This is a genomic window from Bacillus inaquosorum, assembly GCF_023238325.1.
Classification (GTDB): Bacteria; Bacillota; Bacilli; order Bacillales; family Bacillaceae; genus Bacillus; species Bacillus inaquosorum.
Genome location: NZ_CP096592.1, coordinates 696,543 through 1,157,915 on the forward strand (window position 1 = coordinate 696,543; position 461,373 = coordinate 1,157,915).

Annotated in this window: 340 protein-coding genes, 17 tRNA genes, 3 rRNA genes, 26 pseudogenes and 1 riboswitch (2 of these 387 running past the window's edge); of the genes and pseudogenes, 288 read left to right on the top strand and 98 right to left on the bottom strand. The window is 45.5% G+C overall.

The window, feature by feature from the left end; translation table 11 throughout:
- The 6 genes from purL to purD form a co-directional block, all read left to right on the top strand.
- Positions 1 to 639, top strand: partial view of a phosphoribosylformylglycinamidine synthase subunit PurL gene (purL, locus tag M1M80_RS03595; RefSeq protein WP_060398067.1) — the 3' portion only. The gene continues 1,590 nt to the left of window position 1, outside the view; only the last 639 of its 2,229 coding nucleotides appear in the window; the start codon falls outside the window, past its left edge; its stop codon occupies positions 637 to 639.
- On the top strand, positions 615 to 2,045 hold the full coding sequence (purF, locus tag M1M80_RS03600) for an amidophosphoribosyltransferase (protein ID WP_060398068.1): 1,431 nt from the start codon (positions 615 to 617) through the stop codon (positions 2,043 to 2,045). Before purL ends, purF begins: the two co-directional genes overlap by 25 nt.
- A gap of 100 nt (positions 2,046 to 2,145) precedes the next feature.
- Positions 2,146 to 3,186 (top strand): phosphoribosylformylglycinamidine cyclo-ligase, encoded by a 1,041-nt coding sequence (purM, locus tag M1M80_RS03605; RefSeq protein ID WP_060398069.1) that lies wholly within the window; start codon positions 2,146 to 2,148, stop codon positions 3,184 to 3,186.
- Positions 3,183 to 3,770 carry a phosphoribosylglycinamide formyltransferase gene (gene purN, locus M1M80_RS03610; RefSeq protein ID WP_019257668.1) on the top strand — a complete coding sequence of 196 codons (588 nt, stop codon included), beginning with the start codon at positions 3,183 to 3,185 and terminating at the stop codon, positions 3,768 to 3,770. The genes purM and purN overlap by 4 nt, the downstream gene beginning before the upstream one ends.
- Positions 3,767 to 5,305 carry a bifunctional phosphoribosylaminoimidazolecarboxamide formyltransferase/IMP cyclohydrolase gene (gene purH / locus M1M80_RS03615; RefSeq protein WP_004397693.1) on the top strand — a complete coding sequence of 513 codons (1,539 nt, stop codon included), beginning with the start codon at positions 3,767 to 3,769 and terminating at the stop codon, positions 5,303 to 5,305. Before purN ends, purH begins: the two co-directional genes overlap by 4 nt.
- Before the next feature lie 15 nt (positions 5,306 to 5,320).
- On the top strand, positions 5,321 to 6,589 hold the full coding sequence (gene purD / locus M1M80_RS03620; protein WP_004397691.1) for a phosphoribosylamine--glycine ligase: 1,269 nt from the start codon (positions 5,321 to 5,323) through the stop codon (positions 6,587 to 6,589).
- Between the two features lie 36 nt (positions 6,590 to 6,625).
- Here purD and M1M80_RS03625 read toward each other — a convergent pair whose 3' ends face one another.
- Positions 6,626 to 7,048, bottom strand: coding sequence for an Lrp/AsnC family transcriptional regulator (locus tag M1M80_RS03625; protein ID WP_004397689.1), 423 nt, complete (start codon positions 7,046 to 7,048; stop codon positions 6,626 to 6,628).
- 143 nt (positions 7,049 to 7,191) lie between these two features.
- On the opposite strand from M1M80_RS03625, the gene M1M80_RS03630 reads away from it, so the two are divergent.
- Complete coding sequence (locus M1M80_RS03630) at positions 7,192 to 8,466, top strand: APC family permease (protein WP_060399995.1); 1,275 nt, start codon at positions 7,192 to 7,194, stop codon at positions 8,464 to 8,466.
- 14 nt (positions 8,467 to 8,480) lie between these two features.
- Here M1M80_RS03630 and M1M80_RS03635 read toward each other — a convergent pair whose 3' ends face one another.
- Positions 8,481 to 8,714: a YgaP family membrane protein gene (locus tag M1M80_RS03635; RefSeq protein WP_019257673.1), complete on the bottom strand. Its 234-nt coding sequence runs from the start codon at positions 8,712 to 8,714 to the stop codon at positions 8,481 to 8,483.
- A gap of 130 nt (positions 8,715 to 8,844) precedes the next feature.
- On the opposite strand from M1M80_RS03635, the gene M1M80_RS03640 reads away from it, so the two are divergent.
- The 3 genes from M1M80_RS03640 to M1M80_RS03650 are packed head-to-tail and all read left to right on the top strand — an operon-like array spanning position 8,845 to position 11,926.
- Entirely contained in the window at positions 8,845 to 10,587 is a 1,743-nt protein-coding gene (locus tag M1M80_RS03640) for an adenine deaminase (RefSeq protein WP_060398070.1), read from the top strand.
- 26 nt (positions 10,588 to 10,613) lie between these two features.
- The gene (locus tag M1M80_RS03645) at positions 10,614 to 11,609 is read left to right on the top strand and encodes a DUF3048 domain-containing protein (RefSeq protein ID WP_060398071.1); all 996 of its coding nucleotides are present in this window, start codon (positions 10,614 to 10,616) and stop codon (positions 11,607 to 11,609) included.
- 2 nt (positions 11,610 to 11,611) lie between these two features.
- Positions 11,612 to 11,926 (top strand): YerC/YecD family TrpR-related protein, encoded by a 315-nt coding sequence (locus M1M80_RS03650; RefSeq protein ID WP_003219429.1) that lies wholly within the window; start codon positions 11,612 to 11,614, stop codon positions 11,924 to 11,926.
- 37 nt (positions 11,927 to 11,963) lie between these two features.
- On the opposite strand, the gene M1M80_RS03655 is transcribed toward M1M80_RS03650, so the two are convergent.
- On the bottom strand, positions 11,964 to 13,541 hold the full coding sequence (locus tag M1M80_RS03655; protein WP_060398072.1) for an FMN-binding glutamate synthase family protein: 1,578 nt from the start codon (positions 13,539 to 13,541) through the stop codon (positions 11,964 to 11,966).
- 282 nt (positions 13,542 to 13,823) lie between these two features.
- Here M1M80_RS03655 and pcrB point away from each other — a divergent pair, with 282 nt between their 5' ends.
- The 19 genes from pcrB to M1M80_RS03750 all read left to right on the top strand — a co-directional run bounded on the left by pcrB (position 13,824) and on the right by M1M80_RS03750 (position 63,764).
- The gene (gene pcrB / locus M1M80_RS03660; RefSeq protein WP_003240137.1) at positions 13,824 to 14,510 is read left to right on the top strand and encodes a heptaprenylglyceryl phosphate synthase; all 687 of its coding nucleotides are present in this window, start codon (positions 13,824 to 13,826) and stop codon (positions 14,508 to 14,510) included.
- Between the two features lie 61 nt (positions 14,511 to 14,571).
- Positions 14,572 to 16,791: a DNA helicase PcrA gene (gene pcrA / locus M1M80_RS03665; RefSeq protein ID WP_060398073.1), complete on the top strand. Its 2,220-nt coding sequence runs from the start codon at positions 14,572 to 14,574 to the stop codon at positions 16,789 to 16,791.
- A gap of 23 nt (positions 16,792 to 16,814) precedes the next feature.
- A complete protein-coding gene (gene ligA, locus M1M80_RS03670) occupies positions 16,815 to 18,821 on the top strand; it encodes an NAD-dependent DNA ligase LigA (protein WP_060398074.1) in 2,007 nt (668 codons plus the stop codon).
- A gap of 15 nt (positions 18,822 to 18,836) precedes the next feature.
- Positions 18,837 to 20,027: a CamS family sex pheromone protein gene (locus tag M1M80_RS03675; protein WP_003240132.1), complete on the top strand. Its 1,191-nt coding sequence runs from the start codon at positions 18,837 to 18,839 to the stop codon at positions 20,025 to 20,027.
- 124 nt (positions 20,028 to 20,151) lie between these two features.
- On the top strand, positions 20,152 to 21,345 hold the full coding sequence (locus tag M1M80_RS03680; protein ID WP_060398075.1) for an MFS transporter: 1,194 nt from the start codon (positions 20,152 to 20,154) through the stop codon (positions 21,343 to 21,345).
- Between the two features lie 81 nt (positions 21,346 to 21,426).
- Complete coding sequence (locus tag M1M80_RS03685; protein WP_060398076.1) at positions 21,427 to 25,923, top strand: non-ribosomal peptide synthetase; 4,497 nt, start codon at positions 21,427 to 21,429, stop codon at positions 25,921 to 25,923.
- The gene (locus M1M80_RS03690) at positions 25,920 to 27,425 is read left to right on the top strand and encodes a serine hydrolase domain-containing protein (protein WP_060398077.1); all 1,506 of its coding nucleotides are present in this window, start codon (positions 25,920 to 25,922) and stop codon (positions 27,423 to 27,425) included. Before M1M80_RS03685 ends, M1M80_RS03690 begins: the two co-directional genes overlap by 4 nt.
- Positions 27,415 to 28,398 (top strand): cysteine peptidase family C39 domain-containing protein, encoded by a 984-nt coding sequence (locus tag M1M80_RS03695; protein WP_060398078.1) that lies wholly within the window; start codon positions 27,415 to 27,417, stop codon positions 28,396 to 28,398. Before M1M80_RS03690 ends, M1M80_RS03695 begins: the two co-directional genes overlap by 11 nt.
- Entirely contained in the window at positions 28,395 to 29,096 is a 702-nt protein-coding gene (locus tag M1M80_RS03700; protein WP_060398079.1) for a thioesterase II family protein, read from the top strand. The genes M1M80_RS03695 and M1M80_RS03700 overlap by 4 nt, the downstream gene beginning before the upstream one ends.
- A gap of 1 nt (position 29,097) precedes the next feature.
- Entirely contained in the window at positions 29,098 to 29,952 is an 855-nt protein-coding gene (locus tag M1M80_RS03705) for a 3-hydroxyacyl-CoA dehydrogenase family protein (protein ID WP_060398080.1), read from the top strand.
- A gap of 15 nt (positions 29,953 to 29,967) precedes the next feature.
- Positions 29,968 to 31,029 carry an HAD-IIIC family phosphatase gene (locus tag M1M80_RS03710; RefSeq protein ID WP_003240119.1) on the top strand — a complete coding sequence of 354 codons (1,062 nt, stop codon included), beginning with the start codon at positions 29,968 to 29,970 and terminating at the stop codon, positions 31,027 to 31,029.
- A 25-nt stretch (positions 31,030 to 31,054) separates the two neighbouring features.
- On the top strand, positions 31,055 to 31,324 hold the full coding sequence (locus tag M1M80_RS03715) for an acyl carrier protein (protein ID WP_003240117.1): 270 nt from the start codon (positions 31,055 to 31,057) through the stop codon (positions 31,322 to 31,324).
- Positions 31,311 to 32,453, top strand: a complete 1,143-nt coding sequence (locus M1M80_RS03720; RefSeq protein ID WP_060398081.1) for an acyl-CoA dehydrogenase family protein — start codon at positions 31,311 to 31,313, stop codon at positions 32,451 to 32,453. The genes M1M80_RS03715 and M1M80_RS03720 overlap by 14 nt, the downstream gene beginning before the upstream one ends.
- A 21-nt stretch (positions 32,454 to 32,474) precedes the next feature.
- Positions 32,475 to 41,570: a hybrid non-ribosomal peptide synthetase/type I polyketide synthase gene (locus M1M80_RS03725; protein ID WP_060398082.1), complete on the top strand. Its 9,096-nt coding sequence runs from the start codon at positions 32,475 to 32,477 to the stop codon at positions 41,568 to 41,570.
- 19 nt (positions 41,571 to 41,589) lie between these two features.
- Positions 41,590 to 44,259 (top strand): non-ribosomal peptide synthetase, encoded by a 2,670-nt coding sequence (locus tag M1M80_RS03730; RefSeq protein ID WP_060398083.1) that lies wholly within the window; start codon positions 41,590 to 41,592, stop codon positions 44,257 to 44,259.
- The gene (locus M1M80_RS03735) at positions 44,252 to 48,778 is read left to right on the top strand and encodes a type I polyketide synthase (protein ID WP_060398084.1); all 4,527 of its coding nucleotides are present in this window, start codon (positions 44,252 to 44,254) and stop codon (positions 48,776 to 48,778) included. Before M1M80_RS03730 ends, M1M80_RS03735 begins: the two co-directional genes overlap by 8 nt.
- A gap of 17 nt (positions 48,779 to 48,795) precedes the next feature.
- Positions 48,796 to 56,340, top strand: a complete 7,545-nt coding sequence (locus M1M80_RS03740) for a type I polyketide synthase (RefSeq protein ID WP_060398085.1) — start codon at positions 48,796 to 48,798, stop codon at positions 56,338 to 56,340.
- A gap of 1 nt (position 56,341) precedes the next feature.
- Positions 56,342 to 62,770, top strand: coding sequence for a type I polyketide synthase (locus M1M80_RS03745; RefSeq protein WP_060398086.1), 6,429 nt, complete (start codon positions 56,342 to 56,344; stop codon positions 62,768 to 62,770).
- Positions 62,763 to 63,764: a phosphotransferase enzyme family protein gene (locus M1M80_RS03750; protein ID WP_060398087.1), complete on the top strand. Its 1,002-nt coding sequence runs from the start codon at positions 62,763 to 62,765 to the stop codon at positions 63,762 to 63,764. Before M1M80_RS03745 ends, M1M80_RS03750 begins: the two co-directional genes overlap by 8 nt.
- A gap of 70 nt (positions 63,765 to 63,834) precedes the next feature.
- Here M1M80_RS03750 and M1M80_RS03755 read toward each other — a convergent pair whose 3' ends face one another.
- From M1M80_RS03755 to opuE, 3 genes are all read right to left on the bottom strand, one after another.
- Positions 63,835 to 65,214, bottom strand: coding sequence for an alkaline phosphatase (locus M1M80_RS03755; protein WP_080428966.1), 1,380 nt, complete (start codon positions 65,212 to 65,214; stop codon positions 63,835 to 63,837).
- A gap of 112 nt (positions 65,215 to 65,326) precedes the next feature.
- Complete coding sequence (locus tag M1M80_RS03760) at positions 65,327 to 66,025, bottom strand: MgtC/SapB family protein (RefSeq protein WP_072181537.1); 699 nt, start codon at positions 66,023 to 66,025, stop codon at positions 65,327 to 65,329.
- A 105-nt stretch (positions 66,026 to 66,130) separates the two neighbouring features.
- Entirely contained in the window at positions 66,131 to 67,609 is a 1,479-nt protein-coding gene (gene opuE, locus M1M80_RS03765; protein WP_060398089.1) for a proline transporter OpuE, read from the bottom strand.
- 413 nt (positions 67,610 to 68,022) lie between these two features.
- Here opuE and gatC point away from each other — a divergent pair, with 413 nt between their 5' ends.
- Genes gatC through gatB form a run of 3 tightly spaced genes read left to right on the top strand, consistent with a single transcriptional unit; the run spans position 68,023 to position 71,230 of the window.
- Positions 68,023 to 68,313 (top strand): Asp-tRNA(Asn)/Glu-tRNA(Gln) amidotransferase subunit GatC, encoded by a 291-nt coding sequence (gene gatC, locus M1M80_RS03770; RefSeq protein ID WP_003219442.1) that lies wholly within the window; start codon positions 68,023 to 68,025, stop codon positions 68,311 to 68,313.
- Between the two features lie 15 nt (positions 68,314 to 68,328).
- Positions 68,329 to 69,786: an Asp-tRNA(Asn)/Glu-tRNA(Gln) amidotransferase subunit GatA gene (gatA, locus tag M1M80_RS03775; protein WP_003240095.1), complete on the top strand. Its 1,458-nt coding sequence runs from the start codon at positions 68,329 to 68,331 to the stop codon at positions 69,784 to 69,786.
- Between the two features lie 13 nt (positions 69,787 to 69,799).
- Positions 69,800 to 71,230, top strand: a complete 1,431-nt coding sequence (gene gatB / locus M1M80_RS03780; RefSeq protein ID WP_003240092.1) for an Asp-tRNA(Asn)/Glu-tRNA(Gln) amidotransferase subunit GatB — start codon at positions 69,800 to 69,802, stop codon at positions 71,228 to 71,230.
- Here gatB and M1M80_RS03785 read toward each other — a convergent pair.
- A pseudogene (locus M1M80_RS03785) lies at positions 71,227 to 72,115 on the bottom strand (TetR/AcrR family transcriptional regulator). The gene gatB and the pseudogene M1M80_RS03785 sit on opposite strands and share 4 nt — an antisense overlap.
- A gap of 131 nt (positions 72,116 to 72,246) precedes the next feature.
- On the opposite strand from M1M80_RS03785, the gene srfP reads away from it, so the two are divergent.
- From srfP to M1M80_RS03810, 5 genes are all read left to right on the top strand, one after another.
- Positions 72,247 to 75,405 (top strand): surfactin resistance protein SrfP, encoded by a 3,159-nt coding sequence (gene srfP, locus M1M80_RS03790; protein ID WP_060398091.1) that lies wholly within the window; start codon positions 72,247 to 72,249, stop codon positions 75,403 to 75,405.
- A 151-nt stretch (positions 75,406 to 75,556) separates the two neighbouring features.
- Positions 75,557 to 76,468: a diacylglycerol kinase gene (locus M1M80_RS03795; protein ID WP_003219448.1), complete on the top strand. Its 912-nt coding sequence runs from the start codon at positions 75,557 to 75,559 to the stop codon at positions 76,466 to 76,468.
- 56 nt (positions 76,469 to 76,524) lie between these two features.
- A complete protein-coding gene (gene rlmD, locus M1M80_RS03800; protein WP_060398092.1) occupies positions 76,525 to 77,907 on the top strand; it encodes a 23S rRNA (uracil(1939)-C(5))-methyltransferase RlmD in 1,383 nt (460 codons plus the stop codon).
- Between the two features lie 602 nt (positions 77,908 to 78,509).
- Positions 78,510 to 79,943 carry a hypothetical protein gene (locus M1M80_RS03805; RefSeq protein ID WP_060398093.1) on the top strand — a complete coding sequence of 478 codons (1,434 nt, stop codon included), beginning with the start codon at positions 78,510 to 78,512 and terminating at the stop codon, positions 79,941 to 79,943.
- A gap of 163 nt (positions 79,944 to 80,106) precedes the next feature.
- Complete coding sequence (locus M1M80_RS03810) at positions 80,107 to 80,826, top strand: hypothetical protein (RefSeq protein WP_060398094.1); 720 nt, start codon at positions 80,107 to 80,109, stop codon at positions 80,824 to 80,826.
- Positions 80,827 to 81,149: 323 nt separating this feature from the next.
- On the opposite strand, the gene M1M80_RS03815 is transcribed toward M1M80_RS03810, so the two are convergent.
- The 7 genes and pseudogenes from M1M80_RS03815 to M1M80_RS21525 all read right to left on the bottom strand — a co-directional run bounded on the left by M1M80_RS03815 (position 81,150) and on the right by M1M80_RS21525 (position 85,928).
- Entirely contained in the window at positions 81,150 to 81,578 is a 429-nt protein-coding gene (locus tag M1M80_RS03815; RefSeq protein WP_060398095.1) for an antitoxin YezG family protein, read from the bottom strand.
- Positions 81,579 to 81,600: 22 nt separating this feature from the next.
- Positions 81,601 to 82,080, bottom strand: a pseudogene (locus M1M80_RS03820) (TIGR01741 family protein); the annotation flags it as partial.
- Between the two features lie 74 nt (positions 82,081 to 82,154).
- On the bottom strand, positions 82,155 to 82,625 hold the full coding sequence (locus tag M1M80_RS03825; protein ID WP_060398097.1) for an immunity protein YezG family protein: 471 nt from the start codon (positions 82,623 to 82,625) through the stop codon (positions 82,155 to 82,157).
- 34 nt (positions 82,626 to 82,659) lie between these two features.
- Positions 82,660 to 83,114: pseudogene (locus M1M80_RS03830) on the bottom strand (immunity protein YezG family protein).
- Between the two features lie 16 nt (positions 83,115 to 83,130).
- A pseudogene (locus tag M1M80_RS03835) lies at positions 83,131 to 83,638 on the bottom strand (immunity protein YezG family protein).
- Between the two features lie 2 nt (positions 83,639 to 83,640).
- Complete coding sequence (locus M1M80_RS03840) at positions 83,641 to 84,186, bottom strand: hypothetical protein (protein ID WP_248596960.1); 546 nt, start codon at positions 84,184 to 84,186, stop codon at positions 83,641 to 83,643.
- A 20-nt stretch (positions 84,187 to 84,206) separates the two neighbouring features.
- Entirely contained in the window at positions 84,207 to 85,928 is a 1,722-nt protein-coding gene (locus M1M80_RS21525; RefSeq protein ID WP_134980962.1) for a T7SS effector LXG polymorphic toxin, read from the bottom strand.
- Between the two features lie 213 nt (positions 85,929 to 86,141).
- Between M1M80_RS21525 and M1M80_RS03855 the strand changes: the two genes are divergently transcribed.
- The 35 genes and pseudogenes from M1M80_RS03855 (at position 86,142) to M1M80_RS04025 (ending at position 122,419) form a co-directional block, all read left to right on the top strand.
- Complete coding sequence (locus M1M80_RS03855) at positions 86,142 to 87,158, top strand: hypothetical protein (RefSeq protein WP_060398099.1); 1,017 nt, start codon at positions 86,142 to 86,144, stop codon at positions 87,156 to 87,158.
- A gap of 147 nt (positions 87,159 to 87,305) precedes the next feature.
- The gene (locus tag M1M80_RS03860) at positions 87,306 to 88,160 is read left to right on the top strand and encodes a hypothetical protein (protein WP_060398100.1); all 855 of its coding nucleotides are present in this window, start codon (positions 87,306 to 87,308) and stop codon (positions 88,158 to 88,160) included.
- 164 nt (positions 88,161 to 88,324) lie between these two features.
- Positions 88,325 to 89,467, top strand: a complete 1,143-nt coding sequence (gene rapH / locus M1M80_RS03865; protein WP_060398101.1) for a response regulator aspartate phosphatase RapH — start codon at positions 88,325 to 88,327, stop codon at positions 89,465 to 89,467.
- Entirely contained in the window at positions 89,457 to 89,633 is a 177-nt protein-coding gene (phrH, locus tag M1M80_RS03870; RefSeq protein ID WP_060398102.1) for a phosphatase RapH inhibitor PhrH, read from the top strand. Before rapH ends, phrH begins: the two co-directional genes overlap by 11 nt.
- A 160-nt stretch (positions 89,634 to 89,793) precedes the next feature.
- Positions 89,794 to 90,513 carry a YebC/PmpR family DNA-binding transcriptional regulator gene (locus M1M80_RS03875; protein WP_060398103.1) on the top strand — a complete coding sequence of 240 codons (720 nt, stop codon included), beginning with the start codon at positions 89,794 to 89,796 and terminating at the stop codon, positions 90,511 to 90,513.
- A gap of 124 nt (positions 90,514 to 90,637) precedes the next feature.
- Positions 90,638 to 91,006 carry a hypothetical protein gene (locus M1M80_RS03880; protein ID WP_060399998.1) on the top strand — a complete coding sequence of 123 codons (369 nt, stop codon included), beginning with the start codon at positions 90,638 to 90,640 and terminating at the stop codon, positions 91,004 to 91,006.
- A gap of 107 nt (positions 91,007 to 91,113) precedes the next feature.
- On the top strand, positions 91,114 to 91,698 hold the full coding sequence (locus M1M80_RS03885; RefSeq protein WP_060399999.1) for a TetR/AcrR family transcriptional regulator: 585 nt from the start codon (positions 91,114 to 91,116) through the stop codon (positions 91,696 to 91,698).
- A gap of 77 nt (positions 91,699 to 91,775) precedes the next feature.
- A complete protein-coding gene (locus M1M80_RS03890; protein ID WP_003240050.1) occupies positions 91,776 to 92,219 on the top strand; it encodes a nuclear transport factor 2 family protein in 444 nt (147 codons plus the stop codon).
- A pseudogene (locus M1M80_RS03895) lies at positions 92,216 to 93,084 on the top strand (NmrA family NAD(P)-binding protein). The gene M1M80_RS03890 and the pseudogene M1M80_RS03895 overlap by 4 nt, the downstream one beginning before the upstream one ends.
- Positions 93,085 to 93,210: 126 nt before the next feature.
- Positions 93,211 to 93,459, top strand: a complete 249-nt coding sequence (cotJA, locus tag M1M80_RS03900) for a spore coat-associated protein CotJA (protein WP_003240042.1) — start codon at positions 93,211 to 93,213, stop codon at positions 93,457 to 93,459.
- On the top strand, positions 93,443 to 93,706 hold the full coding sequence (gene cotJB / locus M1M80_RS03905; protein WP_003240040.1) for a spore coat protein CotJB: 264 nt from the start codon (positions 93,443 to 93,445) through the stop codon (positions 93,704 to 93,706). The genes cotJA and cotJB overlap by 17 nt, the downstream gene beginning before the upstream one ends.
- A gap of 14 nt (positions 93,707 to 93,720) precedes the next feature.
- Positions 93,721 to 94,290, top strand: a complete 570-nt coding sequence (cotJC, locus tag M1M80_RS03910; RefSeq protein ID WP_003240039.1) for a spore coat protein CotJC — start codon at positions 93,721 to 93,723, stop codon at positions 94,288 to 94,290.
- A 122-nt stretch (positions 94,291 to 94,412) separates the two neighbouring features.
- A complete protein-coding gene (locus tag M1M80_RS03915; protein ID WP_019257713.1) occupies positions 94,413 to 94,955 on the top strand; it encodes a GNAT family N-acetyltransferase in 543 nt (180 codons plus the stop codon).
- A 22-nt stretch (positions 94,956 to 94,977) separates the two neighbouring features.
- Positions 94,978 to 95,278, top strand: a pseudogene (locus M1M80_RS03920) (YesK-like family protein).
- 113 nt (positions 95,279 to 95,391) lie between these two features.
- Entirely contained in the window at positions 95,392 to 96,021 is a 630-nt protein-coding gene (locus M1M80_RS03925) for a YesL family protein (RefSeq protein ID WP_080428968.1), read from the top strand.
- The gene (gene yesM / locus M1M80_RS03930) at positions 96,018 to 97,751 is read left to right on the top strand and encodes a two-component system sensor histidine kinase YesM (protein ID WP_060398107.1); all 1,734 of its coding nucleotides are present in this window, start codon (positions 96,018 to 96,020) and stop codon (positions 97,749 to 97,751) included. Before M1M80_RS03925 ends, yesM begins: the two co-directional genes overlap by 4 nt.
- Entirely contained in the window at positions 97,751 to 98,857 is a 1,107-nt protein-coding gene (locus tag M1M80_RS03935) for a response regulator transcription factor (protein ID WP_060398108.1), read from the top strand. The genes yesM and M1M80_RS03935 overlap by 1 nt, the downstream gene beginning before the upstream one ends.
- A gap of 103 nt (positions 98,858 to 98,960) precedes the next feature.
- Complete coding sequence (locus M1M80_RS03940) at positions 98,961 to 100,244, top strand: ABC transporter substrate-binding protein (protein WP_060398109.1); 1,284 nt, start codon at positions 98,961 to 98,963, stop codon at positions 100,242 to 100,244.
- Positions 100,241 to 101,170: a carbohydrate ABC transporter permease gene (locus M1M80_RS03945; protein ID WP_080428969.1), complete on the top strand. Its 930-nt coding sequence runs from the start codon at positions 100,241 to 100,243 to the stop codon at positions 101,168 to 101,170. Before M1M80_RS03940 ends, M1M80_RS03945 begins: the two co-directional genes overlap by 4 nt.
- Before the next feature lie 3 nt (positions 101,171 to 101,173).
- Entirely contained in the window at positions 101,174 to 102,064 is an 891-nt protein-coding gene (locus M1M80_RS03950; protein WP_060398110.1) for a carbohydrate ABC transporter permease, read from the top strand.
- Between the two features lie 15 nt (positions 102,065 to 102,079).
- On the top strand, positions 102,080 to 103,114 hold the full coding sequence (yesR, locus tag M1M80_RS03955; protein WP_060398111.1) for a rhamnogalacturonyl hydrolase YesR: 1,035 nt from the start codon (positions 102,080 to 102,082) through the stop codon (positions 103,112 to 103,114).
- A 22-nt stretch (positions 103,115 to 103,136) separates the two neighbouring features.
- Positions 103,137 to 105,422, top strand: a complete 2,286-nt coding sequence (gene yesS / locus M1M80_RS03960; RefSeq protein WP_060398112.1) for a transcriptional regulator YesS — start codon at positions 103,137 to 103,139, stop codon at positions 105,420 to 105,422.
- A gap of 13 nt (positions 105,423 to 105,435) precedes the next feature.
- Entirely contained in the window at positions 105,436 to 106,134 is a 699-nt protein-coding gene (rhgT, locus tag M1M80_RS03965; RefSeq protein WP_080428970.1) for a rhamnogalacturonan acetylesterase, read from the top strand.
- Positions 106,127 to 106,789 (top strand): YesU family protein, encoded by a 663-nt coding sequence (locus tag M1M80_RS03970; protein ID WP_060398114.1) that lies wholly within the window; start codon positions 106,127 to 106,129, stop codon positions 106,787 to 106,789. Before rhgT ends, M1M80_RS03970 begins: the two co-directional genes overlap by 8 nt.
- A complete protein-coding gene (locus M1M80_RS03975; RefSeq protein WP_060398115.1) occupies positions 106,786 to 107,412 on the top strand; it encodes a YesL family protein in 627 nt (208 codons plus the stop codon). Before M1M80_RS03970 ends, M1M80_RS03975 begins: the two co-directional genes overlap by 4 nt.
- Positions 107,413 to 107,550: 138 nt before the next feature.
- Positions 107,551 to 109,395 carry a rhamnogalacturonan lyase gene (gene rhgW / locus M1M80_RS03980; RefSeq protein WP_060398116.1) on the top strand — a complete coding sequence of 615 codons (1,845 nt, stop codon included), beginning with the start codon at positions 107,551 to 107,553 and terminating at the stop codon, positions 109,393 to 109,395.
- A 47-nt stretch (positions 109,396 to 109,442) separates the two neighbouring features.
- Positions 109,443 to 111,281: a rhamnogalacturonan exolyase gene (rhgX, locus tag M1M80_RS03985; protein ID WP_060398117.1), complete on the top strand. Its 1,839-nt coding sequence runs from the start codon at positions 109,443 to 109,445 to the stop codon at positions 111,279 to 111,281.
- A 166-nt stretch (positions 111,282 to 111,447) separates the two neighbouring features.
- Positions 111,448 to 112,101, top strand: a complete 654-nt coding sequence (locus tag M1M80_RS03990; RefSeq protein ID WP_060398118.1) for a rhamnogalacturonan acetylesterase — start codon at positions 111,448 to 111,450, stop codon at positions 112,099 to 112,101.
- A 5-nt stretch (positions 112,102 to 112,106) separates the two neighbouring features.
- Entirely contained in the window at positions 112,107 to 114,098 is a 1,992-nt protein-coding gene (locus M1M80_RS03995; RefSeq protein WP_060398119.1) for a beta-galactosidase, read from the top strand.
- A gap of 48 nt (positions 114,099 to 114,146) precedes the next feature.
- Positions 114,147 to 116,720, top strand: coding sequence for an exo-rhamnogalacturonan lyase family protein (locus M1M80_RS04000; RefSeq protein ID WP_060398120.1), 2,574 nt, complete (start codon positions 114,147 to 114,149; stop codon positions 116,718 to 116,720).
- A 122-nt stretch (positions 116,721 to 116,842) separates the two neighbouring features.
- A complete protein-coding gene (locus M1M80_RS04005) occupies positions 116,843 to 118,351 on the top strand; it encodes an extracellular solute-binding protein (RefSeq protein WP_060400001.1) in 1,509 nt (502 codons plus the stop codon).
- A 54-nt stretch (positions 118,352 to 118,405) separates the two neighbouring features.
- On the top strand, positions 118,406 to 119,362 hold the full coding sequence (locus M1M80_RS04010; RefSeq protein ID WP_003239999.1) for an ABC transporter permease: 957 nt from the start codon (positions 118,406 to 118,408) through the stop codon (positions 119,360 to 119,362).
- A gap of 13 nt (positions 119,363 to 119,375) precedes the next feature.
- Positions 119,376 to 120,263 (top strand): carbohydrate ABC transporter permease, encoded by an 888-nt coding sequence (locus M1M80_RS04015; protein ID WP_060398121.1) that lies wholly within the window; start codon positions 119,376 to 119,378, stop codon positions 120,261 to 120,263.
- Between the two features lie 8 nt (positions 120,264 to 120,271).
- On the top strand, positions 120,272 to 121,612 hold the full coding sequence (gene lplD / locus M1M80_RS04020; protein WP_060398122.1) for an alpha-galacturonidase LplD: 1,341 nt from the start codon (positions 120,272 to 120,274) through the stop codon (positions 121,610 to 121,612).
- 111 nt (positions 121,613 to 121,723) lie between these two features.
- Complete coding sequence (locus tag M1M80_RS04025; protein ID WP_003239992.1) at positions 121,724 to 122,419, top strand: DUF421 domain-containing protein; 696 nt, start codon at positions 121,724 to 121,726, stop codon at positions 122,417 to 122,419.
- Positions 122,420 to 122,458: 39 nt separating this feature from the next.
- Here M1M80_RS04025 and hmoA read toward each other — a convergent pair whose 3' ends face one another.
- The 3 genes from hmoA to M1M80_RS04040 form a co-directional block, all read right to left on the bottom strand.
- Positions 122,459 to 122,782, bottom strand: a complete 324-nt coding sequence (gene hmoA, locus M1M80_RS04030; RefSeq protein WP_060398123.1) for a heme-degrading oxygenase HmoA — start codon at positions 122,780 to 122,782, stop codon at positions 122,459 to 122,461.
- A gap of 99 nt (positions 122,783 to 122,881) precedes the next feature.
- Positions 122,882 to 123,244, bottom strand: coding sequence for a VOC family protein (locus M1M80_RS04035; protein ID WP_003239988.1), 363 nt, complete (start codon positions 123,242 to 123,244; stop codon positions 122,882 to 122,884).
- A 93-nt stretch (positions 123,245 to 123,337) separates the two neighbouring features.
- Positions 123,338 to 123,868 carry a hypothetical protein gene (locus M1M80_RS04040; protein ID WP_060398124.1) on the bottom strand — a complete coding sequence of 177 codons (531 nt, stop codon included), beginning with the start codon at positions 123,866 to 123,868 and terminating at the stop codon, positions 123,338 to 123,340.
- A 196-nt stretch (positions 123,869 to 124,064) separates the two neighbouring features.
- On the opposite strand from M1M80_RS04040, the gene M1M80_RS04045 reads away from it, so the two are divergent.
- From M1M80_RS04045 to M1M80_RS04060, 4 genes and pseudogenes are all read left to right on the top strand, one after another.
- Positions 124,065 to 124,937, top strand: coding sequence for an STAS domain-containing protein (locus M1M80_RS04045; RefSeq protein ID WP_060398125.1), 873 nt, complete (start codon positions 124,065 to 124,067; stop codon positions 124,935 to 124,937).
- A 156-nt stretch (positions 124,938 to 125,093) separates the two neighbouring features.
- A complete protein-coding gene (locus tag M1M80_RS04050) occupies positions 125,094 to 125,261 on the top strand; it encodes a YezD family protein (protein WP_014476089.1) in 168 nt (55 codons plus the stop codon).
- A 108-nt stretch (positions 125,262 to 125,369) separates the two neighbouring features.
- Positions 125,370 to 126,014 carry a Bax inhibitor-1/YccA family protein gene (locus M1M80_RS04055; protein WP_019257729.1) on the top strand — a complete coding sequence of 215 codons (645 nt, stop codon included), beginning with the start codon at positions 125,370 to 125,372 and terminating at the stop codon, positions 126,012 to 126,014.
- A gap of 63 nt (positions 126,015 to 126,077) precedes the next feature.
- Positions 126,078 to 126,221 (top strand): annotated as a pseudogene (locus M1M80_RS04060) (DMT family transporter); the annotation flags it as partial.
- Between the two features lie 23 nt (positions 126,222 to 126,244).
- Here the strand turns inward: M1M80_RS04060 and yetL are convergent.
- Positions 126,245 to 126,748, bottom strand: a complete 504-nt coding sequence (gene yetL, locus M1M80_RS04065) for a transcriptional regulator YetL (protein WP_019257731.1) — start codon at positions 126,746 to 126,748, stop codon at positions 126,245 to 126,247.
- 149 nt (positions 126,749 to 126,897) lie between these two features.
- On the opposite strand from yetL, the gene M1M80_RS04070 reads away from it, so the two are divergent.
- Positions 126,898 to 128,007, top strand: a complete 1,110-nt coding sequence (locus tag M1M80_RS04070) for an FAD-dependent oxidoreductase (RefSeq protein ID WP_060398126.1) — start codon at positions 126,898 to 126,900, stop codon at positions 128,005 to 128,007.
- Positions 128,008 to 128,055: 48 nt separating this feature from the next.
- Here M1M80_RS04070 and M1M80_RS04075 read toward each other — a convergent pair whose 3' ends face one another.
- A complete protein-coding gene (locus M1M80_RS04075; protein ID WP_060398127.1) occupies positions 128,056 to 130,554 on the bottom strand; it encodes a TIR domain-containing protein in 2,499 nt (832 codons plus the stop codon).
- A gap of 271 nt (positions 130,555 to 130,825) precedes the next feature.
- Positions 130,826 to 131,893 (bottom strand): DUF3900 domain-containing protein, encoded by a 1,068-nt coding sequence (locus M1M80_RS04080; RefSeq protein ID WP_060398128.1) that lies wholly within the window; start codon positions 131,891 to 131,893, stop codon positions 130,826 to 130,828.
- A gap of 149 nt (positions 131,894 to 132,042) precedes the next feature.
- On the opposite strand from M1M80_RS04080, the gene cypD reads away from it, so the two are divergent.
- The 7 genes from cypD to M1M80_RS04115 all read left to right on the top strand — a co-directional run bounded on the left by cypD (position 132,043) and on the right by M1M80_RS04115 (position 142,639).
- A complete protein-coding gene (gene cypD / locus M1M80_RS04085) occupies positions 132,043 to 135,228 on the top strand; it encodes a bifunctional P-450/NADPH--P450 reductase (RefSeq protein ID WP_060398129.1) in 3,186 nt (1,061 codons plus the stop codon).
- Positions 135,229 to 135,665: 437 nt separating this feature from the next.
- On the top strand, positions 135,666 to 137,585 hold the full coding sequence (gene ltaS1, locus M1M80_RS04090) for a lipoteichoic acid synthase LtaS1 (protein ID WP_060400003.1): 1,920 nt from the start codon (positions 135,666 to 135,668) through the stop codon (positions 137,583 to 137,585).
- Positions 137,586 to 137,822: 237 nt separating this feature from the next.
- Entirely contained in the window at positions 137,823 to 138,587 is a 765-nt protein-coding gene (locus tag M1M80_RS04095) for a glucose-1-phosphate cytidylyltransferase (protein ID WP_003239970.1), read from the top strand.
- 6 nt (positions 138,588 to 138,593) lie between these two features.
- Complete coding sequence (locus M1M80_RS04100) at positions 138,594 to 139,562, top strand: GDP-mannose 4,6-dehydratase (RefSeq protein ID WP_060398130.1); 969 nt, start codon at positions 138,594 to 138,596, stop codon at positions 139,560 to 139,562.
- A 23-nt stretch (positions 139,563 to 139,585) separates the two neighbouring features.
- Positions 139,586 to 140,497, top strand: a complete 912-nt coding sequence (locus M1M80_RS04105) for a putative nucleotide-diphospho-sugar transferase (protein ID WP_060398131.1) — start codon at positions 139,586 to 139,588, stop codon at positions 140,495 to 140,497.
- Between the two features lie 28 nt (positions 140,498 to 140,525).
- Complete coding sequence (locus M1M80_RS04110) at positions 140,526 to 141,689, top strand: glycosyltransferase family 2 protein (protein ID WP_060398132.1); 1,164 nt, start codon at positions 140,526 to 140,528, stop codon at positions 141,687 to 141,689.
- Between the two features lie 14 nt (positions 141,690 to 141,703).
- Positions 141,704 to 142,639 carry a putative nucleotide-diphospho-sugar transferase gene (locus M1M80_RS04115; protein ID WP_032732199.1) on the top strand — a complete coding sequence of 312 codons (936 nt, stop codon included), beginning with the start codon at positions 141,704 to 141,706 and terminating at the stop codon, positions 142,637 to 142,639.
- 28 nt (positions 142,640 to 142,667) lie between these two features.
- Here the strand turns inward: M1M80_RS04115 and M1M80_RS04120 are convergent, their stop codons facing one another.
- The 3 genes from M1M80_RS04120 to bcaP (M1M80_RS04130) form a co-directional block, all read right to left on the bottom strand.
- Positions 142,668 to 143,897 carry an MFS transporter gene (locus M1M80_RS04120; protein WP_060398133.1) on the bottom strand — a complete coding sequence of 410 codons (1,230 nt, stop codon included), beginning with the start codon at positions 143,895 to 143,897 and terminating at the stop codon, positions 142,668 to 142,670.
- A 111-nt stretch (positions 143,898 to 144,008) separates the two neighbouring features.
- The gene (locus M1M80_RS04125) at positions 144,009 to 144,716 is read right to left on the bottom strand and encodes a YjjG family noncanonical pyrimidine nucleotidase (protein WP_060398134.1); all 708 of its coding nucleotides are present in this window, start codon (positions 144,714 to 144,716) and stop codon (positions 144,009 to 144,011) included.
- A 91-nt stretch (positions 144,717 to 144,807) separates the two neighbouring features.
- On the bottom strand, positions 144,808 to 146,193 hold the full coding sequence (bcaP, locus tag M1M80_RS04130) for a branched-chain amino acid transporter BcaP (protein WP_060398135.1): 1,386 nt from the start codon (positions 146,191 to 146,193) through the stop codon (positions 144,808 to 144,810).
- Positions 146,194 to 146,440: 247 nt separating this feature from the next.
- Here bcaP (M1M80_RS04130) and yfmT point away from each other — a divergent pair, with 247 nt between their 5' ends.
- The 6 genes from yfmT to M1M80_RS04160 all read left to right on the top strand — a co-directional run bounded on the left by yfmT (position 146,441) and on the right by M1M80_RS04160 (position 153,166).
- The gene (yfmT, locus tag M1M80_RS04135) at positions 146,441 to 147,898 is read left to right on the top strand and encodes a benzaldehyde dehydrogenase (RefSeq protein ID WP_060398136.1); all 1,458 of its coding nucleotides are present in this window, start codon (positions 146,441 to 146,443) and stop codon (positions 147,896 to 147,898) included.
- 469 nt (positions 147,899 to 148,367) lie between these two features.
- Positions 148,368 to 148,772, top strand: a complete 405-nt coding sequence (locus tag M1M80_RS21645) for a methyl-accepting chemotaxis protein (protein WP_410549081.1) — start codon at positions 148,368 to 148,370, stop codon at positions 148,770 to 148,772.
- 134 nt (positions 148,773 to 148,906) lie between these two features.
- The gene (locus tag M1M80_RS04145; protein ID WP_060398138.1) at positions 148,907 to 150,796 is read left to right on the top strand and encodes an ABC-F family ATP-binding cassette domain-containing protein; all 1,890 of its coding nucleotides are present in this window, start codon (positions 148,907 to 148,909) and stop codon (positions 150,794 to 150,796) included.
- A gap of 123 nt (positions 150,797 to 150,919) precedes the next feature.
- Positions 150,920 to 151,366: a YfmQ family protein gene (locus M1M80_RS04150; protein WP_003239949.1), complete on the top strand. Its 447-nt coding sequence runs from the start codon at positions 150,920 to 150,922 to the stop codon at positions 151,364 to 151,366.
- A 121-nt stretch (positions 151,367 to 151,487) separates the two neighbouring features.
- A complete protein-coding gene (locus M1M80_RS04155; RefSeq protein ID WP_003239946.1) occupies positions 151,488 to 151,910 on the top strand; it encodes a MerR family transcriptional regulator in 423 nt (140 codons plus the stop codon).
- A gap of 65 nt (positions 151,911 to 151,975) precedes the next feature.
- Positions 151,976 to 153,166 (top strand): MFS transporter, encoded by a 1,191-nt coding sequence (locus M1M80_RS04160; protein WP_060398139.1) that lies wholly within the window; start codon positions 151,976 to 151,978, stop codon positions 153,164 to 153,166.
- Between the two features lie 164 nt (positions 153,167 to 153,330).
- Here the strand turns inward: M1M80_RS04160 and M1M80_RS04165 are convergent, their stop codons facing one another.
- Entirely contained in the window at positions 153,331 to 154,887 is a 1,557-nt protein-coding gene (locus M1M80_RS04165; protein ID WP_019257748.1) for an ABC-F family ATP-binding cassette domain-containing protein, read from the bottom strand.
- 174 nt (positions 154,888 to 155,061) lie between these two features.
- Here M1M80_RS04165 and M1M80_RS04170 point away from each other — a divergent pair, with 174 nt between their 5' ends.
- Entirely contained in the window at positions 155,062 to 156,192 is a 1,131-nt protein-coding gene (locus tag M1M80_RS04170) for a DEAD/DEAH box helicase (RefSeq protein ID WP_060398140.1), read from the top strand.
- A 68-nt stretch (positions 156,193 to 156,260) separates the two neighbouring features.
- Positions 156,261 to 156,707, top strand: coding sequence for a GNAT family N-acetyltransferase (locus M1M80_RS04175; RefSeq protein WP_060398141.1), 447 nt, complete (start codon positions 156,261 to 156,263; stop codon positions 156,705 to 156,707).
- Positions 156,708 to 156,761: 54 nt separating this feature from the next.
- Here the strand turns inward: M1M80_RS04175 and M1M80_RS04180 are convergent, their stop codons facing one another.
- The 6 genes from M1M80_RS04180 to M1M80_RS04205 form a co-directional block, all read right to left on the bottom strand.
- Positions 156,762 to 157,781 carry an NADP-dependent oxidoreductase gene (locus tag M1M80_RS04180; RefSeq protein WP_060398142.1) on the bottom strand — a complete coding sequence of 340 codons (1,020 nt, stop codon included), beginning with the start codon at positions 157,779 to 157,781 and terminating at the stop codon, positions 156,762 to 156,764.
- 107 nt (positions 157,782 to 157,888) lie between these two features.
- A complete protein-coding gene (gene yfmF / locus M1M80_RS04185) occupies positions 157,889 to 158,686 on the bottom strand; it encodes a Fe(3+)-citrate ABC transporter ATP-binding protein YfmF (RefSeq protein WP_019257752.1) in 798 nt (265 codons plus the stop codon).
- Positions 158,687 to 158,698: 12 nt separating this feature from the next.
- Entirely contained in the window at positions 158,699 to 159,700 is a 1,002-nt protein-coding gene (yfmE, locus tag M1M80_RS04190; protein WP_060398143.1) for a Fe(3+)-citrate ABC transporter permease YfmE, read from the bottom strand.
- Complete coding sequence (gene fecD / locus M1M80_RS04195; RefSeq protein ID WP_060398144.1) at positions 159,697 to 160,698, bottom strand: Fe(3+) dicitrate ABC transporter permease FecD; 1,002 nt, start codon at positions 160,696 to 160,698, stop codon at positions 159,697 to 159,699. The genes yfmE and fecD overlap by 4 nt, the downstream gene beginning before the upstream one ends.
- Positions 160,699 to 160,769: 71 nt before the next feature.
- The gene (gene yfmC, locus M1M80_RS04200) at positions 160,770 to 161,717 is read right to left on the bottom strand and encodes a Fe(3+)-citrate ABC transporter substrate-binding protein YfmC (protein WP_060398145.1); all 948 of its coding nucleotides are present in this window, start codon (positions 161,715 to 161,717) and stop codon (positions 160,770 to 160,772) included.
- 109 nt (positions 161,718 to 161,826) lie between these two features.
- Positions 161,827 to 162,195 carry a YfmB family protein gene (locus M1M80_RS04205; protein ID WP_060398146.1) on the bottom strand — a complete coding sequence of 123 codons (369 nt, stop codon included), beginning with the start codon at positions 162,193 to 162,195 and terminating at the stop codon, positions 161,827 to 161,829.
- Between the two features lie 243 nt (positions 162,196 to 162,438).
- On the opposite strand from M1M80_RS04205, the gene M1M80_RS04210 reads away from it, so the two are divergent.
- The 9 genes from M1M80_RS04210 to nosA all read left to right on the top strand — a co-directional run bounded on the left by M1M80_RS04210 (position 162,439) and on the right by nosA (position 172,763).
- Entirely contained in the window at positions 162,439 to 162,786 is a 348-nt protein-coding gene (locus tag M1M80_RS04210; protein ID WP_003239911.1) for a YflT domain-containing protein, read from the top strand.
- Positions 162,787 to 162,978: 192 nt separating this feature from the next.
- A complete protein-coding gene (locus M1M80_RS04215) occupies positions 162,979 to 164,241 on the top strand; it encodes a pectate lyase (protein WP_060398147.1) in 1,263 nt (420 codons plus the stop codon).
- A 127-nt stretch (positions 164,242 to 164,368) separates the two neighbouring features.
- Complete coding sequence (locus M1M80_RS04220) at positions 164,369 to 165,805, top strand: anion permease (protein ID WP_060398148.1); 1,437 nt, start codon at positions 164,369 to 164,371, stop codon at positions 165,803 to 165,805.
- A 155-nt stretch (positions 165,806 to 165,960) separates the two neighbouring features.
- Complete coding sequence (yflR, locus tag M1M80_RS04225; protein ID WP_060398149.1) at positions 165,961 to 167,589, top strand: two-component sensor histidine kinase CitS; 1,629 nt, start codon at positions 165,961 to 165,963, stop codon at positions 167,587 to 167,589.
- Positions 167,561 to 168,241: a two-component response regulator CitT gene (gene citT, locus M1M80_RS04230; protein ID WP_060398150.1), complete on the top strand. Its 681-nt coding sequence runs from the start codon at positions 167,561 to 167,563 to the stop codon at positions 168,239 to 168,241. The genes yflR and citT overlap by 29 nt, the downstream gene beginning before the upstream one ends.
- 2 nt (positions 168,242 to 168,243) lie before the next feature.
- On the top strand, positions 168,244 to 169,203 hold the full coding sequence (locus tag M1M80_RS04235) for a tripartite tricarboxylate transporter substrate binding protein (RefSeq protein WP_060398151.1): 960 nt from the start codon (positions 168,244 to 168,246) through the stop codon (positions 169,201 to 169,203).
- A gap of 197 nt (positions 169,204 to 169,400) precedes the next feature.
- Complete coding sequence (citM, locus tag M1M80_RS04240) at positions 169,401 to 170,702, top strand: Mg(2+)/citrate complex secondary transporter CitM (RefSeq protein ID WP_060398152.1); 1,302 nt, start codon at positions 169,401 to 169,403, stop codon at positions 170,700 to 170,702.
- Positions 170,703 to 170,757: 55 nt separating this feature from the next.
- Positions 170,758 to 171,552, top strand: a complete 795-nt coding sequence (locus M1M80_RS04245) for an MBL fold metallo-hydrolase (protein ID WP_060398153.1) — start codon at positions 170,758 to 170,760, stop codon at positions 171,550 to 171,552.
- 119 nt (positions 171,553 to 171,671) lie between these two features.
- Positions 171,672 to 172,763 carry a nitric oxide synthase gene (gene nosA, locus M1M80_RS04250; RefSeq protein WP_060398154.1) on the top strand — a complete coding sequence of 364 codons (1,092 nt, stop codon included), beginning with the start codon at positions 171,672 to 171,674 and terminating at the stop codon, positions 172,761 to 172,763.
- Here the strand turns inward: nosA and M1M80_RS04255 are convergent.
- Positions 172,754 to 173,029, bottom strand: coding sequence for an acylphosphatase (locus M1M80_RS04255; RefSeq protein WP_060398155.1), 276 nt, complete (start codon positions 173,027 to 173,029; stop codon positions 172,754 to 172,756). The genes nosA and M1M80_RS04255 overlap by 10 nt on opposite strands.
- Before the next feature lie 66 nt (positions 173,030 to 173,095).
- Here M1M80_RS04255 and M1M80_RS04260 point away from each other — a divergent pair, with 66 nt between their 5' ends.
- On the top strand, positions 173,096 to 173,761 hold the full coding sequence (locus tag M1M80_RS04260) for an MOSC domain-containing protein (protein ID WP_060398156.1): 666 nt from the start codon (positions 173,096 to 173,098) through the stop codon (positions 173,759 to 173,761).
- A gap of 40 nt (positions 173,762 to 173,801) precedes the next feature.
- Here the strand turns inward: M1M80_RS04260 and M1M80_RS04265 are convergent, their stop codons facing one another.
- The 4 genes from M1M80_RS04265 to map all read right to left on the bottom strand — a co-directional run bounded on the left by M1M80_RS04265 (position 173,802) and on the right by map (position 175,506).
- Positions 173,802 to 173,939, bottom strand: a complete 138-nt coding sequence (locus M1M80_RS04265) for a YflJ family protein (protein ID WP_003239885.1) — start codon at positions 173,937 to 173,939, stop codon at positions 173,802 to 173,804.
- Between the two features lie 156 nt (positions 173,940 to 174,095).
- Positions 174,096 to 174,251 carry a hypothetical protein gene (locus tag M1M80_RS04270; protein WP_003244572.1) on the bottom strand — a complete coding sequence of 52 codons (156 nt, stop codon included), beginning with the start codon at positions 174,249 to 174,251 and terminating at the stop codon, positions 174,096 to 174,098.
- Positions 174,252 to 174,360: 109 nt separating this feature from the next.
- The gene (locus M1M80_RS04275; RefSeq protein ID WP_060398157.1) at positions 174,361 to 174,675 is read right to left on the bottom strand and encodes a DUF3243 domain-containing protein; all 315 of its coding nucleotides are present in this window, start codon (positions 174,673 to 174,675) and stop codon (positions 174,361 to 174,363) included.
- A gap of 81 nt (positions 174,676 to 174,756) precedes the next feature.
- Positions 174,757 to 175,506: a type I methionyl aminopeptidase gene (gene map / locus M1M80_RS04280; RefSeq protein WP_060398158.1), complete on the bottom strand. Its 750-nt coding sequence runs from the start codon at positions 175,504 to 175,506 to the stop codon at positions 174,757 to 174,759.
- Between the two features lie 170 nt (positions 175,507 to 175,676).
- Here map and nagE point away from each other — a divergent pair, with 170 nt between their 5' ends.
- Positions 175,677 to 177,035, top strand: a complete 1,359-nt coding sequence (gene nagE, locus M1M80_RS04285; RefSeq protein WP_003239878.1) for an N-acetylglucosamine-specific PTS transporter subunit IIBC — start codon at positions 175,677 to 175,679, stop codon at positions 177,033 to 177,035.
- Between the two features lie 33 nt (positions 177,036 to 177,068).
- Here nagE and ltaS read toward each other — a convergent pair whose 3' ends face one another.
- Positions 177,069 to 179,018, bottom strand: coding sequence for a lipoteichoic acid synthase (gene ltaS, locus M1M80_RS04290; protein ID WP_019257772.1), 1,950 nt, complete (start codon positions 179,016 to 179,018; stop codon positions 177,069 to 177,071).
- A 257-nt stretch (positions 179,019 to 179,275) separates the two neighbouring features.
- On the opposite strand from ltaS, the gene M1M80_RS04295 reads away from it, so the two are divergent.
- A complete protein-coding gene (locus M1M80_RS04295; protein ID WP_003239874.1) occupies positions 179,276 to 179,668 on the top strand; it encodes a DnaJ family domain-containing protein in 393 nt (130 codons plus the stop codon).
- 129 nt (positions 179,669 to 179,797) lie between these two features.
- On the top strand, positions 179,798 to 181,213 hold the full coding sequence (locus M1M80_RS04300; protein WP_060398159.1) for an alanine/glycine:cation symporter family protein: 1,416 nt from the start codon (positions 179,798 to 179,800) through the stop codon (positions 181,211 to 181,213).
- Here M1M80_RS04300 and M1M80_RS04305 read toward each other — a convergent pair.
- Positions 181,210 to 181,435 (bottom strand): annotated as a pseudogene (locus M1M80_RS04305) (endospore germination permease); the annotation flags it as partial. The gene M1M80_RS04300 and the pseudogene M1M80_RS04305 overlap by 4 nt on opposite strands.
- A 16-nt stretch (positions 181,436 to 181,451) precedes the next feature.
- A pseudogene (locus M1M80_RS04310) lies at positions 181,452 to 181,808 on the bottom strand (spore germination protein); the annotation flags it as partial.
- Between the two features lie 222 nt (positions 181,809 to 182,030).
- On the opposite strand from M1M80_RS04310, the gene treP reads away from it, so the two are divergent.
- From treP to M1M80_RS04330, 4 genes are all read left to right on the top strand, one after another.
- Positions 182,031 to 183,443: a PTS system trehalose-specific EIIBC component gene (gene treP, locus M1M80_RS04315; protein WP_060398161.1), complete on the top strand. Its 1,413-nt coding sequence runs from the start codon at positions 182,031 to 182,033 to the stop codon at positions 183,441 to 183,443.
- A gap of 70 nt (positions 183,444 to 183,513) precedes the next feature.
- Positions 183,514 to 185,202 carry an alpha,alpha-phosphotrehalase gene (gene treC / locus M1M80_RS04320; RefSeq protein ID WP_060398162.1) on the top strand — a complete coding sequence of 563 codons (1,689 nt, stop codon included), beginning with the start codon at positions 183,514 to 183,516 and terminating at the stop codon, positions 185,200 to 185,202.
- Between the two features lie 20 nt (positions 185,203 to 185,222).
- Positions 185,223 to 185,939 (top strand): trehalose operon repressor, encoded by a 717-nt coding sequence (gene treR / locus M1M80_RS04325; protein WP_060398163.1) that lies wholly within the window; start codon positions 185,223 to 185,225, stop codon positions 185,937 to 185,939.
- 140 nt (positions 185,940 to 186,079) lie between these two features.
- Positions 186,080 to 186,745 carry an NAD(P)H-dependent oxidoreductase gene (locus M1M80_RS04330; protein WP_019257780.1) on the top strand — a complete coding sequence of 222 codons (666 nt, stop codon included), beginning with the start codon at positions 186,080 to 186,082 and terminating at the stop codon, positions 186,743 to 186,745.
- Positions 186,746 to 186,780: 35 nt separating this feature from the next.
- Here M1M80_RS04330 and M1M80_RS04335 read toward each other — a convergent pair.
- Positions 186,781 to 191,195: pseudogene (locus tag M1M80_RS04335) on the bottom strand (multifunctional 2',3'-cyclic-nucleotide 2'-phosphodiesterase/3'-nucleotidase/5'-nucleotidase).
- A 242-nt stretch (positions 191,196 to 191,437) separates the two neighbouring features.
- Between M1M80_RS04335 and yfkM the strand changes: the two are divergent.
- The gene (gene yfkM, locus M1M80_RS04340) at positions 191,438 to 191,956 is read left to right on the top strand and encodes a general stress protein 18 (protein ID WP_019257782.1); all 519 of its coding nucleotides are present in this window, start codon (positions 191,438 to 191,440) and stop codon (positions 191,954 to 191,956) included.
- Between the two features lie 34 nt (positions 191,957 to 191,990).
- Here yfkM and M1M80_RS04345 read toward each other — a convergent pair whose 3' ends face one another.
- Together M1M80_RS04345 and M1M80_RS04350 are read right to left on the bottom strand one after the other, a co-directional pair.
- Complete coding sequence (locus M1M80_RS04345; protein ID WP_060398165.1) at positions 191,991 to 193,187, bottom strand: MFS transporter; 1,197 nt, start codon at positions 193,185 to 193,187, stop codon at positions 191,991 to 191,993.
- 210 nt (positions 193,188 to 193,397) lie between these two features.
- Complete coding sequence (locus tag M1M80_RS04350; protein WP_003223104.1) at positions 193,398 to 193,613, bottom strand: DUF1128 domain-containing protein; 216 nt, start codon at positions 193,611 to 193,613, stop codon at positions 193,398 to 193,400.
- A gap of 203 nt (positions 193,614 to 193,816) precedes the next feature.
- Between M1M80_RS04350 and yfkJ the strand changes: the two genes are divergently transcribed.
- From yfkJ to M1M80_RS04365, 3 genes are read left to right on the top strand one after another with little or no spacing between them, the layout of a single operon-like run.
- On the top strand, positions 193,817 to 194,287 hold the full coding sequence (yfkJ, locus tag M1M80_RS04355) for a protein-tyrosine-phosphatase (protein WP_003239845.1): 471 nt from the start codon (positions 193,817 to 193,819) through the stop codon (positions 194,285 to 194,287).
- A 17-nt stretch (positions 194,288 to 194,304) separates the two neighbouring features.
- A complete protein-coding gene (locus M1M80_RS04360; protein ID WP_060398166.1) occupies positions 194,305 to 194,625 on the top strand; it encodes a hypothetical protein in 321 nt (106 codons plus the stop codon).
- 23 nt (positions 194,626 to 194,648) lie between these two features.
- On the top strand, positions 194,649 to 195,476 hold the full coding sequence (locus M1M80_RS04365; protein ID WP_019257785.1) for a YihY family inner membrane protein: 828 nt from the start codon (positions 194,649 to 194,651) through the stop codon (positions 195,474 to 195,476).
- A 198-nt stretch (positions 195,477 to 195,674) separates the two neighbouring features.
- Here the strand turns inward: M1M80_RS04365 and M1M80_RS04370 are convergent, their stop codons facing one another.
- Positions 195,675 to 196,850, bottom strand: coding sequence for an MFS transporter (locus tag M1M80_RS04370; protein ID WP_060398167.1), 1,176 nt, complete (start codon positions 196,848 to 196,850; stop codon positions 195,675 to 195,677).
- 168 nt (positions 196,851 to 197,018) lie between these two features.
- Between M1M80_RS04370 and cax the strand changes: the two genes are divergently transcribed.
- Together cax and M1M80_RS04380 are read left to right on the top strand one after the other, a co-directional pair.
- The gene (cax, locus tag M1M80_RS04375; protein WP_060398168.1) at positions 197,019 to 198,074 is read left to right on the top strand and encodes a calcium/proton exchanger; all 1,056 of its coding nucleotides are present in this window, start codon (positions 197,019 to 197,021) and stop codon (positions 198,072 to 198,074) included.
- 70 nt (positions 198,075 to 198,144) lie between these two features.
- Positions 198,145 to 198,939 (top strand): YfkD famly protein, encoded by a 795-nt coding sequence (locus M1M80_RS04380; protein WP_080428973.1) that lies wholly within the window; start codon positions 198,145 to 198,147, stop codon positions 198,937 to 198,939.
- A gap of 38 nt (positions 198,940 to 198,977) precedes the next feature.
- Here M1M80_RS04380 and mscC read toward each other — a convergent pair whose 3' ends face one another.
- Both mscC and yfkAB read right to left on the bottom strand, forming a co-directional pair.
- Positions 198,978 to 199,820 (bottom strand): mechanosensitive ion channel protein MscC, encoded by an 843-nt coding sequence (gene mscC, locus M1M80_RS04385; RefSeq protein ID WP_080010752.1) that lies wholly within the window; start codon positions 199,818 to 199,820, stop codon positions 198,978 to 198,980.
- Positions 199,821 to 200,942: a radical SAM/CxCxxxxC motif protein YfkAB gene (gene yfkAB / locus M1M80_RS04390; RefSeq protein WP_060398170.1), complete on the bottom strand. Its 1,122-nt coding sequence runs from the start codon at positions 200,940 to 200,942 to the stop codon at positions 199,821 to 199,823. It abuts the gene before it with no gap.
- A gap of 145 nt (positions 200,943 to 201,087) precedes the next feature.
- Between yfkAB and M1M80_RS04395 the strand changes: the two genes are divergently transcribed.
- Together M1M80_RS04395 and pdaA are read left to right on the top strand one after the other, a co-directional pair.
- Entirely contained in the window at positions 201,088 to 201,273 is a 186-nt protein-coding gene (locus M1M80_RS04395; RefSeq protein ID WP_003239829.1) for an SE1561 family protein, read from the top strand.
- A 99-nt stretch (positions 201,274 to 201,372) separates the two neighbouring features.
- Positions 201,373 to 202,164, top strand: coding sequence for a delta-lactam-biosynthetic de-N-acetylase (pdaA, locus tag M1M80_RS04400; protein ID WP_060398171.1), 792 nt, complete (start codon positions 201,373 to 201,375; stop codon positions 202,162 to 202,164).
- A 37-nt stretch (positions 202,165 to 202,201) separates the two neighbouring features.
- Here pdaA and M1M80_RS04405 read toward each other — a convergent pair whose 3' ends face one another.
- Positions 202,202 to 203,062, bottom strand: a complete 861-nt coding sequence (locus M1M80_RS04405; RefSeq protein WP_060398172.1) for an NAD(P)-dependent oxidoreductase — start codon at positions 203,060 to 203,062, stop codon at positions 202,202 to 202,204.
- An 83-nt stretch (positions 203,063 to 203,145) separates the two neighbouring features.
- On the bottom strand, positions 203,146 to 204,105 hold the full coding sequence (gene corA / locus M1M80_RS04410) for a magnesium/cobalt transporter CorA (protein WP_060398173.1): 960 nt from the start codon (positions 204,103 to 204,105) through the stop codon (positions 203,146 to 203,148).
- Positions 204,106 to 204,223: 118 nt separating this feature from the next.
- Here corA and M1M80_RS04415 point away from each other — a divergent pair, with 118 nt between their 5' ends.
- From M1M80_RS04415 to M1M80_RS04480, 14 genes and pseudogenes are all read left to right on the top strand, one after another.
- A complete protein-coding gene (locus tag M1M80_RS04415) occupies positions 204,224 to 205,087 on the top strand; it encodes a DNA-3-methyladenine glycosylase family protein (protein WP_060398174.1) in 864 nt (287 codons plus the stop codon).
- Positions 205,088 to 205,201: 114 nt separating this feature from the next.
- Positions 205,202 to 206,602, top strand: a complete 1,401-nt coding sequence (rlmD, locus tag M1M80_RS04420) for a 23S rRNA (uracil(1939)-C(5))-methyltransferase RlmD (protein ID WP_060398175.1) — start codon at positions 205,202 to 205,204, stop codon at positions 206,600 to 206,602.
- 452 nt (positions 206,603 to 207,054) lie between these two features.
- Positions 207,055 to 208,038 (top strand): tRNA dihydrouridine synthase, encoded by a 984-nt coding sequence (locus M1M80_RS04425; protein ID WP_060400005.1) that lies wholly within the window; start codon positions 207,055 to 207,057, stop codon positions 208,036 to 208,038.
- A 149-nt stretch (positions 208,039 to 208,187) separates the two neighbouring features.
- A pseudogene (locus tag M1M80_RS04430) lies at positions 208,188 to 209,344 on the top strand (M20 metallopeptidase family protein).
- Positions 209,345 to 209,365: 21 nt separating this feature from the next.
- A complete protein-coding gene (locus M1M80_RS04435; RefSeq protein WP_080428974.1) occupies positions 209,366 to 210,898 on the top strand; it encodes an AbgT family transporter in 1,533 nt (510 codons plus the stop codon).
- A gap of 21 nt (positions 210,899 to 210,919) precedes the next feature.
- The gene (locus tag M1M80_RS04440) at positions 210,920 to 212,176 is read left to right on the top strand and encodes an amidohydrolase (RefSeq protein ID WP_060398176.1); all 1,257 of its coding nucleotides are present in this window, start codon (positions 210,920 to 210,922) and stop codon (positions 212,174 to 212,176) included.
- A 93-nt stretch (positions 212,177 to 212,269) separates the two neighbouring features.
- On the top strand, positions 212,270 to 212,722 hold the full coding sequence (locus tag M1M80_RS04445; protein ID WP_060398177.1) for a DUF6884 domain-containing protein: 453 nt from the start codon (positions 212,270 to 212,272) through the stop codon (positions 212,720 to 212,722).
- A gap of 29 nt (positions 212,723 to 212,751) precedes the next feature.
- A pseudogene (locus tag M1M80_RS04450) lies at positions 212,752 to 212,859 on the top strand (hypothetical protein); the annotation flags it as partial.
- Between the two features lie 260 nt (positions 212,860 to 213,119).
- On the top strand, positions 213,120 to 214,121 hold the full coding sequence (gene acoA, locus M1M80_RS04455) for an acetoin:2,6-dichlorophenolindophenol oxidoreductase subunit alpha (protein ID WP_060398178.1): 1,002 nt from the start codon (positions 213,120 to 213,122) through the stop codon (positions 214,119 to 214,121).
- Position 214,122: 1 nt separating this feature from the next.
- The gene (acoB, locus tag M1M80_RS04460; protein ID WP_060398179.1) at positions 214,123 to 215,151 is read left to right on the top strand and encodes an acetoin:2,6-dichlorophenolindophenol oxidoreductase subunit beta; all 1,029 of its coding nucleotides are present in this window, start codon (positions 214,123 to 214,125) and stop codon (positions 215,149 to 215,151) included.
- A 13-nt stretch (positions 215,152 to 215,164) separates the two neighbouring features.
- Positions 215,165 to 216,361, top strand: coding sequence for an acetoin dehydrogenase complex dihydrolipoyllysine-residue acetyltransferase (gene acoC / locus M1M80_RS04465; RefSeq protein WP_060398180.1), 1,197 nt, complete (start codon positions 215,165 to 215,167; stop codon positions 216,359 to 216,361).
- A 20-nt stretch (positions 216,362 to 216,381) separates the two neighbouring features.
- Positions 216,382 to 217,758: an acetoin dehydrogenase complex dihydrolipoyl dehydrogenase gene (gene acoL / locus M1M80_RS04470; RefSeq protein WP_060398181.1), complete on the top strand. Its 1,377-nt coding sequence runs from the start codon at positions 216,382 to 216,384 to the stop codon at positions 217,756 to 217,758.
- A 115-nt stretch (positions 217,759 to 217,873) separates the two neighbouring features.
- Positions 217,874 to 219,691, top strand: coding sequence for an acetoin dehydrogenase operon transcriptional activator AcoR (gene acoR / locus M1M80_RS04475; protein WP_060398182.1), 1,818 nt, complete (start codon positions 217,874 to 217,876; stop codon positions 219,689 to 219,691).
- A 52-nt stretch (positions 219,692 to 219,743) separates the two neighbouring features.
- Positions 219,744 to 219,923, top strand: a complete 180-nt coding sequence (locus tag M1M80_RS04480) for a small acid-soluble spore protein H (protein WP_003239795.1) — start codon at positions 219,744 to 219,746, stop codon at positions 219,921 to 219,923.
- Between the two features lie 35 nt (positions 219,924 to 219,958).
- Here the strand turns inward: M1M80_RS04480 and M1M80_RS04485 are convergent, their stop codons facing one another.
- From M1M80_RS04485 to M1M80_RS04505, 5 genes are read right to left on the bottom strand one after another with little or no spacing between them, the layout of a single operon-like run.
- Complete coding sequence (locus M1M80_RS04485; protein ID WP_080428975.1) at positions 219,959 to 220,288, bottom strand: YnfA family protein; 330 nt, start codon at positions 220,286 to 220,288, stop codon at positions 219,959 to 219,961.
- Between the two features lie 49 nt (positions 220,289 to 220,337).
- Positions 220,338 to 220,895, bottom strand: a complete 558-nt coding sequence (locus M1M80_RS04490; protein WP_060398184.1) for a YfjD family protein — start codon at positions 220,893 to 220,895, stop codon at positions 220,338 to 220,340.
- Positions 220,896 to 220,918: 23 nt separating this feature from the next.
- A complete protein-coding gene (locus tag M1M80_RS04495; protein ID WP_060398185.1) occupies positions 220,919 to 221,686 on the bottom strand; it encodes a hypothetical protein in 768 nt (255 codons plus the stop codon).
- Positions 221,687 to 221,697: 11 nt separating this feature from the next.
- The gene (locus M1M80_RS04500; RefSeq protein ID WP_060398186.1) at positions 221,698 to 222,921 is read right to left on the bottom strand and encodes a hypothetical protein; all 1,224 of its coding nucleotides are present in this window, start codon (positions 222,919 to 222,921) and stop codon (positions 221,698 to 221,700) included.
- A 5-nt stretch (positions 222,922 to 222,926) separates the two neighbouring features.
- Positions 222,927 to 223,241, bottom strand: coding sequence for a WXG100 family type VII secretion target (locus M1M80_RS04505; RefSeq protein ID WP_003239785.1), 315 nt, complete (start codon positions 223,239 to 223,241; stop codon positions 222,927 to 222,929).
- A gap of 334 nt (positions 223,242 to 223,575) precedes the next feature.
- Between M1M80_RS04505 and glvA the strand changes: the two genes are divergently transcribed.
- The 16 genes from glvA to lnrN all read left to right on the top strand — a co-directional run bounded on the left by glvA (position 223,576) and on the right by lnrN (position 242,678).
- Complete coding sequence (gene glvA / locus M1M80_RS04510; protein ID WP_060398187.1) at positions 223,576 to 224,925, top strand: maltose-6'-phosphate glucosidase; 1,350 nt, start codon at positions 223,576 to 223,578, stop codon at positions 224,923 to 224,925.
- Positions 224,926 to 224,990: 65 nt separating this feature from the next.
- Positions 224,991 to 225,755 carry a MurR/RpiR family transcriptional regulator GlvR gene (gene glvR / locus M1M80_RS04515; protein WP_003239782.1) on the top strand — a complete coding sequence of 255 codons (765 nt, stop codon included), beginning with the start codon at positions 224,991 to 224,993 and terminating at the stop codon, positions 225,753 to 225,755.
- 14 nt (positions 225,756 to 225,769) lie between these two features.
- A complete protein-coding gene (gene malP / locus M1M80_RS04520; protein ID WP_060398188.1) occupies positions 225,770 to 227,353 on the top strand; it encodes a PTS maltose transporter subunit IIBC in 1,584 nt (527 codons plus the stop codon).
- Between the two features lie 105 nt (positions 227,354 to 227,458).
- On the top strand, positions 227,459 to 229,180 hold the full coding sequence (locus M1M80_RS04525; RefSeq protein ID WP_104010214.1) for an ABC transporter ATP-binding protein: 1,722 nt from the start codon (positions 227,459 to 227,461) through the stop codon (positions 229,178 to 229,180).
- The gene (locus M1M80_RS04530; protein WP_060398190.1) at positions 229,174 to 230,988 is read left to right on the top strand and encodes an ABC transporter ATP-binding protein; all 1,815 of its coding nucleotides are present in this window, start codon (positions 229,174 to 229,176) and stop codon (positions 230,986 to 230,988) included. Before M1M80_RS04525 ends, M1M80_RS04530 begins: the two co-directional genes overlap by 7 nt.
- A 153-nt stretch (positions 230,989 to 231,141) precedes the next feature.
- Positions 231,142 to 231,546 (top strand): DoxX family oxidoreductase CatD, encoded by a 405-nt coding sequence (gene catD / locus M1M80_RS04535; RefSeq protein ID WP_003239773.1) that lies wholly within the window; start codon positions 231,142 to 231,144, stop codon positions 231,544 to 231,546.
- A gap of 17 nt (positions 231,547 to 231,563) precedes the next feature.
- Positions 231,564 to 232,421, top strand: coding sequence for a catechol 2,3-dioxygenase (gene catE, locus M1M80_RS04540; protein WP_060398191.1), 858 nt, complete (start codon positions 231,564 to 231,566; stop codon positions 232,419 to 232,421).
- A gap of 93 nt (positions 232,422 to 232,514) precedes the next feature.
- Complete coding sequence (locus M1M80_RS04545) at positions 232,515 to 233,459, top strand: AraC family transcriptional regulator (protein ID WP_060398192.1); 945 nt, start codon at positions 232,515 to 232,517, stop codon at positions 233,457 to 233,459.
- Between the two features lie 174 nt (positions 233,460 to 233,633).
- Positions 233,634 to 235,082 carry a sugar porter family MFS transporter gene (locus M1M80_RS04550; protein ID WP_060398193.1) on the top strand — a complete coding sequence of 483 codons (1,449 nt, stop codon included), beginning with the start codon at positions 233,634 to 233,636 and terminating at the stop codon, positions 235,080 to 235,082.
- Positions 235,083 to 235,109: 27 nt separating this feature from the next.
- On the top strand, positions 235,110 to 236,051 hold the full coding sequence (locus tag M1M80_RS04555; protein WP_060398194.1) for a sugar phosphate isomerase/epimerase family protein: 942 nt from the start codon (positions 235,110 to 235,112) through the stop codon (positions 236,049 to 236,051).
- Between the two features lie 9 nt (positions 236,052 to 236,060).
- Complete coding sequence (locus M1M80_RS04560; protein WP_080428976.1) at positions 236,061 to 237,242, top strand: Gfo/Idh/MocA family protein; 1,182 nt, start codon at positions 236,061 to 236,063, stop codon at positions 237,240 to 237,242.
- Positions 237,243 to 237,365: 123 nt separating this feature from the next.
- The gene (locus tag M1M80_RS04565; protein ID WP_080428977.1) at positions 237,366 to 238,568 is read left to right on the top strand and encodes a sensor histidine kinase; all 1,203 of its coding nucleotides are present in this window, start codon (positions 237,366 to 237,368) and stop codon (positions 238,566 to 238,568) included.
- On the top strand, positions 238,565 to 239,227 hold the full coding sequence (gene lnrK / locus M1M80_RS04570) for a two-component system response regulator LnrK (protein WP_003239759.1): 663 nt from the start codon (positions 238,565 to 238,567) through the stop codon (positions 239,225 to 239,227). Before M1M80_RS04565 ends, lnrK begins: the two co-directional genes overlap by 4 nt.
- 143 nt (positions 239,228 to 239,370) lie before the next feature.
- Positions 239,371 to 240,306, top strand: coding sequence for a linearmycin resistance ATP-binding protein LnrL (gene lnrL, locus M1M80_RS04575; protein WP_060398197.1), 936 nt, complete (start codon positions 239,371 to 239,373; stop codon positions 240,304 to 240,306).
- 12 nt (positions 240,307 to 240,318) lie between these two features.
- The gene (lnrM, locus tag M1M80_RS04580; RefSeq protein WP_060398198.1) at positions 240,319 to 241,509 is read left to right on the top strand and encodes a linearmycin resistance permease LnrM; all 1,191 of its coding nucleotides are present in this window, start codon (positions 240,319 to 240,321) and stop codon (positions 241,507 to 241,509) included.
- 14 nt (positions 241,510 to 241,523) lie between these two features.
- Complete coding sequence (gene lnrN / locus M1M80_RS04585; protein WP_060398199.1) at positions 241,524 to 242,678, top strand: linearmycin resistance permease LnrN; 1,155 nt, start codon at positions 241,524 to 241,526, stop codon at positions 242,676 to 242,678.
- Positions 242,679 to 242,714: 36 nt separating this feature from the next.
- Here lnrN and M1M80_RS04590 read toward each other — a convergent pair whose 3' ends face one another.
- Together M1M80_RS04590 and padR are read right to left on the bottom strand one after the other, a co-directional pair.
- The gene (locus M1M80_RS04590; protein ID WP_003239751.1) at positions 242,715 to 243,314 is read right to left on the bottom strand and encodes a GNAT family N-acetyltransferase; all 600 of its coding nucleotides are present in this window, start codon (positions 243,312 to 243,314) and stop codon (positions 242,715 to 242,717) included.
- Between the two features lie 51 nt (positions 243,315 to 243,365).
- Positions 243,366 to 243,914, bottom strand: a complete 549-nt coding sequence (gene padR / locus M1M80_RS04595; protein ID WP_060398201.1) for a transcriptional regulator PadR — start codon at positions 243,912 to 243,914, stop codon at positions 243,366 to 243,368.
- A 284-nt stretch (positions 243,915 to 244,198) separates the two neighbouring features.
- On the opposite strand from padR, the gene estB reads away from it, so the two are divergent.
- Positions 244,199 to 244,831: an esterase EstB gene (estB, locus tag M1M80_RS04600; protein WP_080428978.1), complete on the top strand. Its 633-nt coding sequence runs from the start codon at positions 244,199 to 244,201 to the stop codon at positions 244,829 to 244,831.
- Positions 244,832 to 245,028: 197 nt separating this feature from the next.
- On the opposite strand, the gene M1M80_RS04605 is transcribed toward estB, so the two are convergent.
- The 4 genes from M1M80_RS04605 to M1M80_RS04620 form a co-directional block, all read right to left on the bottom strand.
- Positions 245,029 to 245,682 (bottom strand): TetR/AcrR family transcriptional regulator, encoded by a 654-nt coding sequence (locus tag M1M80_RS04605; protein WP_060398203.1) that lies wholly within the window; start codon positions 245,680 to 245,682, stop codon positions 245,029 to 245,031.
- Positions 245,683 to 245,756: 74 nt separating this feature from the next.
- Positions 245,757 to 246,395 (bottom strand): NAD(P)H-binding protein, encoded by a 639-nt coding sequence (locus M1M80_RS04610; RefSeq protein ID WP_060398204.1) that lies wholly within the window; start codon positions 246,393 to 246,395, stop codon positions 245,757 to 245,759.
- A 16-nt stretch (positions 246,396 to 246,411) separates the two neighbouring features.
- Positions 246,412 to 247,419, bottom strand: a complete 1,008-nt coding sequence (locus M1M80_RS04615) for an ABC transporter permease (RefSeq protein WP_015383135.1) — start codon at positions 247,417 to 247,419, stop codon at positions 246,412 to 246,414.
- Complete coding sequence (locus tag M1M80_RS04620) at positions 247,416 to 248,135, bottom strand: ABC transporter ATP-binding protein (protein ID WP_060398205.1); 720 nt, start codon at positions 248,133 to 248,135, stop codon at positions 247,416 to 247,418. Before M1M80_RS04620 ends, M1M80_RS04615 begins: the two co-directional genes overlap by 4 nt.
- A gap of 597 nt (positions 248,136 to 248,732) precedes the next feature.
- On the opposite strand from M1M80_RS04620, the gene M1M80_RS04625 reads away from it, so the two are divergent.
- The gene (locus M1M80_RS04625) at positions 248,733 to 249,821 is read left to right on the top strand and encodes an acyltransferase family protein (RefSeq protein WP_060398206.1); all 1,089 of its coding nucleotides are present in this window, start codon (positions 248,733 to 248,735) and stop codon (positions 249,819 to 249,821) included.
- A 133-nt stretch (positions 249,822 to 249,954) separates the two neighbouring features.
- A complete protein-coding gene (gene bstA, locus M1M80_RS04630) occupies positions 249,955 to 250,491 on the top strand; it encodes a bacillithiol transferase BstA (RefSeq protein ID WP_060398207.1) in 537 nt (178 codons plus the stop codon).
- On the opposite strand, the gene M1M80_RS04635 is transcribed toward bstA, so the two are convergent.
- Together M1M80_RS04635 and M1M80_RS04640 are read right to left on the bottom strand one after the other, a co-directional pair.
- Positions 250,488 to 252,044 carry an MFS transporter gene (locus tag M1M80_RS04635; RefSeq protein ID WP_060398208.1) on the bottom strand — a complete coding sequence of 519 codons (1,557 nt, stop codon included), beginning with the start codon at positions 252,042 to 252,044 and terminating at the stop codon, positions 250,488 to 250,490. The two genes, bstA and M1M80_RS04635, sit on opposite strands and share 4 nt — an antisense overlap.
- Positions 252,045 to 252,155: 111 nt before the next feature.
- Positions 252,156 to 252,638 carry a MarR family transcriptional regulator gene (locus tag M1M80_RS04640; RefSeq protein WP_003239733.1) on the bottom strand — a complete coding sequence of 161 codons (483 nt, stop codon included), beginning with the start codon at positions 252,636 to 252,638 and terminating at the stop codon, positions 252,156 to 252,158.
- A gap of 172 nt (positions 252,639 to 252,810) precedes the next feature.
- Here M1M80_RS04640 and mprF point away from each other — a divergent pair, with 172 nt between their 5' ends.
- Complete coding sequence (mprF, locus tag M1M80_RS04645) at positions 252,811 to 255,381, top strand: bifunctional lysylphosphatidylglycerol flippase/synthetase MprF (protein WP_060398209.1); 2,571 nt, start codon at positions 252,811 to 252,813, stop codon at positions 255,379 to 255,381.
- Between the two features lie 17 nt (positions 255,382 to 255,398).
- On the opposite strand, the gene M1M80_RS04650 is transcribed toward mprF, so the two are convergent.
- Entirely contained in the window at positions 255,399 to 256,376 is a 978-nt protein-coding gene (locus M1M80_RS04650) for an ABC transporter substrate-binding protein (RefSeq protein WP_060398210.1), read from the bottom strand.
- A gap of 130 nt (positions 256,377 to 256,506) precedes the next feature.
- Between M1M80_RS04650 and M1M80_RS04655 the strand changes: the two genes are divergently transcribed.
- The 4 genes from M1M80_RS04655 (at position 256,507) to M1M80_RS04670 (ending at position 260,203) form a co-directional block, all read left to right on the top strand.
- Positions 256,507 to 257,508, top strand: a complete 1,002-nt coding sequence (locus M1M80_RS04655; RefSeq protein ID WP_060398211.1) for a FecCD family ABC transporter permease — start codon at positions 256,507 to 256,509, stop codon at positions 257,506 to 257,508.
- The gene (locus tag M1M80_RS04660) at positions 257,505 to 258,536 is read left to right on the top strand and encodes a FecCD family ABC transporter permease (RefSeq protein WP_060398212.1); all 1,032 of its coding nucleotides are present in this window, start codon (positions 257,505 to 257,507) and stop codon (positions 258,534 to 258,536) included. Before M1M80_RS04655 ends, M1M80_RS04660 begins: the two co-directional genes overlap by 4 nt.
- 114 nt (positions 258,537 to 258,650) lie before the next feature.
- Positions 258,651 to 259,532, top strand: a complete 882-nt coding sequence (locus M1M80_RS04665; protein WP_060398213.1) for a PhzF family phenazine biosynthesis isomerase — start codon at positions 258,651 to 258,653, stop codon at positions 259,530 to 259,532.
- Between the two features lie 86 nt (positions 259,533 to 259,618).
- Positions 259,619 to 260,203: a nitroreductase family protein gene (locus M1M80_RS04670; protein WP_060398214.1), complete on the top strand. Its 585-nt coding sequence runs from the start codon at positions 259,619 to 259,621 to the stop codon at positions 260,201 to 260,203.
- 38 nt (positions 260,204 to 260,241) lie between these two features.
- Here M1M80_RS04670 and M1M80_RS04675 read toward each other — a convergent pair whose 3' ends face one another.
- The 3 genes from M1M80_RS04675 to M1M80_RS04685 form a co-directional block, all read right to left on the bottom strand.
- Positions 260,242 to 260,433 (bottom strand): YfhD family protein, encoded by a 192-nt coding sequence (locus M1M80_RS04675; RefSeq protein ID WP_019257831.1) that lies wholly within the window; start codon positions 260,431 to 260,433, stop codon positions 260,242 to 260,244.
- Positions 260,434 to 260,499: 66 nt separating this feature from the next.
- Entirely contained in the window at positions 260,500 to 260,610 is a 111-nt protein-coding gene (locus tag M1M80_RS04680) for a YfhE family protein (RefSeq protein WP_003223230.1), read from the bottom strand.
- Between the two features lie 54 nt (positions 260,611 to 260,664).
- Positions 260,665 to 261,576: a TIGR01777 family oxidoreductase gene (locus M1M80_RS04685; protein ID WP_060398215.1), complete on the bottom strand. Its 912-nt coding sequence runs from the start codon at positions 261,574 to 261,576 to the stop codon at positions 260,665 to 260,667.
- Between the two features lie 88 nt (positions 261,577 to 261,664).
- Here M1M80_RS04685 and recX point away from each other — a divergent pair, with 88 nt between their 5' ends.
- From recX to M1M80_RS04700, 3 genes are all read left to right on the top strand, one after another.
- Positions 261,665 to 262,456, top strand: coding sequence for a recombination regulator RecX (gene recX, locus M1M80_RS04690; protein ID WP_060398216.1), 792 nt, complete (start codon positions 261,665 to 261,667; stop codon positions 262,454 to 262,456).
- Positions 262,457 to 262,464: 8 nt separating this feature from the next.
- Entirely contained in the window at positions 262,465 to 262,785 is a 321-nt protein-coding gene (locus M1M80_RS04695; protein ID WP_019257834.1) for a YfhH family protein, read from the top strand.
- Positions 262,786 to 262,922: 137 nt separating this feature from the next.
- A complete protein-coding gene (locus tag M1M80_RS04700; RefSeq protein WP_003239711.1) occupies positions 262,923 to 264,116 on the top strand; it encodes an MFS transporter in 1,194 nt (397 codons plus the stop codon).
- Positions 264,117 to 264,269: 153 nt separating this feature from the next.
- Here M1M80_RS04700 and M1M80_RS04705 read toward each other — a convergent pair whose 3' ends face one another.
- A complete protein-coding gene (locus M1M80_RS04705) occupies positions 264,270 to 264,422 on the bottom strand; it encodes a small, acid-soluble spore protein K (RefSeq protein WP_003223241.1) in 153 nt (50 codons plus the stop codon).
- 124 nt (positions 264,423 to 264,546) lie between these two features.
- On the opposite strand from M1M80_RS04705, the gene M1M80_RS04710 reads away from it, so the two are divergent.
- The 6 genes from M1M80_RS04710 (at position 264,547) to M1M80_RS04735 (ending at position 270,622) form a co-directional block, all read left to right on the top strand.
- Positions 264,547 to 264,816, top strand: coding sequence for a YfhJ family protein (locus M1M80_RS04710; protein WP_003239709.1), 270 nt, complete (start codon positions 264,547 to 264,549; stop codon positions 264,814 to 264,816).
- A gap of 144 nt (positions 264,817 to 264,960) precedes the next feature.
- Positions 264,961 to 265,476, top strand: coding sequence for an SH3 domain-containing protein (locus M1M80_RS04715; RefSeq protein WP_060398217.1), 516 nt, complete (start codon positions 264,961 to 264,963; stop codon positions 265,474 to 265,476).
- 87 nt (positions 265,477 to 265,563) lie between these two features.
- Entirely contained in the window at positions 265,564 to 265,896 is a 333-nt protein-coding gene (locus M1M80_RS04720) for an SdpI family protein (protein ID WP_060398218.1), read from the top strand.
- Positions 265,883 to 266,743, top strand: a complete 861-nt coding sequence (locus tag M1M80_RS04725; protein WP_060398219.1) for an alpha/beta fold hydrolase — start codon at positions 265,883 to 265,885, stop codon at positions 266,741 to 266,743. The genes M1M80_RS04720 and M1M80_RS04725 overlap by 14 nt, the downstream gene beginning before the upstream one ends.
- Positions 266,744 to 266,975: 232 nt before the next feature.
- A complete protein-coding gene (locus tag M1M80_RS04730; protein ID WP_003239699.1) occupies positions 266,976 to 267,965 on the top strand; it encodes a glycosyltransferase family 2 protein in 990 nt (329 codons plus the stop codon).
- Between the two features lie 71 nt (positions 267,966 to 268,036).
- A complete protein-coding gene (locus tag M1M80_RS04735; RefSeq protein ID WP_060398220.1) occupies positions 268,037 to 270,622 on the top strand; it encodes a YfhO family protein in 2,586 nt (861 codons plus the stop codon).
- Here M1M80_RS04735 and M1M80_RS04740 read toward each other — a convergent pair.
- A complete protein-coding gene (locus M1M80_RS04740) occupies positions 270,615 to 271,598 on the bottom strand; it encodes a metal-dependent hydrolase (RefSeq protein WP_003239695.1) in 984 nt (327 codons plus the stop codon). The genes M1M80_RS04735 and M1M80_RS04740 overlap by 8 nt on opposite strands.
- 216 nt (positions 271,599 to 271,814) lie before the next feature.
- Between M1M80_RS04740 and mutY the strand changes: the two genes are divergently transcribed.
- Positions 271,815 to 272,924, top strand: a complete 1,110-nt coding sequence (gene mutY / locus M1M80_RS04745) for an A/G-specific adenine glycosylase (RefSeq protein ID WP_060398221.1) — start codon at positions 271,815 to 271,817, stop codon at positions 272,922 to 272,924.
- A 6-nt stretch (positions 272,925 to 272,930) separates the two neighbouring features.
- Here the strand turns inward: mutY and M1M80_RS04750 are convergent, their stop codons facing one another.
- The gene (locus M1M80_RS04750) at positions 272,931 to 273,155 is read right to left on the bottom strand and encodes a hypothetical protein (protein ID WP_003223257.1); all 225 of its coding nucleotides are present in this window, start codon (positions 273,153 to 273,155) and stop codon (positions 272,931 to 272,933) included.
- An 82-nt stretch (positions 273,156 to 273,237) separates the two neighbouring features.
- Between M1M80_RS04750 and fabL the strand changes: the two genes are divergently transcribed.
- The 5 genes from fabL to M1M80_RS04775 all read left to right on the top strand — a co-directional run bounded on the left by fabL (position 273,238) and on the right by M1M80_RS04775 (position 277,251).
- Positions 273,238 to 273,990: an enoyl-[acyl-carrier-protein] reductase FabL gene (gene fabL / locus M1M80_RS04755; RefSeq protein WP_003239690.1), complete on the top strand. Its 753-nt coding sequence runs from the start codon at positions 273,238 to 273,240 to the stop codon at positions 273,988 to 273,990.
- A 67-nt stretch (positions 273,991 to 274,057) separates the two neighbouring features.
- The gene (gene sspE / locus M1M80_RS04760; RefSeq protein WP_003239689.1) at positions 274,058 to 274,315 is read left to right on the top strand and encodes a gamma type acid-soluble spore protein SspE; all 258 of its coding nucleotides are present in this window, start codon (positions 274,058 to 274,060) and stop codon (positions 274,313 to 274,315) included.
- A 172-nt stretch (positions 274,316 to 274,487) separates the two neighbouring features.
- Positions 274,488 to 274,748, top strand: a complete 261-nt coding sequence (locus M1M80_RS04765) for a YgaB family protein (RefSeq protein WP_003239687.1) — start codon at positions 274,488 to 274,490, stop codon at positions 274,746 to 274,748.
- A 143-nt stretch (positions 274,749 to 274,891) separates the two neighbouring features.
- Positions 274,892 to 275,422, top strand: a complete 531-nt coding sequence (gene ntdP / locus M1M80_RS04770; RefSeq protein ID WP_003239685.1) for a nucleoside tri-diphosphate phosphatase — start codon at positions 274,892 to 274,894, stop codon at positions 275,420 to 275,422.
- An 86-nt stretch (positions 275,423 to 275,508) separates the two neighbouring features.
- Entirely contained in the window at positions 275,509 to 277,251 is a 1,743-nt protein-coding gene (locus tag M1M80_RS04775; protein WP_060398222.1) for an ABC transporter ATP-binding protein, read from the top strand.
- A 75-nt stretch (positions 277,252 to 277,326) separates the two neighbouring features.
- Here M1M80_RS04775 and M1M80_RS04780 read toward each other — a convergent pair whose 3' ends face one another.
- A complete protein-coding gene (locus M1M80_RS04780) occupies positions 277,327 to 278,388 on the bottom strand; it encodes an aromatic acid exporter family protein (RefSeq protein WP_019257844.1) in 1,062 nt (353 codons plus the stop codon).
- 218 nt (positions 278,389 to 278,606) lie between these two features.
- On the bottom strand, positions 278,607 to 279,896 hold the full coding sequence (locus M1M80_RS04785; RefSeq protein WP_003239678.1) for a glutamate-1-semialdehyde 2,1-aminomutase: 1,290 nt from the start codon (positions 279,894 to 279,896) through the stop codon (positions 278,607 to 278,609).
- 152 nt (positions 279,897 to 280,048) lie between these two features.
- Between M1M80_RS04785 and bcp the strand changes: the two genes are divergently transcribed.
- Both bcp and perR read left to right on the top strand, forming a co-directional pair.
- On the top strand, positions 280,049 to 280,522 hold the full coding sequence (bcp, locus tag M1M80_RS04790) for a thioredoxin-dependent thiol peroxidase (protein ID WP_003239676.1): 474 nt from the start codon (positions 280,049 to 280,051) through the stop codon (positions 280,520 to 280,522).
- Between the two features lie 132 nt (positions 280,523 to 280,654).
- The gene (gene perR, locus M1M80_RS04795) at positions 280,655 to 281,092 is read left to right on the top strand and encodes a peroxide-responsive transcriptional repressor PerR (protein WP_003223285.1); all 438 of its coding nucleotides are present in this window, start codon (positions 280,655 to 280,657) and stop codon (positions 281,090 to 281,092) included.
- A 34-nt stretch (positions 281,093 to 281,126) separates the two neighbouring features.
- Here perR and M1M80_RS04800 read toward each other — a convergent pair whose 3' ends face one another.
- Complete coding sequence (locus M1M80_RS04800; RefSeq protein ID WP_014113119.1) at positions 281,127 to 281,480, bottom strand: YgzB family protein; 354 nt, start codon at positions 281,478 to 281,480, stop codon at positions 281,127 to 281,129.
- A 207-nt stretch (positions 281,481 to 281,687) separates the two neighbouring features.
- Here M1M80_RS04800 and M1M80_RS04805 point away from each other — a divergent pair, with 207 nt between their 5' ends.
- From M1M80_RS04805 to M1M80_RS05025, 48 genes and pseudogenes are all read left to right on the top strand, one after another.
- A complete protein-coding gene (locus tag M1M80_RS04805) occupies positions 281,688 to 282,572 on the top strand; it encodes a nucleotidyltransferase-like protein (RefSeq protein WP_060398223.1) in 885 nt (294 codons plus the stop codon).
- A gap of 228 nt (positions 282,573 to 282,800) precedes the next feature.
- Positions 282,801 to 284,350, top strand: a 16S ribosomal RNA gene (locus tag M1M80_RS04810).
- A gap of 169 nt (positions 284,351 to 284,519) precedes the next feature.
- Positions 284,520 to 287,447 (top strand): 23S ribosomal RNA (locus M1M80_RS04815).
- 113 nt (positions 287,448 to 287,560) lie between these two features.
- Positions 287,561 to 287,676 (top strand): 5S ribosomal RNA (rrf, locus tag M1M80_RS04820).
- Together the 16S, 23S and 5S rRNA genes with 16 tRNA genes alongside form the textbook arrangement of a ribosomal RNA operon.
- 9 nt (positions 287,677 to 287,685) lie before the next feature.
- Positions 287,686 to 287,760, top strand: a tRNA-Asn gene (locus M1M80_RS04825).
- 5 nt (positions 287,761 to 287,765) lie between these two features.
- A tRNA-Ser gene (locus M1M80_RS04830) sits at positions 287,766 to 287,857 on the top strand.
- Between the two features lie 34 nt (positions 287,858 to 287,891).
- Positions 287,892 to 287,963, top strand: a tRNA-Glu gene (locus M1M80_RS04835).
- Positions 287,964 to 287,972: 9 nt separating this feature from the next.
- Positions 287,973 to 288,048, top strand: a tRNA-Val gene (locus M1M80_RS04840).
- Positions 288,049 to 288,055: 7 nt separating this feature from the next.
- Positions 288,056 to 288,132, top strand: a tRNA-Met gene (locus M1M80_RS04845).
- Between the two features lie 14 nt (positions 288,133 to 288,146).
- Positions 288,147 to 288,223: transfer RNA gene (locus M1M80_RS04850), tRNA-Asp, on the top strand.
- Between the two features lie 12 nt (positions 288,224 to 288,235).
- Positions 288,236 to 288,311, top strand: a tRNA-Phe gene (locus M1M80_RS04855).
- 5 nt (positions 288,312 to 288,316) lie between these two features.
- Positions 288,317 to 288,389 (top strand) — tRNA-Thr (locus M1M80_RS04860).
- 21 nt (positions 288,390 to 288,410) lie between these two features.
- A tRNA-Tyr gene (locus M1M80_RS04865) sits at positions 288,411 to 288,495 on the top strand.
- Between the two features lie 5 nt (positions 288,496 to 288,500).
- Positions 288,501 to 288,574 (top strand) — tRNA-Trp (locus M1M80_RS04870).
- A 24-nt stretch (positions 288,575 to 288,598) separates the two neighbouring features.
- Positions 288,599 to 288,674, top strand: a tRNA-His gene (locus M1M80_RS04875).
- A gap of 9 nt (positions 288,675 to 288,683) precedes the next feature.
- A tRNA-Gln gene (locus M1M80_RS04880) sits at positions 288,684 to 288,755 on the top strand.
- A 47-nt stretch (positions 288,756 to 288,802) separates the two neighbouring features.
- Positions 288,803 to 288,877: transfer RNA gene (locus tag M1M80_RS04885), tRNA-Gly, on the top strand.
- Between the two features lie 5 nt (positions 288,878 to 288,882).
- A tRNA-Cys gene (locus M1M80_RS04890) sits at positions 288,883 to 288,953 on the top strand.
- A 7-nt stretch (positions 288,954 to 288,960) separates the two neighbouring features.
- A tRNA-Leu gene (locus M1M80_RS04895) sits at positions 288,961 to 289,049 on the top strand.
- Positions 289,050 to 289,330: 281 nt separating this feature from the next.
- A tRNA-Leu gene (locus M1M80_RS04900) sits at positions 289,331 to 289,412 on the top strand.
- Positions 289,413 to 290,485: 1,073 nt separating this feature from the next.
- The gene (loaP, locus tag M1M80_RS04905; RefSeq protein ID WP_060398930.1) at positions 290,486 to 291,043 is read left to right on the top strand and encodes an antiterminator LoaP; all 558 of its coding nucleotides are present in this window, start codon (positions 290,486 to 290,488) and stop codon (positions 291,041 to 291,043) included.
- A gap of 152 nt (positions 291,044 to 291,195) precedes the next feature.
- The gene (locus tag M1M80_RS04910) at positions 291,196 to 292,152 is read left to right on the top strand and encodes an acyltransferase domain-containing protein (RefSeq protein ID WP_060398931.1); all 957 of its coding nucleotides are present in this window, start codon (positions 291,196 to 291,198) and stop codon (positions 292,150 to 292,152) included.
- 42 nt (positions 292,153 to 292,194) lie between these two features.
- Entirely contained in the window at positions 292,195 to 293,553 is a 1,359-nt protein-coding gene (locus M1M80_RS04915) for an MATE family efflux transporter (RefSeq protein ID WP_060398932.1), read from the top strand.
- An 84-nt stretch (positions 293,554 to 293,637) separates the two neighbouring features.
- Positions 293,638 to 294,306 carry a class I SAM-dependent methyltransferase gene (locus tag M1M80_RS04920; RefSeq protein ID WP_060398933.1) on the top strand — a complete coding sequence of 223 codons (669 nt, stop codon included), beginning with the start codon at positions 293,638 to 293,640 and terminating at the stop codon, positions 294,304 to 294,306.
- 178 nt (positions 294,307 to 294,484) lie between these two features.
- Complete coding sequence (locus tag M1M80_RS04925; RefSeq protein ID WP_060398934.1) at positions 294,485 to 295,264, top strand: 4'-phosphopantetheinyl transferase superfamily protein; 780 nt, start codon at positions 294,485 to 294,487, stop codon at positions 295,262 to 295,264.
- A gap of 66 nt (positions 295,265 to 295,330) precedes the next feature.
- Complete coding sequence (gene fabD / locus M1M80_RS04930) at positions 295,331 to 297,643, top strand: ACP S-malonyltransferase (protein WP_060398935.1); 2,313 nt, start codon at positions 295,331 to 295,333, stop codon at positions 297,641 to 297,643.
- 16 nt (positions 297,644 to 297,659) lie between these two features.
- Complete coding sequence (locus tag M1M80_RS04935) at positions 297,660 to 297,908, top strand: acyl carrier protein (RefSeq protein WP_060398936.1); 249 nt, start codon at positions 297,660 to 297,662, stop codon at positions 297,906 to 297,908.
- On the top strand, positions 297,905 to 298,573 hold the full coding sequence (locus M1M80_RS04940) for an MBL fold metallo-hydrolase (protein WP_060398937.1): 669 nt from the start codon (positions 297,905 to 297,907) through the stop codon (positions 298,571 to 298,573). Before M1M80_RS04935 ends, M1M80_RS04940 begins: the two co-directional genes overlap by 4 nt.
- A 15-nt stretch (positions 298,574 to 298,588) precedes the next feature.
- Positions 298,589 to 299,392, top strand: coding sequence for an alpha/beta hydrolase (locus M1M80_RS04945; protein WP_019713708.1), 804 nt, complete (start codon positions 298,589 to 298,591; stop codon positions 299,390 to 299,392).
- Positions 299,382 to 313,196 (top strand): PfaD family polyunsaturated fatty acid/polyketide biosynthesis protein, encoded by a 13,815-nt coding sequence (locus M1M80_RS04950; RefSeq protein ID WP_248596962.1) that lies wholly within the window; start codon positions 299,382 to 299,384, stop codon positions 313,194 to 313,196. The genes M1M80_RS04945 and M1M80_RS04950 overlap by 11 nt, the downstream gene beginning before the upstream one ends.
- 115 nt (positions 313,197 to 313,311) lie before the next feature.
- Positions 313,312 to 315,390 (top strand): annotated as a pseudogene (locus M1M80_RS04955) (type I polyketide synthase); the annotation flags it as partial.
- 108 nt (positions 315,391 to 315,498) lie between these two features.
- Positions 315,499 to 316,029 (top strand): annotated as a pseudogene (locus M1M80_RS21775) (polyketide synthase dehydratase domain-containing protein); the annotation flags it as partial.
- Between the two features lie 157 nt (positions 316,030 to 316,186).
- Positions 316,187 to 330,508, top strand: a pseudogene (locus M1M80_RS04965) (SDR family NAD(P)-dependent oxidoreductase); the annotation flags it as partial.
- Between the two features lie 335 nt (positions 330,509 to 330,843).
- The gene (locus M1M80_RS04980) at positions 330,844 to 346,026 is read left to right on the top strand and encodes an SDR family NAD(P)-dependent oxidoreductase (RefSeq protein ID WP_104010184.1); all 15,183 of its coding nucleotides are present in this window, start codon (positions 330,844 to 330,846) and stop codon (positions 346,024 to 346,026) included.
- Positions 346,023 to 346,808, top strand: a pseudogene (locus M1M80_RS21780) (polyketide synthase dehydratase domain-containing protein); the annotation flags it as partial. The gene M1M80_RS04980 and the pseudogene M1M80_RS21780, both read left to right, overlap by 4 nt.
- Before the next feature lie 132 nt (positions 346,809 to 346,940).
- Positions 346,941 to 349,424, top strand: a pseudogene (locus M1M80_RS04985) (beta-ketoacyl synthase N-terminal-like domain-containing protein); the annotation flags it as partial.
- Positions 349,425 to 349,571: 147 nt separating this feature from the next.
- A pseudogene (locus M1M80_RS21785) lies at positions 349,572 to 350,126 on the top strand (polyketide synthase dehydratase domain-containing protein); the annotation flags it as partial.
- Positions 350,127 to 350,720: 594 nt separating this feature from the next.
- A pseudogene (locus tag M1M80_RS21790) lies at positions 350,721 to 353,399 on the top strand (beta-ketoacyl synthase N-terminal-like domain-containing protein); the annotation flags it as partial.
- A 984-nt stretch (positions 353,400 to 354,383) separates the two neighbouring features.
- Positions 354,384 to 357,203: pseudogene (locus tag M1M80_RS21795) on the top strand (type I polyketide synthase); the annotation flags it as partial.
- A 480-nt stretch (positions 357,204 to 357,683) separates the two neighbouring features.
- Positions 357,684 to 358,328: pseudogene (locus M1M80_RS21800) on the top strand (acyl carrier protein); the annotation flags it as partial.
- The gene (locus tag M1M80_RS04995; RefSeq protein ID WP_060398939.1) at positions 358,325 to 359,542 is read left to right on the top strand and encodes a beta-ketoacyl synthase N-terminal-like domain-containing protein; all 1,218 of its coding nucleotides are present in this window, start codon (positions 358,325 to 358,327) and stop codon (positions 359,540 to 359,542) included. The pseudogene M1M80_RS21800 and the gene M1M80_RS04995, both read left to right, overlap by 4 nt.
- A gap of 18 nt (positions 359,543 to 359,560) precedes the next feature.
- Positions 359,561 to 360,820, top strand: coding sequence for a hydroxymethylglutaryl-CoA synthase family protein (locus M1M80_RS05000; protein WP_060398940.1), 1,260 nt, complete (start codon positions 359,561 to 359,563; stop codon positions 360,818 to 360,820).
- Positions 360,820 to 361,581 (top strand): enoyl-CoA hydratase/isomerase, encoded by a 762-nt coding sequence (locus tag M1M80_RS05005; RefSeq protein WP_060398941.1) that lies wholly within the window; start codon positions 360,820 to 360,822, stop codon positions 361,579 to 361,581. The genes M1M80_RS05000 and M1M80_RS05005 overlap by 1 nt, the downstream gene beginning before the upstream one ends.
- Positions 361,582 to 361,604: 23 nt before the next feature.
- Complete coding sequence (locus M1M80_RS05010) at positions 361,605 to 362,354, top strand: polyketide synthase (protein WP_080429108.1); 750 nt, start codon at positions 361,605 to 361,607, stop codon at positions 362,352 to 362,354.
- A gap of 168 nt (positions 362,355 to 362,522) precedes the next feature.
- Positions 362,523 to 363,221 (top strand): annotated as a pseudogene (locus tag M1M80_RS21605) (polyketide synthase); the annotation flags it as partial.
- Between the two features lie 123 nt (positions 363,222 to 363,344).
- Positions 363,345 to 364,184: pseudogene (locus M1M80_RS21610) on the top strand (thioesterase domain-containing protein); the annotation flags it as partial.
- 28 nt (positions 364,185 to 364,212) lie between these two features.
- Complete coding sequence (locus tag M1M80_RS05020) at positions 364,213 to 365,052, top strand: sugar phosphate isomerase/epimerase family protein (RefSeq protein ID WP_060398943.1); 840 nt, start codon at positions 364,213 to 364,215, stop codon at positions 365,050 to 365,052.
- Positions 365,053 to 365,109: 57 nt separating this feature from the next.
- On the top strand, positions 365,110 to 366,312 hold the full coding sequence (locus tag M1M80_RS05025; RefSeq protein ID WP_060398944.1) for a macrolide family glycosyltransferase: 1,203 nt from the start codon (positions 365,110 to 365,112) through the stop codon (positions 366,310 to 366,312).
- Between the two features lie 73 nt (positions 366,313 to 366,385).
- On the opposite strand, the gene M1M80_RS05030 is transcribed toward M1M80_RS05025, so the two are convergent.
- A protein-coding gene (locus M1M80_RS05030) for an IS3 family transposase (RefSeq protein ID WP_134981034.1) occupies positions 366,386 to 367,536 on the bottom strand; the annotation gives its coding sequence in 2 pieces (ribosomal slippage) (positions 366,386 to 367,263 and positions 367,263 to 367,536; 1,152 coding nt in all).
- A 275-nt stretch (positions 367,537 to 367,811) separates the two neighbouring features.
- Between M1M80_RS05030 and M1M80_RS05035 the strand changes: the two genes are divergently transcribed.
- The 4 genes from M1M80_RS05035 (at position 367,812) to M1M80_RS05050 (ending at position 372,088) form a co-directional block, all read left to right on the top strand.
- Positions 367,812 to 368,279: a DUF6323 family protein gene (locus M1M80_RS05035; RefSeq protein ID WP_019713722.1), complete on the top strand. Its 468-nt coding sequence runs from the start codon at positions 367,812 to 367,814 to the stop codon at positions 368,277 to 368,279.
- Positions 368,280 to 368,281: 2 nt separating this feature from the next.
- Entirely contained in the window at positions 368,282 to 369,718 is a 1,437-nt protein-coding gene (locus tag M1M80_RS05040) for a DUF6179 domain-containing protein (protein ID WP_060398224.1), read from the top strand.
- A gap of 25 nt (positions 369,719 to 369,743) precedes the next feature.
- Positions 369,744 to 371,144: an MATE family efflux transporter gene (locus M1M80_RS05045; RefSeq protein ID WP_060398225.1), complete on the top strand. Its 1,401-nt coding sequence runs from the start codon at positions 369,744 to 369,746 to the stop codon at positions 371,142 to 371,144.
- Between the two features lie 122 nt (positions 371,145 to 371,266).
- Entirely contained in the window at positions 371,267 to 372,088 is an 822-nt protein-coding gene (locus M1M80_RS05050) for a class I SAM-dependent methyltransferase (RefSeq protein ID WP_019713725.1), read from the top strand.
- A gap of 895 nt (positions 372,089 to 372,983) precedes the next feature.
- Here the strand turns inward: M1M80_RS05050 and spo0M are convergent.
- A complete protein-coding gene (spo0M, locus tag M1M80_RS05055; protein ID WP_060398226.1) occupies positions 372,984 to 373,760 on the bottom strand; it encodes a sporulation control protein Spo0M in 777 nt (258 codons plus the stop codon).
- A gap of 139 nt (positions 373,761 to 373,899) precedes the next feature.
- Here spo0M and M1M80_RS05060 point away from each other — a divergent pair, with 139 nt between their 5' ends.
- Positions 373,900 to 374,103 (top strand): hypothetical protein, encoded by a 204-nt coding sequence (locus tag M1M80_RS05060; protein ID WP_080030861.1) that lies wholly within the window; start codon positions 373,900 to 373,902, stop codon positions 374,101 to 374,103.
- A gap of 53 nt (positions 374,104 to 374,156) precedes the next feature.
- Here M1M80_RS05060 and M1M80_RS05065 read toward each other — a convergent pair whose 3' ends face one another.
- Positions 374,157 to 374,420 (bottom strand): spore coat protein, encoded by a 264-nt coding sequence (locus M1M80_RS05065; protein ID WP_060398227.1) that lies wholly within the window; start codon positions 374,418 to 374,420, stop codon positions 374,157 to 374,159.
- Positions 374,421 to 374,534: 114 nt separating this feature from the next.
- Between M1M80_RS05065 and M1M80_RS05070 the strand changes: the two genes are divergently transcribed.
- The 3 genes and pseudogenes from M1M80_RS05070 to M1M80_RS05080 all read left to right on the top strand — a co-directional run.
- Positions 374,535 to 375,227: a Type 1 glutamine amidotransferase-like domain-containing protein gene (locus tag M1M80_RS05070; RefSeq protein WP_060398228.1), complete on the top strand. Its 693-nt coding sequence runs from the start codon at positions 374,535 to 374,537 to the stop codon at positions 375,225 to 375,227.
- A 68-nt stretch (positions 375,228 to 375,295) separates the two neighbouring features.
- A riboswitch (TPP riboswitch) is annotated at positions 375,296 to 375,403 on the top strand.
- Between the two features lie 132 nt (positions 375,404 to 375,535).
- A complete protein-coding gene (thiC, locus tag M1M80_RS05075; protein WP_003239647.1) occupies positions 375,536 to 377,308 on the top strand; it encodes a phosphomethylpyrimidine synthase ThiC in 1,773 nt (590 codons plus the stop codon).
- A gap of 132 nt (positions 377,309 to 377,440) precedes the next feature.
- Positions 377,441 to 377,636: pseudogene (locus M1M80_RS05080) on the top strand (FbpB family small basic protein); the annotation flags it as partial.
- Positions 377,637 to 377,663: 27 nt separating this feature from the next.
- Here M1M80_RS05080 and katA read toward each other — a convergent pair.
- Positions 377,664 to 379,115 carry a catalase KatA gene (gene katA / locus M1M80_RS05085; protein ID WP_060398229.1) on the bottom strand — a complete coding sequence of 484 codons (1,452 nt, stop codon included), beginning with the start codon at positions 379,113 to 379,115 and terminating at the stop codon, positions 377,664 to 377,666.
- A gap of 410 nt (positions 379,116 to 379,525) precedes the next feature.
- On the opposite strand from katA, the gene M1M80_RS05090 reads away from it, so the two are divergent.
- The 6 genes and pseudogenes from M1M80_RS05090 (at position 379,526) to rpsN (ending at position 384,055) form a co-directional block, all read left to right on the top strand.
- On the top strand, positions 379,526 to 380,293 hold the full coding sequence (locus M1M80_RS05090) for an ABC transporter ATP-binding protein (RefSeq protein ID WP_003239643.1): 768 nt from the start codon (positions 379,526 to 379,528) through the stop codon (positions 380,291 to 380,293).
- Between the two features lie 17 nt (positions 380,294 to 380,310).
- Complete coding sequence (locus M1M80_RS05095; protein WP_060398230.1) at positions 380,311 to 381,309, top strand: aliphatic sulfonate ABC transporter substrate-binding protein; 999 nt, start codon at positions 380,311 to 380,313, stop codon at positions 381,307 to 381,309.
- Positions 381,306 to 382,136 (top strand): ABC transporter permease, encoded by an 831-nt coding sequence (locus tag M1M80_RS05100; RefSeq protein WP_080428979.1) that lies wholly within the window; start codon positions 381,306 to 381,308, stop codon positions 382,134 to 382,136. Before M1M80_RS05095 ends, M1M80_RS05100 begins: the two co-directional genes overlap by 4 nt.
- Before the next feature lie 22 nt (positions 382,137 to 382,158).
- Positions 382,159 to 383,295, top strand: a complete 1,137-nt coding sequence (gene ssuD, locus M1M80_RS05105) for an FMNH2-dependent alkanesulfonate monooxygenase (protein WP_060398231.1) — start codon at positions 382,159 to 382,161, stop codon at positions 383,293 to 383,295.
- Positions 383,296 to 383,415: 120 nt separating this feature from the next.
- Positions 383,416 to 383,630, top strand: a pseudogene (locus M1M80_RS05110) (hypothetical protein); the annotation flags it as partial.
- A gap of 155 nt (positions 383,631 to 383,785) precedes the next feature.
- Positions 383,786 to 384,055 carry a 30S ribosomal protein S14 gene (gene rpsN / locus M1M80_RS05115; protein WP_003239638.1) on the top strand — a complete coding sequence of 90 codons (270 nt, stop codon included), beginning with the start codon at positions 383,786 to 383,788 and terminating at the stop codon, positions 384,053 to 384,055.
- A 17-nt stretch (positions 384,056 to 384,072) separates the two neighbouring features.
- On the opposite strand, the gene M1M80_RS05120 is transcribed toward rpsN, so the two are convergent.
- Both M1M80_RS05120 and M1M80_RS05125 read right to left on the bottom strand, forming a co-directional pair.
- The gene (locus tag M1M80_RS05120; protein ID WP_060398232.1) at positions 384,073 to 384,546 is read right to left on the bottom strand and encodes a hypothetical protein; all 474 of its coding nucleotides are present in this window, start codon (positions 384,544 to 384,546) and stop codon (positions 384,073 to 384,075) included.
- Between the two features lies 1 nt (position 384,547).
- Positions 384,548 to 384,748: a helix-turn-helix transcriptional regulator gene (locus M1M80_RS05125; protein WP_060400008.1), complete on the bottom strand. Its 201-nt coding sequence runs from the start codon at positions 384,746 to 384,748 to the stop codon at positions 384,548 to 384,550.
- 193 nt (positions 384,749 to 384,941) lie between these two features.
- Between M1M80_RS05125 and M1M80_RS05130 the strand changes: the two genes are divergently transcribed.
- Positions 384,942 to 385,015, top strand: a tRNA-Gly gene (locus M1M80_RS05130).
- Between the two features lie 90 nt (positions 385,016 to 385,105).
- Here M1M80_RS05130 and M1M80_RS05135 read toward each other — a convergent pair.
- Positions 385,106 to 385,729 (bottom strand): B3/B4 domain-containing protein, encoded by a 624-nt coding sequence (locus M1M80_RS05135; RefSeq protein ID WP_060398233.1) that lies wholly within the window; start codon positions 385,727 to 385,729, stop codon positions 385,106 to 385,108.
- A gap of 82 nt (positions 385,730 to 385,811) precedes the next feature.
- Between M1M80_RS05135 and queG the strand changes: the two genes are divergently transcribed.
- The 18 genes from queG to M1M80_RS05225 all read left to right on the top strand — a co-directional run bounded on the left by queG (position 385,812) and on the right by M1M80_RS05225 (position 402,058).
- Positions 385,812 to 386,972 (top strand): tRNA epoxyqueuosine(34) reductase QueG, encoded by a 1,161-nt coding sequence (queG, locus tag M1M80_RS05140; RefSeq protein WP_003239634.1) that lies wholly within the window; start codon positions 385,812 to 385,814, stop codon positions 386,970 to 386,972.
- Between the two features lie 67 nt (positions 386,973 to 387,039).
- Complete coding sequence (locus tag M1M80_RS05145; protein WP_080428980.1) at positions 387,040 to 387,969, top strand: amidase domain-containing protein; 930 nt, start codon at positions 387,040 to 387,042, stop codon at positions 387,967 to 387,969.
- Between the two features lie 37 nt (positions 387,970 to 388,006).
- Complete coding sequence (gene trmL, locus M1M80_RS05150) at positions 388,007 to 388,489, top strand: tRNA (uridine(34)/cytosine(34)/5-carboxymethylaminomethyluridine(34)-2'-O)-methyltransferase TrmL (RefSeq protein ID WP_072183318.1); 483 nt, start codon at positions 388,007 to 388,009, stop codon at positions 388,487 to 388,489.
- 126 nt (positions 388,490 to 388,615) lie between these two features.
- Positions 388,616 to 389,257, top strand: a complete 642-nt coding sequence (locus tag M1M80_RS05155) for a YhbD family protein (protein ID WP_060400009.1) — start codon at positions 388,616 to 388,618, stop codon at positions 389,255 to 389,257.
- Positions 389,248 to 389,961, top strand: a complete 714-nt coding sequence (locus tag M1M80_RS05160) for a bactofilin family protein (RefSeq protein WP_003239629.1) — start codon at positions 389,248 to 389,250, stop codon at positions 389,959 to 389,961. Before M1M80_RS05155 ends, M1M80_RS05160 begins: the two co-directional genes overlap by 10 nt.
- 11 nt (positions 389,962 to 389,972) lie before the next feature.
- Entirely contained in the window at positions 389,973 to 390,680 is a 708-nt protein-coding gene (locus M1M80_RS05165) for a hypothetical protein (protein WP_060398235.1), read from the top strand.
- 350 nt (positions 390,681 to 391,030) lie between these two features.
- Positions 391,031 to 392,926: a serine/threonine protein kinase PrkA gene (prkA, locus tag M1M80_RS05170; protein ID WP_003239626.1), complete on the top strand. Its 1,896-nt coding sequence runs from the start codon at positions 391,031 to 391,033 to the stop codon at positions 392,924 to 392,926.
- Between the two features lie 178 nt (positions 392,927 to 393,104).
- Positions 393,105 to 394,283: a sporulation protein YhbH gene (gene yhbH / locus M1M80_RS05175; protein WP_003239625.1), complete on the top strand. Its 1,179-nt coding sequence runs from the start codon at positions 393,105 to 393,107 to the stop codon at positions 394,281 to 394,283.
- Between the two features lie 158 nt (positions 394,284 to 394,441).
- Positions 394,442 to 394,906 (top strand): MarR family transcriptional regulator, encoded by a 465-nt coding sequence (locus tag M1M80_RS05180; protein ID WP_003239623.1) that lies wholly within the window; start codon positions 394,442 to 394,444, stop codon positions 394,904 to 394,906.
- Positions 394,907 to 394,941: 35 nt separating this feature from the next.
- Positions 394,942 to 395,607: a biotin/lipoyl-containing protein gene (locus tag M1M80_RS05185; protein ID WP_003239622.1), complete on the top strand. Its 666-nt coding sequence runs from the start codon at positions 394,942 to 394,944 to the stop codon at positions 395,605 to 395,607.
- Between the two features lie 40 nt (positions 395,608 to 395,647).
- The gene (locus M1M80_RS05190; protein WP_104010209.1) at positions 395,648 to 397,252 is read left to right on the top strand and encodes an MFS transporter; all 1,605 of its coding nucleotides are present in this window, start codon (positions 395,648 to 395,650) and stop codon (positions 397,250 to 397,252) included.
- 22 nt (positions 397,253 to 397,274) lie between these two features.
- Positions 397,275 to 397,805, top strand: a complete 531-nt coding sequence (locus M1M80_RS05195; RefSeq protein ID WP_003239619.1) for an NAD(P)H-dependent oxidoreductase — start codon at positions 397,275 to 397,277, stop codon at positions 397,803 to 397,805.
- A 12-nt stretch (positions 397,806 to 397,817) separates the two neighbouring features.
- Positions 397,818 to 398,192: a hypothetical protein gene (locus M1M80_RS05200; RefSeq protein WP_060398237.1), complete on the top strand. Its 375-nt coding sequence runs from the start codon at positions 397,818 to 397,820 to the stop codon at positions 398,190 to 398,192.
- A gap of 168 nt (positions 398,193 to 398,360) precedes the next feature.
- Positions 398,361 to 399,122, top strand: a complete 762-nt coding sequence (locus tag M1M80_RS05205; protein WP_060400010.1) for a hypothetical protein — start codon at positions 398,361 to 398,363, stop codon at positions 399,120 to 399,122.
- Between the two features lie 2 nt (positions 399,123 to 399,124).
- Complete coding sequence (locus M1M80_RS05210) at positions 399,125 to 399,490, top strand: GntR family transcriptional regulator (protein WP_060398238.1); 366 nt, start codon at positions 399,125 to 399,127, stop codon at positions 399,488 to 399,490.
- Between the two features lies 1 nt (position 399,491).
- Positions 399,492 to 400,190, top strand: a complete 699-nt coding sequence (locus M1M80_RS05215; protein WP_060398239.1) for an ABC transporter ATP-binding protein — start codon at positions 399,492 to 399,494, stop codon at positions 400,188 to 400,190.
- 16 nt (positions 400,191 to 400,206) lie between these two features.
- Positions 400,207 to 401,124, top strand: a complete 918-nt coding sequence (locus tag M1M80_RS05220; RefSeq protein ID WP_060398240.1) for an ABC transporter ATP-binding protein — start codon at positions 400,207 to 400,209, stop codon at positions 401,122 to 401,124.
- Positions 401,117 to 402,058, top strand: a complete 942-nt coding sequence (locus tag M1M80_RS05225) for an ABC transporter permease (protein ID WP_060398241.1) — start codon at positions 401,117 to 401,119, stop codon at positions 402,056 to 402,058. Before M1M80_RS05220 ends, M1M80_RS05225 begins: the two co-directional genes overlap by 8 nt.
- Before the next feature lie 91 nt (positions 402,059 to 402,149).
- Here the strand turns inward: M1M80_RS05225 and cspB are convergent, their stop codons facing one another.
- Positions 402,150 to 402,353, bottom strand: coding sequence for a cold shock-like protein CspB (gene cspB, locus M1M80_RS05230; RefSeq protein ID WP_003224086.1), 204 nt, complete (start codon positions 402,351 to 402,353; stop codon positions 402,150 to 402,152).
- Positions 402,354 to 402,790: 437 nt separating this feature from the next.
- Between cspB and M1M80_RS05235 the strand changes: the two genes are divergently transcribed.
- Positions 402,791 to 403,621, top strand: a complete 831-nt coding sequence (locus M1M80_RS05235) for a MetQ/NlpA family ABC transporter substrate-binding protein (RefSeq protein WP_060398242.1) — start codon at positions 402,791 to 402,793, stop codon at positions 403,619 to 403,621.
- A 2-nt stretch (positions 403,622 to 403,623) separates the two neighbouring features.
- On the opposite strand, the gene M1M80_RS05240 is transcribed toward M1M80_RS05235, so the two are convergent.
- The gene (locus M1M80_RS05240; RefSeq protein ID WP_060398243.1) at positions 403,624 to 404,703 is read right to left on the bottom strand and encodes a GGDEF domain-containing protein; all 1,080 of its coding nucleotides are present in this window, start codon (positions 404,701 to 404,703) and stop codon (positions 403,624 to 403,626) included.
- Positions 404,704 to 404,874: 171 nt separating this feature from the next.
- Here M1M80_RS05240 and tcyP point away from each other — a divergent pair, with 171 nt between their 5' ends.
- A complete protein-coding gene (gene tcyP, locus M1M80_RS05245) occupies positions 404,875 to 406,266 on the top strand; it encodes an L-cystine transporter TcyP (protein ID WP_003239606.1) in 1,392 nt (463 codons plus the stop codon).
- Positions 406,267 to 406,533: 267 nt separating this feature from the next.
- A complete protein-coding gene (satA, locus tag M1M80_RS05250; protein WP_060398244.1) occupies positions 406,534 to 407,055 on the top strand; it encodes a streptothricin N-acetyltransferase SatA in 522 nt (173 codons plus the stop codon).
- 186 nt (positions 407,056 to 407,241) lie between these two features.
- Here the strand turns inward: satA and M1M80_RS05255 are convergent.
- A pseudogene (locus M1M80_RS05255) lies at positions 407,242 to 407,375 on the bottom strand (endopeptidase); the annotation flags it as partial.
- A 250-nt stretch (positions 407,376 to 407,625) separates the two neighbouring features.
- Here M1M80_RS05255 and M1M80_RS05260 point away from each other — a divergent pair.
- Positions 407,626 to 408,414: a helix-turn-helix domain-containing protein gene (locus tag M1M80_RS05260; protein WP_060398245.1), complete on the top strand. Its 789-nt coding sequence runs from the start codon at positions 407,626 to 407,628 to the stop codon at positions 408,412 to 408,414.
- 502 nt (positions 408,415 to 408,916) lie between these two features.
- Here M1M80_RS05260 and M1M80_RS05265 read toward each other — a convergent pair.
- Positions 408,917 to 409,357 (bottom strand): hypothetical protein, encoded by a 441-nt coding sequence (locus tag M1M80_RS05265; protein WP_003239600.1) that lies wholly within the window; start codon positions 409,355 to 409,357, stop codon positions 408,917 to 408,919.
- Between the two features lie 149 nt (positions 409,358 to 409,506).
- Here M1M80_RS05265 and M1M80_RS05270 point away from each other — a divergent pair, with 149 nt between their 5' ends.
- Positions 409,507 to 410,091, top strand: a complete 585-nt coding sequence (locus M1M80_RS05270) for a YhcN/YlaJ family sporulation lipoprotein (protein WP_060398246.1) — start codon at positions 409,507 to 409,509, stop codon at positions 410,089 to 410,091.
- A 119-nt stretch (positions 410,092 to 410,210) separates the two neighbouring features.
- Positions 410,211 to 411,179: a gluzincin family metallopeptidase gene (locus tag M1M80_RS05275; RefSeq protein ID WP_003239598.1), complete on the top strand. Its 969-nt coding sequence runs from the start codon at positions 410,211 to 410,213 to the stop codon at positions 411,177 to 411,179.
- Here the strand turns inward: M1M80_RS05275 and M1M80_RS05280 are convergent.
- Positions 411,111 to 411,761: a spore coat protein gene (locus tag M1M80_RS05280; RefSeq protein WP_019257883.1), complete on the bottom strand. Its 651-nt coding sequence runs from the start codon at positions 411,759 to 411,761 to the stop codon at positions 411,111 to 411,113. The genes M1M80_RS05275 and M1M80_RS05280 overlap by 69 nt on opposite strands.
- Positions 411,762 to 411,911: 150 nt before the next feature.
- Here M1M80_RS05280 and yhcR point away from each other — a divergent pair, with 150 nt between their 5' ends.
- Positions 411,912 to 415,493, top strand: coding sequence for a sortase-dependent nonspecific endonuclease YhcR (gene yhcR, locus M1M80_RS05285; protein WP_060398247.1), 3,582 nt, complete (start codon positions 411,912 to 411,914; stop codon positions 415,491 to 415,493).
- Positions 415,490 to 416,086, top strand: a complete 597-nt coding sequence (gene srtA, locus M1M80_RS05290) for a sortase SrtA (protein WP_060398248.1) — start codon at positions 415,490 to 415,492, stop codon at positions 416,084 to 416,086. Before yhcR ends, srtA begins: the two co-directional genes overlap by 4 nt.
- 30 nt (positions 416,087 to 416,116) lie before the next feature.
- Here the strand turns inward: srtA and M1M80_RS05295 are convergent, their stop codons facing one another.
- A complete protein-coding gene (locus M1M80_RS05295; protein ID WP_060398249.1) occupies positions 416,117 to 417,025 on the bottom strand; it encodes an RluA family pseudouridine synthase in 909 nt (302 codons plus the stop codon).
- Positions 417,026 to 417,135: 110 nt separating this feature from the next.
- Here M1M80_RS05295 and M1M80_RS05300 point away from each other — a divergent pair, with 110 nt between their 5' ends.
- From M1M80_RS05300 to M1M80_RS05365, 14 genes are all read left to right on the top strand, one after another.
- Positions 417,136 to 417,531, top strand: coding sequence for a YhcU family protein (locus tag M1M80_RS05300; RefSeq protein WP_060398250.1), 396 nt, complete (start codon positions 417,136 to 417,138; stop codon positions 417,529 to 417,531).
- A 137-nt stretch (positions 417,532 to 417,668) separates the two neighbouring features.
- The gene (locus M1M80_RS05305) at positions 417,669 to 418,091 is read left to right on the top strand and encodes a CBS domain-containing protein (protein ID WP_019257888.1); all 423 of its coding nucleotides are present in this window, start codon (positions 417,669 to 417,671) and stop codon (positions 418,089 to 418,091) included.
- A 125-nt stretch (positions 418,092 to 418,216) separates the two neighbouring features.
- Positions 418,217 to 418,879 (top strand): HAD family hydrolase, encoded by a 663-nt coding sequence (locus M1M80_RS05310; RefSeq protein WP_060398251.1) that lies wholly within the window; start codon positions 418,217 to 418,219, stop codon positions 418,877 to 418,879.
- 15 nt (positions 418,880 to 418,894) lie between these two features.
- Entirely contained in the window at positions 418,895 to 420,436 is a 1,542-nt protein-coding gene (locus M1M80_RS05315) for a bifunctional GNAT family N-acetyltransferase/carbon-nitrogen hydrolase family protein (protein WP_003239590.1), read from the top strand.
- Between the two features lie 107 nt (positions 420,437 to 420,543).
- The gene (locus tag M1M80_RS05320) at positions 420,544 to 421,458 is read left to right on the top strand and encodes an AEC family transporter (protein WP_003239589.1); all 915 of its coding nucleotides are present in this window, start codon (positions 420,544 to 420,546) and stop codon (positions 421,456 to 421,458) included.
- Positions 421,459 to 421,602: 144 nt separating this feature from the next.
- The gene (locus M1M80_RS05325; RefSeq protein ID WP_080429088.1) at positions 421,603 to 422,955 is read left to right on the top strand and encodes an aspartate aminotransferase family protein; all 1,353 of its coding nucleotides are present in this window, start codon (positions 421,603 to 421,605) and stop codon (positions 422,953 to 422,955) included.
- A gap of 30 nt (positions 422,956 to 422,985) precedes the next feature.
- Positions 422,986 to 423,561 (top strand): glycerol uptake operon antiterminator GlpP, encoded by a 576-nt coding sequence (gene glpP / locus M1M80_RS05330; protein WP_003239587.1) that lies wholly within the window; start codon positions 422,986 to 422,988, stop codon positions 423,559 to 423,561.
- 178 nt (positions 423,562 to 423,739) lie between these two features.
- Positions 423,740 to 424,564, top strand: a complete 825-nt coding sequence (glpF, locus tag M1M80_RS05335) for a glycerol uptake facilitator protein GlpF (RefSeq protein ID WP_060398253.1) — start codon at positions 423,740 to 423,742, stop codon at positions 424,562 to 424,564.
- A gap of 18 nt (positions 424,565 to 424,582) precedes the next feature.
- Positions 424,583 to 426,073 (top strand): glycerol kinase GlpK, encoded by a 1,491-nt coding sequence (glpK, locus tag M1M80_RS05340; protein WP_003239584.1) that lies wholly within the window; start codon positions 424,583 to 424,585, stop codon positions 426,071 to 426,073.
- A gap of 141 nt (positions 426,074 to 426,214) precedes the next feature.
- A complete protein-coding gene (gene glpD, locus M1M80_RS05345; protein WP_104010208.1) occupies positions 426,215 to 427,882 on the top strand; it encodes a glycerol-3-phosphate dehydrogenase in 1,668 nt (555 codons plus the stop codon).
- 131 nt (positions 427,883 to 428,013) lie between these two features.
- Positions 428,014 to 429,759 carry a phospho-sugar mutase gene (locus M1M80_RS05350; RefSeq protein ID WP_003239582.1) on the top strand — a complete coding sequence of 582 codons (1,746 nt, stop codon included), beginning with the start codon at positions 428,014 to 428,016 and terminating at the stop codon, positions 429,757 to 429,759.
- A 149-nt stretch (positions 429,760 to 429,908) separates the two neighbouring features.
- Positions 429,909 to 431,051, top strand: a complete 1,143-nt coding sequence (locus M1M80_RS05355) for a GAF domain-containing sensor histidine kinase (RefSeq protein ID WP_060398255.1) — start codon at positions 429,909 to 429,911, stop codon at positions 431,049 to 431,051.
- Positions 431,048 to 431,695, top strand: coding sequence for a response regulator (locus tag M1M80_RS05360; protein WP_060398256.1), 648 nt, complete (start codon positions 431,048 to 431,050; stop codon positions 431,693 to 431,695). Before M1M80_RS05355 ends, M1M80_RS05360 begins: the two co-directional genes overlap by 4 nt.
- Positions 431,692 to 432,216: an NADPH-dependent FMN reductase gene (locus M1M80_RS05365; RefSeq protein ID WP_060398257.1), complete on the top strand. Its 525-nt coding sequence runs from the start codon at positions 431,692 to 431,694 to the stop codon at positions 432,214 to 432,216. Before M1M80_RS05360 ends, M1M80_RS05365 begins: the two co-directional genes overlap by 4 nt.
- Before the next feature lie 14 nt (positions 432,217 to 432,230).
- Here the strand turns inward: M1M80_RS05365 and M1M80_RS05370 are convergent, their stop codons facing one another.
- On the bottom strand, positions 432,231 to 432,473 hold the full coding sequence (locus M1M80_RS05370; RefSeq protein WP_003224139.1) for a YhdB family protein: 243 nt from the start codon (positions 432,471 to 432,473) through the stop codon (positions 432,231 to 432,233).
- 200 nt (positions 432,474 to 432,673) lie between these two features.
- Between M1M80_RS05370 and M1M80_RS05375 the strand changes: the two genes are divergently transcribed.
- Positions 432,674 to 432,997 carry a YqzG/YhdC family protein gene (locus tag M1M80_RS05375; RefSeq protein ID WP_003239578.1) on the top strand — a complete coding sequence of 108 codons (324 nt, stop codon included), beginning with the start codon at positions 432,674 to 432,676 and terminating at the stop codon, positions 432,995 to 432,997.
- A 41-nt stretch (positions 432,998 to 433,038) separates the two neighbouring features.
- Here the strand turns inward: M1M80_RS05375 and lytF are convergent, their stop codons facing one another.
- From lytF to M1M80_RS05390, 3 genes are all read right to left on the bottom strand, one after another.
- Positions 433,039 to 434,481 (bottom strand): peptidoglycan endopeptidase LytF, encoded by a 1,443-nt coding sequence (gene lytF / locus M1M80_RS05380; protein WP_060398258.1) that lies wholly within the window; start codon positions 434,479 to 434,481, stop codon positions 433,039 to 433,041.
- 152 nt (positions 434,482 to 434,633) lie between these two features.
- Positions 434,634 to 435,074: a nitric oxide-sensing transcriptional repressor NsrR gene (gene nsrR, locus M1M80_RS05385; RefSeq protein ID WP_060398259.1), complete on the bottom strand. Its 441-nt coding sequence runs from the start codon at positions 435,072 to 435,074 to the stop codon at positions 434,634 to 434,636.
- A gap of 115 nt (positions 435,075 to 435,189) precedes the next feature.
- A complete protein-coding gene (locus M1M80_RS05390) occupies positions 435,190 to 436,716 on the bottom strand; it encodes a mechanosensitive ion channel (protein ID WP_060398260.1) in 1,527 nt (508 codons plus the stop codon).
- 165 nt (positions 436,717 to 436,881) lie between these two features.
- Here M1M80_RS05390 and spoVR point away from each other — a divergent pair, with 165 nt between their 5' ends.
- Positions 436,882 to 438,288 carry a stage V sporulation protein SpoVR gene (gene spoVR / locus M1M80_RS05395; RefSeq protein ID WP_019257901.1) on the top strand — a complete coding sequence of 469 codons (1,407 nt, stop codon included), beginning with the start codon at positions 436,882 to 436,884 and terminating at the stop codon, positions 438,286 to 438,288.
- A 34-nt stretch (positions 438,289 to 438,322) separates the two neighbouring features.
- Here spoVR and phoA read toward each other — a convergent pair whose 3' ends face one another.
- A complete protein-coding gene (phoA, locus tag M1M80_RS05400; protein WP_003239571.1) occupies positions 438,323 to 439,699 on the bottom strand; it encodes an alkaline phosphatase PhoA in 1,377 nt (458 codons plus the stop codon).
- A 541-nt stretch (positions 439,700 to 440,240) separates the two neighbouring features.
- On the opposite strand from phoA, the gene lytE reads away from it, so the two are divergent.
- Positions 440,241 to 441,251 carry a peptidoglycan endopeptidase LytE gene (lytE, locus tag M1M80_RS05405; protein ID WP_003239569.1) on the top strand — a complete coding sequence of 337 codons (1,011 nt, stop codon included), beginning with the start codon at positions 440,241 to 440,243 and terminating at the stop codon, positions 441,249 to 441,251.
- Positions 441,252 to 441,321: 70 nt separating this feature from the next.
- Here lytE and citR read toward each other — a convergent pair whose 3' ends face one another.
- On the bottom strand, positions 441,322 to 442,197 hold the full coding sequence (citR, locus tag M1M80_RS05410; RefSeq protein ID WP_019257903.1) for a transcriptional regulator CitR: 876 nt from the start codon (positions 442,195 to 442,197) through the stop codon (positions 441,322 to 441,324).
- A 108-nt stretch (positions 442,198 to 442,305) separates the two neighbouring features.
- On the opposite strand from citR, the gene citA reads away from it, so the two are divergent.
- The 4 genes from citA (at position 442,306) to M1M80_RS05430 (ending at position 447,478) form a co-directional block, all read left to right on the top strand.
- The gene (gene citA, locus M1M80_RS05415; protein ID WP_003239567.1) at positions 442,306 to 443,406 is read left to right on the top strand and encodes a citrate synthase CitA; all 1,101 of its coding nucleotides are present in this window, start codon (positions 442,306 to 442,308) and stop codon (positions 443,404 to 443,406) included.
- A gap of 73 nt (positions 443,407 to 443,479) precedes the next feature.
- Positions 443,480 to 444,349, top strand: a complete 870-nt coding sequence (locus M1M80_RS05420) for an SDR family oxidoreductase (RefSeq protein ID WP_060398261.1) — start codon at positions 443,480 to 443,482, stop codon at positions 444,347 to 444,349.
- 255 nt (positions 444,350 to 444,604) lie between these two features.
- Positions 444,605 to 446,002 (top strand): branched-chain amino acid transporter BcaP, encoded by a 1,398-nt coding sequence (gene bcaP / locus M1M80_RS05425; RefSeq protein WP_003239563.1) that lies wholly within the window; start codon positions 444,605 to 444,607, stop codon positions 446,000 to 446,002.
- A 120-nt stretch (positions 446,003 to 446,122) separates the two neighbouring features.
- Positions 446,123 to 447,478 (top strand): sodium-dependent transporter, encoded by a 1,356-nt coding sequence (locus tag M1M80_RS05430; protein WP_060398262.1) that lies wholly within the window; start codon positions 446,123 to 446,125, stop codon positions 447,476 to 447,478.
- Between the two features lie 32 nt (positions 447,479 to 447,510).
- Here M1M80_RS05430 and pdxR read toward each other — a convergent pair whose 3' ends face one another.
- A complete protein-coding gene (gene pdxR, locus M1M80_RS05435) occupies positions 447,511 to 448,920 on the bottom strand; it encodes a MocR-like pyridoxine biosynthesis transcription factor PdxR (RefSeq protein WP_060398263.1) in 1,410 nt (469 codons plus the stop codon).
- Positions 448,921 to 449,029: 109 nt separating this feature from the next.
- Between pdxR and M1M80_RS05440 the strand changes: the two genes are divergently transcribed.
- Positions 449,030 to 449,458 carry a GNAT family N-acetyltransferase gene (locus M1M80_RS05440; RefSeq protein WP_019257909.1) on the top strand — a complete coding sequence of 143 codons (429 nt, stop codon included), beginning with the start codon at positions 449,030 to 449,032 and terminating at the stop codon, positions 449,456 to 449,458.
- 32 nt (positions 449,459 to 449,490) lie between these two features.
- Here the strand turns inward: M1M80_RS05440 and M1M80_RS05445 are convergent, their stop codons facing one another.
- Genes M1M80_RS05445 through sigM form a run of 3 tightly spaced genes read right to left on the bottom strand, consistent with a single transcriptional unit; the run spans position 449,491 to position 451,326 of the window.
- The gene (locus M1M80_RS05445) at positions 449,491 to 449,781 is read right to left on the bottom strand and encodes a hypothetical protein (protein ID WP_003239559.1); all 291 of its coding nucleotides are present in this window, start codon (positions 449,779 to 449,781) and stop codon (positions 449,491 to 449,493) included.
- Positions 449,769 to 450,845 carry an anti-sigma factor gene (locus M1M80_RS05450; protein ID WP_080428982.1) on the bottom strand — a complete coding sequence of 359 codons (1,077 nt, stop codon included), beginning with the start codon at positions 450,843 to 450,845 and terminating at the stop codon, positions 449,769 to 449,771. The genes M1M80_RS05445 and M1M80_RS05450 overlap by 13 nt, the downstream gene beginning before the upstream one ends.
- Positions 450,835 to 451,326: an RNA polymerase sigma factor SigM gene (gene sigM / locus M1M80_RS05455; protein ID WP_003224177.1), complete on the bottom strand. Its 492-nt coding sequence runs from the start codon at positions 451,324 to 451,326 to the stop codon at positions 450,835 to 450,837. Before sigM ends, M1M80_RS05450 begins: the two co-directional genes overlap by 11 nt.
- Before the next feature lie 196 nt (positions 451,327 to 451,522).
- Between sigM and akrN the strand changes: the two genes are divergently transcribed.
- From akrN to M1M80_RS05470, 3 genes are all read left to right on the top strand, one after another.
- Entirely contained in the window at positions 451,523 to 452,518 is a 996-nt protein-coding gene (akrN, locus tag M1M80_RS05460) for an aldo/keto reductase AkrN (RefSeq protein WP_060398265.1), read from the top strand.
- A 134-nt stretch (positions 452,519 to 452,652) separates the two neighbouring features.
- Entirely contained in the window at positions 452,653 to 453,252 is a 600-nt protein-coding gene (locus tag M1M80_RS05465; RefSeq protein ID WP_019257912.1) for a 1-acylglycerol-3-phosphate O-acyltransferase, read from the top strand.
- 101 nt (positions 453,253 to 453,353) lie between these two features.
- The gene (locus M1M80_RS05470; RefSeq protein ID WP_060398266.1) at positions 453,354 to 454,481 is read left to right on the top strand and encodes an NAD(P)/FAD-dependent oxidoreductase; all 1,128 of its coding nucleotides are present in this window, start codon (positions 453,354 to 453,356) and stop codon (positions 454,479 to 454,481) included.
- A gap of 21 nt (positions 454,482 to 454,502) precedes the next feature.
- On the opposite strand, the gene M1M80_RS05475 is transcribed toward M1M80_RS05470, so the two are convergent.
- The 3 genes from M1M80_RS05475 to cueR all read right to left on the bottom strand — a co-directional run bounded on the left by M1M80_RS05475 (position 454,503) and on the right by cueR (position 457,389).
- Positions 454,503 to 455,402, bottom strand: a complete 900-nt coding sequence (locus M1M80_RS05475) for an NAD-dependent epimerase/dehydratase family protein (protein ID WP_003239553.1) — start codon at positions 455,400 to 455,402, stop codon at positions 454,503 to 454,505.
- Positions 455,403 to 455,562: 160 nt separating this feature from the next.
- On the bottom strand, positions 455,563 to 456,897 hold the full coding sequence (locus M1M80_RS05480) for a hemolysin family protein (protein WP_003239552.1): 1,335 nt from the start codon (positions 456,895 to 456,897) through the stop codon (positions 455,563 to 455,565).
- Between the two features lie 60 nt (positions 456,898 to 456,957).
- Positions 456,958 to 457,389 carry a Cu(I)-responsive transcriptional regulator gene (gene cueR, locus M1M80_RS05485; protein ID WP_003239551.1) on the bottom strand — a complete coding sequence of 144 codons (432 nt, stop codon included), beginning with the start codon at positions 457,387 to 457,389 and terminating at the stop codon, positions 456,958 to 456,960.
- Between the two features lie 154 nt (positions 457,390 to 457,543).
- Between cueR and M1M80_RS05490 the strand changes: the two genes are divergently transcribed.
- Together M1M80_RS05490 and M1M80_RS05495 are read left to right on the top strand one after the other, a co-directional pair.
- Complete coding sequence (locus M1M80_RS05490; protein ID WP_060398267.1) at positions 457,544 to 458,725, top strand: pyridoxal phosphate-dependent aminotransferase; 1,182 nt, start codon at positions 457,544 to 457,546, stop codon at positions 458,723 to 458,725.
- 294 nt (positions 458,726 to 459,019) lie between these two features.
- Entirely contained in the window at positions 459,020 to 460,405 is a 1,386-nt protein-coding gene (locus tag M1M80_RS05495; protein ID WP_060398268.1) for a hemolysin family protein, read from the top strand.
- A 14-nt stretch (positions 460,406 to 460,419) separates the two neighbouring features.
- Here the strand turns inward: M1M80_RS05495 and crcB are convergent, their stop codons facing one another.
- The 3 genes in view from crcB to M1M80_RS05510 are tightly spaced (each overlapping or abutting the next) and all read right to left on the bottom strand, a layout consistent with a single transcriptional unit that may run on beyond the window.
- Positions 460,420 to 460,776, bottom strand: a complete 357-nt coding sequence (crcB, locus tag M1M80_RS05500; protein WP_060398269.1) for a fluoride efflux transporter CrcB — start codon at positions 460,774 to 460,776, stop codon at positions 460,420 to 460,422.
- Positions 460,773 to 461,168: a fluoride efflux transporter FluC gene (locus tag M1M80_RS05505; RefSeq protein ID WP_003239540.1), complete on the bottom strand. Its 396-nt coding sequence runs from the start codon at positions 461,166 to 461,168 to the stop codon at positions 460,773 to 460,775. The genes crcB and M1M80_RS05505 overlap by 4 nt, the downstream gene beginning before the upstream one ends.
- Positions 461,155 to 461,373, bottom strand: the end of a protein-coding gene (locus M1M80_RS05510) for a glycerophosphodiester phosphodiesterase (protein ID WP_060398270.1). The gene runs 513 nt beyond the window's last position; 219 of the gene's 732 nt are visible here — the last part of the coding sequence; the start codon falls outside the window, past its right edge — the gene reads right to left on this strand; its stop codon occupies positions 461,155 to 461,157. The genes M1M80_RS05505 and M1M80_RS05510 overlap by 14 nt, the downstream gene beginning before the upstream one ends.

Sequence of the window (461,373 nt, forward strand, 5' to 3'; positions counted from 1 at the left end):
AGCACACCGGTTATCGGCGGAAACGTATCGCTTTATAACGAATCAAATGGCACAGCGATTTACCCGACACCTGTTATCGGCATGGTCGGCTTAATTGAAGATACAGCACACATTACAACACAGCATTTCAAACAAGCGGGAGATCTCGTTTACGTGATCGGTGAAACAAAACCTGAGTTTGCTGGTAGTGAGCTGCAAAAAATGACAGAAGGCAGCATTTACGGCAAAGCGCCGCAAATCGATCTTGATGTAGAGCTGTCACGCCAAAGAGCGCTGCTTGACGCGATTAAAAAAGGCTTCGTTCAATCTGCGCATGATGTGTCTGAAGGCGGCTTAGGCGTAGCGATTGCAGAAAGTGTCATGACGACGGAAAACCTTGGCGCAAACGTGACTGTTGAAGGAGAGGCAGCGTTATTATTCTCTGAATCTCAATCCCGCTTTGTTGTTTCTGTGAAAAAAGAACATCAAGCAGCGTTTGAAGCAGCGGTAAAAGATGCGGTTCATATCGGTGAGGTAACAGCTGACGGACTTCTGGCGATTCAAAACCAAGACGGACAACAATTGATTCATGCGCAAACGAAAGAGCTTGAGCGCGCATGGAAAGGAGCTATCCCATGCTTGCTGAAATCAAAGGCTTAAATGAAGAATGCGGCGTTTTTGGGATTTGGGGACATGAAGAAGCCCCGCAAATCACATATTACGGCCTCCACAGCCTCCAGCACAGAGGACAGGAGGGCGCGGGAATTGTAGCAACTGACGGTGAAAAACTGACGGCGCACAAAGGCCAAGGCCTGATCACTGAAGTGTTTCAAAATGGCGAGCTCAGCAAAGTAAAGGGGAAAGGCGCAATCGGGCACGTTCGGTACGCGACGGCTGGAGGCGGCGGATATGAAAATGTTCAGCCGCTCCTCTTCCGGTCCCAAAACAACGGCAGCCTGGCGCTTGCCCATAACGGAAATCTCGTCAATGCCACTCAGCTGAAGCAGCAGCTTGAAAATCAAGGGAGCATTTTTCAAACCTCTTCGGACACAGAGGTTTTGGCTCACCTGATCAAAAGAAGCGGCCACTTCACGCTGAAGGATCAAATTAAAAACTCGCTTTCCATGCTGAAAGGCGCTTACGCGTTCTTGATCATGACCGAAACAGAAATGATTGTCGCGCTTGACCCGAACGGGCTTAGACCGCTGTCAATCGGAATGATGGGTGATGCTTATGTTGTCGCATCAGAAACATGCGCATTTGATGTGGTCGGCGCAACGTATCTTCGTGAGGTAGAACCGGGCGAAATGCTGATCATCAATGATGAAGGCATGAAATCAGAGCGTTTTTCCATGAATATCAACCGTTCCATTTGCAGCATGGAGTACATTTATTTCTCAAGGCCTGACAGCAACATTGACGGCATTAACGTGCACAGTGCGCGTAAAAACCTCGGGAAAATGCTGGCTCAGGAATCCGCAGTTGAAGCTGACGTCGTAACAGGGGTTCCGGATTCCAGTATTTCTGCGGCAATCGGCTATGCAGAAGCAACAGGCATCCCGTACGAGCTTGGCTTAATCAAAAACCGCTATGTCGGGAGAACGTTTATTCAGCCGTCTCAGGCTCTGCGCGAGCAAGGCGTCAGAATGAAGCTGTCTGCGGTGCGCGGGGTTGTGGAAGGCAAACGCGTCGTCATGGTAGATGACTCTATCGTGCGCGGAACAACAAGCCGCCGGATTGTCACGATGCTCAGAGAAGCGGGTGCGACAGAGGTGCATGTCAAAATCAGTTCACCGCCGATCGCTCATCCTTGCTTTTACGGCATTGATACGTCCACACATGAAGAACTGATCGCATCTTCCCATTCTGTTGAAGAAATCCGTCAGGAAATAGGGGCTGACACCCTCTCATTTTTGAGTGTGGAAGGGCTGCTGAAAGGCATTGGCAGAACATACGATGACTCTAATTGCGGACAGTGTCTCGCTTGCTTTACAGGAAAATATCCGACTGAAATTTACCAGGATACAGTGCTTCCACATGTAAAAGAAGCGGTATTAACCAAATAAAACTTGAAAATGACATAAAGGCAGCGCAGTTCGGCTGCCTTTCTCATTCTGCCCTCGTTCGGGGAGATATTTTGAAAAGCGCCTTAAAGGAGTGAATAGGATGTCTGAAGCATATAAAAACGCAGGAGTTGACATCGAAGCCGGATATGAAGCTGTAAAACGAATGAAAAAACATGTGGAGCGCACAAAACGGCTTGGCGTAATGGGCAGCCTTGGCGGTTTTGGCGGCATGTTTGACCTGTCTGAGCTTTCTTATCAAAAACCTGTTTTAATTTCGGGAACGGACGGTGTCGGCACAAAATTAAAGCTAGCTTTTTCCATGGATAAGCATGACACGATTGGCGTGGACGCTGTTGCAATGTGTGTCAATGATGTGCTGGCACAAGGTGCAGAACCGCTGTTTTTCCTCGATTATTTAGCGGTCGGCAAAGCGGACCCTGTGAAAATTGAGCAGATCGTACAAGGTGTGGCAGACGGCTGTGAGCAGTCAGGTTCAGCCTTAGTTGGCGGCGAGACGGCTGAAATGCCGGGACTATATACAGCTGATGAATACGATATTGCCGGTTTCTCAGTCGGAGTGGCGGAAAAGGACGAAATCGTGACTGGAGAAAACATCAAAGAAGGTCATCTTTTGATCGGCCTGAGCTCCAGCGGCCTTCACAGCAACGGATTTTCCCTTGTCAGAAAAGTGCTTTTGGATGATGCGGAGCTGGATCTTGATAAAACATACGAACCGTTTGACCGCCCACTTGGCGAGGAGTTGCTTGAACCGACAAGAATTTACGTGAAGCCTGTGCTTGCGGCGGTGAAAAGCGGAAAAGTCGACGGCATGGCGCACGTGACAGGCGGAGGATTCATCGAAAATATCCCGCGCATGCTTCCAGAAGGCTTAAGTGCGGAAATCGATAACGGCTCATGGCCGATCCCGCCAATTTTCTCTTTCCTGCAAGAGTATGGCAAGCTGAAGGAAGAAGACATGTTCAACGTCTTTAATATGGGAATCGGCTTTGTTTTGGCAGTCAAAGAAGAGCATCTGACAGATGTGATCGGAACGCTTGAAAGCCACGGCGAAAAAGCCTATTTGATCGGGCGTGTGAAACAAGGAGAAGGCGTCACATTCGGCGGTGCGGCACTTTCATGAAAAAGTTTGCGGTATTTGCATCCGGAAACGGTTCAAACTTCGAAGCCATCGTCACGCGTTTGAAAGAGGAGAACTGGGATGCGTCCGTATCGCTCCTCGTTTGCGACAAACCGCAGGCGAAAGTCATCGAACGGGCGGAAACGTTCCATATTCCATCCTTTGCATTTGAGCCGAAGTCTTATGAAAACAAGGCAGCATTTGAACGGGCCATTATTGAACAGCTTCGCCTTCATGACGTTGAATTGATTGTTCTTGCCGGATATATGAGGCTGATCGGTGACACGCTGCTTCAGGCATACGGAGGAAAAATTATCAACATTCACCCGTCGCTTCTTCCCGCGTTTCCTGGGATTGATGCAGTCGGGCAGGCGTACCGCGCGGGTGTGAAGGTTGCCGGAATCACCGTGCATTATGTCGATGAAGGAATGGATACAGGCCCGATCATCGCTCAAAAGGCAATCGAAATTGACGAACACGATACATTGGAAACAATCGAACAGCGGATTCACAAGCTTGAGCATAAATGGTATCCGAGTGTGATTAAACAGCTATTAGGATTAAATAACAGAGGTGAAAAGGCATGACCATTAAACGTGCATTAATCAGTGTTTCAGATAAAACAAATCTCGTTCCTTTTGTAAAAGAACTGACAGAGCTTGGCGTTGAAGTCATTTCAACAGGCGGAACGAAAAAGCTTCTTCAAGAAAACGGTGTGAATGTCATCGGAATTTCTGAAGTGACAGGCTTTCCTGAAATTATGGACGGACGGCTAAAAACACTTCATCCGAATATTCACGGCGGTCTTCTGGCAGTTCGCGGCAATGAAGAGCATATGGCGCAGATCAATGAACACGGGATTCAGCCGATTGACCTCGTTGTCGTCAACCTTTATCCATTTAAAGAAACGATTTCTAAAGAAGATGTCACATATGAAGATGCGATTGAAAATATCGACATCGGCGGCCCGGGCATGCTGCGTGCGGCATCAAAAAACCATCAGGATGTGACGGTTATCGTTGATCCGGCGGATTACAGCCCAGTGCTGAATCAAATCAAAGAAGAAGGCGGCGTATCACTCCAGAAAAAACGCGAGCTGGCGGCAAAAGTATTCCGTCATACTGCGGCATATGATGCACTGATCGCTGATTATCTGACAGATGTTGTCGGTGAAAAAGAACCGGAACAATTCACTGTAACATTTGAGAAAAAACAATCGCTTCGCTACGGAGAGAACCCGCATCAGGAAGCAACATTCTACCAAAGCGCGCTTCCTGTTAAAGGATCTATTGCGCAAGCAGAACAGCTCCACGGAAAAGAGCTTTCTTACAACAACATTAAAGACGCGGATGCAGCAGTTCAAATCGTTCGTGAATTCACTGAGCCGGCTGCGGTTGCCGTAAAGCATATGAATCCTTGCGGCGTAGGAACAGGAAAAACGATCGCAGAAGCGTTTGACAGAGCATTTGAAGCGGATAAAACATCTATCTTCGGCGGCATTATCGCGCTGAACCGTGAAGTGGACAAAGCAACTGCAGAGGCGCTTCACAACATTTTCTTAGAAATCATCATTGCGCCTTCATTCAGCCAAGAAGCGCTTGACATCCTGACTGCGAAGAAAAATCTTCGTCTGCTGACGCTTGATGTGACAGCTGCCGTTCAAAAAGAAAAACAGCTGACATCCGTTCAAGGCGGGCTGCTGATTCAAGATTTAGATATGCACGGCTTTGATGATGCTGAGATCAGCATTCCGACAAAAAGAGAGCCGAACGAGCAAGAGTGGGAAGACTTGAAGCTTGCTTGGAAAGTCGTAAAGCATGTGAAATCAAATGCGATCGTTCTCACAAAGGACAACATGACAGTCGGCGTTGGAGCAGGCCAAATGAACCGCGTCGGATCAGCGAAAATTGCCATTGAGCAAGCAGGAGAAAAAGCGAAAGGCAGCGCACTTGGATCTGATGCATTTTTCCCAATGCCGGATACTGTTGAAGAAGCGGCAAAAGCGGGCGTTACGGCTATCATTCAGCCGGGGGGATCTGTACGTGATGAGGATTCCATCAAAAAAGCGGATGAGTACGGCATTGCCATGGTATTCACCGGCATTAGACACTTCAAACATTAAGGGGATGAAAACGACGTGAATGTATTCATTATCGGTAAAGGCGGAAGAGAGCATACGCTGGCATGGAAGGTGGCGCAAAGCAGCCTCGTTGATACGGTATTTGCCGCTCCGGGAAATGACGGCATGGCAGCTTCCGCACAGCTTGTAAACATTGAGGAAAGCGACCACGCCGGGCTTGTCTCATTTGCAAAAGAAAATCAGGTCGGCCTGACCATTGTCGGCCCTGAGGTTCCTTTAATTGAAGGTCTGATTGATGAATTCGAAAAAGCCGGTTTGCGTGTATTCGGCCCGTCAAAAGCCGCTGCGATCATCGAAGGAAGCAAACAGTTCGCTAAGGATTTAATGAAGAAATATGATATTCCGACCGCAGAATACGACACGTTTACATCCTTTGAAGAGGCAAAGGCATATGTGCAGGAAAAAGGCGCTCCGATTGTCATAAAAGCGGATGGACTTGCGGCTGGAAAAGGCGTAACCGTTGCAATGACAGAGGAAGAAGCGATTGCATGTCTGCATGATTTTCTTGAGGATGAAAAGTTCGGTGATGCGAGCGCGTCTGTTGTCATTGAAGAATTTCTTTCCGGCGAAGAGTTTTCTCTTATGGCATTCGTCAAAGGAGAAAAGGTGTATCCAATGGTGATTGCCCAGGATCACAAGCGAGCGTTTGACGGAGACAAAGGCCCGAATACGGGCGGAATGGGCGCTTACTCTCCAGTTCCGCAAATTTCGGAAGAAACCGTCCGCCATGCCGTAGAAACAATCGTCAAGCCCGCTGCAAAAGCAATGGTACAAGAAGGCCGTTCCTTCACTGGCGTTTTGTACGCGGGATTGATGCTCACCGAAACCGGCTCGAAGGTCATCGAATTTAATGCCCGCTTTGGCGATCCTGAAACACAGGTCGTACTTCCGCGCATGGAATCTGATCTGGTACAAGTGCTTCTTGATCTTTTAGAAGATAAGGAAGTTGACTTGAAATGGAAGGATACTGCGGCAGTAAGTGTTGTGCTTGCTTCAGAAGGGTACCCGGAAAGCTACGCAAAAGGCACGCCGATCGGCAGCCTTGCAGCGGAAACTGAGCAGGTTGTGGTCTTCCATGCCGGAACGAAAGCAGAAGGTGGAGAGTTCGTCACAAACGGCGGCCGCGTCGCCAATGTGACTGCTTTTGATGAAACGTTTGAAGCGGCGAGAGACCGAGTGTACAAAGCCGTTGATGAGATCATCAAGCCGGGACTCTTTTTCAGAAAAGACATTGGGGCACGCGCTTTAAAAGCTGCCCAAAAATAAAATGTAGAAAACCCGCAGATTAAGCTGCGGGTTTTTTTATACAAAAGCGGGGTGGTGAGCGGAAGAAGAAAGCACAACCAGCGTAGTCGGTTTTCCGTGGGCCATCGAAGCGTCAATAAAATCTTCAAGCGTATGTACTGATTCTGTCACCACTTTTGTCACATAGCTGTACATCCCTGTAATGCGGTGGTTTTCTGCCACATCCGGGTGCGCTGCAGCAAAGGCGGCATAGTGTTTACAGCTTTTCGGCTCCATCAGAATAAAAGCCGTTACGTGCTTGTTTAGTTTTTCGTAACAGATATTCGCGCTGTAGCCGGTAATCACTCCTCTGTCTTCCAGCTTCCTGACACGTTCCGCCGCGCTTGGCGAGCTGAGTCCGACAAGCTTTCCCAGCTCAACCATCGTTAATCTGCCATTTCGCTGCAAATGCGAGAGAATTTGAAGGTCTGTATCGTCCATTTGTCTGGCTCCTTTACATGTTTAAGCAAATTCGTGAAAATTCCTTTTATCATAAGGTGATGCTGTTGATTTAACTTAATTGTAGCATATGGATGCCGTCTTATTTTTCCTATAATAAAGCCATCAACGGAAGAGGAGGCATCATGTTGCCAGAATTGCAGCGTTCTATCACTTGGATTCAAGGGACGGCATTAACGATTGGGGCCGTTTTAGGCTGCGGGATATTAATCCTGCCGTCTGTCACTGCTGACGCAGCCGGTCCCGCTTCTTTATTTGTTTGGGTGTTCATGTCTTTCTTATCTTTTCTTCTCGTCGGCACGCTGGCCCGGCTTGTGAAAATAGCGCCCAGCGCGGGAGGAATCACGGCTTATGTGCAGCTGGCTTTTCAGAAAAAAGCCGGAGCGATTTTGGGCTGGATCATGTTAGGGTCCGTTCCGATCGGCGTTCCTGTCATCGCTTTGACTGGCGCGCATTACGTCAGTTACGTTACAGAGGCTTCGGATTGGCAGATTACTTTAATTGCAGGTTGCATGCTGGCTGTCTCCATTTTGCTTCATATGAGAGGCATTCAACTATCTGCAAACATCAGTACACTCGTCATTTGTGTCATCGTATTTCTGCTTGTCGCTTCTATTGCCGTGTCATTGCCTCATGTCAGGATAGCAGAATTTAAGCCGTTACTTCCGCATGGCTGGTCTGCCGCAGGGTCTGTTTCTGTTATGATTTTTTTCTCTTTTGTAGGCTGGGAAATGATTACCCCATTGGCTGAGGAATTTCATCGCCCTGAGAAAGATGTCCCGCTCAGCTTGTTCTTGGCAGCGGCGTGTGTGGCAGGGCTGTATATCATGCTGTCTTTTGTGACGATAGGGACTCATTCCTATGGAGAGAATGGAGAAATCGCATCGCTTGCGATGCTTATCTCAAAAGGGGCCGGGGAAAGCGGAGTATATGTAACGGTATGTTTAGCACTGTTTATTACATTCGCCACCATTCACGCCAATATTGCGGGTTTTTCCCGAATGGTATACGCATTAGCGAGAGAGGGGCACATCCCCTTATATTTCGGGAAACTCAGTGAGACAAAACATACGCCTATCCGTGTATTGATAGTGCTGGCCGCAGTGTTTGGCTTAGTGCTTGCGGCGCATGGTTTGTTTCAAATCGATTTGACGGCTCTGTTAAAAGGGCCGAGTGCGGCATTCATTGCCTCTTACATATGTACAATGGCAGCAGCACTGAAACTGCTGAAATGGAGAGATTCAGGCTGGTGGATGGCGCTCGGGGCGTTTGTGGCGTGCGCAGTGATTTACACGTTCAGCGGCTGGGCAATCCTTTATCCGGCAGCGCTGGCAGCCGCAGGGTATCTCTATATGAAGACAACGGGATGTCATGAGAAAAAGCTTGATCATGTTTTGTGATCAAGCTTTTCCGTTTATCTGTCTTGATGCTCTTGTTCGTTATTTCCGAAAGCGCCGTTTTGAAACATGTAGGTCACAGGGCAGAAGCGCAAGATTCCCGAACCTGCTTTCAAGGCCCCCATAAAGATGTAAAAGAGGTGCATTCTGCACCAAGGCTTTTTCGTAAACTTTGCGCTGGCGGCTGACATAATCGTCAGTCCGCAGGCGATTCTGAAGACGGCATTGATGAGACTGATGTTTGGCTTCATGGAAATCCGCTCCTTTTTACTTGAAAAAGTTTTTTAAATTGAACCTTCAAAAATTTGTAACGTTTTTATCGTGCGTGATGAGTAAGGATGTGATAACATGAGTCTAATACATGTAAAGGAGAGTATGTGAATGTCCGAACGCACCTTTAACTGGAAAAACAAAGACATCAGGGCACAGGTTGATGTTGTAGACTCAAAGCTGCTTCCAACGCTCCTTTTACGGAATGCTCTCGTCTTAAATCCATATGTAAAACAATGGCTGAAAAAAAACATTTGGATTTATCAGGACCGTATTGTTTATGTAGGTCATGAACTTCCGAATAGAGCCGAAGAAATTCATACGATTGATTGTGAAGGAAAATACATTGTGCCAGGGTATATCGAACCGCACGCACATCCTTTTCAAATATATAATCCCCAAACGCTGGCGGAATATGTGTCTCAATACGGAACAACGACATTTGTGAATGATAACTTATTTTTGCTTTTACAAAGCGGAAAAAAGAAAGCGCTTACGATTTTAAATGAACTCAAAAAGCAGCCGGTCCAGTATTTTTGGTGGTCACGCTATGACCTCCAGACCGAGGTTCTGAACGAGGATCACGTTCTTCCGTTTGACGTCAGAAAGCAGTGGATTGAACACCCGGATGTCATTCAAGGCGGAGAAATGACCGGATGGCCTCGTTTGGTAGATGGTGATGATTTAATGCTTCACTGCATGCAAGCTACAAAGAAACAGCGGAAACGCATTGAAGGGCATTTTCCCGGCGCTTCAGATAAAACGCTTACAAAAATGAAGCTGTTCGGAGCGGATTGTGATCATGAAGCGATGACAGGTAATGAAGTGATGAGAAGGCTGGAACTGGGCTACTATGTTTCCCTTCGGAACTCTTCCATTCGCCCTGATGTAAGAAACATATTGCAGGAGCTGCATGAGAAGGGCTTCCGCTATTATGACCACTTCTTTTATACGACAGACGGCGCGACGCCGAATTTCTATAAAGGCGGCATGACAAACGAGCTGATCCGCATCGCGTTAGAAGAAGGAGTTCCGGCAATCGATGCCTACAATATGGCATCATTTAATATCGCGAAGTATTACCAAATGGATGACTATTTAGGAGTTGTCGGACCGGGAAGACTGGCATCGCTGAACATACTTGAAGATCCGTTAAATCCGAATCCTGTGACCGTTCTGTCAAAAGGGATTATCCTTCGTGAAGACGGTAGTAATATGAAGGCGTTTACAAAGACGGACTGGAACAAAGGCGGTCTTGTCCCGCTTGAGCTTTCATATGATATGACGATGGATGATTTGCAGTTTTCGATGCCGATGGGCGTGAAAATGCGGAATGCGGTCATTATGGAGCCGTATATGATTGAGATCGACAATTCGATGGAACAGCTCTCGTTTGACCATGATGAAAGTTATTTGACGATGCTTGACAAACATGGGAAATGGCGCGTCAATACGATGATAAAAGGGTTTGCCTCAAGCGTGCAGGGATTTGTGAGCTCCTTTACGACGACGGGGGATATTGTCGCGATTGGAAAAAATAAAGCGGATATGCTGCTCGCTTTCGCTCGCATGAAAGAAATCGGAGGAGGAATTGTTCTTGCGGAAAACGGGAACATTCTGCATGAAATTCCGCTTGCGCTGTGCGGATGCGCCTCTTCGGAAACGTATGAAGATGTACTTGAGAAGGAACAAAAGCTGAGAGATCTTTTGACTGAAAGAGGTTACGAGTTTTGTGATCCCGTCTATACGCTGCTCTTTTTGCAAAGTACGCACCTTCCGTATATACGCATTACGCCGAGAGGAATCTTCGACGTCATGAAAAAAACTGTACTCTTTCCATCGATAATGCGTTAAAATATAAAAGAGCGGGGAGCCGACATATGAAAAAATGGATGACAGTTTGCGTGCTGTGTTTCGTGTTTTTTCTGCTTGTATCCTGTCAGCAGAAGGATGCTGTCCCTGATTCTGCAAAGAAGCCGAAAGCTCCTTTGACGGGACTGGCGACTGAACAGAAGGTGACTGAACGCCGGCCTGTTGCTGTTGTGGTGAACAATCACCCGAAGGCGAGGCCGCAGTCAGGACTGTCTAAAGCCGACATTGTCATAGAAGCGCTTGCCGAAGGGCAAATTACAAGATTTCTGGCCATTTTTCAAAGCCAGATGCCTGAAACTGTCGGCCCTGTGCGGAGCGCGCGGGAATATTTCGTCACTCTCAGCAATGGCTTTGACAGCATATTTGTCCATCACGGCTGGAGTCCCGGCGCCAAAGAGCAGCTGGAATCCGGAGCTGCCGATTATATTAACGGATTGGATTTTGACGGAAGCTTATTTTGGAGAGCCGATTTCAGCAAACCGCCCCACAATTCCTACACGTCTTATGATTACATAAAAAAGGCGGCGGAACAAAAGGGATATGAGCTGAAGCGGAAAACAGATCCGCTGCTGTTTCAAACATCAGAAGCAAAACCTGTAAATGAATCTTACAATGTTCGGGTAGATTATGGAACAAAGAACGTTACAAATCTTGTCGAATACAACTATGATAAAAAAGCTGAAGCTTATAAAAGAAGCTCTGATGGTGTCATAACGACAGACCGGGAAACCGGAAAGCCGGTTGCAATGCAAAATATTTTCATTGTTGAAGCCAGCCATCATACTATTGATCAAGATGGAAGGCGGGACATCGATCTGGAATCAGGAGGGAAAGGTCTGTTGTTTCAGCACGGAAACGTCATTGAAACAGACTGGAAACAAGTAAACGGAAGAATTGTGCCGGTGAAAGACGGCAAATGGCTGCCGTTTGTGCCAGGAAAGACTTGGATTAATATCGTGCCTGATCTCGATGCAGCTTCCATTAGTAAAGGAGAAGGTGTGTAACGATGCAAATCGATAAATTACGCGGCAAAGAGCTGGACCAGTTATTCAACTCGATCTTATCGCTGAAAGACCTGGAGGAATGTTACCGGTTCTTCGATGATCTTTGCACAATTAACGAAATTCAATCGCTGGCTCAGCGCCTTGAAGTGGCGCGCATGCTTCGCGAAGGAAACACGTACCATAAGATTGAAACAGAAACAGGCGCTTCCACGGCTACGATTTCCCGTGTGAAACGCTGCTTAAATTACGGTAATGACGCTTATGAAATGGCGCTTGACCGTGTGAAGGAGACGGAAACAGAGTCTTCTTCGAAATAACAAAGAACCGCCCTGCCGTTCGGCAAGGGCGGTTTCTTTATGAAACAAGTTGGTGAATGAGTTTGTCGATGTCGACGATGCTGCCATCCTCTTTTCGATAGACAACATGCTCCTTGGAAAAGTGGATCGGCGAATTAATGCCGGCTGCGGCAGCGAGGTTAAACAGCCCCTCGCGCAGCGAAATGACGTAGTTGCAGACACGGTGCTGCTTTTCCTCGACGCTTAGTGCTTTTTGCAGTTTGGGATCTGTTGTCGCCACACCTGCCGGACAAGTGTTGGTGTGGCATACGAGAGCGCGGATGCAGCCGACCGAAAACATCATGCCGCGTGCAATGTTAACAAAGTCAGCGCCGAGGGCTAAGGCAACCGCGATTTTGTCAGGAGTCAGGAGCTTCCCGGAAGCAAAGATCTTCAGCTGGCCGCGCAAGCCGTATTGTTTAAGCAGCGTATCAACAAGAGGCAGTGCTGTCATAATCGGAAGGCCGACTGTGTCAGCGAGCTCATAAAAGGAAGCGCCGGTACCGCCTTCACTCCCGTCGATCGTGATAAAATCTGGATGCTTTCCGCTTTTCTTCATATAAGAAAAAAGCTCGTGTAATTCGTCAGGATGGCCTGCGACAAGTTTGATCCCGACTGGCTTTTGTCCGACATCTCTAAGTTTCTCAATAAAGTCGAGCATGTCAGGAACGCTTGAAAATTCATGAAAGCGGTTCGGACTGTCAATCGACTTCCCGGGTTCAACATTCCGTATGTCTGCCACTTCCTCTGATACCTTGGCGCCATCCACATGGCCGCCGCGGGTTTTGGCTCCTTGCGCCAGCTTTAGCTCAAACGCTTTAATTTGGTCAAGCCTGCTTTTTCTTTTAAACTCCTCCCATGAAAATTCCCCATTTCTTTTGCGTACGCCAAAAAGCCCCGGCCCGATTTGGCAAATGATATCGGCTCCGCCCTTTAAGTGATACTCAGACAATCCCCCTTCACCGGTATTCATCCAAGTGCCGCCTGCCTGATGAAGCCCTTTTGAGAGAGCCGTAATCGCCCGTTCTCCAAGGGAACCGTAGCTCATGGCAGACTGGCCGACTAATCCCTTTACATAAAAAGGCTGCTCGCATGTATGCTCGCCGATCACCTGTACATCATCAGGGTGGAGAAAATACGGATCGGCCTTGATGTGCTCGGCGTGTTCCTTGCGTTTGAACAGATTGTCAGCATCGAGTTGATAGATTTGAGTTTCAATTTTAGGCGTTTGGTTTACACGCATTTCTTCTTTTTGTTTCGGAAACAGAGCGTTACGGATATAATAGCCCGGTTTATCAAAATCTCTTACAGATCCAAAGCCCATCATTCTGCTTTTGTATTTGCCCGAGATGACGGTTTGCTCATATTCCTTTCGTGAAAAAGGCTGCTCCTCGTTGTCATTGCTGTATAAATACTGCCTGAGCTCCGGCCCGATTTTTTCAAGGATATATCGAAACCTTCCGATCACAGGATAGTTGCGAAGGATCGAATGCTCCTGCTGTTTTTCATCCTTTATGTAGATCCAGACAAACAAAATGATGGGGATGGCAATGATCCCGATGATAAATGCGATGAGTGCAATGATGATGGTTTCCATCTGTCAGCCTCCCTTTTTTATGTAATCATTTCCACAGTTGAACGCTTTCCAAACAATAACAGTTTGGACGGAAGAAATTACAGAAACTCTTTTGGGGGACTTACAGCGCAGGTGCTTCCGCATGTCATACGAATGCTCATGAGCGCTCTCTTTTTTTATGAAAAAAGAATCAAAACACCTTTTTCAGTGAATAACGAGATTAACGGCTTTTTCCGTTTTTCCGCGCTATGTGAATTTGTTATAATGTTTAAATGGTAACAAACGAATGGAGGAACGTATGACGTGTACGATGTAACGGAGTGGAAGCATGTCTTTAAACTCGATCCAAATAAAGATTTGCCTGATGAACAGCTGGAGATTCTTTGTGAATCAGGAACGGATGCGGTCATAATCGGAGGAAGCGATGGTGTGACAGAGGACAATGTTCTGCGGATGATGTCTAAGGTGAGACGGTTTTTAGTGCCGTGTGTCCTTGAGGTGTCAGCGATTGAAGCGATCGTTCCCGGCTTTGACTTATATTTTATTCCGAGTGTATTAAATAGTAAAAATGCGGACTGGATTGTCGGAATGCACCAGAGAGCCATGAAGGAATTCGGAGAACTGATGTCTATGGAAGAAATCGTGGCGGAAGGCTACTGCATTGCAAATCCGGATTGCAAAGCCGCGGCATTGACTGAAGCGCAAGCCGATCTGAGTATTGACGATATTGTCGCCTATGCGCGTGTGTCTGAGCTGCTGCATCTTCCGATTTTTTATTTAGAATACAGCGGCGTGCTTGGAGACATAGAAGCCGTAAAGAAAACGAAGGCTGTATTGGAAACGTCCACCTTGTTTTACGGCGGCGGCATCAAGGATGCGGAAACGGCAAAGCAATATGCAGAGCATGCCGACGTGATCGTTGTAGGCAATGCGGTGTATGAGGATTTTGACCGGGCTTTGAAAACAGTAGCGGCTGTGAAAGGCGAGTAGTAAATTGAACGGATTTGGTTTATGATAGAACATATGTTTTGTATAGGCGGGTGAACAAATTTTGAATTACATTAGCAATCAATTATTAAGCGGACTAAACCCTGTTCAGCAGGAAGCTGTCAAAACAACGGACGGGCCTCTCTTGCTGATGGCGGGAGCGGGAAGCGGAAAGACGCGTGTCCTGACACACAGAATCGCTTATTTAATGGCGGAAAAGCATGTGGCGCCGTGGAATATTCTGGCGATCACATTTACAAATAAAGCGGCACGCGAAATGAAAGAACGTGTGGAAAGCATTCTTGGACCGGGTGCGGACGATATCTGGATTTCCACATTCCACAGCATGTGCGTGCGGATCTTGCGCAGAGATATCGACCGGATTGGGATCAACCGCAATTTCTCCATCCTTGATACGGCTGACCAGCTTTCAGTGATCAAGGGAATTTTGAAGGAGCGCAATCTTGATCCAAAGAAGTTTGACCCAAGAAGCATCCTCGGCACGATCAGCAGTGCCAAAAACGAATTGACCGAACCGGAGGAATTCTCTAAAGTTGCCGGCGGCTACTACGATCAGGTGGTCAGCGATGTGTATGTTGATTATCAGAAGAAGCTTTTAAAAAACCAGTCGCTCGATTTCGACGATTTAATTATGACAACGATTAAACTGTTTGACCGTGTGCCGGAAGTGCTTGAATTTTATCAGCGCAAATTCCAGTATATCCACGTCGATGAGTATCAGGATACGAACAGAGCCCAATACATGCTCGTGAAGCAGCTTGCGGAGCGCTTCCAGAACCTTTGCGTTGTCGGGGACTCTGACCAGTCGATCTACAGATGGCGCGGCGCGGACATCGCCAACATTCTTTCCTTTGAAAAAGATTATCCGAACGCAAGCGTGATTTTGCTCGAACAGAACTACCGTTCAACAAAACGGATTTTACGCGCGGCTAACGAGGTCATCAAAAACAACTCAAACCGCAAACCGAAAAATTTGTGGACGGAAAACGATGAAGGCATCAAAATCTCCTATTACCGAGGAGATAATGAGTTCGGCGAAGGACAGTTTGTGGCCGGTAAAATTCATCAGCTTCACAGCTCAGGCAAGCGGAAGCTGTCGGATATCGCCATTTTGTACCGGACAAATGCGCAGTCGCGTGTGATTGAGGAAACGCTTCTCAAAGCAGGCTTGAACTATAACATTGTCGGCGGCACAAAGTTCTATGACAGAAAAGAAATTAAAGACATTCTCGCGTACCTGCGCCTCGTATCCAATCCGGATGACGATATCAGTTTCACGCGCATTGTCAATGTGCCGAAGCGCGGAGTCGGCGCGACATCACTTGAAAAGATCGCTTCGTATGCGGGGATGAACGGCTTGTCCTTTTTCCAAGCGATTCAGCAGGTCGATTTTATCGGCGTCAGCGCCAAGGCGGCCAACGCGCTCGACAGTTTCAGGCAGATGATTGAGAACCTGACCAATATGCAGGATTATTTATCAATTACAGAGCTGACAGAAGAAATTCTTGATAAGACGGAATACAGAGAAATGCTGAAGGCCGAGAAATCAATCGAAGCCCAAAGCCGTTTAGAAAACATCGACGAGTTCCTGTCCGTAACGAAAAACTTTGAACAGAAAAGCGAAGACAAAACACTCGTTGCGTTTTTGACAGACTTGGCGCTGATCGCAGACATCGATCAGCTTGATCAGAAAGAAGAGGAGTCCGGCGGCAAGGATGCAATTACCCTGATGACACTGCACGCCGCAAAAGGACTGGAGTTCCCGGTTGTTTTCTTGATGGGGCTTGAAGAAGGCGTCTTCCCGCACAGCCGTTCTCTCATGGAGGAAGCGGAAATGGAAGAAGAACGCCGTCTTGCTTACGTTGGGATTACAAGGGCGGAGCAGGAGCTTTATCTGACCAACGCTAAAATGCGCACCTTGTTTGGCCGAACAAATATGAACCCGGAATCTCGCTTTATTGCTGAAATACCGGATGATTTATTGGAAAACCTAAATGAGAAAAAAGAAACGAGAGCGCCGTCTGCGAGAAAAATGCAGCCGAGACGCGGCCCTGTTTCACGTCCGGTATCCTACGCCAGCAAAACAGGCGGCGACACCTTAAACTGGGCAGTCGGAGATAAGGCGGGCCATAAAAAATGGGGAACAGGAACTGTCGTCAGTGTGAAAGGCGAAGGAGAAGGAACGGAGCTCGATATTGCCTTCCCGAGCCCTGTCGGCGTGAAACGCCTGTTAGCAGCATTCGCTCCCATTGAAAAGCAGTAATTGAAGAGGAAAGGAAGAAGCAGATGGACAAAGAAACAGCGAAGCAGCGGGCAGACGAACTGCGCCGCACCATCAACAAGTATAGCCATGAATATTACACCTTAGATGAACCGAGCGTCCCTGATGCCGAATACGACAGATTGATGCAGGAGCTGATTGCGATCGAGGAGGAGCATCCAGACCTCAGAACGCCTGACTCTCCTACGCAGCGTGTCGGCGGAGCCGTGCTTGAAGCGTTTCAGAAAGTCACCCACGGCACGCCGATGCTCAGTTTGGGCAACGCCTTTAACGCAGATGATCTCCGTGATTTCGACCGCCGGGTGCGCCAGGCCGTCGGTGACGATGTGGCGTATAATGTGGAGCTGAAAATAGACGGTCTTGCTGTTTCTCTCCGTTATGAAGACGGCTATTTTGTCAGAGGGGCCACAAGGGGTGACGGAACGACGGGAGAGGATATTACGGAGAATCTGAAGACGATCCGCAATATTCCGCTCAAAATGAAACGTGATCTGTCAATCGAAGTGCGCGGCGAGGCGTATATGCCAAAGCGTTCGTTTGAAACGCTCAATGAGGAACGGATCAAAAACGAAGAAGAACCGTTCGCCAATCCGCGAAATGCCGCCGCGGGATCACTCAGACAGCTCGATCCGAAAATTGCAGCGAAACGAAATCTTGATATCTTCGTCTACAGTATAGCGGAGCTTGATGAGATGGGTGTGGAGACGCAAAGCCAGGGGCTTGATTTTCTCGACGAAATCGGATTTAAAACGAACCAGGAACGAAAAAAATGCGGCAGCATAGAAGAAGTCATTGCGCTGATCGATGAGTTTCAGGCTAAGCGCGCTGACCTTCCGTATGAAATTGACGGCATCGTGATTAAGGTAGATTCCCTTGATCAGCAGGAAGAGCTTGGTTTTACGGCGAAAAGCCCGCGCTGGGCCATCGCGTATAAATTTCCTGCTGAAGAGGTCGTGACAAAGCTTCTCGATATCGAATTAAATGTCGGCAGAACGGGTGTGATTACGCCGACTGCGATTCTTGAGCCGGTAAAAGTTGCCGGCACAACGGTCTCAAGAGCATCCCTTCATAACGAAGATTTAATTAAAGAGAAGGACATTCGGATATTGGATAAGGTCGTCGTCAAAAAAGCGGGCGATATCATTCCGGAAGTCGTGAACGTCCTCGTTGAACAGCGCACAGGAGAAGAAAAGGAATTCAGCATGCCGACGGAATGTCCTGAATGCGGAAGCGAACTCGTCCGTATCGAAGGAGAAGTGGCACTTCGCTGCATTAACCCTGAATGTCCGGCGCAAATCCGAGAAGGGCTGATCCATTTCGTTTCCCGCAATGCCATGAACATTGACGGGCTTGGCGAACGAGTGATCACACAGCTGTTTGGGGAGAACCTCGTCCGCAATGTCGCGGATTTGTATAAGCTGACGAAGGAACAGGTCATTCAGCTCGAACGCATGGGCGAAAAGTCCACAGAAAACCTGATCAGCTCCATCCAAAAATCAAAAGAAAATTCGTTAGAGCGCTTGCTATTCGGACTCGGCATCCGCTTTATCGGTTCAAAGGCTGCAAAGACGCTCGCCATGCATTTTGAAAGCCTGGAGAACCTGAAAAAAGCCTCTAAAGAGGAACTTCTCGCGGTAGATGAGATCGGTGAAAAAATGGCTGACGCGGTCATCACCTATTTTCATAAAGAAGAAATGCTTGAACTCTTGAATGAACTTCAGGAGCTGGGCGTAAACACACTCTACAAAGGCCCGAAAAAAGTAAAAGCAGAGGACAGCGATTCTTACTTTGCCGGTAAAACAATTGTTCTGACAGGAAAGCTGGAACAACTGTCAAGAAACGATGCCAAAGCGCAAATCGAAGCGCTCGGCGGCAAGCTGACTGGCAGCGTCAGCAAAAACACAGACTTGGTCATCGCCGGAGAAGCGGCGGGAAGCAAGCTGACAAAAGCGCAAGAGCTGAACATTGAAGTATGGAATGAAGAACAGTTAATGGGAGAGCTAAAGAAATAAGAGGAGTGTTTTCTATTGAAAAAGACGTTGGTAATGGCGGCAACGGCGGCAGTATTAATGCTGTCTGCCTGCTCGTCAGGTTTTGGGGGGGAGAAGGAGGAAGAGATCACGCAAAAGACGGCGAAATCGTCAGAAAAAGCGATTGTCCCGAAATATAATATCTCTGACTCCTATTACAAAATGGTGCTGCCGTTTAAGGCGGGAAAAGCGCGCGGCTTGACGACGGAACAGTTGAATACAAGACTGGACATTGATGAGTTTGAAACAGGGCTGATGCGTCTTGCCCAAGATTCTTTCTCTACTGACGATTATCTGTTCCAAGAAGGGCAATATTTAGATGAAGATACAGTATTAAGCTGGCTGGCACGGAAAAAAACAGGCTCTGATCTGAAAAAAGCCCAAAAAGAAGATAAAAACTTCAAAAATGAAGGCTTGAACCCAGCGCTTCCGAGCTCCGGTTCAACAGAAGAAAAGAACGAAAGCAGCCCGGTTTATTTAGCGTCCATGCTGGAGCACGATTATTTAGTCAGAAAAGACAAGAATTCCATCCAGCTTGGGGGCGTGATGATCGGACTGGCGTTAAACTCCGTGTATTACTATCGTGAAAAAACAGGCGACCCTCAAAAAGAAGTGGAGATTAAAGAAAGCACGCTTCGCGAGCAGGGTGAAAAAATCGCACAAGAGGTCATTAACCGCCTCCGTAAAAAAGATAACCTGAAGAATGTGCCGATTACCGTCGCGCTCTACAAGCAGGCGTCAAAAACATCGATTGTGCCGGGGAACTTCATCGCCAAAACAGAAGTCAAAGCAGGCTCCACGGATATCTCAAACTGGGATGACATAAACGAAAAATACGTATTCTATCCGGCGGATACAACCACAGCAGAAAAATACCCGGATGATACCGAGGTCTTTAAGCGGTTCAAAAACTCAATTGAAGAATATTTCCCGAACTACACTGGTGTTGTAGGGACTGCCCTGTATGAAAAAGATGAAATGACGAAAATGAAGATTGATATTCCAATGCAATTCTACGGAAAAAGTGAAGTTGTCGCGTTTACCCAGTTCTTAACGGGTGAAGTGATGGATTACTACTCCAAGAGCTCAGTTGATGTCGAAGTCAATATCACATCCTCAGACGGACAGGAAGCGGTCATTATCCGCAATGCGGGAGATAAAGAGCCGACTGTTCACATTTATGACTAATATTGGATGACCCCTTGTGCCGCTGCGGCGCAGGGGTTTTTTGCGTTTTTTTGAAGGTTAAGTAGCATTGGAGAGGGTATTTATTTATGTTATGATGTTCTAAAAATAGAAAAGGGTTGAAATTATGAAAAATAAATCCTTTTATTTCATATGGGCGGGCCAGTCAATTGCCAATTTAGGAGATTCTTTATACGTGCTGGTACTGACCCTGTTTACGTATCAAGTCACAGACTCGGCCTTTTTGGCTTCGCTGGTAGCCATGATGCAGTTCGTGGGTCAGTCATTAAGCGCAGTATTTATACCGGTTTTTATTCATAAATATAGATTAAAGCACATTTTGATTTTTTTACAGTTAACGCAAACCATTCTGTTATCTTTGTTGCTTCTCATATTTATGATAGATTTTAAATCTATTTTTATTTTTTTCTTTATTGTATTTTTAATGTCGCTGTTAGATGGAGGAACTATTCCGGTCAGAAATTCAATGATTCCCCGTTTTGTTCCAAAATCCATGTTGTTGAAAGCAAACAGCCTGGTGCTGACCTCTGATCAAATCGTGCTCCTGCTCGGATGGCTGCTCGGCGGTATTTTGATCAAATGGCTCGGGCCGCAATTGCTTCTATTGTTGACTTTTGCGCTTTATGGCACCTCTACAGTATCTTTATTTTTTGTCAAGGATGCGGGAAAAGGAGATGCCGAAAAGGAAGAAAACGAGTCCTTTATGGATAAAATTTCTTCCGGGTGGAAAGCAATTTATCAAATGCCCGTTATCAGAATGCTGACTGTTCTTGAGCTTTTATCCATGTTCGGCAGAAGTATTTGGACAGGAGCCATTATCCTTGTTTATGTCGATGAAGTGCTGCATCAAAACGAAACATGGTGGGGGTTTATTAACGCAAGCTATTTCGCCGGCACCATTACAGGCGGTTTAATCGTTTGGAAACTTTCAAAAATAATGAATGGAAAACTGTTCTCGATGATTTTATGGACATCACTTGCCATCGGGGCTTGCACACTATGCCTTGCGCTTAACAAGTATGCGTTGGCATCGCTGCTTTTTGTCTTTATTTTAGGACCTTCATTTCAGCTCCGGGGAATTGCGATCAGAACTTATGTGCAGGAAAACATAAACGAAACTTTGCTTCCGAAAATACTGTCGGCTCAGCATACAATAAGTACATTTGTATACGGAGCATCGATCTTAATTATGAGCAGCCTTACTGATTGGCTGGGTGTTCAATATGTATTTTTCTTGAATTTTATCATTTTTACCGTTTCAGCGCTTTTATCTTTAAAACTAAAAAATGAACAAATATAGACAATGTTTTATAAATATTTACAAATTATTTGTTGTGTGTTTAAATTGGTGATGTAAAATACTACTTGTAAAGAGGTGGATATGTTGAATGGTAACTTGAATTTATTTCCTCTTTCTCATCATCAAAAAAGGATATTAAATATCGAAAATTTATACCCAGAAACAGCTATTAATCATATTGGCGGCCTCATCCAAATCAATGGAAAACTTCATCTTGAGACGTTAAAAAAAGCCATTCAGCATTGTATCAGACAGACAGAGTCCCTCAGAATACGCCTCATGAAGCAGGAAGGATCAGTTCTTCAATACATAGACGAAAAAGCGCAGGCCCGTGTGCCATCAGTCGATTTTACTTCAGCAGACCATCCATATGAAAGAATGCTAGATTGGGCCGAACAGGAATTTAAAATACCTTTCTCTTTATATGATGGCGCGCTTGTTCAATTTTATGTTTTCCAAACAGATGAAGCAACCTGCGGGTATTTAATCAAATGCCATCATATTGTTGCTGACGGCTGGTCTATGAAAATCATCATTGATAAGATTAAGGATCTGTACATGCTTCTGGCAAATGGAGAACTGCCTGAAGAAGCCGCTGACGACTATTCGATTCTTATAGAAAAAGAGAAAAAATACCTTTCTTCGCCACGATATCGAAAAGATGCCGTATTTTGGAAAGAGGAATTTTCTCATTTGCCGGACAGCTTCTTGTCAAAAAGTTCAGCGAACATTGCTGGAAAACGCAAACGATTTAAACTTGACCAAGAACATTCTGCTGCCGTTTATGAATTTATTCAAAAGCAAGGCTCTTCGTTAAACGCATTGTTTACCGCATCGCTGTTTTGGTATTTAAGCAAAGCAACGGGAGAGAATGATTTCATTATCGGCACGCCGGTACTAAACAGGTCTGGAAAGAAGGAAAAAAGCACGGCGGGGATGACTGTCAGTACGATGCCGTTCAGAAAGAAAACAGACCTGAACCAGCGTTTCTCAGACTTTTTACAAGAAGTCAATTCAGACTACCTGAAATACTTTCTCCACCAACGGTACCCCTACGACGAACTGATAAAGGAATTACAGCTGGCAAAACAGGGATACGACCAGCTCTTCCAAATGTATATCAATTCATACAACACCGATCTTGCTTCTGATATAGATGGATGCCATGTCGAATATGATGAATTATATAACGGATCACAGCCTTATTCCCTTCAAATTGCAGTTAAAGAATGGGACGAAGGCGGAGCAATCGAATTGCAGTTCGACTACAAGGTTGCGGATTACAGCGAAGCGGAAATTCAGCAATTGAAAGACCGTTTACTCCGCCTGATTTTATTGCTTATTGAGGATCCAGACATTCAATTCAGACATTTGTCTATATTAACTGAACAAGAAAAAAGGGACGAGATATTTAAGTGGAATCAGACGCAGACCGAGTATCCGAAAGAGCAGACAATCAATCAATTAATTCAAGCAACAGCCTTGCAGCATCCGTTTCGCACAGCGATAGAGGATGGGGGCAGACATGTTTCTTATCAAGAACTGGATGAACGCTCCAACCAAATTGCTCGCTGCCTTATACATAAAGGAATAAGCCGCGGTGATTTTGTTGCCGTGAGCATGAAACACTCACCGGAGTTGATTGCTGTTTTACTGGGCATTTTAAAAGCAGGCGGTGCTTATGTGCCGATCGACCCCGAGTATCCCGCGGAACGAATCAAGTATATTTTAGAAAATAGTGAAGCGGCGTTTTTTATTACAGACCCTCTTTTTAAAATAGACTGCCGTTTGCCAAGGCACGTAAAACAAATCAGTATTGACTGCACCATGTTTAATGATTTAGATACGGGACAGTTAGACATCAGGAACGATCCTTCCGACATCGCATATATGATTTACACTTCTGGATCAACAGGGCAGCCGAAAGGCGTGATGATCGAACATCAAAGCCTTGTGAACTACATTACATCAGCCTCTCAGAATTATACTTCTTCCCAAGAGGACAGCTTTGCGCTGTACTCATCCATAGCTTTTGATTTAACCGTTACATCCATTTACACCCCATTAGTGACAGGAAATAAGATTATCATTTACAGACAAGAAGATATCCCGGAATTTATACTTCATCAAATCGTAAAAGAAATGAAAACAGCTGTCATCAAGCTGACACCAGCACATTTAGCGTTGCTGAAAGATGCAAACTTAAAAGATTCCTCTATAAAAAGAATGATCGTTGGCGGAGAGCAGCTGTCTGTTTCTTTAGCACGCCAAATAACAGAAGCATCAGATCACCGCATCGAGATCTTTAATGAATACGGGCCGACAGAAGCGACCGTTGGGTGTATGATCCACAAATATGACCGAGAACAGGATCAGCAAGCTTCGGTTCCAATTGGGGTTCCGCTGCAGAATACAGAAATTTATTTATTAGATGAACAGCTGCAGCCTGTATTGCCGGGAACTCAAGGTGAAATGTATATTTCAGGCGATAATGTTGCCAGAGGATATTGGCAGCGTCCGGAATTGCAAACCGAGCGTTTTCTGGATAACCCTTTCATGAAGGGCAGAAAAATGTATAAGACAGGCGATCTGGCGAAAAGAACGAATAATGGATTGCTTGAATATGCAGGGCGTAAAGACCATCAAATCAAATTGAAAGGCTACCGTATAGAACTGGGAGAAATTGAATTAGCCCTGCTTTCTCTCGAGGAAATAGAAGAAGCGGTTGTCATTGATTTTGATGATTCACAGGGCAGAAAGCAATTGGCGGCATATGTAGTGAGCTCTGCACCTACGCCAGTGCTGGAGCTTAGGAAAAAGCTTTCTGGCAAACTGCCCGTTTTTATGGTTCCGGCCTACTTTATCAAGATGGACCAAATTCCGCTTACGCAAAATGGAAAAACAGACAAGGAAGCGCTTCCTGATCCCTTACTGTATCAAGAACAGACAGATTACGGATTGTTAAATGAAGAGCAGAAGGAAGCAGAGGCGGTTCTTTTGGAAACCGCGAAGGAGATACTCGGCCAGACTGATATTTGCCCAGAGGATCATTTTTATCAGCTTGGCGGAGATTCTATCAAAGCCATTCAATTCGTTTCGAAAATGAAAGAAAAAGGTCTTTTTATCAAGACTCAGGATATTATGACTTATCCCGTATTTAGAGAACTTGTCAGTGTTGTGACTAGCAAACAATCGCCTGCAATTTCTCAACAACAAGCAGAAGGCAGAGTGATGGGCACGCCGATTACCCAATGGTTCTGGTCTTTGGATTTAAAGTGTGCTCATTTCTGGCATCAATCGGTTATGCTAACTGCTGAAAAAGAGGTTCACCTTGAAGATGTAAAGGCGGTTCTGTCTCTTTTAATCAATCATCACGATAGCTTGCGAATGAATGTAGAAAAAGAAACGAATACCTTGGTCTATCACAATACAAATATCGAACCTTATATCGAATACCATGATCTGTCTAATGTTTCCGAGGAAGAGCAAACCAAACAAATAGCGGTGATCGGGCAGGAAATGAGAGAAAGCACGGACTTATACAATGGAGTGCTTTTTAAAACCGGTGTGATCAAGGCAAACGAAAAAACGCATTTGTTATTTACAGCCCATCACCTGATCGCGGACGGTGTATCATGGCAAATCCTGATTGATGATTTTCTTGCTCTTTTACATTCAATAGATAAGAAGGAAGAGAAGAGACTGCCTTTAAAGACACATTCTTATCAGGAATTTTCAAATTCGATCCATGAATACGCTTATTCGCGTGAGGCGGAAGAAGAATGCAGCTATTGGAATAAAAAAGTGAAAAAGATTGAGCCGCTCTATGGGATTTGTCCGGAAAATTCCAAAGTTGAAAATAGCATAAAACTGAAACGGTCTTTGAGCAGCCAGATGACTCAAAAACTGCTCAGTGAAGCAAATGAGGCGTATCAAACCCAAACAAATGATTTACTTATCACTGCGTTAATCCGGGCTTGCCATCATTGCACAGGCAAAGAGGTTATTTCTTTGGAATTGGAAGGTCACGGAAGAGAGCCATTAAAGGAAGACTTAGATTTTTCAAGGACGTTCGGGTGGTTTACAGCGATGTATCCCGCCGTGTTTCAGGCAGAGGCTGATCTGCCGGCGCAAATCCGTTCAGTAAAAGAAAACCTGCGGAATATCCCCAATAAGGGTATTGGCTACGGCGCTCTCACCTATTTGATTAAACGAATGCCGGAGCACAGGAAGCCTGAGCTGCGCTTTAATTATCTGGGAGAAGTTGACCGTTTTTTAGCAGACAAATCAGAATACCGCATGACTTATTTAAATTCAGGCGCCGAGTCATCACCTGAAAATAGTCTGACAGTCAGTCTTGATTTGACTGCGGGAATCTATGACGGACAGCTAACGTTGGATTTAATTTGCAGCGATCTTTATCAGACAGAGGATATGGAACAGCTTTTAGATGAATTTTTTGTACAGCTGAAGGAGCTGACTGAACATTGCTGTAAACAAGAGTCTGTCGAATATACGCCATCAGATTTTGAAACCGCCTCATTATCTATTGAAGAATTGGATTCCTTGTTCAAATGATGAGAAACGTATGGCTGATTTTATGCCTTTGTATCCTGTCAATTCAAATCTGGGGTGGCGGACAGGCAAGCGCTCAGACGCCAGTTGATAAGCGCATTGACGCTCTGATCGAAAAGCAGATGAAGGAAAGCGGAATACCGGGGATCTCAGTGACAGTGGTAAAAGGAAATGATGTGGTATACGAAAAGGGGTTTGGTTATGCCGGTGAAAGACATAGCCGCCCTGTAACCGCCTCGACATTGTTTGAGATGGGCTCAACCTCTAAAGCGTTTACTGCACTGGGTGTGCTTAAGCTTGTACGTTCGGGGGCAATCAATCTAAATGACCCTGTCAGCCGGTATATCAGCGGATTTTATGCAGTTTACAACGGAAAGAAAACAGATATCACCATTCAACAGCTGCTGCATCATACAAGCGGAATTCCTTTTTTATCGATAGCGGATATCAAAGTTGATTCAAAGGAAGATGCTTTGGAGAAAACGGCGAAGGGATTAAAGGGAGTTGAACTTAGTCATAAGCCGGGAAGCACATTTGAATATGCCACAATCAATTATGATGTGCTGGGATATATCATTGAACAGGCATCAGGCCGGCCGTACGAGCAATATATGGCTGAGCACGTTTTTAAGCAGTTAGATATGTCAAACACGTATGCTGGGCGGCACGCTGGTCATGCCGGCGATGTATCATCAGGTTTTAAAATCGGATTTTTAAAAGCCAGAGCCTATAAAGCGCCTGAGTATAGGGGGAACACGCCTGCCGGATATATTATCACGAACGCAGAGGATGTATCCAAATGGCTTCGATTTCAGCTGAATCAAAGTGACGGTGATATAAGCCGCTTGATTGAGCAGAGCCACCTGCCTGATAAAAGCGTAAAAACCGACGAGCCGGGCGTGTATTATGGTGCGGGATGGTCAATTTTTGAAAAAAAGGGCAGAGTCAAAGAAGTGTTCCATGCCGGCTCTAACCCCAACTTTTCTTCGTTTATTATCGTCAGCCCTGACGATAATGCGGCTGTAGGGGTTTTGGCCAATATGAACAGCGCGTATCCTGAGAAAATCGCTCGTTCTGTTTTACAAGTGATTGCCGATCCAAATCAAAAACAGGACGGTTCTGTCACTGATCCGTTCCAGGTCATTGATAAAGCTGCGGCTGCCATGCTGGTTTTATTCAGTTTATTGCTTATTGTTCTGCTGTGGAGAATTTTTATTTTTCTAAAAAGCGTAAAATCGAAAAATGCTCCCGTTCAGCAGCGAACAAGAATAAAGGCGCTGCTTTGGGGGATTTTGCTCGCAGCTGGAATAGTGGCGCCTAAGCTCATTTCAGTCTTCGCCTTTAATGGCTTGCCTTGGAGCATGATATTTATTTGGGGGCCCGGTTCTCTTCTTTATTTGGCGGCGGTTTATTATATGCTGCTCCTTGCCTCCTGTATATTCGGTTTAACCGCTTATTTTTTCAATCACCGTGCCGCAAGAAGGAGTGAGACGCATGAAATGTGAAACATCCATCCCTGGTATTCAGCCGTTTAACGACCTATTTTATCGCAGCTGTTTTTTTAACTGTTATTTTTCAGTGGTTCGCTCGTTTCAGCAAGAAATCTATCCTTATCTTTTAAATGACATATATTCGTATCAATTGGATGAAGACGGTTATCCAATGATTGATCGGACTGAAGTTTATGATCCTGAGTATGTCATGAATCAGCAGGGAATAAGCGCGGATAAGCAATCGGTGAGCAGCAGTCTCATAGATGATGTGAAACGGGATGTTCTTGAAAATAAACCCGTCATCATTTGGTTGGATACATATGCACAGCCTTATAGACAGGAATATATGTCTAAGCATAACCGGAACAGCATACTGATTTATGGCTTTCATGACGTAGATCAGACTGTTCTTGCTATTGAAAACCGTTATCCCGATAACTTGTCATATGAAGCCAGACATATTTCATATCAGCATTTGGCCAAAGCCTATCTAGGCTTTCACAGTTATTTTCAGCCTCCTGCCGCTTTTCATTCTTATGCCTCCTTTTCTTATGATCCGGGCAGGGATCGCTCAGGGCAAAGCATTTTCAAGGATGCGGCTGCCTTCTTTGTTCATAACATCACCGAGCATGTAGATCGGATGTTATCCGGTTTGGCGTCCTTCAGCCGGTTTACTGAGCAATTTCACAGCATAAGAGACAGCGAAAAGCTCCTTCATTCATTTAATGGAATTTTAAATGTGAAAAAAACAGAGCAATACCGCCTCGCATTTCTTCCGGCGTTTGAACAGCTTGCCGCTGTGACGTCTGACATTATTGATAAGTGGGAAGCAGCGCGGCATCTTGCGGCTAAGCTTTATTTTTCGGGAGGATCTTCTTCTGGTTATAAAGACCGGATCAAAGATTCACTGAAAAAAGTGCTGGAACTTGAAGCAGCCCATATTGAATGCCTGAAGGATATTGGTAAAGAGGAGAGGGTCAAATGATCAAATTATTCTGTCTGCCGTATGCCGGGGGTTCGAGCACCATCTTCAGCGGGTGGAAAAGATTTCTTGATGCATCAGTTGAACTGGTGGCCTTAGAGCTTCCGGGACATGGAACGAGAATGTCTGAGCCATTGCTGAATCATGCAGGATCCGTGACGGAAGATCTTTTTGAGCAAGCAAAATCCCATTTGGATGATTCGGATTATGCCATTTTTGGACACAGCATGGGATCGCTGCTTGCATACGAATTGCAAAAGAAATTAACCATGGAAAATAAACAGCCGATCCATATGTTTTTTTCCGGGCGTTTCCCGCCTCATATCCCGGAAAAGAAAGTGCTTCATCAGCTTTCAAATTCCGCTTTAAAACAAGCGATTATTGAGATGGGGGGTGTACCCGAAGAATTCAGCAAAAATGAGCAGGTGCTTGACTTTTTCCTTCCTATTTTAAGAGCTGACTTTGAGTTGCTGGAAACATACAGGAATACAGCTGTTGCTCCTTTATCGTGCGATATTTCGGTTTTTTACGGAAAACGTGATCTGCCGTCAGTGCTGTTTGATTTATCTGATTGGAATCAGTACACCGATCAGACATGCAGATTTTACGAATTTGAAGGAGATCATTTTTTCATTAATCAGAAGATAAAAGAAGTGACAGCTAAAATCAATCATATTTTGAATCAGACAGGAGTGGTATGAAATGGATTTCAGAACTGCCGGTGTTATCGGAGGAGGCGTCATGGGGGCCGATATGGCTCTTGATTTATCTGCGAATGGGTATCAAGTGATTTTGCTGGATATCAGTGATGAAAAACTGAAAGCCGCAGAGGAAAATATTAAAAAGACATTCAGGCTTGTTCAACTGATGAGGAAAGAAAAATTCAGCATGTCACTTGAAGATGTGCTTGATAACATTCAATTCACGACTGAGCCGCACAATGTGAAGCCGGCTGATATCATCATTGAAAACGTAACAGAAGATTGGGAGATAAAAAGGCAAGTGTATTTACAATTAAAGGATATCTGCCGAGAGGATACCATCTACCTTGTAAATACAAGCTGTATCTCAATTACGAAGGTCGGTTCACTGATGCATCGTCCTGAAAAGGTAATTGGAGCACATTTCATGAATCCTGTTCCTCTGAAAGAACTTGTAGAGGTGATTCGGGGCGATGCCACCACTGATGAGACTGTCAATGCAACCGTCGAGTTTTTGAAATCTTTCGACAAAAACCCTGTCGTTGTTCATGATTTGCCTGGCTTTGTGTCAAATCGTGTGTTAATGCTGACCATTAATGAAAGCATTTGGACGGTTCAAGATCAAGTGGCGACACCAGCCAATGTGGATAAAATCTTCCGCGGCGGGTTTGGGCATAAAATGGGTCCGCTCGCGACTGCGGATTTAATTGGTCTTGATACGATCCTTAACTCCTTGCTGGTTCTATATGAAAGCTACAAAGATTCAAAATTCAGGCCATGTCCGCTGCTCGTGAAAATGGTAGACGCAGGAAAGCTAGGGAGAAAGTCAGGACAAGGATTCTTTCAATATAGTTAAAGGAGGAGCAGACCATTGAAAAAGGGAGTTAAGTGTGTTGTCTGGGATTTAGATCATACGCTATGGGATGGTATTCTGCTTGAATCTGATGATGTAAAGCTGAAGGACAATATCAAAGAAATTTTGACTGAGCTTGATGAACGCGGCATATTGCTGTCTGTCGCAAGCAGAAATGACGAAGCTGCTGTTATGGAAAAATTAAAGGAATTTGGAATTGACCATTTCTTTTTATATCCGGAAATCAGCTGGAATGCCAAATCAGTTTCTTTGGAAAAAATCAGCAAAAACCTCAATATCCATAAGGATACGCTTCTCTTTATTGACGACCAAGCATTTGAAAGGGAAGAAGTGCAAAATGCCCATCCGGAGATTTCGTGCTGGGATGCCGTTCGGTATAAGGATCTAATCGTCGATCCTTTGCTGAAGCCTGCATTCGTAACGGAGGATGCCAAAAGACGCCGGCAGATGTATCTGGAGGATGATCGCAGAAAAGAGGACGAAGAGCAGTTTGAAGGACCGTCCGAACAATTTCTTGCCACTCTGAATATGAAGTTTACGATCAGCCATGCGCAAGAAAGCGACTTGCAGCGGGCAGAAGAGCTTACGGTGCGTACAAACCAGCTGAATGCAAGCGGAAAAACATACGATTATCAGGAATTAAATTATTTCCGAAAGTCAGATTCTCATATGCTGCTAGTCTGCGAGCTTGAGGACAAGTACGGCTCTTATGGAAAGATCGGACTCTCTTTAATAGAAGAAAAGGGAGATGAATGGCATATTAATCTTCTTTTAATGTCATGCCGGGTTATGTCCCGCGGTGTCGGTACGATTTTACTGACAGCTATTTTAAATGAAGCGAAACAAAAAGGGAAAAAACTGTTTGCTGATTTTAAACAAACAGATCGGAACAGAGTCATGTATATCACATATAAATTTGCCAATTTCAAAGAACATACGAAGGGCCCGGACGGCTTCATTTTATTTGAAAATGACCTGAGCCGGATTCAGCCGTATCCTGCGTATGTCGAGGTCAAAACGGAATTCAGCCAATCACCTGTTGCGGGAAGCAGCAATTAATCTAAATAGCGGGGAGAGCAAATAGATGAATCTTCATGAACAAATTAGAGAATATATTGAACAAAATTTGGTGGTCTTTGACGATGAAATCGAATTAACCAATGATGATCACATTTTTGAAATGGGATTTGTGAATTCTTTATTTGCGATGAAGCTTGTAACATTTCTTGAGCAAAACTTTGGGTTTCAGCTTGATAACGAAGATTTAGATATTGCTAACTTCAGCACAGTAAACCGAATCGTCAGCCTAATTGAAAAGAAACAGAACGGAGCGCTTGCTAATGAAAACAGCTGAGATGAAAGCCGACATCATTCAAGATTTCCGGGGTTACTGTGACGAAAAAATCAGACCTTTTGCAGGCGAGTTTGATGAGAAGGAATGCATCCCGGCAGAATTAATAAAAGAGTTAGGGAGCAAATCTTATTTTGCTGCGGGTATTCCGGAGGTCTATCACGGATTGGGATTGAACCCTGTCGAGTACGGTTTGTTTACTGAACAAGCAGGTAAAGCGTGCTGTAATATTCGAACCCTTTTGACTGTGAATTCGTTAGTCGGTGAATCTCTGCTGCGGTACGGTACTGAGCGCCAAAAAGAAGAATGGCTTGTCCCCATCGGAAAAGGAGAGAAAATCGGAGCGTTTGCATTGTCTGAACCAAACATTGGTTCAGACGCAAACCACATTGAAACATCGTATACAAAAAACGGAAACTGCTATGTCATCAACGGCAGAAAAAAATGGATTTCCTTTGGGGCCATTGCTGACTTTTTTCTGGTTATAGCCCGTGATGGAGAAGTGGTTACAGCCTTTATTGTAGACAGCCGCCAGAGCGGCGTAACGGTAAAAAAAATGGAAGGCATGATGGCCAATAGAGCTTCTTATCTTGCGGAAATAGAGTTTGACAGCGTCGAGGTTTCTGATGACCAGATATTAGGGCCAATCGGGGGCGGTTTTAATTACATCGTTAACTTGGCTTTGGATCATGGCAGATACAGTGTAGCATGGGCCGGATTGGCGATTGCACAGGAAGCCGTCGATTCTTTAGTAACATACTCACGGAAGAGAAGCCAATTTGGAGAGAAACTCTACAAACATCAAATGATTAAAGGAATGATCGGTGATGCCGTAACACAGCTGCATGCAGCCCGCGCCTTATGTATGAAAGCCGGCGAAATGCGGATGAAACAAGATCCAGAGGCCGTGACGGAAACGTCTATCGCGAAATATTTCACTTCAAAGGTTGCTGTTGAAATTACCAATTCAAATGTGCAGATCCATGGAGGAAGCGGCTTCAGCAGAGATCATTCAGCTGCCCGCCTGTACAGAGAAGCCAAAGTATTGGAGATCATTGAAGGAACATCTCAAATTCAGCAGCAAGTTATAGCGAATTATGGATTGAGACGATATTTTGTCAAACATATATAGGCAGAGGATGGAGAGGATTCTGTGAGTGAGCAAATGAATAAAATAGATAAAAATAACATAGCCAACATTCTCGGACTGACAACCATTCAGGAAGGTCTGCTTTTTCATCATTTAATGGAGCCGGAAGGTAATGCTTATTTTGAACAAATGCTGATAAAACTGGAGAGCGAACCAGCCCGCGATCTTTTTGAAAAAGCATGGCAGCAAACGGTTCGGCAAAATGAAATGCTGCGGACGGTGTTTAGGTGGAAGGAAACAGCTAAGCCCATTCAAGTTATATTAAAGCATCATAAAATAGATATCCGTTATCAGAGCATCTCGTTCGAGAAAGGCATTTCCCAGGAAAAGCTGAAGGAGGAGCTTGCGGCGCGTGATCGGAAAGAGCCGTTTCAGCTTCAAGAAGTACCTTTTCGTGTCACGCTTTATCAAATAGAAGAAAACGGGATCTGGATGATGATCAGCTTTCATCATATCCTGATGGACGGCTGGAGCATGGGGATTGTCCTCAAAGAGTGGATGGAGTCATATCAAGCGTTATCCATGGGTCAAACACCTGTTATTTCTCAAAAACCGTCATATCAAGCATTTGTGAAATGGAAGCAGGAACAGCAGCGTAAAACAAAAGACAGCCAGGCGTCATTTTGGAAAGGGTTATTGAAAGACTGGGAGCCTGTACAATTGCTGCCGAATACAGAAAGACCAGGGAAGCGAAATGCTATTTTTTCTAAACATGAAATACAGCTTCCGGTTTCAGCAGGGAAAGCTCTGCGCTCACTCGCTGCTGAACGGCAAGTTACGCTTGCTTCAATTCTATATAGTGTCTGGGGTCTGCTGCTAAAGAAATATTCTGATCAAGAAGAAGTGGTGTTCGGGACAACCGTGTCAGGAAGAAGCGCCGATGTACCGGGAATAGAACAAATGACGGGGCTGTTTATTAATACCATTCCGCTTCGTCTTCGCTTTGCGCCTCAATCCACGCCTTTAGATGTGATTCAGCTTGCACATGAGCAGATTGCCAAAAGAAGTGAATATGAACATACACCGCTGTCTGATTTAAAAACATATGCGGGGCTGACGGCTGAGCAGTCATTATTTGACACGATTGTCGTGATTGAAAATTATCCGCTTGATCAGATGCTTAAGTCAAACAGTCTTCCTCTTTCAATCGAACAATATGACATGTTTGAGCAAACTGAGTTTGATTTGACATTGAGTGTACAAGCTTTTGATGAACATATCCATTTTTCATTTATATACAATCCTGGTGTCATGTCTGCTCTTCAAGTGAAGCAGCTGGGGGATCATTTTCTCAACCTGTTATCGGAAGTGATTGAGTATCCGGCAGACAGATCTGTGCATCGCTTGAATATGCTTTCACAAGATGAAGTGCATTATCAACTTGAAGAGTTTTGCAATTATAAAGGTCTGACCGGCAACAAACATCAAACTGTTATTGATTTGTTTGAACGGCAGACAGAAAAGACGCCGGACGCTCTTGCTGTGGAATTTCGCTCGGAATCCCTGACCTATGATCAATTAAATAAAAAAGTGAATCAGCTTGCCCGCTTTTTAGAAAGTCAGGGAGTCAAACCCGCACAAAGAGTCGGTATTTTAACAGAACATTCAATTGAAATGGTGATCGCGTGTCTCGCTGTATTAAAAGCGGGCGGCGCTTATGTTCCGGTTGATCCCGATTATCCTCCGGAAAGAATTGAATATCTTCTTCAGGACAGCGGGGTAAACCTGCTGCTGACAGAGGATATTGAGGGGCTGGTTTACTCGTACGATGGTGTGAAAATAGATATTACCGATCAGAGCCTTTATCAAGGAAACGACAGCAATCTGGTGAAACATTACGGTCCGCAGGATATTGCGTATTGCATATATACCTCTGGAACAACAGGCAGGCCAAAAGGGGTGCTTGTTAAGCATCTTGGTCTTGAAAATTATATTTCCTGGGCCGCCGAGCAATATGTAAGAGGTGATAATAGAGATTTTGCCCTTTATACGTCTTTATCTTTTGATTTAACAGTAACTTCTATCTTTACCCCGCTTATAACCGGAAACGCAATTATTGTGTATCGGGATACAAACAAGCAGCTTCTTGTGGAACAAATTCTGAAAGATAATCGAGCCCACGTTATGAAGTTAACGCCGTCCCATCTGCATTTCATTTCCGGGATGCCGTTTCAGGACAGTGTGATGAAGTGCCTGATACTGGGGGGAGAGCAATTAGAAACCTCCTTGGCGGCGAAAATTGAAGAGAACTTCGATGGGAAAATTGAAATTTTTAATGAATATGGCCCGACGGAAACGGTAGTCGGCTGCATGATTCACCGCTACTCATCTGAAAGGGATAAAGATCTGTATGTGCCGATCGGCCGGCCTGCAGCACATACTGATATATACATTCTTGATTCACATATGAACCTGCTGCCCCAGGGAGCAGCGGGAGAACTATATATTGCCGGAAAAGGAGTGGCAGAAGGCTACTTAGGCCGGAAGGAACTGACGGCAGAGCGCTTTGTGGCTCATCCTTTTAAACCCGGAGAAAAAATGTATAAAACAGGAGACGCAGCCCGCTTTTTACCGGATGGAACCATTCAGTTTTTAGGCAGAAACGATGACCAAATCAAACTTAGGGGCTATCGGATTGAGAGCGGGGAGATTGAACACTGGCTCTGCCGGTACGGACGTATAAAAGGGGCGGCGGCTGTCGTGAAGAAGGACGCGTCCCAGACACCGTGCCTGGCTGCTTATCTTTTCACTGATGAGACGATTGATGAAAAGCAGCTGCGTGAATACTTGCGCCGTCATTTGCCGGAATATATGATTCCATCCCGATTTATTGTGATGGATGAGATGCCGCTGACGGCCAATGGAAAACTGGATAAAAAAGCACTGCCGGAGCTTGCTGCAGAGACAAAACGAAAGGCACTTGCGGCAGCACCAGCTTCTGAAACAGAAAAGATGGTGCTGGAGATTTGGAAACGTGTACTTGGTCAAGACAGCATCGATGTTCAGGATAAATTTTTTGAAATCGGCGGCACTTCCCTGCATTTGATCCAAGTCAATCAGCAGCTTTCTAAGGAAACGGGAAAAAGTATTCCGATGGTTGAGATGTTCCGCCGTCCAACAGTTCAGATGCTTGCTGAATTCTTATCAGGTCATGATGAAGAGCAATCAAAAAAGAAAACACCATTCATATCAAAGCGGAAGGATCCTTCAGATGACAGCATCGCCATCATCGGGATGGCCGGGCGTTTCCCCGGAGCTAAAAACATAGATGAATTTTGGCATAACCTGCAAAATGGCAAGGAATCCATCTCTTTTTTCACTGATGAAGAGCTGTTTGCGGAAGGCATTGATGAACAAACATTTACGAGAACTGATTATGTAAGGGCGAAAGGAATCATCGACGGCCCCGATTTATTTGACGCCTCCTTCTTCGGCTATTCACCGGGACAGGCAGAGGTCATGGATCCGCAAATCCGTCTTCTTCATGAGTATGTATGGAAAACGCTGGAGGATGCAGGGTGTGTTTCAGCTGATTATGAAGGAAAAATCGGTTTGTTTACAGGAACAACCTCAAATTTTCAATGGCTCCAGCATTTCGCTGACTCATTAGACGGCAGGATGTCAGAGCTGTTTGAAATCGGCTCTTTAAATGATACCTATACGATCAGCACGCGGGTTGCTCATAAACTTAATTTAAAAGGTCCAGCCATTACCCTGCAGACAGCTTGTTCAACCTCCTTGGTCGCGCTGCATTTGGCTTGCAAATCAGTGCTGAATGGAGAATCTGATATGGCTCTCGCAGGCGGCGTGTCCATTCTCCATCCGGTTAAGTCAGGCTACATCTATCAAGAGAATATGGTGAAATCGCCAGACGGCCATTGCAGAGCCTTTGATAAAGACGCGAAAGGCACTGTAGGAGGCGATGGTGTCGGATTTGTCGCAGTGAAATCGTTGAGCCGCGCTTTGGCTGACGGCGATAGGATCTATGCGGTTGTAAAAGGATCTGCGGTCAACAATGATGGTGACCAAAAGGTAGGCTTCAATGCGCCGAGTGTGGAAGGCCAGACAGAGGTTATAAGAGATGCGATTGCCGACGCGGGGATTGAACCGGAAACCATCAGCTATGTGGAAACCCACGGGACAGGCACAGCTCTCGGAGATCCAATTGAAATTGAAGCCTTAACTAAAGCGTTTCAAACAAATAAGACCGCGTTTTGCCGGATTGGTTCCGTAAAAACGAATATCGGACACCTTGATGCTGCTGCCGGAGCGGCGGGTCTCATTAAAACAGTTCTCTCTCTGCAGCATCAACAACTTGTGCCTAGTCTTCATTTTAAAGAAGCGAATCCGAATATTGATTTTCAAAACAGTCCTTTCCTAGTGAATGACAAGCTCCGAATGTGGAAGAAAACAAATACCCCAAGACGAGCAGGCGTGAGCTCGTTCGGTATGGGCGGCACCAATGCCCATGTGATTCTGGAGGAAGCGCCTGTCAGTGAACGTGAAAAACATTCGCGTTCGTATCAGCTGTTTCCTCTTTCAGCAAAAACGATGAATGCTTTAGAAAAAACGAAAGACCTTTTGCTCGAACACATGGAAAGGAACTCTGAGCTTAATGCAGCAGACGCCGCTTATACGCTGCAGGCCGGAAGACAGCACTTTGATTATAGGCAAATGTTTGTGGCAAAGGACAGACAGGATGTCATCCGCCTGCTTTCCGAGAAGAAGGACAGAGGACTCAGCCGAATGTCGCGGATTCAGGAAAAAAAGGAGAAAAAATTGATCTTCATGTTCTCGGGCCAAGGCAGTCAATATGTGAACATGGGCAGAGATTTGTACACGGAGGAGCCGTTTTTCAAAGAGACGATGGATCACTGTTTTCAAGAATTCTATGAAGCGACCGGTGAGAGGCTTGAGGATATTCTATACCCTGACCAGCAGGATGAAGACGCTGCCGCGATAAAGATTCAAGAGACGAAATATGCCCAGCCGGCTATTTTTATGCTGGAATATGCGCTGTCACTTTTGCTGATGAAGTGGGGGCTGCGGCCATGGACTATGATCGGCTACAGCTTCGGTGAATTAACGGCTGCCGCGGTATCGGGAGTGTTTACGCTAAGCGATGCCATCAAGCTAATCAGCTTGCGTGGACAAGCGATGCACGAAGCGCCGTCAGGCATCATGCTAAGCGTGCCAATGCCAGAGGAAGAACTGAAAGCGATTCTCCCTGATTGCATTTCATTGGCTGTTGTTAATGACGCTTCTTGCATTGTGTCGGGGCTTGAGTCTGACATTTCCGCATTTGAAGAACAGTTAAAAGCCAAAAAAGTGCTTTGTATGAGAGTAAAAGGTTCAATTGCTGCTCACTCACACGTCATGGCTTCCGCCGCTGAACGATTTGGAAATACGGCTAAGCGCATTTCTTATCAAAAACCGGATGTTCCTTTCTTTTCGAATTTAACGGGAGACTGGATAGCGGATGAAGAAGCTGCGGACTATGACTATTGGAAACGGCACATGACTGAGACTGTTCGCTTTGCCGAGGGTATTGGCGTGTTAACGAAACAGGAAGATGCTATTTTTATCGAAATCGGCCCGGGACAAGATTTAAGTGTGCTGGTGAAGAGATCGATTAACGATGAGCTGCGCCAGCATGCTTGCAATGTGCTGAAACACAGCAGACAGAGTATGTCAGATGTCCAATTTTTACTCAGCAGAATTGGCACGCTGTGGATGTATGGCGCGGACATTGATTGGCGCGGGCTGCACGAGGGCAGACATCCTGAAAAAATTACTATGCCTCAATATCCTTTTGAAAAGGAATCCTTCTGGCACAAACGGAAACATACTGCCAGCGGAAAAGGCAAAAAACATTCAGGAGGAAAGCTCCTGCTTCAGGAGTGGTTTTATCTGCCGCAATGGGAAAAAGAAATCCTGCCGATTTCCCGCGAGATTGAAGCGACGGAACAACGTTTGCTTGTCTTCATGGAGGATGGAGATTTTTCCTATAAGCTTATTCAGGGGCTGCAATCCACCTGTGCTTCTTGTGTCATCGTTAAAAAAGGGCATAACTTTCAGCAGGTTGAAAAAGGAGTGTACACACTCCGCCCAGACTCTGCGGAAGATTACTGCCGTCTTTTTGAAGTGTTGGAGAAGGAAAAGATTCAGTACAGCCGGATTTTGCACCTCTGGGGGCTGGCAGAGAAGAATGAAACCGCTGATGCCGAGTGGATTGAGCAGATGCAAAACGAATCCTATTACTCTTTGCTTTACTTAGGCCAAGCTTTGAAAAAGAAAGGAACAAATCAGGACATTTCGATCTTTGTGTTATCGACCCTTACGTATCAGCTTGGCGGAGAAGACACGTTGTATCCAGAGAAAGCCGTACATCTGGGGCCGAGTATGGTCATATCTCAGGAAACACCGTTCCTTCGCTATCGAGTGATTGATATAGACAGACAGAAAGAAGATTCCTGGAAAGAAGACAAGCTGCTGGGACTCATCAGATCAGAGCTGATGACCGAATCAGGCAATCTCTTAACGGTTTACAGAAATAATAAAAGGTACACCAGGAATTTTATTCACAAAGCCGTGCCTGCAGAATCATCGCAGGGGCACCTTCGTCCCGGAGGCGTATATATTCTGATTGGCGGGCTGGGCTTCATCGGTTTACATGCTGCAAAAACCATTGCTGAGAAAACAAAAGGAAAACTGATTCTGACAAGCCGTTCCGGCCTACCGCCGCGGAGTGAATGGGAGTCCTTAATCAGCACGCATGCTGAGGATGATCCAACCGTTAAAAAAATAAAATCAATATATGAGATAGAAAAAACAGGCGCAGAAGTCACTGCTGTTGCTGCGGATGCAAGCTGTGAAGCGGATATGTCTGAACTGGTTCATCTGGCTGAATGTAAGTACGGCTCCATTCATGGTGTAATTTATGCAGCTGGAATAACAGGCGAACAATCATTCAGGATGATGGAACAAACGGATAGAAGTTTTTCGAATACTCACTTTCAAGCAAAAATGACGGGCGTTGCGGTATTAGAAAAAGTGTTGGCCGATCGACCGCTTGATTTCTGCTTTTTGATTTCGTCCTTGTCTCCGATATTGGGAGGACTTGGATTTACCGCCTATACTGCGGTTAACCAGTTTGTTGATGCCTTTGTATATAAACATAATGCGCAGCATCCTGTTCAGTGGACAGCCCTAAATTTAGACGGCTGGGAATTTGAAGACGGCAAAAAACCGGATATTCCAGTCGGAGGGGATTTAGAAAATACCCTGATTCGTGCGCATGAGGGCAGAGAGGTTTTCGAGAAAATTTTCACATTTGATCTTATGGATCAGATTGTAGTGTCTGCCACGGATCTGCAGGAGAGGATACAAAAATATGTGAATCGTCTGCAGCAGCCTAACGGTGAAGAGCAAGAGGACGTTTCGCTGTACGGGCGGCCAGAACTTACTGCTGAATATGTTGAACCAGTAACTGATATGGAGAAAGAACTCCTTGTTCATTGGCAGTCATTTTTCAAGATTGATCAAATCGGCATAGACGATGATTTCTTTGAGATGGGCGGGGATTCGTTAAAGGCGATTACTTTCATTTCCATTATTCATCAAGCATTCAATGTGGAAATTGCGCTGCCGGATTTCTTTAACATTCCGACGATCAGGCAGATGGCCGAATTTATCAGCCAAGCCGACAAGAAGATGTACAGAAAGATAGAAAAAGCTGAAAAACGGGATTATTATCCGTTGTCCTCAGCGCAAAAACGGCTTTATCTTGTTCAGCAGTTAGATCAAACAAGCACTGGCTACAATGAGTTCACTGCCGGCCGGATTGCAGGAAAGCTTGATATGCAAAGGCTTGAGAATGTGTTCCGGCAATTGATTAATCGTCATGAGAGTTTAAGAACATCCTTTAAAGCAATAGATGGTGTTCCTATGCAGTGCATAGCTGAGCATGCGGAATTTCATGCAGACTTTTTTGACCTATCAAATGTGGCAGGACAGGAAGGGCAAAACCAAAAAGAACAAGAAGTCATCAGCAGCTTTTTAAAGCCGTTCCAGCTTGATCAGGCTCCCCTGATGAGAGCTGGTGTTATTAAGAACTCTGAAAACGAGTATATTCTGATGCTCGATATGCACCATATTATTTCTGACGGTTTATCTCAGGATATCTTGGTCAGCGAGTTTATGGATCTGTATGACGGCAAGGAGCTTGCACCACTAGAGCTGCAATATAAAGATTTCTCAGAATGGCAGAATCAGATGCTTCAGTCTGAAGATCTGAATGAGGTGAAAACATATTGGCTGAAACGGCTTGACGGCTTCCGGGAGCTTCAGCTGCCGGCTGATTACCAGAGACCTGATGTCAAAAGCTTTGCCGGCGCCCATTATCGTTTTTATATAAGCAAAAAAGAGCTTGAGGCGTTTAAATCCATTATGGCCGATGAAGATGCCACGCTGTTTATGGGACTTTTATCAATCTATCAAATCCTGCTGCACAAGCTCACTGGACAGTCCGACATTGTAGTCGGCGTTCCGGTCGCAGGGAGAAGGCAGGAGGAACTGCAGCGGATCATCGGTATATTCGTTAATATGCTTCCGCTTCGGTTTTATCCGAAAAAAGAGATGACGTTCACTCAATTTCTGCACCATGTCAAGCAGCTGGTGATTGATGACTTTGATTATCAAGATTATCAGTATGAACATATGGTTCAAGATTTGAAGTTAGATAGGACGTTAAATAGGAACCATATTTTTGATACCGTTTTTGCTCTGCAGAATCTAAGCCAGCCTGCTTTAGAGGTAGACGGGATCACACTAACCGACTATGAATATGAAACAGCGGTTTCCCGGTTTGATTTGCTTTGGATCGCTTCAGAAGACGAAAACGGTTTATCTTCTGTCATTGAATACAGCACTGAGCTGTTTACAAGAGAAACCATTGAAAGCGTTGCGAAAGGGATTAAAAAGGTGCTGTCAGCCGTGATTGATTGTAAGCAAACCGCTCTCAAGGATATTGACCTGACTTCAGGCATCAATGATTTAGAAAAGGTATCGTTGCTGGAACTAGACGATCTGAAAATCTAGCAGAAATAGGTGAATAACAATGAACCAAACCGATGTCTTTCAATTGAAAACCGCAGCTCTTGAAAAAGTGAAGGAGCGGCAATATTGGACTTCTCTATTATCTCAAATCCCGTCGGACTGCCGTTTTCCTTATGATTCACAGCTTCTTGATCAAAACGATGAAGAAGCTTCATTCACTTTTTCATTCCCGGCTCAGCTGGAAAAGGCCATCTTAAAGGCATCCGGAGCTTCAGATTTGCGTATGTTTATCATTTTTATGACTGCGGCAGTCACATTGCTGCACAGGTACAGCGGAAGAACGGATATCATGGCGTCGGCCCCTGTGTTGAGACAGCGGGAAACACAGCCGGTGATCAATGATCTTCTTCCGCTGCTGGTGAAAATCAATCCTTCTATGAGTTTCAGAGACTGTCTAGAGCATGTGAAACAAGCTTTTCAAGAAGTGTATGCCCATCAAAATTATCCTGTGAAAATACTATTGGACGAGCTTCATCCTTTGCATAAAAAAGAGGAGCCCCGCTTCGGCGTTTCCCTTGCTATGAATGGTCTTCAGCAGCCGTCCTCTTTGAAAGCGCTGGACACGAATATACTTATTTCCATTCAGCGTGATGAAGGGACATTGACTGGAAAGTTGAGCTGGAATTTGAAGCATTACACATTTGATACTGCTGAACGGATAGCGGGCCATTTTTGCATGCTGGCGGACCGGGCTTTGTCGGCGCCTGAGACTCTGGTCTCTGAGCTGCAGTTACTTTCTCATGAGGAGAGAGAGAGAATCATCACGACATTTAATCACACAAATCAGCCCTATCCGAAAGAAAAATCGATTGTCGATCTCTTCAAAGAACAGGCAGCTCTCAAACCTAATCAGCCTGCAATTGTGTATGAAGATGTCAGCTTCACATACGGTGAGGCTGATGAATTGTCAGACCGGGTTGCTGCTTTTTTGATAAAAGAAGGTGTTCGTCATGAGGAGCCTGTGGGGCTGATGGTTCATCGCTCAGCAGAAATGGTTATTGGCATATTAGGCATATTGAAAGCAGGATGTCCTTATTTGCCGATAGATGTAAATATGCCGTCCGAACGGATGGATTATATGCTGAAAAACAGCGGTTCGCGGTTTGTGATCACGAATGAGGATTATGACATTTCTGCTGAGAATCAAAAAAGCTTATTTATAGAGGAAATGATGAAATTTGAAGGGGCGGCGGAGCATGGGCGTCTGCCGTCTCCTGAAAATCTCGCTTATGTGCTGTATACATCAGGGACAACAGGAAAACCGAAAGGAGTGATGGTGGAGCATCGTCAAGTCATCAATTTAGTATATGGCATTGACAGCCTTCATTTTGAGCCGTTTTCACAAGAGCATCTCCGCATCGGCATGCTTGCTTCACATATTTTTGACGCATCCGTGCAAACGATATTTCCGGCAGTGCTTCTTGGACACACCTTATATATTGCACCGGATCATGCAAGGATGGATGGAAAGCAGCTGTGGTCTTTTTATGAGGAGAACCGCATTCATATTTCAGATGCGACACCTTCTCATTTGCGCCTAATGCTCAAAGCCGCTGAGAAAGAGCCGCATCACGTTGACGAATTGAAGTTAATAATGGCTGGCGGCGAAATATTGCCGCCCCAATTGGTTCAGCAATATTTACAAACGTTTCGTGCTGATAAGCCGGTGATGACAAATAATTACGGTCCGACGGAATGTACTGTACAGTCAGCGGCTTTTACCATACCTGAGCATTGGAATGAAGCTGTCGTACCGATCGGCAGGCCGATGCCGAATGAACAGATTTATATTTTGGATCATTGCGGACAGCCTGTGCCCATTGGCGTATACGGAGAACTGTGCATTGCCGGAGACGGGGTGGCAAGAGGATATATCTGTCAGCCAGAGCTGACGGTAGAAAAATTTACAGAACCGCAGCATATTCCTGCCGGCAAGCTTTATCATACCGGCGACTTGGCGAGATGGCGTTCTGACGGCTTAATCGAATTTTTTGGCAGGTATGATGATCAAGTGAAAATAAGAGGATTCAGAGTAGAGCTTGATGAGATTAGAAAAGCCTTGCTTGATTACCGGGAGTCGGGACAAATCATTCATGACGCGGTGATTATTCCAGTTCAAAAGGAATCAGATGATCAGTTTCTTGTGGCGTATCTCATTTCCGATCAAAAACTGAAAACTCGAAAAATGAGAGGGTTTTTAGGAGAAAAGCTGCCGGGTTATATGATTCCGAGACGATTCATCCGCGTGGACTCATTTCCAATGAACCTGTCAGGGAAGCTTGATCTCAAGGAGCTCCCAGATCCTATGGAAGAGCCTGAATCTGACGAGCAGGTCATAAAGCCGCACAATGAAACTGAGAAAAAGCTGGTTTCCATTTTTGCTGGCATTTTGAATATACCTGAATCTGATATCAGCATGGAAGATAACTTTTTTGATATCGGCGGAAACTCATTTCACATCGTAGAATTATCGAACAAATTGAAAGAGCAGTTTGGACAAGAGCTGTCTGTTGTTCAGCTGTTTCAATATACCTCCGTATCGGCAATAGCTGCCCAGCTCAGCCGGCAAACGGAGTCTGAGGGTTCTCAGGCAAATGCTGAGAGTGGGGAAGAGGCAGCGGAGGATTTAGAAAATGTCGCACAACTGTTAGGCGGGATTTCTGATGAGTAAAACAACAGGCTTAGAAATAGCGGTTATCGGAATGGCTTGCCGTTTCCCCGGTGCCAAAAATATTGAAGAGTTTTGGGAGAATATCAAAACGGGCACGGAATCCATTACATTTTTCTCAAAAGAAGAGCTTATGGAAGCCGGTGTGCCTAAAGAACAGCTCGATCATAAGAATTATGTCAGGGCCAAAGGAAAAGTAGACCGGCATGACCACTTTGACGCAGCGTTTTTCGGCTACTCACAGCGCGAAGCTGAGGTAATGGATCCGCAAGTGCGGATGTTTCATGAAGTCGCGTGGGAATCCCTTGAAAACGCCGGCTATAATCCCGAAACCTATTCACAGCCTATCGGCTTATTCGGCGCTGCGTCTGCGAATTTGTACTGGCAGGCAAGTTCAATGCTGCTGAGAAGCAGCAGTTCTTCTGAGCAGTTTGCTGCTGTTCAGTTGACGGACAAGGATTTTATGAATACACAAATTTCATACAAATTGAATTTGAAAGGGCCGAGTATTGCAGTGGATACAGCCTGTTCATCTTCTTTGACCGCTGTGCATCTCGCATCCAGAGCTTTGCTTACCGGCGACTGCAAAATGGCGCTGGCCGGAGGAGTAACGGTGACTTGTCCCCATAAAAAGGGCTATATGTATCAAGAAGGGATGATTATGTCGCCGGACGGCCGCTGCCGCGCATTTGACGCGGAAGCAAAAGGGACAGTCGGGGGTGAAGGCTGCGGTGTTGTAGTGCTGAAAACTTTAAAGCAGGCGCTGAAGGATCAAGATCATATTTACGCTGTCATTAAAGGATCAGCATATAACAATGACGGCAGCCGTAAAGTCGGTTACACCGCGCCAAGTATCGAAGGGCAGGCAGATGTCATTAGAAAAGCACTGAACATCAGCCGTGTAGAGTCCGAAAGTATTTCTTATGTCGAAGCGCATGGCACGGGTACCTCGTTAGGAGATCCAGTTGAAATAGAGGCGCTTAAACAAGCGTTTCAAACAGAAAAGAAGCAATTCTGCGCGATCGGCTCTGTTAAAACAAATATCGGTCATTTGGATTCCGCCGCGGGAATTGCGGGGTTTATTAAAACGGCGCTGAGTCTCAAAGCGAGAACCCTGCCGCCAAGCCTTCATTACAAAAAGCCCAATCCTAAAATTGATTTTGAAAACAGTCCTTTTTATGTCAGCACATCAGCAAAACAATGGACAGCATCTGACCGGGTGTTTCGAGCGGGCGTCAGTTCCTTTGGGATCGGCGGCACGAATGTTCATGTTGTCATGGAGGAGCCTCCGATGAAGGAAAGACGTCATCAAGAGGATCATGAAGACTGCCTTATGCTTATTTCTGCCCGATCTGAAAAAGCTGCAATGAAGGCCGCGGATCAGGTCAAGCAATTTATAAAAGAGAATGAAGAGGTACCGCTCCAAGACGTTTCATATACACTGCAAGAGGGCCGCAGGCATTTTCAGTATCGTCAGGCATTTACGGCTGGTCCTTTAGGGATAACAAGCGATATGGCAAATTCTTCAATGGCGCTGGAGAAGCCGGCAGTTGTCTTTATGTTTTCCGGGCAAGGCTCTCAATACGTCAATATGGGGAAACAACTGTATGAAATGGAGCCCGTATTCCAGGAGGAGCTGGAGCGCTGTTTTACCATTCTGCAAGCTGAGGAAGGACTCAATATTAGAAGCATCATGTTTCCGGCTAATGAAGCAGAAAGCAAAGAAGCCGAACAGCTTATCCATGAAACCTCATATACGCAGCCTATTTTATTTTCTTTTGAATATGCGCTGGCGTCCTTCTTGATCAAAAAAGGTTTAAAACCGCAATACATGATTGGCCACAGCATAGGGGAATTAACGGCAGCCTGTCTGTCAGGCATTTGTTCATTGGAAGACGCGCTTCATATGGTTGCGATGAGAGGCCGATTGATGCAGGAAATGCCGGAGGGAGAAATGTTGAGCGTCAGACTGTCTGGCAGAGAGACAGAAATGGAATTGACAGAGGGGGTTGAGCTGTCGGCTTCAAACAGCTCTGATTTATCGGTTGTATCAGGTCTTATGGAGCCAATCAATGCTTTTGCCGCGCGCCTTCAGGCGAAAGGAGTGGCAATTCAGCACTTAAAAACGTCCCATGCGTTTCATTCAAGCATGATGAAGCCGGCAGCATCTCGTTTTGCTGATATTCTGCAAGATATGGAATTCAAAGCACCAGGCCTTCCGTTTATTTCAAATGTGACAGGCGATTGGATACAAGCAGAGCAGGCCGCAGATCCGAAATACTGGGCTTCGCAAATCATGGAAAAGGTTGATTTTCATTCAGGGCTGAACACACTTTTACAAATGGGCAATGTTGTATTTGTTGAGATCGGGCCAGGAAACACATTGACGCAGTTTGTGAGAAAACATGAGGGTTTTATGACGGAGCAACATGCTGCGGTAAACATGATCAGGCATCCAAAGGAAGTATCATCTGATCGTGTCTATCTGTTAAACCGCATCGGCAGGCTTTGGACGCATGGTGTAAACATGAACTGGGAGCACTTTCGCCAAGGGGGCTCATACGAAAGGGTCCCGCTTCCGACTTATCCTTTTGAGCATCAAGTATTTCCTGATCCGCAAACATCTCAGGGCGGCATGGAAGAAAAGATCAAAAACGAATTGAAATTAAACGTTGCTTCAAGTGAAAAACAGCTTCCTTTTGATAAGTGGTTTTCCGTACCGTTCTGGGAACGAATGGAACCAGTCAATGAGACATTCACTCATCAAGGAAAGAGGATACTTGTCTTTGAAGAAAACAGTAATGTCAGCCAATATCTCCTAAAACAGCAAGCGGAAGCCGTGTCTGTCCAGCCGGGTGATTACTTTGCGGAAACAGACAGAAACACGTTTACGGTAAATCATCGTGATACGGCCCACTTTCGGAAGCTGCTGGATGAACTGAATGCAAGAGGGTTTATCCCTGATGAAATCATCTGGATGTGGCTGCAAGACTGTGATTGTCGTGATGGAGATATTGCAGAGCACACAATAGCCGGTTATCTTCCTCTCCTTGATCTTGTCCGTTTACTTGGAACAGAGAGCAACAAAAGGTTAAACATGACCGTAGTGACCAATCAAGCTCACGATGTGACGGGAATGGAGGATCTTCAGCCTCATCAGGCTGCGCTGACCGGAGTCTGTTTGACCATTCCGCAAGAGTATAAGCAGATCAGCTGTAAAGCTGTTGATCTTTGTCCGGACCCGCGACTCGGTCAATCAAGCTGGCCTGAAATGATTTCTTATGAACTTAAAAAAGAGGATGATCAGCCTATTGTGGCTTATCGCGGAAACAGCAGATGGATTCGGCAGGCGAAGCAGCCGGGCAAGCAAGATGAGATTGATATGGCCGGCAATCTCAGGCATAAAGGAGTTTATATCATTACAGGCGGCCTTGGGGGGATTGGATTATCTCTTGCATCTCATTTAGCTGAAACAGTTCAAGCAAAGCTTGTGCTGCTAAGCCGGACAGGACTGCCCGATAAACTAAGAGCAAATGGCGATACAGCCAAAAAACTCAAGGCTGTGGAAGAGCTCGAGAAGGCTGGAGCTGAGGTGCTGGTATTGCAGGCGGATATTTCAGACGAGGCAGAGCTTCAAAAAGCCTTGCAAACGGCAGAATCTCGTTTCGGACAAGCCATTCATGGCGTTATTCATGCAGCAGGCATTCCTGATGGCAAAGTAATTCACGCAAGGACACCAGACGATGAGAGGCATATGGCGAAAGCCAAAATAACAGGAACCGCTCTGTTAAGAAAAGCGCTTAGAAACAAACAGCCGGACTTCTTCTTCATTTGTTCCTCTCTTGTTTCATTTTTAGGAGCGGGGGGCCAAGTCGGCTACGCTGCATCAAACGCATTCTTGGACAGTTATGCTCACGCATGCCGAAAAGAAGGTGAAAACATGGTGACGGTTAACTGGGACCGTTGGGAACAAGTAGGGATGGCATATGAATCAGAAACGGCAGCCATTCTTTCGAAGATAGCGGACAAAGAGGAGCAACACCAAGGAATCCTGCCGGCTCAAGGAGCGAAAGCGTTTATGAGAGCTTTGCAGCTGCGCTACCCGCAAGTCCTGATTTCGCTGCAGGATGTAAACAAACGAATGAAAGACAGCTATGTGAAAGAGGACAGACAAACCGCAGCGCATGTGCTGACAAAAGACCGCTTGGACACACTTGAAGAAAGGTTAATGAATATTTTTAAAGATTATTTTCATTCTGAGACAGATGTAAATATGAATTTCTTTGAATTAGGAGCCTCTTCACTTGATCTGCTTCAGGTGAGCGGGAGAATCAAAAACGAGCTTGGCGTGGATATCCCGGTTGTGATGATGTATGCCCACCCGACGGTTGCATCATTAACCCAAGCCGTCAAAGCACAGCAAAGCGGTGATGACTTACACATAAAAGGAATAGAGCCAGATCGCCAAAAAGCCATAAATGAAGGGAAAAATCGGCGAAAACAGCGAATGAGACGAAAATAGATGGGAGGCTGATTTCCATGGCTGACGAGAAACAATGGACAGAAACAGGACTGGAAATAGCGGTAGTCGGTATGGCGGGCAAGTTTCCAGGCGCGGCAAATATTGATGAGTATTGGAGCAACATTTCAAAAGGAATAGAATCGGTCACTCAATTTACCGATGAAGAACTAAAAGAAGCCGGGGTAGATGAGACGCTGCTTCGTCAAGAGGCATATGTAAAAGCAAAACCGATCATTGATGAGGTTTCTGAATTTGATGCGGAGTTTTTCGGCTATTCACCGAGAGAAGCTGCCTTGATGGATCCGCAAATCAGACTCATGCATGAATGTACCTGGGAGGCGCTGGAGCATGCGGGCTGTGACGCTGAACGGTTTAACGGGCTGATCGGGCTGTATGCTGGTGCTTCCAGCAATTTGTCCTGGATGGGCCGTCATATGTCTTCTCTTCATAAGAATGAAGACGCTTTTCAAATCATGCATTTAAATGATTCGTCGTTTGCGTCACGGATCGCTTATAAACTTAATTTGAAAGGGCCGAGTGTATCAGTTCAAACCGCTTGCTCGACTTCTCTTGTCGCGATACATATGGCGTGCCAGGGTTTGATTGGAGGAGAATGTGACCTTGCATTAGCCGGAGGTGTTACCCTGAGCCTGCCGCATATATCTGGGTACCTTTATCAGGAAGGAATGATCTATTCAGCAGATGGTCATTGCCGTCCGTTTGACGAAAAGGCGAACGGAACCATTTTTGGTGAAGGAGCCGGAGTGGTGGCGTTAAAGCGATTGAAAGACGCACAAGCTGACGGTGATGTGATTTATGCGGTCATCAAGGGCTCTGCAATTAATAATGATGGAAACAATAAGGCTGGGTATACGGCTCCAAGTGCTGAAGGCCAGGCGAATGTCATTGCCACAGCTATGGAGATGGCGGAAACGGAACCGGAAAGCATTGGTTATGTTGAGGCCCACGGGACAGGAACGCCTGTCGGAGATCCGATTGAAATTGAGGCGCTGACCCGTGCTTTCAATACAGATAAAAAAGCATATTGCCGAATTGGTTCTGTCAAAGCGAATATCGGGCATCTGGACGCCGCCTCCGGGGTAGCGGGATTTATAAAAACCGTTATGATGCTCCATCATAAAATGCTGCCGCCCGCTTTTCACTATCAAAAATCGAACCCGCGCATCAAGTTTGAGAACACGCCGTTTTTTGTCAATACAGAGCTGACTGAATGGGAATCTCTGCAAGGGCCGAGAAGAGCCGGCGTGAGCGCCTTTGGAATCGGCGGCGCTAATGCTCACGTTGTCCTTGAAGAGCCCCCATCTTATACTGATGAAATGCCAGCCGGCGGTCCTGAGCTCGTTGTTCTTTCTGGGAGAACAAGGCAGGAGCTTACCCGTTCAATGGATCAATTGGCTGATTTTCTTCGCCGGAACCCGGAAGCGCCGCTGCCAGCCATAGCCCGTACGTTACAGCTTGGCAGAAAGCAATTCCAGTACAGAATCTCCTTTGTTGCTTCACATCAAAAGGATCTTCTTGATCAGCTTTCTGAACATCGGCATAAAAAACAAATCACCGAATCGGCGGTTGTTCCAAGCAGCACCATGTTTGTATTTGCGGGAGACGTTCAAGAGGGCTTTGGCCGATATGCGCAGCTGTACCGCACGGAAAACCTGTTCAAAAAAGAAGTCGATGCTTGCCTTGAAAAGGTGCAAAATGCTTTTCAGCAGGATGTACTCAGCTTCTTTAAAGCATGTATTTCTGCTCCAGAAACGTACCGGGAAGAGGGAAATCTGGGATTGGTCCATGCGGTGTCGTTCATCATGGAATACGCCGCAGTCCGTTTCTTACAGCACATCGGCATAACACCAGACCGCTTTATCGGACGGGGATTCGGGGAGTTTACGGCGGCCTGCGCGGCAGGGATGTTTTCCTTTGAAGAAGGGGCCGCAGCCGCATATAAACGCGGAGAGTTAATCAGTATGTCGCCGGCAGGAAAAATGCTCGGTGTCAGCCTGTCAGAACCGGATATCGTTCAATACTTAGAAAAATCATTATCCCTTGCGCTGATTGATGAGCGGTATTGTGCCGTCTCCGGTTTGCCAGAGGATGTGTATCAGCTGAAGGCGCGGCTTGAACAAAAAGGGATAGCTGCTGAGTTATTTGATGGGGATATCGCGTATCAATCGGATCTGCTGGTCGACGCTGCGGAAGAATTCATGCACTTCCTTGGCACGCTGGACAGGAAGTCACCAGACATTCCAGTCGTTTCATCTGTCACTGGAAAAGTGATAACAGATGACGAAGCAGCGGATGCCAGTTATTGGGCCGGCCAAATCTGCAAGCCGATACGGTTTTTTGAACACATCTCGTCTTGTTTGCGGGAGGAACCTGCTATTTGCATAGACCTGCGTTTGACTCAGGGGGCATCAGTGTTTACAGAGCGCCAATCAATTGGCATGACAGGTGATCTCGGCACACAAGGACACACAGACGTTTTAAAGTTACATATATACGGAGCGTTGTGGAGTCTCGGGTCTGAGGTTGATTTCAGCGTCCTGCATGAACCTCAGCATAATAAAAGGTTAGCTCTGCCGACTTACCCTTTTACAAAGCAGCATTTCCCGTTGCCTGACGGCTTAGCACTGGCTGAACTTGAAGAAGATGAGCCTCGCCAGCCGGCAGAACCGTTTCGTGCAATGCCGTTATCTGCTATTGAAAAGACAATCAGAGAAATTGTCATAAAGCATTTTGGATTCAATGAGCTTGACGATGATGCGCCGTTTTTTGAGCTGGGGGCTACGTCGCTTGATATCTCTCAATTAGCGGCAAAATTAACAGATCATTTGAATTGGAAGGTGGAACCAGTTCTGCTTTATCAATTTGCCGCAGTTCGCAGCCTGGCGAAGCATCTTCATCAACAGGTTCAAACGAAGGCCGGGCAGCCAGAAATGACGCAGCATCAAAAGGTGTCGCAAAGCCGTCAGGGATCTGATATCGCGATTATCGGTATGGCAGGGCGTTTTCCGGGAGCCGGCAATTTGGATGAGTTTTGGAATAATCTCGTAAACGGCAAAGAAACTATCAGCTTCTTTACGGATGAAGAATTAAAAGCGTCAGGCATTGATGACCAGCTCTTGCAGCACCCCGATTATGTAAAAGCGAAGGGGATCATCGAGGACTCTGATATGTTTGATGCGGATTTTTTCCAATATTCCTCAAGAGAAGCAGAATTGATGGATCCGCAATTCAGGCTTTTACATGAATGTGCTTGGGAGGCCTTAGAAGATGCGGGCTGCGACCCTGAACGGACAACAGGGAAAATCGGCGTCTACACTGGGACAAGTCCGAACCTCGAATGGATTACCCGTTTCGCAGGGAAACTGGATGGGACTGAACAGTTTAGCTCCATGCTGTTAAATGACAGAGAATTTTTCAGTACCCAGCTTGCTTATAAATTAAACCTGCATGGGCCGAGCATCACAATGCAAACAGCCTGCTCCACTTCTTTAGTCAATATTGGAGCGGCATGTCAAGCGCTGCAAAACGGAGCATGTGACGCGGCGCTTGCGGGAGGCGTAACTGTCAGCACCCCTTTGCGGTCAGGCTATGTTTATCAGGATGGCATGATTCAATCACCTGATGGGCATTGCCGTCCTTTTGATGAGGATGCAGGCGGAACAGTTTTTGGCGATGGCGCGGGGATTGTCGTTTTAAAAAGATATGAGGACGCCGTTAAAGAAGGGCATACCATTTATGCGGTCATAAAAGGGGTCGGAATGAATAATGACGGAAGCCGAAAAGTCGGTTTTACCGCCCCGAGCGTAGAAGGCCAGGCCGAAGTGTTAAAGAATGCATACGAGAATGCAGGGATTGATCCGAACACAGTAGGGTATATCGAAGCTCACGGAACCGGTACAAAAATGGGTGATCCAATCGAAATGGAAGCGCTGAGCCAGGTTTTTAAAAGTGGCAGGCCAATGTCAATTCCAATCGGGTCAGTGAAAAGCAATGTCGGACATTTAAACAGCGCCGCCGGGATTGCCGGGCTCTTTAAGGCCGTTTTATCGCTAAAACATAAAACAATTTTGCCAAGCTTGAACTACACGACACCTAATCCGCATATTCATTTTGACCGGACGCCATTTTATGTCAATACCGAGGCGACATACTGGAAGGAATCCGCTGATCCAAGGCGTGCGGGTGTCAGCTCCTTCGGAATTGGCGGCACAAATGCGCACATTGTACTGGAAGAAGAGCCGGAGTCAGGCAGAGAAGCTTCCGAGAGCCAGCGGCATTTGCTAGTTCTGTCAGCAAAAACAGACACAGCCTTAGAGCGGATGACAAATCGATTGAAGGAATTTCTTCGAACGCATCCAAACGTTCCGTTAGAGGATGTGGCATACACCTTGCAAGTTGGCAGAAAACAATTTTCATACCGAAAAGCGGTCGTGCTCTCAAAATCAACGGAATGGGAAAGCGGTGCAGAGCTCACAGCCTATCAAAGACACAGCGGGCGCCCGACTGCCTTTATGTTCTCCGGGCAAGGCTCTCAGTATATTGATATGATGAAAGATTTATATGAAGCTGAACCTGTATTTCAGAAAGAAGCGGACCGCTGTTTTGCCTTCGCACAGAAGTCACATCAAATTGATTTGAAGGCGATCGTCTTCCCAGATTCAAATGATGGGGCGAAGCTGACGGAGACCGCTGTTGTGCAGCCGCTGCTGTTCATCTTTGAATACGCGCTCGCAAAGCTGCTGCAAAGTGCAGGCATCTCACCGGATTATATGATTGGACACAGCATTGGTGAATACACTGCTGCATGCCTGTCAGGCGTGTTTTCATTAGACACGGCTTTAACGCTCGTAATGGAGCGGGGAAGGCTGATGCAGCAGCTGGAATCTGGAGCAATGATGAGTGTTCAGCTATCAGAGGAAGAGCTGCAGCCGCTGCTTACGAACAGTCTGTCACTTGCGGCTGTCAATGCTCGTGATTTATGCGTAGTATCCGGAAAAAGCGAAGACATTGAGACGTTTGCGGTTCTCCTTGAAGAAAAGGGCATTGCCGGCCGCCAGCTGCATACTTCTCACGCTTTTCATTCTTATATGATGGAACCCATTCTTGAGGAATTTGCCGCGATTGTAAAGCAACAGGATATGAACACCCCTCGGATTCCATTTGTTTCGAATGTAACGGGAACTTGGATAACGCCGGAACAAGCAGCAGACCCGGCTTATTGGACTCAGCACTTAAGAGGCACAGTCCGCTTCCATGAAGGATTAGAACAGATTTTGAGTGATGATAACGTTCTGTTAATAGAAGTCGGACCGGGCAGCACATTAAGCACGTTTGCCAGAAGGCACAAGAAGAGATCCAGCCAGCATGACATCGTCAATCTCGTCAGACATGTTCAAGAACCAGCGCATGATCATTCCTATTTCTTGAAGAAATTAGGTCAGCTTTGGGTCTGCGGATGTGAAATTGACTGGAGGCAGTATGGCGGTGATAAGCCTAAGCGTCTGATATCGCTTCCGCCTTATCCTTTTGAGAAAAAACGCTATTGGATAGAAGCGGCTGACAATGCGGCTGCTTTCACCGCAGTTGATGAATGGAATAAAAAGAAACCGATGGATCAATGGTTCTATCTGCCGTCATGGGAAAGAAAGATTAAGTCCGCTGACAGCCGAAAGAAAGAGCAGCCAGCTGAAAGCGGAAAAACCCTGGTTTTCCATGAAGGAACAGCCTTTGGAGATCGGCTGGTGCAAGCGATACGCCGCCAAGGACATGAGACCGTAATTGTCACGAGAGACCGGCAATTCAAAAAAATAAACAGCGGATTGTATGTCATCAATCCAGCTGATGGGACACATTATGAGCGTTTATTTTCTTCACTTGCTTCAGACGGGCTTCTTCCAAACTGTATGATGCATCTGTGGAGCGTTTCGGAGCAAGGGGAATCCTTCAAAACTTTCAGCACGTACAGTGAAAACGGCTATTATAGTTTGATTTTTACTGCACAGGCGGCATCTAATCGAAAACAAATGAACGAATGTAATATGTTTGTGCTGACAAGCGGGATTCATGAGGTGACTGGAGAAGAACAAATCAATGCTGAAAAATCGACGATTTTGGGGCCGTTGAAAGTCATCCCGCAGGAATATAACCATTTGAAGTGCTGGAACATCGACATTCCTCCTTTACCGGATACATTGACATGGAAAGAAGAGGAGTTGATTGACCAAATCCTGACGGAAACTGATGCAGCGGGCGAGGATCAAATTATCGCATACCGAAACCGCCGCCGATGGGTGCAGATGTATCAGCCTGTTCAGTTAAATAAAGCGTCCGGCTTGCCGAATATGATCCGCCCGAAAGGTGTTTATCTTATTACGGGAGGGCTTGGCGGAATCGGATTTGTGTTATCAAAGCTGCTTGCACAAGAAGGAAACGTCCGTCTGATTCTGACAGGAAGAAGTGAACTTCCGCAGCGCAGCCAGTGGGAAAGCTGGTGCGAGAAACATGAGGAAGATGATCCGATTACCGTGAAAATCATGAAAATAAAAGAATTGGAACGGTTAGGCGCAAAGGTGACAGCTCTTCAGGCAGATGCGGGAAGCCTGTCGGATATGCAGGCTGTTATGAGAAAGGTTCATACTGAGTTTGGACAGCTGAACGGCGTCTTTCACGCTGCGGGGCTTCCGGGAAGTTCGTCTTTCAGGGCGATTACAGATATACCTGCAACGATTGAAGGCGGAGAAGACCAGTTCCAGTCTAAAGTCAGAGGATTGAAAGTGCTTGAATCTCTATTAGAAAACGAAAATATAGATTTTTGTTTCTTATTTTCATCGATTAGTGCTTTGCTTGGAGGTCTCGGTTTCTCAGCTTACTCTGCAGCGAATATTTATATGGATGCTTTTGCGGCGAGGGTGAATCAGCGCAGCAAGACTCCTTGGGTTTGCGTGAACTGGGATGCATGGAACTTCTGGGGCCAGCTTGAATCTACTATCGGAGAATCTATTGCTGAACTTGCCATTTTGCCTGAAGAAGGAGCAGCTCTTTTTCAATATGTGCTGTCAGATATCAACAATCGCCATTTATTAGTTTCAACAGGTGATTTGGGACACAGAATGAAGCAATGGATATCCATGAATGCCGATAGCATAGCGAAAGAGGAGAAGAAGACGGGCGCCTTACACACCCGACCTGAATTGAATAATCCGTATGTCGCTCCCCGCAACAAAACAGAACAGGTCATATGCGGCATTTGGCAAGATTTCATGGGTCTGGAGCAAGTCGGCATACATGATAACTTTTTTGATTTGGGAGCCAGCTCTTTAGACATTGTACAAGTGACAAACCGTTTAAATAAAGAATTGGGAACCAACGAGGCTGTGGTGACTTTATTCACATACCCGTCTGTAGCTGCTTTAGCGCAATTTATCAGTCCTGATCAAGAGGAAAGTGAAGAGGATAAAGAAGAAATGGCAGCTGTATCCAAGGGACGGAGAAAAACGCGGATACGCAATCAGCGAGATAAAAGATTGAGAGGCGGCGAATAGAATGAGTAATTCTCATTATGCGAATCATGGAGCTGAAATTGCGGTAATCGGTATGGCAGGCCGATTTCCGGGAGCAAAAAACGTGCAGGAGTTTTGGAGCAATTTAAAAAATGCGAAAGAGACGATTTCTTTTTTCACTGATGAGGAGCTGAGAGAAGAGGGAGTTAATGAAGAGCTGCTGAATGATCCGCGATTTGTCAAAGCAAAAGGAATTGTGGAGGATGTAGATCTGTTTGATGCCGGCTTCTTTGATTATACGCCGAAGGAAGCTGCCATGATGGATCCGCAGTTCCGTATCTTTCATGAATGCGTGTGGACGGCCTTGGAAGACGCCGGCTACGATCCTTTCACTTATAAAGGGCAGATCGGCCTTTATACCGGAGCGGGCCTCAATGCAGAATGGGTGCTAAGGGCTCTTCAGGGGGCAAAGTCTGGAGAAGACTCAAAGACGCTGGAAACAGCCGTTTTGAATATGAGAGATTACATGGCAACACTTATTTCTTATAAGCTTAACCTGAAAGGGCCGAGCATGATGGTGCAGACTGCTTGCTCAACCTCGATGGTCTCTATTCACCTTGCTGCTCAGGCTTTGTTAAATGGGGACTGCCATATGGCGGTTGCAGGCGGAGTCTCTATCCGCCTCCCACAAAAATCCGGGTATCTCTACCAAGAAGGTATGATCCATTCTCCAGACGGGCATTGCCGCGTCTTTGATGATGAGGCGGCAGGCACAGTATTTGGAGACGGGGCAGGAGCGGTCATTTTAAAAACGCTTGAAGATGCTGAAGCAGACGGAGATCATATTTATGCTGTAATAAAAGGTACTGCGATCAATAATGACGGCAGCAGAAAGGTTGGATATACAGCGCCGAGCACCAAAGGCCAGGTAACAGCGATTAAAACAGCCCTGCACATGGCCGAGGTGGAGCCTGAAACCATTACCTATGTCGAGGCTCACGGCACAGGGACGACACTCGGTGATCCGATAGAAATTGAAGCATTAAAACAAGCTTACCAAACGGACCGTCGCGGCTACTGCAGAATTGGTTCTGTCAAATCCAACATCGGTCATTTAAATGATGCATCTGGTGTAGCTGGATTTATGAAAGCAGTTCTAAGCTTAAAGCATAAAGTGATTCCGCCGACTCTGAATTTCGAAAAGCCAAACGCCAAAATTGATTTTGAGCAATCACCATTTGTCGTCAATACGAAACTCACCCCTTGGGAAGAAAATGAGTTCCCGCGCAGAGCGGGCGTTAGCTCATTTGGCATTGGGGGAACAAATGCCCATGTCATTTTAGAGGAAGCGCCGGCACAGCAAAAGGCAGCGGAAAGACATGACGCTGAACTCTTATTGCTGTCAGCCAAAACACCTGCCGCTTTAAACAACATGACAGACCGGCTGTCAAACTATTTCGTGAAAAATCCGCAGGCCAATTTGGCAGCCGCGGCATATACCCTCAAAGTAGGGCGTCATTCGTTTCCTTATAAAAAAGCGATTGTGGCAGCGGATGTGCCTGAGCTTCTTCAGGCTATTCATGAAAATGACTATGAGTCTGTTAAAACCGGCAGCTCTCAATCTGCAAGCCGGCCCGTTGTCTTTCTTTTTCCGGGACAGGGGGCGCAGTATGTTGATATGGCTAAAGGGCTTTACGATACTGTACCGATTTTTAAGGAAGAGCTCGATGCCTGTTTTGACATATTAAAAAATCATATGGACACAGATCCGCGCACGGTGCTTTTCTCTGACAATAATCAGCATGATGCAAAACTGATTAACCAAACTGAATATACGCAGCCTCTTCTGTTCTGTATCGAATATGCACTTGCAAAAATGCTGATCCACTGGGGAATTAAGCCGAAAGCAATGGCGGGACACAGCATCGGTGAGTATACGGCTGCAGCCATTTCCGGTGTGCTCTCATTGGAAGATGCTCTTGACATCGTCAGCTATCGAGGGGCAGCACTCCAAAATCTGCCGTCCGGTTCTATGCTTAGCGTTTCCTTAAGCGAAGCAGACATCAAACCGTATACAGACGGAACCATTTCAATCGCTGCTGTGAATGCATCGGATTCATGTGTTGTATCAGGAGAATCAAGTGCGATTGATGCATTGGAAAGGAAGCTGAACGCGGAAGGACACGGCTGCAGAAAGCTTCATACATCACATGCCTTCCATTCGTATATGATGGAACCGGTTTTAGAAAGCATGAAACAAAAGCTCTCAGCCTATCAATTTAAAAAACAAAAGATCCCGTTTGTCTCAAATGTAACAGGAGACTGGATCACTGATGAGGAAGCTGGAGATCCGTCATATTGGGCTGATCACTTGCGGGGAACCGTCAGATTTATGAACTGCGCAAAACGCTTAAAAGAAGAGCTGGATCCAATTTTTATAGAGGTCGGCCCTGGAAATGCGCTGCGTTCGTTTGTCAGCAAATTGTATCAGGCAGAGGACGAGCAGCACATTGCAATCCAGCTGATGAGGCATCCAAAGGAGGCAGCTTCTGATTACCGTTACTTGCTGAGCAGACTGGGTGAGATATGGCTGCACGGGGTGCCGGTCGATTGGACAGCTTTTTATGATCAGGAGCAATGCCAGCTTATTCCGCTTCCAACGTATCCTTTCGAAAGAGAAAGATATTGGATTGGCCGGACAAATGAACAGTCGGGAACACTGGTGGCAGAAAATTTTCAGCTTTTGGTGCCTGAGCAAGCAAATGACGGGCAGACAGCGGATACAAAATCAGATGTTCAATTTAATGAGACAGAGGCAGTCTTGGCTGCTATGTGGAAGGACATTCTCGGAGTCAAACGTGTCACATTAGATACCCATTTCTTTGAAACAGGCGGGCATTCATTGAACGCCACTGGTCTGATTTCCCGCATTCACAAGGAATTTGGAGCGGAGCTTACGTTAAGCGATGTGTTCCAGCACCCGACAATCCGTGCGCTTGCCGCACTTATTGAGCGCTCTGACAGAAATCAATATACATCCATTCAGCCTTCAGAGAAAAAAGACGTATACAGGCTGTCAGCGGCACAGCGGAGAACGTATTTGATTCATCAGAGAATCGGGCAAGTCACCACATATAACATGCCGATGGCTCTTTTGTGCTTCGGAAAAATTGATGCCGCCCGCTTTGAGGACACATTCAAAAAGCTGATCGAAAGGCATGAAACACTGCGTACAACGTTTGAAATTAAGGATGGAGAACCTGTGCAGAGAATCCATCAGAACTTTGATTTTTCGATTGAACAAACCGAAGCGAAAATGGATGAGCTTGATGACGAAATCAGTTCATTTATACGGCCATTTGATCTTAAGGTCTCTCCATTAATTCGGGTGAAATTCGTCAAAATTGAGGAAGAAAAACATGCGTTGCTTGTTGATATGCATAATATTGTGGCGGACGGCGCCTCGATGAATATTTTTATAAAAGAATTTACCCAATTATATAGAGGGGAACAGCTCCCGGAAAAAATCATTCAGTATAAAGATTATGCGGAGTGGCAGCAGACATTTTTTAATAGTGACATGTTTAAACGCCAAAAAGAGTATTGGCTGAAGCAGCTTGAGGGCGAAGTGCCTGTGCTGAATATGCCTCTTGATTATGAACGAAAGGAACAAAGCTTTTTAGGCAGGGCAATTAAGTTTACAATCCTGCCTCGCGTTTTAGAAAAGCTTGAGAAAATCGGAGAGGCGCAGCAGCTGACCAACAATGTCATCCTGTTTCAGCTCTATGCCATGCTTTTGTCCAGCTATACAAAACAGCAGGAGCTGATGATTGGGTCATTGGTGGCAGGCCGGCGTCATGCGGATATTGAGAATACGATCGGCATGTTTACAAACTTTTTGCCGATCAAAATTCATTTGAATCCTGAAGAGTCGTTTGCCGGCAACCTTCAACACACAAAACAAACTCTGCTTGAAGCTTATGACCATCAGGATTATCCATACGATCAAATGGCAGAAGCGCTGCAGCCGGTGATCAAGCCGAACCGCAACCCTTTCTTTGATACCATGCTGATCTATCATAATGAGTATGACCCGAATATAAAAATAGAGGCTGGCGGATTAACATTTGAAACATACGAATTCGCAAAGGGCATTTCAAAGCTTGATATGAAAATGGACGTCGTGAAGGAAGTGACGGGAGAGCTTAAATGTGTGCTTCAATACAACCGGTCCCTTTTCACTCATGAATCCATGCAGGCATTTGTTTCTCATTTTATCTCTCTTGCTGAAAAAGCTGCAGAAGAGCCTGAAAAACGCATAAAGGACATTCCGGTGCTGAGCCAAAAAGAGCAGGAAGAGGCCGAGCGGAAAAGGGAGAGAGAGTCAAACCGAGTCATCTCGTGCCCATTAACCATCTGTTCCAATTTTACAGCTGATCCGATTGTGCCTTACCTAAAATGGTGGGGCGAACAGTTTGATATCAATCTAGATATAAAGCTGTCTCCTTACGGTCAGGTGTTTCAAGAATTGCTTAATGAAGAAAGCTTGCTGTCACGGCAAAAAAATGGTGCCAATCTGCTGTTGATTCGCCTTGAGGATATGGCAGGGGATTCAGGTCTTTCTTTGGAAGAAAGAATGGCTCACGTTCAATATAATTCAGATGAACTGCTCGCCATCATGAAACAAAAGAAAAAGGAAGTGCCTTATTTCATTGGATTGCTTCCGCTGGAAAATGTGAAAGAGCAGGAGCTCCGGGACATCCTTGTGCAATCCCAGCAGAATTGGATCGCGCAGCTTGCTGGAGAAACGGATGTACATTTGATTGATCTCCGCCAGCTGCATCAAACATACCAGCTTGATGCCATATTTGACCCGCAAAGTGAAAGAGCGGCAAGAATACCGTTTACTAAAGAATTTTATGCGGCGATGGGAACACGGGTGGCACGTGAGTTTGCGGCATGGCTCAAACCGCCATTTAAAGCGGCCGCCATCGATTGTGACGGCACTTTGTGGAGCGGTACCGTGTCTGAAGCTGGTGCGGAAGGGGTCATGATTACTCCTGCCCACCGAGCGCTGCAGCAATTTTTAAAGAGAAAACAAGAAGAGGGTCTGCTCCTTGTGCTTTCAAGCAGAAATAATGAAGAAGACGTCTGGAATGTGTTTGAACGTCATCCAGATATGATTTTGAAGAAAGAGGACTTTGTCCTGTCCCGCATTAATTGGAATGAGAAAGCCAGAAACATGAAAGAAATGGCCGATGAGCTGAACATTTCAGTGGATCGGTTCATATTCTTAGATGATGATCCGGCTCAATGCCTGGAAATGAACGAACGCCTGCCAGAGGTTCTGACCTTGCTTCTGCCGTCTGATACAGATTCTATTCCGATGTTCTTAGACCATGTCTGGGCATTTGACAGGTTCAGAGTGACAGAAGCTGATCAAAAGCGCACGGAACGATATTTGGCAGCGCAAGAAAGAAAAATAGATTTGAATACGTCCCGTTCGCTTGAAGAATTTCTTTCCGGCTTACACTTGCGTATCGCCTTGACTGAGATGACAGAAGAGCATTTGCCGCGAGTTGCTCAGATGAGTGCGAGAATTAATCAGTTCAATATGAATCCGTCAGTCTATCGTGAAGAGCAGCTTGCCCAGCGGCTCAATACGGACGGCCATATCGGCTGGATCGTTGAAGCAGCGGACAGATTCAGTGATGAAGGCATCGTCGGTGCAATCATGGGAATCCGAACAGAAGATTCATTAAAGCTAGATACTTTTCTGCTTAGCTGCCGCGCACTAGGCAAAGGAATTGAACATAAAGTGCTGTCAGGCCTTGCTTCATATGCACGGGATAAACAGCTTGCGACGTTGTCCTTGGAGTATAAGAAATCAGAAAAGAACCGGGCTTTTTCTGAGTTTTTGGCTGAGCATCGCTTTAAGGAAGAGGCTGGCCCCTTAAAAACGGTTTATCACATAACCGTCGATGAGGTAGAGGATCAAAGCGGACATATCGAATGGGCATCCTCTTTACAGCCCGCGCCTCGCAAAAAGGAGAAAGTGATTGCTGATGGTGTATTGCAATCCGCTTTAATGGAAAACACAAACGCTCATTGGGAAGTGCTGCATGCTGAAAAATCCTTGCATTCTCCATATTTAATGGCCTTAGATACCAATCAGCCAGAGCATTTGCGGGCTCTGTTAGTGAAGGAACATTTAGGGGCTGAAACAGAAGATAGCGGGCCGGAGACAGAACAGCAAAAAATTCTCTTAGATATTTGGAAGGAAATTCTTTACCTGGATTATGTAGGAATTGACAACGATTTCTTTGATTTAGGAGGAAATTCGCTGCTCGCTGTCAAAATGGAAGTAGAGATGGAAAAGAAAGGCTGGTATGTTGATGATTTGAATCTTGCGAAAAAACACACGATAAGAGAATTATCTAAATATATGAAGAGGGAGAATCAGCATGCATAAAGATATTAAAGCAATATTTGATGAAGAAAAGGTTTTGGCAGAAGCTGCCGTTATATATGGATTTACTAGAGATCAAGTGCAGTTTTTAGCGGATGCGGAAAACTATGTGTATGAGTTTGCCAAAGACAATGAATCTTATATTTTAAAGATTACACACACCATTCGCCGGTCGCCGGATTACATTATGGGAGAAATGGAATGGCTCCATCATCTTGCTGAAGGCGGGCTTTCAGTCGCCAAACCAATCCCGTCGTTAAACGGTAAGGATGTTGAGGAAGTGCCGGACGGAAACGGCGGAGCATTTTTATTGAGAGTGTATGAAAAGGCGCCGGGTCATAAAGTAGACGAATCTGAGTGGAACGAAACCCTATTTTTCGAGCTTGGCAGATATACAGGGAAGATGCACAGCCTGACAAAAAGCTATAAACTGAGCAATCCAAGATTTAAAAGACAAGAGTGGGATGAAGAAGAGCAGTTGAAGCTCAGAAAATATGTCCCTGAAGATCAGACAAAGGTTTTTCAGCAGGCAGACGATTTAATGAATGAGTTGCGGCAACTGCCAAAAAAACGTGACAGCTACGGCCTTGTTCACGCAGATCTTCACCATGGTAATTTTAACTGGGATCATGGGAAGATCACTACATTTGATTTTGATGATATCGGGTACAACTGGTTTGTGAATGATATCAGCATTCTCCTCTACAATGTACTATGGTATCCGGTTGTCCCATATGAAAATAAAGCAGCCTTTACAGAAGAATTTATGACGCATTTTATGAAAGGGTACAGGGAGGAAAATGAAATTGCCGCCGAATGGCTCAAGAAAATCCCGGATTTCCTCCGCCTGCGCCATATGCTGATTTATGGATTGCTCCACCAAATGTTTGACCTTGATTCAATAGGAGAAGAAGAAAAAGAAATGCTGAAGGGATTCAGAAACGATATCGAAAATCAAACGCCGATAACCGAATTTGACTTTTCGAAGTTAGCTTAAGAAATTTGCGCCGATCCTTTCTGGGGCGGCGCTCCTTAATAAAAAAACTCCGGCAGTGAGCCGGAGTTTTTTATTTTTGTTCTAAAATGGCAAAAATGTTTTTTGCCTGCTGCGTATTGTCGATAAGCCCCTTCCATTTTTCTTTTCCCGGACCGTAAGCATAAACCGGTACGTCTTCCCCGGTGTGGGCTAACGTCGTCCAGCCTGAAAAAGACCGTTTATCAAAAATCAATTGAATGCTTTTTTGGACAGCAGCTGTATTCGATTGTGAGGCTGCGTTTTTAACCTGATTGATCTCATTTTCCGTCAGCTTTATATCAATATAAGTGCTGAGCACTTTTTCGGCATCTTGGCCTTCAGCGATCTTCTCTGCCATATAGCCCGGCGTTTTTTTAGCGGCGATGATTGGGGAAGGATCCCATTTATAGCCGGTCTCGCGCGTCATTCCCTCTGCGCCGTAAGAGAACCCGCCTGTAGAGTGGTCAGCTGTAATAATAACCAGCGTTTCTTTATCTTTTTTCGCAAAATCCAGAGCAGCTTGAACACCTTTCTCGAAATCTTCCATTTCGCTCAAAGCGCCCACCACGTCATTTTCATGGGCTGCATTGTCAATATTGCTTCCTTCCAGAAGCATAAAAAAACCGTTTTCGTTCTTCTGTAACTGAGTGAGTGCCGCTTCTGTCATGTCTTTTAGAGAAGGTGTACTGTTCTCTCTGTCAATCGCTTTATCTAATTCTACTTCTCCAAACAGTCCGAGCAGCTTATCGTACTGATTTTTTTTCAGGTCTTGCTTTGTGGTCACATAATGATAGCCGTCTTTTTGGAATTCTTCAGCAAGATTTCGGTCATTGCGAATGAAATACTTCGCTCCGCCTCCCAGTAAAACATCAACCTTATGAGATCCATTAATCCGTTCATCATAGTATTGGTCAGCAATTTCAGTGTAGTTTTTCCGTGAGACGTTATGTACGCCGAAAGCAGCGGGAGTGGCGTCGGTTAAGTCCGAAGTCACGACGAAGCCGACGGACTTCTTATTCTCCTTGGCAGCTTCTGTTACGCTTTTGAGCTGCTGATGATTGTTGTCTACAGCAATGGCATCGTTATATGTTTTCGTTCCGGTTGCCATGGCGGTTGCAGCAGCCGAAGAGTCAGTAATATTGTCTCTGGGATCGTTAGGATGTGTCATCTGCATGCCTGTTAAATAAGAGTCCCATGCTGTTTGGACGGGGGTGTTCAGCTTTTCGCTTTTTAATGTCCTATAGCTGTTAATCATTGGCATACCCATTCCGTCTCCGATAATTAAGATAATATTTTTAGGATTCTTGCTGCTGCTCTTGGATGATTGAGATTGAGGAGGGGACATGAATTCTATTATGGCAAAAATACTTAAGAAAGCAGTCAAAATGAGGGCGACAGTTACTGTAAACCGGGCTTTGGTAATGAGGAACATCTCCTTTTATTATATTTATTTACTAATATGTATTTTATTTGAAAGTAATAGAGACTTCAATGTTTTTTTCGATGACAGCGAAAAGCCAATGGGATTCATGTCCCATTGGCTTTTATAATGTATCACACTTTACGCCGACTACGCCTTCAATGTCTTTAATGTCATAGTAGACATCGGTCGTGTATCTGTTTTTATGGACGCGGACCTTTACTTCCATGATCGGAAATTCCTTTTCGCCCAGGTCGTCGATCCGGACGGAGTGTGTTTTGATATCTCTTCTTTTCATTTCTTTTAAAATCTCTGTCATTTTGTCCTTATCAGAAAGCGACATTCTGATGCGGATGTCTTTTTCCTGCAGGCGGTCGGGACCGATTTTTCTAACCACCCATGGCAGAAATTCTACGCTGATCAGGATGAACAGAAGACTGGCAAACGCTTCTTTATAAAATCCGGCTCCCGTTGCCAGCCCGAGCCCCGCAGCCCCCCAGATCATAGCCGATGTCGTTAGGCCGGAAATGACATCGTTGCTTTTCCGCAAGATGACACCGGCTCCGATAAACCCGACGCCGGAGATGATTTGTGCCGGCAGACGCAGCGGGTCCATCATGATGCGGTAGTATTTAGGGAAATGATATGCCGCATTAATACTGACGATCGTCAGCATGCATGAGCTGACGGCGATAACGATACAGGTTTTTAATCCGAGCGGCTTATTTTTTAATTCGCGCTCAAGCCCGATGACCATGCCAATCAACGTGGCAATGCCCAATTTTAATAAAATATCAGGATCAATGTACCAGCTCAACAGCAACTTCCCCCTTATCTAAGGTGTTTTTAAATAAATATGATTTTCTCACAGTATTTATAGCAAAACAAGGGCACAAAAGCCACCAAGCTGCGCTTGATGGCTTTTTGATTACTTTTTGCGTTTTAACAGCTTTTCCATAACACCAAATAATCGGTAAGAGGCTTTTGCAGGACGCTTTGTAATCATGCTGACTATGATGCCGGCAATCATACTGAGGATGAACCCAGGGATGATTTCGTACACGCCGGTTGATTTTGCCAGGCCGGTTGTAATCCAGATCAACACGGTCACAGCCCCGACAATCATCGCAGCAAGCGCGCCCCATTCGTTCATCCGCTTCCAATACAGGCTGAGCAGAATCGCAGGCCCGAAAGCTGAACCGAAGCCGGCCCAAGCATATCCGACTAAATCAAGAATGGTGCTGCTCGGATTCAATGATAAGAGAACCGCTATAACAGCAATCACTAATACGGACAGACGCCCGATCATGACCAATTCTTTATCGGAAGCCTTTCGTCTGAAATACGTCCGGTATAAATCCTCTGTCACAGCACTTGCTGTTACCAAGAGCTGTGAGGAGATGGAACTCATGATCGCAGCTAAAATAGCTGACAATAGGAATCCTGTAATTAAAGGGTGAAACAAGATTTTAGAGAAGATTATGAATATCATCTCCGGATCTTTTACAGCAACTCCGAATTTATGGGCATAAGCAACACCGATCAAACCTGTCAGCACGGAACCGAGAACTGAAATGATCATCCAGCTCATTCCGATTCTGCGCGCAGGCTTTAAATCTTTAATGTTTTTAATGGCCATAAATCGGACGATAATATGAGGCTGACCGTAGTAGCCCAAGCCCCAGGCTAAATAGGAAATAATGCTAATGACGCTCGCGCCTTTAAAGATATCCAATAAGTGTGGGTTAACAGCGCTGATTTCATGGAAAGTCGGAGTAACGCCGCCCACATGGGTAAAAGCAACGATCGGCACAAGCACTAGTGCTGCAAACATGATCGCACCCTGCACGAAGTCAGTCAGACTGACAGCAAGGAAACCGCCAAACAGTGTATATAACACGACTACTGCGGTAGTCAGAAACAAGCCTAATTTGTAATCCGCGCCAAAAGCAGATTCAAACAGCCGTCCGCCAGATACCATACCCGAAGAGGTATATAATGTGAAAAAGATCATGATAACCAAAGCAGATACGATTTTCAGCAGTGATGAAGAATGCTGGAATCGTTTATCAAAGAAATCAGGAATCGTAATGGCGTCATCTGCCGCTTCCGTATAAGCTCGCAGTCTTGGAGCCAGCAGCAAGTAGTTTGAGTACGCCCCGATTGTAAGCCCTAAAGCAAGCCATAAGGTTGACAGCCCTGTCGCAAACATCGCGCCGGGAACACCCATCAGCATCCATCCGCTCATATCCGCCGCGCCGGCAGACAAAGCAGTGACAAACGGTCCGAGACCTCTTCCTCCAAGCATGTAATCGTTGATGTCAGTGGTTTTCTTAAATGCATACCAGCCGATTAACAGCATGGCAATAAAGTAAATTCCTAACGATATAATAATTTCAATACTCACGTTTTACCCTCTCTTCATTTCTAATAATGTTGCATCACCTCTCAAATTGATGGTGCCAGTTAAGCAGCCTGGCGCAAGTGCAAACCGAAAGCAATTCTTTTGCGGGTGCACTTGGTAACTTAACCTAACAAAGTATTCCCGGCCATTCAAGCGATGAAACATGGATCATCAGTGGGAAATACCGCTGCTAACCTAGAAGGGAATAAAGATTAAAACGCTTTCAAAAAATAATTAAAGTAAAAATTTTCAGAAAAATATTTCGTTTCTCCTTCGCCTCTTTTTAGTATAAAATATATAGGGTATTGTCTCGAAAACACAGGCCTGTCCTAAGGCGTTTTGTTGCTTTAAAGGGCTTGTTTTTGATATGATCAGTATTATATGACTTAACGGAGAAATATGTGGAGGTGGATCATATGTCACGAATTTCAATAGAAGAAGTAAAGCACGTTGCGCACCTTGCAAGACTTGCGATTACTGAAGAAGAAGCAAAAATGTTCACTGAACAGCTCGACAGCATCATTTCATTTGCCGAGGAGCTTAATGAGGTCAACACAGACAATGTGGAACCTACAACTCACGTGCTGAAAATGAAAAATGTCATGAGAGAAGATGAAGCGGGTAAAGGTCTTCCGGTTGAGGACGTCATGAAAAATGCGCCTGACCATAAAGACGGCTATATTCGTGTGCCATCAATTCTGGACTAAAGGAGGGACACAAGAATGTCATTATTTGATCATAAAATCACAGAATTAAAACAGCTCATACATAAAAAAGAGATTAAGATTTCTGATCTGGTTGACGAATCTTATAAACGCATTCAAGCGGTTGATGATAAGGTACAAGCCTTTTTGGCATTAGATGAAGAAAGAGCGCGCGCGTACGCGAAGGAGCTTGATGAGGCGGTTGACGGCCGTTCTGAGCATGGTCTTCTCTTCGGTATGCCGATCGGCGTAAAAGATAATATCGTAACAAAAGGGCTGCGCACAACATGTTCCAGCAAAATTCTCGAAAACTTCGATCCGATTTACGATGCTACTGTCGTTCAGCGCCTTCAAGACGCTGAAGCGGTTACAATCGGAAAATTGAACATGGACGAATTTGCCATGGGATCATCTACCGAAAACTCAGCTTACAAGCTGACGAAAAACCCTTGGAATCTGGATACAGTTCCCGGCGGTTCAAGCGGCGGATCAGCGGCTGCGGTTGCTGCGGGAGAAGTTCCGTTTTCTCTTGGATCTGACACAGGCGGTTCCATCCGTCAGCCTGCATCCTTCTGCGGCGTTGTCGGATTGAAGCCTACATACGGACGTGTATCCCGTTACGGGCTGGTCGCATTTGCGTCTTCATTAGACCAAATCGGGCCGATTACCCGTACAGTTGAGGACAACGCATTCTTGCTACAAGCGATTTCCGGTGTAGACAAAATGGACGCTACAAGCGCAAATGTGGACGTGCCTGATTTTCTTTCTTCATTAACTGGCGACATCAAAGGACTGAAAATCGCAGTTCCGAAAGAATACCTTGGTGAAGGTGTCGGCAAAGAAGCGAGAGAATCTGTTCTTGCCGCGCTGAAAGTGCTTGAAGGCCTCGGCGCTACATGGGAAGAAGTGTCTCTTCCGCACAGCAAATATGCGCTGGCGACATATTACCTGCTGTCATCTTCTGAAGCGTCAGCCAACCTTGCACGCTTTGACGGCATCCGCTACGGTTACCGCACAGATAACGCTGAAAACCTGATCGACCTTTACAAGCAAACGCGCGCCGAAGGTTTCGGAAATGAAGTCAAACGCCGCATCATGCTCGGAACGTTCGCTTTAAGCTCAGGCTACTACGATGCGTACTACAAAAAAGCGCAAAAAGTGCGTACTTTGATTAAGAAAGACTTCGAAGACGTATTTGAGAAATATGACGTCATTGTCGGTCCGACTACACCGACACCTGCATTTAAAATCGGTGAGAACACGAAAGATCCGCTCACAATGTACGCAAACGATATCTTAACGATTCCGGTCAATCTTGCCGGCGTACCGGGAATCAGCGTGCCATGCGGATTAGCAGACGGACTTCCGCTCGGCCTGCAAATCATCGGAAAACACTTTGACGAAAGCACTGTATACCGCGTTGCTCATGCATTTGAACAAGCGACAGACCATCATAAAGCAAAACCTGAACTGTAAGGGGTGAAAAGAATTGAACTTTGAAACGGTAATCGGACTTGAAGTCCACGTTGAGTTAAAAACAAAATCAAAAATTTTCTCAAGCTCTCCAACGCCATTCGGCGCGGAGGCGAATACGCAGACAAGCGTTATTGACCTCGGATATCCGGGCGTCCTGCCTGTTCTGAACAAAGAAGCCGTTGAATTCGCAATGAAAGCCGCTATGGCGCTCAACTGTGAGATCGCAACAGATACGAAGTTTGACCGCAAAAACTATTTCTATCCGGACAACCCGAAAGCGTATCAGATATCTCAATTTGATAAGCCAATCGGAGAAAACGGCTGGATCGAAATTGAAGTCGGCGGAAAAACAAAACGCATCGGCATCACACGCCTTCACCTAGAAGAAGATGCCGGAAAACTGACGCATACAGGCGATGGCTATTCTCTTGTTGACTTCAACCGCCAAGGAACGCCGCTTGTTGAGATCGTGTCAGAGCCGGATATCCGCACGCCGGAAGAAGCGTACGCGTATCTGGAAAAGCTGAAGTCCATCATCCAATATACAGGCGTTTCTGACTGTAAAATGGAAGAAGGCTCACTTCGCTGTGACGCCAATATCTCTCTTCGCCCGATCGGCCAAGAGGAATTCGGCACAAAAACAGAATTGAAAAACTTGAACTCCTTTGCGTTTGTTCAAAAAGGCCTTGAGCATGAAGAAAAACGCCAGGAGCAGGTTCTTCTCTCCGGCGGCGTTATCCAGCAGGAAACTCGCCGTTATGATGAAGCAACGAAGAAAACCATTCTCATGCGTGTCAAAGAGGGATCTGACGACTACCGTTACTTCCCGGAGCCAGACCTTGTCGAGCTTTACATTGACGATGAATGGAAGGAGCGCGTAAAAGCAAGCATTCCTGAGCTTCCAGATGAGCGCCGCAAGCGTTATATCGATGAGCTTGGCTTGCCTGCATATGACGCGATGGTTCTGACGCTGACAAAAGAAATGGCTGATTTCTTTGAAGAAACCGTTCAAAAAGGCGCTGAAGCCAAACAAGCATCTAACTGGCTAATGGGTGAAGTGTCAGCTTATCTGAACGCCGAGCAAAAAGAGCTTGCTGACGTTGCGCTGACACCTGAAGGCCTTGCCGGCATGATCAAATTGATTGAAAAAGGAACCATTTCTTCTAAGATCGCGAAGAAAGTGTTTAAGGAATTGATTGAAAAAGGCGGCGACGCTGAGAAGATTGTGAAAGAAAAAGGCCTCGTGCAGATTTCTGACGAAGGCGTGCTTCTGAAGCTTGTCACAGAGGCGCTTGACAACAATCCTCAATCAATCGAAGACTTTAAAAACGGGAAAGACCGTGCGATCGGCTTCCTTGTCGGACAGATCATGAAAGCGTCCAAAGGACAAGCCAACCCGCCGATGGTCAACAAAATCCTGCTTGAAGAAATTAAAAAACGCTAATAAAAAAGCAGCCCGCAGGGGCTGCTTTTTTGATGGTCAAAGCGAGATGAAGACAGAGATCAGAGCCCGAAGCTTTTCAACTTCTTTGTCATTGGTCCCGGTCAAATTGGACAGCATGCCTTTAATAATCGGCTTGCGCGGTTTATCCTGAGACAGTTCTTCCTCGATGACATCCAGCGACACGACGATATCCTCAGGCAGCGTGCTGTTTTCTTTCGCTTTCTGAATGTCCTCAAGCAGCTGATCTTTCCCCACAGGCATCGGGCTGAAAATGTCTTTTGGCACAATGGGATTGAGGGCTGAACGGCTCAGCCCCTGTACGAGGTCATCCAATCTCTCGATGATAAAAGCTGAGATTTCTTCTGCATCGATGTTGAGCTCTCCGTTAAAAACCATCACATTCATATAGGAATGCACAATGCCTCTTGCCATGATGGAGAGGTCTGCGACGTACCGCTCGATTCCTTCGCCATAAGACGCCAGCAAGGCGTTCCGGTACAGTTTATCCGTCTCCATGGTTACTTTGTAAAAGTATTGCTTGATTTCTTGATTCTCCGGAATGATATTTTCGGTAAGCAAAAGAACGATAAAATCTTTATGATCGCGGAAATCTTCAAATTGAGCGCCAATTTGCTTTTTCAGCACTTCCTTAGGCGGTTCTCCGGCGAGATCTTCTTCTATATTCTTCATTTTTTTCATAGACATGCCAATGTAATATTCACAGGCAGATAACAGCAGCGCTTCTTTTGATTTGAAGTGCAAATAAAAAGCGCCCTTCGAGATACCGCATTCACTGGCGATTTCCTGAATCGTCGTAGCTGCGAATCCTTTTTTCGCAAATAAATGAATGCTGGTTTTTATGATTCTCTCTTTTTTTTCATTCATGACGTGCTTCCCCTTAATCCTTGAAAAATTTAGTAAAATTTTCTGGTATATGAGTTGACGTTGTTGCATTATAACGTTTAGTATTATATAGAATGACCAGTCAGTCAATAAAAAATGTAATGGAGGATATGATGAATCACGTTATTAATTTCGTTCTGAAAAACAAATTCGCCGTATGGCTGATGACGATTATTGTAACAGCAGCCGGCTTGTATGCGGGTATGAATATGAAGCAAGAATCCATTCCTGACGTGAACATGCCTTACCTGACGATCAGCACGACATATCCGGGTGCGACCCCAAGCCAAGTGGCTGATGAGGTGACCAAACCGGTTGAACAAGCGGTGCAGAATTTGGACGGAGTCAGCGTTGTGACGTCAACGTCCTACGAAAACGCATCGTCGGTCATGATTGAATATGACTATGAGAAAGATATGGACAAAGCGAAAACAGAAGCGGCTGAAGCCTTAGAAAACGTCAGCCTGCCTGATGACGCGAAGGATCCGGAAATTTCACGCTACAGCTTGAACTCTTTCCCGATTCTGACGCTGAGCGTGTCCAGTGATAAAGACAACCTGCAAGAACTGACAAAACAAGTGGAAGACAGCCTCGTTTCTAAGCTTGAAGGCATAGAAGGCGTTGCTTCAGTCCAAGTATCAGGCCAGCAGGTGGAAGAGGTTGAATTCTCTTTCAAAGAAGACAAACTGAAAGAATACGGCCTAGATGAAGATACAGTCAAACAAGTAATTCAAGGTTCAGATGTGACAACTCCGCTTGGATTGTACACATTCGGAAATGAAGAAAAATCTGTCGTCGTCAGCGGCGATATCGAAACAATTAAAGATTTAAAGAATATGAGAATCCCGACGGCATCAGCTTCAAGTGCAGGCAGCAGCGCAGCATCACAAGCGGCGGCGCAGAGTGCACAAGCAGCTCAAAGTGCGCAAGCGGCAGCACAGTCGCAGCAAAGCGCAAGCACAGATGTGCCGACGGTTAAGCTTTCTGACATTGCCACAATGAAAGATGTGAAAAAAGCTGAGTCTGTTTCACGTACAAATGGCAAAGACAGCATCGGCATCAACATCGTCAAAGCAAACGATGCGAATACTGTAGAGGTTGCTGACGATGTCAAAGATGAGCTGAAGCAGTTCAAAGAAGACCATAAAGGCTTCGACTATAGTGCAACACTCGACATGGCAGAGCCGATCACACAGTCAGTTGAAACGATGTTAAGCAAAGCCATTTTCGGTGCTATTTTTGCGATTGTGATTATTCTCTTATTCTTAAGAGATATCAAATCAACATTAATTTCGGTTGTTTCTATTCCATTATCACTGCTCATCGCACTTCTTGTGCTGCAACAGCTTGATATCACATTGAATATCATGACGCTCGGCGCAATGACTGTTGCGATTGGACGGGTTGTCGATGACTCTATCGTTGTTATCGAAAACATTTACCGCCGCATGAGACTTAAAGATGAGCCGCTCCGCGGAAAAGCCTTGGTTCGTGAAGCGACGAAGGAAATGTTTAAACCGATCATGTCATCAACGATTGTGACAATAGCGGTATTCCTGCCGCTCGCACTTGTAGGCGGACAAATCGGTGAGTTGTTTATTCCGTTTGCCTTAACGATTGTTTTTGCGCTTGCCGCATCCCTGGTGATTTCGATCACGCTTGTGCCGATGCTGGCGCACAGCCTGTTCAAAAAATCATTAACGGGCGCGCCAATCAAAGCAAAAGAACACAAACCTGGCAGACTTGCAAACATCTATAAAAAAGTATTGAACTGGGCGCTGAGCCACAAATGGATCACGTCTATCGTCGCCATTCTGATGCTGCTTGGAAGCTTGTTCCTCGTACCGTTAATCGGTGCCAGCTACCTGCCGTCCGAGGAAGAAAAAACGATGCAGCTCACATACAGCCCAGAACCGGGTGAAACGAAAAAAGAAGCCGAAGATGAAGCTGAAAAAGCGGAAAAAATCCTGCTTGACCGCAAACATGTCGATACGGTTCAGTATTCATTAGGCTCTGGCAGCCCGCTTGCCGGAGGAGATTCCAACGGCGCGTTATTCTATATCAAATATGAAAGCGACACGCCTGACTTTGATAAAGAAAAAGACAACGTGTTGAAGGAAATTCAAAAGCAATCTGACCGCGGAGAATGGAAGTCACAGGACTTCAGCTCTTCAGGCAATAACAATGAATTAACATACTATGTGTATGGTGATTCTGAAAACGACATTAAAGACACGGTCAAAGACATTGAAAAAATCATGAAAGATGAAAAGGATCTGAAAAACGTAAACTCAGGCCTTTCCAGCAAATACGATGAGTACACATTTGTCGCTGACCAAGAAAAATTAAGCAAACTCGGTTTAACTGCGTCTCAAATTTCTCAGGCCTTAATGACACAAACATCACAAGAACCGCTCACAACCGTGAAAAAAGACGGCAAAGAGCTTGATGTGAACATTAAGACGGAAAAAGACGAGTATAAGAGTGTGAAAGATTTAGAGAATAAAAAGATCACTTCTGCGACTGGCCAGGAAGTCAAAATCGGCGATGTCGCAAAAGTGAAAGAAGGATCAACATCTGATACCGTGTCAAAACGTGACGGCAAAGTCTATGCAGATGTCACGGGTGAGGTTACATCTGACAACGTCACAGCCGTATCAGCTGATGTCCAGAAGAAAATTGATAAGCTTGACATGCCTGATAACGTAACGATTGATACAGGCGGGGTATCAGCAGATATCGCCGATTCCTTTACGAAGCTTGGTTTAGCGATGCTGGCAGCAATAGCGATCGTTTACCTCGTGCTTGTGATTACATTTGGCGGAGCACTAGCGCCATTTGCGATTCTGTTCTCATTGCCGTTCACAGTCATCGGTGCCCTGGTCGGACTTTATGTATCAGGTGAAACGATCAGTCTGAACGCAATGATCGGTATGCTCATGCTGATCGGTATCGTTGTCACGAATGCCATTGTCTTAATTGACCGCGTCATCCATAAGGAAGCGGAAGGACTGTCTACGAGAGAAGCGCTCTTAGAAGCCGGCTCTACACGACTCCGTCCGATCCTGATGACAGCCATCGCGACAATCGGCGCCTTGATTCCGTTAGCGCTCGGCTTCGAAGGCGGAAGCCAGGTCATTTCAAAAGGACTCGGCGTAACGGTTATCGGCGGGTTGATCAGTTCAACGCTTCTGACGCTCTTGATCGTGCCAATCGTATATGAAGTATTGGCGAAGTTCCGCAAGAAAAAACCGGGAACGGAAGAAGAGTAAAAAAACAAAAAGCCTCAGCTCTGCTGAGGCTTTTGTGCGTTTTCACCTGTAAGATTATGTACATTTTGTTGCGATTTTTTTAACTCATAGTATAATTAAAGGTTGTTAGTGTAAAAATGGATCGGATACTCTTAAGTAGGATGATGAGATAATGAAACGTGCACGCATAATATACAATCCGACTTCAGGACGGGAGATCTTTAAAAAGCATCTTGCCCAGGTCCTGCAAAAGTTTGAACAAGCCGGCTATGAAACCTCCACCCATGCCACGACATGCGCAGGAGACGCAACGCACGCCGCCAAGGAAGCGGCATTGCGTGAGTTTGACTTAATCGTTGCAGCGGGCGGAGACGGAACGATCAACGAGGTCGTCAACGGGCTTGCGCCTTTAGACAACCGTCCGACACTCGGTGTGATTCCTGTCGGCACAACGAATGATTTTGCGAGAGCGCTCAATATTCCGCGTGAGGATATTTTAAAAGCGGCAGATACGGTCATTAACGGCGTTGCCCGCCCGATTGATATCGGACAGGTGAACGGCCAGTATTTTATCAATATCGCCGGTGGAGGCCGTCTGACGGAGCTGACGTACGACGTGCCAAGCAAACTCAAAACGATGCTCGGCCAGCTTGCCTATTATTTAAAGGGAATGGAAATGCTGCCTTCACTTCGTCCGACAGAAGTCGAGATTGAATATGACGGCAAGCTGTTTCAAGGCGAAATCATGCTGTTTTTGGTCACGCTGACAAATTCCGTCGGTGGGTTCGAAAAACTCGCGCCGGATTCCAGCCTGAATGACGGCATGTTTGATTTGATGATACTCAAGAAAGCAAACCTTGCTGAATTTATCAGAGTCGCCACAATGGCGCTCCGCGGCGAACACATCAACGACCAGCACATTATTTATACAAAAGCGAACCGCGTGAAAGTCAATGTATCAGAAAAGATGCAGCTGAACCTGGACGGCGAGTACGGCGGCATGCTGCCGGGCGAATTCGTGAATCTGTATCGACACATTCACGTCGTCATGCCGAAGGAGAAAGCGGAACAGCTGGATGACTAAAAACTTGGCTTTTTAAGCCAAGTTTTTCTTTCGCTTAAAACAAGAGGTGAACATAGATGAAAATGAAACCCCCAGTAGAAAAAAACGAATACTACGATGTGACATTTGAGGATTTGACTCACGAAGGAGCGGGCGTCGCAAAGGTGCAGGGATTCCCGATCTTCGTGCCGAACGCCCTTCCGGAAGAAAAAGCCCAAATCAAAGTCACCCGCGTCAAAAAAGGTTTCGCCTTCGGCCGCCTGATCGAGCTGAAGGAAGAAAGCCCGCACAGAACAGATGCCCCTTGCCCGATTTACAAACAATGCGGCGGCTGCCAGCTTCAGCACATGACCTACGAAGGTCAGCTCTTGTTTAAACAGAAACAAGTCAAAGACGTGTTAGAACGGATCGGCAAGCTGGACCTGTCCAACGTCACCGTGCACCCGACACTCGGTATGGAAGACCCGTGGAACTACAGAAACAAAGCGCAGGTGCCGGTGGGAGAACGGGAAGGCGGACTCGTCGCCGGATTTTATCAGCAAAGAAGCCATGACATTATCGACATGAGCGCCTGCCTGATCCAGCAATCCAAAAACGACGAAGCCGTTCAAGCCGTCAAAGACATTTGCGCCAAATACGGTGTCAAAGCGTACAACGAAGAACGCCACAAAGGCTGGCTCCGCCACATCATGGTAAGATACGGTGTCGTTACAGGTGAGATGATGATCGTCTTCATCACAAGAACAAACGATTTCCCGCACAAAGCGAAGATCATCGAAGACATCACAGCGCAATTCCCGCACGTCAAATCCATCGTGCAAAACATCAACCCAAACAAAACAAACGTCATCTTCGGCAACGAAACAAACGTTATCTGGGGCGAAGAATACATCTACGACCTCATCGGAGACGTAAAATTCGCCATCTCCGCCAGATCGTTCTATCAGGTTAACCCGGAGCAAACAAAAGTGCTCTACGACAAAGCGCTGGAGTACGCGAAGCTTCAAGGGGAAGAAACCGTCATCGACGCCTACTGCGGCATCGGAACGATTTCTCTCTTCCTGGCTAAGCAGGCGAAAAAAGTGTACGGTGTAGAAATTGTGCCAGAAGCGATTGAGGATGCGAAACGAAACGCTGAATTAAACGGCATCACAAACGCTGAGTTCGCGGTTGGGGAAGCGGAAACCGTGATTCCAAAGTGGTATGAAGAGGGTATCACTGCTGATACGTTAGTCGTCGACCCGCCAAGAAAAGGCTGCGACGAAGCTCTCCTGCGGACGATTATAGAGATGAAGCCGAAGCGGGTGGTGTATGTGTCGTGTAACCCTGGCACGCTTGCGAGAGACTTGCGGGTCCTTGAGGATGGCGGGTATGCGACGCGCGAAGTGCAGCCTGTGGATATGTTTCCGCATACGAATCATGTGGAGTGTGTATCACAGTTAGTTTTAAAAAATGATTGAGGGAATTATAACCCCTCAACCTGTACAATTTATAGTAGATATTAACATCTTTGTTCGATATTACCGATTTTATCAATAAAACATAAGTAATATTCGGATGCTAACTTATTGAACTATAAAAACTTTTAAGCTGTTCTATTATGACAGAAATTTACATGTTTGTAACTTTCTGTCATCACCTTTTTTATCTCTACTTTATAATCAGGTTTAGATACCTCCTCGTTAATGAACTTTTTACTGCGTCCTCCTTAAATTAAATTTGTTCCTGAACCAGCTTTTCAGTGAACTTAAACTTTCTTGAATAACCCCTGATGAGCCACCGATTTTTAACAGCTCCCCGATCTTAGCAAGTACATAGCCTATCCTTTCAAAGTTATGTTCATTAACAATAGATGTAAAAGTTAAGTTTAAAAAATGAGGTGCAGAGAGAACAAGGGTTGCGGTTATTGATTAGAACATAATACTATTTTATCCATAGAACAAACAATAGGAACTAATGGTTAATTCGTTCTGCAAAACTATAACTATTTATGTCAGATTATACAGATTTTTGTGGTATGATGAATTTAGGAAGTATATTACTTTTGTAAGGGAGTTAACAAATGCTTTTTTCTGAACTGTATAGTGTAATAAAGAGTCAAGATGAAATATGGTTTGATCCTATTTTAGATGTGGACACTAAATTATTTATTGATCCTTTTCTGCTATTTAGTTCTTCAGAAGAACACTTTAAAAATGCACATTCTAAAGTAATTCAGTTTTTTAATGAGGCATTTATATTGGCGGCAAAGAGTAGTGGAGTGCCTTCAAGCTTATATTACAAAAAATTAATATCAATGCTTACTTTTCCAGAGGTTGAGGAAATTTGTCTAGGTTATACCAATAAAAGTACTGGGGGTTCAGGTGGTGGTGAGGGTTTTTCTCACTCTATAGCTGCAGCACTAATAAAATCTATTAGAGTTGGAATTAAAGAGATTAATCATTTTGAAGAAATTGGGATACTCGAGAAAGGTATTGGACGTGATAGAATAAGCGATATTTGTGCAAATATTATTAAAGAAGAATTGATTGCGTTTACTCAAGATATTTGCGCTAAACATGAAATACCACTTAAGCAATTTAAGGTTAAAAATTCAAGATTTAATTTTGAATTTAAGAGATGGGAACATAATATTGTTTCTCTTCCTTTAAATCCAACTAATAACAAACCCATTCTATTAGTACCTGAAAGTATTTTAAGAGAGCTTCCTAGTATTAACGCAGATGGGTTCCTTGATTGGGCTTGGTCGAATGAAAATGAAACCTTGAGAACTGATTTTAATTTTGAAATCAAAAGTAAAATAAATAAAGAAGACATTATTAAGGTTGCTTCAAATAGGGTTGACTTTTTGGAAAGGTATGTGAATTATGTAGAAAGTAAAGTTTCATTACCCTACGATATAGATAAGGATCCAAGTGGAATTTATAAATGGTATGAACAATCTCAAAAAATTCAACAAATGAAACCTATAGAACTGCCAATTCCTAACGATCATGTTGAATTAGCTGCCTTAGTTAAATTACTTATCGAAAGCTTCAATTCGTTTATAATTAACAATTCAGGTTATAAACTATTGTGGAATGAAACACCTCTAACACCAAAAAGAGAAGAAGCTTCTCAATTATTATTCTTTGGATTAGTTAAGGAACACTGTAAGGCGAATAATATTGATTTTTCTAGGGAAGTCAATCAAGGAAGAGGCCCTGTAGACTTCAAATTTTCAAATGGACACCAAGATAGAGTATTAATTGAGGTAAAAAGGGCAAGTAGTTCTAAATTAAAACAAGGTTTGCTAAATCAATTACCCCAGTATCTAGATAGTGAAGATATTCAAATTGGCTACTATGTTGTAATTGTACAAAAAGAAGAAGAGTACAAAAAAATTAGTGGTCTTAAAGGAGAAGCAAAGAAATTAAGTGAAGAGTTAGGTAAATTTATAGATGTTTTTGTTATTGACGCAATTTATGATAAGCCCTCAGCTTCTAACATTAAATAAATACAACTACATTTTGACATATAACTTATATAAAGAAGTCTTAAAAGCATTTAAGACTTCTTTATATGTATTGAAAAGCTAATTCATTAGCTATACTGTTCAATTAGACTTTAATATAGAAGAAAAAATGGTAAGATATTATCGGCAGTAAGGGTGTGTTAATATGTGGGAAAATCCATGGTTTGTTGGTATTGGAGGTGGAATAATAAGTGGTTTATTTGTATTTTTTATGACTAATTTTATTTTTAATAAAATAAGTAAAAAAGACTACTTTAAAAAAGTACATCAAAGTAATAAGGAAATGATAAGCTTATTAATACTCTCCATTTCAGAAGGAGAGCTTCCCTCCTTAAAGATACTCAATTCATTATTATCGTCATTATCTAGAAAATATAATGTTAAACTACAAGATATGAATAGTATAAAGGAAAATCTTGAGGATCTTATAAGAGAAGTTTTTGATACTAACTTTATAGCTATTGATAAAAAAATTAGCATATCAGAGAGTCTAGAGAAGATGATAATACAAATTGAAAGAGAAGATTTTAAAAAGAAAGAAGAAAAGAAAGTGGGACGAAATACATACATAAATACTAATAAATTATCTTTATTTGTACCAACATCAGTTATGGCAATGACAGTAACTATTGGTTTAAGTTTCGCTCTAATTTACACAAAGGATAATCAAGTTAATTTATTATTTGATAACGATATTTCCTTTATCACGTTGTTATTGGGAGTTACATTAACAATTGTAGTTACACTCATGTCATTTATATCAACTAAAATAAGCAAAGAAAAACAATTAAAATTAAATGAAATGTATAAAAAAACTCTATTATTAAAAAAAAGACCAGGTATAACCGATAAAGAAGATTGTTGAGAATAGAAGAATAATTCTCTGTTTATAGGGGCTTATAATAGTAATTTATAAGATTTTAAAAAGTAGAGAACGATCCCTATAAAAAAGGAACTATATTAATTTCAATTATTCAACACTGGGTAGGGGAGAATGTTAGTAGTATGGAAGGAAATATTTTAAGAGAAGTATTATTTACAGCTTTTCGTTTTCAGTAGTTTAAGTCTTATTAGAATAACTAAATTGGTTATTATGTTATTCTCTTTGCTTTAGGAATGGGATCGGTGTATTTAAATCAATTTTAAGACTGTAGTTACTTACTGTTCTAAAAAAGTTTTTGCAGACTCTCACTTAGAATAGATCCCTAAGTGTTCATAAACCCAAATTTGTTTCCGTTGAGAGATTGTGTATTGAGAATGTAAAACATCCTCGTAATCGTATTCTATTGATAACTTTCCGTTTATCTCTAGCTGAAGTGTCAAGTTCGTCCAGACATCTTGGTTATTTTCTTTGAACTCATCTCGTAATTCCTCAAATGAGTCATGTGATTGTAATAATAATTCATCATAAACGTCCTCACTAACATGAAAATGTTCAGGGATATTATGAGAATAGATATAATCCTCACTTTGCGGAGGATTGAAATAAAAGAAAACTTCAGAAGAATCGTCGAGTACTTCTGCATAAAGAGTGACTTTATTCCATTCAGAAGGTATGATTTCGTTAATGCCTTCTGCTATCTGTTGATATAATTCACCCATTTTTTCTGTTTCCATACTAACCTCCAGTTTTCAAGAACTATATCAAATTTAGATTCAGGTAGCTAATTAAAAATTCTTTATCATCCTCGTCTTCAGGCAAAATACCAAGAGTGTTGTACTCCCATAATGCAATTCTTTGATACCCATCTAACTCAGATGCCAAAATATCGTCATCATTATAATCAAGTTGGAATTGACCATTGCTCTCCAATGTCAATGTAAGGTTAGTCCAAATCTGATCAATATTCTTTTTATGCTCAACTCTTAATTCCTCAAAAATTTCACGGATTTCCCTTAATAAAGTTTTGAAGATATCTTTACTTACGTTGTATTGGGCAGGTATATCTTGTGAATAAATAAGTTGATGTTTTTCTGATGTCTTGAAGTAAAAGAGAACCATGGTAGAGTCATTTAATACTTCTGCATAAAGATAAATTTTTGTCCATTCACAAGGTATGATGTCATTTAATTTCTGACTAATAAGCTGGTACAAATCTTGCGTTTTTTTAGTTTCTAATCTTTCACCTCCAGCCGTCGAGAAATCCTAGTTATCAAAAATAGCTCAGCAGTGAAGGCTGAGCTATTTTTGATTTATAGACCGAAGTAGTTTATTACAAATTTTTTGTCGTCCTCATCTTTAGGCAATATCCCTAAATTTTGATATTTCCAAACATCTCGTCTTTGAAGGTCATCAAGTTCAGACGATAAAACATCATCATAATTATAATCAATTGAAAACTTTCCGGTGTTTTCTAATTTTAAAGTGAGATTTGTCCAAATATCTTGATTGCCTTGCTTAAATTCTTCTTTTAGTTCTTCAAATAGCTCTTGAAGTTCAATTAGCAGTTGATCGTAAATCTCTTCCCTTACATTAAATTGTTCAGGTATATAATGAGAATATAAATAATCACTATTATTTGGTGTTGTAAAATAAAAGTATATATCCGCTGAGTCATCAAGTATTTCAGCATATAAAACGATCTTTTCCCATTGAGATGGGATCATTTCATTTAGATATTCAGCAATCTTTTGATATAGTTCACCTATTTTTACAGTTTCCATTAAATTAACCTTTAACTTTGAATTGTTGATGGCATTATTTAATATTTAAATAATCCTTAACAAATTCTTTATCCTCTTCGTCTTCAGGGAAAATACCCAATTGTACTCCCAAATCATTTGTCTTTGGTATTCGTCCAAAGTAGATTCAATAACATCTTCATAATCATAATCAATTGAGAACGTTCCATTGCTTTTAAGATTCAGTGTCAAATTTGTCCATGCTTCAGGATTATTTTCTTTAAACTCATTGTGTAACTGTTTAAATAACTCTTGAAGATCTATTAATAGTTCGGTATAAATCTTTTTACTGACTTGAAATTGTTCTGGAATGTCGTGAGAGTATATATATTCATCGTTTTCTGGTGTTTGAAAGAAAAAATACACTTCTCTGGAGCCGTCTAGTATTTCGGCATAAAGAACAATTTTACTCCAATTAGCAGGAATTATTTTTCCTATGACATCAGTTATTTGTAGAGTGCTTTCTAACATCATTATTCCAACTTTATTAAATTGGATTTTCAGGATATTCTTCTAAATATTTTTTTATTAATTTTTGTAATGATGGATCCTTAGGTTCTTCCCCTAAATATTTAAATTTCCAGATGATAAGCTGATCACTGAAACTATAATCTGTCCTAAACCAATCTGTATAATCAAAGTTGACAGTTAATTTCCCTGATCTCTCTAGGCTAAGAGTGAAGGAATAAAATAATTCTTGATCATGATCTTTGAAAACATCTCTCATTTTTTCGCTTAGTTTAAATAATTCCATCTCATACTGATCGAATTCATTTTCGTCAATATCAAATTGAAACGGAATTTCAAGACTGTACTTAAAATGCTTAGGTTCATTTTGAGAATTATAAAAAAAGTAAGTGCCTCCGCCTGTCTCTGAAACCTGAGCATAGAACAAAAATTTCTCCCATGGTTCTGGTATCATTGTTAACGGTTTCAGCTATGCTTCTATATAATGCATTTAATTCATTTCCCAAAAAAGGCTCATCCACCAGCATTGCTACTCTGGACAAAGCTCTAGCAAATCATGAAATAATGCCAGTTCTACCGTAATTTGGGGACCGAATAAAGGCTCTGTTTTTATATCAAGATCACAAATGATTTCGTTCATTTCTTGATAATCAAGAGCGTTGTATCCCATTTGTTTTAGAGTTTGGTTCACTTTTGCATCGAATTCCTGTTGAGGCATAGAATATGTTTGTGTACTAAAACCATCTAGGATTGGAGTTGTTCTCTTTGGATCAATGTTTTCTAACTCAAATTCATGTTGTATGTAAAAGATAGGGGCCAACTTAGAAATCATTAGTTTGCTGCTATAGCTTATATTAAAATCATTTTTTACAAATGGTTCAAATTCAAATCTAAATGTAGCAGAAGGCCAAATTTCATCCTCATTTGTATTTTCATAACTTATTTTTTCTGTTTTTAAATAAGACTTTAATGAGTCAGAGAGGATAATTTCTTGTTTACATAAAGATAGATACTCTTCTTGTGTAGACTCTTTATTGTAGAATTTATTAATAGCATCAGCAATCAATTTATCCATAAGGGTACCTCCCAAAATATCTATTTTATTCTTAAATCATGTCCGCCTGATTTGTCCGCTTCTTTAGTAGGATTAAGGTTAAAATCGACTTCCCCTTGATGTTTCCCTCTTTTATTTAGGACTTCAAAGCGTCCATGTTGTGTATCTAAAGCATAATATGTTTTACTTTTTGAATCGTAGTATACATCTCGTTTATTAATTGTGGATAGTTTAGAATCTTTTTTCCAGCCATTCTGTTTAGCAATCGGGGCGGCGGTTTCTCTTATAAAAGCAATTTTTTCATTGATGTTCATGCTATACATTTTCTTTTCAAAAGATGTAACATCAAAAGTACTACTGTTCGAAGGTGATTTCCCACTATTTGATTGAAATAATACACTTTCTTTTTTTGATACATCTCTAAGAAGTTCAGTATTTAGAACGTTATGAACATCTTGTATTTTTTGTAAGTCACCCGCAAAAGCAAATTGATTTGTTCTATTAGAAAGCATGTTACTGAACATTTCTGAGGTAGTAACAAGTGCTTTACTGCCTTTTGTAATAGTTTTTTGAGCTGTGAGTGTTCCTAGCTTTCCAACTTTATCTATACCTTTAGTTCCAATAAGTGCTGTTACAACAGTGGCCAGGGAATAGGTGATCCAACGTGATCTTGACTCTGCGTCTCCGTTTACCATATCACGCTTCCATGAATCGGATAACGCTGCCCATATATTAACTCCCGTAAACGTAACTGTTGCGAGTTGCTGGGTGGGAGAGGAGTTTAAAAATTTGTATACACTGTTAATTGTCTCTGGTGCATGTAAAATCATATCCTTCACACCAAGAGCAGTGTCTTTTCCAAAGTTGTATAATCCCTCACCAATTCCTTTTAAAATTTTAGCTTCCTGCTTAGCCGTTTCTAATTGTATCACATACTGTTGTTGATAAGGCTCAAGGTTCTCATACCCAATCTTCTTCGCAATTTCTAAGTACTCATCCGGGTCAGACACACCATCCGCAAGCTTTTTCTTCAAATCTTTGATCTCGCGTTCCTTCGCTTCCTCTTTCTTAATCTTCAAGTAAGCATCCGTCCGCTTCTCGATGTCGCCTTTTTTCTTATGTATGTCGCTCTCACGGTACGCCTTGGCGTTGTAGTGGATGGGTGTGGCGTTTTTTCCTTTGCCCGTTGCTTCTTGGAGCTTTTGGAAGTCGGACTTGATGAATTGTTCGTTTGGTTCTGACAGGGCGTATTCTGTCTTCAGGTCTTCGTCCAAGGCGTCCAATTTTTCCAGTGTTTTTTTGCGTTTGTCGTTGGCATCGGCCAGCTCGTCTTTGAAGGTTTCTGTTGAAAAAAGGTCGAGCGGGAGGATGTTGTCGATATCGTTCAAGATGTCTTTCATCGCTTTTTTCTGTTCGGACATGATGGATTTCGATTTTTTATGGGCATTTGCCAGTTCGTGCTCCAGGAAGGATTCTTCGATGTATGCGTCTGAGAGGTCTTTGTCTTCGGCGGCTCCGGCGATGCTGTTAAAAAATGCGATTTTCATGTCGATGTAGTCGATCCATTGGTCGGTGACGCCAACGTGGTCGTGGTAGAAGGCCTTGATGTTGCTGGCGCCTTTTCCAGAGAATTCGCTGTCGTCAAGATCGGCGACGCTTTTTAAAGCTTTTCTCAAGTTGACCATTTGCGTTCTTAGTTCTTTGTACTCTTTTGCACGGTCTGTCGCTTCCGAAAGCAGTGTATTCGCTTCAAATACTTTCATGACCATTTCCCTTCTTTTGTTCGCTCAATATCAAAATTTTACCACGGTGCGGGATAAGGGTGGGGGTGATAACGTGTTTTGGTGGAAAAATGAGTCATTTGGCATGTGTCTTTATTCGTGAAGGGATTGATGGAAACATGGTCGAAATGATATTGATCACTAAACATTTTTTGGAAGTTAGGATTCTATATTGTATTTTTAAGGAGCATGTTGATGAAGAAAAAACGGATTACATTTGGTTTATTAGGGTTAATGGTATGCGTCATACTGTTTGCTCTGTATGGTCAGTTACACAATAAAGACAATATTCCTGTCAAAGCTTCCGCCATCCACCCCGAAGAAGACCGCATCTTTTTTATCTACTCCAATCCTTTCATAAAAGAAAGCACGCTTCTTTCGACCTCAACAGGCGAAAGGTTTAATAGGCGCACGTTCAAGGTGGCGGATGTGCCTTATATTCAAACGAAATCTGTCGCATCAACAGACATTGTATTATTAGCGGAGCACGAGCCTTTTTACTATACGCTGGAGAAGGATGTGATCAAAGAGCATCTGCTGTCAGATCCATTTGCGTTTTGGTATGAGGGGGAGGATGTATCTGTTAAGGCCTATAACGTTGATACGGCGGGGAATGAGATACACATAAACGACAGAAAAACGAAAAAGGAATATCAGCTCACCTTGCCTTCGCTTGTCACGATGGGGGCCAGTGATGAGAACTATATTTATATCATTCAAGGCATGTCTATTTATGTGATCGATAGAAAAACAGAGGAAATCATTGAAACCCTAGGTTTAGCCTCATACGCAGATAAATTCGCAGACTCGGAGGAATTTATTGTCGCGAGCTCGCAGCATGAACTGACTGTGATTGAAAAAGGAACATGGAAGACGAAATATATTTCGTATCCTGATGAGCTTGAATACGCTGATACCGTGTACTATGACAAAGAAAGCGGCACCTTTTACGTGACGTATGAAGACAAAGAGGGTGAAGCGAACTTGCTGGAATATGGGAAGGATTTTTCTTTTCACACATACGGCTTGAGATTCCCTTATATGGATGCAAAGTTTAAGGGGAATCAACTGTATATTGTTGCCCAGGAAGAGCATAAAAAGGGCATTGGCGGGTACGTGGGTGTGTTTGATATTCAATCTAAGAAGAAGCTTTATCAGTTTGATTTGCCTGAGGAACAGGTGAAGGTACAGGATTTTGTTGTGGTTGATTAAAGCTATAGATTCTGAAAGCTCATCATTGCTCTTAGCGTCTTTTTCTTTTTTGTTCAAGAGTTGATCTTTGCTGATAACGGTGTCGAAATTCTGTGAAACTTTCATTCAAAGTACTCGTATATGAAACAAAAGGAGGACGATGAAGCGATGGGTGGTTCATATTTGAGTGATTTGTGTTCAATGTATCAAAAAGATAAGTTCTTTACCGGGTTTGTTCCTGAGGAGCTTTTGACATATGCGTGTGAGCTATTCCCGTTATCGGAGAAAGAAACGGTGACGGCCTTACTGAATTGTTCCATGGGAAATAAAGCGAAAAGCTTTGTTATGTTTACGAGTAAGGGATTGTACTGGAAGAGATTTGGAGAACAAGAGGGATGTGTGACCTGGGGAGCATTCACTGATATCCAATCGATTAAATCGACGGATGATTATGAGATTTGGTTTGATGAAGTAGAGGTTTTTGATGTCGGCTTCAGTTCATATCCTGCGGATCTGTTGGCAGAGCTGTTGAGGGTAATTCAGCAATTTCTTAGTGAAAATGGCTTGGATTTGCTTACGGAACCCCGGATAGATCATGTATCTGTTTCTGCCAGTGAATTGAGGGAAATCAGTATTTTGTTTCAGAACAGCCATGACAAGATGTTCGGTTTGACCAATGGGCTACTGGTCGGTAACGAGATTTCTGAAAAGAGAGAGGTACGATTGAGAAAACGGCTGCACATTCCTAAGGATCAGGAGATGATCTCCTTCTGGAGTACTTTTCCCGTGAAGCAAACAGATGGCATCACATTAACAGACAAAGGGATTTATTTTTCAGATCCTTTTCTCAGGTTATTTTATCCTTGGCATGTGTTTAAGGAAACGCCTGTGATGTTAAGAGATCAGGAGTTAATTGTGGGGAAAGAGAATGTCATTCAATTGCTGGAAAACCTGATGCCTGCTGAAGACGTGTTTGCTTTTATAGAACAAGTAAAACGAAGAATCAGCGCTGTTACGAGCTAGTGAATGCGTATGTGAAATAAGCATGGACCCTTGCGCAAAGGGTCTTTTTTTTTGCGGGGAAAAACAAATTGACAGGATGAAAAAACAATTTCTTCCTTCTGTGTTGTTTTCAAAATATGGGATTGATAGAATATGACATATCTCACAGAGAAGGAGGGAAGCCGTTGAGTCAAGCCATACCGTCTTCGCGTGTCGGTGTTAAGATAAATGAATGGTACAAGATGATTCGCCAGTTCAGTGTTCCGGATGCTGAGGTTCTGAAAGCGGAGGTGGAGCAGGACATTCAGCAGATGGAAGAGGATCAGGATTTGCTGATCTATTATTCTCTGATGTGTTTTCGGCACCAGCTGATGCTGGATTATTTGGAGCCGGGACAAACATACGGGAATCGCCCTACAGTGACAGAGCTTCTGGAAACGATTGAGACCCCTCAGAAAAAACTCACAGGCCTATTGAAATACTACTCTTTGTTTTTCCGCGGCATGTATGAATTTGACCAAAAAGAATATGTTGAAGCGATCGGGTTTTATCGCGAGGCGGAGAAAGAACTGCCGTTTGTGTCAGATGAAATCGAGAAAGCGGAATTCCATTTTAAAGTGGCAGAAGCGTATTACCATATGAAGCAAACCCATGTGTCGATGCATCATATTCTTCAAGCCTTAGACATTTATCAAAACCATCCCCTATACAGCATTAGAACCATACAAAGCTTGTTTGTGATCGCCGGCAACTATGATGATTTCAAACAATATGGTAGAGCGCTGCCGCATTTAGAAGCGGCGCTGGAATTGGCCATGGACATTCAAAACGACCGGTTTATCGCCATTTCTTTGTTGAACATCGCGAACAGTTATGACAGATCAGGAGACGATCAGATGGCTATAGAACACTTCCAAAAAGCAGCGAAGGTAAGCAGAGAAAAGGTCCCTGATTTGCTTCCGAACGTCTTGTTTGGATTAAGCTGGACATTATGTAAAGCAGGTCAAACACAGAACGCGTTTCAGTTCATAGAGGAAGGATTAGGCCATATGAGAACATATCCAAATGCGGGTTCTCACAAATTTTATAAAGAATTGTATATGTTCTTGCAGGCCGTCTACAAAGAGAGTGTTGATGAGACCAGAATCCTTGAGATGTTAGACTATTTCGAAAAAAAGAACCTGCACGCTTACATTGAAGCATGTGCCCGCAGCGCTGCCGCTGTTTTTGAAAGCCGCTGTCATTTTGAGCACGCTGCTGCGTTTTATCGGAAAGTGCTGAAAGCGCAAGAAGATATTCAAAAAGGAGAGTGTTTATATGCTTATTAAGAAAAAAGTGTTGATGTGCCTTGGTGTTACCCTTATTTTCGGAAGCATTTCGTTTCCTTTCTTGGCAAACTCCGGCGGCTTTAAGGAATCAACGGATCGAAACACGACGTATATCGATCATTCCCCTTACAAGCTCATGGATCAGAAGAAGAAAGCCCTTAGCTAGGGCTTTTTTCTTGCTTTACGGAAGACGTTCGATTCTCCACACCGCGGCATTCCTTCTATTTCTAACGCAAGACACTCGAAACAACCAAACCATTTGAGGTATAATGGATAAAGTGAATAACAATATACAGATTGATATATATGAAAGAGAGTGGAGCATCATGGGCCGTAAGTGGAACAATATTAAAGAGAAGAAGGCGTCTAAGGACGCGAATACGAGTCGGATTTATGCGAAGTTTGGCCGTGAGATTTATGTGGCGGCGAAACAGGGCGAGCCTGATCCGGAATCCAACCAGGCGCTGAAGGTTGTGCTTGAGCGCGCGAAGACTTACAGCGTGCCGAAAAATATCATTGAACGTGCGATCGAGAAGGCGAAGGGCGGAGCGGAAGAGAATTTCGATGAGCTTCGTTATGAGGGCTTCGGGCCGAACGGATCAATGATTATCGTTGATGCGCTGACGAATAATGTAAATCGTACGGCGCCGGAAGTGCGTGCGGCGTTCGGGAAAAACGGCGGAAACATGGGTGTGAGCGGATCTGTTGCTTACATGTTTGATGCGACGGCTGTTATCGGTGTGGATGGCAAAACAGCTGACGAAGCGCTTGAAATCCTGATGGAAGCGGATGTCGATGTCCGTGACATTTTAGAAGAGGATGACGGCGTGATCGTATATGCTGAGCCGGATCAATTCCATGCGGTGCAGGAGGCGTTTAAAAACGCGGGCGTTGAGGAATTTACAGTAGCGGAGCTGACCATGCTTGCGCAAAGTGAAGTGACGCTTCCGGATGATGCGAAGGAACAGTTTGAAAAGTTGATTGATGCATTAGAGGATTTGGAAGATGTTCAGCAGGTGTATCATAACGTTGATTTAGGTGAATAAGAAGTGAGCAGACTGTCATGGTCTGCTTTTTTCTTTTTAGCTGGTTTAGGCGGCCGCCCATACGATCTATAAGATCTTCTCATACTCTGGACTGTAACCTATGCGAAGGAGAGAGTGGATGAATATGACTGATATTAGACATATGTATGGAGGACCCGGTTTTGGTTACCCTGGCTGTGGTATTGGCCATCAGGGATACAATATGCAAGATGCAGGCTACCCAGGATACGGCATGTATGGAGGGGCCAGCGGATATCCGGGCCATGGCGCACACAGGGGCTACGGCGGTTATCCAAGCGGCGGCTATGCTGGCTATCCGGGAACTGTAAGTGATCCGAGCTACGGCATGCACCATGAGAACGATGGGCATCACCACTATTATCACCAGCATCATGATGGAAAAGATAATCATCACCACCATCATCATGATGGTAATTACGGCCACCATCACCACCACCATATGGGCAACTGGGGACAAGACGGCTATAAATAAAGATGATGGAAAAAGAGGCACTCTTGCAGTTCAAGAGTGTTTTTTATCTTTTTCTTGACTGTTCAGTCTGGAAACTGGTAACATTTGTTTCAGGAGGTGATAGCCTTTTGGGGAGGAATAAAGAATTTGATACGGCGCTTGTTCTTCACAGGGCGATAGAGGTTTTCGGAGAGTACGGCTACGAAGGCACGTCTCTTCAGGAACTGCTCTCTCATTTAGGCATTGCGCGCCAAAGTTTGTATGATACGTATGGCACAAAGCGTGATTTGTTTCTGTCAGCTGTGAAAACGTATCTTGAGGGGAAAAATGCTGCCGTTATGGAAAGGCTTGAGGCGCCTGGATCTGTAAAGGAAGCCATTCGTGAAATTTTTCATGAAGGCGTCAATGTCCTTAAAGATCCGGAACGGGCGAAGGCGTGTTTCATCATTAACAGTGCGATTGAACAGATCCCGCATGATCCTGAGCTTGCCCGGTATTTTGAGGGACAGTCGAAGCAGCTTGAGGACGCTTTTTATCAGGCGCTTTTAAGAGCGAAGGATCAAGGAGAATTGACTGGCGAAGACAATGATATATCGGCGCTTGCCCGGTATTTGAATCAGAGCAGGCTGTCTCTGACGTTTGTCGCCAAAGTGACGGCTGATATGGGCCGGCTTCAGGACCATGTTGACGTAAGTTTATCGGTGCTTGATTAACATGTGGTAAAGGATTCTTTGCCCATGTATGCACTTTTTGGACTGAATGGTCTAAAATAAAAATGAGGTGATGATGAATGTTAATGAATGAATTTGAAAAGGCATGTGACACATTGAGAAAGTTTATGGCCTATATGCTTGAGAAGGACATGAAGAGCTGGACGGAGCTTTGGGATGAGAATGCCATATTTGAGTTTCCTTATGCGCCAGAGGGGTCACCAAAAAGAATAGAAGGAAAGGCGGCCATTTACGATTATATTAAAGATTATCCTGATCAGATTCATCTTTCTTCGTTTACGGCTCCGACAGTGTACCGCTCAGCAGATACGAATACGATCATCGCGGAGTTTCAATGTGACGGCCATGTGATTGAGACTGGGCTGCCTTATCGCCAAAGCTATATCAGTGTCATCGAAACGAGGGACGGCCGCATTGTGCGCTATAAGGATTATTGGAATCCGCTCGTCGTAAAAGAGGCGTTTGGAGGATCATTTTTGCAAACAGAGGAGAGTGGAAAATGATGAAACAGCAGCCGATTTTAATCACGGGCGGGACCGGCACAACCGGGAGCCGAATCGCCAGCCGTTTAATAGAGCTCGGGTACAGAGTGCGTATTGCAAGCCGGAAAAAGGGCACGCTTTCTGATGCTGAGTATGTGTATTTTGATTGGAAGGACGCCTCCAGTTTTACACCTGCTTTGGAACAGGTGAAACAGATCTATCTTGTTGCCCCGGTCGGTGTATTTGACCCGGCTCCTTATGTGCTCCCGTTTCTAAAGGAGGCAAAGCGGCTCGGTGCGGAGCGAGTGGTAATGCTCAGTGCGTCGGTTGTCCCTGAGGATGGCCCTGTGTTTGGTGCGCTTCATCGGGCGGTACGTGATTTCCCTGAATGGACGGTGCTCCGGCCTTCTTACTTTATGCAAAACTTCATCAATGTCCAGCATGGCATGTCTATTCAAACGGATGGGCGCATCATCACGGCTTCTGGTGAGGGAAAGCTAGGGTTCATCGACGCTGATGACATCGCAGAAACGGCCGTGCGTGCTTTGATAGATGATGTTCCTCATCAAACACATCATATTCTGACAGGACCCGAGGCGCTGAGCTATGCCGAAGCGGCAGAGATCATCGGAGCTGCGGCGGGACGCCGGGTGGAGCACGTCAGCATTTCTCGTTCCGAGCTGCAGAATAGGATGGAGGCAGCAGGTTTGCCGGCGGACTATGCCCGTTTTATGGCGGGGCTGGATGAAGCGATTCGCCATGGTGCGGAACATCGGGTAACGGATACAGTGAAGTGTGTGACGGGAAAAGAACCCCGTTCGCTGACTGAGTTTGCGGCTGCTCATGCTGCATACTGGAAACGCTGACCTCATTTTGGACTGATTGATCTAGAAAGACCTTCGGCGATGCCGAAGGTCTTCTTTTTGAAAAAGCTAAGTCGTGTTTCAGTCATAATGATGCCTCCTGCCTCATACCTATTAAGGTCATTGTTTTTGAGAAAGGAGGAGCCGGAATGAAGGATATGCAGCCGTTTACGCCTATCAAAACATACACGCCCTTTCACAGCCGTTTTGATCCCTGTCCGCCCATAGGGAAGAAATATTACAGAACGCCGCCTAATCTTTATATGACCTTTCAGCCTGAGCATATGGAGCAGTTCTCGCCAATGGAGGCTTTAAGGAAAGGCACCCTTTGGAAGGATCTCTATGATTTTTATGAAAACCCTTATCGAGGGGGAGACGTACATGGCAAAAAAGATTGATGCCGAATATTACCGTCAGCTTGAGCAAATCCAGGCCGCTGATTTTGTGCTCGTTGAGCTGAGCCTTTATTTAAATACACATCCTCATGATGAAGACGCGCTGAAGCAATTCAATCAATACTCCGGTTATTCAAGGCACTTAAAAAGACAGTTCGAATCCTCTTACGGACCGCTTCTGCAGTTCGGAAACAGCCCCGCGGGCGAGGATTGGGATTGGGGAAAAGGGCCTTGGCCGTGGCAAGTATAAGGAGGAATGCCTGAATGTGGGTGTATGAAAAGAAGCTGCAATACCCTGTCAAGGTCAGTACGTGCAATCCGACGCTGGCGAAATATTTGATTGAGCAGTATGGCGGAGCGGACGGCGAACTGGCCGCAGCTCTCCGGTATTTGAACCAGCGGTATACGATTCCTGATAAGGTCATCGGCCTTTTAACGGATATCGGCACGGAGGAATTTGCCCATTTGGAAATGATTGCGACCATGGTCTATAAGCTGACGAAAGATGCCACGCCGGAGCAGCTGCGTGAAGCCGGGCTCGGAGATCACTACGCCAATCATGATGGTGCGCTTTTTTACCACAATGCGGCGGGCGTGCCGTTTACAGCGAGCTATATCCAGGCGAAGGGCGACCCGATTGCCGATTTATACGAAGACATTGCGGCAGAAGAAAAGGCGCGGGCGACGTATCAATGGCTGATCGATATATCGGATGATCCTGATTTGAACGATTCCCTGCGTTTTTTGCGTGAACGTGAAATCGTGCATTCTATGCGCTTCAGAGAAGCGGTTGAGATTTTAAAAGAAGAACGGGATAAAAAGAAGTTTTTCTAATGGGCAGATGGGCCTCTCTTTCATGCACCCCTTTTACATACAGAGAAAATGTCTGTTTTTGCTGTTAGGTCTGCATTATAATCAAGGTGTGTGCAAGCTTACTTTTTGATTGGGAGGCCTTTATGTCATCTTTTAAGATTAAGAGTAAAACGATTGCAGATGGATTTTACGCGTGTCCGGCCGTGTATGAGGATGCGGAATCGATTACTGGATTGCTCGTTCGAACTGCTGAATGGCTTCGGGATCGGGGCTCTAACCAATGGAGCGGACTGCTGGAAGGGCAAGATACACATGATATCACGGGTTCAATTGAAAATGGACATGTGTTTGTGTTTAAAAAAGACGAAGAGCTTGCGGCTGTTGTGATGCTGCTGCCGGAACCGAGCGAGTGGGACAGGACGCTTTGGGGAGATGATGGGCACGAGGAGTCCATTTATTTGCACCGCCTGGCCGTCAGCCGCCGGTTTGCAGGACAGGGGCTTGGCGCGCGTGTTCTTCATTGGGCAGAGACGGGTGTTGACTATCCGGGAAAAACACGGATCCGGCTTGACTGTGTTGCTGATAACGACGCCTTGCACTCCTTTTATCGGCGTATGGGATATGAATTTATGGGTGCTGATCCATCCGGGTATCATTTATTTGAGAAAGAGATTTCGGCAGAATAAGCGTCCTTTGCAGGAGGCTTTTTTGTCTTTTTCTAAAAGGGAGGGCAGGCGATGTGGCCAATTTTTTTGTGATAGGGATCGTGACGGCTTGTCTGTTCGCTAGCGTCTCGTTTTTTGTACGGATGAAGCTTCCTGACAGAAGGTTGCCGGAATGGATGTTGGCCGGGCTGGTTGTCCTCGGCGTGTTTGCGATTTGGTACAGCCTCGTTTTTGTACGCGGCTGGGAGGGGGCAGTGCTCGGAATGCTTGGATTCAATGTCATTTGCGGATCCATTGCCGGATATTTGATCGGAAAAGTCATCCGGCGATACAGGAAAAAATAAGAGCGGCGGCTGCTCTCATGATGTCGAATTTTTCACAGGCGGCAGGAATTTTCTTTCGGAAGGAGAAATACATATTACTTTAAATTGAAAGCGTTTTCTATAGCGGGAAGGTGATGTTGATGCTACACAGTGTGACGAATGGGCTGAATCGTTTTTGTACGTGGGTGATGAGATTAGCCTATTTGAATGTGCTTTGGATTTTGTTTTCCCTTGCAGGTCTGGTTGTATTTGGGCTGATGCCCGCTACTGCAGCGATGTTTTCAGTGGCGAGAGAATGGGCGAAGGGGAACACGGATGCCCCGGTCTTTTCAGTCTTTTTTCGGGCGTTTAAAAAGGAGTGGCGGGCAGCGCAAATCCTCGGGCTTATTGTTGTGACAGCCGGCCTGTTTCTGTTTGCGGATATGCGGATTGCGGCTCAAATGAATCAGCCTGTGCTTGTCAATGTGTTCTTGAGCATCAGCCTGATTTTCGCATTTGTTGTGCTGTATGTGTTCCCGGTGTTTTCTCATTTTGATGTGAAAATCAGAGAGGTGCTGAGCATCAGCTTTTTGATTGCCTTCAGCCGTCCGGCGGTGACGCTCATGATGGCAGCGGGCGCTGTCGGTGTGTTGTTTCTCGTGCTGTTTCATGTCACATTTTTGCTGTTTTTCAGCGGGAGTTTACTTAGCCTGATTATAACGAAGCTATCTTTTAAAGCGTTTCGGTCAATGGATCAGCGGCAGGAGAAAGAAAAGGCGGCATGAAAAAAAGAGTTGCTGGCTGGTACAGGCGGATGAAGATTAAGGATAAGCTGTTTGTGTTCCTTTCACTGATTATGGCCGTGTCCTTTCTGTTTGTATACAGCGGGGTGCAATACGCCTTTCATGTGTATGATGAGCAGATTTACCGCAAATCCTCGGAGGTGCTGCGGATGTCTTCTGAAAGAATCGAAGACGAGCTGAAGAAGATAGAGGATGTGTCATATGAAATTATTACGGACGAACAGATTCAGCGCATCCTGAGCATGCAAAATCGTGATGATACGTACGATCAGTATCAAATGAAGCAGGAGCTGTGGGATCAGATGGCAGAATATGCCAGTGATGAAAAGTACATCGATTCCATTCATTTGATCGATGCCCGCGGCTCAGAGTATTCAGCCGGAAGCAGTTCTTCAGATCTTTTGGAGCAGCAGCAGGAAGAGGTGTTTAAACGAGCCAAAGCGAAAAATGGCAGAAATCTTTGGATGACGCTCGGCGGTTCAGATCCTGTCCTGATTTCAGCGCGGCAAATCAGATCTTATCACCAGCTGAGTTTGAATGGCTTGGGTATGGTGCTGATCCAAGTCAATGTGAAACAGATGATTCGTGATTTGCCGAAGGATTGGGGCGATTCGGTCGGAGACATGATGATCGCCGACCAAAGCGGGAATTTGGTGTATTCGGCACATGGTTCGGTGCTTGCGCCTGAGGCGGCAAAAGAGACGCTAAAGCACCCCGGTTATGACTTGATAAAAAAGAATGGCAAACGTTATTTTATTTCTTTTCTTCAATCATCCTATCAAAATTGGAGCTACTATAATGTCATCCCCTTTGATCAGATGTTCGCAAAAATTTCCTTTATGAAAACGGTGATCGGCACGTGTTTTCTTCTGTTTTTCTGTGTGGTTTTGCTTTTCGGACGGAAAATCGCCAACAGCATTACGGAGCCTATCGAGCAGCTTGTGTCCGCGATGAAATCGGTGCAGCACGGCGGTCTTGAAGCGGGTGTATCTCTATCTCTGCCAGAACATACACAGGATGAGGCCGGCATGCTGAACCGCCATTTTACGGTCATGATGAAACGGATTAATGAACTTATGGAAGAAAATGTGGAGAAGCAGCTTATCATTAAAGAAACCGAATTGAAAGCACTGCAAGCCCAGATTAACCCCCATTTTTTATATAACACGCTCGAGTCCATCAATTGGCTGGCAAAGGCGAATCAGCAAAAGCAAATCTCAAAAATGGTGGAATCGCTCGGTTTTCTTCTGCGTAACAGCATACATATGGAGAAAGATACAGTGACCATTCAGGAGGAGGCGGACATCGTTCTTCACTATATGACCATTCAGCGGTTTCGATTTGAAGAGCGCCTGAACTTCACTTTGGATATCGACGAAGAAGTGAAGCATTGCCTCATTCCAAAACTGACGCTCCAGCCGCTGGCGGAAAATGCGATACAATACGCGCTTGAGCCCTTCACAAGGCCGTGCGCCATCCGCCTTCAGGCAAAAAAGACGAAGAATTGTGTCTGTATTACGGTCGAAGATAACGGCCCCGGCATGGATGAGCGGATCCTCGAAACATCGGGCGGAAGAGGAATCGGACTCTGGAATATCCGTGAACGGATCCGGCTGACATTCGGAGAGCCGTACGGATTGCACATTCAAAGTGAGCAAGGAAAGGGAACGAGGATTGTGATCACAATACCGTGCCGAAATGAGGTGGCGTGATGTATAAGATATTGCTAGCTGATGATGAGAGGATTATTCTTGACGGAATGGCAGGAATCATTGAGTGGGAGGCGCTTGGTGCTTCATTGATCGGCAAAGCGCAGAACGGGATTGAAGCGTATGACAAGATCTTACATAAGCAGCCGCATATCGTCATTACAGATATCAAAATGCCCGGCATGGACGGGCTTGAGCTGATCAAAAAGGTGTCAGCCGTGAGTCCGTCGGTTCAATTTATCGTCCTGTCCGGGTTTGGAGAGTTTGAGTACGCGAAGGAAGCCATGAAATACGGGGTCAAGCATTATTTGCTGAAGCCCTGCAATGAACAGCAAATTATCAGCTCGTTGGAGGAAATCATTGCTGAGCTGAAGCAGCATGAGGTGCGGAAAAAGAAAACCGCCCATCTGAAACATGAGCTCGATCATATCCGTTCCTTTGCTGCCGATCAATACTTGGAGGGTTTGATCGCCGGCGTAGCCCAGCTGTCTCCGCCGCCTTCACTTGCCGAAAAAAAGGTCCGCCTCCTGATTTTAAAAGAGGAACAATCTGTTGATGCCGCGGCCAGAGAGGCATTCGGTCCGGCGCTGACAGCGGTTTGCAGCAGCGGAGAGTGGACCGTGCTCGCCGTAGAGGAGAACGCCGCTGACAAGGCGGCGGACGTTTTCGCGAACCGCCAGATGGCCATCAGTCAGGCGGGAGAACTTCGGAACGCGGGGCAGCTGTTTCGTGACACAGCCGAAGCGTCTGGTGACCTGCACGGGAGCGCAGTGATATCGAAAATGATCAGGCTTGTTGCCGACGAGCTCGGAAATCCGAATCTCTCCTTGAAGTGGGCGGCGAAGGATATGCTGTTTATGAATCCTGATTATCTCGGGAAATTATTTAAGCAGGAAACAGGCGAGAAATTTTCCCAATACGTTACGCGAGTGCGTCTTGAGCATGCGATGAAGCAGATGAAATTAAGGCGGGACGTGAGTGTTTCAGAGATCGCGGAAGAAATCGGGTTTGGCGATAATCCAAAGTATTTCAGTCTCGTCTTTAAAAAATATACAGGTCTGACACCGTCAGAATTCAGAAGAAAACAGGGAGGCGCTTCCGCAGGATAGCCATCTCTGTTTTTTTTACTTTCGTCACTGTTTTTTGAGTGTTTCGCCCCATATGAACGCTTTAAAATAAAATGTAAGCACTTACATTAAAGGGGGGATTGGTTTGAAGAAGATTTGTTACGTGCTGTTATCGCTTGTCTGCGTCTTTATTTTCAGCGGATGTTCTGCGGGGGAAGAGGCATCGGGGAAAAAAGAAGACATTACGCTCAGAATCGCATGGTGGGGCGGGCAGCCAAGGCATGATTATACAACGAAGGTGATTGAACTATATGAGAAAAAGAATCCGCACGTCCATATTGATGCGGAATTTGCGAACTGGGATGACTACTGGAAAAAGCTTGCGCCGATGTCTGCCGCCGGCCAGCTTCCCGATGTCATTCAAATGGATACCGCCTATTTGGCACAATACGGCAAGAAAAACCAGCTGGAAGATTTAACGCCGTATACAAAGGATGGAACGATTGATGTCAGTTCAATCGAGGAGAATATGCTGTCGGGCGGAAAAATTGACAATAAGCTCTATGGATTTACGCTAGGCGTCAACGTGCTGTCTGTAATTGCGAATGATGATTTGCTGAAGAAAGCCGGTGTGTCCATCAATCAGGAAAACTGGAAGTGGGAGGATTACGAGAAGCTGGCGTATGATCTTCAGGAAAAAGCCGGCGTCTACGGCTCTAACGGAATGCATCCGCCTGATATTTTCTTCCCTTATTATTTGCGCACGAAGGGTGAGCGTTTTTATAAAGAAGACGGCACAGGCCTCGCGTATCAGGATGATCAGCTGTTCGTCGATTATTTTGAACGGCAGCTGAGGCTGGTGAAAGCAAAAACATCCCCAACACCTGATGAAAGCGCACAGATTAAAGGGATGGAGGACGACTTTATCGTCAAAGGCAAATCAGCGATTACGTGGAACTACTCCAATCAATATTTGGGATTTGCCCGGCTGACAGACTCGCCGCTGTCTCTTTATCTGCCGCCGGAGCAAATGAAGGAAAAGGCGCTGACGCTGAAGCCGAGTATGCTGTTTTCGATTCCGAAAAGCTCTGAGCATAAAAAAGAGGCCGCAAAGTTTATCGACTTCTTCGTCAACAATGAAGAAGCAAATATGCTGATCAAAGGCGAGCGGGGTGTACCGGTATCCGACAAGGTAGCGGATGCGATTAAACCGAAGCTGAATGAGAAAGAAGCCAACATCGTGGAATATGTAGAAACAGCATCAAAAAACATCAGTAAAGCCGATCCGCCGGAGCCTGTGGGAAGCGCGGAGGTCATCAAGCTGCTGAAGGATACGTCTGATCAGATTCTGTATCAGAAGATATCGCCGGAAAAAGCCGCCAAAACGTTCCGGAAGCAGGCCAATGAGATATTAGAGAGAAATAATTGACGGGAAATGGGGCTGAAGCAATGAAAAAAAGCCGGAGCATGAGAAAAGACAATCTGGCGGGATATGCTTTTATTTCTCCGTTCATTATCGGGTTCCTTTGTTTTACGGTGATTCCGATGGGGGCGTCCCTGTTTCTGTCCTTCACAAGCTATGACTTGTTTACGGCGCCGAAGTGGATCGGGCTCGACAACTACAAGGAAATGTTTACGGGTGACGAAAAGTATTGGCAGTCGCTGAAGGTGACGTTTACGTATGTGCTTGCCGGGGTTCCGCTCCGCCTCGGCTTCGCGCTTTTTATCGCTGTCATTTTAAACAATGCATCAAAAGGAACGGCCATGTACAGAACGCTTTTTTATCTGCCTTCCATCATCGGCGGGAGCGTGGCCGTGGCGATTATGTGGCGCAATATTTTTGGCAATGACGGGGTCATCAATGCACTGCTGTTTTTCGTCGGGATTGATCAAAAAATTCTTTGGTATCAGGACCCGACAAGTGCGCTGTGGACATTGATTCTGCTGTCTGTCTGGCAGTTCGGGTCATCAATGCTGATTTTTCTGGCCGGGCTGAAAAACATTCCGTCTTCGTATTTGGAAGCGGCCAGCGTGGACGGGGCAAATCGGGTGCAGCGTTTCTTTAAGATCACGCTTCCGATTCTTACGCCGATTATTTTCTTCAATCTGGTAATGCAGACGATTTCTGCTTTTATGACGTTTACACCTGCCTATATCATCTCAAAGGGCGAGGGCGGGCCGCTTGACGGGACGCTTTTATATTCGCTCTATTTGTTCCAGCGGGCGTTTAACTATTTTCAAATGGGCTACGCATCGGCGATGGCGTGGGTCATGCTTCTCATTGTCGGGCTGATTACGCTGATTTTGTTTAAAACATCGTCATATTGGGTTCATTACGAGTCAAAGGAGGAATGATGGATGGAGCCGGTCAACCAGCCTGTCAGAGAAGCCCCGGTTTTTGAGAGAAAAAAAGCCGGGCGCGTCAGGCCCAAACGCATACTGTTCCATGTTTTTACCGCATCGCTGGCGGTGTTATTGCTGTACCCGGTCATTTGGCTGTTTGTCAGCTCGTTTAAGGAAAGCGCCAGTATTTTTACAACCTCTCATTCTCTCATTCCCGATCCTTTTATACTCAGTAACTATGCTGAAGGATGGAAGGGGATTGCGGGGCAGCCGTTTCTGACCTTTATTAAAAACTCGGCGATCATTGTCGGGGTGTCAACAATCGGTGCCGTCCTGTCATCTGCTGTCATTGCGTATGGATTTGCCCGTATTCCGTTCAAGGGAAAAAAATTTTGGTTCGCCTGCATGATGGGGACGTTAATGCTGCCGCATGAAGTGCTGATGATTCCGCAGTATATTTTGTTTGCGAAATTAGACTGGCTGAATTCTTTTAAACCGATTGTTGTTCCGCAATTTTTCGGGCATGCGTTTTTTATCTTTCTGATGATCCAGTTTATCCGGACGATTCCCGAGGAGCTGGATGAAGCCGCGCGAATCGACGGCTGCGGGCGCTTTGCCTGCTTTTGGCGGATCATTCTGCCGCTGATTGCCCCGGCGCTTGCCACGTCAGCGATTTTCTCCTTCTATTGGAAGTGGGAGGAGCTGATTCAGCCGCTCTTGTATTTGAATAAGCCGGAGCTTTATCCTGTTTCACTTGCGCTGAAGCTTTTCCTCGATACGGAATCGGCTTCGAACTGGGGCGCGATGTTTGCCATGTCGGCCGTCTCGTTATTGCCTGTGATTCTCGTATTCTTTTTGTTTCAGAAATATATCGTTCAGGGCATCAGTACGACCGGATTAAAATAAAAAGGAGTGTTGCAGATGGCACAGCTTATCTTTGATGAAGAAAAGGTGACGTCCGTCATTGACCGGATCGTGAAACGGACATTTCAGATGGATTTTGCGTGGGATTGGCCGGGCGGCGTCGCGTTTTACGGCGTGGCGGAGGCCTATGAAGCGACGGAAAACGAGGAATATATCAATCTGTTAAAAACGTGGGTGGATGAACAGCTGGAGGATGGGCTGCCGCCGCTTTCGATCAACGGGGTTTCCATCGGGCATACGCTTTTGTTCCTCCACAAGGTGACGGGTGATCACGTGTATTTGGAAACGGCCGGCGAGATGGCGGAATATGTGCTGCATAAGGCGCCGCGCTTCGGTGAGGGCATCCTTCAGCATACGGTGAATTCGGCAGAATACGTGTTTCCTGAGCAGGCATGGGCGGATACGCTGATGATGGCGGGACTGTTTATGCTGAGAATCGGGCGGGTGATGGAGCGCGAGGATTATTTTGAAGACGGTCTGCGCCAGTTTCACGGACATGAAGACGTGCTTCAAGACCCTGTCACGAATTTGTACTACCACGCCTGGGACAACAAAGCGCAAAATCATCTTTCAGGGATTTATTGGGGCAGGGCGAATGGCTGGGCAGCACTCACGATGGCGAAGGCGCTCCCGCTCATTGAGGTGACGCATCCCTCCTTTATGATCATCGACGGATCGCTCAGAGACCAGCTGAGCGCACTTGTCCGGCTTCAGGATGAATCAGGGTTGTGGCATACCATTTTGGATGATCCGGATTCGTATCTCGAGGTGTCGGCATCGGCGGGCATTGCCTCCGCTCTGCTGTCGAGCGGAAAGCTCTATACAAAATACGTGCAGAAATCGCTTTCCGCCATTTTGGATGCGGTGGAAGAGGACGGCCGGGTCAGCAAGGTATCGGCCGGAACAGCCGTCATGAAAAATGCCGAAGGATACAAACAGGTGCCTTACAAACGAATACAAGGATGGGGACAGGGACTTGCGCTGACTTTTCTTGCTGATGTATTGAGAACGAAAAAACGCGTGTATCAGTAAAGACGGCGGCGGGGGGAAAGGGATGAAAAAACAGCCTCAACAGAAGGAACGGGTTTCACGCTGGAAGGGAACGTATTTCAAAAGAAACTTTGTCTTCATTTTGCTGATTGCCTGTATTCCCGGATTGCTGACTGGCGGCGCTATCTACTTTCTTTCGATCGACAAGGTAGAGAAAGAGCTGCAGAAATCGCATGAAACACAGGTGGCGCGTGAAGTCAGCCGGATGGATGAGAAGCTTGGAGTGCTCGAGCTGACTCTCACCCAGATGGCATACGATTCTTCGCTGATGAACGGATTGGCCGAGAGGGATTTGGAGAAAGACTTTACGTTCTCCTATCAATTAACGAAAAAGCTGTTTCTTTTACGGGACCAGCAGCCGCTGATTGAGCAGGCTTCCATCTTTCTGAACAGCCCTCGGCCTCTTGTGATGAGCCCCGAATACAGCGCTTTGACAGAACAGGAGGCACTTCGCAAGTATCGCCCGCTGCTTGCCTCAGACAACAGTATTTATTGGAACCGGTCGGGAAATCAGGCGATGCTGATCCAGCTCATTCCGGGCGCGGCGGAGAAACCGTTCGGCGCGATCATGCTGGCGGTTGATCCGAAAGAAATGGAGTCGATCCTGCAAAGCTTGTCCCCTTATCCTGATGGCAGTGCGCTGCTTCTGGATCAAAATCGGAAGGTTCTATTTCATGAGGGAGAAAAAGATTTTCAAAAGACTTTAATTGAAGAGGTACAAAAACAGCCGGACGAGAAAGGCCATTTTCAGATGGAATGGGACGGCACGGTGTATTCCGTCTCCTTTGGGGATATGAACCGAATGCATCAGAAGTGGACCTTTGTGTCAGCGGCGCCTCTTTCAGCCATTACAGCGCCGATGGTGTTTTTATCAAAAGTGATCATCGTGATGCTTGTCATTTGCATTATCTTAGCGGTGTGCATGACGTGGTATGCATCAAAAAAAATCTATCGTCCCATTCAGCAGTTGCTTGGCTTGTTTACCAGCGGAGAGAAGAAAATATGGGAGGCGTCCGGGCAGGATGAATTCAAGTGGATTGAAAAGAGGTGGCATGATCTATCCCTTGAAAGCCGGAAGCTTCAAGAGCAGCTCCTGCGGCAGACACCCCACATGAAAAAGAGTTTTTTGCAGCACCTCTTGCAGGGCGATTTTTACTATGACAACGAGGAAAGCCTCAGATCGCGGATGGAGGAGGCAGGATGGAGCATCGGAGAAAACGTGTTTCATGTGCTTGATCTTCAGGTGACAGGCCTCCGCTGTGAAAAAAGCATCTTCCGTGAAAAGGATGAACAGCTCGCTGTATTTACACTGACCAATCTGGCCGAGGAGCTTGCGGCAAAACGCTGTTTTCATCCCTCCATACTTGATATCGGCCGGCTTTCCGTCACCGTGCTTGTGATGAAAACAAACAGCTCTGATCTGAAGGAGTATGTAACGGAGCTGGCATGCCAATTTGGTGATGTCACCGGATTAAGCCTGACCGGAACGATGAGCAGGAAGGCGGAGCGTGTCACAGAGATCCCTGCTTTATTTCAAGATGTGAAAAGCGGCAAATCCCGCAGGCAGTTTGCCAACCGGCATCAGGTGATTGATTTGCAGGCAGACTTTCCTCAGGATGAGCAATCTGCCCCTTATTATCCTTTTGAACTGGAAAAACAAATTGTTCAGGCTATCCGGCTGGAAAGAAAACAGGAGGCCGAGGAACTGATTCGTGTATGCATGGAGGAACTGGCGGAAAAGGCGGCTATAGACAGGCATGTGCACTCCGCCCTGATTCAGCTGTTTTCCCGTATTCAGGAGGATATTTTGCATTCCGGGCTCAATCCGAGTGAACTGCTTCAGCATCGGGATCTGCTTCTTGACATTTCAGAACTGCGCGAACCCGGTGAAGCGGCGGCCTGGCTGATGGATGCTGTCGTAACGCCTTATCTTTCCAAGCTTGAGGGCAGAAAAAACAGACAGCAAAAGCAGCTGGCGGAACGTGTCATAGCCATGATTCACGAACAGTATATGGCGGATATTTCACTGGAAAGCTGTGCCGATGCGCTCGGCATGAATTCATATACGTTAAGCAAGGCATTTAAGCAAGTAACTGGCATTAATTTTATTGATTATGTAACCCAAATCAGAATCGAAAAGGCGAAAGAACTGCTGGTGAATACAAATAAAAAAATTCATGATGTGTCAGAAGCAGTCGGCTACCGTCACAATTACTTCAATCGGATTTTTAAAAAACAGGTCGGCATGCCGCCGGGTGTCTTCAGGCAAATGTATCAGGAAACGCCTTGAAAGGAGAGAACATGTGATGGAGAAACCGATTCAAGTGTTTTTAGCGGGGGATTCCACCGTGAGTGACTGCCCGCCTCATGAAGCGCCGATGGCGGGGTGGGGGCAGGTATTCGGGCAATTGTTTTCTGAAGATGTGAAGGTGCACAATCACGCCAAAGGAGGAGCGAGCACCAATTCTTTTGTGGAGGAAGGAAGGCTTCAGGAGATTGCCGAGCGCATCACGCAAGGCGATTATTTGTTTATTCAATTCGGCCACAATGACCAGAAACCGCGCGGGACGAAGCCGTACTCCACGTTTCAGCAATTTCTCACCCTGTTTGCAGATACGGCACGCGAAAAGGGAGCGCATCCTGTGTTTATCACATCAGTGCAGCGCCGACGCTTCGATGAAAACGGGCGGATTGAGCATACGCTCGGCGAGTACCCTGATGCGATGAAAGCACTGGCGAAGGAGCTTGATGTGCCCGTGATTGATCTGCTGGCAAAAACAAAGGAGCTCTATGAAGCATACGGACCGGAGGAGTCGAAGCGATTGTTCGTTTGGTTTCAGCCGAATGAACATCCGAATTATCCGGACGGCATTGAGGACAATACGCATTTTTCGGAAGAAGGGACAATGGAGGTTGCGAAGCTTGTGGCAGAAGGCATTGAAGAGCTCGGCCTTCCGCTGAAGGACCACCTTGTGAGCCGGGAGGGAAAAGAATATGTATAAGGAAGGCGCGTGCCTGTACCGCAATCCGCTCCGGTCAGTAAGCGATGTGAAGGACTGGCGGATGGAGGGAGGCGGACAGATCTCATTTGACGATCACCGCTTGCACCTGTCGCATGTTCAAGACGAAGCACATTTTGTCTTTTGGTGCCCCGAAACCTTTCCAGACGGCGTCATTGTGACGTGGGACTTCTCTCCGATTGAGCAGCCGGGACTGTGTATGCTGTTTTTTTCCGCTGCGGGGATTGGAGGCGAGGATTTGTTTGATCCGAGTCTCAAGAAAAGAACGGGAAAATACCCCGAATATCATTCGGGGGACATCAACGCGCTCCATCTGTCGTATTTCCGCAGAAAATACGCGGAGGAAAGAGCATTCCGCACTTGTAATTTAAGAAAAAGCCGCGGTTTCCACCTCGCCGCGATGGGAGCCGATCCGCTGCCTTCTCCAGACGACGCTGATTCTCCGTATCATATGAAGCTCATCAAAGACAAAGGTTATGTGCACTTTTCAATCAATGATCTGCCCATTCTTGAGTGGATGGACGACGGCAGTACGTATGGGCCTGTGTTAACGAAAGGGAAAATCGGATTCCGGCAGATGGCGCCCATGAAAGCGGCTTATCAAGATTTTGCTGTGCATCAAGCGGTGAGAAGATGAAGACGACGGTAACGGATGCGCTCTATGCGGGCTGCGAAGCGGTGGTGAAAATTGCGTGGCTCAACGGGCTGTGGCTGTTGTTTACGCTTTTGGGCGGCGTTCTTTTCGGCTGGGCGCCGAGCACAGCCGCGATGTGTGCCGTCATTCGGAAATGGCTGATGGGGCAGAAGGATGTCCCGGTGTTTCCGTTATTCCTCGCTACCTACAAAAAAGAGTTTCTCAAGGTCAATGCGATCGGATTGGCGTTTGTTGCTCTTTTGCTCATATTGTCCGCGAATTATCATTATTTTTCAGCCAGTACGGATTGGCTGTCCTTTACCGTGACGAGCTGCACGCTGCTTGCGGGTCTTTTGTATATCGTCGCATTGATGTATGTGTTTCCCCTTTATGTGCACTACCAGCTCCCGCTTCGCAAATATATTCCTCAAGCGCTGCTGTTTGGCGCCATGCGGCCGCTGACGACCGGCTGTATGCTGATCGGGTGCGGATTTGTCCTTTATTTGCTGTATACGCTCCCAGGCCTGATTCCATTTTACGGCCCATGTTTATTTGGGCTTGTGTCGATGTTTTTTGCTTTCAGAGGGTTTCAAAAGACAGAGGCCCAGCACCGCCAAGCCGGGTAACAAAAAAATGACAATCGCGCAAAAAAGTACAGTGTCTGAAAAAGGCAGATGCAAAAAAGTGAAATTGAAGACAGCTCCCGCAGCGCATAAAATCCAATTTAAGTAAGCGCTTACAGATAAATGAGAAGGAGCTGTCTGATGATTACACGAAGGAAACGCATATGTACCGCTGTTACGTTGCTGGTCTTGTTGGTGATGGGAGCCTCTGTATGTCCTGTGAAAGCTGAAGGGGCAGCGCGGCAGATGGAAGCGCTGAACCGGGGGCTTGTGGCGGTCAAGACGGACGGCGGCATTTTTGTCAGCTGGCGGTTTCTTGGCACTGAAAACGCATCGGTTTCGTTCAATGTGTACAGAGACGGGCAAAAGCTGAATGCTGCGCCTGTCAAAACCACGAACTATGTGGATAAAAACGGATCGGCGGGCTCTGCGTATACGGTTCGGGCTATCGTAAACGGAACCGAACAGGCGGCTTCTGAAAAAGCCTCCGTATGGGCGCAGCCGTATCATTCTGTCCGGCTGGATAAACCGGCTGGCGGCACGACGCCAAAGGGTGAAGCTTACACCTACAGCGCCAATGACGCAAGTGTTGGCGATGTGGATGGAGACGGGCAATACGAGCTGATCCTGAAATGGGACCCGTCTAATTCAAAGGACAATTCACAGGATGGCTATACGGGTGACGTGCTGATTGACGCGTATAAACTGGACGGAACGAAATTATGGCGGATCAATCTCGGCAAAAACATCAGAGCGGGAGCGCACTACACCCAGTTTATGGTGTATGACCTTGATGGTGACGGAAAAGCGGAAGTGGCGATGAAAACGGCAGACGGGACAAAAGACGGCACGGGCAAAGTGATTGGAAATGCCAATGCTGATTACAGAAATGAACAGGGGCGTGTGCTTTCAGGCCCTGAATATCTCACTGTGTTTCAAGGTGCAACCGGGAAAGAGCTTGTCACCGCAAACTTTGAACCGGCGCGCGGCAATGTGTCGGATTGGGGAGACAGCTACGGCAACCGTGTTGATCGTTTTCTCGCCGGCATTGCCTACCTCGACGGACAGCGGCCGAGCTTGATCATGACTAGAGGGTATTATGCCAAAACCATGCTTGTCGCCTATAACTTCAGAGACGGAAAGCTGTCAAAGCTTTGGACGCTTGATTCTTCGAAGTCGGGAAATGAAGCGTTTGCCGGACAGGGGAATCACAACCTGAGCATCGCGGATGTTGACGGAGACGGTAAAGATGAGATCATTTTTGGCTCAATGGCTGTTGATCATGATGGCAAAGGCATGTACTCGACTGGCTTAGGCCACGGGGATGCCCTCCATACCGGGGATCTTGATCCGAGCCGGCCTGGTCTTGAGGTGTTTCAGGTGCATGAGGACAAAAACGCAAAATACGGCTTATCCTTCCGTGATGCGGCAACCGGAAAAATCCTTTGGGGCGTTTATGCCGGCAAGGATGTAGGCCGGGGGATGGCTGCTGATATTGACCCGCGTTACCCGGGACAGGAAGTATGGGCAAACGGTTCTCTTTACTCAGCGAAAGGAGTCAAAATCGGAAGCAGCGTTCCATCCTCGACCAACTTCGGCATCTGGTGGGACGGCGACTTGCTGCGGGAACAGCTGGACAGCAACCGAATCGATAAGTGGGATTATCAAAACGGCGTATCGAAAAATGTGCTGACTGCGTCAGGCGCGGCCGCCAACAACGGCACAAAAGCAACACCGGCACTTCAGGCTGATCTGCTCGGTGACTGGCGTGAGGAAGTTGTGTGGCGAACGGAGGACAGCAGTGCGCTCCGCATTTACACCACGACCATTCCGACTGAGCACAGGCTGTACACGCTGATGCACGATCCTGTGTACCGGCTTGGCATCGCCTGGCAAAATGTCGCGTATAATCAGCCGCCGCACACAAGCTTCTTTTTAGGGGACGGCATGGCGGAACAGCCAAAACCGAATATGTATACGCCTTAACAGAAAGGGGGGGGAGGAACGGGCTGTGCGCAGCCCGTTCCCATCAAATGAAACCAAAAAAGAGGCAGATGGAATACTTGACCAGAGGCTTAATTGCGGTCAAGACAGAGCAGGGTGTGTTTGTCAGCTGGCGTTTTCTCGGAACGGATCATGAGACGACGGCTTTTCACCTTTATCGGGACGGAAAGCGGATCACCCGCGAGCCGATCGCGGACAGCACCAATTTTCTTGATCAAAACGGGACGGCGGACTCTGTTTATCAGGTGGCGGCCGTCAATAAAGGACGGGAAGAAAAACTTTCCAAAGAAGCTCCCGTCTGGCGGGAAAATGTCCTAGAGGTTCCGCTTAACAAACCGGAAGGCGGTGTGACACCGGATGGAAAGCCGTACACCTACAGCGCCAATGATGCCAGTGTCGGGGATGTGGACGGGGATGGAGAATATGAAATCATCCTGAAGTGGGACCCGTCCAATTCCAAAGACAACGCCCATGACGGATATACCGGGGAGGTTCTCATAGATGCCTATAAACTGGACGGCACCTTTTTGTGGCGCATTAACCTCGGCAGAAACATCAGAGCGGGCGCGCATTATACCCAGTTTATGGTTTATGACCTGGACGGTGACGGAAAAGCAGAAATCGCCATGAAAACAGCCGACGGCACAACAGACGGGAAAGGACACATCATCGGCGATGAGCATGCCGATTTTAGAAATGAACAGGGCAGAATCCTGTCCGGTCCGGAATATTTGACGGTGTTTAAAGGAGAAACCGGTGAAGCGCTCACGACCGTGGAATATGAACCGCCCCGCGGCAAGCTGGAGGACTGGGGAGACCGCTACGGAAACCGCATGGACCGTTTTCTCGCCGGAATCGCTTATTTGGATGGGGAACGGCCGAGCCTCGTGATGGCGCGCGGCTACTATACGAGAGCGGTGCTCGTGGCATACGATTTCAGAAACGGGAGGCTTAAAAAGCGCTGGCTATTTGATTCCAATCAGCCGGGTAATGAAGCGTACGCAGGGCAGGGCAACCACAGCTTGAGCGTGGCGGATGTTGACGGCGACGGGAAGGATGAAATCATTTACGGCGCCATGGCGGTCGATCATGACGGTACCGGCCTGTACACAACGGGACTCGGGCACGGAGATGCGATGCATGTAGGGGATCTGGATCCGTCCCGAAAAGGGCTTGAAGTGTTTCAGGTGCATGAGGATGCCACAAAGCCGTACGGACTGTCACTGCGAGATGCCGGAACCGGCGAGATATTATGGGGCGTCCATGCCGGGACAGATGTCGGCAGAGGCATGGCGGCTCATATCGATCCAAACTACAAAGGGTCGCTTGTCTGGGGAATTGATCCGCCGGGCAATGACGGAATGTCATACGGCCTTTTTACGAGCAAAGGAGAAAAAATCAGCGACAAAGCGCCTGCCTCAGCCAATTTCGCCATCTGGTGGGACGGCGACTTGGTCAGGGAGCTGCTCGATCATGACTGGGACGGAACAATCGGCAGGCCAAAGATTGAAAAGTGGGATGCCGAAAATCGCTGTCTAAAGACGATTTTTCAGCCGGACGGCGTGCTGTCCAACAACGGCACGAAAGGAAACCCTGTTCTTCAGGCCAATCTGTTCGGAGACTGGCGGGAAGAAGTGATATGGAGAACGGAAGACAGCAGCGCGCTTCGCATCTATACAACGACACATCTCACCCGCCACCGCTTTTACACGCTGATGCACGACCCGGTTTACAGGCTTGGCATCGCCTGGCAGAACACCGCTTACAACCAGCCGCCGCACACAGGTTTTTATCTCGGAACGGGAATGAAAAAACCGCCGAAGCCCGCCCTGTACATAGCGGGCAGCAAGGCGGAGGCGCCGCTATAGGGGGAACGTATGGTGGTATACAAAGCAAAAGCTGACTGCTTTGAAAGGATGGCTTATCAAAGGGCAGGACGAACAATGTTCAGGCGTTGCACTCACCGGTTTTTCAAGGGAAGAGCTGTCCATGATCGAAGCCATATGAAATGAAAAAAACGAGGGGGAATGAGTAATGGCAAATAACATTTATCTTGCCGGAGATTCGACTGTTCAAACGTATGGAGACAGCACAAATCAAGGGGGCTGGGGACAGTTTCTCGGCTCACATCTGCCGGAGTATATTCAAGTGATTAACAGGGCGATCGGGGGAAGAAGCTCGAAAACATTTGTGGAAGAGGGCAGGCTTCAGGCGATTCTTGATGTGATCGAGCCGGATGACTGGCTGTTTGTGCAGATGGGTCATAATGACGCGTCGAAAAATAAGCCGGAGCGCTACACCGAGCCTTATACCACCTATAAACAATATTTAAAGCAGTATATCGCAGGTGCGCGAGAAAAAGGCGCCCATCCGCTTCTCATTACCCCCGTAGCCCGCTTTCATTATGAAAACGGCGTGTTTTTGAACGACTTTCCTGATTATTGCATTGCCATGAAGCAAACGGCTGATGAGGAGAATGTCCAGCTCATTGATCTGATGGAGAAAAGCCTCGCTTTCTTTACCGAAAAGGGAGAGGGAAAAGTGTATACCTATTTTATGGTTTCAGAAGGTATTAACGATTACACGCACTTTACAAAAAAGGGCGCAAATGAAATGGCGAAACTTGTGGCAAAAGGCATAAAGGAGCTCGGCCTGCCATTGACAGAATCGATCATCAAAGAAGGGTGAAAAATGTGAGGGGAAAACTATATCACGGCGCTTGCTATTATCCGGAATTATGGGATGAAGAGACGATTCAGCAGGACATTGACATGATGCGTGAAGCTGGCATTAATGTTGTGCGGATCGGCGAATTTGCCTGGTCCGTCATGGAGCCGGAGGAAGGAAAAATTGACGTCGGTTTTTTCAAAGAGATTATCACCCGGCTGTATAATAACGGCATCGAAACGATCATGTGCACGCCGACGCCAACACCGCCGATTTGGCTGTCGCACGGCAGTCCGGAGCGCATGCATGTAAACGAAAAAAGAGAGGTCATGGGGCATGGATCCCGTCAGCATGCTTGTACGAACAATCCGTATTTCCGAAAAAAAGCCGCCATCATCACCACAAGCATCGCCAAGGAGCTTGGCCAGCTCCCGGGACTGATCGGCTGGCAGCTCGACAATGAGTTTAAATGTCATGTTGCTGAATGCATGTGTGAGACGTGCTTGCGCCTATGGCATGACTGGCTCAAAAATCGCTACGGCGTGATTGAGCGGTTAAACGAAGCATGGGGAACCGATGTGTGGAGCGAAACCTACCAGACATTTGAGCAGGTGCCGCAGCCGGGGCCAGCTCCGTTTCTGCATCACGCCTCACTAAGCACAATGTATCAGCTGTTTTCGATGGAGATGATCGCTTTATTTGCCGATGAACAGGCCAAAATCATCCGCTGTTATTCGGATGCGCCGATCACGCATAACGGCTCTGTTATGTTCAGTGTGGACAATGAGCGGATGTTTCGGAATCTCGATTTTGCCTCCTATGATACGTACGCTTCTCAGGAAAACGCCTCTGCCTTCTTATTGAACTGTGATTTATGGAGAAATTTGAAACAAGGTCGCCCGTTTTGGATATTGGAAACGAGTCCGTCATATGCTGCCTCGCTCGAAAGCTCCGCTTTCCCGCACGCCGACGGGTATTTGCAGGCTGAAGCCGTATCCTCCTACGCCTTAGGAAGCGAGGGCTTTTGCTATTGGCTGTGGCGCCAGCAGCGTTCAGGCAGTGAGATTTCACACGGTTCTGTTCTGAGTGCCTGGGGCGAGCCCACCGTCGGCTACCGAAATGTGCTGGCGGTCGAGCGGGCAAGAAAGGAAATCGAACCGGTCATTCTATTGACTGAACCCGTTCAAGCCGAGGCGGCGATGACTTACTCCGACAGAGCAAAAGCATTTATCAAAACTGAACCTCACCGGGGACTCCAGCACCGTTCGCTAGTGACGCACTTTTATGAACGCATTCTTAACACGGGGATTCACCGTGACCTCATTCCGGAAGGCGTTCCGCTGGACGGCTACCGCTTGCTGTTTACGCCATTTGTGCCGTATCTGTCTGCTGAATTTATCAACAAAGCTTCGGCATTCGCTGAAGCGGGCGGCATCTGGATCGCCGGGCCGCTGACTGGAGGGCGCACAAGCGAACATACCATTCATACCGATGGCGGACTTGGAGAACTTGAGAAAACAGTCGGTATCAAAACGCTGTTTACCTTTCCAATGAACGAGGACATGAATACAGGAAAAGCATTTGGCATCACGGCGCCGCTCGGGCTGTGGAGCGCGGTATTTGATACAAAGAACGGAAACACCCTCGGCACGGTTGAATCAGGACCGGGAGCAGGCCATGCTTTTCTGATAGAACAGAAGCACGGCAAAGGGAAAATCGTCATGCTCGGCTCGCTTCCATCCGGGAAAGAAGGAGATGCGATGCTGGAAGCGCTCGTCAGGCATTACGCGGCTGAAGCAGCCATTTCTGTCCGGTCGGATGTTACACCCGGCACGATCGTTGCCCCGCGCAAAGGCGATAACGGCCTTGTGTGGATCATCATCAATATGGATGGAAAAGGCGGAAGCGTGACACTGCCGGAAGCGGGAATGGATCTGTTGACAAACCGTTCGGCGAAAGCGGGAAGGCTGGCGGTTGGACCGCATGAATACCGTGTGATTCAGTTTGACAAATCGTAGCTGATTCTTTGCATCGAATCAGCTTTTTTCTATGGAGGGAGAGGACCGATGAAAAAGATCAAATGGTTATCAGAACAGCCAAAGGTGACAAGCGGTGTAACGTGGGGCGTGCCATGGAAAAAAGGAGAATTGAAAAAAGGAGATCGACTGGCGCTTGTAAATGAAAATGCGGTAAGCCGATATGTGCAAAGCGAACCGTCGGCCTATTGGCCGGACGGGAGCATCAAGTGGACGAAGCACGCGGCGGTGTTCAGCGGACAGGCAAACCAAAGCTTTACAGTGCAAAAAGGAGAAGCCCCGCAGCCAACCGAATCGCTCAGCATCAATGAGTCAGAGCATCACATCCAAGTCGATACAGGAATGCTCATCTGTACCATCCATAAAACAGGCTCCGACTTCATTCAATCATTGCAGACTAACGGAAAGCCGATCGCCGCAGGCGGGAGGCTCGTTGCCTTAAGAGAAACGAGAAAAGAGACGGCGGCGGAAACGGCTCTTTTTCATGAAACGTCTGTCAGTCTCATCAAACGTGCGGCGATTGAGAAGAGCGGTCCTATCAAAGCGTTGGTCAAGATAGAGGGCGTGCATATTCTCCAAAAAACAAATGAGGAGAGGCTGCCGTTTGTCATCCGATTGACGTTTTATGCCGGACTGTCTGAAATCGGCATCGTACACACGCAGCTGATTGACAGGAATGGGAAACAAGATTTCATTAAGGGGCTCGGCATAGTGTTTGACCTTTTTCTGGAAGGGGAGCCGTACAACCGACATTTCCGTTTTGCGGGAGACAAAGGGATGTACAAAGAACCCGCCCAGCTATTTGGCACACGTAAATTCAGTGAACGGTATCCGCTTTATCAAAAACAAATCAATGGCGAAATACTGTCTCCAAGTGAAGAGCACAAGGAATGGTTTGCGCACGGCACACAGAATGTGATTTGGAACGATGTCAAGCTTGTTCAGGATTCCAGCGATCATTACAGCCTGTCAAAACGGACCGGAAAAGATTATGCGTGGGTCGGCATGCTGCATGGCAGCCGGGCGAAGGGGCTCTGTTATGCGGGCGGCGAAAATGGCGGCATAGCACTCGGTCTGCGGTATTTTTTTGAGAAATATCCGTCAGCGCTGGAAATTACAGGTCTTGCTGGCAGCCATCCCAAAATGACTGTCTGGCTTTGGCCCCCGGATGGAGAGACAATGGATTTGCGGCATTATACAGGAAACACCTATGTGATCAGCGCGTATGAGGGCTTTGATGAAATGCGCTCTGACCCGACCGGTATTGCCAATACAAATGAAATCAGCCTGTCGTGCTTTTCTCGCACACCGTCTGACGATGTCCTCAATACGCTCGCTGACAAATGGCAGGCGCCTCCGCTGCTTGTATGCGAGCCAGACGTCTATTACGAATCAAAGGCGCTGGGGGTTTGGAGTGTCATTGACACATCCCATCCGCTTAAAAAAGAGCTGGAAGAACAGCTTGACGCCGCCTTTCTATTTTATAAAAAGGAAGTAGAGCAGCGCAGATGGTACGGGTTTTGGCATTATGGCGACGTCATGCATACGTATGACCCGATCCGGCATATGTGGCGGTATGATCTCGGCGGGTACGCATGGCAAAATAATGAGCTCGTTCCGACCTTATGGCTGTGGCAGGCGTTTTTCCGCTCTGGCAGAGAGGATATCTTCCGTATGGCAGAAGCCATGACCCGCCACACGAGCGAAACGGACAGCTTTCATCTCGGGGAATACGCAGGGCTTGGCTCACGGCATAATGTTGTGCACTGGGGATGCGGCTGCAAGGAAGCAAGGATCAGCATGGCTGGGCTTTATAAATTTTATTATTATCTGACGGGAGATGAGCGGACGGGAGATCTTTTGACAGAAGTGAAGGACGCCGATTACGCCCTCGTCAAAACCGATCCGATGCGTGCTTTTTACGAAAAAGGCAAGCACCCGACCCACGCGAGAACAGGACCGGACTGGGCGGCGTTTTGCTCGAACTGGCTGACTGAATGGGAGCGTACCGGAAATCCAGATTATCTCAAGAAAATCCAAACGGGCATCAGCTGCCTGAAGCGGCTGCCGCTCCGCTTATTATCCGGCCCGACATTTGAATATGATCCGGCGACCTCGATGCTTCATCACATGGGAGACGGCATAGCGGGCGGATATCATATGATCATTGCCTTCGGCGCGCCGCAAGTGTGGATGGAGCTGGCTGAGCTTCTTCATGACCGGGAATGGGAGGAAATGCTGAGTGAATTCGGCGAATTTTACACACTCAGTGATGAAGAAAAACGGAAAAAAAGCGGAGGCTCGCTTCATGACAGGCATTTTCACTGGCCGATGTTTGCCGCTGCCATGACTGCCTACGCCGCAAGAAACAAACAAGATCCTCATCTCGCCGCCAAAGCGTGGAATCTTTTGCTCGATGATAAGCTGAGCCATACGCCGCTTCCGATCAAACCGGAGAGCATCGAGACATGGACGGAGCTGGAGGAGCTCCCGTGGGTGACAACGAACACTGTCTCTCAATGGTGTTTAAACGTCATTGCGGCGCTGGAATTGATAGGAGATTCCCTTCCGGCAAAAAAAGAAACGTCTGGCAAAAAAGGATAACAGCAGGAATTTCATAGGAGAAATGGTGCAAAAAATGAAGATTGCAAGAATTTATGTAAGCGCTTTATATTGGGAGGGGCAAAGGGGAAATGCAAAATGAAAAAAAGGGGGACTTACGCATCATGAAAAATAGAATGCGAAAAAAATGGCTGGCCTTGCCGCTCGCTGCCATGATGATCGCCGGATGCAGCAATTCGGAAACATCCAGTTCAGCAGGCGGTTCGAAAGACACGATCAAAATTATGGCGCCGCTCTTATCGCCGGAAAGCCCGAGTGAAAAGAGCCCTTCATTAAAAGCGCTCGAAAAATACACAGGCAAAGATATTAAGGTCACATGGGTGCCTGATTCATCCTACAACGACAAATTCAACATCGTCATGGCTTCCGGAGAGATGCCTCATGCCATTGTGATTAAAGATAAATCAGCGGGCTTTATCAAGTCCGTCAAAGCGGGGGCATTTTGGGAGCTGTCTCCTTATTTAAAAGACTACAAGAATATAAGCCAGGCAGATGAAAAGATTTTGAAGAACAGCTCGGTGAACGGCGAGGTGTACGGAATCTACAGAACGAGGGACCTGATCAGAGCGTGTATGATCATCAGAACCGACTGGCTTAAAAACGTCGGTCTGGATATGCCGGAAACGCTTGATGATTTCTATGAAGTGCTGAAAGCCTTTAAGGAAAGAGATCCTGACGGAAACGGCAAGGATGATACGTACGGCATGGTCGTTCCGAAATGGATGGGGCTCGGCAACGGAAGCCCGTGGGATGTTCTGCAAATCTGGTTCGGCGCTCCGAACCGCTACGGCGTTGAAAACGGAAAGCTGATTCCTGATTTTACAACGAAGGAATACATGGAGGCGCTCACGTTTTTTAAAAAGCTTTATGATGAAGGCTTAATCAATAAGGACTTTGCGGTCATGGATTCAGCGAAGTGGAACGATCCGGTTGTGAAAGGAAAAGCGGGTGTCATCGTTGATACAGGCTCCAGAGCGTCGCAAATTCAAAGTGCCATGGAAGAAGCGGATGAGTCGAACAAGGATGTCATTGATATCGTCGGCACAGTAGAAGGACCAAAAGGCAAGCGCACCTTTCCGACATCAGGATATTCAGGCATGATTGCGATACCAAAATCAAGCGTGAAAACGGAAAAAGAGCTGAAAGAGGTGCTGTCCTTCCTCGATAAGATGAATGATAAGGAAGCGCAGATTCTCACGAACAACGGCGTGGAGGGCCGCAATTACGAGCTCAAGGACGGCGTATTCACCTCACTTGAAAAAAACAACAAATCACTCCTCTATGAGCATGAAGGCTTGGCGCAGTTCAGCATGTCGATTCCGAAAAGCGAGTATTACATCGAAGACCAGAAAACAAAGCTCTTCCAGCATCGCAAGGACATCATAACCGAAGGAGAAAAAATAGCCGTCTTTAACCCGGCTGAGTCGCTTGTATCTGATGTGTATACCCAAAAAGGAGCCCAGCTTGACAACATCATTCTCGACGCGAGAACACAATTTATCATTGGAGAAATTGATGAAAAAGGATTCGAGGATGCGGTGGAGCTTTGGAAAAACAGCGGCGGCAATGAACTGATGAAGGACTTGAACAAATTGTATCAATCATCAAAATAAACCGATGCGCCTGCCGTTCGGCGGGCGCCCCGGTATCACGAAAGGAGAACAGATATGGAAACAGTGCCGAAGAAGGGTAATGCACCTGTTCTCACTGCCGGAAAAGGCATCAGCTGGATGGCTGCACTCAAACGGGACAAATGGCTTTATCTACTTCTTATTCCCGGTCTGCTTTATTTTTTGATATTCAAATACTTGCCGATGTGGGGCGTGCTGATTGCATTTAAGGATTATTCTCCATATCTCGGCTTCTGGAAAAGCGAATGGGTCGGCTTTGATTATTTCAAAGACTTTTTTATGAATCCGGATTTTTTTCGGCTGCTGCGCAACACGCTCATGCTGGCGAGCCTGGATCTTTTGTTTGCCTTTCCTGCACCGCTCATTTTGGCCTTGCTTTTGAATGAGCTGAGAAAGGCCGTGTATAAAAGATGCATCCAAACCTTTATTTACGTGCCCCATTTTGTTTCATGGACAATTGTGGTCAGCATCACCTTTGTTTTCTTTACTGTGGATACCGGTGTGATCAACAAAATGGTCATGAGCCTGACAGGTGAGCAGATTTCCTTCTTATCAGACGCGGACTGGTTCCGGCCGATGATCGTGATGCAAAGCATCTGGAAGGAGACAGGCTGGGGAACGATTTTATTTTTGGCCGCGCTGGCGACGGTTGATCAGGAGCAGTATGAAGCCGCCATTATGGACGGAGCGGGCCGGTTCAGAAGAATGTGGCATATTACGCTGCCGGCAATCAGAAGCACCATTATCGTTTTGTTGATTTTAAGAATCGGCAGCTTTTTGAATCTCGGCTTTGAACAGGTGTATTTGATGACGAACTCGCTCAACCGCAGTGTGGCCGACATTTTTGACACGTACGTGTACATGATGGGGATTACCCAAGGTGCGTACAGCTACAGTACGGCGGTCGGTTTGTTTAAATCGGTTGTCGGGATTATCTTGATTTTCGGCGCCAATTACATTGCGAAAAAGTTTGATCAGGAAGGATTGTTTTAGAGGAGGGAGAGGTATGGCTGAAGTTCACACGATGCACAACACAAAAGCCGGACGGGTGTTTGACATCTGCAACATTCTGTTTCTCGGCGGTGTCGGCGCGATTACCATTTTGCCGTTTTTGTATATTATCGCGGGTTCCTTTGCGACAGAAGCGGAGCTCGCCCAGCGCAGCTTCTTTATTTTCCCGAAAACCTTTACACTCGATGCTTACAAGTATGTGTTTTCGACACCGACGTTCATCCGAAGCATGGGCGTATCCATCTTCATCACCGTGGTCGGGACGGCTGTGCAGCTGTTTTTCACCTTCACGATGGCGTATCCGCTGGCGAAGCGGCATGTGAAGGGGCGGAATCTGCTGTTGAACCTGGTGATTTTCTCCATGCTGTTTTCCGGCGGCATGATTCCGACGTACCTTGTCGTGAAATCACTTGGCCTATTGGATACGTATTGGGCATTGATTCTGCCGATGGCGATCAATCCGTTCAATCTTATTATTATCAAAAACTTCTTTCAGCAGCTGCCGCGTGAGCTGGAGGAATCGGCAAAAATTGACGGCTGTTCCGAAATTGGCGTTTTCTGGCGAATCGCCCTGCCGCTGTCAAAGCCGGTTATTGCGACTTTTGCGCTGTTTTATGCGGTCGGGATTTGGAATGATTTCTTCCACGCCCTCTTATATATCAATGACAGTGCAAAATGGCCGCTGCAAATGGTGCTTCGCCAAGTCACAATCTTATCGGATTTAACGGCGACCAATGGCGATACGATGCAAAATACCGTTCCGCCTGAGCAGGGGATTAAACTCGCCGTCATTGTGATTGCGACGCTTCCGATTTTGGCGGTCTATCCCTTCTTACAAAAACACTTTGCGAAAGGAATGCTGATCGGTTCGGTGAAAGGCTGAGAAAGGGAGTGTTTCATATCAGTACGTTAAATCAGATTAAAATCGCCTATATCGGCGGGGGATCTCAAGGCTGGGCCAGAAGCCTGATGAGTGATCTGTCGATTGATGAACGGATGTCAGGCACGGTGGCGCTCTATGATCTTGATTTTGAAGCGGCTCAAAAAAATGAAGTGATCGGCAATTACAGCGGAGACGGCAGATGGAGGTATGAAGCAGTTTCTACTTTGAAAAGGGCGTTATCAGGCGCGGATATCGTCATTATTTCTATTTTGCCGGGTTCACTGGATGACATGGAAATCGATGTCCACTTGCCTGAGCGCTGCGGTATTTATCAATCTGTGGGTGATACTGTCGGGCCGGGCGGGATCATCAGAGGTTTAAGAGCGGCCCCGATGTTTGCGGAAATTGCCCGGGCAATAAGAGACTACGCACCGGAATCATGGGTCATTAATTATACAAATCCGATGTCTGTCTGTACAAGAGTGCTGCATAAAGTCTTTCCCGGCATCAAAGCCATTGGCTGCTGCCACGAGGTATTCGGCACGCAAAAGCTGCTGGCGGAAATGGTCACGGAAAGGCTCGGAGTAGAGGTGCTGCTGCGCGAAGATATCCGCGTCAATGTACTCGGCATTAACCATTTCACATGGATCACGGAAGCCTCTTACCGCCATATTGACCTGCTGCCTATATTCCATGAATTCAGCGCGCATTATGGAGAATCAGGGTATGAGCTGCAGGGGGAAAGCTGGAGGGATAGCGTCTTTCGTTCGGCACACCGTGTCGCGTTTGATTTATTTGAAACGTATGGCGCCATCCCCGCTGCAGGTGACAGGCACCTGGCAGAATTTCTTCACGGTCCTTACCTCAAACAGCCTGAGGCTTGGAAATTTCATCTCACATCTGTATCATTCAGAAAACAAGACAGAGATGAGAAACGAAAAGAAACAGAACGATTGATCGTACAAAAACGGGGCGCTGCCGGGAAAGCCTCGGGAGAAGAAGGCGTGAACATCATAGCGGCTCTTCTCGGATTGGGTGAATTCGTCACGAATGTAAATGTGCCGAATCAAGGCCAAGTTTCGAATCTTCCTTTACAAGCGATTGTCGAAACGAATGCATTGATTACCCGCAACAGCGTCCATCCGATTTTCTCTGGAGCGCTGCCGAAAGGTGTAGAAATGCTGGCGGCTAGGCACGTATCCAATCAGGAGGCAGTGGCGGAAGCCGGTTTAACAAAGGATCGCGCTCTCGCATTTCAGGCGTTTCTCAATGATCCGCTTGTCACAATTGACCGCAGTGATGCAGAGCGGCTTTTTCATGACATGCTGGCAATGCACCAAATGATGTGAAAACGGCAGCCGGCGACGGGCTGCTTTTTTTATCGAAATGTGCAGTTCCGGTTTAGAAATAGTGCAGTTGACCATAATGGTAGTAGCTTTTAAGAAGTAGGTGCTATCAACGTGGGAGATTATCTAAATGTAGCAATAGAATTAGTTTGCGGTCTCGGTATTTTATTTGTCATTTTGAAGTTTCTTGGGAAAACCCAATTCTCTCAACTTACTCCGTTTGACTTTATTTCTGCTTTAATTTTAGGGGAACTGGTTGGAAATGCCGTCTATGATCATGAAATCAAGATTAAAGAAATTATTTTTGCTTCGCTTCTATGGGGCTTGCTTATCTTTTTAATTGAATTGATTACACAAAAGCTAAAAGGATCCAGAAAGTTTCTGGAGGGCGAACCAAATATTGTGATCCATAAAGGAAAGCTGAAATACAAGATGCTGAAGGAAAACAAGCTCGATATTAATCAGCTGCAAAGCCTCCTGAGACAAAAAGGCTGCTTTTCGATTCAGGAAGTGGAATATGCGATTTTGGAAACAAACGGGATGATCAGTGTGCTCCCGAAAGCCGATTTTGATAAACCGACCAGAAAAGATATGAACCTTCCGCCTAAGGATGTGTCTTTGCCGGCTACATTAATACTGGATGGGGAGATTGTGTTTGACAACCTGACGGAAGCAGGCGTGGATGAACAATGGCTGAAACAATCGCTGCAAAAGCATGGAGTTGAAAGGGTTGAGGACGTCTTATATGCGGAGTGGCACGCCAACCAGCCTCTTTATCTCATCACATACGAAGAAAGCAGTTCATCATGACCGCAAAAAAGAGCTTGCAGCTGGTGCAAGCTCTTTTTGTTATTCGTGAGTCCCTTGTTTAACAGCTCTTACATGATACATGCTCACTTCAGTGCTGATCAGATAGTCAGGCTTTGGTTTGCCCTTGTTCGCTTTATGGCCGGCGATATGCGCATCGCTTTTTTCCCATTGCTTCCAGTGATCCTCAGATTCCCAGCGAATCATGACAATAACTTCCTCATCACCGCGGCGGACGTTTTTCTCAAGCACTGTCACATCAATTAAACCTTCTTGTTTTTCAATGATTCCTTCAGCGCTGAAACGTTCTATGACTTTATCTGCATGGCCTTCTTTTACCGTCATTTTTCTCAATTGAACAAACATCGTCTCTCTCCAATCATTCTCATATATGAATGATTGTAAATGAAATTCATTCTCAATGTCAAAGGGAGAGCACGGCGGAATAGAACCGCCGCCGCATCGTTATTCTTTCAATAAAAACACATTGCCGTCTTCGTCCTTAAATTGAACGAAGGTGCCCCACTCCATTTGATTGGGCTCACCGAGAAATTCTACACCGTTTGTTTTCATTTTCTCGTATGTATCAAAGATGTCTTCACATTCAAACACGATAGAAGCCTTCATTTGTTCAGAGCCTTTCATCATAGCTTTCGGGTAAATGACTAAACGAGTCTGGGCTCCTTTTGGCGAAACCTCCAGCCAGCTTGCCTCGGGCCCCATCGGGTGGTCCGCCGCAATATCAAAGCCAACCTTCTCCGCCCAAAATTGCTTCGCTTTCTGCTGGTCTTCAACATATACAGCAACAGTGCCAATTTGTTTGATCATAGGGAAACCTCCAATTTGAAAGATAGTAATACTATAACCTGTTTATGGCCGAAGTAACATAAAAAAATCAGCCGGAAAACGGCTGATTTTCAATTAATACGAGCAGCTCACAACATCTATCAAATTAGTGTCTAAGGCGAAATAAACCCAGCGTCGCCGTGAAGGATCCCAATAAAAGCCGCCGACGGATCTTCTGCCAAGAATGATCGGGAAGAACCAAAATGAGCGGCCATTGGTTAACCAAACATAGGTAAACCGGAAGAGGCAAGGCCGAATGGTGATGGGTTCAACTAAAAAAACAGCTCCTTGAGTACCCTGCGGCTTTTGCGGCTTCGCTGGTATTTGGGAAGGCGGGGGGCCCTGTGGCGCACCGCCGAAACCAGGTACAGCCCCGCCGCCGAAGCCAGGTACAGCCCCACCGCCAATACCAGGGCCAGAACCGCCGCCGAAGCCAGGTACAGCCCCACCGCCAATACCAGAGCCGGAACCGCCGCCGAAGCCAGGCAAAGCCCCGCCGCCGATGCCCGACCATGGGTAACCATTTGGATAACGGTATTCATATTCAAAAGCAGGCCAAGGATCATAAAAATGCCCGGCAAACATATAAGGATCAACATAATACATGTGATAACGTCCTTTCTCATTGTAAACTGTACATTTGCAGTCTATGCATGCGGACGTTTATTGGTGCATTCGCCTATGGATGAAATTGGAATGTGTTCGGGATGCAGAATCATTTCATTTTTCCCTAGTCCCATTCACAATTCCGATTTATCATTTTATAATGAAAGAGCTTCTATTATGAAAAAGGAGACAGACCGTGAATATCGATCAATTATTATATCAATATATCATAGACCACACTGCGGATATTACTGACAAATGGTTCAGTTTGCGATGTCAGCTGAAAGGCGAGCTATATTCCGCCGACCATTTAAGTGAAGAAATGAAAAAGCTCTTAACCGAGCAGCATACGTTTACCAATATAACAATCGCAAGCGCATTTCTGGAGGATCAAACCGAGTTCCAAGAAAATATGACTAAATGGGCGCAAACCGTCGCGAAAAACAGGGTAGAGCAAGATGTTCAGGTGCATGAGGTCGTAGAAGCCATATCAAACTCAAGAATCTCATTCTGGGATGCTGTCGTTGCGTTTATAAAAGAGAATCAGGATATCGTCACAAATGAGGATGCCGACCGGTGGAACCGCATTGTGAATCAGTCGTTCGATAAGCTGATTATTGAATTTTCCGAGCAGTACCAAAAATTTATGCTGATGAGGCTCACGTCTCAGCAGGAACTGATTTCTGAGCTGGGCTGCCCGGTCATTTCCATTGCGGATGGAATCGGGATATTGCCGCTAATCGGCTCCATAGATACGAAACGGGCACAGGTCATTTTAGAAACAGTGCCTGTCCGCTGTATCGAGAGAAAAATTACAAGCCTTGTCGTTGATCTTTCGGGTGTTCCGATTGTGGATACCATGGTGGCGCAGCAACTGTACAACCTGTCAAAAACGCTTGTCTTATTAGGCGTTAAAGCTGTATTTTCAGGGATTCGCCCGGATGTGGCCCAGACATCGATTCAATTGGGGCTAGATTTCAGTGAATATGAAACATACGGCACGCTGAAGCAGGCATTAGAAAATATGGGCGTCCGCTGTATTGTTGAGGAATTGGAAGAAAACAGATAGGAAGTCTGATTAGGCATATGATTGTCCGCCATCGGGTGATCATGTGCCTTTTTGATTTGAACAGAAAACACCATTGATTTATCAAAAAAAACATAATATTATAATTCTTATAAGAATACTGTGAATTAAAATAAATTCAACAGGGGGGAAGGTCCTTTGGTTTCAAAATCAACCATTGATCCGGAAGTGATTGAAAAAATAATCAGCTCGCTGGAAACGCTCGACTTCGGCACCGTTCAGATTACGGTTCATGATTCTCAGGTTACCCAAATTGAGAAAATAGAAAAGCACCGTTTTTCGCTGAAAAGGAAAGAATCAAAGTGATCGCATAAGGGCGTTTGTTTTCATTAAATTCTCCTTAAAACATATACATATTTCATCCAATTTTTATATAATAGACCTTTAAGATCATTTTTTAGGAGGATTTTTGACATGCAAGCTACGGTTCACGAGAGTAAGCAATCGATCATGCAGCGCATCTTGACAGTCTTTGTTTTCACGCTGCTGATCGCGACTGTCGGTCTTTTTATCGGCCAATTTGTTCCTATCGCTTTGATGCTCCCGCTTTCTATTCTTGAAGTGGGGATGATTATTCTGGCCTTCTGGATGCGCAGAAGAAAAGCGGTCGGATATGCGTTTGTATATACATTCGCGTTTGTTTCAGGCATTACCTTATTTCCGATCGTCAGCCACTACGCTTCCATCGCCGGCGCCTATGTCGTGCTTGAAGCCTTTGGCTCTACATTTGTTATTTTTGCTGTTCTGGGCACAATCGGCGCAAAAATGAAGAAGGATTTATCCTTCCTGTGGTCATTTCTGCTGGTAGCGGTGCTCGCACTGGCAGTGGTTGGCATTTTCAATATTTTCAGTCCGTTAAACTCAGCGGCGATGATGGCGTATTCCGTGATCGGAACCATCGTCTTTTCCCTTTACATTTTGTATGATTTGAACCAAATCAAACACCGCCATATTACGGAAGACTTAATTCCCGTTATGGCATTATCGCTGTACCTTGACTTTATCAACTTGTTCATCAACCTGCTTCGCTTCTTTGGCATTTTGAGCAGTGATGATTAATGAAAAAGCGCCTGTCATTGGATAGGCGCTTTTCGTCATACATAAAAAGGCATGCGGAGTTGTTCGGCTGTCATTTTGTCAGGTGTGGAGCCGTTTGAGCTTGTGCATTTGATCGGCATTGCATGTGTCATCAGCGGTATATTTGTTACGGTCATAAAGAAAAAACAGCCGGATATGTATCCGGCTGCAGAAGAAAAGACGCTGTAGCCTGTCCTGGTCGGACGGGTTTTTTAGTCTTTAAACACGCTTAGTTTTTCAAAAAGATCACCAAGCATCTTCACGAACATGTCTTTTTCCTCATCGCTGTAGTTTTCCATCACCGCGGAGATTTTGCTGAAATGGCCGGGCAGAAATTGCTCCAGCCGTTCTTTGCCTTCCTTTGTCAGTTCAATGCTGATTTTTCGTTTATCCTCTGTGTGATGTCTGCGGCTGACAAACCCGTCCCTTGCCAGCCCGTCCAGCAGGCCTGTAATCGTTGCTTTCGTGACGTTGGATTGCTTGGCAAGCTCGGTCGGACTTAACGTGTGGTCCTTGGCATCAAAGAGCAGCATCAGGATTTTGAATTTTCCCTCTGACAGCCCGCGGCCTGCGAAATAATGCTCCATCACATGATTCATTTTTTTTGAGATATCAAAAAGAGATAAAAACAATTCAAGAGAGCCGGCGTCAATATTAGCATACGTCTCGGCGTGCTCTGTTATATGCTTATATTTCGGTAAATGTTTTAATTCCATCGCAATAAGCTCCTGTACATTAGTAGTGACACGATTATAAAGGAGCGAAAATCGTAACGCAACCTGGATTGACAGCTTTTTACTCAACATAGTAAGGTAATATGGTTAGGCACCTAACTAAATACAAAGCTGAAAAGGTGGTATTACATATGAAACATATTTTGATAGCAGGAGGCGGAATCGGCGGCTTGTCAGCGGCCATATCCCTCAGTAAAGCAGGGTTTTCCGTCACTTTGTGTGAAGCGGCTACAGAAAACCGCAAAACGGGTGCGGGGATTCTCCAGCCGCAAAACGCACTGGCGGTCTTGAAAGAATTGGGCATATTCGATGAGTGCTGTAAGCATGGCTTTCAAACACAATGGTTTAAAACGTTTGATGCACAGGGGGATTTGCTGTTTCAAGTCAGTGAATCCTTTTTAGACGATACACTTCCGGGACGAAATAATATTCTGCGAAAGACGCTAAATGACATTCTCATGAAGCATGCCGAGGCGGCGGGTGTACATATCAAGTGGGGGAAAAAAGTTGTTACCTATGAAGAAACGGCTGAATCGGTTACTGCCGTATGTGAAGACGGAGAGAAGATGCAGGCTGACATTCTGGCAGGCTTTGACGGCATCCATTCCGCTGTTCGCGATAAGATGCTGCAAAAGGAAACAGAAAAAGAGCACCTCGGCATGGGGGCATGGCGCTTTTATATCGAACTTCCTGATTTTACATTTGAGGACGCGACATTGATGTATAGAAGCGGAGACACACAAATTGGCGTCGTGCCATTGGCGGAACACGCCGGCTATGTCTTCGTTCTCCAGCCTTGCACGAGCGATTACTGGGATAAAGAAGATACCCGGTTTGATAGAGTAAAAGAGATTCTTTCCAGCTTTCCGGGGCTGGATTTTGTCACAAAGCATATGTCAAAAGAGCATCCTGTCATGTTTAACAAACTGGAACAGGTCGCAGTGCAGGAGCCATGGTACAAAGGCAGCGTCGTCATCGGAGGAGACGCCGCCCATGCCGGAGCGCCGACCTTGGCACAAGGAGCGGCAATGGCCATTGAGGATGCCATCGTCCTCGCCGAAGAACTCAAAAACCACGACGACATCGAAACCGCATTTCATGCGTATTACGAAAGAAGAGCCCCAAGAGCGCTCAAAGTCCAGAACCTATCCTCAGAAATCGTCCGCCGCGGCCTAAAAGGAGAGCCGGGAGCGGAAGAGCTGATTGGGGAGTGCCATGCGGTGTTGAGGGAAGGGTATTAAATAGGAAAAGTCCAGAAAGTGATTTCTGGACTTTTCAAAGTGAGGAAACTAATAAGAATATTGTTGCGCATATCTTTCAATTTTTGTTTTTATCTTTGACAACACATTCTCTGGATATTTGATGCTATTAACTAATCTAAGTGCTTCAGTTAAATTCCCCTTTTTAGCAAGTAGTATTGCCTTATTCTTTAAAAGATTTTTGTAAAACCTACTTCCTTTACCTATCTCTCCCTCTAAAATTTCAATAACATTCTCCATGTCTTGGATTCTGTTGAAACGTTCACAAATTGAAAATTTAGTGAAAAGAGGATAAATATCATCATTAAATTTTTCAATGGCTTGATTTATTAATTGGATGGCATAATCTTCTTCATTTTCAACAAAGGCTTGATATTCAGCATTCAATCTATAAGACATGCTTTTACCAATTTCCGATTCGTTTTTTTCGAGATTTGTTAGTAATTCTTGTAAAATTTGCTTTTTTTCAATATCATTTAATAAAAGGTTTTCATTGTTATTATTGTTAGATAGACAAGTGAAATATCCATGAATATGATAAGGATTATTCTTATTTTGTTCATAATTCTCTTTGGCGAGATTATAGGCTTTTTGATATTCTTCAATATTATTGTATGCGACAACAAGTTCTCTTTTTGCTCTTGCAAAATTAGGTCTTTCTTCTAAAGCTTTGTTAAGCCTTTCAATAGCTTTTATATCATTTCCTGTTAATCGATAGTAGAAACCTAAAAGGAAATTGTGATCGGCACCATTTATTTGTTGAACTTCCTCAAGAAATCGTGGATTCTTGAGGCGTGCTAAGGAAGAGCATAGGTAATATTGAATTTCGTGTTTTATGTTGATATCCATGTAATTTCTGTTTCTAAGTACTTTATCAGCTAAATTTACAACATCACTATCTCGCTTACCTTTATCATAAAGCTCCTTCATGGTCTTTAGGTAATGAGATGGTACGATAAACTTTTCATTGATACTGTTCCCAGACAATAAAGCTTGTTTCATAGAAAAGAAAAAATCTGAAGCATCTTTATCTTCCTGTTGATAAGTCATCAGAAATTGTTTTAAATGAGAATCCAGTTTTTTCTGAAATATCCTTGGTATCTGTAACCGTTGTCTAATAATATGATTCCTTATTGCATCATTTACTCTAACGTATTCAGAATTTGCACCAATGTTCTCACAAATAGCTTTTGCTATAAATTCTTCTAACAATTTTTTATAAAACTTATTTTCTTCTACTACTTCAAAAATCATATCATAACTAATAAAGTCAAACGTTGACAATAAATATAAAAACTCACGCGTTTCTTGATTACTATATTGTTCTAAAATAGATGTTACTTTGTCATCATTGTAGTCTACTATTAAATCTGAATTATTTTTAACATTTGTAATCCCTCTATCCTTAATTAATGATACAGTATAAAATACGTGTTCCGGAAATCCATTAAGTAGTCCTACGAAAAAGTCTAAATCACTTCTCCCAAGATTCAACCCTTCAATTGTTGAATAACGCTTTAGTAATCCTCCACGTTCTTTTATGTCAAGCTCGGGAATATCTAAGGCGAAGAAAAGGTCATTATGTAGTAATTTGGTCCTGTTTATTCTGAATGAAGAAGCAACACATATTGTAATTTGGTTAGTTGTTTGGAGTTTAAGGACTATTTCATTAAACCAATTGCTTATTTCTCTTTGTGGACTTACAATTCCTCCATCATCTACAATCATTAATATCTCTTTTGAAATTTGTAGATCTTTCAATAAATCTACTGCAAGATCAACTTTAGTATTAATATCTTTAAACATTAAATTTCCTAGGTCTTTTGAGTTTGAGAATCCTAAATCATAAAGTTTAATTATAAAATCTTCTAAACTCTCATGAGAATCAAGTGTTATTGATGGCAGAGAATAACTTTCATCCACTATTGTAGCTTTTATAAGACTGTGTTTTATTAAACTTCTCCTCCCAATGTTTTGCAAACCAGATGCAATAACGCATATTGGAGATTGCTTTTCAAAAGAGTCGAGCCTTTCTTCAAACTGAGCGATTAATTCATTTCTTCCTACGAATAATTTTTCTTTCTCTTTATTTCGGGGATTATCCATCCAACTTATTTCCCGCAGTCTTTGTAAAATTCTTCTAGTGGCTACAGTTGGTCTATTAACTGGTTTAAGATTATATTCTTTCCTTAGCCAACTAGGTATTCTGCTATCTAAATGAGTAATCCTATGATCAATAATTATTGGATAGATTCTTTTTAATTTGCCCGATTGGTACAAATCAAAGGCAGAATCTAACTCTTTTTTTACCCATTCAGACTCCAAGGAACTATTTGAAAGGAAAATTACAAATAAATCAGATTTATCTAATCCTTTCTCGATTTCTTCCAAATTACCCATACCTTCTTCAAATGTAAGATTATCATAAACTATTCTTTGTATACCTAATTCTTTTTTTAATTGTTCTACAACAATTTCAATATAGCTCTTTTTGTCGGCGCTACTATGAGACAAAAATACTCTTTTCATGTGCATTCCTCCAAGATATGATTCTCTATAGTATAACATTTATTTAACATGAATTGCCAAAAATCAAAAAAATCCAACTAGCTTTTTTCATGTGTTCCCGTTGCTTCATATGTACTTAGAGGAAGAACTTAAGATCCAATTGTATTAGCCTTTATGTAAATAAATAATCCTATTTAAGGAAATAGGATTATCGCAAAATGTTTTGCCAAACAACTTGTATCGTAATTATTATCTAGTAAGCTTTGGTCACTTATTAATGTTAATTGGATATTTAGTTAAAACCTTTGTTATTAATTTTCTCTATTACCTCTACTAAATCATCAGGCTTATAAAACTCCACCGGCGAACTGCCCTTCTCAAACGAAATTGTCTCGGCTTCAATCAGCGCGACATAGCGCCCGTTTACTTTTGCGAGATGAATTGAATCGCCAAAATCCGCGAGCAATCCCTTAATCTCTGTTTCTCCGACTTTCATTTTCAGTTGGGCCTCTGGCGTGTGCTCGATGATTTGGGCGGTGGCTTCGATGACTTGATGGGTGTCGAGGCGCTCTTGGATTTCCCGTTTTTCGCTTGCTTCCCATATTTCGATGTCGTGCTCGAACTGCTTGAGCTCTTCGCTGTTGTCTTCAAATGTCTCGTAGACGTGCTCCTGCACCATGTTCATGACCTGGTTTTTCATGATTTCCGGCATCGATTCTCCGTACTCGACGAATTTCAGAAAGTCCTCAAAATAGCGGGCGTGCGAGGCCTGGTGGATTTTCAGCTCGCCTTCCTCGACCATCCCTTCCTCCGGCATGAACGGGTATTGGATGCTTTTCATGTTTTTTGTCGTAATCGCCATTTCGACTTTTTTAATAAGAGAAGACGCGTCTGAAATGCGGGCGACCTTTGGCTCGAAATCACATTTCATAATGAAGACAAATGACTCGTCGAAGTATTTTCTCGGCACGGCCGAAGCGACGAGGAACACACCGCCGCGAACTGCACTCGTGTCGAGGTACGTGCGGACGAACTGCTCGCTCAGCTCGTTAAAGTCCTCTTTTGTTTCCGCCAGGCGCGCACGGTTAAACATGTTGTAGTTCGGGTTGGAATCGAGCTCGTGGCCGGGCTCGACGATAAAATGGCCGATTTTCGTCGGCACCTGCTCGGACTGCGGATGGCGGTCTGCTTTCCGTTTGACGATTTTTTTCAGCTCCCCGTCGAGAAAGTCCTTCAGCTCGCTTTCTTCAAATTCACCCGTATCAAGGGTCTGGAAGTGCTTGAACTGCTTGTTTGCCTGCTCGTCCTTGCCTTCCACCTGTATGACATAAAAGGATAAAAATCGAATTTCAAAATCCATATATGAACTCACCTTATTCGCGTATTGTACAGCTTCTCAAGTATAGAAAAAACGATGTTCGTACGTCAATCAGAGGAACGGAATAATCCAGACCATGAAAGGGAAATGTAGTCAGATAGAAGGCATTTCATACGGAAAGGAATGGTTCGATGAAGGAAACAAGCCCGATTCCTCAGCCAAAGACGTTTGGGCCGCTCGGCAACCTGCCTTTAATTGATAAAGACAGACCGACATTGTCGCTGATTAAATTGGCGGAAGAGCAGGGCCCGATTTTTCAAATTCATACACCTGCGGGCACGACGATTGTGGTGTCCGGCCATGAATTGGTGAAAGAGGTTTGTGATGAAGAGCGGTTCGATAAAAGCATTGAAGGCGCCTTGGAGAAGGTTCGCGCGTTTTCCGGTGACGGATTATTTACAAGCTGGACGCATGAGCCTAACTGGAGAAAAGCGCACAATATTCTGATGCCGACGTTCAGCCAGCGGGCCATGAAGGACTACCATGAGAAAATGGTCGATATCGCCGTTCAGCTCATTCAAAAATGGGCCAGGCTCAACCCGAATGAAGCAGTCGATGTCCCAGGGGATATGACTCGGCTGACGCTCGACACAATTGGGCTGTGCGGGTTTAACTATCGCTTTAACAGCTACTACAGAGAAACACCCCACCCGTTTATCAGCAGCATGGTGCGGGCGCTTGATGAAGCGATGCACCAGATGCAGCGGCTTGATTTTCAAGATAAGCTTATGGTCAGAACAAAACGGCAATTTCATCATGATATTCAAACGATGTTTTCGTTAGTCGACAGCATTATTGCGGAGCGGAGATCGAATGGAGACCAGGATGAAAAAGATTTGCTTGCCCGCATGCTGAATGTGGAAGATCCGGAAACAGGTGAAAAGCTTGACGATGAAAATATCCGTTTTCAAATCATTACGTTTTTGATTGCCGGGCATGAAACAACGAGCGGCCTGCTTTCCTTTGCGATCTACTATTTATTGAAGCATCCTGACAAACTGAAAAAGGCGTATGAAGAGGTTGACCGGGTGCTGACGGATGCAGCGCCGACCTATAAACAAGTGCTAGAGCTGACATACATACGGATGATTTTAAATGAATCCTTGCGCTTATGGCCAACAGCTCCAGCTTTCAGCCTTTATCCAAAGGAAGACACAGTCATTGGCGGAAAATACCCGATTACAACGAAAGACAGAATTTCTGTGCTGATTCCGCAGCTTCATCGTGATCGAGACGCTTGGGGAGAGGACGCTGAAGAATTCCGTCCGGAACGGTTCGAACATCAGGACCAAGTGCCTCATCATGCGTACAAACCGTTCGGAAATGGACAGCGGGCCTGTATCGGCATGCAGTTTGCCCTTCATGAAGCGACACTTGTGCTGGGCATGGTTTTAAAATATTTCACGTTAATTGATCATGAGAATTATGAGCTTGATATTAAACAAACTTTAACACTCAAGCCTGGCGATTTTCGCATCAGGGTTCAAACCAGGAATCAGGAAGCCATTCATGCGGACGTCCCGGCAGCTGAAAAAGCGGCGCCTGATGAGCAAAAAGAGAAAACAGAAACAAAGGGTGCATCGGTCATCGGTCTTAACAACCGCCCGCTTCTCGTGCTGTATGGATCTGATACAGGCACTGCAGAAGGCGTCGCCCGGGAGCTTGCGGATACTGCCAGTCTTCACGGCGTAAGGACCGAGGTGGCACCTCTGAACGACCAGATTGGCAAGCTGCCGCAGGAGGGGGCTGTTGTCATTGTGACCTCTTCTTATAACGGAAAGCCGCCAAGCAATGCGGGGCAGTTTGTTCAGTGGCTTCAAGAAATCAAACCGGGTGAGCTTGAGGGCGTCCATTATGCGGTATTTGGCTGTGGCGACCACAACTGGGCGAGCACGTATCAATACGTGCCGAGATTCATTGATGAGCAGCTTGCGGAGAAAGGCGCGACTCGGTTTTCTCCGCGCGGAGAGGGTGATGTAAGCGGTGATTTTGAAGGGCAGCTTGACGAGTGGAAAAAAAGCATGTGGTCCGACGCCATCAAAGCATTCGGACTAGAGCTTAATGAAAACGCCGATAAGGAACGAAGCACGCTGAGCCTTCAGTTTGTCAGAGGGCTGGGCGAGTCCCCGCTGGCCCGATCGTACGAGGCAGCTCATGCATCCATTGCTGAAAATCGTGAACTCCAGTCCGCAAACAGCGACCGCAGCACCCGCCATATCGAAATCGCACTGCCGCCGGATGTTGAATATCGAGAGGGCGACCACCTTGGCGTCTTGCCGAGGAACAGCCAAACCAATGTCAGCCGGATTCTTCACCGCTTCGGTCTGAAGGGAACCGACCAGGTGACATTGTCGGCAAGCGGACGCAGTGCGGGGCATTTGCCTTTGGGCCGGCCTGTCAGTCTGCAAGATCTTCTCAGCTACAGCGTCGAGGTGCAGGAAGCGGCTACAAGGGCGCAAATAAGGGAGCTGGCGGCATTCACAGTCTGCCCGCCACATAAACGCGAATTAGAAGATCTAACGGCAGAGGGTGTCTACCAGGAACAAATATTGAAAAAACGGATTTCTATGCTGGATCTGCTTGAAAAATATGAAGCGTGTGACATGCCATTTGAACGATTTTTAGAGCTTTTACGGCCGTTAAAACCGAGATATTATTCGATTTCAAGCTCTCCAAGGGTGAATCCGGAGCAAGCATCGATCACAGTTGGTGTCGTGCGCGGCCCTGCTTGGAGCGGACGTGGCGAATACAGAGGAGTGGCTTCAAATTACCTGGCTGAACGCAAGGCGGGGGATGATGTCGTGATGTTTGTCCGTACACCGGAATCCCGGTTTCAGCTTCCGGAAGACCCTGAGACCCCTATCATTATGGTCGGGCCGGGTACAGGAGTAGCGCCATTCCGCGGTTTTCTCCAAGCTCGCGCAGCTTTAAAGCGGGAGGGAAAAACGCTCGGTGAAGCCCATCTCTATTTCGGATGCAGGAACGATCGGGATTTTATTTACCGTGAAGAGCTTGAGCAGTTTGAAAAAGACGGAATCGTCACTGTCCACACAGCCTTTTCCCGAAAAGAAGGCATGCCGAAAACGTATGTCCAGCATCTCATGTCTGACCATGCAGAAACATTAATTTCGATTCTCGATCGCGGAGGCAGGCTCTATGTATGCGGTGATGGCAGCAAAATGGCCCCAGATGTGGAGGCAGCGCTGCAAAAAGCATATCAGTCTGTTCATGGCACCAGCGAACAAGAAGCACAAAACTGGCTGAAACATCTGCAGGATACCGGTATATATGCAAAAGATGTTTGGTCGGGGCTGTAAAGACTGGAGACATCCAGTCTTTTTTGGCCTTTCAAAAAAATGTGATGGAGCTGAACGTTAGTGCATACAATAGCCACAGTCCGCCTGAAGGGCGGGCTGTCTGCAAAACCTATTTTTCGTTTTTGCTAGTTTATGTTATTCTTATACTCGGTATCTATTTCTTTTTTCCGCGGCACACATGACAAAAGAAATCCTTTTTTTATTTTGCGAGAAAAAATGTGAAACGAAACGAAGGCTTCTTTCGTCCAGTGTTTGGTTTGAAATAGGTGTAATAAAACTGGTATGGTGCAAAGCGTAAATATTCCGGGGAATACCGCGGTGTATTTATTGTTGTGTGATGCCTTGATTTTGTTTGGAAAGAAGGAATTGGAAGACAGGATAAAGAGCAGGTAAATATGAATGAAGAACTTAAAGTGTTTAAGAAAGTAGAGGTTGCCATGAAGAAACTTTTTTCTTACAAACTTAGCTTTTTTGTGCTGGCTGTTATACTGTTTTGGGCAAAAACGTATTTATCCTACAAGACTGAATTTAATCTTGGGGTAAAAGGCACAACCCAGGAGATCCTCCTGGTATTTAACCCGTTCTCAAGCGCCGTCTTCTTTTTAGGACTGGCTTTGCTGGCGAAAGGGCGAAAATCAGCGATTATCATGCTGATTATCGATTTTGTGATGACATTTGTGTTATATGCAAATATTCTATTCTATCGTTTCTTTGACGATTTCTTGACGTTCCCGAACATTAAACAGTCCGGCAACGTCGGAAACATGGGAGACGGGATTTTCAGCATCATGGCCGGCCATGATATTTTCTATTTCTTAGATATCATTATTTTGATTGCGGTATTGATCTGGAGACCTGAATTAAAAGAATACAAAATGAAAAAACGTTTTGCGTCTTTGGTGATCCTTTCCGGGGTCGCACTGTTTTTCATCAACCTGCACTATGCGGAAAAAGACCGTCCGCAGCTGCTGACAAGAACGTTTGACCGCAATTATATCGTGAAATATTTAGGTCTTTACAATTACACCATTTATGACGGTGTTCAGACGGCTCAAACGGAAACGCAAAGAGCCTACGCGAGCAGCGATGATTTAACAAGCGTCGAGAATTACACGACGTCTCATTATGCGAAACCGAATGCCGAGTACTTCGGCTCTGCCAAAGGCAAAAATATCATTAAGATTCACCTCGAAAGCTTCCAGTCATTCCTGATTGATTACAAGCTGAATGGTGAAGAGGTGACGCCGTTCTTAAATAAACTTGCACACGGCGGGGAAGATGTGACGTATTTTGATAACTTCTTCCATCAGACAGGCCAGGGAAAAACATCTGATGCCGAGCTGACAATGGATAACTCCATCTTCGGCCTTCCTGAAGGTTCCGCGTTTGTGACGAAAGGCGAAAACACATATCAGTCGCTTCCTGCGATTTTAGACCAGAAGGGAGGCTACACAAGCGCCGTCCTGCATGGTGACTACAAGTCGTTCTGGAACCGTGACCAGATTTACAAACATATCGGATATGACAAATTCTTCGACGCAAGCACGTATGATATGTCAGATGAGAACGTTATTAATATGGGACTCAAGGATAAGCCGTTCTTTACAGAGTCGATTCCAAAACTTGAATCTCTTAAACAGCCGTTTTACGCGCATTTGATTACTTTGACAAACCATTATCCATTTAACCTGGATGAAGAAGATGCGTCCATTAAAAAAGCGACAACCGGTGATAAAACAGTTGATAATTACTTCCAGACAGCCCGTTACCTTGACGAGGCGCTTGAGCAATTCTTCAAGGAGCTGAAGGAAGCCGGTCTGTATGACGACTCAGTCATCGTGATTTACGGTGACCATAACGGTATTTCTGAAAATCATAACCGTGCGATGAAAGAAATTCTTGGAAAAGAGATCACAGATTATCAAAACGCACAGAACCAGCGCGTGCCGCTGATGATCCGCGTTCCTGGCAAAAAAGGCGGAGTGAACCATACGTATGGCGGCGAAATTGACGTCATGCCGACACTTCTGCACTTACAAGGAATTGATTCTCAGAAATACATCAACTTCGGTACGGATTTATTCTCTAAAGACCACGACGATACAGTGGCGTTCAGAAACGGAGACTTCGTGACGCCGAAGTACACATCTGTCGATAATGTCATTTACGATACGAAGACTGGTGAAAAACTGAAAGCGAATGAAGAAACGAAGAATCTGAAAACAAGAGTGAACCAGCAGCTGAGTCTGTCAGACAGTGTCCTGTACAAAGACTTGCTGAGATTCCACAAACTCAGCGATTTCACAGCCGTTGATCCGTCTGATTATCATTACGGCAAGGAAAAAGAAATCAAATAAGACGAGAAAGAGCCTTGAGCGGGCACATTGCCTTCGCTCAAGGCTCTTTTTTTTGGTTACATAACCAACTTGAAAAAATAGATTCCATTTGGTCACCAAGGCCGCCTTTCTCTCATATCATTACAGTAGATTTTGAAACCGGTATTGAAGTCGGACAAATTATCGGGGAAACGCCTTGATAGATTGTAAAGATGTACCAGGTTTCGAACTCAATATTCATAGAGATGAGGGGTAGAGATGAAAGCGGTCATTCTCTGCGGCGGAAAAGGAACGAGAATGAGTGAAGTCACGCATGACATTCCTAAACCGCTCGCCATGATAGGCGGCAAACCGATTCTATGGCATATTATGAAAATCTATCAGTACTACGGAGTAAACGAGTTTATTCTGCTTTTGGGCTATAAAGGAGAAAAAATCAAAGAATACTTTCTCGACTATGAATGGAAGCACAACAGCCTGACACTCGACAGCTCTACAGGAGAGGTGCAGATGCTGGGGCAGCCTGAAACGTGGAAAATTACGTTTTTGGAAACAGGGGAAGACACGCTGACAGCCGGAAGAATCTTGCAGGCAAAAGACTATATCGGCGATGAAACGTTTCTGCTCACCTATGGGGACGGGCTGGCCAATATCAATCTTTTCCATCTCATCAGCTATCATCAGACAAAGGGTGCTGCTGCGACTGTCACCGGCATTGACAAAGTCTCGCAGTTCGGCACCTTGACGGTCGAGGAAGGCATGGCGAAAACATTTTCTGAGAAGACATCGAGTGACGGAATCATTAACGGCGGATTCTTCGTTCTCAGTCCCAAGGTTTTCGATTATTTGCCGAAGGACGGGAATATGATGTTCGAAGATGAACCGCTGAAGAACCTTGCCAAAGACGGAGAGCTTGCCGTGTACCGCCATTACGGATTTTGGACGGCCATCGATACGTATAAAAATCTCTTAGAAGTCAACAAAATGTGGGATCAAGGACAACAAGTATGGAAGGTATGGTGAACTGATTTGAGTTTCTGGAAAAATAAAAACGTATTTGTCACGGGGTCTACAGGTCTTTTAGGAAGCTACTTGGTGAAAGAGCTGATCGAACAGGGTGCAAACGTTACGGGGCTTGTCAGAGATCATGTGCCTCAATCCAACCTATATCAGGGAGAACATATCAAGAAAATGAACATCGTACGGGGATCTCTTGAAGACTTGCCTGTGATAGAACGCGCGCTTGGCGAATATGAAATTGACACAGTTTTTCACCTTGCTGCACAAGCGATTGTCGGCGTGGCAAACCGCAACCCGATTTCTACCTTTGAAGCGAATATCCTTGGCACATGGAATATTCTCGAAGCCTGCCGGAAGCATCCGTTAATTAAGCGGGTGATTGTTGCTTCAAGTGATAAAGCTTACGGCGATCAAGAAAACCTTCCGTACGATGAGAATATGCCGCTGCAAGGCAAGCATCCGTACGACGTCTCAAAAAGCTGCGCAGATCTGATCAGCCACACGTATTTTCACACGTACGGGCTTCCAGTCTGCATCACGCGCTGCGGGAACCTGTACGGCGGCGGGGATTTGAACTTCAACCGCATTATTCCGCAGACGATTCAGCTTGTTCTGAACGGGGAAGCGCCGGAAATCCGCAGCGACGGCACGTTTGTCCGCGACTACTTCTATATTGAAGATGCCGTTCAGGCTTATTTGCTTCTGGCAGAAAAAATGGAAGAAAACAATCTTGCTGGAGAGGCCTTTAACTTCAGCAATGAAATCCAGCTGACTGTACTTGAACTGGTAGAGAAAATATTGAAGAAAATGAACAGCAGCCTGAAGCCGAAGGTGCTCAATCAGGGGAGCAATGAAATCAAACATCAATATTTATCCGCGGAAAAAGCGAGAAAGCTGCTGAATTGGTCACCGGCCTACACCATTGATGAAGGACTTGAAAAAACGATTGAGTGGTATACGGAATTCTTCAAAAAGTAATGTGAAACGAGGTGAACATGACTGTGACCAGCGCGTATTGCACCGTTTTATCAAAAGGGAGATTATATCAGGCAGTCGCCTTATTTAAGTCGTTAGAGCAAGTGGATCAAGACAGTCCCATTTTTATACTGTGCATGGATGAAGATACACACCGCGTCTTACAGAAGCTGAAGATGAAGCAGCTGAACCTTGTGCCGGTGGACGCGCTTGAAAATGAAACGCTTCTGAAGCTCAAGGAAACGAGAGATCAAAGCGAGTACTGCTGGACGATGAAGCCGATCTTTCTGCAAGCTGTGCTGAACAGCAACCCCGAGCTGGAGCGTGTGACGTATATTGACGGGGATTTATTTTTCTACGCCGATCCGTCGCCGATTTTTGAAAACCAGCCGGACTGCTCGGTGCTCCTTTCACGGGGTGATATCGTAATCCCTTCCTTTGAGAGAGAGCAGATTGACATGCTGCAGCGTCTTTTAGGCAGATATAACTCCGGCTTTATCAGCTTCAAGCATGATGATGCCGGCACGGATTGCTTGGAGTGGTGGAAGGAACGCTGTCTTGAGGAATGCAAAAATGCCCCGGGTGAAGGGAAATTCGGTGATCAGGGCTATTTGGATTATATGTCTGAGCTGTTTCCGAATGTATGTGACATTACGACACCCGGTGTGAACATCGGCCACTGGAACTACGGGCAGCATACGTTTTCCTGGGAGGATGGCCGGATCGTGCTGGAGGATGGCAGCCCGCTGATTTTTTACCATTTCAGCGGATACCGAATCGTCAGCATCAATGAAATCAAACAGATTCATGAAACAACCCGCACAGACCTGCCGTTTGTGCATGAGCTGTATCAAGAGACACTGCCGCATATCATTCAGCACATTAAAACGTTAGACCCCGAATTTAACGGTTTTGCTTCAAAAGATGATAACAAATAAATGATTAAATACAGGAAGTGAAAATGAAGTGAAAGCAAGCGTTATTATTCCTGCATATAATTCAAAGGAGCGTCTCTATAACAGCCTTCTGTCATTAAACCAGCAGGAGTGCGATGAAGAATTTGAAGTCATTGTAGCGGACAATGGCTCTGAGGACGGGACGCTCTCGATGCTCGAGTCGTTTCAAGCGGATTTTCCGCTGATCTTTACACGGATTAAAGAAAACAGGGGCATTGCGTACGGCCGAAATCAGGCGCTTCGCAATGCCAGAGGAGATATCCTGATTTTCCATGACAGCGATATGCTTGCGGCAAAGGATCTTGTGGCAAAGCATATCAAAGCCCATGAGAACGAAGAGAATCTCGTCGTGTGCGGTTTGTTTTGGAAACGGATCTACAGTTTTTATTATGAACGCTTTGAAGATGAACATAAGGAACAGCTCGCAAAGATCGTAGACGAAATGCCGAAGAAAGACAAACAAAAGCTGCTGAATGAAGCGGACATCAAAAACGGAAGCTTCCTGGACAAAAGTTTTGACCTTGATACCGACTTTATTGACGTGCTCAAGAAGATTTTAGATGAGTACGGCGATGACCTGAAAGGCTATCATATGCCATGGCGCTTTTTTATCACGAATAATTCCTCTGTTAGACGCAAGCATGTGGTTGACCTCGGCTTATTTGATGAAGGCATTGTGCGGTACGGGTTTGAGGATTACGACCTCGGGATCAGGCTTCATCAGGCCGGACTGACCTTCAGGCTGCATCGCGATATTGTCAGTGTTCATCAGGAGCACCCGAGCAATTGTAAGTCTGTAGACGATATTCGGGCAAACATTGCCTATATGTGCGATAAATACAATAACATCCGCTCCTTAGACGTTCATCTCGCTTTTAACGGGCCGTTTCCTCCTGACATGACGAACGGCATCATGACTGATATTCATAAGCTGTTGGAATCTCAGAAATACGACATGCTGCTGAATCTGTTTCTTGAGCTGCTCCATGTTGTCAAAGAGCGCAACATTGACCCGGATTGGCAAAAGAAAGCGCCAAGGGTGACGGCGAAAAACTTTGATTTACAAACTGTCCGCAAGCTTCTGCCAAAAGCGAAGAAAAAGCTTGGCGTGAACGATTTTGCCAATGCGTTGTATGCGCTTGTCAACGATTTGCTGCACGTGGATCTTAGATAATTGGATGTGGTATGATGAGTACTTTTCATTTTTCAACGATAGTGTCAAGGACGCATATCTTTAAGCTCATGCCCATGATTCATTCTCTCCATGAGCATTGCGATGATTTTCATTTGTATGTGCTGTGTGTCGATCAGAAAGCGTATGAATTGCTTCAGCACGTGCCATGGGAGCATGTGACCTTTGTGCAGCTGCATGAAATGGAAGACCCGGAGCTGCTGAAAGCGAAAAGCAATCGAACGTTTCATGAATATTGCTGGACATTGAAGCCCGCCTTTTTATTCCATGTCATGAGCAAGTGGGATGATGCTGAATACTTTGCCCATATGGATACCGATCTGTTCTTCTTTTCTGATCCATCACGTATTTTTGCGGAAAACCCAACGGCTTCTCTGTATTTGACCGATCACCGCAACTCGCCGCGGTTCATGTCCTACTATGAACGGACCGGCCGCTATAACACAGGTTTTGTCGGTGCCGGGAATACGAAGGAAGCATATGAAGCGGTGTGGCAGTGGAGACAGGACTGCATTGAATTTTGTACGGTAGAAATGAATACGGAACGAAAGACGTACGGTGATCAACGGTATGTGGAGAAGTGGCCGGCGCAGTACAAGGGTGTGCATGTTGTCAAATCAATCGGAGCCAATACAGCGCTTTGGAATATCGAAAACTATAAGGTCGGGCAAAAGGATGGCCGCGTGTATATAGATGAAACGCCGCTGATTTTCTATCATTTCTCCGGGTTTACACTGGTGACAGAAAATGAGTTCAATCTTTGCTGGTATTATCGGATTGAAGACGAAGCGGCCATTGAAATGATTTATATGCCGTATGTGTTAAACCTGAAAAGATGGATTGACGAAATACAGTCGGCGTTCCCGGACTTTGCGGACGGCTTTATCCCGAAGCACGCAGTGCCTGATACTCATTTTATACAGCTGGATTAAAAAAACCCTGCCGCATGGCAGGGGTTTTTCAGCTATGCCACTCTCTCAGCTTCTGATCGCTCGGCAATAAGAAGGCTAGGATGCCGAGGACAGGGAGAAAGGCAATGGCGATCATTGTCGGGGTCAATCCCGCGGCGTCAATCAGAGCGCCCAGCGCCACAGCGCCGATCGCGCCCATTCCGAAGGCAAGCCCGACGGTCAAACCGGACATTGTGCCGATTTTTCCAGGAACAAGCTCCTGTGCGTAGACAACCGTTACGGAAAAGCTCGACATCAGAACCAAGCCGATCAATGCGAGCACACCATAGGCGAGCACCGGTCCGGAAAATGGAAGCACAATCGCCAGCGGCGCCGAGCAGAGCAGCGAACCGAGAATCACGAAGCGTTTTCCGAAACGGTCTGCAAGCGGGCCGCCAAGAAACGTGCCGACAGCGCCGAACAGCAAAAAGACAAAAATATAGCTCTGTGCCTGCTGAATGCTTACGTGATATGTATCCATCGCGTAAAACGTGTAAAAGTTGCCGATTGCACTCGTATACCAAGAACGTGCAAAAATGAGAAATATAATAATGATAAGAGCAGATACAACAGACTTGGTGATAGCCGTGTTTTCAGCCGTTTTCTTTTGTTTGCCGGACTTCTGGGCAAGACTTCCGAGACGTGCAGCGTACCATTTCGCAATATACAGCAGAAACATAACAGCGAGCGCGGCGACAAGCGTGAACCAAACAGCGCCGAATTGCCCGAGCGGCACAAGGATCAGCGCGGTGATCAGAGGCGCCATCGCCTGGCCTGAGTTTCCGCCCACCTGATAGATCGACTGGGCGAGCCCGCGTTTTGTGCCGGCTGCCATATACGCCACACGGGAGCCTTCCGGATGGAAAATGGCCGAGCCTAATCCGATGAAAAACACACAGCATAAAATCGTTACAAATGATGGGGCAAATGCAAGGCCTAAAATGCCGAGCATGCTGGCGGTCAGACCGATTGGCAGCGCGTAGGGCCGCGGCCGTTTATCGGTATACCAGCCGACGACAGGCTGCATGACGGATGATACCATGTTTAATGTGAAAGCGATGATGCCGAGCTGTGTAAATGTCAAGCTCATGGAGCGTTCCAAAATAGGGAACATGGCCGGAATCACGGCTTGCAGCGAATCGTTGAGCATGTGGCAGATTCCGATGATAATCAAAATCGGATACACCGTGGTGCCGGGTTTTTGAACTGTTTTTTCTTTTAGCGGGGCGGCAATAGCCAAATGAGTCTCCTCCTTACATATATAGCCAAAGCATATCACCATATTATTCATAAGGTGAAGAATTTATCAAGAGGAAAATAGACTCTTCTAAAAGAAACGCCGTCAGCATGATTAGCAGCTGACGGTATTTTCGATATTCAAAATATGATACAGCTCTTCAAGCTTACGAATTTCATAAGTTGGCATGATTTCTGACTCATTCGGCTTCATGTCAGGGTTCATCCAGCAATTATCAAGCCCGGCGAGCTGTCCGCCTTTGATATCAGCAGTCAGGGAATCGCCGATGATTAATGCGTGCTCTGCTGAAAATTGGGGAATCCGTTCAAACACGTAATCGAAATATTCCTTCATTGGCTTTTGGTAGCCTGTGTCTTCGGAAACGAAAATATCCTTGAAGAACGGAAATAATCCTGAATCACGGAGACGCTTGTATTGTGTCTTAGACACACCGTTTGTCACGATATACAAATCAAACTGATGCTGCAGATTTGAGATAAGATCAAAAGCGCCGTCAATAAGCTGATGCCCTTCTTCAAGAAAGCTGCGGTATTTTTGCTCAAGCAAGGCGCCGTCCGCCTCATAACCGTATTCCTTGAACAAAGCGGAAAAACGGGTGTTCACGACTTCATCCCGTGTAATTTTTCCTTCTTCAAAGGCTCTCCAGAGACCTTGATTGATTGTTTTATACTGCGTCTTCATTTCATCTGTTAAAGGAATGTTCTGATCTTCAAACAGCAAACGCAGCGCTAATGCTTCTGCCGCTTTAAAATCAAGGATGGTATCATCTACATCAAATAATAAAGTGCGGTATTGTTTCATCGATTTGTCTCCCTTTCTCATATGTACTGAAAGTATAGCACATAAAAAAAGGAAAAAGCCGGCGGGTGAGGCACCGCCGGCTGAAAAGAAATTATTTGTTTAATAAGCTGTGTTTTCTTGAATACAGGAAATAAACCAGTGTTCCGACTGCGATCCAGATCACAAATGAAAGCCATGTGACGCCGGGAAGGCTGTACATGAACCAAAGGCAGATGCCTGCGCTGATAATCGGCACAACCGGAACGAACGGCACTCTGAAGGACGCTTTGATTTCCGGATGTTTCTTTCTTAACACAATGATAGCAATTGAAATGACCGTAAACGCGGCCAGCGTTCCCATGTTCACCAGATGGGCCAGCGTTCCGAGGTTAATAAACCCGGCGATCCCCGCTGCAACGATACCTGTCAGCCATGTGTTGCGGAACGGGGTTTTAAATGACGGATGAACCTTTGCGAACAATCCAGGCAGAAGGCCGTCTCTGCTCATGGCAAATGTCAAACGGACCTGAGCGTACAGCAAAGCGAGCATAACCGTCGTAATCCCGATAATGGCACCGACAGAAATAATTCCGGCAACAGCGTCCTGGCCGACGAATTTAAGCGCAAAGGACACCGGATCCCCGACATTCAATTTCGTATAAGGCATCATGCCTGTCAGCACTAGCGATACCGTGATGTATAGAACCGTACAGACGGCAAGCGCTGAAATAATGCCGACGGGCATGTTTTTTTGCGGATTTTTCACTTCCTCTGAAGCGTTAGAAACCGCGTCAAACCCGAGATACGCGAAGAATACAGTTGCCGCGCTGACAATGACGCCTTTCATCCCGAATGGCATAAAAGGAGACCAATTATCCGGTTTGACATAACCGATGCCGACAATGATGAACAATAAAATGATCCCGATTTTCATCAGTACGATGACGTTGTTAAAGCGTGTGCTTTCCTTGACGCCTCTGCTGACAATCGCAGTGATGAGGAGAATGATCACTGCAGCCGGAAGATTGAACACGGCGCCCGGCGTGCTTCCCGGCGCTCCTGTCAGTGCGGCCGGAATATGAAGGTTGAAGCCGGCAAGCAGTGATTGAAAGTATGAAGACCAGCCGGTGGCAACCGCCGACAGCGCAATGACATATTCAAGCATGAGGTCCCATCCGATCAAAAAGGCAAGCAGCTCTCCGAGTGTCACGTAGGAGTATGAGTACACGCTTCCCGAAATCGGAATCGAAGACGAAAACTCAGCATAGCAGAAGGCAGCGAGCGCACAGGCGAGCCCCGCTAAAATAAACGATATGATAAGGGCGGGACCTGCACCGGTCGCTGCCACTGTTCCTGTAATGACAAAAATCCCTGTACCGATGACACAACCGATACCAAGCAAGGTTAAATCAAATGCGCTTAACGTACGGGCAAGGCTTTTTGACTTGCTCTGCGCACTCAATGTTTCAAGCGGTTTTTTTCTAAATAATGAACTCATCAAAAGTTCCTCCTGGAAGATTCAAAATATTCTAATCATTATATACAGTTCTTGTTGTATTATATTGTCGAAATTTGGCGCAGTCAATAAAATATTTTTCCACTTTAAACGATAGAAGCGAAACAGCGTTGTCGTATTATAGGATAGTAATTTTTACTAATAACATATTCAATTTTATGCAGGGTGAACCGATAGAAAAAATAGATTCGCCCAATTTTGACTTGCGGTTAAAAAGGAGATGCTGACCATGTTTCAATATGAAGAGTTGAATAAACAGTTTATCGGCGGGAAATGGCAGGAGGGCAGCAGCCCGAATGTATTGGAAAACAAAAATCCTTATACTCAAAAAACATTTACAACCTTCCAAAAAGCGACTGCTGATGATGTAGATGAAGCGTATCGAGCAGCGGCGCTGGCAAAGAAAAAATGGGATGCGGTCAATCCGTTCGAGAAAAGAAATATCTTAGAAAAAGCTGTCACGTATATTGAAGAGAACGAAGAAGCCATCATTTATTTGATTATGGAAGAGCTTGGCGGAACAAGGCTCAAAGCGGCCTTTGAAATCGGGCTTGTTAAAAACATCATGAAAGAAGCGGCGACGTTCCCTGTCCGCATGGAAGGAAAAATTCTTCCGTCAACAATAGACGGCAAGGAAAACAGATTATATCGCGTGCCGGCAGGCGTTGTCGGTGTCATCAGTCCATTTAATTTTCCATTCTTTTTATCTATGAAATCAGTGGCGCCCGCGCTTGGAGCCGGCAATGGCGTCGTGTTAAAGCCGCATGAGGAAACACCGATTTGCGGCGGTACGCTGATTGCGAAAATTTTTGAGAACGCGGGAATTCCAGAGGGGCTGCTGAATGTTGTTGTTACAGACATTGCAGAGATCGGAGACAGCTTTGTCGAACACCCGGTGCCGCGGATCATCTCATTTACAGGTTCTACGAAAGTCGGCAGCTACATCGGCCAGCTTGCGATGAAGCATTTTAAAAAGCCGCTTCTTGAACTCGGCGGAAACAGCGCCTTTATCGTGCTTGAAGATGCGGATATCGAATATGCGGTTAATGCGGCAGTGTTCAGCCGATTTACACACCAAGGACAGATTTGTATGTCAGCCAACCGCGTACTTGTTCACTCATCAATTTATGATAAGTTCCTTGAACTGTATCAGGCAAAAGTGGAATCGCTGAAAGTCGGTGACCCGATGGACCCTGATACGATTATCGGGCCTCTAATCAACAGCAGACAGACTGACGGGCTGATGAGATCTGTTGAGAAAGCAATTGAAGAAGGCGCTGTTCCAGTGAAGCTTGGCGGATTTAACGGAACGATCGTGGAACCGACGATCTTAAAAGACGTGAAACCGTTCATGAGCATTGCCAAGGAAGAGCTGTTCGGACCTGTCGTATCCTTTATGAAATTTGATTCAGAAGACGAAGCGGTCGATATCGCAAACGAAACCCCGTTTGGCTTGAGCGGTGCCGTACATACGTCAAACCTTGAGCGCGGCGTGGCTTTTGCGAAACGCATTGAAACAGGCATGATTCACGTCAATGACACGACAATCAACGATGAACCGAATGTGGCCTTCGGCGGTGAAAAACAATCCGGTCTCGGCCGTTTGAACGGCGAGTGGAGCCTTGAAGAATTTACGACACTGAAATGGATTTCGGTCCAGCACGAAAAACGCAGCTTCCCTTATTAATGAATAGGAGTGAATGGAATTGAGCATAAGAACGGAAAAAGAAACCGCAGACCTTCTGGACGCGTTTGTCAAAGTAGCCCCTTATTTAAACAGCCTGGTTCAGGATGATATTACAATCGGCATTTACGATACGGAAAAACTGCTTGTGAATATACCTGCCAAAACCTTTTCTCTCAACGTAAAAGCCGGCGATCCGCTGCAGGAAGGGGATATTATTACAGACGCCATCCGCACCAATCAGAAGAAGACGAGCATGGTTCCGAAAGAATTGTTCGGCTTCCCATTGATTGCACGCGCCATCCCGCTCCACGACGAGAATGGAAGAGTGATAGGGGGCGTCGGCCTCGGAACGAGCCTTGAGGAGTCGTCTAAGCTTCATGATGTGGCGGAAAGCTTATCGGCTGTTGTTGAACAAACGGCAGCAGCCATTTCCGATATTTCTGAATCAATCAACGGGTTTTCATCTCAAATGACGGGCATTTCCTCTCAGGCGAAAAAGGTAAGCGAAAGCGCCGGTGAAATCGCCGATATTTCAGTAACCGTGAAAGGCATCTCTGACCAAAGCAACCTGCTCGGCCTGAACGCCGCGATCGAAGCGGCGAGAGCAGGGGAGTCTGGAAAAGGCTTCTCTGTCGTTGCAGATGAGATCAGAAAGCTAGCAACGCATTCGAAAGAAAATGTCGGCCAGATTGACCAGATCACGAAAAAAATCCACAGCCTGCTGAAAGGGCTGGAGGAATCAATCGAGTCGATTAATCAGCATACAGACGAACAAGCCGCTGCCGTTGAACAAATTTCCGCCACGATGCAGGAGATTTCAGGAAGCGCACAGCATCTCGCAAAAATGGCAGAAAAAGCGCTTGAGGAAGAATAAAAGACCAGGGACGAACGTCCCCGGTCTTTTTTCTATCCTGTATTTCCATGAACTTTGTCTGACGTTTTACTAGTTTTATTCCAACGGCTGATTTAAAATGTACACATGAACTTACGTGAGGATTGATAGGAACCATGAGCATACTAAAAGCGGAAAATCTATATAAAACATACGGAGATAAAACATTATTTGATCACATCTCCTTTCATATTGAAGAGAATGAAAGAATCGGATTAATCGGGCCGAACGGAACAGGAAAATCAACGCTGCTGAAAGTGATTGCCGGCTTGGAATCTATCGAAGAGGGAGACATCACGAAATCAGGCAGCGTGCACGTTGAATTTCTTCATCAAGACCCGGAGCTGCCTGCGGGGCAAACTGTGCTGGAGCATATCTATTCCGGTGAATCGGCTGTGATGAAAACCTTGCGTGAATATGAAAAAGCGCTGAATGAACTGGGGGAAGATCCCGAAAATGAACAGCGCCAGAAGCACCTGCTGGCTGCGCAGGCGAAAATGGATGCGAACAACGCGTGGGATGCGAACACCTTGGCAAAAACCGTATTGTCTAAGCTGGGCGTCAACGACGTAACAAAGCCAGTAAACGAGCTCTCAGGCGGTCAGAAAAAACGGGTGGCCATTGCCAAAAACTTAATTCAGCCCGCTGATCTGCTGATTTTAGACGAGCCGACGAACCATTTGGATAATGAAACGATTGAGTGGCTTGAAGGATATTTAAGCCAATATCCCGGCGCCGTCATGCTGGTGACGCACGACAGGTATTTCTTAAATCGTGTCACGAACCGCATTTATGAGCTCGAACGAGGCAGCCTCTACACGTACAAAGGCAACTATGAAGTGTTTTTAGAAAAACGCGCGGAACGGGAAGCGCAGGCTGAGCAAAAGGAAACGAAGCGGCAAAACCTGCTGCGCCGCGAACTGGCTTGGCTTAGACGGGGAGCGAAAGCGCGCTCCACAAAACAAAAGGCGAGAATTGACCGAGTGGAGGCGCTTAAGGAGCAGAAAGGCCCTCAGTCATCTGGCTCACTCGACTTTGCGATTGGCTCCCACCGTCTTGGCAAACAGGTCATTGAAGCGGAGAACGTGATGATCGCTTATGACGGCCGCATACTTGTCGACCGCTTTAATGAGCTGGTCATACCGGGTGAACGGATTGGGATCATCGGGCCAAATGGCATCGGAAAAACAACGCTGTTAAATGCCCTTGCCGGCCGTCATACTCCAGATGGCGGCCATATTGCGATCGGCCAGACCGTCAGAATCGGCTACTATACCCAGGATCATAGTGAAATGAATGGCGAGTTAAAGGTCATTGAATATATAAAAGAAACGGCGGAGGTCGTAAAAACAGCGGATGGCGATATCATTACAGCTGAACAAATGCTGGAGCGTTTCCTCTTCCCGCGTTCGATGCAGCAGACGTATATCCGCAAGCTGTCCGGAGGAGAAAAACGCCGTTTATACTTGCTTCAGGTTCTCATGCAGGAGCCGAATGTCCTGTTTCTCGATGAGCCGACGAACGATTTGGATACCGAAACATTAAGCGTCCTGGAGGATTATCTCGACCAGTTCCCTGGCGTCGTCATCACCGTATCCCATGACCGCTACTTCCTTGACCGTGTCGTCGACCGTTTGATTGTGTTTGAAGGAAATGGCGTCATTTCCCGCTTCCAAGGCTCCTACAGTGATTACATGGAGGAATCAAAAGCGAAAAAAACAGCTGAAAAACCGGCTGCTGAAGCAAAACAGCCCGAAGCTGAGCCGAAGAAAAAACGGAAAAAGCTTTCCTACAAAGATCAGCTTGAATGGGACGGCATCGAAGATAAAATTGCCCAGCTGGAAGAAAAGCATGAGCAGCTTGAAGCTGACATCGCCGCAGCAGGCAGCGATTTCGGAAAAATCCAAGAGCTGATGGCCGAACAGGCGAAAACGGCGGAAGAGCTTGAGGCGGCTATGGACCGTTGGACAGAATTGTCCCTCATGATAGAAGAATTTGAAAGCTAAAAAAGTGCGGCCCGCAGCAGGCCGCGCTTTTTTCACATAATGTACAAAAACGAAACACCCTGCTTATGATAGGATGAAATTGTGTGTCAGCGGCACATGGAAAACTAATGGAGATGATGAAGTATGACATTGACTATCGTGATGTTAATCCTCATGAGTCTGGTGAAAATCGTATTAACCTGTCTTCCAACAGGCGTCATGGAATGGCTGCTCAGCAAATTTGAGGTGCACGCCAAGCTGAGTGACGAAAATGCCGTTCTCTCTCTAGCTGGAAAACGTCTTGAGGGGGAAGAGAAGCAGAAAGTGATTGACCAATTTAACGAAGCTGTCTTCCTGGAGAAGTATTATATTTACCCAGGTGACGAAGAGCGTTATTTATATCCGGAAAACGGCGGTACGCCGCTGGTGATAGATACGAAAAAAGGCAAAAATGATGTGAAGCTGTTTGTGTACCGCTACGACGACCATATTGACGTCGTGAAGCAGTACAAGAAGAAAGTGATTGCGTATCAATTGCTTTCTGAAAGCCTTCAAAAGCAGTCTCTGTCAGTGACAGGAAGTTTGGCTTAAACAGGACAGTGAAAGACGGGTGCTTTATGCACTCGTTTTTTTATTGATTTTCAAACTTTACGTTTACGTTAAGGTTCAAAAGGTGTATAATGGGAACAGAAACGGCGAAGGGGGATTTACCTTGGAATGGATGAAGATTGATCAAGTAGCCAAAAGAAGCGGGCTGACAAAGCGGACCATCCGGTTTTATGAAGAAATCGGTTTGATTCCGGCGCCGAAACGGACAGACGGCGGCGTAAGGCTTTATTCAGAGGATGATATGGAGGAGCTTGAGAAAGTCATCAGCACAAAAGAAGTGCTCGGTTTTTCCCTTCAGGAACTTCAGCATTTCATGGAAACCAGCCGCCAGCTAGAGTTAAACAAAGAGGGGTATTTGTTGTCACTGGATCCTAAGGAACGGAAAGAAAAACTGGAGGAAATTCAGGAAACACTGAATCACCAGCTGGATTTGATTGATGAGAAAATCCGCACATTCGAAAGCTTTAAAGAACGCCTGCAAGGCATGAAAGATAAAGCGGAACGTGCTATTCAATCAATCGAATGAAAAGTTTGCCAAACGCTATTTTTGTAGCGTTTCTTTTAATGGGATAAAGATGGAGGTCAGGTCAAATGGATAAGACAAAACAAGTGAATCAGAAAACGGGCTTGCTCAGTCAGCCGAAAGCGGTATGGGCTGTCGCGTTTGCCTGTGTGATTTCCTTTATGGGAATCGGGCTGGTCGATCCAATTCTTCCGGCAATTGCCGCACAATTACATGCTTCACCTAGTGAAGTATCACTCTTGTTTACAAGTTATTTGCTTGTAACCGGATTTATGATGTTTTTCTCAGGCGCCATTTCCAGCCGTATCGGCGCGAAATGGACGTTAATTCTCGGACTTATTTTTATTATTGTGTTTGCGGGGCTTGGCGGCAGTTCAAGCTCAATTGCTCAGCTAGTCGGCTACCGCGGCGGCTGGGGATTAGGTAATGCTTTGTTTATTTCAACAGCGCTTGCGGTCATCGTCGGCGTGTCTGTCGGGGGCAGCGCCCAAGCGATTATTTTGTATGAGGCGGCGCTCGGTCTCGGGATTTCCGTCGGGCCGCTTGCAGGCGGTGAGCTTGGAAGCATTTCATGGCGCGCACCGTTTTTTGGGGTATCTGTCCTAATGTTTATTGCGTTAATCGCGATTTCTTTCATGCTGCCGAAATTGCCGAAACCGGCAAAACGCGTCGGTGTGTTTGATGCCATGAAGGCGCTCAAATATAAAGGTCTGCTGACGATGGCGGTATCTGCGTTCTTATACAACTTTGGATTTTTTATTTTGCTTGCTTATTCTCCGTTCGTACTGGATTTAGATGAACACGGTCTCGGATATGTCTTCTTTGGCTGGGGCCTTCTGCTGGCTGTTACGTCAGTCTTTACTGCGCCGCTCGTGCACAAAGCGCTGGGCACAGTGCGTTCCTTGGTTGTTCTCTTTATCGCCTTTGCAGTCATTCTCATGATCATGGGGATCTGGACAGACCATCAGACATTGATTATTACATGTATCGTTGTCGCTGGTGCTGTCCTCGGTATGGTGAATACGATCATGACAACCGCTGTGATGGGTTCTGCGCCGGTTGAACGTTCAATCGCGTCTTCAGCCTACAGCTCAGTCCGCTTCATCGGCGGCGCGCTCGCTCCGTGGATTGCGGGAATGCTGTCAGAGCACTTCACAGCAAGCACACCGTATACAGTAGGCGGGATCGTCGTTTTTGTCGGCATGCTTGTCCTTCTCATGGGACGTAAACATCTTGCCGGAATTAAGGCGGGACATTAATAACGAAAGACACTGCGCAGATGCAGTGTCTTTTTTATCATGCAACCTTCTCATTACTACCATATCCATTGCAGCTCATTTTAAAAGACAGAGAGCTGTTGAGAATCGTTCAGAAAAAATGGCAGTAAAAAAACCCGCCCTTCAGCAGGCGGGTTTTCTTCGGTTTAAAGCACTTTCGTCGTCCATGACTCGCAGTTCCATGTTTCTGTCGCGATATCCATATAAAAGTCGGGCTCGTGGGAAATAAGCAGAATGGAACCTTTGTATTCTTTGAGTGCGCGCTTAAGCTCTTCCTTCGCATCGACATCCAAGTGATTTGTCGGCTCATCGAGCACCAGCAGGTTTGTTTCCGAATTGATCAGCTTGCACAATCTGACTTTCGCTTTTTCGCCCCCGCTTAATACGGAGACGCGGCTTTCGATATGCTTTGTCGTCAGTCCGCATTTCGCCAGAGCGGCCCGGATTTCATACTGCGTATACGAAGGGAATTCGCTCCATACCTCTTCGATGCACGTATTGTTGTTTGTTTCCTTGACCTCTTGCTCAAAATAGCCGGTAAAGAGATGCTCGCCGCGTTCAACCGAGCCTTCAAGCGGCTGGATTTCGCCAAGCAGGCTTTTCAGCAATGTCGTTTTTCCTATCCCGTTCGCGCCGTAAAGGGCGATTTTTTGGCCGCGCTCCATGCGGAGGTTCAGCGGACGTGACAGCGGGGAATCGTAACCGATCACCAGATCCTTCGTTTCAAAAATCAGCTTGCCTGACGTTCTCGCCGGCTTGAAGTGGAATTCCGGCTTTGGCTTTTCTGCCGCGAGCTCAATCATATCCATCTTATCGAGTTTCTTTTGGCGGGACATCGCCATGTTTCTCGTGCTGACGCGGGCTTTGTTGCGGGCAACGAAATCCTTCAGCTCAGCGACTTCCTGCTGCTGCTTTTTATACGCTGCTTCAAGCTGCTGTTTCTTCACCTCGTAGACTTCCATAAACTGATGATAGTCGCCGACATAGCGTGTCAGCTCTTGATTTTCAACGTGATAAATCAGGTTGATGACGCTGTTTAAGAACGGAATATCATGGGAAATCAAGATGAACGCGTTCTCGTATTCCTGCAGATAACGTTTCAGCCATTCGATATGCTGTTCATCAAGATAGTTGGTCGGCTCATCGAGAAGAAGAATTTCCGGCTTTTCAAGAAGCAGCTTGGCGAGAAGAACCTTTGTGCGCTGTCCGCCGCTCAAATCAGTGACATCACGCTCTAATCCGATATCGCTCAAGCCGAGGCCGCGGGCAATTTCTTCCACTTTGGAATCAATGATATAAAAATCATTGTTCGTCAGCGCGTCTTGAATCACACCGACTTCTTCAAGCAGCTTTTCGAGCTCGTCGGGATCAGCTTCGCCCATTTTGTTGTAAATCTCGTTCATTTCTTCTTCCATCGCAAATAAATAATGGAATGCGTCTTTCAGGACGTCACGGATGGATTTTCCTTTTTCCAGCACGGTATGCTGATCCAGGTAGCCGACACGGACATTTTTTGACCATTCGACTTTTCCCTCATCAGGTTCAAGCTTTCCGGTAATAATATTCATGAAGGTTGATTTTCCTTCACCGTTTGCGCCGATCAGCCCGACGTGCTCGCCTTTTAACAGGCGGAAGGAGACGTTATTAAAAATGGCCCGGTCACCGAAGCCGTGGCTTAAATCCTTTACAGATAAAATACTCATATTTACACCTCTATCGTTTATCAAACACGCACAATCGGCGTGTATTATTCACCCTTTTGATTATAAAGGAGGAATCGGAATGTTGAAAGGTATAGGAAAGAAAAAGAAAAATTGCGTTCCGGGCGAGGTTTTGAGATACTATGGAGTAGATTTCAGGAATTGAGGAGAACAAAAATGACGCAAACTTGGCCATTTTTACATAATGCACAATCATTTATACAAGAGAATTGGAATGCTTCCGGCTTTCAAAAGCCAACCCCTGTTCAGGAGCAGGCAGCACAGCTGATCATGGATGGAAAGGATGTCATCGCGGAATCGCCGACAGGCACAGGCAAGACGCTTGCGTATGCGCTGCCGGTCTTGGAGCGAATTAAGCCAGATCAGAAGCATCCGCAGGCGGTGATTTTGGCGCCTTCGCGTGAGCTGGTGATGCAGATTTTTCAGGTGATTCAGGATTGGAAAGCGGGCTCAGAGCTGCGCGCGGCTTCCTTAATCGGCGGGGCGAATGTGAAGAAGCAGGTTGAAAAGCTGAAAAAACATCCGCATATCATTGTCGGCACGCCGGGCAGGGTATTTGAGCTGATTAAAGCGAAGAAACTCAAAATGCATGAAGTGAAAACGATCGTGCTTGATGAAACGGATCAGCTTGTCCTGCCGGAGCATCGCGAAACGATGAAGCAAATCATTAAAACGACATTAAGAGACCGCCAGCTTCTATGTTTTTCTGCCACCCTCAAAAAGGAAACAGAGGACGTGCTCCGCGAATTGGCGCATGAGCCTGAGGTGTTGAAGGTGCAGCGAAGCAAGGCGGAAGCGGGGAAAGTAAAGCATCAATATCTGATTTGCGACCAGCGCGATAAAGTGAAGCTGCTGCAAAAGCTGTCAAGACTCCAAGGCATGCAGGCGCTCGTATTTGTGAGAGACATCGGCAACCTGAGTGTGTACGCGGAAAAATTGGCGTATCACCATGTCGATCTCGGTGTTCTGCACAGTGAAGCGAAAAAAATGGAGCGGGCGAAAATCATTGCCGCATTTGAAGACGGAGAATTCCCGCTCTTATTGGCGACTGACATTGCTGCACGCGGTTTGGATATCGAAAACCTGCCGTACGTGATTCATGCCGATATTCCTGACGAAGACGGCTATGTACACAGATCAGGCCGAACAGGCCGAGCCGGAAAAGAAGGCAACGTGCTGAGCCTCGTTACGAAATTGGAAGAATCAAAGCTGAAAAAAATGGCGAAGAAGCTTGGCGTAGAGCTGAGTGAAGCTGTTTATACAGGCGGAAAATTGAAGACGAAATAAAAAGGAGGGCGGTATGCCCTTCTTTTTTGTTGTAAAATAATAGAAAAGGGATCGCGCGGGGTGGGAAGATGGTTTCAATAGACAGATTTCAAGTGATGAAGGAGCCGGAGCTGAAAATCCTTAAACACTGGTTTGAAGATGAGGATACAAGGCGGAGAATGGATGGGATGCTGCCATTAGATGTGTGGTATGCACGAGTGAATAAAGATGAAGACGATACTGTCATGATGGCTTATGACGGGCAGCTTCCGGCAGGGATGGTCGTTATGGAGTTCGGGGAGAAGCGGGCGTATATTGGATTGATCGTAAATCCTTTGTACCGGCTTCAAGGGTACGGAAAACAGATATTGCAAAAACTGCTGAGTGACCCTGGTTTTAATGGTGTGCGGGAATGGGCTGCATGCATTGAAGAAGACAATCGAATCAGTTTGGCTTGCTTTCAAGCAGCCGGATTTACTTTGGAAGACACTGAACCTGATGAAGATGGCTTGCTCACTTTAATTCTTCGCACCTGACCTCAAACAAACACAAAAGGAGGGCAAAAAGCCCTCCTTGTTTTCATTATCATGTCAGCTCGGATCACTGACTTTGATCAGCTGTTTTCCTTTATTTTCGCCTTTAAATAAACCGAGAAACGCGTCAGGAATGTTTTCGAAGCCTTCTGTGATGGTTTCCTCGTAATGGAGCTTTCCATCCTTTAGCCATTCGGCCAGCTGTTTTGCCCCCTCAGAAAAGCGATCGGAGTAGTCGCCTACGATAAACCCTTGCATCAGCGACTTGGTTTTGATCAGCTTCGATTGGACGCGGGGCCCCATATCATCTTCTTCGCTTTCAGCGTTATAGGAAGAAATGGCGCCGCACACCGGAATGCGGGCAAATTCATTGAGCAGGTTCATGACCGCATCTGAGATCGGCCCGCCGACATTGTCAAAATACACATCGACACCATCAGGACAAGCGTCTTCTAGCGCTTTTTGGATATCTTCTGCTGTTTTGTAATTGATGGCTTCATCAAACTGCAGCTCCTGTTTTAAATACGCGATTTTCTCATCAGAGCCCGCGATGCCGACGACTCGCGCGCCTTTGATTTTGGCAATCTGCCCGACCGCTGAACCGACGGCTCCCGCTGCTCCGGAGACTACCACGGTTTCGCCTTCTTTCGGGCGCCCGATGTCCAGCAGTCCGAAATATGCCGTCAAGCCGGTCATTCCCAAAATGCCGAGATAGGCCGAAGCGGGAGCGAGGCTTGTATCAATTTTTCGCAAGGCAGACTCGCTGACAGCGGAAAATTCCTGCCAGCTGAGGTTTCCGATGACGATATCGCCTTTTTTCAGATGATCGCCGTCTGATACGACTTCAGCGATGACCCCGCCAGAGAGCGCTTCATTCAAGGCGAACGGCTCAACATATGACTTCGTATCCTGCATACGGCCGCGCATATAAGGGTCAACTGATACATAAAGCGTTTTGACAAGCACTTCCCCTTGCTTCGGCTCGGGGACCGGAATGGTTTCAAAGCGAAAATCTTCATGAACGGGAACACCTTGCGGGCGTCTTGCTAATTGAATTTGCTGCTGAGATGCTGTCATTTTCATCCTCCTATCACTTGATTGACACCACTGTAACATGGAGAGGAGGAGAAATACAAAAGGTAAGCCGGCATACAAAAAAGGAGAGGGGGTTCCTCTCCTTTTTATCACGCCCGTAATTTCGGACACAGTCCCGTCGGCAGGCACATTGGCTTCTGGTCGATCGGGCTTCTCATGATGCAGCATTCCAGGCCGAAGACTTCACGGAAAAATGGCTGGGTAAATACATCTTCCGGTGTTCCGGCATTGTATATTTTTCCGTCCAGCACACTGATCAGATAGTCAGCATATTGAGCGGCCTGGTTTAAATCATGGAGCACCATCACAACGGTGCGGCCATGATCACGGTTCAGCTTTTTCAGCAGCTCAAGCACTTCAATCTGGTGTGAAATGTCTAAATACGTGGTCGGTTCATCAAGCAAAAGCAAATCAGTTCCTTGAGCAAGCGCCATGGAAATCCATGCTCTTTGTCTTTGGCCGCCTGAGAGAGCATCCAGTGTCCGTTCCTTCAGTTCTATCATTCCCGTTGCTTCCAGCGCCCACTCTACCATATCGTGATCCTCTTGGGTATGCTTGGATAACAGTTTTTTATGAGGATGTCTGCCGAAATAGCACAATTCCTCTACCGTCAATCCTTCAGGCGCCTGAGGAGATTGAGGAAGAATGGCCAGTTTTTTTGCGACTTCTTTTGACGGCTGGCGGTGGATATCTTTTCCTTCTAATAGTACCGTACCGCTTTTTGGCGCCATCAGCCTGGCGAGTGATTTGAGGATTGTTGATTTCCCGCAGCCATTGGCACCGATGAGTGCAGTGATTTTTCCCTCTTCTATCTTTAAATCGACTCCGTCAATAATCACTGTGCTGTCATATGAAAGAGTGAGCTGGTCTGCAGCCAGTTTTCCCATGATATCCTCTCCCTACTGTTTCCTCGCTTCGAATTTCAATAAATATAAGAAATAAGGCGCGCCGATCACGGCTGTCAATATTCCGGCCGGTATTTCAACCGGAGGCATGATGCCGCGCCCTAACGTATCTGCAATTAATAATATAATAGCACCAATCAATGCCGATGCAGGCAGTAAATATTTAGCTTTTTCTCCGGTAAGCCGTCTGGCGATATGCGGAGCAAGCAAGCCGATAAAACCGATTGAGCCGACGACGGCTACACAGCTTCCCGCCAGCGCAACCGCGGTGAAAATCAGGATGAATCTCAGCCGGTTTGCGTTTTCGCCGAGACCCTGCGCAAGCTCATCGCCGAGTGACATAAGATCCAGCTTCGGTATGAGAATGCAGACGATCGGCAAAAGAATCAAAAGCCATGGCGCAAGCAGCTTGACTTCTTCCCAGTTTCTTCCCCAGAGGCTGCCTGTCAGCCAAATGAGTGCAGCATTCACGTCGCCCGGAAACTTCACCATCATATATTGCATCCCGGCGTGGCAGACCGCGCCTAAGGCGATGCCTGATAGAGCCAATGAAGAGGGCTGAATGCTTTTTTTGCGGGCTATCATTAATAATAGTACAGCAATAATGGCGGCTCCGGCAAATGCAGAGAACGGAAGCACGTACACTGGCGATTTAGGTAAAATCAGAATCACAGCCATGGCCGCAAGTCCGGACCCTTTTGAAATGCCGACAACGTCCGGGGAAGCGAGCGGATTGCGGATGACACCCTGCAAAATCGCACCGGCCGCGGCAAGCCCGGCACCGGCCAAAATCGCTAGTATAATCCGGGGAAGGCGGTATTGCTGGATGATGAATTCAAAGGAATGATCCAGTCCCAGCAAATTTGTCACCACCGCATCCGGTGAAATGTATAATGCACCGAAGCCGATGCTGATGACGGACAGAACGATCAGAAGCACGGCCAATATGAGTATCGCCAGCAAGGGGCGTTTTTGTTTTCTGGTTGTTTTCTTCATTTCAGATTTCGCCCTTTCCTTGCCAAATATAAGAAAAACGGTGTTCCGATAATCGCGGTGACAATGCCGACCGGTGATTCATAAGGAAACGCAATCCATCTGGCCAGAACATCTGCGTACACAAGCAAAATGGCACCGAACAGCGCTGAAAACGGAAGCACATATTGATAATGTTCTCCGATCAGCTTGCGGACAATATGCGGAATGAGCAGTCCGACAAAGCCGATCGGCCCGGCGACGGCTACGGAAGCGCCGGAAAGAATTAAAATGATAAAGCTGATCAGAATCCGGATGCCGTTCATGTTTTGCCCAAGCCCTTTTGCTGTCTCGTCCCCAAGACCGAGAACAGAAACAGAACCGGAAAACACGAGGGCAAGCCCGATGCCGATGACAGAAAACGGAGCGATGGTCATGACGTCCTGCCAATTGCTTCCGTCAATCGCGCCTGTCATCCAGTACAGAACATCTTCTCCCGACTCATTTAAAATAATGACGGCCTGTGTCATGGAGGAGAGGAACAAATGCACCGCCATTCCCGACAGCGCCAGCTTGACTGGTGTCATTCCGCCGGATGAGGCAATCATATACACAATCGCGCCGCCTGCTGCCGCACCCGCAAAAGCGAATACAACGGAAGAATAGGTCGATGCCGGCAGAATGACGAGAGAAGCAACGACAAAAAGCGATGCGCCCGCATTCACACCGAAAATTTGAGGTGAAGCCAGAGGGTTTCTAGTCATGGCCTGCATCAGCGCCCCTGCTACGGCAAGGCTGGCACCGACGAAAACGCCGATTAATGTGCGGGGAAGGCGAAGAGTAGAGATGATGAGCTGTTCCTTTGAACCGTCCCATACAAAAAGATATTTCAATGAATCTATGATGCCGATGTCTGAGGCTCCTACTGATAGATTCAGCCCAAGCCCGAATATAAAAATGATCAGTGCGATGATAAATATCATCAGTCTCGATGATAAGCGCCGTTTGGCTGAATGATACAACAGTCTCACTTCCTTACTGCGTCTGATTGCAAAAACGAAGAAGCAAGGATTTCCCCTCGCTTCTCATAGTCTTACTTATTATACACTTTTTTGAGGACGTCTTTGGCGCTTGTTTCACTAGACTTGATCCCTCTGAATCTTGTCCAAGTGTCACGGTCTGCATCATAGACTTGTCCGTTTTTCACCGCTTTGAGATTTTTCCAGAGCGGGTTCGTTTTCCACTCGTCTACAATTGTCTTGCCTTCGTTGGCTGAGATGAACAAAATATCTGGATCGATTTTGCTCAATTGCTCAAGGCTGACCTCTTGATAGGCTTCATTTGATTTCACTGCGTGCGTAAAGCCGAGCATTTTAAAGATTTCTCCGTCATAAGATGAGGACGTATGAAGCTGGAATGAATCTGCTCTAGCAACCCCAAGAACGATGTTGCGGTTTTCATTTTTCGGAAGCTCCGCTTTTAGATCGTTGATGACTTTGTTGTGCTCTGCAAGCTTTTCTTTTCCTTCATCTTCTTTATTTAACGCTTTAGCAATGGTTGTAAAGCTGTCGATCGTTTCGTCATATGTCGCTTCCCGGCTTTTTAATTCAATCGTCGGGGCGATTTGTTTCAGCTGTTTATAAATGTTTTTATGGCGTTCAGCATCAGCGATGATGATATCAGGCTTTAAGGAACTGATGACCTCTAGATTCGGTTCGCTGCGTGTGCCTACCGATGTATAATCAATTGAGCTGCCGACAAGCTTTTTAATCATATCTTTTTTGTTGTCATCGGCGATGCCCACCGGCGTAATGCCGAGGTTGTAGACAGCATCCAAGAATGAAAGTTCAAGGACAACCACCCGCTTAGGTGTGCCGCTTACTGGCGTTTTTCCTTCTTCGTGCTGGATCACTCTTGAATCCTTAGACTTGCTTTCGCTGCTTCCGCTGTTATTCTGGCTTGATGAACAGCCGGATACAATGAAGCAGGCGATTAATAGAACACTCATGATGGCAATCAACTTGTTAGAATAGGTGCGCATGTCATTCTTCCTTTTTTTAGATTTAGTAATGAGAATCATTATCACATGTAAACACTATAATAGCATGGCTCATCATGTCAATATTTTTTTAGTAAAGAAAGCGTCGGTTTTACTGCTTTCTCATGAAAGCATCATCAGACACAAATAAATGGTATACAGCATCGCCGTGTCTCCGAGACAAAAACGCTTGGGCATTAGCTTTAGAGTTTTTAAGCATATCAGCATTAACATAAGGAAGGAGAGCGCTGAGATAACCGGACAATTTCTTTTCTATTTCTTCTGCGAGCGCGAATTCAATGTCGCCGATATTCATGATAATCGAGAAGACAAAGTCGATATCGATATGAAAATGTTCCTCAGCAAAGACCGCAAGCTCGTGAATTCCGGGTGAACAGCCGGCGCGCTGATGGAAAATCTGTTTGACTAAATCACTCACAACCCATGCATTGTATTGCTGTTCTGGTGAAAAGTATTGCATTAGACATACCTCCTGCTCGTACGGATAAAGACAGCAATTCATGATCGTTTGCTCCGTGCAGCGGTTTCTCTTTGATTTTGATTTTTCTGAAAATATTCCCCGTTCCTATCACTTTACCATGGGCGGAAAATAAATGGCTACTACCATTCTTCCTGTTTTTCGCTTCAATGTTCTGGGATCTGTTTCATCTATATGCGACCGGGTATGAAAGAAATATAGTAATCATGAAGGAGGAATGTCGGAATGAAACCAGTTGTAAAAGAGTATACAAACGACGAACAGCTCATGAAGGATGTAGAAGAATTACAGCAAATGGGTGTTGCGAAAGAGGATGTATACGTCTTAGCTCACGACGATGACAGAACGGAACGGCTGGCAGACAACACGAACGCCAACACGATCGGAGCCAAAGAAACGGGTTTTAAGAATGCGGTAGGAAACGTGTTTAATAAAAAAGGAGACGAGCTCCGCAATAAAATTCATGAAATCGGCTTTTCTGAAGATGAAGCCGCTCAATTCGAAAAACGTTTGGATGAAGGGAAAGTGCTTCTCTTTGTAACAGACAATGAAAAAGTGAAATCCTGGGCTTAATGCAGGGATAGAACCCAAAAGGCAAACTTCGGCCTTTTGGGTTTTTTGCGGTTTTTGCGGTGCATGTTTTGCAGAATGCCGCAATTAGATAGCGGAAGATTTTCGGTTCTGGATGTCCCTCAATTTGCTATTATATTTTTGTGATAAATTGGAATAAAATCTCACAAAATAGAAAATGGGGGTTCATAGTGGATGAAAAAAGTGATGTTAGCTACGGCTCTATTCTTAGGGTTGACTCCAGCTGGCGCAAACGCGGCTGATTTGGGCCATCAGACATTAGGGTCAAATGATGGCTGGGGCGCGTACTCGACGGGCACGACAGGCGGATCAAAAGCATCGTCCTCGAACGTGTATACCGTCAGCAACAGAAACCAGCTTGTCTCAGCATTAGGCAAGGATACCAACACAACGCCAAAAATCATTTATATCAAGGGAACAATTGACATGAATGTGGATGACAATTTGAAGCCGCTTGGTTTAAATGACTATAAAGATCCAGAGTACGATTTGAACAAATATTTGAAAGCCTATGATCCAAGCACATGGGGCAAAAAAGAGCCTTCCGGAACACAAGAAGAAGCCAGAGCACGCTCTCAGAAAAACCAAAAAGCACGGGTCATGCTGGATATTCCTGCAAACACGACAATCGTCGGTTCAGGGACAAATGCCAAAATTGTGGGCGGAAACTTCCAAATCAAGAGTGATAACGTCATTATCCGCAATCTCGAATTCCAGGATGCCTATGATTATTTTCCGCAATGGGATCCAACTGACGGAAGCTCAGGAAACTGGAACTCTCAATACGACAACATCACGATAAACGGCGGCACGCATGTATGGATTGACCATTGTACATTTAATGACGGCTCACGTCCGGACAGCACATCGCCAAAGTATTTCGGCAGAGAATATCAGCACCATGACGGACAAACTGATGCTTCTAACGGTGCTAACTATATCACGATGTCTTACAACTATTATCACGATCATGATAAAAGCTCCATTTTCGGATCAAGCGACAGCAAAACATCTGATGATGGCAAATTGAAAATTACGCTTCACCATAACCACTACAAAAATATCGTCCAGCGCGCACCGAGAGTCCGCTTTGGACAAGTGCACGTATACAACAACTATTATGAAGGCAGCACAAGCTCCTCAGGTTATGCCTTCAGCTATGCGTGGGGAATCGGAAAGTCATCTAAAATTTATGCTCAAAACAATGTTATTGACGTACCTGGACTGTCAGCTCCTAAAACGATCAGCGTATTCAGCGGGGGAACAGCTTTATATGACTCAGGCACCTTGCTGAATGGCACGCAAATCAGCGCATCGGCTGCAAACGGATTGAGCTCTTCTGTCGGCTGGACACCGTCTCTGCACGGCACAATCGATGCTTCAGCGAATGTGAAATCGAATGTTATATCTCAAGCGGGTGCGGGTAAACTAAATTAAGAAATGAAAAAACACAAAGGGCTGCTCACCTTTGTGTTTTTTAATTAATTAAATTGTTTATTAACTTAGTTAAGGAGTAGAATGGGAAAGGGGATCGGAAAACAAGTATATAGGAGGAGACCTATTTATGGCTTCAGAAAAAGACGCAGGAAAACAGTCAGCAGTAAAGCTTGTTCCATTGCTTATTACTGTCGCTGTGGGACTAATCATCTGGTTTATTCCCGCTCCGTCCGGACTTGAACCTAAAGCTTGGCATTTGTTTGCGATCTTTGTCGCGACAATTATCGGCTTTATCTCCAAGCCCTTGCCAATGGGTGCAATTGCAATTTTTGCATTGGCGGTTACTGCACTAACTGGAACACTATCAATTGAGGATACACTAAGCGGATTCGGGAATAAGACCATTTGGCTTATCGTGATCGCATTCTTTATTTCCCGGGGATTTATCAAAACCGGGCTCGGTGCGAGAATTTCGTATGTATTCGTTCAGAAATTCGGGAAAAAAACCCTTGGACTTTCTTATTCACTGCTGTTCAGTGATTTAATACTTTCACCTGCTATTCCAAGTAATACGGCGCGTGCAGGAGGCATTATATTTCCTATTATCAGATCATTATCCGAAACATTCGGATCAAGCCCGGCAAATGGAACAGAGCGAAAAATCGGCGCATTCTTATTGAAAACCGGTTTTCAGGGGAATCTGATCACATCTGCTATGTTCTTAACGGCGATGGCGGCAAACCCGCTGATTGCCAAGCTGGCCCATGATGTCGCAGGGGTGGACTTAACATGGACAAGCTGGGCAATTGCCGCGATTGTACCGGGACTTGTAAGCTTAATCATCACACCGCTTGTAATTTACAAGCTGTATCCGCCGGAAATCAAAGAAACACCGGATGCGGCGAAAATCGCAACAGAAAAACTGAAAGAAATGGGACCATTCAAAAAATCAGAGCTTTCCATGGTTATTGTCTTTCTTTTGGTGCTTGTGCTTTGGATTTTTGGCGGCAGCTTCAACATCGACGCAACCACAACCGCATTGATCGGTTTGGCCGTTCTATTATTATCACAGGTTCTGACTTGGGATGATATCAAGAAAGAACAGGGCGCTTGGGATACGCTCACTTGGTTTGCGGCGCTTGTCATGCTGGCCAACTTCCTGAATGAGTTAGGCATGGTGTCTTGGTTCAGCAATGCCATGAAATCATCCGTATCAGGGTTCTCTTGGATTGTGGCATTCATCATTTTAATTGTTGTGTATTATTACTCTCACTATTTCTTTGCAAGTGCGACAGCCCACATCAGTGCGATGTATTCAGCATTTTTGGCTGTGGTCGTTGCAGCGGGCGCACCGCCGCTTTTAGCAGCGCTGAGCCTCGCATTCATCAGCAACCTGTTCGGGTCAACGACTCACTACGGTTCTGGAGCGGCTCCAGTCTTCTTCGGAGCAGGCTACATTCCGCAAGGTAAATGGTGGTCCATCGGATTTATCCTGTCGATTGTTCATATTATCGTATGGCTTGGGATCGGCGGATTATGGTGGAAAGTACTAGGTATATGGTAGAAAGAAAAAGGCAGACTTCGTCTGCCTTTTTTATTTTCTCTTCATTTAACTATCTGCAAAAAATATTTTGCCCTTCACAAGAGAATGGATTTTGAAAAATAAGAAAATTCCCTATAAAAAATGATATGATCTAGGTAGAAAGGACGGCTGGTGCTGTGGTGAAAAAGCGGTTCCATTTTTCCCTGCAAACAAAAATAATGGGGCTGATTGCGGCTCTGCTGGTTTTTGTCATTGGTGTGCTGACCGTTACGTTAGCCGTTCAGCATACACAGGAAGAACGGAGACAGGCTGAGCAGCTTGCGGTTCAGACGGCGAGAACCATTTCCTATATGCCGCCGGCTAAAGAGCTCATTGAGAGAAAAGGCGGGCATGCGGCTGAGACGCAAGAGGTCATTGAACAAATGAAAGAACAGACTGGCGCGTATGCCATTTATGTATTGGACGAAAAAGGAGACATTCGGAGCGCCTCGGAAAAAAGCGGTCAAAAGAAGCTGGAGCGCAGCAGAGAAATTTTGTTTGGCGGCTCGCATGTTTCTGAAACAAAAGCAGATGGACGAAGAGTCATCAGAGGGAGCGCGCCGATCATTAAAGAGCAGAAGGGATACAGCCAAGTAATCGGCAGCGTGTCTGTTGATTTTCTGCAAACGGAGACGGAGCAAGGCATCAAAAAGCATCTGAGAAACTTGAGTGTGATCGCTGTGCTTGTGCTGCTGCTCGGATTTGCCGGTGCCGCCGCGCTGGCAAAAAGCATCAGAAGGGATACGCTTGGCCTTGAGCCGCATGAGATCGCGGCTCTTTATCGGGAAAGGAATGCAATGCTTTTTGCGATTAGAGAAGGAATCATTGCCACCAATCGTGAAGGCGTCGTCACCATGATGAACGTGTCGGCGGCCGAGATGCTGAAGCTTCCCGAGCCTGTGATCCATCTTCCTATTGAGGACGTCATGCCTGGAGCCGGGCTGAAGTCTGTGCTTGAACAAGGAGACATGCTGCCGAACCAGGAGGTAAGTGTCAATGATCAAGTTTTTATTATCAATACGAAAGTGATGACTCAAGGCGAGCAGGCGTATGGGATTGTCGTCAGCTTCCGGGAGAAAACAGAGCTGAAAAAGCTGATCGACACACTGACAGAGGTTCGCAAATATTCAGAGGATCTCAGGGCGCAGACCCATGAATTCTCAAATAAGCTGTACGCGATCTTAGGGCTGCTTGAGCTCGGTGAGTATGATGAAGCCATTGAGCTGATTAAAGAAGAATACGCGATACAAAATGAACAGCATGATATTTTATTCCAAAACATCCATTCGCAGCAGGTGCAGGCGATTTTGCTGGGAAAAATAAGCAAGGCATCGGAAAAAAAGGTCAAGCTGTCTATTGATGAGAACAGCTCGCTCGCGCCTCTTCCTGCACATATCGGCTTGTCCCATCTCATTACGATTATTGGCAACTTAATTGATAACGCTTTCGAAGCGGTAGCAGAGCAAAGCGTGAAGGAGGTTTTGTTTTTCATCACGGATATGGGCCATGATATTGTCATCGAAGTATCAGACACAGGGCCCGGTGTACCGCCCGATAAGATGGAAGCTGTATTTCAAAGAGGCTATTCTTCAAAGGGGATGAAGAGAGGCTACGGTCTGGCTAATGTCAAAGACTCAGTGCATGAACTGGGCGGCTGGATCGAACTGGCGAACCAAAAAAGTGGCGGTGCGGTATTCACTGTATTTATACCGAAGGAGAAACAAAGGGGGAATCCATTTGATTCACATCGCGATTGCGGAGGATGATTTTCGGGTTGCGCAAATCCATGAGAGATTGATTGAACAGCTTGATGGATTCAAGATTATCGGAAAAGCGGCCAATGCCAAAGAGACAATGGCGCTTTTGGAGGAACAAAAGGCTGATTTGCTTCTGCTCGATATTTATATGCCGGACGAGCTTGGGACCACATTGATTCCTGAGATACGAAGCCGATTTCCTGAAGTGGACATTATGATCATCACAGCGGCAACAGAAACGCGTCATTTACAGGAAGCGCTCAGGGCAGGGATTGCCCACTATTTGATCAAACCCGTAACGGCTGACAAGTTCAGACAAGTGCTGCTTCAGTATAAAGAAAAAAGGAAGCTGCTTTTGTCTCAGCCGGAGGTCAGCCAATCCATGATCGATCATATTTTCGGGAACGGTGTGAAGACATCTTTGCCGGCAGAGAATTTGCCGACAGGCATTAATTCGATTACACTGCGAAAAATTAAGGAAGCGCTTCGAACTGCATCAGAAGGATTGACAGCGGAAGAGCTTGGGGAAAAAATGGGAGCGTCACGAACGACTGCCCGCCGCTATGCCGAGTACCTTGTGGCAAAGGAAGAAGCAAGAGCCGAGCTTGAATACGGGATTATCGGCAGGCCGGAGAGAAAATATTATTTGGCGGCGGACTAAATATGAAAAAATGTATGATTCTATTGATTGCTCTATTGATCTTTATGCAGGGGGACATCAGGCAGGCGGCTGCGCCGCGCCTGCCACACGGGCCGATTGAAATTGTCGTCCCCGCTGAGCCTTCTGGCGGCTGGGATGTCACAGCGCAGGCGATCCAATCTGTTCTGAGGCAGAAGCAGATCGTGAAGGGTGAGGTTCATGTTGTCTATAAACCCGGCGGCGGGGGAGAGAAAGGCTGGAAATATGTCAATGAAAGCAGTAAACAGACCATCAGCATGACGTCCAGTTTAATCCTGAGCAATGATCTTCTCGGGCAAAGTAAATTAAAAACGGACGATTTTACTCCGCTCGCCATTCTCTCCAAGGAATGGCAGACTGTTGCATTGCCAAAAAGATCAGCGTTAACAAACGGCAAGGATTTGCTGAAGGAGATTAAGATGCATCCCGGCAAGGTGAAAATCGGCTTTGCGCCGGGGCTTGGCAATGATGATCAGCTTTCGTTCGTCAGAGCGGCAGATATGTACGGCATTGACCCTTTTGACATTCAATTTTTACAGTATGACAGCAGTGAGCAGCTCATTCAGGCGCTGTTCAGACATGAGATAGAAGCGGCTTCAATGACACTTTCTGAAGCGAAACCATATGAGCGGCACGGCGATATCACTTTAGCTGCTGTAACGTCTGATAAAAGGCTTCCCGGTTTTCCTGATGTTCCGACGTGGAAGGAGCAGGGGATCCCGTTTGTGTTTTCTCATTGGAGAGGGGTTTTGGGCCCGAAAAACATGTCGGAGGAAGAGATTTCTTACTGGGATCAAGCGCTAAAGAAGGTCACCTCCTCGCCTGAGTGGAAGCGGAAAATAAACGAACAGGATTGGGAAAGCTTTTATTTGAACAGCAGGGAAACGAAACGGTTTCTTGACCAGCAATCTGTTTTTTATCAAAGCATTATGACAGGACATTAAGATCCCGGCATTCCGGGATCTTTTTGATATACCCAGAAATGAACAAAAAGAACAAAACGGTTTTAAAAAATTAAAAATACAAAAAAACCAAATTATTTACTTGCGAATGTTTTTCCCATACGATGGCAAAAAGGCAAGACAAAAAGGGGAGTAAGGGAGAAAAAAATGTAAGCGGATTCATTTAAGGGGGAATGGGTGTGTTAGCAATCTTAGGCTTTCTCATGATGCTCGTGTTTATGGCATTGATCATGACAAAACGGCTTTCTGTACTGACAGCGTTAGTTTTGACGCCGATTGTGTTTGCGCTGATCGCCGGATTTGGATTTACTGAAGTCGGGGACATGATGATTTCGGGGATTCAGCAGGTAGCGCCGACTGCGGTCATGATTATGTTTGCGATCTTATATTTTGGGATTATGATTGATACAGGGCTGTTTGATCCGATGGTTGGCAAAATCTTAAGCATGGTCAAAGGCGACCCGTTAAAGATTGTTGTCGGGACAGCGGTTCTTACGATGCTCGTCGCCTTGGACGGAGATGGCTCGACCACGTATATGATTACGACAAGCGCAATGCTTCCGCTCTATCTGCTGCTTGGCATCCGGCCGATTATCCTGGCGGGAATCGCGGGAGTCGGCATGGGGATCATGAACACAATTCCGTGGGGTGGCGCGACGCCGCGGGCGGCGAGCGCGCTGGGGGTTGATCCGGCTGAACTTACAGGGCCGATGATTCCTGTCATCGCAAGCGGGATGCTTTGTATGGTTGCAGTTGCGTATGTGCTTGGAAAAGCGGAACGAAAGCGCCTTGGGGTGATTGAACTGAAACAGCCGGCCAATGCCAATGAACCGGCGGCTGCGGTTGAAGATGAGTGGAAGCGACCGAAGCTGTGGTGGTTCAATTTATTGTTAACGCTTTCTTTGATAGGATGTTTAGTATCGGGTAAAGTCAGTTTAACCGTACTGTTTGTCATTGCGTTCTGTATTGCACTGATTGTGAATTATCCAAACCTTGAGCATCAGAGACAACGCATCTCGGCGCATTCCAGCAACGTGCTGGCTATTGGCTCAATGATTTTTGCGGCAGGGGTTTTTACGGGGATTTTGACAGGCACCAAAATGGTTGATGAAATGGCGATTTCGCTCGTGTCTATGATTCCTGAACAAATGGGCGGATTGATTCCGGCGATTGTGGCCTTAACCAGCGGCATTTTCACATTCCTGATGCCGAATGACGCATATTTCTACGGGGTGCTGCCGATTTTATCAGAAACGGCTGTCGCATATGGTGTGGATAAAGTGGAAATTGCCAGAGCCTCTATCATCGGCCAGCCGATTCATATGCTGAGCCCGCTTGTGCCGTCTACTCATTTGCTTGTCGGACTTGTCGGGGTTTCTATTGACGACCATCAAAAATTCGCATTGAAATGGGCGGTTCTCGCAGTGATCGTCATGACGGCTATCGCTCTATTTATTGGTGCAATCTCTATTTCCATATGATAATTCAAGCGTAATGACACACACTAACGGCATACAACATACCGGAGGTGTCATCATGAGTGATCCTTATATGCCGCTGACTTCGGTCAGAAGCGGAACGGGGTTCGAAGCGGCAAAAGGGGTGCACGGCTTGACCGTGCAAATTGCGAATGTCTACTTTATTCAGCTGCCTTCTGAGCCTCGCTCATTTGTTTTAATTGATGCGGGCATGCCTCAATCAGCCGACATGATTGTAAGTGAAGCCAAACAAAGATTCGGCGGTGATTTTCAGCTGAAGGCGATTATCCTCACACACGGGCACTTTGATCATATCGGGGCAATCGAAGGGATCCTTGAGCATTGGGATGTTCCTGTGTATGTCCATTCTCGGGAAATGCCTTATGTAACAGGTAAAGAGGATTATCCTCCGGCTCGTCCTGACAGCAAGAGCGGGTTGGTTGCCAAGCTGTCGCCACTGTTTCCGCGGCACTCCATCGATATTTCCTCACATGTGCAGACACTGCCGGAAGACGGCTCTGTACCGTTTCTTGACGAGTGGATGTGGATTGCGACTCCGGGACACACGCCGGGCCATATTTCGTTATTCCGCGAGGACGGACGCGTGCTTGTAGCAGGCGATGCTGTCATTACAGTAGAACAGGAGAAAATAGCAGACGTCCTGATTCAGAAACAGGAGCTTCATGGGCCGCCGGCTTATTTCACGCCTGACACAGAGACGGCTGCCGAATCCATTCAGAAGCTTGCCGGCCTTGAACCGGAAGCACTGCTGACCGGGCATGGCATACCGATGACCGGCAAAAACTTTCGCAGTGACTTAATTGAATTGGCAAATCGTTTAGCGTCTCTTTAACACCCGCACACGCGGGTGTTTTTTTATTATATTCCAAGAAGATACAGAAAAATCATTTGTCTTCCGGCTTAAAAACGATACAATGAAAAGCATGAATGCGATTTGAAGGGGAGAGTTTGTTGGAAGAAAAAGAAATACTTTGGAACGAAGCGAAAGCGTTTATTGCCGCATGCTATCAGGAATTGGGAAAGGAAGAGGAAGTGAAAGACCGTCTCGATAGCATTAAAAGTGAAATTGATCGGACCGGAAGCTATGTACATACGAAGGAAGAGCTTGCGCACGGGGCGAAAATGGCTTGGAGAAACAGCAACCGCTGCATCGGCAGATTGTTCTGGAATTCGCTGAATGTCATCGACAGACGTGACGTCCGGACGAAGGAAGAAGTGCGTGACGCCCTCTTGCATCATATTGAAACCGCCACCAATAACGGGAAAATCAGGCCGACCATTACGATTTTCCCTCCGGAAGAGAAGGGTGAAAAGCAAGTCGAGATCTGGAATCATCAGCTGATCCGGTACGCTGGATATGAATCAGACGGAGAAAGAATCGGCGACCCGGCTTCCCGTTCCCTGACCGCAGCCTGCGAAGAGCTCGGCTGGCGCGGAGAGCGAACGGATTTTGACCTGCTGCCGCTCATTTTTCGCATGAAAGGCGACGAACAGCCGGTCTGGTATGACCTGCCGCGTTCACTTGTGATCGAGGTTCCAATCACACATCCGGACATCGAAGCGTTTTCTGATCTGGAGCTGAAATGGTACGGAGTGCCGATTATTTCTGATATGAAGCTTGAGGTCGGGGGCATTCATTATAATGCCGCACCGTTTAACGGCTGGTATATGGGCACGGAGATCGGAGCGAGAAATCTGGCAGATGAAAAGCGATACGACAAGCTCAAAAAAGTGGCGTCCGTTATCGGCATTTCTACTGATTACAATACGGATTTATGGAAGGATCAAGCACTTGTTGAATTGAATAAAGCTGTGCTGCACTCGTATAAAAAGCAGGGTGTCAGCATCGTTGACCATCATACGGCTGCAAGCCAGTTTAAACGGTTTGAAGAACAGGAAGAAGAAGCGGGCAGAAAGCTGACGGGGGACTGGACGTGGCTGATTCCGCCGATTTCACCCGCTGCCACTCATATCTTCCACCGTTCCTATGACAACACAATCGTTAAGCCAAACTACTTTTATCAGGATAAGCCTTACGAGTAAACAACGGAAAAACGGTGATGGCCTTCAAGGCTGCGGGATTCAGTGACAGAGACGTCGGTAACATTTGAGAAAGGGCTGCCTTTCTTTACAGCCTCAAGAAACGACTGTAAGGCGTTTTCCGGACCCTCTGCCAAAATCTCGACACGCCCGTCATCACGGTTTTTGACCCAGCCGGCCAGTTTTCGCTTATCAGCTTCCATTTGAACAAAATAGCGAAAGCCCACACCTTGAACCCGGCCGTTTACAACGATTCGGTATTGAAGCATGTAAAAACCACCTTTTCTTTTTATGATAATCAATCATTTTACAACCTGTAAAGGGGATGTGTTTGTATGAAACCAGAGTGCTATTCAGTTCTTTCTCTTAATCTGGGAAAACCGCAGACGCTTGAATATGACGGAAAGAAAATCGAAACCGGCATCATGAAGCGGCCGGCTGAATCAGACGTCATGCTGTATCGGGAGAATTTTGAAGGAGACGGACAGGCGGACCTCGTCAACCACGGCGGACCTGATAAGGCTGTCTGTGTCTACCCGGCGGAGCATTATCCGTTTTGGGAAGAGTTCCTCTCAAGACCGCTATCAAATGCCGCATTTGGAGAAAATTTGACGGTCGCGGGCCTGACTGAGGAGAATGTTTGCATCGGGGATGTGTTCAGGCTTGATGAAGCTGTTGTTCAGGTCAGCCAGCCGCGCCAGCCGTGTGTAAAGCTGGCGAAAAAGTTTGGTGTAAAAGAAATGGTGCTGAAGGTCCAGCAAACCGGCTATACAGGGTTTTATTTTCGCGTGCTGGAGGAGGGCAGGGTGTCTCCCGGCGCGAACCTTGAATTGCTGTCCAGAGGAGAGAAGGGCATCTCCGTCCAGTTCGCCAACCGCATCAACTACCATGATGCAAAAAATCTCACCGCCATTGAACTGATTTTAAGTGAGGCTGCACTATCGGAAAGCTGGAGAGCGTCCTTTATGAAAAAAAAGGACAGGCTGCTGCCGGTTGAATAGAAAAAAGCCGCGCATATCAACGTGCGCGGCTTTGCCATATTTAAGATTGTTTTTTCTTTGTTTCAAGCAGGTTGGCAAGAAAATAGGTTTTATAGCTTTGAAGCTTTCTTCCCTCATGGTGCGTGATCCCCTGCTTTTTTAGTTCTGCCACATACCAGCCTTTACTGCCGTAATGCATGTCAGAAAACTCCTTTCCCTATCTGATTTCGAAACGATTGGCATTGTAACATCTATAAAAAGATGCTGAAAAGAGATGCGGGGAAAACTGAGCCTTTCGCACTAGATGTACGAATGTTCTTCTGTATGTATATGCGGAGCAAAAGCCGAATATGATTTAATGGCCGGTTAGTTTGATCATGACAACGCCAAATGTCATAATGGCGAAAACAATGCCGATATATGTGAGCATCCCGTTTTTTTTCTTAACGCCGTAAACGGTCATAATGATGCCTTCAATGAAAAAAATGATGCCGAAAATAATAAACCACATGCAGATAAAGGCTCCTTTCACAGACATAATAGTAGTGTAGCATATCTGGAAGAGCCGGGCTGTGACAATATCAAGAAAGCCGGGCAGCATATGTGCCCGGCTCGTGTTTTTATTGTTTATCAACCAATTTGACCAGCAGCTGTGCCAAATGTTGTTTTTCATCTTCGTCCGCAACGCTCCAAAGCTCTTGCAGCAGCATTTCTTCACTGTTTTGCGGCTCTTCATGCTTCTTGAGGTAGTCTCCCAGGATCGCGGCGCTTTTCACAAGCTTGCTGTCATCCAATCCCAGCTTTCTGCCTCGGTTAACTTGTTTTTTCAGGTAGTCTTTAAATTCCTCGAAGTCTTTTAAAATTTCTTCTTTTGTTGTGCCATGCATTGCATTCATTTCGTTTTCAATTTGGATTTTTTCTTGATCTCTGTTCATTGCAATACCTCCTCCTGCAGAATAGTGATGTTTTACCTGCAATTGGCGGAGGTTAAACCATCCGGTAGCCCGGAATGTGTTTTACAATTTTGTCAGGATAATCGGTTCATCTTTTGTGATGACGATGGTGTGTTCAACTTGGGCAACCATGCTTTTATCCGGTGTCTTGAACGTCCAGCCGTCTCCAGCCTCAACAATCGTTTCCGCTTTCGTTGAAATAAAAGGTTCAAGCGCGATGACTGTGCCGTTTTTGAAAAGCGCGTTATCAAACGGATCATAATAGTTCATGATGTGGTTCGGCGCTTCATGCAGGCTTCTGCCGATTCCGTGGCCGGTCAGGGTTTTGATGACGGTAAAGCCTTGAGAGCGTGCTTCATGATAAACGGCTCTTCCGATTTGGTTTTGGCGCTTGCCTGCTTTTGCCTGCTGCAGCCCTTTTTGAAAAGCGTCTTCTGCGCATTGACAAAGCTTATGAAGGCGTTCTTCTCCTTCACCGAGCACAAATGAGATGCCTGTGTCGGCATAGAAGCCGCCAAATTCAGCAGAGATGTCAATGTTCACAAGATCTCCCGCTTTTAAAATTTTCGAGGTGCTTGGTATGCCGTGAGCCACTTCATCATTTACACTGATGCATGTCACGCCCGGAAAGTCGTATTCCTTCTCAGGAGCTGAAACGGCGCCGTGCTCATCAAGCACCGCTTTTCCGATAAGGTCAAGGTCTTTTGTGCTCATTCCGGGCTCTGCTTTCCGTTTCATTTCTTCACGCGCCAGCGCGACGATTCTTCCGATTTTTTTCAGGCCTTCTAATTCTTGATCGTTTGTTACAATCATCTGTCATTCCCGCTTTCTTTTTAAATAATCTAGATTAAGCTTACCACAACTGTCTTAAAAATAGGAAACACACGGACCTGGGAAAAAAGAAATACTCCGGGAAAATTGGTATAGATCACTAGATATCTTATATGGTATATTTGAAAAAAAAGGGTATGAGGGGGATGGGTATGCTTTCATTTTTACAAAAACTCGGGAAGTCATTTATGCTCCCGATTGCGGTTCTGCCTGCAGTTGGAATAATCCTTGCGCTTGGCAGAGAGGATGTATTTAATATCCCGTTTATCTATCAAGCGGGGACGGCGGTTTTTGATCATCTGCCGCTTATTTTCGCGATCGGGATTGCCATCGGCATTTCAAAGGACAGCAATGGGGCCGCGGGTTTATCAGGGGCGATATCGTATCTGATGCTTGACGCGGCGACAAAGACAATTGATAAAACAAACAACATGGCGGTATTTGGGGGAATCATTGCTGGTTTAATAGCCGGTTACACCTATAACCGCTTCAAGGATACAAAGCTGCCTGAATATCTTGGATTCTTCAGCGGCAGACGGCTTGTGCCGATTGTAACAGCCATTATTACGATTATTTTAGCCGGCATATTCGGAGTTGTCTGGCCGCCGATTCAATCGGGCATTAATGCGTTTGGAGAATGGATGCTGGGGCTCGGCGGCATCGGGGCTGGCATATTCGGCCTGTTCAACAGGCTGTTAATTCCGCTTGGCCTTCACCACGTGCTGAACAATATTTTCTGGTTCCAATTCGGAGAATATAACGGAGTGACAGGTGATCTGGCGCGCTTTTTCGCGAAAGATCCGACAGCGGGCACATATATGACCGGCTTCTTCCCAATCATGATGTTCGGTCTTCCGGCGGCATGTCTCGCTATGGTTGTAACTGCAAAGCCGTCAAAACGGAAAGCGACGGCGGGAATGATGATCGGGTTTGCCTTGACTGCGTTTATTACAGGGATTACGGAGCCGATTGAGTTTGCATTTATGTTTTTATCTCCGCTTTTATACGCTGTTCACGCGGTCTTAACCGGGCTGTCTTTATTTATCGTCAACTGGCTCGGCATCCGCACAGGTTTCTCTTTCTCAGCCGGAGCCATCGATTATGTGCTCAGCTACGGAATCGCAGAAAAACCGCTGCTTCTGCTTCTGGTAGGTATATGCTATGCGGCAATATACTTTATCGTGTTTTATGTACTGATTAAGGCATTGAATTTAAAAACGCCGGGACGGGAAGATGATGACATTGATGAAGTGCTGGATGAAAATACAGTTCAGGATGTCAATGAAAACATCATGCTGAAAGGGCTCGGCGGAAAAGAAAACCTTCAAACCATTGATCATTGCGCCACAAGACTGCGGCTGACTGTGAAGGATACCGCTTTAGTGAATGAAGCGCTGTTAAAGAAAGCAGGCGCAAAAGGGGTCGTCAAATCAGGCGGGCAATCGGTTCAAGTGATCATTGGCCCAAATGTGGAATTTGCGGCGGAGGAATTAAGAGCTGCGGTGAAATAAAAAAAGCAGAGAGGCTAGCCTCTCTGCTTTTTCTTATTTATCTTCGTCATCAGTTGACGTTTCGGAAGAATCTTCGCCATGTTTTGTGTAATCATAATCGGAAGGATTCACCTTCGTAAAGCCTTTCGGCTCGTAGAAACGCAGCAGGTCTCCGTTTATGATTTTATCGGACATTTCAAGTTCCTTCTTGACGAGTGAGTCTTCTGACTTGTCGACTTCAGATTCATCAAGCTCTTTTCCGGTTTTCGTATCGTAATACTTGCCGGATACTTTCGTGTACTTCGGTGAAATAAAGTCTCCGTTACGGAACGGAATCACTTCACGGTGTTCTTTAGATAAAATATCAGAACCGGACATCAGATAGTCTTTCGTATCCACTCCGAGCAAATGCAGAATGGTCGGAGCCACATCGACGTCTCCGGCATATTTATGAACTTTCTCACCTTTCACGCCGGCAGCGTGGATAAAGAGCGGCACCCGTTGAAGCTGGGCGTTGTCATAATCGGTAATTTCATCTTTGCCAAGGACTTTGGCCATCGCTTTATTGTGGTTTTCAGAGATGCCATAGTGGTCTCCGTACATCACGATAATCGATTTATCATATAACCCGTCTTTTTTCAGGTCATTGAAAAATTGTTCAATGGACTGATCAAGGTAATTGGCTGACTGGAAGTAGTTGTTGACGACAGAGTCACCAAAGTCTCCAGCCGGGAAGTCTGTATCCCCCTCATCCATTCCGAATGGGAAGTGGTTAGACAGGGTAATGAACTTCGTATAGAACGGCTGCGGCAGGCTTTCTAACAGCGGCATTGATTCTTTGAAGAACGGTTTGTCTTTCATGCCGTAGTTTTTCGTGTTTTCTTCGTTCATGTCATAGTAGGCAGAATCGAAGAACTTATCGATGCCTTCCGCTTTGTACATTTCGTTTCGGTTCCAGAACGTCTGCGTGTTTCCGTGGAACGTAGCAGATGTGTAATCCTTAGACTTCAGAATTGCCGGAACGGATTGAAGCGTGTTTTGCGCTTTGTTTACGAAAACTGAACCTTGAGCCAGCGGGTACAGAGAGTTTTCCATCATAAATTCCGCATCAGATGTTTTACCTTGTCCCGTTTGGTGGAAAAAGTTATCAAAGTAAAACGTTTCGTTGTCATGTGCCAATTTATTTAAGAACGGTGTGACTTCTTTGCCGTTAATTTTATAGTCAATGATAAATGACTGCAGAGATTCAAGAGAAACATAAATAACGTTTTTTCCTTCCGCTTTGCCGAAATATACGTTATTCGGCACGTCGTAATTGGCTTTCATGTAGTTTTCAACTTCCGTCACGTCGCTTGAATCGGCAAGCGCGCGCTGGCTGTTGGATTTGATATTCTGCACAGCGTCATAAATCGTAAAATTGTACGTTCCCAAGTATTTCACAAGATAGTTTCGGTCGAATGATCTTGTCAGCAATTCAGGACGGTCTGATTCCGCAACTGCCAGGTTGATTAGGAAAACCAGAATTGAAGACGCAAGAACGATTCGGAACGATTTTTTGCTCGACGTTTCGGCAGGCTTGTTCACTTTAATCGCCAAGATGATCAGAATGATCGTATCGATAAAGTAAAAGGCGTCAGTCGGTCTCATCAGCGAAAATGCGCTGTCGCCGAGTTGGCCGCCGTTTGTTTTAGCCTGCATAATGACCGGAATTGTAATAAAATCATTGAAAAATCTGTAGTACACAATGTTTGCGTACAGTAAAAAAGACATTAAAAAATGAATCACTATAATGGCTGTCTGCTGTAATTTTTTCTTGAACAAAAGTCCAAAGCCAAGAAAGAACAAGCTTGAGCTGAGAGGATTCACAAAAAGCAATATTTTTTGTATCGTGTTGTCTATTCCTAAGTTGAAGTTAAGGACATAACCGACATACGTTTTGATCCATAATAGGACGACCGCGATTAAGAAGAAGGCCAGTCCTCTTTCTTTAATAAATGTTTTCATTGTTACACTCCTTTTTTCCGATCACAGTTCGAGCGAAACGATAGAAAAAACGAACGTATCAAATATAACACGAATCGGCGGATTAGAAAAGTGAAAATCGTACGATGGTAAAAGTGGCGAAAAACGCCGTCGAATCAACGTTTTTTTGACATATTGCCAAATGTAAAAAGAGGTTTCTTTTTAGAAAATAAGGAATAAAATGGTATTGTGACGGTTGTATGATAAAATATAAGCTATAAATGAAAAGAGGTGGAAGGATGGATTTTTCTCATATTGTGTCTGAAGATAAAATTAAGCGCGCCATCAAAGACGGAGAATTTGAAAACCTCCCGGGAATGGGAAAGCCGCTGCCAAAAGATGACGCGGCACACTTGCCCGAATCGCTCCGCATGAGCTACCGTATGTTAAAAAATGCGGGAATGGCAGAGGACGAGGGTGCGCTCAAAAAAGAGCTTATGACCATCGACCATTTAATCGCAAAGTGCTATGACGACAAAGAACGCGAGCAATTAATGAGAAAAAAAACAGAAAAGCAGATGATGCTTGATAAGCTTGTCGACAAAAAAGGCATGTTTTCAAAGCCAGCGTCCGCTTTTTATAAGAATAAAGTATATGACCGGCTTGGACGAAACAGACCTTCTTCCAGCTGATTTTTCCTGTCTGAAGGATGGCGATTGATAACAGCCATCCTCTTTATGTTCCAGCAGTTCTCAGTCTTATAGGTTTATGTTTTTCCATCTGCGGGGAAATGAACTCATAAACGAAAAAAGGGTGATGGGATGGAACGACTATTGGAATGGATAGAGAGAATATCTGATTGGCTGTGGGGGCCGCCGCTAATCATCTTGCTGACGGGGACGGGATTGTACTTCACCATTTTGCTGAAATGTTTTCAATTTCGCTATCCGTTATATATTTTGAAGCAGACGATCGGCAGCGTAGGAAAAAAGCCGAAGGGAGAGGGCACAGTCACACCGCTTCAGGCATTGACGTCAGCCCTTAGCTCAACAATCGGTGCGGCGAACATTGTCGGTGTGCCTGCTGCTATTATGTTTGGCGGTCCCGGAGCGGTTTTTTGGATGTGGCTTATTGCCTTATTTGCGATGGCGATTAAGTTTTCTGAAAGTGTGCTTGCTGTTCATTACAGAGAAAAAAACGAGCAGGGGGAATTTGTCGGGGGACCGATGTATTACATAACAAAAGGGCTGCGCATGAAATGGCTCGGCGTATTTTTCTCTGTTGCGCTGATCGTGGAGCTGGTCCCGAGCATCATGGTTCAGGGGAATTCGGTTTCAGTCTCACTTGCCGAAACGTTTTCTTTCAATAAAATATACGCGGGAATCGGCATTGCATTTTTGATCGGGTTAGTGGTGATAGGAGGGGTCAAGCGGATCGGAAAAGTAACAGAGTTTATCGTGCCTCTTATGGCAGGGGCATACGCGGGAGCCGGTCTTCTGATTGTTCTCATGAATTTTTCATCAGTGCCGGCATTTTTCTCTCTCATCTTTTCGAATGCGTTTACCTCTTCTTCAGCAGTTGGAGGATTTGCAGGTGCTGCACTGGCTGAAACCGTTCGCTGGGGATTCGCCCGCGGGCTGTATTCTAATGAAGCAGGAATGGGAACAGCCCCGATTGCACATGCGGCGGCTATGACTGATCACCCTGTGAGGCAAGGGTTCTGGTCTGTGATCGGCATTGTCATTGACACCTTGATCATCTGCACCACCACGGCTTTTGTCGTCCTTGCATCCGGAGTCTGGACAGGGAAGAATGCCTCAAATGACCCGGCGGCACTGACGACGGCTGCATTTCAGCACTATTTCGGTTCTGGAGGAGGGTACTTCGTCTCGATTTCCCTCGTTTTCTTTGTTGTCTCGACCATTATGGTTGTCATTTTTTACGGCGTTAAGCAAGCTGAATTTCTGTTCGGGCGGCTGGCAGGACATGTGATCAAATTCGTTTATTTAGCGGCTATTATCATAGGTGCTGCTGGCGGAGCAAAAGCCATCTGGGGCTTTCTGGATCTAGCATTGGCTTTTATTCTCGTTCCGAATGTGATTGCACTGTTGTTATTGAGCAGAAAGGTAAAAGCGTTATATACCGAATTTTTTACATCTGAACAGTATTATCTGAAAGATAGAGGAAAAACAAAACAGAACTCTGTTTATCAGACAAAAGAGGCCAAAAATTCTTAGTGTTTTGCTTTGGCGGCGAACATCGCTTTGCTTTTGATGATCAAAAAGATGAATAAAAGCAGCAAAAAGGAAATCAATACATTGATGATCGGCTTGATTCTGTTAAAGTCGATCAGCTGCTTTGTATTTAGAAAGAACCAAAAGCTGGATACGACGAAAACATGCCGGTTGGTGTTACATGGCTTTCAGGTCGACTTTTGAATGTAATAAGGAAAGTCCGTATCTTCAAGATCAATCATTTTGAATGCCCTCCGGCAAATAAAACCGCGTTTCCCTCAATGATGGATGCAGCCCCTTTGCTTAAAATCGTTTCTGCCGCAACGCTTGAAATCGATAGTGTATTTTGCAGCGCTTCTTTATGTTCATCTATCTGATCCCCATCAAATCCCTCAAGCAAGGTCGGAGGGCGTGAGCCTGTATATGTTCAGATTTTACAATTCCTTCGATATAAACAATAAATCCGCACAGCACGTTTCCAAAGTTAAATTGTCTAAATACGATGTCTGAGCAGCCTTCTGTTAATAAAGTCAGATTATCGAAGTTCTCCTTCAAATTGGGAGAGAGCGGTCTGTCCTGATTTCTTAAGCTCTTTGATGAGCTGAAGCGCTTTTTCTCGCGTTTATCCATGGCTCACCCTGCTTTTTCAATGTCTTATTCAATAAGTGCTTGTGACTTTTTAGGGGAACTTTGTTGTTTTAGATATTCCTGGCCTAGGATGAAAGCGCTATAAAAAGTTGTTGACGACATGTATATACAGGAATACAATATAATCATAAGTTGTATATACAAGTTATAAAACGAATACGGAGGGGTTGGCATGGGGGAACTGAACAAATCGGCACGGCAGATTGTCGAAGCAGTCGGCGGTGTTGAAAATATTGCAGCGGCAACTCATTGTGTGACACGTTTGCGTTTTGCATTAATAGATGAGAGCAAGGTTGACCAAGAGGAACTTGATCAAATTGACGTTGTGAAGGGGTCGTTTTCGACAAACGGGCAGTTTCAGGTCGTAATCGGCCAGGGAACGGTCAACAAAGTATATGCTGAACTGGTCAAGGAAACGGGGATTGGCGAGTCAACAAAGGATGAAGTGAAGAAGGCTTCCGAAAAAAATATGAATCCTTTGCAACGTGCTGTAAAAACGCTTGCAGATATTTTTATTCCGATATTGCCTGCGATTGTCACGGCAGGTCTCTTGATGGGGATCAATAACATTTTAACGGCGCAAGGCATTTTCTTCAGCACAAAGTCGATTGTGCAGGTCTATCCGCAGTGGGCGGATCTCGCTAATATGATTAACCTGATTGCGGGCACGGCCTTTACGTTTCTGCCGGCGTTAATCGGCTGGTCTGCGGTCAAACGGTTCGGCGGCAATCCGTTGCTTGGCATTGTGCTCGGCGTGATGCTCGTGCATCCTGATTTGCTGAACGCGTGGGGCTATGGAGCCGCGGAACAAAGCGGAAAGATCCCGGTATGGAATTTGTTTGGACTTGAAGTGCAGAAAGTCGGCTATCAGGGACAGGTGCTCCCGATTTTGCTGGCTTCCTATATGCTGGCGAAGATAGAGGTGTTCTTAACAAAACGCACACCTGAAGGCATACAGCTGCTCGTTGTCGCGCCGATTACGCTTCTCGTAACAGGATTTGCCTCTTTTATCATAATCGGCCCGGTTACATTTGCGATCGGAAACGTGCTGACTTCAGGGCTTATCTCGGTGTTTGGCTCTTTTGCCGCACTGGGCGGTTTGTTATATGGCGGTTTCTACTCGGCGCTCGTGATTACCGGCATGCATCACACGTTTCTTGCAGTCGACCTGCAGCTCATCGGCTCAAAGCTCGGCGGCACTTTTTTATGGCCGATGCTGGCGCTTTCTAATATCGCACAAGGTTCGTCTGCGCTGGCTATGATGTTTATCGTGAAGGATGAGAAACAAAAAGGCCTTTCCCTCACTTCAGGGATTTCAGCTTATCTCGGCATTACAGAGCCTGCCATCTTCGGGGTGAATCTTCGATACAGATTCCCGTTTATTATTGCGATGATCAGCTCAGGGCTGGCCGGAATGTATATTTCTTCCCAAGGTGTGCTGGCAAGCTCCGTCGGTGTCGGCGGCGTGCCGGGGATTTTCTCAATCATGAGCCAGTACTGGGGCGCGTTTGCAATCGGGATGGCCATTGTATTGATCGTGCCGTTTGCCGGAACATACGCGTATGCGAGATTCAAACATAGATAACCAATGGGGAGCGGGACGTGTTGAACGTTCCCTTTTCCCGTTTTTAATTTAAATATGGTGGTGGAGACAGATGAAAACAGAACAAACGCCATGGTGGAAAAAAGCCGTGGTCTATCAAATTTATCCGAAAAGCTTTAACGATACGACGGGAAACGGTGTCGGCGATCTGAACGGCATTATTGAAAAGCTTGATTACTTAAAAACACTTCAGGTGGATGTGCTTTGGCTGACGCCGATTTATGACTCTCCGCAGCATGATAATGGGTATGATATTCGTGATTATTACTTGATTTATCCTGAATACGGGACGATGGAGGATTTTGAGCGCCTGCTGTCTGAGGCGCATAAAAGAGGCTTGAAAGTCGTCATGGATCTTGTCGTCAATCATACGTCAACAGAGCACAAATGGTTTCAAGAGGCGGTCTCGTCAAAAGACAGCCCGTACCGTGATTTTTATATATGGAAAAACCCGCAGGAAAACGGTTCTGCTCCAACGAACTGGGAATCGAAATTCGGCGGCTCGGCATGGGAGCTTGACGAAGCGTCGGGCCAATACTATTTACATTTGTTTGATGTGACGCAGGCTGATTTGAATTGGGAAAATGAAGAGGTCAGAAAGCATGTCTATGACATGATGCATTTTTGGTTTGAAAAGGGAATAGACGGCTTCAGGCTTGATGTCATTAACTTGATTTCTAAAGATCAGCGCTTTCCGAATGCGGAAGACGGAGGCGATGGCCGTTCCTTTTACACTGACGGGCCGCGGGTGCACGAATATCTGCATGAAATGAACGAAAAGGTGTTTTCGCTTTATGACAGTATGACGGTCGGTGAGATGTCTTCGACGTCTGTGGACCATTGCATCCGGTATACGAATCCTGCCAATAAAGAACTTGATATGACGTTCAGCTTCCATCATCTCAAGGTTGACTATCCAAATGGTGAGAAATGGGCTTTGGCGCCGTTTGACTTTTTGAAGCTGAAGGAGATCTTATCCGAGTGGCAGACGGGGATGCACGCTGGAGGAGGATGGAACGCTCTGTTCTGGTGCAATCACGATCAGCCGCGCGTCGTATCGAGATATGGAGATGACGGCGCGTACAGGGTGAAATCGGCGAAAATGCTCGCTACCGCCATTCATATGATGCAGGGCACGCCTTATATTTATCAGGGTGAGGAGCTGGGAATGACGAATCCGAAGTTTTCGGACATCAGCTCCTATCGGGATGTCGAATCGCTGAACATGTATCACGCCTTTAAGGAAAAAGGAATGGCTGATCAAGAGATCACAGCGATTTTACAGGCGAAATCCCGCGACAATTCCAGAACGCCTGTCCAATGGGATGATACGCCGAATGGCGGTTTTACAAAGGGCACGCCATGGATACCGGTCGCCGGCAACTATCGGGAAATCAATGCCGAAGCGGCGCTGAAGGACCGGAACTCGGTGTTTTACCATTATCAAAAGCTGATTCAGATTCGCAAAACATATGACATTGTGACAGAGGGAACATATGAGTTAATCGCAAAGGACGACCCGAACATTTTTGCGTATCTCAGACACGGCAGCAATGAAAAGCTGCTCGTCATCAATAATTTTTACGGGACAGAGGCAGCCTTTACACTGCCGGACTCTTTAGCGCCTGACGAGTGGAAGGCAGAGGTGCTGTTGACGAACGATGAGGTGAGGGAAGAACTGCAGAACATGACGCTCCGTCCGTATGAGTCCATTGTTTATCGTTTAACGAAACCGTGTTAAACTAAGCTGGGTGGTCCATAATGAAGGTGAACAAATTCATCGCAATCTATAAAGACATTGCACAGCAAATTGAAGGCGGCCGGTGGAAAGCGGAAGAGATTCTTCCGTCTGAACATGAGTTGACCGCACAGTATGATACATCAAGAGAAACGGTCCGAAAGGCGCTTCACATGCTTGCGCAAAACGGCTATATCCAGAAAATCAGAGGGAAGGGCTCCGTCGTCCTCAACCGTGAAAAAATGCAGTTTCCCGTTTCAGGCCTTGTCAGCTTCAAGGAGCTCGCGCAAACGCTTGGCAAAGAAACGAAAACAACTGTACACAAATTCGGACTGGAGCCCCCGTCAGAGCTGATCCAAAAACAGCTCCGGGCCCAGCCGGATGACGACATTTGGGAAGTCATCAGGTCTAGAAAGATTGACGGGGAACATGTGATTTTGGACAAGGATTACTTTTTCAGAAAGCATGTGCCTCACCTAACGAAAGAAATCTGTGAAAACTCCATATATGAATATATAGAAGGAGAGCTCGGTCTTTCAATCAGCTATGCCCAAAAAGAAATTGTAGCCGAGCCGTGTACGAATGAGGACAGGGAGCTGCTCGATTTACGCGGCTATGACCATATGGTCGTGGTGAGAAACTATGTCTTTTTGGAGGATACGAGTCTGTTTCAATATACGGAAAGCAGACACCGTCTCGACAAATTCCGGTTTGTTGATTTTGCGCGGCGGGGAAAATGAGAAAGGCGCCTGCCTGTGGCAGTGCGCTTTTTTTATTTGGTATCAAAATTGATACTATCCAACAAAAATGTGCGTACTTTTACTTTTTATCATAATGGCTACAATAGAGATGAGAGTAACCAAAAGGAGAGGTGTTTAACATGGCAGATCTAAAGAAACAAATTCTCGATGCATACAATTTCAGACATGCAACAAAGGAATTTGACCCAAATAAAAAAGTATCAGACAGCGATTTTGAATTTATTTTAGAAACGGGAAGACTGTCTCCGAGCTCCCTCGGCCTTGAGCCTTGGAAATTTGTTGTCGTCCAAAATCCGGAATTTCGCGAGAAGCTTCGCGAATATACATGGGGCGCGCAAAAGCAGCTTCCGACCGCAAGCCACTTCGTCCTGATTCTTGCGCGTACAGCGAAGGATATCAAATATGATGCGGACTACATCAAACGTCATTTAAAAGAAGTAAAACAAATGCCTCAGGACGTGTATGAAGGCTATCTCAGCAAAACAGAAGAGTTCCAAAAAAACGATTTGCACTTGCTTGAAAGTGACAGAACATTGTTTGACTGGGCATCAAAACAAACCTATATTGCGCTTGGCAACATGATGACTGCCGCTGCGCAAATCGGCGTTGATTCTTGCCCTATCGAAGGATTCCAGTATGATCACATTCACCGCATTCTTGAAGAAGAAGGCCTTCTGGAAAACGGAAGCTTCGACATTTCTGTGATGGTGGCATTCGGCTACCGTGTACGAGACCCTCGTCCGAAAACAAGATCTGCTGTTGAAGATGTTGTGAAGTGGGTCTAAATAAAGAAAGCTGCTCGATAATGAGCAGCTCTTTTTTATGCCTGATTCGCTCTATTCTGTTTTCTCCTCTGATGCAAGTACATTGCCGTTCCGAGCGCGCTGATCAGAAATCCGGCCAAGAGAATCGAGTACATGGATGTGGCTGTATCCGGAAGCAAGCCGCCAGCCGGGCCGTCCGTACCTGATCCACCCGATCCGTTTCCACCAGAGCTGTTTGTCGGGTCTGTGCCAGGAGGTGTATCATTTCCTCCATTCCCGTCAGTCGGCTGTTTTCCGCCTGGTTTATCAGAGCCTCCGCCATTGCTGCCGTCATCACCGCCTGTCGGCTGATCGGACGGAAATTCGGGCGGTTTGTTATTCTCACCGGAATTTAAGATCGTGTATTCGCTGAAGTGGTTTGTGTACCCTGTTATAATATCATCGTCGACTGATCCGTTTTCTGTCTTTGTAAAAGTTTTCTTTTTACGATCAACATGGTAAATGGCAGGGTTATGGGCTTCTTCAATATCAAACATGCGAAGCGATAGCTGAACGGGTTCTTTAAATGATTTCACTTCTTTTCCTTTTTGCTTCACTGTAAAGTCATATACGTCTCCGATGGACACGTCCAATTCACCGGTAGATTTGATTCCAATTGCAGTGTCCGCGGTTTTAAGGTTCGCCATTGGCATCTTCATGCTGTACCAGTAGTTGAACACCGTCAATGAAGGATCTGACTCTCTTTCTTTCAAAAGCTTGACCTGATCTTTTTTCACTTTAAGATTGATAGGCTTCTCTTGAGATCCTTCATGTGTTCCATAATAGACAAAGGGCGTGTTGGCATTTTTCGCATAAATCGCAAATTTGTCTTCATCGAGTGTCCAGCTGCCGTCCTTCTGCTTTGTCGGCAGGAATACTTCTTTGATGCGTCCTTCGATTTTAGGAGAGACCTTGTTTCCTAGTTTTTTCAGCTGTTCAGTGAAAATCTCATAATCCACGTAGCCAAGGTCTTCACCATGGGATGCCTCTGTGAAGACAGAGTATCCGTCTCCTCCGGCGCCGACAAAATTATTCGTTGCCACGCGGTAGGTATCATCCGTATTCAGATCAACTTTGTCTCCGTTAGGCGATTCGAATTTCACGTCTAAAACACGGTGTCCAGGTTCGTTGTTTAATGTAAAGGTATATTCGATTCCGGCCACCTGAGGGAAGGCGCCGCCTCCGTTTTCCACATTGCTTAAGCCTTGTTCAAGGGCTTCTTTGATTTGTTTTCCGGTCAAATCGGCCACGTAAAGCGTGTTGCCGAACGGCATCACGTTCAGCACCTCGCCGAGTGTGATGTCGCCTTTGTCAATGCCGGCTCTGATGCCGCCGCCATTTGTTATCGCTATTCTGGCGCCGGCTGCTTCTTTCGCTTTTGCCAGCATGCCGTCCGCGATGAAGTTTCCGAGGTTGGTTTCCTTCGTGCGCACATGCTCACGCTGGCCGTCAAGCGCGACATCCGTGTAGCCGACTTTTTCATTTTTCACGTCCTCTAATTCACTTTTGAACTGATCGAGCTCTTTTTTGGCTTCTGCGTTTTCTTCTGTATGTTCATCAATCGGCAGTACGCTCAGATTTGATTTGTCTGTTTGCACCACGCCGTTCTCATCAAACGCAACATCAACACGCCCCAAGTATTGGCCGTATTCTTTGGCCTGCGCCACGATCGTCGGCTCTTCGTTGTTCACGACTTCCATTTTGTCAACGAGGGTGTGGGTGTGTCCGCCGATGATCAAGTCAATGCCTTTTACTTTTTTGGCTAGCTCAAGATCACGGTTATGCCCGATATGGGTTAAAGCGATAATTTTGTTTACTTTTTCTTCTTCCTTAATCGTTTTGACAGTGTTTTGCGCTGTTTCAAACGCATCATGAAATACGATGCTTTTGCCCGGGCTTGATGTGGTGGCTGTATCTTCCGTTGTCAGTCCGAATACAGCGACTTTCTCACCATCAACATCTAACAGAATGTAAGGGTGGATGCCAGGCTCTTTCTTTTCACCTGCCGTAAAGGTTTGCGGCTTTTTGACATATGATGTCAGCTTAGGCTCATTTGATACATCTACGTTTGCGCTGACGACCGGAAATTCAGGTGCTTCAAAGTGATAGCGGTTTGCCGGATCGACGGTTGTGCTGTTTCCGCTTAGAAAATCAGAAAGCACTGTCGGACCTTTATCAAATTCATGGTTTCCGAAAGTCATGGCGTCATAGCCCATCATGTTCATGAATTTCAAATCGGCTAAACCGTTCCATTTTGTGAAATACAGGTCGCCCGAAAACACATCCCCCGCATCAAGGAGAATGTTGTGATCTGTTTCGTTTCGTACTTCGTTGATTTTCGTCATTCGTCTCGCTGCGTCATCGAGGTGGGCGTGCGTATCATTCGTGTGCATCACAGTCAGATCCCACAGTCCGTCTTTAGGAGGCTCAGGATTTGAATCATCATCGAATTGCAGCTTGTACACACCGTAGCCATCATTGGCAGACTCGCCTACATATGCAACATCATCTGCTTTATCGGCAAATGGCTTGGCCAAAAGCGAGGATTCGAACGTCAAATTCGTTCCGGAAACAGGTGCGATTGACCAGTTGTTGTCCGCTTTTGGATTGACCAGTTGTTGTCCGCTTTTGGATTGACTGTTTTTTGTTCAATAATGTAATCCATCAGCACCTGTCTGTTTTCAACCGCGGAGCCGTGGACAATCTTATCGCTCGTCAGGTGAGGAAAACCGCCGCCTCCGGATGCGCGATAATTATTTGTGACGACGAGAAATTCTTGGCTTGGGCTGATCGGCTTACCTTCATAGGAAAGGTTGATAATCCGTGATGAATCCGCATTGACCACTTTTCCGTTCTCATTGTATTTAGCCGGTTTTGTAACATCGACCTGATATGTGACGCCGTCAATCACGTCAAAATTGTAGGAGCGGAAATTCTCATTCAGCAAGGCTTGATCGCCGCCTTTTGACGGATCAATGTGATTGAATTGGCCTGCTGACATCTCCAGCCAGTCCTTGACCTCGCTTCCTGTCAGCTTGACGATCTGAACGGTATTATCGTAAAGATACAAGTCACCGACATTTTTAATGGCAAGATCTCCGGCCGGAATGTTCGTATAGTAATTGGCCCCGTTTCTGCCGCCTGCTTTAAACGGCGCTCCAGCGGATAAAATCGGCATGTCCTTGTACTCGGTATCCTTCATTTCTTTTTCGGCGTACCATTTTTGCGCATCGGTCACAACCTGAATGGAAGGGTCATCCTTGACCTGTGCAAAGAAGCTGTTAATATCTGCTTCTGTTTTGCCGACTGGTTTTCTGACATATTCCAGTGTGTTTTGGTGTGTTTGCTGAATGGTGTTTGTGACCGTTTCATTTCGGGATGTGACGGTGCCGGCAATTGATTCAATACTGCCTTTGGAATCTGCCACCTTCCATGAGCCGTCCGTTTTTTCGAGTTTGAGGTCAATCACGCCTAAGTATTTGCCCCAGCTGCTTGGCATGACGACAGGAATGCCGTTAATCGTTCCTTTTTCAACATCGAATTGGGCAGCACCCGCATACTCGGCGGAAGGGAAGAGTCCGTGCTGATGGCCCGAGATGATCGCGTCAATGCCTTTCGTTTTGGTGGCAAGATCAAACACGGCGTTTTCCGCGCCAGACGATTGCGCCTGCTTTTCAATGCCGGTGTGGGCGAGGGCAATAATGACATCTGCGCCTTCCGCCTTCATTTTCGGGATCGTTTCATTGGCGGATTCTACGATATCCTGCACCTGCACCTGACCCTCGAGATTCTTTTTGTCCCATGTCATAATTTGCGGCGGGACAAAGCCTATGTAGCCAACCTTCACTTTCTGCTCATTGCCGTTTTCGTCGGTGACGGTTTTTTCTTTAATGACATACGGCGTATAGCGGTTTTCACCGCTTGTTGTTTTGACGTTGGCATTTACAATCGGAAAATCGGCTCCTTTGATCGTGCCGTCCAGAAAGTCGAGCCCGTAGTTGAATTCATGATTGCCCAGTGTGCCGGCGTCGTATTTCAGCGCATTCATGACGCTGATAATCGGGTGGGTTTTCGCACCGGAAATAATGTCGTCTTTTTCATATTTCACCGCGTATTCGCCCAGCGGATTCCCTTGAATCAAGTCGCCGTTATCGACGAGAAGGGTGTTTGGGTTTTGCTGGCGGTGCTTTTGGATCAGCTGTGCCGTTCTTGCCAGGCCAAAATCCGTCGTTTCTTTGTCGCTGTAGTAATCGTAATCCATCATGTTGGCATGAATATCAGTCGTGGCCAAAATACTCAGATGTACCTGAGGGGCCGCGCTTTCTTCTGCATGAATGGGTGGTGTTGGGAGGATTAGGCTAAGTATCATAATTGGGGGCAAAAGAATACGGAGAATGTTACCGACGTGTGTTCGTCTTTTCTGTATTCTCACCAGTTCTCCACCTTTCAACGAAATTTGTGTTACAGCTCCTATTGTAAGAATATTTTGTAACTATTTGTAGGTGTTTCTTTATGATTATTGTAAAAGGGAGAAAAATGAGTATTATGTAACGGCATCAAACGACAGCTGCTGGGTATTTATGCTTAGCGCTTGTCAGATCTGCGGAATGTTTATTTTAGTGTGGCTGGGGTAGAGTGTTTTATGTAGTCATATTAAGCGGGAGGTTATGAATGATGGGGAAAAACATTGCAGTTGTTTTGACAGATTATTTTGAGGACAGCGAGTACACGGAACCTGCGAAAGCCTTTAAAGAAGCGGGACATGAACTGACTGTTATCGAAAATGAAAAAGGAAAAACAGTAAAAGGCAAGCAGGGGAACGCGGAAGTGACGGTTGACGCGTCCATTGATGACGTAAACCCTTCAGACTTTGATGCGCTTTTGATTCCCGGAGGATTTTCACCAGACCAGCTTCGAGCTGATGACCGTTTCGTCCAGTTTACAAAAGCGTTTATGACTGACAAAAAACCAGTATTCGCCATTTGCCACGGCCCGCAGCTCTTAATCAACGCGAAAGCGCTCGATGGCCGAAAAGCAACAGGCTATACGTCCATTCGTGTTGACATGGAAAACGCGGGTGCCGACGTTGTGGACCAGGAAGTGGTCGTTTGCCAACATCAATTGGTCACAAGCCGCACACCGGATGATATTCCGGCATTTAACCGCGAATCTCTCGCATTGCTTGAGAAATAAGAAAAACGGACGCTCCCGGGCGTCCGTTTTTTATTTAATTACGGCTTGGAGCAGCCGTCAGTTTTTTGTATCTATAATACAAGAAGGCGGCTGCAGCTGTTCCGATGACTGCTATGCCGAAGTCAAACATAAAGATATGGGCGATGCCTCCCGCTTTTGCGATAAGCCCGGTGGCAATCGGCAGCAGAATTGACGCGATGCTTGAAGCGGTCGCTACAATTCCGGTAACGGTTCCTTTTCGCTTCCAGAAAAGCTCTGTCATTAATGTAATGGTAATTTGAAACACACCCGCGGTTGAAAACCCTAAGAAAAAGGCGGTGATGTCCAGCACAATTGGCACATGAACCGTCAGCATGACTGCAAGCGTACATAAAGTAATAACAGGATATAAGAGCGTAATCATGACTGGCTTTACCCATCTGTTCAGCAAAACGGCTAATAATAAAACGGATGTCAGAGATCCTATACTGTAATAGCTCAGCAATTGCACGGATGCTGATTCAGCTAAACCGGCAGCCTTTTGCGCGTAGCTCGGGAGCCAGATTTGAGAAACGGTAAATAAAGCCGTTGATGTAAAACCGATAATGATCAGTGCGGTGCCTTCTTTCTGAAAAACGGGTTCAGACAAGAAAGCGGGAGATTCCTGTTGGCCGCTGCTAGTTGGCATCTTCTGTCTCTTAGGAAACGAAAGCGTTGATAAATAAACGATATTCAGCGCATAGACTGCTGCCGGGAGATAAAAAGCAAATCCGTAAAACAGGCTGTGGTCTGATAAAAATGTGATCAAAAGCGGCAAAAGTGCTGCCCCGACAGACATAAAGGCTTTGACCAAGACATTCGCCGAGCCGGAAGCTGCCGGGAAGAGCTCGGTTAATGCCGGATAGGTTCCGGCGTCCATCGCTGAATTAGCGACTCCGGCTAATAAGGCGAACACAAACGCCAATTCATAGCTCGGTGATAAAGGAATACCGACTAAAAAGACGGCCATAATTCCTGCAGAAGCGACAACAAGCGGCTTTCTTCCGATTTTATCTGATAAAACGCCGGAAATGCCGTATGTCAGCAGCTTGCCGAATCCAATAGCGGCAATCACATAACTGATGCCGGTCGGGTCTGTATTCCACTGTTTCGTTAAAGAGGACATATTGGATGCGAGAATGATATTGACCATTCCGAGAAAGAAGTAGTTGATATACATTCCGGATGCTGTTTTGATAGATGTCGTTTTCATGCTTGTACTCCTTCAAATCTTTTTCGAACATTTGCTGTATGATGTTATAAACAGGCATGTCTTGGCCCGTCCGATATTGGAAAGCGTGGGCGCCCTGCCGCAGTATCATGTTTGGCAGTCTGGATTTCTTAATTCATGACGCCTGTCTTAAGGAAAATTGGTTTTGGGGCAATGATAAAAAAGACTCGCCGAGTTTTCGGCCAGTCTCCATTATTTACGAAGTGAGGCTAGCTCTTGAGCAATCGCCTGCATCTCACTTGGGCTGAATGATTGTTTTTTCATCACCATGCTGTGAAGGTACGTGAGGTCTTCGATCTTTTCATCACTGAAATCCTCCGCTTTAATCACGCCGACGTTCAGCATGTTCAGTTTTTGGGAAATCTCTTCAATCATTTGAGTTAACGTTTCTGTATTTGGGCTGGACAAATGGTTCCATCCTTTCTTTGCGCGATATTGGGTATGTTTTATTCTAACAGAATTCGCTCAGAAAAAAACCCTATTCTAAGAGCTGGCTGTTGATTTCAAAAAAGTGGAGACATCAGTTGAAAAGGAAATGAACATCCTACTAAGATATTGATGAAGGTTTCTTTTTAGAGAAATATGGGCAAAGAATAGGGAGGTTGCGCAACATGATAAGCGTGTTATTTGTTTGTTTAGGAAACATTTGCCGGTCTCCGATGGCGGAAGCGATTTTTCGGGACTTGGCAGCCAAAAAAGGATTAGAGGGGAAAATCAAGACGGATTCAGCCGGTATCGGCGGCTGGCACATCGGCAATCCGCCGCATGAAGGAACGCAGGAGATATTGCAGAGAGAAGGAATCAGCTTTGAGGGCATGCTGGCGCGTCAAGTCAGCGAACAGGATCTGGCCGATTTTGATTACATCATTGCGATGGACGCAGAAAATATCGGGAGCCTCAGAAGCATGGCGGGTTTTAAGAACACCTCGCATATCAAAAGGCTCTTGGACTATGTTGAAGATTCAGACCTTGCCGACGTACCCGATCCTTACTACACAGGGAACTTTGAAGAGGTCTGCCAACTAATCAAATCGGGCTGTGAGCATCTGCTTGCATCCATTCAAAAAGAAAAACAATTGTGAGTGAAAGGAGAATTTGCATGAACAACGAACGTTTAATGCTGAAAGGTATATTTCTCGGAGCTGCGGCAGGCGCGGCGTTATCGCTGCTCCATAAGCCGACAAGACAGGCATGCGGCATGAGATGGCTGACATGCAAGCATAAACTTTCACTGTACAAAAGCAATCCGGAACTGTTGAAAAACACCGTCATCACAAAAGTGGATGAGGCTAAGAAGCTGGCCCAAACGCTGTCAAAGGAAGTCGACTTTGTGAATAAGCAGGTGAAAGAACTGAAGAAAACAACGCCGCAAGTGATGGAGCTCGTACAGCAAACGAAAGAGCATTTTACAAAAAAATAATCAAACATGCGAGGTGAGGCGACATGAATTTTTTAAAAGAGCTTTTCAGCAGATATACCCTTCATGAAGGGCAAAGCAAATCAGCGGAGCTGGCGTATTTTTTTCTATTGTCGTTGTTTCCGTTTTTGATTTTTATGCTGACGCTCACCGCGTATCTTCCGCTTTCTACCGATGATGTTCTGGGAGTTGTCGAACAATATGCTCCCGCCAGTGCGATGTCCCTCGTTGAATCCATTACCCATCAAACCTTAAATAATCGAAATGGCGGTTTGCTGTCATTCGGGATTATCGCGGCTTTATGGTCTGCGTCTAATGGAATGAACGCCATCGTCCGCTCGTTAAATCATGCGTATGATGTGGAGGAAAACCGCTCTTTTATCATTGTTCGTCTAACCTCAATTTTTCTGACAATCGCCATGGTATTTACCATTTTAGTGGCTTTGCTTCTGCCGGTATTTGGCCGGCAGATCGGGATGCTTGCTTCAGACTTTGTCGGTGCGTCGGATCTGTTTTTATCCGTTTGGGAGGCGGTTCGCTGGGGTGTCAGCCCGCTTGTGCTGCTGATCGTTTTTTCCGCCCTGTATGTCATCGCGCCGAACAAAAAGCTGTCCCTCCGCTTTGTCATGCCCGGTGCGGTGTTTGCGACCATCGGCTGGATCGTTGTCAGCACCCTGTTTTCATTTTACGTCAGTACGTTTGCAAATTATAGCGCCACATATGGAAGCATCGGGGGAATCATCGTCCTGATGATTTGGTTTTACTTGAGCGGCATTTTAATTATCCTGGGGGGAGAAATCAACGCTCTTTTACATAAACGTAAAAAGCTTCCTGATGAAAATCCCTATTATTAGTGCACCCTATAAACGAACTTCGGTTCAAAAAGATGTCGGGGGGCTATCGTGATGACCAAACATACGAAAAAAGGCGGAAGCCACAATAAACAAAATTCGAAAAGCAAATCGAGCAATAAAACAAGCGGAAGCGCCAACGGACAAAACGGCTATCATTAGCATAAAAGCCTCCTGACGTCATGTCAGGAGGCTTTTTGATTAGGAAGATGAAGAATAAGTCTCAGCCGGTGACCAGCTTTTGGGTTTGCCCAGGACAAGGGCCAGCCATACAGCGCTAAGCGTAAGGGTAATGAAATAAAACAAGTTTGCGCTTTCAAATGTCTGCATATACCAGCCGCCGGCAATCGGGCCAAGGATGCTGCCGAGACTGAATGTAATGCCGCAAAGCAGGTTCCCCGCCGGCAGCAGGTGGGGAGGAAGAAGATCTGTCATATAACTGATGCCAAGTGTAAAGGTTGATCCGACTGCCATTCCTGCTATAAAAAAGGAGCAGCCGATCACGAAAGGCAAAGGGAATACGCCGGCGATGAAAAAGCAGAGCGCCCCTGTCAGTAAAATGACAAGCAGCACATTCCGCCGCCCGTATTTATCGCTGAGGATGCCGAGCGGAAACTGAAAAATAATGCTTCCAATCGCAAAAGCGGGAAGGATCAGTGCCACTGCATCTACTGATATTCCCAGCCGGAGCGCGTACACAGGAAAGCTTCCGTTTAGGGCCGTCTCCAAAAAGCCGTAGCCGAATGTAGGCATAAAGGCAACCCATCCAAACAGCATGGCTTGATAAAACCGCCTGAAACTATTGTCTGATTTGGTTTCGTAAGGACTGGTTTCCGGGTATGCATTTTGTAGAAAGAAAACAAAAAGCCACGCAAACAGACTGAAGCAGCCGGACACGATAAAAGGCAGCGCCGGGCTCAGCTTGACAAGCGGAACCATGAAAGGGCCCGCGGCAAAGCCAAGACCGAAGGAAAGCCCGTAAATCGACAGGTTTCTTCCGCGATTTTGTTTCGATGACATGGAGGTCACCCATGTTTGCGTAGAAAAGTGAAGCATGTGGTCGCCGATTCCGATAAACAGGCGAAGCAGGAACCAGATCCAAACCGACTGAAGCCAAATAAATCCGAACAAGCTTACAATCACAATGCTTCCGCCAATGACGATCAGCGGCTTGAATCCGAGCTTTCTGAGCGGCGCCTCCATAAACGGCGAAGCCAAAAGCACACCGATGTACAGTCCGGTCGCGTGCAGGCCGTTGATGGCGGCCGATTCCCCATTTGTTTCAAAGATGATCGAGATGACAGGCAGCAGCATGCCTTGTGAAAACCCGGAAATGGAAACGAGCAAAACAAGAATAAAGAAATGAAATCGTGACATCGCGTTTGTTCTCCTTATGTGGAATCTATGTTGATCGTACAATGATTTCCAAAAGCAGGCAACCTGAAAAAAGCCTATATCACAGGTAAACATTTGACCTCGTGTAATCATGATGATTTTTGTGAAGAATAAAAATAAAACAAGTCATATAAAAGGAGCCAACTCACCATGAATCGTATCTTTTTTATTTTAGTAGCTGCGGGGATTCCGCTTTCTGTGATCGGCAGTTTCATGCATTGGCCTTCTGCCATTCTCTTTGCAGTGTATTGCATAACGATTATCGCACTTGCAAGCTATATGGGGAGGGCGACGGAAGCGCTGTCCATCATCGCAGGCCCGCGAATCGGCGGTCTTTTAAACGCCACCTTCGGGAATGCGGTTGAGCTGATTATTTCCCTTTTTGCATTAAAGGAAGGCCTGACCGGAATCGTGCTTGCCTCTTTAACCGGTTCAGTGCTGGGGAACCTGCTGCTGGTAGCGGGCCTATCGTTTTTTGTCGGCGGTTTAAAATATAAGCGGCAGGAATTTAATATCCATGATGCGCGCCATAATTCCGGTCTTTTGATTTTTGCCATCATTGTCGCTTTCGTAATTCCTGAGGTATTCTCCGTTGGTATGGGCGACGTGAGCAAGCTCAATTTAAGCATCGGCATCAGCATCATTTTGATTCTGTTGTATGTGGCGGCTCTATACTTTAAGCTCGTCACGCACCGCGGTGTTTATCAGCCGAATCATGCTGCCCAGCATGTGGAAGAGGAGGAGCCGGAATGGTCAGGGAAGGTTGCCACGATTGTTTTGTTTGCCGCAACGATTGCTGTGGCATACATATCCGAAAACCTGGTGCACACATTCCACGCGGTGGCTGAGCAGTTCGGCTGGAGTGAGCTGTTTATCGGGGTCATTATTGTTGCGATTGTCGGTAATGCCGCGGAGCACGCGTCAGCCATCATCATGGCCTATAAAAATAAAATGGACATTGCGGTTGAAATCGCAGTCGGTTCCACGCTGCAAATTGCTATGTTTGTCGCACCGGTTCTCGTCATCTGTTCCATCTTTTTCCCGGTAAGCATGCCGCTTGTGTTTACACTGCCGGAGCTCGTGGCGATGGTATCATCGGTTCTCTTGATGATCGCCATTTCGAATGACGGTGATTCCAACTGGTTTGAAGGGGCGACACTGCTTGCCGCATATATCATTATGGCGATCGGCTTTTTCCTTCTTTAACCTAAAAAAATGATGGATAACAATAAAGCGGGATGAAAAGACTAAGGGAAAATGCCATAGAAAGAGTGATATGATGAAAAAGCTATTTCATTCCACACTTATTGTGTTGTTATTCTTTGGTTTTTTCGGCGTTCAGCCCATCCACGCGAAAAAGCAGTTTAAGGTTCCTAATTCTGTCGCAAGCATTTCAAAGGAAAATACGTATCCAAATGCTTCACAGGATCAGCCGATGCTTCAGCCGAGCAAGCTGGCAAAGGAACTGCTCGATCATTCTGAGGTGAAGATTGAAAATCCGCACCTCATCAAAATGCTGAATGAATCCAACATATCCGGCACACCGCTTGCGGTTGGCTACCGGGCAACAATATTTCTCGGGAAATGGGCGCTCGGCTATGAATCAAATGAAACAGTTGCGAACTGGGAATATAAAAAAATCAACACAAACCGTGCAGATAACCGCGGCGGGAAAGAAACGGCTGAAATGCATTATGCCCAAGAACAGCAATACAAAGTAAAGGGCGGCCTGACAGCTAAGGTTCCAAATGCGGAAGATGTCAAAAGCATGATGATGCTGAAAGCGATGAAAAAAACGAACCTTCCGCTTGCATTTGATACAGTCGTCGGAGCGGGTACAAAGCGGGATCAGATTTATAAAGTCGCTCCTAAAAAACTCGGTTATTTAAATGCATATGCACCGGCTGTGAATGAAAAAGGAAAAGTGACTTACGGAGAAGTGTACTTAGTGCTGAAAGGGAATAAACGAAAACTTGTCGTAAAAAATGTCACGTCACAGGGTATCGGCGCCTGGATTCCGGTTCAAGACCACGTCACGTTTGGCTTTCAGCTTTCCTCACAGCCAAGATAAACAAAAAACTGATTCCAACTCGGAATCAGTTTTTTTATTTATTGCGTTCTCTCGATTCTGACCGCTTCCTCAAGCATTTGCACATTGTTTTGGTACAGCTGGCGAACGAGTACCCGTCTTACTGCAAGGCTGGCACTGAAATAATCATCATCTTTCACCATGCCTTTTACCGTAAATTCGACGCCGCGATTGATTTTATTCAATGCGGTGATTCCGTGGATTTGAAACGGTTCTGTCGGATTGCCGAATTCATCCCGCTTCAATGAATCCCGAAGCTCTTCATTCAGCATGTCACATGCCTCTTCCAATACGCTGTACACGCGGTCCGGATCTTCTTTAAAGCTGATGAGAAAGGATTCGGTAATCCGCATAAAATCGATATTATAGTTCTCTATCTGTCTGACCTCACCGTTGCTGATGGTGAGAAGCTTCCCGCTCCATTCCCGGATTTGCAGAGAGCGAAGGCCGATTTCTTCCACTGTCCCGTTAAACAAATTGTTGACGGTGACATAATCGCCTTTGTGCAGCTGGCGTTCATAAATTAAGAACACACCCGCCAGCACATCCTTAATCAGCGATTGGGCGCCAAAACCGATCACGATACCGGCTACACCAGCCCCGGCTAATATTTTGCCGAAATCATGCACAAATAAAGAAATAACGTAAAAGATAAAACCAATCGTCGCCGTATACTGGGTGACAGAACGGACAAGGCTTTCAATTGTTTTTTCTTTTCTTTCTTCAATAAAGTCCGTCCGTTTAAAAAATAGCTGCACCAATCGGTTGATGATAAAGACACCGATCCAAAGGATAACGGCAACGAGGAGAATATCGACGATTTTATTCTGAAAAATCTCCGTAAGTGTTTCTTCCATCCGCATCTAACTCCTGGCTTGACGTTTTGTGAAATCTGTATTCTGATAATAACTGTTTTTGACGAGAACATTCGGCCCGAGGCATCGGACATTCGGGCAGTGGCAATTCAGTTCTTTCGCAAGCTTGGTCCCTCTCCATTTTTCATAGGCGGAAGGGAGGCTGTCCGTCTGAATATTGCCAAGCGGCGGTGTATCGCCGAAATCGGTCACGATAATGTTTCCGTCGAAAATGTTCACATTCAGGCGGGAACGGCCGTCAGGGTCATTTCTCACCGTGACGTTTTTCGCCGCGCGAAGCCGGCGAAGCAGCTTTTGATCCTCTTCGTCTGAACTGCAGGCATAAAACGGAAGTGTCCCGAACAGCATCCACGTATTTTCATCACGAATATCCAGCAAGCGGTGAATGGCCTGTCTCATCTCTTTCAGGCTGAGAGATTCAAGAGCGCTTGCGAAATCGCTCGGATACATCGGATGGACTTCGTGACGCTGACATTTCATATCTTCTGTGATTTGGCGGTGAATATGCTCAATATGAGGAAGTGTGCGTTTATTAAGCATTGTTTCCGCAGATACCATCACCCCGGCTTCCACAAGCGTGCGGCTGTTTTCGATCATTTTTTCAAAATAACGCGCGCGCTGTTCGAAGGTGGGTTTTCTGTCCATCATGGCAAAGCCGATTTCAGCAAAATCCTCAACTGTACCCCAGTTATGAGAAATATGAAGCACATCAAGATACGGAATAATCCATTCGTATCGTTCAATATCAAGGGTCAGGTTGGAATTGATCTGCGTCCTCACACCCCGCTCATGGGCGTATTTCAATAATGGAACGACATATTCCTTTACTGATTTTAACGAAAGCATCGGCTCTCCGCCTGTAATACTGATGGATCGCAGGCGCGGGATTTCCTCCAGCCGTTTTAACAGAAGATCTATTGGCAGAGCATTCGGGTCTTTAGGCTGCAAGGTATAGCCTACAGCGCAATGCTCGCATCTCATATTGCACAGTGTCGTCGTTGTGAATTCAACGTTTGTCAGCTGCATTTCGCCATACTGCTCAACATCCATATAGGCTTCCCAAGGGTCAAACTCGGGTGTAATCGGACGCAGCTTCGTGTTTTGTGTCATGACTATCTAACTCCTTTATAAATGGGGCATACTAACGCTGCCAACAGTTAATTTTAGACCTGAATTGACAAGTTCGCAAGTAGCGGAGCGATTGAAAAACGGCAAAAAATGAGCTACCATAATAAAAAATGAATGGAGGAACAGAATGGGGAACGCAGTAAACAATAAGGACCAGCAGCTAGATTATTTGAAGAACAGACTTGATATGTTTATGAACGTCATCGATTCATTAGACCCTGAAGCAACCGACGTTGAAGATATAGACAGGCTTATCAGCATGCTTGATGACCTGGAAGCCAAATACGAACGCTTTAAAAAAGATTGGGAATAAAACCGCGCATGCCGCGGTTTTTTATATTGGCATAAAGCGTCAGTATAAAACGAAGGACCTTTCTGTAAAATAAGAAAAAATGCAGAAGGAGCGCTGGCCATGAAGTGGATGTGTTCAATATGCTGCGCCGCCGTCTTGCTTGCCGGGGGCGCAGCACAGGCGGAAGCGGTGCCGAATGAGCCGATTAACTGGGGCTTTAAACGAAGTGTCAATCATCAGCCGCCTGATGCCGGGAAGCAGCTGAACAGTTTAATTGAAAAATATGACGCGTTTTATTTAGGCAATACAAAGGAAAAAACGATTTACTTAACGTTTGATAACGGCTATGAAAATGGCTATACGCCAAAAGTGCTTGATGTCTTAAAAAAACATCGCGTAACAGGAACATTTTTTGTTACAGGGCATTTCGTAAAGGATCAGCCTGAGCTGATCAAACGAATGTCAGATGAAGGCCATATTATCGGCAACCATTCCTTTCACCATCCGGATTTGACGAAAAAAACAGCTGACCAGATTCAAGACGAACTTGATTCCGTCAACGAAGAGGTCTATAAAATTACGGGAAAGCAGGACAACCTGTATCTGCGCCCGCCCCGCGGCGTGTTCAGTGAGTATGTGCTGAAAGAAACGAAACGCTTAGGCTATCAAACCGTTTTCTGGTCGGTCGCTTTTGTTGATTGGAAAATCAACAACCAAAAAGGGAAGAAATATGCCTACGATCATATGATCAAGCAGGCGCATCCAGGAGCCATTTACCTGCTTCACACCGTATCGAGGGACAATGCCGAAGCTCTGGATGATGCGATCACAGATCTGAAAAAACAAGGCTATACATTTAAAAGTATTGATGATTTGATGTTTGAGAAAGAGATGAAGCTGCCGTCTTTGTAACAAGAAAGCCCCTCCTTAAACGGAGAGGCTTTTCTCATTACTTTATACATTTAATCAGTGCAGCCCAATCCAGATCTCCGAAGCCTTTTTCAATCCCGCTTTCAAAATGGCTCTTGGCCAGCTCGGCAAGAGGGAGGTTTGCAGAGACTCGTTCTGCGGCGGCGAGTGCCAGATTGGTATCCTTGAGACCTAAGGTCATTTTGAAACTGGCCGGCTCAAATTTCTGCTCGGCCATGATGGTTCCGTAATTTTGATAGACAGGAGAGCCAAAGAGCGCGCTGGTGATTTCTAAAAATTGTTTTTGTTCTAAGCCGTACTTTTCCATCAGTAAGAATGATTCAGATAATGCCTCAAGCATAGACACGAGCAAGAAATTGATGCTGATTTTGGCTGCATTTGCAGTCTTGCTTTCATCGCCGACGTCAAATACCTGCTGACTCAGGCTGTCAAGCAGAGGCTTGGCTGTTTGCTTTGCTTCCGCTGGTCCGGCTGTTATGATGCGGAGCGCGGCTTTGGCGGCGGCATCCGGTCTGCCAAGTACAGGAGCGGCGAGAAAGGATTGTCCTTTCTCTGCATGAGCCGCTGCGAGCTTTTCTGAGAACTCAACACTGATCGTGCTCATCGAGATGTGAATGCCGTTCTCTGCTAATCCTTCAATCAATCCGTCTTCTCCAAATGTCACGGCGCTGACAGAATCGTCATCTGAAAGCATCGTTATGACAATATCAGCGGACTCTGCCGCCTGTCGCGGCGTGTCAGCTGCCTGTGCGCCTTCTGATGCAAGTTCTTCCGTCTTTTGTTTCGTTCGATTATAAACAGTCAATTTGTAGCCTGCTTGAAGCACATTTCTGGCAATGGGCTGTCCCATATTGCCGAGTCCGATGACAGCGATTTTCAATCTGATCACTCCCTGAATATTTTTTCCATTATAAACAAAAGAACATGATCTGCCAACATAAAAAGAACAGCTTCACGCTGTCCTCATTTAAATATATTGAACCATCCTTTATGTACAAACCATATCAGCATCCCGATCACAAGCGCGGCCATAAGGCCGAGCACGGCAAAATATCCGTATTTCCAATGCAGCTCCGGCATGTTGTCGAAGTTCATGCCGTATACCCCGGCGATAAAGGTAAGCGGAATAAAAATGGTTGACACGATCGTCAGTGTCATCATAATCGCGTTCATCCGGTTTGAATTCAGTGTCACGTAGCTGTCGCGCAAGTCGGACGTCATGTCACGGTTGGATTCCACAATCTCAGACAATTTTAACAAATGATCGTATATGTCACTGAAGTAGGCTTTCGTTTCCCGCTGCTCTTTCACATGGTCTAGGCTTAAAATCCGATAGAGCAAATCACGCATTGGAATAATTGTCCGTCTCAAGTGCAAAAGGTCTGTCCTGAGATCAAACACCTCATTCATCAGTGTTCCGTACGTTTTGTGGGGCCGGCTTTCTTCAATTTCGTTTAGCCGGTCTTCAATTTTGTACACGAGAGGAAAATACTCATCAACAAGCTGATCCATGATCATATAAGAAATGTGCCCAGGCCCTTTTTTAAATATGTCGGGTGAAGCATACAATCGCTCCCGGACTTTGGCGATACCGGGTGTTTCGTGTAAATGAAAGGTGACGACAAATCTTTCGCCTTGAAAAATATCGACTTCTTCCATCTCAAGCGTTTCGTGGTTCAGCGCATGAATCACGTAAAAGCGATAGCCGTCATAATGGTCAAGCTTCGGCCGTTGCATATGCTGGAAGCAATCCTCTATGGCAAGCGGATGAAAATGAAAAAAATCTCTCAATAACGCCGTTTCCGTATCCTCCGGGCCGTAAAAATCAACCCAGTACCATGCAATATCAGGCTGTTCCACACGTTCGATTGGTATATTTTTCAGCAGCTGATGCTCTGTTGTAATTGCGGTAATGTTGATCATAAACAACCCTCCACCTGCCATTATATCATGCGGCCTTTATGAGAAAAGTATACGGTGTTCTCTGCCTATTTCCAGCGGCGTGTTATACTGAACAAAAAACGGAAAAAGGGTGGATTGCATGTGGAAGGAAAACGTATCTGTCACGCCTCCGTACCATTTTGACCGGGTGTTGGACAGACTGTCTTTAGATCCCCTCAATGCGGTAGATAAAGAAGCGCGGGAAATCCGTGTGCCGATCAGAAACCAGGCGGGGGATGTGTGTATTGTGAAGGTACAGGCGTTAGGCCATGCGGCCGAGCCTGATTTTCTCGTCAGCGGGGAAACGGATCAGGATGAGATGATGAAGGAAATCAAGCGGATTTTTCAATGGGAACATGATTTGCAGCACGTTCTCGATCATTTTTCGAAAACGAGTCTGTCCGCCATTTTTGAAGAGCATGCAGGCACGCCGCTTGTACTGGACTACAGCGTGTACAACTGCATCATGAAATGCATCATCCACCAGCAGCTCAATCTTTCCTTCGCTTACACGCTAACAGAACGGTTTGTCCATGCGTTTGGCGAGCAGAAGGACGGCGTGTGGTGCTACCCAAAGCCGGAAACGATTGCGGAACTCGATTATCAGGATCTTCGCGATCTGCAATTCAGCATGAGAAAAGCGGAATACGCCATTGATACATCAAGGATGATCGCAGAAGGCACACTCGACTTGTCAGAGCTTCCGAATATGACGGATGAAGACATTATGAAGAAACTGATCAAAATCAGAGGCATCGGCCCGTGGACCGTGCAAAACGTTCTCATGTTCGGCCTTGGACGCCCTAATTTATTCCCGCTTGCCGATATCGGTCTCCAGAATGCGATCAAACGCCATTTTCAGCTGGACGATAAGCCGGCAAAGGATATCATGCTGGCGATGAGCAAGGAGTGGGAGCCTTACTTAAGCTATGCATCTCTGTATTTGTGGAGGAGTATCGAATAATTCGTCTGACAATGAAGGAAATCCTGCAAACGTGTTATACTAGAAAGATGTGAAAAAAACATTTCACTTTCTGCCATCTGCAGAAAGCTTCATTATAGAAACGGAGAGAACAACGTGAACCAACAAAAGAAACAGGCGCCCGTCGAACTGAAAGTCGGACAAACCTTTCCGCTGACGATTAAGCGTCTCGGCATTAACGGTGAAGGTGTCGGCTACTTTAAGAAAAAAGTCGTCTTTGTGCCCGGCGCGCTTCCTGGTGAAGAGGTTGTCGTGCAGGCCACAAAGGTTCAGCCGAAGTTTTCGGAGGGGCGCATTAAGAAGATCCGCAAATCGTCGGAGCACCGCGTGGCACCGCCTTGTCCTGTATATGAACAGTGCGGCGGCTGTCAGCTTCAGCACCTTGCATACAGCCAGCAGCTTCGGGAAAAACGAGACATCGTCATTCAGTCGCTTGAGCGCCATACGAAGTTTAAAATAGAGAACATGGAAATCAAAGAAACGATCGGCATGGACAACCCGTGGAATTACCGCAACAAAAGCCAATTCCAAATCGGGCGCTCGCAAAGCGGCAGCATCATCGCCGGCTTATACGGCCTTGATTCTCATGATATTGTGCCGATTAAAGACTGCGTCGTCCAGCATCCGGCAACAAATAAAACAACAGGAATCGTCCGCCGCATTTTAGAGGAATTCAATGTGTCTGTTTATAATGAACGGAAGCGAAAAGGCGACGTTCGCACCATTGTGACGCGAGTCGGCTTTGAAACAGGCGAAGTGCAGGTCGTGCTTGTGACAGCAAAAGAAACGCTTCCGCACAAGGAAGAAATCGTCAAAGCGATCCAAAAGCGCCTGCCAGAGGTCAAATCCATTATCCAAAATGTAAACGGAGCGAAAACCTCTGTGATTTTCGGTGAGAAAACAAAACCGCTCGCCGGAAAAACAGTGATCCAAGAGGTGCTTGGCGACGTATCATTTGAACTGAGCGCCCGCGCTTTTTTCCAGCTCAACCCGGAGCAAACCGTCAAGCTGTATGACGAAGTGAAAAAAGCGGCGCAGCTGACCGGAAAAGAAAAAGTCGTTGACGCGTATTGCGGCGTCGGCACCATCGGAATGTGGGTGGCGGACGGAGCGAAGGAAGTCCGCGGCATGGACGTCATAAAGGAATCAATTGATGATGCCAAGAAAAACGCCAAAAAACACGGCATGACAAATGCCACCTACGTAACAGGAACAGCTGAGCATTGGCTCCCGAAATGGACGAAAGAAGGCTTCCGTCCGGACGTCGTCATCGTCGACCCGCCAAGAACCGGCTGTGACAGCACGTTCCTGGACACGATCAAAAAAGTCAAACCGAAACGCTTTGTTTACGTTTCCTGCAATCCATCCACGCTTGCGAAGGACTTGCAGGCACTGTCAAAGGATTATCGCGTGGAATATATTCAGCCTGTGGATATGTTTCCGCAGACGGCTCATGTGGAAGCTGTGGCGAAGCTTGTATTGAAATCGTCTAACTAAAATAAACAATTCCTAATCAGACTTGGATTCCGGTAAAATAAACAATTTCGGTTTCCGGGTCTTTTTCGTGCGCCGCCCTTGTCCAGTCTGTAATTTCTCGGTTTTTTTCAATAAGAATCCCGGGATTTTTAAGATCCAAACCAATTCAATATCTTAGCGATACTTTCTTTCACAAATTTGGGTAGGGGCGCAGAAACAAGTATGTGATACTCGTCCATCTAAAAAATACTCAGGAGTATACTGTATAAATCTCGATAATATACCTAGCCTATGATCTAAACTGCCTTTTCTCACCGGTTTCTTTACACTTGGTAAAGATTTAAATGTTCAAAATTTACTATAGTTTGATAAGAAGTGCTGAAGCATGCTATAAGTGTAAAAGAAGCATGATCAGCTTTTTAATTTGGGATAAAGATTTGGCCGTCTCCATAATGAAAGGATTTGAATTTGTTATGATAGATAATTTCTGGCGTGAACTACCACGACCATTTTTTGTACTGGCACCAATGGAAGATGTGACGGATGTTGTTTTCCGCCATGTAGTGAGTGAAGCTGGCAGACCGGATGTGTTTTTTACAGAGTTTACAAACTCGGAGAGCTATTGTCACCCGGATGGGAAGGATAGTGTGCGTGGCCGTTTGACTTTCACAGAGGATGAACAGCCAATGGTGGCTCATATATGGGGGGATAAGCCTGAAAACTTTCGCCAAATGAGTATTGGAATGGCGGAATTAGGGTTTAAGGGTCTGGATATCAATATGGGTTGCCCTGTGCCTAATGTGGCAGGGAATGGAAAGGGAAGCGGCCTTATTTGTCGTCCAGAGGTTGCAGCAGAATTAATACAAGCAGCAAAAGCAGGGGGATTGCCAGTAAGCGTGAAAACAAGGCTTGGTTACACGGATATAGATGAATGGCGCGATTGGCTGACACATGTATTGAAGCAGGATATTGCTAATCTTTCCATTCATCTGCGTACAAGAGCTGAAATGAGTAAAGTGGATGCGCATTGGGAACTCATCCCGGAGATTAAGAAACTTCGTGACGAGGTGGCGCCAGATACACTTTTGACGATCAATGGTGATATTCCTGACCGCCAAACTGGTTTGAAGCTCGCTGAACAATATGGTGTTGATGGGATTATGATCGGACGCGGTATTTTTACAAATCCGTTTGCCTTTGAAAAGGAGTCGAAAGAACATAGCAGTAAGGAATTGCTTGATCTCTTAAGGCTGCATCTGGATCTCCATGATGAATATTCTAAAACAGAAGCTCGTGCGTACAAACCTCTTCCTCGCTTTTTCAAGATATATCTCCGTGGATTCCGCGGGGCAAGTGAATTAAGAAATCAATGCATGAACACAAAGTCAACAGATGAAGTGCGTGCATTGCTCGATGACTTTGAGAGAAAGTATCTTGATGGGGTGGAAGAGCAGTAGAAGAGGAAATCTGTCAGATTTCCTCTTCTTTTTTTGATCCATGTCACCTTTAATAAGTCAGATTGTCTGACATTCCGATTGAACCAGCGCCATATAATCAATAAAGTAAATGCAAGAGTTTCTAAAAACGATTGGGGGCTGGAAGCATGATGGATGAATATGCCGCTACGTACAAGAATGTGATTGGATGGAGGAGACATCTCCATCAATACCCAGAGCTGTCCTTTCAAGAAGAAAAAACAGCTCAATTTGTATATGATACGCTTTCTTCTTTTGGCAACCTTGACATCAGCCGTCCGACAAGGACAAGCGTGGTCGCTCGGCTGATCGGTTCCCGGACCGGTAAACGCATTGGGCTGCGTGCTGATATGGACGCCCTGCCGATTCAGGAGGAGCATGAGAACGATTTTTCTTCCCTGCATTCGGGTGTGATGCATGCCTGCGGCCATGATGGGCATACCGCTATGCTGCTTGGGGCGGCTGAGATATTATCTCAGAGAAAGGACGAAATCAGAGGAGAAGTCTATTTCATTTTTCAGCATGCTGAGGAGGTTCATCCCGGCGGAGCGCAGGAAATGGTGCAGGCCGGTGTTACCGATCATCTTGATATGTGCTTAGCCATCCATCTGTTTTCTGCCATGCCATTAGGAAAAATCGGTCTGGCATCAGGTGCTGTCACTGCGAATTCTGACCGCTTTGATATCACGATTCAAGGAAAAGGCGGACACGCCTCCCAGCCCGAACAGTGCGTCGATCCGCTCGTGATCGCCTCTCAGCCTCGAGACATACAGATCCAGCTGAAAGGCTGGTGCTCTCCGTCACGATGTGCAGCGCAGGCTCAGCCTTCAATGTCATCCCAGATACCGTAACGCTGGGCGGGACATTGCGAACGTTTAAGGAAGAAATCCGGGAACAGGCGAAACTGCGGATGGAGCAGATCATAAAAGGTGTAACCGAAGCCCACGGCGCCTCATATGAATTTGATTTTCGCCATGGATACAAATCTGTTGTAAACGATCGGGATATCACCGAGCTTGTGAAACAAGCAGCAGTAAGTCTTTGGGGAGAGGGACAGGTATTTCCGTTAGAACCGATGATGGGCGGTGAGGATTTCTCCGCATTTTCTGAACGAGTGCCGAGCTGTTACATCGCTTTGAGAGCGGGAGGCGAGGAGATGATCTATCCTCATCACCATCCTAAATTCACATTTGACGAAAACGCATTACCAGCAGGCGTTAAATTATTTGTAAATTCAGTCTTTTTTATTCTCAATTCCCATCATACGTTTTCTGTAAAGGCATACTAAAACCGATTATAGGAGGGCGCTATGGCTAAACATCTGCCGGAAATGACTGCTGATTCTTTACAAAAGATTGAGCATAAAGGAATATTAAAGTGGATCGAAAAGGCTGGAAACAAGCTGCCTGATCCTTTTATGCTGTTTATCTACTTATCTATGATCGTCATCGCCATGTCTGTTTTGCTGGCTGGAAACGCAGTAACACATCCGGCGGACGGCAAAGCAATAGCAGTCAAAAGTTTGCTTAGCACCGAGGGCATTCACTGGATGTTGACGGAAGCGGTAAACAACTTTGTTCAATTTCCGCCGCTCGGCCTTGTGCTTACGATGGTGCTCGGCATCGGGCTGGCGGAACGGGTCGGTTTAATTGAAGCTGTGTTGCAGAAGATGATGGCCCACATTCCGAAAGCGATCATCAGCTACTCCGTTGTATTTGTCGGGATTTTAGGGAATCTGGCTTCCGATGCGGCATGGGTGATTATACCGCCGGTAGGCGCGCTGATTTTCATGGCAGCCGGCCGTCATCCGCTCGCCGGATTTGCGGCCGCTTCAGCAGGGGTAGGATCAGGTTTTACGGCCAACCTGATGATTGCCGGGACAGATGCGCTGCTTTCCGGCATCACCACAAAGGTCGCCCAAACGATCGACAAAAATGCTCACGTGTCCGCTGTTGATAACTGGTTTTTCATGTCCGCTTCCGTATTTGTTTTAGCCTTTATCGGAGCATGGGTGACAGACAAAATCGTTGAACCCCGGCTTGGCAGTTACCGCGGCGAATATCAGCCGGAAATGGCGGCTTTAACGAAAAAAGAGATCAAAGCGCTGAAGGGGGCAGGGGCTGCGGCTCTCTTATACGCGGGCATCATTGCGATATTAGTCGTACCGGAGGGAGCGCTCCTGCGAGATCCTGAAAACGGCTCAATTCTTTCCTCACCTTTTCTGAAAGGCATTATCCCAATCATTTTACTATTTTTTATTACCGTATCGGTTGTCTACGGCATCATGGCCGGACGCATTAAGGATCAGGCAGATGTTCCGAAGCTGATGGGTGATTCCGTTAAAGGCATGTCAGGTTTTATTGTGCTCGTATTTGTCATTTCTCAGTTTATCGCCTTTTTTACATGGAGCAATATGGGGATTTTTATGGCTGTAAAAGGCGCAGACTTTTTGGAATCTATTCATCTAACGGGATTCCCTGTATTAATCGGATTTTCGTTGCTGACGTGTGTCGTCAGTCTGTTTATTACGAGCGGTTCCGCGTTATGGGCGCTGCTGGCACCCGTGTTTATCCCGATGCTGATGCTGCTGGATTTCCATCCCGCTTTTATTCAAATCGCCTATCGGATAGCGGACTCCGCCACCAACACTATCACGCCGATGAATCCTTATTTGCCGATGCTGCTGGCGTACTATAAGCGCTACAAAACAGATGCGGGGTTTGGAACCGTGATTTCAACAATGATTCCGTATACGGTTCTGTTCTTCTTGGCGTGGCTGCTCATGATGTTTATTTGGTACGTATTTGGCTGGCCAATCGGGCCGGGGGTCTATGCAAAGTAAAAACAACAAAGGGTGGGAGATATGGATATTATTCAAGTGAGACGAGATTTTCACCGGCATCCAGAAGTGGGCTTCACGGAATTTCGTACAGCCGGAAAGGTTGTGGAAACCCTGCTGGCCCTTGGATACGACGTGACATATGGAAAGGATGCAATTGATGGCGATGCCCGCAGAGGCGTCCCTTCTGAAAAAGACCTGCAGCGGGCTTTTGAACGTGCAATAGAAAATGGAGCGGATCCCGATATCATTGCGCCAATGGAAGGCGGATACACCGCAGTCATCGGCACGCTGGAGGGAAATGCACCGGGACCGGTCGTCGCGCTTCGCTTTGATATGGATGCACTGCCGATTACAGAAAGCGCAGAGGCGGACCATGTCCCGTTCGCCAAGGGCTTCCGGTCTGAATTTGAAGGAAATATGCACGCCTGTGCCCATGATGGCCACACCGCCATTGGGTTAGGTGTGGCAAAAGTTATGGCACACGGAAACTTTGCGGGCACCTTAAAGCTGATCTTCCAGCCCGCCGAAGAGGGCGTCCGCGGAGCGTACGCCGTCACCGAGAAAGGCATGCTGGATGATGTCGACTATCTTCTCTGCCACCATCTTGGCACCAATGTGCCGCTGGGAGAAATATACGGCGGAGCGCAAGGATTTCTGGCCACGACAAAAATGGCAGTCCATTTCCGCGGCGTCTCCTCTCATGCCGGCGCGGCGCCTGAGCTTGGCAAGAATGCATTGCTAGGCGCGGCAACAGCGCTTTTAAACATTCACGCCATTCCGCGTTTCAGCTCAGGAGATACGCGCATTAATGTCGGTGTGCTTGAAGGCGGAACAGCGGCAAATATCATCCCGCAGCACGCCAAAATGATCATTGAAACGCGGTCTGATTCAGAAGAGGTCAATTGTGATCTGGAGGAACGCGTACGAAAGATCATTGCCCACAGTGCAGCCATGCATGAACTTGAATATGACATCGACATCATCGGCGGAGCCATTCCGATCAAATGTGACGAGGAAATGGTCAAAACTGTGCTTGAAGCGGCTGCAGAGGTTGACGGTTTTTCTTCTCTCAAAGGCATTCAAACAGGATCAAGAGGGAGCGAAGACGCAAGCTACATGATCAAAAGGGTTCAAGAGCGGGGAGGAAAAGGAACGTATATGATCATCGGCACCGACATCGCCGCCCCGCATCATCATGAAAAGTTCGATATCCAGGAAGACATTCTGCCGCGAGGTGTCCAGCTGCTGGAGCGGGCTGCAATGAAGCTGTTGAAGTAGAGGGGGAACCCCCTCTATTTTTATTGTATGACATGCAGGAATAAGAAAATAATGGTACATTGATATGAGATACATGATAAAGGGGAGAGAAAAATGAAACGACTATGCATCATCCCCTGCGGCAAGAAAAAAATATGGGACATCCATCCAGATACAGGGCCGGTAAGGGCGGAAGACGCTTATCTCAGCCCGTTTCATCAGGCGTGCGAGCGATATGCGAAAACATTTATCGATGAATGGGTGATTTTGTCTGCGAAGCACGGATTCCTTCGCCCAGATGATATCGTTCCCGAAAATTACGATGTGGCTTTTGGAACCGGTCACCCGGAGATCATGACAGCAGAGGAGCTCCGCCGCCAATTTTGCGAAAAAGGCTTTTCCGACATCGAAGAGCTTGTCATGCTTGGCGGCAAAAAATATCGAAGCGTCCTAAACGCCGTCATCGGCGGGCATCAGCACATCAGCTGGCCTCTGTCATCATACAAAGGCATTGGCTACATGCTTCAAGCGCTGAACCGGGCGGTTGAAGACAAGCATGAACTGTAGCACGTACATACCAAGAAAAGAATGTGAACATGAAAAAACTTGTATTTGGCTTGCTTGTTATTGCGGTATTCGGATGCGGGCTATATATCTATCATGGGTGTTTCGGTGATCCATTTACGAAAAATGCCGCTATTCAGCCAAACGATGCGGAGGAATTAGGAAGTTAAAAAGATTTCCGAGGAAATAAATACGTCGATCATTGTCAAAAGACCGGGTGATGCCCGGTCTTTTTTGCATGCCATAAAACGAGACAAATGGATCAAATCGAGACAAAATGAGACACCTGTCTCGAACTGTCTCCAGTGTAAAAACGGAAAGACTGATTTTACGGGCCCCAAAGGCTGGCACACTTCTTGCATTTAAAAACGTGAACCCTAAATAGAAGGAGGCACACAAAATGGAATTGTTAAAACGAGAAGGCTTGTCATTAACTGAGGAGAAAGCGCTGTGGATGTACCAAAAGATGCTGGAAATCAGGGGCTTTGAAGACAAAGTGCATGAACTGTTCGCACAGGGAGTGCTTCCCGGATTCGTCCATTTGTATGCCGGTGAGGAAGCGGTGGCTGTAGGGGTGTGCGCTCATTTACATGATGGCGACAGCATTACAAGCACGCACAGGGGGCATGGCCATTGTATCGCCAAAGGCTGTGATCTGGACGGCATGATGGCGGAAATTTTCGGGAAAGCGACCGGATTGTGTAAAGGCAAGGGTGGTTCTATGCACATTGCCGATCTCGATAAAGGTATGTTAGGGGCAAATGGAATCGTCGGGGGCGGATTTACGCTCGCATGCGGATCAGCGCTCACCGCTAAATATAAACAGACTAAGAATGTAAGCGTTTGCTTTTTTGGAGACGGAGCAAATAACCAAGGCACTTTCCACGAAGGGCTGAACTTAGCGGCAGTATGGAACCTTCCTGTCGTATTTGTTGCTGAAAACAACGGCTATGGCGAAGCCACCCCATTTGAGTACGCGTCGGCCTGTAATTCAATCGCCGACCGGGCGGCTGCCTATAACATGCCGGGGGTCACAGTTGACGGAAAAGATATTTTAGCAGTTTACCAGGCAGCCGAGGAAGCGATAGAACGAGCAAGAAACGGCGGGGGCCCGTCTTTGATTGAATGTATGACTTATCGAAACTACGGCCATTTCGAAGGGGATGCCCAAACCTATAAAACGAAGGATGAAAGAGCTGAGCACCTTGAAGAAAAGGATGCTATTCAAGGCTTTAAAAACTACCTGTTAAAAGAAACAGATGCAAATAAACTGTCAGACATTGAACAGCGTGTCAGCAAATCGATTGAAAAAGCCGTCTCGTTCAGCGAAGACAGTCCGTATCCGAAAGAGTCAGAGCTGCTGACAGATGTCTACGTGTCATATGAAAAAGGGGGAATGTGAGATGGCGAGAGTCATAAGCATGTCAGACGCGATCAATGAAGCGATGAAGCTTGCGATGAGAAGAGACGAAAATGTGCTTTTGATCGGTGAAGATGTCGCCGGGGGAGCGGCGGTTGATCATTTGCAGGATGATGAAGCATGGGGCGGCGTATTAGGGGTCACAAAGGGGCTTGTACAGGAATTCGGCCGCACAAGAGTGCTGGACACACCGATTTCTGAGGCGGGCTATATGGGGGCGGCTATGGCTGCGGCATCAACCGGGCTGAGGCCGATTGCGGAGCTGATGTTTAATGATTTTATCGGCACGTGCTTTGACCAGGTGATCAACCAAGGGGCGAAATTCCGCTATATGTTCGGCGGAAAAGCGCAAGTGCCGATTACCGTCCGCACCACCTACGGAGCAGGATTCCGGGCCGCTGCCCAGCATTCACAGGCGCTGTATGGCCTTTTCACCAGCATCCCGGGATTGAAGACGGTCGTTCCGTCCAATCCATATGACGCCAAAGGCCTGCTGCTTGCAGCAATAGAAGACAATGACCCGGTGTTCTTTTTTGAAGACAAAACGTCCTACAACATGAAGGGCGAGGTGCCGGAAGATTATTATACAATCCCGCTCGGAAAGGCGGACATCAAACGCGAAGGCGGCGATATTACGCTATTTGCAGTCGGCAAGCAGGTTAATACCGCGCTTGAAGCGGCGGCGAAGCTTTCAGAAAAAGGCATCGAAGCCGAGGTGCTTGATCCCCGCAGTCTGTCTCCTTTGGATGAGGAAGCGATTTTCACATCGTTGGAAAAAACAAACCGGCTGATCATCATTGATGAAGCCAATCCGCGATGCAGCATTGCCACGGATATAGCTGCGATTGTTGCCGACAAGGGCTTCGATTTGCTTGATGCGCCGATTAAACGGATTACAGCGCCGCATACACCAGTGCCGTTTTCGCCAGTGCTTGAAGATCGATATTTGCCGACACCAGATCAAATTGTCAGCGTCATGCTTGAATTGCTTGGCGAGCCGGCAATGAATTAAAGGGGGGACACAAATGGCGGTAAAAGTAGTGATGCCAAAATTGGGAATGGCCATGAAACAAGGGGAAGTATCGATATGGAATAAAAAAGTAGGTGACCCGGTTGAAAAGGGAGAAAGCATTGCCAGCATTCAATCGGAGAAAATTGAAATGGAAATCGAGGCGCCTGAAAAAGGAACGCTGATCGATATCAAAGTGAAAGAGGGAGAAGAGGTTCCGCCCGGCACAGCGATCTGCTACATCGGGGACGCCAATGAATCGGTGCAGGAAGAGGCGAAAGAGCCTGCTTCGGAAGATAGCGCGCCGCTAGCCGTCCAGCCCGTCAAACAGGAAAACAAACCCGCAGCCGCCAAAAAAGAACGAATCAAGATATCTCCAGTCGCCAGAAAAATAGCGGAAAAAGCGGGATTAGACCTGAAACAGCTGAAAGGCACTGGACCAGGCGGGCGAATCGTGAAGGACGACGTGACAAAGGCGCTTGCTGAACAGAAAAAAGATCAGGCTGAGCCGGTTTCTGAGCAGAAAGCGCAGGAAACCCCAGTGACAGGCATGAGAAAAGTCATCGCGGCCCGAATGCAGGAAAGCCTGGCAAACAGCGCGCAGCTGACGATTACGATGAAGGCTGATATCACCAAGCTGACAGCCCTTCAAAAACAGCTTTCGCCAACTGCGGAAGAACGGTACGGCACAAAGCTGACGATGACTCATTTTGTCTCTAGAGCCGCCGTTCTCGCCCTGCAAGCTCATCCTGTGCTGAACAGCTTTTATAAAAATGAACGCATCATCACACATCCTCATGTGCACCTCGGAATGGCTGTGGCCTTGGAAAATGGATTAGTTGTGCCTGTGATTCGCCATGCTGAAAAGCAGTCGCTGATCGAACTGGCTCAATCCATCTCAGAACATGCCAAAAAAGCACGCGAGGGACGGGCGGGAAGCGAAGAACTGCAAGGCTCAACCTTCTCCATTACAAATCTTGGCGCTTTTGGAGTCGAGCATTTCACGCCGATATTAAATCCGCCGGAAACAGGGATTCTCGGCATCGGAGCAAGCTATGACACGCCGGTGTATCAAGGGGAGGAGATTGTCAGAAGCACGATCCTGCCGCTCAGCCTGACATTTGATCACAGAGCATGTGACGGCGCCCCTGCCGCTGCATTTCTGAAGGCGATTAAAACATATTTAGAAGAACCGGCAGCATTAATTTTATAGGAAAAGCAGGTGAAAACGACATGACACTAGCCATTATCGGCGGCGGACCTGCAGGCTATGCGGCAGCGGTCTCCGCGGCACAGCAGGGCAGAAACGTGCTGCTGATTGACAAAGGCCCGCTTGGGGGAACCTGCCTGAATGAAGGCTGCATCCCGACGAAGTCTTTGTTAGAAAGCGCAAACGTTCTTGATAAAATCAAACATGCCACCAGCTTTGGAATTGAACTTCCGGCAGGTGCGATATCGGTCGATTGGAGTAAAATGCAAAACCGAAAACAACAGGTTGTCAGACAGCTTGTCCAGGGCGTTCAATTCTTAATGAAGAAAAATCAAATACAGGTTGTGAAGGGGACGGCCTCCTTTCTTTCAGACAGAAAGCTCTTGATCGAAGGAGAGAACGGAAAAGAAATCAGAGAAGCAGATCAAGTATTGATTGCTTCCGGATCAGAGCCGATCGAGCTGCCATTCGCCCCGTTTGACGGCAAATGGATCATCGACAGCAAGGACGCCCTATCCCTTTCTGAGATTCCATCTTCGCTTGTCATTATCGGCGGCGGTGTCATCGGGTGTGAGTATGCCGGGCTGTTTGCCAGATTGGGATCGAAGGTGACCATCATTGAAACAGCCGGCCAGCTGATCCCGGCTGAAGATGAAGAGATTGCCCGTCTCTTTCAGGAGAAGCTCGAGGAAGACGGTGTTGAAGTGCATACTTCATCCAGGTTAGAGCGGGTGGATCAAACGGCCAAAACAGCAATATGGAAAAGCGGGCAGCGGGAGTTTAAAACGAAGGCTGATTATGTACTGGTGGCGATCGGCAGAAAACCCCGTCTTGACGGATTGCAGCTGGAGCAGATCGGAGTTGATTTTTCTCCAAAAGGCATTTCGGTAAACGGGCACATGCAGTCTAACATACCTCATATTTATGCGTGCGGAGACGCAATCGGAGGCATTCAGCTGGCGCATGCAGCTTTCCACGAGGGCATCATCGCTGCTTCTCATGCTTCCGGAAGGGATGTCAAAATCAATGAGAAACATGTGCCCCGCTGCATCTATACATCACCGGAAATCGCGTGCATCGGGATGACAGAACAACAAGCAAGAAGCGTATACGGGGATGTGAAGATTGGCGAATTTCCTTTTTCCGCAAACGGCAAGGCGCTCATTAAACAGCAAGCGGAAGGAAAGGTCAAAATCGTGGCAGAACCGGAATTCGGCGAAATCGTCGGTGTCTCAATGATTGGTCCTGATGTGACCGAACTCATCGGCCAGGCGGCTGCGATCATGAATGGTGAGATGACCGCTGATATGGCGGAGCATTTTATCGCCGCCCACCCGACACTGTCGGAAACATTGCACGAGGCGCTGTTAAGCACGATTGGGCTTGCAGTGCATGCGTAACACGGGAAAAAGCAGGCGCAGGGATACAAGGTGCCTGCTTTTTTATTGTTGAAAGCGCTTTATTTTTCCCCTACAATAGATGAAAACGGCGTGTAAGGGAGGAGCGATCAAGGAAATGAATTCGATCCCAAACGATTTGCAAACCTGGAAACGTTTTGTGAAAGACGGTGTGCTTGACGAAGCCCGATTAAGAAAACGGATCGCCGAGTCATGGCATCGCTGCAAAAAAGCTGAGGTCAATCCTTATTTAGAAAAAGGCCCGAAGGTTTTACAGCAAACCGAGCTGGATCAGCAGTCAAAAAAGCATTCATTCTTCCTGACGACCGCACAGCCTTACCTCGAAAAACTGCTGCCTGCCATAAAAGAAATGGAAATGATGGCGCTGTTAATTGATTCAGACGGCGTTGTTCTGGCATTGGACGGCCATCCCCGCGCGCTTTATGAAGCCAAACGCATCAACTTTGTTGAAGGCGCATGCTGGACGGAAACGGCTGTCGGAACAAATGCGATTGGCACGGCGCTTCACATTAGTGAGCCGGTTGCGATACAAGGATCCGAACATTACTCTATCGCTTCCCATCAGTGGAACTGTTCAGCCGCTCCGATTCACCATGAGGATGGCAGTCTTGCGGGTGTGATTGACATATCGTGTCCGGCGGCAGGCGCGCATCCTCATATGCTCGGTATTGCTACGGCGATTGCCTATGCCGCGGAACGGGAACTGGCAGCTAAAAGCCGTGAGAAAGAGCTGGAGCTGATCAGCCGTTTTGCTGATAGAGCTGCATCCCGTGTGCCGATGGTGCTCTGCAATGCCAAACAGCATATCATCAGCGCGAGTGAAGCGATTCGAACCTCAATGCCGGATTGGCAGGGCCGGCATCTGTATGAATTGAAGGAACGGGGCTTTTCAATCGAAAAAGCCGTTACCATGGGGGATGGCGGCACTTGTTTTTATCTCGCGGAACAAAAGAAAAAGACGGCGTTTCGATTCAATGGAGTCATCGGGCAAAGTGACCGATCTCAAGCTATGCTGAAGAGCCTTGAACGAGCGGCAGCGGCGGATGCAACGGTCTGTCTGTCGGGCGAAACTGGTACGGGGAAGGAAGTCGCGGCCCGCGCACTTCATGAGAACAGCGAGCGGCGGCACGGCCCGTTTGTTGCTGTCAATTGCGGAGCGATCCCGTCTGATTTGATTGAAAGCGAGCTGTTCGGCTATGCGGAGGGCGCTTTTACGGGAGCGAAACGAAACGGCTACAAAGGCGCCTTTCAAAAGGCGAATCAAGGCACCTTATTTTTAGATGAGATCGGAGAAATTTCCCACCCGATGCAGGTTGCGCTTTTACGGGTGCTTCAGGAACGCAAGATTACGCCGGTCGGCGGAACGAAAGAAATTCCGGTTGATATCAGAGTCATTGCCGCCACACATTGTGATTTGCGCGAGCTTGCCGAAAGAGGGAAAATCAGGGAGGACTTGTTTTACCGTCTTCATGTCTATCCGATTGAGCTGCCTCCTTTACGCGAACGCCCCGAAGATATTCCGGATCTTTTCCAGTACTACAAACAGAAGAATCATTGGCCTGGCGAACTTCCCCCTGCTTTTTTGGATATGCTGAAGCAATGGAGGTGGCCGGGGAATATTCGCGAGCTGTTTAATGTGTTTGAACGTCTTTCCATCAGATTTCCGGACGGCCGGCTGAAGGATGAGCCGCTCACCGCTTTACTGGAAGCTGCAGGACTGCCGATCATCCCGGCGGAAAAAAAGCCGGCTGCTGCCGGCGCGCTGACCCTTCGTGAGCAAATCCAAAAAGATATCATCATCAAAGCGCTTGAATCCGCAAAAGGAAACATCTCTCAAGCCGCCAAAATCAGCGGGATACCCCGGAGCACTTTCTACAAACGGCTGAAAAAATTCAACTTGTCCGCTGAATCATAAAGCATACTTCTTTCAAGAAATGGAAACGTTATGTATGAAGGAGGGTGTTAGAATGAATAGTCAAAGGGCGAAAGAAATTGTAGAATCTCCCGACATGAAGAAAGTAACATATAACGGCGTTCCTATTTACATTCAGCACGTGAATGAAGAAAACGGAACAGCGAGAATCTATCCGCTGGACGAACCTGAGCAGGAGCATGAAGTACAGCTGACCAACTTAAAAGAGGATTAAACAAAAATGGCCCGCTTCATAAGCGGGCCATTTTGTTATGCGCGCGGAGCAAATAAAATCACACAGACGCCGATAAGACAAATGAATGCACCGATCCAGTCATACAGATCAGGTGTTTTCCGGTCGACAAGCCATCCCCATAGAACCGCAAGCACGATGAATACCCCGCCATAAGCGGCGTATACACGGCCGAAGGAAGGGAAGGACTGAAACGTCGGAAGAATGCCGTAGACAATCAGGATCAGCGCTCCGGCGATGCCATAGCCGACTGGCTTTGCCTCTCTCAGCCACAGCCAAACCAAATACCCGCCGCCAATTTCGGCAAGCCCCGCCGCGAGAAATAAAAGAATGGTAATCAGCATCACGCGCACTCCTCAACTTGCTTTTCTCTTTCATTATAAAGGAGGAGTGCTGTTAAAGCTTTGGATGATTCTCCATCTCCTTCAAATACGCGTTTCGCTGAACCTCCGTAAACTGGCCAATCCAATTGCTTTTCGCCTCTTCATTCAGATGGGGAAGGATATAGCGTTCAACCGCTTCGAAAAACGGAGGATACGCGATCATGTTCCAGGTAGGGATGCGAACGACTTTGCCGTCTGTTTTCTCGATGGTAATATCCTCAAAAAAGATTCCTTTCAAACTGTAATGATGCCGTCCCATATAAATCCGTTTTACCTCAGAAAACAGCACGCTGCGCTTTCTCGAGAAGATCTCGCCATCAGGCCCAGTCTTTACGCTGAAAATGACATTTCCCCGGCTTGTGAACGCCGGAAAAGCCATAAAAAATGTGATTAATCCATAAACTATCGCTATTAATCCTCCGCCCAAATAAAGCAGGGCATACTTAGATTCAAATGTGAGAGCTTCAAACACCAGCCACACTCCTGCAATAAAAGCGCCCCCTGTGGCGAGGAACAGCCAGATTCTAAAAAACATTCTACTCTTGACCTTAATTACTTCATTGTTTTTCAATTGCTATTCTCCTTTATCGCTCTTTAGCAAAAAAGTATTCCTTTTACCACATCTTTATTTGCTGGTACGATAGAAAATTCATTTTGAGTGATACCTGTTACCAGCCAAGTATGACGGCTGCCAGGCAAGACGAAAGCCATGTCAGCCACTTCCGGAGAGTTGTCTTTGTCATAAACAAGGCGCATCAGCGTATCCATTTTCCCTTTTCGTGAAGCCAGATCATTTACGAATCGGGTAATATCCTCTTGATGTTCATACTTAACGAGAAACTCTTTCAGATATGTGGGAGTGTCAGAAGCACCTTCCAGAAGCAATTCAAATTCAGTTGATGTCAGAGTAATAATTGATTCTTTGTTATCCTCAGCATCTATTATATTTAAAAACTCGGATGTTTTAGAAAGTAATCCGTCACTTGAATCCATTTTTTTGATGCTATGCACCTGTTCATCAAACAGCAGTTCATGAGAGTAAGTGCCGAACTTAGAAACGTGGCAGGACACATTCTGTTCTTTGCCTTGTTCATCAAATTTGGACAGTTTCACTGTATAATCCGCGTCGTTTAATACATGGATAAACGGGCAGTACTCGTCCTTTAATCGGTATTGATGATTACGGTATTCCGCCGCATCTTTGGCCAAAAGCGAGCGGCATGCCGCTTCGAACAAAGCACCGAGCTGTTCATCTTCTATTTCCGGAAAATAGGCCTGCTTCAAGGCCATTCCCTGTTCAAAAAACCCTTCGCTGTAAAAACAAAATAAGAGTTCTTCTATGCTGATCGTAAACTGCTTCATTGTTTATTCTCCTATCCAAATGAAAGTTTCCCTTTGAGGAAATGGGTTGCGCCGTGTATAAGCGAGTCTGCTGTTTTCTTTGCTTTTTCCATTCCTTTTTTCGCGCTGTCTATCCCTTTATGTATCGTTTTATTCGCCGCATCTATGCCGTCATTCACTGATTTGACGACTTTGCCGGCTGATTCCAGCCCTTTCTTGGCTGTATCGACGACAGCGTGAATCGGTTCTTTCAGCTTTATCGCCGCTTTTTCAGCAAAGCCTGATGTGAATTTTGCGATTTTTTCCCCAACAAAACCTCCTACGGCTGATCCGATTGTGCCTCCGACTACTGTACCAACAGGGCCTAACACACTTCCAAGGGCACCGCCGACGACAGCGCCTGCCGTAGCTCCTCCTGCGATGAAAATAGTGTTATTCACAGCATTCCCGACGGCCTTGGCGTTTTCACGCTTGAGAACTTCGGGTTTGTCTTGGTATTTCGCGTAATTTTCAGCAATTTTCAAGCCCGCTCCGAACGTTTCGGTCGCACCGGTGATCAGTGTGGCGGTAATGGCATTTCCTTTTGCGAATTTCAAGCCCGTTTTTCCGACATCCTTCAAAGTTGAGCGTACGCCGGCTTCATTAAGAAATCCTCTTGTGTAGCTTCTGACGCTGTTTGAAAAATCGACCGTATCCTGAGGGAAGTACTTTGTAAACTTTTTATGTACCAAATCTGAAAATGGCCGGTTTGTCTTTTTAAACAAATATTTAGGATTCATAAGCACTCTAGCCGCTTTTTGATAACGTGAGCTGTCAACGGCTCTGGAAATATCCAATAGAAGTTTTGAGTGCCGGGCGGTATGCAAACCGCTTGGCTGTTTCACAAATTTCGTAAGCCCTAATCCGTAGTATTTTCCTTGTGTCAGCATAAGGGCGGTTAAGCTTGTCATCGTTCCGTATTTGTCGTAAGCATTATAGAGCTTTCGCAGAATATCATCTTGTTCAACAAATTTATCGCCCGTTTTTCTGATAAAAATCTCATTGTCACTCAGCTTGGTGACGAGCGCTTTTCCTGAGCTCCACGCATCGCCGACTCCGGAAAAACAGCTGCTGTAGCGGGGATCGCATTGTAAAATCATCTGCCCCAGCTCCACATGCAGGTCCTTATATTTGCTTTCCATATCGGTTAATTCAGTGACTACATCATTTGCCAGCTGTTCGAGTTTATCCGGATCAACTGCAATGTTTCCTGACACACCATTCACCCCCTGAGTTTATGTCTTTCCTCTCTTGCTTTACGTTCCAGTTCTTCCATTCTGGCAATTTCAGCTTTTCGTTCTTCTATTTTGACGGCGGCTGCCTTTAGCTCCTGGCTTGTTTCAAGCAGCTCCTGTTCGAATTGATCGTAGGCGGCTTTCGTTTCCTCGAAATCCTGGTCGAACGAATCTCTTGCTTTTCCCTGCCAAGCATCCCCTAATGCAGATAACCGGGATTCAAGCAGCATTTTGGAGCTTCTGACCTCTTCTGCGGCCGCACTGTACTTGTTTGCCAGCTCAATGACTTTATATGAGTCCAACTTTTGTCCCCTGCCTTTTCTAAATTCACGCACAAATGGATGTTTTATATAAATGATTATAAATAATTCGGCATGTATCCGAATCGTACAAAAGAACCTTTTCATAAGAAATGGAAGGGCGTATATTCACTTAAATTTCACAGTAGGTGAGACTTTAAGATTACAAAAAAGGTAAAAAAATCAAATCTCCCAGACGTAAGGTAAATGAGAAATTTCCCGCTTTGTGGGAAAAAACACTAAAATTGATCAAATGATCTAAGTGCGCCAAACGTGTTACGGGACGGGCCTTCACATGGTATAAATGAAATGTAAACGTTATCAAGGAGGTCGTCATATGAAGAAAAAATCATTCTCAATCGTAATAGCGGGCGGAGGGAGCACTTTCACTCCAGGGATCGTACTGATGCTCTTGGACCATTTGGAGGAGTTTCCGATCAGAAAGCTGAAGCTGTATGATAATGATAAGGAGAGACAGGATCGCATAGCAGGCGCCTGTGACGTTTTTATCAGAGAAAAAGCGCCGGAAATTGAATTTACAGCGACGACTGACCCGGAAGAAGCTTTTACAGATGTCGACTTTGTCATGGCGCACATCAGGGTAGGGAAATACGCGATGCGTGCGCTGGATGAGCAAATTCCGCTGAAGTACGGAGTTGTCGGCCAGGAGACATGCGGGCCGGGCGGCATCGCATACGGCATGCGTTCGATCGGCGGCGTGCTTGAAATATTAGATTACATGGAAACATATTCGCCTGATGCGTGGATGCTCAATTACTCCAACCCGGCGGCAATTGTAGCCGAAGCAACAAGACGCCTCAGACCGAATTCGAAAATTCTGAACATCTGTGATATGCCGGTTGGAATCGAAGACCGGATGGCGCAAATTCTCGGCCTGTCCTCAAGAAAAGAAATGAAGGTCCGCTATTACGGATTAAATCATTTCGGCTGGTGGACATCGATTCAGGATCAAGAGGGCAATGATTTAATGCCGAAGCTGAAGGAGCATGTATCTCAATACGGGTACATTCCGAAGACGGAGGCTGAAGCTGTCGAGGCGAGCTGGAATGACACGTTCGCAAAAGCGCGTGACGTACAGGCCGCAGATCCTGACACACTGCCGAATACGTATTTGCAATATTACTTGTTCCCGGATGATATGGTGAAAAAATCAAATCCGAATCATACGCGGGCAAACGAAGTGATGGAAGGGCGCGAAGCCTTTATTTTCAGCCAATGTGACATGATCACACGCGAGCAGTCCTCGGAAAACAGCGAAATCAAAATCGATGATCACGCATCATATATTGTTGATCTAGCCCGGGCGATTGCCTACAACACAGGTGAAAGAATGCTCTTGATCGTTGAAAATAACGGAGCGATTGCGAACTTTGACCCGACTGCGATGGTCGAGGTGCCGTGTATTGTCGGCTCAAATGGGCCTGAACCGATCACCGTCGGCACCATTCCGCAATTCCAAAAAGGGCTGATGGAGCAGCAGGTATCCGTTGAGAAACTGACTGTTGAAGCGTGGGCGGAGAAATCGTTCCAAAAGCTGTGGCAGGCGCTGATCCTGTCAAAAACTGTGCCAAACGCACGTGTGGCAAGGCTGATTCTCGAGGATTTAATTGAGGCCAACAAAGACTTCTGGCCTGAGCTTGATCAAAGCCCAACCCGCATTTCATAACTGAAATACCCCCCGTTTTCGAATCTGTTATTGTATATAATAGAAAGAAAATGGGGGGATCTGATATGAAGCTAGACGAACTGATTAATCAGCACTACGGCAAATTAAATGACAACGATTTTCATATTTTAAAATATATATTGAATCACAAGCACACGTGCTACACCCTTGGAATCGATGCGTTGGCCAAAGCTTGCAGCGTATCGCGTTCCTCGATTTTGCGGCTTGCCCAAAAGCTCGGTTTCAGCGGCTACAGTGAATTTCGCGTTTTTTTAAAGTGGGAAGATCAGCCGGAAGAAGGCGAGAGTATGAGTTTTCAAAAGCTGCTTGATGATATTGAATCAAATCTGAAGTTCTTAAGGACAAAGGACATGACAGATATGTGCCAGCTGATTGATGAAGCCGACCGCATTTTCGTGTACGGATCAGGAAATGCGCAAAAGATATGCGCCCGTGATCTGCAAAGAATGTTTATTCCGCGCCATCGGTATCTCATTTTGATTGAAGACAGAAATGAATTTAATCTGATGCGCGATGATTTTAAAGTAAACGATCTGTTTATCATCATTTCTCTTTCCGGAGAAACACCGGAGCTGATTCCTCAGGCAAGAATGCTTTCTGCAAAGGGTATTCCCTTTATTTCCATTACGAATTTAAAAAACAATGTCCTCGCCCAGCTGACTCCGCATAATCTTTATGCGACAAGCAAACCTGTGACATTAAGCGATAAAACGGAAATTGTCGCTTTTGCACCGTTCTTTCTCGTTGGCGAAGCATTGTTCCGCGCATATGTTGATTACAAAGAGGCAGAAAAAAATGACATTGAGTAGCAGGGGGTTCTGGTATGATGCAAAAAATCCAGCGCTTTGGAAGCGCGATGTTTGTACCTGTTCTATTATTCGCGTTCGCTGGCATTATCGTCGGTGTCAGTACGCTTTTTAAAAATAAAACCATCATGGGCCCGCTTGCCGATCCTGATGGGTTTTGGTATCAGTGCTGGTATATCATTGAGCAGGGCGGCTGGACAGTATTTAATCAAATGCCGCTCTTATTCGCCATCGGCATCCCGGTTGCTTTGGCGAAGAAAGCTCAGGCGCGCGCTTGTTTGGAAGCGCTTACGGTTTACTTGACGTTCAATTACTTTGTCAGCTCGATCTTGACGGTATGGGGAGGGGCATTTGGCGTCGACATGAACCAAGAGGTCGGCGGAACGAGCGGGTTAACGATGATCGCAGGCATCAAAACGCTCGATACCAACATTATCGGAGCCATCTTTATTTCTTCGATTGTCGTCTTTTTGCATAATCGTTATTTTGATAAAAAACTGCCCGATTTTCTCGGCATCTTTCAAGGCTCAACGTATATCGTGATGATTTCCTTCTTCATTATGATCCCGATCGCCTTGGCCGTGTCTTATATTTGGCCGATGGTTCAGGCGGGAATCGGATCGCTTCAAAGCTTCCTGGTTGCTTCCGGTGCGGTGGGCGTTTGGATTTACACGTTTTTGGAACGGATTTTGATTCCGACCGGCCTTCATCACTTTATTTACACGCCGTTTATTTACGGGCCTGCTGTAGCGGAAGGCGGGATCGTCACGTATTGGGCACAGCATCTCGGCGAATATTCGCAAAGCGCAAAACCGCTGAAGGAGCTCTTCCCGCAAGGCGGATTCGCGCTCCACGGCAACTCGAAAATCTTCGGCATTCCGGGCATCGCCCTGGCGTTTTATGTCACAGCCAAAAAGGAAAAGAAAAAACTTGTCGCAGGGCTGCTGATTCCTGTCACGCTGACGGCGATTGTCGCCGGTATTACAGAGCCGATTGAGTTCACTTTCTTATTCATTTCTCCTTTCTTATTTGCGGTTCACGCCGTACTGGCTGCAACGATGTCGACAGCCATGTATATGGCCGGTGTCGTCGGAAACATGGGTGGCGGGCTGATCGAAGCGGTGACCTTGAACTGGATTCCGCTCTTTGGCAGCCACGGTATGACGTATGTGTATCAAATTTTGATCGGGCTTTCTTTTACAGCTATTTATTTTTTCGTCTTCCGATTTTTAATTCTCAAATTCAATATCGCCACACCGGGACGGGAAAAGGATGATCAGCAGGAAACAAAGCTGTATTCGAAAAAGGAATACAGAGAAAGAAAAAACAAGGATGAAACGGCCTCCGCTGTTGAAGCGGCAGATGACACCGCTTTTCTGTATATTGAAGCGCTGGGCGGAAAAGACAACATCACTGAAGTGACAAACTGCGCCACCCGCCTCAGAGTCAGCGTCAAGGATGAAACAAAGGTTGAGCCCGACAGCGCGTTCCGAGCGCTTGGCTCACACGGCGTCGTCAGAAACGGGAAGGCGTTTCAGGTGATTATCGGATTGAGCGTTCCGCAGATGCGGGAGCGTGTGGAAAAAATATTGAATCAATAATGCCAGCCCTCCTTTTCGGGAGGGTTTTCGTTTGCCGTCAAAAAGACCGTCATAGTAAAGTAAAGAAAGAGACAATCGAGTAAAAAGGGGTTTGGAGGCTTTTACATGCAAAAGGCTTTATCGTTTTTAAAACCATACTCACTGCTGGTGGGAATTGCGCTGATTCTCATGTTGACGGAGCTTGCGGTTGAACTGATGCAGCCTTTACTGATCGCAAAAATCATCGACGATGGGATTTTAAAGCAAGATCTCCGGCATGTGTGGACATGGGGCGCGGTCATGATCGGACTGACCGTGTTATCATTTGCAGCGGGAATGCTGAATTCCTTTTATGCGGCCCATGTCAGCCAAAGCTTTTCCTACGATACGAGAAAAGGGCTTTTTCAAAAAATCCAGTCCTTCTCCTATTCTACTTTTGGACAGTTCTCGTCCTCTTCTTATATCACAAGGCTGACAAACGATGTCACACAGGTTCAAAACATGATTTTTATGAGTTTGCGGTTTATGCTGCGGGCTCCGTTAATGATTGTAGGCGGTATTGTGCTGTCACTCACCGTTAACGTGAAGCTCGGCTTTTTTCTGCTTGTGACCATTCCGATCCTGATCTTGTTTTTGCTATGGGTATTAAAGAAAGGCGGGACGCTGTTCCGTTCAGTGCAGAAACGGCTGGAGCAGGTGAATACCGTCATGCAGGAAAACTTAACAGCGATTAAGCTGATCAAAGCGCTGCTTCGCGGCAGCCACGAGGTCAAAAGATTTATCAAAGCCAACACGAGGCTGATGGAAAAAACAGTTTCAGCCTTTCAGCTTGTGGAATTCACGATGCCTGTGCTGATGCTGCTGATGAACCTCTGCATCCTTTTGATTTTGTGGGCAGGTGCACACAGTATCACGAACGGAAGCACTCAAGTCGGTGATGTTGTCGCGATTATTAACTACGCAACACGAATTACGGGCGCGCTTTCGATGTTTCCGTTTTTGATTATGATTTTCACCCGGGCGAAGGCTTCAGGGGATAGAATCGGCGAGGTGCTTGAAACGGAAGGCGATGAGCGGGAAGAAGGCATCATACCAGGTCGTTTGTCAGGACGGATTGAGTTTCAGCATGTATCCTTCCGTTATCCTGAAATGGACAGAGAAGCGCTGCGGAATGTCTCATTTTCCGCAAAGCCGAGGGAAACGATCGCGATTCTCGGTGCGACGGGATCGGGCAAGTCCACGCTCTTTCAGCTCATTCCGCGGCTTTATCGGCCGGATTCAGGCAGCATCTACATAGATGAAAAGCCAATTCACGATTTTCCGGCAGAGGGGCTTCGCAAGCAAATTGGATATGTACCGCAGGAAGTGCTTCTGTTTTCCGGCACAATCAAGGAAAATATCGCTTGGGGCAAAGAAAATGCTTCACTTGATGAAATAATGGAAGCGGCCAAACATGCGCAAATTCATGAAACGATTATGAAGCTCCCGAATGGGTATGACACTGTTTTGGGACAAAGAGGCGTCAACCTGTCCGGCGGCCAGAAGCAGCGGATTTCCATTGCGCGGGCGCTGATCCGAAAGCCGGCCATCCTTCTTTTAGATGACAGCACAAGCGCGCTAGACCTGCAGACGGAGGCGAAGCTGCTTGAGGCAATCAGCGCATATGAGTGCACAACCTTGATCATTACGCAAAAAATGACCACGGCGATGAGAGCTGATAAGATTTTGCTGCTTGAGGATGGCGAACTGATTGAAAAAGGCACGCACAGTGAGCTGCTTTCTGAATCTCAGTTATACAAACGCATTTACGAGTCGCAATTCGGAAGGGAGGGGAGCGAGTCATGCTAAAAGACATCCGCAAGCCTTTCCAATATCCCAAACTGCCAATCGACAAAAAAGAAGGTGCAAAAAAGCGGGCGAAAGCAAAGGATACAAAAGGCACACTGAGACGAATCTGGTCTTACTTGGCTGAACGGAAAGGACTGCTTATCCTTGTCATGCTGATGGTTGTCATCAGCGCGATATTCGGGCTCCTCGGCCCCTTTGTGATCGGAAAGGCCATCGACCATTTCATCGTCGGGCGAACGGTAAGCGGACTGATTCCCGTTTTGCTTCTTCTGCTCGTCATTTACATTATTCAGTCACTGTCACTCTGGTTTCAAAACTATTGGATGATTACGATTTCGCAAGGCACTGTTTTCAGAATGAGAAGCGAGTTGTTCACCCATCTGCATGAGCTGCCGATTCCGTTTTTTGATAAACAGCGGCACGGTGAGCTGATGAGCCGGGTGACAAATGACATCGAAAATGTCAGCTCTACTTTAAACACGTCGGTCATTCAAATTCTGTCAAGCGTCATCACCTTTGTCGGAACGGTTGCAGTGATGCTGTACATGAGCCCGCTCCTTACAGTGATTACCCTGACCATCATTCCGGTGATGGCAGTAAGCCTGAAATGGATCACCAACCGGACGGGAAAGCTGTTTAAAGAACAGCAGAAAAACCTTGGTGAGCTGAATGGATATATTGAGGAATCTGTTTCCGGCGCAAAGGTCATCAAAGCCTATTCGCGTGAGAAGCAGATCACTGCCGAATTTCTCAAAAAAAACGCTGCGCTCAAGACCTCGGGCTTCTGGGCACAGACGATTTCCGGGTTTATCCCGAAAGTCATGAACTCTTTGAATAACTTAAGCTTTACAATGATTGCCGCAATCGGCGGTTTGTTCGCGCTGAAAGGCTGGATCTCGATCGGCTCCATCGTCGTCTTTGCGGAGTATTCAAGGCAATTCACACGCCCTTTAAACGATCTGGCCAATCAGTTTAATACGATGCTGTCCGCCATTGCCGGCGCTGAACGGGTGTTTGACGTGCTTGATGAAAAAGAAGAACGCGAGGATGAAAAGAACGCCGTGCATCAGCCGATCCAAACAGGCAGTATTGAATTCCGGGATGTGTCCTTCGGTTACGATGAAGGGCAGCAGACACTGAAGAATTTACAGTTTACAGTGCCTGCTGGACAGTCCATCGCGTTTGTCGGACCGACGGGAGCGGGGAAAACAACTGTCACCAACCTGCTCGCCCGTTTTTACGAGCCTGATGAGGGAAGGATTTTAATCGACGGTACAGATATTAAAACCCTCACTAGAGCAAGCCTGCGGAAAAACATGGGGTTTGTCCTGCAGGATTCGTTTTTGTTTCAAGGAACGATCAGAGAAAATATTCGCTACGGCAGGCTCGATGCATCTGATCAGGAAGTCGAAGCCGCGGCAAAAACAGCGAACGCCCACAGCTTTATTGAAAGGCTGCCAAAAGGGTATGACACAGTGCTCACGCAAAACGGATCGGGCATCAGCCAAGGACAGAAACAATTGATTTCCATAGCGCGTGCGGTGCTTGCCGATCCGGTTCTTCTCATCTTGGATGAAGCGACAAGCAACATTGATACCGTAACAGAAGTCAACATTCAAGAAGCGCTCACCCGTTTAATGGAGGGAAGAACAAGCGTCATCATCGCCCACAGGCTGAACACCATTCAAAGAGCGGACCAGATTGTGGTGCTAAAAGATGGCGAAATGATTGAAAAAGGCAGCCATGAAGAACTGATCCTGCAAAAAGGATTTTACAGTGACTTATATAAAAGCCAATTTGAGAAATAGACCTTTGTCCCGCACAAAGGTCTTTTTTGTTACAGTTTTATAGTACTTTTATTTCATTTTCGTAAAATGTAACAAAATTACTTGACGTAAACAAGTTATGTATATATACTAGCTTACATTAAGTAAGTGATAACATTTATCAAGGAGGATAAAATGAATAAATCATTTGAAATTGGCACATTACTTTTAAGAGTTATTACAGGTATTATCTTTTTTGTTCACGGTTTATCTAAGTTTCAGGGAATGGAAGGAACCATCCAATTTTTCGGCAGCATAGGCCTTCCAAGCTTTATGGCGTATGTCATTGCAGCGATTGAACTCGTTGGCGGAGTGCTTGTCTTCTTCGGATTGGCTACACGCATTGTCGGTGTTCTGTTTGCCCTCACGCTGATCGGAGCCATCATTACAGTCAAGCTGAAAGCGCCATTCATGGGCAATGCAGAATTTGATTACCTTCTGCTTTTGACATCAATCCACCTGGCTCTTTCCGGAAGCCGTTTCCTTGCGCTAGACCCACTTGTGTTTAAAGCAAAAAAGAGCGAAAACGTATCAGCATAAGAAAAGAGGCATACAGCATGACCAGCATTCATGAGGATACAAACATTGGCTATGTCAAACTCACAATCCGCAGTCTGGAGCGCTCCCTTCAGTTCTACTGTAACGTCATCGGCTTTCAAGTCTTAAAAAAGACGGATCGCCAAGCCGAACTATCGGCTGACGGAAAACGCGTCCTGCTTGTTCTCGAAGAAAATCAGAGCGCCGTCGTCTTGCCTGAACGGTCTGTGACGGGCCTCTATCACTTTGCAATTCTTCTTCCAAACAGGAAGGAACTTGGTATCGCGCTCGCCCGCCTGATTGAACACGGCATTGCCATCGGACATGGGGATCATGCTGTCAGTGAAGCACTCTACCTGTCTGATCCTGATGGAAACGGAATTGAAATGTACGCTGACCGCCCCCGCAGCACGTGGCAGCGTGATCGTGAAGGAAACTACGTCATGACGACAACCGCTGTTGACATTGAGGGTCTTCTTGAAGTGGCCGGAGATGAGCGGAAAGCAACGCTTCCGAACGATACAATTATCGGACACATTCATCTGCATGTCAGTGATTTGAACGAAGCAAAAGCGTTCTATACGGATGTGCTGGGCTTTGACATTGTCGGAAACTATGCGGGCATGTCCGCTCTCTTCGTTTCAGCCGGAGGCTACCATCATCATATCGGCTTAAACATTTGGGCAGGAAGAAACGCGCCGCCTAAACCGACAAATGCCAGCGGACTAGACTATTACACGGTTGTCCTGCCTCATCAAGAGGAACTGGATCGAGTGGCAGACCGAGTCAAACGTGCCGGATATTCGATCGAAGAAACGGTAAACAGCTTCCGGGTGAAAGATCCTGTTTCCGGCGCCCATATTAGATTTGTGATTTGACTGTAATCCCTTTGCCGAAAAAACGGCAGGGGGATTTTTTATTTTTGTCCGCCTTGTTATGATGGGAGAACCAACTTGTTAGGAGGCGTTTACATGGAACTCAATCACCTTGTGACGGGCAAAATAGCATTAAATCAATATGTGCATCGCTTAGAGCAAAAGGATGTTTCATTTTACGTCCACTATTGGGGAGCGATGACGAACCACTATAACACACTGCTTCATAAGCATTCCTTTTATGAAGTTTGTTACGTCGTAAGAGGTGAAGGATATTACCTTGAAGGCGATCGTACATATCCGCTTCGTGAACAGACGATTTTTTTGTCAAAGCCGGAGCATTTGCACCAAATCAAAAGTGAAACAGGGCTGTTCCTTTTTTACGTCGCTTTCGAGCTGAGCGAGGATCAGTCAAGCGCCGAATGGATCAAAGTGATGGAAGAAGTGAAACAAAGCCCCTTTATCACAATGCAATTGAAAGATGGCGAACCGCCGGGCCTGCTTTGGAAAACGTTAATGCTGCAAGCAGCGCAGCCTGTCAATGCTTTTGACAAAGAGATCCTATCTCATTTGTCGCATGCATTGATCCTGTCATTAATCCAAACCTTTCTCCCGTCCGCCCATCGCCCGAAACAAAAGCAGCCCATTCACACATCTTCTGCTTTGCTGACAGAGGTGAAACTGCACATAAAAGACAATCTGTCACAGCCGTTAAAGCTGACGGATGTCGCCAGCCACTTTCATATCTCAGGGAGGCACTTATCACGTTTATTTGCAGCAGAACTGGGCTTCAGCTACTCAGAATTTGTCCAAAATGAAAAAATAAACAAAGCTGCCGAGCTGCTGAAATCAACGAATTTGTCGATTAAAGAAATAGCGGAAGAAATCGGTTTCTCAGTACATTATTTCACTCGCGTCTTTTCCGCCAAAATCGGCAGCTCACCAGGGCTTTTCCGCTCCCTTTATAAAGACTCAAAAATGACCGCATTTCAAATCAATAAACCTTTTCAAAAAATCGAACAGGCCAAGCCGCACGAATAAGATGTCCTGAAATGACAAAACAATGTCTTCATATGATAAAGACGCGAGAAATCTCGTTGTCTTATAATCTTTTTAGAAAGCGGTTACAAAAATGTGTGTTGCTGAAGGAGGGATACATTGGCTTATGCTTGGTGTCGGGTGCTCTGCCATTCTTGAAAGAAGGGGAAGAAAGCCGTGAGTACAAAAAAGAAAGAGGCTGTAAAAGAAAAAGAAAGCTTAGCTCATAAAGGGCTTTTACGAACGATTACATTGGTATCTACATTCGGCGGCCTGTTGTTCGGTTATGATACGGGTGTCATTAATGGGGCACTTCCTTTTATGGCAACTGCAGGTCAACTCAATCTTACACCTGTTACAGAAGGACTGGTTGCGAGTTCCCTGCTTCTCGGGGCAGCCTTCGGGGCGATGTTTGGAGGACGTCTGTCCGATCGGCACGGCCGCCGAAAAACGATCCTTTATTTAGCCTTACTCTTCATCGCAGCCACACTTGGCTGTACCTTTTCACCAAACGCGTCCGTGATGATTGCCTTTCGTTTTCTGCTCGGACTGGCGGTTGGCTGCGCTTCTGTAACGGTTCCAACCTTTTTAGCGGAAATTTCGCCGGCAGAACGCAGGGGACGAATCGTGACACAAAATGAACTGATGATCGTAATTGGCCAGCTGCTGGCATACACCTTTAACGCCATTATCGGCAGCACAATGGGGGAGAGCGCAAATGTATGGAGGTATATGCTGGTCATCGCGACACTTCCGGCTGTTGTGTTATGGTTCGGAATGCTCATCGTGCCTGAAAGCCCGCGTTGGCTGGCGGCTAAAGGCAGAATGGGTGACGCCCTGCGGGTGCTTCGGCAAATCCGTGAAGACAGCCGGGCACAGCAGGAAATAAAAGAAATCAAACATGCGATTGAGGGCACAGCAAAAAAGGCCGGCTTTCATGATTTTCAAGAGCCGTGGATCAGGCGCATTCTATTCATTGGGATCGGAATCGCCATCGTACAGCAAATTACCGGTGTCAATTCGATCATGTACTATGGGACAGAAATTCTGAGAGAAGCCGGTTTTCAAACAGAAGCTGCATTAATCGGCAATATTGCAAACGGTGTTATTTCAGTTATAGCGGTCATTTTTGGGATATGGCTTCTCGGCAAAGTCCGCCGCCGGCCCATGCTGATCATCGGACAGATTGGCACGATGACAGCCCTTCTGCTGATCGGGATTTTATCTATTGTCCTTGAAGGAACACCCGCCCTGCCGTATGTTGTGCTGAGTTTGACCGTTTTGTTTCTTGCGTTTCAGCAGGCTGCCATTTCTACGGTGACGTGGCTGATGCTCTCGGAAATCTTTCCTATGCATGTGCGGGGGCTTGGCATGGGGATCAGCACCTTCTGCTTGTGGACAGCTAACTTTCTCATTGGATTCACCTTTCCCATTTTGCTCAATCATATTGGGATGTCGGCGACATTTTTTATCTTTGTCGCTATGAATATCCTAGCGATTCTATTTGTGAAAAAATATGTGCCTGAGACAAAAGGGCGGTCACTTGAACAGCTTGAGCATTCCTTTCGCCAGTATGGCCGCCGCGCTGATCAGGAAATCCAAAATCAAACAACTCACTTATCGTAATCTGCAGATACCAGGAGGAATCTATCAATGAAACTATCTTATGTAACAGACAGCTTAGGACATTTGCCTTTTGAAGAAATGCTCGATTTTGCCGCGGAGCTTGGCATTGATACGCTTGAAATGACAACCGGAGGCTGGTCGCCTGCGCCTCACTTGAATCTTGATGAACTGCTGCAAAGCAGCCACAAAAGAGAAGAGTTTTCAGCAGCGCTGGAAAAGCGGAATATGACACTTTGCGCTTTAAACTGCTCGGGGAATCCTTTGGATCCAGGCGAACTGGGCAAATTGCACAGAGAAGTAACGGCCAAAACGATGGAGTTAGCTGGATTATTAGGCGTCAAAAAAGTGATCATGATGAGCGGCCTGCCAGCCGGCGGCCCGGACGACAAAGTGCCGAACTGGATCACATACACAGTGAGCTGGCCTCCCGTTTTAAAAGATATCCTCAACTATCAATGGGAAGATGTTGCGATTCCTTATTGGAAGGAGCTTGTCCAAAAAGCGGAAGCCTGCGGTGTTGAAAAAATCGCGCTTGAAAATTTCAGCTCTCAATTAGTCTATAATCCTGAGACTCTCTTTCGGCTCAGAAATGCAGTCGGCCCGATGGTCGGTTTGAATCTTGACCCGAGCCATTTATTATGGATGGGCGCAGACCCGATCATCGCGGCAAGGGAGCTCGGAGAAGCCATTCACCATGTTCACGGAAAAGATGTCAGAATTGAAAGACATTTAGCTGCAGTTAACGGGCTGTTAGAAACAAAAGAAGTGACAGATCCTGCAAACCGGGCATGGAATTATGTAGCTGTCGGCTGCGGACAGGATTTACAGTGGTGGAAGGAATTTTTTTCAGTCGTAAAAATGATGGGGTATGACGGTGAGGTTTCCTTAGAAATGGAGGACTTAACGATGTCACCGGAAGCGGGCATCCGCACATCGATAGAAGCTTTAAAACAAACCATCAGCCAATAGGAGGTTTTTCTGATGCTAAATGGAGAAAGAATCATTTCAAAACCGCTGCGCTGGGCAATGGTAGGCGGCGGGCGGCTCAGCCAGGTTGGATATAAACATCGTATTGGAGCGCTGAGAGACAATACTGCCTTTCAATTAATCGCAGGCGCCTTTGATATCGATGCCGAAAGAGGAAAAGACTTTGGGGTGAACCTCGGAGTGGATGCGGAACGCTGTTATCCTGACTATCAAACAATGTTTGCGGAGGAAGCGAAAAAAGAGGATGGCATAGAGGTTGTATCGATTGCCACGCCGAACGGCACTCATTATGAGATCTGTAAGGCGGCGCTTGAAGCAGATCTGCATGTCATTTGTGAAAAACCGCTGTTCTTCACTTCAGAAGAGGGCTATGAAATCAAAGCGCTCGCAGAGAAAAAAGGGAAAATTGTCGGCGTGACATACGGTTTTTCCGGCAATCAAATGCTCCTTCAAATGCGTGCGATGATTGAGCAAGGCAAGATCGGCGATATTCGTGTGGTTGACTTGCAGTACACACACGGTTTTTGTGCAGCAGATGAGGGCGAAAACATAAGCGCTGCACAGAAATGGCGTGTCGACCCTGCGATCGCCGGGCCAAGCTTTGTGCTGGGCGATTTATCTACCCACACGTATTATATGTCGCAGCTCATTATGCCGCAGATGAAAATCAAAGAGCTGCTGTGTGACCGCCAGAGCTTCGTCGGCAGCCGAGCGCCGCTGGAGGACAACGCACATGTGCTCATGCATTATGAAAACGGAGCGGTCGGAACGATGTGGACATCATCAATCAATGCCGGATGTATGGATGGCCATAGAATCCGGATTGTCGGCTCAAAAGCAAGCATCGAATGGTGGGACAGCAAGCCAAACGAACTGACGTATGAAGTGCAGGGAGAGCCGATTCAGACACTCGTTCGCGGCATGCCGTATTTAGACGGTGCGTGCAGTGCTGATGAACGTCTGGGCGCCTTACACAGCGAAGGGCTGTCAGACGCGTGGGCCAATATTTATCTTAAGTTTGCCGTTGCGATTGATGCGAAAAACCGCGAAGATCAAGAAACCTTGAACAACTTGGTGTATCCTGACATTGATGCAGGAATCGAGGGCATCCGCTGGATTGAGAATTGCGTGCGTTCAGCAGACCAAGGATCAGTATGGGTTGAATTCAAATAAATAAACGAAAGCGCCGCTTATGACATTAAGTTCATATGCGGTTTTTATTTTCCAGAAACTCCTGTCAAAAATGACCTGAGGCAGGTATGATAAGAAAGGAATTGGGTAACGGGAGTGATGAGCGTGAAGGCTCTTATATTTACTAGGATTTTCACCTTAATGGTAAGTTGTTCGGTTTACTTTTTTCTTGTAAAAGATGACCGCTGGTTTGAGTATTTGTTCATCGCTGGCGGTGCGGGTGTGTTCTTAGCAAATCATCTCTTATTAAGAGTAGAGAAGTATGCCGTTATTTTTTGTCTGATTGATATTGCAGTAGGCTTTTCATTCGGTTTCATATTTCCGGGTACAGGTTTATATATCACATTGCTCAGCCCGGTTGCTGTTACCTTTTTTTTGAAAGGGTTTGACCGGAAAACAGTATGGTCTGTCCTTTGTTTTTGTTTTATCATGTGGCTGATTGTGCTCATTCGTACATATCGTATGTTCGGCGATGAATATGTGATGGATCATTGTATCAGCATGACATTCGTTGTCTTTTGCGGAGTTGTCGGTAAATTAATCCGCAAGCTGTTGGATACACAGGAAACGGCAAAACAGCAGTTTCAGGAACTGACGGAGTCACACTTGGCGCTGTCTGCTGCGCACCAGGAGCTGCATTTATATGCGAAGCAGGTTGAAGAGCTGACTGCCATTCATGAGCGGAACAGAATGGCAAGGGACATCCATGATACAGTCGGGCACAAAATGACGGCGCTCCTCGTACAGCTGCAGCTTTTGCGTGAATGGCAAAAAAGAGACAGCCAAAAAGCGGAGGAGACGGTCGGGGTATGTGAAACGCTTGCCCGCGAAGCGCTTGATGATGTCCGCTTATCAGTGCGCACCCTGCAAACGGAAAACGATCCTTCATTAATCGAAACGCTGAAACAGCTGACAGAAGACTTTTACAAAAATGCGGGAATCACAACCGATTTTGCGGTCAGCGGTGATCCGGCGGTGATCCCGCTGTCTCTTCATCCGACTCTGGTCAGAACGGTGCAGGAAGCACTGACCAATGCCAAACGGCACGGCGGTGCCACGGCCTGTTCGATCCAGCTTGCCTGCGCACCGGACAGCATCAGCCTTGTCATTAAGGATGACGGAAAAGGAAATCCCGACGCGGCACTCGGCTTTGGTCTCTTGAACATGAAAAAACGGGCAGCGGAGCATGGCGGAATGATCCGCTTTGAGAGCGAACGGGATCAAGGATTTACTGTGATCGCCAAATTTTCACTGGCTAATAAAAAATGGAGCTTCGGGCCCGCGCAGCAAAAGGAGAGTTTATCATGATTAAGATCATCATTACCGACGATCAGGATATCGTCAGAGAAGGGCTGGCATCGCTGCTTCAGCTCAGAGAAGAGCTTGATGTGATCGCAACAGCGCGAAACGGGCAGGAAGCCTTCGAAAAGGCGAAAGAACTTGAGCCGGATATTGTGTTAATGGACATCCGAATGCCGGTCTCCAACGGAGTTGAAGGGACAAAATTGATTACAAGCTCGCTGCCCGGCGTAAAGGTTTTGATGCTGACGACCTTCAAGGATTCAGAGCTGATTGCTGAAGCGCTTGAAGAAGGAGCGAGCGGGTACCTGCTGAAGGACATGTCGGCAGATACGATTGTAAAAGCGGTGATGACTGTTCAATCTGGGGGTATGGTGCTTCCTCCGGAACTGACAGCCCAAATGCTGAATGAATGGAAGCGTGAAAGACAGCTGAAAGGAATAAACGAGAAAGAAAAACCTAAGGAGCTGCACGACCTGACCGATCGTGAAATGGAAGTTCTCGCTGAGCTGGGGTACGGGCTGAATAACAAAGAAATTGCCGAGAAGCTGTACATTACAGAAGGCACAGTGAAAAATCACGTTTCGAACATTATCAGCAAGCTGTCTGTCAGAGACAGAACCCAAGCCGCCATCTATTCAGTCAGATATGGTGTATCTGTCTTTTGACATATGACGTTCAGCATATACATTTCTCTGAAAAGGCCTTTTACAGGCCTTTTTTTCATGCCTTATGTTCTATCCGGCGCTACATGCCGCACGCCCTTCTTTTTTCTACAATGGCAATGGGATTAAAAAAGGAGTGAAACGACGTGCTGCAAGCAGAAAACATCAAAAAGGCCTATGGGAAAAAAACAATCGTGAAAGGCATTTCTTTTTCCCTCCAAAAGGGGGAGTCGTTCGGGCTGCTCGGGCCAAACGGTGCGGGGAAGTCCACAACCATCTCGATGATTTCCGGCCTCGTGCCGCATGACAGCGGGAACATCACAGTGGGCGGCTATGTCATCGGAAAAGAAACAGCTAAAGCGAAACAAAAAATCGGTGTTGTCCCGCAGGAAATTGCTTTATATCCTACGCTGACGGCCCATGAAAATCTTATGTTTTGGGGGAAAATGTACGGACTTACGCACGGAGAGGCCAAAAAAAGATCGGCAGAGGTCCTTGAATATGTCTGCCTGACTGAGCGGGCCAAAGATAAAATTGAAACATTCTCAGGCGGAATGAAACGGAGAATCAACATTGGTGCCGCCTTAATGCACAAGCCTGAGCTGCTGATCATGGATGAACCGACTGTCGGAATCGACCCTCAATCGAGAAATCATATTTTAGAAACGGTGAAACAGCTCAATGAAACGGGCATGACGGTGATCTACACGAGTCATTACATGGAAGAGGTTGAGTATTTATGCGACCGGATCGGCATTATTGATCAGGGAGAAATGATTGCGATCGGCACAAAAACCGATTTGTGCAGCCGCCTTGGAGGCGATACCATCATTCAGCTCACGGTTAGCGGGATCGACGAAGCGTTTCTATTTGCGATCCGTTCTCTGGCTCATGTCAATGATGTAACAGTACATGAGTCAGAGCTCAAAATTGAAATTGCTGCGGCTCATCATGAGAAAGTCGTCACAAGTCTGCTTGCGGAAGCAACCGCCCATCATATAAACCTGCTGTCTCTTCAGGTGCAGGAACCGAATCTGGAGCGCCTGTTTCTGAATCTGACCGGCCGCACTTTGCGGGATTAAGGAGGGACGGCTATGAAAAAAAGCATATGGATCGCATGGAAAGATGTCAAAATCAGAATCACGGACAGAAAAGGGTTTATAATGCTTATCTTAATGCCGCTGATCCTGACCTGTATTTTAGGGGCGGCGCTCGGATCGGTTGTTGACGGAGGCAGCCAGATTGACGACATCAAAGTCGGCTATGTCCAATCAGGCCAGTCAGATGCAGCGAACATGTTCAAAACAGATGTGCTCAAAAAAATGAAGTCGATAAAGGTCACACAAGCCAGCAGTGAAGAAGAGATGAAGAAACTGCTTGATGAAAAGAAAATCGATGTCGGTATCGTTATCCCGAGTCATTGGGAAGCCGGCAAAACGTCAGCTTTTGTCTATGCTGACCCTGATCAAACATTAAAAAGTTCCATCATCGAAACAGCCGCCGGCTCTTTTATAGAGCAATATAAAGCGGTTCGGGAAGCCGCGTCAGCCTCAATGGACTACGTCAGCAAAACGGCAGCTGTAAAGCAAGGAAAACTTGATCCTTCACAGATTGCAGAAAAGCTGGTAAAGACGCTTGAAAAAGAAACGGGTGACAAACTGACTATTGCGGAAAAATCAGTCGGCAGCAAGGCCGTTACGAGTTTTCAATACTATTCGGCGGCAATGCTTTGCATGTTTATGCTGTTTCATATGACAGTCGGGGCGAAATCATTCTTACAGGAAAAGGATACGGAGACGCTTGCCAGAATGCTGATGACGCCTGTGCAAAAATACGCCATTCTCTTCGGAAAATGGCTTGGAACCTATCTGTTTGCCATCATACAATTTTTTATTTTTCTGATCGTCACGATCAATGTATTCGGTGTAGACTGGGGCGATAATCTGCTGTTTGTGAGTGTGCTCGGGCTTTCATACGCTGCAGCTGTATCCGGCATTTCCATGCTGCTTGCGTCGTGCATCAGCGATATGAAATCGGCCGATGCGATAGGCGGCTTCGGCATTCAATTGCTTGCGGTTCTCGGCGGGTCCATGCTGCCGCTGTACCAATTTCCTGACTTCTTGCAGTCTGTATCCAAAGCGGTACCGAATCGATGGGCGCTTGACGGCTTTCTTTCTTTAATGGAAGGGGGAGGCTGGGCTGACCTTCAAAAGCCTGTGCTTCTTTTTGCGGCGATCGGCCTTTGTTCGCTCGTGCTTGGTATCAGACGGCTTCATACAAGATAAGGAGGTACACCAAGGTGAAAAAAATCATAGCCATTTGCGGCATTGAGCTTTCTCTCATTTTCAAGAAACGGCAGAACTATTTGATGATGTTTGCTGCCCCGCTTTTGCTGACCTTTGTATTTGGGGGGATGCTCGGCAGCAATGACGACAAGCTGCGGCTTGCGATCGTTGATCAGGACGACACGATTCTCTCGCAGCATTACATTCGGCAGCTGAAGTCACACGATGATATGTATACATTCGAAAACATGTCTGAAAGCAAAGCGTCAGAAAAGCTGAAACAAAAGAAAATTGCCGGGATCATTATCTTATCCCGCTCATTTCAGGCACAGCTGGAAAAAGGAAAACATCCTGAGCTGATCTTCCGCCACGGCCCGGAGCTGTCGGAAGCGCCGATGGTCAAACAGTACGCGGAAAGCACATTGGCAAAGCTCAATATTCAAGTTGCCGCGGCGAAAACGGCAGCTCAGGCAGCGGGAGAGAACTGGAAGGCGGCTTATAAAACGGTTATCGCCAAAGATCACGAAGATGCAGCGCCAGCCGTAAAACGAAAGACACTCAGCAATCAAAAAGAGGGTGCAGACGCAAGTGACATAGCTTCCAGAGCAGCAGGCTTTTCCATCCTGTTTGTCATGCTGACCATGATGGGGGCGGCGGGAACCATTCTTGAAGCAAGAAAAAACGGCGTCTGGTCCAGGTTGCTTACAGATGTCAGCCGAGCGGAAATCGGTGCTGGGTATGTGCTGTCCTTCTTTGTCATAGGCTGGATTCAATTTGGCATCTTGCTTCTCGCATCCCATTGGCTGTTTGGCATCAACTGGGGGAATCCGGCTGCGGTTATTGTGTTAGTGTCGCTTTTTCTGCTGACAGTTGTCGGCATCGGATTGGTGATTGCGGCCAATGTCAGAACGCCGGAACAGCAGCTTGCGTACGGCAACTTATTCGTCATCGCAACATGTATGGTAAGCGGAATGTATTGGCCGATAGACATTGAACCGACATTTATGCAATCTATCGCTGAATTTCTTCCGCAAAAGTGGGCGATGAGCGGCTTGACTGAGATTATCGCTAACGGTGCGCACGTCACAGATATTTTCGGGATCTGCGGTATCTTGCTTGCTTTTGCAGCAATTACCTTCATAGTGGGGCTGAAAGCGCTCCGCGCCTAAAAAAACATCTGCCCCCGGGGCAGATGTTTTTCGCAATCATTTTGTTTTTTCTGTAAGCTGCAGTCTCTGTTCCAAATGCTGTTTCACGGACGGCCACTCACTGTCGATGATGCTGTAAAATACCGAGTTGCGGAATGTTCCGTCTTTTCTGATCATTTGGTTTCGCAATATGCCTTCTTTAACTGCTCCCAGCCGTTCAATGGCCTTTTGCGATCTGATATTCCGCTCATCTGTTTTGAACTGCACCCGAATCGTGTTCAGCTGTTCAAAGCAATATTGTAACAGCAAATATTTGCATTCAGTGTTGACCGAGGTGCCCCACACTGAAGGGTGAAACCACGTCCAGCCGATCTCAAGGCTTCTTGCAGCAGATGACATATACAGAAATCGTGTCGTGCCGACGATTTTGCCAGTCTCGCGTTGAATAATCACGAATGGACATTCTGCACCCGAATCTTTCGCTTGCAGCGCTTCCTCAACAAAAGCCTCCATATCATGCAGCGTTCTGATGGTTTTCGGTAAATGCGCCCAGATGTTTTCATCATTTGCAGCTTCATATAAACCTTGAATATGGCTTTTATCCATCGGCACCACTCGGATCAGTTCCCCTGTTAATTCACGCAATGTCACCTTCAATTGTCCGTCCCCCCGCATTAAGTATCGGAGCAGCCAGAAGGCCGCTCCCGGTCAATTCTTATCTATCATGGCCAAAATTGACTCCAGCCAAGAAACATAATTTTTCTCCCGCTCCAGCGCTTTCGTCAGCACGAGATAGTGGCCGAAGTCCGGTGAAGAAAACGACATCGGCTCTGCTGAAGCCATAAGCTTTTCATAGCTTCCCTGCAGATCAGACAGCTTGGCCTTGCGTTTCAGCAGCTGGTCTGTGAACAAGTCGGAAGCCTCCTGCCGTGATAGACAAGAAATGAAATAAGCCTTCAGCATAAATTCATCCTTCACCGTCTCTGGTATCGGCTGGTGGCGGATCAGCCAGTCGTGCAGCTCCTGCTTTCCGCTGTCTGTCAGGGTGTACATTTTTTTCTCCAGCTTTGTGCCTTGAATTGTTGTCCGGAACGTGATAAATCCTTCATCTGTCAGCTTTTTGAGCTCAGGATAAATCTGACTGTGCTTGGCGCTCCAAAATTGGCCAAGCTCCTCTTTAAAATAACTCGTAATATCATATCCGCTCAATTCGCCTTTTCGCAAAAGCCCTAATATGGCGTATTTTAATACTCTCATGCTATCCTCCGTGTCTATGGCTGTTTCGCACAAAAGATGAGCAAGTGCTCATCTGTGATCCTAACTGCCTATTCCCCTTATTATAGAAAAGGGAGGAAGGGAACACAACCCGGTCTACTCGTGAAATGAAGATATAAGGTATGTAATGATTTGAGAAGATATCGGATTCATTTCTATCGATCATAAAAAATGATATATGTAATTTTCTGAAAAAATATTAACTATATTGATGTTTTATGTATAATAGGAAATTGGTGGTATAAATATTTTAAGGGGGAATGAATGTGAAAAAAGTATTGATTACATTCGCTATCTGTTTATCGCTGATTCTATCTGTTCTAGCCGCTCCGCCGTCAAGCGCAAAAGCTGAATCAGTACATAATCCTGTTGTTCTTGTTCATGGAATAAGTGGTGCCTCATACAACTTTTTCGCTATTAAAAACTACTTAATTTCTCAAGGCTGGCAAAGCAACAAACTGTATGCAATTGATTTTTATGATAAAACAGGGAACAATCTAAATAACGGCCCGCAGCTCGCTTCATATGTTGACCGCGTTTTAAAAGAAACGGGAGCCAAAAAAGTAGATATTGTGGCTCATAGTATGGGAGGCGCCAACACGCTGTATTATATTAAATATTTAGGCGGGGGCAATAAGATTCAAAATGTCGTAACGCTTGGAGGGGCTAATGGTTTAGTTTCGTCAACAGCACTGCCGGGCACAGATCCAAATCAGAAAATCCTCTATACATCTATCTACAGTCTAAATGATGAAATAGTGGTCAACAGTCTTTCCAGACTGCAAGGAGCAAGAAATATTCAGCTTTATGGCATCGGCCATATTGGCTTGCTTTCTAATAGCCAAGTTAACGGCTATATCAAAGAAGGATTGAATGGCGGGGGACTAAATACAAACTAATGCTTGAAAATCTACGGGTGATTTGAAACCTGCTGTTAGTTAATACAGCAGGTTTTTTTGTTTTCTGATCGATTGAAATGAGGAGGAAGATAGAACGAAAACTGAGTTGATTTTTTGCAGGCTATTATATGAGGTAAATACCTTCTAATACTATCCTAATTGTATATCGCAATTCTCAAAAAAAGATGAGCCAGTGCTCATCTTTTTTGTGTGACCCCGTACAAAATAAATTGAATCGTCCGCTCTTTTTCAAGCTCTTCATCCATTTCCTCTCCCATCAGCAAAAACCGGGTAATGATAAGTCCGATGATAGAAGAGATCGTCGTGCGGATGATGGTATCCGCCGGAAGGTCCCGCAGTTCGCCGGTGCTTTGGAAATGCTCGATAATGTGCTTGAACTTATCGTACACATGTTCATTGAAGACCTGCTTGTACACATTTCTGAATTCTTCCTGGTAGAAGGCTTCCTGAATAAAGATCTTCAAAACGGGGAAGTGCTTTTTAACAAATTCAAAGCGGTTGTTCAGCATTTCCCGAATGAAGACCTCATATGACGGATAATCCTGCTCAAACACTTCTTTGCTGAAATTTTTGGCGAAAGCAGGGGCAACAACCTTTGTCACCGTTGGTATCACAATTGACAGCAGCAAATCCTTTTTCGTCTTATAATGCCTAAAAATCGTCCCTTCAGCAACGCCGGCTTTTTTGGCTATTTCGCTTGTGGATGTCGAGGCAAATCCTTTTTCAGCAAACATTTCAATAGCCGCACTCAGAATGTGCCGCTGTTTTTCGCTCATTTTTATTTGTTCGCCTTCTATATGCAATAATTCTTCAAGAGATTTCGCATCCATTGTTCGTACTCCTTCTGAAAGCCTGTTCCCTTTATTATAGAAAAGGCGGACAGGGAACACAACCAATCCCGCTGTTAATTTGAGATAAAGGGTGTTTTTTGTGAAAAGGAATGACCCTCAATCTGCTGAACTAAAAATGCTGCAATATCTAAATTGGTGATTCTCATTCCCGGCGAATTGAAGAAATCAACTTTTACAGCGCCCTGAGTCTGAGCATCTGTTACAAAAGGAAGTCGGACAAGCGTCCAATCCAATCCGCTGCGTGATAATATATGAAGCTCTTTCTTTTTATCGGCAATCATTTGCGGATAGAGGAGGCGAAAGAGAAGCGCGCCTATTCTATAAACCAATGATTTTCGGTCACCTTCAATATCTAACGAAGCGCCAGTCACTCCGATATATCTGTCTATGTTGCATTCTTTCATGACAGTAACGATGAGTTCTGTCACTGTACTGTATAACGGGACGGCTCTTTCAGGCTGTCCGAACGTATTGACGACGGCGCTGCATCCTTCCAGCAGCGTGCGGATGCTTTGCGGGTGCTGGGCATCTCCGCGAATGACATCAATTCTCTCGTCAATGTGAGGGGGCCGCTCCGGCTGCCTGACGAGCATACGGACTTGATAGCCTTTTGCAAGAGCCTGGCTGGCTATAAAACGGCCTGCTTTACCCGTCCCTCCGATAATGGCGATTTTTTTACTATGATTTGTCAATCATAAAACACCTCTTTTACAGTCTTCGATATTTTTTCAGAATGAGAATGTTTAAGAATGCGAATAAAATGGTGAAGCCCGCCAAGATAAGAAGATCATTTGCGATCTCTGACATGCCTTGGCCTTTCATCATAATCAGCTTCAAGGCGTCTGCTCCGTAGTACAGAGGCATGATCTGCTGCAGTGACTGAAGCCAGCCGGCCAGACTATCCATCGGAAAAAGACCTGAGAAAAACACCTGCGGCACAATGACGAGCGGGACAAATTGAATCAGCTGAAGCTCGTTATTGGCAAACGCTGATAAAAATGTGCCAAGCGTTAAAGCCGTCAAAGAAAGCATTACCGTTACGATTAACACAAGCCAGAACGATCCGCCCTGATACAATCCAAGAATTTGAACAGCATACCAAGTGATCAACACAGATTGGAGGGTTGTAAACAAGCCAAAGCCTAATCCGTATCCGGCGACAATTTCCCAGCGGCGCAGAGGTGTTGAGAGGATCCGGTCAAGCGTGCCGTTCGTCCGTTCTCTTAAAAAAGAAATCCCTGCGATTAAAAAAACAAAGAAGAAAATAAATAAGCCGATTAGTGTCGGACCGGTATAATCAAACGTGCTCAAATCCTCTTTGCCGTAGGCATAAGAGACCTCTGCTGGCTGTTTTTGCTGACTGCCTCCAGTTGTAATGATCTGAAGCAATTGTTTGTTCTTAGACTGGCTGCCATCAAGTGTCACTTTCATATGCTGATTTGTGAATGAAATAAATGCGTCTAGCTGTTCATCATCTATATGCTGTTTTGCATGGGTATTCGAAAATTCTGTCACCTTGATATCTTTTTTCTCCAGTTGCTGCGTCATTTCGTCCGGCAGATGATACCCTCCGACATGAAATGAGTCCTCCTTATGATCAAGGATGAGGTGAACCAAAGTCAAGACCAAAAGCGGAGCCAGCAGCATCAAAAGCAGCGTTCGTTTATCCCGGTAAAATTGCAGAATGATTTTTACGGCAAGTACAGTCACTCTCATGTTGCACTCCCTCCAGAAAGAAGAAAGACATCTTCAATAGATGCTGCTTTGTATTTATTCATCAGTTCTTTAGGCGAACCGCTGTCAATCATTCGGCCATCCCTGATCAGTCCAAGGCGGTCGCATTTTTCAGCCTCATCCATAACATGTGTCGTCACAAGAATGGCGGCTCCGTTTTCTTTCAGACGGCCGAGTTCACCCCAGATCGACCGGCGCAAAACGGGATCAATTCCGACAGTGGGCTCATCAAGAGCAAAAACGTCCGGCTCGTGAACGAGTGTTATCGCAAGGGACAGCCTTCTTTTCATCCCTCCGGAAAAAGCACTTACTTTCTTCTCGGCATGTTCAGTCAAGTCAACCAAGTGAAGAACTTGATCCATCCGTTCACGCTTTCGTTTTCCTTTCATTCCAAACAGCCCGGAAAAAAATGAAAGATTTTCCTTTGCGGTCAAGTCTTCATAAAGCGCGTCAGACTGGCCCATATAACCGATCCGATGAAACATGTTCAAATTTGGCATCGGTGTTCCGCACACAGCAACTGTGCCGGTGGATGGCTTCAGCATCCCGATCATCATTTTAATCAGCGTTGTTTTTCCTGATCCGGAGGGGCCCAGCAATCCAAAGATTTCTCCCTGATTCACAGTAAAGGTAAACGGCTCTAAAACAGTTTTGCTGCTGAATCGTTTGCTGACATCTCGCATTTCTATTACGTCCATATTGATCTGCCTCCTTATTTATTAAAGTGAGTAATCACTCATTAATAAATTACCACGAACAGGGAAGGTTGTAAAGTGAGTAATCACTCACATCAAAATGAAGAATATCGTATTTGAAAAAGCTTAAAAGGGGTGAAGTTCACCAAATTTCGAAAGCCAGTCAGTTATATACACTGGTGGACTCTGAGGTATGGCGGTGAGATCAGGAGGTCTGATATGAAACATGAACGAGAAACCGAGGGCTGCTTCCTAAAGGGTTATAAAAAGCAAAATCGGCTCACGTGTTTTATACGGCTGATGCGCCCGCCTGGTACATGAAACGTGATGCTGATTGGATTATGATCAAGAAAGGCATTTTGCAATTTTTGCGGGATCAAACATGTGAATAGGACTTTGTTTTCACGTGTTAAACATCGCACCCTGAATGTTCGGGACAAATGGCTGGAGAATGTCTATTAAAAAAATCATGGATATGAATGGCTGCTAGTCTTTCATGCATAGAGAAAGATAAGACATCAGTCTCTTTTTTAAAATGAATCGTGTGTGTTAAGGTACAACCATCGATTTCTAAAAATTTGAAATAAAAGGAGCGCAGTTATGCAAATTAAAGAAATTTTTATGATCCGCTGCATTTCGTGCTTAAGTGTCGTCTTGCTCCATATCATTTCAATGGTCCTGATGCTTCAGGCAGAAGCTCTCGCAGATATTTCTCACACCGTAGATTCTTTCCGCACACTCCTGATGTTCAGCACGCCTGCCTTCATTTTTATCTCTGAATTTTTGCTGGCCCGTTCTTATCCTGACGGGGTGCCGGACGGTTTTTTAAAGAAGCGGGGAAAAGTGATTTTCGTTCCTTTTTTATTTATCGCGGCCATCGATGCACTGCTGATGACCAGTGCGATGGGGGGAGAGATCACCTTTCTCGCGATCGTGCAAAAGTATTTGGCGAACGTATTGTTAGGAAACTTTATCGGATACTTTATTCTCGTCATCTTTCAATTTTACATTCTGCATATGATGTTTCATGAGTATTTGAAAAAAGCATCGCCGAAATGGGTGCTGTCCATCTCATTTGTGGTGACAGCCGCCTATTTAAGCTATTTTTCAGCAGTCAGCCCGGCTCCCGCTTCAGAAGAGGGCGGTGGGTTTCCGTTCTTCTGGGTTCCGTTCGCAGGCTGGCTTTTCTACTTTTGTCTTGCCTACTATTGCGGAAAGGAGTATAAACGCTTTTTAGCCTTGCTGAACCAATACCGCATAGTGATATACGGCGCCGCGCTAGCTTCTGCTGCGCTGGTTGTCACTGTTTCTTATGTCGGTGAAATCGGCATGATCAGCTCGAAACGGCCTGATATCATGCTGTATTCGACAAGCATGATTTTCCTGTGCTTTCACTTGTTTTCTAAAATGAAGCATGTGCCGAAAATCATTATGTTTATCAGCAACTATTCCTTTTCGATTTATCTGCTTCATGCTTATTTTATGATCATAGGCTACGTTTTGCTTTTAAATATGCCTGGGATTCCCGCCGTACCGGCTGTTCTCCTGTTGTTTGCCGTGTGCACAGCCGGCCCGATTCTGACCTCATGGGCACTGAATAAATTCAAATACGGTTATTTATTTGTGGGGAAGATCTATCAGCCAAAACAGAAGAAAGCCACATTAGAAGTGCGTGATCACGCAGGGTGAAAACAAGCGGCAGGAGAGAGGTTCCTGCAGCTTGTTGTATGTTTTTTACTGTAGAACTGTTTTAAATCATACAGCATGCACAATCTTTTTCTTGTAAAATAAAGGAGAAGATTGAACAGAAGGGAGAACATACATGACAACAGCCAATCTAAGCTATCCAATAGGAGAATACCAGCCGAGGGAATCGGTATCGAAGGAGCAAAAAGATGAATGGATTCAAGCGCTTGAAAAAGTGCCGGTCAAACTGAAGAAAGCCGTTGAAGGCATGACGGAAAGCCAGCTTGACACACCGTACCGAGACGGGGGATGGACCGTTCGGCAAGTTATTCATCATCTGGCTGACAGTCATATGAACAGCTATATTCGGTTTAAATTGAGCTTGACGGAAGAGACACCGGCCATCCGTCCATATGATGAAAAAGCGTGGTCGGAGCTAAAGGACTCGAAAACAGCAGATCCAAGCGGTTCACTCGCACTTTTGCAGGAGCTTCACGGGAGATGGACGGCTCTTCTCCGCACCCTGACGGATCAGCAATTTCAGCGCGGCTTTTACCATCCCGATACAAAGGAGATCATGACCCTAGAAAACGCGCTCGGGCTGTATGTCTGGCACTCACATCATCATATCGTTCATATTACGGAGCTTTCCAAACGGATGGGGTGGTCTTAACGCTTTTGCCGGCGGAAAGCCGGAATACTGATAGGAGCAATCACCAGCAGTGAAATCACAGCAGCGGCGGCATATAAATGATCATAGCCGCTGGCGACACTCGCATGAATGGCGTCGCTTATCGCGGTTTTGACTTCAGGCACGGGAATCCGTTCGATTTGTTCTTGTAAAGAAGAAACATCAGAACTGTCGATCTCCGGAATCATCTGCATCGCCGTTCCTGAATGTCCGCTGTCCGATAAGCGGCTGCTGATTTCATCACCTATTTGGTCAAACCCGGCTGTGATAAAACCTGCATAAAGAGTAGGCGCCAATGTCAGTCCGATTTGCCTTACCAATGAAAGCGTGCCGAGCGCCGTGCCCTTATTCGTTTTAGCCGCCTCTGATACAAGGACGTTCAGCGGAGCGCCTAACAGGAAGCCAAAACCGATGCCAGCGACTACACTAGCGATTACAAACTCCCATTTTTCCGTCACCCAGAGCGGAAATAAAGCAAATCCCGCACATGAAATGATTCCCGAAAGAATAACGGTTTTCACCGGCCCTTTTTTGTCGGTGAGCGCTCCGCCAAGCCAAGCGCCGATTCCGGAAGCTAACGCAAGCGGTGTCATCCAATAGCCTGCTTTTGCAGCAGGAACGCCCAAATACTGCTCAACATATGACGGGATAAAAATGACCGCCGCCAAGAGTCCGCCGGATAATAAACCGATGATAAGCGTGCGCTGAAACATGTGGTTTCTCAGCAGAGAATACGCCAAAATCGGATCGCCCCCGCGCATTTCAACCCTCTTTTCAAACGAGATAAGCGCTGTAAGACAGAGAATGCCAAAAACAATACATCCATACACTTCTGGATCTCCCAAGCTGTTTAAAAGATTTGCCCCGTCAAGATTCGTCATGCCGTACATCACAGCTAAAATCGACAGGGACAGAAGGAAGATTCCAACCATATCGAGGCGTTTAGCCTCAGGCGCTTTTGTTTCCGCAATAAAACATGCACCGAAAACAACTAATAGCACTGCAATCGGCAAATTAATCAAAAACAGCCAATGCCAAGACCCGGTCCAATCAAGCAGAAAGCTTCCAATATTCGGCCCGAGCACAGCAGCCATCCCGTTCATCGCGCCAAGCAGCCCAAGCGCCTTCCCCTGCTTTTCCTTTGGAAGGGTAGCGAGAATGTGCGAGCTGCCGATAATGAAAATCCCGCCGCCCCCAAGCGCCTGAATCAGCCGAGAGATCAGAAAGAGCGGGAAGCTTTGGCTCAAAGCAACAAGCAAAGAACCAAGTCCGAACAGGCAAACCTCAATGAGAAAGAGTTTCTTTCTGCCATAGCGGTCTGAAAGCTTTCCGACGATCGGCACACTGACGCTAAGACCGAGTGTATAGAGGGTAATGCCCCATGATCCCCAGGAAGGAGAAACGGCGAACGACTCGTTTATCGTTGTTAAAGCAGCCGAAATAATTCCGTTATCCAGCGCAGCCATAAACACACCAATCGTAAACAGGCTGATCGCCCACTTTTGGCTTTTCTGCTCTGTCAATGCTTCAGACATATTCATCAACCCCTTTTTAATTCACTTCGAATATATTATTCATTTTAAGTGAACTAAATGTCAAATAAAAAAAGCCTGCTTCCGCAGTTTGCGGATGACAGACTTAAAGACTTATTCTTTTTTTGCATTCTCCAATGCTTTGGAAAGGATAGAAAGCCCTTCGGAAACCGCCTGCTTTTCTTCAGGAGACAGCAGCTCCAATGAACGCTTTAATTTCAGATGGCCCTTTTCATATAGACCCCGAAAAATATTTTTTGCATTCTCCGTCAACTGAACAACCACTGAACGGCGGTCCTCTTCAGAATGTGATCGTTTGACAAACCCTGATTTCTCTAGACGGTCAAGCAGCCCTGTTGTATTGGACAGGGAAGCCCCCATTTTTTCAGCAATGTCGCTGACCTTCAGTGTTCCATGGTTGTTTAATAGCATCATCACTTTCATTTGCGGCATGCTCATATCAAGCTTCATCCACTCGGACACATCACCGAGACCGGCTGAGGTTAAGACTTTCATATAGAGCACCCATATTTCCCGTTCCTCAGATGAAAGAATGTTTTCGTTTAACACCGTTGTATCATGTAAATTATATTCCATTTCATCACTTCCTCATCATTCGCTCCTCTTACCATATTACTCGATTTTCACTGCTGAAAGAAAGTGAGCAGAAACTGCATCAGGGACTTTGTCCGAAAAATAGAGGTAGTGTATAATGAGTTGGAGATTATTGGGGGAAGAAGATCGAACTAGAATATGATTGGAGAGACCATTGCTGATTAAAAAGAATGCTTTATCAATTTTAAAAATTGTTTTTCCTATTGCTGTTTTACTATTTGTTATTTATCAATCGAAAAAAGAACTGACAAATCTGTCATTCAAACGCACGCTCATGGTCATCAATGGGCTGGAACGAACGGACTTATTCATCCTTGTATTGATAGGCCTGCTGGCTGTTGCTGCCATGTCGCTGTATGATTACGTCCTGAAATACTCACTGCGTCTATCGATCACAAACGGAAAGGTATTCAGGGTTTCCTGGATCGCCAATTCATTCAATAACGTACTCGGATTCGGCGGTTTAGCCGGAGTCGGGTTAAGAATGATGTTTTATAAAGAGCATACGAAAGACCATAAGGCGCTAGTAAAAGGAATCGCCTGGCTTACATCATCTATGCTGCTCGGATTATCTGTTTTCAGCATTTTCGTCGCCGCACGAGTGCTGCCAGTGGATGAAGTGCTTCATGAAAAGCCTTGGCTGTGGGCAGTCGTTATCGGTTTCGCACTGATTTTGCCGCTATCCTTGGCGGTGTCTAAAATCAAAGGCCGCAAAGGCGGAGCCGAAGAGAATGCGGAACAAGTGAAAAATCCGATTTTCGCTTATATTGGCGCTTCCGTTGCCGAATGGGTTATGGCTGGAATCGTCATCTATTTGTCTTTGTTCGCTATGGGCATTCATGCTGATATCAGGTATGTGTTCGGGGTATTCGTCATTGCGGCGATCGGAGGGATGATCAGTCTCGTGCCGGGCGGCTTTGGCTCGTTTGACCTTTTGTTTTTGCTCGGGATGGAGCAGCTTGGCTATCATCAGGAGGCCATTGTTACATCTATTGTTTTGTACAGGATCGTCTATTCATTTATCCCATTCGGCCTGGGACTGTTCTTTGCTGCCGGCGACCTGACTGAAAATACAATGAAACGGCTCGAAACGAACCCGCGCATCGCACCGGCAATTGAGACGACAAACGTTCTGCTTGTTGTCCAGCGGGCGATATTAGTGAGAATTTTACAAGGCTCACTTTCCCTTATTATATTCGTTGCAGGTTTGATTGTCCTGGCTTCAGTATCCTTGCCGATTGACAGGCTTACCGTCATTCCGCACATTCCGCGCCCGGCCCTTTTGCTGTTCAACGGCCTGTCCTTAAGCTCAGCGCTCATTCTGCTGATTTTGCCGATCGAGCTTTATAAACGGACAAAACGCTCGTATACAATGGCGATTACAGCGCTTGTCGGCGGCTTTGTGTTCAGCTTCTTAAAAGGACTCAACATCAGTGCGATATTCGTACTGCCGATGATTATTGTATTGCTTGTGCTTTTGAAAAAACAATTTGTCCGAGAACAGGCATCCTATACGCTTGGACAAATGATTTTCGCTGCAGCGCTTTTCACTGTGGCGCTCTTTAACTACAACATCATCGCAGGTTTCATTTGGGACCGGATGAAGAAGGTGCTGCGCCACGAATATTTCGTCCACAGCGATTCTCATATCACGCATGCGACGATCATGGCAATTATCATTGTGCCGCTGTTCTTCTTCATATTTACAATGGTGTATCATAAGAAGACAAAACACATCGGGGAAAAAGCTGATCCCGAACGCCTTGCTTCGTTTTTAAATGAAAACGGAGGCAACGCGCTGAGCCATCTCGGCTATCTTGGAGATAAGCGGTTTTATTTTTCAAGTGACGGGAATGCATTGCTGATGTTTGGAAAAATCGCCAGAAGGCTGGTCGTACTCGGCGATCCGTCAGGACAAAGAGAATCGTTCCCGCTCGTGCTGGAAGAATTTCTGAACGAAGCACACCAGAAGGGGTTCAGTGTTTTGTTCTATCAAATTGAACGAGAGGACATGGCGCTGTATCACGATTTTGGCTATAACTTCTTTAAGCTGGGCGAGGAAGCCTATGTGGACTTAAACACATTTACCCTCACAGGGAAGAAAAAAGCCGGCCTTCGGGCAATCAATAACCGGTTTGAGCGGGAGGAATATACCTTCCATGTGGATCATCCCCCATTTTCTGATGCGTTCTTGGAGGAACTGAAACAAATTTCAGATGAATGGCTCGGCTCAAAAAAGGAAAAGGGATTCTCGCTCGGATTTTTTGATCCTTCCTATTTACAGAAAGCGCCGATCGCCTACATGGAAAATGCAGAAGGGGAGATCGTTGCATTCGCAAATGTCATGCCGATGTATCAGGAAGGAGAGATATCAGTTGATCTGATGCGCTACCGCGATGACGCCCCGAACGGCATTATGGATGCATTGTTCATCCGAATGTTTTTATGGGCGAAGGAGGAAGGCTGCACGTCGTTTAACATGGGAATGGCGCCCTTGGCCAATGTCGGCACCGCCTTTACATCCTTCTGGTCAGAAAGATTTGCCGCTATCATTTTTAATAATGTCAGATACATGTACAGCTTCAGCGGCCTCAGGGCCTTTAAAGAAAAATACAAACCGGAGTGGCGCGGCAAATACTTGGCGTACCGGAAAAACAGATCTCTTTCTGTCACCATGTTCCTCGTCACGCGGCTGATCGGAAAAAGCAAAAAAGACTCCGTCTAACCAGACGGAGTCTTTTTTTATTTCGCCTTTAAGAAATAGGTTTCAATATCATCAAGTAGGTAGTTTGCGGCTTTAATTCCGCCTGCGGTTGTCCACACGACGTCATCGACTTCATGGGCGTTACCTGACTTCACGGCCTTCAGGTTTTTCCATAGTGAACTGCTTGTCCACTGATTGGCCCATTTTTCATTTTCTTTTGCATTATCGGCTTTATAAGTGAAATAAAACAGCACATCAGCATCCATATCAGGAATGGATTCTTTACTGTCTGTTGAGAATGTAAATTGGTCCTTTTGTTTCTTAAACAGCTCCACTTGTTTTTCAGGGCGTTTGAAGCCAAGCTGGTCTAAAATAATCCCAGGGAATGAATCGGTATAATAGATTCTTGACTCGCCGGATAAAAAGCGTACGACAGAAACGGTTTTGTTTGTCTGGTCGCCAAGCTTGTCTTTCAAATCAGAAACGCGTTTATCAAAATCGGCAATCACTTCCTTGCCTTTGTCCGCCTTATTCACCGCGTTGGCGTATAGAGTCAGGTTATCCTTCCAGTTCCCAGCCAAAGATTCAGCGAAAACTGTCGGCGCAATCGCATTTAACTGATCATAAATTTTTTCCTGGCGCACTTTGTTTCCAATAATCAAATCAGGCTTTAATTCTGCGATGGCTTCCACATTCGGTTCCGTTTCAAGACCGACGTTTTTAACACCTTTCATGTCATCTTTCAGATAGTCATACCACGGGTCGCCCTTCCATGACTTTACGGCTCCGACCGGCTTAATGCCAAGCGCTAAGAGCGCCTCTGTTCCTTCATTAGTTAAAACAACAATCCGTTTTGGATTGGCGGGAATGTTGTCTGATGTCCCCATTGCATGTTTGACCGTTCTTGTTTTGCTGCTTGACCCCTCGCTGTTACTTGAACTTTCTGAACTATTACAGGCAGAAAGTACCATAACGGCCATTAAAAATACGAATAGCATGCTGATATGCTTTTTCATCTTTTTCCTCCCAATATTGAAATTCATTATCATTTAGATCATAATAAGCAGTGTTAAGAGTGTCAATCCCTAATTGAGGATTATTCTCAAAAACAAACATTACATAGTAAATAACTAGGAGAATTAGATCATGATCTGCAAAAAGGCATCTTCAAAATGGATTGTGTTAGTATGTCTGATTTTCATTTTACTGGCGGCTGTCTGCGCAAGCGTCGTTTACGGCTATACAGGTACGTCATGGAGACAGGTCTATCAGGCGTTTACTTCCTTCAACGGAACAAATGAGCATGTCATCATCAAAGATGTCAGGCTTCCGCGCGCTTTGGTTGCGACAGTCGTCGGCGCCTCGCTTGCAGCCGCGGGCGCTCTCATGCAGGCGCTCACAAAAAATCCGCTTGCGTCACCGGGGATTTTCGGAATTAACGCCGGTGCAGGTTTTTTTATTGTTGCCGGATCGTTTTTTCTGCATATACAGTCACCTCAGGCGCTAGTATGGAGCTCGTTTCTTGGGGCAACATTTACCGCTGCGATCGTCTATGCTGCAGGATCGCTTGGAAGAGAAGGGCTGACGCCAATCAAACTGACGCTGGCGGGTGCTGCCATGGCGGCCATGTTTTCTTCTCTGACACAAGGCTTGCTTTCTGTCAATGAACTCGAGCTTGCTCAGGTGCTATTTTGGCTGACCGGCTCTGTGCAGGGCAGGAGTCTGGATCTGCTGATCACGATGCTCCCGTATGCAGCTGCAGCGCTTGTGATCTGCTTTTTTCTTGGCCAAAAAATTAATCTCCTCGTCATGGGAGAAGATGTGGCAAAAGGACTCGGCCAAAAAACGGGCCTGCTGAAATTTGTGATGGCGCTTTGTGTTGTCTTGCTCGCCGGATCTGCTGTCGCCATTGCCGGGCCGATTTCATTTATCGGCATCATTATTCCGCATTTCGCCCGATTTATCGTCGGCAATGATTATCGCTGGGTTCTGCCGTTTTCCGCTGTTTTGGGTGCGATTTTACTCGTTGCCGCGGATATCGGGGCGCGATATATCATTATGCCTCAGGAAGTTCCTGTCGGAGTCATGACAGCCATCATCGGTATGCCTGTGTTTGTCTACATCGCAAGAAGGGGGGCAAAACTATGAAACTTCGTTTTGGCGTAACCGCGGCTGAAAAGAAAGCATGGATCGTCTTTTTGGTTTTACTGGGATTAACAGCAGCAGTACTGATCATTAGCGCTGGTCTCGGACAAAGGTTTATTCCTCCCTGGGATGTAGCAAAAACATTTTTTGGTGCAGGTTCCAAGCTGGATGAGCTGATGATCATGTCGTTCCGCATGCCAAGAATTTTGACCGCTTTATGCGCCGGCGTCTGCCTGGCAGCGGCAGGCGCAATATTGCAGGGGCTCGTCAGAAACCCTCTCGCATCACCGGATATTATCGGAATAACGGGAGGAGCGGCGGTAGCTGTCGTGCTTTTAATGATGTTCTTCTCAGACCGCAGCAGTTCACTTACGATCAGTCTGTCATGGCTTCCGGCTGCTGCATTTATCGGGGCCTCAGCTGTTGGACTCATCGTCTATTTACTGGCATACAAAAATGGTGCCTCCACATTTCGGCTGGTGCTTATCGGAATCGGATTTTCAATGTCGGCGCAGGCGATGACTACCCTGCTGATGATCAAAGGCCCGATTTATCGAGCGTCACAAGCCAATGTGTATATCACAGGGTCTGTTTATGGGTCAAACTGGCAGCATGTGAAAATAGCTGTTATCTTATCTGTCATTCTCTTATTTATTTGTTTTATCGCGCTAAAAAATATGAATATACAGGTGCTGGGCGAAGATATTGCGGCGGGTGCGGGAAGCGCCGTGCAGCGAAATCGTTTTTTCTTACTTCTTTTGAGTACGGCTCTTACGGGCTGTGCGGTTTCGGTTGCCGGCACAATCGGTTTTGTCGGACTGATGGCGCCCCACATTGCAAGGCGGCTCGTCGGCTCATCTTATGGCGCGCTGCTCCCGGCGTCGGCACTCATCGGAGCTTTGCTCGTCTTAACAGCTGACATCGTCGGCAGAACCTTATTTGCTCCGGTGGAAGTGCCAGCCGGCGTCTTTACAGCAGCTATCGGCGCCCCTTATTTTATTTATTTGCTCTATAAAACGAGAAACTCTTAATCTTTACTCCCATTTTCTCAAAAAAGAAAATGGGTTTTTTTGATAATGACTGAAAATTCACAATCATTTTTGCTATACTGACAGAGACATTGATAAAGAAAGGGCGGCAGACAAGTGAAAGAAGCAGAGGTATTAAAATATGAAGCATTTACAAGCAGTCCCGGCAAAGGAAACCCCGCGGGAGTCGTATTGCAGGGCGACGATTACACTGAAGAAGAGATGCAGATCATAGCTGAGCGCGCCGGATATTCAGAAACCTCATTTATCCGGAAAAGCGAGTCGGCTGATCTTGAACTCCGTTACTTTACCCCCGGACACGAAATGAATTTGTGCGGTCATGCAACAGTTGCTTCTCTTTACGCATTATGTGAAAAAGGAATGCTGGAGAGCGGTAAAACGTACAGCATCCAAACGAAAGCAGGTATCCTGCCTGTGAAAATTTCTGAAAAAGGCGGCCGCATACATATTACGCTTGAACAGGCTTCTCCGCAATTCAAACCATTTACAGGCGATCGGGAAAAACTTGCAGGCGCATTGGGAATCACCGAAGAAGACTTTCATGAAGACCTTCCGATTGTTTTTGGCAGCACTGGCATATGGACAGCCATCGTTCCGCTTAGATCATTAGAGGCCTCCAAAAAAATGGTGCCCGATAACAAACAGTTTCCCGACGTGTTAGTCGATCTGCCAAAGGCTTCAGTTCACCCGTTTACCTTTGAAACCGTTCATCCCGGCAGCGACCTGCACGGACGCCACTTTTCATCCCCGTATTCGGGAACGATAGAAGACCCTGTGACCGGCACAGCATCCGGTGTGATGGGGGCTTATATGAAACAGTACGGCAATGCCGAGCAGCGTGAATTTATCATTGAACAAGGGCAGGAAATCGGGAAAGACGGAAAAGTGGAAATCGAAATGAATGAAGACGGCGGCCATGTAAAAGTGAATATGACAGGAACTGCCGTGTACTCAGAAACCCGTATCCTTAAAATCTAATACGGATGATGGTTTACAAAAAGATGCACTTTCCGTTATTATTATGAATGATAATCATTTTCAATTGCTTAGGAAGGTGAGACGGTATGCCTCAATCCGAACAGATAGATCAACATTCAGCACTGCGGGACATTATACGCAGCAGAAGATCGATTCGAAAATTTAAACAAGAGCCAGTGCCTTCAGCAGTCATTCTTGACATGCTTGAAACAGCAAAATATGCGCCAAATCACAGAGTGACAGAGCCATGGAGATTTATTTACGTTTCCAGTGAAACAGGAAAAGCAAACCTGATCAACACATTTGCGGCGTTCTCTAAGAAATCCAAGCCGGATCTGACAGAGGAAAAGCTTCAAAATTTCAAAAACACACTCGGACGCGTCCCGGGATTTCTGCTCGTCGTGTTTCAAGAAGATGAAAACGAAAGAGCGCGAGACGATGATTTTGCGGCAACCAGCTCATTGATCCAAAATCTTCAGCTTCTTGCCTGGGAAAAAGGAATCGGCATGGTTTGGAAAAGCGGAAAAATCCTTTACGACAAAGAAGTGCATCAGGCCTTTGGTTTACAGGATAATGAACGATTAGCCGCCATCATACAAACGGGCTATCCTGACGAAGCGCCGGAAGTAAAAGAACGCACGCCGATTCGTGAACGTTTCACCGACATGTAAAAAAACCCCTGTCTCAAACGGAGACAAGGGGTTTTTCATTAACGTTTTTTCTTTTTCGCTCTGTTGTCGGCTGCTTTCGCACGCTCTTGCGCTTCGCGGTCATCCGCGTCAGCAAGCTCGCTTGAATATTCTTCGTAAACGCCGTCTGTTTCCCTTTTTAATGCATCGGGAACTTGAGGAAGTTTTTGTTTGTTTTTATCACGGTTTTTGTGGATATGATTTCTGCCCATATCAAATTCCCCCTAAAAAGTGATATCAAACAAACATAGTATCTGGCTTTAAGGGGCTATGTATTCCTACTTCCGCTTAGCAGCTTTTTCCGCTTTTTTAAATTCGCCTGAATAAAGCACTTCCTGCATTTTCTTCAGGTTGGCTCCTTGCTGATGCTTCTCCCTCTTCTTTTCCATAAAAAGGACCTCCTTCAACCATGTTATTCTTAAGGTTGACGCTTCCTTCCGTTTTTATACAGCCTTTCGGTCCGTTATCAGCTGTGAGAGTGCGAATTCAAGATCCGAATATGTAAAACGAAATCCAGAGGTCATCGCTTTTTTAGGCAGAGCGCGCTGCCCTTTCACAATCAGAAGACTCATTTCACCCAATGCTTTTGATAAAAAGAATTCCGGAACAGGGAGCCAGTGCGGACGATGCTTCACCCTTGCAATCGTTTTTCCGAATTGCTCCATTTCCACAGGATTAGGCGCGGTGACATTCATTGGACCTGAGATGCCGGCGTTTTCCATCGCATAACAGATCAACTGGGCTGCGTCCTCGACATGAATCCATGACAGCCACTGTCTGCCTGTTCCGATCGTGCCGCCGGCCAGAAGCTTATAGGGAAGAACCATAAGCGGAAGAGCGCCTTTTTCTCCAAGCATTACGCCAAATCTCGCATAAACCGTCCGGATGCCCATCGCCTCAATTTTCTGTCCTTCCTTTTCCCACATATGTGCAGTATGGCTGAGAAAATCCTCATCTGACGTCGCGGAATCCTCTGTAAAGGTTTTTTCAAGACTTGTGCCGTAAATGCCCACCGCACTGGCCTGGATCAGCGCTTTCGGTTTTTCCTTCTGTTTTTGAATAAGCCGCTGCACTTCACGCGTCGCATTGATACGGCTGGAGAGAATTTGCTGCTTCGTTTTTTCTGTCCAGCGGCCAAAAATCGATTTTCCCGCAAGATTTACCCAGACATCTATATGAGGAAGTTCCTGCTCAGGCGCGGCTCCTTCTGTCAGCCATTGGACATATGTGATATTTTTTTGTTCAGTTTCCCTTGCGTTTCTTGATAAAATATAAACATGGTGTCCCTGGCGGGTAAGAATGCCTGTCAGATGCTGGCCGAGAAAACCGGTTCCGCCCGTCATTGCGATATTCATGATTATCTCTCCTCATCGTTCTAATAAATATACTTTACCTCATTTTAATGAAAGAAAACGCGTTTCAGGCCTGAGAAGGGAGATTAAGATGCCATTTATTACAAAAATATCAACGCAAAAAAAGAATACGGAACGGTTCAATATTTTTCTGGATGAAAAATACGCCTTCAGCGTGGACGCGGACGTGCTCGTGAAATTTGAGCTTAAAAAGGGAAAAGAGCTTGATGACCTTGACATCATTGAGATTCAATACGGCGATGAAGTGAAGAAAGGCTTCAACCGTGCGCTTGAATTTTTATCCTACCGAATGAGGTCAACGAAAGAGGTTGAGGACCACTTAAAGAAAAAAGAAACCTCGGCGCCCGTCATTGCGGAAGTCATCCATAAGCTCAACGACTATAAGTACTTAAATGATCAGGAATTTGCCGCAGCCTATGTCAGCACCCACAAAAAAACGAATGGAAAAGGCCCTGACGTTTTGTTCAGAGAGCTTAGAGCGAAGGGGATCGACGACGATACAATTAAGGAGGCGCTAAGTTCCTTTTCCTTTGAGGATCAGACCAGAGAAGCGGTCAAGCATGTTGAAAAGCTTCTCAAAAAAGATAAAAAACTTTCGACAAAAGAACTCAAACAGCGCGCCCAGATGCAGCTTCAGCGCAAGGGTTTCTCATTTGATGTCATCAGCGCTGCGCTGGAGCAGATTGAATATGAAAATGATGAAGACACAGAGAAAGAAGCGCTGCGCCTTCATGCGGAAAAAGCGTTTAGAAAATACCGTTATGACGGCTCATATGAAAGCGCCATGAAGGTCAAACAATTTTTATTCCGTAAAGGATTCTCACTCGATTTAATCGAGCAATTTCTGCAGGAAGAGGAGTAGCTGAAAAAATGGAGAAACGATACAGTCAAATGACACCGCACGAACTCAATACCGAAATTGCATCACTTTCTGAAAAAGCAAGAAAAGCCGAACAGCATGGAATCATAAACGAACTGGCAGTGCTCGAACGGAAAATTACGATGGCAAAAGCATATTTGCTGAACCCGGAAGCTTTCTCACCGGGAGAAACGTATCGTGTGGAAGACTCTGAAGACGAGTTTACCATCAGCTATTTAAATGGCGTTTTCGCTTGGGGGTACAGAACCTCGTCACCTCATCAAGAGGAAGCGCTGCCAATATCAGTATTGCAAGAAAAGAAACAAGCGTAACAGGGAGGCTGAATATCAGCCTCTTTTTTATATGCAGCACATTTACACGAAATCTTAAAGAAAAAATCATTGAATTCACTCCAAAAATCTTTTAAGATGAAACTCGTTGTTTTTTAAAATCAAAGGAGGCGATGACGTTGAGTATCAAAAACCCCTCTGTAAAATTCATTATATTTGTTCTTATGATTTGTACATTTTCAATCGGATACACAGAATACGCGGTGATGGGTATTTTGACGTCGATTGCCAATGACTTTCATATACAGGTTTCATCTGCAGGGCTTCTTGTCACGGCCTATGCGGCAAGCGTCTGTTTGACTGGCCCGATCGTCACCATCATTTCCGTCAAGCTTCCGAGAAAGCCTGTGCTGCTTGGATTGATGGCGGTTTTTATCCTTTCCAACCTGATGAGCGCGCTGGCGCCGAATTTTGCGGTATTGGCCGTCTCAAGAATCTTATCTGCGTCCATTCACGGCGCTTTCTTCGCGATTGCCATGGTATTCGCGAGTGAAATGGTTCCGCCGGAAAAGCGTGCCGCAGCTGCTGCATCAATGAACGGCGGGCTGACAGTGGCTCTGATGCTTGGTGTTCCATTCGGCTCTTATCTAGGAGATGTCCTGAATTGGAGAGCGGTATTTTCTATCATTACCGCACTTGGTGTCATCGGATTCTTAGGCCTCATGGCTGCCGTGCCGAACAGAAAACCAAAAGTGATCCCAATGCTTATGAATGAGTGGGGAGTATTTAAACACAAACAAGTGCTGTATTCCTTCGCGATTACGATTTTAGGCTATTCCGGCGTCTTTATCGCCTACACCTTTATCGAACCGATTTTGAGACATTCAGCGGGATTCAGCACGGTCGGCATTACAGGCGCTCTCTTTGCGTATGGCTTGGGAGGCGTTGCAGGGAATTTCTTTGCGGGAAAAGTGCCGCTTCCTTTGCTGACTCGGACGATGATCGGCGTGATGATCGGTTTGATCGGTGTTCTGGCCGTATTTCCTTACATCGCCATTTACCCGGCCGCAGCTATTGTTGCAACGTTCTTATTCGGAGCATGCGCATTCGGCACGCCGCCTCTGCTGCAAACGAAGGTTATTTCCTCATCTGAGAGCGGCACAACCATTGCCGCGGCTGTCAGTGTGTCAGCGTTTAACCTTGCTAATGCGCTAGGTGCGTGGATCGGCGGAATGATTTTAAGCGGAACAGGTTCTTATTCCTGGCTGTTTGCAGGCGGAGCGCTTATGACCGCATGCGGACTCGTGCTTTCTACCTTCGCACATGTATCAGAAAAGAAGAGCATCTATGAGTATCAAGTTAATAAAGGGTAAAAAACAGCTGCAGCGTATGCAGCTGTTCAAATTGTCGACAAAACCCTAAAGCGGTTCTCGCTTTAGGGTTTTGTCATCTTTTCAGCGTGATTGAAAACCCTTGAAGTCTAGGAAGGCCGAGCATCGGAGCACAGCGCATGCAGCTGTTCTTCTTTACCGTTTGCCGGAGGCTCTCATTCTTTCTTGAGGATGCTGATTGATTGATCCGTCAGCACGCTTTGAAGCATAGTCGTCCTTTGCTCTCGGTTCACCCTGAAATTTGTTTTCGTTTTCGTAAGGAAATCCTTTTTCTTTATTTCGGACCATGTCATTTCCCCCTAGGTTCGAGATCAAAAAGTTGCGTCTTTCCAGATGAAGACGTAAGGTTAGTATATGGAGAACAGCACGTTTTAAAGCGTCATTTTTTTCCTGAAGAAAGGAGACTGCACACATGAATACGTACATTGAGAAACTGACAAATCTGCTTCTGGAAAAGAACGATATGATCAGCTATATACAGGCAAAAACATGGGTGGAATTGCTATGGAGCGATTTCGAAGCAACCTATGCAAAAGCGGGACATGCCTATCAGGGTGAAAAGATGACCGAAAAAATCGTCACACAATGGATCGAAAACTATGGCGGTCAGCTCCACCTTTTCCAAAGCTCCCGTGACGACGTAAATGATTACTTAAACCAAAGCAGAGGCCTTTTGCATTAAAAAACCTGCCGTTATCATCCGGCAGGTTTTTTCATTTCCTTAAAATTACCTTAACAGGCAGAAAAAATAAACAAAACGTGTTTCAACCATTGGTCAATCAGGGAATACCACTTATATCTTGTCAAATGCGAGGAGGAGCTTTATATGAAAAAGAAACAAGTATTGCTCGCTTTAACAACTGCCGCAGGACTGGGTTTGACAGCAACTTATTCTGCCCCCGCAGCAAAAGCTGCGCCCCTTCACAACATATCTGTCAGCATGCCATCATCCGATTCTTACATCATAAAAGCAGGAAAACTGAATGTCCGGACTGAGCCAAATCATAAAGGTGACATTCTCGGCACTATATCATCAGAACAAAAAGTCACAGTCAATGGATTCGCAAATGCCGATTGGGCTCAAATACAATTCAAAGGAAAAAAAGCATATATTTCAACACACTTCTTAATGAAAACCGCAAGCCAAGCGAAAACAGCGAAACAGACAGCCTTCTATGCACCGACACCCGAAAACGGAAAAGCCAAACAGCTCTCTTCCGGAACAGAGGTGACAATACTCGGGTGGGGGTTCAGTGAAAACGGCGGATTTGACTTTACCTGGGCATTCGTTGATTACGGCGGAGTCAAAGGCTATATTCACACAAAGGACTTACAATTATGATAAAAAGGCAGGCCGAGGCTTGTCTTTTTGCCTGGATATGAAACATTTCTTCTTTCTGCACGTAACAATGAGAAAGGGGATGATGATATGGCTGGTTTAATCAGCGGAGGGCTCATGGTCATTGCGGGTATACTGATCAAACTGTTTCCTCCCAAATCCATCAACAGTGTGTACGGATACAGAACGAGACGCTCAATGTCAGATCAAAGATTATGGAATGAAGCGAACCGTTACAGTGCATCATTGATGATCATGTCGGGCTTGGTGATTGCGGCGTTGGGCTTTCTGCTGAGATCAAACTTGATCATTCTTCAGCTGATCCTGCTGCTTGCCGCCTGTGTCATCACGTTTATGCTAACGGAGAAAAGGCTGAAAAACATGACGCACAGTCAAGGGGGAGATATGAGTGGACGGAGTTAATTGCCAGTTTGTCAAAACAAACGGAATCACGCTCCACGTTGCAGCCGCAGGGCCGGAGGACGGCCCGTTAATTGTCCTGCTCCACGGATTTCCTGAGTTTTGGTTCGGCTGGAAAAATCAAATTAAACCGCTCGCCGATGCGGGGTATCGTGTCATTGCTCCTGATCAGCGAGGCTACAATCTCAGTGATAAACCGGACGGTATTGATGCCTATCGGATTGATACATTAAGAGATGATATCATCGGGCTTATTACGCAATTCACAGATGAAAAAGCAATGGTCATCGGGCATGACTGGGGAGGAGCTGTCGCATGGCATTTGGCATCCACACGCCGGGAATATCTTGAAAAGCTGATTGCCATCAACATTCCGCACCCGCACATCATGAAAACCGTAACGCCGGTTTATCCGCCGCAATGGCTGAAAAGCTCGTATATCGCATTTTTCCAGCTTCCCGACATACCGGAGGCATCACTAAAGGAAAATGATTATGAAACATTAGACAAAGCGATTGGATTATCAACCCGTCCTGAGCTTTTTTCGTCTGAGGATGTCAGCAGGTACAAAGAAGCGTGGAAACAGCCGGGCGCCCTGACAGCTATGCTGAACTGGTACAGAGCCCTCAGAAAAGGAAGCCTTTCAGAGAAAACCACTTGCGAAACAGTACCCTACCGGATGATCTGGGGAATGGAGGACCGCTTTTTAAGCAAAAAGCTTGCGAAAGAAACGGAAAGGCATTGCCCGAATGGACATCTCATTTTTGTTGATGAAGCTTCCCATTGGATTAACCACGAAAAACCTGCCATCGTCAATCAGCTTATTTTGGAATATCTTAAAAAACAATAAGTCAGATTTTCTCTCCATTCGTCTGTCATAATGGCAGACTTTTTCTGTGCGTTTTTTTTCATACTCTGTTTTAAACATGACAAAATAACATTAAAAATCATGAATGTCACCATAAAAATGTAACAAAAAACAGGTTTAAACGACTTTAAAAAAAGGAATAGCCTTACTGAAGATTTGTGTGAAACTCCCCTAAGGCAATACTTAAAAAGAATAATAAAAAGAAGGTGCCTTAATGAAGCAAGGATTAATCTCGATTATTATCCCGTCTTACAATGAAGGATATAATGTCAAACTCATTCATGAATCTTTGAAAAAGGAATTCAAGAGCATTCATTATGATTATGAAATTTTCTTCATAAACGACGGAAGTGTTGATGACACGCTTCAGCAGATCAAAGACTTGGCAGCCGTATGCAGCCGGGTAAAATACATTTCTTTTTCTCGAAACTTCGGAAAAGAAGCCGCGATTCTGGCGGGCTTTGAGCATGTTCAAGGCGAGGCGGTCATTGTAATGGACGCCGATCTGCAGCATCCGACCTATTTGCTGAAGGATTTTATCAAAGGCTATGAAGAAGGCTATGATCAAGTCATTGCCCAAAGGAACAGAAAAGGGGACAGCCCTGTCCGCTCACTCTTGTCATCTCTGTATTACAAGTTCATCAATAAAGCGGTGGAGGTTGATTTGCGTGATGGTGTCGGAGACTTTCGGCTGTTAAGCCGCCAAGCCGTGAACGCCCTTTTGAAGCTGAGCGAAGGCAATCGCTTCTCAAAAGGTCTGTTTTGCTGGATTGGCTTCGATCAGAAAATTGTGTTTTATGAAAATGTCGAACGAAAAAACGGCACATCCAAATGGTCATTCAGCAGTTTGTTTAACTACGGAATGGACGGTGTCGTTTCATTTAATCATAAGCCGCTGAGAATATGCTTTTATACCGGCATTTTCATTTTGCTGCTTTCCATCATTTATATCATTGCCACATTCGTTAAAATTCTGACTAACGGCATTTCTGTGCCCGGATATTTCACTATCATCTCAGCAGTGTTATTTCTCGGCGGAGTGCAGCTGTTAAGCCTCGGAATTATAGGCGAATATATCGGCCGAATCTATTATGAAACAAAAAAACGCCCGCATTATTTGATTAAAGAAGCGAATATCCCGAACAAAGACCTGCCTGAAACGAACGAATTGAAAAGCGTGCGGCGTCTGACAAAAATGCACTGAAATCACCAAGCGCCATTGGCAGTGCTTTTTTTGCGTGTCTACCATTTCAAAAGCAAGACTGGAGAAATTATATGAAAAGAAAATATGTCATGATCTATGCGGCCAGTCTGCTGGCATCCGTTCTGGCACATGCTTTTTTTGTGAAAGAATGGACGGACGGCAGATATATGACAGGTCCGGGAGACGGGCTTGCGCAAATGATCGTATTTAAAAAATTACTATTTGAACAATATACCCACGGGAATTTTTTCTACAATTATTCATTCGGACTCGGCGGCGGCACATTCAGTCAGCTTGGCTATTATTTTTCTGTTTCCTTTCTTTTTCTTGCGGTATCCGCCGCCGTCTGGCTTCTTCAAGCCGTTCAGCTGATTGGAGAAGCGAATACGCTTTTTTGGGCGGAGTCAGCTGTTTTTATCAGTATTTTCAAACTGAGCGTGATCATCTTTACGGCCGCTTCTGTTTTTCACTATATTCTCAAACATAGAGCGGCGTCGTTCACGGGGGCTGTTTTATACGGTGTCTCGATCATTTATTTCCGCCACGAAGCGTATTGGGAATTTTTCACCGATACAATGATTTGGCTTCCGCTGCTTGTGCTCGGAGCAGAAAAAATCATTAGAGAGCGGCGTCCGGCATGGTTTATCATTGCGTGCTCGCTCACATTAATCAACAATTTTTACTTTGCATACATAAACCTCATATTCATCGGAATCTACGTGCTGTTCAGATGGCTGATAAGGCTGGACGAGCACGAAGAGAAAAGATGGATTCAATGCAGAATGTTTTTGGTTTCAGGGATCATTTCTTTCGGCATCAGTGCGGCGGCGTTTGTGCCGGTAGTATACGGTTTTTTAAACAACCTGCGCCCTCCGTACAGCCAGAAAATAGAGTGGCTCAATTTCGACGATAATATCTTATTTTCGAGTCGGATCATTATTTTGCCGGCAGCCTTTCTGCTGTTTTTGTTTATTGTTTCTTTTTACAAAAACCGCGTGTTTCGACTCTTTGCCGGATTGAGCCTGCTGTTTATTCTTCTTCATTTCAGTCCGTATGCGGCAAGCGTATTTAACGGCTTTTCCGCCCCTCAAAACCGATTTGAATATGTTCTGGCCTTTACGATTGCGGGAGCAGCTGCGGCGGGCCTGTCACAGCTGTCTGAACTGAAACGGAAAGAACTGCTCCCGGCTGCCGCGGTTGTCCTTCTTCTTTACTTGTATCATATCCAAAGGTATGAACTGGATATATGGAAGCCTGCGAATGAAAGCATTCTATTGCTTTTATTCCTGACAATCGCTGCCTTGTTTGCAGCAGCTTTTACGAAAAAACGGGCAACGGTGGCTGTGCACGGTGTGATCATTCTATCTTCGCTGCTTGTCGCCAACACCTATCAAAAATACACACTCTCAGAAGGCGGCGGCCTGGACAGTGTGACAAAAGCATATCTCACGGGTGAGGAATACAAAGGGCAAGAATCATCTGAGATCATCAGACGTTTACAGAAGGAAGACGATGATCCGCTTATGAGAATCGACTGGATGAACGGGGTCCGCAATAATACGCCAATTATTTATGGGTTTAATGGCTTCAGCGCCTATTCCAGCATTTTAAACAAACATCTGCTGACCTTCTATTGGAATGACTTGAGCATCGATATGGGAAGGGAAAGCGTCAGCCGTTATGCGTCATTGGGAGACAGGGCGAATTTGTACAGTCTGCTTTACGGCAAATATTATATGACGGAAAAAACAAACGAAGCCAATGTCCCGTACGGCTTCAAAAAGCATTTGGAATCGGAGCATTATGTCGTTTATGAAAATCAATACATGCTTCCTTTCATCAAAACAGCCGATGCCATATACAGCGAAAGTGAGCTGGACAAATTGCCTGCTCTTGCGAAAGAACAGGCAATGCTGAAAGGAATTGTAGTAGCGGATCCATCGGAGAAAACGGAGCAGGCACCAAAACTGGCCAATCTGATTCCCAAGTCTGACATCTCCGCAAAACATGCCCAGTATCAAAACGGACTGCTTACTGTAACTGGAGAAAACGGAGGAGAACTGATCATCACTCCGAAAGAGGCTTCATCCGCACCGGGAGACTACTATGTCAGCTTTTATTTGAAAAGCAAAGCAAAAGACAAAGGATTTACGTTAAAGGTAAATGATTATGCCACAACGAGGAAATCGAACCAATCGATTTATAAAACCGGAGTAAATGATATAACGACCAGAGTGCCTAAATCAGGCCATATCTCAATCAAACTTCCGAAAGGAACGTATGAGCTGAGAAACATAGCGCTCTATGAAGAAAATTACCAAACGCTGAAAAGCGCAGCGCTGCAAAATAAAACAGACAAAGCAGACAATCTGAAATGGGATAAAAATAAGCTGACGTTCGCATATCGTCTTCCAAAAAATCAGTACATCATGCTTCCGATCCCCTATGAAAAAGGCTGGGAGCTGAAGATCAACGGGAAACCACAGACGATTGAAAAAGCGGATTATGCTTTCATAGGCTTTAGGGCGCAAAAGGGAGACAATCACATTGAACTGGCCTACTATCCGCCATACTTCAAAATATCGGCGCTCATATCTCTCGTCAGTCTGCTGCTTGCTGTCTTATATATAAGACGAAAAAAGCCCGGCTCTAAATAGAGCCGAGCTTTAATTTTTTCTGAAGCTTTTCTTCGCTGAATATCCATCCCGTATAGGATGAGCGAATCGTGAGATCATGGCCGATATGAACGATGGCCACAAACGGATAATGGCCTTTGCTCCGATAACGCAGGTCAATAAATCTCACCTCATAATGGTCTTTAAACGTATCCACTTCCCACCGGTAAACCGGAGAAAATGAAAGAAACGCTGCGATGTTATCATCCTGCTTTGCCGCTTGCATCACTTCGGTTTCAGGAACTGGCACCCGATTAAACGTATCAAGAATCACTACATGCCCTTCCATGCTTCTTCCTACATAGAAAGCATGGGCTGTCGTCACGGCGATCCGCCATTGCCTGAATTTCATCGTCGGTGAAATAATAATGCTTTCGATCTCATCATGAATCATCTCATGAAGCTTTCGTTTGATTCTCAGCTGCATGATCAGGCGCACCATATAATAGCCAGCCAATATGATATACAAGCTGAGAAACGTGATGCCGGGACTGCCGCCCGCGTACCAAATCGCGATAGCCGCCAGATGGCTGATAAAAATAAACGGATCAAACGTATTAATCAGCCCGAGAGCAACCCATTTTTTCGAAAACGGACGTATCGCTTGTGTTCCGTACGCGTTGAAAATATCAACAAAGACATGCAGAACGACTGCCAGCAGCGTCCACAGCCACAGGTGCAGAAAATCGGCCTGAGGATAAAATAAATACAGAATCGCCGGAATGATGACAGACCAAAACAAAACGGCGGGAATTGAATGGGTAAATCCTCTGTGATTTCTTATATAAACAGCATTATTTTTAAGCTTTAACACAGTATCAATATCCGGAGCCTGAGAGCCCGCAAGCGTTGCGATCATAACAGCGTGAGCCATTGCCGGATCTGCTCCGACAACAGGGTCAAGCGTCGCAATACCGCCTAGTGCGATGCCCATCACGACATGTGTGCCCGTATCCATAGGTGACCTCCTTGCAGAATTGTCCTGCACATTCACTTTTGTAAGATATTCCCCATTTTCATATACCCGATTTTTAAACCGATTCAATCTTTCTCATATGTTTCCGCTTTTTCTTTACTTCTATTTAATGTAACATATTATCGTACTGTGCCCTTAGTGTACAACAAAAAACAGTCTAAAGAAAAGCGGGGCGCGAAAGACTGGGGAGAAACACATATGAACGTACTTGAAGACAAATTAAAACAAAAAGACATACAGCAATTTCGCGATGATTTAATCTCATGGTTCGAACGAGAGCAGCGCATTCTGCCGTGGAGAGAGGACCAAGATCCATATAAAGTGTGGGTATCTGAAGTGATGCTGCAGCAAACGAGAGTAGAGACAGTGATTCCTTACTTTCTGCGGTTTGTGGAACAATTCCCGACAGTAGAAGCGCTCGCTGATGCTGATGAAGAAAAAGTGCTGAAAGCATGGGAAGGGCTCGGCTATTATTCGCGAGTCAGAAACCTGCAAAGCGCGGTAAAAGAAGTGAAACAGGAATACGGAGGCATTATTCCTCCAGACGAGAAAGAATTTGGCGGCTTAAAAGGTGTCGGCCCTTATACAAAGGGAGCGGTGCTCAGCATCGCCTACAATAAACCCATTCCCGCGGTTGACGGAAATGTGATGCGTGTCATGTCGAGAATTCTTTCCATTTGGGATGATATTGCCAAACCAAAAACAAGAACGATCTTTGAAGATGCAGTCCGTGCATTTATTTCAAAAGAAAAACCATCTGAATTCAATCAAGGCCTGATGGAACTTGGAGCCTTGATCTGTACGCCGAAATCGCCTTCATGCCTGCTATGCCCGGTTCAGCAGCATTGCTCAGCATTTGAAGAGGGCACTGAACGGGAGCTTCCGGTAAAAAGCAAAAAGAAAAAGCCCGGGATCAAAACAATGGCCGCGATCGTACTGACTGATGAAGACGGACAAGTGTATATACACAAACGGCCGTCAAAAGGTTTGCTCGCCAACCTATGGGAATTCCCTAATCTTGAAACACAAAAAGGGATTAAAACCGAGCGTGAACAGCTTACTGCATTTTTAGAAAACGAATGCGGGATACAAGCTGATATCAGTGATCTGCAAGGTGTAGTCGAGCACGTTTTCACCCACCTGGTATGGAATATTTCTGTGTTTTTCGGTAAAGTAAAACAAGTGTCGGATACCTCAGAGCTGAAAAAAGTAACGAAAGAAGAGCTCGAACAATTTGCGTTCCCGGTGTCACATCAAAAAATCTGGAAGATGGCAGTGGAAGCAGCCGTATACTCGGCCGCTCCGTAAACATTCTTAATCGTAGGAGACGCGCGTGCCGTGGCTGTAGTCTGCTTCATTGCGCTTCATTCCGCCGCGCGCTTCAATTTCTTGCGTTAATTCCCGGTATTTTGATTGGCCTTCTTCGTTCAAATAAGGCATAATTTGCTGAAAGGCATGATGAAAATAGGCGAGTTCACTGTTTTTCCAATCTTCTTTGGAAACCATGTTTAATTCGCTCATATCACGTCCGACATACATAACAGAAGACCCCCTTTTAAGTTCTTGCCATTATTGTTTGTGGAAATAAAAGAACTATACGCTACAAGGAGATGAGGAAAAAATGGAACAAAATAAATGCGCACTCGTAACAGGAAGCAGCCGCGGTGTCGGAAAAGCGGCAGCGCTTAGACTTGCTGAGAATGGCTATAACATCGTTATTAACTATGCACGCAGCAAAAAAGCCGCTTTGGAAACAGCGGAAGAAATCGAAAAGCTTGGCGTCAAAGTGCTTGTCGTTAAAGCAAACGTAGGACAGCCTGCAAAAATCAAAGAAATGTTTCAGCAAATTGAAGAAACGTTCGGCAGACTTGATGTTTTTGTCAATAATGCCGCTTCAGGCGTTCTGAGACCTGTCATGGAATTAGAAGAAACACACTGGGACTGGACGATGAACATTAATGCGAAAGCATTGCTTTTCTGCGCTCAGGAAGCTGCCAAGCTAATGGAAAAGAACGGAGGCGGGCATATCGTCAGCATCAGTTCATTAGGTTCTATCCGCTACCTTGAAAACTACACGACAGTTGGCGTATCAAAAGCCGCATTAGAAGCTTTAACCCGTTATCTTGCGGTTGAGCTCTCACCAAAACAAATTATCGTCAATGCCGTTTCAGGCGGAGCGATTGACACTGATGCGCTCAAACACTTCCCGAACAGAGAGGATCTGCTTGAGGATGCGCGTCAAAACACGCCGGCGGGACGCATGGTCGAAATTAAAGACATGGTTGATACTGTTGAATTTCTAGTGTCTTCCAAGGCTGACATGATCCGCGGACAGACAATTATCGTTGACGGCGGACGCTCACTGCTCGTTTAAAAATTTTAAAAAAGAGGAATAGCCATACGATCACCTGCACATTCTAATGACCGTGGAGGTGATAACAATGGCTAACTCAAATAATTCAAGCAAAACTAACGCTCAACAAGTTAGAAAACAAAACCAACAATCAGCTGCTGGTCAAGGTCAATTTGGCACTGAATTTGCTAGCGAAACAAACGCTCAGCAAGTCAAAAAACAAAACCAGCAATCAGCTGCTGGCCAACAAGGTCAATTCGGCACTGAATTCGCTAGTGAAACTGACGCACAGCAGGTAAGACAGCAAAACCAATCTGCTGAGCAAAACAAACAACAAAACAGCTAATCACTGAAACAGAAAAAAGCACTTCATCTTCGGGTGGAAGTGCTTTTTTCTGTTTGAAAAACGACAAAACTTGTGAAAGGTCTACAGAATGAGTCAAAGGGTTTGCTTTATTGAGATCGAAATGATTAAAGGAGGAAACGTTTATACTTTCACCAGGCTGAAGGAGGAACCGATGACGGAATTTGAAAAGCTGGTAAGTGAACAGATGAAAACGATGGACAAGCTTCTCGATCTCCAATCAGAGCTCGACCGCTGCAAACAAATTGAAGCAGAACTCCGGCATTTGGAAAGGGATGCAAGGCTGCTCGGAATTCAGAATGAAATTGCGGTAAAACGGAAACATCTTGCCGATATACAGGATATGTTTCAAAAGCAGACAGAGCAGGTGATTCGTTCTTATCGCAGCTCAGAAAAGCCGTCTTCCTTTGTGTAGAGCAGGAATGTGCCATTCCCCGGCCGGAATGGCTCTTTTATTTTCATTTTTCAATTTGTAACGTTATAATAGGTAAAAGACGTTGTCGGTAAGCAAATTTGGACATACTAACTGTAGGGCTTTATAGAAAGTAGGGGAGAAATATGGGCTATCCCAAGGAAGGAGAAACCATTCAAATTCACAGCTATAAGCACAACGGGCTGATTCATAGAATTTGGAATGAGACAACAATCTTAAAAAGTACAGAAATGTGTGTCATCGGAGCCAATGACCGGACGATGGTAACCGAATCAGACGGCCGGACATGGATAACCAGAGAGCCCGCAATCTGTTATTTTCACGCAAGACAATGGTTTAATGTCATCGGGATGCTGAGGGAAGACGGGGTTCATTACTATTGCAACATCAGTTCACCGTTTGCCTATGATGGCGAAGCAATTAAATATATTGATTATGACTTAGATGTTAAGGTTTTTCCTGACATGACCTACAATATTCTCGATGAAGACGAATATGATGATCATCGGAAATCCATGAATTATCCAAAAGAAATCGACAGTATTTTAAGAGACTACTTAAACACGCTGCTCCATTGGATTCACCAGCGGCAGGGACCGTTTGCGCCCGAGTTTGTCGATATGTGGTATGAACGGTATTTGCGCTATACAAAATAATCGTTACGTAAAAACCTGTTGCGGGGTACAACAGGTTTTTCACATGGGCTCACACACATCATGATAAAGAGAGAGGGGGAATCAACGTGGGGGTTATGAAACGCTACATGCAATTCGTCAAACCTTATAAGAAGCAAATTTTCGTCACAGTATTAATTGGGATCGTAAAATTCTCCATTCCGCTTGCTCTCCCATTGCTTCTGAAGTACGTAGTAGACGACATTATTCAAGGAGGCGGCACGGCCAATGACAAAACAACGTCATTGTTCACCATTATGGCGATCATGTTCGCCTTATTTTTAATTTTGCGCCCGCCTGTAGAATATTATCGGCAATATTTTGCCCAGTGGACAGCCAGCAAGGTGCTCTATGATATAAGAGCTAAGCTGTTTGACCATATACAGAAGCTGAGCCTTCGTTTTTATGCGAATACGAGAACAGGGGAAGTCATTTCCCGAGTGATCAATGATGTGGAACAAACAAAGGATTTTGTTATCACAGGTCTAATGAATATATGGCTCGATATGCTGACGATTTTGATTGTGATTTCTATCATGCTGACACTTGACATTAAATTAACACTGATCTCTATCGTTTTATTTCCATTATACGGCATATCAGTGAAGTATTTTTACGGCCGTTTAAGAAGGCTGACAAGGGAGCGCTCGCAGGCGCTCGCTCAAGTGCAGGGGCATTTGCACGAGCGCATTCAAGGCATGCCGGTTATCAGAAGCTTTGCGATAGAAGATCATGAACAGGCTAATTTTAATGAGAAAAACAGCCATTTCTTAGATAAAGCCATCCGTCACACGAATTGGAATGCCAAAACCTTTGCGGTCGTCAATACCATTACAGATTTGGCGCCGCTCATCGTGATTGCGTGCGCCGGCTATTTTGTCATTAATGGACCGCTGACAGTCGGAACAATGGTCGCGTTTGTCGGATATATTGATAGAATGTACAACCCTGTTAGAAGGCTGATTAATTCGTCTACAACATTGACACAGTCAATCGCATCAATGGACAGGGTGTTTGAATTTATTGACGAGCCATATGAACTCACTGACAAACCAAATGCCATTAAGGCCGATCAGATACGCGGAGAAGTGGAATTTCAAAACGTTTCGTTTCAATATGAGAAGGAAAAAGAAAACATTCTCCATGATGTCTCTTTAAAAGTAAATAAAGGAGAAACTGTAGCTCTCGTCGGCATGAGTGGAGGAGGCAAATCAACACTCGTCAGCCTGATCCCGAGATTTTATGATGTGACAACCGGCAGATTGCTGATTGACGGGACAGATATTCGCGATTATGAAGCGAGAAGCCTTCGCAACCAGGTTGGCATGGTGCTTCAGGATACCTTTTTATTCAGTGAAACGATTCGGGAAAATATCGCAATCGGCAAACCTGATGCCACGCTTGAAGAGATTATCGAAGCCGCCAAAGCTGCCAATGCCCATGAATTTATTATGGGTTTTCCTGAAGGGTATGAGACCCGGGTGGGAGAAAGAGGCGTTAAGCTGTCAGGTGGACAAAAGCAGCGAATCTCAATCGCGCGGGTATTTCTGAAAAATCCGCCGCTCCTCATTTTAGATGAAGCGACATCAGCTCTTGATTTGGAAAGTGAGCATTACATTCAAGAAGCGATGGACAAACTGGCGAAGGACAGAACAACTTTTGTTGTCGCCCACCGCTTATCGACCATCACACATGCGGATAAGATTGTTGTCATGGAAAACGGCACAATCATTGAAGTCGGAACCCATGATGAACTCATGGACTATGACAGTCAGTACAAGCACTTATTTACCATTCAAAACTTGAGCTGAACATCAATCTTATATCCTTTTAACGAAGGATATAAGATTTTTTTGTATATAAAAAAACCCGGCTGTTCAACCGGGTTACTCTTCTGTTTCTATTTCGCAGTCTTTCGGATGATACGTTTGAAAACTTGTGATGAGCGTTTCTAAATGTTCAAGCTGCTCGCGATATTCTACGGCACTTGCCATAATATTGAGCATGTTGTAATCAATAAGCTCATCATCCGTGTTTTGCTGATTTTTCAAAAATGACTTTGTTAAAAGCTGCTTATATCGAATGCCTTCTTCATCCGCGTCATCATGCGGCTTGATTTTGCCGACAAACCTCATCAAAATCAGTTCATGCCAGTAAAGCAGGTAATCAAGCTCTTCAGTCAGTGTTTCCTGAAACTCTTCCGGCATATGATAGATGTCGTTTTCCAAACGATGCAGCTTCTTCAATGTATCAAGCGCCCGATTTGCAGTGATAATGGCCTGTCTGAACAAGACAAGCTTTCTTGATTTTACATAGGTCGTTTTCTTAAAGTAGCTTCTTTCTTCTTTATATAGAAGATATGTCTGATCAAGCTTGATCATTTTTTCTTTCAGTTTTTCAATATCCTCTTTCAAAATCGAATGCTCTGTTGACTGCCGCATGGACAGCCTGATCCACTTCATAATTTCTTCTGTGTTTTCGACCGTATTATGAATCAGCTTTGTTTCATACTTAGGAGGCAAAAATACAAGGTTAACGATAAAGGAAGAAAGCACCCCTAAGATGACTGTGCTTGTTCTGACCAGGGCGAACATTAAAAAGTCGTCACCGGCAGATTCTAATATCGCAATAACTGTTACAAGAGCAATCGAAATTGTATGTTCAATTTTAAGTTTCAGCATGATTGTAATGACAATAACTGCTGTCAACCCGATCATGATCGGGCTGGGTCCGAAAATAAGGCCGAACACTGTGGCAATCACAGCTCCGATAATATTTGCCTGAACCTGATCAATAATAATGAGAAAAGAGCGGTAAATCGACGGCTGGATCGCAAATATCGCTGCAATTCCAGCAAAAATCGGCGCGGGAAGCCCGATCCACGAAGCCAAATAAAGGGCGAGTGTAATCGCAATCCCGGTTTTGAAAATGCGGGCACCAAGTTTCATTGGTTTGTGCGTGCATTCCTTTCTATAGTAAATTGTGTGACATAGCAAATGGCTAATCCTTAAAATTCCCGGTTAGTTTATTTGCTAAACAATTAAGTAATATACAGGGATCGATACAAATATTCAAGCTATTTTTCAAGAAAAAGACCAAAATCTTACACGCTGTTTAAATGAATAAAAAAACAGGAGCATAAAGCTCCTGTTCAGGGTGTCTGATTCTAGTTTTTAAGGTGTTTAAAAGCATCCTCGACCGCCACAAGCGTGTCTTTAATATCCTGCTCTGTGTGTGCTGTTGTAATAAACCAGGCTTCATATTTAGAAGGTGCTAAATTAATTCCGCGTTCCAGCATCAGCTTGAAAAACTTAGCGAATGTTTCTCCGTCACTGCGTTCAGCCTGCTCGTAATTTTCGACTTTCTCATCAGAGAAATAAACTGTGAGTGCGCCTTTTAACCGGTTGACGGTAATCGTGATGCCGTGTGTTTCTGCGTGCTGTAAAATGCCTTCCTCCAGCATAGCGCCAAGATGATCAAGCTTTTCATACACGCCTTCCTCTTTGAGCACTTCCAGACAAGCGATGCCTGATAGGATGGAAGCGGGATTCCCGGCCATTGTTCCAGCTTGGTAAGCCGGTCCAAGCGGAGCTACCTGCTCCATGATTTCTTTTTTACCGCCATAGGCGCCGATCGGAAGTCCGCCGCCGATAATTTTTCCGAGAGCTGTTAAATCAGGTTTAACCTGTAAGAGATCCTGTGCGCCGCCATACATAAAGCGGAAAGCTGTAATGACTTCATCGTAAATAACGAGAGCACCCGCATCGTGTGTCAATTCATTTACTTTTTCTAAGAAGCCCTCTTTCGGCTCAACAATTCCGAAGTTGCCGACAATCGGTTCAACGAGAACCGCCGCGATCTCACTGCCCCATTTATCAAGGGCCGCTTTATAGCTTTCGATATCATTAAATGGAACTGTGATCACTTCGTTTGCAATGCTTTTTGGTACACCAGCTGAATCTGGTGTGCCGAGAGTAGACGGGCCAGAGCCGGCGGCGACAAGCACAAGATCTGAATGTCCGTGATAACAGCCTGCGAATTTAATGATTTTTGTCCGGCCTGTATATGCGCGAGCCACTCGGATGGTCGTCATAACAGCTTCTGTTCCCGAATTAACGAATCTTACTTTGTCCATAGCAGGAATGGCTTCTTTGAGCATCTTTGCAAATGTAACCTCATGTTTCGTCGGTGTTCCATACAATACACCGTTCTCTGCTGCTTTTTTAATCGCTTCTGTAATATGCGGGTGGGCATGTCCGGTAATGATCGGACCATACGCCGCTAAATAATCGATGTATTTGTTGCCGTCCACATCCCAAAAATAAGCGCCGTTTGCTTTTTCCATTGCGACGGGAGAACCGCCGCCGACCGCTTTATATGATCTAGACGGGCTGTTTACACCGCCGACAATGTGCTCTAATGCCTCATTGTGAAGTTCAATTGATTTTGTATGCAAGAATAAAAACCTCCTATATCTCCATGCGTCCTTTCTATTGTAGCATGCTTCCAAACAAGAACAATGGATTCAGGCTCAAGTTGCAGGGACGATAGTTGTAATCTGGACAAGAATTGGATACGCTTAATAAAAAAACACTCGGAGGTAACGTAATGACGATAGAAATCGGACAAAAAGCGCCTGATCTTGAGTTAAAAGGCGATCATGGGGAAACAGTAACATTATCGGATTATAAAGGAAAGTATATCGTGCTTTACTTTTATCCAAAAGACATGACACCGGGATGCACAACTGAGGCATGCGATTTTCGGGACAGCCACGAAAGCTTCGCTGAACTGGATGCCGTTATTATCGGCGTCAGCCCGGACAGCCAGGAAAAGCACGGAAAATTTAAAGAGAAGCATAACCTTCCTTTTCTGCTTCTTGTTGATGACGAACACAAACTGGCGGAAGCGTTTGACGTATGGAAGCTAAAGAAGAACTTCGGAAAAGAATATATGGGAATTGAGCGCTCTACTTTTCTGATTGACAAAGAAGGCCGGCTCGTTAAAGAATGGAGAAAGGTAAGAGTGAAAGACCATGTAGCCGAAGCGCTTCAAACCCTCAAAGATATGTCGGAAAAGTAAATTCGTCTCTCAGCCTCAAATGATATGCTTACTTTTGCCCTAATATCAATTGACAAATTATCGTAAAAAGAGTTACACTAATTATAAACATTACAATGTAAGAATTTTTTTTAGAAGAGAGGTGCATGACGGATGGCTGCACATGAACTAAAAGAAGCCTTAGAAACGTTGAAGGAAACCGGAGTTCGCATTACTCCTCAACGTCATGCGATTCTGGAATATCTCGTTAACTCTATGGCTCATCCAACAGCGGACGATATATATAAAGCTCTGGAAGGGAAATTTCCTAACATGAGCGTAGCGACGGTATATAACAATTTGCGTGTGTTCCGGGAATCCGGTTTGGTGAAGGAGCTCACATACGGCGATGCTTCAAGCAGATTCGACTTTGTCACATCCGATCACTATCACGCGATTTGTGAAAACTGCGGTAAAATTGTGGACTTCCACTACCCGGGCCTTGACGAAGTGGAGCAGCTGGCTGCCCATGTCACGGGTTTTAAAGTAAGCCACCATCGTTTAGAAATTTACGGCGTCTGCCAAGAGTGTTCGAAAAAAGAGAACCATTAAAAATAAGCTGACCGCACGAAACGGTCAGCTTATTTTATTTGGACATTTTCTTTTTATTATAAGACTCATCAAATTCTTTTCCTTCTAATCCCTTATCTAAAGTTAGCGGCTCTCTGCAATGCATGCACATATCTACTCTTCCTAAAACCTTTGTCTCTTTTTCACAGCCCGGACATATAACGCGAACCGCTTTGGTCGAAAGCATTCCGATCCAAAAGTAAACAACCGTACTGAGACCGATGGATAAAAGCCCAAGTATCATAAACAAACTAGAAAGCAAAACTGACTCTTTGAAAAAGATCCCGATGTACATAATGATAAACCCAACGAAAACCAAACTTAACGCAAATGTTCTGATTTTATTAATTTTGCTGGAGTATTTCGCCATGTCCATCCCCCTCTGATTTAACTATAGCACAAACCCAATGGGATTTTCTTCATGTTTTCGGTTGAACTGGAATTTACATATGGAGACTTACAGTGAAATTGTTTATAATAGTTCAATGTGTTTAGAAAAAAGGAATTTCGTTTTAACCATAGAATTGAATCAAATAGAGAATAAAAAAATTTGAACAATTGCATTGGAGGAATAGTGATGGATAATCTTCTCCGTCCAATTTACCAAGAAAGAGCAAGTCATCCCAATACATTGGCTGTCATTATGATTGAGAGAAGAAACAAAACATCTTCCTTAACAGATAACTTTGATGCTGCTCTGCTGGTAATTGTAAAGGAGGCTGACGAGCCTGTTTTTATAAAGCATTATGAATTTGATCAAAAAACAGCTTCTTTGCATGTGGTAACAGATTCTCAGATTCAAGAATGGATTTTGCTCGGGACAAATAGAAGAATCATAGATTGGATTGTAAATGGCAGAGTCATGTTTGACCGTAATGAATACATTGCCGAGCTGATTGACAGGCTGAGTACATTTCCGTTTGCCGAACGCAAACTGAAGATCGGACTCGAATACGGCAAATTAATCAGAAGATATGTTGAAGGAAAAGCTTTTTTTGAAGCGAATCAATTTTTAGATGCCTACAACGCGGTTGTTCATGCGTTGCATCATTTAGCGCGTATTGAAGTAATCGATAGGGGATTTCACCCGGAAACAACGGTATGGAGCCAAGTGCGCCAGATGGAGCCCCAAGTGTACAAATTATATTCCGAGCTGATTGAAAGTCACGAGAGCTTGGAAAAAAGACTCGAATTATTATTCTTAGCAAATGATTTTCTCATCCATTCCAAAGCTGAGATCGGTTCAGCACATCTTTTCGAAGTAATGAAAGGAAAAGACATTTGGCAATTTGGTGAGCTTCTTCAGCATCCTGACTTAAAGCACTATACCCAAGACCTTGGCGTTATGCTTGATTACCTGACGGAAAAGGGACTTATCAACGTTTGCCAGATAGAAACGAAAGGACAGGCTGTCTATCACCGAGGATATTTTTTTAAAAAAGATGTTGACTCTGATTCTTGACCATGTTATATTATTAAACGTCGCTGATGCGCTTCTGAAAAAACAAGCTCACAGCGGCGGAGAAATAAATTAAAAAACATTTGACAAAAGAAAGTCGAAATGTTATATTAATAAAGTCGCTTCAACAAGAAGTGAAAATGATCTTTGAAAACTAAACAAGACAAAACGTACCTGTTAATTCATTTTTAAATAAATCGCACAGCGATGTGCGTAGTCAGTCAAACTACTTTATCGGAGAGTTTGATCCTGGCTCAGGACGAACGCTGGCGGCGTGCCTAATACATGCAAGTCGAGCGGACAGATGGGAGCTTGCTCCCTGATGTTAGCGGCGGACGGGTGAGTAACACGTGGGTAACCTGCCTGTAAGACTGGGATAACTCCGGGAAACCGGGGCTAATACCGGATGCTTGTTTGAACCGCATGGTTCAAACATAAAAGGTGGCTTCGGCTACCACTTACAGATGGACCCGCGGCGCATTAGCTAGTTGGTGAGGTAACGGCTCACCAAGGCAACGATGCGTAGCCGACCTGAGAGGGTGATCGGCCACACTGGGACTGAGACACGGCCCAGACTCCTACGGGAGGCAGCAGTAGGGAATCTTCCGCAATGGACGAAAGTCTGACGGAGCAACGCCGCGTGAGTGATGAAGGTTTTCGGATCGTAAAGCTCTGTTGTTAGGGAAGAACAAGTACCGTTCGAATAGGGCGGTACCTTGACGGTACCTAACCAGAAAGCCACGGCTAACTACGTGCCAGCAGCCGCGGTAATACGTAGGTGGCAAGCGTTGTCCGGAATTATTGGGCGTAAAGGGCTCGCAGGCGGTTTCTTAAGTCTGATGTGAAAGCCCCCGGCTCAACCGGGGAGGGTCATTGGAAACTGGGGAACTTGAGTGCAGAAGAGGAGAGTGGAATTCCACGTGTAGCGGTGAAATGCGTAGAGATGTGGAGGAACACCAGTGGCGAAGGCGACTCTCTGGTCTGTAACTGACGCTGAGGAGCGAAAGCGTGGGGAGCGAACAGGATTAGATACCCTGGTAGTCCACGCCGTAAACGATGAGTGCTAAGTGTTAGGGGGTTTCCGCCCCTTAGTGCTGCAGCTAACGCATTAAGCACTCCGCCTGGGGAGTACGGTCGCAAGACTGAAACTCAAAGGAATTGACGGGGGCCCGCACAAGCGGTGGAGCATGTGGTTTAATTCGAAGCAACGCGAAGAACCTTACCAGGTCTTGACATCCTCTGACAATCCTAGAGATAGGACGTCCCCTTCGGGGGCAGAGTGACAGGTGGTGCATGGTTGTCGTCAGCTCGTGTCGTGAGATGTTGGGTTAAGTCCCGCAACGAGCGCAACCCTTGATCTTAGTTGCCAGCATTCAGTTGGGCACTCTAAGGTGACTGCCGGTGACAAACCGGAGGAAGGTGGGGATGACGTCAAATCATCATGCCCCTTATGACCTGGGCTACACACGTGCTACAATGGACAGAACAAAGGGCAGCGAAACCGCGAGGTTAAGCCAATCCCACAAATCTGTTCTCAGTTCGGATCGCAGTCTGCAACTCGACTGCGTGAAGCTGGAATCGCTAGTAATCGCGGATCAGCATGCCGCGGTGAATACGTTCCCGGGCCTTGTACACACCGCCCGTCACACCACGAGAGTTTGTAACACCCGAAGTCGGTGAGGTAACCTTTTAGGAGCCAGCCGCCGAAGGTGGGACAGATGATTGGGGTGAAGTCGTAACAAGGTAGCCGTATCGGAAGGTGCGGCTGGATCACCTCCTTTCTAAGGATATTTACGGAATATAAGACCTTGGGTCTTATAAACAGAACGTTCCCTGTCTTGTTTAGTTTTGAAGGATCATTCCTTCGAAACGTGTTCTTTGAAAACTAGATAACAGTAGACATCACATTCAATTAGTAAGACAAGATATCACATAGTGATTCTTTTTAACGGTTAAGTTAGAAAGGGCGCACGGTGGATGCCTTGGCACTAGGAGCCGATGAAGGACGGGACGAACACCGATATGCTTCGGGGAGCTGTAAGCAAGCTTTGATCCGGAGATTTCCGAATGGGGAAACCCACCACTCGTAATGGAGTGGTATCCATATCTGAATTCATAGGATATGAGAAGGCAGACCCGGGGAACTGAAACATCTAAGTACCCGGAGGAAGAGAAAGCAAATGCGATTCCCTGAGTAGCGGCGAGCGAAACGGGATTAGCCCAAACCAAGAGGCTTGCCTCTTGGGGTTGTAGGACACTCTGTACGGAGTTACAAAAGAACGAGGTAGATGAAGAGGTCTGGAAAGGCCCGCCATAGGAGGTAACAGCCCTGTAGTCAAAACTTCGTTCTCTCCTGAGTGGATCCTGAGTACGGCGGAACACGTGAAATTCCGTCGGAATCCGGGAGGACCATCTCCCAAGGCTAAATACTCCCTAGTGACCGATAGTGAACCAGTACCGTGAGGGAAAGGTGAAAAGCACCCCGGAAGGGGAGTGAAAGAGATCCTGAAACCGTGTGCCTACAAGTAGTCAGAGCCCGTTAACGGGTGATGGCGTGCCTTTTGTAGAATGAACCGGCGAGTTACGATCCCGTGCAAGGTTAAGCAGAAGATGCGGAGCCGCAGCGAAAGCGAGTCTGAATAGGGCGCATGAGTACGTGGTCGTAGACCCGAAACCAGGTGATCTACCCATGTCCAGGGTGAAGTTCAGGTAACACTGAATGGAGGCCCGAACCCACGCACGTTGAAAAGTGCGGGGATGAGGTGTGGGTAGGGGTGAAATGCCAATCGAACCTGGAGATAGCTGGTTCTCTCCGAAATAGCTTTAGGGCTAGCCTCAAGGTAAGAGTCTTGGAGGTAGAGCACTGATTGGACTAGGGGCCCCTACCGGGTTACCGAATTCAGTCAAACTCCGAATGCCAATGACTTATCCTTGGGAGTCAGACTGCGAGTGATAAGATCCGTAGTCGAAAGGGAAACAGCCCAGACCGCCAGCTAAGGTCCCAAAGTATACGTTAAGTGGAAAAGGATGTGGAGTTGCTTAGACAACCAGGATGTTGGCTTAGAAGCAGCCACCATTTAAAGAGTGCGTAATAGCTCACTGGTCGAGTGACTCTGCGCCGAAAATGTACCGGGGCTAAACGTATCACCGAAGCTGCGGACTGTTCTTCGAACAGTGGTAGGAGAGCGTTCTAAGGGCTGTGAAGCCAGACCGGAAGGACTGGTGGAGCGCTTAGAAGTGAGAATGCCGGTATGAGTAGCGAAAGAGGGGTGAGAATCCCCTCCACCGAATGCCTAAGGTTTCCTGAGGAAGGCTCGTCCGCTCAGGGTTAGTCGGGACCTAAGCCGAGGCCGAAAGGCGTAGGCGATGGACAACAGGTTGATATTCCTGTACCACCTCCTCACCATTTGAGCAATGGGGGGACGCAGGAGGATAGGGTAAGCGCGGTATTGGATATCCGCGTCCAAGCAGTTAGGCTGGGAAATAGGCAAATCCGTTTCCCATAAGGCTGAGCTGTGATGGCGAGCGAAATATAGTAGCGAAGTTCCTGATTCCACACTGCCAAGAAAAGCCTCTAGCGAGGTGAGAGGTGCCCGTACCGCAAACCGACACAGGTAGGCGAGGAGAGAATCCTAAGGTGATCGAGAGAACTCTCGTTAAGGAACTCGGCAAAATGACCCCGTAACTTCGGGAGAAGGGGTGCTCTGTTAGGGTGCAAGCCCGAGAGAGCCGCAGTGAATAGGCCCAGGCGACTGTTTAGCAAAAACACAGGTCTCTGCGAAGCCGTAAGGCGAAGTATAGGGGCTGACGCCTGCCCGGTGCTGGAAGGTTAAGAGGAGCGCTTAGCGTAAGCGAAGGTGCGAATTGAAGCCCCAGTAAACGGCGGCCGTAACTATAACGGTCCTAAGGTAGCGAAATTCCTTGTCGGGTAAGTTCCGACCCGCACGAAAGGCGCAACGATCTGGGCACTGTCTCAACGAGAGACTCGGTGAAATTATAGTACCTGTGAAGATGCAGGTTACCCGCGACAGGACGGAAAGACCCCGTGGAGCTTTACTGCAGCCTGATATTGAATGTTGGTACAGCTTGTACAGGATAGGTAGGAGCCTTGGAAACCGGAGCGCCAGCTTCGGTGGAGGCATCGGTGGGATACTACCCTGGCTGTATTGACCTTCTAACCCGCCGCCCTTATCGGGCGGGGAGACAGTGTCAGGTGGGCAGTTTGACTGGGGCGGTCGCCTCCTAAAAGGTAACGGAGGCGCCCAAAGGTTCCCTCAGAATGGTTGGAAATCATTCGCAGAGTGTAAAGGCACAAGGGAGCTTGACTGCGAGACCTACAAGTCGAGCAGGGACGAAAGTCGGGCTTAGTGATCCGGTGGTTCCGCATGGAAGGGCCATCGCTCAACGGATAAAAGCTACCCCGGGGATAACAGGCTTATCTCCCCCAAGAGTCCACATCGACGGGGAGGTTTGGCACCTCGATGTCGGCTCATCGCATCCTGGGGCTGTAGTCGGTCCCAAGGGTTGGGCTGTTCGCCCATTAAAGCGGTACGCGAGCTGGGTTCAGAACGTCGTGAGACAGTTCGGTCCCTATCCGTCGCGGGCGCAGGAAATTTGAGAGGAGCTGTCCTTAGTACGAGAGGACCGGGATGGACGCACCGCTGGTGTACCAGTTGTTCTGCCAAGGGCATCGCTGGGTAGCTATGTGCGGACGGGATAAGTGCTGAAAGCATCTAAGCATGAAGCCCCCCTCAAGATGAGATTTCCCATTCCGCAAGGAAGTAAGATCCCTGAAAGATGATCAGGTTGATAGGTCTGAGGTGGAAGTGTGGCGACACATGGAGCTGACAGATACTAATCGATCGAGGACTTAACCACATTTCTAATCATGATGTCACATCTGTTATCTAGTTTTGAGAGAATAAGTTTTTACAAAAAACACTTGATTTTCTCAAGAATACATAGTATAATGTTAAATGTCACTGAAATTGTCTGGTGATGATGGCGAAGAGGTCACACCCGTTCCCATACCGAACACGGAAGTTAAGCTCTTCAGCGCCGATGGTAGTCGGGGGTTTCCCCCTGTGAGAGTAGGACATCGCCAGGCAGACTTCATTCCGCAGTAGCTCAGTGGTAGAGCTATCGGCTGTTAACCGATCGGTCGTAGGTTCGAATCCTACCTGCGGAGCCATTATTGGAGAGCTGTCCGAGTGGTCGAAGGAGCACGATTGGAAATCGTGTAGGCGGTCAACTCCGTCTCAAGGGTTCGAATCCCTTGCTCTCCGCCACTGATACTTATACATAATCACAATTGAAAGTCTGGGCCCGTTGGTCAAGCGGTTAAGACACCGCCCTTTCACGGCGGTAACACGGGTTCGAATCCCGTACGGGTCATTATATGATGGAGGATTAGCTCAGCTGGGAGAGCATCTGCCTTACAAGCAGAGGGTCGGCGGTTCGAGCCCGTCATCCTCCACCATTATCATCGCGGGGTGGAGCAGTTCGGTAGCTCGTCGGGCTCATAACCCGAAGGTCGCAGGTTCAAATCCTGCCCCCGCAACCAAAATAATTCAATACGGTCCGGTAGTTCAGTTGGTTAGAATGCCTGCCTGTCACGCAGGAGGTCGCGGGTTCGAGTCCCGTCCGGACCGCCATTTAAATAATAAGGCTCGGTAGCTCAGTTGGTAGAGCAACGGACTGAAAATCCGTGTGTCGGCGGTTCGATTCCGTCCCGAGCCACCACCTATGCCGGTGTAGCTCAATTGGTAGAGCAACTGACTTGTAATCAGTAGGTTGGGGGTTCAAGTCCTCTTGCCGGCACTGTTTTTCAAAACTTAATGTGGAGGGGTAGCGAAGTGGCTAAACGCGGCGGACTGTAAATCCGCTCCCTCAGGGTTCGGCAGTTCGAATCTGCCCCCCTCCACCATTTATAGGGGCATAGTTTAACGGTAGAACAGAGGTCTCCAAAACCTCCGGTGTGGGTTCGATTCCTACTGCCCCTGCCAAATTTATGACATCTTGAGATTATGGCGGTTGTGGCGAAGTGGTTAACGCACCAGATTGTGGCTCTGGCACTCGTGGGTTCGATTCCCATCAATCGCCCCATATTATCATTGGGCTATAGCCAAGCGGTAAGGCAACGGACTTTGACTCCGTCATGCGTTGGTTCGAATCCAGCTAGCCCAGTCTCACTTTTATATCAACTGCATATGATGTATTAAGTTCCTTAAGATGCGGAAGTAGTTCAGTGGTAGAACACCACCTTGCCAAGGTGGGGGTCGCGGGTTCGAATCCCGTCTTCCGCTCCAATTACGGCGGCATAGCCAAGTGGTAAGGCAGAGGTCTGCAAAACCTTTATCCCCGGTTCGAATCCGGGTGTCGCCTTTCTTTTGCCGGGGTGGTGGAATTGGCAGACACACAGGACTTAAAATCCTGCGGTAGGTGACTACCGTGCCGGTTCAAGTCCGGCCCTCGGCACCAATTTTACTTACTTGGTAAGTTGAATTGGTGTTTACGTGTTTAAACTATAACTAATCATATTAATGATCTACTCAAGTAGATCATTTTTTTATTGCTTTGATTTATCATAAGCAGCTAAGTTCCGATACATGATCATAAAGCTGCTTGAGCCATTATGTTTAGCTAAGTCTCTTAACACTTTTTTATTATTATATTTCCAAAAAAACTTTTTTGAAATACGTTGACACTTTAAAAGATCCATGATATATTTATATTCGTCGGTTAGATACGACGAAAAACTTGCCGGTGTGGCGGAATTGGCAGACGCGCACGACTCAAAATCGTGTTCCTTCTGGAGTGTCGGTTCGACCCCGACCACCGGTATATACTTGGTATTAACAAGATATATCAGTTTATTATTATGGAATGAAGATAGGTAATTACCTATCTTTTTTTGTTTGCACATAATAATATTAGTAAGGTCGGTGTTACTGTGGCCCACTTACAAAAGCTTCCTTTGTATTGTTATTTTGCAGATTTTCAGTTGCATATCGACTGACTTGTTAGGACGTAGATATCTGGCTACGTTGCCTGTGCCTGTTTCTTACTTGGAAAGGTGAAAAGAGGTACCGCCTGTTCAGTCTCCAAAAAACATGAAACAAACTCTTCCACATATCAAAGCAAATAAAAGTAATATTACCAATTAAAGAAACCTAGGCTTCAACCTTGTATCCTGATATTATGCCCTCTATGTATAGATAATGTAAAGCCACTTATCAGAAGTGACTGTTACTCCATACTTAGAGGCTTTTTTTGAAAAGGATAAATTTTTTAAAAAAACTAAGATTATTGGTCTTCATACATGTTTATGTAAAAGAAACAAAAGGTATAAGCAGGTAACCTTTTAATTTAGCAACCCAATTCTACTGTTTACTTGAAATAGATAAGGCTATCGCAAGAAGCATTCTTTATAACATATAATTACTTAATCTTGTGCGCTTCTCTACATGAAACTTTATACCAGATTTATTTTTAGCATTACTAACAATTTTGTCTTTTACCGTGCATAGTATTATAATTCCTATGTTGTCACAAAGTATCCGTATTTATGAATTTTTCGATATTTCATATTTACATTTAGAAGAATTATTAGTAAACTTTAACTGTAAATGGAATTACAAATAGGATAGAACAAATGTTGTATTACTCATTAAAAGTTTACTTTAAGCTAACTAAATATTTTTGTATACGCTGTGTAATACTTCAACTGTTTTTTCTTTTCCGGGGACCTATACTTGTTCTATTTCACATAAAAAGAACCACAGAAAGTTAATCGTTGTTTCGGCACGTTAATGGACTAAGGGGATAATAGAGAGTGTTAGCGTAGTGCTGGTTACTCCTGGACGATAGGGCGAAGCTATGCCTTTATTCAAATGTTGAAAGGGATGGGTATTTGAATGTCTTGGTATGTCCTTTATGTCGAAACAGGTCAAGAAGAAATTGTGAAATGTTTGATCAAAAAGTATTTTGCTGAATTAATAATTGAGGTAATTGTTCCGAAAAGAAAGATACGAGAAAAGCGACAAGGTAAACTATATGAGGCAAGTAGACTTTTATTCCCAGGGTATGTATTTCTTAATACGTATATGAATATAGACATATACTATGGACTCAAAAAAATACCAAGATGTTTCCGTCTTCTTAATTCATATAAATATAAAACTGATTATCTGGTAGACGATGTGAGTCATAATATAACTAGTGTCTTTTGCACGATTGAAGAAAAAGAGATCGCGCCAATTCTTCAGTTATTGCAACAAAATGAAACAATTGGTTTTTCGCAAATTTATAAAGAAAATTCAGAAATAACTGTCATTTCTGGTCCTTTAAAGGGTCTTGAAGGAATTATAAAAAAAATCGATAAGCGTAAAAACAGAGCCAAAATTGAGTTGAATTTTATGGGAGTAATAAAATTGGTTGATGTGGGAGTTGAAGTGTTAACCAGAGACAGCTAAATAAAGTCTTAATATTTAAAAATTTAAACTTGTAAATTAGCCCCCTTTCCAAGGGAAAATTCATATTTCTCTTGGAAAGGGGACTTTTTGTATGTCAGACTTTAGCTAATTTTATCAGGGGAGTGGTGTCTATTGTTAGGTGTGATGAGGTTATGAAGGAAAAAATCATTTTTATGTTTTCGGGACAAGGCACTCAATACTTTAAAATGGGAAGGGAGTTGTATGAACATGAATCGATTTTCAGTAAAAACATGGGTCAGCTGGATGCGGTATTTCAAAAAGCCACTGGAAAATCGATAATTAATTATATCTACAATGAACATCGTTTAAAAAGCGATATTTTTAGTGACTTGTTCTATACGCACCCTGCAATTTTTATAACAGAAGTTGCTTTGGCTCGTTTGCTGGTTTCAAAAGGGATACGTCCTCATGCGGTAATAGGGTCTAGTATGGGTGAATATGCTGCTGCTGTAGTGGCTGATGTTTTCCATCCAGAAGAGGTTCTAAATATTTTGATAGATCAAGTTCAGCTATTGAATAAGTTCAGTTCACCGGGAGGAATGATGGCGATCCTAGATACACATAAAATTTATGATGAGGTTCCAATTCTTCATCATCATGCCAATCTCGCTGCAATTAACAATGAATCCCATTTTGTAATAAGTGCTAATCAGGAAGGAATAAATACGGTGGAGCGATATCTTCGCTTAAAAGAAATTACTTATCATAAGCTACCTGTAACAATTCCATTCCATTCTGAGCATATTGAATTGGCGAGCGAAGCAGTTCAAGAGAGTTTGTCTCAAATATCATTTAAATCACCGTGTCTTCCGTTTTATTCCTCTGTGACTGGGAAAAAACTAGAACATTTGACTGCTGAGTATTTTTGGAATGTGCTAAAAAAGCCAATCCATTTTATTAGAGCTTTAACAGAAGCGGTGGATCATGGAGGGACAATTTTGATAGATTTAGGGCCTTCAGGCACATTAGCCAACCTAGCCAAAGCTCATTTTAGGAATCGTACAGATATATCTATTTTTAGTATTCTTTCACCATATACTGATAACGTCAGGGCATTAGAAAGTGTGTATACCAAGAGTGTCCAATAATGTGAAAATGAATCAAAAAAGACTAAGGAGGAAGATAATAGAGTGAATAAAAGAATTATTCAGTTGGCCTTTCCAATTTTTATTGAAAGTGCTCTGGTTATGGTTGATGGTCTTATTCATATAATTTGGGTTGGGCAATTAGTTGGCGGTAAGGCAGTAGCTGCGGTAGGTGCTTGCTTTCCTATCATTTTGGCAATGTCAGCAATCGCTAACGGAGCGGCAAAATTAACTTCAACACCCATGTTACAGCGTTTTCTTTCTAAGAAAAATCGAGATGATGTGGTGCAAAAACAAATTAATGTCTCATGGTCTTTTGCCATCTTTATAGTACTGCTTGTGTCAGTGGGAATTTATCTTGGTGCTCAATGGATTCTAAAAATGCTGGGAACACCTGAGGGTATTATTGAACTGGCAATAGGATATCTTCAAATTATGGCCATTGGTTTCACTATTATGTATTTCTCATTTTTAATTACATCCCTGCTGAGGGATGTTGGGTATACGTTTGCACGGATGCTTTTTATTGTGATTGCCACAGCTGGAAATTTAGTGCTGGTCCCCATGTGGATTATAGGGATCGGTCCCTTTCCTAAGTTAGGATTATATGGGGCAGTATTTGCTTCTTTTATTGTTTCGATTATTGCTATCATCGTTTCTGTGGGCTATCTCTTACGACATTATAAAGGCTTACTCATTAAACCGACAAAATTAAGATGGGATCGCGACATCCTAGTTCCATTATTACCGATAAGCATCCCTGTTTTTATACAACAGTTTCTATTGGCTTTGGGGTACACATGCATTATTATTTTTGTCAATCCTTTTGGGATTGATGCGACAGCGGCATTCTATATCATTAGCCGAATTGATTCCCTTGTGGCACTACCGGCAATTGCGGTTATGATTGCTATGACGATCCTAACAAAACAATTGGTGCAGGGGGAGAAACTGGAGAGAATCAAGAGTCTTTTTCATTGGGGGCTACTCATTAATTTTCCATTTACATTTTTAATAGCATTGTCCTGTTTTCTCTTCCCTGAATGGATTATAAGGATCTTTATAACTACCCCATCTATTGTCACGATTGGTGCGGATTATTTGAAAATCATCTGCTTTGGCTATCTCCTTTTTACACTTTTATATGCTTGTAATGGCATCATTAACGGGGCTGGAAAAGGAGGGGTCACCTTAGTTTTTTCCTTAGCTTCCCTCCTTGTAATCAGGGTGCCTGCTGCAGCGATACTTACACAAGCGGGCTTTAAAGTAACGGGCGTATGGTTCGCAGTTCTAACTAGCTTTATCGCGTTGGCAATATGCAGTTGGTTATATTATCTATCTGGTTTATGGAAGAAAAAATTGGATGTTAAAGAAATGAAAACACAGGGAGTTATGCCATCTTAAATGAGTTAGACCGCTGAGCGGCTAACTTTTGAAGCTCAGGTCACAGGAGAAGGGAAAATATTATCTTTGAAGGAGTGATGAGATATGTCTGAAAATCCAACCAAGAGTTACAAGGGACCGGGTATGAACGGTGTTATTGGTACTTGGTATGCGAAGAACACACAGAAAAAAATCGAAAAATATACACGGGATGCGAAAAAGGTTTTAAAGGCCTTATCTGATGGGGATTCTGTGCTGGAGCTAGCTCCTGGTCCTGGCTATTTATCGATTGAACTGGCTAAGTTAGGGAATTTTCAGATTTCCGGGGTGGATATTAGCGATAAGTTTGTACACATGGCACAGAACAATGCCGGCAAAGCAGGGGTGGACGTTGATTTTCGTCATGGTGATGCGGCACAGATCCCGTTTGATGATGAATCCTTTAATTTGGTCGTTTGCCGGGCGGCTTTTAAGAATTTTGCTCAACCGGTCATAGCACTAAATGAGATGAAAAGAGTATTAAAACCGGGAGGTAAGGCAGTTATCATCGATTTTAAAGGGGATGTGCCCAAAGCAGATATCAATAAATTTGTAACGGATGATATGGGATTCAAAGGACTGAATGCCATGATTATTAAGTGGATGTTTCGAAATGTAGTGATTAAGCAAGCCTATACGAAAGAGAAGTTTATGGCATTCGTCAAAGAGAGTAACTTTGAGACATGTGACTTAAAAGAAGGTCTCATTGGAATAGAGGCATGGTTAGAGAGATAGTTGACAGCGTTTGTAAATGAAAATAGATATTGATATTTTGATGGAGTCAAAGGAACTTATTCTTCGAGACTCTCTTTTTTATTTCAAAATCGGGGTTTTGATTATCATGCATTGAAATGATTTTGATAGCTATAAGTTTAGATAAAGCATATTTCACTGGTGAGAAAGGATGAATAGGATGCACAATGAAAACTTGCCGATGCTGTGGACAACCCGCCTGGCTTTTAAAAGGGAGGAAGAACAGGACTTTCCATCGACTTGTTGCCTATGCTATTCAGACTCATTTCACGATTATCTACAAACAAAATCATTTCTTCATCCAAAGGAAAGGGTCTATTTTAGCCAATTGCAGTTTAATAGGAGAATAAAAAGCTACCTGGCGGGCAGATATGCAGGAAAAAATGCTGTATCACTGCTAAGTGGGGAAGAGAAATTAAGTGCAATTGCAATTGAACCGGGGATTTTCCATCAACCGGTTGTTCACTTTCCAGGCAGGTCAGCAATTCAAGTCACCATCTCTCATTGTGATGATTTAGGCATGGCACTCGCATATCCGGATACCTGCCCACTAGGTGTTGATATTGAGCGGCTTCAAGCGGATAAACAAGCGGTATTGGCTGGTCAGATGACGGCTGAAGAGCATGGTTTGATACAATCACTGCCTTTTTCTTCAGTTCATTCGCTCACCCTTTTCTGGACAGTCAAAGAAAGCTTGTCTAAAGTGTTGAAAACGGGGTTTACATCCCCGATTGACATCTTTGCCATTCGTACAGTGGAGGTAGCCCATCCTGTGGTAACAAGCTACTTTGAAAACTTTCCACAGTATTGTGCCACCTCGTTTTTTTTTACATCTTATATTTGTTCCATTACCCATCCAAAAGGAGTTGATTGGCCAAAAGACTCTATTTACCGCTTATTATCTCAGGTAACGCCAGTATTGGAGAGGATAAATACATAGATTGATGGTATGCCAATAACCCGATGTTATATGATTTTGAAAACTAAAAAAGAAGGGGATAAGATAATGACCGTTTATGTTTTTCCAGGACAAGGGTCTCAGAAAAAGGGAATGGGCGAGGGATTATTTACAGAATTCCCTCATTTAACTAAGCAGGCCGATGATATACTGGGGTATTCCATTCAGACATTATGTTTGGAAAACCCAGAGGAGAGTCTAGGGAAAACCCAATATACGCAGCCTGCATTGTTTGTCGTTAATGCATTTCACTATTTAAAAAGGATAAAGGAAGCGAATGAAAAGCCGGATTATTTGGCAGGACACAGTCTGGGAGAGTATAATGCTCTTTTTGCCGCAGGGGTATTTGATTTTGAAACAGGTCTTAAGTTGGTTAAAAAAAGAGGCGAGTTGATGAGTCAATGCTATGGCGGCGGGATGGCGGCAGTTGTTGGCTTGAATGAACAGCAGATTGCCGAAGTTTTGGCCTTAAACGGGTTGGCTCAACTGGATATTGCCAACTACAACTCACCGACACAAATGGTTTTATCCGGTTCACAAGAAGATATTACGCGAGCAAAGGGGATCTTTGAGCAGACACCAAATGTCCAGTTGTTTGTCCCGCTAAACACAAGTGGTGCTTTTCATTCTCGTTATATGCAAAAAGTTAAATCGGAATTTTCTGACTACTTGGATGAATTTTCTTTCTTTGCCCCAGCCATTCCTATCATATCTAATGTTGAGGCAAGACCGTATGGGGAAAATATTAAGGATAATCTCATTGCACAAATTGATCATCCTGTGAAATGGACGGAAAGTATCCGATATTTAATGGGCAAAGGGGAAACGGACTATCTAGAACTTGGGCCGGGTCATGTCTTAACCAATTTAGTTAACCAAATTAAAAGGAAAGCAAGTCCTTTGATCGTAGAGGACAAGCCAACACTAGTTATAGAAGAGATTGAAAAGACGGCTGAAAAAGCGCCGTCGCCTGATATACCCTCCCGCTTAACAGCTTCTTCCCTGGGGAGTGACAGTTTTAAGAAGGATTATAACCTCAAATATGCGTACTTAACTGGCGGGATGTATCGGGGCATTTCCTCAACTAGTTTAGTAGTGCGTGTCGGCAAAGAGGGTATGATGGGTTTTTTTGGAAGTGGCGGGTTGAAACTAACGGAAATAGAACAGGCTATTGTCACGATTCAAAAGGAGTTATATCAGGGGGAACCCTATGGTTTTAATCTAGTTCACCAGTTTAATCATCCGCAAAGGGAAGAAGAAATCGTTAATCTATTTTTAAAAAATGGCGTGAATGTCATTGAGGCCTCCGCTTTTCTAGGTATGACGCCTGCCTTAATCATCTATCGGGCGAAAGGCTTAAAGCCCTCTGCTGATGGCTCAATTGGATGCCACAATCGCATCATTGCCAAAATCTCCCGGCCGGAAGTCGCTGAGGCTTTCTTAAGCCCTGCCCCTGAACGCCTGCTGAATAAGCTGGAAATGGAAGGGGGAATCACTTCCCAGGAAGCGAAATGGCTTCGGCAGGTTCCCATGGCAGATGACATTACTGTAGAAGCTGATTCAGGCGGACATACAGACAGTGGCGTTTCCTATGCGTTGTTGCCGACCATTATTCGGTTACGGGATCGTCTTGTAGAAAAATACGCCTATAAAAAAGAGATTCGTATCGGTGCGGCAGGTGGCATTGGTACCCCTGAGGCTGCTGCTGCGGCTTTTACCCTTGGAGCAGCATATATACTCACAGGTTCTGTTAATCAATGTACCGTGGAAGCGAACACCAGCGATGCTGTAAAAGATTTGTTGCAACAAATGAATGTACAGGATACTGATTATGCGCCGGCTGGGGATCTGTTTGAACTTGGCTCCAAAATTCAAGTGTTGAAAAAAGGAGTGTTCTTCCCTGCCCGTGCCAATAAACTTTGGGAATTATACCGCCACTATGAATCTTGGGAAGCGATTGATGAAAAAACGCGGCACCATATCGAAGAATTATATTTTAAATGCCCTTATGAAGAGGTATATGCAAAAGTAAAACTTCACTACTCGCCGGAAGAATTACAGAAGATCGAAAACAACCCAAAACATAAAATGGCGGCGATCTTTAAATGGTACTTCCACTATAGTAATCAACTGGCTCTAAGTGGTAATCCGGAATTCAAAGTAGATTATCAAATTCATTGCGGACCCGCCTTAGGTTCCTTTAACGAGTGGGTCAAAGGGACGGAGTTAGAAAACTGGCGGAACCGTCACGCGGATCACATCGGAAAATATTTAATGGATGAAACGGCACAGCTATTGACTGAACGTTTTCAGCAGCTTCTGCCTGTAAAAGAATCCCTAGCATATCAAACTATTACATGATAAGGAGAAAAAATAAATGAAAAAAGAAGACATCTTTTCTATATTAGTAAAGCATACACGTGAGATTGTACCGGAACTTGAACAACATCACTTTCAATGGGATGACCGATTGGCGGATTTAGGTGCCAATTCCGTAGATCGTGCCGAGATTATTATGGAGACATTAGAAGCTCTTTCCTTGCAAATTCCTAGAATTGAATTGTCGGAAGCCCGGAACCTCGGGGGTTTGGCGGAAATCCTTTATGAAAAAATGCAGCATGCATGATTTATAATCTATATTCCCTAAAAATGAGCTATCACTTTTTTATCAACTATACCTATCTGATTGTGGAGCCAAACACCAGAAATGCTATTGTAGTTGATCCAGCATGGGAATTAGATAGAATCACCCAGCAACTTGAAAAAAAACATGCTAATCTCCGAGCTATTCTTTTGACTCATTCTCATTATGATCATGTCAATCTGGTACCAGCACTAAGCGATCTTATGCAACCGGATGTATTTTTGTCCCAAAAGGAAATTGATGCATCAGGTTTTCGATGTAAACGATTGAATGCTATCAATGATAATGACCGTCTTTTATTGGGAGAATTGCCGTTTCATTGCTTGCTGACCCCTGGTCATACTATGGGTAGCATGTGTTTCCAACTGGATAAAAGCCTTTTTACAGGTGATACCCTGTTTACAGAAGGATGCGGTGTCTGTCCCAGGCCTGGCGGTTCTCCAGAAGCGATGTATCTTAGCATACAACGAATAAAAGCGGAAATAGAAGATGATGTCCGTATCTTTCCGGGGCACTCGTTTGGTATGTCACCGGGAAAGACGATGGGGCATCTCCGTAAGAATAACATTTATCTTCAACTAAACCGCGAACATTTTATTAAATTTCGCATGCGAAAAAATCAACGTGGCATCTTTGATTTTCAATAGAAAGGAAGGGGCAATATGGGAGAACTTGAAGTCATACATGCAAACCCCACTGGGATGCCTAAAACACCACCACTTCTCTTTGTTCATGGGGCAAATCATGCGGCCTGGTGCTGGAAGGAAAATTTCCTTCCTTTTTTTCAATCTCATGGTTTCCAGTCCTATGCCCTAAGCTTTCGTGGGCACGGCCATAGTGAGGGGCGTGGAAATCTACATACCTTTACGATGGAAGACTACGTAGAAGATGTGTACAACGTGCTAGAAACCCTAGAGCAAAAACCCATTATTATTGGTCATTCCATGGGAGGAGCAGTTGTTCAAAAAGTGATGCATCAGCATCCGGACAGGATTGAGGCAGCTGTACTTATTGCTTCAATCCCACCTGGGGGAATGTTTAAGGATTTTTTTCGGCTACTGTTGATGCATCCTAAGAAATTTCGCCAACTCTCTTTATATAATCAGGGAAAAACCACTGTCTTCCCAGTGGATTTATTTTTGTCTGGCGAGACACCAGAAGAACTGCAGGCTTCTTTAGTCGGGAAGCTGCAACCAGAATCAACAAAAGCTAGCCGTGATTGCCTAAAACGCGTGGTCCCCAAAAATACAGTAGCCCAGGTTCCTCTTTTGGTATTGGGCACTGATGGGGATACCATGATCTCAAAAAAAACTACGCAGTCCATTGGGCGTTTTTATCAAACAGAGCCGGTTATTTTTCCGAAAATGTGCCATGATATGATGCTGGACCCCGATTGGCGGAAGGTGGCTGAACAGATCCTTGCTTTTTCACTTAGAGAGGAGGAGCGAATGGTAGATGAAGCATGATCGAAGGGTACAAAACCCGGTTAAAGAGAAATTAGTTGAAGAGTTTATTCAGGTGGTTGGTGAGCAGGATCAGCCCATTGATCTCAATAAAAGCTTTCTGGAACTGGGTATGAATTCCATAAAAGCAGTTGACTTTGTTGAAGCTGTTAATAACAGTCTGGGATTAGAGTTGGGTGTTGAAGTAATCTTTGATTTTCGTGGCATTCCCGAATTGGCTGAACATATAGCGGAACTATACTCGGCAGAGGAAGAAAAAAACCCTTCTCCTGAGTCTGCTTTAAACAGCGATTCATCTATGGATATTGCGATTATTGGAATATCAGGGAAGTTTGCTGACTCAGAAAATATTGAAGATCTGTGGTCTCATCTCAAAGCGGGGGAATGTTGCATTAAAGAAGTTCGACGCAGGGGGTGGGATGAAAAGACGTACTATACACCAGAGGCAGTCCAGAAAAATCGGTCAGTCAGTAAATGGGGCGGCATGTTGTCGCATATTGATCAATTTGATGCCGGCTTTTTTGATATTTCTTCAGAGGAAGCAGAAAGGATGGACCCGCAACAACGCCTCTGTTTAGAGGAATCCTATAAAGCCTTTGAGGATGCCGATTACCCTGCTGAAAAATTGGCGGGGAAAAAGGTGGGCGTGTTTATAGGTGGACGCACATCCGACTATCGGAAGAGATTATGGAACAAAATGGATACCTTTACCTTTTGGGGCAATGAAATGTCCATGCTGGCATCACGGATTTCTTACTTTTTTAATTTCAAAGGTCCTAGCCTGACAGTTGATACTGCTTGTTCATCCTCCTTGGTTGCCATTCATTTGGCTTGTGACAGTATCCGCAAGGGTGAGTCGGAAATGGCTCTAGCTGGTGGGGTTTTTATTGCAAGCACGCCTGAATTTTTTATGATGTCTTCCCAGGCTGGTTTATTATCGCCAGATGGTCAATGCAAAGCTTTTGATCCCCAGGCTAATGGCATGGTTTTAGGTGAAGGCGTGGGGGTGGCCGTTTTAAAAAGGCTTGATGACGCGGTACGGGACCAGGACCATATCTATGGGGTTATTAAAGGATCTGTTATTAACCAAGCTGGCAGAACGAATGGTATGACAGCACCAAGTGTCACTTCTCAAAAAGAATTAATCCAAGAAGTGTACACCAAATCACAGATTAATCCCGAAACCATAGGCTATATAGAGGCTCATGGTACAGGTACCATGCTTGGTGATTTAATGGAACTAAAGGCCTTGTCAGTAGCATTTAAAGAAATTACAGATAAAACTGAATTTTGTGTTATTGGTTCCCATAAGCCCAACATTGGACATGCCACGCTGGCAGCTGGAATGGCCGGTTTATTTAAGATTCTAATGGCGATGAAAGATCAAGTGTTACCGCCACACCGTCCAACTGGACAGGGTCAAGACCATTTTTTAAATAACAGTCCTTTTGTATTTAATACCAAGTTGCGTCAGTGGAAATCACATCCTGATATGCCATTAAGGGCTGGTTTAAATGCGCTAGGCTCCAATGGGACGAATGCCCATATCATTATTGAGGAATGGGGAGAACAATCAGTACAATCTATATCTCCAATTCAAAAGCCCTATTATTTATTTTTGTTTTCTGCTAAAAACATAGAAGCCTTACATCAAAAGCTAATCGATCTAGCTGATTGGCTAGAGCACGATGGAGAGCAGTACTCCGCAGAAGAAGTGGCGTATACCTTATCGGCGGCACGTAGTCACTTTGATGTTCGTTATGCCTTCATTGCCAGTGGCTTGACGGATCTAAGGCATCACCTGCGTAAAGTGATACAAGAGGGATTCGAGCTAGGAGGATTGTGGCACCAGCGGGCCTCCACTTTTCAACCGGCTTCCGAAAAGCTGAATAACGGGCAACAGTTGATTCATACTTTATCGAATGGTACGGTTTTGCATCGGGATACATATCAGGAATATGTAGCAAAACTATCCGATCTGTATATACAGGGTTATGACCTGGATTGGACCGGTCTATATCATAAAAATAGGAAGGTGCCTCTCCCATCATATCCTTTTTGCAAAACAAGTTATTGGACAACAGAGCAGGAGGATACCGTTGTACAAGAACCTGCTGTTTTCTCATCATATGGTCTGCAAATGCGTGATATGGAGGAACTGCTTGCTAAGTTACTGTTAAAGCAATTGCAGTCTCTGGGTATTTTAGCTGACCAGCGGATGACATTGGCGGATATGCAAAAGAAACTGGGGATGTCTTATATCTATCGTAAATGGTTGGCACGCAGTCTTCAGTTTTTAGTTGATAAGCAATGGGTGGTTTGTGATGAAACCGATCAATATAGCTTGAATCCTTCTATTGAGAAAGAGCAAGATGCATGGGAAGTCTGGGAACGACAAAAACAATATTGGTTGGCAACTCCTGATGCCAAGACGCAGACGATTTTGGTAGAACATACCCTTCGTTCTTTGCCGCGGATATTGACTGGTGAGGTACTGGCAACGGATATTATATTCCCCAATTCTTCGATGGAACTGGTGGAAGGAATCTATCAAAATAATGCAGTTGCTGATTATTTTAATAATCTTCTTGCCCAGAAAGTGATTGATTACATTCAAGAACGCTTACGTCAAAACCCAGATGCACGTATACGTATCATTGAAATAGGTGCAGGCACAGGGGGAACCAGTGTCCGTGTATTGGATCATCTAAAACCCTATCTCGGCCATCTAGAAGACTATTGCTATACCGACATCTCAAAAGCCTTTCTGGTCTATGCAGAAAAAAGGTTTAAAGCAGACTATCCCTTTGTCTCCTATAGGGTTTATAATGCTGAGGCTGAAGCCGCGGAACAAGGCATCTCAACCGATACGTATGATATTGCCATTGCGACCAATGTGCTTCATGCCACAAAAAATATTATGCAAACATTGCGTCGGGTTAAAGCAGTGTTAAAGGCAGATGGTTTGCTGATTTTAAATGAGATTAGTGATAATTCCCTATTCCTTCACCTTACGTTCGGCCTTTTGGAAGGTTGGTGGTTATTCCAAGATGATACACTGCGTCTACCCGGCGGCCCAGCTGTATCTGCGGAGGGATGGAGACGGGTATTGGAGCAGGAAGGTTTTAAACAGGTTCGTTTTCCTGCAGTAGAGGATCATGCAAAGGGTCAGCAGATTATTATGGCTTTAAGTAATGGACACGTGCGCCAAGAGGCGGCACAAAAACAGGTTTTTATTCAACAAAGGGAACAAAAACAACCCGCTGTCACCACAAAGAATCATCACATAGCGGCAGCCTTGAAAAACTGGATGGCCGAACACATATCTCACGCTTTATCGACCGAAGCTCAAGCAATTGATTTTCGGGCTGCCTTTCGCGATTACGGCGTTGATTCCATAAGTGGCAACAATTTGGTGCAGGTGATTAATCAGACCTTTTTCCTTGATTTAGGAACTACCATTCTCTTTGACTATAGCTCTATTGATCAACTAACAAATTTTCTTTTGACCCATTACAATGATGCTATTGCCACTTTTTTTGGGAAGGAGAAACCACCTGCGGAAGAAACCACTGTTGGTCATTTGGAAGAGCGCAAAGAAGAATCGAGTACCCATGAGATGAAACAGGTGTCAAAAGGCAGACAGAAAGGACCCATTGCTATTGTAGGTATCAGCGGCAAGTTTGCCAATTCTGAAAATGTGCATGCATTATGGGAGCATCTGTCCAAAGGAACCAATTTGATTGATCACACATCTCGCTGGCGACGGCCAGGTGATAAAGATGAAACAGTGAAAAATTGGGAGACAGGCAGTTTTATTGAGGATATTGATCAGTTTGACCCTTTCTTCTTTAATATTTCAGGGGTAGAAGCAAGTTATATGGACCCTCAGCAACGCCTCTTTTTAATGGCATCCTGGCAAGCCTTAGAGGATGCTGGTTATGCTGGAAAAAGCATTGAAGGTCGGTTGTGTGGCGTTTATGCAGGATGCAACAGTGGTGATTATCATCACCTTATGAATGATTATCCTTCTCGTGAGGTGCCCCAAGCTTTTTGGGGGAATTTAGGTTCTGTCATTCCTGCTCGGATTGCCTATTATCTCAATCTACAGGGCCCGGCCATTGCCGTAGATACCGCCTGTTCCAGTTCACTGGTGGCTATGCATTTGGCTTGTCAGGGTTTATGGACGGGCGAAATAGAGATGGCATTAGCTGGCGGTGTATCCATACAATGCACACCGGAGTTATATCAAGCAGAGCATCAGGCGGGGATGTTATCTCCAACGGGGCAATGCTACACCTTTGATGATCGGGCCAACGGATTTATTCCAGGTGAAGGGGTTGGTGTAGTCGTACTTAAACGGCTAGAAGACGCCCTTGCTGATGGTGACCACATTTATGGAGTGGTTCGGGGTTCCGGTATAAACCAAGATGGTACTACCAATGGAATTACAGCGCCCAGCCTTCGTTCCCAGGTGCGGTTAGAACGGGCTGTCTATGACCAATTTGGTATCAATCCGGAAGAGATTCAGATGATAGAAGCGCATGGCACGGGAACGAAATTGGGAGACCCAATTGAATATCAGGCACTGACACAGGCATTTCAACATTACACAGATGAGAAGTCATATTGCGCTATAGGCTCGATTAAAACCAATATTGGTCATGCGCAAATGGCCGCTGGAATTGCTGGTGTGATTAAGATTCTGTTGGCATTAAAACACCGTAAAATCCCTCCTTCGCTGCACTTTGAACAGGGGAATAGCAATATTCAATTTAAGGATAGTCCCTTTTTTGTGAATACCGAGCTAAAAGAGTGGGAGGTCAAACCGGGTGCTAAACGCTGTGCCGCTGTTAGTTCTTTTGGTGTGAGCGGCACCAATGCGCATATGGTGATTGAAGAGGCACCCGAGGTGATTCGCAAGCACCCGGTTCAGCCTGGCTATTTATTGGTCTTGTCTGCCCGCTCTGAGGAGGCTTTGCAAAAACAAGCCCAACAACTGATTAATTATAGTAACGAAAATCAGGAGGATGTAGGGGATATATGCTATACCTTATTGGTGGGCCGACAGCATTTTAAACACCGTTTATCCTGTGTAGTACGTGATCAGCATGATATGGTTGCGCAATTAGAGCAATGGCTTGAGAATAAAGCGGTTTCCTCTGTATTTACTCATGTTGTACATGAGAGAGAACATAGAGAACAGCCGGCTTTAAAAAAGTTTGGCAATCATTGCATCCGCCAGAGCGATGTTAACAAGGAAGAGTATATGGACAACCTTTCAACGGTTGCAGATTTGTTTGTTCAAGGGTATGAACTCGATTATCCGGCCCTGTTTGCGAACGGACAATATAGCCGGGTGCCGCTGCCCACCTATCCTTTTGCCCTGGAGCGCTATTGGGTACCGCAACCAGATGAGGCTCGTGAGATGGAGGCTACACCTAAAGCCGCCCCTACGCAGCCTCAAGCTGTCGAAGAGATGGCGGCCTCCACTGAGGAAAGCCAGTTGATGACGTTCGCTGAGAGCTGGCAGCGACAAGACTTGACCGATGAGCGGATGCCCCTGCCTGCGGTATGGGTCTGTTTTCTATCCAATCCCACGCACCAACAGGCGTTGCGCACCGTCCTTCAAACCCGCTATCCGGGGACGGAGGTCATTTTTGTTGCGCAGGGTACGGCGGAGCGCCGGGAAAGCCCGCATCACTACCAGTTGATCCGAGAGGATGGCGTGGCCTATCGGCAAACCCTCCAACGCATAGCGGCTGACTGGGGTCCGGGTTTTGCCCTGCTCTATCTGTGGCCTTTGGAGGATCCGGCTGTCATTAGCGATTATATGCCCCTTTTCCATCTATTCCAGGCTGTGCGGGAAGCGAAACCAGCGCGTTTCCTCTGGGCGGGTGAATGGACTACTCCGCTTGAACGCAGTTATCTGGAATCCTGGATTGGCTGGGAGCGGTCCCTGGGGCTGATACTACCCCAGATGGGGGTGGCCGGGGTGTTACAGAAAGCAGCACCAGAAATGGATATGGCCAAGTGGCTCAATAGGCTAGCTGATGAGCTGGCAAGCCCGGCTATAGAGAGTGTGCTCTATGAGGGAGAGCAGCGGCATGTATGCCGGATGGAGCCGACGGATACCACCGAAGGTGAAGGGCGAGGGCTGATCAAAGAAGGGGGGACCTATCTCATCACCGGCGGTGGTGGGGGATTGGGCCGCCGGTTGGCCGCCAATCTCACCCGCTCGCGATCCGTCAATCTGGTGTTAACGGGACGGTCGCCTTTATCCGCTGCCTTAGCGGCTGAAATCAAACAGTGGGAAGGAACGGGCAGCCACGTGATCTATTGCCAGGCGGATGTCTGTGATCGAGCGGCTATGGCGGATGTGCAACAGAAGGCAAAGACACGCTTTGGCGGAATCGATGGCGTTATCCATGCCGCGGGACTGGCAAGTAAAGAACCATTCTTTGCCAAGTCCGCTGCCGATTTTGCGTGCGTGTTAGCCCCTAAGGTACAAGGGGCGCAGGTGCTGGATGAAGTTTTAGCCCCGGAATCCCTTGACTTTGTCTGTTACTTTTCCTCCTCATCGGCCATTCTTGGGGATATGGGAGCGGGAGACTATGCGATGGCCAACCGCTTCCTCATGGCCTATGCCTATCAACGGCAAACGGTCTATCCCGGTAAGACCCTGGTGATTCAATGGCCGCTATGGAAAGAAGGCGGGATGGGATTAGGAGACGATGAACAGACGCATATGTATCTCGCTTCAAGCGGTCAACAGGCCTTAGAAACGGAAGAAGGCCTGGCACTCTTTGAACGCTTGCTGGGCCAGGCGTCCACCCAACATTTGGTGCTGAAAGGTCAACCGGATCGGGTGCACCGCTTTTTAGGACTGGGCCAGACGGCCGCAGGTGAGTCATCACCAGAGCGGCTGGTTGCCCGGAATTTGCCGGCAGGTCAAGGCCGGCGTGAGGAAATGAAAGGGTTAAGTGTGCGGCAATGTGTGGAGTGGGACCTAAAGGAAATCGCATCGAGCCTCTTGCAGATCCCGCGGAATCAATTGCATCTGGAGAGTAATCTGGCGGACTTTGGCTTTGATTCGATTACACTGGCGACCTTTGCCGAGCGGCTGACGGCCCATTATCAGGTGGAGATCACCCCGGCTCTATTTTTTGGCTACCCTACCTTAGGTAAGCTGGCTGACTATTATCAGACGGAGCATGCGGAGGCAATGGCCGCCTTTTATCGGGAAGGAACGACGATGGAGAAGCCATCATCGCCGATGTCGGCCGATAGGCAGCGAGAGCAGAAGGCTAAGCCACAGCCAGCAATGCCAGAAAAGCGAACAGAGCAACCACCCCAACCGAAGCCTCAGGTGCCGGAGGCACAGCAGGAACTAGAACCGATTGCGGTGATTGGGATGAGCGGCCGTTTTCCAGGGGCACGCACGATCGATCAAATGTGGGAGCATCTGGTCAAAGGAGAAGAACAGGTACAACCAGCAGCCCGTTGGGCAGAAGAGGGGGAACAGTGGCGCTTTGGTGTAGTGCCGGGAGCGAGTGAATTTGATCCCGCATTTTTTGAGATTTCCCCGCGGGAAGCCCAGAGCATGGACCCACGTCAGCGGCTGTTGCTTCAGGAAGCTTGGAGAGCCTTAGAGGATGCGGGTTACGGGGCAAAGCAGATCAAACGCCACCGGATTGGCATGTTTGTTGGTGTGGAAAACGGGGATTACCAGTATCTCAGTGGCTTTCAGGGCCCCATTACCGCCAACCATGATGCCATTTTGGCTGCACGGCTTTCTTATGTGCTGAATCTCAATGGTCCCAATATGGCGATCAATACCGCCTGCTCCTCCGGCTTGGTCGGGTTGCACCAGGCTTGCCAAAGCCTGCGTATGGGGGATTGTGATACGGCCATAGCCGCTGGGGTGAATCTGATCCTGATGCCGCAGACACTGGAAGCGATCGACCAGGCGGGAATGTTATCCCCAGATGGGCGGTGTTATGCCTTTGATGAGCGCGCCAATGGCATGGTGCCAGGGGAAGCGGTGGCGGTGGTGGTGCTGAAACGCCTCTCCCAAGCCGAGGCGGACAAAGATCCCATCTATGCGGTGATTCGCGGCAGCGGCATCAACCATGATGGCAAAACCAACGGCATTACAGCCCCTAATGGGGTGGTACAAGCCCAGCTTTACCGTTCGGTCTATGATCAGTATGGAATTCACCCCGAATCCCTGTCCTATGTTGTTACCCATGGGACGGGCACACGGCTGGGTGATCCGGTGGAAATCAATGGCCTGCGGGATGCCTTTAGAAGCTATACAGACAAAGAAGGTTTTTGTGCGATTACCTCCACAAAAACCAACTTTGGGCATACCTTTGCCGCTTCAGGCCTGGTCAGTCTCATCAGTATGGTGCAGGCCATGCGCCATGAGACCATCCCGGCCAGCTTGCATTGTGAACAGGAAAATCGGTATATCCAATGGAAAAACAGCCCGTTTTATGTAAATAAGACGAATCGGGAATGGAAAGACAGCGCGGGCACCCCCCGCCGGGGGGCGGTAAGCGCCTTTGGCATGAGTGGAACCAATGTACATCTGGTGGTAGAAAGCTATCCTAAAGAGGTTCAGGCAACGAAAAAATCGTCGCTTCCTTATTACCTGCTGGCCCTGTCGGCGAAGACCGAAGAGGCCTTAACAGAAAAACGAACAGACCTGATCGCCTTTTTGGAAAGCCCAGAGGGTCAGGAAGCAGACCTCTCACAAATTAGTTATACCCTTTTGCAGGGTCGCCAGCATTTTCGTCATCGATATGTAGTGGTGGTCAAAGACCAGACGGAAGCTTTATACCTGCTGAAACAGTTTAAAGGCGGGGAGCACTTGCCAAATAGCTATAGCGGTGAGGTATCAGAAGGATTTATGAGTCAAAAGGTCATGGAGTTGTTTGGAAGTGACCTCATTCAGCAGAGCCATAATGCGGCAACATCAGAGCAATATCAGGAAATTTTGCAAGGTCTGTCTAACCTTTACTGCCAAGGCTACGATTTACCTTGGAAACAAATGTGGAAGGAAGAGCCTGAACGGGTTCATTTGCCCACTTATCCGTTTGCGAGGAATTCCTATTGGGCACCCAAAGCGTCAGAACCGGAACAGACACCTGTAGTCGATTCTTCACAGCCTGAAATTGCAACCGCATTATCTGTTGTCGCAAATGATAAAACCATAAGTATCCCCGCTTCATCTCCTGTTGAGATGGTGTTGCCAGATTCTAAACAAGATAGCATAGAAGAGGAGTCTTACGAGGAGCAGGGATTGGAAGAATTGCAGGAAGAATTGGCGGACAGTTTAGCAGAAGCTTTATATATTGAACGTGAGATGATTCTGTCAGGTAAAAAATTTATTGAATTGGGCCTAGATTCTATCGTTGGAGTTGAGTGGATTAAGACCTTAAATAAAACCTATGGAATAGCCATTAAAGCCACCAAGGTGTATGATTATCCGACACTACTTGACTTTACACAATATGTTGCGAGTGAGTTGGGCCGTTTAAAAAAACGACCAAATAAACAGAAACCTTTGTCAGCTGAAGGAAAAGGGGATACGAAAGAGACTTTAAAGGCACCGATTATGAAAATAGATGCGTCTCCCACTTCCATTCATGGGAATAAGAACCCTGCATTGCTTAATCAGAAGCCGGCAAGTCCAGGAGTAAAGAAGAATGTGATCCGTCCGGAAAGCCTGGGAGACAAATTGTTTCAAACCCGCTACCGTTGTAAATGGAACTATATGGCGGGTTCAATGGCTCAAGGGGTCGCTTCAGAAGCATTGGTGATCGCCATGGCAGAAGCTAACTTGCTTAGCTTTTTTGGCAGCGCCGGCTTGGATGGAGACAGGTTGGCGTCACATATCCAACATATTCAATCTGTTGTAGGACCCAATAAGCCTTATGGCATGTGCCTAATCGCCAATGTGAATAACCTGGAAGAAGAGTGGGAGCAAGCCCAGATATTTATAACCCATGGCGTTCCCTTTATTGAAGCATCTGCCTTTTCAAGCATAACGGCACCATTGGTTTATTGCCGTGTCAAAGGGATTAAAAAGCAGAAGGATGGCATCCTCTATTTTCCAAGAAGAATCATAGGAAAATGCTCTCGTTTGGAGATAGCCAAACAATTTATGGCGCCTCCGCCAGAGGATTTAGTGGATCAACTGTTGGAAGAAGGCTTGATCACAGCAGAAGAGGCGGTATTATCCCGATCTATTCCAATGGTTGATGATATTGTTTTAGAGGCGGACTCAGGCGGTCATACCGATCGAGGCGTGCTGTCTGCTCTTGTCCCTTCTGTGCTAGCCCTGCGAAAGGATATACAGCAAACCTACTCATATCCGGAACCCATCCTTGTAGGATGCGGTGGAGGGATTGGTACTCCAGAGGCGGTGGCATCAGCCTTTATGATGGGAGCTGACTTTGTTTTGACTGGCTCCATTAACCAGTGTACGGTTGAAAGTGGCGCACACGATGTAATAAAAGAGTTGCTTAGCACCATTTCCATTCATGATACGGCTGTGACAGTTGCAGGTGATATGTTTGAGATTGGTGCGAAAGCCCAAGTGGTCCGTAAACATACCCAGTTTTATAACCGGGCTAATAGGCTGTATGAGCTGTTTATGCAGTATAATGCCATCGAAGAAATACCACAAGAGATTAAACAGGAAATTGAAATCAATTATTTTAAGCGCACCTTCGCCGAAGTCTGGGATTTAGTTTGCGAATACAAGAAAAAGAAAAACCCTCAGCAATTAACAGAAGCGAGTGTCAATCCTCGCTTTAAGATGGCGCTTATTTTTAAATGGTATTTCGCCTATTGTAACCGGGCCACACTTAACGGCGATTTAACTGAAAAAGATAACTTTCAAATATTTTGTGGTCCCGCCTTAGGGGCGTTTAATCAATGGGTAAAGGGCACGCCATACGAAGACTGGAAAAAGCGTCATGTGGTAGATGTCGCCGTCTTGCTGATGGAGCAGGCTTGCGAACACCTGCAAACCCGATATAGCCCTCGAGCTGTTGCTGTCGAGACACCGTCAATCCAGCAACGAGCTATTGAGGATCCGCGTCTTAAAGAGACGGATATTGCGATTGTGGGTATATCTGGGCAGTTTCCTAAAGCTGATAATATCAACGCATTTTGGGAAAATATTATCAGTGGGAAAGATTGTATTTCAGAGATTCCACCTTCCCGATGGCCAATGGCACACTACTACGATACCGATCCAGAAGTTCCGGGGAAGAGTACTAGCAAATGGATGGGAGTTTTAGAGGATGTGGACAAATTTGATCCGAATTTCTTTAATATCCCACCAGTGGACGCCATCGCAATGGATCCACAGCAAAGGATGTTTCTCGAGAATTGCTGGAGTTGTATAGAGGATGCAGGCATTCGGCCATCTGACCTTTCAGGAAGCCAATGTGGTGTATTTGTTGGATGTGCAACCAGTGATTATGGGCAATTATTTAATGAACAAAACTTAAATTCCCGTATGCTCATGGGCAACACGACATCTATTCTGGCAGCCCGAATTTCTTATCTGCTCAATTTATCTGGCCCATCCTTGGCGATTGAAACTGCATGTTCATCTTCATTGGTAGCGGTTGCAGAGGCTTGTAACAGCCTCGTATTGGGCAATAGTGATTTGGCCCTTGCAGGAGGGGTTTGTATGATGGCAGGTCCGTCTCTCCATATAATGACCAGTAAGGCGGGGATGCTGTCCCAACAGGGGCGTTGCCGGACATTTGATCAACAAGCGGATGGATTTGTTCCTGGCGAAGGAGTGGGTGTGGTCCTATTAAAACGTCTTAGCGATGCTATTCGAGATAAGGATACGATCTATGGTGTCATAAAGGGTTGGGGTGTCAATCAGGATGGAAAAACCAACGGTATAACGGCACCTAATGGGAAAGCACAAACAGATCTGGAAAAATCCGTTTATGAAAAATTTGGAATCGATCCAGCTGATATATCACTGGTTGAGGCCCATGGAACGGGAACCAAATTGGGTGATCCCATTGAAGTGGAAGCACTGACAGAAGCCTTCCAATCTTTTACTACTGAAAAACAGTATTGCGCACTGGGCTCTGTTAAAAGTAATATCGGGCATTTGCTGACAGCAGCAGGGATTGCGGGATTGATTAAAGTGCTTTTGGCTATTAAACACCGGACTCTGCCACCAACGATCCACTATGATCAGTTAAATGAGCACATAGACCTTGCAGATAGTCCCTTTTTTATCAGCAAAAACAAAGAGCCTTGGACAACGCGTCAGGGAAAGCCACGCAGTGCCGCCGTCAGTTCCTTTGGCTTCAGTGGAACCAATGCTCATATGGTGGTGGAAGAGTATTTACCACTGGAAGAATCGGATACTGCCATCAATTATCATGTGGATCAACCAGTATTAATGGTGCTTTCAGCCAAAAACGACAAACAACTGAAACACTATGCCGATCGGATGATCCATTTTATCCAAAAGAATCCCGCCATCGACCTGCAACAGATGGCCTATACCTTGCAGGTTGGACGGGAGCCGATGGAGTGCCGGATGGCGTTCTTGGTTCATTCATCGGAAGAGCTGCTGCAAACCTTTAGAATGTATCGCTTAGGTCAACAACCGTCCAACCTGGTGACAGGCACCTTAACCAGGGAAAACAAGAAGCCAGACAAGCGTCTTAACAAGACTTTTGAAGAAGGACAATGGCACGAGGCAGCCCTTTGGTGGATACAAGGCGGCGAGGTTGACTGGAAACTGTTGTATGGAGACCATCTGCCACACCGTATTAATTTGCCTACGTATCCCTTTGAACGTAAAAGTTTTTGGCCGAAAAAAGACGATAAGACATTGATTGAAAACGTTAAAGTTAGTCCATCGCAGATGCCAGAGCCGGTGGCCAGTCTACCATCTAAAACTAAACAGACAGTTAGCTTGCAAGAGGTTGAACAACAGACGTTAAAGCCGGATCAGATTCAATTAAGAGCATTGAAGAACATGCCGGATTGGCCGGATCACCATCAAGAGCAAGTATTATCACCAGTCACTTTATACAAGATTGACCAGCCTATTGATTACCATCAGGTGTCTCATTATGCGGAAGAAGATGAGGCAGCACTTCAAGACATGTTGATCGATAGTCTGGTTCAGACCTTATTTATTGAAGGGGAAACGGTGGATTTGGATCAAAACTTTTATGATATAGGCTTAGACTCTATATTGGGCGTGGAATGGATGCGTCTTATTAATAAGACGCAGGGGCTATCACTGGAGGCTACCACACTGTACGATTATCCGACCATTCGTGAATTGGCACGGTATATCCTATCTATGCAGGGGGTGGATGCACAGCCACAAGCGAACTCCTATTTAACAACAGAACAAGCGGATGCAGATGACACGGCTTTGATAGTCGAGTTGTCGAAAAGTCTGGCTGAAATTATGTTCCTTGATCCCAGTCGGATTGATGAAGATGTCCATTTTTCAGACTTGGGTCTAGACTCTATTTTAGGTGTGGAATGGATTCGGGTGTTAAATAAACGCTATCGAACCACAATCGAGGCAACGAACTTATATGACTATCCGACCTTACGCGAGTTTGCCGCTTGGATGCAAAAAGATCAAGTCAAACAGAGTATTCCATCCACTGTGGAAGAGGAACCGGCGCTATCCCCGCCCACATTGGAAGAGATTTTGCAAAAAGTAGAGCAGGGCGCATTGGAAGTAACGGAGGCGCATGTCCTGTTACAAAAATACAATCTGGTTTAAGGGGGGAAGGGAAATGGTAAATTCACAAGCCATCTTACGAGCCCTGCAAGCGGGAAAGATATCATCTGAAGAGGCAAAAAGCCAATTGACGAATCCTAAGTCTGGCGAACACCGGGAGGCCATTGCCATCATTGGGATGTCAGGGAGATATCCAGAAGCGGACAATCTCGATGCCTATTGGTCAAATCTTAAAGCAGGCCGCGATTCTATCAGGGAAATACCGCCTTCCCGTTGGGATGTTGCTTCATTCTATCAACCGTTTCCCAGTGATGAAGGGAAAATATACAGTAAGTGGCTAGGTTTGATGGATGATGTGGCCTGCTTTGATCCCCTGTTTTTCAATATTGCGCCTTCAGAGGCAGAAACCATGGATCCGCAACAACGACTCTTTCTTCAGGAAGGTTATCAGGCTTTTGCAGATGCCGGCTATACGCCAGAGGCATTGAATGGTCAGAATTGCGGAGTTTATCTTGGCATCATGGCGAATGAATATTATCGGATGTTGTGTGAACAACAATATGGCTTAACTGATATGACTGGCAATTATGCTTCTATTGCATCGGCGCGTATTGCCTACTTTCTTAATCTAAAAGGTCCGGCGCTTTCTATTGATACTGCATGTTCGTCCTCTTTGGTAGCGATCAACCTTGCGTGTGAAGCGTTACTTAACCGGAAAATTGATATGGCTCTTGCGGGAGGGGTAACGTTGTACCTCACCCCCAAGCCATATATTGAAATGTGCGCGGCACACATGCTTTCACCAGAGGGGCGATGCAAGGCTTTTGATAAATCCAGTGATGGCATGGTTCCCGGTGAAGGCGTTGGTGCTGTCGTGTTAAAGCGTCTCCAGGATGCTGAGGCTGATAATGACTTAATTTATGGCGTGATTATTGGATTTGGTATTAATCAAGATGGAAAAACGAATGGTCTAACTGCTCCTAGTGTGAAAAGCCAGATAGCCTTGGAGCGAAGTATCTACCAAAACTATAACATTGATCCTTCAAGCATTAGCTATGCAGAAATGCATGGCACGGGTACCCAATTAGGTGATCCTATTGAACTTAAAGCATTATCAACTGCATTTCAAGAAAAAACCGATAAAAAGCAGTTTTGCGCCATTGGTTCCGTCAAATCCAATATCGGTCACACATCAGCCGCCGCTGGTGTAGCCAGCGTTCATAAAGTGTTGTTAAGTATGCAGCATCAGCAGTTGGTGCCCACTCTTCACTTTAAAGAGCCAAATGAATACTTTGATTTTAAAAACTCCCCTTTTTATGTCAATACACAGACTCGTCCTTGGGATGCAAATTCACCAAGACGAGCTTGTGTCAGTTCATTTGGTTTTAGCGGCACCAATGCTCATTTGGTTATAGAAGCCTACGAAACAAAGAAAAAAAGAGTGCGGATGCCAGTAACAGATGCCAGCCGGCCGGCTTTATTTGTTTTATCTGCTAAAACGGAGAAACAACTTAAAGTATATGCGGGCATAATGAAAGAATGGATTGAATCACAAGTGGATGTGAATCTCAAAGATATGACCTACACATTACAGACGAGTCGGGAGGCCATGGATTACCGCATGGCCTTTTGGATGGATAGCAAATTTGCAGCCATCGATATGTTGACGGCTTATCTGAATGATGAACAACCGGATGGGTTACACATCAGCCATGTAAAAAAGCGGAAGGGTCAGAGAAATACATCTCTACATACTGATCCTGAAACACTTTTCTCACAGTGGCTGGCCGGTGAATGGGTAGATTGGCAGGTTTTTTATAAGGATGACGAGCCACGACATATCCGTCTGCCGGGCTATCCTTTTGCCAAGGAACATTATTGGCTTCCTAAGCAGGACACAACATCCTCAAGTAACAGTACCTTGCACCCTTTAGTTCATCTCAATACATCTGATCTGTCGACTCAGCGGTTTACGACCATCCTGACAGGAAAGGAAGCCTATTTAACTGATCACCAGGTGAAGGAGAGAAGGGTGTTACCTGGATCAGCCTATCTGGAAATGGCAAGAACGGCCCTTGAGCAAGGGGTGGATCGGGTAACTACCGATACTTTACAACAAGGCACGGTCTTTATTTGCTTACAAGAGCATATATGGATTGCACCGTTGGTGGTGGAAGATAAACCGGTTGAAGTGCATATTACCTTGGCACTAATAGAGAATGGGAATGTAGAATATGAAATCTACAGCGGATCGGATCATCCCGATGATCAATCAGCTATATTGCATGCCCAAGGTGTTTTGAAGGTATCTGAGTTAACCCCCCCTAAAAGACAAAGCCTTCAACAGTTAAAATCTCAGTATCCTTGGCGCACCCTCTTACCGGAGAATATCTATCCGCTTTTTCGTGAAGCGGGCCTATATTATGGTCCCTCCCATAGTGGGATTGAACGTCTTTATCTCCATAAGGATCAGATTTTGGCGAAGATATCAGTACTGCCGGAATCACGCGGAGATAGGGAATGCTACCTTGATCCGGGCCTACTGGATGCTGTTTTTCAAGCGACGGCAGGTTTTGCTATTTCATTAAATGCGCCTTTAGATAGTCTGCCTTTTACTCTTAAAGAAATGTATATCTATCAGCCGTGCCCTAAACAGGTGTGGGCCTACATCCGGCAAAGGGAGAAAGGACGGGTATTTGATATCGATGTCTACGATGAGAATGGCATGGTATGTGTACGTATTTTAGGCTTTGAAACGCGGCGGGGAGCAGGACTAATGTCAGAAGAAGCTTTTTATCGCCATCTATCGGAGAGAATTTGGAATGGTGAATTATCGCAAGAAGAAGTCGAGCGGATTTTAATGGCATCAAGATAAGGGGAGAGGAAAAATGGATGGACAGTGGAAACATATCTATCGGCAGTTAAAGGAAAAGGAGATTACACCAGAGGAAGCTTCATGGCAATTTAAGCAATGGGGCAAACATAAGGAGAAGAATCACGCGGCTAACGATTTATTGCCGGCGTTAAAGGAAATAGCTGCAGAAGTGTTGGCTATTGACGCCAACGAGATCCATCATGATGTCCTATTGGGAGAACAAGGATTTGACCCTTTAAAGCTGAATCAATTGGCGAATCGGCTAAATACTAAGTTTGGACTAGAGTTAACCACTAAGGATTTAGCGGAACAGAACACACTGGATGATCTAGCTCAGTTTTTACAGGCTGCTAAATCATCTCAAGGGGATCAGCGTCTGCGGGAAAAAACCATTAACTATTTAAAAGAGCACCTTTCCTCGGTGTTTAAGATCAATGCCGAGGAAATAGCCAGCGATATAGACTTAGAGAAGTATGGTATTAACTCCATTATGGTATTAAAATTGACCCAGCAGTTGGAAGGGTTCTTTGGCCCATTGACTAAAACCCTGTTCTTTGAATACAAAACGGTGGACGAGCTAACGGGATATTTTCTCCAGCACCATCGTGAGGCATTGACAAAGGTCCTTGGCGACAGCCAGCCTGCGCCTGTCTCTCAACCGGTGGGCACGGAAAAGCGGCACAAGCATTCGCGCAGGCGGCGGAAAGAATTTCAGAAGGCGCCTTCCTTCTCTTCATCCTCATCCACCCCCGATATTGCCATTGTCGGTTTGGCGGGGCGTTATCCCGGTGCCCGGAATATGCAGGAGTTTTGGGCCAACTTAAAAGGTGGAAAAGATTGTATCACCCCGGTTCCTGAGGAACGCCTGGCTCTTTGGCAAACTCCTCAAAAAGGAGAGATGTGGGGTGGTTTTTTACAGGATGTGGATCGATTTGATCCCCTGTTTTTTCATATCTCACCTCGGGAAGCAGAACGGATGGATCCGCAGGAACGGCTCTTTTTGGAATGCGTCTATGAAACCCTCCAGGATGCGGGATATACCCGCCAGTCGTTAGGTGCCATTCAGGGGCAGGGGATGGCTGGCAATGTTGGAGTGTTTGTCGGTGTGATGTATGAGGAGTACCAGTTGTATGGGGCTCAGGAACAGCTTAAGGGCCGGCCGGTGGCAGTCAATGGCAATGCAGCCTCTATAGCCAACCGGGTCTCCTATTTTTGTAACTTCCATGGTCCAAGTATGGCTGTGGATACCATGTGCTCCTCTTCCTTAACGGCCATCCATTTAGCCTGTCAGCACCTGCAGCGGGGCAGCTGTGAGGCGGCCATTGCCGGCGGGGTGAATATCTCCATTCACCCTAATAAATATGTCGCCTTAAATCAGGGGGAGTTTTTATCGAGCAAGGGACGTTGTGAAAGCTTTGGCGAAGGAGGAGACGGCTACGTACCCGGTGAAGGGGTGGGGGCAGTTCTGTTAAAGCCCTTAACCCAGGCTGTGGCCGATGGGGATCATATTTATGGAGTGATCAAAGGAACAGCGATTAACCATGGAGGCAAAACCCATGGCTATACCGTTCCTAACCCCACTGCCCAGACGGATGTGATCCAACGTGCATTGCAACAGGCAAAAGTCGACCCGCGGACCATCGACTACATCGAAGCTCATGGCACAGGCACAGCCCTTGGTGATCCCATTGAAATTGCCGGATTAACCAAAGCCTTTGAGGCTTATACTCAAGATCGGCAGTTTTGTGCCATCGGTTCGGTGAAATCCAATATCGGGCATGCAGAGAGTGCTGCAGGGATTGCGGGCATAAGTAAAATCCTGCTTCAGATGAAATATGGGCAACTGGTGCCATCCCTTCATTCCAAGGTCTTAAATACACATATTGATTTTGCCTCCACCCCCTTTGCGGTGCAACAGACATTAGCTGAATGGGAACGGCCCCCGGAGGGGCCGCGGCGGGCAGGTATCTCCTCCTTCGGTGCCGGTGGAGCCAATGCCCATGTGGTGATTGAGGAATATATACCCGAAGCGGCACAAGAGACGATTGCCGTTTCTCCGGGTCCTTACCTGATTGTCCTATCGGCCCAAAGCGAAGGACAACTGTTGGAGCAGGCCAAGCGGCTGTTGTCAGCAGTAACCGAAGCGGGCTGGACAGATCGAGATCTGGCGGATATTGCCTATACCTTGCAGATCGGAAGGGAAGCAATGGATGAGCGATTGGCAGTGGTGGTGACCTCCATTGCCGATCTCAAGGCAAAGCTGACGGATATTATCGCCCAAACGCCTGATATGACAGATTATTATCGGGGTGAGGTGAAAGCCCATAAAGCGGCCATGGCTGTCCTAGTGGACGAGGATATGGCCGTCACACTGGAGGCATGGCAGCAAAAAGGTAAGTATGACAAGCTATTAAAGCTGTGGGTTAAGGGGATGGCTGTCGATTGGGAACGGTTGTACAGCGAGACCAAGCCGCGGCGGATCAGCTTGCCAACTTATCCCTTTACACGGGACCGGTATTGGATTCCAGTAGAAGAGCCGAAAGGACAGGGAATAACAGAGGCGTTTCATCCCTTATTGCACCAGAATACATCAGACTTCTATGAACAGCGGTTTAGCACCCGCTTCACGGGGGAAGAACCTTTTCTATCCGATCACGTTGTGGGAGGACAGCGAATGTTACCGGGAAGCGCCTATCTGGAAATGGCGCGAGCGGCTGTCTCCCAGGCTGTTGGCGGATGGCTGGGTGAAGGAGAAGGAATCCGTCTCCAGCAGGTAGGCTGGGTGCGCCCCCTTATTGTCGGTGATGAACCGGTTGAGATCCATATGGGGTTAGCGGTTGAAAAGGATGAGACCATCCGCTTTGACGTCTACCGGGAAACGGATGAAGGCGAAGAAGTGGTATATAGCGAGGGGCGGGCTGAGCTGCTGACAGAGAAAGCCCCGCCGCTAGTGGATCTTTCCCGAATACAGCAGGCCTGTGGACAAAAAGAGCTTAGCAGGGAAGCGGTTTATACGGCCTTTGCCAATATAGGCATTCAATATGGCGAAAGCCATCGGGGGATTGAACGGATCTATGTGGGGCAGGAAGAGGTCCTGGCCCGGCTCACGCTCGCATCCCCTTGGGTGCATGGCGGGCTTCATCCGGGAATGGTGGATGCAGCCATACAAGCGGGGGTAGGGTTGCAGGAGGACTTCGACCAGCGTCAACCATCTGTGCCCTTTGCGATGGAGGAAGTGGCGATCTATGGGGAGACTCAGGAAGCCATGTGGGCATGGGTTCGTCGTGAGGATGGGCAGGTCACGATTGTTCTCTGTGATGATGAGGGGCAGATTTGTCTTGAAATCAAGGGTCTCGCAGTACGAGTAATGGAGTCGGCTGGCATGGAGGAATCCATTGACCATCTCTTGCTTCATCCGCATTGGCAGGAACAGTCGGTGAAAGCAACGAGTGCAACTTTTGACGATCACAAGGTCATTCTTTGTGGTATGGCAGATCTCTCCCCAGATCATTTACATGGGTTCCTCGAAGGGGAACAGTGTCAAGTTCTGCAGAGGGTTAAGGGGCATCAGGGTGAATGCTTTCAACAATACGCCCTGCAGTTGTTTGAAGCGCTGCAGCATATGATGAAAGCGGGGCATAAAAAGCAGGTATTGGTTCAAGTGGTTATTCCCCTGCAAGAGGAAGAGCTATATGAGGGTTTGTGGGCAATCCTTCAGACGGCACACCTTGAAAATCCCCATATGATAGGACAACTGATTGCCGTGGATGCAGGTGAGTCAGCTAAAGCGGTCGCTGAGAAGTTAAAAGAGAATGCAGCTTCGTCTCTTCCAGGCCATATTCGCTATCAGAATGGTAGGCGCAATATAGCTCATTGGAAAATACTAGAGGCGCCACCCTCGCATGCTGCCCTCCCTTGGAAAAAAGAGGGTGTTTATTTAATCACAGGGGGACTGGGCGGTTTGGGTCTGCTGTTCGCTAAGGAAATAGCGCAACATGCTCCACAAAGCACGTTAATTCTTACGGGTCGTTCCCCTTTGGATCAGAAAAAAGAGGCAGACATTCAGGCATTGACAGCAATGGATATACAGGTGGTCTATCATCAGATAGACGTAACCGACCGTTTAGCGGTGAAACACCTCGTGGATGACACTCTGAAAGTGTACGGTCAACTTCACGGTGTAATTCACAGTGCGGGCATTATTCGCGATAACTTTATCATTAAAAAGTCAGCATCGCAGTTCCATGAAGTGATGGCGCCTAAAACCCTGGGATTGGTCAATCTCGATCTAGCATGTCAAGCTTGTCCGCTTGACTTCTTTATTATCTTCTCGTCATTGGCAGGCGGGATTGGCAATGTCGGTCAGGCGGATTATGCGGGAGCCAGTGCCTTTATGGATGCCTATGCCCGATATCGTCATCGACTGGTAGTAGCAAAGAAACGGCATGGGCGTACCATTTCTTTTAATTGGCCATTATGGCAGGATGGTGGTATGCACCTCGATACGGAAACGGAAGCTATCATGCGTAAAAGCACAGGTATGGTTGCGATGGAGACTTCTCGGGGGATGGCTGCATTCTATGAAGGACTTGCCTCACCCTACGCGCAGGTAATGGTTATTGCCGGGGAGCGTGGTCGGTTTCAGGAGATTCATTCTCGCCTTCACATTCAGCCCGCCCCTAAAGCGGAGCATACATCGGTGATTACGGCGGGACCGGGTCAGGAAGGACTGCGCGGAAAGGCGACAGATTATATCAAAAGGTTGCTTTCAGTGGTATTAAAGTTGCCTGCTGATCAAATAGAAGCAGATGCTGACTTTATGACATATGGAATGGACTCAGTTATGGTATTAAAATTGACCCAGCAGTTGGAAGGGTTCTTTGGTTCATTACCTAAAACCCTGTTCTTTGAATACAAAACAGTGGACGAGCTAACAGGATATTTTCTCCAGCACCATCGTGAGGCATTGACAAAGGTCCTTGGCGACAGCCAGCCTGCGCCTGTCTCTCAACCGGTGGGTACGGAAAAGCGGCACAAGCATTCGCGCAGGCGACGGAAAGAATTTCGGAAGGCGCCTTCCTTCTCTTCATCCTCATCCACCCCCGATATTGCCATTGTCGGTTTGGCGGGGCGTTATCCCGGTGCCCGGAATATGCAGGAGTTTTGGGCCAACTTAAAAGGTGGAAAAGATTGTATCACCCCGGTTCCTGAGGAACGCCTGGCCCTTTGGCAAATTCCTCAAAAAGGAGAGATGTGGGGTGGTTTTTTACAGGATGTGGATCGATTTGATCCCCTGTTTTTTCATATCTCACCTCGGGAAGCAGAACGGATGGATCCGCAGGAACGGCTCTTTTTGGAATGCGTCTATGAAACCCTCCAGGATGCGGGATATACCCGCCAGTCGTTAGGTGCCATTCAGGGGCAGGGGATGGCTGGCAATGTTGGAGTGTTTGTCGGTGTGATGTATGAGGAGTACCAGTTGTATGGGGCTCAGGAACAGCTTAAGGGCCGGCCGGTGGCAGTCAATGGCAATGCAGCCTCTATAGCCAACCGGGTCTCCTATTTTTGTAACTTCCATGGTCCAAGTATGGCTGTGGATACCATGTGCTCCTCTTCCTTAACGGCCATCCATTTAGCCTGTCAGCACCTGCAGCGGGGCAGCTGTGAGGCGGCCATTGCCGGCGGGGTGAATATCTCCATTCACCCTAATAAATATGTCGCCTTAAATCAGGGGGAGTTTTTATCGAGCAAGGGACGTTGTGAAAGCTTTGGCGAAGGAGGAGACGGCTACGTACCCGGTGAAGGGGTGGGGGCAGTTCTGTTAAAGCCCTTAACCCAGGCTGTGGCCGATGGGGATCATATTTATGGAGTGATCAAAGGAACAGCGATTAACCATGGAGGCAAAACCCATGGCTATACCGTTCCTAACCCCACTGCCCAGACGGATGTGATCCAACGTGCATTGCAACAGGCAAAAGTCGACCCGCGGACCATCGACTACATCGAAGCTCATGGCACAGGCACAGCCCTTGGTGATCCCATTGAAATTGCCGGATTAACCAAAGCCTTTGAGGCTTATACTCAAGATCGGCAGTTTTGTGCCATCGGTTCGGTGAAATCCAATATCGGGCATGCAGAGAGTGCTGCAGGGATTGCGGGCATAAGTAAAATCCTGCTTCAGATGAAATATGGGCAACTGGTGCCATCCCTTCATTCCAAGGTCTTAAATACACATATTGATTTTGCCTCCACCCCCTTTGCGGTGCAACAGACATTAGCTGAATGGGAACGGCCCCCGGAGGGGCCGCGGCGGGCAGGTATCTCCTCCTTCGGTGCCGGTGGAGCCAATGCCCATGTGGTGATTGAGGAATATATACCCGAAGCGGCACAAGAGACGATTGCCGTTTCTCCGGGTCCTTACCTGATTGTCCTATCGGCCCAAAGCGAAGGACAACTGTTGGAGCAGGCCAAGCGGCTGTTGTCAGCAGTAACCGAAGCGGGCTGGACAGATCGAGATCTGGCGGATATTGCCTATACCTTGCAGATCGGAAGGGAAGCAATGGATGAGCGATTGGCAGTGGTGGTGACCTCCATTGCCGATCTCAAGGCAAAGCTGACGGATATTATCGCCCAAACGCCTGATATGACAGATTATTATCGGGGTGAGGTGAAAGCCCATAAAGCGGCCATGGCTGTCCTAGTGGACGAGGATATGGCCGTCACACTGGAGGCATGGCAGCAAAAAGGTAAGTATGACAAGCTATTAAAGCTGTGGGTTAAGGGGATGGCTGTCGATTGGGAACGGTTGTACAGCGAGACCAAGCCGCGGCGGATCAGCTTGCCAACTTATCCCTTTACACGGGACCGGTATTGGATTCCAGTAGAAGAGCCGAAAGGACAGGGAATAACAGAGGCGTTTCATCCCTTATTGCACCAGAATACATCAGACTTCTATGAACAGCGGTTTAGCACCCGCTTCACGGGGGAAGAACCTTTTCTATCCGATCACGTTGTGGGAGGACAGCGAATGTTACCGGGAAGCGCCTATCTGGAAATGGCGCGAGCGGCTGTCTCCCAGGCTGTTGGCGGATGGCTGGGTGAAGGAGAAGGAATCCGTCTCCAGCAGGTAGGCTGGGTGCGCCCCCTTATTGTCGGTGATGAACCGGTTGAGATCCATATGGGGTTAGCGGTTGAAAAGGATGAGACCATCCGCTTTGACGTCTACCGGGAAACGGATGAAGGCGAAGAAGTGGTATATAGCGAGGGGCGGGCTGAGCTGCTGACAGAGAAAGCCCCGCCGCTAGTGGATCTTTCCCGAATACAGCAGGCCTGTGGACAAAAAGAGCTTAGCAGGGAAGCGGTTTATACGGCCTTTGCCAATATGGGCATTCAATATGGCGAAAGCCATCGGGGGATTGAACGGATCTATGTGGGGCAGGAAGAGGTCCTGGCCCGGCTCACGCTCGCATCCCCTTGGGTGCATGGCGGGCTTCATCCGGGAATGGTGGATGCAGCCATACAAGCGGGGATAGGGTTGCAGGAGGGCTTCGACCAGCGTCAACCATCTGTGCCCTTTGCGATGGAGGAAGTGGCGATCTATGGGGAGACCCAGGAAGCCATGTGGGCATGGGTTCGTCGTGAGGATGGGCAGGTCACGATTGTTCTCTGTGATGATGTAGGCCGAATTTGTCTAGAGATGAAGGGTCTGGCCACCCGTATCATGAACCAAGAAATAGAAACGAATGCGCCAACGGGGTATCGTATGCTTGCACCGGTCTGGGAGCGGATTCGACACACCAATGATCAAAAAACAGTTTCGTCAAGTCATCCTGTTGTCTTTACTGGGAAAAAGGCAGATGGGAAAACAGCCATTATCAGTCAGCAATACCCGAAGGCTCGCGTATTGCATATTGATGCAGGGACTACCATTGAAGGTATCATTGCCAAATTCAAATCAATCGAAGAAATGGATGAGTTGATCTGGTATATGCCGGAACTACCGGTATCGTCGGTAGCGGACGAAGGGCTGATTGCCGCCCAGGAACAAACAGTGATTGCCTTGTTTAGGGTAGTTAAAGCGTTACTTAGATTGGGCTATGGACAAAACGCATTACAATGGACAATAGTGACAGGGAGAGCACAACAGGTTCATCCCCAGGAAGCCATACAGCCTGCCCAATCAGCGTTATATGGCTTTGCGGGTTCATTGGCTAAGGAGTATCCACACTGGCAGATTCGCCTCTTAGACATTAATGAGGGAGATGATCTTCAGCCTCTAACCCAAATCCACCACCTACCAGAGAAAGTGCTGGCTTTCAGGGAAGGTTCTTGGTACCATCAGCGCTTAGTTCAGGTCGAGCAAACAGCGGAACTACAGATGCCTTATAAAAAGGGCGGTGTATATGTAGTGATTGGCGGGGCAGGTGGTCTTGGAGAAGTCTGGAGCGATCATGTCATCCGTCACTATCAGGCAAAGGTGGTGTGGATCGGCAGAAGAGAAAAGGATGAGGTTATTCGGTCCAAGATCAGTCGATTAGCTGCACTTGGACCAGCCCCTGATTATATTGCCGCTGATGCTGCCAATAGACAATCTCTAGAAGAGGCGTATCAGCAGATTAAGGAGAAATATGGTGAAATACAGGGTGTTATTCATTCGGCGATTGTCTTGCGGGATCAGAGAATTGCACAGATGGATGAAGAAACGTTTCGGGCGGCATTGACGGCCAAGGTAAATGTCAGTGTTCGGATTGCCCAAGTATTTGCCGATGAATCCCTTGATTTTGTGCTGTTCTTCTCATCCATTCAATCTTTTGCAACATCAGCTGGACAAAGCAATTATGCAGCAGGTTGTACATTTAAGGATGCATTTGCTTTGGCCATGGAGAGAGAATGGACGTGCCCGGTTAAGATAATGAACTGGGGTTACTGGGGCAGTGTAGGTGTGGTGGCTGAAGAAATCTATCAGCAGAAAATGGCTCAAGCAGGAATTGGTTCGATTGAGGGGCCGGAGGGAATGGCAGCAGTGGACTTTTTGTTGTCACAACCGTGCCCGCAACTAGCTTATATCAACACCCTTCGTCCTTTGCATGAGCAAGAAATAGGGCTATCTGAGACCATCGCTATCTACCCAGAGGAGATTAACACCTGTATGGCTAACCTCCTCCAGGAGCAGCCTGCCGAAGAGGACACAGCAGAACAAGCCATCTTGGCGATCACCCAGCGAATGGAACAGGGTCAGCCTTTGCTGGTAAAGTTATTGTGGGGGCAGTTACAAAAGGCAGGCTTGTTTCAGAATAAGCAGGGCAGTCTGACGGAGTTAACCCTAGGACTTCAACCAAATTATCGTCGATGGATGAAAGAAACGGCTACTATTTTTGAAGAACACAAATACCTATCATGGGATGGTCAGGCCTATTCTGTTTTAGAGGACCCGGTCGATAACATGGCGATTTGGCAGGAATGGGAACAATTTAAACAGACCTGGGAAGATAAGAAGGGTTTGCACTCTCATTTAACCTTAATAGAGGCCGCCTTACGGAAACTGCCTGACATACTGACTGGACAAGTTACGGCAACAGATATATTGTTCCCCAATTCTTCAATTGAACTAGTGGAAGGGATTTATAAACAGAATGCGGTTGCAGATTACTATAATCAGCGGCTTGCCTCCATATTGGTTAACTATCTTCAACAGAGACAGCGGCATCAGAAGCCGGTACGAATCCTAGAGATTGGGGCAGGAACGGGCGGAAGTACCGCAGAGGTGTTAAAGCGAATACAGCCATATCATGATAGCATTGATGAATATGCTTATACAGATATTTCCAAGTCATTTTTGTTGTTCGCCGAAAAGTACTTTGGTGACTGGGAAAACCGGATCACTTATCGAATGTTTGATGTGACCAAGCCTGTTGTAGAGCAGGGGATTGATCCGGGGGGCTATGATGTGGTCATTGCCAGTAATGTCCTTCATGCTACCCCAGTATTACGGGAGACATTGCGCAATACCAAAGCTTTGCTAAAAAAGAATGGATTGCTCTTATTAATTGAAACCACCACTCATACGTTATTTAACCATCTCACCTTTGGTTTATTGGACGGATGGTGGTTATATGAGGATGAAGCATGGCGTATCCCAGGGTCTCCACTGGTCACAGTGGATCAGTGGGAACGAGTTCTTGCGTCAGAAGGGTTTCTGACCATGGTGGTTCCCAATGCCAATGGCCAGCAGCATATTATTCTAGCGGAAAGCAATGGTGTCATACGGCAAAAGAAACCAACTGATGAACATCCACAAAAAGTCGAACAGTCGCAACAAGTCGAAAGACCGGTACCAATTGTTGCTGCGCAGCCCATCAGGCTTGGAGAGTCATTGCATACTGCCTGTGTGGACTATATGAAACATCTAGCAGGGGATATTCTTCGCCTATCAGCTGAGCAGATCGATAGTGCAGAGCCATTAGAGCGATATGGGTTTGACTCTATTTTGGTTACGCAAATGACCAGTTTATTACGGAAAGATTTTTCAGATATTAGCAGTACACTGTTATTTGAGTATCAAACGTTGGATGACCTAGCAGACTATTTAATTAAAAATCACTATCAACGGGCGAAAGACTTACTGACTTTCAACCCTGAGACAGATGACCAGCCGGTTTCAGAAGCTCCACCGTCCCGTCCGGTAAAAAAGAAGTTTAGACGGAAAGCACGTAGTTTGCAATCACTGGTAAGTCAGGGGTCTCAAACTGGATCAAACCTGATGGATGTTGCGATCATTGGCATCGCTGGCCGTTATCCTAAAGCAAATAATATCCATGAATATTGGCAATTGTTAAAATCAGGTCAGCAAGCCGTTACTTCGATTCCAAAAGAGCGATGGGATTGGCAACAGTATTATGATGAAGAACCAGGAAAGCCCGGTTATATGTATACGAAATGGGGCGGATTTATTAACGGCATTGATCAGTTTGATCCCTATTTCTTTCATCTTTCGCCTGCAGAGGCCAAGCGCATGGATCCGCAAGAAAGGTTATTCCTGGAAACCTGCTATGAAAGTATTGCAGATGCAGGTTATACACCGTCGAATCTTAGCAAAGACCGAAAAGTGGGCGTATTTGTTGGAGCGATGAATGGGCATTATCCACCTGGGGCGAGTTATTGGTCCATAGCCAACAGGGTGTCCTATATTCTGAACTTTCAAGGACCTAGTTTAGCTGTTGACTCGGCCTGCTCTTCTTCACTTACGGCCATTCATCTGGCGTTGGAAAGCCTCTATAGCGGTACGAGCACCTGTGCCGTTGCCGGAGGCGTTAACTTAATTGTTCATCCAGATCATTTTCTCAAGCTATCCGCTATGACCATGTTATCTCCTGGTGATACATGCCGTCCTTTTAGCCAACAGGCGGATGGGATCGTGGATAGTGAAGGCATAGGTGCAGTTGTCTTAAAGCCATTGGAGCAGGCTGAAGTCGATGGGGATCATATTTATGGTGTCATTAAGGGCAGCACAATTAATGCTGGAGGGAAAACCAATGGATATACAGTACCTAATCCACACTCACAAGCGAAGTTGATCATTGAGGCATTGGAAAGAACCAAGTTGGATGCTCGCACCATCAGCTATATTGAAGCACATGGTACGGGAACGGCCCTTGGAGATCCTATAGAAATCAAAGGCTTAACTACCGCATTTGAAAAGTATACCCATGAAAGGCAGTTCTGTGCTATTGGTTCCGTTAAGTCTAATATCGGTCATAGTGAGAGTGCAGCTGGTATTGCAGGTTTAACCAAGGTGCTATTGCAATTGAAGCACCATCAATTGGTTCCCTCGCTTCACGCCGAGGAACTCAATACCCGTATCGACTTTAGCCAGACGCCTTTTGCCGTTCAACAGAAGCTGGCTGATTGGAAGCGGCCGGTAATTTATAAGGATGGAAAAATGCAAGAATACCCTCGGCGCGCAGGTATTTCCTCCTTTGGTGCCGGTGGAGCCAATGCTCATCTTTTAATTGAGGAATATATTCCTCGAAATGACCAGCATGCAAGTCTGTCTATTACACCGGATCAGCCAGCAATCATTGTCTTGTCGGCGAAGACTGAAGAGCAGTTAAGGCAACAGGCCATCCAGTTACTCACGGCCATTAAGCAGCAGGCATTTACAGATGACCATCTCGCAGATATCGCCTATACATTACAGACAGGGCGTGAAGTAATGGAAGAGCGAATGGCCATTACAGTGAGTTCTATAGAGGCGTTGCGCCAACAACTTGATGCTTATATACAGCAGGTAGAGGATCCACATCGGATAAGTGGACGTTGTTCATCCCGGGGTGTTACTTCTGTTATCCCAGAAAAATCGATCATCCAATGGATTGAAACGGGTGCCTATCAGCCTTTAATGGAAGCATGGATCAATGGGGGTGCCATTGATTGGCACCTGCTCTATCAAAATGGAAAACCATCACGCATTAGCTTGCCGGCTTATCCATTTGCCAGGGATCGCTACTGGATAACGGAAGTAAAGCGGGATACCTACCAGGATTCGGCAATTCATCCCTTGGTGCATCAAAATATATCCGATATTAAGGGCCTTAAATTTAAAACAAAGCTAAATGAACATGCGTTTTATTTCCAGGATCATGCCATAGATAGCATAGGTGTACTACCAGGAGTCGCCTACCTAGAAATGGCGAGCACTGCAGCTAAAGCGGTAAGGAGTGAGCAAGGAAAGGCAGATGTGTGTCTTAAAAATGTGATATGGTCGAAACCTTTTAAACAACAAGATGCACAATCTCCCTTAATCATCGGGATTGTCCCTCAACATAATCAATTGATGGCCTTTACTATCTATCAACCGATAGATGGGGAAGAGACAATCTATTGCGAGGGTGAAATAACATTGGGGGCCTTTACCCAAGCGGCTGATGGTTTGGACTTATCCCAGCTGCAGGAGCAATGCCAACAGCGGGTATTGACATCTGAAGAATGCTATCAGGCATTTCGATCAATGGGAATCGTTTATGGCCCCCATTTTCAAGGTATAGAAAAGATTTATGTGGGGCAAAGGCAAGCCCTGGCAAAAATTCACTTGCCAGTATGCACGGCAGATAAACAGGATGCTTACACATTACACCCGGGTTTGCTTGATGCGGCCATCCAATCCGCCGTGGGCTTGACCTTATCAGATGCGGGACAGGGATTGGCACTGCCATTTGCTATGGATGAATTGGTGCTCATTGGTGACTGCCTAAAAGCGGAATGGGCGTTTGTTCGCCAAAGGGATGAAGGCCGAGGCATAACCAAGATGGATATCGATATATGCGATGAGCAAGGCGATTGTGTCTTACTAATCAAAGGTTTAACTTTAAAATCAAAGCCAGTTCAAGATGCAATACTCTTTTATCCGCATTGGGAGGAAAAAGTGGTTGCACCCTCCGCACCCTCCTTTAAAGAAGAAAACGGGCATGTGATTATCTATGGGGCTGAACCCAAAAAAGCACAGAAAATAAGCGACCAGTTACCGGATGAAGTGTGTCATGTAATTCCTTATGATGGCGACCACTTTGATATTGCAGGTCAGTTCGTCCGTGATGCGCTCCAGGTATTTCACATTATACAGGGGATTCTGAAGGCAAAACCCACCCATGTGGTACCCGTTCAAATTTTGTTGTTTAACCAATCGGACAATCCCTTTGGTAAGGCATTAAGCGGGATGTTGCAAACCGCTCATTTGGAAAATCCGCATATTATAGGACAATGTATAATGCTGGACGGGGATATGGAGAGTGACCATGTATTAACTATTCTTCATGACAACCGGCAGGTAATGGCGACCCCGCAGGTGGCCTATCGAGGGAGCCAGAAACGGCATGCCTTACGTTGGAAAGAAGTACCGCCCTCCGAAAAGAAAGAGTCATTGCTATGGAAAGAAGGGGGAGTTTACCTGATCACCGGTGGAAATGGGGGGCTCGCCAAGATTATTATCCATGAAATAGCCCTGCATATTCAGCGTGGGGTTGTAATCCTTGTAGGGCGTTCACAGCCTACAAAAGATATGCAACAATGGCTAAACGAATGGCAACAGAGCGAGTTAAAGGTCATTTATCGATCGCTGGATGTGACTGATCGGCAAGCGGTTCAGCGTTGTATTAAAGACATAAAGGCGACGTATGGGGATCTAAATGGAATCATTCATGGCGCGGGTGTTACCGATGATCACTTCATGATACAAAAAAAAGCAACGCAATTTACGCAGGTACTGGCACCAAAAGTAGCGGGTGTGGTGCATCTGGATGAGGCCAGCCAGGATTGTCACCTGGATTTCTTTGTGATCTTTTCTTCCATTACTGGTGTGATGGGGAACATTGGTCAGGCCGATTATGCCACCGCCAATGCCTTTGTGGATCAATATGCCTACTATCGCAACTCCTTAGTCAAAAGCCAGAAACGGCAAGGGCGTACCTTCTCGATTAATTGGCCCCTATGGGAAGATGGTGGTATGCAGGTCACATCCCAACAGCAAAGGCAGTGGATGAATGATACGGGCATGGTCGCGTTAAAGCCAGAGGCAGGCATTCGTGCTTTTTACCAGGCATGGGCCTCCCCTTGGCAACAAGTGATGGTCCTTGCAGGGGATCGAGATAAGTTGTGCCGCTTTGTGGGCGAACAGGAAAAAGAACAGGAGAACGATGCTACGTTTTATCTGACTTTAATAGAGCAGATTGCCAGTAATGAACTGTCAGAAAAGGAATTTATGCAACTGCTTCAATCTCACCACCGTCAGGTTAAAACTCTTTAATAAGAGGTGAAGATGACTTGGAACACACGGTTAAGTCCTTATACAGGAAAATTAAAAACAAATCAATAAGCGAGGAAGAGGCCGTTAAGCGAATGACAAAACTCTTTTCATCAACTCCCATAGCTGAGCCGCTAAAAGAGCTGCAGCAAATCCTGATGGATATACTCAATATAGAGACAGTAGATATTAGCGAAGATACGGAATGGTTAGAGTTCGGTCTGGATCAGGTGTCGCTTAAGCAATTTGCCGACTGCCTCTATCACCACTATCATCTGGAGTTGACGCCTGCGCAGATCATGGCACAAGGCTCCTTGAAAGGGCTGGCTTCGTATGTAGCACAGCATATTGATAGTGTACAAAAAGGGCATGCTTTTTACCGAAAAACAGATCAGCTGGGGATAATAGCGGTTGACTATCTTAAAAAGCGTTTATCCGCTGTATTGGAAATACCGCTGGAACGGCTGGCTGCGGATGCGCCTTTAGAGAATTATGGCATTGATTCCGTTATGATTATGAAACTGACCCGGCAGCTGGAAGAGCATTTTGGACCTTTATCTAAAACTCTGTTTTTTGAATACCAAACGATTCAAGAGTTGGCTGACTATCTGGTAAAAGCCCATTCACACACGCTGATTAAACTTTTCGGTATCGAAGAGACGGTGGCTGCAAGGTCATATGAGTTGCAACCGTCGCTCCCTTTAAAAGAAAGGGAGGAATCGGAAAACCATCAGGCTGAAAAAGTCCTTTTGGCGGAGGAGGATGGGATTGCCGTTATTGGGCTGGCGGGACGATATCCCGGTGCCCGTAGTATTAAGCAATTTTGGGAAAATCTTCAGGCGGGAAAAGATAGTATCACCCAAATCAGTCCAGATCGATGGGATCATCGACTGTATTTTGATGAGGACAAGCATAAACCAGGCAAAATTAATAGCAAATGGGGCGGATTTATTGAGGGTGTTGATCAATTTGATCCGCTCTTTTTTAATATTTCCCCCAGAGAGGCAGAAGTGCTGGATCCACAGGAACGCCTGTTTTTAGAATGTGTTTATGAGACATTAGAGGATGCCGGCTACTCCCGGGAAGCTTTACGCTCCACCGATGCGGTGGGCGTCTTTGTGGGTGCGATGTATGAGGAGTATCCATTGTATGGTGCCCAGGAACAAGCTAAGGGGAATGCCCTTGCCCTTGGCAGTAACTTATCGGCAATTGCCAACCGGGTTTCCTACTTTTTTAATTTGACAGGGCCGAGCATGGTGGTTAACACCATGTGTTCATCCTCCTTAACTTCCCTTCACCTCGCATGTCAAAGCATCTTGCGAGGGGAATGTGAACTGGCAATTGCCGGAGGGGTTAATTTATCCATTCACCCCAATAAGTATTTATTGCTTGGCCAAGGAAACTTTGCATCAAGCAATGGTCGGTGCCAAAGTTTTGGGGAGGGGGGAGATGGGTATGTTCCCGGTGAAGGTGTAGGGGCGGTATTTTTAAAACCGCTGGCTCAGGCGATCCGCGATCAGGATCATATTTATGGTGTGATTAAAGGCACAGCGGTGAACCATGGCGGTAAGACCAATGGATATACCGTTCCTAACCCAAATGCCCAGGCAAAGGTGATCGAACGGGCCTTAGCTCAAGCGAATGTCCATCCGCGAACCATCACCTATCTCGAAGCCCATGGCACGGGGACGGCCCTTGGAGACCCGATTGAAATCACCGGGTTGAAAAAAGCTTTTGATGTCTATACCGCTGATCGTCAGTTTTGCTCTATTGGCTCGGTAAAGTCAAACATCGGTCACTGCGAGGGTGCGGCGGGGATTGCTGGATTAACCAAAGTGTTACTGCAAATGAAATATAAGAAACGGGTTCCCTCCCTACATACCCAAGTCTTAAATCCGCATATTGACTTTGACGAGACGCCTTTTAAAGTGCAACAAATCTTAGAGGGATGGGAAAGACCAGTAATAGATTTAGAAGGGGAGAAAAAGAAATATCCAAGGCGTGCGGGTATTTCAGCTTTTGGCGCAGGTGGTTCCAATGCCCATGTGGTGGTAGAGGAATATAATCAAGAAAAAACGATGGATCATCATGGGTATCCCCACCCTGCGCTTATTGTCCTCTCTGCCAAAGATGTCACGGCACTTCAACAGCAGGTTGAGCGCTTACTAGAAGCGATTGAATCTGATAATGATCGCGACTTAATGGATGTGGCCTATACACTACAAGTGGGCAGGGAGGCCATGGAAGAGCGGTTGGCTTTAACTGCAGTCACCATGAGCAAACTTAAAGAGAAATTAAAGGCTTTTCTGGATGGAAAAGAGAACAATGGGGTCTTTCATGGGACAGCCCAGTCAGGCAAAGCTGTATTATCGACGATGTCAGCGGACGATGATATGAAGACCATCATCGCAACATGGTTGCAAAAAGGAAAATATGATCAGTTGCTGCAATTGTGGGTAAAAGGCCTCCATGTGGATTGGAATATACTTTACCCTAATGGTACACCCTATCGCATCAGCCTGCCTACATATCCTTTTGCTCGGCAAACATGCTGGTTTTCGGATGTTGAAAAGGTAGCGGAACAACCTATTAGCACCCGATCCCGAAAGGAAGCATCGAATCAGGAGGTTCAACCCCCTTCTGTGGAAGGGTGCATGTATTTGCCGGTTTGGGAAGAAGCGCAAGCAGTGCCTAATGAACAACATCATCATCAACAGGTGGTTATCGTCTATGAGAAGTCAGCAGCTTCATTAAAAGAGGCAATAATCAATTATTATCATACATGTTCTTCTATGCCACGTATCATTCAAATCTGTCTGGGAACCACCACCGAGCGACGTGCTACTGACCATTGGGAGTGTGACATTCATGATGACACTGCTTTCGATCGAAGCTTGGCTGATTGTGGGGAAATAGACGGTCTCTATTTTCTGGCGGAACATGCTTTAGTGTATGATTCAGTTCACTCTCAAAATATAAAACAAAGCCAGATGCGCAATGAGGTGCCTCTGTTGCGTCTAATTAAAAGACTAAACGACAGTCAATCTACGGGTAAGCCGATCGATTGCTATATTTTGACCTTGGATAATTATTCATTGAGCGAACAACCGGTCAATCCCTATGGAGGTGGCGTTACGGGGCTTGTCTACTCTGCGGCACAGGGTGAGCATCGGTTGCGGATACGCAATTTGGATCTTTCTTTTGTTGATATTCAAGCACCCAGAGCAGAACTCATCGAAAAAATTGTCTGTGAACCGCCCTCTCACCGTGGTGAAGTAATTAAGCTAAAGCAGGGACGGCGTTATCACCAGGTCTTTTATGAAATGGAAGATGTGACGCAACAGGAAACGGGTGCTATTAGGGAAAAAGGTGTATATGTGATCGTTGGGGGAAGCGGCACCATCGGCCAGGTTATCACCCGTTATCTAATGGCAGACTTTGGGGCTCAGGTGATTTGGGTTGGCCGAACACCAGAGAAGGACCATGCGATCCAGACAAAGATGGCGGCCTTTCAAGGCGGATCTGGTTCCCTTTCGTATATTCAGGCGGATGTAACGGATGAGGCGCAGATGAAGCGGGCAGTACAACTGATAAAAGAGCAGTATAAAGTTATTCATGGCGCCATTTTTTCGGGGGTGGTGTTTTCCTTTGAAAATACCATTCGCCAAACGACAGAAGCTGAGTTTTTAGATATTCTTAATGTGAAAACGTTAGGGGGATTATCCTTTTATTCGGCTTTGGCGGGTGAAGATCTGGATTTTATGCTTTATTTTTCTTCTGGGCAAGCCTACGCCTTCTCGGGTGCTTCCAAGTTTTCTGCTTATGCCGCTGGGGTGACATTTGCGGATGCCTTGGTGCGCAGCCTGAAAAATCGGTCAAGCTTTCCGGTCGGTTCAATTAATTGGGGTTTTTGGCAGTCGTCAGTTGCAGGGACATTTTTGGAAGATCGGACTAGCGCTTTGGAAGACAAGGAAGGATTTGACTGTTTTGTTCATAGTGTAGATCTTCTAACCAAAGGTCTGCTTGAACAAAGCCTATGTCTAAGACCGACTCCATCCTTAAAGGAAATGATGAAGGTTAAATCAGGGAGAGTGACGATTTATCCCCCGACGACGGAACCTATGCTCAATGTATTATCGTCACAATGGACGGATAGAATTTATCAAGGAGAACCTCAAGAGGGAAACAGGCTGGCAGCTCAGATGGAAGCAAGAGTGGCAAATGTACTCTTTGTGCAGTTGAGCCGTCTCGGTCTTCCGCCAAAGGGCACAACGATCAATATAACGGATATAATCAACAACAGTGATATAACGGAAAAATATCAGCGCTGGCTAGCCGAGTGTTTACGCATTTTGGCAGATCATGGGTATATTCATTATGAGGCGGATCAGGTGACAACAGTTGCAGATGCAAAGCCAGTGGAAACAATTTGGCAGGATTGGCAGACGACCGTAACCGAATATGCCAATAATCAGGACTGGAAGGTTCAGACAATGCTGTTGGATTCCTGTCTTAGAAAGCTGCCCGATATCCTGACAGGCCGGATTTTAGCGACAGAAGTGCTTTTTCCCAATACATCCATTCAAAGCGTTGAAGGAATCTATAAAGGGAATTCCATTGCCGATTATTTTAATCTTACATTGGCTGATGTTCTGGAGGCCTATATTCAGAGGCGGATCGCTAAGCATCCCCGTGAGCGCATTCGGATTATTGAAGCGGGAGCGGGGACCGGGGGAACGAGTGCCATTGTCTTAAAACGAATTGAGGCTTATTCTACCCATGTGGATTATGTCTATACCGATATTTCCAAATCTTTTCTTTTGTTTGCAGAAGAACAGTATGGTACAACTTATCCTAATTTGACTTTTCAAACTTGGAATGTGGAGCAATCGGCGTCAGCGCAAGGGGTTGCGGCCGGTTCTTATGATATTCTTATCGCTAGTAATGTACTCCATGCTACCCAAGCCATTCGCCACACCCTTCAACAGGTGAAAGCGGTTCTAAAACCAAATGGGTTGATCCTTTTAAATGAAATGACGCAAAAAAATCTATTTGCCACGGTAACCTTCGGCCTATTGGATGGCTGGTGGCTCTTTCAAGATGATCAATTGCGCATTGAGGGATCGCCATTAATCGCCGCCCCAACCTGGCAAAGAGTGATGGAAGAGGAGGGCTTTAGACAGGTAGCCTTTTTAGGGGAGCAAGGACCTAACAATGGTCAGCGGATTATTGTGGCTGAAAGCGATGGTTGGGTTAGACTGCCTGTGACACAAGAAGAAAAATACAAAGAAGAGCCCATGGTACCCATGGATCACAGGGTTATCCCCCAAGCGATCACTAAGGTGAATTTATCGGATAAACAGATCGCCGATTATGTGAAAGCCACCATGATTGAGCAACTGGCCATCGCCCTTAAGGTAAGCAAAGACCGCATTTCACCAGATGTGGCGTTTTCTGAATATGGGGTGGATTCCATCCTGGGTGTTGCCTTTGTCAAACAGTTGAATGAGGTATTCAAGATAGATCTAAATAGTGCGATTTTATTTGACTATACATCAGTTCATCGTCTGGCGGAATATATCGCGGATGTATATCAAGAGCACATAGTAACTCAACTGCAGGTTGGCAGCTCAAGACAGGCACAGGAGAAGCCAACGGTTCCCATTCAAATTAGTTCAGAAAAGCCCAAGCCGGAGAAAGATAACACGCAGGCCATTGCTGTAGTAGGAATGGCGGGTCAGTTTCCTGATGCGCCGGATTTGCACTCCTTCTGGGAACATCTCAAAAAGGGGCATGACGGGGTACATGAACTTCCCGCCAATTACTTGGATCAAGGAAAATATTATGACAAGGTGAAACAGCCGGGAAAAACCTATAGTAAATGGGGTGGGATTTTAGCTGAGAAGAACGCCTTTGATCCGCTCTTTTTTAATATTTCACCCCGTGAAGCGGCGTCGATGAGTCCCCACCAACGGCTGATTTTGCAAGAAAGCTGGAAGGCGCTTGAAGATGCCGGATATAATCCGAAAAGTCTTGCGGAAGTCCCTGTTGGAGTATTTATTGGGGCAGAGCCGGCTAATTATTACCATGAATCTTTTACAGGCTCATCAGATGCTATTGTTGCCTCCCGCCTATCTTATTATCTTAACTTAATGGGACCGGCCATGGTAGTGAACACTGGCTGTTCATCTTCAGCCGCAGCCATTCATCTAGCCTGTGAAAGTTTACGCAGGGGGGAGACTACCTTGGCCATTGCCGGCGGGGTTTATGCCAAGCTGGACACCACTTCGCTTGTTGCTTTGTCCGGCATAGATATGATATCTCCAACGGGGAAATGCTTCACTTTTGATGAAAAAGCAGATGGCACTGTTTTATCAGAGGGAGTGGGGATTGTTGTTTTGAAACCGCTTCATCAAGCTGAAGCCGACGGCGACGCCATTTACGGTGTGATTGTTGGATCGGGTATGAATCAGGATGGGGCTAGCAATGGTATAACAGCACCCAACGGCTTGGCACAGGAGCGGTTGTTGATGGATGTCTATAAAAAATACGATATTCAACCCAGTGATATTTCTTATGTTGAGGCACATGGTACAGGAACCAAATTGGGTGATCCCATTGAAGTGAATGCGCTGATTCGTACCTTTAAGCGCTTTACGTCGAAAGAGCATTATTGCGCCATTGGCAGCACTAAATCCTCGATTGGTCATACCGGCGCGGCTGCTGGTGTCATAGGTTTAATGCGGGTACTGTTATCAATGACACATCGGCAGATTCCTAGGTTAATAAACTTTAACACCTTAAACCCGTTGATTGCCTTGCAGCAGTCCCCATTTTATATCAACACAGAAACGGTGGATTGGGTTCCCCCTCGGGATAAACCGTTACTTGCTGCGGTAAATTCTTTTGGGCATAGCGGAACCAACGTGCATCTGGTGGTACAGGAATATAAGCCAAGTGAAGTGAAGGAATATAAGGATGGGGGCTCTATGTTAATTCCATTATCTGCACGAAAAAAGGATCGTTTACAGGCATATGCTGAGAAGTTATTGGCCTACCTAAACAAGAAAGAGCAGGAGGGGCAGTTGCAACACCTTCGTCTATCATCACTGGCCTATACGCTGCAAACTGGCCGGGAAGCAATGGCAGAGCGAGTTGTGTTTTTGGTAAATGATATGAGTGACCTTATTAGAGCTTTAAGTGACTTTTGCGCAGGAAAGGCACATGCCAGTACCTGGCAGGGACAGCAGCAAAAAGGGGCAAGCACTGCTGGGCTGCTGGAACGGGACGATGAAGACCTAAAAGTAGCGATAATGCAATTGGCGGCAAAAGGCAAGTTGACCAAGATTGCTCAGGTCTGGGCAGAGGGCATGGATATCGATTGGGATGTTTTATATGGATATGAAAAGCCGTTGCGTATTCACTTGCCAGTCTACCCTTTTGCTAAGAAATATTATGAACGGTGGGAGGACACGGAGAAAACAGTGGAAGCAACACAAAGGACTGTCCTCCATCCCCTGCTGCAGGAGAACACGTCTAACCTACAGGGCATTCAGTTTCGTTCCACGTTTGCTGGAAGCGAAAGCTTTCTTAAAGACCATCTGGTGCAAAAGAAGCGGATGATGCCAGGGATGGCTTATTTGGAAATGGCCCGGGCGGCAGTTGAAAAAGTGGCCCAACCGGGGGAGATGACCATCTGTTTACATAAGATGGTCTGGTTAAAGCCTTTCATTGTTGAAGACGAGCCACAAAAGATGCGTGTCACCTTATCGGTTTCGCAGGATGGTGAGATTGTATATGATATGCGTCATGATACGTCTGACGATGTAATTTATCATCGGGGCCGTGCTGTTTTCCATAAAGCTGAAAAAACCCCTACGTTGGATATACCGGCTCTTATAAAAGCTTGTAATCGGAAAATACTATCCCGGAATGAGGCATATAAAGCTTATCAAGAGGCTGGGTTAATGTATGGACCAAGTCATCAGGGAATTGAAGCGATGTATATTGGGGATGATCAGGTCCTTGCCAAACTGGAACTTCCACAGGAGGCGCAAGCGGCATTAAATGATTTTGTATGGCATCCGGGAATGATGGATTCGGCATTACAGGCGGCATTAGGAATGATGGATAGTACCGAGGGTTACCCATCTCCTCGTATTCCTTTTGCCTTAGAAGAAGCGGTGATTTATGGACCGTGTGCCCCACGTATGTGGTCGGTCATTCAGTATAGTGAAGGAAATAAAGCGGAGGATGAAGTACTTAAACTGGATATCGATCTTTGTGATGATGCGGGCCGTCTGTGCGCCAAACTAAAAGGATTCTCCCTAAGAGCGTTCGACCGGGGACAGGGAACCCAGAAGGCTGACACATTGCTATTGGCTCCAATCTGGCATAAACAGCCGGTTGATCCGGATAAAGAAAAAGAAAAAGCACCTTATGAACAACGCATTGTGCTGTTTTGTGGGTTTGAGCAAGCTCCTGGGACCTCGATGGTGAAGCACACTGATTACCGTTGGTTACAATCAGAAAAAGTTGGGGCTGCAGAACGGTATATTGATTTTGCAAATCAGGTACTCAACGAATGGCAATCCATGATTCACGTCGGCCGCAAGCAACGACAATGTATGCAGCTGGTGATTCCCGCAGTCAATGATCAACGATCCCTCAAGGGGCTTGCCGCAATGCTAAAAACTGGTCAATTGGAACATCCCCATGTCTTTGGCCAGTTGATTGAAGTAGATGAGCTCTCCGATATAGAGGATATTCTGGAGGAAAATATAAAATGTCAGGATCAGCATATCCGTTATACACAAGGGCAACGATGGGTTATGAAATGGGATGATATCACTTCCCAGACAAACATGGATACCGTCCCCTTTAAAAATGGCTGTACCTATCTGATTACAGGGGGCACAGGTGGTCTAGGGCTGTTGTTTGCAAAAGAGATTGCCAATCAGGTTGACCAAGCCACAGTGATTCTTGTGGGACGCTCCCCTTTAGATCATCGTCAAAAAGCAGCTCTTATGACTATCCCTTCCAACATTCATGCGGTATACGAATGTGCTGATGTATCGGATGGCAATGCAGTTAAAGCATTAATTAGTGACATACAACAGAAACATGGTGCCATTCATGGGATTATTCATAGTGCGGGTGTGGTTCAGGACAGCCTGATTCGCCATAAGACGAAAGCGGAGCTTCAAGAGGTGATGACAGCCAAAGTAGAAGGATTAATTCTCTTGGATCAGGCCACACAAAACGTTCCGTTGGATTTCTTCCTCTGCTTTTCATCTGGCTCGGCGGTGTGGGGCAGTGTTGGCCAGGCGGATTATGCAGCCGCCAATGCTTTTATGGATCACTATATGCACTGGCGCAGCCGTCTGGTGGCAGTAAAACAGCGTAATGGCCGGACGCTCTCCATTAATTGGCCATATTGGAAAAATGGCGGCATGACTATCGATGAATCAACAGAACAGATGATGCGCGGGCAACTAGGACTTGTCCCCTTATTGAATGAAACGGGTATACAGGCTTTTTATCGTGCTTTCGCTTTAGATATAGCGCAGGTACTTGTGATGTCCGGGAACGCTGAGCGGATGAGGCAGCGAATGATCCCTCCTAAAAAAGAGCCGAAGACGGTTCAGGTTCAAAAGGAAACATCAGTTAGCCAAGCGCAGGCTTCCGTTAATCTGCGGGAATGCATGGAAGCAGCTTTGTTTGATGTAGTTTCTCAATTGATCCACGTTCAGATGGATGAGTTAGATGCGCAAACGGGACTTGATGAATATGGATTTGACTCGATTACCTTCTCAGAGCTGGCAAATGAGTTGAACCAGCGTTATCAGCTGGAATTGATGCCTACCATTTTCTTTGAGCACAATACGCTGCGTGATTTGGCAGACTATTTGAGTCAAACGCATCACGCCGTTCTAAAAGCTCATTTTGACCGTGTGAAAGCTACAATGCCACAAACCTTGCCGGCAGTGACTGAACAGGTGGCGGATCATCATCAACCCCGCTCTTCTGAAAAGAAGGCTGATGAGAGGGTTGCAACAAAGCCTCCAGCTAGACAACAACAGGAAAACAATGATATTGCCATTGTTGGAATGAGTGGGCTTTTCCCTGGAGGAAAAGATTTGGATGACTTCTGGGAAAATCTTGTGGCAGGTAAGGATTGTATAACAGAGATCCCAAATGATCGCTGGGATTGGCGGGAATATGACGGTGATCCTCTTAAAGAGACGAATAAGACTAATGTAAAATGGGGTGCTTTCATTGACGGGGTTAATCAGTTTGATCCGCTGTTCTTCGGTATCTCCCCGCGTCAGGCTGAGTTAATGGATCCGCAGCAACGCCTGCTTATGATGTATGTTTGGAAAGCCATTGAGGATGCAGGCTATGCGCCACAACGTCTTTCCGGTTCAAAGATAGGCATCTTTGCGGGAATGGGATATAGCGGATATGGGAGTGTGATAAAAAAGGCCGAATCAGCCCTTGAAGGTTATTCAGCAACTGGTATGGCAGCGGCTATGGGCCCCAATCGAATGAGCTATTTCCTTAATGTTCATGGGCCGAGTGAACCGATCGATACAGCGTGTTCCAGTTCGTTGGTGGCAATTGACCGTGCCGTAAATGCCATTCAAAACGGGTATTGTGATTCAGCCATTGCAGGAGGTGTCAATCTTATTTTGACGCCAGAATTGCATATTAGCTTTAGCAAGGCCAATATGCTGTCAGAGGATGGCCGCTGTAAAACCTTCTCAGAGAAGGCAAATGGCTATGTACGCGGAGAAGGAATCGGCATGATTTTCCTTAAGAAGCTGGAAGATGCTGAGCGTGCGGGGGATCACATTTATGGCGTCATTAAGGGAACATCTGTCAATCATGGAGGACGTGCCAATTCCTTAACAGCTCCTAATCCCAAGGCACAAAGCGATCTGTTGATTGATGCCTATCAAAAAGCGGGCATTGATCCCCGAACGGTCACCTATATTGAAGCCCATGGCACAGGAACCGAACTTGGTGATCCTATTGAGATCAATGGATTAAAGACTGCTTTTGCCCATCTGTACGCAGCGACTGGTGAGCCAACGGTGAAGGATGCTCATTGTGGATTAGGATCCATTAAATCCAATATTGGGCATTTGGAACTGGCGGCGGGGATTGCTGGTGTGTTTAAACTATTGTTGCAACTTAAGCATAAAAAGCTGGTTAAAAGCCTGCATGCTGATGTGATCAATCCTTATATCCAATTAGAAGATAGTCCCTTCTACATTGTCCAAAGCAATCGTGAATGGACAGCCCTTAAAGATCAAGAGGGAAACGATCTCCCCCGCCGTGCTGGTGTTAGTTCCTTTGGTTTTGGCGGCGTCAATGCGCATGTGGTGATTGAAGAATATATCCCATCAAAAACCGCATCGACTGAGGGCAGTGCTTTATCTCACGCCCCCGCGATCATCCTCCTATCAGCAAAGGATGACAGCCGGTTAAAAGAGCAGGCACAAAACTTATGGTTGGCCATTCACAAAGGAGACTATGATGATGGAGTTTTGGCGGATCTGGCTTATACGCTGCAAGTGGGGCGCGATGCCATGGAGGAACGATTGGGTCTGTTAGTAACGTCCATTCAGGAGCTTAGTGAGAAACTTAAGGAATATTTGAATGGAAAACAAGGGATTGCTGGCTTGTACAGAGGACAAGCTACCAAACAAAAAGGACCAATGGCCGCCTTACAGGCTGATGATGATTTTCATGAGACATTATCCCATTGGCTGCACAAAGGCAAATACCACAAGTTGATCAGTATGTGGGTAAATGGAATGCCTATTGATTGGGACGAGCTATATGCATCAAAAAGGCCCAAGCGCATCAGTCTTCCTACTTATCCCTTTGCCCGGGAACGCTACTGGGTTAAGGAAACAGGGAATGTACAAGCTGTAACTCAACCATCTGCTATAGAGAAAAAGATTTTTCGTAAAACATGGCGCAAAGACCCAGCACAGGGAGAAAGAATGCCATTGATAGGGACACTGATTGTTCTTACAACTTCCCCAACCATTCAGATGATTAAGCCTATGTTGGCAGATCAGGATGTGAATATTATCCCGGTTGTGCATGGTGAAGTAGCTAATCAGGGAGTGGCAACCGATTATTACAGTCAGGAAGCAGGGGAGACACTCTATCAACAGCTAAAACAGATAATTGAGGGGCCTGCCTTCCAAGGAATGATCGATCTAACGGCTTATGATGGAGAATATGAACAGGACACTCGGATCGAATGGGGCAAAATCACCTTTTTGCAACACTTGATTACCCACCAAGGGCAAGCTGGCTGGAAGGTGATGCAGGTCACTTACAGTCTGCAATCCTTGCAGATTGAGCAACCGACCTTACAAGGTGCCCGTCTAGCGGGATTATATCGAATGTTGGGGGCGGAATATAAGCAAACGCCATTTATCACCATGGATAGCGATTGTACCGCAGAAGATTCGCATCGTCTATGGGTGCAAGTGAAAGAGACATTCTGTCAACAAACGGGGATCACAGAATATTGTTACCGTCAAGGCCAACGCTTTTTGCCTGAAATGATGGAAGTATCAAAACCGGAAGAACCAGCTATGACAGCCTATAACGAAGAAGATGTCATTTTAATTACGGGAGGTTCCCGAGGGATTGGAGCACAAATTGCGGAACGGGTTATAAGTCAAGGCGCCAAACATCTGGTGATTATGGGACGAGAGGCCTTGCCAGATCAGTCCATGTGGTCTGAGGTTCTCGCAAAGGAAGAGAACAGTCCCCTTGCCCATAAGGTTCGTCATTTAAAATCTCTAAAGGATCAAGGAATACAGGTGCTTTATGATCATACCGCGTTAACGGATTCTGAGGGCCTGAAGCTGATGGTAAACAAAATTCACCAGCAAATGGGGCCGATAACCGGCGTGTTTCACTGTGCAGGTATAAAAGGAGAAAATCCTTCCTTCATTAAAAAAACGATCCAGGAAATGCAGGCGGTTTGTGAACCGAAAATAATAGGATTAACTCATCTGCACAAAGCGCTGGCAGATGAACCGTTAGCGTTTTTCCTGCTTTTTTCATCGGTCGCAAGTGTCATTCCTTTTCTGGCAGCAGGTCAGAGTGATTATGCAATGGCAAATGCCTATATGGATTTTTATGCCGCTTATCAAGCAGGTCAAGGGAAGGCCTGTTTTCAGTCTATCCAATGGCCGGCATGGAAGGAAACGGGTATGGCGGCAGGCGGTATGGAAACCCCAGCATATGTGATGTCCGGGCTTCAATCCCACAATACGGAAGATGGTTTACACCTGATGGAGGTCGTACGGCAACTTCATGAGCCGGTCTGTATGCCAGCTGTCATTGATCCAGTACGCTTTGCATCGGATGAACTCCTCTATCTAAAAAGACCGGTATCCGGGCATCCAACGGCAATAAGGAAGGAAGTGGCTGGCCAAAGAATGGAGAAGACGGTCATGGGAGAGCGCGCAGGAGTCATGAAATGGTTAAAACAGCTCTTCCAAAAAGAATTAAAGCTAGCAAAAACTCCAGATGAGCAAACTTCCTTTGCTGAATATGGGGTGGATTCAATTATCATAGCCCAAATTGTGCAAATCATACAGGGAGAAATCGGTCAGACACTACCTCCTTCCTTGTTATTGGAACGTGATACTATTGCTGCTTTAGCCGATTACTTAACAGAACATCATGGTGCAGCGTTTCAGACGCAATCGACTACAAAAGCAGATAAGGAAGTAAAAGTATCTTCCGAACCAGCTGTTTCAGACAAGCTTGTGCCTCAACATCAAGAGGATATGGCGATCATTGGCATTGCATCGCGATTCCCTGATGCACCAAATAAAGAAGAATATTGGGAATTACTTAAACAAGAAAAGAGGGCCATACGCCCTGTACCGAAAACACGCTGGACCGCTAAAGATGGCCGGCGGGCCGATGGGGGCTGGATTACGGGTATTGACCAATTTGATCCCGACTTTTTCAACATCAATCCGGCTGATGCCGCGATCATGGATCCTCAGGCACGCTTGCTTTTGGAAGAAAGCCTTAAAACGATCTATGATGCCGGTTATGACCATCGTGACCTGCGCGGAAAAGCGGTAGGGGTCTACATCGGCGGACGCTCGCAGCCAGTAGCGCCGGTGGATCAAGTTTTACAATCTGCCAATCCTATCTTGGGAATGGGCCAAAACTATCTCGCTGCTAATATATCTAAATTTTTTGATTTTAGAGGACCAAGTATGGTGGTTGATACCGCCTGTTCCTCAGGCATGACGGGCTTGCTTATGGCAGCTGATGCCCTACGTGCCGGACGAATTGATATGGCATTGGTTGGGGCTGTCAGCTTGTTGCTAAGTCCAATGGCCCATGACGTCTTTGCCGCTCGAAATATCTTAAGTCGAAATGGCAGATTTGAGATATTCGACAAACAGTCGATGGGGGAAGTTCTAGGAGAAGGTATTGGTTTAGTAATGGTTAAGCGTTTATCGGATGCTATACGAGATGGCAATCACATCTATGGGGTAGTTAAAGGCATCGCCGTCAATAATGATGGTCGCACGCTTGGGCCAGGATCTCCCAGTTTACAAGCCCAGAAGCAGGTGATGAAAGAAGCGTTGGCACTAAGTGGTAAGAAACAACAAGACATTGGCTATATTGAGTTGAATGGAGGCGGGACACCCATCATGGATACCATTGAAATTAAGGCCTTATCCGAAGCTTATGATCTCACTAATCAGGAATTGGACCAAGTTTATCTGGGGGCTACAAAACCTAATATTGGTCATTTGCTTTTGGCATCAGGAATGGCCAGTTTTATTCGCTGTCTTTTGAGTGTCTATCATGGGGAAATTCCACCTTTCCTTTCTGCCAAGGTGCCTTTTGACCATTATGATTTTGCCAAATCGCGCATCCAGTTTAACCGGGAATCAGTGGCGTGGTCAACGTCAGATAATCGGCCACGGACGGCCGCTTTAAGTTCATTTCCAGATGGGGGGACCAACTATCATGTCATCATAGAATCCTTCACGCCAAACAAAGTTAGTCAGCTTTCCCCAAAAACGCCTCCGGTTTTACAGAATAGACAGATTACTGGAATAGCCTCAGTGGAAGAAGAAGTAAAGCAGGAAGAAGTGCAACTTGCAGGGAATGTTTGGGGGGAGATTCGATGACAAAAGTATTTCGTCTGACACTAACAGTGGACCACCCTATCATACAACATCACAAAGTATTTGATCAGCCATTGCTCCCCGGTCTCGCCTATATTGATCTCTTGTATCAATTAGCGGAACGGTTGGGCTTAGGGTATAGAGATTATATGTTAAAGCGTTTATCTATCTTAAATCCCTTAACGGTTAGCGCTGATCGAGCCGTTCCGCTGGCGATTACTTTTGAGGAAAAGGGAAATCATTGGCAAATAAGGGTGGAAAGTGAGTACAAAAACGAACAGGACAATGTAGCGTATATCACGGCGGAATTACATTCTGAAACAGTTACCTTTAATGAGCCGATCGATCTGGGTGGCCTTCAAAAGGCGGTCACCCGCCAATTTGATATTGATCAAGTGTATGAACAGGCCCGTGGGCAGGGACTTGTCCATGGCGGGGCCATAAAAGCGCAAGGTGATATCTATCAGGATGATAATGGGATCCTTATTGCCATCGAGGTGGATGAGGCTCACCAGCAGGAGGCTAACCGATATCTGTTTCATCCAGCTTTAATTGATGGTTCAGCCATGGCGGCAGGTGCGCTTTGGGAACAGCCGGGTCAGGGTGATGATCTCTATTTGCCCTTGCATTATGCCTCATTTTATTGCACTGCTCCTTTACAGAAACAAGGATATGTAAGAGCACTGGCTTCCTCAGTGAAAAAGGTAAATGATATTTGTACGTTGGATATGTTTTTTTATAATGATGAGGGTAAACAGATTGGACAGCTTCTGGGAATTACCAGCAAAAAAATCCGGACAAAAGGACAGATCAATGCTGCTTTACAGGAGCAGGTTCGACCATCCTTTGCTGCAAAAGAGGAGGTAGCAGCAACAGAGCAACCTAAACAGCAGATAAAGTCGAATGGCAGGGAGGCAGCATTTGGGCATATGTTGCGGGATATTTTTGCCCGTCATTTGAATACAGCGTCGATGAAAGTTCGCGCAGATCAAGGCTATTTTGAGCTTGGACTTCAGTCATCTCAGCTTTTAGCTGTCATGCAAGAAGTGGAGTCTGAACTTGGAGTGGCACTCAGCCCCACTCTGTTGTTTGAGTATGCTACGATCCAAGAGTTGTCCCGTTATCTTGCAGAGCATGTCCCCTTGCCATCCGGTTGGGAGGAAGCGGAAGACGATAAGGAAGTACAGGGTGAAGAAGTTAATGATCCTGCTTTTCAAGCAAAAGCAGCACCAAAGGTAAGTATCGGTGAACAGAATGAAGATATTGCGATCATCGGTATGGCGGGACGCTTTCCTGGGGCAGCTACTATCGCTGAGTTTTGGGGTAATCTAGTAGACGGAAAAGATTGCATTACAGAGGTACCTCCATCTCGTTGGGACTGGAAGCAATTTAGCCATCTTACTTCACCATCGGGAAAACCCATTTCCCGATGGGGTGGCTTTATCGATGATGCCGATTGCTTTGATCCCTATTTCTTTAGCATTGCCCCACGTGAAGCAGAAATTCTTGATCCTCAGGAACGTTTGTTTTTGGAGATATGCTGGGAGTGTATTGAAGATGCCGGCTATGTTCCGAAAACGTTGGCCAACGAATCTGGTGGCAATCAGTCACGTCCTGTTGGGGTGTTTGTAGGTGTAATGCATAAAGATTACACCCTGATTGGGGCGGAATCGGCAGCGAAGGGAATGCCGATACCACTTTCGCTTAATTATGCACCGATTGCAAATCGGGTTTCATATTTTTGCAACTTTAATGGTCCAAGCATGGCCATTGATACGGTCTGTTCCTCCTCTTTGGTCTCCGTCCATCTGGCCATCGAAAGTATTCGTAAAGGGGAAAGTGACGTAGCATTAGCCGGAGGAGTGAACTTATCACTTCATCCCAATAAATATCTAACCTATGGTATGGCAAATATGCATGCCTCAGATGGCTACTGCCATACCTTTGGCAAAGGTGGGGATGGGTATGTATCCAGTGATGGGGTTGGTGTGGTATTGTTAAAGCCCTTATCCAAGGCGATCCGGGATCAGGACCACATCTATGCTGTCATTAAAGGAAGTGCTGTTAATCATGGCGGGAGAGCTAGTGGCATTACAGTGCCCAATCCGGTAGCCCAAGGGGATTTGATTGCTTCCTGTCTTGCCGAAGCCAAGATTGATCCACGTACCATCAGCTATGTGGAAGCCCATGGTACAGGCACCTCATTAGGTGATCCCATAGAAATTCAAGGGCTAATCAGGGCTTATCGTCAATATACGTCGGAGAAGCAGTATTGTGCAATTGGATCGGTCAAATCGAACATAGGTCATGCGGAATCGGCAGCCGGTATTATTGGTTTGATTAAGAATGCACTGCAACTTTACCATAAAACGTTAGTACCATCATTGCATTCAGAAGAATTAAATCCTTATATTTCTTTTGGAGAGTCCCCCTTCTATGTGCAACAACAAACAGAAAAATGGGACCAACCCACTATCACAAAAGGGGACGAAACAATCACTTTGCCGCGCAGGGCAGGGCTTAGCTCTTTTGGTGCAACAGGTACAAATGTTCATATCATTATGGAGGAAGGTCCTGTTCCTATGCCACAAAGGGCATCACATCAGAAGGTGCTGGTGCCGATCTCTGCTAAAAGCGAAGAACGCCTCCTGGCTTATGGTGAGAAGCTGCTGAACTATCTCAATCAGTTTGAGGACGATAATCGCCTGAAGATAGCGGATCTGGCTTATACGCTTCAGGTCGGCCGGGTCGCATTGGAAGAACGTGTGGCTTTCATTGTAAAGGACCATGATGACTTTAAACAAAAGCTGGATAGCTTTTTGGCAGGTCAAGAAAATAAGCAGGGTATCTACCGGGGGCATACCCAACAAAAGGCAGAATTACTTGACTTGTTAACCGAGGATGAAGATGGACAAGACGTGATACTAAAATGGCGGCAAAAGGGGAAGCTCAGTCACATTGCCCGGTTATGGGTTAGTGGTATGGATGTGGACTGGCAAAGCTTTTATCCCCAAGATCAGCCGCATCGCTTAAGCTTGCCAACGTATCCTTTTACGCGGGAACGTTTCTGGATTCCCGATGTCCCAAGCGCTACCGATAAACCTACATCCCTTCATCCCTTGTTGCATCACAATACGTCGGATTTATCTGGGGTGCGATTTAGCTCTCGGTTTACGGGAAGGGAGCCTCTTTTAAGTGAGTATATGGTCAAGGGGCAACCAGCCTTACCCGTTCCTACTTTTATAGAAATGGTTCATCAGGCTATCCTGCAGGCGGGAGGAGAGGAAATAACAGATATAACACAAGTGGTGCTTAATGAGGTCTCCTGTCTTGAGCCGCTGTTGATAGAAACCTCCCCACTCGAGGTTCATTTGCGATTATTTATGGAGAAGGATGTCATAAATTTCGTGGTGTCTGATAATACCAACATCGATGAACCGATCAGCCAGGGGCAGGTATTTACCCGCATACCGTTGGAGCCGCCAGTTGTTGCTATTGGAACGCTGATCGCCAGCAGCCAGGAAATTAACAAAAGTTTGGACCCATCGTTAAATTCGATGGGAATAAACTTTGGTCCTGGCTATCAAGTGATCGAAAAGGTGTATCAGGGCGAGAACCAGTTGGTGCTAAAAATTCATCTGTCTAATACTGCTCATCAGTTGCAAGAACATTTGATGACCCAACCTGTCCTGCTAAATGCTTCTTTACAGGCCGCCCGGGTTATGTTGGTAGATACTGATTTTCAGGATAAGCCAATTTTCTGGCAGAGTGAAACCATTGAATATTTTCATGCTAATGAACCTGAATGGGCAGTAATCACCCCAAACAGTCAGCAAGGGAAATGGGATATACAGCTTTGTGCAGGAGATGGACGTGTTTGTGTGCGTGTGACCAGCATTCATTGGGTGAATAAAGATGGATACCAGGTGAAGGGAGCGGATGTTTTATCAGTTGGTGATGAGGTGATGAGGGTGTCTTCGCCTTATGAATCACAAATGGATAATTTACAGCGCCTATTGCCAAATATCCCCTCACCTGCTATTGCTCGGATTGATACGCCAAACGGGCAAAGGGCGCGCAGTAAGACTGCATTTAGCGATTGATAACAGATCGTTGATTCTATCAGACACCCAGACACCGGGCGTGACGGATGTAATATCTACGGCATCGAAATGAATATGCCTTTGAAACGGTGAATACGCATTTGTTTTTTCATCTAAAGTCAGATATGTGCATAGTTGTTGAGTACCAAACCATTCATAATATGGTGATGGCCAGAGTCAAGCATATGAAGAGGGCGATCTTTTCATGAGTCAGGAGGTTTGGATATGGTAGAGTTGGAACGGTTGTTTAGTAAACTGCTCTGGCGACAATTGCAGTCAATGGGCATGTTTACAAACAAGCATTTTCATATAAAAGATGTGGCGAAGCAGTACGGACTGCGTGAAAGTTATAAACGGTGGTTGGAAGCGAGTATCCGTTTTTTAGCCGAGAAGGAATATCTGGCTTGGGATGGTCAAACAGGTGTTGTAATGGACCCTGCCCCACGGCCAATGGATATCGTTTGGAAGGAATGGGATGAACAAAAACAGCCTTGGTTAGCGGAAGCCAATACACGGGCACAGGTGGTTTTAGTTGAGGCGATGATGCGCTCGTTACCAGATATCCTCACAGGAAAGAAACTGGCTACGGATACTATGTTCCCCCAATCTTCCTTTGAGTTGGTTGAAGGGATCTATAAAAACAATGTGGTTGTCGATTATTTTAATGATGTTCTGGCGGCTATATTAGTAAACTATTGTAATTTATTGCGTCAACAACACCCGTCCGCCAAAATAAACATATTGGAGATAGGGGCAGGAACCGGTGGAACAAGTGCGGGCATCTTTGAAAAGTTGGCTCCTAATTCCGAGGCGATTGGTGAGTATTGCTATACGGATATTTCCAAGGCTTTTTTGCTCTCAGCGGAAAAAGCCTTTTATACTGACTATCCGTATACAACCTATCGTACGCTTAATATAGAGGCGCCTATTGAACAGCAAGGATTTCAGCCGGGCATTTATGATGTGGTGGTGGCGGCAAATGTGCTCCATGCCACCCGAGATATAAAGCGAACCCTTGCCAATACAAAATCCCTATTGCGTAAAAACGGGTTACTATTAATCAATGAAATAAGTCAGCTATCTCTCTTTACACATTTAACCTTTGGCCTTACTGATGGCTGGTGGCTGTACGATGATGCTGCCTTGCGCATCCCTGGCTGTCCAGGTTTGTATCCTGAGACATGGCAAAAGGTATTGGAAGAGGGAGGATTCCGTTCTGTTTTATTCCCGGCCGAAGCGTCCCATAATTTGGGGCAACAAATTATTGCTGCGGAAAGTGACGGTGTAATCCGCTTGAAGAAATCCTCCATCGAGCCTTTGCAGAGAAAGGAAAAGGAAAAGCAAGGCAAGGAAACGGTTAAGCCATCGAGCTCTCCATCGCTATCAGTCACAGGGGTGGAAGAGTATATTGCTGATATGATTCTGGAGCAGGTGGCAGATTCCCTTAAAATGAGCCAGGGAAAGGTAGATAAAAATCTTTCTTTTGCAGAATATGGTGTTGATTCCATTATTGGCGTACGACTTATTCAGGCGCTGAATGATGCCTTGGGGATCGAATTACAGACGACAGATTTGTTTGACTATACGTCGGTTAAGTTGTTAACAGACTATATCACGTCGAACTATAAAGAAGAGATTGCTTCCAAGATTACGGTGGAGCAACCGCAGGAAGAAGATCATGAGTATACCCAACCGGTAGTCAATTATCCTGCTACCCCTAAAATCAAGACAAACGGTTATGCAAACCGATCGGCAAACCAAACTAGCAAGTCGAATCAATCATCCAATGGCAATGGACCCATTGCCATTATTGGGATGAGTGGCCGTTTCCCCCAAGCTCCAACAGTGGATGCTTTGTGGCAACAGCTTATTAAGGGAGAAAATCTGGTGAGCAAGGTGACACGCTGGGATTTATCCCAATATTATGGAGAGGGTGCCGCATTTTGCAATTATGGGGCCTATTTGGAGGATATTGATCAGTTTGATCCGCTCTTCTTCAATATTTCGGGTATGGAAGCTACCTATATGGATCCGCAACAGAGGCTTTTTCTGCTAGAGGCATGGAAGGCGATGGAAAATGCCGGTTATGTTGGCGATAGTGTGAAAGGGCGCAATTGTGGTGTTTATGTTGGCTGTGGCGGCGGGGATTATACTTCCTTGTTTGTTGACTCACCTCCGCCTCAAGCTCTATGGGGCGCTTTAAATTCAGCAATTCCTGCACGAATTGCCTATTTATTAAACCTGAAAGGACCAGCCGTTGCCGTTGATACAGCCTGTTCCAGTTCATTGGTGGCGCTACATATGTCATGTCAGAGCCTTTGGTCAGGAGAAACAGAGATGGCATTGGCAGGCGGTGTTTATATTAATAACACACCTCAGTACCATCTTTTAGCAGATAAAGCAGGGATGCTGTCTCAACAGGGGCGCTGTTTTACTTTTGATGACCGTGCCGATGGGATGGTCCCAGGTGAGGCGGTGGGAGCTGTAGTACTCAAACGCCTTGATGATGCTATCCGGGATGGGGACCATATTTATGGTGTCATTCAGGGATCAGGCATTAATCAGGATGGTACGACTAATGGGATTACAGCGCCCAGCCTGAGATCGCAGCAGCATTTGGAAGAGTCGGTTTATGAAACTTTTGATATTAACCCGGAAGAAATTCAGATGGTTGAGGCGCATGGCACGGGGACGAAATTGGGGGACCCCATTGAGTTTCATGCCTTAAACCGATCGTTCCGTTCCTATACAGATCAGAAAGGCTATTGTGCCCTTGGCTCTATTAAAACCAATATCGGCCATACACAGTTAGCCGCAGGCATATCTGGACTAATTAAAATTCTATTGTCACTATCCCATAAGCAAATACCGCCATCGCTTCATTTTGAGAAAGAGAACGCCAACATTCAATTAAAGGACAGTCCTTTTTTTGTGAATACCGAACTAAAAGAGTGGGAGGTCAAACCGGGGATTAAACGGCGGGCCGCCCTTAGTTCTTTTGGAGCGACGGGTACCAATGCCCACATGGTAATTGAAGAGGCACCCGAGTTGATTCGGGAACATCCAGAGAAGCCAGCTTATCTTTTTGTCCTATCCGCCCGCACCGAGGAGCGTCTACATAAACAGGTAGAGCAATTTATCACTTATTGTGAGCATGTAGGGTCTGTGGATTGTGGCAATATCAGCTATACACTTTTGTTTGGCCGTCAACATTTTAAATACCGTCTGGCCTGTGTGGCCCCCGATTTAGTAACCGCCCGACAAGCATTATTATCCTGGGTTCAAAAGGGTTATGCCGACAGTGTTTATGTCGGGAAAAACCAGGAGCAACGGGAAAAACCGACCTTTAAGCAGCTTGGTAATCAATCTATTCGTCAGTGCCAAGTGTCCGATACAGAGTATTTGGACAATCTTTCAACGGTGGCGGATTTGTTTGTTCAAGGGTATGAACTCGATTATCCGGCCCTGTTTGCGAACGGACAATATAGCCGGGTGCCGCTGCCCACCTATCCTTTTGCCCTGGAGCGCTATTGGGTACCGCAACCAGATGCGGATTTGGCTCCTGCGAGGGAGGCTACAGCTAAAGCCGCCCCTACGCAGCCTCAAGCTGCCGAAGAGGTGGCGGCCTCTACTGAGGAAAGCCAGTTGATGACGTTCGCTGAGAGCTGGCAGCGACAAGACTTGACCGATGAGCGGATGCCCCTGCCTGCGGTATGGGTCTGTTTTCTATCCAATCCCACGCACCAACAGGCGTTGCGCACCGTCCTTCAAACCCGCTATCCGGGGACGGAGGTCATTTTTGTTGCGCAGGGTACGGCGGAGCGCCGGGAAAGCCCGCATCACTACCAGTTGAACCGAGAGGATGGCGTGGCCTATCGGCAAACCCTCCAACGCATAGCGGCTGACTGGGGTCCGGGTTTTGCCCTGCTCTATCTGTGGCCTTTGGAGGATCCGGCTGTCATTAGCGATTATATGCCCCTTTTCCATCTATTCCAGGCTGTGCGGGAAGCGAAACCAGCGCGTTTCCTCTGGGCGGGTGAATGGACTACTCCGCTTGAACGCAGTTATCTGGAATCCTGGATTGGCTGGGAGCGGTCCCTGGGGCTGATACTACCCCAGATGGGGGTGGCCGGGGTGTTACAGAAAGCAGCACCAGAAATGGATATGGCCAAGTGGCTCAATAGGCTAGCTGATGAGCTGGCAAGCCCGGCTATAGAGAGTGTGCTCTATGAGGGAGAGCAGCGGCATGTATGCCGGATGGAGCCGACGGATACCACCGAAGGTGAAGGGCGAGGGCTGATCAAAGAAGGGGGGACCTATCTCATCACCGGCGGTGGTGGGGGATTGGGCCGCCGGTTGGCCGCCAATCTCACCCGCTCGCGATCCGTCAATCTGGTGTTAACGGGACGGTCGCCTTTATCCGCTGCCTTAGCGGCTGAAATCAAACAGTGGGAAGGAACGGGCAGCCACGTGATCTATTGCCAGGCGGATGTCTGTGATCGAGCGGCTATGGCGGATGTGCAACAGAAGGCAAAGACACGCTTTGGCGGAATCGATGGCGTTATCCATGCCGCGGGACTGGCAAGTAAAGAACCATTCTTTGCCAAGTCCGCTGCCGATTTTGCGTGCGTGTTAGCCCCTAAGGTACAAGGGGCGCAGGTGCTGGATGAAGTTTTAGCCCCGGAATCCCTTGACTTTGTCTGTTACTTTTCCTCCTCATCGGCCATTCTTGGGGATATGGGAGCGGGAGACTATGCGATGGCCAACCGCTTCCTCATGGCCTATGCCTATCAACGGCAAACGGTCTATCCCGGTAAGACCCTGGTGATTCAATGGCCGCTATGGAAAGAAGGCGGGATGGGATTAGGAGACGATGAACAGACGCATATGTATCTCGCTTCAAGCGGTCAACAGGCCTTAGAAACGGAAGAAGGCCTGGCACTCTTTGAACGCTTGCTGGGCCAGGCGTCCACCCAACATTTGGTGCTGAAAGGTCAACCGGATCGGGTGCACCGCTTTTTAGGACTGGGCCAGACGGCCGCAGGTGAGTCATCACCAGAGCGGCTGGTTGCCCGGAATTTGCCGGCAGGTCAAGGCCGGCGTGAGGAAATGAAAGGGTTAAGTGTGCGGCAATGTGTGGAGTGGGACCTAAAGGAAATCGCATCGAGCCTCTTGCAGATCCCGCGGAATCAATTGCATCTGGAGAGTAATCTGGCGGACTTTGGCTTTGATTCGATTACACTGGCGACCTTTGCCGAGCGGCTGACGGCCCATTATCAGGTGGAGATCACCCCGGCTCTATTTTTTGGCTACCCTACCTTAGGTAAGCTGGCTGACTATTATCAGACGGAGCATGCGGAGGCAATGGCCGCCTTTTATCGGGAAGGAACGACGATGGAGAAGCCATCATCGCCGATGTCGGCCGATAGGCAGCGAGAGCAGAAGGCTAAGCCACAGCCAGCAATGCCAGAAAAGCGAACAGAGCAACCACCCCAACCGAAGCCTCAGGTGCCGGAGGCACAGCAGGAACTAGAACCGATTGCGGTGATTGGGATGAGCGGCCGTTTTCCAGGGGCACGCACGATCGATCAAATGTGGGAGCATCTGGTCAAAGGAGAAGAACAGGTACAACCAGCAGCCCGTTGGGCAGAAGAGGGGGAACAGTGGCGCTTTGGTGTAGTGCCGGGAGCGAGTGAATTTGATCCCGCATTTTTTGAGATTTCCCCGCGGGAAGCCCAGAGCATGGACCCACGTCAGCGGCTGTTGCTTCAGGAAGCTTGGAGAGCCTTAGAGGATGCGGGTTACGGGGCAAAGCAGATCAAACGCCACCGGATTGGCATGTTTGTTGGTGTGGAAAACGGGGATTACCAGTATCTCAGTGGCTTTCAGGGCCCCATTACCGCCAACCATGATGCCATTTTGGCTGCACGGCTTTCTTATGTGCTGAATCTCAATGGTCCCAATATGGCGATCAATACCGCCTGCTCCTCCGGCTTGGTCGGGTTGCACCAGGCTTGCCAAAGCCTGCGTATGGGGGATTGTGATACGGCCATAGCCGCTGGGGTGAATCTGATCCTGATGCCGCAGACACTGGAAGCGATCGACCAGGCGGGAATGTTATCCCCAGATGGGCGGTGTTATGCCTTTGATGAGCGCGCCAATGGCATGGTGCCAGGGGAAGCGGTGGCGGTGGTGGTGCTGAAACGCCTCTCCCAAGCCGAGGCGGACAAAGATCCCATCTATGCGGTGATTCGCGGCAGCGGCATCAACCATGATGGCAAAACCAACGGCATTACAGCCCCTAATGGGGTGGTACAAGCCCAGCTTTACCGTTCGGTCTATGATCAGTATGGAATTCACCCCGAATCCCTGTCCTATGTTGTTACCCATGGGACGGGCACACGGCTGGGTGATCCGGTGGAAATCAATGGCCTGCGGGATGCCTTTAGAAGCTATACAGACAAAGAAGGTTTTTGTGCGATTACCTCCACAAAAACCAACTTTGGGCATACCTTTGCCGCTTCAGGCCTGGTCAGTCTCATCAGTATGGTGCAGGCCATGCGCCATGAGACCATCCCGGCCAGCTTGCATTGTGAACAGGAAAATCGGTATATCCAATGGAAAAACAGCCCGTTTTATGTAAATAAGACGAATCGGGAATGGAAAGACAGCGCGGGCACCCCCCGCCGGGGGGCGGTAAGCGCCTTTGGCATGAGTGGAACCAATGTACATCTGGTGGTAGAAAGCTATCCTAAAGAGGTTCAGGCAACGAAAAAATCGTCGCTTCCTTATTACCTGCTGGCCCTGTCGGCGAAGACCGAAGAGGCCTTAACAGAAAAACGAACAGACCTGATCGCCTTTTTGGAAAGCCCAGAGGGTCAGGAAGCAGACCTCTCACAAATTAGTTATACCCTTTTGCAGGGTCGCCAGCATTTTCGTCATCGATGGGCTATGGTGGTTCAGGGCCGTGAAGATGCACTATTTGCTTTAAAGAAGGCCATCAATAAGGAAGATGCACCCAATCTATTACAGGGTCAGGTGCCCGCTTCATTTACGGGGCAATCGGCCATTAAAAAATATATCGCTAATTTATTGCAGGAAAGCCATGCTGTACGCAAGGAGCCCCAACAATATCAAGAAAATCTAATGGCTTTGGCGTCGATGTATTGTCAGGGATATGAGATGGACTGGGCCGCTTTATTTGCTGGCACTGATCCCCAATGTTTGCATATGCCGACCTATCCCTTTGCGCGAAATACCTATTGGGTAGTGGAGAATGAACAAGAGATGCCGCTCTCCATCCGGAAAAAAATGGCTTTGTCAAGCGAAGAGACCATGCATCCTGTCAGGAAGCAAACGGAGGAAATTGAACAAGAGGGTTTCAGACAACATGTCCTACAACACTTGACAACGCCAAATCCAAATACATGGTCGTCTGAACCAATAGCCAAGCCAGAAGCGATCCAATTAACTGGATTAGCCAAAGATAAAACTAAGGAAGAGAAACGAAATTCGAACAAACGGGATGTCGAGAGCATTGAAGAAACGCTGGTAACGATATTAAAGGAAGTATTGGATCTAGACAACGTGGATCGTAAAATGCCGTTTATTGAAATGGGAATGGATTCAATCGTCGGAGTGGAATGGATCCAGGCAGTAAATGAACGATACCAGACATCGCTTACGGTTAATAGCATTTATGAATATCCCAATATTCACAAATTTGCGAGGATTTTCGTTCGAGAAGACATAAGCGATGCCAAAAACGCTCCTAAGATTGATCCTGCGCCAGCCATCGAACCAACACCTAAACAAGATGAACCGCCAGTCACTAATACTATTGAAGCAATACAATCATTTCTGGTAGCCAGTCTGGCAGAATCTCTTTCCATGGATCAGAAAGATATTGATTTGGATGGTGAGCTGGTTGAATTAGGGTTGGATTCCATTATTGGTGTGGAATGGATCCAGAAGATAAATGAACGATATAGGGTCGAGCTTACCGCCAATACCATCTATGAATATCCCTATCTTCGCGAGTTTGCCGCTTTCATACATGGTCAATTAGCTGAGCAAATGGAAGATAAAACAGCCGATTCGGCTCCCCTCCAATTGCAAAAGCTTATCCAAAGTGTACAGGCTGGTGAGATCGATATAGAACAAGCTGATCAGTTATTGCAAAGGGGAGACATTAGAAAATGAAAACGGAGTTGGTGATTACCGGGATCGGTGTACTATCCGCTATCGGTCAGGGCAAAGCGGATTTTTCTTCATCATTGCTAGAGGGAAAGCATTCCTTTGGTCAAATGAAGAGGCCGGGCAGACAAAAGGAGATAGCGTTTATCGGAGCTGAAATCGAGGAACTGATTTATCAGGATGATAGTGTTAAAAAACGGTGGCGAAGGGCATCCCTTACCAGTCAGGCAGCATTGCTCACATTGATGGAGGCATGGCAGGAAGCGGAATTAGATCACGTGCCAGCTGAGAGGATTGGCTTGATTGTGGGCGGCTCCAATATGCAACAAAGGGAGATGTTTAACATCTTTGAAACCTATCATCATAAGCCGCATTTTATCTCTCCTACATATGGGATGTCCTTTATGGACAGTGATGTCTGCGGTTGGTGCACCGAACAATTTAATATCAAGGGGTTAGCCTGTACCATTGGCGGTTCTTCCGCCAGTGGTCAATTGGCCGTTATCCAAGCCTGTGAAGCGGTATTATCCGGGCAGGTGGATGCTTGTATTGCTCTTGGCGCATTAATGGATATTTCGTATATGGAGTGCCATGCTTTTCGGTCATTGGGGGCAATGGGGACGGATCTCTATGCCCACCAGCCGGAAGAGGCAGCTCGCCCCTTTGATCAAAACCGGGACGGGTTTATTTATGGTGAAAACTGTGGGGCAGTGGTAATTGAACGGAAAGAGACAGCATTAAAACGGGGAATTCGACCCTATGCACGACTGTTGGGGTGGGCCAGGGCAATGGATGGCAACCGTAATCCTAATCCTTCCCGTGAAGGGGAACAACGTGTTATTCAACAAGCATTAGGTCAGGCCAATCTTTCATCTAAGTCTATTGATTATATTAATCCCCATGGGACCGGTTCACTTATTGGGGATGAGACAGAACTGCAGGCGTTGAGAGATTGCGAGCTGACCCATGCCTATATCAATGCGACCAAATCGATTACCGGACATGGATTAAGTGCAGCAGGTGTGGTCGAATTAATAGCCACACTGCTACAGATGGAAGCAGGACAACTGCATCCAACCCGAAATTTACAAGATCCGATGGATGCATCATTTAATTGGGTACGTCAGGAGAAAACTGCAGTGCCAATTATCCATTCACTTAATCTAAGTTTTGGTTTTGGGGGCATCAATACAGCCGTTTGTCTCAAAAATGAAAGATGATCTCAGGAGGAATAGAGGATGAAAACAGTTGGCATTGAGGCGATGAATGTTTTTGGCGGAACGACTTATCTGGATGTGATGGAATTAGCGAAACATAGGTCATTGGATGTGACACGCTTTGAAAATTTGCTGATGAGAGAGAAGGCTGTGGCCCTTCCCTTCGAAGACCCAGTCACATGTGGTGTGAATGCGGCTAAACCAATTGTGGATGAGTTATCGCCAGAGGAAAAGGACCGCATCGAGCTATTGATTACCTGTTCTGAGTCGGGGATTGATTTTGGTAAATCAATGAGTACATATATTCACCATTACTTAGGCCTAAACCGTAATTGCCGTATGTTTGAGCTGAAGCAAGCCTGTTATTCAGGCACGGCTGGTTTGCAAATGGCAGTTCAGTTTATTCTCTCTCAAACCTCCCCCGGTGCAAAAGCTCTTGTGATTGCCAGTGATATCTCACGCTTTTTAGTAGCTGAAGGCGGTGAAGACTTAACTCAGGATTGGTCCTATGCAGAACCAAGCGGTGGAGCGGGGGCAGTAGCGATGCTGATTAGTGAGACGCCCTATCTGTTCCAGATGGATGTAGGCGCCAATGGCTATTATGGATATGAAGTTATGGACACATGCCGCCCTATTCCGGATAGTGAAGCCGGAAATGCGGATCTATCCTTGCTTTCCTATTTGGATTGTTGTGAACAGACCTTTTATGAATACCAACGCAGAGTGGTTGATGTGGATTATCAACAAACCTTTCAGTATCTCTGCTATCATACGCCTTTTGGCGGCATGGTCAAAGGGGCTCATCGGACGATGATGCGAAAAATGGTGAAAGCCAAACCTAAAGAAATTGAGATAGATTTTGAGCAACGTGTCTTGCCAGGTCTGAAATACTGCCAACGGGTGGGCAATATCATGGGGGGGAGTGTCCTCTTGTCTTTGCTAAGCACCATTGACCAGGGGCAATTTGATTCACCCAAGCGAATTGGGTGTTTTTCCTACGGATCAGGCTGTTGTTCCGAATTTTACAGTGGTATTGTCACTCCCCAAGGAAAAGAAAAGCTTAGACGTTTTCGGGTGGAAGAACAGTTGAATGATCGCTACCACTTATCTATGGGAGAGTATGAAGAATTATTAGTAGGAAGCAGTGCGGTTAAATTTGGTACACGCAATGTAAGCCTGGATCTTGATCTTATCCCGGGGGCGAAGTCGTTGAGTAAGGAGAAGGGACTTTTAGTATTGGAAGAGATTCATGAATTTCATCGAAAGTACCGGTGGTTATAATGGACTATCAAACGGTGAATGTCCGGATTGAACAAGACATTTGTTATTTGCAGCTCTATCGCCCGAAGGAAAATAATACCATCAATGACCAGATGATTGAAGAGTGCCATCATGTATTGGATCGCTATGAGGAGTCGATCACTCTGTTGGTACTGGAAGGGCTGCCAGATGTTTTTTGTTTTGGTGCGGACTTTCAGGAAATGCATGACACCATGACAAGGGGACAAGTTCGTGAGCGAAACCCGGAGCGATTATATGATTTGTGGCTAAGGTTAGCTACTGGCCCTTTTATTACTATTTCTCATGTCAGAGGTCGGGTGAACGCAGGCGGCATTGGCTTTGTGGCAGCCAGTGATATTGTATTGGCCGAACGCTCTGCTCAATTTAGTCTGTCAGAGTTGTTGTTTGGCGTTTTTCCGGCAGCGGTACTTCCCTTTCTGATCCGCCGAATGGGGGTGGCCAAAGCCAACTATTTGACCATTATGACAAAGTCCATTACAGCTGAACAGGCGGATGCGTGGGGATTGGTTGATGCCTATGAAGATAATAGCCAGTCATTACTCCGTAAGCATCTGCTTCGTCTAAAACCGTTAACTAAAAGGGCAATCGTACGCTATAAACAGTATATCCATCAGCTCTATATCCCTTTGCAAGAAGCAAAATCTCTGGCAGTTGAAGCTAATAAGGAGATGTTTTCAGACACGCAAAATCTGTCAGGCATCTTCCGTTATATTGAAACTGGGAAGTTTCCATGGGAGTGAAGCGGCATGAGAGAGGAGTGGAGATAGTGACATCTGTTGTACATTTTCAAGAGTTGGGGCCAGAGATTGTCTTACTGAGGATGCAAGATCAGGAACACAAAAATACATTTTCGAAGGCGTTAATTGATGGCCTGCTTGATGCCTTTGAAGCGATACAGGCCAGTGATACCTATAAAGTGGTGATTTTAACCGGTTATGACACCTACTTTGCTTCAGGGGGGACGCGGGAAGGGTTGTTGGCCATTCATGAAGGCAGAGAAAAGTTTACTGATAAAAATGTCTACAGTTTGGCGTTAAACTGTAATATTCCTGTGATTGCCGCCATGCAAGGCCATGGTATTGGAGGTGGTCTCATCATGGGCTTGTTTGCAGATTTTGTTATTTTAAGCAGGGAAAGTGTCTATACAACCAATTTTATGAAATATGGTTTTACACCGGGTATGGGAGCCACCTGCATTTTGCCAAGAAAGTTGGGAATTAGCTTAACCGAGGAGCTGCTAATCAATTCCGGCACTTATCGGGGAGCGGAACTTGAAAAGAGAGGGATTCCATTCCCTGTTTTGCCTAGGGTGGAGGTGTTAGATTATGCCATTGATTTAGCACGTGAGATTGCAGAAAAGCCAAGGTATTCCCTTGTCTTATTAAAAGATCATTTGGTTTCTCCTATCCGAAATGAACTGCCTGCCATTATAGAAAAGGAAGTCCTTATGCATGAAAAAACATTTCATCAACCTGAGGTGAGGATGAGGATTAATAACCTATTTGGAAAATGAGAGGAGCAAATGGCAGACATGGATACAAAGGCGATATTTCGTGCCCTTCAAGCAGGCGATATCACAGTTCAACACGCTTACGATGAACTGGCGTCATTTCTTAATCAGTCACAGCAAGTTGAAGGGGAAGATAGAGGAAAATTGAATGATGAAGAAAAAGGCGTGCCAATGCAAGATTCAGTGGTGGATCTTCAAGAGATTGAACCGGGGATTGTCCAGGTGACTATGCAGGAACGTATACATAAAAACACTTTCTCAACAGAATTGATTACGGGACTCATGCAAGCCTTTGAATCTTTGCGTGCCAATATGGACTGCAAGGTGGTAATCCTTACCGGTTATGATACCTATTTTGCCTGTGGCGGCACACAAGAAGGATTGCTAGCGCTTTACGAGGGAAAGGCGAAAATGACTGATCTCCACCTTTATAGCATGCCGCTGGAGTGTGATGTTCCCATCATTGCTGCAATGCAGGGGCATGGTTTAGGAGGAGGATTATGTCTGGGGCTGTTTTGTGATTTTGTCATTATGAGCCGGGAAAGTACATATGCCTGTAACCATATGAGTTATGGTTTTACGCCTGGTGATGGAGCAACTCTCATTTTACCCCGAGTTTTGGGGCAGCCTTTGGCCCAGGAACTTTTATTTACTGGAAAGAACATTAAGGGCGCTGATCTAGCTGACCGAGGAGCCGTTGTGCCCATTCTTCCCAGAAAGGACGTTTTGCCCTATGCCATTAAGATGGCGAGGGAGTTGGCAGAAAAACCGAGGGAATCGTTGATGCTATTAAAGCAACATATGGTGACCCCCTTAAAGGAAGCTTTAACCGAGGTAGTAGAAAAAGAATGGGCGATGCAAGAGAAAACCCTGGTTAATAGACGGGAAGTGCTCGAAAAAATGTTGCCGGCTTTTGATTCACCTTCCAACAAATCATCCTATCCGGAATTACTCCATTTGAATCAGCATTTTACTGGCAAGCCGGTATTTTGGCTGCATGGTGAAGGTGGAGGGGTTGAAGGATATCAATGGCTGGCAGAGAAAAGCAGACGGCCGTTTTATGGTATTCAGGCACCAGGGCATATGACAGAACATGCTCCCATAAAGGGAGTGAAATCAATGGCCGCCTATTATGTAACATTGATACAAAGCAAACAGGCAGAGGGTCCCTATGATTTAGGCGGTTATTCGTTAGGAGGTGTATTGGCTTATGAAGTGACCCGCCAACTGCAGGAGGCGGGAGAGACGGTTCAAAGTCTGGTAATGTTGGATACGCCTGATCCATTCAGTTGGGAAAAAATCCGGCTTAGTTCCGAAAGCAGGGCATTACAAGCTGTGAATATGGCTTTGTTAAATCGTAATCGGAAAGAAGCAGATGGGATTTTACAAAAGCTGATTCATCATAAAGAAATCCCTGAGCATACCGATGAAGAGTCGCTTTTGATGCAATTGATTCGTCTAGGAAGAGAGCGGGGGTTGTCTTTAACGTTGTCTGAGACAGCATTATTGAAATTGTTTCAACGTCATTTGCGAATGCAGGAGGCTTTTGAACTGAATCAGTATACCCTGTCACCACTTCCCCGTGCTTCTGAGGTTACTTGCTATTATGTCCGCAATCAAAGCGGCTTATTTTATGGTGAACTCATGCCCTATCTAACAACGGATGCAGATGAGATCACTATTGATCATACATGTTACTGGGCGGAATGGGAGAAGTTGTTGCCTCTTTTTCATACGTTGGATGTATCGTCAACAAGTCATATGACAATCTTATTTGATCGAGATGCACAAACAGATATTGGTTTGTTATTCGAAAAACTGTATGACTTATAAAAAATATATATGAGGAGATGAAATTGTGATGAAATTTAGTTTAATGACCTATTCAATGGTTTCTCTTATGCGGTCAGGTGAAATGAATTTGGAAGATGTCATCGCATTTGCTGCAAATGAAGGGTTTGATGCAATTGAATTATTGATGGTTAATTTTAGTCGATCAAGCGATGAGATCAGGAGGATGTTGGAAACGCATCAGATGAAGATTTCATGTATTGATGCCTTTGTCGATTTAGCGGCTCAGCAGGAAGAGAATTTTTTGGAGAATATTTCATTGAGTCAACGGATTATTGATCAGGCGGTGGAGCTTTCCGCACCGATGGTAATGCTAGTACCGGGATTTCCAGACCTTATTGCAAGTGAAAAAGATAAACAACAAGCACTTCCGCGTATTATCTCTGCATTACAGAAAATTACTCCTTATGCGCAATCTAAGGGAATAGTGCTAACCATTGAAAATTACTCAGCACTCCAGATGCCCTTTTGCAGTATAGCCGAAGTATTAACTATCCTTGAACAAGTCCCTGGGCTCAGATTGACCCTTGATTATGGCAATATGTTGGTAGCAGGTGAAGACCCTCTGGAGGCTTATGAAAAGCTGAAGAAGTATATTGTGAATGCACATTTAAAGGATTGGAAGGTTACATCAGATCAAACTGGAACGCGATGTGCGGATGGACGGCATTTCGAACCATCATTGCATGGACAAGGGGTGATAAACTTTAAGTCATTATTTGCAAAGATGGTGTCTAATAATTATAAAGGTTACCTTTCATTTGAATATGAAGGAGATATAAATGCAAAAGAAGCCGTAAGACTAGGGATGATGCATCTGAGAGAGCAATTGAATGAAGTTATAGGGTAAAGCAGGCTTAAATATAGTATTTTATTAACCTGCAAATAATCAGAGGAGGAGAATCATATGTCAAATGTGCTGTTTTTAAACGGCCCTTCGCATGGTCATGTAAATCCAACCTTAGGTTTAGTAAAAGCATTGGTTAATCAAGGAGAGCGGGTGATTTACTTTTGTACAGATGATTTTCAGTCGAAAATAGTCAAAACAGGAGCAACTTTTAGAAGCCTAGGCGAGCATGCAAAACTACCTAAAGGAAATCCTAACTTGAATAAAGACCAACAATTGTTTGACATGGCATTAAGGATGACGCTATCAACAGAAAAAGTTGTCCAGCATATTCTAGATGTAATAGCGTATGAATCAATTGATTACCTAATTTATGATTCTATGTATCCCATTGGTTGCATCATTGGCCAAATTTTAAAAGTGCCAACTGTAGCCTCCCATGCAGTGTTTGCCAAGCCAGAGGAATTGATACCAAAGAATAAGAATATGGTGGGCATGGGTATAGTGAATGATCATCCGGCTCTAAATGAATATAGAGCGATGGTACAGCGGATGAATGAAACCTTTAATATAGACACTCCAAATCTAATGGGAATGACACCGCATTATGGCGACTTGAACATCGCATATACATCAGATTACTTTGTCACTGACCACTCTGATTATGATCAGAGCTTTCACTTTATTGGGGGACCTGTTTGTATGTTAGAGGAAACAATTGACTTTCCCTTTGATCAGCTGAAAGACAAAAAAGTAATCTTTATTTCCTTAGGAACGGCCTTTAATAAGGTAAACCTAGGTATTTATAGTGTATTCTTCGATGCTTTTCGTGAAGAAAAAAATACTGTGGTGGTCGTTGCAGCTTATAATACAGATCTATCTGCTTTTGATATACCAGAAAATGTAATTCTCGAAAACTATGTTCCGCAAGAAGAGATACTAAAATATACGTCAGTTGCTATTACTCATGGAGGATTGAATACTACAAGTGATTTGGTTTATAATGAGGTCCCTTTTGCAGTAATGCCTATTGGAGGAGATCAACCTTATATGGCGGATCGATTTGCTAAACTGGGAGCGACTGTTATTCTAGACAAAGACACACTAACAACAGCCGAAATAAAGGAAGCATTTAACACTGTCCAAAAACCGGAATATCGAAGTAATCTTAAAAAAATAAAAAAATCCTTTGAGGAAGCTGGGGGTTATGAAAAAGCTGTTGAGGTTATATATGAATTTAAGAAGAAAAAAATTCTTTCCTGAGGATTTGCAAAATAAAAAACACATGTTCATGAGGGACTGACCCCCGTTTTTGAGACAGGGATCAAAACACCTTTTAAACAGCCAATTGCCGATAGCTTATCGGTGATTGGCTGTTTAGTTTCGTTTGAATACGAATGTTGTTATAATAATAAATGTATTCTTTGACAGTGCGTTCTACGATGGCGGTCGTGGTTCGATCAATGCTGTTAAGATAGAACGTTTCAGACTTTAGTGAGGAATGAAACGATTCGATGGAGGCATTATCAGCGGGCGTCCCTTTGCGGGACATGCTCATGGTAATGCCTTTTGTTTTAACAGCTTTCTGATACTCATAAGATGTATACACAGATCCTTGGTCACTATGTAACACGCAGTTCTGAGGCAGTGTTGGCAGCTGATCAAGTGTGTTTAAGACAAAGTCTGTGTCCTGCTTATCTCCAATCGTGAAAGCAATCACTTCTCCATTGTATACATCCAATATACTGGAAAGGTACAATTGTTTCTGTCCATAAGGCAAATACGTGATATCCGTTACTAGTTTTTCAAGAGGATGATCAGACTGAAAGTTCCGATCTAATATATTATCGACCACGGCATATGGCTGCCCATTCTTCTTGCGCCTTTTCACCTTAACCCGGCACTGCCACTGATTTTTCTGCATGATACGCTGAACCGTTTTATGGTTAATACGCATTCCCTTTTTTAATATAGCTGTAATTTTTCGATATCCATATCGATACTTGTGCTCTCGGCACAACGTGCCGATTTGTTTTTTCAAATGGCACTTGGGATGATCTTTCGTCAGGTTCTTCTTCCAACGATAATAAGACGCTCGTGAGATACCTAAATGAACACAGATATCCTGTACGGTCATTGTGCTGTGCAATACTTCTACAAGTTCGACTGACGTTTGGCTATCAACTTCCTTTCCAATTCGTTGTACTTTTTTAAAACTTCATTCTGTTGTCTCAGATAACGGTTCTCTGCCTGCAGTTTCTCTAATTCGGAAGCATACTCCGGACCTTTTCCGTAAGTGTATTGCTTACCAACAGGTTGTTCGAATCGATGTGTATCCCCAGCCTTATGCCACCTAACCCATGTCTGAACCTGCGTCTTATTCTTGATATTCAATTCCTGCATGATCTCTTTCATAGGCACGCCTGCCAATCTCATTTCTACAGCCTTCTGTTTGACTTCAATCGGATAACTCACTCTTGTTCCCATACAAAAAACACCTCCAAGTCTTATTTCGGATAACAACTATCCATTTTCAAACTTGAAGGTGTTTTTTATTTGTCTCATCTTATGGGGTCAGTCCCATGATGAACATGTGTTTTTTATTTTTATAATTATAAAACTTAGCCTATTGACATCTATTCACAAATGGGATAAATTTGACATAGGTTGTTCATAATAATTATTGAACCTAATTTTATAATATCATAATCCTTTAAGGAAGTCAACACTTTTTTTGACAGCTATAGAAAGGAAGAAGGACTATGAATTTATCCCGGATTTTCAATGAGATTCAATTATCGCCACAGTCTAAAACAATGGTGGATCTGCTCAAATTAAATGAAAAAACTAAAGAGTACGGATTGGTTTTAAAACCAAATGATGTAAAAAATTTGGTGGTTTCGAGAAATAAAGTTCTCCATGACCATGCACGAGTTGAACTGGGAATTGAAGTGCTAAAGGAGTTAATTGAGGTGTTTTCAACTTCCCCCTATATGGACCAAGATAATTATGTTGAAACGCTTAATGAGCTTCAGGAGATCTTTTATTATCTTAGAAATGAAACGGAAGATAAGATTGGCGATGTGAAACTTATTAATCAGATGATGGATTATTTTAACGGACCGTGTGCAGGATCTATAGAACTATTAAGAAGTAAAATGGAAGAACTCGCAGATAATTTCAGAAGGGATATGATGCGGCGTGAGTCATTATTTGAAGGTGAGGAATAAAAGTGGAATTAGATAACACCCAAAATCGATTTCGTTCGGTTTCTAATAATACTATTGACCGTTCAAAATTAAAGCGAAGTCAATATATGCTGTCTCTGCTGCAGGAAGGTCAACAGGCGGGAGTTATTACTAGTCAAAGGGCTTACCAAATTCAGGCGGAGATTATGCAGATTCTGCAGCAATTGATCCGGCAGTATACCCAGGGGGAAAGTACGTCGGTCACGACAGAAACAGCTGAAGGAATTATGGTTTCCATACTGTACGCCCTAGATGCCTATGCTCTTGATTTTGAAACACCTGAAGAGGTTATTGTAAATTTAAACGCTGAGAGTGTAAAAGATATACATGACAAAGGTGTTAAGTTGCTCCGCCGTTATTTTGATGATGCCAAACAAATGTATAAGGAATTAAAAAAAATTAAATTAGATGTACCTGTTGATGCCTATAATTTAACTATTGAAGAATCATTACCTGTTTTTATGAACAATTATAATATTATTTTTGAAGCCCAAAATACCATGGCAAGTATTGACTACCCTTTAGCCATTGATGACATGCGACTTCAGGGAGTCTTTTATATTAAACAGTATTTAGAAAGATTGCTTATGGAGACAAGATTCTGTCACTTTTTTAGACATAAGGATCTAATGTATGTGTTGGCTAATTTTGGGAAGATATGTCGCTTTAATTATCGAATAGAGTTATTTAACATATTTGAGTTAATGGTAAATAATTCTGTTTTTTCCCTGTTATCCGGTGGGAAAGCGAATCAAGTCAGAATATCAGAAATTCAATATGATCAGTTGTGCCGAATGTTAATACCGTGTCATGCTGATCAAAGGGCGGAGTTAATTCATGAAGCATTTAATCGATTACAGGAGGAACTGCCAACGGATCAAGCACTTATTAGTTATATAAATCTGTACCGCGATGAATTAATTCAAAGAGTTAATAACGCAGCTGAAATTGGTAGCTTTAAAAGGCTGATTATAAAAGAAATGGAAGAAAGCGAAAAACCAATGACTTTATTGCTAAATGAAAATGATCGTATGAGTGATATTCAAATGCGTAAATTGGTCAACTCTATTATGGAAAGTGAAAATACAGAAGAAAAAGTACAACTAATCCGTGATCATTTTGTTTCGCTCCATGATTACCTAGACTTACTTAATTCAGGTACCCTGTTTAATGAAGAATACAATGCGCTTTTTGCAACTTTCGGAGATATTGAATTGGCTATTTTTTCAAAAATAGTATTTTATGAGGAGTTAAGAGGAGGTATTCAGGATTTCTCCGACATTATTTCTGACTGTTCTAAAGCAAAGAGCGAGTGGGAAGAGCATTACATTGAGTTTATGCAACAGTTAGACGATGAGCGCATTACTACAATTGGTCATTTAATCAACGATATTGACTATGAGGAGATATCGTTTTATTGATTAAAATTAAATTTGGAGGGAAAAAATGAATAATACAGATGCATTACGAGAAGAGAATACGCTTAAGTTACTTTTCACTTATTCATTGCCGATGATTATTGGTTTATTTGTAGGAGCTTCCTATAATATCATTGACAGAGCTTTTATTGGACATGGCGTTGGGGACATAGGGATAGCTGGAATTGCCATTTCTTTTCCGGTTATGATGGGTATTATGGCTTTCGCTAATCTCATCGGTACAGGAGCAACTGCATTGACGTCGATTCGCCTTGGGGAGAACAATAATAATGAAGCTGAGCGTGTAATGGGAAATGCGTTAACCCTTTTGATTTTAGTTTCTGTTGGATTTATAGTTTTGTTTTGGATATTTTTAGATCCTATTCTTGCTGCGTTTGGAGCAAATGAAGAAATACTGCCCCATGCTGTAGATTATACACGAATTATCCTTTTAGCTAGCATTTTTATGATTGTTGGATCGGGTATGAATAACTTTATTAGAGCAGACGGCAATCCGAAAAAATCAATGTTTACCTTGTTGATTGGGTCTATTCTTAATGTCATTTTAGCCCCTATCTTTATATTTGGTTTTGATTGGGGGATGAAAGGTGCGGGCTTGGCTACAGGTATTTCTCAGTTGATATCGTTCATCTGGGTAATGTCGCACTTTTTTACAGGTAAGAGCGTTTTAAAGATTCGCTTAAAAAATATGCGGCTTAGCGGTCATTTGGTGGGACGAATCTTTGCGCTAGGTGGGGGGTCCTTTATTACACAGATGGCAACCAGTGTAATGATGATCGTTATGAATAATGTGATGTTAAATCATGGTGGAAGTACGGCGATCGCAGGAATGAATGTAGTTAATGCGGTGCAAACCTTTATAATGCTGCCTATCTGGGGTATTAGCTTAGGAATCCAGCCAATTATAGGGTATAACTTTGGAGCTGGAAATTATAAAAGAGTTAAAAGTATTCTAGTATCAGCTATGGTATTATCCACAGTAATTGCGGTCGTTGCCTCTCTTTTCATTTATTTTATTCCGGATAGCCTAGTGGCGATATTTAATCAAAACGAAGAGTTAATTCAGTTTGGCAGTCATGCTATGGTCATTTTCCTATTCTTTACGCCGTTACTTGGTTTACAAATTGTTGGAGCGGGATTTTTTCAGGCATTGGGCAAAGCCAAACAATCTATTTTTCTCAGTTTAATTCGACAGGTATTGATCCTCATTCCATTGATGCTAATCTTACCCCCATTCTTAGGTCTAAAAGGGGTGTTGATTTCTGGTCCGATCTCAGATTTTTGCTCTGCAGCTATTTCTGTAACTTTTGTCGTCTTTAGTTTAAAACAAATGCAAAAAGAAATGATTCAAGAACAAGATCCTGGGTCTCGTACCAAATCTGCGGATTTCCACGAATCGAACACGTAAGGTACTAGCCTTTTGAAGCAGGGTATTTTATTGGATATATACTGATAATTAAATAATATTTTTGAGTCAATTCTCTTAGAAGGGGGGAAGGCAGGAGTCGCGACTCTTCCTGCTGGAATAATATGAATTCATCTGGCTCTTATCACATTGCAGATATTGCAAATAGTATAGAAGGTGAGATTAACCGGCTAAAGGCCCAGGTTGATCTATTTTGGGCTAACGAATGGAAGCACTATCAGTCGCATGGTTTGACTGGTGCAAAAGCCGTTATTGAACTAGGTTCTGGGCCAGGTTTTCTTTTAGAGAAGTTGTTAACACATATCCCCCACGCGAATGTGACCGGTCTAGAGATTGATCGCTTATTGGTTGATTATGCCACGGATTATTTAAAAAAGGAAAAACAAAGTAGATGGCAAGTGTATGAGGGAGATATTATTCAGACCGGCATGGAGGACAACACATTTGATTTTGCAATTTCACGTTTGGTATTGGAGCATTTGCCAGATCCTACAAAAGCTATTAAGGAAATATACCGAATCTTGAAGCCGGGTGGAAAAGTAATCTTGGTTGATAATGATTTTGAGATGCATATTATGACCTACCCGCATGTTTCAGGCTTAAGAGAGTTATATGATGCCTACTGTCAAGCTAGGTTTGCCGAAGGGGGCAATCCAAAAATTGGGCGTGAGTTGCCGCAAATTCTAAAAGATGGGGGATTTACTAATGTCCAATTTGATATTGTCAATGCTCATAGTACAATATTAGGAGATGAGATGTTTTTCCAATCCGAAGGTGTTGGAATCCCATACAAGCTGGTACAGGATGGTTTTTTATCAAGCAAAGACCTAGGGAAGATATCGGTTAGCTGGAGAAAGATGGTGCAGGATAAGCATCATGCGATTGTCCGACAATTGTGCCTAGCTGTCGGTGAAAAAACTGTATAAACGCTAGTTCAAAATGCTTTTTAAGGATCTAGATAGACATATGTAAATAAACCAAAGCGTAACCCGTATACTGAACCTTGAAGCAGGGTGTTTTAATCTCTTTATATCAATTACAGTCCCTATGATTTTTGGGGCAATCGCTGCTTAAATCGCAAAGAATGGCGGCGGTGGTTCACTGTCACGGGGGGATTGTGACTGTGAACCAAGTGCTTCAAAATGTTAATTAATAATGATACTACATAAAATGTTGTAATTTTTAACATGAATTAAAAAGTTAACATCGTGAAAAAGGTCTGTTAAAGAAGAATAAGGAAACTTTTTTGTAAGTAGTTAAAAACCCATTTCTAATTAGAAGTGCTCTATGTAAAGGTCAATTTTAGAAATAACTATACAGCGTTAAGTAGAAGGTGATCTCTGTATAAGACAGGGATCATCTTTTTTTATACCATTGCATCTATAGTCATTGTAATGCGTCACATGTCACTTCACTTCACTTCTCTTTTTACTACTGGTAAGCTGCTTTCCATCGGTTCCTAGAACCTCCATCTTTTTCTTTCCTATCAACTCTAATTACTTGTTCTTCAAAAATTTGCGCCGGGAATTTCCCTTTCTCTTTTTCTGAATGAATAATCGTTTAAATGTATCTCTATAAGTGATGCCTTATAGGTGTACCTGACTTTATATAAGGATTAGCTCGAATAATTTGTATATCTTCATCGCCAAATAAATGTTTACTCATTGTTTCTCATCTCCTCACTTACTGAATCCCCCCATTAAACACAAAAGTACCCCATAGGATAGACTTTTTCTAAATTGTCTACTTATAGGGTATATTTTAATTAAGAAGTGGGTTTTATTTTTGTAGCTAAGGTAGTGTGTATGACCCCTGTATTGTTTACTCAGCGTATTGGTCTAAAATCTCTTCTAACACCTCTTCAAGCCCTTCTGCATCCTCAAGCTCTGATTGGCTGAAGCGGACGCGTACGAGCTGTTCTCCGTCATTATACATCTCTTCCAGCCATCCTCGCAGTCCTCTTGCTCTGCGGTCGACTTCGAAAATAATGTCTAAACCGTCTTCGTCTAAAAGGAAAATAAGCTCTAATTCATCAAGCATCTGACGATAGTAGCCTGATGTCGGAATGAACTCAAATTCTTGAACGAACGGAAGGCGGCGCTGGAAGTAAGGTGCTTGTTCGCAGTCTGCTTCGTTAAGGCGGAAGCCCAGGTTTTCGATTGCTTTCAGCACACTTTCGATCCAAGGGTGCGCTTCAACGAAAATTCGATCGTGATCTGATTTGTCAATACCGCCTTGAATGTCAAGGTCTGTCACCACGGCGACCTCTACTTTCCCTACAGTGATTGGTGTATCCAGTGGGAGAATGAATGAGAACGGAAATTGATGCTGTTCTCCAGGCTGAATGGTAAATGAACCAGTGACCCGGAAAGAATGAATTGTAGCGTATTTCCGGTGCTCTTCATCGTCTTTTACAATGACGTACCGTGTATTAAGCTGTAAGTCAATATAGCGGATATCCTGAGCGATTTTTCCGCCATTGACATGTACAGTACCCCGCACTTCCTCTCCAGGATAATATGCGTCTTTCTCTAAAATCGTATCTACTTTTGCAGCACCGATTCCGGCACTTGCCGCAAGCTTCTTAAAAAATGACATGTTAAATCTTCCCCTTTTTCTTTTTCTCAACAGGTATACGTAAGAAGGAGGAAAAAAGATTCATTTGTTTCATACTTTTTTCCTATTATTCGTCCGGCCTAGGGACAGACTAAGAATAATATTGAAAGCAAAGGAGCGGATTGAAATGAATAAAGAAAGTATGGTTGCTGATGAATTACACAGAATGTTTTTGGCTGGTGAACTGCAAATCACGGTAGAAGAGGATATAAACAATATATCTGAACGGCTGAGAAACGGCGATCTCAGTTTAGACCGCTTGAGCGGAGAAGATACGTTTATAAAAGAAACGGTAAACGAGGCTTTAAGAAGAGTGGAGCAATAAAAGGAAGAGACGGTCTCTCGTAAATGAGAGACCGTCTTTTTTATATGACTTTGTTACAGTTCTCTGCAAGATAAAAGCGAATCGATTTGCAATTGTTTATCCAGGATCAAGCCTTTTTCCATCAGGAGTTCAGAAAGTTCTCCATGCAGATAAACAGCTGCATCTAATTGATCACGCAATGCTCTTCGGAGGTGAGGGTTCGAGGTTTCTGTCATCGCGACAGTGTAATTGTTAATGCTTGTTTTTATTGTTATTAAGAAATTAAGTACAAATGCAGGTATGTCTTTGGCGTTTATCGGGTTAGAGACATTGTTCAATGGCAATCCACTTCCTTATTTTCTAGTTCCCGTGATAAGAAAGTATTTGGCTTGCTATCTTGTTTTTATACAAAATGCTATAATGAATAACAAATTTTGTCAGGCGGTGAGATGATGAAACAGATTATTGCGATGGGCGGCGGGGGTTTTTCGATGGAGCCGAAAAATTTGTCCCTCGATCAATATATCATCAATCAATCAGACCGGAAGTCGCCTCGCGTTTGTTTTTTGCCGACGGCGAGTGGTGATTCCCAAAACTATGTTCAGCGGTTTTATGATGCATTTCAAACACTGGATTGTGTGCCGTCTCATTTATCCTTATTTAAGCCGCCGTCAACAGATTTAATTTCTTTTGTTATGGAAAAGGACATAATTTATGTCGGCGGGGGAAATACGAGGAATATGCTTGTGCTGTGGAAAGAGTGGGGGCTGGATCTTATTCTCAGGGAAGCATGGAAGAACGGTGTGATTTTAGCTGGTTTAAGTGCAGGTGCGATCTGCTGGTTTGAAGAAGGGGTGACAGATTCAGCCGGACCGCTGACAAGCATGAAAAGTTTAGGTTTGTTGCAAGGGAGCTTTTGTCCTCATTATGACGGTGAAAAGGATCGGAGACCGATATACCACCAGCTGATATCTAACGAATTCTTGTGCGATGGCTATGCGGCGGACGACGGAGCAGCTCTCCATTTCATAAATGATCAGCTGTTTCAGACAGTGAGTTCAAGACCGGGTGCAAGGGCATATCGGGTGATGATGGGTGATCATGAAATATCTGAAACGCCGCTGTCGGTCAACTATTTGGGATGAATTAGCTGAATATTTTCTATATTCCTCTTTTTTTTCGATTGGTTTTATGTTAAGATGAGTCCGAAATTAATAGTTACTGGGGGTGCCCGCTTTCGGGCTGAGAGAGAAGGTAAGCTTCTTAACCCTTTGGACCTGATCTGGTTCGTACCAGCGTGGGGAAGTAGAGGAATTGTTTTTATTATTGTCTTGCTGGGCAATAATATGTTTCTTTCTGACTGTAACCGGGTTCATTCATTTGAATCCGGTTTTTTGTGCTGGTTATGGGCTTGATTTTGTCCTTTCAAACGAAGAGAGGGGAAGGATAAGTAATGCAAAACAATTCAGTGCAGCAAGCCAACATTTCCATTATGTCGAGTTTTTCGGGGAGCAAGAAAGTGTATGTGGAAGGTTCTTCTTCGGACATCCAAGTGCCGATGAGGGAAATCGCATTGAGTCCGACGACAGGGTCGTTCGGCGAAGAGGAAAACGCGCCTGTGCGTGTCTATGATACAAGCGGACCGTATACCGACCCTGATGTGACCATTAATATTCAAGAAGGGTTAAAGCCGCTCCGCCAAAAATGGATCACGGAGCGCAGCGATGTTGAACAATATGAAGGACGAGCTATAAAACCAGAAGATAACGGTTATAAAAAAGCAAATCCAAACGTAAGCTACCCAGGACTAAAGCGGAACCCGCTGCGGGCGAAAGCGGGTCAAAATGTCACACAAATGCATTATGCCAAAAAAGGGATCATTACACCAGAGATGGAGTTTATCGCAATACGCGAGCATGTGTCTCCCGAATTTGTCAGAGATGAGGTAGCCAGCGGCCGGGCGATCATTCCTTCAAATATTAATCACCCTGAAAGCGAACCGATGATTATCGGCCGGAATTTTCATGTGAAGATTAATGCGAATATCGGGAATTCAGCGGTTACGTCATCAATTGAAGAAGAAGTGGAAAAAATGACCTGGGCCATTCGCTGGGGAGCGGATACGATGATGGATCTTTCCACCGGAAAAGACATTCATACGACGCGTGAATGGATTATCCGCAATTGCCCTGTGCCTGTTGGAACTGTTCCGATTTATCAGGCGCTTGAAAAGGTAAACGGCGTAGCGGAGGATTTAACGTGGGAGATTTATCGTGATACGCTGATCGAGCAGGCAGAGCAGGGAGTGGATTATTTTACGATACACGCTGGTGTTTTGCTTCGGTATGTGCCGCTGACTGCCAAACGGACAACTGGAATCGTGTCACGCGGGGGAGCGATTATGGCGCAGTGGTGTCTGGCTCATCATCAGGAAAGCTTTCTGTATACTCATTTTGAAGAAATCTGTGAAATCATGAAAACGTATGATATTGCTTTTTCTCTTGGGGATGGTCTGCGTCCCGGATCAATCGCTGATGCCAATGACGAAGCGCAGTTTGCTGAATTAGAGACGCTTGGAGAGCTGACACAAATTGCCTGGAAGCATGATGTTCAGGTAATGATTGAGGGACCGGGGCATGTGCCGATGCATAAAATCAAAGAGAACGTCGATAAACAAATGGACATTTGCAAAGAAGCGCCTTTTTACACATTGGGGCCTCTGACGACAGATATTGCACCGGGCTATGACCATATTACTTCAGCGATCGGAGCGGCGATGATCGGCTGGTATGGGACAGCAATGCTTTGTTATGTAACGCCGAAGGAGCATTTGGGGCTGCCAAATCGTGATGATGTTCGTGAAGGAGTCATTACATATAAAATTGCTGCGCACGCGGCAGACCTTGCAAAAGGGCATCCCGGAGCGCAAATACGGGATGATGCGTTATCGAAAGCCCGCTTTGAATTCCGCTGGCGAGACCAGTTTAATCTATCTCTTGATCCGGAAAGAGCGCTTGAATATCATGATGAAACCCTGCCGGCTGAAGGAGCAAAAACCGCTCATTTCTGTTCAATGTGCGGACCGAAGTTTTGCAGCATGAGAATTTCTCAGGATATTCGGGATTATGCGAAGGATAAAGAGATTAGTGAATGGGATGCGATTCAAGAGGGGATGAAAGAAAAAGCCGAAGAATTTGTGAATCAAGGCAGCCAGCTGTATAAATAATAGATTGACAGGCGAAATGGAATACGTTTTAATATAGCTAATATACATTTCCAGCATTTGCTGATCGGAACACCGAAGGCTCTTATCTTTTAGATAAGGGCCTTTTTTGTATGAAAAAAGGAGGGAACAGTGATGGGAATCAAAAAAGAGAAGGGGAGAAAGCGATTCAAGAAGCGAAAAACATACGGAAATCAGATTTTACCGCTGGAGCTCCTGATTGAAAAAAACAAACGAGAGATTATGAACAGTGCGGAGCTGATGGAGGAAATTTATATGAAGATTGATGAGAAGCATACGGCAGTGCGTCACTAAATATAAAAAAACCCGCTATTTACAGCGGGTTTTTGCATTTATATTAAGCATCTTTTTTAATTGGCAATCCAAGGCCTTCTGCCACGCGTTTTCCGTATTCAGGATCCGCTTTGTAGAAATGCTCGATTTGGCGAAGTTTGATTTCTTCTTTTTCTACCGGCTTCATGGCGTTAACAATATTTTTAACAAGGCGGGCACGCTCATCCTCGCTCATTAAACGATAGAGATCACCGGCTTGTGTGTAGTGGTCATTGTGATCGTAGCTTACGCTGTCAGCGATTCCTTGTACCGGATATGCAGCTTGTTTATCCTCAGGTGACTCTTTCGGACCGCCGAAGCTGTTAGGCTCATAATAAACAGATCCGCCGCCGTTATTGTCAAAGCGCATTTGTCCGTCACGCTGATAATTGTTCACTTCGTTGCGTGCGCGGTTGATTGGCAGCGCTTGATGGTTTGCACCGACACGGTAGCGGTGTGCGTCATGATAAGCAAACAGTCGGCCTTGAAGCATTTTATCCGGAGAAACATCAATACCAGGCACGAGTGTTCCAGGTGAGAATGTCGCTTGTTCCACTTCTGCAAAGTAGTTTTCCGGATTTCTGTCTAGAACCATGCGTCCGACCTCGATTAACGGATAGTCTTTTTGAGACCAAACTTTTGTAACATCAAACGGATCGAAGCGATACGTATTTGCATCTTCTAAAGGCATGATTTGCACATATAGTTTCCATGCAGGGAAGTCACCATTTTCGATCGCGTTGAATAGATCTTCTGTATGGTAATCAGGGTTTTCACCGGCAATTTTAGCCGCCGTATTGACATCAAGGTTTTTCACGCCTTGTTCTGTTTTAAAGTGATATTTAATCCATACGCCTTCACCTTCGGCATTTGTCCATTTGAATGTATGGCTCCCGAAGCCGTGCATGTGGCGAAGTGTTGCAGGGATTCCGCGGTCAGACATCAGGATTGTTACTTGGTGTAATGACTCTGGTGAAAGTGACCAGAAATCCCATACAGCTGTAGGGTTTTTCAAGTGTGTTTTTGGATCTCTTTTTTGTGTATGGATGAAATCAGGGAACTTAATCGCATCGCGGATGAAGAATACCGGTGTATTGTTACCGACGATGTCGTAGTTTCCTTCTTCAGTATAAAATTTAACAGCAAATCCGCGTGGGTCGCGAACAGTATCAGCCGAGCCAAGTTCACCGGCAACTGTTGAGAAACGGATGAACAAAGGTGTGCGTTTGCCGACTTCAGAAAGGAAAGCGGCTTTCGTGTATTTTGTTACATCGTTTGTCACTTCAAAATATCCGTGTGCGCCTGCTCCTTTGGCGTGAACGACACGTTCGGGAACACGTTCTCTGTTGAAATGGGCCAATTTTTCGAGTAAATGTACATCTTGGATTAAAGTTGGTCCGCGAGAACCGGCTGTCATCGAATTTTGATTATCTCCAACCGGGGCGCCCCAGCTAGTTGTCAGTTTATTTGAACTCATATGATCACCTCTTGGAATTTATAAAAACATAATATCATCTCTAAGTAAAAAGTCAATATTATTTTATAATTATTATAAAATAGTTATCTCTATTAAGGGATATCTAGTATTAAAAATGTTGATAAACCATTGTTATAACAGCTTATAGGAGAGAGAAAAGATTTTTGAAGAAATGATTTTTTTCCTCTCTATTTGCGAAACAAGCAGAGTAAGTGATAAACAAGGCTGACAAAAATCTCGTTTAAAAAATAGTTGACATATCGGAATAATTTGAATTAACATGATATTCAAACAAAAAAACAATTGGGCAGCTGATCGGACCGCCGAAGGCTCTCATCTCTATAAAGAACAGAGATGGGGGCCTTTTTGTTTTTTTAGAAGGCGGGGTTGGCAGAAAGAGAGGGATAAAAGTGGCTGTGACCATCAGCATCAAAGAAAAGGCATTTGTTCAAGAGGGCCGCAAAACAACGGTCTTGGAGAACATTCAATTATCAATCGCACCAGGTGAATTTCTAACGGTCATCGGACCGAGCGGGTGCGGAAAAAGCACTCTGTTAAAGATTATTGCAGGACTTGATTCTGATTATGACGGGAGTGTTGAAATTAACGGACGCAGCGTAACAGCTCCGGGTATTCAGCAAGGATTTATTTTTCAGGAGCACCGTCTCTTTCCATGGCTGACGGTTGAGCAGAATATTGCCGCTGATTTGAACTTGAAAGATCCAAAAGTCAAACAGAAGGTGGATGAACTGATCGAGATTGTCAGATTGAAAGGATCGGAGAAAGCATATCCTCGTGAGCTGTCAGGCGGTATGTCACAAAGAGTGGCTATCGCACGGGCCCTTCTGCGGGAGCCTGAGGTGCTGCTTTTAGATGAACCGTTTGGTGCACTCGACGCTTTTACAAGAAAACACCTGCAGGACGTGCTGCTGGATATATGGCGGAGGAAAAAAACAACGATGATTCTCGTCACTCATGATATAGATGAATCTGTTTATTTAGGAAATGAGCTTGCGATCCTTAAGGCCAAACCGGGGAACATCCATAAGCTGATGCCCATTCATCTGGCGTATCCGCGAAACCGGACGACTCCGGATTTCCAAGCGATCAGACAGAAAGTGCTGTCGGAATTCGAGAAAACAGAAGATCTAGAGTACGCTGAGGGATCAGGGATATAGAAAGGGCGGAAGCAGAAATGAAAAAAGGACTCATTGTATTGGTTACCGTTTTTTTTCTGCTCGCAGGCTGCGGAGCAAATGGAGCCAGCGGTGATCACAAACCATTGAAAGAAATTCGAATCGGTATTCAACAAAGCTTAAGCCCGCTTTTGATTGCGAAGGAGAAAGGCTGGTTTGAGGATGCATTTGAAAAAGAAGGCATCAAAGTGAAGTGGGTGGAGTTTCAAAGCGGTCCGCCCCAATTTGAAGGCCTTGCGGCAGACAAACTTGATTTTTCTCAGGTCGGCAATTCGCCTGTGATCTCAGGACAGGCGGCAGGGATTGATTTTAAAGAAATCGGTTTATCCCAGGATGGGTTGAAGGCGAATGGCATCCTTGTGAATCAAAACAGCGGCATTCAGGACGTCAAGGACTTAAAGGGAAAGAAAATTGCAGTCGCCAAAGGCAGCAGCGGTTTTGATTTTCTGTATAAAGCGCTTGATCAAGTGGGTTTGTCAGCTAATGATGTGACGATCATTCAGCTTCAGCCCGATGAAGCCGCCTCCGCATTTGAAAACGGATCTGTTGATGCCTGGTCCATCTGGGAGCCGTACTTATCTTTAGAAACAATCAAGCATGGGGCAAAAATCCTTGTGAACGGGGAAAGCACAGATTTATATTCACCCGGATTTACTCTAGTAAGAACAAAGTTTTCAGAGGAGCATCCAGACGAAGTGGTCCGTTTTCTGAAGGTGTTTAATAAGGCTGTTGTGTGGCAAAAGGAACATCCGGATGAAGCCGCGGACTTGTATGCAAACATTAAAGATCTCGATAAAAAGGTCGTCAAAAATGTGCTGAAAAATACTGAGCCTCTGAATGAGGTTATCAGTGACGACATTGTGAAAGCGCAGCAGGAGACAGCAGATTTTCAATATCAAACAAAGGCGATAGACAAGAAGATCGACGTGAAAGAGGTTGTGGATAACACATTTATTAAAAAAGCGTTAAAGGAAAATTCCTCCGGAGGTGATCAATGATGAAAGCAGAGGCTGCAGGTTCGCTGCCCAAAACAAATACGGAGGTGGTGCAAAAAAAGCCCCGAAGGATGAAATACGGCTGGATGAAGGGGCTTTTGCTGCCCGTTGTCATCATTGCCATCTGGCAGATCATCGGCGGCCTTGGTGTTGTGTCCGCTACAGTGCTGCCTACGCCCGTTACGATCGTCCTGACGTTTAAAGAGCTTGTTTTTTCCGGTGAGCTGTTCGGCCATCTGCAAATCAGTATCTATCGGGCGGCGCTTGGTTTTTTGCTTGGCGCAGGGCTTGGCTTGATCATCGGGATTTTGGCCGGATTCTCCAAACGGACGGAGCTGTATCTTGATCCGTCATTGCAAATGCTTAGAACCGTTCCGCATCTGGCGGTTACGCCGCTGTTTATTTTATGGTTCGGTTTTGATGAAGTATCTAAAATATTGCTGATTGCGCTTGGCGCCTTCTTTCCTGTCTATATTAATACATTTAACGGCATCCGCGGCGTTGACGCGAAGCTGTTTGAAGTCGCCCGGGTGCTTGAATTTAAATGGCATCAGCAGATTTCCAAAGTGATATTGCCTGCATCTCTGCCGAATATATTGCTCGGCATTCGCTTATCGCTCGGCATTGCATGGCTCGGACTTGTTGTAGCAGAGCTGATGGGCTCCAGCTCAGGAGTCGGCTACATGATCATGGATGCTAGACAGTTTTCACAAACAAACAAAGTCTTTGCCGGGATTATCATCTTTGCGGTGGTTGGAAAGCTGACGGATTCCTTTGTCAGGCTGCTTGAACGAAAACTATTAAAATGGAGAAACAGTTACGAAGGGTAATATACGTGAAGGGGAGATGGATATGGAAATTCTTTGGTTTATACCGACTCATGGAGACGCGAGATATTTAGGATCTGAAAGCGATGGACGGACAGCGGATCATCTTTACTTTAAACAAGTCGCGCAGGCGGCTGACAGGCTGGGGTATACGGGTGTTCTTCTGCCGACGGGAAGATCGTGCGAGGACCCGTGGCTTACAGCATCGGCGCTGGCAGGAGAAACAAAGGACTTAAAGTTTTTAGTCGCGGTAAGACCCGGTTTAATGCAGCCTTCTCTAGCAGCCAGAATGACATCCACCTTAGACCGCATTTCAGAAGGCCGGCTGCTGATCAATGTTGTGGCAGGAGGCGATCCGTACGAGCTGGCTGGAGATGGCCTGTTTATCAGCCATGATGAACGCTATGAAGCGACAGACGAATTTTTAACCGTTTGGCGGAGGCTTTTGCAGGGAGAAACGGTTTCCTATGAAGGTAAGCATATAAAAGTAGAAAACAGCAATCTGCTCTTCCCGCCGCAGCAAGCGCCGCATCCGCCTATCTATTTCGGAGGGTCGTCACAGGCGGGGATTGAGGCAGCCGCAAAGCATACAGACGTGTATTTAACGTGGGGCGAGCCGCCTGAACTAGTAAAAGAAAAGATTGAGAGAGTCAAAAAGCAAGCTGAAAAAGAGGGGAGATCCGTTCGATTTGGCATCAGGCTGCATGTCATTGCCCGTGAAACCGAACAAGAGGCGTGGGAAGCGGCTGAACGCTTAATCAGCCACTTAGATGATGACACCATCGCCAAAGCGCAGGCAGCTTTGAGCCGATACGATTCTTCAGGCCAGCGGCGGATGGCCGTCCTTCACCAAGGCGATCGGACGAAACTTGAAATCAGCCCGAATCTGTGGGCGGGTATCGGCCTGGTCAGAGGCGGGGCAGGGACAGCTCTTGTCGGTGATCCGCAGACTATTGCCGATCGGATAACAGAGTACCAGGCACTCGGCATAGAATCGTTTATTTTCTCAGGCTATCCTCATTTAGAAGAAGCGTATTATTTTGCAGAGCTTGTGTTTCCGCTTTTGCCATTTGAAAATGAGCGGACGAGAAAGCTTCAGAACAAAAGGGGAGAAGCGGTCGGGAACACTTATTTTGTCAAAGAGAAAAATGCGTCAGTTTAAGTAAAATTCAGTCCCCGAACATGGTATTCAAAAAAGGGGGCTGTTTTTCTGAACACATTGATAAGCGCATCAGTCATTTGCCTGTTAGCTATGCTGTAAGCATGCGGACATTCAAAGTAGATGGAAATCAAAGCTACGGACATCTCAGATCTTGAATGGATGCTGCAGCTTCACAGTCATTCATTGCCGTAGCCGTCAATATCAGTGAAGGTATTTCTTCAGCCGACATGTACATCGAACATTATCAAAAGGGGTAGCTAGTTGAGAGGGTTGGTCCGGTAAGTGCAGATTATTCTAAGGAAAAATCCGATACATTACAATTTGTTTATTTTGAAATCATCAAGATGCGATACTGTATGATGTGGAATTGCATCACTAGAAACGGGCGGCTTTCAGCCGTCTGTTTTACAAAGCAGTATGCTTGCTTTTTTTTATTGTGCGTGATACATTTTAAATCGTAATTATTTCGATTTGAGAAGGAGGCTATATCTTGGCTAAAAAATCAAAAGTGGCAAAAGAGTTAAAACGCCAGCAGCTTGTTGAACAATACGCTGCAATTAGACGCGAGCTAAAAGAAAAAGGAGATTACGAGGCACTCAGCAAGCTGCCGAGAGATTCAGCACCGGGAAGACTCCACAATCGCTGCATGGTAACGGGGCGCCCGAGAGGATATATGAGAAAGTTTAAATTGTCCAGAATCGCTTTCAGGGAGCTGGCCCATAAAGGCCAGATTCCCGGTGTGAAAAAAGCAAGCTGGTAAGAAAAAACTCCGGCCGATTACAGCGCGCCGGAGTTTTTTTCGTTTTTCTTGAAAGAAATGACGTAGGATAGATGCTGTATGATCATGATGATAAACACAATAATTATAGGGAAAAACGGAATGCGCGATTGAAAAAGCGGATAAAAAATGAGAAGAACCGCTGCGGCAGGAAGCGAGAAGTAGACGGCGATATATGACGCGCGGCATGCTTTTGCCGTCATCATCTTCTCTCTTTCGTCCTGCTCTTCAAATTCATCAGGAAGAAGAAGCTTTTTTGCAGCAGGGCGGCTTTTCTTTTGTAAGTACAAATAAACCGCAGACACCGCAACAAACAGTATAAAGGGGGTGAGGTTTAATTCAAACACCATCTCGCCGCTCTTTGTGCGGAAAAAGGATGCAATGCCTTCTGAAGCTTCAAAGTACGAAATCAGCGTCCAGCATGCAAGGCCAAATAGAACAAGTTGAAAAGCTGCTTTTGTTTTCATGCTCATCTTAGTTTTCCTCCTCTAACCAAAAGACATCCTCCATTTTCTTGGAGAAGGCTTTGCAGATTTTCAGTGCTAATAGCAGTGAGGGAACATAATCGCCTTTTTCGATAGCTGCCACAGTCTGTCTTGTGACGCCGACCGTTTCCCCGAGTTTTTCTTGAGAATAGCCGAAACGTGCCCTCAGCTCTTTTACTTTATTTTTCATCATGACGTCTGTCCCCTTCACATTCTCGATTGAATATATTGTATAGTATGCTTAACATTATGTAAATGAAACTTAACATCTTTACAAAAATAAAACTTTTTTTCGACAAAATTTTCATATTCCCTTGACGAAAAATCAATAAACGTGTAACATAAGAAAAGTCAGAGCGGTACTGTTGCTGACAATCACAAATGCGGGTGTAGTTTAGTGGTAAAACCTCAGCCTTCCAAGCTGATGTCGTGAGTTCGATTCTCATCACCCGCTCCATACATACGTTATTAACGCAGTGTTTCGTTTCTCAGATAAACGAAGTATTGCGTTTTTTTATGTAAAAAAGAACACGTCATTCGTGTTCTTTTACGTAAGCCAATGTACTGTATGGGAGCCGCCGTGAATTTGTTCGAACATTTTCGTTAATGATGATAAGAGTTTTACAGCACTGTTTTTTTCAATCGATGGCGGGAAAAAGATGATTTGCAGCATGCTCTTGGTCTCATCTATAACGGGACAGCGATTGACGCTTTTTTTAAAATCGCCAAATATGCCGTTTTGATCAGAGTAAAGCAGTATGTTTTCTTTTTCACCCAATGAGATGCGGACTGGCTCATGAAGCTTGCCGGCATCATAAATCATAATGGGCAGAGAATATTTTAATGAAAAAAAATCGATGGTGTCATGGGCTGAATCCTTGCTTTCCATGAACTGTTCTTTGGATATCGGGATCAGCATGTCCTCCATTGGGGTTGTTTCTCCCTCAAATGAAGGGTTAAGCTGTTTAAAAAGTTCCTGCCATTCCTTGGCGAAGGATTCATCGGATATTCCGCCGTCCGCATAGTCGAAAAACAGGGATTCTTGAAATAGGCGAAGCCTGCCTTTCAGCATTTGCGGAGAGGAACTGACTTCGATATTCTTATAAATCACAGCCGCCGCTTGTAAGCCGGCCGCACGTTCAGTAATAACAGAATCAAGTTTGATATTCACAAGCATTCACTCCAGTTACGGGATATCAACCTATTATAAACCCTGTATTGTTTTATCACAAAGAAAGGAGGCTGTGCAAAACATGAACGTTTATCAGCTCAAGGAAGAATTAATTGAATACGCGAAAAGCATTGGTGTGGACAAGATTGGTTTTACGACCGCTGATACTTTTGACAGTTTAAAAGACCGTTTGATTCTTCAAGAATCACTCGGCTATCTTTCCGGCTTTGAAGAGCCCGATATTGAGAAAAGGGTGACGCCGACGCTGCTTTTGCCGAAAGCGAAATCAATCGTCGCGATTGCACTCGCATATCCTTCCAGAATGAAGGATGCGCCGAGAAGCACGAGAACGGAGCGCAGGGGCATTTTTTGCAGAGCCTCCTGGGGCAAAGACTATCACGATGTGCTGAGGGAAAAGCTCGATCTGCTGGAGGAATTTCTGAGAAGCAAGCATGAGGATATCAGAACAAAGTCAATGGTTGATACAGGTGAATTGTCTGATCGGGCGGTTGCAGAACGGGCCGGCATCGGATTCAGTGCGAAAAACTGTATGATTACAACGCCTGAGTACGGCTCTTATGTGTATTTGGCAGAAATGATTACGAATATACCTTTTGAGCCTGATGTGCCGATTGAAGATATGTGCGGCTCTTGCACGAAATGTCTGGACGCCTGCCCGACGGGAGCGCTTGTAAATCCGGGACAGCTTAATGCGCAGCGCTGCATCTCTTTTCTGACCCAGACGAAAGGATTTTTGCCTGATGAATTCCGGACAAAGATCGGAAACCGCCTGTACGGATGCGATACGTGCCAAACGGTGTGTCCTCTTAATAAAGGGAAGGATTTTCATCTTCATCCGGAAATGGAGCCTGACCCTGAGATAGCCAAACCGTTATTGAAGCCGCTCTTGACCATCAGCAACCGTGAATTTAAGGAGAAATTCGGGCATGTCTCAGGTTCTTGGCGCGGGAAGAAACCGATTCAGCGAAACGCCATTCTCGCCCTTGCCCACTTTAAGGATGCTTCCGCACTGCCTGAATTGGCGGAACTGATGCATAAGGATCCGCGTCCTGTCATCAGGGGAACAGCTGCATGGGCAATCGGGAAAATCGGAGACCCCGCATACGCGGAAGAGCTTGAAAAAGCGCTGGAAAAAGAGAAGGATGAAGAGGCAAAGCTGGAAATTGAAAAAGGAATTGATTTGCTAAAAGCTTCAGGCATGACTAAACAAGGCCTGTCTTGACATACGTATAGAGAAGAAGGAAAAAACACTTGAGATGCATCCAAGTGTTTTTTCTCTATAAAAAAGTATGGCGGGTGGGGTGAGCTTGAAGCACATTTTAGAACAATTAGCGGAGGAGCGGCTGAGCTATCTGGTTAACGGGCATGCTATGAGACAGGAGTCTGAAGTCGGAGACCTTGAAGTCATGGAGCGAAAGAAGAAGCTTCTGGAAAAACGTAAAGTTGACATTATAAAAGCGAAAGCGAAGGCCGTCATCGATCATGTACGGATTGAGGATGACGGAACGACCTGCATTACGTATACCATTCATTACGAATACGTGTATAAGGAGCAGGACGACAGCTTGTATATGGAAGAGCAAATAGAGGAGCGGATCGCTTTTCTTTATGATCACATTTTGATTAGTGATCAGGAAATTGCGAAAACACCGGCTGGATTTCATGAAGGCACCAGTATTATTGACTATTCTCAAGAGGACAGGGAAGCGTTTGGCAGAGCCTTTCAATACGATCGCCTTGGTGCTGTGCAATATGCCGAGAAATTTTGGAACAAGCGCAACCCGGCTTATAAAAATTTCAGCGATAACTGCACGAATTTTATTTCTCAGTGTCTCCATGCTGGAGGCGCACCGATGCGCGGCCATCCGAACAGAGGATCAGGCTGGTGGATGAAGCAAAGTTCCTGGAGCTACAGCTGGACGGTGGCTCACTCTATGAAAATGTATTTGGCGAATTCAAAGGCTGGCCTTCGTGCAGTGCGGGTTAAATCTTCGGAAGAGCTGATGCCTGGCGATGTGATTTGCTATGACTTTGAAGGTGACGGCCGGTTTAATCACACAACGATTGTCGTGGCAAAGGACAAAGGCAATATGCCGCTTGTCAATGCCCAGTCCTATGACAGCCGGATGAGATATTGGTCATACGAGGATTCTACGGCATACACGCCGTCAATACGATATGCCTTTTTTCATATTCTTGATGATACGACAAAAGAGTAATTAATGATATAATGATGGGCGGATAAGAAAAACAGAGGTGAACATTGTGGCATTACATGTCGTTTTATATCAACCAGAAATTCCCGCTAATACAGGGAATATTGCACGTACTTGTGCAGCAACCAATACAACGCTCCACCTGATTCGTCCGCTCGGCTTTTCAACGGATGATAAAATGCTGAAGCGTGCCGGACTCGATTATTGGGAGTTTGTGAACGTTGTGTATCATGATTCGTTAGAAGAATTGTTTGAGGAATATCAAAAAGGCCAGTTTTTCTTTATCACGAAATTTGGCCAGCAGCCTCATACATCGTTTGATTACACTGATCTTGACGAGGATTATTTCTTCGTGTTCGGAAGAGAAACAAGCGGTTTGCCAAAGGATTTAATTCAAAATAACATGGACCGCTGCCTGCGTCTTCCGATGACTGAGCACGTTAGATCGTTAAATCTGTCCAACACTGCGGCGATTCTCGTTTATGAAGCGCTGCGCCAGCAAAATTACCGTGATTTAAAATAGTGAAAAAAACCCGCTCATCAATGATGGGCGGGTTTTTTTATGTTATTAGAGATGCTTTGTTTTGTATTTGGGCTTAACAACGTAACAGTGTTATGTTACAATGAATCCATCGAAGGAGCTGGACTTATGGAAGAACAATTAATCTCTAAAAAAGAATTACTTGAAAAAACATCGATTTCTTACGGTCAACTGTATCGGTGGAAGCGAAAAAACTTAATTCCTGAGGAATGGTTTATTCGCAAGTCCACATTTACAGGGCAAGAGACGTTTTTTCCGAGAGAGGATATTTTAAAACGCATTTCAATGATTCAAAAGATGAAGGAAAATTTGTCACTGGATGAAATGAGGGAAATGCTGTCACCGAAAATGAAGGATGTCAGCATGACCGCTGATGATTTGATTCATAAAGGTTTGATTTCAAGGACTGCTCTTGATGTCTTTTCAGAAGGCGGCGAGAATTCGGTTTTTTCTTCCCGCGATCTGCTTTCGCTGTATGTGCTTGAAGGGCTGCTGCAGTCCGGAAATGTCAGCTTGGCAGAAGCGAAAATGGCTGCAGGGGTGTTAAAGCAGCATGATACTGAAGAGATCAAGAAACAGACGGAGCTGATTGTGCTGCGGAAGCTCGGTGTCACAACCTGTTTTATAGCAGCTGCAGCGGACAGCATTCTGTTTGAATCGTCCGTTAAGGTCGTGGAACGGGTAGATTTAGCTAAGGCGTCAGAGGAATTAAAAACAACATATATGCAGGAGGGCCATCAATGGATGTAATGGAAAAGCTGGTGATAAACGGATCAGGAAGTTCAAAGGGAGGAACATTTCAATCAGTTGAAATTAACGGCAGCGGAACAGTCGCCGGGGACGTGGAGTGTGATACTTTTTCTTTTAATGGAACCGGAAAAGCTGACGGCAGCGTCAAAGCGAAAGCGGTAACCATCAGCGGTTCAGGTAAGATACATGGAGACGTTGAAGCAGAATCTATTCGGATTAACGGAACAGGTTTAATTGAGGGAGAGGTATCTGCAAAACAATTGAAGATTGCTGGATCATCAACATTTGGCAGTACAGTCAAGGCTGATGACATTGTCATTAGCGGAAAAGCAGTCATGGAAGCGGATTGTGAAACGGAAACCTTTCAATCGGAAGGGAAATGCAAAGTCAGCGGGCTTTTAAACGCTGACCAGGTGATCATTAAGCTTTCTGCCGGTGAAAGTTATGTACGTGAGATCGGCTGCCGCCATCTTCAAGTGACAGGAAGAAAAGGGATGCTGACAATGCTCAGACTGATGCCGCAGCCTGTTTTAACGGCTGAACTGATCGAAGGTGACGTGATTGAACTGACAAATACAAAGGCGAAAACCGTGCGCGGAAATAAAGTGAAAATCGGACCGAATTGCCAGATTGAAACCGTGGAATACAGCGGGGACTATACTTGTGATCCGAGCGCATCGGTAGAAACATGCACGAAGATGTGAGGAGGATCGTAATGGAGACAACAAAACTGGGAAATTTAAAATTATATGGCGCCGGTCACGCTGCAGGAGGCGCATATCACCATGTCAGCATCAAAGGAGAAGGTGTGGTCGGTGAAGGGCTGTCTGCCGCGGGCTGCCGCATATTCGGAACAGGATGTTTTCTTGGGAAAGCAGAGACTGATCGGCTGCGTGTGTATGGAGAAAGTGAGTTTAAAGGCGATCTGACAGCCGGCAGAATCAATGTATACGGCACAATGAAAGTGAGCGGTTCACTTCAATTTGATCGGTTCAATTTGAAAGGCCTGACTGAAATTGGCGGGAATATGACTGGAGAATCGTGCGATATGAAAGGGAAGCTTAGCGTCAAAGGCGATTGTGAAACAGAAATGTTCCATGTCACAGGCTGCGTTGATGTGTCAGGATTATTGAATGCGGGTGACATTAAGCTTGGATTGAGCCATGATGTAAGCTATGTGCGGGAAATCGGCGGAACAACAATAACAGTGAAAAGACGCGCGAGCTTTTTTAAACGGAAGAATACAAAACTGATTGCCGATGTCATAGAAGGAGATCAGGTTTATTTGGAGAATACCGAGGCGGCAGTTGTCAGGGGAAAAGAAGTGATCATCGGGCCGGGCTGCAGCATCGGAACAATTGAGTACAAAAACAAATACGAATGCGATCATCATTCAGAGGTTAAAGAAAAAATAAAACTGTAAAACACTGTTCTGTTATACAAAAAGGGTGCTCTTATGAGGAGCACCCTTTTTTATTCTTTTCCCGGCTTGCTTTCGTACCCTGCAGTAAAAATTGATACTAAAAAAGTGACAATGACACCCATCATGATGATTGTTTTCACCGTCTCTCCCCCTCTTCAATTTTTCCGTGCTGCCCGAGTCTGGATGATTCTGTATTTTTCTTTATTATGAACGGTCGCGGTCTGCCTTGTCAACGCCGTATAAGTATCTTTATTTTTAAGAAACCAAAGCATGTATCACGAGATGGCGGCATAGATTGTATCAAAGTACCTTATTTGCATAGCGCATCAAACATGATGGAGGAGGTCCTTATGGATATATTAAAGAAAATTGAACAGTACAGAGAGGAAGAGCAGCGGCTGAAATGGGAAGGAACATTCGCCGATTATTTGGAGATTATTAAAGAAAATCCAATGGTCGCGCAATCTGCTCATTCTCGTGTTTTTAATATGATAAAAGACAGCGGGATAGAGGAGATTGACGGACGGAAGAAGTACAGCTTTTTTGACCGCGAGCTGTTTGGGCTTGAGGAATCTTTGGAGCGTCTTGTTGAAGAGTATTTTCATCCGGCCGCGAAACGGCTTGATGTCAGAAAACGGATTTTATTGCTGATGGGACCTGTGAGCGGCGGTAAATCCACGCTGGTCACGATGCTTAAAAAAGGTCTCGAAGCGTATACGCTGACGGATAATGGTGCCGTATATGCGATTAAAGGCTGCCCGATGCACGAGGACCCTCTACATTTAATCCCCCATCATTTGCGAGATGACTTTTACAGAGAGTACGGCATAAGAATAGAAGGAAGTCTTTCTCCTTTAAATGTGATGAGGCTGGAGGAAGAGTACGGAGGAAGAATTGAGGATGTGAAGGTTGAGCGCATTTTCTTTTCAGAAGATAAGCGTACGGGAATCGGAACATTCAGCCCATCTGATCCGAAATCTCAGGATATTGCCGATTTGACGGGAAGTATTGATTTCTCAACCATTGCGGAGTACGGTTCAGAATCAGATCCGCGCGCTTACCGGTTTGACGGAGAACTGAATAAAGCGAATCGCGGGATGATGGAGTTTCAGGAGATGCTGAAATGTGATGAGAAATTCCTCTGGCATTTGCTTTCATTGACACAGGAAGGGAATTTTAAAGCGGGACGATTTGCGTTAATTTCTGCTGATGAGCTGATCGTGGCTCACACGAATGAAACGGAGTATCGCTCATTTATTTCTAATAAGAAGAATGAAGCCCTGCACTCGAGAATCATTGTGATGCCTGTTCCTTATAATTTAAAAGTGTCTGAAGAAGAGAGAATTTATGAAAAGATGATCGCAGAAAGCGATGTGGCGGATGTTCATATTGCCCCGCATACGTTGAAGGTCGCTGCGATGTTCTCGATTCTTACCCGATTAAAAGAACCAAAGCGGTCGGATATTGATCTGGTCAAGAAAATGAGATTGTATGATGGGGAAAGTGTGGAAGGATATAACTCTGTCGACGTTGAGGATATGAAAAAAGAATATAATGATGAAGGCATGAGCGGAATTGATCCGCGGTACGTGATCAACAGGATTTCTTCAACGATTATCAGAAAAAATATGGAATCGATTAATTCTCTTGATGTTCTTCGTTCATTAAAAGAAGGTCTTGATCAGCATCCTTCGATTTCAAGCGAGGACAGGGAGCGGTATTTGAATTTTATTTCTGCCGCCCGCAAGGAATATGACGATATTGCGAAAAAGGAAGTTCAAAAAGCGTTTGTGTATTCATATGAAGAATCAGCAAAAACACTTATGGACAATTACCTCGACAACGTAGAGGCCTATTGCAACAAAAACAAGCTTCGGGATCCTTTGACAGGAGAAGAAATGAATCCGGACGAAAAGCTGATGAGATCAATTGAAGAGCAGATCGGCATTTCGGAAAACGCTAAAAAAGCGTTCCGCGAAGAAATCTTAATCCGCATCTCGGCGTATGCGAGAAAAGGTAAGCGGTTTGATTACAATTCTCATGAAAGACTGCGTGAAGCCATTCAGAAAAAGTTGTTTGCTGATCTGAAGGATGTCGTTAAAATTACGACTTCAACAAAAACACCGGATGAGCAGCAGCTGAAAAAGGTAAATGAAGTCGTGGCCCGTTTAATTGATGAGCACGGCTACAACTCGACGAGCGCCAATGAGCTGCTGAAATATGTCGGCAGCCTGCTGAACCGATAAGCAACGTGACCCGTCCGAATAGGGCGGGTTATTTTGTCCCATTTTCTAAATAGTTTGTCAATTAACCGTGCGTTTGTGCATATGATGAATATAAATCTTTCAAAAGACTTGTTTCATAATCTGGCACAAGCCGGAATACGTATGTATCACGACCACAAATGGTTAAGGAGGGGAATTCATGTCCCAAAATGACAGCGGCCATTTTTTGATTTCTGAGGAAAACTGGTCCCTCCATCGCAAAGGCTTCGATGACCAGCAGCGCCACCAGAAAAAAGTGCAGGAAGCGATCAAAAACAATCTTCCGGACCTCGTGACTGAGGAAAGCATTATTATGTCTAATGGAAAAGATGTAGTGAAGATCCCAATCCGTTCACTGGATGAGTATAAAATCCGTTATAACTATGATAAAAATAAACACGTAGGGCAAGGAGACGGCGACAGCCAGGTTGGAGATGTTGTGGCCCGGGATGGATCAGACAAAAAACAGGGACCCGGAAAAGGGCAGGGCGCCGGTGACCAGGCAGGCGAAGATTATTATGAAGCAGAAGTTTCATTAATGGATTTAGAAGAAGCGCTTTTTAAGGAATTAGAGCTTCCGAATCTCCAGCAAAAAGAGCGAGACAATATCATTCATACAGATATAGAGTTTAATGATATCCGTAAAACAGGGTTAACCGGTAATATTGATAAGAAAAGAACGATGATGTCAGCTTTTAAACGAAATGCGATGACAGGGAAGCCGTCGTTCTATCCGATTTACCCGGAGGACTTGAAGTATAAGACATGGAATGACATAACAAAGCCCGAGTCAAAAGCCGTCGTCTTAGCAATGATGGATACAAGCGGCAGTATGGGTGTTTGGGAAAAATACATGGCCAGAAGCTTCTTTTTCTGGATGACCCGTTTTTTGCGGACGAAATATGAGACTGTAGAAATTGAATTTATTGCCCACCATACGGAAGCAAGAGTCGTGTCGGAAGAGGACTTCTTCTCAAAGGGAGAAAGCGGCGGAACCATCTGTTCATCCGTATACCGGAAGTCGCTTGAGCTGATTGATGAAAAGTACAATCCCGCCCGCTATAATATTTACCCGTTTCATTTTTCTGACGGTGACAACCTGACATCGGATAACGCGCGGTGTGTGAAACTGGTCAATGATATTATGAAGAAGGCCAATCTTTTCTGCTACGGCGAGGTCAATCAATACAACAGGCATTCAACACTAATGTCTGCATACAAAAATGTGAAAGACGAGAAATTTAAGTACTATATTTTAAAACAAAAGTCAGATGTTTTTCAGGCGCTGAAGAACTTTTTCAGAAATGAGGAGTCTGGCGTCAGCCATCAATTTTCGTAAAAAAAGTCCGTTTCAGGGCTTTTTTTTATTTAATAAAAGTAAGAAAACGGTTGCGAAAAAAATACGGGAGAAAAAGAAATTTTTCCTTTGACAAATCTTCTTTCATTTATTAATATTTTATCTTGTGAACTATTATTGAGGAATGAGGTGAAAAGGAGTTGACTGAATCAGAACGTGCTTTGCTCACTTTTGAACAGCTCTTCGATACGTCTCGGTCGATCTATAAAAAACAGAAGAAGATATTGGAGATTGTGCTTGAGCCTTTTGATATTACAGTCCTTCAATATTTGCTGATGTTTAAAATTCATCAAAGCGGAAGCACCCCGCTAAGCAAGCTGGCGATGTCGCTTGACCTTAAGCCCGCTTCTGTGACGCGGATGACAGATATTCTGTATAAGCGCCAATTGATGAATCGATATGACAGTCCGGATGACCGCCGTATCGTCATGATTCAGTTAACCGAAGAGGGGGAAGAACTGATAGAAAAAGCCGCTGTTGAATATGCAAAAATGGGTGCGAGCCTGTATCAGAAGCTCGACACATCCCAGCTGCAGTATTTGCGCAAGCTTGCCGGAAGCTTAACAAAGCTTGCTAAAGGCTGTTCAGAAAAAAGCGGTAATTAAAAACTTCTCACATATTTTCACCAGCTTTCCACAAAATGATAGAGGATGAAACGAAAGGAGAAAACAAAATGAACAGAGGACGTTTAATTCTGACCAACATTATCGGTTTGATTGTTGTTCTTGCAATTATAGGCGGAGGTGCTTACTACTATTATCAAAGCACAAACTACGTAAAAACAGATGAAGCAAAAGTAGCCGGCGATATGGCAGCTATCTCAGCTCCAGCAGCAGGTAAAGTATCCGACTGGGATCTTGAAGAAGGAAAAACAGTGAAAAAAGGCGACACAGTTGCAAAAATCAAAGGTGAACAAACTGTTGATGTGAAATCCATCATGGATGGAACAATTGTGAAAAACGAAGTGAAAAACGGACAAACCGTACAGGCTGGTACAACAATTGCGCAAACAATTGACATGGACAACCTGTACATCACAGCAAATATTAAAGAAACAGATATTGCGGATGTTGAAGTTGGAAATAGTGTAGACGTAGTAGTTGACGGAGATCCTGATACAACATTTGACGGTACTGTAGAAGAAATTGGCTATGCAACTAACTCAACTTTTGATATGCTTCCATCTACAAATTCAAGCGGAAACTACACAAAAGTAACACAAAAAGTTCCTGTGAAAATTTCAATCAAAAACCCATCTGATAAGGTGCTTCCTGGTATGAATGCATCTGTTAAGATTTCTGAGTAAAACAGATCAGTCATCAAACCATGAAAGGAGGTTGTCTTAGATGGCTACAGGCAAAGAAAAAAATACAAAAAGCCCTATGACATTGCTGATTGTGCTAATGGCGGGTTTATTTTTGGCAATATTAAACCAAACATTGCTTAACGTCGCAATGCCGCACTTAATGACTGAATTTGGCGTAAGTGCAACGACGATTCAGTGGCTGACAACAGGTTACATGCTTGTTAACGGCGTATTGATTCCGTTATCTGCCTTCCTGATTACACGTTTTGGCCAACGGAGTCTCTTTCTCGTCGCCATGTTCTGTTTTACGCTCGGTACGTTAGTCTGCGGTATCGCACCTAACTTCTCTGTAATGCTGATCGGCCGTTTGATTCAGGCCGTGGGCGGAGGTATCTTGCAGCCGCTCGTTATGACAACCATTCTGTTAATCTTCCCGCCTGAAAGCAGGGGGAAAGGAATGGGGATCTTCGGACTTGCGATGATGTTCGCTCCGGCGGTCGGTCCGACTCTTTCCGGATGGATTATTGAGCATTACACATGGCGCATCATGTTTTACGGACTTGTGCCGGTCGGCGCAATTGTTATCATCGTGGCTTTCTTCATTTTTAAGAATTTGGTGGAGCCGCAAAAAATCAAACTCGATACACTTGGAGCGATCCTCTCAATTGTCGGATTCGCATCCTTATTATACGGAGTCAGTGAAGCGGGTTCTGACGGCTGGACTGACCCGGTTGTCCTGTCTACAGTTGTAATAGGTGTGATTGCAATTGTTGCTTTTGTTATTCAGCAATTGCGTCATGATGATCCGATGCTTGATTTCAGAGTGTTTAAATACGACATTTTCTCACTTTCAAGTGTCATTAATATCATTATTACAGTAGCATTGTACACTGGTATGTTCCTGTTACCGATTTATCTCCAAAATCTGGTCGGCTTTACGGCGCTTCAATCCGGTCTGCTTCTACTTCCGGGTGCGATCGTCATGCTGATCATGTCACCGATCTCAGGTATTTTGTTTGATAAATTCGGTCCGAGACCGCTTGCGATTATCGGGCTTCTCGTTACAGTGGTGACAACATATCAATATACGCAATTAACGATTGATACACCATATACACACATCATGCTGATCTACTCAATCCGTGCATTCGGTATGTCACTCTTAATGATGCCGGTTATGACAGCGGGTATGAACCAGCTTCCTGCCCGTCTGAACAGCCACGGTACGGCGATGAGCAACACGCTTCGCCAAATCAGCGGATCAATTGGTACAAGCTTAATTACGACGATTTATACAAACCGTACGACGTTCCATTATTCACAAATTGCAGATAAAACAAGCACGGCGGACCCGAACTTCCTCCATGCATTCCAAAATGCAGTTTCTAATTTAATGGTGAATATGAACATGTCTTATGACACAGCGAAAACGTATGTTTACTCTCATCTTTACAAACATGCGTCACTTGATTCAAACGTTATGGGGATTAATGATGCCTTTATGTGGGCAACAATATTCTGTGTGTTCGGTTTGATTCTAAGTCTTTTCTTGCGTGACGTGAGAAGAGATAAAGCACGTGCGGAGAAAAAGAAAAAAGAAGAGCTTTCATTGCTTCCGGCTCCTAAAGAAGTGAAGGAATCTTAATCTGTACAAGGAGGTTTCCTGAATGAAAATTTATGTAGTGTATGACAGTGAAGGTGAACATACAAAGGTTCTTGCAGAAGCGATTGCTGAAGGCGCGAGAGAAAACGAGGCGGCTGAGGTATTGATCGACCATGTCGATCAAGCAGATATCCGCAAGCTGAAAGATATGGATGCGATTATTTGGGGATGCCCGGGGCATTTCGGAACAATCAGCTCCGGTCTTAAAGCTTGGATCGACAGACTTGGCTACTTATGGGCTGAAGGTGAGCTGATCAACAAAGTCGGCGCTGTTTTCTGCACAACGGCAACAACTCACGGCGGCTTGGAAATGACAATGCACAACTTGATCACGCCGATGTTCCATCAAGGCATGATCGTTGTCGGCCTGCCTGGCAATGTGCCTGAAAACGCACTGTACGGCTCTTATTACGGAGCAGGCGTCACTTGTCCGGTTGACAGTGATGAGTTAATGTCTGAGGAAGGTATTCAGTTGGGACGCGCTCTGGGAAGACGCGTCACCCAAGTTACAGGAAACCTAACAGCAGGACAGTAAGGAGAGGTTGAAATGGCCATTATTATAGCAATTATTGCTGCTGTCATTGTCATTGCGGCTCTTATTACATTCAATGTCCGCAACGCCTCTCCTGGACCCGAGAAGCAAGAAGCAACCGAAAGAATCACCCCTCCAGAAGAGGAAAAAAACGAAGCGCAATACCCAGCTGAAGCAAGGGCTGCTGAGCATACGCCAGCTGTTGTGAAAAATGATTCTCCAAAAGAGAAACGAGACACAATGGGTGATGATATTTACAGGCAGGCGCTGCAAAAGTTTAAGCATTCTGATGAACATCAGGCAGAAGAAGAGGTCACTGAGAAAAGTGACAAAATGCAGGACAGCAGCTATCGTGATGCGCTGCTCTCCATGAAAAACAAGAAGAAGTAATGAAAAAGGCAAATCCGTTTACTCATGGCGGATTTGCTTTTTTTTTTGCTGTTTTCATGTATGTATTATGATTTTTTATCAAATAAATCCCTGGAATATGTTGTATTCATTTTTGATCTAGTGTACTATGTTACTCATACACTGAAGAGGCTTCCGGGAGGTAAAGACATGGATTCTTTTTTAGGTCTGTTAAAGAAAGATATAAAAATTTCAAGAATATGGATGCTAGTCTGGATATGCGGAATCATTTTCTTATTTGTGACAGGCCATATTATAGCTTCTCGCACGCAAGAACCTCTTGTCATTTTTGGTTTCTTTGTTGCAGTTGCTTTTTTTCTGCTTTTCTTATCCCCTGTTTTTGTGTTTTATCATCTTCACAAAGAAGGGAAATCACAGCTTTGGCTGTACAATCCAAACGGCGGTTTCTGGCTGCTTTCTTCTAAATTGGCAGCATCTTTGCTCTATCAATTTCTGATTCAATTGGCATTAACTGCTTATGGTATTTGGATTTATCATATGCTCTCTGTGAAAAATCTGCTGGAGCATCAAGTTGATATAACAAGTACAACGGTATTGCTGAATATGTACGGTCTTATTTCCTCGTTATATATGTCAGTGACTGTAGTTGTGTTTTGGACTGTTTTCCACTCACTTAAGAACTGGCACGGAATGCGATGGGCTGCGATGGGGCTGTTGGTCACAGTGTGGTTCTTCTTTGATGAATACATCATAAGCCCTTTAATTGAATCGCAAAAGCATTTCTGGCCTGTAACAGTCTATTGTAATTTTGATTTCCACTTCCGCAACGTTTGGAGATTGGAATTAAAACCGATACACCTGTCCGTGCTTGGGTTTCCTATTGCTATTGTCATCACGATCTTGCTGCTCATCGCGGCTTCAAAACTGCTTGATCGTAAAGTAGAGGTGTGAATATGGACAATTATTTCCAATCCTCGAAACCGATTTATCTGCAGATCGCTGACCAGATCTTTTATCGGCTGGTCAGAAAGGAACTGCTCCCAGGAGACAAGCTTCCTTCTGTAAGAGAAATGGCGATACAAACCAAGGTAAATCCCAATACAATTCAAAGGACATACAGTGAGATGGAAAGGCTGGGTATTGTGGAGACAAGAAGAGGTCAAGGGACGTTTATTGCAGAAAAAGCAGAAATCGTAGATGAGTTGAAAGACAGGCTGACACGAGAAGTGCTGGAAGGCTTTGTGAAGCAAATGACAGAGCTGGGGCTAACGAAAGAAGAAATGGTGATAGGGATAAAAAAAATCACTGAGGGAGGCTAAAATGGAAATCACTTTAGAACATGTATCAAAAAAATACGGCCGCCAAACCGCCGTCAATGATGTGTCGATCACCTTATCATCCGGACGGATTTATGGTCTGATCGGACCGAACGGCAGCGGCAAATCAACGACCTTAAAAATGATGGCCGGCCTTCTGTTTCCGACTTCAGGATTGATTAAAGCGGATGAAAAGCCGGTTACGAGAGATATGGTCCGTCAAACGGCTTATCTCACTGAGCTTGATATGTTTTATCCGCATTTTACTGTTAAAGATATGGTGAACTTTTACCAGTCACAATTTCCTGATTTTCAAACAGAACAAGCTTATAAGCTGTTGAATGAAATGCAGCTTGATCCGAAAAAAAAGATCAAAAAGCTATCAAAAGGAAATCGGGGAAGGCTGAAAATCGTTCTTGCTTTAGCAAGACGGACATCTGTCATCTTGCTGGATGAACCTTTTTCCGGGCTTGATCCGATGGTCAGGGATTCCATTGTAAACAGCCTGGTGTCATACATTGATTTTGAGCAGCAGATTGTTGTGATCGCCACGCATGAGATTAATGAAATTGAAACCTTGCTTGACGAAGTAATCATACTCGCAAATGGAGAAAAAGTTGCTCAACGTGATGTGGAAGATATTCGTGAGCAGGAAGGCATGTCTGTTTTGCAATGGTTTAAATCAAAAATGGAAGTTTGCTAGAAAGAGGAGGAACATGATGACGACAGTATTGGAATTAAAAAATGTGACGAAAAACATCAGAGGCCGAACAATCATTGATCATTTGAGCTTTACGATTCGTGAAGGCGAAGTATTCGGTTTTTTGGGTCCGAACGGCGCAGGAAAAACAACAACGATCCGGATGATGGTGGGGTTAATGAAGCTGTCAAAAGGTGATGTGCTCATTTGCGGCCAATCCATTACGAAGGATTATGCTAAGGCGATTAAGCATATTGGAGCGATCGTAGAGAACCCAGAGCTTTATAAATTCTTAAGCGGATATAAAAATCTGCAGCAATACGCAAGGATGGTCAAGGGTGTCACGAAGGAAAAAATTGATGAAGTCGTTGAGCTGGTCGGTTTAACAGACAGAATCCATGACAAGGTGAAAACGTATTCTCTTGGGATGAGACAGCGTCTTGGCTTGGCCCAATGTCTTTTGCATGACCCGAAAGTGCTGATTTTGGATGAACCGACAAATGGCCTTGATCCGGCGGGGATCAGGGAAATCAGGGATCATTTAAAGAAGCTGACGCGAGAAAGAGGAATGGCCGTCATCGTTTCAAGCCACCTGCTGTCGGAAATGGAACTGATGTGTGACCGAATTGCGATTCTGCAAAAAGGAAAGCTTATCGATATTCAAAATGTAAAAGATGAAATCACTGATGAAAAAGATACATATTTCTTCCATGTTGAACAGCCGAATGAAGCCGCTTCTGTGCTAAAGGAGTATGATTTGGTGAGCAAGACAAACGGTGTGGAAGTCAAACTGTCTAAAGACGAAGTCCCGGCGGCCATTGAATTGCTGGTGATGCAGCAAATCCGCATTTATGAAGTCAAAGCAGTGACAAAATCATTAGAGGACCGTTTCTTAGAAATGACAGGTGAAGCAAAAGAGGAGGTTCGACATGCTTAATTTGATTTACAATGAATGGATCAAAATCTTCAGCCGTGCCGGAACATGGGTGATGATCGGGATTCTGGGATTAACAATGGTTGGATACGCATTTCTGGCGAATCATTTTTCTGCTGGTGAATCAAATCCCCATTGGAAACAAGAACTTCAAGCGGAAAATGCCACATTGAAGAAGGAAATGAAAGAAAATCCTTCACTGAAAGATGGCTATGAAGAAACAATCACACTCAACAACTATCGTATTGAACATAACATCCCTGATGACACTGGCTATACTGTATGGTCTTATGTAACGGATTCAGCAGGTTTTACAATCCTTACCGGACTGTTTACCATTATTATCGCAGCCGGAATTGTCGCGAACGAATTTAATTGGGGAACCATTAAGCTGTTAATGATCCGGCCGCTCAGCCGTTTTCAGATTTTGCTCTCCAAGTATATTACAGTTCTCCTGTTTGGGTTCTTATTGCTGTTTATTTTATTTATGGGTTCTACTTTATTAGGCCTGATCTTCTTCGGGACAGGCGGCGACACTGCTGCGAATGTTCATTTAATCTACAAGGACGGCCATGTATTTGAGCAAAACATGATGGGATATTTGGCAAAAACGTATCTCTCAGAATCTGTTGCGGCTTTAATGATCGCAACGATGGCATTTATGCTGTCCGCTGTATTCAGAAACAGCTCTCTTGCAGTAGGATTTTCCATCTTTTTGTTGGTTGCCGGTACTACAGCCACTGCATTTATTGCAACGAAATTTGACTGGGCGAAGTATATTTTATTTGCCAATGTTAATTTGCTGCAATATGTAGAGGGGACACCGTTAGTGGAAGGGATGACCATGACTTTCTCTGTTGTCATGCTGGCAGTTTACTTTGTTGTCTTCCTTCTGCTCGCTTTCGGAATCTTCATGAAACGGGATATTGCGAACTAATGAAAAAAGCTGTTTTGCATATGCAAAACAGCTTTTTTATCGAAATAAAAACTGCAGGTTTGCACCTGCAGTTATGCATATCAATTTATGCTTACGCTTCTTTAGTTACGTTAGCAGCTTGTGGTCCGCGGTTACCTTCAACGATTTCGAAAGAAACAGCTTGGCCTTCTTCTAAAGTTTTGAAGCCTTCGCCTTGAATAGCAGAGAAATGAACGAATACATCGTCTTGACCTTCTACTTCGATGAATCCGAAACCTTTTTCAGAGTTGAACCATTTTACTTTACCTTCTAACATGAAATTTCCTCCTAAAGCGATCATAACGCTTAAATTCACTATTCTTGCTCTTAACAAACTTCCAAGACGAAAACTCTTACAAAACTTTCTTCTTAAAGATAGTTCGAACAAAAATAATTACCTTTACTCTACCAGTAATCTTCAGAAAAAACAACTGCTAAATGAAACTTTTTTCGGAAAATACCATATTTATTTTTCGATTTGATATTTATTCACGGAAATTCATCTGCTTTCTCGATACGTGATCATACGTTTGCCTTAGATATTCCTGCTTTTCTGGAGAGAATGCAATAGGAATTGACAACCTTATTGTATATGAGTAAGGTAAAAGTTAACCAATATTACAAATGACAACGTTTATCAACTAAAGAGAGCGTATGTTTTTTATGTCTGATATTGCTTGCATGCTCTAATACATAGATAGGAGTATGGTCACAATGAAAAAGTGGCTTATAGGCAGTTTTGTTTTTGTTCTGCTCGTTTCATTCACTGCATGCTCACCGTCAGCAGAACATGAAACGATCAAAATCGGAATTGCTGAATCTGACAAGGCAATATGGAACTATATTGCTGAAAAGGCAGAAGAGGCAGGGCTGGATATTCAACTGATTCCTTTTTCGGATTATGCAGAGTCTGATATCGCGCTTGCGAACAAAGAAATTGATGCTAACGCTTTTCAAACCATTTCATATTTTCAGTCATTCACCCAAAAATACAAACATAAGCTGGCACCGCTCGGTACGACATACATAACGCCTATGGGCATTTATTCAAAACGATATGACCGAATCCAAGATATACCGCGCGGAGCTGTTGTTTCGGTTCCGGATAAAGCGTTCGATTTTGGCAGGGCGCTTACGGTGCTTCAGGAGGCGGGCTTGCTAACGTTGAAAAACGGATTTAACGGAACAGGTTCAGTCGATATGATTAAAGATAATCCGAGACACCTGAAATTGAAAACGGTCCGGCAACAGGATGCAGTGAGCGGTGCCGATGTATTTGTCATGAAACCATCTGACGCAAAAAAAGCGGGGCTGAACCCGAAAAAACACACCATAAAGAGCGGCGGACTAATGTCAGAGGAAGAGATGAATTTGATTGTTGTCAGAGCGGAGGATCAAGATCGGGAAGCACTGCAAACCATTCTTGAACTTTATCAAGCTGATGATACAGCGGCATTTATAGAAAAGGAATACCAAGGGGAACTTGTTCCGGCTTTTCTGCCTTTAAAACGTCTTTCAGATTGGAAGAATGAATTCGAACATTGAATTCATTCTTTTTTTTCTGAAAAACATACTTTGTTCCGTCCCGTTTCTTTCGCTTTGTAGAGCATTTGATCGGCAAGAATCGGCAAGGATTCTGGATGTTCCGTATTATTGGGATAATGAGCGGCCCCCAGTGATATCGTCACTGACAGCTCTTCTCCGTTTGTTAATCTAACTGGTTCGTCACTGACAGCGCGCCTGATTCGTTCCGCGATTTGGACTGCTTTATTAAGCGTACAGTTCGGCAGGAGCACGGCAAATTCTTCACCGCCAATCCGTGCGGCAGGATCAGTATTTCGAATGCTATGCTTCAGACGTGAAGCCAGCTCTTTCAGCACTTGATCGCCTTCATGATGGCCGTATTGGTCATTGATGGTTTTAAAATGGTCGATATCCATATAAATCAGAGCGAATTGAAAATGCGGGGTATTGGCCGCCTGTTGAAACAGAGTTTGTGTGATTTCTTCAAACTTTCTTCGGTTATAAATGCCTGTTAAAAAGTCAAAGTGGGCCTGAAACTTATATTGTTTAAAAAGTAGATGTGCATTTGTTTCATGATCAATAATATATAAACTGAGCATGCCGCCCGCTATTGAGATGATCCAAAAATAAAAGTGAAGTTCATATGAATGTAAATCTATAAGGAAATAAAAGGAAAATGAGATCATGCTATTTGTGATCATTAAAAGGTAGAAAGCATGTTTTAATTGTACTTTTTTTCTTCTAGAAACAATGAGTGACGGGATGGCAGCGATACAAATGGTAATAACCGAGTATAGCGCAGATGTGTTCATCGTGATCAGCATGCGGCCTGCACCGATCATAACCAAGGCCGTTGCCGTTGAAACCCAGCCCCCGTAAAGAGCAGCGATCATAATAGGGATATTTCGAAAATCAATGATTGAATGCTGATAGGTAAATCCAAAAACCATCAGAATAACCCCGAGGAAACCGCAGGCCAGTCCTTTAACAGCTTGGAAGGATATGCTGTCTTTTTTATGTACCAGCCTATCTTTAAACAGGTGGGTGAAGAGATAATTAAATGTGATTAAAATGGTCAAGTTTACAAACAGCTCTTTCAGCAAATATTATCACCCTAATATAAGGTACTAAAGTTGGAAGGGAAAGAAAAGGACAAATAAGGGATTATATAAGTTTTTTTACTTGGATTTTATTGTTTTAATAATTCACACTTGACCCATCGGAATTAGTATAATATAGTATATGAGAAAATTCGAAGGGAGAGTTTACCTGCTTTGGAGACTTTACTAGTCGTATTACATGTATTTATTTTATTTTTACTTATCTTAGGGCTTTTTGTGATGCAGAAAAAACACGTTTCCTTCTCTAAACGTGTATTTACTGCGCTGGGGCTGGGGATTGTATTCGGATTTGCGCTTCAGCTGATTTACGGCCCGACTTCAAATATAGTCATTCAAACAGCTGACTGGTTTAATATCGCCGGGGGCGGATATGTCAAATTGCTTCAAATGGTTGTCATGCCGCTCGTCTTTATTTCAATTCTCGGCGCATTTACAAAGCTGAAGCTGACAAAAAATCTCGGAAAAATCAGCGGTTTGATTATCGGGATTTTAGTTGCGACAACAGCTGTAGCGGCAGCTGTCGGCATTGCGTCCGCGCTTTCTTTTGACCTGCAGGCGATTCAGGTTGACCAAGGGGATACAGAGCTTTCACGTGGACAGGAGCTTCAGCAGAAATCAGAAGATATGACAGCGACAACGCTGCCACAGCAGATTGTTGAACTGCTGCCGGGAAACCCGTTTTTAGATTTTACAGGAGCTAGACCGACTTCAACGATCGCTGTCGTTATTTTTGCAGCTTTCCTTGGAATGGCGTTCCTAGGCGTGAAACGTAAACAGCCGGAACAGGCAGAAACATTTAAAAAGCTGGTTGATGCCGTTTATGCCATTGTCATGCGCGTTGTCACCCTCATTTTGAGACTGACGCCTTATGGGGTGCTCGCCATTATGACAAAAACGATCGCGACGAGTGATATTGACAGCATTTTGAAACTGGGTATGTTTGTAATTGCTTCGTATGCCGCGTTAATTACAATGTTTATTATTCATTTGCTGCTGCTGACGCTCAGCGGCTTGAACCCGATTGTTTATTTGAAAAAAGCAGTGCCTGTACTTGTATTTGCATTTACATCACGGTCAAGCGCGGGTGCTTTACCGCTGAATATTAAAACACAGAGAAGCATGGGTGTCCCGGAAGGAATCGCAAACTTTGCCGGTTCGTTCGGTCTTTCGATCGGCCAAAATGGATGCGCGGGCATTTACCCTGCGATGCTGGCGATGATGATTGCCCCAACTATCGGCCAAAATCCGTTTGACCCGGTGTTTATCATCACAGTTATCGCAGTCGTTGCCATCAGCTCCTTCGGTGTTGCCGGAGTTGGCGGCGGAGCGACATTCGCGGCGCTTCTAGTTTTATCATCATTAAATATGCCTGTGGCACTCGCCGGTTTACTAATCTCAATCGAACCGTTAATTGACATGGGGCGTACTGCTCTGAATGTCAGCGGAAGTATGACATCTGGTCTCATTACGAGTAAGATCACGAAGGAAATTGATCCAGGGGTATTCAATGATCAATCCAGAGTGGTTGAAGCAGAAGAAGCGTAACAACGTATAATCCGCCTAGGATTGATAGTTCATTTCAATAAAAGAACCCATGAACCCTGTAATATAAAGGTTTCATGGGTTCTTTTATTTATGATTTGCTTTTACTCCACTTACTAAAAGTTATTGGAAACAAAGGTTGATGGACGTCTTAAGTGCTGTTTTCACAAAGTTTGTTGTTTTAAGAGCGGTTATTGATTTATTTATCGAATAACATATAATGGAAGTTGAGAGTTCTTAATACAAGTTTTCGTTTGGAAGGAGATTGATATGATAATTAAAATGAATCAATTTAATATGAAAGATTTCAATAAACCAAACGAACCTTTCGTTGTTTCAGGTAGAATTATACCTACATTTGAAAACAATGTTTGGAAATATACAGAGGAACTATTTTCTGAACCTTATTTCAAGAAATATGAAGATGATGAAATTGATGTTAGTTATATTGAAGAAGAGGGGAAAGTTGTTTTCTTTTATTATGTTGAGAACAATTGCATTGGTCGGATTAAGATTCGTTCCAATTGGAATGGATATGCACTAATAGAGGACATTGCTGTTGCAAAAGAGTATAGAAAAAATGGTGTTGGAACAGCATTATTAAATAAAGCCATTGAATGGGCAAAGGAGAATAACTTTAGTGGTCTTATGCTTGAAACACAAGATATTAATGTTTCAGCTTGTCATTTTTATGCCAAAAACCACTTTGTAATAGGTGCAGTTGATACTATGCTTTATTCCAACTTTCCAACAGCAAATGAAATTGCGATTTTTTGGTACTGTAAATTTTAATTTACAATAGCATCTCAACAATCTCAGAGATGGTAATTTAATGTTTCCGTCTTGTTGAAATAATGGGTGTGTTAGTAAATGAAGGACCATCAACGGTGGTCTTTTTATAATGTCCTCAAGAATTCTACTGTGATTTTTTTGCACGCTGAAATAAGCAACTGTTCCACCTGTTTCTTTGTTGCCTCATGCTGTTCTGGGAAGAGTAATTCCAGCTTTCTCAAAAGACCACTGAACAATCAAAATCCAGTTTTCGGATTTGAACCATCTCATGCATACGGTTGCCCTTCATACCTCAATGCTTCTTTCATGACTGTTACATAACAAGTTAAGGGGAATGGATAAAAAGTGGAAAAGAATGAATTGTTTATCTATACTAAAGAAGGAACAGGAATTAGATGTTTATTTTTGAAAACATTTACTCCTCTTTATTCTAGACATGGTCTGAACAGGCAAAAACACACTGTATAACATCGTTGCAACCGTAAGTTGACAAAGTGCATTTGCTGAAAGATAGAACAAGGATCGTTGTTTTCATACAATATAGTCATCAAAGCAAAGGAGTTCTTAACTATGACATTTGGTGAAAAACTTTTTAAGTTGCGAAAAGAAAAAGGACTGTCTCAAGAAGCTTTAGCTGAAAAAGTAAACACGACAAGGCAGGCGATTAGCAAATGGGAAAATGGGCAAGGGTTTCCTGAAACCGAAAAGCTTTTAATGATTGGAAACATTTTTGAAGTATCAATTGATTATTTGTTAAAAGATTCTGTTGAGCCGCGTCGTGACAATAAAGAAGGATATTATGTTAGCAGAGAAATGGCAGGCGGCTTTTTATTGCATGAACGCAAAGTTTCCAAATATGTTTCTTTCGGACTGAGCCTGCTTATTTTATCCACTGTCCCTTATTTGGTTTTTAAACAAGAACCAGCCATCTATACACTCCTTATCATGATCATAGCTGTACTCGGCATTGGGGCTATTGTGACAGGATTGATTTCGGTAGAAGATAAATACAAGGTGCTCAAGAAAGAGGCTCTGATTTTTGACCAAAATCATCATAAAGAGCTGACAGCGAGATGTAAAGATATGAAAAAAAGGTATGCTGCTATCATGGTCGCTGGTGTTTGTTTCATTGTAGCAGGCGGAATTCCTTTTTTTCTTGAAAGAAAACATATAGTCTCAGGTTTCAATGCCTACTATCCGGTTTGTATTGTTTTGATCGCTATTGGTGTCTACATTTTAATTCGCACCTTGCCGATAATTGAGGCTTATCAAATAATGGCGAAAAATGAAGAGTATATCAATAGGTTCGGCTTTAAGCTAAGTAAAAAAGTAAGAAAAAGAGTGGATGATTTCTCATAATAGATACTAACCAATTTGATTCAAGGAAATCATGATTAAAGAGCCTAAAAAGGTTCTTTTTTCATTCACCTGATATCTTTTAGACGAACTAAATCACTAGAAGTGGAAACATAAAAACACATATTGAAATGGGCTTCGGCTTGTTTGTTATTATATTGCTGACAGGATTTCTAACGCTCGAGTGAAAATTATATGTTGAGCGTTGAAGCAAGAAATAAAATTAGATTATTAATGAAACTCACTCGGGTTATATTCGCAGTATTAGTGTTAACTAGTGTTCTGTCCTTTTCAACTTTGTGGGAACTAACAATGAATTGATAAAGATTGCTTCGGATAGAGTGGCGCATTAAAAAAATCCTTCAAGCGTTCTTCATTGAACGAAAGAAGGATTTTTTAATGCTCACCAATTCAAAACAGGCTGAAAAATGCAAAAAACTCCTGAAAAGCCAATAAAATTAACTACTTGAACCATTATGCAATCCGCCTGAGATTACACGTTTTTTTAACGGCCGGGTTCTAAGTCCTCAAGTATTCCCATCATGGTGTTGTCGTCCATCACATTCATTGCGCTTTGTTCAAAATGAATGGGTTCGGCATAATGCGGCTGTCTTTTTTTCGTTGCTGTCTCAGCTTGCCTAGTTTGAGTCTGGGTATGCTGGTGCTGTGTTTGCTGCTGTCCGGCATTCTGATGCTGACGGCCATTTTGCTGCTGGCTTTGATTTTGCGAACGTTCCTGATTATTACCGCCGCCAAAAACTTGTTTGACCATATTACCTACATTAGAAGCATCAAACATCTTATTTTCAGAATTCTGTCTGTTCATTTGACCTGTAATAAATCCGCCGACTCTTTGGCGAATCTGAGGTGATAAAGCAGCTATAAGCATAGTTGACCCTATAATCAATGTTGCGGGGCTGATTCCTTTTCGCTGGTTGAACAACATGATCCCTCCTTCTTAGTGTATTCATATTTTCCCCCTCATTAGACAAATTAACCGTTTTATTTCCCGGGAAAGCATTTCCTTCAGATTTACATGCATATTTAAAGCCATTTAGAAAAACCTATAAGTAAAGTGATAAAGGAGGAATTCACATGCTTGGAAAAAAACAAGTCCTTGCGTCTATGCTTCTTATCCCTTTGCTTATGACTGGCTGCGGAATGGCCAATCAGGGTGAGGGCAGACGTGATAATTTAGAACCAGAAAATGTTAACTATCGCAATCCGGTGAACGATAATGGCACAAGAAATATTAACGATGTCAATAATAATCGTGACAATGTCGATAATAATGTAACTGACAATGTCAACAATAACGATAACAACAATAATAACGGTAATAACAACCGTAAATTAGATGTTGCTGACGACGCTGCCGATAAAATCACTGATATGAAAGAAGTAAAACATGCAAATGTAATTGTTGCCGGAAATCAAGCATATGTTGCAGTTGTATTAACAAATGGAAATAAAGAAGTTGGAAAAGACCTCAAAAAGAAGATTTCAGATAAAGTGAGAGACACTGACAAAAACATGGATAATGTTTATGTTTCTGCAAATCCGGACTTTGTAGACCGAATGCAGGGCTATGGCGAGCGGATACAAAATGGCGATCCAATTGCAGGATTCTTTGATGAATTCAGTGAAACTGTACAGCGTGTATTCCCGCAAGCTGAATAAATGAAAAAAGCCGCATAATTTGTGCGGCTTTTTCTTTGCGTTAATGACACACCGCGAACTCAGGCTGCATAGAGTAAAAATAAAAGGTACAAGACGGACCGGCTCAGGGAGGGAGACGTTTGCGGGATGGCATAGGAAAGCGTGCGGCATCCGCTCTATTCCTGTGCGGAGTCCTTGTGATGCTGGCTGTAAGTTCAGCCATCGTATCAAGCACGATGTATATACTGTCTTTGCCAGGGCAGGCATCTGGTATAACAAAAGAACAAGTGACGAAGCACATGAAGAAAGAGTCATTCAAACAGGCCGATATTTATTACACTTCTAAGGAAAAGTCCTTACTGCCATTGACGAAAGAAACGCTTGAATATGCGGTCAGTATTAATCAGATTATGATTGGATATTCGAATCAAAAGCCTATTGATATTATTTTTTTTCATAATGAAAAACAGATGGAGGCTTACTCCGGTTTAATGGATGTAGTCGGTTTTTATTCTGAGCAGGAGCAGCTGATCGGATTGTTGCCTGAAGAGAAAAAGAAGCTTTTAGAAGGTGACGAGGTAGCGGTTTATTTGTACCAGAGATTGTTGATTCATGAATACACGCACCATGCGTTTCACCAGAAATTGAAGGAGCTTGAGGCTGACCCCGATAAGTTTCCGTTATGGTTTCATGAAGGGTTAAGCGAGTGGATCGCGAACTATGAATTGCTCATAGATCCGATCTCGTTTTCTGTTGTGCCCTTTGACCGTTTGCAGACAGATCAAGATTGGCAGGAAGCCCGAGCTGAATATGAAACTGATGTCTATTTGCAAAGCTTTTATATGATCAATGAGCTGACGGACAAATACGGGAAAGACATTATTTCAGAAATGATAAAGGAAACGGCAAAAAAAGGGGACTTTAAGAAAGGATTTAAATCGGCAACAAAGGAAAGTCTTGATCAATTTGAAAAAGAATTCAAGAAAACATTTGAAGAAAACAGTGCGGCATTGGATAGTAGCTATCCAATGCCTTTGTTATTAATGAAGTCCTTGCTGGCCCATTCCGCCTTGCGTTGGAGGCATTTGTCCTTGTGCAGGAGCAAATGAATTTCTCATTTGTTCCATATCCTGCGCATCAAGCTGAGGAACTTGGTAATAGCCGTGTTTGTTTTGGTATAGGAAAATTTCAAAAGCCATTTCAACATACTCCTGAATTTGCGCTGACAGTACGCGTCTTACGGCTGGGTTTGTCATTTCCAGTGAAGCCATTGTCAGCATAGAAGCCTGTGCTTTAATCGCGCAAAGCATTTGTCGGCTGATGATGCTGTCATCAATATCATTCATGGATTGAACCGGTTTTTTAGGCTGTGACGGCTGCATGCCATAAACAGTCTGATTGTCTTCCTTCATCATATAAGTTGCTGTTTTTTGTGAAGGTTCGTTTCCTGTTTTAAAGCATTCTGCAGTTAAGTTATATTGAGACGTAATGAATTGATATTGACGATCAAGGATGTTTAATAATTCCTGATCCTTACAAAATTGTCTCAGCATCATAAACTGATCAAGTACAGTAAGGGTTCCGGAAAGCACCTCGTGCATATCAAACATTTCATGTCCGCCGTGGTTTTTATGCGGCTTGCCAGGGATACCTTTATTCATTTGGGATTGCTGCTGATTTAACTGATCCAAACCCAATTCCTCCTTTTTTTCAGATCAGCTGTATTTTGTGTCAGTCTGCCGCGTTTTATGCAGAAGCCTGAAAGGAATTAAATGCTGGCTGTCGAAATGTAAAGCAGACAAAGTCGTTGTCATATTGTGTATATTAAGGGAGGAAAAATGATGAGGCGTATTCTGCATATTGTGTTAATCACGACTTTGGTGTTCTTGAATGTGATGTACACTTGCGAAGCAGTAAAGGCAGCTGAGCAGCAGCCGATATCGGTTGATAAAGCGATACAGCAAAAAGAAGGACAGGCTTTTGTCGAAGGATACGCTGTCGGCCAGGCTGTTTCCCCGCAGCATTATAAGCTGGCAAGCCCTTTTTCAAATAATTATAATGTTGCGCTGGCAGACAGTGAAAACGAGACATCGCCCGATCACATCCTTCCTGTGCAAATCCCCTCCGCCTTCAGAAGCCAATTTGGGCTGCAAACCAATCCGCTTCTTCTTGGAAAAAAGATAACGGTTCAAGGACAGCTTGAAGATTACTTTAGCACAACAGGGCTTAAGAACGTCCAGTCGATGGACTTAACAGATGACACGAAAACTCCGCCGGCTGAACAGCCAGTGTCGATAAATGAAGCGCGGGGACGGCTGAATGAAGAAGTAACGATAAAAGGGATCGTCACTGCTGATCAAAGCGCGGTCGGAGGCGGGAAGCTGTCGACCTTTATGCAGGATGAAACCGGAGGCATTAACATTTATTCGTCTGCCCCTGAACAATTTCCTGAATTAAAAGAAGGCATGGACATCACGGTGACAGGGAAAATAGCGACATACCAAGGGCTTACAGAAATTGTTCCTAACTCATCAGGCATCAAAATCAACCAGTCAAATCAATCTCTCCCCGTTCCTAAACATTCAACAATCAATGAACTGGTTAACAGCAGTCTCGGTGATCAGCTCGAAGGCCGTCTTGTGGCACTAAAAGCATATGTTTCCTCAATTCCAAATTCACCTGCCGGAGGCGGTTACAATATAACGGTGATTGATGAAGATCACCATGCTATGATGCTCCGGGTTATGAATGAAACAGGGATAATAGACGGACTTAATGAGGGCAAATGGTATGAATTTACCGGTATATTAAGCAGATACCAATCCTTTCAGCTGCTTCCGCGAAAATCATCTGACCTGAAGCTGCTTGAAGAACAGCCCGCACCTCCGTCTTCGGAGGGTGAATATGAAGGTATTGTTGATCGCGTTGTTGACGGTGATACCATTCATCTCAAATCTCCGGTACTTGGAACGACAAAAATCCGGTTCGTAAATGTAGATACACCTGAAACGTATCACACACCAAAAAATGAAGCAGACGAAAATCAATTAAGATTTGGAAAAATAGCATCTGACTATCTAAAAACGGTTCTGTCCCCAGGAGATAAGATTACTGTCAAGGTCGGAAGTGAAGCCAAGGACAGCTATGGCAGACTTCTCGGGCAGGTCATAACCGAATCGGGTTCAAACGTGAACTTAGAGCTTGTGAAAAATGGCTATGCTCCGACGTATTTTATTTGGCCGGTTGACAATGAAGAGGATTATCAGCAGTTTCAGGCTGCCGCAGCCACTGCGAAAAAAGAGCAAAAAGGCATTTGGAATGAAGCAGATCCGCTCATGGAAATGCCGTTTGAGTTTAGGGCCAGAGAGCAGGGGAAAGGCCTGACAAGATATGTGGGAGATTCGTCAAATAAAACGTATGTGCAGCCGGCTGACTGGAAGCAGATAGCTGTGGAAAACAGAATTTTCTTCGCCTCAGCAAGTGAAGCGGAAAACGCGGGATATCAAAAGAGGCAAACGGCACCCAAAGAAAATGTGCCGCTAAGAATTCTAAGCATGAATGATTTGCATGGCAAGATCGATCAGCAATATGAGCTTGATCTTGATGGAGACGGAACTGCAGACGGCACATTTGGACGCATGGACTATGCCGCCGCATATTTGAAGGAAAAAAAGGCCGAAAAGAAAAACACGCTGATTGTGCATGCGGGAGATATGATCGGAGGAAGTTCTCCAGTTTCATCTCTTCTTCAAGATGAACCGACTGTAGAACTGATGGAGGACATCGGATTTGATGTCGGAACTGTCGGTAATCACGAGTTCGATGAAGGTACAGATGAACTGCTGAGGATCTTAAATGGCGGAGATCACCCGAAAGGCACAAGCGGATATGATGGACAGAACTTTCCCCTTGTATGCGCCAATTGTAAAATGAAATCTACCGGAGAGCCCTTTTTGCCGGCATATGACATCATAAATGTGGAGGGCATCCCCGTTGCTTTTATCGGGGTTGTCACACAGTCGGCAGCGGGCATGGTCATGCCTGACGGAATCAAAAACATCGAGTTTACAGATGAAGTGACAGCGGTAAATGAGGCGGCCGAAGAGCTGAAGAAAAAAGGCGTAAAGGCCATCGCAGTTCTCGCGCATATGTCAGCCGAGCAAAATGGCACATCCATTACCGGGGAATCTGCTGATCTTGCAAACAAAACAGATTCTGAAATCGACGTGATTTTTGCAGCGCATAATCATAAGGTAGTTAACGGTGAAGTGAACGGGAAACTGATTGTTCAGGCGTTTGAATATGGAAAAGCGATAGGTGTTGTTGATGTAGAGATCGATAAAACAACAAAAGACATTGTCAAAAAGTCGGCAGAAATCGAATATGTCGATCAAAGCAAAATAGAACCGGATGCCAGCGCGTCAGCCATTTTAAAGAAATACCAAACACTTGCTGAACCGATTATCAGCGAGGTTGTCGGAGAGGCGGCTGTTGATATGGAAGGCGGGTATTCGAATGACGGCGATACCCCTCTTGGAAACCTGATTGCGGATGGCATGAGAGCGTCCATGAAAACGGATTTTGCCCTTATGAATGGCGGAGGAATACGGGAAGCGCTGAAGAAGGGTCCCATTACGTGGGGAGATCTTTACAATATCCAGCCGTTCGGAAATGTGTTAACGAGGCTTGAGATTAAAGGTAAAGATTTAAGAGAGATTATCAATGCGCAAATCTCGCCGGTTTTTGGGCCTGACTACAGCATAAGCGGGTTTACGTATACGTGGGATAAAGAAACCGGAAAAGCTGTCGAGATGAAAATGGCAGATGGCACCGAGATTCAGCCCGATGCCACATACACACTGACTGTCAACAATTTTATGGCGACGGCGACAGGAACCAAATATCAGCCAATCGGACTGCTTGGGAAAAATCCGGTGACAGGTCCCGAGGATTTGGAAGCGACAGTCGAGTACGTGAAGAGCTTTGATGAGCCAATTGCTTATACAAAAGAGGGAAGAATTCAGCTTGCAAAAGCGGGTGACATTGAAGACCCTGTAACAGAAGACCCAGTTACGGAAGAACCGGGAGATGGCCCGGGGACAGAGCAGCCGGTTAAAGAGGATCCAGAGCCTGTAGAAGATCAGACTGATATAAAAGAGACTCCGGGTACTGTGCCGGTTCATCAACTGACGCCTTCAGCCATTTTGAGATTAGGTGAATTACCGAGCGATGAAAAAAATGCTGACACTGCCGACAAGATCAGCACATTGCCTTTACAAAATGAGACTGCGGAAAGCGGGTCTGGTCATCAGCTTCCGGATACATCAGCGGGCTACTATAACATTATGGTGATCGGTGCGGCGGTGACACTGTCCGGAACTTATCTATATGTCAGAAGAAAAAGGAGTGCCTCCAGAACGTGAAAAAAGTTATTCCACTTGTCATCATTGCGGCCGGTCTAGTGATCGCAGGCTATGGGGGCCTTAAATTAATCGACACGAATATGAAGACCGAACAGACATTAAAAGAAGCAAAACTGGCGGCTGAAAAGCCCCAGGAAGCTTCGGACACGAAAAAAAGTGCAGATCAAGCAAAGAATAAAGCATCATTTAAGCCTGAGACCGGCCAAGCGAGCGGCATTTTGGAAATACCGAAAATCAGCGCAGAGCTTCCGATCGTGGAGGGCACCGATGCAGATGATTTAGAAAAAGGTGTCGGGCATTATAAGGACAGCTATTATCCTGATGAAAACGGGCAAATTGTGCTGTCGGGACATCGGGATACCGTGTTTCGCCGGACGGGAGAGCTGGAAAAAGGGGACCGGCTTCGTATTCTCCTGTCATATGGAGATTTCACATATGAAATTGTAAAAACAAAAATTGTCGATAAGGATGACAAATCCATTATTACACTCCAGCATGAAAAGGAAGAACTCATTCTAACGACCTGCTATCCGTTTTCATACATCGGCAATGCCCCGAAGCGCTATATTATATACGGAAAACGAATCACTTAAAAAGCCGCAGGCTATTCCTGCGGCTTTTCTTCATGAAAAATATGTGTGGCAAAGGCTTTCTATATCAACTGGGAAAGGCGCTTCGGCAACAATTAGCTCGTCGGTTATCGGATGAACCGCTTGTACCTTTTTGGCGTGCAGCGCCTGCCTGTTTAGCAGTTTGCTCCCGCCTCCGTAAAGCAAGTCTCCTGTCAGCGGATGGCCGATGCTCGCCATATGAACACGAATTTGATGTGTTCTGCCTGTTTCCAGCTCTAATTCAATGAGTGACAGCCGCTCTTTCGCATTGCTGGCAATCAACTTGAAATGAGTGACTGCTGCTTGCCCGCCTGGTGAAACCCGGCGTCTTGTCGGGTGTGATCGGTCTCTGCCGATCGGTGAATCAATTGTCCCTTTTTTCGTCTTTAGCTTTCCTTCAGCGATGGCGGTATACGTACGCTTCAGCGTCTTTTTCTCTAACTGCTGATCTAAGATGGCATGTGCCAAACGATGCTTGGCAAAAACGACTGCACCGGATGTATCCTGATCAAGGCGATGAACATGGCGCACCTTGCATGCTTTGCCATTCACCTGATAATGGTATGCGATCAAATTAGCCAGTGTTCCGGTTTGGCCCTCCTCATTGGGATGTGTCGCTATGCCAGCAGGTTTATTGACGATGAGCATGTGATTGTCTTCAAATAAAATATCAAGCTCTCCATACTCCGGAATGACGGAGGATTCTTCACTTTCCTGAAGATCAATGAACACGCGGTCACCTTTTTTAACGATGACGTTGTTTGTGACTGATTCATGATTGACCTTTATCTGGTGATGCGACACCCAGTCTTGAATCACGGGTTTAGAGGCTTTGAGCGATGTTTTCAGTACAGAAAACATCCATTGGCCATCTTGTTTGTCATTGATGAGGAGCTCAAGCCCTCTGCCTTTTTGTTTCATGTTAAATGGCTCCTTTTCGAAGCGGAAGGCCGCTGTTTCTCATAGGAAACACTTACCTTAGCTTTCGTGTTTTTTTCTGTGCTATTCTTGATTAAGACTTAGGATATTCGATGGCAAGAAAGGTGATTGACGTGAGAATTATGAACGCAGCAACTGCAGAACAGGAGAGCTTTATTAAGGAGCTGTCAATGGAGCTATTCCATGATGTATTTCCTCTTTATTTCTCTGAACTGGATATTCAGCGCTTTAAAAAGAAAGGCGTTCTGTCTTTAAATAACCATTATTACCAAGGAACATTAAAAGAAGCGTTTCAAATTATGGCTTGTCTGCAAATGATACATATTATCCTGACAAAGCCTTCGCCGCACTTTGATGAGAGTGATCAGGCGATTTTTGAGAAAAACAGCAAGATGCTGAATGATTTCGGGATTTATTTTCCGTTTGCTTTTTCTGACTTTCAAACGAAAACAAACAAAGCCTTTTTCGGTCACAGAAGGCTGATATAATCTTGCAGCAAGAGCTTTTCCATTTTCAGAAAAGCTCTTTTTTGCCTCAGAGAAATCATATCATAAAACCTTTCCTCTAACTCCCTTTTTAATCGGCACGTGTCTGAACATACTAATGATTGAAAGGGGTGCTGACAATGAGTTCAGTAAAAGATACAATGACAACGCAGGTGGCAACCGTTTCACCGAATCAAACGATTCAGGAAGCGGCTTCTCTCATGAAACAGCATAACGTCGGGGTGATTCCCGTTGTAGAGCAAGGTGTTTTAAAAGGAATGCTGACTGACCGTGACATTGCATTAAGAACTACAGCTCAGGGCCGAGATGGCCAGACACCCGTTTCAGAAGTGATGTCAACAGACCTCGTATCAGGAAATCCTAATATGAGTCTGGAAGACGCGTCGCAGCTGATGGCCCAGCACCAAATCCGCCGCCTTCCTATTGTAGATCAAAACAATCTAGTCGGGATCGTTGCGCTTGGAGACCTGGCAGTCAATCAGATGTCGAACGAGTCTGCGGGAGAAGCGTTGACAAACATTTCTCATCAAAACATTCATTAATAAGAAAGAGCTTGCGGTGTGCAGGCTCTTTCTTCACATAAACCTTACTTTTTGAAAGCAGACATGTTTCGGGGTATAGTGAGTGTATACATATGTCTCAATTCGGACTAAAGGAGTTGTACGCAGTGATTAAAGCGTTAATTTTTGATTTTGACGGACTTATTCTAGATACAGAAACACATGAATATGAAGTCCTTCAGGAAATATTTGAGGAACACGGCTCAGTCCTGCCGCTATCCGTCTGGGGAAAGGTCATTGGAACAGCCGCGGGATTTCGGCCCTTTGAATATTTAGAAGAGCAGATCGGCAAAAAGCTGAACCATGAAGAGCTGACAACATTGCGAAGAGAACGGTTTGCGAAACGCATGGAAACAGAAAAAGCAAGACCGGGTGTCGAGGCGTATCTGAATGCGGCAAAGGATTTAGGCTTAAAAGTAGGCCTTGCCTCCAGCTCTGATTATAAATGGGTATCGGGCCATTTGAAGCAAATCGGCCTGTTTGATGATTTTGAGGTCATTCAAACGGCGGATGATGTGGAAGAAGTAAAGCCGAATCCTGAATTGTATTTATTGGCGGCAAAGAATCTTGGCGTATCGCCATCTGAATGTCTCGCGTTTGAGGATTCTGTCAACGGTTCGATTGCTGCGAAAAGAGCGGGGATGAAGTGTGTCATCGTCCCGAATAAAGTAACAGGCACCTTGATGTTTGAAGATTATGATCACAGGCTTGAATCAATGGCGGAGATGGAGCTCGCCCTATTGCTTGATCAGCTGAACAAACAACACTAGAAAGGAGCGAGTAGATTGTCTGAGAAATTAGATTTGACCCGTTTTGAAAAGAAAATGGTCATTCGCAATATCGAAGAGAAAGACATTGACAAGATTATCGATCTTCAAAAGGATTGCTTTCCGGGAATGGAGCCTTGGAAGCGGGAGCATTTAATCAGCCATCTGGAACATTTTCCTGAAGGGCAGTTTTGTGCAGAATTCGAAGGTGAAATTATCGGTTCGTGCTCAAGTCTCCTGATTAATTTTGATGAATATGATGACCGCCATACGTGGCAGGACATTACTGATGACGGTTATATCACCAACCATAATCCCGACGGTTTGAACATGTACGGAATTGAGGTCATGGTGCATCCGAAATACAGACGAATGAAAATCGGCCACCGTTTGTACGAGGCTAGAAAGGACTTAGCCAGACGCTTAAATCTAAAAAGCATCATCATAGGCGGACGGATTCCGAACTATCACAAATATGCAGATGAAATGACAGCGAGAGAGTATGTTGAACAGGTGACACGCCACCAAATTTACGATCCGGTGCTTTCTTTCCAGCTGATGAACGGCTTTACCCTTATGCGGATTAACCCGAATTATCTCCCGGATGATACAGCTTCGATCAAGTATGCGACGCTGATGGAATGGAACAATGTCGATTATCTTCCGCAGCAGACAAAACGCTATTATAAATCAGCGTTCCCTGTGAGAATTTGTGTGATCCAATACGAAATGAAGAAAATTTATTCCTTTGAGGAATTTGCGAATCAAGTAGAGTACTATGTCGATGTCGCTTCCGACGCGAGATCTGATTTTGCGGTGTTCCCGGAAATTTTCACAACCCAGCTGATGTCCTTCCTTGAGGAACGGTCACCGAGCTTGGCGGTACAGAGAATTACCGAGTATACAGAAGATTACATCAGCCTTTTTACTGATTTGGCCGTGAAGTACAACGTCAACATTATCGGCGGGTCTCATTTCGTCGAAGAGGAAGGCAAGATCTATAATATCGCTTATCTGTTCAGACGGGACGGAACGATCGAGAAGCAATATAAACTCCATATTACGCCGAATGAACGCAAATGGTGGGGAATCAGCGCCGGAGACCAGGTTCGCGTGTTTGATACGGACTGCGGAAAAATCGCGATTCAAATCTGTTACGATATTGAGTTTCCTGAGCTCGCCCGGATTGCGGCGGATAAAGGCGCAAAAATCATTTTTACGCCATTTTGTACAGAAGACCGCCAAGGCTATTTGCGTGTCAGATACTGTTCGCAGGCAAGAGCGGTTGAAAATCAAATTTATACGGTCATCTCCGGAACGGTTGGAAACCTTCCGCAAACGGAAAATATGGATATTCAATACGCTCAGTCAGGCATCTTTGCACCATCTGATTTTGAATTCGCCAGAGACGGCATTGTCGGTGAAACAAATCCGAATATCGAAATGGTCGTCATCGGCGATGTTGACCTGGAAATTCTCAGAAGACAGCGCCAAAACGGCACAGTGCGCCAGCTTAAAGACAGACGGCGTGATATTTATCATATTCAATATAAAAAATAATCCCAAAACCCGTCAACAGGCGGGTTTTTTATTAAAAGCGGAATTGAAACGTTTACGCGCTTTCTTTAAAATAAAAGTAAATTGTATATCAGAAAAGAAGGTGCCTTATGGAGTTTCTGCTTGTTTTAGTTCCTGTTTTCGGAATTTTCGCAATTGGTTATATCGGACAGAAAACACTCGGCTTTGATATTCAAACACTGTCCAAAATGTCCTTATACTTAATGTCTCCTTTTCTGGCGTTTGATACGTTTTATACGAACAAGCTGACGATGGATTATGTCTATCTTTCTATATTTGTGCTGGGGCTTTGCTTGGTTCTTGTTCTATTTGTCTACTTTTTATCTTTTTTTCATAAGTACCCGAATCAAGATCGCTGTGCCATGATTCTGTCATCTGCTTTTATGAATAACGGCAATTACGGAACGCCTGTTGTCCTGCTGGTGTTTGGGACAGCCGGTCTGGACACAGCCGTTGTGTTAATGGTGCTGCAGCAGTTAATCATGAGTACGATCGGCATGTATTATGCAGCAAAAGGAGGTTCGGAGGAAGGCGGATTTAAAACGGTCATGACCCGGGTTATCCGTATGCCTGTTGCGTACGGGGCACTTTTAGGCGCAATACTTCAGCTTATGCATATTTCAATCCCAAAAGAGTTAATGACGGGAATTGAGCTGGTCGGAAATGCGGCCATTCCTACGATTATGATCATTCTGGGCATGCAGCTTGCACTGATTTCTTTCAAGAATATTGAATACAGAAAAATTTCTTATTCATTGCTTTTGAAGCTGATGGTATCGCCGGTGATTGCGCTAGGCTTTACATTGATATTGCCTGTGGATGACATGACAAAACAAATCATGATTCTCGTCGCCGCTATGCCGACTGCTGCCAATACGACTTTAATGGCTGTTCAGTTTAATACAAGGCCGGAAGTCGTTTCGAGCGCTACCTTTATCAGCACGATGCTGAGTATTGTCACCTTGCCTGTTCTGCTTTGGATGCTGCATCCTCTTTCTTCTTGAGAAAGAGGAAGTTTTATTATTTCCGCGGTTTATTGACTCCAACCCCGTCTGGCTTTATATTGAAGGCAGGGAAATCATCACCTAGACATCACATAAGAGAAGGTCTGTTTCAATTGAATTGGCACTTTAGTGAACGCTAAAGAAATGGAGATGATGGGGATGGAAAACATTCAGCAAAATCAGGGATTAAAGCAAAAAGATGAGCAATTTGTGTGGCATGCCATGAAGGGAGCGCATCAAGCGGACAGCCTGATTGCCCAAAAGGCTGAAGGGGCCTGGGTGACTGACATAGACGGACGCCGCTATTTGGATGCGATGTCCGGTTTATGGTGTGTTAATATTGGTTACGGCAGGAAGGAGCTTGCAGAGGCTGCCTATGAGCAATTAAAGGAGCTGCCTTATTACCCGTTAACGCAAAGCCACGCACCGGCAATTCAGCTGGCAGAAAAGCTGAATGAATGGCTTGGCGGCGATTATGTGATCTTTTTTTCCAACAGCGGATCGGAAGCTAACGAAACTGCTTTTAAGATTGCCCGCCAGTACCATCTGCAAAACGGTGACCATAGCCGTTATAAATTCATCTCAAGATATCGGGCATATCACGGCAACACATTGGGAGCGCTCTCAGCAACCGGACAGGCGCAGCGGAAATATAAATATGAGCCTTTAAGCCAGGGATTTCTGCATGCAGCCCCGCCAGATGTATACCGGAATCCTGAGGATGCTGATACGCTTGAAAGCGCAAATGAAATTGACCGCATCATGACATGGGAATTAAGCGAAACAATTGCCGGGGTCATCATGGAGCCTATCATTACAGGCGGAGGCATCTTAATGCCGCCGGACGGATATATGAAGAAGGTGGAGGACATTTGCCGCCGCCACGGAGCTCTTTTGATTTGCGATGAAGTCATCTGCGGGTTTGGACGGACAGGCGAGCCGTTCGGATTTATGCATTACGGCGTGAAGCCGGATATTATTACGATGGCGAAGGGAATCACGAGTGCGTATCTGCCGTTGTCAGCGACTGCTGTGAAACGGGACATTTTCGAAGCGTATCAGGGTGAAGCGCCTTATGACCGTTTTCGCCACGTGAACACATTCGGCGGAAGCCCGGCTGCCTGTGCATTGGCGTTGAAAAACCTGCAAATTATGGAGGACGAACAGCTGATTCAGCGATCCCGCGACCTTGGAGCAAAGCTTTTAGGTGAGCTTCAGGCCTTAAGAGAACACCCGGCGGTCGGAGATGTTAGAGGAAAAGGGCTGCTGATCGGAATCGAGCTCGTCAAAGATAAATTGACAAAAGAGCCGGCTGATGCCGACAAAGTAAACCAAGTGGTTGCGGCGTGCAAAGAAAAAGGGCTGATCATCGGCAAAAACGGCGATACAGTCGCCGGCTACAACAACGTCATCCAGCTTGCGCCGCCATTTTGCCTGACAGAAGAGGACCTTTCCTTTATCGTGAAAACGGTGAAAGATAGCTTTCAGACGATTTAATATAAAAGTGATTTGTTAAAGGAGCACACGATGAGTTTTCACAATCAGCCTATTTTACCGGCTATTCGAAATATGAAGCAATTTGATGAGTTTTTGAACAGTTCATTTTCCTACGGCGTTATTCTTGATATTCATCTCGGCCAGCTGAAGGGTGTGATCAGAGAGGCGCAAAAGCACGGAAAGAACATGATGGTGCACGTCGATCTCATCCAAGGGATCAAGCACGATGAATACGGAGCTGAGTTTATTTGCCAGGACATCAAGCCCGCTGGGATTATTTCAACAAGATCGAACGTGATTGCCAAAGCGAAGCAGAAGAAAATTTATGCGATCCAGCGCCTGTTTCTGCTCGATACAAGTGCGATGGAGAAAAGCATGGAGTTTGTCGGCAAGCATAAGCCTGACTTCATTGAAGTGCTGCCCGGCATCGTCCCGTCACTCATTCGAGAAATAAAAGAGAAAACAGGGATTCCTATCTTTGCTGGCGGTTTCATCCGTACGGAAGAGGATGTAGAACAGGCCTTGAAAGCGGGAGCTGTTGCTGTCACTACATCTAATACCAAATTATGGAAGAAATATGAAAACTTTTTGACAGAAAGTGATTGACACCGCTTTCATCCACTGATACAATTGCACTAGGTTAATACATTGTGATGGAGAACTCGGAGACCACAGCAGCTCTTTACGGTAAATGTTTATGCACCCGTAAAGCGGTTTGTTGTGGTTTTTTTCTTCTCTTCTTCTCTATCATACTTCTTAATCGTGACTCTAGGAGGAATGTGCTATGACAGCATTTTGGGGAGAAGTCATCGGTACGATGCTGCTTGTTATTTTTGGGGCAGGTGTTTGTGCAGGTGTCAATTTAAAGAAATCGCTTTCATTCCAGTCTGGCTGGATTGTTGTTGTATTTGGGTGGGGATTGGGTGTTGCCATGGCGGCTTATGCAGTTGGCGGCATAAGCGGAGCACACTTGAATCCGGCGCTAACGATAGCGCTTGCATTTGTTGGAGATTTTCCGTGGGAAGAGGTTCCCGTTTATATTGCGGCGCAAATGATCGGAGCGATCATCGGTGCGGTGATTATCTATTTGCATTACCTTCCGCATTGGAAGTCAACGGATGATCCTGCTGCCAAGCTGGGGGTTTTCTCAACAGGCCCCAGCATTCCGCATACATTTGCAAACGTTTTAAGTGAAGTAATTGGGACTTTTGTCCTTGTGCTTGGAATCCTGGCCATTGGGGCAAATCAATTTACAGAAGGGCTTAATCCTTTAATCGTCGGTTTCCTCATTGTGGCGATCGGTATCTCTCTTGGAGGCACCACCGGCTATGCGATTAATCCGGCCCGTGACTTAGGCCCGCGGATTGCCCACGCTTTTCTTCCGATTCCGGGGAAAGGCTCATCAAATTGGAAATACGCGTGGGTTCCGGTAGTCGGCCCGATTTTAGGCGGATCATTCGGCGGCGTATTTTACAACGCTGCATTTAAAGGGCACATCACAAGCAGTTTCTGGATTGTAAGCGTTATATTAGTTGTGGTATTGTTAGGACTCTATGTTTATACGAAATCACATTCAGCTAAAACATTATCAAATTCAAAATATATTTAATCAAAGGGGAGACATCTTATGGAAACGTACATTTTATCCTTAGATCAGGGGACGACAAGTTCAAGAGCGATTCTGTTTAATAAAGAAGGCAAAATCGTTCACTCTGCTCAAAAGGAATTTACACAATACTTCCCGCACCCAGGCTGGGTTGAGCATAATGCGAATGAAATTTGGGGCTCTGTTCTCGCTGTTATTGCAACAGTCATTTCTGAATCGGGGATCAGTGCTTCGCAAATTGCCGGCATCGGTATCACGAACCAGCGTGAGACGGCAGTTGTGTGGGATAAGGACACAGGAAACCCTGTCTATAATGCAATCGTTTGGCAGTCCAGACAGACGTCGGGTATTTGTGAGGAGCTTCGTGAAAAAGGATATAATGATCTATTCAGAGAAAAAACGGGGCTTTTAATCGATCCGTATTTCTCCGGCACAAAGGTGAAGTGGATTTTAGATAATGTGGAAGGCGCGCGAGAAAAAGCGGAAAAAGGCGAGCTGCTGTTTGGAACGATTGATACATGGCTCATCTGGAAAATGTCCGGAGGAAAAGCGCATGTGACTGATTACTCCAATGCCTCCAGAACGCTGATGTTTAATATTTACGATTTGAAATGGGACGATGAGCTTCTCGACATTTTAGATGTACCGAAATCAATGCTTCCTGAGGTGAAACCATCCTCCCAGGTGTATGCTGAAACGGTTGATTATCACTTCTTCGGCAAAAATATTCCGATTGCGGGAGCGGCAGGCGACCAGCAGTCCGCGCTGTTCGGCCAGGCGTGCTTTGAAGAAGGCATGGGGAAAAACACGTACGGCACAGGATGTTTCATGCTGATGAATACCGGGGAAAAAGCAATTAAGTCCGAACACGGGCTTTTAACGACAATTGCATGGGGCATTGATGGAAAAGTTGAATATGCTTTAGAAGGCAGTATTTTTGTCGCAGGCTCTGCCATCCAATGGCTCAGAGATGGATTGAGAATGTTCCAGGATTCTTCGCTAAGTGAATCTTACGCGGAGAAAGTGGATTCAACTGACGGCGTATATGTTGTTCCCGCATTTGTCGGCTTGGGAACGCCATACTGGGACAGCGATGTGCGCGGTTCGGTTTTCGGCCTGACAAGAGGCACAACAAAAGAACATTTTATCCGCGCGACATTGGAGTCTTTGGCTTACCAGACAAAAGATGTGCTTGACGCAATGGAAGCTGATTCAAACATTCAATTAAAGACGCTTCGTGTAGACGGGGGTGCCGTGAAAAATAATTTCCTGATGCAGTTCCAGGGAGATCTTCTGAATGTTCCTGTGGAGCGGCCGGAAATTAATGAAACAACTGCGCTTGGCGCAGCTTATTTGGCAGGTATTGCTGTGGGATTCTGGAAGGACCGTTCTGAAATCGCGAACCAGTGGAATCTGGATAAACGGTTTGAACCTGAATTAGAAGAAGAAAAACGAAATGAGCTGTATACAGGCTGGCAAAAAGCCGTTAAAGCAGCTATGGCTTTTAAATGAACTGAGAGTATGATATACTGATTACAAGTTAATAAGAACGGTCCTGAGATGAGGAGAGACCACAGCACCAAAGTGTAAGCATGCACTTTGGCTGTTGTGGTCTCTTTTTCTATTTACACACCGTGACAACAAGGAGGAGCAATAATGAAACATCAATTTTCAAGTCTTGAAAGAGATCGCATGCTGACAGACATGACGAAAAAAACATATGATCTATTTATTATCGGAGGAGGAATTACAGGAGCGGGAACAGCTCTTGACGCGGCATCAAGGGGAATGAAGGTTGCGCTCAGCGAAATGCAGGATTTCGCGGCGGGAACATCAAGCCGATCAACGAAGCTGGTTCATGGCGGCTTGCGCTATTTAAAACAATTTGAAGTGAAAATGGTCGCTGAGGTAGGGAAAGAACGGGCGATTGTTTATGAAAACGGCCCGCACGTCACCACGCCGGAATGGATGCTGCTTCCGTTTCACAAAGGCGGCACATTCGGTTCGTTTACAACATCTATCGGGTTAAGAGTTTATGACTTCCTGGCAGGTGTGAAAAAGTCAGAACGAAGAAGCATGCTTTCAGCAAAAGAAACGCTGCAAAAGGAGCCATTGGTGAAAAAAGACGGCTTAAAAGGCGGCGGATACTATGTGGAATACCGCACTGACGATGCGAGACTGACAATCGAAGTCATGAAGGAAGCGGTGAAATTCGGAGCAGAGCCTGTGAATTATTCCAAAGTGAAAGAGCTCCTTTACGAAAAAGGCAAAGCAGTCGGCGTATTAATTGAAGATGTGCTGACAAAGAAAGAATATAAAGTGTATGCGAAAAAAATTGTTAATGCGACAGGCCCTTGGGTCGATCAGCTCAGAGAAAAAGACCATTCGAAAAACGGAAAGCATTTGCAGCATACAAAAGGCGTTCACCTTGTATTTGACCAGTCTGTCTTCCCGCTGAAACAGGCGGTATATTTCGATACACCTGACGGCCGTATGGTATTTGCGATTCCACGTGAAGGCAAAACATACGTGGGGACAACAGACACCGTTTACAAAGAGGCGCTGGAGCATCCGCGAATGACAACGGCGGATCGTGATTACGTCATCAATTCAATCAATTATATGTTCCCGGAACTGAATATCACTGCGAACGATATCGAATCCAGCTGGGCGGGGCTGCGTCCGCTGATTCATGAAGAAGGCAAAGACCCTTCTGAAATTTCACGGAAAGACGAGATTTGGACATCTGACTCAGGCTTGATCACCATCGCCGGCGGAAAACTGACCGGATACAGAAAAATGGCGGAGCACATCGTCGATCTTGTGCGTGATCGCTTAAAAGAAGAAGGCGAAAAGGATTTCGGGCCATGTAAAACGAAAAACATGCCAATCTCAGGAGGGCACGTCGGCGGTTCTAAAAATCTCATGTCATTCGTTACGGCGAAAACGAAAGAAGGAATCGCAGCCGGTTTATCAGAAAAAGACGCAAAACAGCTGGCGATCAGATACGGCTCTAACGTAGAGCATGTATTTAACCGCGTGGAAGCACTGAAGGACGAGGCGGCAAAACGCCACGTTCCGGTTCATATTCTTGCTGAGACAGAATACAGTATAGAAGAAGAGCTGGCCGCAACACCTGCTGACTTCTTTGTCCGCAGAACGGGACGTTTATTTTTTGATATCAATTGGGTAAGAACATATAAAGATGCCGTTATTGATTTTATGAGCGAGCGATTCCAATGGGATGAGCAGACGAAAAACAAACATACAGAAAACCTTAACAAGCTTTTACACGATGCGGTTGTGCCGCTCGAACAATAAATCATAACGGGCTGCCTGTCAGCCCGTTATTTCTTTTACGAGCCGAAAGTGCCAGATCTCAGGTTATCAAGTGACAGAGGCACTCGCTTCATATAAAATAATGGCATAAGCTGATACATAGGAGGACGAATATGACTTGGAGAAAGAGCTATGAACGCTGGAAACAGACAGAAAATTTAGATCCGGAACTAAAAGAGCGCCTCGCTGAATTAGAGGGGAATGAACAGGCTCTTGAGGACTGCTTCTATAAAAACCTTGAATTCGGTACTGGCGGAATGCGCGGAGAAATCGGCGCCGGGACGAATCGCATGAATATTTACACTGTGCGCAAAGCATCAGCCGGGTTTGCGGCATATATCTTGCAGCAAGGTGAGGAAGCGAAAAAACGGGGCGTTGTCATTGCTTATGATTCCCGACATAAATCGCCGGAGTTCGCGATGGAAGCGGCAAAAACACTTGCTACACAAGGCATCCAAACATACGTATTTGATGAGCTTCGCCCGACGCCGGAGCTGTCATTCGCTGTCAGACAGCTGAACGCCTATGGGGGAATTGTGGTGACGGCAAGCCATAATCCGCCTGAATATAACGGCTACAAAGTATACGGAGATGACGGCGGCCAGCTGCCTCCAAAGGAAGCGGACATCGTCATTGATCAGGTAAATGCGATTGAAAATGAGCTGACGATCACAGTCGACGATGAAAAAGCGTTGAAAGAAAAAGGCTTAATCAAGATCATCGGTGAAGACATTGATCAAGTCTATACAGAAAAACTGACGTCCATTTCCGTTCATCCTGAGTTATCCGGAGAAGTAGAAGTAAACGTTGTTTTCACACCGCTGCATGGAACTGCAAATAAACCGGTTAGACGCGGTCTTGAAGCACTCGGCTACAAAAATGTAACGGTTGTTAAAGAACAGGAGCTGCCGGATTCAGACTTCTCTACTGTTAGCTCTCCAAACCCGGAAGAGCATGCGGCATTCGAATATGCCATTAAGCTAGGGGAGGAGCAGAACGCAGATATTCTCATCGCAACAGACCCTGACGCTGACCGCCTCGGCATTGCGGTGAAAAACGATCAAGGCAAATATACAGTGCTGACAGGAAACCAAACCGGTGCGCTGCTGCTTCATTACTTGCTTTCTGAAAAGAAAAAGCAAGGCATCCTGCCTGACAATGGTGTTGTGCTCAAAACAATCGTCACAAGTGAAATTGGGCGTGCTGTCGCTTCTTCATTCGGCCTTGATACGATTGATACGCTGACAGGCTTTAAGTTTATCGGTGAAAAGATTAAGGAATACGAGGCATCAGGCCAGTATACCTTCCAATTCGGTTATGAAGAGAGCTACGGTTACTTAATCGGGGATTTTGCCCGCGACAAGGACGCCATTCAGGCAGCGCTCTTGGCAGTTGAAGTTTGCGCGTTCTATAAAAAACAAGGAATGTCATTGTATGAAGCGCTCATCAATCTCTTCAACGAATACGGTTTTTATCGTGAAGGGCTGAAATCCCTGACGCTGAAAGGAAAACAGGGAGCAGAACAGATTGAAGCGATTTTGGCTTCCTTCAGACAAAATCCGCCGCAAAAAATGGCCGGCAAACAGGTTGTCACAGCCGAAGACTATGCTGTAAGCAAACGGACGCTTCTGACGGAAAACAAAGAAGAAGCGATCGATCTGCCAAAATCAAATGTACTGAAATACTTCCTGGAAGACGGGTCTTGGTTCTGCCTCCGCCCTTCCGGAACTGAGCCGAAGGTCAAATTCTACTTCGCTGTAAAAGGAACCTCTTTAGAAGACAGTGAAAAGCGTCTTGCCGCGCTTTCTGACGATGTAATGAAGGCTGTAGACGACATTGTAGAGGCTACAGCTAAGTAGTTCAAGCATAAGCTGGATCATTGTAAATGATCCGGCTTTTTTCTTTTCTCATCCAAAAGTCTGAAAGAAAATCATCCCTCAAGCGAAGTAACGAAATACAAAAAACTGGTATAATCTTAAATAACAAGACCAATGCCGGAGTGAGAAACATGAGCAATACGAGGATGGAAAAATTAAAAACGCTGAAAACGATTGCGGAAACCTTAAATCAAGGGCACGATGTCAAAGCAACACTGGATGAGGTTTTAAAAGAATTGCTGAGCCTGACGAACCTTCAATCCGGATGGATTTTTTTGATCGAAGAAGACGGCTCCTATACGTTAGCGGCCGACGCTTATCTGCCCCCGGCTTTAAGCCGCAAGGAAAAAGTACTGATGTGCGAAGGGGAGTGCTACTGCCTGACGAAATTCAATAACGGAGGGCTGAGAAGGGCCGCTAATATAATGAACTGCAAACGCATAGAATCAGCCGAGGAACTGCATTGTTTTGACACTGAAGGGATTACGCATCATGCAACTGTGCCTTTAGAAGACGGGGACAGGAGATTCGGATTGTTAAATGTAGCGGCGGCCGGAAAAACCATGTTTGATGAGGAAGAGCTGCATTTACTTGAGTCTGTCGCCTTTCAGATCGGAACGGCAATCCAGCGCATGAAGCTTTCAGAATATAAACAAAAAAATGCTCTTTTAATGGAGCGCAACCGCCTCGCTCAGGAGCTTCACGATTCCGTCAATCAAATGCTGTTTTCCGTCAGTTTAACAGCCAGAGCGGCAAAGACACTAACAAAAGATGAGAATTTGCAGCAGATGATTGATTTCATTCAAAACCTATCACAGGACGCGCTCGCAGAAATGAAAGCATTAATTTGGCAGCTTCGTCCCGGAGGATTGGAAAAAGGGCTGTCTGAAGCCATTAAAAGCTATGGCGCGCTCATCGGATTAAATGTCATTTTTACACAAAAAGGCTGTCTTGTTCTTACTGATGAGCAGGAGCATATGCTGTGGCGTATTGTACAGGAGGCATTAAATAACTGCAAAAAGCATGCCGGTACTGATACTGCGTATGTCAGCCTGACTGCTTCTTCGTACCATGCGGAGTTGGATATCATCGATCATGGGGCAGGGTTTCGCTATGAAGCGCATGACGGGGTGCCTTCACTTGGCATCAAGGGTATGAAAGAACGGGCAGTAAAAGCCGGCGCGGCGTTTTTGATTGAGTCAGAGCTTGGTGCGGGGACAAAGCTGTCCGTCAGGCTTCCGCTAACCAATCAGAAAGGAAGGACAGTGCAATGAAAATTGTAATTGCGGATGATCACCATGTTGTCAGAAAGGGGCTTCGTTTTTTCTTCGCCACCCAGGATGATATTGAAGTTGCCGGCGAGGCCGCAACCGGAACAGAAGCTCTCCGTGTCATTGAAGAGACAAAGCCTGATCTTGTGCTGATGGATCTGTCTATGCCCGAGATGGACGGCATTCAAGCCATAAAAAAAGCAGTACAGCAATTTCCGGGCATTAATATCATTGTGCTGACGAGTTATTCCGATCAGGAGCACGTCATCCCGGCGCTGCAGGCGGGGGCGAAGGCGTATCAATTAAAGGATACGGAGCCAGAGGAATTGGTAAAAACACTAAGACAAGTGCATGCCGGCGAATACAAGCTTTCTTCAGCTATTATGCCCCATGTTTTGACACATATGAGAAATCAGCACGATCCGGAAAAAGAAAAATTTTATCAATTAACACGAAGGGAAAAGGACGTTCTGAACGAAATTGCCAACGGCAAAAGCAATAAAGAAATCGCGGCAGCCTTGTTTATTTCAGAAAAAACAGTGAAAACCCATGTGTCGAATCTTTTAGCAAAGCTTGATGTAGCCGACCGAACGCAAGCAGCGCTTTTCGCAGTGAAATATAACCTGAATGGAGAGATCACGAAATGAACATGTTAGTCATAAACGGTACGCCCAGAAAACATGGCAGAACAAGAATTGCCGCATCCTATATTTCAGCGCTGTATCACGCGGACTTGATTGATCTAAGCGAGTTTATATTACCGATTTTTAATGGTGAAGCGGAGCAATCCGAACTTTTGCAGGTACTGGAGCTTAAGCAGCGCGTCACTAAAGCGGATGCGATTATCTTATTATCTCCTGAGTATCACAGCGGCATGAGCGGCGCTTTAAAAAATGCGCTGGATTTTCTAAGCAGCGAACAATTCAAATATAAGCCCGTTGCGTTATTGGCAGTGGCGGGAGGCGGTAAAGGCGGCATCAACGCGCTGAACAATATGAGAACAGTCATGCGGGGTGTCTACGCCAATGTCATTCCGAAGCAGCTCGTGCTTGATCCGGTGCACATTGATGTTGAAAATGCTGCAGTGACGGAAAATATAAAGGCCGGCTTAAAAGAGCTTGTCGAAGAACTCAGCCTGTTCGCAAAAGCAGGAAATCCCGGCGTCTGAACGCCGGGATTTGTTTATGTGAGCAAGGCTAATTGATCTTCGTAAGTCAGCTCTGTGGCATGATCAATATAACGGAGAAGGGAATACAGCATCTTTTCAAGAACGGCGTAATCCTGTTCAAAATGATACGCATGCAAAAAATGCTCGATTCGTTTTGATAACAAATCATCCTCTGTACGCACCATTAAAATCAATAAATTATCCCATTGAGAACGGTGAGTGTAATACAGCGCTTTATCGTAATCGGCATAATCCATGAATCGCTTCTCCTTTCTTGTGTGAGAAGTTCATGATTAGTTTATGCCGCATCCTATGTTATTGACGGGGCAAAACTTGGCGTCTGCGGCAGTACAGGGGTAGCAATATGAGGGAGACATAAAATCAAAATGCCTGAATGAAGCCATCGCTTTTGGAAATCCTATGAGAGAACATAATCTGGGTACAGGAGACTGAAAACATGAAATCTCTGCCGTATACCATTGCGCTTCTTTTTTGCGGATTAATCATCGTGTCAATGGCTGCAAAAGGGCATTCAACGGACACAAACGAGTCCGTTCAAAAGTGGGAAAAGCTCGCCTGGAGCAAAATTCAGGATGAATATAAGGGGGCTTCGTTTTCTGATTACGCTTATATGGGACGGACCGAGGTGAATGATGAGCAGACGAAAGATGTCTTTCGGGTGACGGTCAAACAGAATGACGACACATTTTCTGTTCGGGCAGAAGTTTATTTTCATCCGTTGACAAAACATATGATCAGCATCAACGTCTTTAGGCTCTAAGCAAAAAACTGTACAGCCCTGAGGCCATACAGTTTCTGTTTTTAGAAATATCGTTTTGCACCGAGATAGCGCTGTTTCCAGTAAGAGTTGTTCATACTGGAAATGACAACTCCGGAATCATTGGCATTAATGAACTCCCCGTTTCCAAGATAAATTCCGACGTGGGAAGGGCCTGCTTTATATGTTGTAAAGAAAACAAAGTCTCCGACAGCAGGCTGGCTGACAGATTTCATTGTGTTCCAATATCCGGCTGCCGTTAATCTTGATACGGATGTGACTTTGTTCAGTGCATAGTAAATGAAACCGCTGCAGTCAAATCCGGCGGGTGTCGTGCCTCCCCAGCGATATGGAACTCCAAGCTGCTCTTTAGCGGCGGCAATCATAGTGTTGATTTTCGCGCTTGAAGAGCTGGTAGTGCTTGATGACCCGGATGAAGCAGAGGATGAAGATGAGGCTTTTCCGGTAATGACCAGCTTTTGGCCAACCTGCAAGACATCCGTTTTTAAATTGTTTTTCTCCCGAATCTGCTGAGCTGTTACATTAAACTTTTGAGCAATCACCCACAAGGAATCGCCGCTTTTCACCGTGTATGTAGTCGTCGTGCCGGAGCTTGCATTTGACGAAGAAGACGATGAAGATGAAGAAGAGCCTGAAGATGCTTTACCTGTCAGCTTCAGCACTTGTCCGACGTACAGCACGTCTGATTTCAGATTGTTGCTGTTTCGGATTTGCTGTACAGTCAGGTTATAGTTGTTTGCAATTTTCCAAAGTGAATCTCCGCTTTTTACAGTGTATTTCGTTGTTGCTGAAGTTTGGTTCGAATTAGATGAAGTGTCTTTGGAAGACGTATTAGAACCGCTAGATTTTGTTTTTAACACTTGATTCACATAAATGGTGTCTGATTTTAAGTTGTTCAAGACCTTCAATTCAGCGACGGACATATTGACTTTGTTTGCAATTTTCCAAAGCGAATCTCCAAGCTTCACCTTATATGTTCCGGTAGAAGATGAAGAGCTTGAGCTCTTATTGGAACTGCTTTTTTTACTGGTACTAGAGCTGGAGCTTGAGGAAACCGTACCGGATACCTTTAATTTCTGCCCCGCACGAATCATGTCGCTGCTTAGGCCATTTAATTTTTTCAGTTCCTGCACCGTCATTTTATACTCATTTGCGATCAGCCAAAGTGAATCTCCGCTTTTCACTGTGTAAACAGAACTTCCGCTCTTCTTGGTTGTTGAGCTTGAAGTAGATGAAGTGCTGGAATTGCTGCCTGGAATGGTAAGCGTCTGGCCGATCGACAGAACAGTAGTCGAAAGATGGTTGGCGGATGTGATAGCCGCCACACTTGTATTGTAGTTTTGGGCCAGTTTCCATAAAGAATCTCCGCTTTTCACCTTAATCGTTGCTGCCTCAGCTGGTGCCACTGCTAAAGTTGTGCTGACAATCGCAGATGCTGTCAGCCCTGCTGCTAATTTCTTTTTCATCTGAGCTCTCCTTTTTCCCCCAATGATTTTGAATTCGCTGTTTCTTTTTTATATCGGCAGATTTGTCTCATCGTTTTGCCTTTTTTTTAAAAACAGCCATATTATCTTAACAAAAAGGGGGAAAAAGGACATAAAAAAGAAGGAATCATTTTCTATTCCTTCATTCTTAAAAGCTTCATGATATCTTCCTTGTTTTTAACAAGGTCGCGCAGCGTATAGTTGTCTAAAACCGCAAGATAGGCCATAAGCGCTTCATTAAGTACATGTTTTAAGCCGCACACCGGGGAAATAATGCAGAGATTCTTGTTCGCATCAAAACATTCCACAATATTAAAATCATCTTCCGTTTTTCTGACAACCTCACCGATATTGATGTCTTCAGGGTCCATGCCTAAACGTATGCCGCCGCCTCGTCCGCGTATCGTTTCTACGTAGCCGAGCTGGCCGAGCCTGTATATGACTTTCATAAGATGATTTTTTGAAATAGAATATGTTTCGGCAATCTGTTTTATATTTGAAAGTTCTCCGTGACGTTCTGCAGCCAGAAAAATCAACACTCTTAACGAATAATCTGTATAATTTGTTAACTTCATAATAAGACCTCATAATAAGACATTTTCTATATCTTATCATAATCGATTGAAAAATGAAAAAAAAGGAATTTTTCAATAAAAAAACGTACACCCTGCTGGGTGCACGTTTTTTTATTTACATGTGATTCGGTGGATTTTGGTTTTTACGGTTCTTATCGATTTCGGTGTTTTGCATTTTGCGTTCAAATGTAGACAGATAACGTGATGCAAAATCCTTTCCGCCAAGGCCGAAGGATAAACCGAAAGCGAGTGCGAAGCCGCTAAGCACGATAATGAACGCGGAATTGACGATTGTGTCAGCGACACCAAGCTGATCCAGGGCCATAAAGAAAGCAAGTGCAATAATCGTATACTTAGCAATCGCTGCTAAAGACTTGAATTCCTGGCCTTTAATGATGCTGGCGAGCACTTTTCGCACCATTTCTCCGGCGTAAAGGCCGATTCCGAGAATGAATACGGCGACAAGGACATTTGGAAGATACGCGATGATGCCAGTCGCAATCTCTACGAGGAAGTGCAGCTGAACAATTTGCAGCGCCTCGGCTGTAAACAGCAGAATGACAATGATTTGCGCAATCATCCCGACAACTTGAGACAAGGACAGCTTTGCAGGCGTTCCTGTTTCCATGCCCATTTTTCCTAACACAGAATCAAAGCCTGCACGATGGAGCAGTCCGGACACCATGGTGTTCACCCATTTTCCTGCCCACATACCCGCTAAAATAAGCACAATGGCAATGATGATATTCGGAAGCATGTTTAAAATCGTATTCAGCATAGAGACAGCCGGTTTCGAAATGCCGGCGACATCAAGCTGGTCAAGCGCAGAAATGACAACCGGTATTAAAATCAGCACATAAGCGATTGTTCCGATGACTGCAGAAAGGCTTGTATCTTTTAAATAAATAGATAAACCCATACGTGCAGCGAATCTTTCCGTGCCGATGCTTGCTAGGAAATTCGTAATGATGTCACGTACAAGACGGGCAACAAGCCAGCCGATTAAAACGATAAGCGCCGCAGCAAATAATTTCGGCAGAAAAGCGAGCACGCTTTCCATCATATTTGTAAACGGGCCTGAAATGCCGCTGATTTTCAAAGAAGATAAGACCCCTGGGAGGAAAACGAGCAGCACAAGGTAAAAGACAATTTGTGAAGCGGCATTGACTGCCTGATGAATATCTTTCCCTTCAGATACCAAATTCCACTTGCGCACCTTGTCACTCGTGCTCAGCTTCATCCCGATTTTTTTGACAAGGAAGCTCAATACAGCGGCTGCAGCCCATCCTAACAGCAGGATGAGTCCGGCCTTCAGCACGCTTGGGATAGCCGCTGTAATTGCGGAAAGCATGCTGACAAACGGTGATGCCACTGTTGTCAGGTGCAGAATGTTAAAGAATAAAATAAAGACGATAATCAATGCAATAAAATAAACGACCTTGCTTATGACTTTTTCCGAGGAATAGCGTGATGGCTTTTTCCCAGCAAAGAGCTTGTCGTCGATTTTTGTTTTTCTGAGCCCTTTGTATACCGCTTTTTCAATGATTTTAGCGATAGCCCATCCGATTAATAAGACGAGTAAGGCAATGATTAAGTTTGGCAGCTTACTGAGATAAGAAGAAAGCATGTCTGCTACATTCAATTGGTATCGCTCCTTTTTTTCGTAATATGATGTGTTTTTACCCACTGACACAATCGGCAAACAGCTGAATGTGCGGGGCGAATTTTTTTCTTGCCCAAGTGCGGCTATCATCTTTTGTCAGGCGGGCTCATACATTATAGATAAGTCCAAGTAGGGGGGATTCGGTTGAACGCGGAGGAGAAGAAGGGATTACAGCGGGCAATTGAGGAAATTACCGAAATTGCAAAGGGATTCGGCCTTGATTTCTACCCGATGAGATATGAAATCTGCCCGGCTGAAATTATTTATACATTCGGCGCGTACGGGATGCCGACAAGATTCAGCCACTGGAGCTTCGGCAAGCAGTTTCACAAAATGAAGCTGCATTATGATCTTGGATTAAGCAAGATTTATGAACTGGTCATTAACTCAGATCCATGCTACGCTTTTTTGCTGGACAGCAACTCACTGATCCAAAATAAATTGATTGTTGCTCACGTTCTCGCCCATTGTGATTTCTTCAAAAACAACTGCCGCTTCCAAAACACGAAGCGCGATATGGTGGAAAGCATGGCGGCAACGGCCGAGCGGATTAAACACTATGAACAGGTTCACGGGATAAAGGAAGTCGAGGCTTTTTTAGACGCGATCCTATCGATTCAGGAGCATATCGATCCGTCTTTGGTCCGTCCGAAGCTCCTATGGAGTGTGGATGATGAGGAAGAGGAGCTTGAAGAGGCAGCGACGCCTTACGATGATTTATGGTCTTTAGATGAAAAGAAACCAAAAAAACAAGTGAAAAAATCGAAAAAACCTTTCCCGCCGCGGCCGGAAAAAGATATTCTGCTTTTTATCGAGGAGCATTCCCGGGAACTAGAGCCGTGGCAGCGTGATATTTTAACGATGATGAGAGAGGAAATGCTTTATTTCTGGCCTCAGCTGGAAACAAAGATTATGAATGAGGGCTGGGCTTCCTATTGGCACCAGCGAATTATACGTGAGCTTGATTTAACTTCTGATGAAGCGATAGAGTTCGCCAAGCTGAATGCAGGTGTCGTCCAGCCGTCCAAAACGGGTATCAATCCTTATTATTTAGGACTGAAAATTTTTGAAGACATTGAGGAGCGGTACAACAACCCGACTGAGGAAATGAAAAAAATAGGCGTAAAGCCTGACTCAGGCCGGGAGAAAATGTTTGAGGTCAGGGAAATTGAATCCGATATCTCTTTCATCCGCAATTATTTAACAAAAGACTTAGTTATGCGGGAGGATCTTTATTTATTTCAAAAGCAGGGCAGAGATTATAAAATCGTCGATAAAGAGTGGGAGTCGGTGCGCGACCAGCTCGTGAGCATGCGGGTAAACGGCGGGTTTCCGTATTTGACAGTAAACGACGGCGACTATATGAAAAATAACGAGCTCTATATTAAGCATTGGTATGAGGGCATAGAGCTGGATTTGAAATATTTGGAGAAGGTGCTCCCTTATTTATTTCAGCTTTGGGGGAGAAGCGTGCACATCGAGTCTGTACTTGAGGATAAGGAAGTCGTGTTTTCGTATGACGGAAAAGGTGTTCACCGCAGGTACCTTTAAAAAAAGAGGATGCAGCGTTCTGCATCCTCTTTTTTTATTTTCCTGTTTTCAAAATCTTAAAGATGATTTTTGCCTGGTCGGTATTGTTAATCAGTCCGCGGAATTTCTCTTTTCCTGGACCGTACGCGTATACCGGCACTTCTTCGCCCGTATGATCGGTACTCGTCCATCCGCTGTTAGACCGTGTGTTCAGGATCTTGATGATGGCTTTATAGGCGCCTTTGTCCTTGTCAGCCTGGGCTGCTGTTTCAACGCTTTTGATTTCTTCAGTTGTGAAGTCAAGGTCAGTATAGCGGGCGAGCACATCTTTTGCCGGTTTGCCCTCATTGATTTTCTTTGCCATAAATTCAGGGGTTTTTTTGGCGGCGAGAATCGGCTCCGCGTGCCAATTCTTTTCGCCGTTTGCGCCAATGGTAAATCCGCCGGTCGTATGGTCAGCAGCTGCAATGACAAGCGTGTGTTTATCTTTTTTCGCAAAGTCAATCGCGGCTTTATAGGCCTGTTCAAAATCTTTAACCTCGCTCATGGCTCCTACTGTATCATTGTCATGGGCCGCCCAGTCGATTTGGCTGCCTTCGACCATTAAGAAAAATCCTTTTTTATTTTGGTTCAGACGGTCAATGGCTGAAACTGTCATGTCTTTGAGAGAAGGTGTTTTGCTGTCACGGTCCAGCGCTTTAGCAAGCCCTCCGTCTGCGAAAAGCCCAAGCACCTGCTGATCTTTATTTTTCTTCAGCGCTTGTTTTGTTGTCACATAGCTGTAGCCTGCTTGTTTGAATTCCTTCGTTAAATTTCTGTCCTTACGGTTAAAATACGATTTTCCGCCGCCAAGCAAAACGTCTATTTTTTGTTTGCCTTTTATTTTGTCATCCATATAGCTGTTGGCGATTTGGTCCATGTTTTTCCGAGATTCGTTGTGGGCGCCATATGCGGCAGGCGTGGCATGGTTAATTTCAGACGTTGCGACGAGACCGGTCGATTTGCCTTGCTGTTTAGCTTCTTCGAGCACAGATTTTACTTTTTTTCCGTTTTTATCGACGCCAATTGCATTGTTATATGTCTTAACGCCTGTCGCCAATGCAGTTCCGGCTGCGGCTGAGTCCGTAATATTATAGTCAGGGTCATCCGGGTGCGTCATCATCATGCCTGTCAGGTTTCGGTCAAATTCAGTTAACTTCGGGTTATTCGGTGTTTCACCGTTATTTTTCATGGAACGGTAGGCGTTTATGTACGATGCTCCCATGCCGTCACCAATCATCACAATGACATTTCTGATCTCGTCTTTGTTTTGTTTTTTGGCGCTTGCTTTTTCGGTCTGCTGCAGTTCTGCACCGGCGAATATGCCGGCTGTAAGCACGGAAACAGCTGCGATGGGCACAAGTTTTGATTTCAAGTTTTGAAACAGACTCATTTTTTTGCAGGCCTCCTTTAATGTATTCTGTATATTATGTTAGGGGAATTTTGTTAAATGCGGCTGTTGACCGTGTAAACATTAAGTAAAGCATTGTAAGGAAATGAAATACGTCGTTTCGTTATTTTGTCTTATTTGGTTCAAAGCATTCATTTTTCCAGAAAAATCTTTACCTCTCTGTCCTTGCATGATATGTTTGTTTAAATAAAAAAACTGCGGTTCTCCGCAGCTTTCCCCGAATACTCTTTATCACTCATTCTTCCAATATGTGTGTAGACCCCGAAAGTTTTTCATTTATTTCCTTTAAGTTGAAAAACCTCCCAAATCACATGACAAAAGGACTCGTTTTTTGTCACCTTTGAAACGAAAATGAAATATTTAATACCCTTACAAACTTTTTTTTAGAACGAATAATTAAGAAATTTGTCACATGAAGTCAAGTCTATTTCTGTTGGGAATCTATCCTTATAATAGAAAACAATAAGATTAATTTAAAAAAAGAGATCAATATATATAGATATAAATATTTGGGGAGGAAAATATGAAAAAGCAAATCATTACAGCCACAACAGCAGTAGTTTTAGGATCGACATTATTTGCAGGAGCGGCATCTGCACAAAGCATCAAGGTGAAAAAAGGCGACACGTTATGGGAACTTTCAAGAAAATACGACACAACGATCAGTAAAATTAAATCAGAGAACCACCTTCGTTCAGACATCATTTACGCAGGGCAGACTTTATCGATTAACGGCAAATCTACAAGTTCAAAAAGCAGCAGTTCTTCATCTTCTTCTACATACAAAGTAAAGAGCGGGGACAGCCTTTGGAAAATTTCGAACAAATACGGCATGACAGTCAGTGAACTGAAAAAACTGAATGGCTTAAAATCAGATTTGCTCCGCATTGGACAAGTCCTGAAACTGAAAGGTTCAACAAGTTCAAGCAGCTCCAGCTCATCTAAGGTGTCATCGTCTTCAACTTCTACATATAAAGTAAAGAGCGGAGACAGCCTTTCTAAAATTGCGAGCAAATATGGCACAACAGTTAGCAAATTAAAAAGCTTAAACGGCTTAAAATCAGATTTAATCTATGCCGGCCAAGTGTTGAAAGTGAAAGGAACAAGCTCAAGCACAGGATCAAAAAATGTTTCTTCCAGCACTTCATCATCTTCAAGCAGCAAAACGTCATCTACATCACTTAATGTGAGCAAGCTGGTTTCTGATGCAAAAGCGTTAGTCGGAACGCCATACAAATGGGGCGGAACGACAACTTCCGGCTTTGACTGCAGCGGGTTCATCTGGTACGTACTGAATAAACAAACAAGTGTGGGCAGAACAAGCACTGCGGGCTACTGGAGTTCTATGAAGAGCATTGCCAACCCGTCTGTCGGTGATTTCGTCTTCTTCACAACATATAAATCCGGCCCTTCTCACATGGGGATTTACGTTGGAAACAACAGTTTCATTCATGCAGGATCTGACGGCGTACAAATCAGCAGCCTGAACAACAGCTACTGGAAGCCTCGTTACCTCGGTGCGAAAAGATTCTAATTTTAGAAGGAAACCCGTTCATTGGAACGGGTTTTTTTCATTAGACGGAGCTCATCCGTTTTGGTTGCATCTAAAAATGAAAATGTGATAAAAAATCCAAGAATTTTTTTTCTTTCTTATTTTCATAAAGGGCGATTGCGTAAGCGCCGGCATAGGGCAGCTGTACAGATTGATAAGGGATTTTGATCATCTGATTCTCTGCCAACTCACGCTTTACCGTAGATAAGGGCAGAAATGAAACCCCGAGTCCTTCCTTGATAAACCGTTTCGTTATATGTGTTTGTGTGACTTTCATTGTTCTCACAAATGGAAATGTCACTCTGACCTGACGGAGCAAGTCGTCCCAGTAATCAGGATGATTGTGGGTCAAAAGAAGGTATTGCTCGAGCACCTCTTTGGCATCAATTTCTTTGTCTGCCATGAAACGCTGATCGGGCGGGGCAACAAGGACAACAGGGTCTTTATATAAGCAGTGGCAGGTTAAAGAGGAAGACTGCACCTTTAAACAGCTCAGTCCGATATCTGCTTCCCCGGCTTTAATCAGTGACGCGATTTCTGCCGATTCAAAAATCGTTACCGCCATTTCTGTTTCTGTATTCATTGCTGTGTACCGCTTCATGACAGACGGAAGCACAGTATCTGCGATAAGCGGAGAAACCGCGAGCTGTAAGGTTTGACAGTAGCCTTGTCTCACTCTGTGAAGCTCTGCCATGCTGTTTTCGTAATCATCAAGAAGCCTGAGTGCATACGGCAAATAAGCCCTGCCTTCATCAGTCAGCTGGATCTTTCTGCCTTTTCGCTCGAACAGCTTGCAGCTGATTTCTTTTTCTAATTGCTTAATATGCACGGTCACAGTAGGCTGAGATAAAAAAAGCGTTTCCGCTGTTTTTCGGAAGTTTTCATATTTCGCAGCGGTCACAAAGGTGTGTAGCCATTTGAAATCCATTTCTAATCTCCCTCTGATTAATAATTTTAATTAATTCCCTTTAAAATATTCAATATTTTTTAAATATTATATTTACTATAATAACAGAAAAGGATAGGGGGAATACAAATGGTACATTACGGATTAAAGGGAATTACATGTGTAGAAACATCTATCAGCCATATTGATGGCGAAAAAGGCCGCCTGATTTACAGAGGGCAGCATGCTAAAGACATCGCCCTGAATCACAGCTTTGAAGAAGCGGCTTATTTAATTTTATTTGGGAAACTGCCGTCATCTGAAGAATTGCAGACATTTGAAGAGAAGCTTGCTGCGGAGCGGCATTTGCCGGAACACATAGAGCGCTTGATTCAGTCACTGCCAAACAACATGGACGATATGTCGGTGCTGAGAACGGTTGTTTCAGCATTGGGGGAAAATGCGTACACGTTTCATCCGAAAACAGAAGAAGCAATTCGGCTGATTGCAATCACGCCTTCCATCATTGCGTACAGAAAACGATGGACGCGAGATGAAAAAGCAATTGCGCCATCTTCCCAGTACGGACATGTCGAAAACTACTATTATATGCTCACAGGTGAACAGCCTTCAGAGGCAAAAAAGAAAGCGCTTGAAACATATATGATTCTGGCCATGGAGCACGGCATGAACGCCTCCACTTTTTCTGCACGTGTCACATTATCTACAGAGAGTGATTTAGTGTCAGCTGTCACTGCTGCTCTCGGCACGATGAAAGGCCCGCTGCACGGAGGCGCTCCTTCTGCGGTGACCAAAATGCTTGAAGACATTGGAGAAAAAGAAAATGCTGAAGCTTATCTGACAAAAAAACTCGAGAAAGGAGAGCGCCTGATGGGGTTCGGCCATAGGGTGTACAAGACGAAGGACCCGCGGGCAGAAGCTCTGAGACAGAAAGCAGAAGAGGTGGCCGGCAATGACCGCGACCTTGATCTTGCACTGCACGTAGAAGCAGAAGCGATTCGTTTGCTTGAAATCTACAAACCGGGACGCAAGCTATATACAAATGTTGAATTTTATGCGGCTGCTGTGATGAAGGCGATTGATTTTGACGATGAATTGTTCACACCGACCTTTTCAGCAAGCCGAATGGTAGGGTGGTGCGCCCATGTGCTGGAACAGGCAGAAAACAACATGATTTTCCGCCCGTCAGCGAAATATACAGGTGCCATTCCTGAAGAAGTTCTTTCATAACATATTTTGCTGTTTATTCGCTTCTATGACGTGGTAACGTTCAGTATCAACCACATGTCTAGGAGTGAAGAATATGAACCCAATGGACAGACAAACAGAAGGGCAAGAGCCGCAGCATCAGGACAGACAGCCGGGCATTGAGTCACAAATGAATCCGCTGCCTCTGTCAGAGGACGAGGATTATCAAGGAAGCGGAAAACTGAAAGGAAAAGTCGCGATCATTACTGGGGGCGACAGCGGAATAGGGAGGGCGGCAGCGATTGCGTTTGCTAAAGAAGGGGCCGATATCTCCATTCTTTACTTAGATGAGCATTCTGACGCAGAGGAAACGCGTAAACGGATCGAAAAGGAACATGTCCGCTGCCTGCTTATCCCGGGAGATGTCGGGGACGAGAACCATTGTGAACAAGCTGTGCAGCAAACAGTGGACCATTTTGGTAAACTCGATATCTTGGTGAACAACGCTGCTGAACAGCATCCGCAGGACAGCATTCTAAATATTTCAACAGAACAGCTAGAAAAAACATTTCGCACAAACATTTTTTCCATGTTTCATATGACGAAGAAAGCTTTGCCCCACCTTAAAGAGGGGAGTGCCATTATTAATACGACATCGATTACCGCTTATGAAGGCGATACGATGTTAATTGATTATTCCAGCACAAAGGGTGCGATTGTCTCCTTTACGCGGTCCATGGCGATGTCCCTTGCGGATAAAGGCATCAGAGTGAATGCGGTGGCGCCTGGTCCAATTTGGACACCGCTTATTCCGGCGACATTCCCGGAGGAAAAAGTGAAACAGCATGGCTTGGATACCCCAATGGGAAGACCGGGACAGCCGGTTGAGCATGCAGGCGCCTATGTCCTGCTGGCGTCTGATGAATCTTCCTATATGACAGGTCAGACCATCCACGTAAATGGCGGCCGTTTTATTTCAACATAATGAAACGAAAAACCAGCATGATTGCTGGTTTTTTTGCGCGGTAAGATATTTCAAAATAAAAAAATTGTCGATTTTTCTAAAAATTTTGTTTTCATTTTTGTGATTTTATATATAATATTGAGTAGGAGAAAGGAATGATTCGCCACTGGTACAAATAGAATAGAAAAAAAGAAAAATGACCATTGTCACTCATGAATTCAGAAAATTCAAATAAAATATATAAAAATAGATAATTAGTCTAGGAGTTGAAGGGGAATGAAAGGGAGCGTATTTAGGAAGAAAAGCATTCAGGATTTACTCGCTGCGACGAGCGGTGAAAAATCTTTAAAAAGAGAATTAGGGGCATTCGACTTAACATTGCTTGGAATAGGAGCCATTATTGGCACAGGGATTTTTGTACTGACGGGAACAGGTGCAGTCACGGCTGGTCCCGGACTAACCGTTTCATTTGTTGTAGCGGCGCTGGCTTGTTTATTCGCTGCCCTGTCTTACGCAGAATTTGCTTCAAGTGTGCCTGTTTCTGGTTCGGTGTACACATTCACTTATGCGACTTTGGGAGAGCTTATGGCCTTCATTATCGGGTGGGATTTAATTTTAGAGTACATGCTGGCGGTAAGCGCGGTGTCAGTCGGCTGGTCTGGTTATTTCCAATCGTTTTTATCAGGGCTCGGCATTCATCTTCCGGTTGCTTTAACAGCGGCACCTGGGGCGGTAAAAGGTACATTTACCATTTTTAATCTGCCTGCATTCGTGATTGTGATGGCGATAACGTTTTTGCTTTATTTAGGGATCAAAGAATCAAAAAGAGTCAACAACATCATGGTTATCTTGAAAGTGCTTGTCGTTCTGCTGTTTATCGCGGTGGCAGCCGTTTACGTGAAGCCGCATAACTGGCAGCCGTTTATGCCGATGGGCTTTGGCGGCGTATTCAGCGCAGCGGCGCTCGTATTCTTTGCTTTTATCGGATTTGACGCTGTATCCTCTGCTGCGGAAGAGACAAAAAATCCTGCGAAGGATCTGCCTAAAGGCATTATTTTCTCTTTATTGGTTTGCACGGTTTTATATGTCACCGTATCAGCGATCATGACAGGGGTTATCCCGTTTGCCCAGTTTGCGGGTGTGGATCATCCGGTTTCTCTCGTCCTTCAAAGCGCCGGGCAAAACTGGGTGGCAGGCATCATTGATATTGGCGCCGTTTTGGGAATGACAACAGTTATGCTTGTGATGCTTTATGGACAGACACGCGTCATGTTTGCCATGTCGCGTGATGGACTGGTGCCGGGTTCACTTTCTAAGGTGCATCCAAAGCACAAAACACCTTATGTAGCCACTTGGTTTTTCGGAACGATGTCGGCGCTTCTAGGCTCACTTGTTCCGCTGGATGAACTTGCAAAACTGGTAAACATCGGAACGCTGTCAGCGTTTGTGCTGATTTCTGTGGCAGTTATTGTTTTGAGAAAGAAACAGCCGGATCTTCCGAGAGCTTTTAAATGTCCAGGGGTTCCGGTTATCCCAGGCCTGGCGATTCTGTTCTGCCTGTTCTTAATTTTAAATCTTGGATGGGTGACGATTGTCCGCTTCCTTGTGTGGCTGTTAATCGGCTTGGCAATCTATTTCCTGTATTCAAGAAAGCATTCAAAATTAAATCAATAATCTTGTGATTAAGAGAGCGGCCATACAGGCCGCTCTCTCTTTTATGTTCTTGGCAAATGAATATATAGAAATGAAGACAAAAATAAGAGATAATATAGGCTGGAAAGGAAGTGACGTTTATTGTCTGAGCAAAAACCAGTCCAATGGGCTTCGAAAATCGGTTTCGTCATGGCAGCCGCCGGCTCGGCTATCGGCTTAGGCGCGATATGGAAGTTCCCTTATGTAGCGGGGACCAATGGAGGAGGCGCCTTTTTTCTTATCTTTGTGTTATTTACCATTCTCTTGGGCTATCCGCTTTTAGTGGGAGAATTTATTTTTGGAAGACGGAACCAGACGAATGCCATTGATGCATATAAAAAAGAAGCGCCGAGAACAGCTTGGTTTCTTACAGGATGGATCGGCGTGGCCGCATGTTTCTTAGTGCTGTCGTTCTACAGTGTAATCGGAGGATGGATTTTGCTATATATAGTGAAAACAGCGTCAGGATCACTGTCAGGGCTTACCCAAGCACAGTATGGCGCTCTTTTTGCTTCTATTATTCAAAATCCTATGCAGACACTCGCGGCTCAGCTTGTTTTTATGGTGCTGACTGTTATAGTAGTCGCCAGGGGTGTTCAAAAAGGGATTGAACGAGTCAGTGCGGTGATGATGCCGATTTTGTTTTTACTGTTTATTCTGCTCGTTCTTCGGTCTCTCACACTTAATGGTGCGATGGAAGGCGTAAAATTTTTGCTTGTGCCTCATTTCGGCGATCTGACTCCGGAATCCATATTATTCGCGCTGGGACAAGCCTTCTTTACGTTAACACTGGGGGTTTCGGTGATGGTGACTTACAGCTCCTACTTGCCGAAAACACAAAACGTCCCACGCTCGGCAGCCTCCATTGTCGTGATGAATATCATTGTGACTCTATTGGCGGGCTTGGCCATTTTTCCGGCGGTTTTCTCATTCGGTTTTCAGCCAAATGAAGGTCCGACATTGCTGTTTACAGTGCTTCCGGCTGTTTTTGAACAGCTTCCGTTCGGCACCTTGTTTTTTATCGGCTTTCTCGTTGCGTTTTTATTTGCAGCCTTAACCTCCGCTTTTTCGATGGTTGAAATTATTGTGGCTACGATCGGAAAAGGGGACGAAAAGAAGAGAATAAAACTGTCATGGACGAGCGGGCTTTTGATCTTCTTGGTCGGAATCCCTTGTTGCTTGTCTTATGGTGTATTGAGCGATGTACACATGTTTGGTAAAACGTTTTTTGATATTGCCGATTTTACCGTCAGCAATGTTTTGATGCCATTAGGCGCTCTGTTAATTTCTCTTTTTATCCCGCTGAAAATTCCGAAACAAGAGCTCTTGGCAGAAATGAGAAACGGATCAAATGCAAGTAAAGCATTCTTTTATACATGGTTTTATTTGCTTCGTTTTATCGTGCCGCTGGCAATTATTATTGTATTCTTAAATTTAATCGGTATTTTATCATTTTAAACAACAGGCTCCGTTCCCGGAGCCTGTTTTGTTTAACAAGACGAGATCAGCGGAGTCCACGCCGTTTTCAGTTTTTTGATACCGAGCCTAATGTCCTCTTCTGACAATCCGCCATAACCGATTAAAACAGAAACAAATGGCGGCTGCCCTTTATAAGAGGGAGATACGGGATAGATGGTTACGCCATTGTCGGCGGCTGCTTTAATTGCTTCTTCCTCATTTGCTGGAAACAAAAGCCGCAGCACGATATGAAGCCCGGAGTTTTTTCCGAGAACTTCAACGCTGTTTCCTAGTTCAGACCGTATGGCTTCTAACAGGACAGCGTGTTTTTTTCGGTATAAGGCTCTCATTCTGTTTACATGTTTTTGCCACTCTCCGCTTTCGATGAAGTCCGCCAGTGCCATTTGCGAGTGGGAAGAGACCGTTTGCTTCATTAAATGAGCGTTTTTTCCGACCGATTCCATCAGCGCGGGAGGCAAAATCATGAAGCTGAGCCGCAAGGCAGGCAGCAGTGATTTTGAAAAAGTGCCGAGATAGATGACTCTACCATTCGGATCAAGCCCTTGCAAAGACGGAATGGGCTGGCCGCTGTAGCGAAATTCTCCATCGTAATCATCCTCGATAATGAACGAGTGTGCTTCTTTTGCCCATGCCAGAAGCTCCTGTCTGCGAGCTATCGTCATAATGGTCCCTAGTGGAAACTGATGCGAAGGAGTTGTATACACGAGGTGCGGATTCCGGCGTTTAAGCTCACCCGGCAGGACGCCTTCTTCATTAGAACAAATAGGAATGACAGTCATGTGATTTGCTTCAAACATCCTTCTTGAACGGTGAAATCCCGGTTCTTCAAAACCGATTTTTGTTCCGCGCCCAAGCGTAAGACAAAGAATTTGCAGAAGTACGGTGGTTCCTGCGCCGATGATGATCTGGCCGGGCTCGCAATTTACTCCCCGAGACAGCTTGACAAAATGGGCAATCATCTGCCTGAGTTCAGGTTCTCCTAGAGGATCGCCAGAGGTGTGGAACGATCCGGAATAGCGGTCCAGACTTTTTACTATGCTTTTTCTCCATGCGTTAAAGGGGAAGTGTACCGGATCAACATTGCCTTGATGAAAGTCAATAGCAGGTGCGTTTTCTTCATGTATGACCGGTTGCGTAGACTGCTGAAAATGTACAGGAGCCGCTGGGAAGTCTGCTTCTACTCCCGCCGCGAACCAGCCGACTTTTGGCTTGCTTTTGACATAGCCCTCAGCAGTTAATTGCTCGTAAGCACGTTCGATTGTTGCCGTACTGACACCGAGCGAGCCGGAGAGCATGCGTTTTGACGGAAGCTTTGTTCCCTTCGTTATTCTCGCATGTGAAATTTCTTGTTTAAAAAAGGTATAAAGCTGCTCATACAGCGGTATTTTGCTTTTTTTATCAAGAAACGGCGTGATATCCATCGTATATCTCCTTTATATCTGGCATGGTCATTTTTTCTGATATTGGCTATTTGGCAAATGCCATTTATTAGCTATGATCATTGTAACGAAAGGAAAGGGGATTGAGAAGATGATACATATGAAACAACTAACCACGAAAGAAGAATGGGCCGAGTCGTTTCCGGTAATGAGTGAATTGAGAACAGAACTGGATGAAGAGACGTATTTACAAAGGCTTGAAGCCTGTGTGCGGAAAGAATCGTATATGCTGTTTGCCTTATATGAGGATACAGCAATCAGGGCGCTGTGCGGCGCGCTGCCGAGGGTTTCCATTCATAAAGGAGAGCACTTATGGATTGCAGATCTTGTGACAACCGCGCCTTGCCGATCAAAGGGATACGGCAAAATGCTTTTGGATTATGCCGCAGACTGGGCGAGAAAAGCCGGATTTGGCTCTGTCAGTCTTTCATCTGGCCTTCAGCGTAAAGACGCGCACCGATTTTATACAGACAAAATGGGTTTTACTATAGAAAGCTACTTGTTTCGAAAGCCAGTGTAATGAAAAAAGACGCCTCTTCAGGCGTCTTTCTTTTAAAAGCCAAACTGTAAATTGGTATCAACAGATACAATGGTATACACACAAATAATTACAAAGAGATTAAGGACGACGCCGAGCAGGCCGGGGCCTGTGCGCCCTCTCTTGATGAAGAGCTCAATAATGCCAAACGGAACGGCAGCCATGGCGAACGGAAGCATTTGATAGGAATAAATTGTGACGTTGCTGATAATCGCCAAATTCAGCAAGAGCAGGGACAGAATCGCTGTCCCGACTGAAATCCAGCCGAATACATTGTGTTCTTTAAAAATTCTTACCAGTTCCATAATTCCACCTCGCCGACATTCGCTGATTTTACAGATTTGTTTTTCAGCATGCGTTGGATTTCCTTGGTTGGTCCTGTAACGACCGAACCGTATACATTGACACCGTTTTTCTCTACATAATCCAATCGGTTATCCACTTTCAGGTCTTTTCGTTTTGAAATGACCTGTGCCCATTTTTCATGCTTGGACATGAATGTCAGGGCGTTGATAAACTGATCGCCATTTGATTTGCCTTTTGAATTAAGCGCAGCCAAGAACTTTGAATCCTTTCCAGGATAGCCAAGCGGCTCTGCGTATACTGTATCGTTTGTGTTTTTCTCTGTTTCGATTGCATTCCATAAAAAGCTCACATCATAGCCTTTGAACTTGTTATACACTTCTTTTGTCGGGTATGCGCGGTCATATGAGAGGTAGACCTCGGATACAGTTCCTTCAGGCAATGTCTTTAACGTTTTTTCTGCTTTTGCGGTTGTTTGTTCTGACGCACTTGATGGGTGTGTAAAGTAATGGCCGGTTTTATGCACTTCTAGGTCATAGTAGTTAACGGCCGGCGCTTTCACTTTATTATAAAACATCTCAACCCGTTCATTCCCTACTGCGACCGTCTTCGTACCGATCTGCTTTTGCAGCGGGAATTCCGTATTCATGCCAAACAGCTTCACTTGGCTTTTCAGTCCGGATGTATCGACAAGAACATTCGGCATAGTTAGGGCTACAGTGACTGCGGCGGTTTCCATAAACTCATTGCCGGTGCTGTGTTTTCCTCCCATTCCGTAATAGAGGTAGCTTCCCAGCGTACAAAGCGGCAAAATCATCAATGTCGAAATGACGGCAAGCACAGAAATTCGCAAATAAGACTTGCGCTTGCCGTAGGCTAAAATCGCTTTTTGTTTTTCAGGACTGATGCTGACATCCCAATCGTTATCGTCCTGCAGCTCGCTGTCAATCAATTCCAGATACACTTCGAGCTTCTCAAGTTCTTCCTCAAATGCGGTCATTTCCTGGTCGCTCATTTCCCCGTTTTTATATTGATCAAAACGCTTTTTAAATTCTTCATTCATCATTAACACCTCTATTATAAAGTGCTTTCAGCCGCTGTCTGGCACGAAATAAAACACTTTTAAAATTCGCCTCTGAAATATTCATAATATGGGATGCTTCTTTGTAATTTAACTCTTTTAAATAATATAGCGTTAAGGCCTCCCGATAATTATCGGGGAGCTCGGACATATAACCAGTCAGCACTTCCTTTATCTCTACCTGGTGGGCAGGGCTCTGAACAGCATTTTGAAAGAGGCTTCCGATCAAGTCATCAGAAATGGTTACTTCTTTCTTATGCTTTCTGACGTAATCAATGAAGGCGTTTCGCGCCACTTGAAAAAGCCAGGGCTTTACTTTGCTGTGATCATAGGAGTGAATGTGTATGTATGCCCGCATAAAGGTTTCCTGCAGCAAGTCTTCGGCAAGATGCTTGTCTTTTGTCATGGAGAGCAGGAACCTGTAAACATCATTCATGTACATTTGGTAAATTTCATCGATCGTCACTGCCTTTTCTCCCCTCTATCTTATACACGTATAAGAAAGGTTTAAAGTTGCACATTACGTGCAAACGGCTTTTTTATACCTAATCAAACACCATTTATATATAGTAACCAAAAATGGCCGCAAAAGATAGTACCGAGAAATGTTTAACATTTTTGCCAGCGGGGAAAAGATAGTGAAAAAGTGAAGGAGTGGCACAATGGAATATACCAGTATAGCAGACACAGGAATCAAAGCCTCCAGAATCGGCCTCGGCACATGGGCGATTGGCGGAACCATGTGGGGAGGCACGGACGAAAAAACATCAATCAAAACAATCCGCGCCGCTCTTGAACAGGGGATCACACTGATTGACACCGCGCCGGCTTACGGCTTCGGGCAGTCCGAGGAAATCGTCGGGAAGGCGATAAAGGAGCACGGCAAAAGAGATCAGGTGATTCTCGCAACAAAAACGGCTCTGGACTGGAAGAACAACCAGCTGTTCCGACATGCGAACAGAGCGAGAATCATAGAGGAAGTCGAGAATTCTTTGAAACGGCTTCAAACGGATTATATTGATCTTTATCAGGTGCATTGGCCTGATCCGCTTGTGCCAATTGAAGAAACGGCTGAAGTCATGAAGGAATTATATGACGCCGGGAAAATCCGGGCGATTGGCGTCAGCAATTTTTCAGTTGAGCAAATGGATACATTTCGCGCCGCTGCACCGCTTCATACGATTCAGCCGCCATATAATCTGTTTGAAAGAGAAATTGAAGAGAATGTACTACCGTATGCGGAAGACAAACAGATCACAACATTATTATACGGCAGTTTATGCAGAGGGCTGTTAACAGGCAAAATGACCGAAGAGTATACATTTGAGGGCGACGATCTGCGAAATCACGATCCGAAATTCCAGAAGCCCCGCTTTAAAGAATATCTTTCTGCTGTCCATCAATTGGACGAGCTGGCGAAGGCACGTTATGGAAAATCAGTGATTCACTTGGCCGTCAGATGGATCTTAGACCAGCCGGGGGCGGATATCGCTCTTTGGGGGGCAAGAAAGCCTGAGCAGGTTGAGGCGGTATCTGAGATTACAGGCTGGACACTGAGCAGTGAAGATCAAAAAGACATCAATACCATATTGGAAAATACGATATCAGACCCGGTCGGGCCGGAGTTTATGGCACCTCCGACCAGGGAGGAAATATAACAAAAGCTGAGGGCGAATCCTCAGCTTTTTCGCGTTTTAACCGGAGAAATCATAAAAATTAGTACCAGGTAATAAAAAATGTTGTTATAATAAGTAACAGAAAGAATCATTGATTACGACAAAGGAAGTGCGATATGTATAAGTTTTGTGCTAATGCTTTAAAAGTTATTCTTTCTCTTCGCGGAGGAGTGAAGGTGTATAACAAAGAAAACCTTCCGGCCGATTCAGGTTTTGTCATCGCGTGTACACACTCTGGCTGGGTTGATGTGATCACACTCGGAGTCGGGATTCTTCCTTATCAAATACACTACATGGCGAAAAAAGAGTTGTTTCAAAATAAATGGATCGGTTCGTTTCTGAAGAAAATTCATGCCTTTCCGGTAGATCGGGAAAACCCCGGGCCAAGCAGTATTAAAACACCGATTAAGCTGCTGAAAGAAGGAGAGATCGTCGGTATCTTCCCAAGCGGAACAAGAACCTCTGAGGACGTGCCTTTGAAAAGAGGTGCGGTAACGATTGCGCAGATGGGGAAAGCGCCGCTCGTTCCCGCTGCTTATAAAGGACCTTCGAGCGGAAAGGAATTGTTCAAAAAAGGAAAAATGAAGCTTATTATCGGTGAACCTCTTCAACAGGCTGATTTTGCCCACCTGCCGTCAAAGGAAAGACTCGCAGCAATGACAGAGGCTTTGAATAACAGTATTAAAGAGCTTGAAATGAAGCTGGAGCAGTTATAAACCATCATTACTTTCACGCACTGGTTTCCCGATTGTTTATAAGTTCCTCGGCAATTAGCTATACTAATTGAGGAACTGATTATTGGGAAAGGTTACGGAAAATGAAAAAAATCATTGTAGTAGGGGCTGGGATTTTAGGAGCGTCAACAGCATATCAGTTAGCCAAAATGGGGGCTGAGGTTCTTGTTATAGATCGGAAAGATAAGGGACAGGCCACCCATGCGGCGAAAGGCATTATTTGTCCATGGCTGTCACCTAGGAAAAATGAGGCGTGGTACAGGATGGCGAAGGCAGGAGCGCACTTTTACCCCTGTTTCATAGAGGAGCTTAGAAAAGAAGGCGAGAAAGAAACGGGTTATGCTCCTGTTGGTGCTCTTAGTGTACATCACGAGAAAGAAAAGATAGAGAAAATTGAAAAAAGGGTGCAGGAACGTAAACTAGATGCCCCGGAAATCGGTGAGATTTCCTTTCTTTCTGAAATGAAAACCGCTGGCATGTTTCCGATGCTGGCTAAACGGTACCATTCCATTCATATAAGCGGAGCAGCCCGAGTGGATGGTGAAGTGCTGAGAGATGCATTAGTTCGTTCTGCTCAAAGAATGGGAGCCGTTTTTTTAACAGGCGATGCCAAGCTTCAATATCATTCAAAACGAGTGACAGGCGTAACCGTCGGTGATGAAAGTTATGCTGCTGACGAGGTGATTGTTTGTGCCGGTGTATGGGCAGACCAATTGCTGGCACCTTTAGGCATTCACTTCAAAGTAAGCGTGCAAAAAGCGCAAATCATATATGTGCAGGTTCCGGCCGCAAACAATATGGAAAGCTGGCCTGCTGTGATGCCGCCTTCTAAGGAATATCTGTTAGCTTATGCTGACAAGAGAATGGCCATCGGAGCGACTCGTGAAGATAACATAGAAGGACATGATGTACGGATAACGGCCGGCGGGCTGCAGGAGTTGTTGAACAAGGGGTTAGAAATGGCTCCTGGTTTAGAAAACAGCACCTTTCAGGAGGCAAGAGTCGGTTTACGCCCTTTTACCCCAGGTGATGTGCCGGTGATCGGACGTCTTCCCGGCTGGGACGGGATAATAGCAGCAAATGGGCTTGGATCGTCAGGATTGACTATGGGGCCCTATATGGGGCAACAGCTGGCGAAGCTGGCTCTCAAAATGGATGTAGATATCAATTTAGAGGATTATGATATAAAAAAAGCAGCAGAAGTTCATTGAACATCTGCTGCTTTTTGGTGTTTATTTGTTTGACAATGACAGCTGATCCTCTGGCAGTGCTTTGAGTGAACCGTCATTATTTAACACATTACGCCATGTATAACGCGGTTCATAACCAAGGATCTTTTTCGCTTTATCAATTGCCATCAGCGTTTCATATCCTTTTATATCTCTTTTTAAAGAGACATCCGGGAAAAACCGCTTAACTAAGTCTTCGCTCGGTTCTTTCATGATGGTGTCCGGCGCAGTAATATGGAAGACATCGTTTCCGAGATTGTTTTTTTCGACTGCAAGAAGGCAAGCTTGTGCAGCATCTCTGACATCACAATAGGCCCATGCATTTTTCTTTTGTATATCTTTTTGCTGCTCGTTCCAGTGCATGCCAGGGATTTTTTCGTACTCATCAGGCTCGTATATATTCGCAAAACGGAGGGTGACGATTTGTGTATTGGTAAGTTTTGAATACATGTCTGAGAGGATTTCAGTCAGCCGTTTTGCCATGGCATAAGATGATTTTACGATCGTCGGGTGCTCCTCATCTACAGGAAGATAGCTGAGCTCTTTCGGGACAAACGGATATCCCAGCACCGTTTCACTTGAAGCCCATACCAGCTTAGGGATTTTAAAATCTTTACAGGCTTCCAGGACATTAAAATTGACGAGCATATTATTTTCAAATATCGCCTGGGAGGTATTCCTGACATCGGTCGGAATATTCCCAAGGTGGACCACAGCATCACAGCCCATAATAAGCTGACATACCTGGCCATAATCCCGCAAATCTGCTTGAATAAATTTTTTCGATGCTGATTCTTCTCTTAATAACCGATCTGACGCTGTTACATCATGGCCGGCCTCCAATATTGCTCTTACGGCCCACCGTCCTATTTTACCCGCTGCTCCAGTTACCACTACTTTCATGTTTTCACTCCTTTTTCTCGCTTTTAAATGAGATCCAGTCCCCTGATTAGAATTCCCGAGGATTACCGTTTTATTAGCAGCAGTTTTCATAGGAGAAGAATAGGAATGTTAAGACAAAACATAATAAAAAAGACACCTCAATAAAAGGTGCCTTTTTATATTACGCTTCTTTCGGTTCTCCAGCTTCGATCAGCTCTTCTGTCGCGAGCTTTTTCACTTCAATGTAAGCGACGTGGTGGCCGTCGATTTCGTTGATGATAAATTCGCAGCCTTCTTCGATGATAGAATCGTCTTTTTCAACATCGTATTTTTGGGTAAGGAACCATCCGCCGATTGTATCGACTTCTTCGTTCTCTAAATGAATGCCGAGCAGGTCGTTTACTTGGTCGATTAACACTTTTCCGTCAAGAATATAATGGCCTTCGCCGATTTTGCGAATTTCGTTAATTTCATCAATATCAAATTCATCGCGGATTTCGCCGACAATTTCTTCAATGATGTCTTCAACCGTTACGAGCCCGGCAGTCCCGCCGTATTCATCAGACAGGATGGCCATGTGGACCCTTTCTTTTTGCATTTTGACAAGCAGATCTTGGATCGGCGCAGATTCAATGACATGAATGATCGGGTTGACGAATTGTGAAATCGTGGAATCAACTGATACCTCGCCGCTGATGCAGGCGGTCAGCACTTCTTTAATATTAATAACCCCGATAATGTTATCCTTATCGCCCTCTTCCACAGGGTAGCGGGTATATTTTTCAATCTGAATGATGTCCATCATTTCAGAAATTCTTATATCATGCGGAAGGCTGACAATTTCGGTCCGCGGAATCATAATTTCCTTCGCGAGCCTGTCGTCAAATTCAAAGATTTTATTCACATATTTAAACTCTGACTGGTTAATTTCACCGCTTTTATAGCTTTCAGACAGAATGATGCGCAACTCTTCTTCAGAGTGAGCCAGTTCGTTTTCTGAAACGGTCTCCAGGCCAAATGCTTTTGTCAATAACCGTGCGGAATTGTTCAAAAGCCAAATGAACGGAAACATAATGCGGTAAAACCAAATCAGCGGTTTCGCAAACAGCATAGACACTGCTTCCGCCTTTTGGATAGCGACTGTCTTAGGTGCAAGTTCTCCGACAACAACGTGCAGGAACGTGATAATGGCATACGCAAAAATAAACGATATGACATGTGAAAGGGAACCTGGAACGTTTAATTGTACGAAAAGCGGATGAAGCATCCTTTCAATCGTTGATTCACCTAAAACCCCTAATCCAATGGAAGTCAATGTAATTCCGAGCTGACACGCAGATAAATATTCATCAAGATGCGTGGTCACTTTTTTTACGGCTATTGCTGCTTTATTTCCTTCCGCGATCAGCTGATCAATCCGTGAGCCTCTGATTCTGATAATGGCAAACTCAGATGCCACGAAAAATGCCGTCAGGGCGATTAAAACAGCGACAAAAATCAAATTCACTATGTCCAATTAGAACCTTCATCCTAGCAATGAGAATGAAGGTAACACCTCCTGTTAGATAAAATGGTTTTAACTTAACAGCAGCATAAATGATTGGAACACGGCGAGCTTTTCGGGCGGGAGCTTGCTTTTCAGCTTGTCACGCTCCTCGGGCTTCAGCCGTTCAAACCGATGCAAGATTCCGGAGATGTTTTGATTCATATGATCAATTTCTAATGCCAGATTTCCAATTTCATCATCAAGTTTAGCTGAAGAGGGAAACTGGTTCTCCAGTCGATCTTTAATATCGGACAGGGCCAATCGCTGCTTCTTGCAATCTACAATAAATATGAGTCGTTTTAGTGCGTTTTCATCGTAGTAACGGTAATTTGAACAGGATCTGGCCGGCGTAAGCAGACCGAGATTCGTATAATAATCAACTGTTCGTTTCGTTACTCCGGCAAGTGCCGCTAGTTCACTGATACGATATGTCTCAGCCCCATCTATATCCCTCCCAACCATCACGTTATAGTTATGAGAATAGTTTAATATATGAACGGTGTCTTGCACAAGTTTATTGTTTTTACAGACGTATACTGGAAGTTGTGGAATTCATATTCTGATTGAAGTAACATAGAAAGATAGAATTTTCAAATTTTTTATGCGGAAGGGACAGATGAAATTGGCTGGGTTATCCCGGGAAATTGAAGAAAACTTAAATAAAGGATCATGGATCCGCAAGCTGTTTGATGAAGGCGCAAGGCTGAAGAAAGAGTTCGGGGATGACCAGGTATTTGATTTTTCAATCGGAAATCCGGTTGTTGAACCGCCTGAAGCTTTTAAGAGAGCATTAATAGAGGAAGCTGCCAAAGGCAATCACGGATACATACAAAATCAAGGGCTTCCGGCAGCAAGAGAAAAAGTAGCGCAATTTCTGGGGTCACGTTTTGAAGCCGAGTTCTCGGCGGAACGAGTCGTCATGACGGTAGGCGCAGGCGGCGCATTGAATGTCGCGTTAAAAAGTATCGTAAACCCGGGTGAAGAGGTTATTATTCTCGCACCTTATTTTGCCGAGTATAAATTGTATATTGAGAACTACGGGGGAAAAGCTGTAAGCTGCCCGTTGACGTCCCGGTTTGAGATTGATATTGAGGCGGTGAGACAATCGATTACCTCAAAGACGAAAGGGCTGATTCTCAATACACCTCATAACCCGACAGGCACTGTTCTCAGCCAGAAAAATATAGATGATTTAGGCGCTTTATTAAAAGAAATAGAAGAGAAGAGCGGACAGACGATTTATGTGCTGTTTGATGAACCGTACAGTCAATTAATCTATGATGAAGAGCTGGCAAATCCGTTTCAATCGTATCATCGTGTGATTTTGGCGAGCTCATTCAGTAAGGATCTCGGCATAGCCGGAGAGCGGCTCGGGTATATCGGATTAGACAGCAAGATGCCGGATGTCGCCCTTCTGATCAACGCTTTTGTGTTCTGTAATCGAACGCTTGGATTTGTGAATGCGCCTGTCATGATGCAGCGGGCTGTGGCAAGAATGGATGATTTAAGAGTAGACGCAAGCGCTTATAAAGAGCGCAGGGATTTAATGGTCGGCATTTTAAAAGAAGCCGGTTTTGAATTTGAAATGCCGAAGGGCGGTTTTTTCATATTTCCGAAATCGCCAATTGAAGATGAAGTCGCATTTTGCGTCCATGCCGCCCAAAAATACAAATTATTAATCGTTCCGAGCAGCGGTTTTGGAATGAAAGGGCACTTCCGTTTATCCTTCAGTGTGCCGATCGAGCAGATTAAAAACTCACGGGATATTTTCGTTTCTTTATATAAAGATTTTGCTTAGGAAAAAAAAGAAAAAGAAAACGGCTTTGAGTGCTGTTTTCTTTTTTCATATTCACGTTATCTCTCCTTTTCCAATCCAAACAGCCTGCTCCATAATAAAAGTCTAAAAATTAAAAATCATTTTTGGAATGAGTTGTGTTACAATAAAATATACAATTTATAATCAAACTTTGACTTGGAGGTGGTATGATGGGGCCCTCTGCTTAGGCAACAATACACCGCGTACCTCAATGTTAAGGAAAAATGATTATATCAGGAGGTGACTCCTTATCCTTTGATGAGAGGATAAGGTTAAATGGACGATATTGACAGTCTGATTTTAATTGGCGTGCTCATTGCTTTAACCGCGTTTTTCGTTGCAAGCGAGTTTGCGATTGTTAGAGTAAGGAGATCCAGAATTGATCAGCTTATAACGGAAGGAAACAAACGGGCGATACTCGCAAAGCGTGTCATTACAGATTTGGATGAATATTTATCCGCATCCCAGCTGGGCATTACATTGACATCAATCGGACTCGGCGTGCTGGGGGAGCCGGCATTTGAACGGCTGCTGCAACCATTGTTTGAACCGCTCGGCCTGCCGGAATCGGTTTCTCATGCAGTCTCTTTTGCAGTCGCGTACGCCTTGATCACGTTCCTGCACGTTGTTGTGGGCGAACTGGCCCCGAAAACGGTCGCGATTCAAAAGGCAGAACAGCTGACCTTGCTGATAGCGGGTCCATTGCGTTTATTCTATTTGCTCCTGTTTCCGTTTATTTGGATCCTCAATGGATCGGCGCGGCTTTTATGCGGCATGTTCGGTTTAAAGCCTGCGTCAGAACATGATGGTTCCCATTCTGAGGAAGAACTTAGAATGCTGTTGTCTGAGAGTTTAAAAAACGGAGAGATTAATCCGTCTGAATATAAATATGTGAATAAGATTTTTGAATTTGATAATCGGATCGCCAAAGAAATTATGATACCGCGGAAGGAAATGGCCGCTGTATCAACAGAGATGACGATGGCCGAGATGCTTGAAGTCATGCTGAAGGAAAAATACACGCGCTGGCCTGTGACAGACGGGGACAAAGACAGTGTCATCGGTTTGGTCAATACGAAGCATTTGTTTTCTGATTTGCTGTTTATGACAGAAGAGGAACGAATGAAGATGACGATTCATCCGTATGTGCGGCCCGTAATCGAAGTGATTGAAACCATCCCGGTTCATGATTTGCTGATTAAAATGCAGCGCGAACGCATTCATATGGCCATATTGTCGGATGAATACGGAGGGACCTCGGGACTTGTGACGACTGAGGATATTCTTGAGGAAATTGTCGGCGAGATCAGGGATGAATTTGATGAAGATGAACAGCCGCTGATCCAAAAGCTTGGCGACCGCCATTATGTGATGGATGGAAAGGTTCGAATCGATCAGGTGAACAGCCTTCTTGGCGCATCAATTCAAGAAGACGTCGATACGATCGGCGGGCTGATATTGAAAGAAAACATCGATATTGAGGCTGGTGAATCCATCCGCATCGGTTCATATACGATAAAGGTGCTGAAGATGGACGGCCGCTTAATCAAGCAAATCGATATAAAAGAAGAGGCTGGCAACACAATCGGGGTTACTGCGCACCATACGCTGCCGATGCCCGAGCCTGTGATGCTGAACAGTGCAACCTTGAGCGAGAAATAAGCTCAAGGTTTTTTTTACGCTGCGATTGTCCAGCCGCACCAAAATGCCAAAAGCGACCCGCAAAGCGTCAGGGCGATGTACAGGATGCTTTCCATTACGCGTTTGGCCAGCAGGAGCTGAACACTTTCAACACTGAAAGTGGAAAAGGTCGTAAAGGCGCCAAAAAATCCCGTGCCGATGATGAGGGAGGCCGAAGCATTCGTAACGTGAAGCCCTGTAAACATTCCGAGCCCGAGAGCTCCGAGAATATTAACTGTTAATATGCCAATGGGCAGGCTGAGGCCTTTGGTTTTAGCGGTTATGACATTGCCAAGCCAGAAGCGCAGCATCGCACCAAGTCCGCCCGCTATGAAGATACCCGCTAGTGTCATCTTTCCTGCAGCCCCTTTCTTTGCTGAATGCCTGCAATGCGCCGTCCCGCCAGAACGCCAATCAGAGCAAGAACGATTCCTGATATCAATGAGACTGCCATATACAAAACAGCCAGTGAGGATTGTGTTTGCAAAAGCATCACCGTTTCTTTAGAAAATGTGGACATTGTTGTAAAGCCGCCGCAAAAACCCGTGCCTAAAAAAGCCGACAGCAGAGGCCGTTTTGCCCTGACCATAAAAAAGCCGGTCAGAATGCCTAATAGAAGGCTGCCTGCCGCGTTTTCCAGCCAGGTTGCTGCCGGGAACGGACCGGTGTGCATCCACATGTTTAATCCGTATCGGAGGCAGGCGCCAAGCGCGCCCCCGATAAAAACCGCGCTATATATTTTCATGTTTGCCATCCTTTTTGATGAAATCCGGGTAGTCTGTTACGATGCCGTCCACGCCCATGGCTTGTAATTTTGCTGCTGCCTTTTGATTATTGACAGTCCATGCAAATACTTTTAAGCCGCTTTTATGGGCGGAAGCGATCATCAGCCGGTTGAGTCGTGTGTATTTTATATTGACATAGTTTGCGATAGATTGGCAGGCCTTCAG

What these genes read in the sequence shown, in the direction of transcription:
- purF (WP_060398068.1), top strand. Translation starts at nt 615, where the DNA reads ATGCTTGCTGAAATCAAAGGCTTAAATGAAGAATGCGGCGTTTTTGGG.
- purM (WP_060398069.1), top strand. Translation starts at nt 2,146, where the DNA reads ATGTCTGAAGCATATAAAAACGCAGGAGTTGACATCGAAGCCGGATAT.
- purN (WP_019257668.1), top strand. Translation starts at nt 3,183, where the DNA reads ATGAAAAAGTTTGCGGTATTTGCATCCGGAAACGGTTCAAACTTCGAA.
- purH (WP_004397693.1), top strand. Translation starts at nt 3,767, where the DNA reads ATGACCATTAAACGTGCATTAATCAGTGTTTCAGATAAAACAAATCTC.
- M1M80_RS03625 (WP_004397689.1), bottom strand. Translation starts at nt 7,048, where the DNA reads ATGGACGATACAGACCTTCAAATTCTCTCGCATTTGCAGCGAAATGGC.
- M1M80_RS03630 (WP_060399995.1), top strand. Translation starts at nt 7,192, where the DNA reads ATGTTGCCAGAATTGCAGCGTTCTATCACTTGGATTCAAGGGACGGCA.
- M1M80_RS03635 (WP_019257673.1), bottom strand. Translation starts at nt 8,714, where the DNA reads ATGAAGCCAAACATCAGTCTCATCAATGCCGTCTTCAGAATCGCCTGC.
- M1M80_RS03640 (WP_060398070.1), top strand. Translation starts at nt 8,845, where the DNA reads ATGTCCGAACGCACCTTTAACTGGAAAAACAAAGACATCAGGGCACAG.
- M1M80_RS03645 (WP_060398071.1), top strand. Translation starts at nt 10,614, where the DNA reads ATGAAAAAATGGATGACAGTTTGCGTGCTGTGTTTCGTGTTTTTTCTG.
- M1M80_RS03650 (WP_003219429.1), top strand. Translation starts at nt 11,612, where the DNA reads ATGCAAATCGATAAATTACGCGGCAAAGAGCTGGACCAGTTATTCAAC.
- M1M80_RS03655 (WP_060398072.1), bottom strand. Translation starts at nt 13,541, where the DNA reads ATGGAAACCATCATCATTGCACTCATCGCATTTATCATCGGGATCATT.
- ligA (WP_060398074.1), top strand. Translation starts at nt 16,815, where the DNA reads ATGGACAAAGAAACAGCGAAGCAGCGGGCAGACGAACTGCGCCGCACC.
- M1M80_RS03680 (WP_060398075.1), top strand. Translation starts at nt 20,152, where the DNA reads ATGAAAAATAAATCCTTTTATTTCATATGGGCGGGCCAGTCAATTGCC.
- M1M80_RS03685 (WP_060398076.1), top strand. Translation starts at nt 21,427, where the DNA reads ATGTTGAATGGTAACTTGAATTTATTTCCTCTTTCTCATCATCAAAAA.
- M1M80_RS03690 (WP_060398077.1), top strand. Translation starts at nt 25,920, where the DNA reads ATGATGAGAAACGTATGGCTGATTTTATGCCTTTGTATCCTGTCAATT.
- M1M80_RS03695 (WP_060398078.1), top strand. Translation starts at nt 27,415, where the DNA reads ATGAAATGTGAAACATCCATCCCTGGTATTCAGCCGTTTAACGACCTA.
- M1M80_RS03700 (WP_060398079.1), top strand. Translation starts at nt 28,395, where the DNA reads ATGATCAAATTATTCTGTCTGCCGTATGCCGGGGGTTCGAGCACCATC.
- M1M80_RS03705 (WP_060398080.1), top strand. Translation starts at nt 29,098, where the DNA reads ATGGATTTCAGAACTGCCGGTGTTATCGGAGGAGGCGTCATGGGGGCC.
- M1M80_RS03715 (WP_003240117.1), top strand. Translation starts at nt 31,055, where the DNA reads ATGAATCTTCATGAACAAATTAGAGAATATATTGAACAAAATTTGGTG.
- M1M80_RS03720 (WP_060398081.1), top strand. Translation starts at nt 31,311, where the DNA reads ATGAAAACAGCTGAGATGAAAGCCGACATCATTCAAGATTTCCGGGGT.
- M1M80_RS03730 (WP_060398083.1), top strand. Translation starts at nt 41,590, where the DNA reads ATGAACCAAACCGATGTCTTTCAATTGAAAACCGCAGCTCTTGAAAAA.
- M1M80_RS03735 (WP_060398084.1), top strand. Translation starts at nt 44,252, where the DNA reads ATGAGTAAAACAACAGGCTTAGAAATAGCGGTTATCGGAATGGCTTGC.
- M1M80_RS03740 (WP_060398085.1), top strand. Translation starts at nt 48,796, where the DNA reads ATGGCTGACGAGAAACAATGGACAGAAACAGGACTGGAAATAGCGGTA.
- M1M80_RS03745 (WP_060398086.1), top strand. Translation starts at nt 56,342, where the DNA reads ATGAGTAATTCTCATTATGCGAATCATGGAGCTGAAATTGCGGTAATC.
- M1M80_RS03750 (WP_060398087.1), top strand. Translation starts at nt 62,763, where the DNA reads ATGCATAAAGATATTAAAGCAATATTTGATGAAGAAAAGGTTTTGGCA.
- M1M80_RS03755 (WP_080428966.1), bottom strand. Translation starts at nt 65,214, where the DNA reads ATGTTCCTCATTACCAAAGCCCGGTTTACAGTAACTGTCGCCCTCATT.
- gatC (WP_003219442.1), top strand. Translation starts at nt 68,023, where the DNA reads ATGTCACGAATTTCAATAGAAGAAGTAAAGCACGTTGCGCACCTTGCA.
- gatA (WP_003240095.1), top strand. Translation starts at nt 68,329, where the DNA reads ATGTCATTATTTGATCATAAAATCACAGAATTAAAACAGCTCATACAT.
- srfP (WP_060398091.1), top strand. Translation starts at nt 72,247, where the DNA reads ATGAATCACGTTATTAATTTCGTTCTGAAAAACAAATTCGCCGTATGG.
- M1M80_RS03795 (WP_003219448.1), top strand. Translation starts at nt 75,557, where the DNA reads ATGAAACGTGCACGCATAATATACAATCCGACTTCAGGACGGGAGATC.
- rlmD (WP_060398092.1), top strand. Translation starts at nt 76,525, where the DNA reads ATGAAAATGAAACCCCCAGTAGAAAAAAACGAATACTACGATGTGACA.
- M1M80_RS03805 (WP_060398093.1), top strand. Translation starts at nt 78,510, where the DNA reads ATGCTTTTTTCTGAACTGTATAGTGTAATAAAGAGTCAAGATGAAATA.
- M1M80_RS03810 (WP_060398094.1), top strand. Translation starts at nt 80,107, where the DNA reads ATGTGGGAAAATCCATGGTTTGTTGGTATTGGAGGTGGAATAATAAGT.
- M1M80_RS03815 (WP_060398095.1), bottom strand. Translation starts at nt 81,578, where the DNA reads ATGGAAACAGAAAAAATGGGTGAATTATATCAACAGATAGCAGAAGGC.
- M1M80_RS03825 (WP_060398097.1), bottom strand. Translation starts at nt 82,625, where the DNA reads ATGGAAACTGTAAAAATAGGTGAACTATATCAAAAGATTGCTGAATAT.
- M1M80_RS03840 (WP_248596960.1), bottom strand. Translation starts at nt 84,186, where the DNA reads ATGGATAAATTGATTGCTGATGCTATTAATAAATTCTACAATAAAGAG.
- M1M80_RS21525 (WP_134980962.1), bottom strand. Translation starts at nt 85,928, where the DNA reads ATGAAAGTATTTGAAGCGAATACACTGCTTTCGGAAGCGACAGACCGT.
- M1M80_RS03855 (WP_060398099.1), top strand. Translation starts at nt 86,142, where the DNA reads ATGAAGAAAAAACGGATTACATTTGGTTTATTAGGGTTAATGGTATGC.
- M1M80_RS03860 (WP_060398100.1), top strand. Translation starts at nt 87,306, where the DNA reads ATGGGTGGTTCATATTTGAGTGATTTGTGTTCAATGTATCAAAAAGAT.
- phrH (WP_060398102.1), top strand. Translation starts at nt 89,457, where the DNA reads ATGCTTATTAAGAAAAAAGTGTTGATGTGCCTTGGTGTTACCCTTATT.
- M1M80_RS03875 (WP_060398103.1), top strand. Translation starts at nt 89,794, where the DNA reads ATGGGCCGTAAGTGGAACAATATTAAAGAGAAGAAGGCGTCTAAGGAC.
- M1M80_RS03880 (WP_060399998.1), top strand. Translation starts at nt 90,638, where the DNA reads ATGACTGATATTAGACATATGTATGGAGGACCCGGTTTTGGTTACCCT.
- M1M80_RS03890 (WP_003240050.1), top strand. Translation starts at nt 91,776, where the DNA reads ATGTTAATGAATGAATTTGAAAAGGCATGTGACACATTGAGAAAGTTT.
- cotJA (WP_003240042.1), top strand. Translation starts at nt 93,211, where the DNA reads ATGAAGGATATGCAGCCGTTTACGCCTATCAAAACATACACGCCCTTT.
- cotJB (WP_003240040.1), top strand. Translation starts at nt 93,443, where the DNA reads ATGGCAAAAAAGATTGATGCCGAATATTACCGTCAGCTTGAGCAAATC.
- cotJC (WP_003240039.1), top strand. Translation starts at nt 93,721, where the DNA reads ATGTGGGTGTATGAAAAGAAGCTGCAATACCCTGTCAAGGTCAGTACG.
- M1M80_RS03915 (WP_019257713.1), top strand. Translation starts at nt 94,413, where the DNA reads ATGTCATCTTTTAAGATTAAGAGTAAAACGATTGCAGATGGATTTTAC.
- M1M80_RS03925 (WP_080428968.1), top strand. Translation starts at nt 95,392, where the DNA reads ATGTTGATGCTACACAGTGTGACGAATGGGCTGAATCGTTTTTGTACG.
- yesM (WP_060398107.1), top strand. Translation starts at nt 96,018, where the DNA reads ATGAAAAAAAGAGTTGCTGGCTGGTACAGGCGGATGAAGATTAAGGAT.
- M1M80_RS03935 (WP_060398108.1), top strand. Translation starts at nt 97,751, where the DNA reads ATGTATAAGATATTGCTAGCTGATGATGAGAGGATTATTCTTGACGGA.
- M1M80_RS03950 (WP_060398110.1), top strand. Translation starts at nt 101,174, where the DNA reads ATGGAGCCGGTCAACCAGCCTGTCAGAGAAGCCCCGGTTTTTGAGAGA.
- yesR (WP_060398111.1), top strand. Translation starts at nt 102,080, where the DNA reads ATGGCACAGCTTATCTTTGATGAAGAAAAGGTGACGTCCGTCATTGAC.
- yesS (WP_060398112.1), top strand. Translation starts at nt 103,137, where the DNA reads ATGAAAAAACAGCCTCAACAGAAGGAACGGGTTTCACGCTGGAAGGGA.
- M1M80_RS03970 (WP_060398114.1), top strand. Translation starts at nt 106,127, where the DNA reads ATGTATAAGGAAGGCGCGTGCCTGTACCGCAATCCGCTCCGGTCAGTA.
- M1M80_RS03975 (WP_060398115.1), top strand. Translation starts at nt 106,786, where the DNA reads ATGAAGACGACGGTAACGGATGCGCTCTATGCGGGCTGCGAAGCGGTG.
- rhgW (WP_060398116.1), top strand. Translation starts at nt 107,551, where the DNA reads ATGATTACACGAAGGAAACGCATATGTACCGCTGTTACGTTGCTGGTC.
- rhgX (WP_060398117.1), top strand. Translation starts at nt 109,443, where the DNA reads ATGAAACCAAAAAAGAGGCAGATGGAATACTTGACCAGAGGCTTAATT.
- M1M80_RS03990 (WP_060398118.1), top strand. Translation starts at nt 111,448, where the DNA reads ATGGCAAATAACATTTATCTTGCCGGAGATTCGACTGTTCAAACGTAT.
- M1M80_RS04000 (WP_060398120.1), top strand. Translation starts at nt 114,147, where the DNA reads ATGAAAAAGATCAAATGGTTATCAGAACAGCCAAAGGTGACAAGCGGT.
- M1M80_RS04005 (WP_060400001.1), top strand. Translation starts at nt 116,843, where the DNA reads ATGAAAAATAGAATGCGAAAAAAATGGCTGGCCTTGCCGCTCGCTGCC.
- M1M80_RS04010 (WP_003239999.1), top strand. Translation starts at nt 118,406, where the DNA reads ATGGAAACAGTGCCGAAGAAGGGTAATGCACCTGTTCTCACTGCCGGA.
- M1M80_RS04015 (WP_060398121.1), top strand. Translation starts at nt 119,376, where the DNA reads ATGGCTGAAGTTCACACGATGCACAACACAAAAGCCGGACGGGTGTTT.
- hmoA (WP_060398123.1), bottom strand. Translation starts at nt 122,782, where the DNA reads ATGTTTGTTCAATTGAGAAAAATGACGGTAAAAGAAGGCCATGCAGAT.
- M1M80_RS04035 (WP_003239988.1), bottom strand. Translation starts at nt 123,244, where the DNA reads ATGATCAAACAAATTGGCACTGTTGCTGTATATGTTGAAGACCAGCAG.
- M1M80_RS04040 (WP_060398124.1), bottom strand. Translation starts at nt 123,868, where the DNA reads ATGTATTATGTTGATCCTTATATGTTTGCCGGGCATTTTTATGATCCT.
- M1M80_RS04055 (WP_019257729.1), top strand. Translation starts at nt 125,370, where the DNA reads ATGCAAGCTACGGTTCACGAGAGTAAGCAATCGATCATGCAGCGCATC.
- yetL (WP_019257731.1), bottom strand. Translation starts at nt 126,748, where the DNA reads ATGGAATTAAAACATTTACCGAAATATAAGCATATAACAGAGCACGCC.
- M1M80_RS04070 (WP_060398126.1), top strand. Translation starts at nt 126,898, where the DNA reads ATGAAACATATTTTGATAGCAGGAGGCGGAATCGGCGGCTTGTCAGCG.
- M1M80_RS04075 (WP_060398127.1), bottom strand. Translation starts at nt 130,554, where the DNA reads ATGAAAAGAGTATTTTTGTCTCATAGTAGCGCCGACAAAAAGAGCTAT.
- M1M80_RS04080 (WP_060398128.1), bottom strand. Translation starts at nt 131,893, where the DNA reads ATGGATTTTGAAATTCGATTTTTATCCTTTTATGTCATACAGGTGGAA.
- cypD (WP_060398129.1), top strand. Translation starts at nt 132,043, where the DNA reads ATGAAGGAAACAAGCCCGATTCCTCAGCCAAAGACGTTTGGGCCGCTC.
- ltaS1 (WP_060400003.1), top strand. Translation starts at nt 135,666, where the DNA reads ATGAAGAAACTTTTTTCTTACAAACTTAGCTTTTTTGTGCTGGCTGTT.
- M1M80_RS04095 (WP_003239970.1), top strand. Translation starts at nt 137,823, where the DNA reads ATGAAAGCGGTCATTCTCTGCGGCGGAAAAGGAACGAGAATGAGTGAA.
- M1M80_RS04115 (WP_032732199.1), top strand. Translation starts at nt 141,704, where the DNA reads ATGAGTACTTTTCATTTTTCAACGATAGTGTCAAGGACGCATATCTTT.
- M1M80_RS04125 (WP_060398134.1), bottom strand. Translation starts at nt 144,716, where the DNA reads ATGAAACAATACCGCACTTTATTATTTGATGTAGATGATACCATCCTT.
- bcaP (WP_060398135.1), bottom strand. Translation starts at nt 146,193, where the DNA reads ATGAGTTCATTATTTAGAAAAAAACCGCTTGAAACATTGAGTGCGCAG.
- yfmT (WP_060398136.1), top strand. Translation starts at nt 146,441, where the DNA reads ATGTTTCAATATGAAGAGTTGAATAAACAGTTTATCGGCGGGAAATGG.
- M1M80_RS21645 (WP_410549081.1), top strand. Translation starts at nt 148,368, where the DNA reads ATGACGGGCATTTCCTCTCAGGCGAAAAAGGTAAGCGAAAGCGCCGGT.
- M1M80_RS04145 (WP_060398138.1), top strand. Translation starts at nt 148,907, where the DNA reads ATGAGCATACTAAAAGCGGAAAATCTATATAAAACATACGGAGATAAA.
- M1M80_RS04150 (WP_003239949.1), top strand. Translation starts at nt 150,920, where the DNA reads ATGACATTGACTATCGTGATGTTAATCCTCATGAGTCTGGTGAAAATC.
- M1M80_RS04160 (WP_060398139.1), top strand. Translation starts at nt 151,976, where the DNA reads ATGGATAAGACAAAACAAGTGAATCAGAAAACGGGCTTGCTCAGTCAG.
- M1M80_RS04165 (WP_019257748.1), bottom strand. Translation starts at nt 154,887, where the DNA reads ATGAGTATTTTATCTGTAAAGGATTTAAGCCACGGCTTCGGTGACCGG.
- M1M80_RS04170 (WP_060398140.1), top strand. Translation starts at nt 155,062, where the DNA reads ATGACGCAAACTTGGCCATTTTTACATAATGCACAATCATTTATACAA.
- M1M80_RS04175 (WP_060398141.1), top strand. Translation starts at nt 156,261, where the DNA reads ATGGTTTCAATAGACAGATTTCAAGTGATGAAGGAGCCGGAGCTGAAA.
- M1M80_RS04180 (WP_060398142.1), bottom strand. Translation starts at nt 157,781, where the DNA reads ATGACAGCATCTCAGCAGCAAATTCAATTAGCAAGACGCCCGCAAGGT.
- yfmF (WP_019257752.1), bottom strand. Translation starts at nt 158,686, where the DNA reads ATGGGAAAACTGGCTGCAGACCAGCTCACTCTTTCATATGACAGCACA.
- yfmE (WP_060398143.1), bottom strand. Translation starts at nt 159,700, where the DNA reads ATGAAGAAAACAACCAGAAAACAAAAACGCCCCTTGCTGGCGATACTC.
- yfmC (WP_060398145.1), bottom strand. Translation starts at nt 161,717, where the DNA reads ATGCGCACCTATTCTAACAAGTTGATTGCCATCATGAGTGTTCTATTA.
- M1M80_RS04205 (WP_060398146.1), bottom strand. Translation starts at nt 162,195, where the DNA reads ATGCAATACTTTTCACCAGAACAGCAATACAATGCATGGGTTGTGAGT.
- M1M80_RS04210 (WP_003239911.1), top strand. Translation starts at nt 162,439, where the DNA reads ATGAAACCAGTTGTAAAAGAGTATACAAACGACGAACAGCTCATGAAG.
- M1M80_RS04215 (WP_060398147.1), top strand. Translation starts at nt 162,979, where the DNA reads ATGAAAAAAGTGATGTTAGCTACGGCTCTATTCTTAGGGTTGACTCCA.
- M1M80_RS04220 (WP_060398148.1), top strand. Translation starts at nt 164,369, where the DNA reads ATGGCTTCAGAAAAAGACGCAGGAAAACAGTCAGCAGTAAAGCTTGTT.
- M1M80_RS04235 (WP_060398151.1), top strand. Translation starts at nt 168,244, where the DNA reads ATGAAAAAATGTATGATTCTATTGATTGCTCTATTGATCTTTATGCAG.
- M1M80_RS04245 (WP_060398153.1), top strand. Translation starts at nt 170,758, where the DNA reads ATGAGTGATCCTTATATGCCGCTGACTTCGGTCAGAAGCGGAACGGGG.
- M1M80_RS04255 (WP_060398155.1), bottom strand. Translation starts at nt 173,029, where the DNA reads ATGCTTCAATACCGAATCGTTGTAAACGGCCGGGTTCAAGGTGTGGGC.
- M1M80_RS04260 (WP_060398156.1), top strand. Translation starts at nt 173,096, where the DNA reads ATGAAACCAGAGTGCTATTCAGTTCTTTCTCTTAATCTGGGAAAACCG.
- M1M80_RS04265 (WP_003239885.1), bottom strand. Translation starts at nt 173,939, where the DNA reads ATGCATTACGGCAGTAAAGGCTGGTATGTGGCAGAACTAAAAAAGCAG.
- M1M80_RS04270 (WP_003244572.1), bottom strand. Translation starts at nt 174,251, where the DNA reads ATGTGGTTTATTATTTTCGGCATCATTTTTTTCATTGAAGGCATCATT.
- M1M80_RS04275 (WP_060398157.1), bottom strand. Translation starts at nt 174,675, where the DNA reads ATGAACAGAGATCAAGAAAAAATCCAAATTGAAAACGAAATGAATGCA.
- map (WP_060398158.1), bottom strand. Translation starts at nt 175,506, where the DNA reads ATGATTGTAACAAACGATCAAGAATTAGAAGGCCTGAAAAAAATCGGA.
- nagE (WP_003239878.1), top strand. Translation starts at nt 175,677, where the DNA reads ATGCTTTCATTTTTACAAAAACTCGGGAAGTCATTTATGCTCCCGATT.
- ltaS (WP_019257772.1), bottom strand. Translation starts at nt 179,018, where the DNA reads ATGAAAACATTTATTAAAGAAAGAGGACTGGCCTTCTTCTTAATCGCG.
- M1M80_RS04295 (WP_003239874.1), top strand. Translation starts at nt 179,276, where the DNA reads ATGGATTTTTCTCATATTGTGTCTGAAGATAAAATTAAGCGCGCCATC.
- M1M80_RS04300 (WP_060398159.1), top strand. Translation starts at nt 179,798, where the DNA reads ATGGAACGACTATTGGAATGGATAGAGAGAATATCTGATTGGCTGTGG.
- treP (WP_060398161.1), top strand. Translation starts at nt 182,031, where the DNA reads ATGGGGGAACTGAACAAATCGGCACGGCAGATTGTCGAAGCAGTCGGC.
- treC (WP_060398162.1), top strand. Translation starts at nt 183,514, where the DNA reads ATGAAAACAGAACAAACGCCATGGTGGAAAAAAGCCGTGGTCTATCAA.
- treR (WP_060398163.1), top strand. Translation starts at nt 185,223, where the DNA reads ATGAAGGTGAACAAATTCATCGCAATCTATAAAGACATTGCACAGCAA.
- M1M80_RS04330 (WP_019257780.1), top strand. Translation starts at nt 186,080, where the DNA reads ATGGCAGATCTAAAGAAACAAATTCTCGATGCATACAATTTCAGACAT.
- yfkM (WP_019257782.1), top strand. Translation starts at nt 191,438, where the DNA reads ATGGGGAAAAACATTGCAGTTGTTTTGACAGATTATTTTGAGGACAGC.
- M1M80_RS04345 (WP_060398165.1), bottom strand. Translation starts at nt 193,187, where the DNA reads ATGAAAACGACATCTATCAAAACAGCATCCGGAATGTATATCAACTAC.
- yfkJ (WP_003239845.1), top strand. Translation starts at nt 193,817, where the DNA reads ATGATAAGCGTGTTATTTGTTTGTTTAGGAAACATTTGCCGGTCTCCG.
- M1M80_RS04360 (WP_060398166.1), top strand. Translation starts at nt 194,305, where the DNA reads ATGAACAACGAACGTTTAATGCTGAAAGGTATATTTCTCGGAGCTGCG.
- M1M80_RS04365 (WP_019257785.1), top strand. Translation starts at nt 194,649, where the DNA reads ATGAATTTTTTAAAAGAGCTTTTCAGCAGATATACCCTTCATGAAGGG.
- M1M80_RS04370 (WP_060398167.1), bottom strand. Translation starts at nt 196,850, where the DNA reads ATGTCACGATTTCATTTCTTTATTCTTGTTTTGCTCGTTTCCATTTCC.
- cax (WP_060398168.1), top strand. Translation starts at nt 197,019, where the DNA reads ATGAATCGTATCTTTTTTATTTTAGTAGCTGCGGGGATTCCGCTTTCT.
- M1M80_RS04380 (WP_080428973.1), top strand. Translation starts at nt 198,145, where the DNA reads ATGATGAAAAAGCTATTTCATTCCACACTTATTGTGTTGTTATTCTTT.
- mscC (WP_080010752.1), bottom strand. Translation starts at nt 199,820, where the DNA reads ATGCGGATGGAAGAAACACTTACGGAGATTTTTCAGAATAAAATCGTC.
- yfkAB (WP_060398170.1), bottom strand. Translation starts at nt 200,942, where the DNA reads ATGACACAAAACACGAAGCTGCGTCCGATTACACCCGAGTTTGACCCT.
- M1M80_RS04395 (WP_003239829.1), top strand. Translation starts at nt 201,088, where the DNA reads ATGGGGAACGCAGTAAACAATAAGGACCAGCAGCTAGATTATTTGAAG.
- pdaA (WP_060398171.1), top strand. Translation starts at nt 201,373, where the DNA reads ATGAAGTGGATGTGTTCAATATGCTGCGCCGCCGTCTTGCTTGCCGGG.
- corA (WP_060398173.1), bottom strand. Translation starts at nt 204,105, where the DNA reads ATGATCAACATTACCGCAATTACAACAGAGCATCAGCTGCTGAAAAAT.
- M1M80_RS04415 (WP_060398174.1), top strand. Translation starts at nt 204,224, where the DNA reads ATGTGGAAGGAAAACGTATCTGTCACGCCTCCGTACCATTTTGACCGG.
- M1M80_RS04425 (WP_060400005.1), top strand. Translation starts at nt 207,055, where the DNA reads ATGATAGATAATTTCTGGCGTGAACTACCACGACCATTTTTTGTACTG.
- M1M80_RS04435 (WP_080428974.1), top strand. Translation starts at nt 209,366, where the DNA reads ATGGCTAAACATCTGCCGGAAATGACTGCTGATTCTTTACAAAAGATT.
- M1M80_RS04440 (WP_060398176.1), top strand. Translation starts at nt 210,920, where the DNA reads ATGGATATTATTCAAGTGAGACGAGATTTTCACCGGCATCCAGAAGTG.
- M1M80_RS04445 (WP_060398177.1), top strand. Translation starts at nt 212,270, where the DNA reads ATGAAACGACTATGCATCATCCCCTGCGGCAAGAAAAAAATATGGGAC.
- acoA (WP_060398178.1), top strand. Translation starts at nt 213,120, where the DNA reads ATGGAATTGTTAAAACGAGAAGGCTTGTCATTAACTGAGGAGAAAGCG.
- acoB (WP_060398179.1), top strand. Translation starts at nt 214,123, where the DNA reads ATGGCGAGAGTCATAAGCATGTCAGACGCGATCAATGAAGCGATGAAG.
- acoC (WP_060398180.1), top strand. Translation starts at nt 215,165, where the DNA reads ATGGCGGTAAAAGTAGTGATGCCAAAATTGGGAATGGCCATGAAACAA.
- acoL (WP_060398181.1), top strand. Translation starts at nt 216,382, where the DNA reads ATGACACTAGCCATTATCGGCGGCGGACCTGCAGGCTATGCGGCAGCG.
- acoR (WP_060398182.1), top strand. Translation starts at nt 217,874, where the DNA reads ATGAATTCGATCCCAAACGATTTGCAAACCTGGAAACGTTTTGTGAAA.
- M1M80_RS04480 (WP_003239795.1), top strand. Translation starts at nt 219,744, where the DNA reads ATGAATAGTCAAAGGGCGAAAGAAATTGTAGAATCTCCCGACATGAAG.
- M1M80_RS04495 (WP_060398185.1), bottom strand. Translation starts at nt 221,686, where the DNA reads ATGAAGCAGTTTACGATCAGCATAGAAGAACTCTTATTTTGTTTTTAC.
- glvA (WP_060398187.1), top strand. Translation starts at nt 223,576, where the DNA reads ATGAAGAAAAAATCATTCTCAATCGTAATAGCGGGCGGAGGGAGCACT.
- glvR (WP_003239782.1), top strand. Translation starts at nt 224,991, where the DNA reads ATGAAGCTAGACGAACTGATTAATCAGCACTACGGCAAATTAAATGAC.
- malP (WP_060398188.1), top strand. Translation starts at nt 225,770, where the DNA reads ATGATGCAAAAAATCCAGCGCTTTGGAAGCGCGATGTTTGTACCTGTT.
- M1M80_RS04525 (WP_104010214.1), top strand. Translation starts at nt 227,459, where the DNA reads ATGCAAAAGGCTTTATCGTTTTTAAAACCATACTCACTGCTGGTGGGA.
- M1M80_RS04530 (WP_060398190.1), top strand. Translation starts at nt 229,174, where the DNA reads ATGCTAAAAGACATCCGCAAGCCTTTCCAATATCCCAAACTGCCAATC.
- catD (WP_003239773.1), top strand. Translation starts at nt 231,142, where the DNA reads ATGAATAAATCATTTGAAATTGGCACATTACTTTTAAGAGTTATTACA.
- catE (WP_060398191.1), top strand. Translation starts at nt 231,564, where the DNA reads ATGACCAGCATTCATGAGGATACAAACATTGGCTATGTCAAACTCACA.
- M1M80_RS04545 (WP_060398192.1), top strand. Translation starts at nt 232,515, where the DNA reads ATGGAACTCAATCACCTTGTGACGGGCAAAATAGCATTAAATCAATAT.
- M1M80_RS04555 (WP_060398194.1), top strand. Translation starts at nt 235,110, where the DNA reads ATGAAACTATCTTATGTAACAGACAGCTTAGGACATTTGCCTTTTGAA.
- lnrK (WP_003239759.1), top strand. Translation starts at nt 238,565, where the DNA reads ATGATTAAGATCATCATTACCGACGATCAGGATATCGTCAGAGAAGGG.
- lnrM (WP_060398198.1), top strand. Translation starts at nt 240,319, where the DNA reads ATGAAAAAAAGCATATGGATCGCATGGAAAGATGTCAAAATCAGAATC.
- padR (WP_060398201.1), bottom strand. Translation starts at nt 243,914, where the DNA reads ATGAGAGTATTAAAATACGCCATATTAGGGCTTTTGCGAAAAGGCGAA.
- M1M80_RS04605 (WP_060398203.1), bottom strand. Translation starts at nt 245,682, where the DNA reads ATGGATGCGAAATCTCTTGAAGAATTATTGCATATAGAAGGCGAACAA.
- M1M80_RS04615 (WP_015383135.1), bottom strand. Translation starts at nt 247,419, where the DNA reads ATGAGAGTGACTGTACTTGCCGTAAAAATCATTCTGCAATTTTACCGG.
- M1M80_RS04620 (WP_060398205.1), bottom strand. Translation starts at nt 248,135, where the DNA reads ATGGACGTAATAGAAATGCGAGATGTCAGCAAACGATTCAGCAGCAAA.
- M1M80_RS04625 (WP_060398206.1), top strand. Translation starts at nt 248,733, where the DNA reads ATGCAAATTAAAGAAATTTTTATGATCCGCTGCATTTCGTGCTTAAGT.
- bstA (WP_060398207.1), top strand. Translation starts at nt 249,955, where the DNA reads ATGACAACAGCCAATCTAAGCTATCCAATAGGAGAATACCAGCCGAGG.
- M1M80_RS04635 (WP_060398208.1), bottom strand. Translation starts at nt 252,044, where the DNA reads ATGTCTGAAGCATTGACAGAGCAGAAAAGCCAAAAGTGGGCGATCAGC.
- M1M80_RS04640 (WP_003239733.1), bottom strand. Translation starts at nt 252,638, where the DNA reads ATGGAATATAATTTACATGATACAACGGTGTTAAACGAAAACATTCTT.
- M1M80_RS04650 (WP_060398210.1), bottom strand. Translation starts at nt 256,376, where the DNA reads ATGAAAAAGCATATCAGCATGCTATTCGTATTTTTAATGGCCGTTATG.
- M1M80_RS04655 (WP_060398211.1), top strand. Translation starts at nt 256,507, where the DNA reads ATGATCTGCAAAAAGGCATCTTCAAAATGGATTGTGTTAGTATGTCTG.
- M1M80_RS04660 (WP_060398212.1), top strand. Translation starts at nt 257,505, where the DNA reads ATGAAACTTCGTTTTGGCGTAACCGCGGCTGAAAAGAAAGCATGGATC.
- M1M80_RS04670 (WP_060398214.1), top strand. Translation starts at nt 259,619, where the DNA reads ATGCCTCAATCCGAACAGATAGATCAACATTCAGCACTGCGGGACATT.
- M1M80_RS04675 (WP_019257831.1), bottom strand. Translation starts at nt 260,433, where the DNA reads ATGGGCAGAAATCATATCCACAAAAACCGTGATAAAAACAAACAAAAA.
- M1M80_RS04680 (WP_003223230.1), bottom strand. Translation starts at nt 260,610, where the DNA reads ATGGAAAAGAAGAGGGAGAAGCATCAGCAAGGAGCCAACCTGAAGAAA.
- M1M80_RS04685 (WP_060398215.1), bottom strand. Translation starts at nt 261,576, where the DNA reads ATGAATATCGCAATGACGGGCGGAACCGGTTTTCTCGGCCAGCATCTG.
- recX (WP_060398216.1), top strand. Translation starts at nt 261,665, where the DNA reads ATGCCATTTATTACAAAAATATCAACGCAAAAAAAGAATACGGAACGG.
- M1M80_RS04695 (WP_019257834.1), top strand. Translation starts at nt 262,465, where the DNA reads ATGGAGAAACGATACAGTCAAATGACACCGCACGAACTCAATACCGAA.
- M1M80_RS04705 (WP_003223241.1), bottom strand. Translation starts at nt 264,422, where the DNA reads ATGGTCCGAAATAAAGAAAAAGGATTTCCTTACGAAAACGAAAACAAA.
- M1M80_RS04710 (WP_003239709.1), top strand. Translation starts at nt 264,547, where the DNA reads ATGAATACGTACATTGAGAAACTGACAAATCTGCTTCTGGAAAAGAAC.
- M1M80_RS04715 (WP_060398217.1), top strand. Translation starts at nt 264,961, where the DNA reads ATGAAAAAGAAACAAGTATTGCTCGCTTTAACAACTGCCGCAGGACTG.
- M1M80_RS04720 (WP_060398218.1), top strand. Translation starts at nt 265,564, where the DNA reads ATGGCTGGTTTAATCAGCGGAGGGCTCATGGTCATTGCGGGTATACTG.
- M1M80_RS04730 (WP_003239699.1), top strand. Translation starts at nt 266,976, where the DNA reads ATGAAGCAAGGATTAATCTCGATTATTATCCCGTCTTACAATGAAGGA.
- M1M80_RS04735 (WP_060398220.1), top strand. Translation starts at nt 268,037, where the DNA reads ATGAAAAGAAAATATGTCATGATCTATGCGGCCAGTCTGCTGGCATCC.
- M1M80_RS04740 (WP_003239695.1), bottom strand. Translation starts at nt 271,598, where the DNA reads ATGGATACGGGCACACATGTCGTGATGGGCATCGCACTAGGCGGTATT.
- mutY (WP_060398221.1), top strand. Translation starts at nt 271,815, where the DNA reads ATGAACGTACTTGAAGACAAATTAAAACAAAAAGACATACAGCAATTT.
- M1M80_RS04750 (WP_003223257.1), bottom strand. Translation starts at nt 273,155, where the DNA reads ATGTATGTCGGACGTGATATGAGCGAATTAAACATGGTTTCCAAAGAA.
- fabL (WP_003239690.1), top strand. Translation starts at nt 273,238, where the DNA reads ATGGAACAAAATAAATGCGCACTCGTAACAGGAAGCAGCCGCGGTGTC.
- sspE (WP_003239689.1), top strand. Translation starts at nt 274,058, where the DNA reads ATGGCTAACTCAAATAATTCAAGCAAAACTAACGCTCAACAAGTTAGA.
- M1M80_RS04765 (WP_003239687.1), top strand. Translation starts at nt 274,488, where the DNA reads ATGACGGAATTTGAAAAGCTGGTAAGTGAACAGATGAAAACGATGGAC.
- ntdP (WP_003239685.1), top strand. Translation starts at nt 274,892, where the DNA reads ATGGGCTATCCCAAGGAAGGAGAAACCATTCAAATTCACAGCTATAAG.
- M1M80_RS04780 (WP_019257844.1), bottom strand. Translation starts at nt 278,388, where the DNA reads ATGAAACTTGGTGCCCGCATTTTCAAAACCGGGATTGCGATTACACTC.
- bcp (WP_003239676.1), top strand. Translation starts at nt 280,049, where the DNA reads ATGACGATAGAAATCGGACAAAAAGCGCCTGATCTTGAGTTAAAAGGC.
- perR (WP_003223285.1), top strand. Translation starts at nt 280,655, where the DNA reads ATGGCTGCACATGAACTAAAAGAAGCCTTAGAAACGTTGAAGGAAACC.
- M1M80_RS04800 (WP_014113119.1), bottom strand. Translation starts at nt 281,480, where the DNA reads ATGGCGAAATACTCCAGCAAAATTAATAAAATCAGAACATTTGCGTTA.
- M1M80_RS04805 (WP_060398223.1), top strand. Translation starts at nt 281,688, where the DNA reads ATGGATAATCTTCTCCGTCCAATTTACCAAGAAAGAGCAAGTCATCCC.
- loaP (WP_060398930.1), top strand. Translation starts at nt 290,486, where the DNA reads ATGTCTTGGTATGTCCTTTATGTCGAAACAGGTCAAGAAGAAATTGTG.
- M1M80_RS04910 (WP_060398931.1), top strand. Translation starts at nt 291,196, where the DNA reads ATGAAGGAAAAAATCATTTTTATGTTTTCGGGACAAGGCACTCAATAC.
- M1M80_RS04920 (WP_060398933.1), top strand. Translation starts at nt 293,638, where the DNA reads ATGTCTGAAAATCCAACCAAGAGTTACAAGGGACCGGGTATGAACGGT.
- M1M80_RS04925 (WP_060398934.1), top strand. Translation starts at nt 294,485, where the DNA reads ATGCACAATGAAAACTTGCCGATGCTGTGGACAACCCGCCTGGCTTTT.
- fabD (WP_060398935.1), top strand. Translation starts at nt 295,331, where the DNA reads ATGACCGTTTATGTTTTTCCAGGACAAGGGTCTCAGAAAAAGGGAATG.
- M1M80_RS04935 (WP_060398936.1), top strand. Translation starts at nt 297,660, where the DNA reads ATGAAAAAAGAAGACATCTTTTCTATATTAGTAAAGCATACACGTGAG.
- M1M80_RS04940 (WP_060398937.1), top strand. Translation starts at nt 297,905, where the DNA reads ATGATTTATAATCTATATTCCCTAAAAATGAGCTATCACTTTTTTATC.
- M1M80_RS04945 (WP_019713708.1), top strand. Translation starts at nt 298,589, where the DNA reads ATGGGAGAACTTGAAGTCATACATGCAAACCCCACTGGGATGCCTAAA.
- M1M80_RS04950 (WP_248596962.1), top strand. Translation starts at nt 299,382, where the DNA reads ATGAAGCATGATCGAAGGGTACAAAACCCGGTTAAAGAGAAATTAGTT.
- M1M80_RS04995 (WP_060398939.1), top strand. Translation starts at nt 358,325, where the DNA reads ATGAAAACGGAGTTGGTGATTACCGGGATCGGTGTACTATCCGCTATC.
- M1M80_RS05000 (WP_060398940.1), top strand. Translation starts at nt 359,561, where the DNA reads ATGAAAACAGTTGGCATTGAGGCGATGAATGTTTTTGGCGGAACGACT.
- M1M80_RS05005 (WP_060398941.1), top strand. Translation starts at nt 360,820, where the DNA reads ATGGACTATCAAACGGTGAATGTCCGGATTGAACAAGACATTTGTTAT.
- M1M80_RS05020 (WP_060398943.1), top strand. Translation starts at nt 364,213, where the DNA reads ATGAAATTTAGTTTAATGACCTATTCAATGGTTTCTCTTATGCGGTCA.
- M1M80_RS05025 (WP_060398944.1), top strand. Translation starts at nt 365,110, where the DNA reads ATGTCAAATGTGCTGTTTTTAAACGGCCCTTCGCATGGTCATGTAAAT.
- M1M80_RS05035 (WP_019713722.1), top strand. Translation starts at nt 367,812, where the DNA reads ATGAATTTATCCCGGATTTTCAATGAGATTCAATTATCGCCACAGTCT.
- M1M80_RS05045 (WP_060398225.1), top strand. Translation starts at nt 369,744, where the DNA reads ATGAATAATACAGATGCATTACGAGAAGAGAATACGCTTAAGTTACTT.
- M1M80_RS05050 (WP_019713725.1), top strand. Translation starts at nt 371,267, where the DNA reads ATGAATTCATCTGGCTCTTATCACATTGCAGATATTGCAAATAGTATA.
- spo0M (WP_060398226.1), bottom strand. Translation starts at nt 373,760, where the DNA reads ATGTCATTTTTTAAGAAGCTTGCGGCAAGTGCCGGAATCGGTGCTGCA.
- M1M80_RS05070 (WP_060398228.1), top strand. Translation starts at nt 374,535, where the DNA reads ATGAAACAGATTATTGCGATGGGCGGCGGGGGTTTTTCGATGGAGCCG.
- thiC (WP_003239647.1), top strand. Translation starts at nt 375,536, where the DNA reads ATGCAAAACAATTCAGTGCAGCAAGCCAACATTTCCATTATGTCGAGT.
- katA (WP_060398229.1), bottom strand. Translation starts at nt 379,115, where the DNA reads ATGAGTTCAAATAAACTGACAACTAGCTGGGGCGCCCCGGTTGGAGAT.
- M1M80_RS05095 (WP_060398230.1), top strand. Translation starts at nt 380,311, where the DNA reads ATGAAAAAAGGACTCATTGTATTGGTTACCGTTTTTTTTCTGCTCGCA.
- M1M80_RS05100 (WP_080428979.1), top strand. Translation starts at nt 381,306, where the DNA reads ATGATGAAAGCAGAGGCTGCAGGTTCGCTGCCCAAAACAAATACGGAG.
- ssuD (WP_060398231.1), top strand. Translation starts at nt 382,159, where the DNA reads ATGGAAATTCTTTGGTTTATACCGACTCATGGAGACGCGAGATATTTA.
- M1M80_RS05120 (WP_060398232.1), bottom strand. Translation starts at nt 384,546, where the DNA reads ATGAGCATGAAAACAAAAGCAGCTTTTCAACTTGTTCTATTTGGCCTT.
- M1M80_RS05125 (WP_060400008.1), bottom strand. Translation starts at nt 384,748, where the DNA reads ATGAAAAATAAAGTAAAAGAGCTGAGGGCACGTTTCGGCTATTCTCAA.
- queG (WP_003239634.1), top strand. Translation starts at nt 385,812, where the DNA reads ATGAACGTTTATCAGCTCAAGGAAGAATTAATTGAATACGCGAAAAGC.
- M1M80_RS05145 (WP_080428980.1), top strand. Translation starts at nt 387,040, where the DNA reads ATGGCGGGTGGGGTGAGCTTGAAGCACATTTTAGAACAATTAGCGGAG.
- M1M80_RS05155 (WP_060400009.1), top strand. Translation starts at nt 388,616, where the DNA reads ATGGAAGAACAATTAATCTCTAAAAAAGAATTACTTGAAAAAACATCG.
- M1M80_RS05160 (WP_003239629.1), top strand. Translation starts at nt 389,248, where the DNA reads ATGGATGTAATGGAAAAGCTGGTGATAAACGGATCAGGAAGTTCAAAG.
- M1M80_RS05165 (WP_060398235.1), top strand. Translation starts at nt 389,973, where the DNA reads ATGGAGACAACAAAACTGGGAAATTTAAAATTATATGGCGCCGGTCAC.
- prkA (WP_003239626.1), top strand. Translation starts at nt 391,031, where the DNA reads ATGGATATATTAAAGAAAATTGAACAGTACAGAGAGGAAGAGCAGCGG.
- yhbH (WP_003239625.1), top strand. Translation starts at nt 393,105, where the DNA reads ATGTCCCAAAATGACAGCGGCCATTTTTTGATTTCTGAGGAAAACTGG.
- M1M80_RS05185 (WP_003239622.1), top strand. Translation starts at nt 394,942, where the DNA reads ATGATAGAGGATGAAACGAAAGGAGAAAACAAAATGAACAGAGGACGT.
- M1M80_RS05190 (WP_104010209.1), top strand. Translation starts at nt 395,648, where the DNA reads ATGGCTACAGGCAAAGAAAAAAATACAAAAAGCCCTATGACATTGCTG.
- M1M80_RS05195 (WP_003239619.1), top strand. Translation starts at nt 397,275, where the DNA reads ATGAAAATTTATGTAGTGTATGACAGTGAAGGTGAACATACAAAGGTT.
- M1M80_RS05200 (WP_060398237.1), top strand. Translation starts at nt 397,818, where the DNA reads ATGGCCATTATTATAGCAATTATTGCTGCTGTCATTGTCATTGCGGCT.
- M1M80_RS05205 (WP_060400010.1), top strand. Translation starts at nt 398,361, where the DNA reads ATGGATTCTTTTTTAGGTCTGTTAAAGAAAGATATAAAAATTTCAAGA.
- M1M80_RS05210 (WP_060398238.1), top strand. Translation starts at nt 399,125, where the DNA reads ATGGACAATTATTTCCAATCCTCGAAACCGATTTATCTGCAGATCGCT.
- M1M80_RS05215 (WP_060398239.1), top strand. Translation starts at nt 399,492, where the DNA reads ATGGAAATCACTTTAGAACATGTATCAAAAAAATACGGCCGCCAAACC.
- M1M80_RS05220 (WP_060398240.1), top strand. Translation starts at nt 400,207, where the DNA reads ATGACGACAGTATTGGAATTAAAAAATGTGACGAAAAACATCAGAGGC.
- M1M80_RS05225 (WP_060398241.1), top strand. Translation starts at nt 401,117, where the DNA reads ATGCTTAATTTGATTTACAATGAATGGATCAAAATCTTCAGCCGTGCC.
- cspB (WP_003224086.1), bottom strand. Translation starts at nt 402,353, where the DNA reads ATGTTAGAAGGTAAAGTAAAATGGTTCAACTCTGAAAAAGGTTTCGGA.
- M1M80_RS05235 (WP_060398242.1), top strand. Translation starts at nt 402,791, where the DNA reads ATGAAAAAGTGGCTTATAGGCAGTTTTGTTTTTGTTCTGCTCGTTTCA.
- satA (WP_060398244.1), top strand. Translation starts at nt 406,534, where the DNA reads ATGATAATTAAAATGAATCAATTTAATATGAAAGATTTCAATAAACCA.
- M1M80_RS05260 (WP_060398245.1), top strand. Translation starts at nt 407,626, where the DNA reads ATGACATTTGGTGAAAAACTTTTTAAGTTGCGAAAAGAAAAAGGACTG.
- M1M80_RS05265 (WP_003239600.1), bottom strand. Translation starts at nt 409,357, where the DNA reads ATGTTGTTCAACCAGCGAAAAGGAATCAGCCCCGCAACATTGATTATA.
- M1M80_RS05270 (WP_060398246.1), top strand. Translation starts at nt 409,507, where the DNA reads ATGCTTGGAAAAAAACAAGTCCTTGCGTCTATGCTTCTTATCCCTTTG.
- yhcR (WP_060398247.1), top strand. Translation starts at nt 411,912, where the DNA reads ATGAGGCGTATTCTGCATATTGTGTTAATCACGACTTTGGTGTTCTTG.
- M1M80_RS05295 (WP_060398249.1), bottom strand. Translation starts at nt 417,025, where the DNA reads ATGAAACAAAAAGGCAGAGGGCTTGAGCTCCTCATCAATGACAAACAA.
- M1M80_RS05300 (WP_060398250.1), top strand. Translation starts at nt 417,136, where the DNA reads ATGGCAAGAAAGGTGATTGACGTGAGAATTATGAACGCAGCAACTGCA.
- M1M80_RS05305 (WP_019257888.1), top strand. Translation starts at nt 417,669, where the DNA reads ATGAGTTCAGTAAAAGATACAATGACAACGCAGGTGGCAACCGTTTCA.
- M1M80_RS05320 (WP_003239589.1), top strand. Translation starts at nt 420,544, where the DNA reads ATGGAGTTTCTGCTTGTTTTAGTTCCTGTTTTCGGAATTTTCGCAATT.
- M1M80_RS05325 (WP_080429088.1), top strand. Translation starts at nt 421,603, where the DNA reads ATGGAGATGATGGGGATGGAAAACATTCAGCAAAATCAGGGATTAAAG.
- glpP (WP_003239587.1), top strand. Translation starts at nt 422,986, where the DNA reads ATGAGTTTTCACAATCAGCCTATTTTACCGGCTATTCGAAATATGAAG.
- glpF (WP_060398253.1), top strand. Translation starts at nt 423,740, where the DNA reads ATGACAGCATTTTGGGGAGAAGTCATCGGTACGATGCTGCTTGTTATT.
- glpK (WP_003239584.1), top strand. Translation starts at nt 424,583, where the DNA reads ATGGAAACGTACATTTTATCCTTAGATCAGGGGACGACAAGTTCAAGA.
- M1M80_RS05350 (WP_003239582.1), top strand. Translation starts at nt 428,014, where the DNA reads ATGACTTGGAGAAAGAGCTATGAACGCTGGAAACAGACAGAAAATTTA.
- M1M80_RS05355 (WP_060398255.1), top strand. Translation starts at nt 429,909, where the DNA reads ATGAGCAATACGAGGATGGAAAAATTAAAAACGCTGAAAACGATTGCG.
- M1M80_RS05360 (WP_060398256.1), top strand. Translation starts at nt 431,048, where the DNA reads ATGAAAATTGTAATTGCGGATGATCACCATGTTGTCAGAAAGGGGCTT.
- M1M80_RS05365 (WP_060398257.1), top strand. Translation starts at nt 431,692, where the DNA reads ATGAACATGTTAGTCATAAACGGTACGCCCAGAAAACATGGCAGAACA.
- M1M80_RS05370 (WP_003224139.1), bottom strand. Translation starts at nt 432,473, where the DNA reads ATGGATTATGCCGATTACGATAAAGCGCTGTATTACACTCACCGTTCT.
- M1M80_RS05375 (WP_003239578.1), top strand. Translation starts at nt 432,674, where the DNA reads ATGAAATCTCTGCCGTATACCATTGCGCTTCTTTTTTGCGGATTAATC.
- lytF (WP_060398258.1), bottom strand. Translation starts at nt 434,481, where the DNA reads ATGAAAAAGAAATTAGCAGCAGGGCTGACAGCATCTGCGATTGTCAGC.
- nsrR (WP_060398259.1), bottom strand. Translation starts at nt 435,074, where the DNA reads ATGAAGTTAACAAATTATACAGATTATTCGTTAAGAGTGTTGATTTTT.
- phoA (WP_003239571.1), bottom strand. Translation starts at nt 439,699, where the DNA reads ATGAGTCTGTTTCAAAACTTGAAATCAAAACTTGTGCCCATCGCAGCT.
- lytE (WP_003239569.1), top strand. Translation starts at nt 440,241, where the DNA reads ATGAAAAAGCAAATCATTACAGCCACAACAGCAGTAGTTTTAGGATCG.
- citR (WP_019257903.1), bottom strand. Translation starts at nt 442,197, where the DNA reads ATGGATTTCAAATGGCTACACACCTTTGTGACCGCTGCGAAATATGAA.
- citA (WP_003239567.1), top strand. Translation starts at nt 442,306, where the DNA reads ATGGTACATTACGGATTAAAGGGAATTACATGTGTAGAAACATCTATC.
- M1M80_RS05420 (WP_060398261.1), top strand. Translation starts at nt 443,480, where the DNA reads ATGAACCCAATGGACAGACAAACAGAAGGGCAAGAGCCGCAGCATCAG.
- bcaP (WP_003239563.1), top strand. Translation starts at nt 444,605, where the DNA reads ATGAAAGGGAGCGTATTTAGGAAGAAAAGCATTCAGGATTTACTCGCT.
- pdxR (WP_060398263.1), bottom strand. Translation starts at nt 448,920, where the DNA reads ATGGATATCACGCCGTTTCTTGATAAAAAAAGCAAAATACCGCTGTAT.
- M1M80_RS05440 (WP_019257909.1), top strand. Translation starts at nt 449,030, where the DNA reads ATGATACATATGAAACAACTAACCACGAAAGAAGAATGGGCCGAGTCG.
- M1M80_RS05445 (WP_003239559.1), bottom strand. Translation starts at nt 449,781, where the DNA reads ATGGAACTGGTAAGAATTTTTAAAGAACACAATGTATTCGGCTGGATT.
- M1M80_RS05450 (WP_080428982.1), bottom strand. Translation starts at nt 450,845, where the DNA reads ATGATGAATGAAGAATTTAAAAAGCGTTTTGATCAATATAAAAACGGG.
- akrN (WP_060398265.1), top strand. Translation starts at nt 451,523, where the DNA reads ATGGAATATACCAGTATAGCAGACACAGGAATCAAAGCCTCCAGAATC.
- M1M80_RS05465 (WP_019257912.1), top strand. Translation starts at nt 452,653, where the DNA reads ATGTATAAGTTTTGTGCTAATGCTTTAAAAGTTATTCTTTCTCTTCGC.
- M1M80_RS05470 (WP_060398266.1), top strand. Translation starts at nt 453,354, where the DNA reads ATGAAAAAAATCATTGTAGTAGGGGCTGGGATTTTAGGAGCGTCAACA.
- M1M80_RS05475 (WP_003239553.1), bottom strand. Translation starts at nt 455,402, where the DNA reads ATGAAAGTAGTGGTAACTGGAGCAGCGGGTAAAATAGGACGGTGGGCC.
- cueR (WP_003239551.1), bottom strand. Translation starts at nt 457,389, where the DNA reads ATGGTTGGGAGGGATATAGATGGGGCTGAGACATATCGTATCAGTGAA.
- M1M80_RS05490 (WP_060398267.1), top strand. Translation starts at nt 457,544, where the DNA reads ATGAAATTGGCTGGGTTATCCCGGGAAATTGAAGAAAACTTAAATAAA.
- M1M80_RS05495 (WP_060398268.1), top strand. Translation starts at nt 459,020, where the DNA reads ATGGACGATATTGACAGTCTGATTTTAATTGGCGTGCTCATTGCTTTA.
- crcB (WP_060398269.1), bottom strand. Translation starts at nt 460,776, where the DNA reads ATGACACTAGCGGGTATCTTCATAGCGGGCGGACTTGGTGCGATGCTG.
- M1M80_RS05505 (WP_003239540.1), bottom strand. Translation starts at nt 461,168, where the DNA reads ATGAAAATATATAGCGCGGTTTTTATCGGGGGCGCGCTTGGCGCCTGC.